Consider the following 375,031-nt stretch of genomic DNA (forward strand, 5'->3'; position numbering starts at 1 on the left):
AAAATAGATTCAAGGAAAAAACTTAAAAAATTTTAAATTAATTTTTTATTTGTTTTTAAATGTTTGAATATATGGATTGTTTTTTGAACGTTCAGAAACAAAAAAGAGCCAGTCGGCTCTTTTAAAAAATGTAAAGTAACGAAAAGCTCGAAAGCAACGAACAGCTCTAAAGTATCGAAAAGTCTAGTGACCCGCGACAGCGCCATCTTCAGTAGCCGAAGTTGTTGATGTCGAAGCTTCCGCTGAATTTAGTGCTTTTAAGGTTGCCAAGGCATTGTCGTAATTTGGATGCTGAGAAATGTTTGCAACGAGTTCTTTGTAAGCGATATTACGTTGCTCATCGATAATAAAAATTGCGCGCGTTAGCAGCCCCATATCTTTAATTAGCAAACCGTACTTACTACCAAAGTCTCGCCATACTGCGTCGGAAAGCACTTTTACTTTGTCGATGTTTTCAGTTTTACAGAAACGCTTTTGTGCAAAAGGTAAGTCGTTGCTAATAGTCATCATCACCACGTTGCCAGGTAGATTAGCAACTTCTTCATTAAAGCGTTTAGTTTGCAATGAACACACGCCAGTATCTAAGCTAGGTACCACTGAAATAAGCACCGGCTTGTTTGCGAAGTCGCTTAACGATACTGGCCCAAATGAATCATTTACCACTTTAAAGTCTGGTGCTTTTTGACCTTCTTTAACTTGGTTGCCTAATAAGGTGACAAACTTGTTGCCTGCTTTCACTAAATTGTCGGTTTGCGGCAGAGAGTCTTGCGTGAAGAAATCAGCGCAAGCAGAGGAAATAACAGCAAAATTTAATGCACTAGTTAATAGTAAAGTTGAAAATTTCATATATAGTGTACGTATAGATATCGTATGTAATACAAGCTTACCTTCGTCCTGATTAAATTGCTAATGAATAAGGCTGGTCTTGGTTATTTTACCGATATAACAATAGAGTGCAGTTGGGGCTTTAGCCTTTGCTTAACTCTCTCACATCCATTGAAGTGTCAGAGGTTGTTTACTGATAATGCCAACCAAATTACTTATATGCGACGACTCAAATATGGCGCGCAAGCAGGTAGCACGTTCACTGCCTGAAGACTGGGAGGTCGATGTAAGTTTTGCCGAAAATGGCGAACAAGCGATTGCCGCGATTAAAGCTGGCAAAGGCGATGTGCTGCTACTGGACCTGAATATGCCAGTCATGGATGGGTATCAAGTCCTTGAAACCATCGTCAAAGAAGATTTACCAACGCTTACCGTAGTGATTTCCGGTGATATTCAGCCAGAAGCGCATCAGCGCGTTACGGGTATGGGCGCGCTGGATTTTATTCAAAAGCCTGTGAACAAAGATAAACTAACCGAGATCTTACTGTCTTACGGTATTTTTACTCGCGAAGAGCTTTCTACGAGTAAAGTAAACCAGGAAACTGCAACGAAAAGCCGACAAGATAAAATAGAGTTACCTGCCATCAACAAGCCTGTGCCTAAAGCGCAGGAAGTAAAAGAGCGCGTATACCAGCCAATCACCTTAGCGACAGATTTACGAGATTGTTATCAAGAAATCGCCAATGTTGCCATGGGCAGAGCAGGGGATTTATTGGCGCGCTTACTCGATGTATTTGTACTCTTGCCAATTCCGAATGTTAATTTGATTGAAGTTAGCGAGCTTCGCATGGCACTAACTTCAGTTGCCACTAATGAGACAACATCGGGCGTATGTCAGGGTTTTATTGGCGCAGGCGTCAGCGGCGAAGCGTTATTAATTCTCAATGATTCGAGTTTCAAAGAAATCGCATCTTTGATGAACTATCACCAAGATATTGATGAAAGTGCTGAACTTGAACTGTTAATGGACATGGCCAATACCTTAATTGGTGCCTGCTTAAGTGGTGTTTCTGAGCAACTTGATATGACGTTTAGCCAAGGTCACCCCGTAGTGCTTGGTCAACACCGCAATATTAAAGACTTAATTGCCACCAACTCAGCAAAATGGCGTCAAACGCTTGCCATCGAGATTAGCTACAACATTGAAAACTATTCAATAAAATGTGACTTGTTGTTGCTATTTACTGAAGAATCAATGCGCACTTTGAACAATAAAATTTCCTATTTACTGGATTAGTTATGTCGTTAGAAGCATCACAATTAAATGAATTACATTGGCTGATGGAAATGTTGCACAACATTGACGTTGGCTTAGTGGTACTTGATCGTGAGTACAATATCCAGATTTGGAATGGTTTTATGGAGAACCACAGTGGTTTACTGCCACGCGAGGTTAAAGATAAAAACTTGTTTAGCTTGTTTGAGGAAATTCCTCAAGACTGGTTTGTTCGTAAAGCGGAATCGGTATTTTTACTGAAAAACAAAGCGTTTACCATTTGGGAGCAGCGCCCATATGTGTTCAAGTTTCAAAACTATCGCCCAATCACGGGTACAGCTGATTACATGTACCAGAATACCACTTTTATCCCGCTTATGGCTGCCAATGGGAAAGTGAGTCACCTGTGCTTGATTGTTTATGATGTAACCGACAGTGCGGTGCATAAGAAAGATCTTGAAGCGGCTAACCAAGAACTGGCGATACTAAGTCAAACTGATGGGTTAACTAAGTTGTTTAACCGCACCCATTGGGAACGTTGTTTAGAAGCTGAATTTAAACGTTGGACTCGCAGCCATAACCCAAGCTGTCTAGTCATGATTGATATTGATCATTTCAAAAATATCAATGACAGCTATGGTCATATGGTAGGCGACCAAGTGATTCGACATTTGGCAGATGTTGTGCGTCAACAAGTGCGAGAAACCGATGTGTCTGGGCGTTATGGCGGTGAAGAATTTTCTATTTTGTTATCCGACACGACCTTAGAAAATGCCCACATATTTGCTGAGCGTATGCGCAAGACAGTTGAGGCTTCGGTGGTGAAATACAATGATATTGATGTGAAGTACACCATCAGCATTGGTATTGCACAAGTTACGCCGGGTATCAGCACCTACGAAGCGTGGATTGAATGCTCAGATGCTGCGCTTTATCAGTCAAAAGAAGGCGGTCGTAACCGTATTACCTTGTTCCCCAAACAATAACATCACGAACTTTCACTTGGTATCAATTGCCTCTTGTGTGCTAGAGGCAATTATTCCAAATTTGCTTTTAATTTGCTGGCAATTTCAGTAAATGCGCTAATTTGTGAGGCAGGAATATCGGTCAGCATTTTTTCAAACACCTCTTGTTCCGCTTGCTTAAATGCAGCCATTATTGCTTGTCCAGATGATGTTAAAACCAATAATTGGCTTCTCTTATCCTGTGCATGGTCTTTTTTAATGACTAAGCCTTGAGTGACTAACTCTTTAATTAGTCGATTAATCTGGGCTTTATCTCGTCCCATAAAGTTTGCCAATTTTTGGCCAGTACACAGATCAATCTTGCTAATAACTTTCAACGATTTAAGGTGCATTGGTGTTAAATCAAAGTCTAGCTGTTTGACCTTGGTTAGTATGTTCATTCGCACTGAATGTATTAATTCAAAAAGCGTGTCGCTAAGTTCCATGTTGATTCCACATTTTTTTGCTAAGCGCAAAATGCATCAAATTGTAAAGTTGGTTGATAATGTCAACCAACTTTTATTATAGTAGACCTTGTCAACTTTATTCAATTCTTTGCCGTTTTTCCATTCAAGTAACCATTTTATTAGAGTAAATATGCAATCGAATGTTAAGCAGGTGTTTAAGCTGTTACCTGCAGTGCTGGTGCTTATTGCCATCATTATCACCATTATGACCTGGGTGAATTTATCGACACTTCGCGGCTTTTTTGAAGCTTGGAGCCGTGCGTTCTTTTTTGCCACCGTTACGGTTTTGCCAATAGGCGGTTTGATGTTTTTAGCGCTTTATCAGTTTATTGGGCGTGTATTTCGCAAATGGCCAGAGATGCTTCGTAATTTGCTCATTGGTATAGTGATGACGCTAATCTTAGAATCGATAATGGCGCTCACCACAACGGCGAGTATTCAAAACTTCCAGTCGATAAATGAGTTTTTTGATTTGTACATGACGAGCTTTTTATACGCCTTACCTGTTGGACTGCTCTATGCCAGTGTCACTGCTGTTATGGTTAATTTTGAAGTAGAACAGGAAGTTATTGCTCGTGCAAAACGTCAGTGAGGTTTCTCTAAAAAGCCAGTAGTTACCAGCTGCTAAGCCCAAGCATGCAAGGTAATTAGTTTTTCTGAGCTGAAATTAGATTTATCACAACTTGATGGTCAACTGACTGAGTTGGTGGCGATCAGGAGTAGGCTTGCTGAAATTTCAGCGAGTTAATATTTGTAACTATCGGAGGAAATATGGCAGCAAATCTATATATGACGCAGGTATCATCGGTACAAGATGTATCACCACACATGCGCCGAGTTGTGTTAACAGGTGAATCTCTGGCTGATTTTCCGGTAGATAAAGAAAGTGCGCATGTAAAAGCTATTTTCCCTGATCCGAGCTCACAAGACAAAATTCCTACGCTAAGTACCGCGCCTGATCAGAGAAAATGGATGCGCTCTTATACTATTCGACAATTTAACCCGTTACGGCGAGAACTGACCATCGATTTTGCGGTTAATGACCATCAAGGGTTAGCGGCAGACTGGGCACTCAACGCACAACCAAATGATTTCTTAGGGGTCGCAGGCCCAGGCGACATCAAGCACACTGACTTTGGTGCCCATCAGCATTTGTTTTTTGGCGATATCACGGCGCTGCCTGCCATTGCTGCCACGTTGGAGCAACTGCCTCAGTCATCCCAAGGACAAGCTTGGTTACAGGTGCCTGATAGTGAAGATATTCAAGAAATAATAGCTCCTAGAGGAATAAAGGTTCACTGGCTAGTAACGCCAAATAAATTAACTGATAGGTTTTTATCGGGGTTGCAATCGGTTGGATGTGAGCTAACTGACACTGCAATTTTTATTGCAGCAGAAGTGAGTATCGTAAGGCAACTTAAGGCGTATTTATCAGATCATTGCCAATACACTCCTGAAAAGCTGTATGCCAGTGCATATTGGAATAGTAAGCGATAGCGACAACGACTAATGATATTTCACAACCAACTACCGCGACTTTAACTTTGGCTTACGGCAAAATTTAAACTTACCCGAAGAAAGGGGAAGGAGCTTCCCCTTTCTTCAGCTCTAGCTTTATGATTTTAGCCATTTAACTTTCCCCTATTTATTTCAGTTATTTAGTGTTCGACCATTTTAGCATTAGCCGTTAAAACTTTAGCCATTAAACCAGCGAACGTCTGCCGCTATTTTATCGTGCTGCTTAAGCTTTTCGCGGGGCACCGGTTTTTCTGCATGCTGCTCTGCATCACTTTTTTCCGTGATTTTTGTGACACTAGTAGTTGAATTAATTCGCTGCTTACTACCCCTTAGTTGGTCTTTTTCCGAACCCCTGTGCACACTAGTTCGCGTATTTATGCTCCGTTCTGTATTTTTTCCAGAGCTCGTTTGAACAGTCTCTTGGTCAACAGGAAGATTGTCGATAGAGTGATTGCTAACAGCTCTATTGTGGCTTGGCTTACTTTTGTTGGCATCGGCATCGGCGGGTGGGTTAGCGCGATGCTGCATAGCTTCTTGATTAGCTGACTTATACGGGTGGTTGATTGCAATACAAGTTGCACCATTTGATTCAGGCAGTGTTTTAACCAGTTCGATAACAAGAAGGCCGTGGCTTAGTTTAGCCCGTGTTACTTCAACATATTCTGCAAGTGTGAATTTTCGCTCAAAACTTTGCGTGATAATGCCATGATGTAGATACTGGCGATTCGCGTTTTTCAGCTTTTCGCCACTCACCGTTAGCTCACCATGCTCTACTTGAATATTGAGTTCATCGTCAGCAAAGCCTGCCGCTGCGATGGTAATCGCATAGCAATTTTCTGCAACGACCTCAATATTGTAAGCGGGATAGCTGCTTACCTCATTTGTTGCAGCTAGTGCGTTATCTAACAAGCCGGATAACCCGTCAAAGCCAATACTACTGCGATAGAGTGGGCTTAAATCAACTGAGTTCATCATACATCCTCCTCCAAAAGTAATAATGCAAGCTATTGTTGGTAATAGCTAAACTGCTTTTCAAACTGTTAATTCGCTACTGTTATTTCCCTACCGTTACTTCGCTATATTCCTAAGGTTATTGCACTAGGTAGCTTCCCAGCGCAATAAAAAACGGCACGCCAATGAGCACATTAAACGGAAAGGTAATGCCCAATGAAGCAGTAATCGACATGCCAGCGTTTGCTTCTGGCAGGCTTTCTTTCATTGCCGCAGGTACGGCAATGTATGATGCACTTGCACCCAACACAGCCATCAGCGCGACGCCGCCTGCACTTAGCCCCATCACTAGTCCCAAACCAGTGCCAGCCAAGCCGCCAATCATCGGCATTAATATCGCGAAACTAATTAAAAATATGCTGTTCTTTTTCAATGTTGAAAGTTGTTCGGCGGCAACTATGCCCATTTTCAGTAGGAAAAGTGCCAATACTCCTGAAAATAAGTCAATAAACATTGGCGAAAGCTTTTGCACGCTGGCGCCACCCATATAGCCAATAGCCAAGCCGCCTAGCATTAGTAGGATGCTTTGGTTAGCGATAAGTTCTTTTTTAATAAATTCGCCATTTACTATTTTTAAGTTGCCTTTGGCGAGCACTAGACCGACCAAAATAGCGGGCATTTCCAGCAACACGACAAACAGCGGAAAATAAGCTTCATAACTAATATTGCTTGCTTCGAGCAAGGCAACTGCTACCGCATAAGTTGCGACGCTCACCGAACCATAGTGAGCGGCTACCGCACCAGAGTTGATTTTATCTAACTGGCCGAAATAGCGTAGTAACGGATAGGCAAGCAAAGGTAAGGTTAGGCCAAACGCGATAACGACTAACGACATGGTGAGCAAGCTAGGGTCAACATGTGCTTGCAGCGCTAAGCCACCTTTTAAGCCAATGGCAATCATCAAAAACATACTTAGCGTTTTATAAAGGCCATCAGGAAAAGAAAGCTTGGCGCCAGTTAATTGGCAAACAATGCCTAAAATAAAAAATGCAACAACTGCGTCTAACATCATGGCTTATTTATCGCTGAGTATGTTGGTAGGTGTTTGGGGAGTTAACTTGGCAGTGAACTTGGTAGATAGTTTGTTAGGAAACCCCAAAGCATTTGCACGCACAAGGTTGAAAGACGCTAACGACTTTACTGTATTAACCAATGCAATTGTCATTAGCGCCGCGGCCAACAATGCAAACGCGATGAGCTCATGACCAATCACTGTGCTGGTATAGTAAAACCCAAATAGCAATAAACTGGTGATAATAACTAGTAAGGTTGTTCTTTTACTCACGATTTTCTCCGACACATTTATCATTATTTCTCGAAATTGTTCGAGCAGATTAGCGAGTTGTTGCTAAGACTTTTGAATAAAAACCAAGCAACTTCGAATGAGCGTTAGTTTACAAATCAATCAAGTTAGATAAAAATAGATAATTACTAATCATTAAATAGATAAAAATCTATAGGAGGTGATTGTGGCATCAAGACTTCATGCCCATATTGGCACCTTTAGGCAGTTGGAAATCTTGCTCGCTTTGTATCAAGGAGGCAGCGTTAAAGCAGCTTCCGAGTCATTATTTTTAACTCAGCCAACAGTTTCCATGCAGCTCAAAAAGTTAAGCGAAGCAATTGGGTTGCCGCTTTATCACCAGGTTGGGCGCAAGCTGAAATTTACTGATGCAGGCTTGGCAACAGTCAAAACAGCGCAACAAATACTGCAAAGCTGCGAAGCATTAGATATGCAGTTGTCTGACTTGCGAGGGCTAAAGTCTGGTACTCTAAGGCTTGCCAGCGCCACTACTGCTAAATACTTTATTCCTCATTTGCTGGGACCATTTTGCGAGCGGTATCCCGGTATTGATATTCAGTTTACCGTTGCTAATCGCCAGAAAGTGATCGAACGACTAGAGCAGGGGCTGGATGACTTTTATGTATTTAGTTATGTTCCTGAAGGGCTAGAGCTTGAAACCATCGAGTTTATGTCAAATGATTTAGTGGCTATCGCCGAGCAGAACCATCCACTTACAAAGCAAAAAAGGGTTTCGCTAGAGCAGTTTTGCCAGCAAGATTTTTTGATCAGAGAATCTGGTTCTGGTACCCGCTATGCGACAGAGTCATTCTTTAGCAAACAAAGTGTTAGCCCTAAAGTTAAAATGACGATTGCTAGTAATGAAGCCATCATTCACTCAGTTCTCTCTCGACTTGGGGTTTCTATTCTTTCTGCGCATACGTTGGCATTTGGCGAAATGTACGGGGTGAAAGTATTGAATGTTGAGGGCTTGCCAATAAAATCTAAATGGTCATTTTCGTGGACGAAAGCACATCATTTATCGCCAATTGCGAATGTTTTTCTAAATTATGTAGAAACAGAAGGGCGCGAAATGATGAAACAAGCGATAAAGCTTTAACAAATACAATTAGTAGCATGGGGATAAAAAATGAGCAACAAGTTAACCACTTGTCGCCCAAACTTTTTGGCTGCTATTCAATCGTATGGCTTTTCGACTGGCTAAGCTTATTTTCACTTGGTCTTAGCTTCTAAGACTTTCCCACTGGGCAAAGCCCGATTGAGAAAGTTATGCAGGTTCGGCGGTAAGTTCTTCAAAGTTTTCTCGCACTGTTGAACGCGCTTTTCGAAATTGTCGCAGCGGTCTTTTAATGCGGTCGGTAAAGGTGCGTTTTGAACGACTTAAGGCAAGACTAAATGCCGCTTGGGCGGTAGTTTGAGCATCAATTATTTGTACGTTATTAATGCCTTCTCCAACAACTTTTAGCTTGCACTGTTTGTCTTTGCCGCCGCGTAAACCATTGATATCTTGGAAACTAATAACAACGAATTTTATTTTGTCGTCAACGCGGGCAAAAGCATTTTGAACGCGATTGGCGATTTGTGCTCTAAAACCTTTGGTCAACTCAATATTGTTCGCATGGATAAAACACTTCATAGTCACCTCCGTTAAAGAATTAACCTAATCCTGCCTAAATTTTTTGATAGATAAAAATAGATAAAATTTAATGATTGTATTTATTTTTATCTAATAGTTAGTGGTCGCTACGCTACGGAGCTTTGTGGAGTGACTTTGCTACTCAAGCATTTGAATAGTGGTGAAGTGTGACTTTGCAATTTGATTAGCCAATAAAAGGCAAAAACCAACTGGTATACGTACTGGTGTAAATATCCCTTGGCAGAGGTTGTGTAAAATACTTGTTAATTTTCTCTGCTTTCAATGGTTTTTGTGTAGACTAGTGGCGACGGATTGCAGAGGAGTGCAAAAATGAACAAACAATTCACGAGCTTAGTCTCCGTGAGCGTGTTAGCAGCAGGCTTAATTGCAGGCTGTTCGGGTTTAGATAACAGTGAAAAAGTGATGAAGCAAACAGTTCAGGCTGATAGTAATTTCGATAACAAAGCCTACCCAATTACCCGCAAAGGTGAGGTAGTTGATACCTACTTTGGCAAAGACGTTGCCGACCCATACCGCTGGCTAGAAGACGATCGCAGTGAAGAAACAGGTGCTTGGGTAAAAACGCAAAACCAAGTCACCTTTAGTTATTTAGACCGAATTCCGTACCGCGAACAGCTAAAAGAGCGTTTGGCTGATTTATGGAACTATGAAAAAGTGGGTGCGCCTTTCAAAGAAGGAAAATACACCTACTTCTATAAAAATGATGGCCTGCAAAACCAATACGTGGTTTACCGTATGGTTGAAGGTGGCGAGCCGGAAGTGTTTTTAGACCCTAACAGCTTTAGCGAAGATGGCACCACGTCATTAGCGCAATTAAGCTTTTCTAAAGATGGCTCAATTGCCGCTTACTCCATTTCCGAGGGCGGTAGTGACTGGCGAAAAATCATCATTATTGATGCTGAAACGAAAAAAGTGCTAGAAGCGCCACTCGTCGATGTGAAGTTCTCTGGCATTTCATGGTTTGGCAACAAAGGCTTTTATTATTCTAGTTACGACAAGCCAGAAGGCAGCGAGCTTTCAGCCAAAACTGACCAGCACAAACTTTACTACCACGAGCTAGGTACTCCACAAGCCAATGACCCTGTTATTTTCGGTGCAACGGAAGACGAAAAGCGCCGTTATGTGGCTGGCTATGTCACCGAAGACGACAACTACTTATTGATTAGCGGCGCAACCTCTACGTCAGGTAACGATCTTTACCTAAAAGACTTAACCCGCCCTAATAGCCCGCTAGTTACTATCTTAGATAACTTTGATTCAGACACGTATGTGATTGAAAACCAAGGTAGCAAGCTTTACTTAGTCACCAACCTAAATGCGCCTAACAAAAAGGTAGTAACGGTTGATGCAAGTAAGCCATCACCAGACCAATGGCAAGACCTAATTGCTGAAACTGATGACGTGTTAACGGTTTCAACAGGGGCTGGCTACTTCTTTGCTGAGTATATGCTTGACGCCATTTCAAAAGTGTATCAATACGACTATCAAGGCAATAAAGTACGTGAAATTGCCTTGCCAGGGCCAGGTAGTGCTAGTGAAATTGATGGTAAAAAAGATGACAAAGTGCTTTATTTCTCCTTCACCAACTACAAAACACCTGGCACGATTTATAAGCTAACGCCAGACACTGGCAAGGTTGATGTTTACCGTGAATCAGGCGCTAAGTTTGACAGCAATGATTACGTGTCTAAGCAAGTGTTTTACACCTCAAAAGACGGCACGAAAGTGCCAATGATGATCACCCATAAAAAAGGGCTTGAGCTAAACGGTAAGAACCCAACCATCCTTTATGGTTACGGTGGTTTTAACGTGAGCTTAACACCTTACTTTAGCGTGACGCGTGCAGTTTGGATGGAGCAAGGTGGCATTTATGCCGTTGCGAATTTACGAGGTGGCGGTGAATACGGCAAAGCGTGGCATAAAGCCGGTACACAATTGGAAAAGCAAAATGTATTTGACGACTTTATTGCCGCTGGTGAATACCTTATTGACCAAAACTACACATCAAGCGACTACTTAGCTGTTAACGGTGGCTCAAACGGTGGCTTACTCGTCGGTGCGGTGATGACCCAGCGCCCTGACTTAATGAAAGTCGCACTACCAGCGGTTGGCGTACTTGATATGTTGCGCTACCACACCTTTACTGCTGGCGCAGGTTGGGCATACGACTACGGCACAGCCGAGCAAAGCGAAGCAATGTTTGAGTACTTAAAAGGCTACTCGCCAGTGCATAATGTGAAAGCGGGCGTAAACTACCCTGCGACACTAGTAACCACAGGCGATCATGACGACCGCGTTGTACCTGCTCACTCATTTAAGTTTGCTGCTGAACTGCAAGCTAAGCAGGCCGGCAGTGCTCCAACCATGATCCGCATTGAAACTAATGCTGGTCACGGCGCAGGCACACCCGTTTCAAAAACCATTGAACAATACGCTGATATTTACGCGTTTACTTTGTTTAATATGGGCTTTAGCGAACTGCCAAAATAGTTTTGCTGAGCAATGAAGCTAATTGCTAAATGATAAAACCCGCAAAATTGTGGGTTTTTCACTTAAAAATAAAAGAATGTTGTCCACTTCCCCATTAATAACACAGTTCTAAGTTACCTATAGGGTCATTATTCTCTTAGAGGGGGTAACAAGGCTAGGTTTTGCAAAAAACTCTATGCTAGATGAAGTGAGTCTCAGGTTAAATTGAAGAACAATAAAAACACATTTATGACTATCAAAGAGGCTAAAGTTCCTTTCTTGAATGCGTCTTTTTCTAACTGTTTATCAACCCATTTCAAAAATTTTGTGTGAGTTAAATTACTCTCTATAATCTTGTTTTCTAATTGCTCTGTTAAATTTGAAGCGGCATTAACTATATTAAAAAATACAGCGCTATTGTTGGAAGGATTAGACTTACTATCTAAGGTTAGAGCCTGCTTTAGTTTGCCTACAACAGAGTCATCCAAGACAACTTTGTAATGTTTTAGTGCTTTCTTTTTTAAAGTTAATTTTTGATATTGATACATTACCTGCATTTCATAAGAAATTCTTTCATTCTTGTCATTATCACTGAGTTGGGTAAGCCAGTAACTTGAAGCAAGCTTTAGAGTCTCATCAACTATAGAATTTACGTCTTTTGCTAATCCGTTTAATTCTGTTCTCTTGGCAAAAGAGTGTGAATTCTTCTGAATAAACCTCCATCCAACAACAACCATTATTGGAACAAAAATTGATAGAATTAACTTTATTATTTCATCATGAGAAAGAAGAAAATTAATCAACTAGATTAACCTTCTAATTTAGCTTCGTTTATATATGCAAATATCTCTTTTTTGTAAAAGTCTTGATCACTTTTTATATCTAGCACGCCTAACTCACCAGTGAGTTCCTCTTTGGTAAAATACCCTTTTCTTACTAAACCACCAAATGCTTCCTCTAGGAAAGACGAGCCTATGCCAATTTTGATGCTATCAAAATCTACGATTAACTTTGTTTTATCTTGTCGTGCTTGCTTGAGCTTATCGATCAATATTTCTCTAAAAGCCGTTCCATTATGCTTACTGTCGTCAGAGTATCGACCAAATGGGGTATCTGAAAAGTTACTTAAATCATAAACAGTCATCAATCTTCTCCACAGAATAGTCCAAAACCCATTGAATAAGTGTTCCTTCTAGTGTAAATGGAAGCTCCTTGGTTGTCACGCCTTCGGAATCGCTCTTGAAGTAGCCATTTCCACTCATAACAATTAAGTGAGAGTTAGGGAAAGTACAAGTTGCTTTAATAATATCATTGGAGCCTTTTCCTCTCTCAGGGTTCATCGTTCTAGTTATCCCCACTTTCATTGCTTCTTCGATTATTTGAGAAGAAGATAGTTCCGGGTATTGAGCTTGAAGCGTGTGTGGGATTCCTACACCGTCATCATAAATTATAAAAACTAGTTGATTGTTACCGGAGTCTAGCCAACAACATTGCCACCAGCGGCTATCCCCTAATTGGTCAAACTGATTTGCTAAGCTTTTCTTGTCATATGCATGGTAATCAATGTTTAGGATTGCTTCTTGTATTCCCCTTGTCAGTATACGTATAGAAGGAACGCTAAAATTAACGCCGTTTTGCACTAAGTTAATTAGTGTTGCGCTGATTACTTTTCCATAGTGTTCTGAGTCATGATTACTTCCACTAATATAGCCGTTGTTAGTGTGAATTAACTTTCTTACTTTACTAGCTCCACCGGGCTTTATCCCATTCCAAAAACCACTTTCAACAAGCGTTTTTTTTACTTCTTTGCTTTCAGGCAGGGTAATCTCTAAATCACTAGGTTGGTTAAGACAGAGCTGACATTTGGTAACTCTAGCAAAGATTAATAACGATGCGGCAGCAGTAATCTTTTTTAAATTCCTAAAACTTATATGAATACGGGTACCATATTCAAAAATAACAGTTTCTATGTACTTTACAAATCTGTATGTTTGATAGCTTTCATTAGGGTTGTAAATACAGAGAGTCTCTGGAGACTCAATGGTTATGCACTCATTGTCTTGGTCATATGCTGCTTTAAATACTCTTGGCAGCTTCACATAAACCTGCTTAGTTTTAGGAGGTGTAAATGTCTTTTTCATTCGCAAATATTTTTAAATACACTACAAAATCGATAGAGACAAGGAAGGTTACTTAGAATTTAAAAGTATCCATTTGCTCTCGCTAAGTGGATACAAGAATTTAATATTAGCTGTAAACGGTTTTGCTACTAATATTAAATTCAAAGAGCTATGTCTTTTTATAGAATTGGTGGAGCAGGGGGGAGTTGAACCCCCGTCCAAAAAACCTACATCCTCGGTCCTACATGCTTAGTCGTTCTATTATTTAACCAGTCAGTCGCCGAACGACAGGCTACTTTCTGGTGAGTCTGATACTGTTTCGCGGTTCACCCTCAGACAAGGTTCCCTCGCTAACCTAGTATAGTATGACCATCGCTCCGCTAGTCTACAGGTAAAACTTGACGGGGATGGCTAGCATTAAGCTGCTAGTGCGAACGTTTCGTCGTTTGCAACTATAGTTTTGCGGCTTTTTACCAGGCCAACCGCCCCTGGGCATGCACCTTGGGTTTCGCGAATCTTGTCGAATCCTGAATCTGCCCCAAAGTTTGTGGTAAGTGAATCACTTACAATAAGCGCATTGTACAGCGCTTCGTGTTGTGAAACAACGTGGTATTTTTTAACCAGTTATTGTTGTTTTTATCACTACCAATATCTTAACAAGGCTATGTGCTTGAGTTAGCCATTAAGGTTTTTGTTTTTCATTAAACGGCCTTTGTCGATCTGCCATTCGCGATCTTTGATATCAGCGCGTTTATCGTGGCTTTTCTTACCTTTACCTAAGTAAAACTCAAGTTTTACCCAGCACTGTTTCCAGTACATAGCGGTAGCAACAAGTGAGTAGCCATCACGCTCAACGGCACCAATTAAGCGGTCAAGCTCACGGCGGTTTAACAATAACTTACGGCTACGAACTGGGTCGCATACCACGTGGCTAGAGGCCGCATTAAGCGGCAAAATTTCGCTACCGACTAGGTAGGCTTCGCCGTCTTTGAGCATGACATAACAATCAGAAATATTGACCTTGCCACTGCGAATGCTCTTAATTTCCCAGCCTTGCAGGCTCATACCGGCTTCGAACTTGTCGGTTAGTGCATAGTTGTGACGTGCTTTTTTATTGAGGGCAATAGTATTGCTATTTGATTGTTTTGATTTTTTCTTGGCCATAATCGTTCCACAGTTAACCGCGCACATTATACGGACTAATCCGCAGTTTTGAATCGCCAGAGGAAAAATTATTGAATTTAGTGTGCTAGTAGTGAGCTTTTAATTTCGATTTGCTATGATCTGCGCCCTTAACGGGGGAAATTAATGCCATCAATTCATCGTAGTGCCTTGGTTATGCACAGTGTTAGTGATATGTATAACCTGATCAATGACGTACTTGCTTACCCACAATTTTTACCAGATTGCAGCGACAGTAAAATCATCTCACAAGATGATTGCTCAATGACGGCTGCGCTTAAAATTTCAAAGGGTGGGGTAACTAAGTGGTTTACCACAGAAAATACCTTAGTGGAAAACGAGCAAGTGGTATTGAACTTGGTAGATGGACCATTTAAACAGTTAACGGGTAGCTGGGATTTAACCGTATTGTCGGAAGAGGCTTGTAAGGTCACACTGAGCCTAGAATATGAGTTTTCGAGCAAAGTATTAGAGTTGGCATTCGGTAAAATCTTCAACAACATTGCCAATAACATGGTTCAGGCATTTACTCAGCAAGCGAAAAAGGTATACGGCTAATGGCAGAGCAGATTCATATTGAAGTGGTCTATGGCTTGGCGACTCGTCAAGAGCTTATTGCTTTACCTGTTGCCAAAGGTACAACCATAGAGCAAGCGATTATTGAGTCGGGCATTATGGATATGTTTGACGATATCGACCTGACCAAAAACAAAGTCGGCATTTGGAGCCGCGCCGCTAAATTAAGTGACGAGCTGGAAGATTTGGATCGTATTGAAATTTATCGCCCGCTGATTGCCGACCCGAAAGAAGTGCGTAAACGCCGCGCGGAAAAAGCCAAAGAAGAAGGCCGAGCAGATAAAGTTACTGGTGGCCGAGTTAACAATCTTAGAGCTAAACCATAGTTTTTTGTGGTTTAGCGTTTCACTCCGACTCCTGCCAATTTAATAAGCATCAATTTAGCACCTATCAAGTTAACACCTACTGATCAAACACTTACCGATTAAACGCTTAATTATCTAAGCCAAGTGGTGCACTTGGATGTGAATTCAGGAACACTCTTAATCTTGGTTAGTTGCTACCTTATCCATAAAAGGCTGCATCAAGACTTAACGTTATAACGTGCCATCGCATTAGTTGCTACTGAGGCTTCAACCAGAGCGACGACAATTTTGACACAATATTTTCTTAGTTTGGCTTCCAATTTCGTCAGCTAGTTAAGATCTTGTGAAAATTTATTCCTATAATTGAGGTCTGGTTTTGGGAATAACAACACAACCCATTTGGGCGTTTAAATAATAAGGAATTCAATATGCCTTCAATTCTTGGTGTGCCACCTTCACCTTATGTTCGTAAAGTGATTTTGGCGCATGAACACAAAAATATGCCATATGAAGTAAAAATGATGATGCCAGGCTCTGACGATGAGGCGTTTAGAGCCGCTAGCCCGCTTGGCAAAGTGCCAGTCTACGTGACTGATGATGGTTTTAGCTTTGCTGACTCGTCTGTGATGATTGCTTACCTTGAAAAGACGAATAGCACTAACTCATTGTACCCAGATGATGCTAATGACTATGCACAAGCATTGTGGTTCGAGGAGTATGCAGATACCAAGTTAACCGAAGTTACTGCTGCCCTTTATTTTCAGCGTGTTGTTGGCCCGGCATTTTTCAATCACACAACTGATGTAGAGCGTTGTCAGGAAGTGATCAATGAGTTGATTCCGCCGCAGCTTGCTTATTTAGAATCGCAGCTTACAGGTGACTTTTTTGTCGGTGATAAACTAAGTATTGCAGATGTTTGTATTGGTGGTGCGTTAGTGAATTTGCTTCATGCTGATTATGAGCTTGACGCTGCTAGCTACCCGAAACTTATTGCATTCCAGCAGCGTTTCTTCAGTATACCTATGGTGAAGCAGTGCATTGAAAGCGAACAACAAATGTTTGCAGGCGCAAAATCATAGAAGCTTCACTTTGCAAATAAGTTAGCTAGCTAGAAAGTTTTACTAAATACGACAACATTAAAAAAGCAGCCATTAGGCTGCTTTTTAGTTTTTCGCTTATCGCTAATTGAGCAAAGTTGCTAGTTACTCATGATTAGCAAGGCGTGAGTTGCTTTTTTAGCTATCTTTTTCTAGCTATCATACGGTGTGTTGAAGTTTTCTGAAAGTTCAAAATCACCTTCAGCAGACACTAGCTTGTTATCAACAAACTTAACGATAAAGTCTTTACGCGCATCAAAGTCTGAGTTTCTGCCAGACTTGAATTGATAAACATAGTGCCAAGTGTCTTGCTCGAATGAGTCAATCACCACTGGGCTACCTAAAATAAACTTTACTTGTTCTTTGGTCATGCCCACTTGTAAACGGTCAATATCTTTTTGTTCAAGGTAGTTACCTTGAGGGATATCAATACGATATACCCAACTTGAGCATGCGCTGGTGGTCAGCGCAAGCGCTAAAATTATGCTTCTTGCTAACATGAAAAACTAAAATCCTACTACATGTGACAGAGGATAATACCCAAGCGAACTGAGAGTTACAAAACAATTCACAATAAATTTACTTCGTTGTTATCCTGCCAATAATTCTTGAGCATTCGCTAAGCTGCTCTCGGTAATGGTGTTGCCTGCTAATAAGCGGGCAATTTCTTTGACGCGCGCGCCCTCACTAAGTTCCGTAACGCTGGTTTCGGTATGCTCACCATCGGTTAATTTCGCCACAAATAACTGTTGGTGGCCCTTACACGCCACTTGTGGCAAGTGAGTGACACAAATTACTTGCGTATTTTTCGCCAGTTGTTGCAGTTTAGCACCGACCATTGCCGCTGTTGGGCCACTAATACCAACATCCACTTCATCGAAAATAAGGGTTGGTGAAACCACTTTATCGGCAAGGATAACCTGCATGGCAAGGCTAATACGAGAAAGCTCACCACCTGAGGCGACCTTGTGCATGGCCTCTAAGCTTTGCCCAGGATTAATACTGACAACGAACAATACTTCGTCTTGCCCTTGAGCGCTTGGCTTATCTGATGAAAGCGGCGTAATCGCGACATCAAACTGACCGTGCGGCATATTTAACGTTTGAATACTGGTAGTCACGTCGCTGCTAAGTATTTTTGCTGCTGCCATGCGTGAATCGGTGAGTACTTGCGCGGCCTCAAAATAACGCTGCTTGGTTTGCTCTATTTCATCAGCTAGCCCTGCTAAGCGAGTTTCGTCACCCGTTAAGCCGTTTAGCTCTAACGCTAGTTGTTGGTGGTAATCAGGCAATTGCTCTGGTGCGACTTGATGTTTTTTCGCCAATTGAATTGCTTGTGAGTAACGCTCTTCAATCATGCTAAAGGCTTGAGGGTCTAGCTCTAGGCGATCGTGGTAGTGACGCAAATCGTTATTGGCTTCGTCAAGTTGCACTACCGCATCATTGATGATGGCGGCGATATTGGCGAGTTCGCTATCGTAATGGGCGAGTGTCGATAGGGTGTCGTGACATTTTTGCAGTGCATCTAGCGCATTAAACTGTTCGTTTTGCGAAAGAATATGCAGTGACTCCATGGTATCAGACAAAATCTGCTGACTATGGCTAAAGCGTTTGAAGTCAGCTTCAAGTGTTTGAAACTCATCAGCTTGCAATGAAAACTCATCCAACTCGTGTACTTGGTACTGCAATAACTGTTTTTTGGCTTCGCGCTGTTGCTGGCTAAGCTCTAGTGCTTCTAATTCTGCTACTTGCTTTCGGTAGCTCTGATAATAGTGCTTAACGTTGTCGATAAGGTCATCATGCCCAGCGAATGCATCTAGCATTTTGCGCTGCTCAATGGGTTTAATGATAAGCTGATGATCGTGCTGACCGTGAATATTGATCAGTAACTGGCCAAGCTCTTTTAATTGTGCCAGAGGTACTTGGCTGCCATTGATGAATGCACGAGAACGACCTTCGGCAGAAATCACACGGCGAAGAATACATTCTTGTGCTTCAACAGTGCCCCCTGTTGAATCACTATCGGATTGACTTTGCTGTAGCTCCTGACTTATTAACCATTGCTGCGCGAGCGTGTTATTGGTGACATCAAACGTGGCTGCTAAATCCGCTTTTTTTGCCCCAGGCCTTACCGTGTTTGTGGTTGCGCGCTCACCTAAACAAAGGCCAAGTGCATCTATTGCGATAGATTTACCTGCACCGGTTTCACCAGTAATAGTGGTCATGCCTTGTTGCCAGTCGATATCCAGAGCTTTGACAATGGCAAAATTTTGAATGGTCAGTTGTAACAGCATAGTCATGTATAAATAAACAGTGTTTAGCTGTCAATTTATACAGTAATTATCAGTAGTGCAAGTAGAAAGTGAATCTTGCTTTAAAGGTTTTGAGCTAACCGTTTGTAACTAGTAGAGTTTATTACCCCAGCTTAGTTTGTTTCTAAGCACGTTGAAGTAACTGTGATCCAGTGGGTGAATAAGGCGTAGGGTATGGGGGCTCTTCTTGATGACCACTTGATCACCCGGCATGACCGCTAAAATAACATGACCATCACAGCTAACTTGTAAATTCTCGTGGTTATCGTTAGCAAGAATCAATTTAATTTCGCTGTCACCATCCACCACAATTGGGCGGCTGGTTAAAGTATGTGGGAACATAGGCACCAGCGACAGGGCATTCAGATTAGGCGTTAAAATTGGCCCGCCTGCCGACATTGAATAAGCAGTTGAGCCTGTTGGTGTAGAAACAATTAAACCATCTGAGCGCTGGCTAAACATAAAGCTGTCGTCAATGTAGACTTCAAACTCAATCATATTGGCGACTTTACCCGCATGCAGCACGGCTTCGTTGACGGCACTATTGGAGCTTTTCAGTTTACCGTGGCGATACACTTCTGCTTCAATAATAAAGCGTTGCTCCGATCGCGACTCACCGCGTAATATTGCCTCTAACGGCGGAATAACGTCTTGCGGTGATAAGTCGGTCAAGAATCCTAAATTGCCACGGTTAACGCCAATAACACCTATGCTGTAGCCAGACAACACTCGTGCTGCGCCGAGCATATAACCGTCACCACCAACGACAATCGCCAGATCAGCTTGTTCGCCAATGTCTGTTAATGATTGAATATCCGGTTCGCAGTCAGCGTCAATAGCGCATGCTACCGAGCGCTCAACTAATACTTGGTAGTTATTTTCAATTAAATACTGGTGCAGTGTTGAGATGGTCGCGCTAGCGCCTTCATGATTTGGTTTACCAATAAGGCCAACGGTTTTATACAACTGGCTCATGACGTTATATGCCTGAATTCTTCTTGTTATCGGCAGTGTCGCTCTTAAATTTTCACTTGTAAAGTCAGGGATTTAATAAATCTTGAAAAATGGAGCTTGAAACCAAAATTCTAAACCCCATAATTAGCAACAATTATGTTTTACCGGAGAGATTTTCATGACCACTGAGTCGAACGAAAACCCTATCAATGAAAATAAGACAGCCGAAGATATTGCTGCTGAAGAGATAATTGCCCAAGCTGAAGAGCAAGTAGAAGAGCAGCACGAACACGCGCATGAAATTTTAAGCGAAGAGCAAGAAAAAATTAACGAGCTAGAACTAGCATTAGCTGCTGCTCAAGCAACGGTTGCTGATCAAAAAGACTCAGTAATTCGCGCCAAAGCAGAGGTTGATAACGTTCGTCGCCGCAGCGCACAAGACGTTGAAAAAGCTCGTAAGTTCGCGTTAGAAAAATTTGCCGGTGATTTACTACCTGTGGTTGATAACCTAGAGCGTGCTATCGAATCATTCGACAAAGAAGACGAAAGCCAAAAAGCGATGCTTGAAGGTGTTGAACTAACACTACAAAGCTTCTTATCTACGTTAGAAAAATTTGACGTAAAAGCGGTTAACCCACAAGACCAACCATTTAACCCTGAACTTCACCAAGCCATGTTAATGCAAGAAGTACCGGGTGTTGCGCCAAATACCGTTATTGCTGTAATGCAAAAAGGTTACGAGCTAAATGGTCGTTTAATTCGCCCTGCAATGGTAATGGTATCTAAAGCCGCGCCAGTTGATACCCAAGCCTAATTACTAGGTACAAACCATATCTTGTTAAAACCAGCCAAATGGCTGGTTTTTTTATACCTTGTTATTTACATCTATCTTTCTTACTTATTTGCTGAACTTTACTACTTGGTTTTTCAGCGCACATCTAAGCCAGTTAATGTGAAATCGCTGCTTAGTAAGAATTCCTTACAAAAAGTGATCTTTTTTTATTTTTTTACTTGAAATGCTTTTTCGCGACCCCACTAAGTAAATCATCTAAGCAAAAATGAATTTTTAAAGAATTTCGGAGATCCTCACGATGGGCAAAATTATCGGTATTGACCTAGGGACAACTAACTCATGTGTAGCTGTTCTTGATGGTGACAGCGTACGAGTTATTGAGAACGCAGAAGGCGATCGTACAACCCCTTCAATCATTGCATACACTGCAGAAGGTGAAACACTAGTTGGTCAACCAGCTAAGCGTCAAGCAGTTACTAACCCAGAAAACACCTTATTCGCAATCAAGCGTTTAATCGGTCGTCGTTTTGAAGATAAAGAAGTACAACGTGACATCGACATCATGCCATTTGGTATCAAGAAAGCTGACAATGGCGATGCGTGGGTAGAAGCGAAAGGCGAAAAAGTTGCGCCACCACAAGTTTCTGCTGAAGTACTTAAGAAAATGAAGAAAACTGCAGAAGACTACTTAGGTGAAACAGTCACTGAAGCTGTTATCACGGTACCTGCATACTTCAACGATTCACAGCGCCAAGCAACTAAAGATGCTGGTCGTATCGCGGGCCTTGATGTTAAGCGTATTATCAACGAGCCAACAGCTGCTGCTCTTGCTTACGGTATGGACAAGCAACAAGGCGATAAAGTTGTTGCAGTATATGACCTTGGTGGTGGTACATTCGATATTTCAATCATTGAAATTGACGAAGTAGAAGGCGAGCACACGTTTGAAGTATTAGCGACAAACGGTGACACGCACTTAGGTGGTGAAGATTTCGATAACCGCTTAATCAACTACTTAGTAGACGAATTCAAGAAAGACCAAGGCCTCGACCTGAAAAACGATGCACTTGCGATGCAACGTGTTAAAGAAGCCGCAGAAAAAGCAAAATGTGAGCTTTCTTCAGCACAGCAGACTGACGTAAACCTTCCTTACGTTACTGCTGATGCGACTGGTCCTAAGCACATGAACATCAAAGTAACTCGCGCTAAGCTTGAGTCACTTGTTGAAGACATGGTTAAAGCGACATTAGAGCCGTTAAAAACAGCTTTAGCTGATGCTGACCTTTCAACTTCTGACGTAACAGATGTTATTCTTGTTGGTGGTCAAACACGTATGCCACTTGTTCAGCAAGTAGTAACGGACTTCTTCGGAAAAGAGCCACGCAAAGACGTTAACCCTGATGAAGCAGTAGCTTCAGGTGCAGCGGTTCAAGCGGGTGTTCTTGCTGGTGACGTAACAGACGTTCTTCTACTAGACGTTACTCCACTTTCTCTAGGTATTGAGACTATGGGTGGCGTGATGACTAAGGTTATCGAGAAAAACACGACGATTCCTACTAAGCAATCGCAAACGTTCTCAACAGCGGAAGACAACCAAGCGGCAGTAACTGTTCACGTACTTCAAGGTGAGCGCAAGCAAGCTTCTGTGAACAAATCACTTGGTCAATTCAACCTAGAAGGTATTGACCCAGCGCCACGTGGTATGCCACAAATCGAAGTAACCTTCGATATTGATGCTGACGGTATCTTGCACGTGTCTGCGAAAGACAAGAATACAGGTAAAGAGCAGAAGATTACGATCAAAGCGTCTTCTGGTTTATCGGATGATGAAGTAGAGCAAATGGTACGTGACGCAGAAGCGAATGCTGATGCCGATGCTAAGTTCGAAGAGCTAGTAACTGCACGTAACCAAGCTGACGGTATGATCCACGCAACCAAAACTCAAGTAACTGAAGCGGGTGATGACTTACCAGCAGAAGACAAAGAGAAAATCGAAGCAGCAATCAAAGAACTTGAAGAAGTCATCAAAGGCGACGACAAAGAAGCGATTGAAGCTAAGCAACAAGCATTAATGGAAGCGTCAGCTAAGTTAATGGAAATTGCGCAAGCTAAAGCACAAGCTCAAGGCGGTGCAGCTCCTGAAGGCGCAGCGCCAGAAGCTGAAGCAGCAGCTCCTCAAGACGACGTTGTAGACGCTGAGTTTGAAGAGGTTAAAGACGACAAATAGTCGGGCTTGAATCTTGTCGCCAGAAAGCCTTATTTCTTCGTTGGTCATGCTCACATACATTCGTATGCTCCGCGTGACCGCCTTGAACTAAAACTTTCTGGCATAAAGCTTCTTAGCCCTTAATTCTCAAGTGAGTTTTAAGGGTAAATAAAGCGAACTGAAATAATAAAGCGTCGGTATTCGACGCTTTGTTTTGTTTAAACCACTAACGATTATCAAAAAAACATAAAGTTAATTTGTTTGATGGTTAGGTCTGTTGATTAAACTTGGTGTTTAACTAACAAAGCCAGTAAACCAATTAATTTTCGAAAATTTGAAGTAACAGTAAAGAATTAAAGCTATGTCAAAACGTGATTATTATGAGTTATTAGGCGTATCAAAAGACGCGTCAGAACGTGACATTAAAAAGGCTTACAAACGCCTTGCGATGAAGTACCACCCAGACCGTACGCAAGGTGACAAAGAAAAAGAAGAAACCTTTAAGCAAATTAAAGAAGCTTACGAAGTATTAAACGACGACCAAAAACGCGCAGCCTACGACCAATACGGTCACGCAGCCTTTGAACAAGGTGGCATGGGCGGCGGTGGCGGCTTCGGCGGCGGTGCTGACTTTGGTGATATCTTCGGTGATGTTTTTGGCGATATCTTCGGTGGCGGCGGTCGTCGCGGCGGTGGCGGTTCACGTGCTCGTCGTGGTAGCGACTTACGTTACAACCTAGAAATGACGCTAGAAGAAGCGGTTAAAGGTAAATCTGTCGAAATTAAAGTACCAACTTACGCAAGTTGTGAGCCTTGTGGCGGCAGCGGTGCGAAAAAAGGTACATCAGCTAAAACTTGTGGTACTTGTGGCGGTCATGGCCAAGTACAAATGCGCCAAGGTTTATTCGCGGTTCAGCAAACGTGTCCAACCTGTGGCGGTAAAGGTAGCGTAATTAGCGACCCGTGTAATGCTTGTCATGGTCAAGGCCGTGTTCAGAAAACCAAAACCCTTAACGCGAAAATCCCTGCAGGCGTTGATACGGGCGATCGCATTCGCTTATCTGGTGAAGGTGAAGCAGGTGAGCACGGTGCACCAGCCGGTGACTTATATGTTCAGGTAAACGTTAAAGATCACCCAATCTTTGTACGTGACGAAAACCACTTGTACTGTGAAGTGCCAATTAGCTTTGCGACAGCAGCACTTGGCGGTGAAATTGAAGTACCGACCCTTGAAGGTAAAGTCAAACTTAAGGTACCGAAAGAAACCCAAACAGGCAAAATGTTCCGCTTACGTAGCAAAGGCGTTAAGTCAGTACGCAGTTCAGGTCCAGGCGATTTAATGTGTAAAGTTGTAGTTGAAACGCCGGTGAACTTAACGGGTGACCAAGTAGATTTACTGCGCCAGTTAGATAGCAAAATGGAAGCGAGCAGCAAGAAGCACAGCCCGAAAGAAACCGGTTTCTTTGACGGCGTGCGTAAGTTCTTCGATGATCTTAAGTCGTAATTGCTAGCCTCAATAATTACTTTCTAAAAATCCCGCTTCGGCGGGATTTTTGATCTTGAAATAAAAAGCAGGCAATATGATTTGAGGGGATTAGGTAAGTATCATAATCAATAGAAGGGACGCTGCTGATGAACATCAAATTTATTCTTGCTGGCCTACTTGGTATTGCGACGGGGTATGGGCTATCAACATTGCCAATAACAGATGAGCTTATTGATAATGGCAAAGCCAAGACAATACCCTCAATCAACGCTTATGCTGAACAGTCTGACAATGATGTGATTGTTGAACATATACCATCTGACACAACACAATTATCTTCTGCAGACATCAACGCACAATTAAGAGATGTGCTCGCTGATAAAGACAAGCAAATAGCTCGACTACAACAAGAGTTAGCCGCTTTAACCGATAAAGTACATTCCCAAGCATCACACGATTCAGCTATTTATCATCAGTCTGAAGGCCTGGTTGAGGGTAATGGTGAGCAGCTACATGTGCAAGATATCTCGTTTGAACAATTATTGGAGTCAGCTGAGGCGCCTTATGTCAGTATGCTTAGCAATTTAGAGCCAGAAGCAAAAAACTTGTATTCAACCCTTCACAGCGGCGTGGCAGATAACAGCCAAGTAGAGCGCGATTTTGAACTAGAAATGAAAATTCAAGATTTTGTGACATTGCACGCGCTTGCTAACGAAGTAGAGCTTGCCAGTGTGATCTGTAAAAACGGTGTTTGTGAAGCCAAAGGAAAGGAGTTAGCAAGCTACAGCTGGCAAAGGGTAATGAATAGTATGCTACAAACGCCCTGGAGTCGGTTTTTAAGTTCATATTCGACCGCTGATCAAATCGCAGACCAAGGTGAATTTTTCTACACTTTAATGAAGTATTAAGAAATGAAGTATTAAGAAATGAAGTATTAAGAATAGTTCCAGATTGAGGCGCGATGCTTGAGTAATCTAAGTCAGGCTGCACCATTCCTAAAATCGGGTATAGCGAGCAAACTCAGTAAAGCTAGCTATGCTTGGCTGATTACAATGTTTACGTGCTCAGCACTAAAAATAGTGTGATTAAAGTAAGCTAAGCTAAATTTGGCGAGTTATTTAGTGAAAACCTTAGGCTAGATCATCGGGTTACAATTCGTCACTATACAAGCTTTGCAGCTATACATTAGAATTGGCGAAATTTTAGTAACACTGCTTGCTAAGTGGTCTTAAAACACTGGCTTATTTTCCGGAAAGTAACATGCGCAAACTTCTATTTTCGTTATTCGCCTTATTACAAAGTTCAATGCTTCTTGCTGAAGAGCAACCATTACCACCACCAGACCCTGCTTTTGAAGGTGTTCACGGTATTGTACTAATGAATAAAAATGCCAATATTTTTGCTTCACATATGCCAACGTATGAAAAGCCTGGCAATTATCAAATTCTTTATAAGCTGCAAGTAAAAGACGTAAATCTAGTACAGTTGGTTAAGCACAATGAATTAGTAACCGTAAAGCCTGAGTCATTCAATTTACAGCGTTTGATACGCGGCGAAAAAATTAGTGTTAAAGGTGATGTTTATATCGGGCATTACGAGCGCGATGGCATGCTAGTTTACGAAGGTATGACATTAGATTTTGACCAGCATCTGTTTGTACGTGAGCTAACCGAGTTACAAGCATCAAGCAATATTCAAGAATACAGCGCTGTTGAATACAGAAGCAAAACAGGGCGTTTATACGTTCATCACATTCAACAAGCACCAAGCTACGACCATATTGTTTATGTTGACCTTGAGTCAAGCTGCCCAACCAAATTTGCAACGTCTGGTGCCGTTGCCAAAGAAAAAGAAGTATTATTTAAACTACTTAACTGCGGTACGATGAAGCCGCTTTACTACGAAACAGAGGACTTTGCGGGTAAATAAGCTGGTTTTGGGTGTTTTAAGTATTATTAAGTGGTCAAAGTGCGACGCAATTAAAGTGATAACTTAAGGTTAGAACTTTGCGTCGCACGAAGAATGTTGCCTAAATTTAACACAATATATTTATCTATTTTTCCCGCCTACTTTTAGTCTAATCAATTGTTAGTTTTGCTAACTTCTTTATTCTTTCCAACAATCTTCGACTTTAATTTTCTTCCGAAAAGTTTGGCAACACGCCGCTGCGGCTATGTTCAAAAATTAACGACGTTTCGACGGTTTGCACTTCATCTCGCGACGTAATCGCGTCAAACACAAATTTACGTAAGTGCTCACTGTCTTTAACCGACATATGAATATAGTAATCGTACATACCACCCATGTGGTAAAGGCTGACAATTTCAGGCAGCAGCAAAAGGTCATCGCGCAGCTGGTTCACTATTTCTTCAGAATAAGGTTGTAACTTAATGGCGGCGATTGCCTCAATGTTGCCACCAATAGTTTTAAAGTTGATATCCACATAAGCTTTTTTGATTACACCTGATTGTCTTAACCGTTTAACACGCTCTAAACACGTTGAAGGGGCAATATTGATTTTCGCCGCGAGCTCTTTGTTCGTGATATCCGCGTCGTTAAACAAAATTGTTAATATTTTTAAGTCGATAGCATCTAATTTTTTCAAAATATTGTCTAAGCTCTGTGTTGTGTTCTTGTCTTTCGAGAGTTTTTGCTCAATTATATACGTCAGACGTTGCAATCTCGTCTTATAAGAACAAATATCTAAATAATGGAATAATTCCGAATATAGCTCACTAATTTCGAAGTTGATACAAATAAATTAAAATATTATTTGGCTTATTGACTTTTTGGTGACATATTATGTCTTGAAATGTATTAGGGAAGTAAACTATGACAGTAAAAGCGATACAAGACTTTTTAAAACTTGAGGCGGCCAGCGGTATTATTTTAATGATTGCCGCTGTTATTGCCATTATTCTCGCCAACTCACCACTAAATGAATATTACGATATGTTCTTGAGCATCCCCGTAGTGGTTGCGATCGGCAGCTTTGAAATTGCTAAGCCTTTACTACTTTGGATCAATGACGGCTTAATGGCAATGTTCTTTTTCTTGATTGGTCTTGAGCTAAAGCGTGAATTTCTTGAAGGTGAACTATCAAAGCCAGGCCAAATAGCCTTACCTGCTGTAGGTGCAATTGGTGGTATGGCGGTGCCTGCACTCATCTACGCAGGATTAAACTATCAAGACCCGCAAGCGTTAAATGGTTGGGCAATTCCAACCGCAACCGATATTGCTTTTGCGTTGGGTATTTTGGCCATGGTAGGTAGTAAAGTACCACTACAACTAAAAATATTCTTAACCTCGCTAGCGATATTTGATGACCTAGGCGCGATTATTGTGATTGCACTGTTTTACACAGATCAGTTATCGATTACGTCATTAGTGGTATCTGCTATCGTTTTAGTTGTGCTGTTTATTTTGAACAAACGTGGTGTAAGAGACACCGCACCTTATATTTTCTTCGGTATTGTGTTGTGGGTTGCTGTATTAAAATCTGGCGTTCATGCGACATTGGCTGGTGTAACCTTGGCATTATTTATTCCAATGAAAGGACGTGAGGGCGAGCCTTCACCACTGAAATCGCTTGAGCATAACTTACACGCCATGGTGGCCTTTATTATCCTGCCTATCTTTGCCTTTGCTAACGCAGGTGTGAATTTAGATGGCGTTGGAATGAGCGACGTATTGTCACCAGTTCCGCTTGGTATCATTCTTGGTTTGTTTGTTGGTAAGCAGCTTGGTGTTTTCGGATTCTGTTTTGTCGCGATTAAAGCTGGCTTAGTTAAGTTGCCAGAAAACACTAACTGGACCTTGCTATACGGAGCGTCACTGCTTTGTGGTGTTGGTTTCACTATGAGTTTATTTATTGGCTCACTTGCCTTTGAACAAACTGGTGCAAATATGATTTACCAAGATCGTTTAGGAATTATCATTGGTTCAATTATCTCAGGTACATTGGGTTACTTAATCATTAAACGTGGGGTTGGTCGATTAACTAAGTCCGTTAACTAGTTGACTTAACGAAGTCATAAACCTCAAATAAAAAACGGCGATATCACTATCGCCGTTTTTTATACTAAAAACAAACGATCTCGTTTAGCAAATCAACTTACTAGAAAATACACATCACATATACATTTATAGCCAATTCTTATCACTTGTAACTTTTTGTTGATATTTGTTTCAGGATTAACATATATTTAACACGTCAGTTGATTTGTTACTGATTGGTTTGGTAGCAATCCATCCAAATATTTATTCAAAATTCTAAAAATAATATTCACTCTATGTGACCAGGGAGAAGTACATGTATTCTAATAAACTAACTAAAGCCATTCGCTTGGCGCTAGTTGTTGGTGCAACCGCAGGAGTCTCTATACCAGTATTTGCTGAAGAAGCTAATATTGAAGAGGAGTCTGTAGAACGAATTGAAGTAACAGGTTCGCGAATTCTGCGTGAAGGTGCTGTTGCTCCAACACCTGTTACTGTTATTTCAGGTGCAGACCTAGTTAATACCGGTGCACTAAACATTGGTGACGCACTTAATGATTTACCTGCGCTAGCAAGCACTTTCTCACTTTCAAACTCTAACCGTTTTATCGGTACTTCAGGTTTGAACTTATTAGATTTACGTAACTTAGGTACAAACCGAACACTTGTATTAGTTAATGGTAAACGTCATGTGTCGAGTGTTGCTAGTGAAGCAGCTGTAGATACTAACACTATTCCAAGTGCTTGGATTGAGCGTGTAGAAATCATTACTGGCGGTGCATCAGCTGTATACGGTGCTGATGCTGTTACAGGTGTGGTTAATTTTGTATTAAAAGATAACGTTGAAGGCTTAGACGTTTCATTTAATCGCGGCGAATCACAACACTCTGACTATTCAACAGATAAGTTTACCCTATCGTATGGTACTAATTTTGATGATGACCGCGGTAACGTAGCATTTTCATTTGAGTATGCTTCACAAGACTCACTAAATGCATTAGATCACCCATGGACGAGAACGTCGACTCGTGAGCTTGCTAACCCTGACCAACCAGCAGGTGATGTAGATAACCCAGCGTTTCCTGATGAAATCTTCTATGAAAATGCTGGTTTCTGGGCAATTAGTGACCGTGGTGTAATCGGTGCGTTTGGTCTAATTGATAACCCATACACATTTGACGACAACGGTAACTTAGTTTTAGTTAATACAGGTACGATCACTGATGGTTTAACTTGTGCTGGTGATAATTGTGATTTCTTTAACTTAGGCAAGTACAGTGAAGTTCAACCGCAGTTTGAACGCAGTAACTTCAACTTAAAATCTAACTATGACATCACTGATGACTTACGTGTATATGCAGAAGCTAAGTACGTTCGCGTTGAAGGTGAAAGCTTAGGTCAACCAGCGTTTAGCTTTGGTGGGGGTGGTTCAATCCCAACGTTCTTAGACTCTTCTTATGCTTTCTTTAATGATGAAACTAAAGAAAAAATCGATGCTGGTGCAGGTTTTGTTGTACTTAACCGCTTGCATGACGATATTGGTCGTCGCGTAGAAGACAATACCCGTGAAACAACTCGATTAGTTGTAGGTACAGACGGTATTTTTGGTGATGATTGGTCATTTGATGTTTCACTTAACTACGGTAAAACGGAAATCGAACGTGTTAATGGTGCTAACTTAATTATTGCCAACTACAACAATGCTATTGCGGCTATAGATGATGGAAACGGTAATATTGTTTGTGCTGACGAAGAAGCTCGTGCAAATGGTTGTTTACCATTCGACGTAACACGTTACAACACAGCATCTGACGAGTTAAAAAACTACTTAACAACAACATCAGTAGGTACCTCTGAAATCGAGCAAACGGTATTTACTGCAAACATTAGTAATGGTTCAATTTATGAATTACCTGCAGGTGATGTTGGTTTTGCAGCAGGTGTTGAATACCGAAAAGAAGAAAGTGAATCGGTAGAAGATGATAATGCAGAAGGTACATTCTTTAACGCGCTTGGTGAAGATAAAGGTGATTTTGACGTAACTGAAGCGTACTTCGAATTGTCAGTACCTGTGCTTACAGATACCTTCCTTGCTGAAGATGTAATCTTCGAAACAGCTGTTCGTTTTGCCGATTACAGTACAATTGGTGATACAACTAGTTGGAAGTTAGGTTTGGATTGGACAATTGTAGATGGTTTACGTGTTCGTGCGACAAAATCGGAAGCATTACGTGCGCCTAACATTGGTGAAATCTTTGGTGCTGAAAGCCAAACTTTCTACAACGTGGATGATCCTTGTAAAGCGTCAGAACTTGCGCAATCAGACAACAACGCAACTCGCCGTGCTAACTGTGCTGCTTTGGGTGTTGCTACTGATTTTGACAGTGATTACGACTCTGCTACATTGCCGGGTGCTGTATCAGGTAATGAGGACGTTAAAGAAGAAACGTCAACTTCAACAACCGTTGGTATCGTATATCAACCAGAGTTTGTTGAAGGCCTTTCATTTACTGTTGATTACTGGAATATTGAGCTAGAAGATGCAATTTCGACTATTGATGCACAAGAGATTCTTGATCGCTGTGTAGATAGTGAATCTGGTATCGACAACCAATTCTGTAACTTAATCACGCGTAATCCTGCGAACAGTGAAATCACGCGTATTCAAAACTCAGTATTAAACGTTGCGGGTCGTGACGTTGAAGGTATTGATTTTGAAATTGGTTACGATTTCGACTTGTTTGGCGGTGAAATGTCAACAACCTTACTTGGTACCCGCTTACTTAAATTCCGTGAGTTCCCTTTCCAAGACAACACTGAGCAATTCATCGATAACGAAGGGACTGCTGGTTTCGCAGATTTAGAAGGTTCGTTACGCCTGCGTTATACGCATGGCGATTGGACTGTAACCTCTAGTACTCGTTATATGGATGAAGTGTTCCTGTACACACCACAAGACTTCGAGCGTAACCCTAATCCAAGTGATTTGTTAACATTTACAACATACGTGAAAACAGACATGACTGTAGGTTACGAGTTTGAAAACGGCATAGGTGTTTCGTTTGGTATTGAAAACCTATTTGATAGAGAGTTACCGCGTGGTACACGTGGTACAGGTCGCTCATCTGCGACTTACGACAATATCGGTCGTTTCTACCACATGACGTTCTCGTACAAAATGTAATATCTGTCACTAAAAATATTACTTCCTGAAGTAAAGCCAAGGGTTAACCCCCTTGGCTTTTTTCGTTAAAATAGCCGGAAATTTCACTCTCCAGCATATTGCTGGCGCTGTATTTTTTTAGACCTGAAGTTTAATGCACCAGATTGACGACATCATTTCGATTTTCAACAACACTTTTTTTGATTCATTTAATACCAAGTTGGTTAAAGGTAAAGACGAGCCAATTTATTTGCCGGCTGATGACACTGTAGATCATCATCGAATTATTTTTGCCCATGGCTTTTATGCCAGTGCGTTGCATGAAATTGCGCATTGGTGCATTGCTGGCCCAGACCGCCGATTGTTGGAAGATTTTGGCTATTGGTATGAACCCGATGGCCGAACTGAAATGCAACAAAAAGAATTTGAAAAAGTTGAGGTTAAGCCGCAAGCGGTGGAGTGGGCGTTATGTGCTGCTGCGGGTAAAAACTTTAGAGTGTCAGCGGATAACCTCAACGGCGCTGAGCCTGACTATCAAGGGTTTAAAAACTCAGTGTTTGAGCAAGTTAAGACTTACCTCGTTGATGGCTTTCCTGTTCGTGCCCAGCAATTGATGGCAGCCTTATGTGAGTTCTACCAAACCAATATACCTAGCAGTGAACATGATTTTGTTAGGGTATCACCATAAGCAGGAAGTTATGAAACAAGCATTCAAGCTAGGTTTTATTGTTAATCCTATCGCGGGGATAGGCGGCAGCGTTGCATTAAAGGGTAGTGATGGCGAAGGTATTGCACAGCAAGCACTGCAACTTGGTGCGACAGCTAAAGCCAATCAAAGGGCGGCAACTGCACTTTCGGTACTAAAACCATACCAAGAGCAAATTCAAATCTTTACCGCTAGTGGTGATATGGGCGAGAACTGCGCTCGGGAGTTGGGTTTTAGTATTACCAATGTTTACCAAGCGCCACTGCAATCATCAGCTAGCGATACCGAAAATACGGTTGCAGCACTAGTTGCTGAAGGTGTTGATCTTATCTTATTTGCCGGCGGCGATGGTACAGCGCGCAATATTTGCCACCAAATTGAAACGTTGCAAGCTAATCGCAATATACCTGTGTTGGGTATTCCTGCCGGTTGTAAAATTCATTCCGGTGTTTATACGGTAACGCCCAAAGCTGCTGGCCGTGTTGTAGAGATGATGGTAACGAATCAGCTGGTTACGTTAACGGATGCCGACGTGATGGATATTGATGAAAGCTTGTTTCGCGACGGTGTTGTCAAAGCCAAACGTTATGGTGAAATGCAAATTCCGATGGAGCTGCGATACGTACAGGCCGTTAAAGCGGGTGGCAAAGAAGCAGACGAGCTTGTTTTACAAGATATTGCGGCACATGTGATTGATGAACTCGAAGACAGCCCCGCTGTTATTGGTTCAGGCTCAACAACCGCAGCCATTATGGATGAAATGGGAATCGACAATACATTGCTGGGTGTCGATCTAGTTCAAAGTGAAACGGTGGTAGCTAGTGATGTAACTGAGCCAGGATTGTGGGCGTTTGTTCAGCAACATCAATCAACGAGTGACGAGCCAATTAAGTTGGTGATTACTGTGATAGGTGGTCAAGGGCATATTTTTGGCCGAGGAAATCAGCAGCTTAGCCCTCGCATAATTAAGGCCGTGGGGAAAGACAATATTATTATTGTGGCGACCAAAAGGAAACTCGCTAGCTTAAATGCAAGGCCGCTAATTGCTGACACCGGTGATGATGAGCTCGATCAGGCCTTAGCGGGTTATTTGCCGATTGTTACTGGCTATCGTGATCAAGTGTTATACCCTATTGCTAGCCCGCTTTGATCGGCAGAGTGCCTATTTCTATGAGCCTTATTCTCAATCTTTATCATTAGTAATTTTAGTTTTATTCGGAGCAAATTGTGACGTTCGCTAACCTTTCAGAGTTATATCTTCATTTTGACCAACTGGCAGAGCATGATGCCGATGCCGATACACTTTTTGCCTCTAGCTATATTCGAGGCTTTGTTTCTTTGGTGGCGAGCGAAACAGGTGATGAGTCACAACCCCTTAGCAGTCAGTTAGCAGCCAGTGTGACAGCGCAGCTAAGCAAAGCGAAAGCTGAGCTTTCGCCGCAAGACCAAGTGATCGTTAGCAACTATTGGCAGTCTCTATTGACGAGTTTTTCGCTTTAAAACCATCATTTTAAACGCTTAGCTCGCAGCGTACTTACCTTTGATAATATCTTTAATAACAAAGCGATTAGCGGCTAAATTAAAACGCATTTTACTAGGCAAAGGGTAGGGCTGGTTGCATAAATCAGCCACTATCATATCGCTCACTAACGGTGCTGAACACAACCCGCGAGCACCAAGTCCTGATATTACATAAAGGTTTGCGTAATAAGGAGCTGGCGAATTGATTTTCCAGTGCTTATCTTGTGCCAATTTTCCATACAAAGCAGGGTACTCGTCTGTTTTCGGCATTGGACCAGCAATCGGTAAATGATCTGGCGTCATCGCTCTTAAACGAGCCTTTTGGCCAACGATACTGCTTTGAGTAATCGTTTCAAGCTCTGGCATGCTTTGGCTTACCATCTTGATATTGTAGGTATTATCGGCGCTGCGAACCTCAATATCTCTGTCGTTTTTGTCAAATGTGGCACCAATGCAGAATTTTTCGTTATTAGCCGGTGTCATATAGCCTTTATGGCAGATCACTGTGTTTAATTGATGATCGGGGCTCGCAATAGCGACTTCAGAAACTTGGCCACGCACAGGGTATTGCGGCAGTTCGCTGATCGGTGCGAGTTGATCGCTATCAGCGCCACCACAAATCACTAACGTCGATGCGACAAGCTCTCCCTTATTGGTTTGTAGTTGCCAGCGCTGGTCGTCAAGTTGGGTTAACTGCTCGACCTTGGTATTGGTACGAATTTTCACTTGGCCAATCTTACTTGCAGCGTCAAACAATGCGCTAACGAGCTCTGCTGGCGCAATCCAGCCAGCCTGAGGAATAAACATGCCGCCGTTGGTGAGGGTTACACCGGCAATTTGTGAGGCTTGCTGTGCGTCTAAACTGTGAATAATATCGTGCGGCCATACAGGCGCACTCGCAAATTTTTCTTGGCGCTTTTGTAAAGCCTCTTTGTATGAAAGCTCAAGTAAGCCGCACCAAGCGTGAGCAAAGTCGTACCCTTGGGCAACTAGCTCATCATAAAAGGCACGAGCCCTAGCTAATGCGTGTACATAGAATTCACTGATTTCGTCGCGCTGTAGATGAATGAGTGGATACAAGGCGCCTATTGCATTGCTTGAAGCACCTTGTGCAATCGCTTCGTCTTTGCAAATCACACTAACTTTTACCCCTTTCTGGGCAAGCTGATAAGTTAAACAAGCTGCGGCAATGCCACCACCGATAATCGTCACGTGTTGCGCTTTGGGCTGGTTGGGTCTGAGTAAGTACCCTTTGCCAGAATTTGGAGATTGTTGAAACTTCGCCACTAAGGTTTGGTTTTTTTTACCTGCGGTCTTTTTCTTGGCTACGCGAAAACCAACGTGGGTAAGACGGCGACGAACAAACCCCGCAACGGTAAAGGTTGCTAACGTTGCATCTTCTGCCGACAGGCGAGCGATTTGCTCGAATAATGCTTCACTCCACATCGCTGAGTTTTGTGAAGGCGAAAAGCCATCGAGGTACCAAGCGTTTATTTTGGCGTGTTTGGCTAGCTTCAACTTGGCAAAACCTTGCGTTGCATCGTCAAATAAAATCGTTAATTTGAGTTTGTTGTTAAATAGCGAAATATCACATCGTTGTTGTGGGCGAGCAGGGTATTGCGCTAGCACTTTTGCTATTAGTGGTTGTAAATCAGTCCACATGGCTAAGCTTTGCTTGATACTTTCACCAGATAAGGGGTATTTCTCAACACTAGTAAAGTGCACATCTGTAACTTTATCGTCACCAAGCTTAGCGATTAACTGCTGCATTTTTGCGGCGGTTAGGAAGAAGTTCAAGCCAGTGCCAAAGCCTGTCTCGCCAATAATTAGTGGGGTGTTTGTCTCTAGTAGTCGCTCACTAATTTGGTTGCCACGCAGGAAAACTTGCTCGCTTTGTTGGCAGCCAGATTCAGTATCAAAATAAATATCGTCAAACTGTAATGAATATGGGGCACCATTGTCTTGGTAGGCTATATTATGAAAGTCTTCAGGTGAGTCTTTAGACGCGTTGTGATTATTGCTAGTTTGGGTCACAGGAACTAATGAGAATGAATCGATCTTATTAATATTTTAACGCGTAACAACAGTCAAAGTCATTGTCAAAAATAGCGACAATGCGCCAGTGATGAATTATGCTGGAATGCGCTGGGTGAATCGGCGAGCAGGTGCGTTATTCATGGTTGAAAATAATTCAGCGTACATTTGTACACTGGATAGACCAGCCTGAGTAAAAAAACTCGCTATGATATGCCCGTTTTTACAAATTATTATGGTTTAGATAAATGAAACGTGTCGTGATCACAGGATTGGGTGTTGTATCAAGTATAGGTAATGACGCCAAGGAAGTTTTAACATCATTAAAAACAGGGCGCTCTGGTATTACTCGCTCAGAAAGCTTCGCCGAAGTTGGCTTGCGCAGCCAAGTTTGGGGCAAACCAGAAATTACCTTAAAAGACCACATCGATCGCAAAGCGATGCGTTTTATGGGCGATGCCTCTGCTTACGCATACATTGCAATGAATCAAGCCATTGAAGACGCAAAATTAACACCAGAACAAGTTTCGAATATTCGCACTGGTATTGTTGCTGGCTCTGGTGGCGCATCATCGGCAAACGTGGTTTCGTCAGCAGATACTTTACGTGAAAAAGGCGTAAAACGTGTTGGTCCTTATGCCGTGCCTAAAACCATGTCGAGCACGATTTCTGCGTGTTTAGCAACACCGTTCAAAATTCTTGGTGTGAACTATTCAATTAGTTCCGCTTGCGCAACATCAGCGCACTGTATTGGTCATGCAATGGAGCTTATTCAGTTAGGTAAGCAAGACATCGTATTTGCAGGCGGTGGTGAAGAAGTGGACTGGTCACTCGCCATGATGTTTGACGGTATGGGCGCTTTATCTACCAAGTACAACGAAACACCAGAGCAAGCTTCTCGTACCTATGATGCAGATCGCGATGGCTTTGTTATTTCAGGTGGCGGCGGTATGGTCGTAGTTGAAGAACTTGAACACGCGCTTGCACGTGGTGCCCATATTTATGCTGAAATAGTAGGCTATGGCGCAACTTCAGATGGTTACGACATGGTGGCCCCAAGTGGTGAAGGTGCTGTGCGCTGTATGGAAATGGCTATGCAAGATGTTGAAGGTGACATTGATTACTTAAACACCCATGGCACTTCAACGCCAGTTGGTGATGTGAAAGAGCTAGGTGCGATTCAACAAGTATTTGGTGAAAAGTCGCCGATGATCAGTGCGACCAAAGCCATGACTGGCCACGCACTTGGCGCTGCTGGTGTACACGAAGCTATTTACTCAATCTTGATGATGGAAAACAACTTTGTTGCGCCATCAATCAATGTCAACAACTTAGATGAAGAAGCACAGGGCTTGAACATCGTTACTGAAGCGCAAGATGCAGAGCTGAACTTAGTGATGTCAAACAGCTTTGGTTTTGGTGGTACAAACTCAACACTTGTGATGAAAAAATATCAATCATAAGTGGATTAGCTTTTCACCTGTAAAGGTAGCATCGGTTTAGTCGGTTAATTTTATAGTTTATAAGATTGATACTAAACCGTAACGTAAGCCCCGTTAGCCCAATTTTTATGGGTTACGGGGCTTCTTAACAATAACGCCCACTCAAAATGAAGCGCAGTTCATTGCTCTGTTTATATATTGCAAACTACACAGTCCCTTGTTTGTATTGTCACTGTTTCTAGAGAAATACCGAAAATCACTCGATTGTCGATATCCGAATCAAAATTGATTTAGTATCATGAGGTTAGTCTTTTTTTGATGATGGATGGACAGTGCAGGAACAACAAACTCATTGGCAGAAATGCAAACTATATTTCACTCGGCTGGCCATTAAGCTCGCGATGCGTTTTAAGTGGCTTAAAGCGGCTCGTTATAGCCAAGATGAGTTAAATGAGTTGCTCGCTGCCAACTTTCCACAAACCATCCCATTACCTATCGCCAATAGTCAGGGAGAGCTGACAATACTTAATGCTGAGCTGACGATGCCCCTAGCGCAAGATAAACTGCATATTCAACTGCTTTGTGCCATGAATATTAGTGTCGCGCAGCGCGACATTTATCGTGCCCATTTGGTTGCCACAGGCAGTGTGCTGCCTTATTTCGACACCGAAGAGCGGGTAATACGAATTCGAGACATGCAGCTGGCTGAAATTCGCTTAGTGAACGATGATTATGCTTTTATTGGCTCAACAACAGACTTAGTGACCTTGTTTATGCCAAAGCCGTTCAAGTACTTGTTGCTAAGTACTGTGAAATTAACCTTTTCGCTGCTTAAAGGCGTTGTGCCTAACGACCTATTGAATTACTTAACTCTTTACTCGTCGGGCAGTAAGCAACGAGTGCTCGACTATCATAAACCAGAAATAGAAAACACCTTGGTCGATAAAGTAGAGCAAGAAGACTGGTTTTACGAGCTTGATGAAAGTGACTTTGAAGAGCAGATATTTGCTGAATACGGTCAACATATTGCAGTTGAAGATGGGCACTTAGTGTTTAAGTTTTATCTAGACTAATACCAATTTCATTATTACTTAATCTTTGTGACAGGTTAAAACGCTCATTAGCTAGGTTGTTATTTTTGAAATTAGAGCAACTAACTAGTTACCAAAAAATAGTGCTTGCCTAAATAGATACTGTTACCTAGGTTTCGTATGTAGTTACTTAGGTGTAGCTACTTGGTTTTGCAGGGAGCATAAAGCCTGTGTTTATAAACCTTTTTCCCACCCCATAATTGATCAATTCATTAATTCTATTGGCACAAAAAAGGGTTAACTTAAGTTAACCCTTTCAAATAGAGGAAGTGGTAAATTGAATGCCTGTTTGGATTCAACGCCAGTGATGCAAAATAACGCACATAAGGGGCATTATGTGCGAGTAGCATATCCGTTAGGCAACATTCACTTTGTTGTCCTGAAATTCGTCTTCAATCACGCATTGCGAGCCAAATCTAGCTAACTCGCCAAGATCATCAGTGGTTAACTCAGGGTTGTTAACACTGTCTGATAAGAGTTCAAATGCCTCCTGAAAATAGCTAGCAAGTGGCTCGAGAGATTTAATTTTTCTGTCAGAGCATACTAAACCTATTTCTGCTTTATCGCGGTAAGTAAGTAGCGTGATGTTAACGCCACCACCCGGCGTTAACACCGAGATTGGGTAAAAGTTATTAACGCGACTGCCACCAAAGTAAAGATCTTGTCTTGGGCCTGGTACATTGGAAATCAGAATATTACCAATAGGGCGATGCAAATCTGACAACTTTAACGCTTCAAAAACTAACGCAAACCCTTGAATCACGATAGTGTAAGCGGTGAGCGCTGCCGGGTTGATACGGCGTGCTACTTTTTTCACTATGCTGTGATTTTCAATAATTTGACGTAAGCGGCGATATGGGTCTTTTTGGCCATAAGCTAGCTGTACTGGCAAAATGGCAATTTTATTACCACCAGCGGCTTCTCCTGGGCGGCGCAAGTTGATTGGCATTTGCGTGATCAATGGCCGACCAAATTGTTGACCATGATCTTTTAAGAATTTATGGACCCCAATATCAAAGCAACAGAGGAAAACTTCATTCACAGATGCCCTCAGTTGAATAGCCAACTTCTTAACCTCAGTAAAGTCCAAGTGGGTAGTGGCTACCACTCTACCAGCAGTAACTTGGCCTGTTAGCATGGTTTTAGTGCCCGCAAACGGGATTGGCATGTAAACAGGGTTTATTCGCAAGATCTTCAGCAGCAAGAAGAAGGTAATAATGCCTAAGTTTACAACTGTCACTAAACTGAGCCAAAGTGCTTTGATCGCTACCGCAAATGGGTTTTGTGCCACTCTTGGCTTAGATTCTCGTGGTTTTGCCCAAAACGGAATAAACTCTTCGTCGGCACTTTTGGGATATGCCGCTTGTAACCAAGTGATCAACGATGCGCCGTCGCCATACATATGATGAATTTTGAAGTAAATGGCAAACTCTTGACTATCAGGTGCTTCAATAATATGCAGTTGCCACAACGGTTTATCGCGATCAAGCATAGGCTCGTGTAGCTTGGCCGTGAAATTATGCAGCGCGACTTTGTCTTTGATATCCTCAACTTGATGAAACTTAACGTGGTATTCCATGTTAAGGCTGCTTACCGCTTTAAACCTAAGCGCGATATGACCAAATGCAATAACCCGTTGATTATAAGGCGCAACCCCTTGATCGTGCTGCCTTAACTTATTGGCAAGCTGCTGACAATAGTCGTCAGCCGCGCCTTCTGGCTTAGTTAATATTTGTAAACACGCGACGTGTTTAGGGTTATCAGTTGTCTCGGTGAGCCAAAACGAGCGATCTAGTAAGGATAATCTTTTTGCCATAATAACTTCCTCTTAGTTATGGGTTTACTACATGCTTTTTGTTTGCCAATTACTATTTATTTGTCGATTAGTTCTTTACTAATCATAGTTGCCATCTTCATTATTGGTGCACCTGGCGCCAAAAGAATGAAAATAGCAGGTCAAGAAGTGGCGAGCTTCTCTAACAAATTTTCGCCTTGCTGGTCATCACTGGAGTTTGCTGCCTGCCGACTAACCGCGGCAATGGCATCTGCGCGCTCTTGTTCATTAAGTGTTAAGTAAGGCGCAATCGCTTGATAAATCCAACCAAGACTTTGCAAACTGGCGTCTTCCATCGCCACGTCTTTACTGGTTAAGTGAAAATAATTTTGCGATTGGGTGAAAATAAGTGTGATTAATTGCGTTAACGATCGTCGCTGCTCAGGTGTGGCTTGGAGAATTTGCTGCTCTTGAAAATGATCGAGAATGACGGCCACAGCCTGTTCTTTGCTTTTAAGTAGTTTATTAAAATTACGCGAAATAGCTGGGTATTTCAGAATTAAATCGGTTGGATTGCGGTAAATAAATCGATAAATGTTACCGCTTTCTAATAACTGGTATAGGTAATAAAAGAAGCTTTCAATGGTGAGTTTGTCGCTACTGGGAGAAACCAATATTTTACTGGTTTTAGCTAGATAAATATCAAACAGGGCGCTGACAATTACTTCCTTACCACGGAAGTGGTAGTACAAATTGCCAGGGCTAATATCCAACTCAAGAGCGATGTCGACACAGGTGACATTCGCCTCTCCTTGCTGGTTAAATAACTCTAGGCTAGTCAGCAGAATTTTTTCTGCTGTTTTCATTGTTCTTTATCCATTATCAGAACCCCTATTTCATGTTTACCTTGGTCAACGTCCTTTATTGAGCATAGGCTTACATTGCTATGTTGGCATAAAAATATACATCAGCTGTATTACGCCAGCTAAGCCACCTAGCACAGAGCCAGTGACTATTAATTTCCACTCGTCTTGCTTGTATGCTGGTCGCAGCACATTTTCAAACTCTGCTGGAGACAACGACTGCATTTTTTCGCGTAAATCATCGCCAATATTGAGTGCCGAATCGGCGTAGTCGTGCATATAAAGCAAGAATTTTTCTGAGCTATCAAAAATGCGTTTTACCGCGAGCGCTTTCATTTTGAAATAATTGTCGGCACCTAAGCCAAGACCAATATAAGGTTGACCAATAGCAACATAGCGTTCTATGGCGTCATTGACATGCAGTTCAACAAGTTCCCAAAGTTGCTCGGCGCCAGAGCCATAAAGCACGGTACTAATGATGTTTTCCGAATTCATCAGTTTGCGCTCGATCAGATGTGAGTACACTTTGGCAACTTCATCTTGGCGCTTTAAAAACATACCTTGCAGATTCCAAGGACCAATTTTTATGGGATCTTTCGGTTCAAAAATGATTTGTAGGGCGATCCAGTTAGTTAGGTAGCCGACCAGTAGTCCACCAAGCGGTAAAATCCACCAATCCTGGAAGAAGTACCAACACACCATGGTCGGAATGCCTAGCAGAAAGCCAAAATACAAGCCTGAGCGGATAATAAAAGGGAATTCTTTGTTGCCAGCGGTCAAAAATATTTCGTTGATAAGGGCAGGGTGGGCGATTAGGTAATCAACGACTAATTCTTTGATATCGAGGATTTCGGTTGCATTGTGTTGAAAATCTCTGACTAGCTTTTCAACCACGTTGGGTATGTCTGCTTCAACGCGTGCGTAGACTAAATTTTTGCCTTGCGCGGGTAGTGATGCCCAGACCTTAGGCGCGGACTCTTGCATCACATCATTGATGATTTTTCTCAGCACTTGCTTGAGGCGTCGCTCTATTGCTTGGCTGATTTTATCTGGCTCTAGACGAGAAACTAGGTCTTCAACACTCAATAACTTACCAAGTAGTAAGTCTACCGATATTTCCGCCATTTCTTTGCGTTTTTGGGGGATGAGGCCTTGCCAGCCAAGATAAGGTGCTTTGATGCCGACAAATTGAATGGGGTAAAACATCATTTTGACGGCGAGATAATTTGTAAGCCAACCAACAATCGCACTGACAATAGGGATTAATAAAAGTAATTGGTGCTCAATGATCCATTCCATGCTTAAGTGCTGTACATCCTGACTCTGCGACTGCAAACATATTTAAAATACAAAGTAATACATAACCACTTCAACCGTGAAGTGTCAACGAAAAATATATTATATCCACTATTAGTATTGCAATTAAGGTAGGTTAATTTTATTCAACCATGATTTAAATCAATAAAAAACAACAGATTAAAAATAACTTTTCATAAAACAGTCGTTACATGCGAGTTTGATTAAGAGATTAAGTTAATTTAATGTTAATGGCTGATTTTTAAGCTTATTTATGTCTTATTAATGGTATAAATAAGATTTATTTGTTTCAGTTACACACACGAAAGCCCTGATTACGCAGTAAAAATAACCAATATTAGGTGGTTATTTCTAGAAAATTCGCGTTTACTTCGGGGTAACTAACAAGCGGATGAGCGATATCGAATGAGTATTATGGCTAATAGAAAGTTAAACGAAGTTGAAGTTGCCATTGGAAACGCTAAAACCTACCAAGAATATAAAGAGGCCAGCCTAGAGCATGATAGGCTATCTGGGGCTGATGAGTGGCGCGCAGAAGAAACGTGTAAGCTTTACGATTACAGCTTGATTCGCAAACGTGTTAATCGTATTCGTGATGCGAAAGCAAAAAAAGACTCAGCGGGATTAATGTTTATTTTGCATGAAGGTATTCATGGAAATTTAGGCAACATTGCCAACCCTGAGCTTAATCGCTTTGCGCGCATTGGCACTAAAGTCTTGATTGAAGAGTTTTTGGATGAAGTGTGCTCTGCGATGGAGTTTATTTTTAATGCCAAAGATGAAGAAGTCGACTTCTACGATAAACTGGCATTTTTTGAAGAAACCGCCCATGCCTACGGCCAAAGCTGCTTAATGTTAAGTGGTGGCGCTAGCTTAGGCTTCTTTCATGTCGGCGTTATTCGCACGCTAACTGAACACAATTTAATGCCCAATGTAATATCGGGTGCTAGTGCGGGTTCCATTATGGCGTCACTTATCGCCACACGTACCGATGAAGAACTACTCGATATTTTGACCTCAGAATCCATTTACGAGCGCTTTCATCAATGGGGGGTATGGCAGGGCTTTTTAAAAGATTCGCTGTTTGACAGTACGAATTTAGAAAATGCGTTAATTGAATTATTCGATTTAACCACGTTCGAAGAAGCTTATTTGAAAACCGGGCGTCATGTAAGCGTGACGGTTTCGCCTGCTGACTTGCATCAATATTCACGCTTGTTAAATGCTCGCACGTCTCCCAATGCGATTATCACGCAGGCGGTGCGTGCTTCTTGTGCCGTACCGTTTTTATTCTCACCAGTGCAATTAAAAGCAAAAAATCGCGCGGGTGAAATAGTGCCTTATATCCCTAATCGCAAGTTTGCCGATGGCTCCGTAATGGCAGATATGCCCTTTAATCGCTTAGCTCGTTTGTACGGTGTGAACCACAGTATTGTAAGCCAAATTAACCCACTAGCAGTGCCATTCTTACCGCGCACTAAGCAACATAGTACGGGTATTTTTGCGGTGACTAAGCGCCATGTTGCGAATATGGTTAAAACCAATAGTATTTATGCCTGTGACGTGGTTGAAAACATGGTTTCAGGTCGTACCGCTAAAATGGCAATCCACAAGGTGAGATCGGTTGTAGAGCAGCAGTACGTTGGTGATATTAATATCTTACCAGGTCGTAAAATTGCCAACTTAAAACACTTGTTGATGAACCCAACCGTGGAAAGCATAGATGCACTTACTCATATGGCAGAACGCGCGACATGGCGGCAATTGTCATTAATTGAGCGCAGCACACGGATCAGCAAAACATTTAGAGGCTACCTAAACCAATTAAGAGAGCAGGAAAAGCTGCGCTTGCATTGGAGTCATCAAGGCGGTGAAAGGCCAAGCATGCCGCCACAGGCTTAATGTAGCTGCGTCTTAACTTGAACTGTCAGATTTGATTAATCGGGCTCAATTAAATCTGACAGTCACATTTTCTGTCTGCAGCTGATGGTGGGAACGAGGCGTTACGTTGTAAGTATGAGTTGGCTAAAATTGCCGAGAAAAAGTGAGTTCCAGCCAACTGTCACACGTTTAACTTTAACTCATATGCGTTGCTTGCTGAATGTTACTCCGCTTTATGGAAATGTTGTTCTGCATAATCCGTTGTAATTTTGATGCCTTTTTCCATTTTTACAATGATCGCTTTATTAGCAAGTACAGTAAAGTCTTCTAACTTAACCTCAACACTCCCTTCAGCAACAGAAGCCAATTCATTTTCCCATATTGACTCAGTTGAAACGGTTAAAGGAACGCTTTTAGGAACAAAGATCTCAACATTATTGCGATATATTTGAATACTTTCATTTAGCGGAGCTTCCATTTCTTTTGCAGAGATAGAAATATCTGAGGCAATTGACGCAGATGTTAAGAACAAGCCACTTCCTAACGTTACAATAAGTGATAAGAGCGCTGTACCTTTCGCTTTGAAGTAGCTTTTGGTTTTTTCTGATTCTGAGTGAAATAGTTCACTTAGCTTTATCTCTAAACATGACGCCAACGCTTTTATTGTTTCAGGAGATCCAGTCCCATTATTTTCAACTCTTTGAATCGTTCTTAAACTCAAGGCACTTGCATCAGCCAAATGTTGCTGGCTTCAAGCTCTAGCTTTTCTCTCTTTTACAACTTTTTCAGAGTTAATCTTCATTTCCATTTTTTATTTCTCTCAAGAAAAGATTTGAGCTTTATCTTGTTAAGAAATTCCTATTTTGTATACGACACTGTTACGTCACCTTTACGTCAGGCGACTGCAATTGGGCATTAATGCCAAACCTTCTATAAAGATAGAGCAGTATATTATGTAGACGTTTCAGTAATGTCCATCTGCTGATAACTATGGGATAAAACCTCAGAACTACCTTTATCGGGAAATTATTGAGGCTAAATAGTGGTATTTAGCAATATGGTTGAAACTTTAGGTTAAAGTCTATTTTACTGACTAGCAGTCACCTTTGGAAAAGGCTAAAACTTAAGTGGGATCTGGACTTCTACAAATAAAAAAGAGGGGGATATTGGGCAATATTGCACTTGCTGATTAGCACAATATTTCAGTAAATTAATGCTGATTTACCCAAAACTGCACCCCATTGGCATTGAATGGTGACACTGTGAATGACCATAAATTTGCCATAATCGCTTGATTTTTGATCTAGTTACACAACTTACGGTAATACATAGCTGCAGAACAAGTTTCGTTAGCATTTACTAAGCTTTCAAATAGTAATGTGTTTACTATTCGGTAACCGGTTTAGCTTTTGCAGTTGAAGCTCGCGTTGTTCTTTTGATTGTTGTCGCTTTTTTCGCAGTAGCTGGCTTTCTCGCGGTTGTTTTACGCGGAGTTGCTTTTGCAGCAGGTTCTGCATCAGATTTTGTCGCAGCTTCTTTTTTTGCTGTCGCAGGCGTTGCTTTTGCAGTTGCTGCTTTAGCTGTTGTTTTCGATGTAGCGGTGACTTCTGCTAAACGAGCGTCGACCAGTTTAGTGATCGCTTCAGTCAAGGCATCAACTTTTGCTTCTAACTTAGCAAGTTTTGCATCAGCATCAGAATCAATACCTAGCTTGCTTTTTAAGCTCGCAAATTTCTCGTCAAGCTGGCTGTTGCTCTTAACTTTCTCTTTTAGATCCGATTCGATTTTTTCGCCGCTTTCAATCAAGTCGTTTACAAACTTGTTGGTGTCGTCCAAGGTTACTGCCACTTTGTTGGAAATATACTCCCAGCCTTTGGCGTAACCGCCAACGGTAGCGTAAAGCGCTTGACGACTCGCTTTTTCTAAATCCTTTATTTTGCTCATACTAGACTCCTAAAATGACAAGAACCGACAGCTTAGGCTGTCAGTTCTTAAACAAATTTACTTTTCAAGCTTACCTAACGCTTCTGTTAAGGTGTCAATTTTAGCTGAAAGCTCTTCGATTTTTTTGTTGGTGTCGTCGTTGTCTAAGCCTAACTTAGCACGTACTTCGCTAACGCGAGTTTCAACGTTTGTTTTAATGTTTTCTTTCTCGCTTTTGTACTTTTCTTTAGCGTCCTCTTCTAGCTTCTCACCTTTTTCAACAAGTTCGTTAAACATCTTAGTTGCTTCAGTGTTTAGCTTTTCGTATTGGCCTTGCGCTTCGTCAAAACCTTTTCCGTATGCACCAATGCCAGCTAACCAGATCTTGCGAGCTAACTCTTCAGCTTGGTTTACTTTATCTTTAATTGTGTCGACTGTTGACATGATTTCTATCTCCTTGGTTGAGTACGATTGAGATAATAAAAAAGTAAATTAGAAAGCGCTGTCTAAAGCGCAAAAAAATGTTGAATAATTTTGGGGTTTTGTTTTTAAGCTAGTAAAAACAATGGTTTATTGATTTTCCTCAATTACTGCTGAACTCAATAGTGCTTAGTTAATAGATTAGTTAAAAGAATTAACGAGTTAAATCAAACTGCAATCACTTGATTTGGGGTAGAATGCCGCGATTATCGTATTTAATGTACTTGTGACAAATTATGAAAATATTCTTCGATGAAAATATGCCGTTCGCACGTGAGTTCTTTTCTGAGCTTGGCGGCGAGCAACATCAGCTGGTTCCATTTAAAGGCCGCGAGCTAACTGCTCAGCAGTTGATTGATGCGGATGTGTTGCTTGTTCGCTCGATCACAAAAGTGAATGAGGCATTGCTTGCTGACGCCCAGCAATTAAAGTTTGTGGGTACAGCTACAATTGGCGTTGACCATATTGATCAGAAGTACTTAGCTGAGCGCAACATTAAGTTTTCATCGGCACCTGGCTGCAACGCTATTTCTGTAGCGGAATTTGTGATCAGTAGCTTGGTGGTGCTCGCCGAGCGATACCAATTATCATTATCTGATAAATCAGTTGGCATTGTCGGGGCTGGTAATACCGGTTCTAGGCTTGCTGAAAAGCTTAATGCTATAGGGATTCACTATAAGTTGTGCGATCCGCTATTGGCGGATGCTGGCGATAATCGCGAGTTTGTCTCATTAGACGAGGCGTTAGCCTGCGATATTGTGTCACTGCACGTGCCGCTGACTCGCAGTGGCGAACACCCAACCTTTCATTTGCTTGATGAAGCAAAATTGCATGCTTTTAACGAGCAGCAAATTCTGATTAACGCTTGTCGTGGTGAGGTGATTGATAACCAAGCGTTATTAGCACTCAAACAGCAAGGCCATGGGCTCACCTTAGTGATGGATGTTTGGGAAGGCGAGCCAAATGTGTTAACAGAACTTATCCCTTTTGCTGATTTGGCAAGCGCCCATATTGCTGGTTATAGCTTAGAAGGAAAAGCTCGTGGTACACAAATGTTGTATCAGGCAGTATGTCAAATGCTAGAAATTGAAGGTAATAAGCAGTTAGCTGACTTTTTACCTAAGCCAAATATTGGCAGTGTAAAATTAAATCCAGATAGAAAAAGAAATCAGGAATTTGATGAAATATTGCTAAACCAGTTAGTAAAAATGGTATACGATGTCAGACGTGACGATGGCATCTTTCGTCAACAACTCTCTCGCTTTGGCTTTGACCATATCCGAAAGAATTACCCAGTTCGTCGGGAATTTTCTTCGTTGGCAATTTCAGGCGAAAACAGCTCATTGAATACGCTGGTTCAACTGGGCTTTAATAGGCTGGCTGATAACGCCTAAAGATTAGTAAAAATAAGATAAACGTAAGATAGAGGAAGAAAAATAGCATGGCGCAAAAATATGATGTATGTGTACTTGGTGCAACGGGACTCGTGGGTAAAACCATTATTGAAATTCTTGAACAACGTGACTTTCCCGTAAACAAACTCTATCCACTTGCGAGTGCGCGCTCTGCTGGTCAGTTTATTGAATTTAACGGTGAAAGCATTGAAGTGCTTGATGCTGACAATTTTGATTGGAGCCAAGCGCAAATTGGTTTCTTCTCAGCAGGTGGTGCTACGTCAGCAAAATATGCCCCAATGGCAGGCGATGCAGGTTGTATCGTGATTGATAACACGTCAGAATTTCGTTACGAACCAGACATTCCGTTAGTTGTACCAGAAGTAAACCCTGGTGCACTAGCTGATTACCGCAATCGCAATATTATTGCTAACCCTAACTGTTCAACCATTCAGATGATGGTGGCGTTAAAACCAATTCAAGACGCTGCCGGTATTGATCGCATCAACGTTTGTACTTATCAATCAGTTTCTGGTGCGGGTAAGGAAGCAATGGATGAGTTAGCTAAGCAATGTGCTGACTTATTAAGTGGCAAGCCGGTTGAAAGCAAAAGCTTTTCACGTCAAATTGCCTTTAACGTAATCCCACAAATCGATGTATTCCAAGATAACGGTTACACCAAAGAAGAAATGAAAATGGTGTGGGAGACTAAAAAGATTTTTGGCGACGAAAATATTTTGGTTAACCCAACGGCTGTACGTGTACCTGTATTCTATGGCCACGCTGAAGCTATTCACATTGAAACTCGCACACAAACTTCAGCTGAAGAAGTAAAAGCCCTGCTCAGCCAAGCTCCGGGTGTGGTGTTATGTGAAGACGATCAAGACTTCCCAACGCAAATTGGTGATGCGAGCGGCAAAGACGAGACTTTTGTTGGTCGTATTCGCGAAGATATTAGCCACCCGAATGGTATTAACTTATGGGTTGTGGCAGACAATGTGCGCAAAGGGGCGGCAACAAACAGTATTCAAATTGCTGAGCTATTAATTAAAGAATACTTGTAATACACATTACAAAAATTCGTAAAGAAATAGAAGGGTTAGCCGTTAACATTAGCGGTTAACCCTTTTTTTGTTGCCGTTTATTTACGCTGTTCTTGGCAGAAAGTGATTGAATTCTTGATCAAGGACAGGGTTTTACCGCTTGCTACGCATATCTATTTATCGCTAGCATAGACGATAGCCGAGACTTGGAATAAACTTTGCTTTGCTCTAGCTGGGTGTAACCGCCAGTTTTTTGGCAATTTATTAGAATAATTAGGAAAGACTTAATGCTGCGCTTACTTAGCCTGTGCTTGTTGCAGGTGTTAATCGTTGGACTTTTATTGGCGAGTACGCCTTCGGTTTCAGCACAAGATACCGGAATTCGAATTCGCGGGCCCAAAAGCACAGATGTTTTTCCTCATGACCGCTATGGTCCTATAACCAGCAGCGATACACTATGGAAAATCGCGTTAGCGATCCGACCAGACCCTTCAGTGACGGTTTATCAAGTTATGCAGGCTTTGTATGAGATGAACCCAAATGCCTTTGCCGATAACAACCGTAACCACTTAATTAATGGCCAGTATTTACTGGTTCCACCGATTGAAAAAATTCGTCTGATTGACCCTTATATCGCCAAAAATAGTGCGGTAAGCGACGACAAAAAGTGGCAAGGAAAAATTGCCAAAAAAGCTGAGCCAGTGGTACCAATCAAACCGGAAGAATTGGTTGTTAAAAAGAAAGACCTAGACGCAGCTAAAGGCGAAATTAATCAACAACTACAAACCTATGACACCGAGCAGCGTCAAAAACTCGATACTATTCAACGTGATGTTTTAGACTCGATTGATGGCCTTCAAGCGATTTTGCAAGAAAATGAGGCGCTGCGTCAGCGACTTGCTAACTTCAATGACCAATTAACTTTAATGCAAGGTGAAGTGGCAAAAGGGCAAGAAGTTAAGGCACAAATGGACAGTATGCTGCAGCTGCAAAAAGAGTTGTTAGTAAAAGCTGAAGAGCGCGAACGCCAATTGTTGCTAGAAAAGCAGCAAGCCGAGCTTGAGCAGCAAAATTGGATGTCGAGCTTGTGGTTCAAAGTGCTAATGGGTACTTTGCCAGCACTATTAATCGCTGGCGTAATTGCCTTCTTTATTGGCCGTAAAAAGCAAGCAAAAGAAGAGCCAGTGGAAGAAATGACGCTGGAAAAACCAGCCGCGCCATCAGATATGCCACCAGAAGCTCCAGCGCAAGAAGTGGCAAGTGAAGCAATAGAGGAAGACTTATCACTTGATGGCGAGCTGTCGCTTGATGATGAGCTTTCCATTGATCTAACTGAGTCGGACGATGAAACAGATGATTTATTCTCTGATGATATCGACGATCTTGGTGATGACTTGCTTAATGATGATTTAAGCGATGAAGTTATTCATTTAGACGATGAGCTAGATGAACTAGATGACCTAGAAGATATTTCGCTTGATGATGACTTGGAAAAAGTTGAAGAAGAAAGTGAGCCGCTAGAAAGTGGTGAGCTCGATCAAAGCATGCTCGATGATCTGCTTTCGGGTGATGATGGTAGCGAGGATGGTGACGCAGATAATAAGGTAGAAGAGGAAGGCGAGGCACTTGATGGTGGTCAACTAGATCAAAGTGATCTTGACGATCTGCTTTCGGGGCTTGGCGCTGATGATGAAAGCTCAGCTGAAGATGAAGCTGACGATCTAGTTGCTCTAGAAGAAGATAGTGAGCCGTTAGCTGATGGTGAACTGGGACAAGATGACCTTGACGCATTACTTTCTGGTGCGACTGATGATGTTGCTGATGTCGATGCACCTGCTACGACCGAGGCAAGTACTGCTGATGAGATTCCAGACGGCGCCGATGTTACCGACCCAGACGATATTGATGCGCTTTTAGATAGTATCAATGACGATGCACCAGCTGCGCCAGAAGCAAGTGCCGCTGATGAGATTCCAGATGGCGCTGATGTTACCGACCCAGACGATATTGATGCGCTTTTAGATAGTATTGGTGACGATGCACCAGCTACGCCGGAGGCAAGTGCTGCTGATGAGATTCCAGATGGCGCTGAAGTTACCGACCCAGACGATATTGATGCGCTTTTAGATAGTATCAATGACGATGCACCAGCTGCCCCAGAAGCAACCGAAGCAAGTGCCGCTGATGAGATTCCAGATGGCGCCGATGTTACCGACCCAGATGATATTGATGCGCTTTTAGATAGTATTAATGACGATGCACCAGCTGCGCCCGAGGCGAGTGCTGCTGATGAGATTCCAGACGGCGCCGATGTTACCGACCCAGATGATATTGATGCGCTTTTAGATAGTATTAGTGGCGATGCACCAGCTGCGCCAGAAGCAACCGAAGCAAGTGCTGCTGATGATATTCCCGATGGCGCTGATGTTACCGACCCAGACGATATTGATGCGCTTTTAGAAAGCATTAATGGCGATACACAAGACAAGCCAGAAGCGCCCGGAGCAAATGCTGCTGATGAGATTCCAGATGGTGCTGATGTTACCGACCCAGATGATATTGATGCGCTTTTAGAAAGCATTAATGGCGATACACCAGCCAAGCCAGAAGCGACAGAGGCAAATGCTGCTGATGAGATTCCAGATGGCGCTGATGTTACCGACCCTGACGATATTGATGCACTTTTAGACAGCATTAATGGCGACAGTGAGACTCCGCAAGTATCACAAGTTGACGACAGTGATATGGAGATCACCGATCCGGACGATATTGACGCATTGCTTAACAGTATCAACGGTGAAATGGGTGATAGTGGTGCAGATTCTGATGCTAGCGACGCTGAATTGGCAGCCGATCAACTGGCAGAAAATATTGATGTAAATGATGCTGCTGATATCGACCAATTGTTAGATTCTGATGAAGAAGAATTGTCTGAACATCACGCACAAATAGAGGCATTTACCGAAGAATATGTGGCTCCATTTTTAAATGCCGACTTTAGCGACATGCATGGCGATGATACTGATGCTATGTCGGAGCCTACTGCTACTAATGACACAGTTGATGAAGCTCAACCAGAGGTGACAGAGCCAGAGCCTGAAGTGCAAGCTGAAGCTGACATGGCTGCAGATGAAATGTCAGATGACATTGATATCGACAACCTCATTGCCGATGTTCAGGCGGATCTTGATGAAGAGCAAGCTGAAGATGAACTCGATATTGGCGATGACTTGTTATCAGGTATTGAAACCAGTGATTTAGCGGCAGAAACTGAGCGTTCTGATTTAGATACGGAACTTGAAGCAGCTACTGATGACTTGCAGGGCATTGAAAATACCGAAGTATTGCAAGATAGCCAAGATGATATAACTGCGGATTTAGCAACTGATTTTGATGAATCAACCCTGTCAGAATTGCTTAATGACGAAAAAGACGTTGATGCGACGGTAGAACTATCGCCGGACTTTACTGACAGCAATGTACTTGCCGATTTGTTAGCTGAAGGCGAAGCTGAACGAGAAGAAGTCACAGAAGCGAATGAAATAAAAGATATTCAAGAGCTTGATAGCTTAGACTTTGATGAACTGCTGGCCAATATTGAAGAAGAGTCAACATCATCTGATGACGACAGCGGCTTTGATTTATCTGACGAGTTAGATATTGGTGATGAACTTGTGATTGAAGACAGTCAAGCGCATGATAACCCGTTAGCAGATGAGCTGGAGAATGAGTTAGAAATTGATCTGCTTGATGATACAAGTCAAACGTCACAATCAAATGAAAATAAGGACGATGACTTTGTTTCCGTTGATTCTCTGTTATCTGATAGCTTACAGCCAAGTACCAGCGAGCCATATCAAAAAACTAATATCGACGTTGGCTTAAATGAATTCCCAGAATTTACCAACGACGTAAATGATATTGACGTTGATGATGACGATAACGGAATTACCGCTAAATTAGATCTCGCTAAGGTCTATTTAGAAATTGGCGACAATGAAAATGCAGAAGTCATCCTAATGGATGTCGTTGATAACGGTGATGCTCAACAGCAATACGAGGCGCAGCAATTGTTGGAAAACCTTAAATAACTCGCTAACCCTTGATTAACCTTATCTAGAATGAGGCAGCCAACGAAAAGAAGTCGCTTGATAAAAAAGCGACTTTTTTATGTCTTTGGCAAAGGGCTATCCGCTATGGCAATCGGCTTTTAAATCTAGGATAATGCGCGCCAAATTATTTGGAGGCAAGTATGCGGTACGCGCTCGGTATAGAATACGACGGCACAAAATATTGTGGTTGGCAAAAACAGAATCACTCACCTAGTGTGCAAGAAACACTAGAAAAATCGTTGTCACGTATCGCCGATGAACCAATAGAAGTCGTTTGTGCAGGTCGCACCGATACCGGTGTTAATGCCACCAATCAGGTGATTCATTTTGACACAAGCAAAACTCGAAAAGATGTTGCTTGGACGCTTGGGGTGAACACTAACTTACCAAAAGATATCGCTGTGCGTTGGGTTAAATCAGTCGATGAAGATTTTCACGCCAGATTTAGCGCAAGCGCAAGGCGCTATCGCTACGTCATCAATAATTCGCCATTTAGACCTGCAATTCTTTCAACCGGTGTTACCTTTTGTCACCATCCGTTGGATGAAAAAGCGATGCATCAAGCGGCGCAACTATTGGTTGGCGAGAATGACTTTACTTCGTTCCGCACTGTACATTGTCAAGCCAATTCACCCGTGCGTACCCTGTACCATTGCAATGTTACGCGGGTCGGTGATTTTCTGGTGTTAGACGTAAAAGGCAATGCCTTTCTGCATCATATGATCCGCAATATTGCCGGTAGTTTAATGCGTGTCGGTCGCGGCTTAGAAACCATCGACTGGATAGCAGAAGTACTGGCGGCTAAAAATCGTTGTGTCGCTGGCATGACGGCAAATGCTGGTGGCTTATACTTTGTGGACGTGGATTATCCAGAGCAGTTTGCTATTCCAAAGCGCCCACTTGGACCACTCTTTTTGCCAGATTAACCATATTCCACTTTTACTTGCATGACTGCTTGCTGGCGAGTACTTCATGCGAGCTTTAATGGCACAGTAAAGCATATTCAAGCGTTGGCTAGAATAAAAAACGCTATTTGTCTAACAAACCAGACCAGTTTTTTATAACTATCTGCATGATTCTATGGTTTAATCCTGCGATTCACTAGTTATTTATAGGCGCTTGGTGCAAAATTGGTTAACTATCGGTTAACTCAGCATAGGCAAACTGCCGTGCGGCCAACCGTCCTGATTTCATTGCAATAGGCACAGTTAATTTATGAGCTGGATAGAAAAGATTCTCCCAAAAGCAAAGGGAACACAAAAAAGAAACATTCCAGAAGGCGTGTGGACAAAATGTAGTGCTTGTAACGCCGTACTGTATAAAGCTGAAGTAGAACGTCAGCAGTTTGTTTGTCCAAAGTGTGATCACCATATGCGCATCTCGGCGCGTAAACGCATTGAAAGCTTCCTCGACCAAGGCGAGCGCGTTGAAATTGGTGCAGATCTAGAGCCACAAGATATTCTTAAGTTTAAAGACTCTAAACGTTATAAAGATCGTATTTCATCGGCGCAAAAATCAACCGGTGAGAAAGATGCTTTAGTGGTCATGCGTGGTGAGCTTAATGGCATGCCTGTCGTTGCTACCGCATTTGAATTCTCTTTCCTTGGCGGTTCAATGGCATCTGTTGTTGGTGCTCGTTTTGTACAAGCTGCAGAGTACTGTTTAGAGCACAATCTGCCGTTGATTTGTTTTTCTGCCAGTGGCGGCGCACGTATGCAAGAGGCATTGTTCTCGTTAATGCAGATGGCAAAAACCAGTGCCGCATTGGCCAAAATGAGCGAGAAAGGCTTGCCTTATGTGTCTGTACTGACTGACCCAACCATGGGCGGTGTATCGGCAAGTTTAGCAATGCTAGGCGATATTAATGTTGCTGAGCCGAAAGCACTAATTGGTTTTGCAGGCCCACGTGTTATCGAACAAACGGTACGCGAAAAACTACCTGAAGGATTCCAACGCAGTGAATTCTTATTGGAGAAGGGCGCGATTGACATGATTGTTGACCGCCGTGAAATGCGTGCAACTTTGGGCCGTATGCTGGCGAAATTTACGGGTCAGCCAAGCCTTGAGCAAGCTGATAGTAGCTCTGTAGAGCAGCCAAAAATTGAAGAGCCGGAAGCTGAGTAACTCGTAGTTTTACAAAAAGTGTTTTGCTGACGCTTTTTACTAATGCTATTAAACTAAATAGCTGATTTGCTCTGTAGCTTGATTCAACTTGCCTGCAGGGCATGCTAAGGTAGCGGTATTGAAATACCTCAGATTTTGATAGCGTTACATAATGAGTATAAAATCATCTGAAAGCCATTGTGATAACTGGTCGTTGTCGCAATGGCTTTGTTATTTAGAAACCATTCACAACCAAGAGATAGATCTTGGACTTGCCCGTATTAGCCAAGTGGCTGAGCGCCTCAACATAGACTTAAGTTTTGCCAAAGTGATCACGGTTGCTGGCACCAATGGCAAAGGAACCACTTGCGCCTTTATCGAGAACTATTTACTGAGTCTGCAACAGCAAGTCGCCGTATACTCTTCACCCCATATAGAGCGCTTTAATGAGCGTTTGCGCATCAATAAAATCGATGTTGACGATCAACCTTGGATCGCAGCATTAACGGCGGTGGAACAAGCACGAGCGGAAATTTCCCTCACTTACTATGAATTTACCACTTTAGCGGGCTTGCTTATTTTGCAGCAACAACAGCCAAGTTACATTATTTTGGAAGTTGGTTTAGGTGGTCGCCTTGATGCGACTAACATGATAGATGCCGATATTGCTGTGGTGACTTCTGTAGATTTGGATCATCAAGCATTTTTGGGGAACACACGCGAAGCCATTGGCTTTGAAAAAGCGGGCATTTTCCGCAGCAATAAACCTGCGATTGTTGGTGAGCCTGATATGCCTGCATCAGTGGCTAAGCATGGCGAGGATATTGGCGCTGAGCTACTTGCCCGAGGTGTAGCTTTTAACATCAGCAAACAGGAAAACTGCTGGCGATGGCAGCAAATTAGCGCTTACAGCGTTTATGACGACCTGCAATTACCACATATTCCGCTAGATAATGTTGCGACAGGGCTAATGGTGCTGACAGAGCTAAATGTCGAGCTTAATGTTGGGCGGATCAATCAAGTTATCGCACAAACCAAAGTGGCAGGGCGTACAGAGGTGTTTAAGGGCAAGGAGGAGGATGATTTCAAAGGCGATATTATGCTTGATGTCGCGCATAACCCTCACGCGGCAAAACATCTAGCGCAAACGATTAACCGCCTTGGTTATAGCAAAGTACATGCTGTCGTTGGTATGCTAAAAGATAAAGATATTAGTGTAACACTAGCAGAGCTGACCACAAGTGTTGATGCTTGGTACTTTGCGTCATTGTCTGGCCCAAGAGCAGCAAGCGCTCAAGAAATCAACAGCTTAGTTGATGAACTTGCACTAACAGGTAATTGTTTTGACAATGTTGAACATGCCTTTACAATGGCAAAAAACAAGGCTAATGCCGATGAGTTGGTATTAGTGTTTGGTTCCTTTTTTACCGTTGCTGAAATAAGGCCATTATTGGTTGGTTAAATCGCAGCAGTGGTGATTGATTTAAAGCAGACAATCGATAAGAGTTGTTGAATTAGCCAGAGGAGTTGCGCTTGTCTACCCCGTTTCAAAATAGATTGGTTGGCACGATAATCGTTGCAGCAGCACTGATCATTTTCTTGCCGGATATTCTTGATGGTGAGAAAGAAAGCTATCAGGCTGATTTTGAGGCGATCCCGCAAGCGCCAAAATTTGAGGGTGCGATAGCACATAAAGCCTTCCCTGAAGAAAAACTAGCTGCAATCCCTAAGTCGGATATTAGCGATGAAGAGCCGATAGATGATCAGCTAGCAACTATGGCAACCGCAGGTACAGCTAATTCCGAGCAGGCGATTAACGGCAATGAGAGTGATTTAAGTACGTCGCAGGTTAGTAAGAACAACACAACGGTAGCAACGCCTGCCAAGAAAGAAGCTAAGATTGCGATGAACGCTTCTACAGTGTCAAAAGCAACGCCTAAATTGCCACCTGTGAAGAAAGACCAGTACGCATGGGTAATTCACTTAGGTAGCTTTAAACACAAAAAGAATGTCGACGATTTAATGGCAAAATTAAAAGGCGCTGGTTACACCGCCTTTACCCAGCCAATTAAAACGCAAAAAGGTACATTAACGAAAGTGATTATTGGCCCTAACTTGCACAAAGCAGAGCTTGAAAAAGCCATCCCTAAGTTGAAAAGCTTAACCAGCGTGCAAGGCAGAATAGCCAAGTTTAAAGTGACTAAATAACCTCAGAATTGGATAACTAATGGGCTTCTAGCGGCTATTTTTACTGCTTTCAGCGTTAAATTTACTTGCAATAGACTAGCTATTGACGCGCAAATTTGCCTTGATATCAGCAAAAATTTCTCGCTACAAGGAAATGATAAATTTAAGTGTGTGCATTTATTGATGACTCACTATTTTTTATCCAAACCTAAGGTTAAATAAATAAAAATATATTAACAATGGCGTTCATCTGTTAGAATGCGCGCCACTAATTTCTTGAGATTACTCAGTATATGGTTTGGATAGACTATGCCATTCTAGCTATTATTGGCATATCAACCTTGATTAGTTTGGTTCGTGGATTTGTTAAAGAAGCGATCTCACTTGTGGTATGGATTGGCGCCTTTTTTATCGCCAGCTCTTTTTATCCTAACCTCGCTGCCTTACTCACTAATATCTCTGAACACCTCCTGCGCAACGCCGCAGCTATCGCCATTCTCTTTATTTCCACCTTAATTCTTGGTGCCTTAGTCAACTATGTTGTTAGTCAGCTGGTGCAAAAAACTGGTCTGTCTGGTACTGATCGCGTGCTTGGTTTGGCATTTGGTGGCTTGCGAGGGGTGTTAATTGTCAGTGCCTTATTGTTCTTTATGGACGCATTTACGGCTTCGTCGGCGACGCCATGGTGGCAAAGTTCGACCCTGATCCCAGAGTTTACTTTAGTAATAGAGTGGTTTTTTGAGTACCTCAAGCAATCTTCAAGTTTTTTAACTTAATTCACTTAGTAAAACACACTCGTCGGAGAACAGGTTTATGTGTGGTATTGTTGGTATAGTTGGTAATTCAGCTGTCAATCAGTCGTTATATGATGGGTTAACGGTGTTGCAGCATCGGGGACAGGATGCTGCTGGTATTGTCACCATTAATGACAATATGTTTCGCTTACGAAAAGCAAATGGGTTGGTCAAGGATGTGTTTCACACACGGCATATGCATCGACTCCAAGGCAACATCGGCATCGGGCATATTCGCTACCCCACCGCAGGCACTTCAAGTTCCTCAGAAGCCCAACCCTTTTATGCTAACTCTCCCTTCGGCATTGCTCTCGCCCACAACGGTAACCTTACCAACTTTGACGAACTAAAAACTTGGCTATTTGACACCGCTCGCCGCCACGTTAACACCACTTCAGATTCAGAATTATTACTTAACATTCTAGGTCATGAATTAGCGCAAACTCAGGCATTGAAATTAACGCCTGAAGATATTTTCCAAGCGGTCAATAATGTTCATAAACGAATTCGCGGTGCATACGCGACAGTGGCATTGATCATTGGCCATGGTATGGTGGCATTTCGTGACCCTAACGGAATTCGTCCATTGGTATTTGGTAAGCGTGAAACTGAGCATGGCGTTGAATACATGGTCGCGTCAGAATCGGTAGCACTAGATGCTTGTGATTTTGAGTTTGTTCGCGACGTTGCGCCAGGAGAAGCGATTTACTTTACTGAAGACGGTAAAATGTATAGCCAACAGTGCGCAGAAGCACCAACTTATAGCCCATGTATTTTTGAGTTTGTGTATTTTGCCCGCCCAGATTCAACCATTGATAAAATGTCGGTTTACGCAACCCGCGTTGAAATGGGGAAAAAGCTCGGTGAAAAAATTGCCCGTGAATGGGACGACCTTGATATTGATGTGGTTATTCCTATTCCTGAAACCTCGTGCGATATTGCCCTGCAAATTGCACAGCAACTAGATATCCCATATCGCCAAGGCTTTGTGAAAAACCGCTATATCGGTCGTACCTTTATTATGCCTGGCCAAGAAATGCGTAAAAAATCTGTGCGCCAAAAGCTCAACGCTATTAGTGCTGAATTTAAAGGTAAGAATGTCTTGTTGGTTGATGACTCTGTAGTACGTGGTACAACATCAGAGCAAATAATTGAAATGGCGCGTGCTGCTGGTGCTAAGAAGGTTTACTTTGCTTCTGCCGCACCTGAAATTCGTTTCCCGAATGTTTACGGTATTGATATGCCAAGTGCCAATGAGCTGATTGCTCATGGTCGTGAAGTGGACGATATTTGTCAGCTTATCGGCGCTGACGAGCTGATCTTCCAAGATATTGAAGACTTAGTGGCGGCTGCTCGTACCTTTAATCCAGAAGTGAAGCGTTTTGAGACCTCAGTATTCAATGGAAAGTATATTACCAACGATATTGATCAAGGTTATTTGGAAAAGTTAGATGCAGCGCGCAATAACGAAAGCAAAGAGCAAACGGATAAAAATGCCGATTCAATTATCGACCTACATAACGAAGGTGCTTAGCACTTGCTAGCGTTAAGCTTTAATTAGAAGCGGCCCATTTTGGGCCGTTTTAGTATAAACCTGAATGACGTTTGTGTTGTGTGGGGTAATCACCTATTCCACATATATGATACTATTTAAATATGGCGAGAATTTTGCTTGACCAAATGGTTAAGAAAGCAAGAACAATAACGCTACATTTTAAAAAGAAAAGAGAAAACAAAACTAATAATGACAATTCGAGAAAAGCAAAATAAAAAGGAAGTTACTCGATTAAAGAACCAGCAGCTAATTCTCGCTGCTGCTGAAAAACTGTTTTCGCAATCAGGTTACGACGGTGCCAGCATGAGCATGATTGCCAGCGAAGCAGGGGTAGCTAAAGCCAATGTGCTTTATTACTTTAAAAATAAAGACAATCTCTATGAAGAAGTGCTCAATGGCATTATTGAAACCTGGAATATCGGCTTAGATAACGCCAGCGTCGATGATGATCCGGCGCAAGTGCTGTATCACTATATTCGCAGTAAAATTGCGTTATCGATTCACCAACCTATGCAGTCTCGTTTGTTCGCTTCAGAGATTCTTCGTGGCGCTCCTTGTTTGCAAGATTACATGCGAGATAAAAACCGCCCTTGGTTCCGTGCTAAATGTCAGCTTTTTCAAGCCTGGATAGATGCTGGTAAAATGCAGGCAGTCAACCCTGTACATTTATTGTTTACCATCTGGGCAAGCACACAATATTATGCCGACTTTCAAGCAGAGGTTTTACTGCTGCAAAACAAGCTTGAGTACGAAGAAAGTGATATTGATGAGATAACCGCTTCTGTTGCCAAAATCATTATTAACGGCGTTGGTTTAGCAATGCCTGACTCGGTATAAAAATTCAAAAATTCAAAAGCGCCAATAATAGGCGCTTTTTCAACTTTGATTATCTCTCGCTGTCCTTTCATTCTATTCTTTTACTCTAATCTCCAACATAGTAAATCAAATCCTTTTGTGACCTATATGCTAGACATTTTCCCAAACTAAAAGCGTTTAAATATCTAACCATTAAGGTGCAAAAGCACCAAGTTGGTGAGTAAAAATACGTAAATTGGTTGTTTTTTCTTAGTGGGTTTTAGGGTAAATTTTCATTACGCCCTTAATCTTGACCGATCGGATAAGAATGTCGTTTTATGGCATTAGATTTGCAGTACTTAGTTAGCATAAACGCTAGGCTAGCCAATAAGGCTAGCTAATTGATAATTTATTCTAGTGCAGTTTTACCAAACTTAAACGAGCTAAGCATGTAGCAGGTTTAAGGTATAAGCACGGCAGTAAAAGTTCATTAAAAGAAAAATAAAAGGAATAGCATTACAGTGAAGCAGGACTCGGCAATTTTCTGCAATCATGGCCCCAAAGGTTGGCAAACGCGTGATAAAGGTGAGTTGGCTGGATTGCGCCTTGCGGTTAAAGACTTATTTACGGTTCAGGGTCATAAAAATAGCGCTGGTAATCCAGAGTGGCTTCGCCAAGCGCCTGCGGCAACAGAAACTTCTGATAGTATGAATAAGTTGATGATGCAAGCGTGTCAGTTTGTTGGCTTTACGCATACCGACGAGCTAGCGTATAGCCTTGAGGGAAATAACCATCATTACGGCGCTGCGGAAAACCCGAAGCTAGCAGGTCACAGCTGTGGCGGCTCTAGCATGGGCTCTGCGGCAGCAGTTGCGGCTGATTTGGCAGATATTGGTTTAGGTACTGATACTGGAGGCTCTATTCGCGTGCCCGCAAGCTATTGTGGCTTGTATGGCATTCGCCCAAGTCATGGCGCTATTAGCGCTCAGGGCTTATTACCACTGGCGCCAGCATTTGATACGACGGGCTGGCTAACAAACAGCGCTGAGTTACTGGCTAAGGTTGGCGATGTTTTGTTGCCTAAGCAGTCTATTTATAAAGTGGAAGAGTTATTGGTTTGTCAGTCACTTTTCGATTTGATTGAACCAGAGCTAGCGAACGCGCTGAGCAATAAGTTAGATGAAATTGCCCCTTATTTTGCTAAGGTTCGGGAGTTTGATATTACCGATACAGGCATATTGAACGAGCTTGCCGATGCTTTTCGCATTTTACAAGGGCGCGAAATCGCTCGCACACATGAACAATGGCTAACGAGTTTATCGCCTGATTTTAGTGCCCATTTCGCACCAGCAATAAGTGCGCGCTTTGAAATGGCGCTAGCGCTAACAGCAACTGAAGAAGCGCAAGCTAAACAGGTGCAGCAACGCTGGCAAAAGATGATGCAACAGCTAACGTCAACCAGTGCGCTATTTTTACCGACAACACCGACTGTGGCCCCCAAGCTTGGTGCTGACACCAGTGCGTTGCGCGCCAAAATACTTACGCTAACAGCCATGGCTGGATTGTCTGGCGCTACGCAGGTGCACATACCTGATATATCTTTAACAGTCGATAGTAATTTATCTGAGCAAAACGATAGTGAACAGTTAGCGCCTTATGGCTATTCGCTACTTATGGCAGCCAATAACGATCGAACATTACTCAACCTTGCTTGCGATATTAGTAAGTAAGGCAGCCAAGCTCGCTAGTTCAAGGTACTAGCTTAAGGTTTTGAGCTTAAGGCTTCGTAGACCTTAATTACTTGGCTGGCAAAGCATTAAAATATGAGAAATAACAATGAAAGAGAATATAGCGTTTACCGCCCCGCATAAAACAGCAACAGAAGCGGGTATGTCGATTCTGCGTCAAGGTGGCACAGCTACCGAGGCTATGGTTGCTGCAGCGGCGACCATTAGCGTCGTTTATCCCCATATGAACTCTATCGGTGGCGATGGTTTTTGGCTGATTGACAACCCAGGTAGCGATGCTCCAATTGCCATTGATGCCTGCGGCGCGGCTTGCCAAAACCTAGCGGTTTACCAAGAGTTTGACGCTATTCCTGAGCGTGGTGGATTAAGTGCGATCACTCAAGCTGGCACCATTAGTGGTTGGCAAACAGCCCTTAATGCCGATGCCAATGCTAAGTTACCACTGAGTGAAATTCTGGCACCGGCAATTGCTGCAGCGCGTTCAGGGTTTGAGGTCACCACTAGCTTACAAACGGCCAGTGATAAATTATATGCGGTTGATAAACGCAACGATGCTTTTAAAGCACTATATGAGCCTAATGGCTTAGCACTGAAACAAGGGGAACATTTTACCAACCCTGCGTTAGCTAATACGTTTGAGTACCTTGCAAAAAATGGTTTACAAGCATTTTATCAAGGAGAATTGGCACAGAGCTTTGCTGCTGATTTGGCGGCTGCTGGCAGTCAAATCAAGTTGGCTGATATTAATGCGACACAAGCGCAATTGGTCACGCCGCTGAAAGCCAGTTTACAGGGCGTTGATTGTTATAACCTGCCTGCGCCAACACAAGGTATTCACTCTTTAATTATTTTGTCGATTGTTGATCAATTACGTAGTAAAGCGAGTGAAGATATTGATTGGTTGCACTTAATTGTTGAGGCTACTAAGCAAAGCTTCCATTTACGTCCGCAATTGTGGGCAGACCCAAATGCGGTGACAGCGCTTTATCAACAAGTATTGCAAACCCCGGCAATTAGCGAACTGGCGAATAATATTTCCATGTCAAAAGCAGAAGCTTGGCCGTTTAACGCTTCACCTGGCGATACCGTGTGGCTAGCGGCGCGAGATCAGCGCGGTCAAATGGTCAGCTTTATCCAAAGTATTTACTGGGAATTTGGCTCAGGTGTGGTAATGAAAGACGGTGGCTTTACGTGGAATAACCGTGGCATTAGTTTTTCTTTAGACAACACTACCACTAACTGTTTGGCGGCAAATAAGAAGCCAGCGCATACCCTAAACCCAGCTTTTGCCCGTTATCACGATGGTCGACGACTGGCGTATGGCACTATGGGCGGTGAAGGTCAGCCGCAAACCCAAGCGAAAGTGTTTACCGATTATACATGGCGAAATCGTACCATTAATGAAGCCGTTGCTGCGCCGCGTTGGTTGTTAGGCCGCACATGGGGTGATACCAGCACTAACTTAAAAGTAGAGCAGGCACTGGCCTCTGAGCTGGGTACTGAATTGGATCGCTTAAAACACAAATGGCAATCTGTCGAGGATAACAATGAAATGATGGGTCATGCAGGGGCAATTTTAGACAGTGAAACTGAGCTGGCAGCTGCTTCAGATCCTCGCTCAGATGGCGCCGCGCTTGTCGGCTGCGCCGATTCGCCGAGCCAGTAAGTAACGTACTAAAAAACTAGATAAGAATTAGGTAAAAATTAGGAAAATAAATGACAGAGTTGTTAAATGAATTGGCTAATCAATGGCCAATTATGATCGCGCTGGTCGCGACTGGAATTTTCGCAGGCTTATTAGCGGGCTTATTTGGTGTTGGCGGTGGCATTGTTATTGTGCCAGTGCTTTATTTTTTACTACAAGGTTTTGGGGTGAGTGCGGAATCAGCCATGATGATTGCAACGGCAACCTCACTTGCGACCATAGTACCAACCTCAGTTTCCTCTATTCGTTCACATTACGCTAAAGGTAATGTTGACCTTGATATCGTTAAATACTGGACAGGTTTTATTCTTGCCATGGCGATTGTCGGCAGCTTGTTCGCACATTATGTGCAAGGTCAGGCGTTAACCGTAATGTTCGCGGCTATCGCGATTATGGTGAGCTTAAATATGCTGTTTCGCGCGGGTGCACCGGCATTAAAAAATGAGCTACCGGGTCGCTTTGGGCAGGGAATTATGGCCTCAACCGTGGGTGGTTTATCTGTGATGATAGGTATCGGTGGTGGCACCATTGGCGTGCCTTTACTATCGGCATTTAATGTACGGGCTCATGTTGCCGTTGGCACTGCCGCAGTGTTTGGTTTAATCATTGCGCTACCGGGCGTATTAACCTTACTTGCGGTTGCTCAAACGCCAATGGATGCGCCGCTTGGCACCTTTGGCCTAGTCAATATTCCCGCTTTTCTACTGATTATTCCGCTTACCATTTTATGTGCACCTATTGGGGTAAAGCTGGGCAGCAAGCTGGAACCTAAGCAGTTAAAACGCGCATTCGCTGTGGTGTTAATGCTGACCGGTATTCGTATGTTAATGCAAGCGCTAGGTCACTAGCTTTAGTTAGGATTAGCTAGGAGAAGGATAATGACAGATAAACAAACACTCAATCCGCCGCAGCGCTTGCTGATGGGCCCAGGGCCGATTAACGCAGACCCAAGGGTACTGAGAGCCATGTCAGCACAGCTGATTGGTCAATACGACCCCGCGATGACAGGGTTTATGAACGAAACCATGGCGCGTTATCGCCAAATATTTAAAACCAACAACGAGTGGACGTTTTTAATTGACGGCACTTCACGGGCAGGTATCGAGTCGGCGTTACTCTCTATGCTAAGGCCGGGTGATAAAGTGTTAGTGCCGATCATGGGGCGTTTTGGCCACTTGCTAGCAGAAATAGCGACACGCGCACAAGCTGACGTACACACCATTGAAGTGGCATGGGGCGAAGTATTTCAACCCGAGCAAATTGAAGCGGCGATTAAGCGGGTGCAACCACGTGTGCTCGCCATGGTGCAAGGTGATACATCGACAACGATGAACCAACCACTGGGAGATATCGGCGCTATTTGTCAGCAGCACGACGTATTGTTTTATTGTGACGCTACCGCATCGATTGTCGGTAATGACTTACCAGCTGACAAGTGGCAAGTGGATGCGCTAACTGTCGGTTTACAAAAGTGTTTGGGCGGGCCTTCTGGCTCTGCACCCATTACGCTCAGTGACAAGTGTGTTGACTGGATACGTCAGCGCAAAAAAGTTGAAGCTGGTATTCGCACGGCAGATCATCAAGATGGTATTGAGCCATTTATTCGCTCCAATTATTTTGACCTTGGTATGATCATGGATTACTGGGGCGAAGAGCGCTTAAATCATCATACTGAAGCGACCAGCATGCTTTATTGTGCCTCTGAGTGCGCTCGTATTGTTTTAGAAGAGGGAGTCGATGAATGTGTTGCCAGACATAAGTTACATGGCGACGCTATGCTCGCTGGCGTGCAGGCTTTAGGTTTAAAAGTTTTCGGCGATATTAATCACAAAATGAATAATGTAGTCGGCGTTTATATTCCTAGCGAAGTAAACGGCGATCAGGTGCGCAATCAAATGCTTAATGATTTTGGTATTGAAATTGGCACTTCCTTTGGCCCACTGCATGGCAAAATTTGGCGAATTGGCACCATGGGCTATAACGCTCGCAAAGATACGGTACTGCAAACACTCGCTTGTTTAGATGCCTGCTTGCAGGCCAATGGCTATAAAGGCCCGAGCGGTGAAGCGACTTTGGCTGCATTAGCCTATTACCATGGACAGTGAAGGCATGGACAGAGAAGGCATGGACAGAGAAGGCATGAACAGCAAAGCTAGGGAGAGGTTGTAAATGGATGATTTGTCTACGCAGCTCGTCAGCCAATATGGCTTAAGAGCGATTGAGCGTTGTTATCAGCTAAGCCAAATAAGTGAGCTTGACGATGGCATTTTGCGCCAGTATTTAACCCCTGAACACCAAGCGTGCAACCAACAAGTGGCCAAGTGGATGAGTGAAGCGGGGATGGAAACATGGCAAGATGCGGTTGGTAACCAATGGGGCAGACTTACCAGTACTAGCCCTAATGCTAAACGCCTGATCATTGGCTCACATTTAGATACTGTGCCCTATGCTGGGGCCTACGACGGTATTTTAGGGGTGATGTTAGGGATTGAGGTTGCAGCCTTAGCTCAGCAAAATAAGCTTAGTTTGCCGTTTCATCTCGATATTGTCGGCTTTTGTGACGAAGAGGGTACGCGCTTTGCTACGACCTTAATTGGCTCGAAAGCACTGGCTGGCCAATTTGATCCCGAATGGCTGGCGCTCGAAGACCGAAAGGGCATTAGTATGCGCCAAGCCATGGTGGATTTTGGCTTAGATCCTAAGCTAGCAGCTGAACAAGGGGCAGCACTGTCATCAGAAGAACTATTAGGCTATTGGGAAGCCCATATCGAGCAAGGCCCAGTGCTGGAAGCACAGCAGCAACCGCTAGGTGTTGTTTCCGCAATTGCTGGTGCCAAACGTGCGGTTATTGAATTTATTGGCCAAGCTGGGCACGCTGGAACAACGCCAATGAACCTGCGTCAAGACAGCCTTACTGCAGCGGCTGAGTTTACCCTTGCTGTTGAAAAATTAGCCATATCAGCAGCGCAAAGTAGTCAACAAGGACAAGTGGCGACTATAGGTAGTATTGCTGCTAAACCGGGTGCGACCAACGTTATTGCCGGGGTGACAGAATTAAGCATTGATATACGAGCGCAGGAAGATGGTGCACTTGCAAGGCTGGTAACCGATATTGAACAAGCTGCATCAGCCATTACTGAAAAACGCCAGTTAACACTAAACTGGCAATGGACGCATGCAGCCCCTGCGGTGCAATGCGATAGCCAGATAATTCAGTTATTTGCCAAGGCATGCAAGCAAGTTACTGACTATGCTACTGTGCTGCCTTCTGGTGCCGGTCATGATGCCATGGCCATTGCCAATATTTGTCCTGTGGGTATGCTGTTTATCCGCAGCCCAGGTGGTATTAGCCATCACCCTGATGAAGCGGTGATTGACGGTGATGTTATTAACGCCTTAGCGGTGTTATACCAATCCTTAAACACCAAGGCGTTAAACGTTTTTAGCTAATAGTTGCGTAGACTTTCTCCTAAAAGCGCCCAGAAACCGTATAAAAAAGATAGAAAACACTATAAAAAATGCCTGCAATTGCAGGCATTTTTTATCTCGCTAGTTTTAGAGCGTTTTCAGCTTAGTAAAAACTATATCTTACTCTCGCCATCACTTGGCGCGGCGCAATCAGCTCTTCACCTGTGGCGTTAACACCAAAAACATCAGACATTCGTGAGTTAACACCGTCTTTGTCAAAAACATTGGTCGCCATCAAGTCAAAGCCCCATGTATCGTCATCTAAATCAAGTGAGAATCGTAAGTTAACCACCTCGTAATCATCTACTTGATCAATCGCTGGGTTGTTGAAAATTCGTTGCTCAAATTCACCGCGGTAAGTGTATTGCAGTACCGAGCGGAATTCGTGGCTAGCAATATTAGTGGTGTACTCTAGGCTAGCGTCCATGGTAAAGCCAGGTGCTTTAGCAAGCTCGTTGCCTTTAACATTTTCAGCTAATTCAGAGCGCAGCACATCGTCACCAGGGACAAAACCTAAGCCATCGGCTACCACGTTATCAAGGGCGAAGTAATCTTGGGTAATTTCTGAGTCTAATGCCGACATTTTCACGTCTAAAATTAAATCGTCGGTAAGTAGCGCAATCAACTCTAACTCTAAGCCGGTAATTTCCGCTTCCGGAATATTGGCTACACCGCCTTGGAAGGCATTGGGATCGGTTGCTTGGAATTGCAGGTTTTGATAATCGTAGAAGAAGGTTGCTAAGTTAGTGCGCAGTCGGTTATCCAATAGTTCGGCTTTAATCCCTAGCTCGTAAGCGTTAATCGTTTCATTTTCAAACGTTGGGAATACCAAAGGTTCAGAGTTATCAATAGCGCCGCTAATAAAGTCGAATTCGCCAGGTTCAAAACCAAAGGTTAAGTTACTGCCGCCCGGTTTAAAGCCTCGTGTATAAGAGCCGTAAACCATAATATCATCGCTAATATCGTATTCGACGGCAATTCGGCCTGTTACTTCTTCAACCGACGCCTCAATTAACGTAGGTTCAGGCGCAAAGAAGTTAGAAACTGCACTTTCAACATCGTCTTTGGTATAGCGCAGACCGGTAATTAAGCGTGTCGTGTCGTTGAAGTTATAAGTTGTTTGACCGTATATTGAAAACGATTCTCGACTTGGCGTGGCATCCGAAATAAAGCCGACATCACCGGCAAATACGTCAGGGAAAGATGGCACATAGCCATCTAATACGCCGTTGCCATTAGCATCTAACTCTTCACGTATGGTCACTTCAATATCTGTATCTAAATAAAAGGCGCCAACAATCCAATCGAGCTTGCCAAAAGCTGGCTCATTGGAAATTAAGTTAATTTCATGGGTGAAAGTTTCAACATTATTAATTTCAGGTAAGAAGGCGCTAATCGTGTATTCAGGGTTCGTGCCGTAGGCGTGGCGGTCGTTATCACGTTGCACCAAAATTTCATCTTCTTGCCAGCTACCTAAATATTTTGCGGTCGCAAAGCCCAAATCACTTTCCACGATCAGACCAACAAGTTTTGAGTCTAACTCGAATTTTGATTCAGTATCTTGGGCTAGGTTGCGCGCACCGGGTGTTGGATCGTCGATACCTTTAATTGCCGCCCCATTGCTGTCCGCCTCGAAGAATTGACCAATCAAGCGAAGGTTTGTGTTATCCGTGGCTTGCCAGAAGAAATCGGTTTTAATGGTAAGGTTATCGGCATCATCCAAGTCTTGGCCATTAAGTACGTTTTTTGAAAAACCATCGCGATCGTATTTAGATACTGACGTGCGCAGCGCGGCGCTATCGCCAATTGGTAAATTTACAGAGCCGCGCAATTGACTCAGGCTATGCTCGCCAAAAGTATAGTCAAACTTACCATTGGTTTCGCCTAACTCAGGGCGCTTACTGATCACATTGATGGCACCACCTGTCGAGTTTTGACCAAATAAAGTGCCTTGTGGACCGCGCAGTACCTCAATCAACTCAACATCAATAAAGTCAGTTTGTAGGGCGAAGGGTGAAGCGATATAAATACCGTCCATATGATAGGAAACTGACGGGTTCGCGACGATATTTTGGTTGGCTTCGTTACCAACACCGCGAATTGAAATAATCGTTTTAAAACCTTCGTTTTTCGCTACGGTGACACCGGGAGCAATAGCGCTAAGATCAACAAATGAAAGAATATTTTTATCCAGTAAATCTTCACCTGTCACAGCGGTTACCGCTTGTGATACATCTTGCAGGCTTTCATTTCGCTTTTCCGCAACGATGATAATTTCTTCGATCCCCGCGTCATCATCTAAGTTGTCTGCATAGGCGCTAGGTATCGAGCTTGCTGCTAAACTCGCCATTATCGCCGTGGCAATAGGTAAACGTTTAAATCTAGGTAACTCAGTGCTCATGGTAGTTCCTTTTTATTTTTAATATCAAAAGTTTGTTTTCATTACTTTTGATGAGCTGAGCAACACCTGAGCCAACATGAACCGATCGGTTAGGAATAATTTTAAAATCTTTTATAAACAACGTGTTAACTTGCTTGACCATGTGTTGACTCATACCTTTGCATAATCATCAACTCACAATTTGTAGAATAATTGCACTAGTGCTGTGCGTAAATTCGTCAGTTGCATCAATTTGGTCAGCTACAGATTTTGAAAAGTTATTGCTAATGAGTGGGTTAGCTATGTTTATAGTGGAAAGACACTTTCCATGTGTGATTAACGTCTACTCTATTTATGGTGTAAGGCTAACTATCGAGTAAGTGAAAAGTTATCGAGTTAGATTTATGTCGTTAAAGATGTTCTCGATAACTAGATAAGTAGATACCTTGTCTTTTATTCAAGGGAATTAACAGTGTTTAGACCAGAGGGACAAATAAACAACTGCATATATCATAGAGAATGGCATGTTTAGCGCAATTCAGCTTGTCGCATCGGCATAGTGTCAATCAGTGCTTTAATGCGCTCATAGCTTAAGCTTGCCAGTGGGTATTTCGCTTTTACATCGCCGTCTAAGCCAATCAAAATAGCACTATTACTATTCATTATTTGATGCTCTGTTAGTTTTTGCATCAATACTTGATCCAGTGTTGGTGTTCTTCTCATTACGGTATTGGGTAGTAATTGAAAGCTTTGTTGATTGATAAGTGCGTAAATGGCCAGTTTTCGCTCGGTTAAGCTCTCGTAGTCAAGTTCCCACATAAACGGCGTGAGAGGTGGTTGAGTATCAGAATGGATCAGTACTAGGCGTTTTTGCCATAAAAAGTCGCTGAACTGTTTTGTATCGGTACTTTTTTTCGTTACATGCTGTGGATTGTCTACTTCAAAGCCCACTACATTTATGGCAGTTAAAGATAGCGCTATGGCAAGCAAAAGTACTGCGGTAGTTAGTGACCTTTTGAGCATAATGTTCACCTAAATTTTGATATTTCGCTGTTTTCGTTGTTGGCTATGCCCTGAACCCGTCATCCTCTGATTATCAATGCGCGACGTGAATAGACGAGGAAATACTCAGCTAGGTATCGAACTAAATACGGTATGCCTAACGAGTCAGCTCATTTTGATCTTCAAATACGTTAAAGGTGTAGGCTATGATGGTGTAAATTTAACCAATACTCTTTATTGCTTCGCGCTTGTTAATTTATGAATCGTTTAACTTTTAATTTGGCTTTTGCTGTCGCTTTTACTGCAATAAGTATTACCGCTTTTACGCTAGCCAGTTTGCCAGCAAGCGCCGCTGAGCAACGATTTAATATCGCTAAGTTACAGGAATCGAGCAAAGCCCAAGGACCTCATATCCAAGTTGCGCTGCTAAGTGAATATAAAAGTATTTGGGCAGCAAGCGACACTAAGACTCAATGGCTAGGAATTTTGCTTTCGCCTGAGGATGAGTGGCATACCTACTGGCGCAATGCAGGGGATTCTGGCGAACCGCCAAGCGTGCAATGGCAAAGCAGCACTGAGATTGAGTTTGGCGAAATTCAGTGGCCAATTCCTGAGCAAATACCAATCGCCCATTTAGTCAATTACGGTTATAGCGGTGACACTTTGCTGATGGTGCCATTTACCATTAAAAGTTCAGCCGACTTTCCTGAAACCGTTAAAATTACCGCTGATTTATCTTGGTTAGTGTGCAAGGAAGACTGCATTCCCGGTTGGGCAACACTGAATATTGAGTTGCCTGTTAGCGATAAAACTGCAAATGACCCATCATTGTTGTCACCCCACGCGCCGCTATTTTCAAAAACACGAGCAACACTGCCAGATAACCGCTGGTTATCGGCGCAATATGAAATTACCGAAGATTATTTAACCTTGGCGGCTAGCTTACCTTATGAATCGAACTGGCAACTGTTGCCGTTTCGCAGTGATCTCATTCAGCACAATAGTCAGCAGCAGTGGTTGCTGGCTGAAAATGGTGCTGATGCCAATGTGTTGTTAGAAAAATCAGATTATTTTAGTCACTCTGAAGCAACGGTTAATTTTCTGCTATCCGACGGCAACAAAGGCTTTTATTTAACGGCAACGTTAAATGATTTAGCTGGCGCTGGTTCTGTGACTGGAGGCGAGAGTACCAGTTTAATAGGAATTGAGCGGGATGCCTCCATTGGGTTGATGCTTGTCTTTGCCTTTATTGGTGGGTTGATACTCAACATTATGCCATGCGTGCTGCCCGTGCTATCGCTTAAAGCGTTAGCGCTCGCTGCTGACAAACTAGGCCACTCAACAACAGGCAATCATTGGGGCTATTTGCTTGGTATTTTAGTGAGTTTTTGGTTATTTGCCGCGTTAATTCTCGTATTGAAATTAAGTGGTGAGGCCATTGGCTGGGGTTTTCATCTGCAACAACCTTTGGTGATTGCTGCGCTGTGTTTCTTATTCGTTTTTATCGCGTTAATGCTGTTAGATGTCGTGCCAAATGGCGCCGGCATCTCGGGCTTCTCAGGCATAGGTCAAAAACTTACACAAGGTAATAGCTTTGCTAGTCAGTTTTTTACGGGCGTATTGGCGGTTATTGTCGCTTCCCCTTGTACCGCGCCGTTTATGGCAACCGCTTTAGGTGTGGCGATGGTTAGCCCACCAGTGCATACCGTATTGATTTTCACTGCATTGGCATTGGGTTTTGCGCTACCCATGACGCTGCTCAGTCTTACGCCTCGCTTTGCCGCATTATTGCCGAAACCCGGTGCGTGGATGGAAACATTTAAACAGTTTTTAGCGTTTCCTATGCTCGCCACTGTGGTTTGGCTGCTTTGGGTGTTTTTGGGGCAAACTAATAGCTTAGGGCAATTATGGCTGCTGTCAGGTTTGTTGCTGTTCGCACTGTGTTTGTGGCTGGCGAGTAAAGTGGCGGGCAAGGCCTCTTATACGTCCGTTATGATTGCGCTCTTTATCGCCAGTTATGCGAGTTATCAAGGCAGCGAACAAGTTGGCTCTCAGTCGGCGAAATCCGCTAATAATGAATTTGAAAAAATAGCCCAGCCATTTAGCGAACAAAAATTAGCGACATTGCGTAATAACAATCAAGTTGTGGTGGTCAATATGACAGCAGATTGGTGTATTACCTGTAAAGTGAATGAGCAAGTCGCCTTTACTGATAGAGACTTGCAGCAAACGCTCGCACAAGAGAATGTGCATTACCTAGTCGGTGATTGGACTAACAAAAACAGGGAAATTTTAGCCTATTTAACGCGGTATCAGCGCTCTGGTGTGCCTTTGTATGTTGTTTATGCAGGCGGTGGGAAGGAGCAAGTGCTACCACAAATTTTAACCCCCAATATTGTAATTACGGCAATACAACAAGCACAACAGGAGCTTAATTATGTATCTCTTTAAACACTGGCAAAATGTTAATAAACGACTCGTAGCAATCTTGACATGTTCAGCATTGGTGTTGTTTTTATCGCCAGCTCATGCTGCTGCAAAAGTTGCTATTAAGGTTGACAGCGCAGCGCCAGATTTTCAATTAGTCAACACCCAAGGTGAAACGGTTAAGTTAGCCGATTTTGCTGGTAAATATGTGGTACTGGAATGGACTAATCACTTGTGTCCGTATGTGAAAAAACATTATGAAAGCGACAATATGCAAGGCTTGCAACGTAAGTATACCGAGCAAGATGTGGTCTGGTTATCGATTATCTCATCAGCTCCCGGCAAACAAGGCCACGTTAGCGCGACCAAAGCCGATGCACTGACGCAAGATCGCAATGCGTCACCAAGCCATGTATTGTTCGATGAAAGCGGCGATGTCGGCAAGCTGTACGGCGCAAAAACGACGCCACACATGTATATTATTGACCCTAAGGGGACGCTGCGCTACGCCGGTGCCATTGACAGTATTAAATCTGCAAACCCTGCAGATATTGCCAAAGCAACTAACTATGTTGAGGTCAGCATGAGAAGTTTGATGACCGGCGAGCCAGTCGACAAAAAAGTAACTGCGCCATATGGCTGCTCAGTAAAATATAAAAGTTAAAGAGAAAAGCAGCAAGGCTAACCTAATCGTATAAAGCTGCATGGCAATGGTTTCAGCCTGATCCCATTTGATGTTCATTTATATACGCATGTATGTTCATTTGGGGAAAGTGCAATACTTTCCCTTATATCATATTGCTTTTACTCAACGTAAACCTTGCTTAACTTAGATTTTAGTAAACTGCATATCGGCAAAGGTAAGCTGGCTCACCTTTTTACCGTTAACCGAAAATTGCATCACTTTTCCCATTTCAGGCACCAGCTCTAAACGCAAAGTATTGTCTTTGTTATAAGCTTCAGCATTAGCGTGAAGAATACCCCAAGAGACGTTTAATCGATTTTCCTTAACCTTTATCGTAATATCGCCAGCGAGTTGATGACGATATGTACCAGCATAGCTGGCTAACGGCAAAGTTAATTGTAAGGGCTGAGATTGCCGAGCTTGTCTTGCTGTGCTGATCTTATCGACAAAACCATTAAATGCGCTTGCCAGTTTTTGAATATTAGTTTGCAAATCGTTGTGGATCGCAAGGCGCTCTTCTGAATTATCGCTGAGCAAGTAGCGATAAATGGCATCAGCAATATGCTTGTTTAACGCATCTCCCAGTCGCCCTTCGTTATTGAGAATAATTACGCCAAGCTTTTGTTCGGGGAGAAAAGAAAGGTGTGCTGAAGCACCGGGGTAGCCTCCATTGTGGTGCAGCACTTGTAATGTCTGCTCGCCTGCTTGGTACTTGCCTATATACCAACCCCAGCCATAAGCCTCTCGGCTGAAAACTCGTTGTTTGTTTTTAGGATTTGGGACTTGCACTAACGGTTGGTGAGATTTACTGACAACTTCAGGTGGAAATACTTGCTGACCATCAATTTGCCCTTGGTTTAGCTGGGCAATCACAAACCTTGCTAAATCTTGCGTACTCGAAATTACGCCGCCAGCCGCATGCATTGTTTGTGCTGTTTTCATTAAGTAAATTGACTGCTCAGGAATCGCCGCACTGCTGGAGTATGGTAGTGCATAGGGCTTGTTGTTTGGAGGATTGTCTGCAAGCGTAGCGCTCGATGCTGTCATTTTAAGTGGCGTGAATATTTGGCGGTTAAGTGATTCTTGCCATGGCGTTTTAAGTGTTTGCTCATACCATTGGCTTAGCATGGTATAGCCAAGGTTAGTGTAATCAAATTCTCCTAGCTGACTTTCGGTGCTGGCGCTAACTTGCGCCACCAGTAGTTTTCTCAACTCACTGTTATGGAGTCCTGTATAGGCTAACGGCCACACCATCGAGTTACCGTCAAGGCCAGAAGTATGTGATAACAAATGTTGCGTATTAACTTTAGTCGCGTTTATTTGGGAGAACTTCAATGTGGGAAATAAGGCTGCCAATGTGGCTTTCGTGTTTAACTCTTCTTGGTGTTCACTAAGCAGTGCATTTAACGCAAATATGGGTTTAGTGACAGAGGCGATATAGAACTTTGTATTTGGATCGACGACACGTTTAGCAGCAATATCTTGATAACCAAAACTACCTTGATAGATAACTTGGTCGCTTTTGATGACGGCAATAGAGGTGCCAAATGGCAGGGAAAATGGTGCCCTTGCTTGCTGCACTAGCTGATCAAACACCTGCTTGGTTTGTTTGGATTGCGCAAAAGATTGGTAGGGCAATGTGGCAAGTGTCGATTTTTGTTCTGTGCTCGGCTCAGCGCTAAAGGCATCCGTTCGCCAAGTGGCTAAAAATAGTGTGGTTAGTACTAACAGTGTCCGTTTCATTAGCTTGAGCCTTGTTGTTTTTCCTGTTGGATAGACTAGAGGCTAATCACGGTTATCGGAAGAGGGATTCTCAACAATATTGTAACTGAATGATTTCTCTATGAGTTAGGAGCTATCTTAGCTACAAAGTCTAGTTAGCATGTAGTCTTAACTAGCTGTAATTAAGTGGTGCTATTAAAAAGCGGACAAGCCAATTTACCTATCCGCTTTATTGAGTCTGATTCGCTGCACTAGAATTCAACGAGTATGAATATAGCTATGAACCTAGTTAGGATCGCAGCGTTACTTTAACTTACCCTCAACACCAGCAACATAGTAATCCATCTTACGCAGGGCGTTATCATCCATAATTTGTCCATCAGCCAATATTTCTTGCCCTTGTTGGTTAACAATAGGGCCAGTAAACGGATGGAGTTTTCCTTCGGCGATTTGTGCTGATAAGGATTGAACTTTGGCTTTCACATCAGCTGGAATCGCAGAGCTTAGTGGTGCTAATTGAGTCATATCCGCATCCATTCCACGCCATACATCTGTTGACTGCCACGTGCCGTCTAACACTTGTTGCACACGCTTAGCGTAGAATTCCTTCCAATTGTGCACCGCCGCAGTTAAGTGGGCAGTTTTGCCGTATTCACTCATGTCTGAGTGGTAGCCAATGGCGTAAATCCCAGCGGCTTCTGCGGCTTGTAATGGCGCTGGTGAATCGGTGTGTTGGGTAATCACATCGGCACCTTGGTCAATTAAGCTATCGGCAGCTTCGCGCTCTTTACCTGGGTCAAACCAGCTATTGACCCAAACCACTTTAACTTTGGCGTCTGGTTTAACTGATTGTAAACCAAGGGTGAAGGCATTAATACCGCGTACGACTTCAGGGATAGGAAAGGCACCGATATAACCTATAGTATCAGTTTTGCTCATATGACCAGCGATAACACCGGTTAAATAGCGGGCTTCGTAAATACGATCGAAATAGGTGCCGACGTTTTTAGCGCGTTTATAACCCGTCGCGTGTTCAAATTTTACTTTAGGGAAGCGCTTCGCCACTTTAATCGTTGGGTTCATATAGCCAAACGAGGTGGTAAAGATTAAGTCGTGCCCACTTTTCGCCATTTGAGTGATCACCCGCTGTGCATCGGCGCCTTCGGCAACATTTTCGACAAAGCTAGTTTCGATTTTGTCGCCAAATTTTTCCTCTAAATATAGGCGAGCTTCGTCGTGTGTGTATGTCCAGCCTGCTTCACCGGTCGGGCTAACATAAACAAAGCCCACTTTAACGTTGTTGTCTGCAGCCATAGCGCTACTCGACATTAAGCTGGCGTTTAACCCAATACCAATGCTCAGGGCTACGGCTAACTTCTTCATCACTTTTTTCATTTTTACTGCTCCATTGTAGTGAAATTTTTATTCTTAAATTTGTTTTGTTTTGTTTTGTTTTGTTTTGTTTTGTTTTGTTTTGTTTTGTTTTGTTTTGTTTTGTTTAGTTTTGTTTTGTGCTGTTTTTTGAGTTGAGGCTAAGCAGAGCGAAGCACTAGTGACCTTTATGCCAAGGTTTAGCCAGCGACATCGGCTCAAATAACCGCTGTTTTTGTGGATCTCTGCTGAGAATGAACAGCACAGCTAACGTGGCAAGGTAAGGCATCATGGCAAGTAAATTACCGTCAACTGAAAGTCCTAAGCCTTGTGCGACCAAGTGCATAATGCTGGCAAAGCCAAACAAATAAGCGCCAAGCATTACGCGCTCAACTCGCCAACTGGCGAATACCACTAAGGCCAGCGCAATCCAGCCGCGACCTGCGGTCATGTTTTCCGTCCAAAGTGGGGTATAAGCCAGTGATAAGTAGGCGCCTGCGATACCGGCTAGCGCGCCGCCGAACATTACAGCTAAATAACGAATACTCATTACTGGTAAGCCTAAGTTACTGGCAACACTTGGGTTTTCACCCACAGCACGGACAGCAAGCCCAGCTCTGTGGTGCTTAAAAAACAGGTAGGCGAGAATCACTAACACCCAACTGAGATAGACAATGGCGTCTTGTGCAAACAGGGCTTTACCAATAACTGGAATAGCAGCTAAGCCGTCAATGGTTAATGCAGGTAAGGCGGTCACGGTTTTACCTTCGTAATCGGCGCCAATAAATGCGGACAAGCCGGTTGCTAAAATAGTTAGGGCAAGGCCTGCGGCTACTTGGCTAGCGTTTAAATGCAGCGCAATAAAGGCAAAGGCAAGCGATATTAGCACCCCCGTCAGCGCCGCAGCGCCAAAGCCAATTAAAAAGCTGTCGCTGTGATACATGGCAATAAAGCCAGCAACGGCGCCAAGTAGCATCATGCCCTCTTGGCCCAAGTTCAGTACGCCGCTCTTTTCACAGATAATTTCACCTAAGGCAACCAAGAGTAGTGGTGTACCGGTGCGAATAGTGGCATATAAAATATTGGTAATTAGTTCGATATCCATAACGGTTATTCCTGAGCTTGTGGAGCAAGAGAAGACGAGGTGTTGTCTGCGCTGTTGCTTTTGTCAAAACGTTTAAAGCGGACGCGATAGCGGATTAATACATCGCAAGACAGTAAGAAAAACAGCATAAGTCCCTGAAAAATTCCGGTGATAGCATTAGGTAGACCAAGCTCAATTTGTGCCATTTCACCGCCCATATAGATAAGCCCCATTAGTAGGCCCGCTAAGGTGATGCCAACCGGGTGTAAGCGCCCTAAAAACGCGACAATAATGGCCGCGTAGCCATAGCCAGGTGAAATTTGCGGGACTAGCTGACCAATTGGCCCCGCCACTTCGCCAGCTCCGGCTAAACCTGCCAACGCACCGCACACTAACAATACTAGGGTGACGAGTTTAGTTTGATTAAAACCAGCCATTTTTGCTGCCGACGGGTCTTGCCCCAACACTTGGGTTTGAAAACCCAGAAAACTCTTACTGATAAACAGCCAGCTAAGCGCCATCGCGATAGCGCAAAATACTAAGCCTAAGTGCAATCGGGTGTCAGCAAATAACACAGGCAATAAAGTACTGTCGCCAAACAGCGCACTTTCAGGGAAGTTAAAGCCATCCGGATCTTTAAGTGGCCCATGCACTGCCCACAATAAAATATTCAAAGCAATGTAATTCATCATAATAGTGACGAGAATTTCATTGGTGTTTAAACGCAACTTCATAAAGGCGGCAAGCGCTGCCCAGCCTATACCGCCTGCAATGCCAGCGAGTAGCGTTAACGGCATGGCCCAAATACTGTCAGAATGCACGAATAAGGTTGCTACGGCAGATGCGGCGACACCGCCCATCAGTAATTGGCCTTCGGCACCGATATTCCACACCGAGGCGCGAAAACACAGCGCTAGGCCATAAGCACACAGTAAAATAGGAATGGTTTTCACCAGTAACTCGCTGATGCCATACCAGTCAGCAATTGGCGCGATAAAAAATGTGTATAAGGCTTCACTTGGTGATTGGCCTAGTGCGGCAAATAAAATATAGCCAGTGAGCAGGGTCAGCAGCACGGCAAGCAATGGTGAACTATAGCCCCAAACAGTAGAATGCTGAACACGGGCTTCTAGGCGGATCATAAACTAGCTCCTGATGAAGTTTGTGGCTTAGTTGGCAAAGGAACAACCTTGCCATCAGATACGTGTGCTGCCGATGGTGCTGCTCTTGGCAAGCCAAAATCTCCGGCCATCCAACGGCCTAACAAGGGTAAAGGGACTTCGTCTGTTGGCAGAAAAGGGGAGAGCTTGCCATCACAAATGGCGCCAAGGCGATCGCAAATTTTGTATAGCTCATCCAAGTCTTCAGAAATCACTAGTACCGCACAGCCTTGATCGCGCAACTTAATAATCGCTTGATGAATGGCGACTTGAGCGCCAATATCCACACCCCACGTAGGATGCGACATCAACAAAAACTTAGGGGCTTGCTCAATTTCACGGCCAATAATAAATTTTTGTAAATTACCGCCAGATAAGCTCACTGCTTGGCTATGGTTACCTGCGGCTTTCACTTTGTATTTGTCGATGATTTTGTTGGCGAGCGCTTTGATCTTGTTTTGTTTCAGTATGCCTTTGTCGAATAACCCTTTACCTACTAAACCATGGTCAAAACTGGTCAGTAAGGCATTTTGGCATAAATCCATTTCTGGCACGGCGCCTCGCCCCAAGCGATCTTCAGGTACAAAGGCAAGGCCCAAACGTCGGCGCTTAAGGGGAGACATGGCATCAACAACTTGATTGCCAAAGCGAATGGCAGAAGATTTAGCGTTAGTTTGCTCACCAGATAACGCCTTTAATAGCTCTTCTTGGCCATTGCCCGCCACGCCTGCAATACCCACAATTTCACCAGGTTTGACACTGAGGTTGATGTTTTGCAGAGCAATATCAAATAAGCCCTCAGGCGTTGTTGATAATTCACTGACGCTAACAAAGTCGTCAATACCATCACTTAGTTGAGCGCGTTGCTTATCATTGCTGATCGGCGTGTCATCACCCACCATCATGCGAGCCATGGCTTCAGGTGTTTCTTGTTTGGGGGAGCAATGCCCGCTGACCTTGCCAGCGCGTAAAATCGTGGCGCTGTCACATAGCTCTGCAACTTCATGTAGTTTGTGGCTAATAAAGAGTACAGAACAACCTTGCTGTTTTAGTTGACGTAGCGTTTTGAAAAGCGCTTGAACTTCTTGTGGCGTTAGTACCGATGTAGGTTCATCTAAAATGAGTAGCTGAATGTCGAGTAATAAACAGCGGACAATTTCAACACGCTGGCGCTCGCCTGTTGATAAGGTGGAAATGCGGCGCTCAGGATCGAGTGGCATGCCATATTGCTCTGATGTTGCTTTGATCCGGCTGGCAAGCGTTGCCGGTTGACCCGCTTGCTCACCGAGCGCTAAGGCAATATTTTCAGCGATGGTTAAACTTTCGAATAATGAAAAGTGTTGAAACACCATACCGATACCTAAGGCGCGCGCATCGGCAGGTTCATTGATCGATGCTACTCGACCATTCCATAAAATTTCACCTTGGTCAGGTTTGACCACGCCGTAAAGAATTTTCATCAACGTGCTTTTGCCAGCACCGTTTTCACCGAGCAAGGCATGAATTTCGCCATGCTTTATTTGCAGTTCAATATCGTCATTAGCTTTGCAACCAGGATATTGTTTGCTAATTCCCTGCATTAATAGCCGATTCTCGTTCTTCATGTGTAACACCCAATAGCAGACTGATTTGCAAAATTAGTCAATTGCCTAATACTTAATATTGACCGATCGGTCATGTTTGGTATGGGTTGTGCAATAACTTGACCAATAATTAATTTTTTTCTTGAAGGTTTTGCTCTGAAAAAAATTAAAAATAATCACAAGCCACTGAAAATAAAGGGCTTGATAGAATGAAGGAAGGTAATGTGATTCGGTTTTTAGTTAACGACACACCAATAACACTGGAAGAGTGTGCACCAAGTCTCACCGTTTTGGACTGGCTTCGCACCAAAGTGGGGAAAACGGGCACTAAAGAAGGGTGCGCAACAGGTGATTGCGGTGCGTGTACGGTATTAGTTGGCCAATACGTAAACAACGCATCAGGTGAGCGTGTTTGGCAATATCAGGCAATTAATAGCTGCTTGCTATTGGTGGGTAATGCCCATGGCAAACACATTGTTACCGTCGAGGCGTTAACGGAACAACTATCGCCATTGGTTGAAGCGACACTTGACCAACTGCACCCAGTACAGCGTGCCATAGTTGAATGCCACGGCTCACAGTGCGGTTTCTGCACGCCGGGGGTGGTGATGAGCTTAATGGCGCTATATCTGAATCACGAAAACTACCCGGGCAAGCAAACGGTTATTCATGCCTTGGGCGGTAATTTATGCCGCTGTACGGGCTATCGTCCAATTCTAGACGCTGCCGAGAAAATGTACCAATACCCAAGAGTTGAGCGTCTGTGGCACAGCCAAATGGAACAAACAGAACAGCATTTGAACAACAGCGATTCAACGCCATTTCTTTGTACGTCTTTACCTGATGACTCGCTTGCTGACAAACAACTACCTGAAAACCAGCAAAGGTTTTTCTATCTACCGCAAACGGCCGCTGAGCTGATCGCACTCAAAAACCAGTATCCAGAAGCTCAGTTGGTGGCAGGTGCAACAGATTACGCGATAGAGCTTAGCCAGCAACTTGTACAACCTCAAATTCTGATTTCGGTTAGCCAAGCTACTGAGCTATCGCAATTGAACATCACTGAAGACGCCTTAGAAATTGGTGCGGCACTGCCTTATCGTCAGTTTGTTGATACCTTTTGCCAAGAATATCCAGAAGCGAAAGAGTTATTTGAGCGTTTGGGCTCAGAGCAAGTACGCAGTGCTGGCACATTAGGAGGGAGTTTAGGTAATGCCTCGCCTATTGGTGATCCTGCGCCGCTGCTGATTGCGCTTAATGCGACGATGGAGCTGGAATCAAGCCAAGGCTCAAGAAAAATCGCGGTAGAAGACTTTTTTACCGGTTATCGGGCAACAGTGTTAGCGCCTGATGAAGTGATTACTAAAGTAATTGTCCCTAAGCGACCAGCGGCAATGAAACTCGCCTGTCACAAAGTGTCTAAACGTTTAGAAGATGATATTTCAACCGTGTGTTTAGTACTGGCGGTGACGCTTGATGCTGAACACACACAAATCAACTTAGCACGTTGTGCTATGGGGGGGATGGCTGCAGTTCCCGCACGGGCAAGTCACATTGAACAAGCGTTAATTGGTCAACCTTATGTTGCTGATAGCTTTACACAAGCGGGTGCTGTCGTTGCGCAAGATTTCTCGCCAATGTCGGATGTAAGAGCCAGCAGCGATTATCGCTTAACCGTTAGCCAGAACTTGTTAACCCGTATCGGTATTGAGTTTTGTCAGGCAATTGCTGTTACTCAAATCGCAGCCAATGAAGCAGTACTAGATTCCGCGCCGCAATCTACATCAGAAACACTGTCAGCACCAGCTAAACTAACGACGAGGATTTCCCATGCGTCACTTTGAAACCACTCAGTCAGATAGTAAACGCGGTGCTATTGGCCAATCGAAACACCATGATAGTGCCATTAAGCAAGTATGTGGCTCTGCCAATTATATTGACGACAACCCTGAGCCCGCCGGCTGCTTGCACGCCTACCCAGTCACGGCGCCTTTTACTTCAGGCATCATTAAAGGGGTTGATACTAGCAAAGCACAAGCCATAGCTGGCGTTAAACGCATTTTCTCGGCTAAAGATGTGCCGGGAAAAATTGATATCGGGCCTATTTTTGCAGGGGATTTACTGCTCGCCAGCGATGAAATTGAGTTTCATCACCAGCCAGTGTTGCTGGTGGTTGCTGACAGCTATGAAACCGCACGCCGAGCCGCTCGCTTAGTGGAATTCGATTTTCAAGAGCAAGAGGCCACAACCGACATTGAAACGGCAATTGCTGATAAAAACTGGGTTAGACCACCGCATGCACTGACCAGAGGCGATGCTCAAGCAGCAATTGCACAGGCTCAGCATGAAATAAACGGTGAAATGCATATTGGCGGCCAAGAGCATTTTTACTTGGAAGGGCAAGTAGCGATGGCACAGCCCAATGGTGATGGTGGCATATTCGTTCAATGTTCAACCCAACACCCAACTGAGGTACAGCATTTAATTGCTAAAGTGTTAGCTCAGCCATTTCATTTTGTCACGGTTGAAATGCGCCGAATGGGTGGGGCATTTGGTGGTAAAGAAACACAAGCGGCGCCTTGGGCATGCTTGGCAGCATTAGCCAGTTATCACTTAAACTGCGCGGTAAAACTGCGCTTGGCTCGGGCAGATGATTTTCGCCTAACCGGCAAGCGTCATCCATTTTTTAACCGCTATAAAGTTGGCTTTGATGAGCAGGGCGTTATTGCCGGCGCAGATATTGAAGTGAATGGTTACTGCGGTTATTCGCCTGATTTATCGGATGCCATTGTTGACCGTGCCATGTTCCATGCCGATAACGCTTATTATTATCCTGCGGCTAAAATTAGCGGTCATCGCTGTAAAGTGAATACCGTAAGCCATACCGCTTTTCGCGGCTTTGGCGGCCCACAAGGGATGATGGTTGCAGAGCAAATTGTTGATGATATTGCCGCAGCACTGGGCAAAGATCCACTCACTGTACGCAAAGCCAATTTGTATCAACAAGGTCGGTCAACCACCCCTTATCATCAAGAAGTTGAGCAGCATGTATTGATTGATATGATTGAGCAGGTTGAACAGCAGGCCGATTATTGGCAGCGTAAAGCTGACATTAAAGCGTTTAACCAAACCTCGCCAATCATCAAAAAAGGTTTGGCATTAACCCCAGTAAAGTTTGGTATCTCATTTACCGTACAGCATTTAAATCAAGCCGGTGCCTTAGTAAATGTTTACTCTGATGGTTCGATTCACCTAAATCACGGCGGCACCGAAATGGGGCAGGGGCTTAACACTAAAGTGGCGCAGGTGGTGGCACATGCATTTGGCGTTGAGTTAGACAAGGTGGGTATTACTGCTACACGTACCGACAAAGTGCCGAATACTTCGCCAACGGCGGCCTCAAGCGGTACAGATTTAAATGGTATGGCAGCGCTTAATGCCGCAAATACCATTAAAGCGAGATTAACCGAATTTATCGCTAAGCACTTTTCGGTGGAGCAAGCCAGCATCCGCTTTTGCGATAACACTGTGTATCACGACAAAGGTGAGTTGAGCTTTGATGAATTGGCGGGCTTAGCGTATTTAAATCGTATTTCGTTGTCATCAACCGGTTATTACGCGACACCGAAAATTCACTACGATCGCGAACAAGCCAAAGGTCGCCCGTTTTTTTACTACGCCCATGGTGTTGCGCTTGCCGAAGTGGAGGTGGACACCTTAACTGGAGAAAACACCGTCACTCGTGCCGATATTTTGCACGATGTTGGCCATTCACTAAATCCAGCTTTGGATATTGGCCAGATTGAAGGGGCATTTGTGCAAGGTATGGGCTGGTTAACGACCGAAGATTTAGTTTGGAATAAGCAAGGTCAGCTAGCCAGTTTTAACCCTGCAACCTATAAAATCCCAGCTATTGGCGACACGCCTGCGGAATTTAACGTTAGCCTTTATCAGTCAGCGAACCCTGAGGCGTCGGTCTTTCGCTCAAAAGCGGTAGGTGAGCCACCATTTATGCTCGCCATTAGCGTTTGGAGTGCTATTCGTGATGCGGTGAGCAGTGTCGCCAACTACCAATGTAAGCCAAGGCTAGACACTCCTGCAACACCTGAGCGAGTGCTGGCGGCAGTGCAAGCGGCACAAGCATTTAGTCAAGCTGATACCAGTCATTCGCAAGCTGAGCCGTCGCAACTAAATCAATCGCAGCATAGTCAGTCGCTAAAGGCTAAGAAAAAAGATGAGGAGGTGACATATGAATAGTTCCAACTCAAGCAACAATGTGCATGATGAACAAGCAGTAAGTCAGTCGTTAAACCAGTCTTTTCAAGGCTTTCATCACCAAAGCTGGTCTGAGGCAATAGCTGAACAAAATCGCTTGGGCAATGATTATGTTATCGCGACTGTGCTTGGTACTTCTGGCTCAACGCCAAGGGCGTCAGGCAGTAAAATGGTGATCACTGGCGAACAGATTTACGACACCTTAGGTGGTGGTCATTTGGAGTTTAAAGTTATTGAAAAAGCTCGCCAACTGCTCGCGCAGGGTGAAGCGGTGCAAGTGGCTGAGCAGTTTCATTTAGGTGCTAATTTAGGCCAGTGCTGCGGCGGTGCTACTGTCATCATGTTTGAAGTAATGATGTCACAGCATATGAATTTAGATATTTACGGTGCTGGCCATGTTGCCCAAGCGCTGGTTAATGTTTTAGCGCACTTGCCTATTCGCATACGCTGGATAGACAGTCGGGCTGAGGTGTTTCCACAGCAGTTGCCCGCCAATGTAACAAAAATTGTTGACGAAGAGCCGGTTGAACAAGCCAAGCGGGCGCGCGCAAATACCGCCTATTTGATCTTAACCCACAATCACCAACTCGATTTTGCCTTAACTGAAGCCATTTTAAAGCGTGATGATGTACGTTGGTTAGGGGTGATAGGTTCAGACACCAAAGCCAAGCGTTTTCAGTATCGGTTAGGGCACAGAGGCTTCTCTGAACAACAAATAGCGAGTATGCAATGCCCTGTTGGCATCGATAATGTATCGGGCAAGTTGCCGATGGAAGTTGCGGTATCTATTGCTGGTCAGTTGATCGGGCTCTATCAGCAGAAAAGCCAAGAGCAAAGTCAGCAAAAAGGCCAGCAGCAAGATCAGCAGAAAAGCGAGTCAAAAGACCAGCAAACGCCAATCAATAATAAATCGAAAAAGCGCAATGGCCTGCAGTGGCAAGAACTAACTGCGAGTTTTGCAACTTCGCAAAGCAGTGCAAAGAAAAGTAATGCGGAAAAAAGCGCTAAACAAAATCATGTGTTAACAGAAGATGTACAGGAGGTCGTTAACCAATGACAGTAGAACAATTTAATTCACTTGATGATGCTAAGGCGCATGCTGCACTGCAAAGTTGCTGTGTTGCGCCGCGCTGGATCGATCAAATGTTGTTAGCTAGGCCCTTTGTCTCACGTGAGCAATTATTATTTCAAGCGCAGCAAACATGGCAATTATTAGGAGAGAGTGATTACTTGGCGGCGTTTGAAGGACACCCACAAATTGGTGATGTGTCAACGCTAAGTAAAAAATTTGCGAACACCGCCAAACTCGCAGGCCATGAGCAATCAGGTATGAGTCAAGCTGACGAACAAGTGTTAGAAGAAATGTTGGCACTTAACCAAGCTTACTTAGCTAAATTTGGCTTTATTTTTATTGTCTGTGCAACCGGAAAGTCGGCACTTGAGATGCTGGAACTTATTCGCGAACGTATTGATAACGAACCTGCAGCCGAACTTGCCATTGCTGCTGCCGAGCAAGCCAAAATAACAAAAATAAGACTGGAGAAATTAGTGTGAGCAGAAGTCCTATTACCACTCATATTCTCGATACAAGTACCGGCCAACCAGCCAGTGGTGTGCCGGTAACCTTGTTTCAGCTTAACGACACCACTAACGAATGGCACGAACTATGTGCCGCTGACACAGATGCAGATGGCCGCTTGATTGATTGGTTGCCAGCAGCGTTAGCAATTGCCCACGGTACATACAAATTGGTATTTGATATTGATGCATACCAATCACAGGCTAGTGACGCGCCAGCCTTTTATCCTTATGCGGAAATTTGTTTTCGCGTATTAGACGACAATCATCACCATATTCCACTGCTATTGTCGCCATTTGGTTATTCAACGTATCGAGGAAGTTAATGATGACTACAGCTAATAAAATTCGCGTTATTTGCGGCGATATTCTTGATTTTGTTGATGACCCAGCCGTTGCTGGCGACAAGGCTTATCGCTACTTTGAGCAAGGCGCGTTAGTGATTCAAGATGGCAAAGTGGCCGACCTTGGCTTCGAGCGAGACATTTTACCAAGCCTAGCGTTAGCTTATCCAGATCAGCTAATCGACACTAAACGTTATACTGGGCGTTTGATTATCCCCGGCATGATCGATACGCATATTCACCTGCCACAAACTGAAATGATAGGGGCTTACGGCGAACAGTTATTAACTTGGTTAACTGAATATGCCTTTCCAACGGAAAAAAAGTTTGCTGATGAAGACTATGCACGGCAGGTGTCTCAGCGCTTTATTGATGAATTGCTGCGCAATGGTACAACTAGTGCGCTGGTGTTTGGTACTGTCCACCCACAATCAGTGAATGCTTTCTTTAGTGAAGCACAGCAACGAAAACTGCGCATGATTGCCGGTAAAGTGATGATGGACAGAAACTGCCCTGAAGATTTATCAGACTGCCCAGAATCTAGCTATCAAGACTCAAAAGCCTTGATTGAAAAATGGCATAACGTTGATCGCCTTAGCTACGCTGTAACACCACGCTTTGCGCCAACCTCTAGCCCAGAGCAATTAGCAAAATGTACGCAGTTGCTTGAAGAGTATCCCGACGTTTACTTACATACCCATTTATCGGAAAACAAAGACGAATGTGCTTGGGTTAAAGAGCTCTTCCCAGAAAGTGAAGATTACCTTGGTGTATATGAAGATGCAGGGTTAGTGCGCAGACGCTCAGTGTTTGCGCACTCTATTCACCTTGCCGAGCGCGAGCTTGATTGCTTGGCGAAAACACAGGCATCGGTATCTCACTGTTCGACATCAAACCTGTTTCTTGGCTCTGGTTTATTTAATCTCAAAGCCTGTGAAAAACGCGGCATTCACGTTGGTATGGGCACCGATGTTGGCGCAGGTACCAGCTTTTCTATGCTGCAAACTGGTAATGAAGCTTACAAAATTCAACAGTTGCAAGGGGAGAAATTCTCTGCGTTTAAAGGGCTTTATTTAGCAACCCTAGGCGGGGCTAGAGCGCTCGATTTAGAGGGAACTATTGGTAATTTCAATACTGGCTGTGAAGCGGATTTTGTCGTTTTAGACTATCAAGCAACGCCATTTTTAAGCTTCAGATTGAAAGAGGCGAAAACCTTACACGAACGTTTATTTGCCATTATGATGCTAGGGGATGACCGCTGTATTGAAGCCACCTATATCCTCGGTGAAAAAGCCTACAAGCGCGATGGTCAGCCACAATTTAAACCAACGCTAGCAGATATTAGCGAGCCCTCTGTTCTTAAGGAGGTGAGTTAATGGTGTTGGAAGCATTGGGATTAGCTGGGTTAGAAAACTACTTTTTTGAGCTAGCACACCTCGTTTTACGTTATTTTCACGTTATTGCGGGTATCGCTTGGATAGGTGCATCGTTTTACTTTGTTTGGCTCGACAACAATTTACAAACACCGCCCAAATGGAAGCAAGACAAAGGGATCCGTGGTGATTTATGGGCCATTCATGGTGGTGGCTTCTACGAGGTCGCTAAATATCAAAACGGCCCAGAGCAAATGCCCAGCACTTTGCATTGGTTTAAATGGGAAGCTTATACCACCTGGATTTCCGGTATTTTACTGTTTTCATTGTTGTACTATGTGGGCGCTGACGCTTATTTACTGGACAGCAATAAAACCAGTTTAGATAAAGCTAGCGCAATTGCTGTGTCATTAGCCATTATTGGCTCTGGCTATGTCATTTACCGTCTACTGTGCAAGTCACCGTTGGTTGATAATGGTAAATTGTTTGCGCTCGTCGCAATTGGCTTACTGGCTTTGTACAGTTGGGGGCTCGACCAATTATTTACCGATCGCGCCGTCTATATTCATATTGGCGCGATTATCGGTACTTGTATGGCGGGTAATGTTTACCATGTCATCATGCCAAGTCAGCGTTATATGGTTGCGGAAGTCGAAGCAGGTCGCATTCCAGACTCTGCACCTGGCTTGAAAGCTAAGTTGTGCTCGGTTCACAACAACTATGCAACGCTACCCGTTATTTTCATTATGCTCTCGAATCACTTTGCGTATACCTATAGCCACCCTTATGGCTGGTTAATTCTGGTGGCTTTGTTTGTGATTGGTATGTGGATTCGCCACTTTTTTAATTTAAAACATCAAGGTGTATACAAACCGCAAGTGTTCGTTGGTGGTGTTGCCGCCTTTTTGGCTTTGATGTTAGTGATTGCCCCTTGGCATGTGGTGAAAACGCAAAATCACTTAGCGAGTGAAGCCATTAGCGATCAGCAAGCATGGCAGATCATTGATAAACACTGCACTGAATGTCATAGCCAAACGCCGCGCTCTCAGCTGTTCCAGACGGCACCCAATGGATTTATTTTGGATTCCGTCGCACAGGCAAAGAAGCTAAGTGCCTTTATTCATAGCCGCGCCATTGTTAATCGCGATATGCCTTTGGGGAATATGACCAAAATGACGGAGGATGAACGTCAACAATTAGCAATTTGGTTGGTAGGGCTTGCGGGGAGCAAGGACGAATTGGCGAACAATACAGAAGCCGGGGGCTAGACCAGTGACTGATAATAATAGCTCAAGTTATGACAACTACCCGCGCGACTTGATTGGTTATGGCAGCAAACCGATTCATGCTAACTGGCCAAACAAGGCGAGAATTGCTGTACAAGTAGTGATGAATTACGAAGAAGGGGGGGAAAACTCTGTGCTGCATGGCGACCCAGCAGCCGAAACTTTCTTGTCAGAAATTATTAATGCACCGCATGTAGAAGATCGTCATATGAGTATGGAGTCAATCTACGAATACGGCAGTCGTGCGGGTGTTTGGCGCTTACTTAGGCTGTTTGACAAGTACCAAATACCCGTTACCGTATTTGGCGTTGCGATGGCACTTAAACGCCATCCTGAGATAGCGCAGGCTTGCATGGCGGCGGGTCATGAAATTTGTAGTCATGGCCTGCGCTGGATTAATTACCAAAATATCGATATCGATACTGAACGCCAGCATATGCAAGCGGCCATCGAGATCATTGAGCAGATCACCGGGGAAAAGCCCAAGGGTTGGTATACTGGACGCACAAGCCCTAATACTGGTCAGCTAGTGGCAGAAAATGGTGAGTTCCTTTATGACGCCGATGATTACAGCGACGATCTGCCATTTTGGCGGGAAGTAGCCATTGGCGAACAGGGTGAAACCAAACCACAGTTAATCGTACCTTACACTTTGGATGTAAATGATATGCGCTTTGCGGCAGTTCAGGGGTTTAATGCGGGCGATCAATTCTTTAATTACCTAAAAGACGCCTTTGATGCCTTGTATGAAGAAGGCGATCCCAATGGTGAAAATCGCCCGAAAATGATGTCGATAGGTTTGCACTGTCGTTTGATTGGTCGTCCGGGACGTATCAAAGCGCTAGAACGGTTTTTCCAATATGCGCAGTCATTAGACCATGTGTGGTTTGCCCGCCGTATTGATATTGCAGAGCATTGGCATAAAACCCATCCCTTTAAAAGTAGTTCAGCATAAGGGTGCTTCAGCTTGCTTGGCTTGTATAGCTTAGTTAGTTGGGCATAAAAAAACGACGTCACTGTAGCTTAAAAAAGCGGGGAGATAATGACGTCGTTTTATATTTCAAAGCTTCAACTAGTTTTAAATATTGGTTTTAAATGAATATGTGCGCTAAGCAACGTACTCTGGACCAAAGCCCATACTCCATAAAATGGCAGTTGCTGCCATAATGGTTACCAGCAATACTAAACCGCAAGTAACCACTGAACTAGAGTAAATAAAGCCTTTTTCTTCAGGAATGTTCATCATAATCGGCACACCTGAATAAAGCAGGTAAACCGAGTAACAAATTGCCAACATGCCCGCTGTAACCACAAACCAAAGCACAGGGAATAGGGCCGTAACACCGACCATCAGCAAAGGTGTTGCTGTGTAGGCGGCAAGTTCTAGTGATTGTGTGTAGCTAGGATCTGAATCAAAGGTTTTGGCCATCCAATGAATTAGATAGGCAAGTGCAAAAACTCCCGCAATCAACGCTCCATACATGCCTACCGACATGACTAGTGCACTTTGTTCTGTCAATTTAATCACGTCAGCAGCACCGATTGACCAACCAATATGAGCGGCAGCGTAATAGCCACAAATTGATGGAATTAAGGCGATGGTTAGTATGTGTGCCAGGCTATAGAACAAGCTTTCGTGACGTTTTTCAATGGTGTGCCATTCTTCTTTTGGGTGAGCATAAAGCCCCCAGATATGATTTAAGATCATAGTTGTACCTCTCGCAGTCCCCGATTTTCGTTAATTGCGTTTTGTTTTTGTTATTCGCAACACTATTGGTATGTACAAGGTGTTTATGTACAAAGTCGATGTATGTATTTTTTTAATGTCGACTATTTATTTATGTAATATGGCGAGGAATTCGTCAAGAGGTGATTAAAAAATAAACGCCGCGTACGATTTAAATCAATAAAATAAATCCTGCATGATACTTTTTATCTAAGGTTTCGCTAGTAAATAGGCCAACTAGTGTCGATTCCGCCTAAGCAATTTTGATTCTGACGATATTCATTATTTCCATTTCAAAGCCTGCGACGGTCTCTGTGCTTGGGTAATAGGTGATATTAACTCGTTGTCCTTGCAAGCTTCGGTAATGTTTTTTGCGCTTATATTTGAAGGGAACGTCAATATTGTCCAACATCAAAGTATTTACAATCCAGTCATCATCTTCACGCTGCACATGGGAAACCACTTTAATTGATTCTGAGTGGGTTAGGTTTTGGTGGGATGAAAGCAATTGTTTAACCTGTTCGCCCATATTATTGCTCCTTGTTATTGCCTCTTGTTGAGAACGGCTAGATTAAGAAATGCCAGCCTGTAGAGAAAAAGCGTCGATTGACGCTTTTTCTCTTGTTCTATTAGCTGATATATCAGCTATTGTCTTTTCGGTAGTGACTTCAGTTTAGTAATGGCAAATAAGAGCTCGCTAGTTTGCACCGAACTCTTCACAGGCGATCAATGTATTTTCTATTAAGCTTGCAACAGTCATAGGGCCAACACCACCAGGTACAGGTGTAATGTAATCAGCTTTATCTTTAGCAACACCAAATTCAACATCACCAACTAATTTACCCGACTCAAGGCGGTTGATACCAACATCAATCACAATGGCACCTTTTTTTATCCAATCGCCTAGAATAAATTCAGGCTTACCTACGGCGACGACTAGCAAGTCAGCTTGGCGAACTTTACTTTCTAAGTCTTTCGTAAAACGATGAGTGGTTGTTACCGTACAGCCAGCTAGCAGTAGCTCAAGTGTCATCGGTCGGCCTACTATATTAGAAGCACCAACAACAACGGCTTCTAAGCCATGAGGTTTAATACCGGTTGATTCGATTAATGTGACAATACCTTTTGGCGTGCAAGGGCGAAGGCCAGGTTGACGCAGCGCTAGTTTACCTACATTAGAAGGGTGGAAACCGTCTACATCCTTTTGCGGGTTGATATGTTCGATCACTAAATTGGGATCTAAACCGTCGGGTAAAGGCAGTTGCACTAAAATACCATCAACAGCATCGTCGTTATTTAATTCTTCAATTAGCGCCAGTAATTCTTTTTCAGACGTGCTTGAAGGCAAGTCGTATGAGCGAGAAACAAAACCAACTTCCTCACAAGCTCTGCGTTTGCTGCCAACGTATACTTCTGATGCAGGGTCATTACCAACCAAAATAACCGCCAATCCCGGTGCTCGTTTTCCTTGATTTATTCGCGCTGCTACTTTCTCTTTCACCGAAGTACGAATACTCTGTGCGATAGCTTTTCCGTCAATAAGTTGTGCTGTCATAGTTCTTTAATAGGTAGAGGATTAATTCACGCTAATATTTTTGCATAAAAGCCGAGCTTGTTGTAACAACAAAACGCATAATTACGAAAAAAGCTGAGCTATGTCAGTTGTTATCGCAAAATAAGTTAAGTGATCTAAATATTCATTAGAAACATAGTGTTTATAGCTAAAAAATTAGCATTTATTTGCTTTTTTAGACGTTGTGGCGAAAAGGTGAGCGGTTGAAATAAATTTTTAAAAAAGTGTTTGACGAGTAAAGGGTGGGTCGGTAATATGCGCACCCGTTGAAGGCAACAAGGCTTTTAACAACACTGTCGGTGATTAGCGCAGCTTGGTAGCGCACTTGGTTTGGGTCCAAGGGGTCGTAGGTTCAAATCCTACATCACCGACCACTTTCTTTTTTCTTTCACAAGGTTAAAAGAAAGCTATGCACTTGTAGGTGATGTGCGCCCTTAGCTCAGCTGGATAGAGCAACGGCCTTCTAAGCCGTGGGTCGCAGGTTCAAATCCTGCAGGGCGTGCCATACAATGGTGGCTATAGCTCAGTTGGTAGAGCCCCGGATTGTGATTCCGGTTGTCGTGGGTTCAAGTCCCATTAGCCACCCCATCTTTCGTCGGTGATTAGCGCAGCTTGGTAGCGCACTTGGTTTGGGTCCAAGGGGTCGTAGGTTCAAATCCTACATCACCGACCACTCTTTCAGATTTTAGCTTTTATAGTGTTATCATCAGCGTAATTTAAGATGCTAAAATTTAAAGTGGTTCGAATTAGAATACTTCGATTACCATTACCTTTGTCGGTGATTAGCGCAGCTTGGTAGCGCACTTGGTTTGGGTCCAAGGGGTCGTAGGTTCAAATCCTACATCACCGACCACTTTCTCTCTCTCTTTCTTTAATCGTAATTTGATCAAGTAATCTCCCAAAGAACCATAGTTTCACACTCGATATTACCGATTACTTTGCCATTATTACTTTGCTGGTAAGTGGTTTGGGAATTCCTATAATACTCAGTTGGATCATGCTCTACCTCGCCCAGCAATTTACTTAACGATTTTGGTCGTATTTCTTTTTTATCGGGTAAATTCTCATTAGATCAGTGAATTAGCGTAAACACCTTAGAAATGCGCTAATTTTGCTACTATCTTGTTGAAAAATTTAAGAATATAAAATAATCAGGCGATAAACTCGACTCTTGCAAAAAGCATGGCTATAATTGCGCGTCATTAATTTTAATATGAGCATCATTTATTCAGGTGTTTCCTAGCTCAACTGGCATAGACCACAAGGGCTGACAGCATTTTCATGGTGAGAATTTGCTTGGATAGATAGATGGAAAATAGGAAGCGTGTTCAAACGCTAAATTGAGGTATATAAATGCAAGTTTCTGTTGAGACTACACAAGGTTTGGAACGCCGTTTAACGATTTCTGTTCCTGCTGAAAAAGTAGATGTTGAAGTTAAAAACCGTCTTCGCCAATTAGCTAAGACCCAACGCATCAATGGTTTCCGTCCTGGTAAAGTTCCACCATCAGTTATTCAAAAGCGTTACGGCAAGGCAGTTCGTGAAGAGATCACTGGTGAGTTAATGCAACGTAACTTCGTTGAAGCAATCATCGAAGAAAAGATCAACCCAGCGGGTCGCCCTAACTTCGAAGCGAAAAGCAACGAAGATGGCAAACCATTCGAATTCGAAGCAACGTTCGAAGTATACCCAGAAGTCGAAATCAAAGATTTAGAAAAAATCGCTGTTGAGCGCCCAGTTACTGAAGTAACTGATGCTGACATCGATGAAATGTTCGTTACACTTCAAAACCAACACAAAACGTGGAAAGAAAACAAGCGTAAGTCTAAGAAAGGCGACAAGCTAACTATCGACTTCTTAGGTCGTGTTGACGGTGAAGAGTTTGAAGGTGGTAAAGCTGAAGGTTTCGAACTTGAGCTTGGTTCTGGCCGCATGATCCCAGGTTTCGAAAAAGAAATCACTGGCATGAAAGTAGGTGAAGAGCAAACGATTAAAGTAACTTTCCCTGAAGACTACCACGCTGAAAACCTAAAAGGTAAAGAAGCTGAATTCGATATTAAAGTACTTAAAACTGAAGGCCCTGAGCTTCCAGAAGTTAACGATGAATTCGCTAAGCTTTTCGGTGTTGAAGAAGGTGGCGTAGAAGCGCTTCGTGAAGAAGTTTCTAAAAACATGGCGCGTGAACTTGGTCAAGCAGTAAAAGCTAAGATCAAAGAGCAAGCAATCGAAGGTTTATTAGAAAACCACGAAGTTGAACTTCCTGCTGCGTTAATCGCACAAGAAGTAGACGTATTACGTCAGCAAGCACTACAGCGCTTCGGTGGTCAAATGGACCCTAAAAACTTACCTCAACTACCAGCTGAAATGTTCGAAGAGCAAGCGAAACGTCGCGTAAAAGTTGGTTTATTACTTGGTGAAATCATCAAAGTAAACGAGTTAAAAGTTGACGAAGCAAAAGTTGACGAGTTAATCGAAACTGCTGCATCTGCATACGAAGATCCAGCTGAAGTTATCGAGTACTACAAAAACAACAAAGAAATGCACCAGCAAATGCAAAACGTTGCATTAGAAGAGCAAGCGGTAGATTTCGTTGTTGAAAAAGCAAATGTTTCTGACAAAGAAGCAAGCTTCAAGGACATCATGAACCCTGAAGCAAAATAAGCTTTTCGTTGACAATACGCTAAGCAATAGCTTAAATGGCTTGTATGGATTCATATGAGCCATTTTTTTTACAAGTAAGGAAATTCCGTTGTTTACATCTCATCTAACTCATTCCCTTAACGAAAATAACAATATCGAAAATGCCCTAGTCCCAATGGTGGTCGAACAAACGGCAAAAGGGGAGCGCTCTTACGATATTTACTCGCGCCTGTTAAAAGAGCGTGTAATCTTCTTGTGCGGCCAGGTTGAAGACCATATGGCGAACCTAATCGTTGCACAGATGTTGTTTTTAGAGTCGGAAAGTCCAGAAAAAGACATCTTCTTATACATTAATTCACCAGGTGGCTCAGTAACGGCTGGTTTAGCTATCTACGACACCATGCAGTTTATCAAGCCTAATGTCAGCACTGTTTGTATTGGTCAAGCGGCTAGCATGGGCGCATTCTTGTTGTCTGGTGGTGAAAAAGGTAAACGTTACTGTCTGCCAAATTCACGCGTTATGATCCATCAGCCATTAGGTGGCTTCCAAGGTCAGGCGTCAGATTTTGAAATTCACGCAAAAGAAATTTTATACATTAAAGAGAAATTAAATCGCTTAATGGCGGATCATACTGGTAAGCCGCTTGAGCAAGTTGCGCAAGACACTGACCGCGATAATTTCTTAAGTGCACAAGATGCAGTTGAATATGGCTTAGTTGATGCCATATTAGAGCAAAGAGCTGACAAATAAGATTGTCATCTAAGCATTTTGTGAAATACTTAGTAAAACAGCGTGAATCATTTAGAAAGTTATAAATTTAGAGGTACCGTATGACCGATATTAAGAAAGGTGACGGTGATAGTGGAAAATTATTATATTGCTCTTTTTGTGGTAAGAGCCAACACGAAGTACGTAAATTAATTGCTGGTCCGTCAGTCTTTATTTGCGACGAGTGTGTTGAATTATGTAATGACATTATCCGCGAAGAAATCAAAGAAATTGCACCTAAGCAAGATAAAGAGTCACTGCCTTCACCAATGGACATTCGTGCAAGCCTTGATGACTATGTTATTGGTCAAGAGCACGCCAAGAAGGTATTAGCCGTAGCGGTATATAACCACTATAAGCGTTTGCGCAATGGCGATCAGCACAATGGTGTTGAGTTAAGCAAAAGTAATATCTTGCTGATTGGTCCTACCGGTAGTGGTAAAACACTATTGGCAGAAACGTTAGCACGCCTATTAGATGTGCCGTTTACGATGGCCGATGCGACCACATTAACTGAAGCGGGTTATGTAGGTGAAGATGTAGAAAACATCATTCAGAAGCTGCTACAAAAATGTGACTACGACGTTGAAAAAGCGCAACGTGGTATCGTGTACATTGATGAGATCGACAAGATTTCACGCAAGTCAGATAACCCTTCAATTACCCGTGATGTATCTGGTGAAGGTGTGCAGCAAGCACTGCTAAAACTGATTGAAGGCACCATAGCGTCAGTACCGCCGCAAGGTGGTCGTAAGCATCCTCAACAAGAGTTTTTGCAAGTAGATACGTCTAAAATCTTGTTTATCTGTGGCGGTGCATTTGCAGGCCTTGATAAAGTGATTGAGCAACGCTGTGAAACCGGCACGGGAATTGGTTTCGGTGCAGAAGTGCGCAGTAAAGAAGAAAACAAGTCGCTTACAGAGCGTTTCCAAGAAGTTGAGCCTGAAGATTTAGTGAAATACGGTTTAATTCCTGAATTCATCGGTCGTCTACCTGTGGTTGCTACGTTAAGTGAGCTTGATGAAGACGCGTTAATTCAAATCTTACAAGAGCCGAAAAATGCCTTAACTAAGCAGTTTACTGCCTTGTTTGATATGGAAGACGTTGAACTAGAGTTCAGAGAAGACGCGTTAAAAGCTATCGCGAACAAAGCCATGGTGCGTAAAACGGGTGCTCGTGGTTTGCGTTCAATAGTTGAAGGTGTGCTACTCGATACCATGTATGAGTTGCCGTCGATGGAGAATGCGTCGAAGGTCGTTGTTGACGAAACAGTGATTACTGGTGAGTCTAAGCCAATCATTATCTACGAAACGCCACAAGAACAAGCTGCATCAGATAGCTAAGTCTATTAAAGAGATAATGGTAAGTTCTCGTAATCGCACAAAAAAGAGCCTATAAGGCTCTTTTTTTTATTGCTTTGTTGAAAGTTATTTTAACATCCCCATATACTTTTTTATCGTATTGAATACTCGTTGAGTACTGCACTTGTTTTTTTCATGGGAAGAAAAGCAAGCTGCTGATTTCAGATTCTATTTCCAAGAGAGTTATCTATGACCAATGAATTATCCGGTGTAGTAGAAATCCCCGTATTGGCGTTAAGAGACGTCGTTGTCTATCCACAAATGGTGATTCCATTGTTTGTTGGTCGCGAAAAATCTATCCGCAGTTTAGATATTGCGATGGAAAGTGATAAGCAGGTGTTCCTAGTTGCACAAAAAGATGCTGCAATTGATGACCCAACGGCGAACGATGTATATGAAACGGGTACCGTTGCATCAATTCTTCAAATGCTTAAACTGCCTGACGGTACGGTAAAAGTACTTGTTGAAGGCGTTAAGCGCGCTCAAATCAAACAGTTTATCAATACTGAAGATTACTTTACCGCAGAAGTTGAATACATTGACTCGCAAAGCGACAGCGATGACAGCAGCGATGTTTTGGTGCGCTCTGCTATCTCTCAGTTTGAAGGCTATGTAAAGCTTAACAAGAAGATCCCTCCGGAAGTATTAACATCATTGTCAGGCATCGAAGACCCTGAGCAGCTGGCCGACACCATGGCAGCTCACATGCCACTAAAAATTAATGACAAGCAAAAGGTATTAGAAACTTCTAATGTCGCTGACCGCTTGGAATATTTAATGGCCTTGATGGAAGGTGAAATTGATTTATTGCAAGTTGAGAAGAAAATTCGTACTCGCGTGAAAAAGCAAATGGAAAAAAGCCAACGCGAGTATTACCTCAACGAGCAAATGAAGGCGATTCAAAAAGAGCTAGGCGAAATGGACGATGTGCCAGATGAAGCAGAGCAAATGCTTACACGCATTGAAGAAGCGCAAATGCCTGCGGAAGCCAAAGATAAAACGATGGCGGAGTACCAAAAGCTGAAAATGATGTCGACTATGTCGGCAGAAGCGACGGTAGTGCGCAGCTACATTGACTGGATGTGCAATGTTCCATGGAAAAAGCGCAGTAAGCTGAAAAAGAATTTAGCGTTAGCGGAAGAAGTCTTAGAGAAAGATCACTATGGCTTAGATAAGGTTAAAGAGCGCATTCTTGAGTACTTAGCGGTTCAACAGCGCGTAAGCAAATTAAAAGGACCTATTCTTTGTTTAGTTGGGCCTCCAGGTGTTGGTAAAACATCATTGGGTCAATCTATTGCCAAAGCTACTGGCCGTAAATATGTTCGCATGGCACTGGGTGGCGTGCGTGATGAAGCCGAGATTCGTGGCCACCGTCGTACCTACATTGGTAGCTTGCCTGGTAAGCTTATTCAAAAAATTGCTAAGGTTGGCGTGAAAAACCCGCTATTCCTATTAGATGAAATCGACAAGATGGCATCGGATATGCGCGGTGACCCAGCATCAGCATTATTAGAAGTACTAGATCCTGAGCAAAACACTAGCTTCAACGATCATTACTTAGAAGTGGATTACGATTTATCGGATGTTATGTTTGTTGCTACGTCAAATAGCATGAATATTCCTGGCCCGTTATTAGACCGTATGGAAGTGATTCGTTTATCTGGTTATACCGAAGACGAAAAGCTTAATATTGCCAAGCGTCATTTAGTACCTAAGCAAATCGAACGTAACGGTTTAAAAGCGAAAGAAGTCACCATTGACGATAGCGCGATTGTTGGCATCATCCGTTACTACACCCGAGAAGCGGGTGTGCGAAGCTTAGAGCGAGAGATTTCGAAGCTATGTCGTAAAGTGGTTAAAGCCATCTTGCTTGACAAACAAATCAAGCATATTGAAATCACGGATGAAAACTTAAGTGAATACTTGGGTGTGCAACGTTTTGACTACGGTAAAGCAGACGACCAAAACCGCATTGGCCAAGTGACGGGCTTAGCGTGGACATCGGTAGGCGGAGATTTATTGACTATCGAAACTGCTTCGAATGTTGGTAAAGGTAAACTCACTTACACAGGTTCACTCGGCGATGTGATGCAGGAATCTATTCAGGCAGCAATGACAGTGGTTCGCAGCCGCACTGAAAAACTTCGCATTAATGAAGATTTCTACGAAAAACGCGATATTCATGTGCACGTGCCAGAAGGGGCAACGCCAAAAGATGGTCCAAGCGCCGGTATTGGCATGTGTACCGCATTAGTTTCAAGCTTAACGGGCAACCCAGTTAAAGCAGATGTTGCTATGACGGGTGAAATTACCTTGCGAGGTGAAGTTTTAGCCATTGGCGGATTAAAAGAGAAGCTACTAGCGGCACATCGCGGTGGTATAAAAACGGTTGTTATTCCGAAAGATAACGAGCGTGATTTAAAAGAAATACCGGAAAACGTTAAGCAAGACCTCGCTATTCACCCTGTGAAATGGATTGACGAAGTGCTTGATATCGCCCTTGAACACCCTGTTGACACGTTCAAGGTTGATGAAAAATAAAGCAGTTACGTGTTTTTAGCGCAAGAAAAGCGGTGATTTTGTAAAAAAGTGGGAAAAAATTACAAATATCGCTTTTCAAACGCTGAAAACGTGGTAACTTAGAAACGCTGATAGCGCTAGCGCCCGTATACAAAGGGTTCTAGTCAAAGATAATAAAAATTTTATCTACTATTTTTTCTTTAACTCAGTGCTTGATGTTCAAAAAGAAGCTTGTTATAAACGTTTCTGCAGGACGCTAAAACAAACGATAGTGCTGAATAATAACAATTGAAGGGGAAGACACTGTGAATAAGTCTCAACTAATCGAGAAAATTGCTGCTGGCGCGGATATTTCAAAAGCTGCTGCTGGTCGTGCTTTAGACTCATTTATCGAAGCGGTTACTGAAGAATTAAAAAGCGGTGAGCAAGTTGCTCTAGTTGGCTTCGGTACATTCTCAGTACGTGACCGTGCTGCACGCACTGGCCGCAACCCACAAACGGGTGCAACGATTGAAATTTCTGCTGCAAAAATCCCATCTTTCAAAGCGGGTAAAGCGTTAAAAGACGCGTGTAACTAATCTATACAATTGATTTAGTTTCAAATGCAAGCATTCCAAAGACCACCATTAGGTGGTCTTTTCTTTTGTGCTGCACGCACTTAGTCAAAAAGCCTCAAGTTATCACCTGATGTTACTTCAAGCTGCTGGTTGCATCTGATAAAATCGCGCACACGAAACACACAAGAGTGTTAAAGAGAAGAAGATGTTAGAGAATATAAGAGAAAACTCTCAAGGAGTTATTGCTAAGGTTATCCTTGGCTTTATTATTTTAACTTTTGCGGTCGCTGGTATTGGCGGGTATAGCAGTAGTGTTGATACTTCTGTTGCAGAAGTTAATGGTGAGAAAATTTCCCAACAAGCTTTTGATCAAGCATACCAAGCACAGCGTAATCGTATGGCGCAGCAATTTGGCGATATGTTTGATACATTGTCAGCTGATCCTAGCTACATGGCGAATTTCCGCAACGGTGTATTAGATAACCTAATCAATGAAAAGCTTATTGATCAAAGTGTTCACGAGCTAGCTATTCGTGTTTCAGATGAAGACCTAAAGAAAACCATCCGTGAGATGCCTGAATTTCAGGTCAACGGTGTGTTCGACAATAACCGCTACTTAGCAATTATAAATCAATCGGGCTTCTTCCAGTCTTCTGATTTTCGCGATTACTTGCGTGTTGAGCTAACAAGACGTCAGCTTAGCCAAGCATTAGTGACAACTGAGTTCAGCCTACCGTACCAAACCGAGCAGTTAACCACGCTACAAAACCAGCTACGCGATGTTAAGTTTGCTACCATTTCTGCAGAGCAGTTTAAAGCGAAAGTCGAAGTTGCTGAGCAAGAGATTAGTGACTACTACCAAAGCAACCAAGTGATGTTTGAAAACCAAGAAAAAGTAAAGGTTGAATACGTTGCGCTTGATGTGGCAGATATCGCTAAAAATGTTGATGTGACATCAGAAGAAGTGAACACCTTTTATCGTGAAAACATTAACGAATTTACTAAGCAAGAGCAGCGCCGCGTTTCACATATTTTAGTCGAAGCTGGTGAAGATGAAGCTGCGGCAAAGCAGCAGGCTGAAGCTATTCTTGCTAGAATTCAGGCAGGTGAAGACTTCGCTGAATTAGCTAAAACTGAATCAGCCGATACATTCAGCGGTGAAAACGGTGGTGATCTAGAGTGGATCGAACGTGGTGTGATGGACGAAGCATTCGATGATGCTGCTTTTGCATTAGCAACTGCTGGTGATGTGAGCGGTGTTGTTCAAACAAGCTTTGGTTTTCATATTATCAAGTTAACCGAGTTAGTTGCCGAACAAATTCAATCTTTTGAAGAGGTTGAGCAAGAGTTAACGACTCGTGTTAAAAATGACGAAGCGCAGAATCAGTTCTTTGAATTGCAGCAAGAACTAGCGCGTGTAGCGTTTGAATTCCCTGACAGTTTAGATGATGCTGCTGGCGCGGTGAACGCAGAAGTGAAAACATCAGGCTGGCTTGCGCGTAACGTAAACCTTGCACCTTTTGATGCACCTAGTGTTATCGACGCTGCGTTTTCTGATTTAGTACTTAGCGAGAACTTAAACTCTGACGTGATTGAAGTAAACGATGGTCTTGTTATGGTTGTTCGCTTAGCTGAGCACCAACCTGCTGATGTTAAGCCGTTAAGTGAAGTGACAGCGCAAATTACTGCGTTGTTGACGAATGAGAAGGCAACAGCCGCGGCACAAACTTTAGTTGATGACTTAGTTGCCAAGTACAACAGTGGTGAGAGCATTGACGCTGAGTTAAGTGAAGCTGGCAGTAAGTTTGAAGAACAAGTCGCAATGGCGCGATTTGGCGCTGCGGTAGATAGCGCAATCGTTCGCAAGGCATTTACTTTGCCAAAACCAGCTGAAAATAGTATTGCTGCTGGCACAGCTACACTAGCAAATGGTGACTTAGCAATTGTGCAAGTGACTGCAGTTAAAGCAGGTAATAACGCGGCCAACCCTCAACTTGCTGAGCAAAAAGCTAATCAGTTGGCTCAGGAAACATACAAGGGTTACGTAGACTCATTAAAAGCTGATGCGAAAATTAGCCAACGCGAAAGTATTCAGGAAACGTCAGCTTTCTAATTAAGTTCTTGAAAAAAGTTCTGAAAGTAAAAAGCGCCTAATGGCGCTTTTTTAATATCTGTAATTTACAGTGAAAATGTAATGGTAGTTGCTGTATGTATAGCTATCACAAACTTTTCAAAATGATTAGCGTATCGATTGAGCTGTGTTATCGTCTGCCAGTCATTTGAGCGCTTTGGTTCATAATCAGCTTTTTGGTGTATTTATGGTTTGGCTGTTTGAGTACTTGCGCGGTAGTGCCGTACTCAACAACTTTGCCGTCACATAACACCATCACCTCATCACTTAGGTGGCGAACAATACCCAAATTGTGCGAAATAAGTACGAATGCTAACCCCATTTGTTGTTGTAGATCGAGCAACAAGTTGATCATTTGTGAGCGGAGTGAAGGGTCAAGGGCAGCTAAGGCTTCATCAAGGATAACGATTTGCGGCGATAGAATTATAGCCCTAGCAAGCGAAATACGCTGTTTTTGACCGCCAGAGAACATATGAGGATAGAAATTCATATGCTCGGCCAACATCCCGACTTTCAGTAATGTGGTTCTGATCAGTTGTGCTCGTTCTAGCTCATTTAAATTGGTATTCAATTTAAGTGGCTCATCCAGTAATTGACCAATGGTAAGGGCTGGGTTTAGCGTTGTCGAAGAGTCTTGAAAAATCATGCGCACGTACTGGCAGCGCTGTTTAAAATTCCCCGGCTCTAGCAGTTGGCCATTGAGTTTTATTTTACCTGTTGTAGGTACTTCTGCGCCAACAAGCAACTTTGCTAATGTCGACTTGCCAGAGCCCATTTCACCAACAATGGCTAATGTTTTATAGCTTTGCAATGAGAATGACAGTGGTGAAAGGGCAGTAATTTCTTTGCGTTTAAACCATTGGCCACGAACTTTGTACACTTTGCTTAACTCGCTAACATCTAGCAGCGCTGTCGGCGTCGTCATTAGTAAAGCTCCTTAAGCGAATAGTGACAGCTTACTTGGTGACCATGATAGTTTTTTACTTTTGGCGCGTTTACACAGGCTTTTTGCGCTCTGGGGCATCGTGGCCCCAGTCGGCAACCGATAGGTAAGTGTTGCAAAATCGGAATGCTGCCTGGCAGTGCCATCAGTCGAGACTTTGCCGGTAAATTACTATTGGCATTTAAGCTGCTATCAAGCAGCGCTTGTGTATAAGGGTGCAGTGGCTGATTGAAAATTTGCTCGGTTGTGCCCGCTTCAACAAATTGGCCGCTGTACATTACGGTAATAGTATTCGTCCAATGGGTAATGTTTTCTAAATCGTGGCTAATCAGCAAAATCGACATGTTTTTTAGCTGATTTAAGCTGGCCAGTAGGCGAAAAATTTGGCTTTGATTGGTGGCTTCCATCGCCGCTGTAGGCTCGTCAGCAATCAATAGTTTCGGACGTCTAGCCAATGCCATAGCAATCATTACTCGTTGACAAAATGCTTCTGTCAGCTGATGAGGGTAGCTTTTGCTGCAGTAGGTGTGCTGTTTGATCCCCACTTTATGCAGTAGCCTTATGGCTGCCTCTTTACGTTGCTTTCTACGTTGCCAAAAGTTGCCGCTAAGCATTGAACTTGCGATTGCTTCCTCAAGTTGCTCACCAACCGTTGTTGTCGGATCCAGACAAGCCATGGGCTCTTGAAAGATCATAGCAACATCTTTACTGATAATGGCTTTGCGTTCATCTAGTGGCAAATGTAAAAGCTCTTTACCTCGCCAGTGAAAGCGATCTGCAGTGACATGCCATTTGTCGCTGAGCACACCAACAATGGCTTGTGCAAGCAAAGACTTACCTGAACCTGATTCACCTACAAGGCCACGAACTTCGCCTTCTTTCATCGCTAGGCTTACGCGCTCAACGGCGAGTGTACGTTCTTGTTTGTTGACTAGCTCAATTGATAAATTACGAATATCTAACAAGTTCACTAGCTTTGTACCCTTTGTTTAATGGCATGGCGTAAACCTTCGCCGACGAGGTTTGTGGCAACTACCGCAAATAAAATGGCTAACCCAGGCAAATACACTGTCCAAGGAGCGATATAGAAAAGGTCAAAACCACTGGCGAGCATAGCCCCCCATTCAGGCAAAGGAATTGGTGCGCCGAGGCCAAGAAAACCTAGTGCTGCAATATCTAAGATTGCAGCCGATTGGGCAAAGGTCGCTTGGCTGATAATTTTTTCAATAATGTTAGGCAGCACAGAGTAATGTAAAATACGTATCGAACTTGCACCGTCAAGTTTTGACGCCATCACGTAGTCTTTCGCAAACTCTTCTTTTACCGCATTTCGGGTGATATGGACAAATTGTGGTATTAACACCATAACGACAGCCCATAAAGTGTTACTCAAACCCGGTCCTAAAATCGCAACGATTATGATGGCTAATAACAATGACGGGATGGATAAAATGACATCGAGAAAATGGCTAAGAAAGCTGGATTTTATGCCTTGAGTTAGCGCGGATAATGCGCCGATAAAGACGCCAATAACCAAAGCAACAATAACGACAATAAAGCTCAAACCAAAGGTCAACGATGCGCCATGCATCAACCGTGACAGCATATCGCGACCAAGATCGTCTGTGCCGAGCAGGTAGGAAACATTGCCACTATCGTCCCATGCAGGCGGTAGCATTGCCATGGCAACATTACTTTCAACCGATGAATGTGGAGCAAGTAGCGGGGAGAAAATCGCAAGAATAATCAAAAAAGCGAAAGCGCCAAGCCCTACTAAGATTAACGGCGTTTGACGAAATACCAGCCAAAGCTGTGTTAACGGCGATGGAAACTCTTCTTCTTGATAAATTTTATCGCGAGCCATATTTCGCTCCACGTGCCAGCGGATTTAACGCTGCGTAAGTGTAATCGGTAATAATGTGAACTAAGAAAATAAAGCTAGATAGCACCAGTAAACCACTTTGAATAGCGGTGTAGTCACGTTGATAGATACTTTCGATAAGCCAACGGCCGATGCCTGGCCAGTTAAAAATAACTTCTGTAATCATCGCCAATGTAACTAAGTTCGCGAATTGCAAGCCGATATGCTGAACCACTTTAATCAGCGCGTTGCGAATAGCGTGGCGCAAAATAATTTGGCTAAAGCTTAAGCCTTTTGCTCTTGCGGCTTTGATATAACTCGTTTGCAGTACTTCAAGCATCGCCGTGCGTGCAAGACGGATAAACACTGTGGCGGGCGCTGCTGCGATAACTAGCGCTGGTAATATCATGTGGGCAAAATTATTTTGCAGGGCCTGCCACTTATATGGGCTGTCGCTCAATAAAATATCAACCAACATAAACCCTGTGGTGCGCTCAATTTCATAAAGCAAACTTATTTGCCCGCCAGAAGGAAGCCAACCGAGCTGAATAGAAAACGTTAATATCGCTAACAAACCTAACCAAAACACAGGTATTGAATAACCGATCATGGCAAAGGCTAGGATTACGTGGTCAGCAGGTTTATGGTGTCGAATTGCGGCAATAAAACCGAGAGGAATTCCAATGATGGTGGCAATTACAAACGCAAATAAGCTTAATTCAATGGTCGCAGGTAAAAGCCGTAAAATTTCATCAGTAATATTGGTTTGATTGGTCATAGAAAGACCAAGTTCACCATTAAGAATATGACCCAAGTAAGCTGCATATTGCCAAGCGATATTGCTTTCATGGCTGTACTCTTTTGCTAGTGCGGTTTGTTCACTTGGCGTGATATTTAACTGGCCGGTTAAATTCGTTAACTGATCGCCAGGGAATAAAAACGATAAGCTAAAACTCAAAACCGTTAGCAGCAACATGGTAAACAAGAACAGATTAAGTTTACGCAGAGTGAAAATTAACATTACAGCTTGCTAACCTCGGCAAAGTTGATGCCGCCAAAAGAGTTTAAAATCTTACCTTTTACTTGCTCGTGCCTTGCTTGAAAGCGCTTAGAGTGCGCTAGTGGCAATAAAGGTAAATCCCGTTGAAATATTGCTTGTGCTTGTAAGTATAAGTTTTTACGTTGGTTTATATTATCTGTTTTTAGCGCGAGCTTTAATAAGCTATCAAATTCTTGATCACACCAAAACGCACGATTACTGCCGGTTTCTGCACTGTTACAACTAAGTAACGGCGTTAGGAAGTTGTCAGGATCTGGGTGATCTGCACTCCAGCCTAACAACACTGACTGGTGTTCTCCTTGACCTAGTCTTCGCAAGAAAGTCGACCATTCGTAGGATACAATATCTACCTTCACACCAATTTGATTCAAATCAGCTTGAATGAGCTTCGCCATCGTCAATGCATTCGGGTTGTATGAGCGCTGAACAGGCATCGCCCATATATCAAAGGTTAAGCCATCTTCATAGCCAGCTTCTTGCAGCAATGCTATGGCTTGCTCAGGATTGTACTCGATAGGAATCACTGAGCTGTCATGTGCCCATGAGCTTTTAGGCAGGATGGAATGCGCGATTTCGCCTTGTTCACCATAAATCGCCGTGATAATTGCGTCTTTATTAATTGCGTGAGCGACGGCTCGCCTAACCAGCGGGTCGTCAAAAGGTGCTTTTTGGGTATTAAAACCTAAGTAACCAATATTAAATGCGGTGACTTCCTCAACAATGAGGTTAGGGTTTTCCTTAATTTTATGAGGTGCAATAGGGTAAGCAATGACATCACATTCGTTGGTGAGTAACTTAGTTAGTCGGCCAGTATCACTGGCAGTGATATCAAAAACTAATTGATTAAGCTTTACTTCATTATGCCAGTAACTTTCATGACGGTAATAACGCAGTAGCGAACCAGATTGATAGCTTTGCAGCTTAAATGGCCCCGTACCTATAGGTTTGCTGTCGATTTCTTCCTGCCTACCTTGTGATAGCAGTTGCTGACCGTATTCTTGCGATAAAATAACCGCATAATCTGTGGCTAAATTGGCCAGGAATGAACTATTGGCTTCACGCAGCTTAAAGCGAACCGTGTGGTCGTTTATTTTCTCAATGCCCTCAACAATATTACTAAATTGTACATTTTGAAAAAATGGGTACTTACCACCGGACACCTGATGAAATGGATGCTTGGTGTTTAATATGCGCTCAAAGCTAAAAACGACATCATCAGCACTAAAATTGCGCGTGGGAGTGAAATATTGGGTCTGATGGAATATCACATCTTTGCGTAAATAAAAGGTGACCATTTTACCGTCACGAGTTAAGTGCCATGACTTTGCTAATGCAGGAGCAATACTATTGTCGTCATTAAAGCGAATAAGACGATCATAAAGTTGATTGGCAATGGCGTCTATTGTAGTACCTGACGTGTCAGTTTGCGGATTGAAAGAAGCGGGTGAACCTTCTGCGCAATAGACTAAGCTGTTTTGAGCGATCGTTTGATTATCAATTTCACAGCCACTTAGCAGCACTAAACAGGCCATAAAAATTGCGCTAAGCCAGCGGTTAAGCTTCATCTAGATTATTTCCATCCAGTAAGTTGTATTTTTTCAAGTAACCACGCAACTGGTGATAGGTAAGCTCAAGTGCGTCTGCGGTTTTTTTTTGATTATACTGACAATTTGCCAATGCTGACTTGATCAATTTGATCTCGTAATCTTGTGATAAGTTTTTTAATGACAATGGGAAATTAGGCGTAATTTCAGCTGGTGTTTGTTGCACCTGCTGAGCTGGCGCTATTGTATCTGACTCACGTGCGGTATTTAAGTCTTTACTTTCATTTGTCTCTGGACGTTCAATCACACGATCTTGTGTTTTAACACGGGTTGTAGGGCGATAAGGTGATTCAAAAGGATCTATCACCAGCTCGTGCACTGGTAAATGCGGATTGTTACAGCGGTAGACACTGCGTTCAACAACATTTTTTAGCTCTCGAATATTGCCTGGCCAGTGGTATTCAAGTAGTGCGCGTTTCGCTTTTTCGGTAAAGCCACTAAAGAGTTCGAATTCTAATTCGCGCGCCATGTTAATGGCAAAGTGCTCTGCTAGTACCAAGATGTCCTCCATCCGCTCGCGCAGTGGCGGCAGGGTGATAACATCGAACGCTAAACGGTCGAGTAAATCGGCTCGAAATTCTCCGCGCTCAGCCAAGCTAGGCAAATCTTCATTAGTTGCTGCTATTAAGCGGGCATCGGTTTTTATAGTGCGAGAGCCACCAACGCGTTCAAACTCGCCATACTCGACAACGCGCAGTAGTTTTTCTTGAATAAGCCCTGAAGTATTGGCAATTTCATCTAAAAATAGGGTGCCCTTATCGGCGCGCTCAAAGCGACCTTCATGGCGTTTATTAGCACCCGTAAATGCGCCACTTTCATATCCAAACAATTCACTTTCAAGTAAATTTTCGTTTAGTGCCGCACAGTTAAGCTTTAAATAGTTTTGCTCCCAACGCTTTGAAAGGTAATGCAGACGCGCCGCAACGAGCTCTTTACCCGTGCCGCGTTCACCAATAATAAGCACTGGTTTACTTAATGGCGCTATTTGCGAAATTTGCTCCAATACTTCGAGAAAACTGTTTGATTGTCCTATCAAATTGTCTTGTTGACTAAAGCGCGCCATATTGATCCTAATTATTAGTTTATTTCGCTAACAAATAGTGTATTTTATTAACCAAATTGTTTGAAGTGTTTTTGATAAAAATAAATAAAACTAACTAATACATGTAGTTAGCTTTGATTTGTCAATCTGGCTTAGATAATGAATAGCAAGTTACCAGATTGATATTAAGCAAACTAAGTTGAGGAAATGATTATGGGTGTTTTTTCACGATTTACCGACATCATTAATTCTAATATTAATGCGTTATTAGACAAGGCTGAAGATCCAGAAAAAATGGTGCGCCTGATTATTCAGGAAATGGAAGACACTTTGGTTGAGGTTCGCTCTAGCTCAGCAAAAACCTTGGCAGACAAAAAGGAATTAGCACGCCAAATCAGTCGTTATGAAAAAGATGCCGAGCAATGGCAAGAAAAAGCGGAATTAGCGTTAAGCAAAGGCCGTGAAGATTTAGCTCGAGCAGCTTTAATTGAGAAGAAAAAGAGCAGTGACAATGCCGAAGCCTTGGCTGAGGAATTAGCACATGTAGAAGAGCACATCAGTAAGTTGCAAAACGAAATTTCGCAATTGCAAGATAAGCTAGCAGATGCAAAAGCGCGCCAGAAAGCAATTATTATGCGTGAGAAAACCGCTAGTTCACGCTTAAAAGTGAAGCGCAATATTGACAGCGAAAAGGTTGATGATGCACTGAGTCGTTTTGATCGCTATGAGCGTAAAATTGATGATCTAGAAGCTCAAGTTGAAGCACACGATTTAGGCAGTAAGTCACTTGCCGATGAAATTGCAGAACTTGAAGACGATGAAAACATCGATGATGAATTAGCACAATTAAAAGCTAAGCTTAACAGCAAAGACAAGAAGTAATTAGGCCACCACCACTGCATTAGTAAGGAGAAGTAGAATGGGAGATATTATAGTTGCCCCGATCATTATATTTATGCTGGTTGTTGCGCCTATTTGGTTAATTTTGCATTACCGTAGTAAGCGTCAAATCAGTCAGGGGTTAAGCGAAGAAGAATATATTCAGCTATCTGAGCTTTCTGAACTAGCAGACAAAATGGCGGATCGCATTAAAACTCTTGAAGCCATTCTGGATGCCGAGTCACCAGAGTGGAGAAACAAAGTATGAGTGTAAAACGTCGTGGTGAGCTATATCGCATTCCAAGCCAAGGAAAAATAGCGGGTGTTTGTGCAGGATTAGCAGACTACTTTGGCTGGGAAACATGGCTAGTTCGAATACTGATTGTTTCTGGTGTGTTATTTGGTATGCCTTGGCTAGTGTTTTTATACATCGCAGCATGGTTCATTCTTGATAAAAAGCCTGCGACAGCAACAAGCCCAATCGCCGATCAACATACGCCAGCACCTGCATCGGCAACACAAGTAGAGGGGTATGAGCCTGTCGCTGATATTCAAAGTGAGCCAATAAAGGTTAAAGCGCGCATTTGGCAGGCCGGCGAGCCACCAAAGCAGGCGTTTCACGATATTCGACGTAAGTATATGGCAATGGAGCGCCAACTAAGATTAATGGAGCGTTATGTTACATCGCCAGAGTTTACCGTTTCACGCGAGATAAATAAGCTTTAACTAACGCAAACTAGACACTAGGTTCGATAGAATTAAGTCGACAATAAAAGCAGCCCATACCCACTATGGTGCTGCTTTATTTTTATCCGAATTTCAGCATTAATGACTTGTTATCAATGACATAAAACCGATAACATCAACGAAGTAAAACAATTTACAGCAGGCACGGAAGTATATGCCACTATTGAGTCAAGATAAGTTTGATCAGCTAAAACAAAAAGCGGGAAATTTGTTAAATCGCACGTTAGATCAGCATGTTAACCTAGCGGTTACCGGTTTAAGTCGAAGTGGCAAAACCGCTTTTATCACCTCACTCGTTAATCAATTACTAAATGAAGGAGGTGAAAAGCAGTTAGCGTTTTTTAACCCTGTGCATCAGGAACGATTTATCGCGGCTAAGCGCATTACTCAAAAGCATATGCATGTTGCGCGTTTTGACTATGAAAATGCGATAAATGCGCTAAATCAATCACCGTCTCAATGGCCACAAGCAACGACAGGTATTAGTGAGTTAAGGCTAGCGATAAAGTACAAACCCAAAGACTCTTTGCTCAAATACACGACTGAGCTTGCCACGCTAACGCTTGATATCACAGACTACCCAGGTGAGTGGCTGCTCGATTTACCGATGTTGAACATGACCTATGAACAGTGGTCTGAACAAATGTTTTCATTGTTAAGCGAGCAACCAAGAGTGGAATTTGCTGCAACATGGATGAAAAAGGTAAGCGAGCTTGATCCGCTCAAGCCTGCCGATGAGCTAGAAATTGCCGATATCGCCAAAACTTATACCGAATTGTTACATACCTTTCGTCACCAATTAGGACTTTCCGTTATCCAGCCCGGCCGTTTTATTTTGCCAGGCGAACTCGCTGGCGCGCCAATACTTGAATTCTTTCCATTTACCGACATTGACAAGCTTGACGGCAATGCTTATCAAAATGCCAGCGACAGCAGTGTTATTGGAACATTAAAGGCGCGTTTTCTAGAGTACCGCGAACGTGTGGTTAAACAATTCTACAAGAAGCACTTTTTAAAGTTTGATCGACAGATTGTGCTTGCCGATTGCTTAACACCGTTAAATAACGGCAAGGCGAGCTTTGAAGATTTAAAATTGGCAATGAATATGATTATGCAAAGCTATCATTATGGCCAGTCTAGCTTATTCAGTCGCTTGTTCAGCCCCAAAATAGACAAACTTATGTTTGCGGCAACTAAGGCAGATCACGTAACTCCTGAGCAACATACCCATTTGGTGTCCTTAATGAACCAGCTTGTCCATGGCACAAAACAACAAATCAGTTTCAACGCCATCGATATCAAATCGCTCGCCATTGCCTCAATCAAGTCAACGGACTATGGGCAAAGCTCGCACCAAGGTCAGGCGATTCCAGTTGTTAGGGGGCTTGCACAAGGGACTGGAAAGTTGACCACGCTGTTTCCTGGCGCTGTGCCTGCTAAGCTGCCAGATGAGGATTACTGGGCTAATCATCACTTTAACTTTGTCAGTTTTGCGCCTAAGCAGGGAATGGCTGAGCATGAAGCCTTGCCTCACCTGAGAATCGATCAAGTATTACAGTTCTTGTTAGGGGATAAAATGTCATGACCGAACCGACTAAATTTCAGCAACAAATCCTTTTTGAAGAGCAAGAATTTAAAGAGGGTGAGCTTAGTGCAAAAGCATCTACTGAGCATGAGGTAGGTAAAACGTTACCTTCAGTATCAGAACAAATTATTGTCGATAATGATGACTGGCAAGCTCAGCAAGCTGAACTTGATGAATCGCTAGCCATCGAACAAGAGGTGGTGACGAGTAAACCCTCATGGCTTTGGCGATTATTTGCGGTGGCGCTAGTAGGCGTTATCAGCATCGAATTGGTCGAATTTTTTGCAACAGGTATCACTGAATCACCTGTAACTACTGCGCTTTACGGTGTGCTTTTGGGAATTGCTGCGATATTGGGCGGCAGTGCTGCCTATAAAGAATTGATTGGCCTAAGCCAATTAAAAAGTCGTGACAAACTGCGCGAACAATTGCGCCAGCTACAAAACACTAGTAGCCAAGGGCAAGCGCCAAGCGTGCTAGATAAGGTTAGCCAGCAATTAGCACTTGATTTAAGTGAAGAGCAGCGCCAATGTTGGCAAACAAGTAGCGAGCAGTCTTATAACGATCAAGAATTGTTAGCGCTATACAGCCGACAAGTGTTAAGTGAAACTGATCAAAAGGCGTTATCAGAAGTGGCTCGTTATTCGTCAGAATCTGTGGTTTTAGTAGCGCTTAGCCCTATTGCGTTGTTAGATATGGCAATTATGCTGTGGCGCAACTTAACCATGGTTGAAAAAATTGCCGGTTTGTACGGCTTAAAGCTTGGCTATTGGAGTCGTATCAAATTAGTCAAACAAGTAGTTGGTAATATGATTTACGCTGGTGCGAGTGAAGTGGTGGCTGACATTTCGGCTGATATGCTAGGTGCAGAGCTGCTAGGTCGCCTGTCTGGTCGACTAGCACAAGGCTTAGGTGCAGGTATGTTAACAGCGCGTTTGGGATTAAAGACCATATACTTGTGCCGTCCGCTGCCTTTTGATGATCAGGCACCAAGGCTTTCGCAAGTTAGAAGCGAAGTGATTAGCCAAGTGAAGCAACTCGTTAAGGGGAGTAAGCCCAACTAACGTGTTTTTTCTCCTTGTATACAATATTGTACGGTTTTTCATCACCTCAGTTTCCCATCAAACTTCCCAAATTTAGTTGAGTTCACATAATATGAGCTCAGCTAATGTGGTTTACTGCAATATAAAATTTAAAAGGTTAGTAGTATGGGGAAGGCGACGAAATACGTTTCCAAAAAAGCCGACGACAATGGGTTTATTCACTGGAGTGAAGAAGAAAACCAAACGTGGCAAGCACTGATTGAGCGTCAACTTGCTTGCGTTCAAGGCAAGGCATGTGATGAGTATATGCAGGGGCTTGAGAAATTAAATTTACCGAGCAACCGCATTCCACAACTCAGTGAAGTTAACCAAGTGCTTATGGCTGAAACTGGCTGGCAATGTGCACAAGTGCCAGCGCTCATTGGTTTTGGTGAGTTCTTCCGCTTACTGTCAGAAAAGAAGTTTCCTGTGGCGACGTTTATTCGTTCGAAGGAAGAATTCGACTACTTGCAAGAGCCTGATATCTTTCACGAAATATTTGGTCATTGTGCCATGCTCACTAACCCTGCTTTTGCCAACTTTACGCAGGCCTACGGCCAACTTGGCTTGAACGCAAGTAAAGAAGAGAGAGTGTACCTTGCCCGCCTTTACTGGTTTACGGTTGAATTCGGTTTAATGCAAACACCTCAGGGGTTACGCATTTATGGTGGTGGTGTTTTGTCTTCGCCAGGTGAAACGGATTATGCAATGTGTGAGGGTAACGCGGAGCGTCGTTATTTAACAAACGAGGCGCAAGTACTTGATGTGCTTAGAACTCCTTATCGTATCGATATCATGCAGCCAATTTACTTTATGATTGAGAAAATGTCTGATTTAGACGCTATTCGGGCGCTTGATTTAATGTCGCTTGTTGAACAGGCCAAAGCGCTTGGTTTACATGCGCCAAAATTCCCGAAAAAGACTCCATCAACACAAGAAAAAATAGCCAGTTAAGGAATAATCATGACGACAACACTTTCGAAACAGCAGTGTGAAGCCTGCCATGTTGACGCCCCTAAAGTGAGTGAAGAAGAACTCGCAGTACTGATCAAAGAGATCCCAGACTGGGTTCCACAGGTGCGTGACAGTATCATGATGTTAGAGCGTGAATATAAATTTAAGAATTATAAACTTGCTTGGGCTTTCGCAAACAAGGTATCTGAGCTGGCTGAGCAAGAATTTCATCACCCAGCCATTTTGCTTGAGTGGGGAAAAGTAACCGTAACTTGGTGGAGTCATTCTATTAAGGGCCTGCATAAAAATGATTTTATTTGCGCTGCTAAAACCGATTTACTGCTGAGCAATTAACGTTTACGTTAACTTTGTACTTTATTATTGTACAAATTAGTTTACAATAGCCTCATCTTTATGATTGAGGCTTTTTTATGCGTTTAGAGATCGTATGTGAAGATCGCGTAGGTGTTGCACAGCAGGTATTGGGTGTATTTGTTGAGCACAAAATCAATATTAAGGGTATTGATGCCGTTACAGAAACCGGCCACATTTTTGTTCATATTCCAGACTTAGACTTTTCTGAGCTGCAAACCTTTATGCCGCAATTGCGATTACTTGAAGGTGTGAAGGATGTTAAAACTACGCCATTTATGCCTTCAGAGCGCGAACGCAATGAACTTGCGACCTTAATTCGTACTTTCCCTGATCCTTTTATTTCGATAGATACACGTGGCAATGTTCGTGGTGTTAACGAAGTGGCGCTATCGATTATCGGTGAAGACCTCAAATCAATCATTGGCGAACCTGCTAGTCAATGGATAAAAGGGTTCAACATCACACGCTGGTTAGAATCTGGTGATGTACTTGCCCAAACTCAACGCATTAAGTTTAAAGAAGATGATTTTGTGGCAGACATCTTGCCGATTAGTGTGTTTGATGAGCAAGGTCAACCCGTGATGGCTGGCGCGGTATTTATTTTGAAATCAGAAGCCCGCTTAGGTCAGCAAATTAGCGTTTTCAAACAGCAAAATGATGGCAACTTTGTTGGTATTCAAGCATCGAGTAGCGCCATGCGTAAGGTGGTACGGGAAGCCAAACGAATGTCTTTGCTGGATTCATCCATGTTGATTGTGGGTGAAACCGGTGTTGGTAAAGAGTTGATTGCCAAAGCCTGTCATATCGCAAGTGATAGAGCAGAAAGCCCGTTTATGGCATTAAATTGTGCTTCGTTGCCGGACGATGTTGCAGAAACAGAACTTTTTGGCTGTGGTGCCCAAGCTGGCAACGCACACAAAAAAGGATTATTTGAAACTGCCGACGGCGGTACTATTTTCCTCGATGAAGTGGGGGAAATGTCACCTAAACTACAAATTAAGTTACTTCGCGTTATCGAAGATGGCAGTTTTAGACGAGTTGATGATGAGCAAGAAATCAAGGTTAATGTTCGCTTTATTAGCTCGACGAACAAAGATTTACTTAGCTTAGTTGCACAGGGTGAGTTTCGCGAAGATCTCTATTATCGACTCAACGTGCTAGGTTTAAACGTACCATCACTACGCGATCGCCGAGCAGACATTTTGCCACTTGCTGAGCACTTTATTAATAAAACCGCGCAAATGACGGGTAAGTACAACCTAAAAATGAGTGCAGATTGTCGCGATTTTATTGAACATTACCCATGGCCAGGCAATGTTAGGCAATTAGAAAATGTTTTGATTCGGGCTGTTTCACTATTGGAAGGCAATGTATTAGAAACGGAACATTTACAACTGCCTTCTTATACGCGTGAACACGGTTATCTAGAACAGGAGTTTGAAGGTACCTTAGATCAAGCGGTAAAACAGTATGAAGCAGATATTTTGCGCAAATTGTACCCAGCTTATCCAAGCTCTCGTCAACTGGCGAAGAAACTTGGTTTGAGCCACACCGCGATAGCTAATAAGCTGCGTGAATACGATATCAACAAAAAAACCGTTAAAATATAAGCTTTGTTTAATTTTGAGTGACGAATGTAAATAGCCAATATAACGTTACATCTGGTTACTAAAAGTGAACGCTAAGCTACTCTTTTTTTTCGTGTATTTGTTAAACTTTTGCGCATTTACTGGTCTAAAAAGACGAGTATGTAAAGCTAGCTTAGTGATGTCTAGCTAGCACTTTGACTAAACTTAGTTTTAAGTTAATTCACCAAAGTAGAATGAATTTTATTTATGACAGAATCTCAGCCGTTATCATCAGAAACCTCAGAAAAACCAGAAAGTAAATCCAATAGTTTGGCCATTTTATTGGCAGTTATCGTCGCTCTTGGTGCGGCTAGTTACCTTTATTTTTCAGGCGAGAAAACAGTGCCTGCGCCGACTGAACCGGTTGTTGTACCGCAGCCAGAAGTAGTTGTAGAGCCAGAAGTCCAAGAGGTGATTGAAGAAGTCGTTGAAGTGGCTCCCGAGCCAATAGTCGAACTACCTCAAATTATTGAAGAGCCTGTTGTTGAAGAAGTACCTAAAGTAGAATTGCCGCTGCTCGATAATAGCGACAGCTGGGTAAAGCAAAAGCTTTCTGAATTAACTTGGCGTAAAGAGCTACTGAGATTAGTTATTGATGACGACATGGTACGTCGTCTTGTGGTGTTTACTGACAACTTTGCACAAGGCCTAGTTTCATACGAATACAGCCCACTTACCCAGCCGAAAACTAAGTTTTCTGCGACAGAATTAAACGCTGACACACAGCCAGCTGATACAACCCTAAATTCTGTTGATAATCTAGATAACAGTAGCGTAAATGCCATGGCGAAGCAGCAATGGCTTTGGAATGATGCTCAGTCGGCACGATTCAAGTTATATGTTGATTTATTGCGCTCATTTGAACCAGAGCAACTGGCAACGTGGTACTTTGAGTTGAAGCCATTAATAGATCAAGCTTATGGTGAATTAGGCTATGAAGATCAAGATTTTACCGAAGTACTCCAAGATGCCTTGGTAAGAGTGTTGGATATGGAGTTTCCTAACGATGATGTCGTTTTAGTTAGACCGAGCGTAATGTACAAATATGCTGAGCAAGACTTAGAGCAATTACCTGAAGCGGATAAGCTTTTATTGCGAGTAGGCAAAGATAATTTGTTAGTGATTAAATCATTCCTACTTGAATTTAGCGACGCCTTAGCTCGCGCCCAAGCCGAGCAGTAAGCCACTAGCTGAGCAATAAAGCAATATTAGGGCGCTTGGTGATTGGTTTGGTTAAAAAACCCGCAGACGGTGCGATATTGCTAACTAATACTTGCAACTGAATTTTGCATTAGCGATAATTCGCGCCGTTGTTAGATAAGCGTTTGTCCTTAAATTGCTTTGAAAACAGTTTTATGGTGACCCTTTCGGTCCCTTCGCAATGATACTCTGTTAACCCGGCCAGGCCCGGAAGGGAGCAACCGTAGCAGACGACTCATGTGCCGGAGTGTGGCTGATTGGGTGACCACCCAATTCTTTCTTTTCTTCGCATTCTTTATTTTACTTTTCGAGCGTTTATTCAAACAGATAAAGTTAGCTTTGTTCATATTGCACGCTAAATCCACTGTTTTACTCACGACCAAGTACGACCAAGTGCTTGTTATTTAGACGATAAATTTTTATAGTCGGATTAGAGTTCTTTTAATCATGGAAGATATGGAAAATTTAGCACTTTCAACTCAGCAGTATTTTGAGCTATTACCTGGCAAGCAGTTAGACTTACAATTTACGCACCCTGTAGGACTTCGCCTGAAAACTTCTCTCGTTGGTTATTCGGTTGGGCAATACATCATTATAAAGCACCCAGAGCCTTCGAAACTGAGCAGTTATCAAGATGTCCTAGTAGCAGGGAATATGGTGATTGTGCGTTATATTGTTGAGGGTAGCCAAGGGCAATGTTGTGCGTTTAAGTCAACGATTAGGTCGGTAAGTAAGCACCCTTACATTATGATCTTTATCGACTTTCCAGCAAGTATAGAAAACCGAGAGCTGCGTAATCATCAACGCTACGTAACCCATTTACCCGCGGCGATTTATGCCAGCAAAGAAAAGGGTGAAGGACAAGCGCGAATTAACGGTGTCATTAACGATGTCTCTGCAAAAGGTTGTGGTTTTTCGTTTAAATCAAATAACAGTAAGCTGAGTGTTAATAAAACCGATATCGTAGTGGTGATTGCTTTATCTGAAGAAGCGAGTCTACATATTCCCGCTAAGGTGTGTAACAGCCGTTATCAGCAAGGTAAGGTTAATGTTGGGATTGCGTTTGTTGACGCTGATCAGCAAGTGCAACAGTTATTAGAACATTTGCTGATCGAAAGCGATCGCTAGGTTCAGGTGAATTAGTGATGCACCTTCATAAACTCTAAACCTTTTTGCACAGCAACTTTTACTTTGCTTTCCATTTCAAAACGCTCTGATGCAGGCAAGTAAAACGCCATATCAACTTCGTGGCGAATGTAACGTGTTGGTAATTGATTTAACACAATACAAGTTAAGTCGGCCATAAAATCACTGTCATATTTATCATCAAGCTTTAGTTCTTTGAACTGCTCTACGACTAGGTTTTCATAGTAATTATGAATATCGTCAGAAATTTTCATGCTATTCCTCTGGTTTTTCTAGTACCAATTGAATTAAGAAATTGATCAATTATGGCGCTGGAAAAAGGTTCATAAGCAAGGCGTTATTTTTTGGTAACTAGTTTTTCTAATTTCAAAAATAACAACGCTGTTAATGAGCGTTTTAACCAGCCAGAATTATCAAGTACTTATTGAAATTGGTATAATTATTCTGTTTAACCGTAAGCCTAACTTGAGTTGCGTTAAAATGCTAACCAATTTGGCTCTGCTCCTGCACAAAATTACGTTTTATCAGCTTACTTGATGTGCCAGCAAGCGGTGCACTTGATAAACCAGCAAGGTTGGGGCTATGGCAAATATTGACGAATACAATTCAACGATTTAACAGTTAATTAATCATTTGGTCAGTTTTTAACTAAAATCGATCAAAAAGTTACATACTTTTTTTCGGGCTGATTTTTACGTAATCGCCCTCATTTATTTTGTTTTACACGCTTTTTCCGATAAAAAACCGAATTGCTCCCACAAAACGCATACTCACGGTATGTGAATAAAAACTCACTTAATTAAGCCCTCTTGAAGCCCGGGTGATTTTGTGAATAATTGCCCGCCCCAATGAGCCCAAGCTGCTATATCAGCAGATATTCGTTGGTAACTTCAAAAAGATAAAACACTAATTTAATGGTGCATAAATATGCGCTGTACATGGGATAAAATATGTTTAACAACACTAAAATAGCTAAAGCTGTTCGCTTAGCTGTGGTTTTTGGTGTGTCATCAGTAACCACAATAGCTGCCAACGCACAAAACGTGCAGGCGAATGAAGACGAAGAAGTGATCCAAGTGACAGGATCTCGTATCGCGCGTTCAGAACTGTCTCAGCCGACACCAGTCGTAACCCTAGAAGCGAGAGATATTCAAAAATTTGGTACGCCAGATTTAGGTAGTATTTTAAGTGAATTGCCAGCTATTGGCGCGGGTGATTCACTTATTGGTAATAATGATGACAATGCTGTTGCAGGCACTAGTTCTGCCGATTTACGTAGTTTAGGTGCCTCACGCACCTTAGTGCTTGTCAACGGTAAGCGTCATGTTGCTGGTAACCCAGGTGAAGCGACGGTTGATTTATCAACAATCCCAGCAGGGTTGATTGAGCGAGTTGAAGTGATAACCGGTGGTGCTTCTGCTATTTATGGCTCTGATGCCGTTTCTGGTGTTATTAACGTTATCTTGAAAAAAGACTACGATGGTTTTGATTTTAATGTTACAGGTGCCAAGTCTACCGAAGGTGTTAATTCTCGAAATCACACGATTAGTATTCTAGCAGGTACTGATTTAGAGGATGGTAACGTAACGTTTTTTGCTAGTTATGATCGCATTGGTGAAGTGTTGGCAACTGATATTCGCCAGTACGACAATTGGGGAACCGTAATCAACCCACTTAACACGGGCGAAGATGATGGTATTGCTGACCGTTTACGTGTCACCAATGTCATGTCTGAGTTAATCCATGCTAATGGCGTGATTAACCCATTTGGCGGTGCGGCAGGGCTATGGGTGTTTGACGATGCAGGTAACCCATTAAGACAAGTTGAACGTGAAAATACCAGCAGCTTTGCGTTCGGTAATTTCCCTGATGGCTGTGACTATTGTTTTTCACCAGAGAACTACGAGAATTACTCGCCAGAAGTAGAGAAGGTTAACCTTAGCTCAACATTAACTTACGACATCACAGATAACATTACTTTCAATGGTGATGTTAAGTTTGTGCGCTCAGACATTAAGCAGCAATTCCAGCCATCATTCCGTTTTGGTAATATCAGCATTAATGTAGAAGACAATGCCTTTTTAGACCCAACACTTCGTCAAACACTGCTGGATGCTGGCCAAAATACAGTTTCTATGGCGAAATTCTTTGATGAGTTGGGTAACCGTTCAGCAGACAACCGTCGTGAGTTGTTCCGTTACACCGCTGGTTTCAATGGCGCATTTACATTAAGCGAAACCGATTTTGATTGGGAGCTTTACTACGTTTACGGTAAAACTACCAATACCCGTAACACACTTAACGATCTAATCCCGAGCAACTTTGCGTCGGCTGTTGACTCAGTCATTGATCCTGCAACGGGTGAAGCGGTATGTCGCAGTCAGTTAGCGAGTGCACAAGGCGAAGGTTATGAAGACCCTGCAAAAATCAATCCTGCAGAATGTGTTGCGTTCAATCCGTTTGGTCAAAGCAGCTCGCAAGCAGCAAGAGATTTTGTTTCTGCTGATGTAACGCGCAAGGATGAAATAACGCAGGAATTTATCGGCGGTACATTAGTATTTGATACGAGCGAGTTTTTTGAGCTTCAAGGTGGTCCAGTTGGCATTGCGACTGGTTTTGAATATCGTGAGGAAACATCAGGTTCAACAACTGATGAACTAACTAAAGGCGGATTCTTAACGAGCGCCGCAACGCCTGACTCATACGGTGAGTATGATGTTAGCGAGTTTTTCATTGAAGTTAGCCTACCACTATTATCGGGTGTTGCATTTGCCCACGAGTTAACACTTGACGGTGCATTTCGCAGCGCAGATTACTCGCATGCAGGTACTGCAGAAGCTTGGAAAGTCGGGTTAATGTATGCACCATTCGAAGACCTGCGTATTCGTGGTACGTTAGGTGAAGCGGTTCGTGCACCGAATATCACAGAAGCGTTCGATCCGTTATCACCGGGTTTTGCTAACGTAAATGACCCTTGTGACGTTGACAATATTACTGATGACGCAGATCGTGTTGCGAACTGTGCGGCACTTGGTATTCCATCAGGTTTTGAAGCAAATGATAATGTATCTGTAGATTTGCTGTCAGGCGGTAATGCTAACCTTGAATCTGAAGAATCTGAATCTCTGACTATTGGTGCCGTCTGGACACCATCATATATCGAAGATTTCTCTTTAACCCTAGATTACTACGACATTGAAATTACAGATGCGATAACTTTCGTTTCAGCACAAAATGTTGTTGATAACTGTGTTGATGCTACTGGTGGTTTAGATCAAGGCTTTTGTAGTCAGGTAGACCGTGACCCTGTGACCAATGATATTTCATTAGTACGCTCTGGCTATTTGAATGCTGCAGCATTGAACACTAAAGGTATTGAAGCACAAGCTCGATACGTGACGGGACTTGGCGCCGTCAATCTGCCGGGTGAAGTAACAATGAACTTATTGGTAAACAAGTTATTAGAGCTAGAAGAGTTTGAATTCCAAGATCGTCCAGATGAAATCAACGTGGAAGATGGTGAAGTGGGTGATCCAGAGTGGCAAGTGCGTTTTGGCGCTGATTACCAGCTAGATGATTTAACCGTTAGTTGGTCATCTCGCATGATTGATCGAAGCTTTACATTGGATATTTCACCAACGGGTGATACACCAGAAGATACATCACCTGCATTTGTTGGCACTATTATTACTCACGACTTAGGTTTCAGCTACCAAGTGTCTGATACCATTGCAGTCAATGCGGGTATTCGTAACCTAACGGATAAGTTAGCACCGGGTTATATAACGAATGCACTTTATGATCTTGTAGGCCGCAGAGCCTATGCGGGTATCAATATCTCGCTATAATCGCTTAGACAAGTAAATGAAACAAAAATGCCAGCAAACAAAGCTGGCATTTTTTATGGTGCAAATTTAATTCATCAATTGTGATTAACTTTAGTGCTTAACTTTGAATTAGGCGTTTCAACATCGCTGGCACTTCAATATCTAAATTGTGTTAGCCATTAAACCAAGCTTGCCATGCGAGGTTGAGGGAAATGATACACACTACAAAAATAAACACCGGTCGAATAAATCGACTGCCAAATCGAATAGCAGAATGTGCGCCTACCCATGCACCAAGCATTAGAAATAAGCCCATGGATATACCAAGCAAGACATTGACATGCCCCAAGTAGACAAATGTTGCTAATGAGCAAATATTGCTAACAAAATTACACGATCTTGAAAGGCCAGAGCTGAATAATAAGTTCATCTTGTATAAAGCAGAGCTTGATGCCATCCAAAACGCACCGGTGCCCGGACCCGCAACACCATCATAAAAACCGAGCAATGTACCTTGGCACATTTGTTTTCGTTGAACTTCCTTTGAAGGTTTAGGCAGTCCCATTTGATCGTTACAAACATTTTTCGCAATGAGTGTGTAGATGGCTGTAGCCATAATCAATATGGGTAGACCTCGCTCTAACCATTCTGTTGAAATATGGCTGACAACAAGTGTTCCCAAAACTGCTCCAATCGCGGTAAAAGCTAGCGCGTATCGCCAAAAGCTGGGATTAAATAACTTTTTACGATAGAAGGTAAAAGAGGCAGTTAAAGTACCAAAGCTTGAAGCTAATTTGTTAGTGCCGAGAGCAACGTGTGGTGGCAAGCCAGAAGCGAGTAGGGTAGGAACGGTTAACATTCCGCCGCCACCAGCAATCGCATCAATAAACCCAGCAATAAACCCGACTGCACATATTATTACCCACATGCTGATGTCTAATACTGGATCCATTAACTAACCTCGAAAATAGCGAAAGCGCGAGTATATCACGGTTTTTTTCATCGCTTTCGACCGAATTTGCATAATTCATGTCTAATAAATTGAATAAACACTTCAATATGCCTTCTGCCAGTCTAATGTTTATTTTTGATATATTGAAATGGCACTTGGAGAGTATTCTATAAGGTTTAGGCTGTTGAGTTTGATGGCTTCTAGAGTTGTCTAAGCTCGATACTCAGTAAAAAAACAGCTAAACGAATACAAAATGTGCAGTCGAACGCAAGGCGTTCTAAGAAGGAAATAAGATTTCTGGCATAGCTACCTAGCGTTTACAAATTTAGTAACATGTAAAAATAGTCAAATTGTTAACTTAGGTTTACATATTGTTTTTTTCTTCTAACGCCTTATTTTTCCTACTCTACATATAAGCAAGTAATAAATGCTTAATTCCTTTTTTGACTAAAAATCAAAGTAAAACATGGGTTTATGTGGTTGCTGTAAATCTAAGATATATCATTTAGCGATAAGTATACCCTTTGTTTATATCTCATTTAATAGTTTGTCGAGAACTTTGGGTGGTTATAAAACCATCAGCCATCAAATGTAATAAATTGTTTTTGCATGTTTCTAGTTGTTAGATTTGTTGCCCATTCGTAGTAAATGGTGTTGACGCTTTAAATGGAATCCGTTTAATATCCTAAGCGACAGATCAGGTCCTAGACCGACAGAAAACTGACAAGGCAACATAGCCTTGCACTCAAAAAACTAAAATCACGAAAGTGATCCAGGGAGTAAAAAATGTATCAAAATAATAAGCTTACACGCGCTGTAAGACTTGCTATTGCGGCCGGTGCGGCAACAACAGCAATGGCAATGCCAGCATCTGTAGCATTCGCTGAAGAAGCAGCTGAAGAAGGCGTAGAACGCATTCAGGTAACTGGTTCTCGTATCAAGCGTCAAGAATTAACAGCTGTTACGCCAATCATCGAAGTAGACGCGCAAGAATTCGCTATTTCAGGTAACTTAAACGTTGAGCAAAAGCTAGCTGAATTACCATCAACTCTTCCTTCATTCGGTCCTAGTTCAAACAACCCTGGTGACGGTACGGCAACAGTTGATTTACGTGGTTTAGGTACTTCACGTACGCTAGTAATGGTTAACGGTCGTCGTTGGATCCCTGCACGTCAAGATGGTGTTGTGGATTTAAACACTATCCCAGCTTCTTTAATTGAAAATGTTGAAATCATCACTGGTGGTGCTTCTGCGGTATACGGTTCAGATGCATTAGGTGGTGTTGTTAACTTCAACATGAAAGATGATTTCGAAGGCGTTGAATTCTCAACTCTTTACGATATTACTGACGAAGGTGACGCAGAAAAGTTCAACCTAGATATGACAATGGGTGGTAACTTCGCTGATGACCGCGGTAACGCAGTAGTTTATTTAGGTTACTCAAAGCGTGAAGCATTGTTCCAAGGTGACCGTGACTTCTCAAGCGTTGCATTAACTGAAAGTGGTGATGAATTAGTTCCAGGTGGTTCTTCAGGTGTTCCAGGTACTCGTATTTTCGGCGGCCCAACACTTGCTGACGGTACTGTATTAGGTACATTTGGTCCAAACGGTGAAGGTTTGCCTTGGGTTGAGCCTAGCTCACGCTTCAACTACGCACCAGATAACTTCTTACAACTTCCTCAAGAACGTTACTCTGCAAGTGCTTTCGCTCACTTCTATGTGACTGACGAGCACCGTATTTACACTGAAGTTTCATACATTCGTAATGAAGTTCCTCAAGAACTAGCGCCAACTCCGGCATTTACTACGATTGAAATTAACCCTAACAGTGCATTCTTCTCTCCTGAAGTTCAACAAGCATTCTTGAACAGCGGTGAGCTAAATGACGACGGTAACTTCGAAGCATTTATTGGTCGTCGTATGGTTGAGAATGGCTCACGTCAATCAATCGATACACGTGACGCGTTCCGTATTCTATTAGGTGTTGACGGTTACATTAATGACGACTGGTCATACGATGTATTCTACAGCCGTTCAATGCTTGACCAAACTAACTTATTAAACAATGACGTTTCTGCTTCTCGCTTTATCCAAGCGGCGTTAACTAACGATGCAGGTACTGAGTGTCAAGACCCTTCAGGTGGCTGTGTACCAATTAATATCTTCGGTGCAGGTAACATCTCACAAGAAGCTGTTGATTTCGTAAACGTTGGCGCATCAAACGTTACAAACGTAACACAAGAAGTATTTATGGCTAACGTAGCTGGTACTACTCCTTGGACACTTCCAGGTGCTCAAGAGCCAATCGGTTTAGTATTTGGTTACGAGAAGCGTCAAGACGAATCTTCATTCCGTCCAGATGAATTCTTAGCATCAGGTGACGTACTTGGTTTCAACGCTGGTGAAGCAACAGTAGGTAGCTACTCATCTGACGAATTCTTCACAGAGATTTCAATTCCTGTACTTTCAGGTAAAGCATTTGCTGAAGACTTAAGCCTATGGGGTGCTGCACGTTTTGCTGATTACTCAAACATCGGTAACGTTGAGTCTTTCGCAGCAGCAGTTAACTGGGCACCAACAGAGTGGATCTCTACTCGTATCGGTTACCAACAAGCGGTTCGTGCGCCAAACGTATCTGAATTATTCTTAGGTGCATCTAATGGCTTCCCTGGTGCGGTTGATCCTTGTTCTGCAGACGGTTTCCAAGCTGGTGTTACTGACGTTGCACTTTGTGAAGCAACTGGTGTTCCAGCTGGTCTAGTAGGTAACTTCGAGCAAGCTAACTCTCAAATTGAAGGTTCATTCGGTGGTAACACTGAACTACAAGAAGAATCTTCAGATACCTTCACTGTGGGTGTTGTTGTTCAACCGATGGACGGCCTAGATTTCACTATCGATTACTTCTCAATCGAAATTGAAGACGCGATTGCATCTTTTGGTGTTAACAACACGCTTAACGTTTGTTACAACGTTGCACAAGACATCAATGACGTAACTTGTCAAAACATTACACGTCGTACAGACGGTAACGTTTCACTTGTTAAGTCTCTTAACGAAAACATTGGTTTAATTGAAACTTCAGGTATCGATTTCAACATCACATACAACACTGAATTTGACTTCGGTTTATTCGGCAACGGTTCAAGCTTAAACGTTCAGTTCCGCTCTACGTTCTTAGACAAGTTCGAACAAACTCCAATTGCTGCGTTACCAGATCAAATCAACAAGTGTGACGGTTACTTCGGTAACACTTGTGGCGCACCACGCCCAGAGTTCCAATCTAATACTCGTATTAACTGGACAACTGGTGACCTAACGCTATCTGCATTAGTTCGCTACATCGGTGAAACTGAAGATGACCAAATCTCAGAAGGTACTGCTACAGCTGATGAGCTAGTAGTTTCAGAGTTAGACTCTAAGATCTACCTAGACCTTTCAGCTGCATATGTTGTAAGCGATGCACTAAAAGTTAACTTCGGTGTTAAGAACATTCTTGATGAAGAGCCGCAGTTACTTGGTGACTCACAGCAACAAGCTAACACTTTCCCAGAAGTATACGACGTATTCGGTCCACGCTTCTTCCTAAGCGGTACTTACACATTTAACTAATCAATAGTTAATTGTAAGACAAACGCTTAAACAAAAATGGTCAACTTAGGTTGGCCATTTTTTATTACTTATTTAATTGAATTCAAAGCAAAATAACGTTTAAAAACTTGCCTTATATCAATAGCTAACACTGTTAACTTAGCGTGATTTCATTACAATAAAGTGAGCACATAGTTTCCGTTAGAGTTCTATATCATCAATGAATACCCATCGTTTAGTGCAAACACTGCAAAGCTTGCAGCGAGCCATGCAAGCGCGTCAATTTGAGTTTGTGGTTACAGAAGCGAAGAAGTTAGAGCATGATTTTCCAAACCAACCAGATGTTTTTCACATACAGGCTCTTGCGCTAAAACAGATGGGTAAATTTGAAGAGTCCAAGCAAAGTTTTGACGCGTGTTTGGCACTCAACAAAAAGCAGCCGCAAGTGCTCAACAACTATGCAAACCTCTTGGCTGCTAATCACTATGAATATGAAGCTGAGCAATATTACAAAGACGCTATCAAAATAGATACCGATTACCTTGATGCGCATAAAAACCTTGCAATAGCGCTACTTAATCAACGTAAACTTGCTGAAGCATTAACAGCCGTTGAGCGAGCAAAGAAGCTCGCTCCCCAAAACACATCAGTACTGACGGTCACGGCTGATATCTATAGAGCACAAGAAAGCTTCGAACAGGCAATAGCTCAATATCAACACGTGCTGAGCATTAACCCTAACTATGTAAATGCTTTACATAACCTTGGGCTCACTTACAAATTAATAGAACAACATGATCATGCCTTTGCTTATTTTAATAAGGCCAGAGAGCTGGCGCCGCAACTAAGCCAAATAGACTTTAATCTGGCAAACACATTGTTTGAACAAGGAAAATATGAACAAGCAGAGCAGTTCTATTGGAGCGCTTTGAACAAAAAGCCTAATGATATTGAAGTTCACCAAACGCTTAATGAATTCTATTGGCAACGTAACCTGAAAGATAAATTTGGTCATAGCTTTAAGCTTGCGATTGAACATTTTCCAAAAAGCATAGAGATACGTCATGCCTACGCTGAGGCAATGTTTGAAGCCAAACAGTACGATAATGCCGAGCAAATTATCAACAGTGCCAAGCAGGTTCAAATCACGAGCCAGCTACTTCATACCGAAGGAAAAATTTATGCTGTAAGGGAAGATAACGCAAAAGCGGTAGCGTTGCTCGAGCAAGCGATTGGTAAACACTTTTACATGGATCTCGCGCTGGATCTCATCAATGTCTGTATCGTCAATGCCGATTATCAAAAAGCGCTCCACTACATCGCACAGGCGGAGTTGAGGGAGCCAAATCATCAATTGCTTATTGCCTATAAAAGTACCTGTTGGCGCTTAGTTGGTGATGAGCGTTATCACTGGTTGATTGATTACGATAAATTTGTCAAACCATATCGTATTGTGGCACCAAACGGCTATCAATCGACAGATGCATTTCTTGAAGAGTTGAAAACAGTACTCTTGTCGATGCACCAACTCGATCAGGCTCCGCTAAAGCAAACCTTAAAAAATGGCACTCAAACGCCGGGGCGCTTGCTACATAAAAAACATCCGGTTATTGCTAGTCTTAAGCAAGCACTAAGCAATATTGTTTCTGAGCACATAGGTTCATTGCCTGATGATAATACTCATCCATTGCTATCACGTAAATCGCCTAAATTTGCCTTTGCAGGTTCTTGGTCGGTGAGGCTTAAGCCAAATGGCTTTCACGTTAACCATGTTCACCCTGCAGGTTGGTTAAGCTCAGCGTTTTATGTGTCCCTGCCTGAATTGTCATCGGTTGAGCAACCTCAACATGCAGGTGCGATTAAGTTTGGTGAAACGTCGATGCAGCTTGGTGAACGAGAGCATGTTGCTAAAATAATTCAACCCGAGGCGGGAACCTTAGCACTTTTCCCATCTTATGCGTGGCATGGCACTGTGCCATTTCAAGGTGATGAGCACGAATTTAGACTGACATCACCTTTTGATGTTGTGCCGCTTTAATAGGTGACCCCAAAAAAGCCGTTCCCATCACGGCTAGGTGATTTAAACGATATTTTTTATGATGAAAAAACAACAAGCTTGGCATCAATACTGGCAACAAGGCCAACAGCAAAGCTGCATTGCTAGCGACAGTGAGCAACGTCTAGTAAAAAAACTTTGGCTTGATTGGCAAGCAACACTTCCCAAACAAAGTACTATTTTAGATTTAGCGACGGGCAATGGCGCGGTTATCGCCAATTTACTAGACGGTGACAAAGTAAGTGAACATCGATATATAGGCGTTGATTACGCCCAAATAAATCCTCAAGGTATTATTGGACATTTCGAAGAGCAAGTAACTTTTCTTGGTGAGGTAGATTTAGCAAACTTACCATTTGCTGATCATTCAGTTGATGCGGTTACTAGCCAATTTGGTTTTGAGTACGCTGCGCAAAATAGCGCAGTATCAGAGATTGCTAGAGTGTTGCGCAATGGCGGATGTTTTCAGTTAATCATTCATCATGCAAATGGTGAGATTGTTAAAGCTAATAAGCTACGGCATAACGAAATTAGTTTGTTGATGGCAAGTGATGCGCTTATTGAAAATGCTCAAGCGTTAGCAGCCAGTAAACTCTCACTTGAGCAGATAGAAACTAAAGCTCAGCGCTTTATTCAACAGCATCAAGGCAGCTTATCAAAGAGTATTACAGGTCAGGTACTAGAAAGCATTAATCAAGCGGTACTTGCGATACAACAGGGGAATTATAGCAGTGCTAAAAGTATGATGAGTTTACTTGCTAATAAGCTGTCAGCAGAGCAGGTGAGGCTAGAACAATTACTTAGTGTTGCGAAATCTGAGAATGACATTAAAACACTTGTGAGTGAGTTACAGTCTTATGGCATGAGGTGCCACAATTCAAGTGTTTTAACCGAAGATAAGCTTACTTTTGCTTGGCTAATTCACGGAGTTAAAAATGGCTGAACTAAATCAAGTCAACGAATTGTTTGGTCAAGGCCGAAATGAGCAAGCATATGAATTACTCAACCAATATATTCAGCAAAACCCAGATGATGTAGAGCAACTCTATCGCTTTGCGGTGCTTTCCGAGCAATTAGGTACAGTTGACGATACAAAACACGCTTACATCAGTTGCTTGCGCAAGGCGACGAACAATGTCCTATGTTATCTGTATGCTGGTACTTATTATTTAAATATTGGCGAGAAAGAGGCCGGGCTTGCCATTCTCAGTCAAGGGCAAGATTTAGATGCTCGTTTAACCATGTTTTATCGCTATGAACAAGTCGCAGAACAAACGAAAAAGCGCTCTTATCAGGCAGATATAGCACTGCGTAATTTTTACACCGAACAACACCAAAAAGCGATTAGCACAAAACCTGATGCCGAAGCCGTCAGAAATGCTATTTGGCCACAAACCCACAACAATGCCTTTACTTACCTAGCAGAGCAACAACGGCCTCATTTATTTTATTTGCCAACATTGACTGCCCAACCTTTTTGGCGAGCCAATGAGGCCTTTAATGGGCAAGTAATCGAGCAAGGTTTTGACATTATTAAATCAGAATTTAATGCCTTAGTTGACAAAATAGATGGCTTAGGCGAGCCGTATTTAGATGAGAAATATAAACAACAAGGTTTTGATAAACTTGCCGGCAGTGCGAATTGGACGGCATTGCATTTATTCAAGGATGGTATTCTTAACCCTGAATTAGCCCGCCACGTGCCACAAACTCTAGCGTTACTAAAACAGTTACCACTATACGGGCTAATTGAACAACCTTACGAAGTATTTTATTCCGTGCTTAAAGCTGGGCAACATATTACAACGCATTACGGGCTATCGAACCACAGCTTAACGGTTCACTTACCGATTATCGTCCCCGGTGATGGATACATCAAAGTTGCAGATCAGCAACGTGCTTGGCAAGAAGGTAAGTTGGTTACCTTTGACGATTCATTTATACACGAAGCAATCAACTTGAGTAATGCTGATCGCGTAGTGTTGATTTTCTCGGTCTGGCATCCTGAACTTAGCGATGCGGAGCAAAAAGCCATACAGCAAAGCTTTGAGCATCGACAGCGAATACAAGCAGAGCATCGAGCTTATTTTAACAATTTGTTGTAAGTTGCTCTAAATTCACTTAGCTGATCGTGATAGTGTTTGGCAAAGCCGATTTTACTTTGGTTAATCGGTTTTCTAACTTGTACTTCACTGAACGTAAAGCTTGGCACGGCTTGCTGGTAGAACTCAAGATAGCTAGGTTGCCAACGCAGTGAGAGGAAATCAAATATTGCTTTCGCTTCACTTTCTGGATTGTTCACCAAATCTTCATAACTAAGATCATAAACTTGCTCTGGGTAGCGCTTAGCCCAAACATCCATTAGCTTATTCGCTTCAAATATTGTCTGAGCGATAGCTCTCTGATCGCAAGCATAGTTGTGGTAATCGTTAAATTGCTGGCTAAAAATTGATAGTGCTAAGTCTTCCGGATTACGGCGCATTTGAATAATTTTAGCACTTGGAAAGCTGGCTAAAATGGCGCCAACGTAACGAAAGTTATGTGGCATTTTATCAACGATAATTTCAGTATGAGCCGGCAGGGCAGGGAGTGCGTCATGGTATTTTTCTGCCAGCGCTTTAGCGTTTTTTGCTAAATAGGCGGGGATATCTGCTGTGGCCATCTGCGCTAATAAATGCTCATAAACACTTGCGATACCGTTGCTTTCATTAACACTAGCTACGTTTGTTGTCTGACACAGTAAACGATTGACTAATGTTGTCCCCGAGCGAGGCATCCCCACGACAAAAATATTGGTGGGGTGATCTGTGGCGGAATTTATAGCAGGCGTTTTAGACTGTTCGGTTTCAGCAAGGTGTGCATAATCAATCTCGGTTAACCTGTTAATTTCGGCTTTTAATGTTTGATAAGAAAATGCGCTATTTTGATTGGCGAGCTGAAGGTATTGACTCTGATTCGCCCTCGTAAAATATTCAAATGCTCTTTGGTACTGATCGGACTTTTCATAAACTTTGGCAAGGGTATAAAGATTTTGCCGATAGTCAAAACTGTGCTGTTCACTAGTTTCGACAACGGTTGGCAACTGCTTTAGCACTTGTTTGTGCGCACTGTCATTACCAAGCTCAAAAAGCACTTGCCACGCTAGTGAGGATGATGGCTCGCGGGCAAGTAGCTGCTCAGCTAATCCAATTGCTTGCGCTTTGTCGTGGTTAAGTCGTGCTAGCTTTGTTTTGATCGAAAGTAATTGCAAGCTAGCTTGTGCGGAAAATTCGGTATTAGCATGGTTCTCTAGCTGTGCAACCAGCAGCTCAGCTTTGGCTTTATCCTGCCCGAGAATGCATAAGTCAGCATAGCGTAACGTGTTTTCCAAAGAAGGTGCTAGTGCGGTGAGTTGTTCAAATATTGGCATTGCCAAATTAAAGTTCAAAGTATGCCCATAACACTGTGCCAGTAAATTTAAAAGTTCAGTATTAGTTGGGTGTCTCTCGCTAAGCTTCACAAGGTATTGGATCGCATCAGGCCATTGGTTAAGCGCCATGTGGGCCCTTGCAGCAATAAAATTGACATTGTCTTGGTTTTGCTGACTTACAGAGGTGATATTAATAACTTTCTGATAATCACCTAATTCAAATGCCAAGTTAGCAAAGGCGCTCACCATTTGGCTGTTATTGCCGACATGGCGCGAAATTTCGCGAAGTCGTTCTTTTGCTTGGTCGACTTGATTACTTTGTTTGAGGCACAAGAGATAATTAAAATTGATATCTAGTGCTTGTGGCTCAATAGACAGTGCTTGTTCAAATAGCTGTGTAGCGATAGCGTATTCTTTTAGTTGCATCTTTAGCGTTGCCAAACCATAGATTGCATCGATATGTTGCTCGTTGCTTAATGCTTGTCGGTATAAGGACTCTGCCTCTGCAAGTTGGCCTTGTTGGTGAGCTTGCTCAGCTTTTCTAATGGTATTGACGGTGATCATGAAAATGCAATGTATGCTAGGTTTATCTTCAACTTTGAGAGAACAGGATGATACTATAAGGCGTTATGTTAGTTAACGAATTTATCTGAACTACAAATGAACTGTAAAACTCAGCCTTCATTAGCATTAGCTGCTGAGCACCCACAAAAAGACGATATTTCTTACTTTCGTGAACACGGTTTCGTGAAAGTTAAAAATGCCTTAGCCGTTGAAAGCGCTGAATTATTGCACCAGCATATTAAACAACAAAAAGATTGGAATTTAGTTTTTAATCACAATGGCCAGCATCAAGACTTGAACGCTAGAGCAGTAGACGGTTGGACTGCCAAACAAAAAGAAGATTTAAGTCGCATTGTCCATACGCAGGCGAGTAATGGCTTTCAATATTTGTATGAAAATATTCCCGTCTATGACATTTATCACAGCAACTTATTGCCTGGTCATTTTTTCAACCAAATTATTGAGTTTCTCAATAGTGCGCAAACATTAAACTACTTTCGCACCTTGTTATCTGAGCCGTATATCAGTTTTGCTGACGCGCAAATTACTCGTTTTGGTGCGGGTCATTTTTTGAATACACACGATGATAATGTTGCCGGTAAAAACCGTGTTGCAGCCTTTGTTATTAACTTGACCAAAGAGTGGCGCCCTGATTGGGGAGGAGCCTTACATTTGCTTGATAATCATGGTCAAATCACTAATAGTTTTGTCCCGACTTTTAATGAAGTGAATATTTTTAAAATCCCCGTAGATCATTACGTTGGCTGTGTTAGCCCATTTGCCACACAAAAGCGTGTGTCGATTACCGGCTGGCTAAGAACTGGCGACAATCCCAGAAAATAAGAACTAAATTATAAAATAGGAAAGAAATTGACTCAGCTTACCATTAACCCAACATTAGATTCGGATAAACAGGCAGCGTTAAAAGCAGAATTCGCTGACTGCGGCATTGTACGTATTTTTGATTTCTTAAACACCGAGGGAGCAGAAGAGCTTTCACGTTGTTTGCATCATGGCACTTCATTTAACAATGCCTTCTTTTTAAATCACCAAAACCGTGAAGCTAGCGATGAACAAATTGCGCAGCTGCCGAATGCGCAGAGACGAGAAATGTATCAGGCAATTTACCAGTTAGCCGCGCAGGGGCAGGGGTTTCTTTACGGCCGTCACAAAGCGAGCGATTCGTCACCTGCAATCATTGATGAAGCGTTGAAGATGATTAATGACGAAGCTTGTTTGTCTGTTATTAAACATATTACTGGTGATGATGAGCTAAGCCATGCTGACGGACAAGCAACGCGTTATCGGGTTGGCGACTTCTTAACACGCCACATCGATAACCTACCTGGCGAAACACGAAAATATGCGTATGTGCTAGGTTTAAGTCCCAATTGGCATCCAGATTGGGGTGGTTTACTGCAAATGTTTGAACCAGATGGTACGCCGACTCAATCATATATGCCGATATATAACTCGTTAACGTTATTCGATGTTAATAAAGTACATTCGGTTACTTCAATTGCGCCTTTTTCACCAGCTAGTCGTTACTCGTTAACGGGCTGGTTTAGAAGTTAAACACTAGTTTGTAAAAAGAATTAAAATGCTCAATTAATAAGCTATTATTTATTTAGATTTGACTTACTACGAATGAATTAGTAAAACATGGGTCTGCAATTTGTTAAATTGAGAAGGAGAATACACTAGTCGCAATCAAATTTACTTAATTGTTATGGCAATGTTAGTGAGTTTAATAAATTGTTTCAGGCTTAGCAGCGGCGCTGCACGACAAGCGAAACAGTTTAGGAAATTTACAAAAAAGTAGTTCTGATTAAGATGTTCTAGGTTGACAGTTTCGCTGTCGTCTGGGAATATTGGCTGGTTGTATTCTAGATTAATTAAAAATCCTTTTTAATGGCAGAATTAGATTCATCATTACTGATGGGTTTTAAATTTTTGTTATCTAAGTTAAATAGCAATTGGTTGGGAACTATGTCCAAAATAAGTAAAAAAAGCCTTATCGCATCGACGATAGCAGGTGTTTTTGCATTGGCTGGTAGCAATATCGCTGCTGCTGATGCGTTAACTGATTTACAAAAAGCTGAAATGCAAATTTTCAAAGCATCAGCTAAATCACAAAGCAAGATCGATAGCATCTATGAGCAAACTCAAGACTTACTAGCTGACTACCGTACAACAGTAGACGAAGCTGAAGTTTTAAAAGGCTATAACGACCACGTACAGCGCATGGTTGATGACCAAAACGCAAATATCGCGTCACTACAACGTCAAATCGATGGTATCGATAAAATCAAGCAAGGCGTTGTTCCACTAATGTACAAAATGATCGACACGTTAGAAAAGTTTGTTGATCTTGACGTACCAATGAACCTTGAGAATCGTAAAGAGCGTATCGCGGGTCTTCGCGACGTAATGGCTGATTCTAACGTAACAACTTCTGAGCAGTTCCGCTTAGTTCTTGAAGCATACGAAATCGAAGCTAACTACGGTACAGTATTTGATGCTTACCAAGGTGAATTAGACTTAGGTGATCGCACGATCACTGCTGATTTCGTTCACATGGGTCGTGTTGCGCTAATCGCACAATCTCTAGACTACAAGCAAGCTTGGGTTTGGAACAACTCAACTCGTTCATGGGACGAGTTAGGTGAAGAATATGCGAAGACTATCACTGACACTATCCGTATGGCACGCAAGCAATTGCCAATGGATCTAACTAAACTTCCAGTATTTGCAGCAGGAGCACAATAATGAAAAAGGTTATTAATTTCGTTTTACTTGCTGCTTCTCTGTCAGCGGGTTTCGCTACAACAGCTAACGCTAATGAATTAGACCAGTTGTTACAACAAGTTAAAGCTGACCGTATCTCAGAAGCTAAACTAGACAAGCAACGTGAATCTGAATTCTTAGCAGCACGTGCTGACAAGCAAGCTTTATTGAACAAAGCAAAAGCTGAGTTAAAAGCACAGCAAGACCGCAATACGCGTTTAACTAAAGAGTACGCAGCAAACGAAATCAAGCTTGCACAAAAAGAGCAAGAGCTTGATAACGCTAAAGGTACTTTAGGTGAAATGTTCGGTGTAAGCCGTTCAGCTGCTGCTGACGCTTACGGTATGATCTCTACATCAATTGTTAGTGCTCAATACCCTGGCCGTGGCGAAACATTAAACCGTATCGCTAATTCAAAAGAAATCCCAAGCCTTCCTGACTTAGAAGAGTTATGGTTCGCACTTCAAACTGAAATGACTGAATCTGGTAAGATTGCTCAGTTCCAAACTGATGTTACTAACCTTGACGGTACTAAGTCTTCAGAAACAGTAACTCGTGTTGGTACTTTCAACCTAATCTCTTCAAATGGTTACTTAACTTACAACGATGAGTTAGCACAAGTTCAACCACTTGCTAAGCAACCAGCTGGTTACATCACTGGTGAAGCAACAAGTTACTTCACAACTTCTTCAGGCTACGCGCCTTTATACCTTGACCCTTCACGTGGTGCTATCTTAGCGTTAGAAACTCGTAAGCGTACATTGATGGAATTCTACCACCAAGGTGCTGAAGTAGGTTACGGTATTACTGTACTACTAGTTATTGGTTTATTGATTGCGCTTGAGCGTATCATTGTTCTGGGTGCTGTTGGTGCAAAAATCAAAGCGCAAACTAAGAACATGGACAAGCCAAACAGCAACAACCCTCTTGGCCGCCTATTAAAGGTTTACCACGAGAACAAAGATGCTGACGCTGAAACACTTGAGCTTAAGTTAGACGAGCAAATCTTACGTGAAACACCAACGGTTGACCGTGGTATTAACCTAATCAAAATGTTCGCAGCTATCGCACCTCTAATGGGTCTATTAGGTACAGTTATCGGTATGATCATGACGTTCCAAACGATCACATTATTCGGTACTGGTGACCCTAAAATCATGGCTGGTAACATCTCACTAGCGCTAGTAACAACAGCACTAGGTCTAATCGCAGCACTTCCGCTTATCCTTGTACACAGCGTTGTAGCAGGTAAAGCAAAATCTGTACTTCACAAGTTAGACGAGCAAGCTGCTGGTCTAATCGCTGAGATTGCAGAGAAGGAGTCTAAGTAATGTTATTCCTGATAGAGCTTGTAGAATCTGTCAGGAGTTTTATTGCGACTGGCGGTAACGTACTATACTTTGTCGCCGTTGCTCTCTTATTGATGTGGATCCTAATGATCGAAAGGTATTGGTTCCTAGCGTCAAACTACCCAAAAATGCGTGATGACATCATCAAGCGTTGGGACGCTAGAGCTGATACTACTTCATGGTATGCACATCGAATCAGAGATACATGGATCTCCGAAGCGACAGAACTACTAGAGCGTAATATGCTCACCATTAAAACCTTAGTGGCAATGTGTCCACTGATTGGATTATTAGGTACTGTAACGGGTATGATTTCGGTATTCGAAACTATGGCTCAGCAAGGTACAGGTAATCCGCGTCTAATGGCTTCTGGTATTTCGATGGCAACAATTCCGACAATGGCGGGTATGGTTGCAGCATTATCAGGCGTATTTTTTAGTACGCGTTTAGACGCTAAAGTTAAACTAGCAAAGGCTAAACTGGTTGACAGTTTACCTCATCACTAGAGAGAAATTCGAATGGCACGTAAACGTATTCGTGAAGAAGAAGAAGCAGCAATTGATATGACGCCGATGCTTGACATCGTATTCATCATGCTGATCTTCTTTATCGTAACGACTTCTTTCGTAAAAGAAGCAGGTATTGAAGTAAATAAACCTAAAGCAGCTAACCAAACTAAACAGAAGTCAGCTAACATTTTTGTTGCAGTAAAAGACACTGGTGAAATTTGGTTAGACAAGCGCCGCGTTGATGTAGAACGTGTTGCTGCTAACATCGAAAAGCTTTTAGCAGAGCAACCAACTGATGTGGTAATTATCCAAGCTGACAAAGATGCTAAGCACGGTATCGTTGTTAAAGTGATGGATGCTATCAAAGAAGCAGGAATCGATCGTATCTCTATTGCAGCTGCTAAGGGGTAATTTATGGTTCGCTTTTTAGTATCAATACTACTAGGCGCTGCAGTTACCTTTGGACTATTTTCGTTCATGGCATTCCTGATCGCGAGCGGTGATCGCGCTCAGGAAGAACAGTTAGAAAATATCGTGGTGGAAGTGAATACTACACCACCAAAGTCTGCAGCAGAGACGCGTCGTCGTGTACCGCCACCGCCGCCACCGCCGCCTAAGACTCCACCTAAGCCTCAAGCTCCAGAGCCTGAAGCAAACAATAACCAAGGTGGTATCGAGTTCAATATGCCAGGTGTACAGTTAGCTGGTGCTAACACTGGTCTATCTGCTCCGGGTGCTGGTTTTGGTCGTGATGGTGAAGCAACACCAATTGTTCGAATTGAGCCTAAATACCCAATTCAAGCAGCTCGAGATGGTAAAGAAGGTTGGGTACGACTATCTTTTACTATTAATGAGATTGGTGGTGTTGAAGACGTTAAGGTTATCGAAGCAGAGCCAAAACGTATCTTCGACAAAGAAGCGAAGCGTGCACTACGTAAGTGGAAATACAAGCCAAAAGTTGTTGACGGTAAACCGCAAAAGCAACCTGGTTTAACTGTTCAGCTTGACTTTAAAATGGACGGAGGTAGGTAATGTTTAAAAAACTTGCAACGGCATTAGTAATTGCATCTGCAGTAACGACTGTCCAATTACCGTTCTCTTTTGACGTTCAAGCCGCAGAAGCAAAACAAGAGAAGAAAAAGCGTCCAACACAACTAGTTGGTCCATCAGTAGGTAAGAAAGTACAAAAAGCATTTGAACTTTACACTGCCGACGACATTGATGGTGCACTTGTTCTTTTGTTAGACATTGAAGCGAGCAAACCATACGACAAAGCTTATGTAGCACGTATGATCGCGGTAATGTATGCAACCAAAGGCAACCAAGAAGAGAAAGCGATTAGCTATCTTAAGCAAGCGGTAGAGCCTGATATCCTAAACGAAGGCGATCACGGTGAATCAATCAAGTTACTTGCTGATTTGCAAATGCAAACCAAGAAGTACGAAGAAGCGCTTAAGAACTATGAAGCTTGGATGGAGTTCACAGGTAAAGAAGACTCGCAAACTTACGTTAAGATTGCGCAGGCTTACTACGAACTTCGTCGCTTAGACAAAATGATTGAGCCTGCTGATAAGGCGATTGCGTTATTTGGTGACAAGCCAAATCAAAACCCTTACATCTTAAAGCTAACGTCTTACTACGAACGTAAGATGTACCGCGACGGTGTTAAGGTGCTTGAAACTGTATTGCAAATATTTCCTGAGAATAAGCAATGGTGGACGCAATTGGGTATGTTCTACTTATTAGTAGAAGATTACACAAAAGCATTGTCGACACTAGATATGGCATACAAGCAAGGTTTCTTAGAAAAAGAATCTGAGCTAAAAACTTTAGCAAGTTTGTACCAATCTAATGGTGTTCCGTTCAAAGCAGCTAAATTACTAGAGAAACATATTGGCTCTGGTGATATTAAGCGCGATGATCAAACATTATCGACACTAGCTAATGCATACCATGCAGCCCAAAATATTGCTACTGCTGCTAAATACTACGGTGAAGTTGCTAAGTTAACTAACGAAGCACAGCACTGGCGTAAGCAAGGCATGTTGTTAAAGCAAAGCGAGCAGTTCAAAAAGTCTATCGTTGCGCTTAACAAAGCACTCGATGCTGGTGTGAATAATAAAGGCCGTATTTATATGAGCCTAGCTGAAGCACACTTCTATTTGGGTCAGTACAAGCAAGCGCATGCAGAGATCTCTCGTGCAATGAAAGATCCTAAATCGCGTAAAGCAGCTCGCGGTTGGAAGTCATTTATTGAAGAAACAGCACAACGCAAAGGTGTTGCTATTTAATTTGGCTTTAGAACCAAACAAAAAACCAGCCTGATGGCTGGTTTTTTTATACTTCAAGAAAATTACATAACTGATACCAATTGAATTAATTAGTTGATCAATTATGGCGTAGGAAAAAGGTTCATAAACAAGGCGTTATTTCTTGTTAATTAGTTGTTCTAATTTCAAAAATAACAACGCAGTTAGTGAGCATTTTAATCAGCTAGAATGATCAAGTATTTATTGAAATTGGTATGATACCAACTTGAATAATTTTTTGATCACTCAGCGAGAATTTAAAGGCTTATAGACAAGGCTTGGCGTGCAGAGAATGGTTACTCCCTTGTTAAATGGCATAACGCAGTATATGAGCCTTTAAAACTCGCCTATGGGAATACATAAGCAGCATGATAACTACACAAAATTCACTCGATGTAGAGCAACTATATCGTCATAAATTTCGTTTGTTCTAATACTGCTTATGTCATTCTGAGAGGCTAAATAATTAATCAAATTGGTATAGGCTAGCTACAATACTTCAGTACTTTCTATTTTTATGATTCGCTCGATTTCACTGACGATCTCAGCTTTGTGCTGCAGGGTCTTAATGGCCTCAAAAAGCGCTGCTGCTTGCGGGTAGAAATATTTCAAATATCGATACCACTGCTTTAAGCGACTTGAAAAGTAGAAAGGCTTAAATTCACCGTCATCCAGCTTAGTCCAATCTAGAATCAATTGACATGTCTCTTGCCATGTCATGGGGGTTTCGTTGTATTTCAGCACGTTTGCAAGGTTAGGTGTTGCAAGTGCTCCACGACCAATCATTAAATCACTACAGTGAGATTTTTCAATACATCGCTGAGCATCTGAACGTTGCCATATTTCGCCATTAGCAATAACTGGTATGGTTAGCTTTCTTTTAATATCGGCAATATACTCCCAATAAGCAGGAGGTTTATAACCTTGTCTTTTAGTTCGGGCATGAACCGTTAGCATGTCTGGCTGAGCCTGGGCGATAGCATCAACAATTTCATCAAGCAAGCTGGTATCATCGAATCCTAATCGTATTTTTGCAGACAGTGGCTGCTCAGTACCAGATAGAGCAGACTTTACACTTGAAATGACTTGGTACATCAACTCAGGATCTTTAAGTAAGCTAGCGCCGCCTTGGCTTTTATTTACGGTTTTTGCAGGACAGCCAAAGTTAATATCAACACCACTTGTCCCTAATTCGTGGGCTATTAGGGCATTTTCTGCCATCCAGTTTGGATCTTGGCCCAGCAGCTGAATTCTTACAGGGGTTCCCGATGTTGTTTTACCGCCTAGTTTAAGCTCTGGACAAAGCTTGTAGAAAGTGTGTTTAGGGACTTTGCGATTAACTACCCGAACAAATTCCGTTATGCATAAATCATAGTCATTAATCTGTGTGAGTAGATCGCGCATCAAGTGGTCAACGACCCCTTCCATTGGTGCTAAAAAAATTTGCTTTACGTTCAAAATTATTCTTTCATAGAAGTGTAGGCTTGTATTTTAGCCTATTGATAAGGTCAAACAAATTCTCACGCGAGAGAATAAATTTGAAATAAATATGCTATCTTAGAGGTCTAGATAAAAACACTTATAACAGTATAAGTTAGCTATATTTTTTATAACAAAGGAAAACATGATGAATTTAATCAAGAAATCAACTCTAGCTGCTGTAATGGGCTTATTTTCTTTAGGCCTTTTAGTTTCTGCGCCTGCGAAGGCTGATGTTAACCCGTTTGCTGTTGAAGACGTAGTTTCTGTGTCTGTTGCTGCTGGTGGCGACAAGTGTGGTGAAGGCAAGTGTGGTGAAGGTAAAGCCAAAGGTAAGTGCGGCGAAGGCAAATGTGGCGAAGGTAAAGCCAAAGGTAAATGCGGCGAAGGCAAGTGTGGTGAAGGTAAAGCCAAAGGCAAATGCGGCGAAGGCAAGTGTGGCGAAGGTAAAGCCAAAGGCAAATGCGGCGAAGGTAAATGCGGCGAAGGCAAGAAAAAAGCAAAAGGTAAGTGTGGCGAAGGTAAATGTGGTGGCTAATTAACAGCCATACTCGTCAGATGAAATAACAGCTCGCTTATTTTATTTGCTAACTTAAGCCTTATTAGCTTAAGCACATTGATTGAACGGCTACCAATAGGTGGCCGTTTTTTATTGCGATATAAAAATACATAAGACATTTTTGTTCTTCTCATTTGAGTTTAAGCATAGGTGTAATGCATTTGTACAAAAGTAAACCAAGTTATGTGAATGTGTTAACAAGGTGTAATGTCATTTATGGAAATGTAAATGTAAGACATGTCGTACATGGATGTAGGATATTGAGTAAGTTGTTCGCGAAAAAAGGAAAGTGCATGAATAAAAAACCTTTAAATACAGTTTGTTACAGTTTTTGTGTAAAAATTGCACTTCAGCCCATGAAAAATTTTTATCACACTTGCTAGTTTATAATCGCGGATAACGTAATATTACAACTGTCAGGACGACACAGGAAATGAATTCCTGTCAAGGGAGGCCTTAGGATTAGGTCATGCAATAGGATATTGCATAGGATGATAGAACAAGGATGTGAATTAGCAAAGGAAAGCTAAGTTAAGGAAGATAAGCAGGTAAGCTTTAAACACAAGGTGTGTGTTACATTAGGAAATGTAGTCGCTTTAGGATTAGGCGGTAGGACAGCGAAGGGATCGTTAGGATATACTAAGGACAGTTTCTTTAAGGATGAAGCGGGAAACACTAATTGTGCGCAGGATGCGCAACAAAGCTAGATAAAGAAATGCGACTCTATGAGTCGCATTTTTTTATGTCAAAAATTTAGTGACAGCGAACACCATGTAGCCAAATTAAGTGAATTAGTTCAGACAAGATCTGACACATCTTCTTGAAAAGTAGAGAGTTACCCGTTTTGATAAAGGTGCTGAATCTTTAATCAAAACAAACAAAGAGGTAACTCTCATGCTTCATACTAACAATCCAATCATTAAACACAAAGCAGGTTTGCTCAACCTAGCTGAAGAACTTGGTAATGTATCCAGAGCTTGCAAAGTGATGGGCGTATCACGAGATACATTTTATCGTTATCAAGAGCTGGCTGAAGATGGCGGCATTGATGCGCTTATTGATAAGTCCCGCCGAAAACCAAATATAAAAAATCGTGTTGATGAAAAAACCGAAAAAGCAGTAATGGATTATGCCATTGAATACCCCGCGCACGGCCAAGTCAGAACCAGCAATGAACTTCGTAAGCAAGGCGTATTTGTATCTGCCAGTGGCGTGCGTTCAATCTGGTTGCGCCATGACTTAGAAAACTTCAAAAAACGGCTGAAAGCGCTTGAAGAGAAAGTCGCTAACGACGGCATCATTCTCACCGATGCTCAAGTTGCTGCACTTGAGAAGAAAAAGAACGATGATGAAGCTTGTGGCGAGATAGAAACGGCTCATCCGGGCTACCTAGGCTCACAGGACACGTTTTATGTGGGTAATCTAAAAGGTGTTGGCCGTATCTACCAGCAGACGTTCGTTGATACTTACAGCAAGGTTGCATTTGCCAAGCTCTACACAACGAAAACGCCAATCACTGCTGCTGACATACTCAACGACAAGGTTTTGCCTTACTTCGAGCAGCACGAGCTACCAATGTTACGCATTCTCACAGACCGAGGCACTGAGTATTGTGGCAAGGTTGAACATCATGATTACCAGCTTTATCTAGCAATAAATGATATCGATCATACAAAAACGAAAGCGATGTCACCGCAGACAAATGGTATCTGTGAACGTTTCCACAAAACAATATTGCAGGAGTTTTATCAGGTTACGTTCCGTAAGAGGCTCTATGGCTCGTTAGAGGAATTACAAAAGGATCTGGACGAATGGATGGTTTATTACAATAATGATCGAACTCATCAGGGCAAAATGTGCTGTGGCAGAACGCCACTTGAAACATTACTTGATGGAAAATCGATTTGGGCTGAGAAGAATTTAGCTCAAATCTAAACTGACAGTCACCGATTGAAAAACGGGTAACTGTCAGATCAAGTCTGAACTAGTACAAATTAAGCATAAAAATAAATCAGGCGCTCGGGTATCTGAATTTTATTTGCTCGCTTAGCGGCTAGGCCCAGATTAGCTTAGTGCTAATCTTGATATCCCCATGGGGCTTTAGGTGGGGTGATTGGCTTCGTTAAGTCGAAATCAACGCGAAACTCTCTACCCTGTCTAACCATCCTATAGCTAAAACGATTTGGGTAAATAAACATTTGCCACGTATTATCAGCTGATTGTGGTATGCCTTGCTTTACAAAAAGCTCTTTTGAGTATTGATCTGCTGGAAATGACTGCACTTCTGGCCACCCAGCGTCAAGCGTGTGACCGCCATACATGGTTTGTACATCATGGCTGCCATCGCGATGACGATGATCGTGTTTAAGTGACAATCCAGAGCCTGTTTTGGTGATAATCCAAGTACGTGATGCATTTTTGCCAATGTGAAAAGGGATCTGTAGCTCTCGCTCATCGCATTTTCTAACATGCATTATCAGCTGCTTATCGTTGAAGCTATCGTTACCACCCGTATCAAGCGACACCTCGCCTGTAAATGCTTGGCCACAAAACGCTTTTATTCGATCAAAAAAAGCATCGTGTGAAGCAATAGATACTATCGGTGCAGGCATCACAACTGGAGGGTGTGCTTGCGCTAGTTTGCCATCTTTCGGATTGCCAGCTGAAGCCGCTAGACTACTAAACGCCGATGCTATTAGCGCAGAGTATGCGATGTTTCGTGCTGATTTTTTAGTATTTAATAGAGTAGGAAATAACTTTCCAGTGATCGGCATGTGTTGTCCTTGTTGAAGTTAATAGTGTTTAACTGTTTTTAGCTGAGTTTTGCAAATAATAAAGTGAATATTAATACGTATTCAACGAGCAATATACGTTAAATATCACTAGAATATCAGCCTGTTGCTTACTATATATTTTCCTTTCTATAAATGTGAATCGACCAGATTTTCCTAGACACAAATAAGTTGTAAACTTTGTGTCCTAGGAGGATGAATGAGCGCTAAAAGATTTCCCGAAGAATTTAAGGTTCAGGCCGTTAAGCAAGTGACTGAAAAAGGTCACTCCGTTGCAAGCGTTGCAGAACGGTTAGATATCTCGACAAATAGTCTTTATATCTGGTTAAAACGCTATGGCAGTAACAGCGAACACTACCAAGAATTATCCGAGCAAGAAAAGCGTATTAAAGCGCTTGAGAAAGAACTAAAGCGTACTCAACAAGAACGTGATCTATTAAAGGAAGCCGCCGTGTACTTTGCGGGCGAGTCAAAGAAAAGTACACGTTCATAAAGTCTCGGCTCAACCAATACCCCATAAAGCTGATGTGCCAAGCGTTGCAAGTTCACCGCAGTGGCTTTCATGCTTGGTTGCAAAAGCCAGAATCCAAGCGAGCTAAGGATGACAAGCGCTTAACGGGTTTAATCAAACAGTCTTGGCTTGAAAGCGGCTGCGTTTACGGTTATCGCAAAATTCAAAGTGATATGTTGGATTTAGGTGAAGTTTGCTCAAAGAATAGAGTTCATCGATTAATGCAGTTATCAGGCATTCAAGCTCAAGTCGGCTATAAGAAGCGCAAAGGCAACTATGGCACTAAGCCTTCTGTGGTCGCAGATAACCAGTTAAAACGACAGTTTGATGTAGTACAGCCAAATCAAGCTTGGGTAACTGATATCACTTATATTGATACGCACGAAGGCTTTCTCTATTTAGCCGTAGTTATCGACTTGTTTTCTCGGCAAGTCGTTGGCTGGTCGATGCAATCGATGATGCATACTGATTTAGTCTTAAGTGCATTACTCGCTGCTGTATGGCGAAGAAAACCTAAGCAAACGGTTATTATACATTCCGATCAAGGCAGCCAATTTACAGGTTATGACTGGCAACGATTTGCTGCTGAGCATAATTTATCACTCAGTATGAGTCGTAGAGGTAACTGCCATGATAATGCTGTTGCTGAGAGCTTCTTTCAGTTGCTAAAACGTGAACGGATCAAGCGAAGAAAATACAAAAATAGAGAAAAAGCTAAGGAAGATATTTTCGATTACATCGAAATGTTTTATAACAGCAAACGTAAACATGGTTATCTAAATAATCAGTCTCCAACTGACTATGATAAAACCTATTTTATGAATCAAGAAAACGTCTAGGGTAGTCTGGTCGATTCAATGACCTCTTCTTCGCAACTACGGCAAACGATCAAACTTGCTTGGCCGATTTCTCTGCAAAACATGTTAGTCACGCTACTCGGTATGATTGATGTTGTGATGGTTGGCCACCTTGGCAATGCTGCAGTGGCTTCTGTCGGTTTAGGTAATCGTATTCAGTTTGTAGTTTTAGTTATTGCGACAGGCCTTTCATGGGGTGTGGGTGTTTTAGCTGCGCAATATTTCGGGGCAGGTAAAAGCGACAGAATTCGCCGTAGCATTCAGATAGCGTCTGTTTTTGCACTGTTGGCATTTACCCCGATAGCCATTATTAACTTTTATACTGCTGATGTCGTCATCGGCTGGGCTTCATCTGACTCTCAGGTTATTGCGCTTGGTGAGGTTTATCTTTGGATTACCATGCCGAGTTTGATCTTTGTTGGCTTAATATTGATCGTAGAAAACGCACTGCGCAGCATTGGCCAAGTCAAATTGCCTTTAGCATTTAGCTGTGTCGCTATAGTGATCAATATCGTTCTTAATTATTGGCTGATCAATGGCGGCTTGGGAGTACCTGCACTTGGGGTTGAAGGCGCTGCCTGGGCAACGTTAATATCGCGAGCCTTGCACTTAGCGATTATTTGGCATTTTTTAATTAAAAATCGCCATTTATTAGCGCCTAAAAGTGGTGACCTTAGTTTATTGGCGAATCGTCGTGCTTGGTGGCATCTATTTCAGTTAGTTTGGCCAATGATGATGAGTTTTGGCATTTGGTCTATCGGTACATTCATGTATCAACTTATCTACGGGCAATTAGGTACAGAAGCCCTTGCGGTGATGAGTTTGCTTTCACCAATTGAAGGAATATTTTTATCTGTATTTTTTGGTTTAGCTTCTGCTTGCTCGATTATGGTGGGTCAAAAGCTTGGGGCTGATGCTTTTGAGCAAGCCTGGCAGGTCGCTAAATCCTTCTTTGTACTTTGTCCAATTGTCGCAATTGGTTTAGGTGGCTTGGCGTTATTGCTTGAAGGAATTATCTTCAGTCCATATGAAAATATGTCATCACAAACACTTGCCACAGCTCACCAAGTATTTACGCTAATTGCACTGGGTGCATGGCTAAAAGTATGTAACATGACGTTGGCACTCGGCGTTATTCGTGCAGGCGGAGATAATAAGTTTTGCATGATAACTGATATATTTGGCATGTGGGCGGTAAGTATTCCACTGACCTATATTGCGGCGACGGTTTGGAACCTACCGCTTATTTGGGTTGCCTTGGTCGCCTATAGCGAAGAAGTGGCAAAGCTTATTTTGTTTGGCTGGCGCACATGGTCAAAGAAGTGGATGCGCAACCTTTCTGTAGACGCTCATTAACTTATAAGAGTGGCTTCACCTTCACAGCTCCCAATTCTCAAGTCTTATATCAGCATCGTGATGTTAATGGTTAGCTTGAAGAGTGCAGGTCACTTAATTTGTATTCTCTTATGCGAAAAATCTTTCATAAGCAATATAACCCCAGCATAAAATCAACATACCAAAAGCAACCGTGACGCCAGCAGATCCTAAGTCTTTTGCTCTACCAATAAGCTCGTCATGATCTGTGGTGATTTTATCGGCTAAAGCTTCTATTGCCGAGTTAATAAGTTCAGCAAACAGCACAAATGCTAAAGTTATCAATAGTATTAATAATTGTGAGCTCGAAGCCGCTAAGAAAAATGCGATTGGGCTGAGGATCAGACATATTGCTAACTCTTGGCGAAAAGCCGCTTCATGCAATAGTGCTGCTTTAAAACCTTTGTAAGAGCAGTAAGTTGCTTTGACAATACGTGTTATACCTGTGCCATTGGGCTTTTTTGAATAATCTATTGGTTGCGTCATTTTCTTCATTTAGTCGCTAAAACTTTCTTTAACCTTTCAGTAAGCCAAGTGCATAGCATATATCTACTGCTATAAATCAAAGGATTACGTTATCACATACGTACGTGCTTGCTAATGACTATTATTGATCCTCTTTCTAATTTTACTTTTTAAAATAACTAAAACTTAGGAAATATAGCCAATATATTGGAAATATAAGTTTTTGACTCTGATAGGCTTAAGTTAAGGTTTTGTTTTAAAAGGTAAAAATATATGGCATTGGAATTGAAACGAAAGTTGCTGATAACGACTTATTGAACAGCATTTGCTTATAGGTCAATAGCAATGCAACGAACTTAAGGTTAAGGATAGAATAATGAAAAAATTAACGGCGGCCAGTGTTACCCTAATTTCAGCAACCCTGATTTCAGCAACCCTAATTTCAGCACCAGTATCGGCTCACGACATTAATAGCGATGCATGTGATGTCAACCTAGAAACCGGCATGTATATCAACCATGAGGTCATAGGGTTCACAAAAAATGACAAAGTGTTATATAAAATTGTTGGAGAAAATACCCTTGTAGTGAACGGTGAAGAAGTTTCTTTAGCAGCTCATCAAGAAGCTTTGGTCGCAGATTACGCTGACAGTATTCGCGCAGTGGTACCGGAAGTTAAAGGTATCGCAATTGAGGGAATTGCATTGGCTACAGAAGGCGTTAATTTAGCGTTTAATGAATTGCTAGGTGAGGGCAATAACCTCGCCAATAACCTTACACAAGAATTAAACAAGCTGGGCAGTGAATTGGATACTCGCCTTTCGTTGGAGTCTGGCATTCGTTTTGATGAAAATGGTGCTATTGGCGAAGATTTCTTAGGAGAAGATTTTGAAGAGCGTGTTGAAGACACGATTGAAAGTGCCATTCAAGATTCGATTGGTTCTTTACTTATCGCCGTAGGGCAGGAAATGTTGTTTGCTGGCGGTGATATGGAAGCTTTAGAAACCCGAATGGAAAATTTTGGCGCCGATATCGAACAACAAATGGAAGCGCGTGCTGAGTTACTGGAAGCTAAAGCAGATGCTTTGTGTCAATCAATTGTTGTTATTGATGAGTTAGAAGCGCAGATGCGTGATGAGATTAGTGAGCTTGCTGATTTTGATTTGTTAGAAGTATCGGCTCATCATAACAACAAAATTTAGTTGCATGCTTAGCCTGTCTTCTCGAACTTTTGTCTATCTTGTCCTTTGCCAACGAATTTAAGCCCAGCTGTTGTGTAAGGGCAGGTTAGATAGAAAGCCAATTAAAATTAAGGTTCAATACTGGTATTGGCGGGGTAAACTTTAACGTTACTGTCTACCTTGCCAATAAAACCACCGAAATCCAATGTCACTAGCCAATGACCTGAGTGTGGCACAATAAGTCGAACGGGTGTGTGCATCATCAGACCGCCAATCCCAAAGCGTTTACGCGCTCTTTTATATTCTTGGAAGTGCTTTGACTCCATCAAGTAAACGTTGGCGGCGTTGCCTGACAATGAAACTTCAACAACCTGATTTTTTATTAGAATTCCTAAGTCGTAGTGCGTAAACTTCACGTTTTACCTTGTTCACAGTAGAATAGCGCTGAATTACTTAGCTTGGCGGTAACATTTGGCAATTTTAATGCGCTTTATCACTAATGCAAAGTAAGACTCAATTCAACACATGTTCGCAAGCCAAATAGTAATCATCAACTATGAATCACTCAGTGCAAAAATTATATTGCTACCGCAAAGGTATTAGCACTAAACCATTTAATGCGCGTGGCAAAAAAGTGGTGCGCTGCGAGTATTGTCAGTTAGCTAGCGACAATTGTATTTGCCATTTGCGCCAGCCCTCTCTCGCTAGTGCGCATTTCGCAATTATCATGCATGATGCAGAAGTGCTTAAACCGAGTAATACTGCGCGTTTAATTGCTGATGTGGTGCCTAATACTTCGGCGTTTATTTGGTCTCGCACTGAGCCTAATACCCAGTTGCTAGCTTTACTGGCAAACCCTTGCTATCAACCTTATGTTATTTTTCCTGAGCAATATGCGGTTGCGTCTAGGCAGGTTTATCTTAATCAAGTTCCCAAAGTCGCTGGCGAAGGCGTTAACGAACAAAAAGTAGGAAAGCAGAAAATACCACTATTTGTGTTATTGGATGGTAGCTGGCGTGAAGCGAAAAAAATGTTTCGTAAAAGCCCCTATTTAGATAACTTCCCCGTTGTCAGTGTATGTGCGGGCGCTGACTTGCTGAAAAATGAAAGCAAACAAGCAGAAAATCTAGCGGCTAACTATATTCGCGAAGCCGAAGTAGACAATCAGTTTGCTACCGCGCAAGTGGCCGCTCAGCTACTGGCGTTAAATGGTGACCATAGGGCAAGTCAGCACTTGTCACTGTGGTTTGATTTGTTTAACTTTCAATACCAAAAAAGTGTTTGCCAGCCAAACCAAGGGCGCCGAGATGCGCTAGAACGCTATCAAGCGTTTATCAATAAGACAGCACAGAAGTAACTGAGACATAATCGGCTAAGACAAAGCAATTAAGGTATAAGGAATTATCTAGATATGATCACAACCCAAAGATTAACACTCAGGCCACTAACGTTAGATGACTGGCAGTTTGTGATTGATATTTTTAGCCAGCCTGACTTTATCCGCAATGTCGCCGATAAAGGTATTCGCACTCAAGCAGATGCCATTGCCTATCTAGAACAGGGGCCTATGCTTTGCCAACAAACTCATGGCTTTAGTATGTTGGCAATGGAGTTGACATTAGACCTTAGCTCTTCATCACAAACTGACGTGCAACCAAAGGTTATTGGCCTTTGTGGCTTGTTGCAACGAGATAATATGCCGTACCCAGATATAGGCTATGCCTTGTTGCCGCAGTATTACCGAAAAGGTTACACGTTTGAAGCGGCCGAAGGAGTGCTTGGGCACTTTTCTGATATTCGCCCTGTACTGGCTGTAACTAGTGTCGATAATGACGCTTCGCAGCAACTGTTGCGAAAATTGGGTTTTAATAAAGCAGATGCCGATTTGGTTGCTAATGCTTTTGACGAGTCGGTAAGCGTCTTTCAGTTAGTTTGATGTACATTCTTTGATGCCTTAATAAAGCTCTGAAAGGTTTATTTAGTCTGAGGAAGTAATAAATGCTGTTTTTCTTTCGCAAGCATTTTTAAGAACTCCCAAACAATGGCAACGCGTTCTAGGCGTTTAAGCTCAGGATGAGTAACTAACCACAGGCTGCGCGTAATATTAACCTTATTGGCAACCAGCTTGATCAGCTCAGCATCTTGCTCAGCTAAAAAGCATGGCAAAATACCAATCCCTAAGCCTGACTTTATTGCGCTGTATTGGCTGATAATACTGGTGCTGCGAAATACTGGCTTTATATTTTCAGCGACTTCATCTAAGTAGCTAAGCTGCTCGGTAAATAATAAGTTATCAACATAACTCACCCATGGCTGGCTAGGTAATTGTGATAAGGCTAAGTGTTGGTAATGATGTTGATGTTTACGACTACCATAAATTTGTAGCTGATAATCGGTAAGTTTAGTGACAATCATCGATGTACTTTTGGGGCGCTCAACCATAATAGCGATATCTGCTTCATTGCGACTGATTTTGACATCGCGGGTGAACTGCAACAGCTCTACTTCTATTTTCGGGTGAGTGTTTTGTAAGCCAGTTAAATTTGGGGCGATAAAGTGGTTGCCAAATGCTTCGGTTGCGCCGATGCGCACAGTGCCTTGTTCACTGGTATTTTGCAGGGCAATTTGTTCAAAGGCTAATGTTGCATCTTGCTCCATTTTGCTCGCTCTAGCCACTAATAGCCTACCGTCTGGCGTTAATATATGACCATTGCTTGTTCGCTCAAATAGCTGTGCTGATAAGCAGGTTTCTAGCTGGTGTAAACGCCGAGAAACGGTCGATGCGTCGATACTTAACCGGCGCGCCGCGACAGATAGCTTTTCAGCGCGTGAAACTTCTAAAAATATCCGTAAATCTTCCCAGTTCATCTGCTCTGCCATTGATAGCGCTCTTAGGCATAATAATTGAGGCATTATAAAAGCTAAATTAGCTTGCTTGCAATTATGCAAGATAGCTTGCGTTTATGCTTATTGTTGGCGGCAACACTAAACGCTACGGTAGCGCTATGACCTCATATTAAGTTAAGCCTAGAGAAATGTTATGACGATCCGAAAAATTCCGCTGATTATTGGCGGCGAAAAAGTGCAATCTGCAACGGATACTTGGTTAGATGTACTAAATCCGGCCACTCAAGAGGTGGTAGCACAAGTGCCAATGGCGACACCACAAGAGGTTGCCGCAGCGGTTGCTAGTGCTAAACAAGCATTTAAGACATGGTCGCAAGTGTCATTAACTAATCGCATGCGCATTATGGTGCGCTTTCAAGAATTAGTGCGCGAGCACACCAGCGAAATTGCCGAGCTGATCACCTTAGAGCATGGTAAAACCTTACCAGATGCCGAAGGTGAAGTCGGCAGGGCGTTGGAAGCAGTTGAAAATGCTTGTGCTATCACCCGATTACAGCTTGGTGAAATGGCCAATAACTCAGCCAATGGTGTAGATACGTACACACTGAATAAACCACTAGGTGTTGGTGTTGGTATTACTGCGTTTAACTTCCCAGTGATGCTACCTGCGTTTATGTTTCCGCCAGCGATTGCATGTGGCAATACCTTTGTGCTTAAACCATCTGAGCAAGACCCTTCATCAACGATTCGCTTCGTTGAATTGGCATTGGAAGCGGGTATTCCTGCTGGCGTGATTAATGTTGTCCATGGCGGCCCTGAAGTGGTGGATGCATTGTGTGAACATCAAGACGTTAAAGCGGTATCTTTTATCGGTTCAACCCATGTTGGTACTCATGTTTATAACCATGCAAGCGCGCATGGCAAACGTGCTCAGGCGATGATGGGCGCCAAAAATCATATGGTGATTATGCCTGATGCCAACAAAGACCGAGCGATTAACGATTTGTTAGGCTCAGCTTTTGGCGCTGCAGGGCAGCGCTGTATGGCCAATCCGGTAACTATTTTAGTGGGAGAAGCTAGAAATTGGCTACCCGAAATAGCGGAGCGTGCCAAAGCCTTAAAAGTAGGGCCAGGCTCACAGCGCGACGCGGATTTAGGCCCAGTGGTATCGCCACAAGCGAAAGCACGTATTTTACGGTTGCTCGACTCAGGTGTTGAACAAGGGGCTGAATTATTGGTTGATGGCCGTAACTGTGTGGTTGAAGGGTATGAACAAGGCAACTTTGTTGGCCCGACTATGTTTTCGAAAGTGACCACAGATATGGACATTTACACACAGGAAATTTTCGGCCCAGCACTTTGTGTGTTGGAAGCGGAAACCCTTGATGATGCCATCGATATTATCAATACTAACCCGAACGGCAATGGCACCTCTATTTTTACCTCAAGCGGTTGGTATGCTCACAAGTTTGAAAATGAGATAGATGTCGGCCAAGTGGGTATTAATGTGCCCATTCCAGTGCCAGTTGCTTATTTTAGCTTTACCGGCTCACGTGGTTCAAAGTTGGGTGATTTAGGTCCGAACGGCAAGCAAGTGATCAGTTTCTGGACGCAAACCAAATCAGTCACTGCACGTTGGTTTGAACCAGACCACCAAGATGGCTCTGAGGTACATACCACCATCAGCTTAAAATAGGGTTTATTGTCTAAAGCAAAATACAAAGGGCAAAAAGCAAAAAGCGAAAGTTGGCCTGTGCTGACTTTCGCTTTTTTAGTGCTGTTAAAGAAAGGAATTCTGAGAGCGAATTAGAAAGTTATATCCGATAAGCTGGCATATCAACGGCATTCAGTTTTAAGCCGTATAGCTCCATCGTACCAGTGGCACTGGATTCACCATCATCACTAAATTCAAAATCAAATAAGCTACGAATATAAAAGCCTTGGCGTTTATTAAAGCGAGGCAGTGCGCTTTTACGGAACACAGAAATTAGCTGTAATCCCTGTTGTTCGCAGTGGCGCTTAGCGTGAAGTTTGGCGATTTCGGCGACTTTTCGTAAGTACCAAAAATACCAGCCGATTAAGAAAATCCCCAACAGTAAATAAATATCGCCCATATGTTTCTCAGTTCTTTCTTGGTATTGTTGCTCGCTAGCCAAACAGCTGGCCAATGGCTTTTGCCAGTGCGTCACTGCGAGTTTCGCTGCGCATTACAGCAAAGACATGAGGCCGCAAGGCAGGAATTGCAACTAGGTCTTTAAAAATCGCGGTAAATAACGCGAGATCTGACTTGTCTGCTAATTGTGATAACAGCTGCTCAAGCGTTGTTGCGTTTAAGCCTAACCAGCAACGACCAGCAATCGTGATATAAATATCATCCGCTTGCGGCTTAGCCAATAACTCACCAATTAAAGCGATAGCATGTGGATGCTCAGCACTGCTGGCTAGCGCTCTAATCATTTGCGCCGTTACTTCACTTTCTGTACTAGCGCTTTCTGTGCTTGCGAGAGTTTTTGCATTAATTTGCTTGATTAATGCTACCAAGGCTTCAAGCACATTTAGTGGCAACTGCTGATTTTCCAGTGCATGACAAAATGGAATTAATACATTAGCGTCAAAGTTGTGGAGATTTTTTGCCACCGCCTCGCTAATACTTGCTTGATTAATTTCCGCTGCTAAATCACTGATCCCTTGGATACCAATCGTTTGCCATTCATCCCAAGCAAGCTGACCACTAACGTATTCTTGAAAGTGCTCAAAGTGAATACTCGCCGGCTGTTTAAGCTCTTTTCTAACTAACGTATTTATTGTCGCCAATTTATATTCAGCTGGGGTGATATGGTATGGGTTGCTGTTAAGCAACTCTTCTTGTTTTTCGGTGGGGTCAACCGTTAAGTCTTGACCTAATGCTTCGATTATTATCGCAATAAAGTGATTGCGCGCGCCTTGGTTTAATAAGCCTCGCTCATCTAAAGGTAACTTGATAAACCACAGGTAGGGTGTTTTCGACTTTGCTTGCCAAAACGCAATCGCAATATGGGCATGCCCTTGGCTTGGATAAGGGTAGGGCATCATATTTTGTTCGACGCGGTTAAAATCATCTTTACTGATTTTAGTAATTTTACGGCCAATATCGTAAATGCGGAATTGCGAGCCAGAAAATTGCAATAGCTCTGAAATAGTATCGATGCGATCCATAAGTGAAAAAGTAGTCGAATTTGAAGCGAATTATACCCAAGCCGCTTTAATATGCGAGTTTCAGTTGGAATTAAAAGCGATTTAGGCAAGGCGTTGGTTTTTAATAATGGCTATCCCTTATCAAAATCAACAACGTAGCATAAATTGTTTTTAAACCAACATTAATCACTATTTGTTAGAGTGCAGCTAAATCTTAACTTTACTGAGTACTGCCACTAACGCACTGATACTTGCAGCTTGAAGTGGTTTGGGTATGCGGCGATAATGCCGCGCTAACACCATGACCAATGTTTGCAAATCATTAAATGACTTCTCAACAACACAGTATCGACGAGTTACTTTATCAATTAGAGCAAGAAATGCGTCACTTAAAGCTTTGGAGCATAGTCAAACCTAGAGTTGAAAAGTTAATGAGCGCAGCACCGTTTTGTGTCGACACCTTGCGTTTTGAACAGTGGTTGCAATATATCTTCTTACCGCAAATGTACCAGTTAATTAAAAATAAGCAGCCTTTGCCAACTCAGATAGCGTTATGTCCGATGGCTGAAGTGGCGTTTGTCGGGTTATCAGACAAAGCGGCGGATTTAATTAATATCATTGGCGATATTGATGAATTGCTAAGTGGTCAGCGTCAACAACAGAAGTTTTTACGCAATGAGTAAGTCAGTAATCGATAGTGTAAATCAGTCGGAAGTTGCAGAGGCAGAAGCGTGTGAAGAGCAAAAGCCAGTATTAACTATTCTTTATCAAGATGAATACTTGGTTGCGATAGATAAACCGGCAGGTTTATTCGTCCATCGCAGCTTTTTAGACAGGCATGAGCGCTACTTTGCTTTGCAGTTACTGCGTGACCAAATAGGCCAATATGTTTACCCCATTCATCGACTAGACAAGCCAACCAGCGGCGTGCTTTTGTTTGCACTTGATCAAGAAGTGGCAAGGGCATTAAACGATAAATTTATTACGCGTGATATTGAGAAGACCTATTATGCCTTAGTGCGCGGTTTTCTGGCGGATGAGATACGTGTTGATTATCCTCTGAAAGAAAAACTGGATAAAATTGGCGATAAATACGCGAGTGAAGATAAGCCAGCGCAAGCTGCCATTACGCAATTTACGACCATAGCCCAAGGTGTTATCAATAAGCCATTAGGGCGCTATGATACCGTGCGTTATTCTTTGGTGAAAGCCAGCCCTGAAACGGGCCGTCGTCACCAAATTCGCCGGCATTTAGCGCATCTACGTTTCCCTATCATTGGTGATGTTAACTATGGTGATAACAAACAAAACCCGTTTTTCGCTGAGGAATTTGGTTATCGCCGTTTGATGTTGTTTGCTAAAAAGCTAGCGTTTGAACACCCAGTGACAAAAAAGCCGCTGGTGATAGAAGCGGCGTTTGATCAGCAGTGGTTATCAGTATTTGAAAGGCTAGGCTGGCAAGATATCAAAGTGTAGGCTTTGGGTGCCTGACGTTGGTATGTGCACAGTCATGTTAGCTATACGTATCAAGCGCGCTATAGTTTAGTGCTTTTGGCAGTATTAGCGTCACCGGTTAAGCTCACAAACTGAGTGTTGTTTTGGCGACTATAGTGGTCGTATAACCAATCAAGGCGGTGTTTAGCGCGGCTAGTTGCTGGCGCTTTGTTATCACGATCACCCGTAATCATCACATAACCGACATTTTGTAGGCCAAGCGCCTCGTTTCGCGTTTGCTCAAACTGTGCCATCATAATTTGATCCGCCGTGGTAGGACGCTTTAATAAACTAATGAGCAGTTCAGTATCATTAGTTAATGGCTTTTTGTAATCTTGGTATGCAACATTCTCGGTACTTGAGCAGGCGCTCAATACTAAAACAAAGGCTAAGGTAACTAACTGGCTAATAACTTTCATGGCAACTACTGATAATGACTGTTGTGTTTCTAATATCAGTCTCAGCAAGCGCTATACCAATGCATTTTTGACACTTAGTTAATCAGGCTAAGCGATTGAAATTAATGCAGTTTAAATTTATTTGTTAGTACGAAATTTCCTTAAAACGAGCGTTTTTAGTGATAAAAAAAGCGCTAGATTTTTACTGTCAAAAATCTAGCGCTTGGTATTTTAGTCAGGTTAAGCTCATGTTTTTAGCTTAACCTACTCGACTATTAAAATTTTTATTCGTCAGAAACAGAACGAAGTAGGGCGTTAATACCTACTTTAGCACGTGTTTTAGCATCCACTTTTTTCACGATAATTGCAGCGTAAAGGCTGTAGGTACCACATTTCGATGGCAAGTTGCCTGGCACTACCACAGAGCCGGCAGGCACGCGGCCATAATGTGTTTCACCTGTTTCGCGATCATAAATGCGCGTACTTTGGCCGATGTAAACGCCCATTGAAATCACCGCACCTTCTTCAACAACAACGCCTTCAACAATTTCAGAGCGTGCGCCAATAAAGCAGTTATCTTCAATAATCGTTGGGCCTGCTTGTAGTGGCTCTAATACGCCGCCAATGCCAACACCACCAGAAAGGTGAACATTTTTACCAATTTGTGCACATGAGCCAACGGTGGCCCAAGTGTCAACCATAGTACCTTCATCAACATAGGCACCAATGTTGACGTAGCTTGGCATTACCACCACGTTTTTACCCACGTAGCTACCGGTACGCACAGTTGCTGGTGGTACAATGCGCACGCCATCAGCTTCAAACATCGCTTGTGTGTAGTCGCTGTATTTTAATGGCACTTTATCGAAGAATTTGCTCTCTGCGCCGTCAATAATTTCGTTGTCCCAAATGCGGAAGCTAAGCAGTACGGCTTTTTTTAGCCACTGATGAACAACCCATTCACCTGCTACTTTTTCAGCTACACGAGCTGAGCCATTGTTTAGCGCAGCAAGTGCTGCCAGTACCGCATCTTTAACTTCGTCGGTTACCGTCGCAGGCGTAATAGACATACGATTTTCAAACGCTTGCTCAATCGTTGCTTGCAAGTCTGTAGTCTCTTGGTTTTGCATGTTAAATCCTTCGTTAGTTAAACGATATCGTCACACAGACGTTCGTTTAATAGTTGTTGTTCTGTTGTCGTTAATGCTTGGTAGTCTGCATTTGAGATGGTAAATACGTCTTCAGCACGCTCGCCAAATGTGGTGATTTTGGCGCTGTGAATGTTTAGCTTTAAGTCGGCAAACACCTGCGCGAAGCTGGCTAGTAAGCCAGGTCGATCAGTAGTGATAATTTCCAACAAGGTGGTGCTGTCATCTTCTGTTTGGATAAAGCCCACTTGTGTTTTTAAGTTAAACGTTTGCAAACGTTTAGATACCGGCTGAACTTCGATCGTTGCTAGTGTTTCTTGGCTTAAGCGCGAGGCAAGCAAACGTGCTATTTCAAGCTGGCGAGGTTCGTCAGTAATGGCCTTTGATTGATGATCCAATACGACGAACGTATTAACCGTGTAACCTGTATTGCTGGTAATAATTTTCGCGTCATGAATCGACAGCTTTTTGCTACCGAGCAGGGCGACGGTATTGGCGAAAATATTTGAGCGCTCTTTGGTGAAGACAAAGACTTCCGTACCACCGCGATAAGGTTTTGGACTCACTATCACCAGTGGCTCACTGCGATCATGACCTAGAATATGTTGCGTGTGCCAAGCTATTTGCGTAGGTGAATAGCGCAGAAAGTAATCAGAGTTAAACTCCTGCCATAGCACGCTAATCGCACCCTCAGCGATTCCTTCTGCAAGCAGTAATTCTTGTGCTTGTTGTTCGTTTTCTCTAATTTGGTCTGCCAAATCAACAGGTTTCTCAAGGCCTCGTCTGAAAGCGCGCTTAGTGGCAAGATAAAGCTCTTCTAATAAGTTAGCTTTCCAGCTGTTCCACAAACTTTCGTTAGTGGCGCGCATATCGGCAACGGTTAAACAATACAAATAATCTAAGTGTGCTTCATCGCGAACAATTTCACCAAATTGCTTAATCACATCTGGGTCTGAAATATCACGGCGCTGGGCGGTTACTGACATTAATAAATGCTGCTGAACTAGCCACGCGATCATTCGGCCATCGTGATCGTTAAGTTTGTGCTCTTTGGCAAAGTTAAGGGCATCTACTGCGCCAAGCTCAGCATGGTCGCCACCACGGCCTTTGGCGATGTCGTGGAAAATACCGGCTAAATATAAAACTTCCGGTTTGCGAATACGTTGCACAATTTTGCTACAGCGTGGGAATTCGTGGTTATGCTCTGGTTGGCTAAAGCGATACAGGTTTTTAATCAAGCGATAGCTGTGCTCGTCTACCGAGTAAGCATGGAATAAATCAAACTGCATTTGGCCAACAATCGAGCGCCACTCTGGCAGATAAGCGCCCAAAATACTGTGTCTGTGCATTAGACTAAAGGCCAAACCCAAGCCACGAGGGTGCTTGATAATTTCAATGAAAATTCGGCGGTTTTCTTCATAATCATTTAAACGCGATACAAGGCGACGGCGCGCATTGCGCAAGGTTCGCAACGTTTCTGAATGCAAGCCTTTAATCACGGGGTTTTGCGCGATAGTTAAAAACATTTCCATAATTTTAACTGGGCGCATAAACAAGCGATTGTTGGTAACTTTAATTAGGCCACCGACAACAATAAAGTCTTTGTTGAGCTCTACAACTGCCGGCTTAGTTTTGTTCACTAAAATTTCTTCTTCAAAATGCTGCAGTAGCATTTTATTAAGTTCAGCAACGCGGCCAATAATGCGGAAAAAGCGCTTCATCATACGTTCAACCGACTTCTTGCCAGCACTACCAAAGCCCATCATTTTCGCGACATCGGCTTGGTAATCAAATAACAAGCGGTTTTCACTGCGCCCAGCAACATGATGTAGGGCGAAGCGCATACGCCACAAGTAATCTTGACACTCAATAAGCTCGGTATACTCGTTCAAGGTTAAGTACTTGTGTTCAACCAGCTCAACTAGCGAGTTCGCCATAAAATGACGTTTAGCGACCCATGCAATGGTTTGGATATCACGCAAACCGCCAGGGTTGGCCTTTAAGTTAGGCTCAAGTGTGTAGGAGGCGCCGTGGTATTGATTGTGACGTTTAAATTGCTCTTCGCGCTTGGCGATAAAGAATTTTTCTGACGTCCAGAACACATCTTCTTGTAGCAGCGGTTGCAATTGCTCAGCCAGTGCCTGATTACCACAAATCAAGCGCATTTCCATCAAGTTGGTGGCAATGGTAACGTCGTTAACCGCTTGTTTTAAACATTCTTGTACGTCACGTACACTGTGGCCAATATCAAATTTCACATCCCAGAGTTGGGTAATAAAGGCGCCAATTTTCTCTTCGAGATCCTTTTCAATGCTTTGCTGAGTGAGTAGCAAAATATCAACGTCGGAATGCGGGTGCAGCTCACCACGGCCATAACCGCCTACAGCGATAAGGCTCAGTTGATATTCGTCAAGCTGATGTTGCACCCACAATTTTGTGAGCACCAAATCAACAAACTGGGCACGAGCAAGTACCAAGTTTTCCATGTCTTCTTCGATAAAAATGGAGAGCAGCCACTGATTGAAGTCTTTGCTTAATGCGCAGACTTCGGCACTGGTCATTGTCGGTGCGGTAACACACAGCGGCTCTTGAAAATGACTGGGTATGAAGTTGTTATTTTCCACAGTAATGCTTTTTAGTTTGTCTTGTTGAACGTCTAGTTAATCGTCTGCTGAATTAGTTGTTTAACTGGCGCGGAATGGTATCGTCACTGCGCAAAGTTAAAATTTCACAACCCGTTTTGGTGACTAGGATTGTGTGTTCCCACTGCGCTGACTTTTTACCGTCAACCGTGTAAACCGTCCAATTATCTTCTTTATCTAAGATAGTGCCCGCTTTGCCCATGTTGATCATTGGCTCAACGGTAAAACACATACCTTCTTGGATTTTAGTTTTGTCGTTGTTCTTGTAGTGCACAATTTGTGGTTCTTCGTGGAACTGCGCGCCAATACCGTGACCACAATACTCTTTGACAATACCGAATCGGCCAGACTTTTTAATAAATTTCTGTATTGCTGCACCAATCTCACCAAACGCAACGCCTGGCTTCACTTTTTTCAAACCTGTATATAGCGCTTCTTGCGTGATGCGACATAAACGGCGATCTTCTGGCGAAACGTCACCAATTAAAAACATCTTACTGGTATCGCCGTGATAACCGTCTTTGATCACCGTGATATCAATATTGATAATATCACCGTCTTTTAAAGCTGTGCCGTCAGGAATACCGTGGCATACAACGTGGTTGACTGATGTACAAATTGACTTTGGAAAACCGTGGTAGTTAAGCGGTGCAGAGATAGCTTCTTGCACTTTCTCGGTGTATTCCGCGCAAATGGTATTGAGCTCGTCTGTGGTGATGCCAGCTTTGACATGCGGCTCAATCATTTCCAATACGTCTGCGGCAAGCTTGCCTGCCACGCGCATTTTTTCAATTTCTTCCTGACTTTTAATCGCAATAGTCATCTAAATCTCTATATTTTCTCAAATAAAATTGCCCACATTCTACATCTTTTTAAGGGCATTCCCAATGATTGGTTTTGCTTATCAAATCACTAAACGTATTAAGTTGCCATGGGGTTTACCATTCGTTTTTGCGACTAGACAATAATGCCAATTCAATGCGCGGATAAATTCTTTAGATTCGGTTGTTATAAAGGGGGGATAAAGGACGAAAAGTTGAGAAAGGAGCGCTGGATAGCAGCCAAATAAAAAACGCCAAGTGCGGGTTAAAACACTTGGCGCTTGATAGCTGATTGATAATCTGGCGCTAGCTCTAGCAGCCTGACTAAAAGCTAACGTATTTCTTGATTAATCGCATCAACAATGGCTGATGGCTCTAACAGATAAAGGTTGTGATTAAGCAATACTAAATCATCATTGTGCGCCAGCAAAAGTGCAGGGATTGCACGAGTGCCAATAATATCTTGAATTTCTTCGATATCAGCCAGCATAAACTCTGCGTCTTTTACAAACTTGTCTGATTGCAAGCATTTACTTGAAGGCGATAGTTTTAATCGCTCGACAATATCAGCAACATCATCAGCGTTGGTTAATGGGTTACCCTCTTGGAAATGCGCTTGTTGCATTGCTTTTAAAATCGCTAGTGACTTTTCTGGGCATTTTGCTTGCGACCAAGCCATCAGGTTAGCGCCTAAGGTGCTGTCTTTTGTTTCGCTAAGTTTAGCTAAGTATTGTTCGCCAAATTTAATGTTGCTTAGCTCTGTTACTTGATTTGTGATTTTACGAGTGATTTTATCTTCACCGTCATATAAACCACTGTGCAAGAAGTGAATTTTAATTTTGGGCAATTTCTCGGCAACAGCGCTGACTAAATTAGTGGTGGCATAGCTCCACGGGCAGTGGCTGTCGTAAATAAAAAATAGCTCAGTGGCCATTGGCGTAAATCTCTATTTCTATTGAGGTAATTAATGGCCTAATTTTAGCTGTTGTCGGTGGCGATTACTATCGTTAATCAGTTTCAAACAGGGTTTATCAAGCGCAACAGCGTTTTAGTTACTTTTATCCCTTAGTTAGTTGGTGGAAAAAGAGAGCGACGCTAACGCGCGTTGTTACCACTATTTGCAACCCGAATTGGCGCTCTATTGCTTGTGATAAACAGTTTTTTATCAAAATCGATAAGCCAATAGGGTGGCGATAAATTCTACAATTTGTTAGTGGGTTTTGCTGGTGTTTAATCAAGTGTTGTGGAATAATACGCGCCGCTAAATTTATCGTTTGGTGGGTAACTTATTCAATAACAGTTGCCGGTCAGTAGTAGCGGTAAGTCATAGCATTATTAACTTAAGTCGTGTTATCTCTTGATGAGAAACACATTTTTATAAACTCACATACATCTTGCAGAGGTATACCCGGGGTGCTCCAAGCGTAATTTAACGCTGCTATGAGTCGTGTATATCGGATGTATGGACGCTTAACCCCAAGAGGAAAAATTATGCCAAACGTTTCTATGCGCGACATGCTTAAAGCAGGTGTTCACTTCGGTCACAAAACTCGTTACTGGAACCCTAAAATGAAGCCATTCATTTTCGGTGCGCGCGACAAAGTTCATATCATCAACCTAGAACAAACTGTTCCAATGTTCAACGACGCTTTAGCTTTCTTATCTGGCATCTCTGCTAAGAAAGGTAAAATCTTATTCGTTGGTACTAAGCGTGCAGCTAGCGAAGCAGTTCGAGAAGCAGCAATCAAAGCTGACCAATTCTACGTTGATCACCGTTGGTTAGGTGGTATGTTGACTAACTGGAAAACAGTTCGTCAATCAATCAAACGTTTAAAAGACCTAGAAGCTCAAAGCACTGACGGTACATTCGACGCTTTAACTAAGAAAGAAGCGTTAATGCGTACTCGTGAAATGGAAAAGCTTGAGAAGAGCCTTGGTGGTATTAAAAACATGGGTGGTTTACCTGATGCTTTATTCATCATCGACGCTGATCACGAGCATATTGCTGTTAAAGAAGCAAACAACCTAGGTATTCCAGTAGTAGCTGTAGTTGATACTAACTCAAACCCAGACGGTGTTGATTACATCGTGCCTGGTAACGACGATGCGATCCGTGCGATCTCTCTATACACAGATGCAGTAGCTAACGCTGTTGTTGAAGGTCGTGAGCAAAACATCGCTGTTGCTGCTGAAAAAGACGGTTTCGTTGAAGCGGAATAATCGCTTTTACTAACACTCTTTAATTTATCTGCAATGTCAGGCTCCCATACTTGGCATTGCAGACTCTAGATTTTTATATATTGAGGAATTAACTCATGGCAATTACTGCTGCATTAGTTAAAGAATTACGCGACCGTACTGGCGCAGGCATGATGGATTGTAAAAAAGCCCTTCAGGAAACTGACGGTGATATGGAACTTGCGATCGAAAACATGCGTAAGTCTGGTCAAGCAAAAGCTGCTAAAAAAGCGGGTAACATCGCTGCTGAAGGCCAAATCATCATTAAAGACGGCGCATTAGTAGAAGTTAACTGTCAAACTGACTTCGTTGCAAAAGACGAAAACTTCTTAAACTTTGCTAACAAAGTTGCTGACGCTGCTGCCGCTGAAAAATTATCTATCGAAGACTTACAAGCTAAGTTCGAAGAAGAGCGTGTTGCTTTAGTTGCTAAAATCGGTGAAAACATCAACGTACGTCGCGTAGCATACGTTGAAGGTGCTAACCTAGCTTCTTACAAGCACGGTGCAAAAATTGGTGTTGTTGTTGCTGGTGAAGGTGACGCTGAAACACTTAAGCACATGGCAATGCACGTTGCTGCGTCTAAGCCTGAGTTCATCAACCCTGAAGATGTACCAGCTGACGTAGTAGAAAAAGAAAAAGCTATCCAAATCGACATCGCGATGAACGAAGGCAAGCCTGCTGAAATCGCTGAGAAAATGGTTACTGGCCGCATGAAGAAATTCACTGGTGAAATTTCTTTAACGGGTCAAGCTTTCATCATGGAACCAAAGAGCACTGTTGGTCAGGTTCTTAAAGAAAAAGCAACTTCAGTTTCTGCATTCGTTCGCCTAGAAGTAGGTGAAGGTATCGAGAAGAAAGAAGAAGATTTCGCAGCAGAAGTTGAAGCACAAATCGCTGCAGCTAAAGGCGAATAATTTAAATTAGCTATTAGCTAGTTTAAATAAAGCTTTCTAAAAACCGCTCAATTGAGCGGTTTTTTATTTCCGATAATAAGTGTTAGTCTATGCCTTAAACAAAGGCTTATTGTCCAACCCATTAATCTATCCTGTCTCATCCGCGATTTTCTAATTCCAGCTCAGCTCATAGTTTTAACCTAATTTTACTTAGTTTTGTTGAAAGCTTTCTGATTAATAAAATACTTACTAAGCTAATAAATGTTATGTAGGAATTTACCTATTTATCTTAATCCCCTTAATGTAAAGCTAGCTTTCGTAAAGGGTTACAGCAGTCTCCTCGAATATAAAATTTCTGCTGCCCTCTAATGATCGTGTTGTCAAATAAAAAACTAATAAACCTTAAAAAGGTAATGCTGATTTGGCGTAGATAAGTCGTACAAGTTGACAGGAAGCTATTTGGACTATTTCTATGCCATAAAAGTAACTTGCTAATTATCCAAAAATTATGAAGTAAATTAATGCTTAATCACTAGAGGCATAAAATGAAAAATACTATTACAACCAATAGGTTATTTTTTTTGTTTGTTGTTTAGCATTAGCTGCTTCTGTTCCTCAGCAGAGCAGACACAAAAAGAGCTTTTGACCATATGTATTGGGCAAGCATCGAGTTCTGCAAAAAATATCAAACTTGATACTTTTATGGCGGAATTGTTTGAAACAACCAACCTTAACCCTAAATTGTTTTTTAGCCCAGCTAAAAGAGCTGAATACTTATTTAAAGTCGGTAAGTGCGGTGGCTTTTTTGTATCGTCCAGTGACTTTCCTACACAAATTGATCGATATGATATCGTCTACGTACCTGAGCCTATTATGAATGTGGATGTCGACGCATTTGTGCTCAAGGAAGGTGTTTGTAGTGCAGAGCATAGCTGTTTGAGCAGTCTTGTTAAGTCACAAGTGCTCGGTGTTTTTCGCTCTCATGCACTTTTCAAGTACCTTCAAACCAAAACGAGAGCGTCAATAGTAGAAATAACGTTATTGGATCAGGGCGTCAAAATGCTTGAACAAAGCAGATTAGATGTGCTCGTAATACCAAATGTCATTATCGAAACAAGAGGACTGTCGAAGGTCGAAAGCGTTGCGTCAGTTGAACTATATCTATGGCTAGACAAAAAACATGCGCCCTATGTGAACGAAATTTCATCACAAATTCGACGTTTAAAAACAGAGCCTCTATGGAAATCTATATTTCATACGAATAATTCTAGTTAGGTTTTGACTACATAAGTAATGTAGTCTTTACGTATTTAGCTTCACCGGAATTTGAATGGCAAAACTATTATGTTACACAACTGCGGTTTTCTTTTTGCTTTACGGCTTAGGGTTTATCTTTTTCCCAATTGAAATGGCGCTCTTGATAACCGATGCAAGTCCAACGAGTACTTCCGCTATTATTGATTTTCGAGCCACGTATGGCGGCGCACAATTGGCCATTGGTTTGCTGCTACTACTCATTGTAAAAGTTCGAAATGATATTGACTTAGCATTAACACTGGTTGCGCTTTTGTTGCTATCAATGGCATTGGGTCGCCTTACAGGTATAGTGATTGATGGTGACCCAAATCTCATCATGTGCATTTATCTAGCCGCAGAATTGGCATTTGGCGTTATGGCATTGTGGTTAAAGCTGCGCTTAAAAGTGGAGTAAAATATCTAATTCGCATATTAAATAACCGCTTTTTTCTATTAAAACGCCGCTAAATTCCCTTTCTTTATTTAAAGCTTTAGATGTTTTGTAAAAACCATTAAAATAGCCGCGGTCAATTTCGGCTGCGACAGTTTTATCTACAGGAATCTTGAGCTTATGAGCACCAACCCTAAACCTACGTATCGTCGTATTCTTCTAAAACTCAGTGGTGAAGCCCTTATGGGTGATGAAGGTTTCGGTATTGATCCGAAAATTCTTGACCGCATGGCGCAAGAAATTAAAGAACTCGTTGAGTTAGGTATTCAAGTAGGCTTAGTGATCGGTGGTGGTAACTTATTCCGTGGTGCAGGTCTTGCTGAAGCGGGCATGAACCGTGTTGTTGGCGACCAAATGGGTATGCTAGCAACCGTAATGAATGGTCTTGCGATGCGTGACGCACTTCACCGTGCTTTTGTAAATGCGCGTTTAATGTCGGCAATCGACTTAGCTGGCGTGTGTGACACATACAACTGGGCTGATGCGATTGGCATGTTAAAGTCAGGTCGCGTGGTGATTTTCAGTGCCGGTACAGGTAACCCATTCTTTACCACAGATTCAGCTGCGTGTTTACGCGGTATCGAAATTGAAGCTGACGCTGTATTAAAAGCGACAAAAGTTGATGGCATTTACTCGGAAGATCCGGTAAAAAATCCAGAAGCAACTTTATACAGCCACTTAACTTACCAAGAAGTGCTAGAAAAAGAATTAAAAGTAATGGACTTAGCGGCCTTTACCCTAGCGCGTGATCACAGCATGCCAATTCGTGTATTCAACATGAACAAGCCAGGCGCATTAAAAAGTGTGGTAATGGGCCAAGCTGAAGGCACAACCATAGATCACGCCGAAAACTTAGATTAATTGTTCAGTATTAAGGAATATCCAAGTGATTGAAGATATTAAAAAAGATGCAGAAACTCGCATGAGTAAGAGCATCGAATCATTAAAAACAAATTTAAATAAAATCCGTACGGGTCGTGCGCATCCTTCACTATTGGACAACATTTCAGTAGATTACTACGGTGCTGACACACCACTTAACCAAGTGGGTAACGTTTCAGTTCCAGATGCACGCACATTAGCGATTACTGTGTTTGATAAATCAATGATCGGCGCTGTTGAAAAAGCGATTTTATCATCTGATTTAGGTTTAAACCCGTCTTCACAAGGCACGCTTATTCGCATTCCATTGCCGCCGCTGACTGAAGAACGTCGTAAAGATTTAGTAAAAGTGGTTAAAGGTGAAGGTGAGAACGGTAAAATTGCCATTCGCAACATTCGCCGTGATGCAAACTCTGATGTGAAAACACTGAACAAAGAAAAAGAAATCAGTGATGACGAGATGCACCAAGCGGAAGATGAAATCCAAAAAATCACCGACAAATATGTGAAGCAAGTAGACCAACTACTGGTTGAAAAAGAAGCGGAATTAATGGAAATATAATTTTCCAGCGAAAGGAATACACGCCGTAGTGAAGTTTTACTACGGCGTTTTTATATAGTGAGATTTAAGTGTCAAATATCTCTGAATTAGAAACTTCAGCTATCAGCGCACCGCAGCATGTTGCCATCATTATGGATGGCAATGGGCGTTGGGCTCAGCAGCAGGGCAAAAAACGCGTTTTTGGTCACAAGTCTGGTGTTGAGTCTGTTCGTGCTTCGGTTACCGCCGCTCGCAAAATGGGCGTAAAAGCGTTAACCCTATTCGCTTTTAGTAGCGAGAACTGGTTGCGACCTGAAGAAGAAGTTTCGGTATTAATGGAACTGTTTATGTTAGTGCTAAATCGCGAAGTAAAGCGCTTGCATAAAAACGATATAAAATTTCGAGTGATTGGTGATGTGTCGCGTTTCTCTGACAAACTACAAGAAAAAATCAGAGCCGCAGAGCAACTCACCGAGCACAATCAAGGCATGGTGTTATCTGTTGCAGCAAACTATGGTGGTCGTTGGGATATTGCCCATGCCGCCAGAAAGTTAGCTGCACAAGTTCAAGCTAATGAAATTTCAACTGCTGACATCAACGAGGAGTTGTTACACCAGCATACTAGCTTGGCAGATATGCCAGAATTAGACTTACTTATTCGCACAGGTGGTGACCACCGTATTAGTAACTTTTTACTGTGGCAGGCGGCTTATGCGGAGTTTTACTTCACTGATACCCTATGGCCTGACTTTAACGAAAACGAGTTTAATAAAGCGGTGGACACTTTTTGCCAACGCGAACGACGTTTTGGTCAAACTGGTGAGCAAGTAAAACAACAATAAAAGGAATATCGCTTGTTAAAGCAAAGAATTCTTACGGCCGTTGTCTTAGCGCCGTTAGCTATTGCGGCAATCTTCTATTTGCCGTTGCCTCTGTTCGGCGCATTAATGGTTGCTATTATGGCCATTGGTGCATGGGAGTGGGGCCCATTAATGGGCTTTGCTCGTAAAACCCGTCGTTTATTTTTCGTATTTGCCAGTGTCGTTATTTTAGGGGCGATTTGGTCCTTTATGCCGCCAGAGTCCTTATGGCTTGAAAAAGGCGTACTGCAACAAAATGCTATCTACATATTGTGGCTTGCAGTTGCATGGTGGGCATTGTCGGCATTATTAACATTCTTGTACCCGAGATTTAGCTCATTTTGGTCAAGCCATCGCTCGATTCGAGGTGTCTTTGGCTGGCTAACGTTAGTACCTGCTTGGCTTGCGTTTATGGTGATCCGTTCAAGCGAATACCAAACCGACCCATATCATGGTGCACAGCTAATTATGTTCTTGTTCTTGATGGTGTGGAGCGCTGATATTGGTGCGTACTTTGTGGGTAAATCAATTGGTAAACACAAACTAATGCCAAATGTAAGCCCAGGTAAAACGTTAGAGGGTTTCTTCGGTGGTATCGCTTCTGCCTGTTTGCTGGTGGTTACCGCTGGCAAAATCATTGATTGGAACGCAGAGCAGTTCGCCATTGTACTTCCTGTAACGATTGTCATTACGACTATTTCTGTATTAGGTGATTTAAACGAGAGCATGTTTAAGCGCCAAGCAGGGGTGAAAGACAGTGGTTCGATTTTACCGGGTCATGGCGGTGTACTTGATCGCATTGATAGTTTAACCGCGACTGCGCCAATTTACGCACTGTGCTACGTGCTAATTGGCTGGTAAGCAGCTCAGTGTTTATTTGTGATTAGTATGCAGCAACATCAACTTTGTATTTTAGGTTCGACGGGTTCTATTGGTGAAAGCACCTTAGATATTGTTAGGCGCCACCCTGAACGTTTTACTGTCATTTCAATGTCAGCAAACTCTCGCGTTGAGAATATGTTAGCGCAGTGTATTGAGTTTAAACCACAATATGTGGTGATGGGCTGCCAAGAAACGGCGACAAAACTGTCAACGTTATTAGTTGAAAATGGTATAGCCAATATTGACGTCAGCTATGGTGAACAAGCCTTGTGTGATATCGCGAGCAGTGACCAGGTTGATACGGTCATGGCAGCAATTGTTGGTTCATCTGGCTTAATGCCAACGCTATCTGCCGTTAAAACAGGTAAGCGAGTATTGCTGGCAAATAAAGAATCGTTAGTCACTTCCGGCCAAATCTTTATCGACGCGGTGAAAGCGTCAGGCGCAAAGCTACTACCTATAGATAGCGAGCACAATGCGATATTCCAGTGTTTACCAGAGTTTGAACAGCACAGGCCGGGCGAATGCCAACTAGCCGATAATGGTATTAGCAAAATTTTACTTACGGGCTCTGGTGGACCGTTTCGCACTAAGCCCGTTAGTGAGTTAGCGGATGTAACACCAGAGCAAGCGGTAGCTCACCCGAATTGGGACATGGGTAAGAAAATCTCGGTAGACTCTGCCACTATGATGAATAAAGGCTTGGAGTTTATTGAAGCGAAGTGGTTATTCAATGTTGAACCGTCGCAAATTCAGGTGGTACTGCACCCGCAAAGTACCATTCATTCAATGGTGCAATACAAAGATGGCTCAGTGATCGCGCAAATGGGTAATCCAGATATGCGTACGCCAATTGCTCATGCCATGGCATACCCAGAGCGTATTGATGCAGGCGTTGAACCGCTTGATTTTTTCAATACCAAACCATTTGAGTTTGAAGCGGTTGATTTTGAGCGCTACCCAAATTTAAAGCTAGCGATAGATGCCTGCTCCCAAGGCCAAGCGGCTTGTACCGCGCTTAATGCTGCTAATGAAATTGCAGTTGAAGCCTTCTTAAATTACCAAATCAAATTTACCGACATTTTCCGTATTAATGAATTATCGGTGCAGCAATTTGTCTCACAACAAGTGACTACGATTGATGACGTTATTTCGTTAGACGCAAATGTGCGCGTATATGCTAAAGATCAACTAGCAAAATTAATGGAAAGCGAGTGAGGTTGAGCAAATGTTTGATGTGATTTGGAATCTAGCCTCTTTTGTTGTTGCTCTTGGCATCTTAGTGACTGTGCACGAGTACGGTCATTTTTGGGTAGCACGAAAATGTGGGGTGCAAGTAGATCGCTTTTCGGTTGGTTTTGGCAAACCAATTTGGCGACGAACGGACAAACACGGTACTGAGTTTGTCGTAGCGCTTATTCCACTCGGTGGTTACGTTAAAATGCTCGACGAGCGAGTTAACGATGTACCACCAGAAAAAGCTCATCTTGCCTTTAACAATAAATCTGTCTATCAGCGCATCGCAATCATTGCTGCCGGCCCGCTAGCCAACTTCGCTTTTGCCATTGTTGCTTTCTATTTAATGTTTTTAATTGGTGTGCCCAGTGTAAAACCTTACATTGGCGAGTTAACGCCTAATTCGATTGCGGCACAAGCCAAGCTGCCCGTTAACGGCGAAATCGTTGAGGTCGCAGGCAAGTCTGTGAAAGATTGGCAAGATATTAATATGGCGTTGGTGGGCGAGATTGGCCAATCGTCCATTGCCATTAAAGCGAGACAACCAGACAGCGTTTATGCCAAAGAGTTCACGCTAGACACCTCTGACTGGCAATTTGCACCAGAGAAAACCTCGTCATTAGCAAGCTTAGGCATTGTGCCATTTTCTCCTAAAGTCCATACCGAGATAGCGGCGATTGGAGAGGGAAGTGCCGCTGCGAGAGTTGGTTTACAAATAGGTGATACACTGTTGTCAATTAATGGTGAGACCATCAATAATGACTGGCGATTTTTTGCGACTGAGATAAAAGCCTTAGCCAAACAAGAGGTTGCCTTGACTCTGTTACGTAACGGTCAGCAAGTAGCACTAACGGTTGTTCCAGATGCTCGTGAAGTCAATGGTAAATTAGTCGGTTATCTTGGAATTTCACCTAAGTTAGATCCTTGGCCAGAGGGGCATAGAATCACCATTGCTCACGGCGTTTTGGGAAGTTTTCCTGAAAGTATGGAACGTACATGGAATTTAGTGGTCTTAAGTTTCGAAATGATTGGCAAGTTAATCACTGGTGATGTGTCAGTGAAGAACTTAAGTGGGCCAATTTCCATCGCACAAGGCGCAGGAAATAGTGCTGGCTATGGATTCGTTTATTTTTTGGGCTTTTTAGCGTTAATTAGCATTAATTTAGGAATAATTAACCTTTTACCGTTACCAGTACTTGATGGCGGCCATTTACTTTATTACCTTATAGAGCTTTTAACAGGAAAGCCTGTACCAGAAAAAATTCAAGAGTTGGGATTTCGATTCGGGGCACTTGCGTTACTCACCTTAATGAGCATCGCCATCTTTAACGATATATCGCGGCTTTAATAAAAAGAAGTAAACAAAGTTACACTTATGATGATTAAAAAAATTGCCTTAGCGGTTCTATTAGGCACCTTAGGCACGTCTGTACAAGCTTCAGATGACTTCCAAGTTGAAGATATCCAAATCAGAGGGCTACAGCGTGTCGCGTTAGGCGCAGCATTAACGCATATTCCATTTAATGTTGGCGACACCCTAAACGAATTCCGCGTATCACAATCGATAAAAGCTTTGTATAAATCCGGCCACTTTAACAACATTCAGGTGTTTAAAGACGGCAATCGCGTTATTTATAGCGTTCAAGAGCGTGAAACTATTAGTGAGATCACCTTTGAAGGCAATAGTGACCTTAAAGACGAGCAACTTACGCAAAGTCTAGACGACAGTAATATTCGCGTAGGTGAAACGCTTGACCGTACAGTTATTTCAGGCATCGAGATGGGTTTGGAAGACTTCTACCACAGTGTTGGTAAGTACAACGCTAATGTTAAGGCTGAAGTTACTCACCTACCGCGCAATCGAGTTAACTTAAAGTTTGTTTTTGAAGAAGGCGACGCCGCTGCGATTGAACAGATTAACTTAGTGGGTAATGAAGTCTTTACAGACGAGGAAGTGCTTAAGAACATTGAGCTAACTTATGACTCGCCATGGTGGGACTTCTTGGCGCAAGACCGCTATCAAAAGCAAACCCTGCAAGGGGACATGGAAACCATTGAAAGTTTCTATTTAGATCGCGGTTACTTGCGCTTTAAAGTCGATTCGACTCAAGTGTCGATGACGCCAAATAAAGAGCAAGTTTATATTGCCCTGAACGTCACCGAAGGTGAAAAGTACACGGTTAGCGAAGTTGACTTTATCGGTGACATGGCGGGGTTTGAGCAAACGATTCGCGCGATTAACCCGTTAAAAGCTGGCAAGTTATATAACGGCGCAGAAGTTACTTACACTGAAGAAACTATTAGCCGTTTCTTAGGCCGATTCGGTTACGCTTACCCTAAAGTCACCACCATTCCAGAAATCAATGATGACGATAAAACCGTTAAGCTGTCGATTTCAGTTGACCCTGGTAAGCGTATTTACGTAAACCGCATCAACTTTAAAGGTAACCATGTGACTGCCGATCGCGTATTGCGTCGCGAGCTTCGTCAAATGGAAGGTGCATGGTTATCAAACAGTTTGGTAGAAGGCTCAAAAGCGCGTTTATCACGCTTGCCTTACATGGAAACTGTTGAATTTGAAACCACCCAGCTACCGGGTGAAGAAGATATGGTAAACGTTGACTTTGATGTAAAAGAGCAACCTTCAGGCTCATTTACCGCGGGTATTGGCTATGGCTCGCAAACTAACTTAAGTTTAAATGCGGGTGTTCAGCAAAATAACTTCTTAGGAACGGGTAACCGATTAGCATTTAATATTAATACGGTAAGTTACTCACGTGCGGTGAGCGTGTCATACACAGATCCATACTTCACTGTTGACGGTATTTCACTTGGTGGCTCTTTGTACTACAACGAGTTCGATGCAGGTAGTGCAAACTTAGTTGAATACGAAAACAAAACCTATGGTGTTGGCGTAAACCTTGGTTTCCCAATCAACGAATATGTACGCGTTAACTTTGGCTTAGGTTACAAGAGTAACGGTATTACGCGTTTACAAACCTATGAGCAAATTCAACGCTTCTACGAATTATACTCAGATCCGGATGATCCGGACGCGAGATTAACGTTTGAAACCTTTGATTTATCAGCCGGTATTTCACGTTCAACCCTTAACCGTGGTACTTTCCCAACGGCGGGTTCACAACAAAGCTTTTCTGCGAAAATAACAACGCCGAATTCAGACGTTAACTTCTTTAAGTTAAATTTAAAAACGAAGTGGTACTTCCCGTTAACTCGTGATCAAAAATGGACGGTCTTAACACGCTTTGAAGCGGGTTACGCGAACGGTTACGATACCATCAATGGTAATGACCAAATTTTACCATTCTGGGAAAACTTCAGAGCAGGTGGTTCAGACACGCTACGTGGCTTTGAAAACAACGTTGTTGGCCCACGTGCGATCTTTAGGCGTCCAACCGCAATTGGCGGTACACCGGACCCTGTTGGTAATGGTGGCGCCTGTTGTTTAGGCCCAGACCATGACATTATTGATATTTCACGAAATTCAGTAGGTGGTAACGCTCTTGCCATTGGTGGTGTGGAGCTAGTATTCCCATTACCGTTTGTTGACGAAGGCTTCTCGAACAGTGTACGAAGCAGCTTATTCGTTGATGTTGGTAATGTCTGGGATACCGAGTTTGATGTTGATGACTACCGCGACCTCGACCCGAACGAATTTATCAAGATTGATGATTATTCAGATATTGGCCGTTACCGTAGTTCGGCTGGTTTATCTGTACAATGGTTATCGCCAATGGGACCAATGATTTTTAGCTTTGCCAAAGCATTGAAAAAAGAAGATGGGGATGATACAAGTTTCTTCAGCTTTAACATTGGTCAAACATTCTAACCAGCAGCTGAGTTTGCTGAGATTATAATAAGTATTCATATTTAGGAGAAAACGTTGAAAAAGTTAATGAAAACATTGGCACTAACCACAGCAGCATCAAGCATGTTGTTAGCTGGCTCTGCTATGGCACAAAAAATTGCCGTTGTTAACTTCCAAGAAGTAATGACAAAGATTCCTCAAACTGCTGCTGTAATGCAAAAGTTAGAAACTGAATTTAAAGACGAAAAAGCTGTACTTGCGCAATTGGAAAAAGACATTAAGTACTTTCAAGAAAAGAAAAAGCGTGATTCTTCGTTAATGACTGACAAAGAAAAGACGGATCTTGATAAAGAAATTGCGACTAAATTCCAAGAATACCAAACGAAAGGCAAAGACTTTCAGCAAAAAACGCAAGTTCGTCAAAACGAAGAAACTTCAAAAATTATCGCTTTAGTTCGTCAAGCAATCGACAACATTGCAGCGAAAGAAAAGTACGATATGGTTATTGAGCAAAAAGCGGTAGTTTTCTCAAAGCCTGAAACTAGCATTACTGAACAAGTAGTTGAGCAAGTAAGTAAGCTAAACTAAATACCAATCCGCTTAATAATATGCTCAACTCAGAGCTATTTCAGCGGTTCAAGTACAAGAAAAACTTTTGCTGATATAGTCATTCTACATCAAGAAAGTTTTGCGCAGTAATTGTGGCGCTGAAAAGCTCCCGAAGGGCTCGGCTAAAACACTTTACTGCGTTGTTGCATGTTTTTGAAATAGAATAACTATGTCGAGCAAACATGCGCCTTGCATTAAAGCGTTTTATCCCAAGCTGAGTGAGCATTTATTTATGTGGATTGGTATCAGACAATTCGGAAAAAGAACATTGCAATGAGTTATACCCTAACTGATATTGCAAAGCATATTGGCGCGACTGTTAAGGGAGATGGCAACATTTCCGTTAGCAGTCTTGCTACATTAGCGACTGCAAAAAATGATCAAATTGCCTTCCTGGCAAACAGTAAATACCAAAACCAACTGAAAGACACACAAGCCTGCGCGGTAATTGTAACGCCTGATATGGCTGAGCAATGTCAAACCAATGCCTTGGTGATGGATAACCCTTACATGGGCTATGCATTAACAGCTAAGCTGCTAGACCACACTCCAGCATCAGCGACCAATATTCATTCAACTGCGGTTATTGATGATAGCGCTGTTATTGGTGAAGGTGTGGCGATTGGTGCTAATGCCGTCATTGAAGCAGGCGCCTCAATCGCTGATGGGGCAATGATTGGCGCGGGATGTTTCATTGGTAAACATGCCCAAATTGGCGCGAATACTAAGCTGTGGTCGAACATTAGTGTTTACCATGAAGTTCAGATTGGTAGTGATTGTTTAATACAAGCCAATACAGTGATTGGTGCCGATGGTTTTGGCTATGCACCACACCAAGGCCAATGGCATAAAATACCACAACTGGGTCGTGTTATTATTGGCGATCGCGTAGAAATTGGTGCAAGCACCACAGTCGATCGCGGCGCACTAGAAGACACTATAATTGGTGACGGTTGTATCATTGATAACCAAGTGCAAATTGCCCATAACGTGGTGATTGGTAAAAATACTGCAATTGCTGGCTGCACAGTGGTGGCTGGAAGTGTTAAAATTGGCAACAACTGTACTATTGGTGGTATGGCGGCAATCAATGGTCATATCGAAATTGCTGACAATGTTGTATTTACCGGTATGTCAATGGTCACCAAAGGGGTTAAAGAATCCGGTGTCTATTCGTCAGGTATACCTGCCCAGCCAAATAAAGACTGGAACAAAATGAATGCTCGATTGCGCAAGCTAGATGTGATGGCCAAGAAAATTACCTCATTAGAAAAAACGCTTAACGAGCAGCAAAAGGAAAGTTAAGTTGGAAAGAGAACCAAACACAATTGATGTGGAAGAGATCCAAAAACTCATCCCACATCGCTACCCAATGTTATTAATTGACCGCGTTGTTGATTTCGAGCCAGGCAAATGGCTGCATGGTATTAAAAACGTTACTGTCAACGAGCCAGTTTTTACTGGTCACTTCCCAGGATATTCGATCTTTCCGGGTGTGATGATTTTAGAGAGCTTAGCACAAGCAACAGGTGTGCTAGGCTTTAAGTCAACTGAAGGCCGCAATGACGGCGAGATGTACTTATTTGCATCGATTGACAACGCTAAATTTAAAAAGCCAGTTGTGCCGGGCGATACCATGCACCTGCACGTTGAATTTCTAAAAGAACGCCGCGGCATGTGGAAGTTCTACGGTGAAGCACGCGTTGACGGCAAAGTCGTTTGTAGTGCTGACCTAATGTGTGCAAGACGAGAGTTATAATCTGTGATCCACGAACAAGCGATTATCGAGCCGGGTGCTCAAATAGGTGAAAACGTATCCATTGGACCTTGGACGTATGTTGGCAAGGATGTCGTCATTGGCGATAACTGTGATATTCGCTCGAATGTTGTCATCAAAGGGCCAACGACCATTGGTAAAGGCAACACAATTTATCAGTTCGCGACCATTGGTGAAGATTGCCAAGATTTAAAATACGCAGGTGAGCCAACTCAACTGATTATTGGCGATAACAACACTTTCCGTGAGTGTTGTACCATCCATCGCGGCACAATTCAGGACAATAGCCTGACACAAATCGGCAGTAACAACCTGTTTATGGCCTACACCCATGTGGCTCACGACTGCATGGTTGGAAGCAACTGTATTATGGCGAACAACGCCTCTATTGCTGGCCATGTACATGTTGGCGATTGGGCAATTTTAGGTGGCATGGTCGGTGTTCATCAGTTCTGCCACATAGGTGCGCACAGCTTCATTGCTGCGAACTCCTTAGTACTAAAAGATGTGCCGCCTTTCGTGATGGCATCAGGCCATGGCGCTTCGCCGTTTGGCTTAAACTCGGAAGGCCTAAAGCGCCGTGGTTTTGCAAAAGAAACGATTTTAGCTATTCGCCGCGCCTACAAAGAAGTGTACCGTAAAGGGCTAAATGTGGATGACGCGCTAGTGGGTGTTAACGAATTAGCCAAAGACCATGAAGCCGTGAATGATTTTGCCGAGTTTATTAAAAGCTCGCAGCGCGGCATTATTCGTTAATTCTTCACTTACAAATGTCGACCTTACCTTCTCAAGTGACCAGTGAACCAGCTGGTCACAATACAAATAAAAAGCCTCAAAATAACTCCCAAAGCCAATCCCAAAATAAATCTCAAAGCGACGCTCCGGTGATTGCCATCGTCGTTGGCGAGCACTCAGGTGACACCTTGGGTGAAGGTTTGATGAAGGCCATTCTTGAAAAGCAGCCGAATGCTAAATTTATCGGTATTGGTGGCCCGAAAATGAATGCGCTGGGTTTTGAAAGTCTTTATGCCATGGATGAATTGGCGGTAATGGGCATTGTTGAAGTGCTTGGTCGTATTCGTCGTCTACTGCATATTCGCAAGTCGCTAACCGAATATTTTACCCAAAACAAGCCAGATGTATTTATTGGTATAGACGCGCCAGATTTTAACCTAACGCTTGAGCAGCGTTTAAAAACATCGGGTATTAAAACCGTCCATTATGTAAGCCCGTCAGTATGGGCATGGCGTGAAAAGCGCGTATTTAAAGTGCAGGCAGCAACTAACTTGGTACTTGCTTTATTGCCGTTTGAAAAAGCCTTCTACGATAAATACCAAGTGCCATGTCAGTTTGTCGGTCATTCTTTAGCAGATGATATACCGCTGGTATCAGACAAGGCAGCGGCACGAGAAGAGCTTGGGCTTGAGCAAACAGGCAAAGTGTTAGCCTTAATGCCGGGCAGCCGTGGCGGCGAGCTATCGCGTTTAGTTGAACCGTTTTTACTATCGGCCAAACAATTATTGGCAGAAGATCCCGCATTAACCTTTGTTGTGCCGATGATTTCAGAAAAGCGTGCTGAGCAATTTAATGCGCTTCACCAAGAAATAGCGCCAGAGTTGCCAATCAAACTGTTTATTGGCAAGACGCAAGCGGTAATGTCTGCTAGTGATTGTTTGTTGACTGCATCAGGGACAGTCACACTAGAAGCGGCATTAATTAAACGACCAATGGTGATCACTTATCGCTTTAATTGGCTGACTTATCAAATGGGCAAGATCATGGTGAAGTTAAAACACTTCTCGCTGCCTAACTTGCTTGCCGACAAGGCCTTAGTGCCAGAGCTTTTACAAGATGATGTAACGCCTGAGAATATTGTGCCACTGCTAAAAGAGCGACTGTATCAAGACCAATCGTCTCTCAACCAAGCCTTTACCGATATTCACTTAACGCTCAAGCAAGACGCCAGTCAGCAAGCAGCAAAGGCTGTGCTTGAATTGATGCAGGCATAAACCTTTTAGGTTTGAGTGCATTAAAGATATTACCAAGGGCGCAGTAGCGCCCTTATTTGTTAACCCAACACTTTCAATAGAAGTCTAACTATGACAACTCGTAAAAAAGCCGAATTACCACCGTTTGAATACCCCGTTGCTTACTGTATCGCTGGTGTTGATGAAGTCGGGCGAGGCCCATTAGTCGGTGATGTGGTTACTGCCGCGGTAATTTTAGATATGGATAACCCGATTGAAGGGTTAATGGACTCGAAAAAACTGTCAGAGAAAAAGCGTGCACTGCTTGCTGAAGAGATCAAAGAAAAAGCCGTTGCTTGGGCAATTGGCCGTGCAACACCAGAAGAAATCGACACTATCAATATTTTGCATGCCACTATGCTGGCGATGCAGCGTGCAGTTGCTGATTTAAATGTGACGCCAGATTATGTGCTAATTGATGGTAATCGCTGTCCAGAGTTAGGTATTCCATCGCAGGCTGTGGTCAAAGGTGATGCCCGTGTAGCTGAAATTAGTGCCGCGTCAATTCTCGCTAAGGTTGAGCGCGACAACGATATGATTGAATTGGATAAGCAACATCCTGAGTTTGGCTTTGCCAAACACAAAGGTTATCCAACCAAAGCGCACTTTGAAAAAATAGCTGAACTTGGCGTGTTAGACTGTTATCGTAAAAGTTTTAAGCCAGTTGCTGCAATTGTTAACGGTAGCAAGTAGTTTTCTTTAGTAAATCATTGAAATAAAACATTAATAATAAAAAGAATGTAGCTGATTTCAGCGTTCGTATAAGCAATACAGAAGATAAGCCCAACTAGATGTCAGAGCCAGTAACACAAACCGATCCTAAATTTATTCACTTACGAGTCCACAGTGACTTTTCGATGAGTGACGGCTTAGCGAAAATGAAGCCGATTATTGGCAAGGCCGAATCGCTAAATATGCCCGCGATTGGCATTAGCGATCAGACTAACTTGTGTGGTTTGGTAAAGTTTTATCACGGCTGTCACGGTGCCGGTATTAAGCCAATTATTGGTACTGACTTTTGGGTAAAAAGCAACGAGTTGGAAGATGAACTGTTTCGCCTTGTGGTGATTGCATCTGACAATACTGGCTATAAAAACCTGACAGAGCTTATTTCAAAAGCCTATTTACGTGGTCATGTGCAAGGTAAAGCGGTACTGGATAAGGAATGGTTAGTTGAGCATGCCGAAGGCATTATTTTGCTCTCTGGTGGTCGTGAAGGGGATGTTGGTAAGGCACTGTTAAAAGGTAACCAAGCACTGGTTGCTGAAATGGTCAGCTTTTATCAAAACCATTTTGCCGACAGATACTATCTTGAGCTGATTCGCACTGGCCGACAAGACGAAGAAACCTACCTGCATTTAGCCGTTGAGCTGGCAAGTGCGCAAGGCTTACCTGTGGTCGCTACTAACGAAGTGGTATTTCTTAACCCTGAAGATTTCGATGCTCACGAAATCCGCGTGGCGATTCACGACGGTTTTACTCTTGATGATAAGCGTCGTCCAAAACGCTATTCGCCGCAGCAATACCTACGCTCTGAAGAAGAAATGTGTGAGCTGTTTTCAGACATTCCTGAAGCACTTGCTAACTCGGTAGAAATTGCCAAACGCTGTAATGCCACTGTGCGTCTTGGCGAATACTTCCTGCCTGATTTCCCAACCGAGGGGATGAAGATTGATGACTTCCTTGTCAAAGTGTCGGAAGAAGGCTTACAAGAGCGTTTAGAGTTCTTATTTGATAAAGACGCACCGGACTTTGCAGAAAAGCGTCAACCCTATGATGAGCGTCTAAAAATCGAGTTAGACGTTATCAATAATATGGGCTTCCCCGGTTACTTCTTGATCGTTATGGAGTTTATCCAGTGGAGTAAGGATAACGATATTCCAGTAGGTCCAGGGCGTGGCTCTGGTGCTGGTTCACTTGTGGCTTATGCGCTAAAAATTACCGACCTAGACCCACTAGAATTTGACCTGCTATTCGAGCGCTTCCTTAACCCAGAACGTATCTCAATGCCGGATTTCGATGTCGATTTCTGTATGGATCGCCGCGATGAGGTAATCGATCATACCGCCGAGCTTTATGGCCGTGATGCGGTATCGCAAATTATTACCTTTGGTACCATGGCGGCAAAAGCGGTAATACGCGATGTTGGTCGTGTATTAGGTCACCCATACGGTTTTGTTGACCGCATTTCTAAGTTAATTCCCGGTGATCCTGGGATGACACTGGCAAAAGCCTTTGACGTTGAACCTAAGCTGCCAGAAATTTATGAGCAAGACTCGGAAGTTAAAGATTTAATTGATATGTGTCGTATCTTGGAAGGAACGACACGTAATGCGGGTAAACACGCTGGTGGTGTTGTTATCTCGCCCACGACGATCACAGATTTTGCGCCGCTTTACTGTGACGATGAAGGTAAAAACCCGGTTACTCAATTCGATAAAAACGATGTTGAAGATGCAGGCCTGGTTAAGTTTGACTTCCTTGGTCTTCGAACGCTGACTATCTTGCAGTGGGCGATTAATATGGCGAATGAAAAAATCGCCAAAACCGATGGTCAGCCCATTGATATCGCCGCCATACCGCTCGACGACAAAGACGCCTTTAAAGTCCTTTTAGCAGCGCAAACCACCGCCGTATTCCAGCTGGAATCGTCGGGTATGAAAGCGCTAATTGAAAAGCTAAAGCCTGACTGTTTTGAAGATATTATCGCACTGGTAGCCTTGTTTAGACCGGGGCCGCTCGATTCGGGCATGGTAGATAACTTTATCGAGCGTAAACACGGCCGTGAAGAAGTTTCTTACCCTGATGCAACTTGGCAGCACGAGTGGCTAAAACCTGTGCTTGAGCCAACCTACGGCATTATTCTCTACCAAGAGCAGGTAATGCAAATTGCACAGGTGCTTGCTGGCTATACGCTCGGTGGTGCGGATATGCTGCGCCGAGCCATGGGTAAGAAAAAGCCGGAAGAAATGGCAAAACAGCGTGCCGTGTTCGAAGAAGGAGCGAAAGGCCAAGGCGTCGATGGTGAATTGGCGATGAAAATCTTCGACTTGGTAGAAAAATTCGCTGGTTACGGTTTTAACAAGTCGCACTCGGCCGCATACGCGCTAGTTTCATACCAAACATTATGGATGAAAGCCCATTACCCTGAGCCGTTTATGGCCGCGGTAATGTCGGCAGATATGGATAACACCGATAAAATCGTGACCTTAGTGGATGAGTGCAACAATATGGATTTAACCTTGTTGCCACCAGATGTAAATTCAGGTCAGTATAAGTTTACCGTCAACGACGATAACGAAATTGTTTACGGCATTGGCGCGGTTAAAGGGGTTGGTGAAGGGCCAATTGAGGCGATTATTGAAGCCCGTGAAGCCGGTGGGCCATTCGCCGATTTATTCGATTTTTGTGCCCGTGTTGATATCAAGAAAACCAATAAACGCGTATTAGAGCGCTTAATTAAATCTGGTGCGATGGATAAGCTAGGGCCACATCGTGCAGCCATGTTTGAAACCTTGCCAGAGGCGATTAAGGCGGCAGAACAACACGCCAAAGCACAAGCATTAGGCCAAGATGATTTATTTGGCTTAATTAACGAGCAGCCAGAAGATACTCGCCAAACCTTTAAAGAAGTGCCCCATTGGCCAGAGCAAGAATGGCTGGAAGGGGAAAAAGAAACGCTTGGCTTATACCTAACAGGCCACCCCATTAATCGCTACCTTGCTGAGATTAAACATTATGCGTCTAGCCGATTAGTCGGCGTTCAACCGACAGGGCGCGATAAGTCTGCTACCTTGGTGGGCTTGGTCATTGGCGTTCGGGTGCTAGTTAACAAACGTGGGCGTCGCTGGGCGTTAGTCACGCTTGATGATCGCAGTGCGCGCCTTGATGTGCGACTCTTTCCAGACGATTATGATAGGTTTCAAGACCTTCTGGTTAACGATGCAATTTTGGTGTGTAGCGGACAGGTCAGCTTTGATGATTATTCTGGTGGATATACAATGTCCGGCCGAGATATAATCACGATCGCAGACGCCAGAGAAAATCACGTTAAATCTCTTGACCTTAACGTTGATAGCAGTCAAATCGGTGCGGATTTTATTGAACAATTTACGCAGGTATTGTCACCTTATAAAGACGGTACTTGCCCAGTGCGAGTTTTCTATAAACGCCAAGAGGCGCAAGGGATGCTTGAACTGGGCGTGCAGTGGCGGGTAACTCCCGCCGACATGTTATTGCACGAAATGAAACAACTGCTAGGTGAGGAAAACCTTGCTTTGCAATTCAAATAACAAAATACTGGTAACTAGGCTTAAATAAGCAAATATCAGTTAACGACAGGTTAGGTAGACCAACGCATATGTCATTAAATTTTTTAGACTTTGAACAACCGATTGCCGAACTAGAAGAAAAAATCGAAGAGCTGCAATTGGTTAACAACGGCCAAGAGCTGAATCTTGATTTAGAAGAGCAAATCAGCCAACTGCGTGATAAGAACAACGAACTAACGAAAAAAATCTACGCAAATTTAGACCCATGGCAAACGGCTCGTGTTGCTCGTCACCCGCAGCGTCCATACACACAAGACTACCTGAGCCGTATTTTTGATGAATTCGATGAATTAGCTGGCGACCGTGCCTATGCTGACGATAAAGCCATTGTTGGTGGTACTGCGCGCATAGACGGCAAGCCTGTGATGGTTATTGGTCATCAAAAAGGTCGTTCAACGGCTGAAAAAGTAAAACGTAACTTTGGTATGCCACGCCCTGAAGGTTACCGCAAAGCCTTGCGCCTAATGGAAATGGCAGAGCGTTTTAATATGCCAATTATTACTTTTATTGACACACCAGGCGCTTACCCAGGTGTGGGCGCGGAAGAGCGCGGTCAAAGTGAAGCGATTGCTCGTAACTTAAAAGTAATGGCGCGCTTAACTGTGCCAATTGTTTGTACGGTCATTGGTGAAGGCGGTTCAGGTGGGGCTCTTGCGATTGGTGTGGGTGACCGAGTGAACATGCTGCAATATTCTACCTATTCAGTAATTTCACCGGAAGGTTGTGCGTCAATCTTGTGGAAAACCGCAGAAAAAGCATCAACGGCGGCAGAGGCTATGGGTATTACTGCGAAACGCATTAAAGAACTTGAGCTGATTGACAATATTGTTGAAGAGCCATTAGGTGGGGCTCATCGCGATATGGATCACATGTCAGCGATGTTAAAGCAAGCGATTAAAGCTGACTTGACGTCACTTGAAGGTCTGTCGAAAGACGAGCTTATCGAAAAGCGTTACGAGCGCTTAATGTCGTTTGGCTACTGCTAGGCCAAATAAATAGGGCTAGGTCAAATAAATTGAGCTAAACCTGTTAATTTTAGGCAAAGCGAACCAAATCACGAAAAAGCGGCTATTAAGCCGCTTTTTTAATTGTTAATCTGTCACTTATTGCGACTTTTCCAATCTTTCCTTTATGAATACCGCGCTCGACAAACTTCGACAGCTTTTTAGCAAGTACTCTGGCTACCCTGTGATTGTTGCTTACAGTGGCGGCGCTGACTCACAAGTATTGCTGGATTTGGTTTGCCAAATATTAAAAGAAGAAAGCCGAATTACTCAAGGTACTGAAGAAGAAAAGCAACAAGCGCGTGTACGCGATTTGCTCGTCTGTCATATCCATCATGGCATAAGTGCTAATGCCGATAGCTGGCAGCAATTTGCTGAACAGGAATGCGAGCGCCGAGGTGTTGCCCTTAAAGTGGCCAAAGTCAGCTTAGCACTGGATAGTGGCGAAAGCATTGAAGCCTTGGCGCGTGAGGCGAGATATCAAGCGCTAACTGCTGCCAGTGAAAAGCCTGTGCTAATACTCACAGGGCACCATATTGATGATCAGCTAGAAACTATCTTGTTAGCGCTGAAACGTGGCTCGGGGGTTAAAGGCTTAGGGGCAATGGCAAGTGAGAGCGATTTAGCGCAGCACAAGCTATGTCGACCATTGTTATCGGTGTCACGTAGTGATATTGAAAGCTACGCAACGAAACAACGCCTTGATTGGGTAACCGATGAGTCAAATGCCGATAGTCGTTACGACCGCAACTTCTTGCGCAATGAAGTTATTCCTAGCTTAACTACACGTTGGCCAGTGTTTAGCCAAGCCGCAGCGCGCAGTGCTGAGCTTTGCCAGCAAAACCAGCAATTAGTAGATGAACTTGCCGCGCAAGATTTAGCAAGTTTTGATTACGAAGCAGGTTTAGCCATAGAAAAACTCGCTAAGCTTAGCGAAGCACGCTTCAATAACCTTATTCGCTACTTCCTCTCAGCTAAATTAACGCTGCCTGGGGGTGAAGCTATTCAAATGCCATCGCAAGCACAGCTGCAACAGCTTTATCAGCAACTTAATGTGGCAGAAGATAAAGTGCCAGAAGTTAAGCTAGGTAATGTTTGGGCACGGCGCTATAAAGGCCAGTTGTTTTTTACACCAAGCTTTGCAGATGTGAGTGAATTTACTGCCGAAATTAGGGTGACGGATCTAGCTAGCAATGCACAAACGGTTGAACTACCGGATGGCTTAGGTAAGTTAGTGGTTACCAAACTACAAGTGCCCGATACTGTAAATAATGCAACAAAAGAAAATGGGAAGCCAACTAGCTTAGTTGTTGCGATACCAGATTCAGTGAATAAGCTTGTTATTCAGTTTAATCATCATAACCCTAAAATTCTGCCGGATTATCGCGCCCATTCACGTTCGATGAAAAAGGTATTACAAGAGCTTAACATTGCGCCATGGCAGCGCAAGCGAATGCCGTTTGTTTATGCGAACTCAGAAGCAGGGGAGCTTGAGCTAATAACGATTCCAGACTACTTTATTTGTCAGCCTTTCTTGCCAAAAGCTCAAGGTAAAAAAGCGGTTTACCTTGCACTTGAGTGGCAAGCGCGTGCATAGCCGTTAAAAAACACGTTAGAATGCCTTGCATAAGATTTTTATAAATTTCATAACAACAAAAATATTGTTCCAGAGAGAAGATCATTCATGAACCTAATCATTAAACTCATCGCCGGTATCGTTGGCGGTATGCTAATTGGCCTTTACGCGCCAGATTTTATTGTTCAACTACTGTTTACTGCACAAACCCTGATTGGCCAGCTGATCAAATTTACCATCCCACTGATTATTCTGTTCTATATTGCCAGCGGTATCGCATCTTTGCCGCAAGGCTCAGGCTCGCTGCTTGGTAAAACCGTCGGTTTAGCCTACGGCTCAACCATAGTGGCCGGTACGTTAGCGTTTCTAATTGCTAGCTCAATTTTACCAAGCTTAGTGTCGGGTAATGCCTTGGAAGCTGCCGCGGAAGGCGAAAAGCTCAAAGGCTTTATCGATATTAGTATCCCGCCGCTTTTTGAAGTGATGACGGCGCTAGCGTTAGCCTTTATTTTAGGTATCGGTATTAGTGCAATCAATGCGACTAGCTTGCGTAAGGGCATTAATGAAGCGCGTGATATTGTAGAAGTACTATTAAGTAAGGTAATTATTCCAGCTTTACCGCTATACATTGCCGGTGTATTTGCGGAAATGACGGTGGATGGCACGGTATTCTCAACATTGAAAACTTTTGGTGTAGTGCTAGTGCTGGCGATAGTGATGCATTGGTTATGGATTTCAGTGCTATATATCGGTAGCGCCGCAGCCATGGGTAAATCACCGCTTAGCCTCTTAAAAAACATGCTTCCGGCTTATTTTACCGCGCTAGGTACAATGTCGAGCGCAGCAACGATTCCGGTGTCACTTCGTGCGACCAAGGAAAACAAAGTACGCGATGGTATTGCTAACTTTACCGTGCCACTTTGTGCATCAATTCACTTAAGTGGCTCAACCATTACCATCGTAACTTGTGCGACTGCGGTCATGTTATTAACCCCTGAAATTGCCTTACCGGGTATTGGCGGCATGGTGCCGTTTATTTTAATGCTAGGGGTAACCATGATTGCTGCGCCAGGCGCACCAGGTGGTGCGGTGATGTCAGCACTTGGTTTACTGGGCACTATGCTAGGTTTCACCGATGCAGCATTAGCCCTGATGATTGCTCTGTACTTAGCGCAAGATAGCTTCGGTACGGCTTGTAATGTTACCGGCGATGGTGCTATTGCTTTATGGGTTGATAAGTTCGCTGGTGAGCAGGGCCTAGCTGATGCACAAGGCGAAACCAAAGCTCAAGCATAAGCTGGAAACAGCAGGCATAAAAGAATACAAAAAGCCGCTTATTGCGGCCTTTCTGTTTTTTTATGATTCGCCATTTTGTGATTGCAGTGGAATTGCACCAATAATGAAAGAATTAATATCATCGGCACTTGAATAATTATGCACAGAGCTTGCTTGAGCCCTTTTAAAATAAGGGGTTTAGGGCTTTCTGTTAGCCAATTTAACTTTGGTAAGCTAGTAAAAAAAGGCATAATAACCTTCAAATTTTAGTGCGGATTGTTTCCTTATCCGTTTAAAAAGTGCAGCTAAACAAATCTTCCCTGTGTATTAGGTTGAGTGTCAAAAGCGTAAATGAAACGCAAAAGTTAGGCGTTGTGCTATATCTTGAACATTATTTAGTCATGTTTGTTAGTGATGTTTAGTGCAATGCGCGCAATTTTTGCAAATTATTTTGCCGCTAAGCAATTGAATAAACATTCGATGACAAGCTAGCAAATAACACGCAACTCACAGTGAATAAAAGCCGTCAAAATTAGGAGTAATAATGAATACAAAGCTAGTAAACAGCAAAGAAGTTAACTTTGATGGCTTGGTAGGTCCAACCCATAACTACGCAGGGCTGTCGGAAGGTAATGTTGCGTCGTTAAGCAATGCTAATGACACCTCTAGCCCGAAACAAGCGGCTAAGCAAGGTTTGAAAAAAATGAAAGCCTTGCATGACATGGGGGTGACGCAAGGTATTTTAGCGCCGCAAGAACGTCCTGATATGTATGCACTACGTCGCCTTGGCTTTACCGGTACTGATGCGCAAGTATTGGAAGCTGCCTACAAGCAAGCACCAGCGCTTTTGTCAGCTTGTTGTTCAGCATCAAGCATGTGGACAGCCAACGCTGCTACCGTATCACCTGCAGCAGACACTGCTGATGGTAAGGTACATTTTACTCCTGCAAACTTAACTAATAAGTTTCACCGTTCATTAGAGCCAGATACGACAGGTAATATTTTAAAAGCGACATTTAACGACGAAAACCACTTCATACATCACCAACATTTACCAGACAATGATCACTTTGGTGATGAAGGTGCGGCAAACCATACGCGTCTATGTGGTGACTATCATGAAGTAGGTGTGGAGATCTTCACTTTTGGGCGTTACGCATTTAACCGCAACAAGCCAATGCCGAGTAAATTCCCAGCTCGTCAAACCATCGAAGCAAGTAAAGCCGTGGCCCGTTTACATGGCTTGTCTGACGCCCAAACTGTTTATGTCCAGCAAAACCCAGGCGTAATTGACCAAGGTGTTTTCCACAACGATGTGATTGCGGTTGGTAACCAAAATGTGCTTTTCTATCACCAAGAAGCCTTCCTTGATACCGAGCTGTTCCTAAACGAACTACGCACTAAGTTCGGCGGTGAGTTACACGCGGTTGAGGTTAAAACTGAGCAAGTATCCGTTGCTGATTGTGTTAGCACTTACTTATTTAACACGCAGATCATTACCTTGCCGTCTGGTGAAATGGCCATCATTGCGCCAATGCACTGTCATGATAACCCAAGCGTAAAAGCTTACTTAGATGAATTAGTGACACTTAATACACCAATCAAGCAAGTTCACTACTTTGATGTTAACGAAAGTATGAAAAACGGTGGTGGCCCAGCGTGCTTGCGTTTACGTGTAGCGATGAGCGAGCAAGAAGTGAATGCCGTTAACCAGCAATGTTTATTAACGGATGCTAAGTTTGCAGAATTAAATACTTGGGTTGATAAGCATTATCGCGACCAGTTAACGTTCGATGATTTACGTGACCCTGTGTTAGTCACAGAATCGCGCACTGCACTTGATGAATTAACGCAAATTTTAGCGCTAGGCAGTGTATATCGTTTCCAGCAGTAGGTTTATAAAATGGCCTTATTTAGGGCCGGGCAAATAAACCTAAAAAGGAGTGAGTTGGCCAACTCACTCCTTTTTTATTAGTTTATTTTTTGTTGAGCTATTTTTTGCTCTTTTATTTGGTGCTCTTTTCTTTTTTACTGTCAGCAGTGCTTGAATCTAAGACTTCAATTTCAGTGACCACTTGCTGAACCAGTTTAATACGCCCAGATTTAATCAGCGCATCCCTAAGCAGATATTCAATTTGGGCGTTAACACTACGCAATTCATCGTCTGCCCAGCGCTGTGTTGCGGCTAGCACGTCTGGGTTAATGCGCAGTGGAAAGCTTTTCTTCGCTGCCATAATATCTCCTAGTGATTGGTAACAAAGGATGCCAACGGCTAATAAAGGCTACCAGCATTGATCACAGGTTGAGTATTATGCTCGCCACACAGCACTACCAATAAATTACTCACCATCGCTGCTTTGCGCTCTTCATCTAGATCAACAATCTCTTTTTCTGACAACTTAGCGAGTGCTGCCTCTACCATACCGACAGCACCCTCCACAATTTTACTACGTGCTGCGACAATCGCTGACGCTTGCTGGCGTTGGAGCATAGCACTGGCAATTTCTGGTGCATAGGCCAAATGACTGATTCGTGCTTCCAAAACATGTACGCCAGCTTTATCTAAGCGTTGCTGAATTTCTGTTTTTAACGACTCAGAAACCTCTTTGGGATGGCTACGTAGCGCGACTGCATCACCTTCGTGTAGGTCGTAGGGATAGGTTGTTGCCATATTACGCAATGCTGCTTCACTTTGAATGCTGACGTAACTCTCGTAATCATCAACTTCAAAAACTGCTTCAGCCGTATCATCGACTGCCCAAACAACGACAGCGGCAATTTCAATCGGGTTACCGTGATTGTCATTAACCTTAAGCTGACCGCTTTCAAAGTTACGAATACGAAGTGAAATATTGCGGCGCACAAATAACGGAATCGTCCAACGCAAACCGCTGTGCTTAACTGTGCCAACGTAACTGCCAAAGAAAGTCATCACCTTGGCCTGATTAGGTTGAATAATAAATAAGCCGGGCCAACAAACACCGACGATCAGGATGAATAAAATGCTGCCAATTGGGGCGCTAGGCTGATCTGCATAGCTGATTAAACTGATCACCGATAGCACTTGTAGCACCAGTAATATCAGAGCCGCTAAATAACCATTGAGTGAAAATCCTACTTTTTCTTTCATAAACACCTCTAAGTGATATCAATATGATATCACTATAGTGTTGATGTGATATTTTGTAAAGAAAAACTGCACAACTAATATTACTAACAGGAAAAGTATAAGAGGGTGTAAGTTATTAAAGTATTGATTTTGTATAGGAACTTTGAACAAGTTGCTCTTGGTCGGGAGATGAGGGACGTGCGGGGGAAAGCAACAAGGAGCGAATAGGGAAGGTCTGCCTAAATCTAATTCACCTAAATCAAAGAAACTCTAACTCGTCGATTACACGTCTGGCTTGCGCAGCTGTGCAGTCAGTTTTTGCAATCAGTTGATTAACTGTAATGCCCGTATTTTGTTTCGCGATAAACACTAAATCATCATGTGTCAGTGTTTCTTGCTGGGCTTTTAAATGCTTTGCCAGCCACAACCAACTTTGCTCATCATTTGCTTCAATAAAATCGATAATATCTTGGAGTTGGTATTTGTCGGCAATAAGGCGCCAATTGCGCGATCGACCAATTCGATTGAGTTCACAGCCACACTCGCGAATAGCAGCCTTAAGGGCATAGGCTTTCATCGTTTTACGCAAAAACGACGGCAGGACGATTGTAGATGATGAATGTTTTGTCACAACGAGTGGTAAAGCAGCTAATGATAATTGGGTAAAGCGCCCAGTATATGAAAACTTTGTTTCCCTTAAAAGCCTGTGCATAAAACGAAACAACCGACACTAGGCCGGTTGTTGGTATTCGAAAGGTAATTTGCTATTACCACTTTTTCTTTGGTTGGAATAGCAAGTCCAAATCGTCCTCTTCGCTCTTGGCTTTCTTTTCTGCGTCGCGAGCGTTGGTGTTTTTCAATTCGTTGGTAATGTCTTGCAGTTTTTCTTGAATCTCTGCTTTTTTACTTTGCGTGTACTCATTTTGGTTTGCCGAACTATCAATTGAAGATAAGGCTTTTTCATAGTACTGACGAGCCGAGCCTAACATTTCTTTCGAGTATGCTGCGTTACCGCGTTTAAGCAGGCTCTCAATATTTATCTTGATCTGCATTGAATCTAAACGTAAGTCTTGCTGCATAAATACCTGAGCATCTAGTGCACCTTTGTTTTGCTCAGATCTTAAGGTTGCGCGCAGCTTTTTAATACACTGTAGAATTTGCACAAGCTGTTGTTCATTGTCAGGCAGGGTAAACTGTTGTTCTTTGCCACTATTGCTAGCTGCCATATCAGCAGACGCTTTTAGGCGATTTTCAAATTCTTGAATACGGCCTTTAACGCCTTTCATTTCAGGCATAATTTGCTCAATTGCTTTTGCTGCATTTAAGCTGCGGCGGCTAAGCACTTCTACAACAGTTGGGTTCTCTGGCAACAATGCCATTGCCATGATTAGCTCTTCAGTTTCATCAATAATAGCTTTGTGTTTGGCAACTTGTGCACGCTTTTCAGCTTCCATTTTTTCTTTGTGTTGCTGGATTGCGCTCACAACTACGACAATAATAATAAGTGCGATAATCAATCCGACAATTATTGCTATCATGTTTTTTCTCAATTAAATAATCTGATACAGCTTGTAGCAGTCTACAAAAATTGTATTGTTTAGCATAGCGCTAAATATCTGAAATTAGGAAAAACATTCTAATTTACACTGCTACTTGCAAATCAAGGTGAGTAAAACAGTCAAAACCCCAAGCAATACGGCGGAAGCTTGCTAAACTTTTGTTATAAGCTGTAAAATTTTAAAAATAATATGGAATATTGCAGTGTTTAAGTATATATTTTTGGAATAAAAATACTCAAAATCAATGTGGTAATGGAATAAAATGAAGCTCCAACAACTAAGATACATTGTTGAGGTACTAAACAATAACCTCAATGTCTCGGCAACAGCCGAGAGCCTTTACACTTCGCAACCCGGCATTAGTAAGCAAGTTCGAATGTTGGAAGATGAATTAGGCATTCAAATTTTTGGTCGTAGCGGTAAACATTTAACCCATGTCACTTCAGCTGGCCATGAAGTGATCAACATTGCGACAGAAATTCTCAATAAAGTTGAAGCGATCAAAGCGGTCGCCCGCGAGCATACTCAGCCAGACGAGGGCAAGCTTCGCATCGCAACCACACACACTCAAGCGCGTTATGCATTGCCTGATGTTATTCAAGGGTTTATGAAAAAATACCCTAAAGTATCACTGCATATGTACCAAGGCACACCGCAGCAAATAAGCGAAGCATCGGCAAAAGGTGACGCAGACTTTGCTATTGCCACTGAATCTCTGCACTTATATAACGATTTGATTATGTTGCCTTGTTATCACTGGAATCGCAGCATCATTGTTCGCAAAGACCACCCATTAGCTAAAGTGACTAATTTAACCATTGCTGATATCGCGCAGTACTCGCTTGTGACTTATGTATTTGGCTTTACGGGGCGTTCAGAGCTAGACAAAGCGTTTAGTGCCGCAGGTTGTGAGCCAAAAGTTGCCTTTACTGCAACTGATGCGGATGTGATTAAAACATATGTACGCCTAGGTGTAGGCATTGGTGTAATTGCTACCATGGCAATGGATCCAGAAACCGACAGCGATTTAGTGGTATTAGATGCCAGTCATTTATTTAAAGCCAGTACCACTAAAATTGGTTTTAGACGCGGTACTTTCTTACGTGGCTATATGTTCGACTTTATTGAACGCTTTGCACCGCACTTAAATCGCGACTTAGTAACGAAAGCCATGTTGTTGAAAAATAATGTCGAAATAGACGAGATGATGTCGGATATTGAGTTGCCGACTAAGTAGTGACGCTAAGTTGATATCAAAAACAAAAAACGAGCCTTAACGCTCGTTTTTTTTTATGTCTGATAATTCTTTGTCGATACAAGAGCTAGCCTATACAAAGGGTTAACACTCGATAATATTTACCGCTAAGCCGCCACGTGACGTTTCTTTGTATTTAGTTTTCATATCGTTACCGGTATCCCACATGGTTTTAATCACTTTATCCAGTGACACTTTATGTGTACCGGTACCGCGTAGTGCTAAGCGTGAGGCATTAATGGCTTTTACGGCGCCCATGGCGTTGCGCTCAATACATGGTACTTGCACTAAACCACCAACGGGATCGCAGGTTAAACCAAGGTTATGTTCCATACCTATTTCTGCAGCGTTTTCCACCTGTGTTGGTGAGCCGCCCATGATCTCGGTTAATGCGCCAGCGGCCATTGAGCAAGCCACACCAACTTCGGCTTGGCAGCCGCCTTCAGCTCCAGAGATGGTCGCGTTAGTTTTATACAAAATACCAATCGCTGCGGCGGTTAATAAATAGCGGATACAATCTTCATCGGTAACCGGTTTGATAAACTTGTCGTAATAGCAAAGCACAGCTGGAATAATGCCCGCTGCGCCATTGGTTGGTGCGGTAACTACGCGACTACCTGCGGCATTTTCTTCATTTACAGCCAAGGCGAATAAATTCACCCAGTCCATGGCACTTAATGGATCGTTGTTATTCTCGACCGATAACGAGCGATGCAGGGCAGGGGCGCGACGATTCACTTTTAAACCGCCGGGTAAAATGCCTTCTGTGCGCATACCGCGCTCAACGCTGTCTTTCATTGCTTGCCATATGGCAACCAAACCAGTGCGAATTGACGCTTCGTCTGATAAACACTTCTCGTTGTTCATCATGATGGTACTGATGCTTAACCCTTTTTCGTTCGCTTCTTTAATTAACTCGTCAGCGGTTGAAAAAATATGCGGGCGTTTGATATTGGTATGCAGCGACAGTGCTTTGTCTTTTTCTTTTTCAAAATCGCAATCTTGCACGATAAAGCCGCCGCCAATGCTGTAATAGGTTTCTTCAAATATCACCTCTTCGCCTTGGTATGCGTAAAGAGTCATCGCATTGGCATGAGCAGGCAAGGTTTTACGGCGGTGATAGATAATGGCGTTTGCTTTTGGAAATGCTATTTTGTGCTCGCCCAACAAGTTAATTTGTTCACTGGCAACGGTATCCGCAAGAATTTGTTCTATCGACTCGACTGGAATGCTCTCTGGTGCTTGACCTGTAAGCCCAAGAATTACCGCTTTGCCTGTGCCATGGCCAATACCGGTTTGACCGAGCGAACCAAAAAGTTCACAACGAATGCGATCGGTTTTCGCCACTAGCGCTTGTTCAGCTAAATGTTCCGCAAATAATTTTGCTGCTCGCATTGGCCCAACGGTGTGAGAGCTAGAAGGGCCGATACCGATGGAAAACATATCAAATACACTTATCATGCAAATACCTGAATAAATAATCGTGTAATTATTTTATTGAGAAATATAATTCGGTAATTTTACCGAAAAGCTATTCAATTAAAAACACGTGTCTTATCTTGTTAGCTAAATTATAGATGACAGTGTCAGGAATAGTTGACTAGTGATGCGTGGGCGCTTGAAGGTTAAGCAGGTTGCGGCATTAGGTGAGCGACTAAATCTGCGATGATGGCCGCAGTAGCTCCCCAAATTTGGTGCTCTTGGTAGGGCATAAAGTGCACATAGTGTTTATGGCCGCGATGGTACATTGGCAGTTTAGTGTGGCTATCACCGTCGATAAAATGTTTAAGCGGCACAGTAAATACCTCAGCTACTTCATTTTCATCAATTGATAAATCGAAATCGCCGCTGATCACACCAACCACAGGGGTAACATTAAAACCGGTAACGGTGTGATAATCGCTTAGCTGACCTAGTACCGTTACCTGCTGGCGATTTAAGCCTATTTCTTCTTCTGCTTCGCGTAGTGCGGTTTCTGCTTTTGAAGCGTCTGAACTTTCGACTTTACCGCCAGGAAAGCTAATTTGCCCAGCATGATGTTTTAAATGACTGGCGCGTTTGGTTAACACTACAGATAAGGAAAGCTCGTCTTGCGCTTTGTCGCTCACAACCTCAGCATTGCTAACTTCACCTTTATTCATCTCGCAAAGTGCAATCAATACCGCCGCTTCTTTAAGTTTACTTGGGAAAACAAATGTTTGGCTTGACGGTTCAAGTGGTTGTAGCTGAAATTTTTGAATAAAATCCTGCTTATTCATAATTTTTTTCCACCTTGCTTTTGTTCTATTGCACTTGTATTGCACCTTTACCCTGCTGCTAGTTGGCTAGCACGGGTAGTATCTTCCTTACCTTATCAAAAGTTTCTTGGTATTCGCTATCAACTTTTGAATCGGCTACCAAGCCGCCGCCAGCCCAGCAATAAATTTGCTGGTTTTGGCAAATTAGGGTGCGAATGGTGATGCTGGTGTCCATGTTGCCGCATGCCGATAAATAGCCAATCGAGCCACAGTATAAATTGCGGCGATGTGGCTCTAGCTCTTCAATAATTTCCATGGCGCGAATTTTGGGTGCGCCGGTAATTGAGCCTCCCGGAAAAGCCGCGCGCAATAGGTCGCTGCCATCGTGCTCGCTTGCTAACTCGCCTTCAACGGTACTCACCAGATGATGCACAGCAGGGAAACTTTCAATATCAAACAACTTAGGCACTTTTACACTGCCAGCTTGGCAAACGCGGCTGAGATCATTGCGAAGTAAATCAACAATCATCAGGTTTTCCGCGCGATCTTTAGTTGAGTTACTGAGCTGCTCGGCATTGGCTTTGTCAGCCTCGGCAGTTTCACCGCGTGTTAACGTGCCTTTGATTGGTTTGGTTTGTACCTTGTTACCGGATAACTGTACAAAGCGCTCAGGTGAAATACTGACAATGCTGTGGCTTGGCAAGCGCATAAAAGCCGAGAAGGGCGCTTGGTTAGCTTCGCGAAGCTTTAGATAAGCGCTAAATTCATCCCCTTGGTAACTAGCCTGAAAACGTTGGGCAAGGTTAATTTGATAACAATCGCCCGAGTGCAAATATGCTTGTACCTGCGCAAACTTTTGCTGATATTTCGCCTTACTCATATTCGCTTGCCAATCAGAGGTTAACGAAAAGCTTTGCTCATCGTTCTTGCTAGTTTTATCGCTGTGGTCGTTCGTAGCAGCGACCAGCGTCATTACTTTATCGGCTTGCTGTTGCCAGCTATCGCTTGGGGCAATTAAACACAGTTGCCCTTGCTGGCGATCAAACACTAGCGCCTGAGTGTAAATACCGACCGCCATTAAAGGCAAATTAATATCATCAGTAGCGATAGTCGGTAAGCGCTCAAAACAGCCGCCTAGGTCATAACTAAAATAGCCAATCGCTCCCGTTTTAAAGGGTAAATGAGTTTTAGGAAGAGTAACCTTTTCAAAAACGCTACGTTCAAGCTGCTTTAATAGCGCTAATGGGTCACCAGAAAACTCGCCAGCTAATGTTTGATATTCAATGCTATGAGCAACGACTTTAGTGCTGACTGTATCGGCTAGGTTATCACTATTATGTTCTTTGCGCTTCGCCGTTGTTTCTATGGTCAGCACTGGATTCGTCACAATAATGTCAAAGCGGCTATCTTGGTGATCGCTTTCGTTGGAGTCTAACCAAAAGCTCCAAGGTTGATTTGCATAGTGGGAAAATAGGCTGACAACCGCTTGTGGCTCAGAAACATTAATCGGGCGAGCAGCAAGCTCAAAACTCTTATTTAGGGCTGACAAATGACACCTGTGTGGCTAGTGTTTACTTAGAAAAACTCAGTACTTTTTATCGAAAATATCTATAGTCGCAATCACAATAATTGACTAGCAGCACTGATATAAGCAGGGTATCATATCGGCAAAAATTTAACTTTCAACTCTTGAGTCGCGGCTAAATAACCTCACTGCATTACACTCAAGGCAAAGCTTGGGCAAGCTTTAGCAATGTTGAAAGCATAAACATCAGCTCAGCAAGAGCGCTAAGAGGGCATAAAAGTAAATGGCTATCATTAAACAACAAGACTTTATTGAATCGATTGCAGATGCGCTGCAATACATTTCTTACTATCATCCATTGGATTTCGTTCAAGCGCTTGAAAAGGCTTATCACAAAGAAGAAAGCCAAGCGGCAAAAGACGCCATTGCACAAATTCTAATTAACTCACGCATGTCGGCAACGGGTAAGCGTCCAATTTGTCAAGACACAGGTATTGTGACCTGTTTCGTGAAAGTAGGTATGGCTGTTCAGTGGGACAGCACTGAGTTGACCGTTCAGCAAATGGTTGATGAAGGTACGCGCCGTGCATACATGAACCCAGACAACCCATTACGTGCGTCGATTGTTGCTGACCCTGCGGGCACACGTAAAAACACTAAAGATAACACGCCATCAGTTGTTCATATCGATTTGGTGGAAGGCAACGAAGTTGAAGTTATGATCGCTGCTAAAGGTGGCGGTAGTGAAAACAAAACCAAAATGGCGATGTTAAACCCGTCTGACTCAATTGCTGATTGGGTAGTTGAAACCTTACCAAAAATGGGCGCTGGTTGGTGTCCACCGGGTATGATTGGTATTGGTGTTGGCGGTACCGCTGAAAAAGCAGGTGTTCTAGCTAAAGAAAGCTTAATGGACCCAGTAGACATTCAAGAGTTGATTGATCGCGGCCCACAAAACGCGGAAGAAGAGTTACGTTTAGAAATTTATGAGCGTGTTAACAAGCTAGGCATTGGCGCACAAGGCCTTGGCGGTTTAACTACTGTAGTTGATGTGAAAATTAACTCAGCACCTACTCACGCTGCGTCTAAGCCGGTGGTGATGATCCCTAACTGTGCAGCAACTCGCCACGTACATTTCTATTTAGATGGCTCAGGCCCAGCGGACTTAACACCGCCTAAATTAGAAGATTGGCCAGAAATCACTTGGGAAGTCGGTGAAAACGTACGCCGCGTTAACGTAAACGACTTGAAAAAAGCCGATGTGAGCGAATGGAAAACAGGTGAAACCTTATTGCTAAGCGGTAAGATTTTTACCGGTCGTGACGCTGCTCATAAGCGCATTCAAGAAATGATGGAAAACGGTGAAGAGCTGCCAGTAGATTTCACTGACAAGTTTATTTACTACGTAGGCCCAGTTGATGCCATTGGCGACGAAGCAGTAGGCCCAGCAGGCCCAACAACGGCAACTCGCATGGATAAGTTCACAGATCTTATGTTATCGCAAACCGGCTTAATTGGTTCAATCGGTAAAGCAGAGCGTGGCCCAGCAACCTGCGAATCGATTAAGAACAACAAGTCTGTGTACCTAATGGCCGTAGGTGGCGCGGCATACTTAGTATCAAAAGCGATTAAACACGCGAAAGTGGTTGCCTTTGAAGACTTAGGTATGGAAGCGATTTACGAGTTTGACGTTGAAGATATGCCAGTAACTGTCGCAGTAGACAGCACTGGTGAATCGGCTCATGTGACTGGCCCAGCAATTTGGCAGGCAAAAATCGAAGAGTTGGATGAAAAACTAGGTGCGTAGATCAAGGCTAGTTTGTTTTAAGCTTTAACAATTATCGAAAAGGCGCTGTTAGCGCCTTTTTTGTGTTTGTATTTCTGGGCATAATGGCCTCCTCATTGAGATAAGGAGGTGTCCACTAAAACGGGGGAACTGCAGCGTCCGTTTGATTGTTTTGTCATGTAATTTTTCTTACTTTACATTGGGCTGGATTAAATTCCAAACTCAGAAAGTATACGTACCCAACCAGCCAGCAACTTACCACCACAACATGCTTAATCTGAATTTTGAGCCGCTATTTGTTCTAGAAAAATGGCGCTAAATGCTAACCGCGAAAAACATATGAACGTGCTAATAAATTCAGAAAAAGGGCGCTTAATTGAAATAACTTTCATCCTTGAAATTGTGGTGGTACACAACAGTTTATTAGATACGAAAAAACATATATTTGTTAAAGGCGCGCAATTTGCGCGCTTTCACCGTGGAAAGAAGGATTTATCTTGAACTGTGTTTATATATATATGAAATTTTATAAATTAATGACTGATAGAGGTTGACAGTTTCTCCTTAACGAATGCCACGTTCACCTATGCTATTTTCGTATTTATTGCGCAAAAAACGCTAAATTCTGGCTAGTTTCGAGCTATTACTATCGCTAGCATTTCCTATTGTGCCAATTTATGTTACTAATAACTGTTAATATTTACAGTGCTTGTGTTAAAAGGGTTTAGCTTAGTCGCTTTGCTCGGCAAAACATAAGCGTTTTCACGGTGAGCCAGTGAACGAATTTTTCCAACAGTTATCCACTAGTGAGTTATTGCTAATTTCAATACTTGCCTTAGTTATCCTTAATTTTATTATCAATTTAATTGCTGTTTTTAAGCAGAAAAACCAGAGCGAACAGCAAGCGTCAGTTGCCCGTATTGAGGGGAATTTAAGCCAGTTGATTCAGCAGTTTCAGCAGGGATATGTGAATAATCAGCACCAAATTAAAGAGTTGATGGCGGAAACTAAGTTGCAATTAATGCAGCAACATAAGCAAAGTGATCAAAATAGTCAGCAGCAGCTCTTTGAGAAGTTTCAATCGTTAAATCAACTGTTTCGTCAGCAACAGCAGCAGTTGCAAGAGCAGCTTACTTTGATGGCGAAAGTTAACCGTGATGAACAGGCGCAAAGTATTGAAAAGCTCACTCAGTCAACAGACAAAAGGCTGCAAGAAATTAGTGGTCAGGTGGACAAACGCCTAAGTGAAGGCTTTGAAAAAACCACTCAAACCTTTAACGATATTCTCAAACGCTTGGCCTTAATTGACGACGCGCAAAAGAAGATTACGGAGCTTTCTAGCAATGTCGTGAGCTTACAAGAAGTGCTAGCGGATAAACGCTCGCGCGGTGCCTTTGGCGAAGTGCAGTTAAACTCGCTCGTGCGAAATGTATTACCTGAGAGCCAATTTGCCCTGCAACATACATTGTCGAACGGTAAAATTGCCGACTGTATTTTGTTTCTGCCAAAACCGACAGGTAATGTCGTGGTTGATTCGAAATTTCCGCTGGAAAGCTACCAAACCATGACCAACCCTGAGCATGAGTTATTGGTGCGTAAAAATGCGGAAAAGCAGTTTAAACAAGACATTAAAAAGCATATTAATGATATCGCCAGCAAGTATTTAATTGAAAATGAAACCGCTGACGGTGCGGTTATGTTTATTCCTGCTGAGGCGGTATTTGCGGAAATTCATGCCCATCATGCTGACTTAGTTGAATTTGCCAATAAACAACGTGTGTGGTTAGCATCGCCAACTACGCTCATGGCTATTTTAACTACGGCACGAGCGGTGATTAAAGACGAAGCGACTAAACAGCAAGTGCATTTAATTCAAGAGCACTTGGGTATGCTGGCACAAGACTTTGGACGCTTCCAAGGGCGCTTTAACAACTTAGCGCGCCATATCGACCAAGCGGCGAATGATGTTAAACAAATTCATACCTCAGCAGATAAAATTACCCGTCGTTTTGAAAAAATCGAGCAAGTAGATATTGGCCATGAACAAGTAGACATGCGCCAAGATGCGGAAGCTAATCCATTGCTTTCTGAAAATTAACGAGTTTCTGAAAATTAGCTATCGCTTGGCGATTGAAAAATTTGCACGCGATTTCGGCCAAGTTCTTTAGCTAAGTAAAGTGCTTTATCTGCGTGCACTAATACTTCTTTTAGCGTGCTGGCATCATTGCTTTTGCTGGCAATACCGAAGCTAACGGTACAGTGCAAATGCTGCTCACCTACTAATGGAATGCGGTGCTGGCTGATGGTAATACGCATTTGCTCAGCAATGTTATTCGCTTCTGACAACGTTGTATCAGGTAGTATTATCGCGAATTCTTCACCGCCAATGCGGGCAAGCATATCTTGCTCGCGCTTTTGGGCAGCCATTAACTTTGTGACTTGTGTTAGGCATAAATCGCCAACAAAGTGACCATGCTGATCATTGATACGTTTAAAGTGGTCAATATCCACCAATATGATGGTCAGCGGGCGATTAAGGTGCTTCGTTGATTCAAGTAAACTGCTGCCGTGTTCAAAGAAAGCGTGTCGGTTTGATAAGCCAGTTAAGGCATCGGTCGTTGCTTGTTTAGTTAGCTTTAATTCATTAGCTTCAATTTCATTGGCAAATAATGTTAGCACTAAAATGACTTCGAGCATGATCACTAAAACAACTGATTGATAAAGAATGTGGTTAAAGCTGTCAGACAGCTCAATCAGTGGGGCTGGGTTTAGTGTGTTTTCACAGTAAAAGTATAAAACGAGCGCGATTAAACTTAGGGTAACTTTCTCTGTTTTTTCTCTTAATTCAAACAGTAAAAATACGCCAGTAGGGACGAGGAAAAAATATAAATGAAAGCCTGTTGCGTTGGTAACATACAAATTTGTACATACCACTAAGTGCAACATTAAGGTGACAAAAAACCAGATTTTACCGCCGCGAAATGCTTGAAAATAGTTGAACACTAGCGTGACGACATAGGCTAGCGTGAATACGCAGTTGATTAACGCGACTGATATGTTGTCGAGCACAAAGGCGTAAGCAAACGTGTAAAGGCCTGAAACTAGGGTGGTGATAACGCCTATCAAATTCATCATCCTGACCTTATTGGTCACTGAAAAGCTTTGATGGGCAATGCCTGTAGTAAGTAGTTTTTGAAACAACATTGTTATAATTATTATGTATTGTTTTTAATTAATCGCTTATGCCTAAATATCGAGCTTTTATATAAAGCGCGAGATTGTCATTTAACAAAACTAGTTGCTAAGCGCTTATTATGATTTTGGCTACTTTATCGTGCATGAAAAAGTGGCGTATTAAAACGCCACATTAACAAATACAACAGTAAGTAAAATAGGGCAAACAAAAGCTAAATAATTGCCCCATAAGCCAAGCCATTTGTGCTCAGCAATTCTTGCTTTGTCTTTTAACTTGTTACCGCGTTTCCATACCCAGCCAACAACAATAAAGTAAAACAAGCAACTAAGCGGTTGCATAATAGTGGTAAGCACTTGGATAATTAAGCCAAATAACACATCAAAAAATGCCACTAAAACCATGCTTGCCATCAGCACAATCGCTGAAATTAACCAGGTTGCTTTACGGCGTGTAAACGATTTTTCTTCTACTAAGTAGGCCACAGGTACTTCGGTAGATGAAATCGTTGATGTGAGTGCCGCAATGGAAAGTAGCGAGAAAAATGCAGCGGCAACCACTAAACCTATGGTGCCCATCGAGCTAAAGAGTGTTGGCAGAATTTGGAAAATTAACTGACCTTCACCGATCAATTGGTCATCGGCAAACACTTGCTGGCCAGCGTGCTGAGCCACAAATAGCGCTGGAATAATTAATAAGCCAGCTAAAAAGGCAATAAAGGTGTCAAGCGCGCCAATAGACAGCACGAGCTTGCCAATGTCTTTGTCTTTCGCCATATATGAGCCGTACACCATCATGCCACCAACACCAATTGATAACGAGAAAAAGGCTTGCCCCATGGCCGAAATTACTAAACTTGGGTTCGTTACTTGGCTAAAATCAGGAATTAAGTACTGCTTTAAACCTGCCATTGCGCCGTCTTGCTGCAAAATATAAACAATTAAACCAACAAGCATTATTAACAACATAGGCATTAATCGCGCTGACCAACGTTCGATTCCGCTATGTACCCCTTGGTGCACAATTAGCGCGCCAAGCACAATAAATATTGGCGTAAATATTACATTGCGAACTGTGCTATCGGTTGCTAACCAAACTGATAAGTCTGTTGTCCCCACAAGTGATGCAACTGCCGATAACGCATGGGCGAGCATCCAACCGGCAACAATCGTATAGAAACTTAACATCATAATGGCGCCGCACAGGCCAAGCTTGCCAGCAAAACGGCCAAACCTTGGTATTCGTTCGGCACACGCTTCACCAAGTGCACTTACTGGGTTTTTCTGTGTTTGGTTACCAATATAAATTTCGGCATACAGTGCCGGCAATGCGAGCAATAAGGTTACTACAAGGTAAACGAACAAAAAGGCGCCGCCGCCATTATTGGCTGCATTGGTGGGAAAACCCCAAATATTGCCTAAACCTATGGCTGAGCCAGCCGCTGCTAAAACAAAACCGATACGGGAATGGAAGGAATCTCTGGTCAAAGTTTACTCAATGTTATTGTTATTTTTTAATGTAGCGAGCTTACCGATTTCGCGTTAGTTAGTGAAGTGAAAAATACTAGCCTATTACTCGATTGTATATTTAATATCGCCCAGCTATTGGCTTGCTGACAATTAGCCCATATGATCGAAACATTATGATAAAAACCAAGATTAGGGCGCGATATGCTTCAATATAAAATAATTCCTGTGACCCCGTTTCAGCAAAATTGTACGGTATTTTGGTGTGATGAAACCAAGCAGGCGGCAGTTGTTGATCCAGGTGGCGATGTTGAACAAGTCATCGCATTTATCGACGGCCAAGGGCTAACAATGGCAAAAGTGCTGTTAACTCATGCACATATTGACCACGCCGGTGCAACTAAAGCACTCGCAACTCACTATGGCGTAAATGTGGAAGGCCCGCACCAAGAAGATAAATTCTGGATTGATTTGATCCCAATGCAAAAAGAGCGCTTTGGCTTTGCCCATGCCGAGGCCTTTGATACCGATCGCTGGTTAAACCAAGGGGATACCGTTTCATTCGGTAATATTGAGCTGGAAGTGTATTTCTGCCCAGGTCATACACCGGGTCATGTGGTGTTTTATCATCGTGAGTCAAAGCTGGCACAAGTTGGCGACGTATTATTTAGAGGCTCGATTGGTCGCACCGACTTCCCGAAAGGTGATCACGCAACCTTGATCAGCTCAATTCGCAATAATCTGTTCCCGCTCGGTGATGATGTACGTTTTATTCCAGGTCATGGCCCTATGAGCACCTTTGGCGAAGAGCGTCGTACGAATCCATTTGTTGGCGATGGAGTTCGCTAACCAATGAAAACGGGTACTATTTTTTCATTACAGCGCCGCTTAAAAGAAATTGATTCAAGTAAGTGGTTTCAAGGAATTGTTATTGCGGTCATTATTCTCTCCGCACTATTGGTCGGCGCGAAAACTCATAATTTACCGCCTGAAGGTATTGTTGTTTTAGCGATACTTGATGTTGCAGTAACGGTATTCTTCGTAATTGAGCTAGTGATTCGATTTCTTGCTTATCCGAAAAAAAGTGAGTTCTTCAAAAGTGGCTGGAATATCTTCGATACGATTATTGTGATCGGCTCGCTGATACCGGCTGGCGGCTCAGGTGTGTTAATTGCACGCTTACTAAGGGTATTTCGTGTATTGCGCTTGGTATCTATGGTGCCAGAGCTACGCTTACTCATTAATGCATTAATCAAAGCCATTCCACGTATGGGATATATTGGCCTATTAATGTTCGTCATTTTTTACATCTACGCAGCAATTGGTAGTATTGTATTTGCAGACATTAATGAGGTGTTATGGGGCGATGTTTCGATTGCCATGTTAACCCTGTTCCGCGTGGCGACCTTCGAGGATTGGACGGATGTGATGTATGAAACCATGGCAGTTTATCCAATCAGCTGGGTATTCTATTTAACCTTTATTTTCTTAACGGCCTTTATCTTCTTAAATATGATGGTAGGTACAATTTTAGAGGTTATGAGCGAAGAGCATGAAAACTTCCGCGCGGAATCACACGGCGAATCAAAGCAAGGGGGCGAGCCTGCCAGCCGTGCGCAAATTGAAGCGTTGCATGCAGAAATCGCCGAATTAAAAGCGTTAATAAAAGAAGGTACATTGACCAACCAGCAAAGTAAATCGAGCTAGTCTAGATGACTTAACTTATATTATTAAGCTTATTTCACAAGAATTTAGCTCTCTAAAATTTAGCTCTCTAACTAAATAAATAAAGAGTCTTACAGTCAGCTTCTTTAGATGTTCAGCCCGTTATCTTGAAAACAAGATAACGGGCTTTTTTCTTTCTATCAGCTTAAAAATCACGCAAAAAACTATCTAAAACGGCATTTTTGTAAAGAATGTAAAGTTATTTAGTTATGTAAATGGCAACCATTATCATTCGCACCAATTTGTTGGAGGAGTAAATTGTATGACTAAGATGTTTCAAGCCAGCAAAGTTGCATTTTGTGTTGGTTTAGCTGTTGCAGCGAGCAGCAGTGCAGTGTTTGCGGAAGACATAGCGGACACCAGTGATATTGAGAAAATTGAAGTTACAGGCCAGCGACTTCTTGGTGTCGACGTGGTTGACTTAAGTGATATTCGCAAAAAACAAGCGAATGATTTAGAAGATATTTTCCGAGGCGAACCAGCCATTACTGTTGGTGGTTCATTTGGTATTGCTCAGAAAATTTACGTGCGCGGTATTGAAGATACTAATTTAAATGTCAGCGTTGATGGCGCTACACAAGCTGGTTACTTGTTCCACCATCAAGGTCGCTTGTCGATTGAGCCTGAAATGTTAAAGCATGTTGAAGTAAAAGCTGGTGCTGGCTCAGCATTAGATGGCCCAGGCGCACTAGGCGGTGCCATTCGATTTGAAACTAAAGATGCTGATGATTTGCTAGACGAAGGCGAGAACTTCGGCGCCTTATTAAAAGCAGGTTATTTCAGCAACACCAGCGGCACTAAATTAAGCGGCAGCTTTTACGGCCGTGTTAACGACAACTGGAGCGGCTTATTGATTGTTGGTAAAAACGACACCGACAATATCGAAGACGGCAACGGTAACGAGCTGCAAAATACTAAAACCAATCAAGACTTAGGTTTAGTGAAAATCAATGGCCGCTTGGCAGAGTATCACGAACTTGAGCTGAGCCACGAAATTCGTAACGACGACGGCATGCGCAATGTTCGCCCGCATTTTCTTAGCGCCGGTTGGAACCCAGCGAACGAGCAGAAAAGTCGCCGTGAAACCTCTACCGCAAATTACTTCTACGCACCTGATAGCAATTTAATCGACTTATCGGTAACGCTTTACAAAACTGACAGCTACTTAACCCAAAATGAGGGTAATGATAGCCGCGACGGCGCTGGCGTCGAAAGCACAGGTTTTGATCTCCGTAATACTAGTGAGTTGGGTACGCACCAATTAACTTATGGTGTTGACCAGCGCAAAGATACTGGTTGCTACATTAACGGCAGTGACGTTGATGAAAAAGCGAAAGTGGTGGGCGTTTACTTACAAGATACAATTGAGCTAAGCGACAGCCTAACCGTAAGCTTAGGTGCTCGCTACGACGACTACGAGCTTGACGATGCTGACGGCCAAAGTTTTGATTCATCAGGCCTTAGCCCAAACATTAGCGCACTATACCAGTTTGATGACCATTGGTCGGTAAGAGCGAGCTACTCAGAGGCCATTCGCGGCCAGAAAGTTAAAGAAGCCTACTTAATTGGTTACCGTTCTAATGCGGCTGACTTGAGAGAAGAAGAAGCAACTAACGCTGATTTGATGCTTGCCTATGAAAATGAAGGCTTAATGTTAAGCGCGCAAGTCTACGACAGCCGAGTAGACGACGTGGTTGGTACTGTTCGACGTGCCGATGGTCGATTCTTTGCTAATGCTGGTGAGTTAAAAACGACCGGTTACACCTTGAGCGCGTCACAAAAATGGGACCAAGTTGAAGTTGCAGTAAACTACTCTAACAATGAGCCAGAGCTTGATGGCGAGCCATTAAACGACAGCGATTTAGGCTTAGGTACGGCATTTGGCGATACCTTGACCATTAACGCTAACTATGTATTTGACGGATTAGACTTAGAGCTTGGTTGGAACGCGCGTTTAGTGAAAAGCTTAACCGATGTGCCTGAAGGTAAACCTAATAAGCCTGGCTATGGCGTTCACGATATCTACTTAGAGTGGTATCCAACAGCGGATGATAGCTTGTCGGTTAACTTGAGTATCAACAACGCCTTTGACAAGCAATATTATGATCATGGCACCTATGGTTACAGCACTAGCTCAGAGCAGTACCTTGGCCTTGCTGAGCCAGGTCGAGATGCTCGTTTGACGGTTAGTTATAAATTGTAACCGGTTATTGAACACCATAACACAAAGCGTATGATCACCCGTCATACGCTTTTTTATGATGAGCAATCACTCGCGCAAAGCATTGTATAGCCAAGCACAACCACAGATAGAGAACACCATGCCAGCCAGTATTTTAATCATTGAAGATGACAAAGTTGTCAATGAGCTGATCACCAATAACTTGCGTGCCAGTAAATATCGAGTGGTGTCGTGTTTAGATGGCAAGCAAGGGATGGATTTCGCCATTGGCCAAAACTTCGATTTGATTTTACTCGATATTATGTTGCCGACTATGGATGGTCTGTCTGTACTAAAGCAAGTGCGCAAGCAAAGTTCGACTCCTGTGCTGATGCTAACCGCCCTTGGCAATGAGCAAGACCGCATCGAAGGTCTGCGTTTAGGGGCGGATGACTATTTAGCCAAACCTTTTAATATGGAAGAGCTAACGCTGCGAATTGAAGCGATTCTGCGCCGTTACCAGCACAGCCAACAACCGCTGCAAGACAACTCGCCAAGTTATCGGGCACTGAATAAGCGCGTGCCAGAGCTAACAGCCATTGAACTTGATATTGCCAAATTGCTTGCTGAACATGCGGCAACTGCACTGAGCAAACCCTATCTTTATCAGGTGATTCTGCATAAGGAATTTGGTCGTTACGATCGTACGCTTGATATGCATATTTCCAATATTCGCAAGAAATTCAAGCGTGCGGGTTTAGATCCGGCAGTGATTAAAACCGTACACGGCAAAGGCTATATGTTCACCCATTTGCCGGACTTTTCCCTCAGCAATACGGATATGCCAAATCAATCAGGTGACGCATGAAATTGAAGCTGTTCTGGAAAATTTACTTTAGCATTGCACTGAGCAGTGTTTCGCTGGTTTGGGGCTTGTCATATTTAAGTGAACAAGTAGAGCGCAAAATGAGTTATATTTCGCCAGCCGATCAAGCTCAGCTCATCGCTTATGGCCAGCAAGCGAAAGCAGTTTTTGAAGATAACCCTGCGCAACTTAGCGAGTGGGCTAATTGGGTTGAGCAGCACGAACAAACGCGGCTAGTTGTGGTGCGTATGGAGCCTAACTGGTTACAAGGCCAAGAGCATGCTGACTATATTGGCGAGGAAGTTAATTTCGGCCGTGGTGTGCACTGGCCCATTCATTTAGAGCACGAGCAAAACCCTATTATTGACGTGCCAATAGGTGTACAAGATTATCATTTACTGATCCAACTGCCACAGCGCATGCGCCCGGGTGCCCATTGGCAGCTGATCCATTTGAGTATTACCATATTGTTGCCACTGCTATTAGTGGCGGTACTAAGCTACTTTATTTATCGCCATATCATTAAACCGCTAGAGGCTTTGCATACAGATACTACGAAATTTAGGGCGGGTAACTTTGATACTAGGGCGTCGGTAAATGCCGCTAATCGACATGATGAAATTGGCCAACTTGCGCTCAGCTTTAATCATATGGCAGACAGCATTGCGGAGCTACTAAGTAGCCAACGCCAGCTGATCGCCGACATCTCACACGAGCTGCGCACGCCGATCACTCGTTTGCGCTTAACACTAGACAGCCAATACCAGCCAGCGCAAATGTATGAGCGTATCGAGCGAGAAATTAACTGCATGGCCGATCTGGTGGAAGATACCTTAACGCTCGCTTGGCTCGACAATGAAAAACCAGAGCTTAATCAAGAAGACGTCGATCTGGTCGCCTTAATTGAAAGCATTGCCGAAGATGCCAAGTTTGAATTTCCAAATCACCCGCTAGCGTTGGATTTACCAAGTGAATGTATGGTTTGTAACAGCAATCACCGCGCATTGGGACAGTCGATTGAAAATATAGTGCGTAATGCTATGAAGTATACGCCAATTGACGCGGGCATTCGCATTATTTGTCGCCAGCACGAGGGCCAAGTGCTTATTGAGATCAAAGACCAAGGGCCGGGTGTACCAGCGGCGCAACTCGAAGATATCTTTAAGCCTTTTGTTCGCCTCGACAAATCGAGGGATCGCGACAGTGGCGGCTATGGTCTAGGCCTCGCATTAGCTAGACGCCAAATAAAAGCGGTCGGCGGCAGCTTAGTGGCCAGTAATAATCTGCCACATGGCTTGGTGATGACAATTAGCCTTAGCCCGTGATGTTATGTCCATAACTGGTGCCCATGACCGTGTAACACTATCTACCTGAATTGCCGTTCTTAATTCAGTAACGACATATCCCCAATTTACACAACGATTACCGCAGAAAGGCTGTTTTGCTTGGCAGTCTTGAGTATTTTATTAACTAAATAAGAGTAATAATTACCTATGAAAGCAAAAATCCGTTTGTTATGGATGAAACTCCATGCCTATTTTTCTTGTTTCTTCTTGCCTTTGACCTTAGTTTACATTGTCTCCGGTGTGCTTTATATGTTCGATATTACCGGCGAGGTGAAACAAGAGTACAGCTACCCCATAGCCGTTAAGGAGTGGCCTAAAAACGAGGAAAGTGCCGCTCAAATTGTGGTTCCTTTACTTGCGAAATACGAGCATTTATCACTACCTGACGACTATTCAAAGCGCGGCGGTGGTCATAACTGGTATGGACAAAAGCAACAAGTATCACTAAAGCTCGACAAAGAAAATCAAATAAGCCAATTGATAGTTAAAGAATATGATGTTTGGCGACAAATGTTAATGATTCACAAAGGCCATGCAGGTTATATTTTCTGGCTATTGGGGATTTTGTTTGGTGTTAGTTTAACTTTTAGTCTAATTAGTGGTGTTGTTATTAGTTTGCAATTACCGCAGTTGAAAAAGCAGTCAGTAGTGATGCTGGCGGCAGGCACAGTGACCTTAGTTGGACTGTTTATTTAGCGCTAGCTGCCACATGCTAATTAGTTATGGCTGATAAAACCCGTTGTTTTAGCAGAGGAAGTACTTCCTGCTCAAACCACGGGTTTTTCTTTAACCAAAGATTATTGCGAGGGCTTGGGTGAGGTAGGGCAATGACCTGATGGTCAAACAGTAGTTCGTAACGTTTAACGATTTCAGTTAAGCTTTTCGCTGAGGCGATACGATCGCCAATACTTGGCGTTAATCTCGCTAAGTGCCAATCGAGCGCGTATTTACCTAAAAGGATCGTTAACTCGATATTTTTCATCTCAGCCAGCAAAGGTTCACGCCAAGTTTGTGCGCACTTAGGGATTGGCGGCAAATCCCCAGATTTTCCTTTACCCGGATAACAAAATCCCATCGGCACAATGGCAAAAATCTCAGGGTTATAAAACTGCTCAGGATTGACGCCCAACCAATCCCGCAGACGTTCACCACTTTTATCATCAAAAGGGCGACCTTTGTCATGGGTGACTTGCCCTGGTGCTTGTCCTGCCACCAAAATACGACTGTGCTGACTGGCTTGCAAAATAGGTTTAGCAGGCAGGGGCAATTGCTCTTGGCATAGTGTGCATTGCTCAATTTGGGTTAATAGCTGAGTTATCGTCATTATTGTTTAACGTTGAAAGTTTAATTTGCTATTTAGCGGTGCCGCTTTCAGTACTAATATCATTCAATAGCCGCTGCAGATTGGTATTGAAAAACATCACTAATACCAACATTAAAAACATCGGCTATTTTAAAGGCGACTTCCAGAGATGGTGAATATTTGTTTTTCTCAATCGCGACTATCGTTTGCCTTGATACCCCGACAGCGTCAGCTAAGGCTTGCTGTGTCATTTCATTGTGATTAAAGCGGAGCCTGCGGATATCGTTAGAAATTGTTTTTTTCATTATCGGTTAACAGCCTCTCTGATATAGCCAAATTTGTCGAATACTTTTGGCGCAATCGCTGATCAGAAAGCCAATAAATAGAAAATGTATAAAATTAACCGAGTCGGTAACCGAGGCAATCGCGAATGGTTTAGTCGACAGTGAGCCACCCCACCACCAAATTAGCAGCAATGCCATAACCAGCGTTAATCCAAAATAACCAGTTTGATCGCCATATAGGCCAATAAGCTTGTCGCGTTCATCATCACCTTGCAATGCATCTTTATGGTTGATGGCGGCAACAATAACCATTAACACGGCAAAAATAACACCACAGGTGATCAAATTTTGAATAACTAGGTTAATGATTTCTGCTTCTTCTACTGGCTGCTTACTCACTAGCTTATTAGTGCCTAACAAGTAAAAGCCGAGGATCAGTAAGTTTGTGACAATTGTTAGCAGTGAAACTTTCATCTTAAATGGCATTACGAATTCCCTATGTAAAAAATATTAGACATAGATAACTTAGTTGTTGGATAAATAAATGTCAAATATATTTAACATTATGTAAGCTATTCTAGATATGATTTCATAAAAAAAGGAGCATATATGCTCCTTTTACTTGTGGGCAACACCCTTCAGTTATTGCGCGCGGCGACGTATTCTCAACATTGCTAATGCAGATAAGAATAGGGCAGCCATTGCTGGCTCAGGAATAGCTTGTCCAAAACTAATATCGCCAGTAAATGCAATGCCATTAACATCTTCACCTGCGACAAAACCTGGACCAAACTCTAGACTAAGGCCGCCTGATTCTAGGAAGGCTTCTAAAATATCAATACCGCCAAGTAACTCAGTTGGATCAGCAAGAAATGCGAGCGGCCCCAAAGGGTCAACGTCATCTAGTGAACTAAAAGTGAAAGCACCAAAGGTGACTTCGAAGAAAAAGTCACTGTCGATTGCCGTTGAAATATCACCAAATCCATTCGGATCTAAGTTTGATGGGTTATAAGTTATTGAGCCGACAACACCAGAAAAACCATCTGCGATACCAAACAAATTGCCAGGTTCAGCAACTACGTTATCAACAATAATATCTTGCATAATTTTGGCTTGGCTTGTTGCGCTGATAAGCATCAACATAACGGCAGCAATTATTAGAGAGATTTTTTTATTCATTTTATTTCCTCATTAATTATAAATAGAGCTTATTCTGTCGGTAGAGCGCAGCATATGCTGCGCTACTGAACCGAAATTACTAACTTATTGGCTAGACAAGTCGATTAATGTAAAGCCTATGTCTGTGCCATCTTGGTCAACAAGGGAAACACCACCTAAGTAGTTTTTACCTGCTGCTAGGTTTCTAAACAGCATGTACATACTTGCTGTTCTGCCATTTCTAGCTGCACGGCGAATTAAGGTGCGCATATTGCCGTTATCAGTATCAACTTGATACACATTCAGTGGGTAATCGGTCACACCTGAGCTACCTGCGTTCCAAGCATGTACGTAAACACGATAACTGACGCCGTCATCAATGCTTTTCGGTTGTACAAGGGTGATAACTTCGTTAGAGGTAGCGGTAGTTGATGAATCAATCTCTTCGCAACTATCTTCACCTGTACACTCAAATAGGAATAAGTCGAGATCTGCATTAACATCAGACAGCTGGGCATTTTGTAGCGTAAAGCGAATAGCTTTAGTTGATGCAGGAAGCTGGAAGTCGTGAATGCCTAATCCTGTATCGCTTTCATCAAAGCTTTGATCCGGATCTTGCGTTGCTTGACCTGGCAATTGCTGAGGCTCTTGCATACCGTGGCTTTGCGCATATATTTCGCCGTCATAGTAGAATTGTACTGGCATAATAATGCGATGGTTAGCGCTACTAAAACTGTCAACCATTTCTGCAGCAATATCGATTGCTGGTGGTTCAACTGGCTCGACAACGATTGGGCTGTACACGCTATTGGTACCGTTTGACCAAGTAATGCTGCCAAAAGCGTATTGGTCCCAAACTGCCTGTTGATTCTGTGCTAATAGCAGTCTGTATGCGACTGTATCATCTGCTGGGATAGTCATTGAGTTGGTGGTTACCCACGCGCCATCAACAAATACTTGAACAGTTACGTCAACGCCTGTCGGAGCGACAACGTTTGCTGTGTATGTTGATTCACTGCCCGTAACATCTGTTGCATATCGGATTGCTGCTTCTGGTAAGCCTAATTCTGAAACAGCAATTGACGGGTGGTTAAAGTTACTACCTGGCAAATAACCGAAATCAGGTAAAATGCCACAAATACCAGCAATGCCTGTCGTGTTGTTCATAAAGTTTTCAATGAAAACAACTTCGTCATCTTTACCACAAACAAAGCCTGCGTAGTCAAACTGGTTAGCGTCATAAATAAAGCCCGGAGAAACTGCTGCATTAGGAACTACATGCCCTGAGCCAAAATCAAGTGAATCGCCTGGCGTGCTGCCGTCTTCTTTTAGCACATTTTGTCTTGCTGTTGTCATAATTGCTGAGCGCATTGCTGCAGGACTCCAACTAGGATGTTGCTCTTTGATAAGCGCTGCGATGCCCGCAATATGAGGGCTAGACATTGATGTACCTTGAAGGTATTGGAAGGTATCACCAGTTACATTTGCTGCTAGTATTTGTAACCCTGGAGCAGTGATGTCTGGTACTAATAAATCAGCATCAGCGAGACTTGGTCCACGAGAGCTAAAGTTAGCCATAATGTTTCCAGTGACACTACTTTGCGTTTGAAGACTTGCAGAGAAGGTTACGTTAACATTTTGACCACCCGTTAAATCTGCAGCTAGTGCTAAGCCATCTGTATTTCCTACCATAAACGCAGGAATTGTTGGAGCAGGGCTAATTGTGCCTCCCATCGCAAATGGGGCGCCACCAGGCTGGTTGTTGTACACGATGACACCAGTTGCACCAGCCGCCTCAGCATTGGCGATTTTAGTGGTAAAGCCACACGAGCCACGGCTAACTAAGGCAATTTTTCCCGCTATATCAGCTGGGTTTGTGAACGCACTACAGCCTTCAACGGGTAATGAGGCGGCGATATCTTGAGTAAGGTCAGGTAAACCTGACATTGCTGGAGTAAAACTCGCTTCAGCTGCGATTAATGTTGTGCCTGAAAGTGAGCCAGAGTTAATTTGAACACCCTGTGCAGGCACTGTACCATCGTAAGATGAGGCGCCAACATTGGTAACCCAAGGTACAGGCATACCTACTGTGCCAGCACCTGGGCCATCGTTGCCCGCCGACGTAGCGACAAAGACACCACCATTAGTTGCTGATAAAAATGCAACTGCTGGAGAGGTCATTAAAAATTCTGTGCTACCGCTGATAGAGTAGTTAATCACGTCAACACCATCGGCAACCGCTGCCTCGATAGCTGCTGAAGTATCACTGCTAAAACAACTACCGCGGGTGTCACCACCAATCACAAAGTCCCAACAAGCTTTATAAGCCGCGACACGAGCACGCGGTGCCATACCACGAGCAGCACCAGCATCTTGCCCGTTTACTATGGAATTGCTAAGCGCGTTACCTGCTGCTGTTCCCGCAACATGTGAGCCATGGCCGTCAATATCACGTGGTGAAAAAACCTCATAATCAGCAAAGTTAAGGCCTGCGTTTGCTAATGCTGCGCTAATACCTGCATTGAAGTATTTCGCCCCAATGAGTTTGTTGTTACAGGCAAATGTGTTGTCCGTATTAATATCACAAGAACCATTCCAACCCTGATCAGCGCCAAATGCTGAGTAGCCGGTACCATCAAAACTTGGGTGATTCGGGTTGATACCTGAGTCAACAATACCAACCACAACATCTTCGCCTAAGGTGCCAGTGTCATGAAGCCCACTAGGTGTGGTCAAATTTAAAAATTGAGGTGTATTAGCCGTGTCTAACGTTAACATTTCGTCAGGCCAAATATGGAGTACATCTGGATGATTTTTAAGCGCTTCTAACTGTTTATCAGTTAATTTAACCGTGACGCCATTAAAAGTGTGACCGTACTGATACACAGGTTCAGGTAAACTTGATGACGAAATAAATGCTCGTTGTTTTGCGTGCAGTTGAGCTACATAGCTACGATTGGTTTCACTCTGGGCATTGTATCTTGCTTGACTAGCTGGCACTCCGCGGCTCGGAATGTCAGCGGTTGCCATTGCATTATCAATCGCTGAAGGGTCTTTAAGTTGGATAATATAAAGCCCTTTGAGCTTAGTTTTTACTTCTTCATCAGTAGCAGGGTTAGGTGTGGCATAAGTGGTACTTGCTATTAAGCCAGCAGCCATAACGAAGCTAGCACAAACGGTATTGCGATATTTCATTATGTTTCCTTTTATCTTTATTGTGGTAACTGAAACTTGAGTACAATTTGCTTTTAGTGAAGCAAACGCCTGTCATCACTCATCACATTTCAGCAAAGAACCAAAAGCAATTTTTAATCCAATTGTAAAAACTATGTAAACAATGTGTATTTATTATGTTTTTTAACGGTTTGGTCGCTTTATGTTCAAAAAAGAAAAAAGGAGGAGGCAACAAAGATGTAAATAAGTTTGACGTATAGACTGGTTAACATTTATGTAAATATTTTTATACGACAATTGAAGAAACATAATATGGTACAATAGTTTAATTATTAGCTTAGAAGTACGAGTGTTTATCTATCACCTGTATTTTTACTATTTAGCTAGTGAATAACTGTAAATATTTATGACAGAGGCCATGCAGAGTTTGTGAGACTAGATAAATATATTTGTAAAAGCACTGAGTTAACCCGTAATGAAGCGAAGAAGCTGCTTAAAAGTGGCGAAGTGCGGGTTGATAGTGAAGTAATTAAAAATGGTGCCTTTAAAGTTGCAGATGGTGCTGAGGTGACAATCGAAGGTGAGCAGTTAACTCTTATTGGTCAACGCTATATTATGATGAATAAGCCGCAAGATACGATTTGTTCAAACGTTGATGAAGTGCACCCTTCCTTGCTGCATTTTTTAGAAATTGATCGTGCTTTTGACCTGCATATTGCTGGCCGGTTAGATGCTGATACTACGGGCTTAGTGTTAATTACCGATGACGGTAAATGGTCGCACAATATTATCTCGCCAAAAAAGCAGTGTGAGAAAACATATCGCGTTTGGCTAGCCGAGCCAGTCACCTATGAGGTTACAGAAAAGTTTGCGGAAGGTGTTCAATTACATTGTGAAAATCAGCTCACTCTGCCAGCCAAGCTTGAAATGATTGATGAGCGAGAAGTGCTGCTGACTATAGTTGAAGGTAAATATCACCAAGTTAAGCGGATGTTTGCTGCAGTTGGTAACCATGTTGTGGCACTGCATCGTGAGCGTATTGGCGGCATTACTTTAGATGACGATTTAATGCTGGGTGAGTGGCGTTACTTAACCGAGCAGGAAATAGCTTTGTTTCTCTAGCACCTAGTTAATTTTCCCAGATTCGCGAAGCATACCAGCCAAATGTTACAAAATATTATGATGCGGAACTTAATGGGAGTGATTGAGTCTTAAACTCAAGTATTTAGCTCAGTATTAATGTCAATAAATAGTGCTGCTAGCTGATTGATTAAAAATACGATTTTTATAATCACAGTAGTTTTTTGCTAGTGTTTTAAATTCTAACAATCACAATCTTTCGTTGTTTAAAAAGGACTCGTAATGACTAGGAAACTTGGCTCTTCTTTTAAGGTATGGTTCAAAGAAAACCGTTCACTTTTTGTCTTTATCGCATTAATGTGTGTGTTTCGAAGCGCAGTGGCAGATTGGAACGATGTGCCTACCGGCTCAATGAAGCCGACTATCGTTGAAGGTGATCGTATTTTTATCAATAAAATGGCCTATGACTTACGGGTGCCATTTACCCATATTTCACTAATGAAAACCGGTGAGCCTGCTTATGGTGATATTGTTATTTTTGACTCAAAAGCCGCGGATAATCGCCTGGTTAAGCGGGTGATTGGCTTACCCGGTGATACCGTGTCGATGATCGACAATCGCGTATTTATTAATGAACAGCCGTCAAACTATAAAATAGTCGATACTTCAAATACAGTTAATGACTATATAGAGCAGCCTAGCCATGCAAGCAGCAAACAGCACTTTGTTCGCACTTCCCACACTAAACGAGCGTTTGATAGTTTTAACCAAGTTACTGTGCCTGAAGGGCATTATTTAGTATTAGGCGATAACCGAGATAACAGCGCTGATTCACGCTTTATTGGCTTTGTACCTCGCGGTGAAATAGTGGGTAAAAGTGAGCATGTTGCTTTTTCAATGAACTATGACAACTATTATTTACCAAGATTAGAGCGCTTCTTTAAACCGCTTGATCCTGAACAAACCTAGGGCTAATTGATAACTAAGAGTAGCTAAGCAACTTAGCTATGACAGTATCGCAATGGAAAAGGAATACTTGAACTGAAACATTCGAAAGGGAGCGATTAGATGAGGGCGTTGGTGATAGTGCTCTGCGGAGTTATGGCTGTTATTTGTTATTGGCTTGGCTTCGACAAGGGCATTTTGTTAGTAGTAGGCGCTGGTATGTTGTTCGAGTTTTTATTTTGGCTAGGGCTAATGGGTTGTGAAGACCAAGACTTCGGTAGTTAGGCCGATTGCCAAATTTATGGTGTCTTACGAAGTTCACTTTATGCTCATTGTTTGATGCACTAAAAAACAGGAGCAAGCTCCTGTTTTTATTCTCGTAATTTAGTGTCCTAATTTAGCGAGTTAACTCTTGGATTTAACTTATTAAGCTATTGTTTTGAATTTAACCCGTTAAGTTATTTCTTTGGGTTTAACTCGCTAAGCTATTTCTTTGGGTTTAACTCGTTAAACTTTGCCAACTGCTCTGGCGTGGCTGGTGTTTGGTGCTTTTCTTTCCACTCGCTGTACGGCATACCGTAAACACTTTCACGTGCAGTATCAATATCTACTTCCACGCCTAACTTCTCTGCTTCAGCAACTGTCCACTTAGAAAAGCAGTTACGGCAAAAGCCAGCTAAGTTCATTAATTCAATATTTTGCACGTCTTTGCGGCTATCTAAATGCGCTAATAAACGGCGAAATACCGCTGCTTGGATCTCAATTTCTTTATCCATTGTCTTACTCATTCTCTGTCTTGGTTTCTGGTACTGGTGGTTTATATCGACGAATTTGCACCACCATACCCATATACGGGTGATCGAAATAGTGTACTTCTTTGCTGATCACACGTTTATTCTGGCTAAACGGGATCAGTTTATAAGTAAATTTATCCGTGTTAATCGCTTGCTGGTTTGCCTGTTTTTCAGCGAATTCATCTGCTGCGTAAGGTACTGCGACGTTAAAGTCTGCGGTGATAAACAAATAGTGATTAAGGTGAAGTCTAAACAGGCCATCAAGCAGCCAATCTTGGTTTGGCGCTGTAGGCTCAACTAATGCTTCTTCTGCCGCCAGTTGCCCCTCTACTAGTAGGCTTTCACCACTATTTTCATCTAAACCTAGCGTGCTAGTGTCTGGATTATCGATATCTGCCAGCACAGATTCCAGCGTAAATGCGTCTTCATCTAGTTGCTGATAAATGCTTGCCAGTAGTGCCGCTTGTTGATTATTGCTAGCAAGTTCCGCGTTGTTGATGTCATCAATCGGGCTCTCATCTGCTGATGATAATTGCTCAGCCAATGCTTTTAACGACAATTGTGATTGATAATCAGCTTTTGCTTGGCGATATTGCTCTTGGTAGTGGTCACCGGTAAATAAACGAATGGCTGGTTCTAGAGCAGGCTTTTTACGATTGGTGAGAGGCTGTCGCCAACCAAGGTGTAGCAAAGGTTTAAAATTCTTGCTGCGTCTAAGCTGTAGCGCGATATCTTTTAATTTTAGTGAGTCGGCATCAATTAAATACGGGGCGTTGCTGTAAACAAATTCATTGCCATCAACTCGGCCTGAAAAATTATCTATCGGAATAACAACTGAGTCTTTGTTATTGGCAATTTGGCTTAATGCATAGTAATCGCTAATTGTACTTTCAGCATTGGTGATAATTGGCTGGCACAGTGCCTGTTCTGAAGTAGTAACTTGCTGGTAATCAAATACAAGTTCAGGTGAATCAAATGTTTGTTCTGCGTCAGCAACTGAGATTAATTCTTGCTCAGTAAGCGGAATAAACGCTTCAACTAACCCTAGGTCATTTGAATTTGTCTCGATCGAGTCTGGAGACTCACTAACACCATTACTAACAATACTTTCTTGTTCATCGATGTCGGCTGCTAGACTATTTTCACCTTCTGAAAGCAGCTGGTTGCTAAGTTCATCATCTACCATTATTTCGGGCAGTGTTTCGGGTATAGTAGCTTGCTCAGCCTGAGCTAAAGCTGCTGAACCCAACTCCGGTTCTTCCGTTGGTAACTGTTCAATTTCATCTAACGATTTTGCTTGATGTAGTGCAGGCAGGCTGACTTTTGCTTGCCAGCCCGGCGCATATACTCGACCTTCACAACTTGGCAGCAGCAGCTCCAAAGTTGAGGTATCAGGTTGCAGATAAGGTGTTAGCAAGTCGATAACTTGGCGATAGCGTGGCAGTGACGCTTGACCAGAAAAGTTCTCATTGAGCTGCGCTTTGTCGCCAAGCTGACTAAACAAGATCACCTCAACTTCAAACCAGCGTTTGTCGATTTTTCTAGCCGCAAAACTGGGGGCGCTTAACAGCATAGCCGCTACAGGCAAGAGTGCACACGTTGGCTTAATTATTGTTTTGAGCTGCGCTAATTTCTTGTTGAGCATACTACTTGGCTAACCACAGGCTTGTTGCAAACAGAGGCAAAGTTATCATCATAAAGCTATCATAACAGAGCTTACTAGTGCTTGGTAAGCTCTGCTAACACATTGTTTACTAGGCCAAAGCGTTGAGCTGCATCTTCGGTAGCTTTAACAATTTTAAGCTTGTTTGCCCCTTCCATTTTAAACACCTTGGGTTGTTGCTGAATTAGCCCGATAATTTTCATTGGGTCGACTTGCGTGTTATCACTAAACTCAAACGAACCAGAGCCAGCGCCCACTTCAATGCGCGAAATCCCCAAACCCTGTGCTTTTTGCTTTAACTTGGCAATATGAACAAGGTTTTTGGTAGCTTGTGGCAATAGGCCAAAGCGGTCGATCAGCTCTACTTGAATTTCGTCTAACTCAGTTTTGTCTTTACAGCTCGCGATACGCTTGTACAAACTCAGACGCAGGCTGACATCGAAAATATAATCTTCTGGTAGTAGCGCAGGAATGCGCAAGTCCACTTCGGTTTGTTTGGCGGTAATATTTTCCAGTGACGGCTCTTTACCAGCTTTAAGCGCGGCAACCGCTTCATCAAGCATTTCCATATAAAGGCTAAAGCCGACTTGGCTCATTTGGCCGCTTTGATCTTCACCTAATAGTTCACCGGCGCCGCGAATCTCTAAATCGTGGGTGGCTAGCGTAAAGCCTGCGCCTAGATCTTCCAGTGAGGCAATCGCTTCAAGGCGTTTTTTCGCATCTTTGGTCATGCGTTTTTCATGTGGCGTGAGCAAGTAAGCGTAGGCTTGATGGTGCGAGCGACCAACACGGCCACGCAGCTGATGCAGCTGGGCAAGGCCAAGATTGTCAGCTCTGTCCATCATAATGGTGTTAGCGCTTGGCACGTCGATACCGGTTTCGATGATGGTAGTACACACCAATACGTTAAAACGTTGGTGGTAGAAATCGCTCATAATGCGCTCTAGATCGCGCTCACGCATTTGACCATGAGCGGTAACCACTTTGGCTTCTGGCACAAGCGCTTCAATATCGCGAGCGGTTTTTTCAATGGTTTCAACATTGTTGTGCAGGAAATACACCTGACCACCACGCAGAATCTCACGTAAAATTGACTCGCGAATTAGCGCATCTTCACGCTGACGAACAAAGGTTTTCACTGCTAAGCGTTTCGCTGGTGGCGTGGCGATAATGGATAAATCACGCATACCGCCCATTGCCATATTTAAGGTACGTGGAATTGGCGTTGCGGTTAAAGTCAGAATATCAATATCGCTGCGCAGGCGCTTAATTTGATCTTTTTGCTTAACGCCAAATCTGTGCTCTTCATCAACAATTAGCAAGCCTAAATCTTTATATTTAATGGTATTTTGCAGTAACTTATGAGTGCCAATCAAAATATCAATTTGGCCGCTTTCTACCTTTTCAATCACCGTGTTTTGCTCTTTCGCGGTTTTAAAGCGCGACAGTACTTCAATGGTAACAGGCCAATTGGCAAAGCGATCACGGAAGTTTTCATAGTGCTGCTGGGCTAGTAACGTAGTTGGTACTAACATCGCCACTTGCTTGCCATCGTTAACGGCTACAAAGGCGGCGCGCATTGCTACTTCAGTTTTACCAAAGCCAACATCACCACACACCAAGCGATCCATCGGTTTGTGATCTAGCATATCACCGACCACGGCATGAATGGCTTGCTCTTGATCGATGGTTTCTTCAAAGCCAAAGCTGGCGGCAAAGGCTAAGTAATCTTCTTTATTGCGCTTAAATTGATAACCTTGCTTGCTGGCACGTTTAGCGTAAATATCCAGCAGCTCAGCTGCTACGTCTTTAACTTTTTCGGCAGCCTTGCGCTTAGCTTTGCTCCACGTATCGTTACCCAGTTTGTGCAGTGGTGCTTGCTCTGGATCGTTACCCGAATAGCGGCTAATTAAGTGTAATGACGCAACAGGCACGTAGAGCTTGGCGTCATTGGCGTAGCTCAATGTTAAGAACTCAGTAGTTAAACCGCCCGTATCAATGGTTTGCAGGCCAAGGTAGCGCCCAATACCGTGGTCGATATGCACCACCGGCTGGCCGGGGCTGAGCTCTGCTAAATTTTTGAAAATTGCATCCGCTTGATTGTCTTGCGCTTTGGCGCGGCGACGCGTTTGCTTGACGCGATCGCCGAGTAATTCCGTTTCGGTAATTACCGCAATAGCCTGCTTATTGCCGTCCTCATCTAACGTGAAGAAAAAGCCATTGGTAAGGGTGTTAACGGTAATAGCGGTTGCAGTGTCGCTCTCGATAAACTCGTCAAGCGATTCAACACTTGCAGGTTTGATATCGTGGCGCTTTAACAGTTCAAGCACACTTTCACGGCGGCCTTGTGATTCAGCCACAAATAAAATACGCGCTTTTTTATGCGCGGCAATAAAGGCATCTAAGGCGGCAAATGGTGTTTTTTGTTGATGATCAATCGCCAACTCTGGCAGCGCTTCACAGTTAAATAAATGCTGTGATGGCTTTTTACGCGGTGGTCTTGGCTCAGAAACTGTGACGCGGCCAAAGGGTTTTAATGCGCTAAATAGTTCTTCTACCGATAAAAACAGCTGTTCGGGTGGCAGCAGTGGTCGCGTTGGGTCGTAACGTCGGTCGTCGTAACGGTATTCAATATCATGCCAGTATTGGCCAAGTGCTTGTTCAATATCACCCATCACAAACGGCAGGGTATTTTGTGGCAGGTAATCAAATAGTGTATTGGTTTGCTCGAAAAACAGTGGCAAATAATACTCGATGCCCGCTGGCATAATGCCATTACTGACTTGGTGGTAAACCGACTCTTTGTCTATCGTGCTTTTGAAGTTTTCGCGATATTGACTTCTAAATAAGTTAATGCCGTCTTGATCGGTTGGAAATTCATGAGCTGGCAGTAAGTTAATCTCTTCAACCTTGTCGCTAGAGCGCTGAGTATCTGGATCAAACAGACGAATTTCTTCTATTTCATCATCAAAAAAGTCCAAGCGAAATGGTTGGTTACTGCCCATCGGGAACAAATCTAAAATAGCGCCACGAGCAGAAAATTCACCGTGCTCCATCACTTGGTCAACATGGCGATAGCCACTTGCTTCAAGATCTCTTTTCAGCTCAGGTAAATCTTTACGATCGCCTTTTTTCACGAGTAGCACATTGGCATCAAGGTAAGCTTTCGGTGCTAGTCGTTGCACTAACGTGGTCACAGGCACGATGACAATGCCGTGCTCCATACGCGATAAATCGTACAATGTTGCCAAACGCTGCGAAATAATGTCCTGATGCGGCGAAAAGCTGTCGTAAGGCAGGGTTTCCCAGTCGGGAAACAAGCAAATACTGAGTTCGTTTTGGCTGTCTAAACTCAATAATTCATGCTCAAGTCGAATCGCACTTGGGGTGTCGTGAGTAATGATTAAAAACGGTTGCTGGCTGCCTTTTTGCGAATTTTTTGAAGCATAGTAAAGCGCCACACTGGCACTGGAACCTGGTAGGTTAACCCATTCTTTTTTATCAATTTTGCTACTTGAATTTTCGGTAAGTGACGGGGTCAGCAGACTAGTAAAATTACTCATGAAACCTGTATAGTGGATTGTCGAATTGATGGAAAAATTTGAAGCGCTAGTGTAACACGCAACTCGCTATTCTCAACTAGCGTAGTGGTTTACGTAACTAAGTAGCGCACGGTTTGCCTAGGAGGTGCATTTGAACATTGGTATTTATATTTATGATAACGCAGAAGTACTGGACTTTACTGGCCCGTTCGAAGTCTTTACCACTGCCGAGCGCATTAGCGATACATCAGTATTTAATACGTTCTTGATTAGTGAACAGGGCGGCTTGGTGACGGCTCGTGCGGGTTATCAAGTAATGAGCCAATACAGCATTGATAATCATCCTAAGCTAGATATCCTGATTGTTGTCGGTGGTGTTCATAACGACGAAATGCAAAAGCAAGATGTGATTGATTGGATTTCACACCAACACAAGCTAGCAAAGTTCACAGCTTCGGTCTGTACTGGTGCATTTTTACTGGCACAAGCTGAGGTGATTACTAACCATCAAGTAACGACCCATTGGCAAGATATTAGCGAGTTGAGCGCCTTATTTCCGAGCCTTACTGTGCGAGAAAATGTTCGCTGGGTCGAGCAAGGTAATATTCTTACCTCAGCAGGTATTTCCGCTGGGATTGATATGAGTTTTCGACTAATTGAACTTGCTCTGCGAAACCAAAGTTATGAATTTGACGGAATTGAGTTGGCAGCACGTACTGCTCGGCAAATGGAGTTTGAACGGGCAAAGACGCCATAGGTTAGTTACTCCTCGTTAATATCGCTAGCTTCTTGATGGTCAAACGCCACGTTTATTGTCTTACCCCCAACTTGACTAGCTTGCTGGTTTTGATAAGCTTTTGCCGCTAGGTCAGTGCTGGCGGTATCAACAAAAGCAACTTCATCTTGTGCTAGCGCTTGGCTAAAGCTTTGTTTATGCCCTTTGTGAATACCTTGCTTAATATAGCTAAGCGATAACGGCGATTTTCTTGCGAGTTTTTCGGCAAGTTGACCACTGGCCTCGGCTAGTTCAGCTTCGTCAACTGCTTGATAGATAAGCCCTAATTGCTCTGCTTCGTCAGCAGTTAAACGGCTACCTAACATACTTAGCTCAATTGCTTTGGCTTCACCAATTAGTCTTGTGAGGCTATGCATGCCTCCTGAGCCCGGCATTAGGCCGATGAGTGATTCAATTTGGCCAAGGTAGTAATCCCCTCTTGCCATCACGCGAAAATCACAGGCCATTGCTAGCTCCATACCAAAGCCTTGGGCGTTGCCACCAATTGCCGCAATCACCAGTTTTTGACTATTTCTCACTTGCTGTAAAAAGCGATTTACCCGCGCATAAGTCAGTGTGGTTTCAATAAAGTTATATTTCGCGGCGCGGTCGATAACATTTCGCACAGAGGGAAAGCGATCAAGGCGCACAATGGCTTTTGACAGTGCCATGACCAGACGGACGGATACTGGGAACAAGGGGCCGGTTAGTGCTTTGATTTTTCTCACTTGCTGCATATGTTGATTGATTTCATCCAGCGAGTAATGAGTAATAAAATAGCCGGGCGATGAGTTCGTCAAAATGATCACGCGCACTTGCGGGTCACGCGCTAGTTTCGAGAAAGCTGCTTGAATGGCTTCTAACAGCTCAAGGGTCATAAAGTGGTGCTCAGGGCTGGTAAAGGCAATCGTCGCAATATGATTGGTGATATGGGTGTGAACTTGAATACTCATGATACTCGTTAGGAAATATAGTTTTGCTTATGTTGCAATTTAATCACGTAGCAATTTAATTACGTAGCTATGCAGTTATTTAGTTAGGCGGCAGCAGCAAGTGAGCTACCGAATGATTTTGCAAGTGCAAGAAGCATATGCATAGAGCTTACCCTCATCATCCACTAGCTTGCCTTCTGACACTCCGAGTGATTTTGACATATTGATGACCTGACTTTCCGCGTAAAGGGTTTTACCCACAGGAATCGGGCGCATCATTTTTACGTTAATGTCGATGGTGCCGTAGCCTTCCCCCGGCTTGAGCATAGTATGAACCGCACAGCCAGTGGCAGAATCAAGTGCAGTGCAGGCAAAGCCGCCATGTACGCCGCCCATCGGATTTAAATGCTGTGCTGAGGCAGTCGCTTCAAATTTTACATAGCCCTCGCGCACTTCAACCAAATAAACGCCCATGGTGTCAGCAATGCTTGGTGGTGGTACTTGCTGATTAATTAAGGTGGTAAGCAGCTCTAAACCACTAAGTTTACGTGGGTCAACGGCTTGTTTGTTTTCAGCTTTGTTTTTAGTGATAGAATTTTCAGCTAAAGAAGTGTCGATTGTGTTGTTTGCCATGCGCTAAGCCAATTGTTTTCGTTGTTATTTTTTAGACAAGAAAACTTAGCTTAAATCAGTTGAATGATTTGGCAAGAGTTTTTGTTTATGGGGGGCTGTAGGAAGAGGCTTGGGAGTGGATAAGTCACTGGCTTGATAGCCATATTGAAAAATTAAAAGTAATTAGCTCAGCTGAATCAATTGAGTTCGTTCAGGTTGAGCTAATTAATAAGGTAGTTAAAGTAAGTTTAGAACGAGTAACTCGCTTCTAGCCAAGCGCTCACACCTTCTCCGGGTAACCGTTGGCCGACCGGAATATCACTCCCTTGCACTCGGTTATAACCGCTTAAATGACTGCGATAATCTTTATCAAATACATTATCAATTCCTGCTTTAAGGGTCAGTGACGTGTTAACGAAATACTGAGCGTCTAGGTTGATTAAGCCATAGCCTGAGCTGGTTTGCTCTAGATTAGTGTTAGACACCTTATTTTGGCTGGCAACCGCGACCAATGTAAGGTTAGTGGTAAAGTCAGTGCCTTGGTAACTGATTGTCACCTGGCCATTGAGTGGCGCTATACGATAAAGCTCGTCATCAATATCACGGCGCTCACCTCGCACATAACTGGCAATGCCTGATATCTGCCAGTGCTCGTTAAACTTGTATTGCCAATTGATATCTGCCCCATACAACTTGGCATCGACATTGGTAAACTGCAGTGGATTTGAATCGCCTGCCATCATCTGTGCCACCATACGCGCGGCCATTTCACTCATCGGTAACGGCGTGCCTTGAATATAGTTATCAATACTCTGATAAAAGATATGAGGGCTAATCGAGAGATTTTGATCAAGGTAGTTAACGCCTAAATCTAGCTGGTAAGCTTGCTCTGAATCGAGATTGATATTGCCAATATAAGTGCGGCCATCTGCTAAGCCTGCTGTTGCTTCCATTGGCAGCCATAAGTAGCGCTCTTGGTATGATGGTGCGCGGGTTTTTACGCCAACGCCTGCTGAAAGTGATAAGTTGTCAGTGAGCCTTGTTTCGCTATTGATCGCTAGGTCGATATCGGTTTCGCTGACACTGCGATCTGCACCGTTAAAGCGATTTAATAGCATGGCTGGCATTGGCATAGCTGCCATCGATGTTGAGACATTACCCGCATCAGCCTCTGCTCGTTTTAAGCGCAAGCCGTAGCTAATTTTGCTATTAGTAAGCGTTGTAACTAATTCGGCGAATAGGCCATAGCGATTATCTTCCACTTGATTAAAGTTATTAACAAAGAACATGGCATTGTTGGGATTAGAAATAAATGAATCATGCTCAGCAAAATAGCCATCAATACCTAAGGTAAGTTCGCCAAAACTAAAGGCTTGCTCGGCGCTTAACTTAACGTCAATCGTTTCAGATTCAGCGTGATTGCGGCGATGACGCATTGGGTTGTTATTTTGCCTCAGCAAGAAATTGGTCATCTTGTGATCGGCATCTAAATAACCTAACTGCCAGTTTATTTGCCAATTCGCCAAGCTAAAGCCGCCGTCTAGGCTAACACGATGGCTAAAAATATATTCAATATCCATCGGTAGGGCGGGCGTGCCTGAATCTTGCGTATCTAAGTAGTGATAGGTGAGGCCAATATTTTTATTACCATTATCAAAACGAAAATCCCCACCAAACTGACGCTTTTGAAACTCAGTCGGGCTAATGTCTTTGCCACTACCTGTTTCCATATCATCAGCTTGTTGCACATTGGCAAAGAGCATAGCGCCCCAATTGCCTTGGCTGAGATTAATAACACCGGCGCCAGTTTCTGCTTTATTGTTACTGCGATATCCCAGTTGCAAATCGCCCGACATCTCTAATTGCTGTTGTTGGCTGATATCCGCTTTACGCATTTTCACTTGCACTGCCCCGCCAAGCGTATCAATTGCCGCAGCAACAGGTGCGACGCCGCGGTAAACGGTTAGTGCGTCAACAATCAAAGGTGTTGAATAGCTCAGCGGCGTATCCATGGCATTTGGGCCTGCGCCTATGATCGGATGACCGTCAATCGTGGTGGCAACGCGATCACCAAATAACCCACGATATTGGGCAATCCCCGTGACTGGACCATTGCGATTGATATTGGCACCGGGCACGGAAGCTAGCCAGTTCGCTAAATCAGGCACGCTGGTACTGCCTTTTGCAATCGCTGAATGCTCCTCTAAGCTATGTAAGTCATAGCGTTGATGGCTGATGGTGATCACTTCGAGTGCGTCAATGTTTTCAATATTATCGTCGGCATAAGCTACGGCTGAAGTGCTGGCTAGTATCGAACAAGCAAGCGTGATTGATTTGGTAATTGGGTTGACAGGTTTGTTGTAAAGATCACAAGAATTTCTATTGCAGCATGACATAACGAGATTAGCTCAATTTAATTAATACCAAATTGAATAATTATTTGATCACTCAGCGAGAATTTAAAGGCTCATAGACAAGGCTTGGCGTGTAGAGAATGGTTACTCCCTTGTCAAACGGCATAACGCAGTATATGAGCCTTTAAAACTCGCCCTTGGGAATGCATAAGCAGCATGATAACTGCACAAAATTCACTTGATGTAGAACAACTATATCGTCATAAATTTCGTTTGTTCTAATACTGCTTATGCCATTCTGAGAGACTAAATAATTAATCAAATTGGTATAAAGTAGATGAAGAATTTAATCTTATTGTCTTTAGCTAAACTGCTGTTAGCAAAGGAAAAGTGGCAAGTGCGACAATATGTCGCAGAATTTACTCACGCAAATGCGGCAAACGAGTGGGCGAGGATTTTTTCTTTGTTTTAGCGCAATAAAAAGGCTAAAAACTCAATGAAAGTGGCGGTTAGAATCACTTGATTAGTAGGGCTTTATTAACACTAACTTTAACTAAATGGTGGCTAAAGCTAGTGTTTTTCCCTTTGTTATCAAAAAGGGTTAATTAAACACGCAATGCTTGGCGTAGTCTTTTGCTTCAGTTGCGGTCCAATCGCCTTTAGGTTTTTCGCTCATTTGTTTGCACCACTTTTCGCTGCCGACTTCAGGTGCACAGGCCGAAACAAATAGTGCTAACAGGCTAACGCTGATTAATTTTTTTATTGAAGTGCTGTATTGATGTGTCATCCTTTTGACCCTTGTTGTTTTTCTAATTGTGTTTTTCTAGTAATTTTTTTGTCGTGTCGCAAAACAATTAAAGCATAGCTTTATTGCAATAGCTCGCTTTCTCAAAATCATTAACATTCATGGCAATGTTAGAAACACTGGGCAACAGTTCAGTGAGGCGCTCTACCACCGTTTTTGACAGCGCCGCTTTCTGCTCTACCGTTCGACCTTGCATGATGTTGGCGAAAACATGAATAAAGCTCCCTGTTTCGGTGCCGCCAACTAAATATGTACTGTAGCTGTTGGTTCTCACCTTAATGTCACCTAGGGTAAATAGCTCACTAGCGGCGGCAACTTGATGAACAGCCAGATTTAACTCAGTTTCCTCAACAAGTTCAGTAATGTTTTTCGAGCATTCAATCACAAAATGCGGCATTCGAGTTTCCTATAGAGAGTTTTTATAAGTGTAATTTAGCAGTGTAATTTACCAGTGACGTAAAGAAGCGTAAAGCTATGTAAAGTAGGGCAAACCTCTGGAACTAAGCTAAATCCTCTTACTCTATTAAGCGCATTTAACAGCGAATATTCGCTTGTGCTAACTGCGTATTAATAACGACAAAAGGATGACATATGCTTTCCAGTTTTTTGCCAACATCTCAACTTGTTAAAGCCCGTTCAGGCTTATCAATTCTCTCCAGTTTATTCTTGCTTAGTGCTTGTGGTTCAAGCTCTGATGATAGCTCAGATATAGGCTACATCCAGCTTTACAATGCATCAGCAAACGCGCCAGCTATATACATGACAGTTGATGAAGATCCCGAAGAAGACAGCGATGATGAAATAGAGCGCACTTACACAGCGGTAGATTTTACCGATGTCAGTAGTCGAAACGAATTGCCAACAAATAGCTTTTTTGTCGATTTAGGTTGGCAAAGTGAAGATAGTAACGACCATGATGATTTGACCATTATTTACGAGCAAGAAATCGCGATTGAAAGCGATATGATTAATTTCTTGGTGTTAGCAGGGGATATAACTGCTCCAAGTATTCTAAGCTACAACATTCCGATCGTTGATGATGAAGACGATAGCACTGACGACTTATTCAATTTACGCGTGCTAAACCTACATGCAAATTTTGACAATCTGGATGTATACGTGTCGAAAAGTAGTGAAACCTTCAATGAAGCTGAGCTGCTTGATAGCAGTGCCTATACAGAGCTGACGATCAATCACAAACTAGTTCAAGACGATTACACTTTCTATATCACCGAAAATGGTGGTGATGAAGTGTTATTCCAGTCGGAAGAGGTGCCATTTCAATACACTTCTCAGTATGTGTTAGCGGTACGTGAAAATTTAGGTGTTGATAGCACGCCTTTTGTTATCGATGTGATCTCTAGTAGCAGTGCTACTGAGTATCAACAACTTGGCTCAACTGCCCGTTTTCGCGCTTACAACGCGATCCAATTAACAGAGCAGTTGGCGAGTTATGAAGGCGAATTTGATTTGTTTATGGATACCGCTGATCAAGAGGCGATAATTGAGAGTTTGGCTATTGGTCAGTTTAGTGATGCGATTGCAACCGCCTATGGTGATTACAGCTTTGCACTGACTTTACCTGATTCAAGCGAGCAATTGCTTAAAAACCATTTGGTGACCTTAACTGAAAATGCTGACAGAACAGTATTCTTCTATGCCTCTGAAGAATTTGTCGATGAAGACGGTGATGGCGATGTAGACGAGAATGGTGATGGCATTGTCGATGAAATTGACGTAACCATTAATTCGCTCGTTGTCAGTAACAGCAGCTACCAAGGCATTTACCAGCACAATGTGAATATTGTTAATTTGATTGATGATGAGGACTTTGGCTCTGTAAATGTCTATTTTGTGCGAAGTGACGAGCTTATAGAAACTGCCGAGTACAAAGACACAATCGCCTATGCGTCTAATGAAAGCATGCTGTTATTGAACAATACCTATCAGGTTTACGTGGTTGCAAAAGTTAATAGTAGTGATGTGATATTAGCGACTCAATCGTTAACGCTTGATGAAGACTCAGCCGAGCAATACTTGATTCTGACTAATGATGAAAGCTCTGCAACAGGCTACACAATGACATTTGCTGCTCAAAAACCACAAACCTAGGGTTGAGTGGTTTACGAAATTTTTCTGTGATTATTTGCTCAAAGCTCGAACAGTTGGCTTACAGCAATGTTCGGGCTATACTGAGCAAAATGGCGAACAACAAGGAGCAAGTTTTGGCTAACCGTTTATTAGTGTTAATGTTTTTGACACTTTCAACAAGCGTAGCAGCATTTCAATCTGCTGAAGTTTATCGCTGGGTGGATAAAGACGGCAACGTGCATTATTCAGATATGCCGAACAATCCGAACGCCAAACTTATCTTTGTTCAGCCAGGTATCACATCAAAAGCCGACACGGCACAATTTCCCGAACAAGTAGCTGATAACAGCGACGCTATTTCTGATCAAGACTTAGCCCAAGGTCAAGACCAATTGGCATTTAGGGAAGCGCCGAATAGCGCAGAATCGTGTCGTGACTTACGCGTAGAAATGAATAAGCGTTCACGTGATTTAAATGCCGGTAACCCGGAAAAAGCAAGACAAGCGAGAATTTTCTTAACGTTGGCGGAAAAGTTACTGGAAAGCGGTAACTGCCAATAGGAGAAAGTGAGTCACTTTTTATGACAGCATTGTCGTAAAAGTTGTCGTAAAATAAACTGAATTAAAAAGAGGGCAATTAAGCCCTCTTTTGCGTTCAGTACAAGTGGATTAAACCTATTTAGTCGCTGCCTTCATTGCAGAGACAAAGCTGGCTAGCTCAGCTAACATTTTGTCTTCATCATTGAGGTTTTGCTCGATGATTTTCACCGTTGCAGAGCCACTAATCGCACCTTTTGCGCCTGATTTAATTGCCGCAGCCACTTGCTCAGGTGCTGAAATACCAAACCCCAGTACCGGTGGTGGCGCGTTAAACTCGGTTAAGCTGTTAATCAAGTTATCTGCTGGCATTGTCGCTTTAGTTTCAGCGCCCGTTACACCTGCGCGGCCAAGCACATAAGTGTAGCCTTGGCTAAATGCTGCCACTTCTTTTAACGTTGCTTGCGTTGCGTTTGGCGGCGCAATAAAGATTGGCGCAATGCCATTGTCGAGGGCGGCTTTTCTAAATGGTGCACTTTCGCGAATTGGCACATCGGCAATCAAAATAGAATCGACGCCCGCATTACTCATTTCTTCGTAAAAACGTGAAATGCCACGCGAGAACACTAAGTTACCGTAGAGCAATAAACCAATTGGCACTTGCGGTGCGTAGGCGCGAATTTCTTTTAAAATATCAATGCAATCGTCCGTGGAGATACCCGCAGCAAGGGCGCGAATACCGGCCATTTGAATGACCACGCCGTCAGCACTTGGGTCTGAAAATGGAATGCCCAGCTCTAGCGCATCCGCACCAGCGTCGATAAGCGCTTTAATCACTTTAATTGATTGGGCTTTACCTGGGTCGCCAAGTGTCACGAACGGCACAAATGCCCCTTCGTTTTGCTCAGCTAAACGATCGAACATCTGCTGGTAGCGATCTTGTCCCGTTTTACTTACTGCTTGAGTCATTACGCTACTCCTCCTTCAGCGGTTTCTGGCGATAAAATCGTGTGAACGTGCGCTAAGTCTTTATCGCCTCGGCCTGAAAGGTTCACTAAGAAAATGGTTTCTTCGGTTACTTGCTCAGCCATTTTTAAGGCTTGACCAAGGGCATGAGAAGACTCAAGCGCTGGAATAATACCTTCATTACGGGCTAAGGCTTGGAAGGCTTCCAATGCTTCATCATCGTTAATAGCAACGTACTCAGCGCGGCCAGTGTCTTTTAAGAAAGCGTGCTGTGGGCCAACACCAGGGTAATCTAGACCGGCAGAAACTGAGTAAGACTCTTCAATTTGGCCATCGGGGTTTTGCATAATGTAAGTGTAGTTACCGTGCAGCATACCTTTGGTTCCGGCAGTTAAGGTAGCACCATGGTGCTGGGTTTCAACGCCTTTACCACCTGCTTCAACACCAATAAGCTTAACGCCTTCTTCTTTAATGAAGTCGTTAAACATACCAATGGCGTTCGAGCCACCACCGACACAAGCAATTACGTAGTCGGGTAGACGACCTTCTTGTGCCAATAATTGCGCTTTTGCTTCTTCACCAATCATTTTCTGGAATTCACGCACAATTGTTGGGAATGGGTGAGGGCCAGCCGCCGTACCTAGTAGGTAGTGAGCGTCTTCATAACTTGCTGACCAGTCGCGCAGCGCTTCGTTACACGCATCTTTTAGCGTGCCGCTGCCTGCGGTTACTGGAATAACTTCCGCGCCCATTAAACGCATACGGAATACGTTAGGTTGTTGGCGTTCACAGTCTTTTGCGCCCATATAAACGCGACATTTTAAACCCAGCAGTGAACAAGCGATTGCTGAAGCCACGCCGTGTTGACCAGCGCCCGTTTCCGCGATGATCTCAGTTTTGCCCATGCGTTTTGCCAGTAGTGCTTGGCCTAACACTTGGTTCGTTTTATGAGCACCGCCGTGCAATAAGTCTTCACGTTTTAGGTAGACTTTTGCTAATGGGTTTTTCACCAAGTTACGACATAGCGTTAATGGCGTTGGACGACCTGCGTACTCTTGTAGCAGTGAGTTAAACTCGTTTAGAAAGTCTTCGTCTTTTTGTGAGTCGATAAATGCCTGCTCAAGTTGTTCAAGGGCAGGGACTAAAAGTTCGCTGACATACATGCCGCCGAAGTCACCAAAGTAAGGTGACAGGCGCTTTGCCGCGGTATCTGTAGAATCTATGTTCGTAGAAACTGTGTCTGTCATGTTAGTAATTCCTAATTTCAGCAAAAACCTGATTAATTTTTGCTGGTGATTTTTTACCTGGGCTGGTTTCAACACCTGAGTTGATATCTAACCCTTTTAATTGCTGTTCGTTCGTTACCTTGATGGCGTCGTCAATGTTGTCAACGCCAATACCACCGGCCAATAAACAAGTTGATAAGGCTTGTTCGGTGTCAGCTAACACTTGCCATGGAAATGGCTGACCTGAGCCGGGCGACTTGCCATCTAATACCCAGCCGTTAACGTCTAAATCAAGCGGTGGCACTTGCTCGGTAACCGCTTTGGCTTTCCATACTTTGCAGCCCGCTGGTAATAGTGGTGATAGCGATTCAATGTAGTCAGCTGACTCATTGCCGTGCAGTTGCACAGCGCTAAGCCCTAATGTGTTGGCAAACTCAGCTACTTGCTGAGCCTCTGCGTCAACAAATACGCCGACATAATCTAAGCCAGATTCGGCTTTTACAATGCGCTCTGCTTGCGCTAGCGTGACATAGCGCGGCGATTTTTCTGCGAAAATCAATCCGCCGTACAAACTACCAGCTTGTTTGACTGCAGTTGCTGTTGCTGCGTCTGTTAAGCCACAGACTTTGTGTTGGCCGAAAATTAACTGACGACAAGCTTTGTCAACATTGTCTTGCGCCATGATTGAACTGCCAACTAAAAAGCCGTCTACCGCTGGTGCTAAATAGCGAACTTCTTCGTTGGTGTAAATGCCGGATTCAGAGATCACTAACTTACCGTCTGGAATTTGTGGAGCGAATTCAAACGTACGTTCGATATCGGTTGAAAGATCCCGTAAGTTACGGTTATTTATGCCAATTAGCTTGGCATCTAGCGACAATGCGCGGTCTAATTCATCTTGGTTTGAAACTTCTGTGAGGATCGCTAAGTTGTACTTTTGTGCGACCTCAGCCAGCTCGCGATACTCATTATCGTCTAACACGCTCAGCATTAATAAAATGGCATCGGCACCATAGTGACGTGCCAAGTAAACTTGGTAAGTGTCGATAAAGAAATCTTTATTCAGTACTGGCGCTTTGACTTTTGCGGTCACTTGTTGCAGGTACTCAAAGGTCCCTTGGAAGTATTTTTCGTCGGTTAATACCGAAATACCCGCCGCGTAGTTATCGTAAATTGTTGCAATTGCTTCAACATCAAAATCAGGACGAATTAAGCCTTTCGACGGTGAGGCTTTTTTACATTCAAGAATAAAGCCCGCTTGTGGCTCGCTTAAGCGATCGTACAAGCTTTTTTCCGTTGGCACTAAATCATTGATAAAGCTTTCCAGTGGCAGCGATTTTTTCAACGCTTCTACCACCAATTTTTTGTCCTCAACGATTTTTGCTAATACATTTTTTGTAGGTTGATTACTATTTGCTGAAGAACCCATTAGTCCTGTGCTCCTTCTCGGTTAGAGACTTCAACCAGCGCGGCTAAGGTCTTCGCTGCTTGGCCCGAAAGTAACATATCTTCCGCAAGTGAAGCGGCGCCTGCTAGGGTTTCTGCTTTGCCGTGCAGATATAAGACAGCGGCAGCATTGATGATCACAGCGGCATTGTGCGCTGGCTTACCTTGACCTGCCAATATGGCTTGAATTGCCTGAGCATTTTCTTTTGGTGTGCCGCCTTTAATATCTTCCAAGGTATATTCTTGCAGGCCGAAATCTTCAGGGGTGATGGTGTTCGCGACTTGCTCGCACTTTTCACCATCATGTGTGATTTCGATAATCTGTGTAGAACCATGCAGAGCGATTTCATCTAAACCGCTGCCGTGCACTACCCAGCCGCGTTTAACACCGGTAAGGGCTAGCGCATCCGCCATCACAGGTAGTAAGTCTGGCGTATAAACGCCTAGTAACATAGTGCTTGGCGCAGCTGGGTTTACCAATGGCCCTAAAATATTGAACAGGGTACGCACACCCATGGCTTTACGCACGGGCGCGGCATGTTTAAAGCCCGGATGATAAGCTGGCGCATATAGGAAACACAAGTTTGCCTCGCGTAAGCAGTGCGCCGCGGTTTCTGGCGACATGGTTAGGTTCACGCCAAGCGCTTCTAATAAATCCGCTGAGCCAGACATTGACGAAACACTGCGGTTACCGTGTTTTGCCATTTTAATACCGCATGCTGCCGCTAGAATAGCTGCTGTGGTCGAAATGTTAATAGTATTCGCGCCATCACCACCGGTACCCACACAGTCAGTCACTTCAAAATCTAACGCTGGAAAAGCGGTAGCATTATTTCTTACTGCCAGTGCCGCTCCGGCAATTTCAGCTGGTGTTTCACCTTTGATTTTTAATGCAGTTAGCACGGAAGCAAGCAGTTCTGGTGCCACTTCACCTTGAATCATTTGCTCAAAAAAATCCTGCGCCTGTGCTTGGCTAAGGGCTTCTTGGTCGATTAACGTATTAAGAACAGTTGACATAATTTGCTTATTCCTTGCTTATTTATCGCTATTAGCTATCGAGGTAGCGTTTTCTGATGACGAAAACAGGGTGAATACGCGCTCAATGGCTTGTGCCAATAAGTTGCTACCATAGGTGGTTAGCACAGACTCAGGGTGAAACTGAAAACCGACGACGGCATCATCGCTGTGTTCAATCGCCATCACTAAACTTTGATTCGGCTCTTCTGTGGTTGCGGTCACCGTTAAGTTATCCGGCATCGAGGTTGCCACCAATGAATGGTAACGGGCGACAGGCAATGGGTTATTAATCCCCGCAAACGCACCTTCGCCATTGTGATGAACTGGCGATGATTTACCGTGCACAATACTTGGGGCGCGGCCAACAGTGCCACCATAGTGTTCAATTAAGGCTTGGTGCCCCAAACAAATCCCAAGAATTGGATATTTGCCTGCTGCTTTGCTGATCAGCTCCATTAAGCAGCCAGCTTGATGCGGCGCTCCAGGTCCTGGTGATAAAACTAACATCACATCACCAGAAAGGGCTTCTAGCTGCGACATAACAAAATCAGCAGTTAAGGTGTTGCGAAATACCTTTGGCTCAAAACCTAATTGGTAGAACTCATCCACTAGGTTGTAAGTGAATGAGTCTAGGTTGTCGAGCATTACGATATGTCGAGCAGGGCTATTTGAATTTGTCATTTTGTCTGTCATTGTACCTATCATTGTACTACTCAAAATCAAGCTCCTACTTCTTCTACTTCAACCAAAATCTCAGCCGCTTTAATGGCGTTGATCACCGCTTGTGCTTTTTGGCGTGTTTCGTTGGCTTCCGCTTGCGGGTCTGAATCGTACACCACACCAGCACCAGCTTGCACATGGGCTAAGCCGTTTTCAACAAAGGCCGAGCGAATTACAATACAAGTATCCATTTCACCTTCACCTGTGATGTAGCCCACTGCACCGCCGTAGCTACCACGGCGCTTGCCTTCAAACTTGCGAATAAGCTCGGTGGCTTTTACTTTTGGCGCGCCAGATAACGTGCCCATATTCATACAGGCTTGATAAGCGTGCAGGGCGTCTAATTCTGGCTTTAATTGGCCGCAAACGCGTGATACTAGGTGCATGACATGCGAGTAGCGATCGACTTTTAACAACTCTGCAACGTAGCGAGAACCGGGCGCTGCCACACGGGCAATGTCGTTGCGAGCTAAGTCTACCAGCATAATATGCTCGGCCATTTCTTTTTGATCTTGGCGCAGCTCCAACTCAATACGGCTGTCTAAATCAAGCGATAAGCTACCGTCAGCATTAAAACCGCGAGGGCGCGTACCGGCAATGGGGTAGAGCTCTACTTGGTTATTGCTGGTTTGATATTTCAGTGCCGACTCTGGTGAAGCGCCAAACATGGCAAAGTCTTTGTCTTGCAAGAAGAACATGTAAGGGCTTGGGTTCGATGCTTTAAGTTTCTTGTAAGCAACAATCGGTTGTTCGCACGGCAAGGTAAAGGTACGTGACGGCACCACTTGGAAAATATCACCGGCGCGCACGTGCTCTTTTAGGGCATCAACCGTGTGGCAAAAGGCCTGGTCTGAAATATCAACGCTTACTTCAGTAACTTCTGCATTGGCTTTTTCTTGCAGCGGCTTAGCAACAATCACGCTCGATAGCTGCGCTTTAATTTCTGATAAGCGGCGGCTAATTTCAAAGTAGCACTTTTGCTGCTCTGGCCCTGAAAACACATTGCCAATCAGCTCAGTTGAGCGCTTTTCATGGTCAATTACGACAATGGTTTCAGCAAGATAGAATACATAGTCTGGGCAGCTATTTGGGCTGTTATCAACCTCAGGCAGCTTTTCTGCCACTGCCATTAAATCAAAAGCGAAACAACCCGCCAGCATCACCGCTAATTCGTGGTGAGTGGTATTATTAATTTGCTTAAACACACGTAGTGCATCAAAAGCATTATGGGCTTTTAAGCGGGTTAACTCGTCAAGGTTGCCATCAACAGGCGAAAACTCAATTAATGTATGTGCTGCTTGTTTGCTGACTTTGGCATAGGCCGCCAGTTCATTACTGACAAATTCAATGGCCGATTCACCATTGAGCGATAATGGCTCAAGGGTAACGGTTAACCCGTGGCAAGTGACTTTAACCGCTGCGTCAGTGACTAACAGGCTTTTTAGCGCGTGCTTTTTATCAATTTCAGCAGATTCTAACAGTACCGTATGGGGCTTGTTGCCAGCGTCAATACCACATAATTGCTGGTAAACCGCCAGTGGATCCGGTTGATATTCTGCGGCGCCTGATAAGGTGTTGACCGCGCCGGGCGTCGCATTGAGGGTAGTTTGCATCGTGTCTCTCAATCTGTAATTCGTATCTTAAGCTGACAAGCTTTTGCCTGCGGCTTGCACAAAGGGCTTAATATCGGCCATTAGCTTGGCAAAATCATCGGCGGTTAATGCTTGATGCCCGTCAGAAAGCGCTGCTTTCGGGTTTAAATGGGCTTCAACAATAATGCCGTCAGCGCCAACTGCTGCCGAAGCGCGTGATAAAGGATTAATCAGGGATTTTACGCCAGTGCCATGTGATGGGTCTACTAGAACTGGTAAATGGGTTTTTTCTTTCAACAAGGCAACGGCATTTAAATCAAGCGTATTACGAGTCGCGGTTTCAAAAGTGCGAATACCGCGTTCGCATAAAATCACATTCGGATTACCCGCGTTAATGATGTACTCAGCGGCTAATAGCAATTCTTCGATGGTCGCGCTCATGCCACGTTTTAATAATACTGGCTTTTGCTGGGCACCAACGGCTTCTAATAAGCGGAAGTTTTGCATATTGCGTGCGCCGATCTGGAAGCAATCAATGTAATCTGCCATTAACTTGGCATCACTTGGGTCGATAATTTCTGAAACGGTTGGCAAGCCATAAGCTTGTTTGGCAGCTTTCAACAGCTTTAAGCCTTCTTCACCTAGCCCTTGGAAGCTGTATGGGCTGGTGCGCGGTTTAAACGCGCCGCCGCGAAGCAGGGGAACGCCGTGGCCTTTGATCATTTCTGCCACGCTAAATAATTGCTGCTCTGATTCCACCGAGCAAGGGCCAGCAATTACAGTAAAATTACCACCGCCTATTTTTACGCCACCGATGGAAACAATTGAGTCATGCGCTTGCAGTTCGCGGCTAACGAGCTTGTATGGGCTAAGGACAGGTTTGACTTCATCCACCATAGGGTAGGCGTCTAAATGAAGTTGGTTAAGAATGCGTTCATCGCCAAGTGCGCCTAGTACAGTACGCTCAATACCTGGCATGTATAGTGGTTTTAGCCCAAGTGAGGCTATTTTATCGAGAATTTCGTTGGCGTCCGCTTCGGTTGCTTGCGGCTTAAGTACAATAATCATGGTTTATTTTATCCTATGTGTGATTTTACTTTGAGTTGTCATCCGGCATAAATGGGCTGAAGCCACCAAATAAACCAACTTTTTACTTTGGTTGTTAACATTGTTGTTTTCCTTTTAACGCTGTTTGCGTCTTAGTTTCTTTGTTTCGAATAATTTAGGTTTAAAATTTTTTCTTGCTTAAAACATAGAAGCTTAAAATGAGAAGCTTAAAACGAGAAAACCCGCCAGTGGGCGGGTTTTCGGAATCTTTTCTTGTTACACAGTTTTCACATCATGCACAAAAGCTCACAACCCACCTACGTTGGATTATGCCACCACCAAATTGCTTGTAATGATTGTTGTGCTTGTGTCATCGCTTGCTGCTTTATTTCTTTTAATCGTTTTAATTTGTGTTTAACTAATTTTTGTTTATCTGAGTGTTTAGTTATGAAAAATCGCTTTATTCTCGTAGAATAAAAGCCCTAATAGAAGACATCAATTCTGTTTTTATGTCAATACCTGATTTTATTTTATGTCACTGATTGCACCAGAAAGCTCTGCACCTAACTCGACTGCTGAAAAAACAAGCAAGCCTATGCGCTTTGATTTACATTCCCACACCAACTTTTCCGATGGCAAGTTATCACCACAGGAACTAGTGGAGCGAGCGGTAAACTTTCAACTAGATGTATTGGCCATTACTGATCACGATACGGTGGCTGGGCTTGAGGTCGCAAAGCAGCATATTAGTGAGCAAGCTCTGCCGTTAAGCTTGGTATATGGCATTGAAATCTCTACGATGTGGCAGAATTTTGAAATTCATATTGTTGGCCTGAACATAGACCCAGAAAGCCAAGCGCTGCAAGCCTTGATCAGCGAGCAGCAAAATGCCCGTGAATCGCGTGCCATACAAATGGGCGAGAAGCTTGCCAAATGCGGCTTTCCCAATATGCTGGAAAAAGCTAAGGCGCTGGTCGGTGAAGGGACGATTACCCGTGCGCACTTTGCCCGTGTGCTGCATGACGAAGGTCAGGTGAGCACCATGCAATCGGCGTTTGATAAATATATCGGCAAAGGAAAACGCGCTTTTGTAAAGCCATTGTGGTGCGATATTGCCAAAGCCGTCGACGTGATTCATCAAGCAGGCGGCGTAGCAGTGTTGGCGCATCCTATGCGCTATGATATGACCTCGAAATGGTTACGTCGCCTGATTTTAGATTTTAAAGCGGCAGGCGGTGATGGTATGGAAATTGTGCTGCCACAAATGAATCCAGACCAAAGGCGACTTATGCTAACCTTTTGTCTAGAATATGATTTATATGCATCGCTTGGCTCAGATTTTCATTACCCGAGCAAATGGAGCGACTTGGGGCGCAATTTAATCATGCCTGAGCAAGTAAAACCCATTTGGCAGTTATTTGGTCATTAAAGGCGGGGCTAGCTTATCGTTGGGCTAACTGAATGCCAACTGCCAATGATTATATAAATTCAAAAGCAACACATTCAAACAACACATTAACTAAATACATTAACTAAATAAAAGCTCACTGGTAACCGCAGCGAGTGACACTAAGGTACCTGTTATGAGTCAGTTTTTTTACGTTCACCCAGAAAACCCGCAAGGGCGTTTAATGAAGCAAGCTGCAGCCATGATCAAAGAGGGCGCCGTCGTGGTTTACCCAACCGATTCAGGCTATGCGCTCGGTTGTCACTTAGGTGATAAGAAAGCATTGGAGCGTATCTGCCAAATTCGCCATATCGATATGGACCATGATTTTGCCTTGGTTTGTCGCGATTTATCAGAGCTTTCCGAATACGCGAAAGTTGATAACACGGCATTTCGCTTAATGAAAAACAATACGCCGGGCGCTTATACCTTTATCTTCAAAGCGACTAAAGAAGTTCCGCGCCGCCTGATGAATCCGAAAAAGAAAACCATCGGTATCCGCATCCCAGACAACGCAATCGCACAAGCCCTTTTGGAAGAATTGGGTGAACCACTAATGTCGACCACCTTAATTATGCCGGGTGAAGCGATGGCGGAATACGATCCCGAACATATCCGCGATATTCTTGAAAAACGCGTCGATTTAATTCTCAACGGTGGTTACTTAGGCGAGCATCCAACAACAGTGATTGATTTTTCCGAGGGTGAAGTGGAAGTCTTACGTGTTGGCGAAGGCGATGCTGAGCCATTTAGTTCATAAGCTACAAAGAATTTAGTACTTTCATGGAACAGCAAGAGTTACCCCTTGCGATGATCAGGGGGGAAGCATTCGTTGATAAACCCTCAGATCTTTACATTCCTGATGCGGCGTTAGAAATTCGCTTAGATGAATTTGAAGGGCCGCTTGATTTATTGCTGTACCTGATCAAAAAACAAAAGTTTGATATCGCCGACTTGCCGATAGCGCCAATCACCGCCCAGTATTTTAGTTATATTGAGCAAATGGAACAGCAACAAATGGACTTGTCGGCCGAATACTTAGTGATGGCGGCAACCCTCGCTCATATTAAATCCAAATTGCTGCTGCCCACCATTGAAGTGGAGGAAGACGAAGACGATCCGCGTGCTGAACTGGTTAAACGGTTGCAGGAATATCAGCAAATTAAAACTGCTGCTTATGAGCTTTCGCATTTGCCGCGAGAAGAGCGTGATTTCTTTATTAAAGGCTATGGCGAGCTGCACGAGCAGCCAACCAAGTTTGATGAAGTATCACTCGCCGACTTAGTTAGTGCTTTTCAGCGAGTGCTAAAAAGCCAAGCCAATTTTGAGCATCATCACGTGCAACGAGAAGCGATTGCTACTCACGTTAAAATGGCGCACATTTTATCGATATTGGCGTCAACGGTAGAGCCGCAAACCTTAGTGCAATTGCTGATCGTTGAAGAAGGGCGACAAGGCGCAGTGGTAACATTTCTGGCGCTACTGGAATTATTAAAACTACAAAAAATTAGCTGCGATATAGTAGCTGAACAGCTTTATGTGCAACTAAATACAGCTTAACGTTTAACAACCAATGACAACTGATATCGACACTCCAGCCAGCAATAATACAACCAACAACAATACAACTAAGCTTAGCGTCATGCTTGAAGCCTTGATTTTTGCGGCAGAAAAACCGCTAACACCAAAGCAATTGCGCAGCCATATTCAAGAGCAAACTGGGCGAGGTTTTACCTTAAAAGCGATTAAAGACGAGCTGGCAGCGCTAGTCACTACTTATCAAAATCGCGGTATTCAACTGGCAATGGTGGCTGGCGGTTATCGTTTTCAAACAAATACTGAAGTAAAACCATTAATTCAGTCGATCCAAAAAGAGAAAACCAGTAAAATCTCGCCGGCGATGATGGAGACCCTAGCAGTAATTGCCTACAAGCAACCCATCACGCGCGCAGAAATTGAAGAAATTCGCGGAGTTGCGGTAAGTAGTTATATAATAAAAACACTTACTGAACGCGCTTGGGTAAAAACTGACGGTTATAAAGAGGTGCCAGGTCGACCAGCACTTTATGTCACAACACCTGAGTTTTTAGCGTATTTTGGCTTGAACTCCCTAACTCAGCTACCTGAGTTAATGCCAATTAGCCAAGCCGATCATGCTAGCCATGCTGTTGAAGCGTCGCTACTGGAGCACGAGAGCTAGCAATAAAACTAGCAATCAAGCTCACAAGCAGTAACTAAAAGCAGCACAAAACAAATATGTTGTTAATGAGTCAGAAGTGCATAACTACTGACGTATCGAGATAAAGACCTATGTCTGAAAAATTACAGAAAGTGCTTGCGCGAGCAGGTAAAGGATCCCGCCGAGAAATGGAAGCGGTGATCAGCGCAGGACGCGTCAGTGTGAACGGTAAAACAGCATTCCTTGGCGATCGTGTCGAAGGAACAGAGCAGATACGAGTTGACGGTCATCAGGTCAACATCAAACCCGAGCAAGAGCAAATTTGTCGCGTGTTAATGTACAACAAGCCGGAAGGTGAAATGTGTACGCGCAAAGACCCAGAAGGTCGCCCAACAGTATTTGATCGCCTACCACCGTTAGAAAATGGTCGTTGGATAGCCGTGGGTCGTTTAGATATTAACACCTCAGGTATGTTGTTATTCACCACAGATGGTGAGCTTGCCAACCGTTTAATGCACCCATCGCACAAAATTGAGCGTGAATATGCGGTGCGCATATTTGGTGAAGTAGACGAGGCGATGTTGCAGCGTTTACGCCACGGCGTAAAACTGGAAGATGGCCCTGCCAAGTTCCAACAAATTATGTATCGTGGTGGTGAAGGCCGTAATCACTGGTTCCATGTGGTGCTTTCCGAAGGTCGTAACCGCGAAGTCCGCCGTTTATGGGAAAGCCAAGACGTTCAAGTGAGCCGCTTAATTCGCGTGCGCTACGGTGATATCGAATTGCAACGTCAACTGCCAGTGGGCGGTTGGACAGAGCTTGGCTTAAAAGATGTCAACTATTACCGCAAAGCGGTGCAGCTTAAGCCAGAGACTGATTCGAAAGTGAAAGTGAACGAGAAGATGATCGACAACGCTAAGAATCGCCGTATTCGTCGCAGCGTTAAGAAGCATCAACAACGCCACAAACAATCGGTGCGCCGCAACCGCAAGTAGCTTTTTCGTGTAAGCGCTTGTGGCTAGCGCTTGTTGTAAAAAATAGCCAAAATACCAAAACAGCCTTTCTGCTTGCAGATGGGCTGTTTTAGTTTCTGGCGTAACTTGCTATTCTTCATTCCCTTAAAAGCGCCTGACAGTTTCTCTTTACTTGGGAAAAATTTGTACTTAGAGAAATTTGCATTCAGTAAATACGTTGTCGAATGCAACCAGTAAAGAGCTTAGTTAATCAAACGATATAAATATTCAGAATTTAAAAAGGTGTGCTTGCGTGCAAAAACGTTTTATCCAAACCCAAGCCGAATTTACTGCCCTATGTGAGTCATTATCAGCCGCTGAGCTGCTAACCGTGGATACCGAATTCGTTCGTACTCGAACCTTAGTGCCTAAGCTTGGTTTATTGCAAGTGTGCGATGGCGAGCAAGTCGCGCTGATTGACCCATTGGCACTAGACGATTTATCACCTTTTTGGCAATTGTTGGAAAATCCAGCCATCACTAAGGTGTTGCATGCGTGCTCTGAAGACTTAGAAGTTTTTCTGACAGCAGGTGCTAAGCCGCCACAAAACCTGATTGATAGCCAAGTGATGATGACTTTCTTAGGCCATGGCTTATCACTAGGGTATGCGGCCATGGTTAAGCATTATTTAGATATCGAGCTGGATAAGTCGGAATCGCGCACCGATTGGACGAAGCGACCATTGACTGATAATCAGCTGAAATACGCTGCCGCCGATGTTGAGCATTTGTATACGCTATTCCCTAAACTCTTGGCTGATATTGAAGCGAAGGGGTGGTTAGCGGCTAGCCAGCAAGAATCAGCCAATATGATTGCGAAAAAGTATCAGGCAATTGACCCAGACACGCTTTATCAAAACGTTAAATTGGCGTGGAAGTTATCACCTAAGCAGCTTAATAACCTTAAATTTTTAGCCAGTTGGCGCTATCAAAAAGCAGTGACGAAAGATCAGCCACTCAGTTTTATTGCTAAAGATCACACCTTGCAGCTAGTGGCGCAGCGTTCGCCGATGAGTGCCCGCGCGATGGCAAATATTGAAGGGGTGGAAGCGCTAGACGTACGGTATCAAGGTAAGGCGATGATTAACGTGCTTAAGCAAGCAGCGCAAACACCAGAAGACGCATACCCTGCAAAACTGCGCCGCTTGGATGAATACCCAGGTTACAAACAAACCTTTAAGCAAGTGAAACACTTTCTACAGCTAGTGGCTGATAAGCACGAGTTAGCAATTGAATGTTTGGCCTCAAAAAAACAGATTAACCAGTTTCTATCGTTTTACTTTAAATTGAACGGCGCCGACCAATCACAAGCGGCAGTTGAATTGATCAACTCATGGCGTAAGCCAATTGCAGGTGATGCGTTGATTGACTTTGCTGATCGCGGTTTTAAGTAGTCGTTGTTTTAAGTAGCTGGGGATTCAAGCAGCTACTGTATCAAGTAACAATCTCACTTAGCACTTGATAGTTGCTATCCCTACATCTAATTAATAGCGCCAAATCATCACTGTTTGGCGCCATTTCAATTACTAACAATTATCAGCCACTAATGATAAACATACACCGCCCGACATGTTATATTGCGGCCTCTATTGTTTTTCCATTAATAGGCTGAAAAAAATGCCAAGTGCGCCGACTGGATTATGTGCGGTTTACCGTAGTCCGAAAAAAGACCAAACTTACCTCTTTGTTAACAAACGCGACGATTTCTCTGACGTGCCAGAAGCCTTAATGAAAACCTTTGGCACACCTGTGTTAGTGACCATGGTGAATTTAACCAAGCAGGAAAAGCTGGCACTGGCAGATATTGATAAAGTGAAAGAAAGCTTGAGTGAACAAGGTTTCTATCTTCAGCTACCACCACCACAAGAAAATTTGCTCGACCAACATAAAGAAATGTTAAAACAACAAGGCAAAACTATTGCTTCGGAAGAATAAGCTGGCATTCAGCTATTCCAGTAACAATAGTGTCTTTGCCTATATAAAAAGAGCTGAGAAGAGCCAGCAAGTAAAAATTACCCAATATTAGCAGCCCCGAATATTAAAAATAATAAGGACGCGTAATGAATCGTTTTTATCATCAAATTATCAACAGTCGTTTTCTTAAAACCGCCTCAGTAATTGCTATGTTAGCGGGCTCGGTAAGTTTACCTCAATTAGCGATGGCAAACGCTGATAATGTCGCTAACCAAGAACAAGCCAAGCCAAGTTATGAAACTTACGTTGAACAGTTAAAAGCTGAAGCGTTAGCAAAAGGCTTTAGCCAAACCTTTGTTGACCAAACCTTTGCCAATATCACCTTTTATAAGCGCGCGGTAAAAGCGGATCGCAATCAGCCTGAGCGCGTTGAAACTCTTGATACTTACTTACCAAAACGCTTACCAAAATGGAAAGTTGACCGCGCCCGTAGGCTTTATAAAGAGCACAAAGAACTATTGACCAAAGTGGGTGAAGAATATGGTGTACAGCCGCGCTTTATTGTCGCCTTATGGGGGCTTGAAACCAACTTTGGCAAAATTATGGGTAACTACAACGTCGTTTCTGCACTATCAACACTAGCGTATGAAGGTCGCCGCGAGGCCTTCTTTAAAAAGCAACTTTGGGCAGCCTTGACCATTTTGGATGAAGGTCATATCAAAGTTGATAACATGAAAGGCTCTTGGGCTGGTGCCATGGGGCAAAACCAATTTATGCCAACCTCGTTTATCAGCTATGCGGTTGATGGCGATGGCGATGGTAAAAAAGATATCTGGGGGAATCAGGCAGATGTATTTGCCTCTATGGCTAACTACCTAAAATCTGAAGGTTGGAATGATGACCTAACATGGGGCCGACAGGTCAAATTACCAGAAGGTTTCGATATTTCACTGGCGATCCCTAAAAATACCGGCAGCCGTAAAAATTGGTTAAAAGCGTGGGCAAATACCGAAAAGACCTTGCAAGAATGGCAAGAGCTAGGCATTCGTCGCACCGATGGCACCGCATTGCCAAAAGTCGATGTTAAAGCGGCATTAGTTTTCCCTGACGACGAGAAAGGGCGTGCTTACCTAGCATACGATAACTACAAAAGCTTAATGCACTGGAACTTGTCGTACTACTTTGTTAGCTCGGTAGGGCACTTATCGGATCATATAAAGTTTCCACCCATTAAGTAGTTAGCACTAACACCTAAATAGTTGTCGTGCTGGAAGGTTGGGTAACAGGAGCAGTAAATGATAAACAATTATCAACATAAGGATATTAACGGTGCAGCGATTGATTTGCCTATTGGCAAGGTCGTTTGCGTTGGGCAGAACTATCTTGACCATATTCAGGAAATGAACAGCATTGCCAACGAAGAGGCGGTGCTGTTTTTAAAACCGAATACGACGCTTTGTGCTTTGGCTGAGCCTTTGGTTATTCGTGACGATCGCGGTGAATGCCATAACGAAGTAGAAGTGACGATTCTGATCAAACAAATCTTGTCCAATGCTTCAATTGAAGAAGTTGATGATGCGATTTGGGGATGCGGCATTGGTTTAGACTTAACCTTGCGTGATGTGCAAAAAGAGTTAAAGCAATTAGGGCGACCATGGGAGCGCTCAAAGTCATTTGATTTATCAGCGCCGATGTCACCGTTTATCAAGCTTGAAGAGGTTAAAGCGCAAGGTCACGACTTAACGAATATTACTTTTGGTTTAAGCGTGAATAATGAGCTTAGGCAGCAAGGCAATACTGAACTGATGATGCGCAGCATGCGCGATTTATTGGTGATTATTAGCCGCGAATTTACCTTATTGCCGGGCGATATTGTGATGACAGGTACTCCCAAAGGCGTTGCGCCACTGGTTAGCGGCGATCAGCTAAACTTAACCTTACTTAACCATCAGTTTTCAACACAAGTAGCCTAACTTAAACAAGCTCAAGCCGATTATCGCAATCGGCTTCGCTTAAGCAGCTTAGTTTAAACTTGGTTAAACTAAGCTCACTTAAACTAGGCTTGGTAAATAGGATGAAACAGGAAAAGATTCATCGCCGAAGAGTGTGTATAATGCGCCGCTCCTAGTTTTCTTTATACGTTAACTTTCTTAATCCGTTATTTTTCTATAACCAAAAGGCAGATACAGCAACTATGGCGAAGCAAGCAAAATCAGCTAAACCAAAGAAACCAGCAGTAAAAAACACACCTGATATTAAACCATTTTGGGAAGTAAAATCGCTGGAAGAGATGACTCGACAAGAATGGGAGTCATTATGTGACGGCTGTGCCAAATGTTGTCTGCATAAATTTATCGAGGACGATGAAACGGAAGAACACGACGAGCTAAAACCAACCGACTATATCAACGAAGGTGAGCAAATGTTGTATTCCAATATTGCTTGCCATCTACTCAATGATAAAACCTGTGGCTGTACCCAATACGCAAAACGCACTCAATTAGTACCGGATTGCGTGCGCCTGACTCAAGACAACCTAGACGATGTGTTCTTTATGCCGCCAAGCTGCACCTATCGTCGCTTGCGTGAAGGTCGCGGTATGCCAAGTTGGCACCCGCTATTGCATAAAGGCAAAAAAGCAGCCATGCACAAAGCAGGGATGTCTGTACGCGGTAAAATCCTTAAAGACAATGAAGTCGATTTATCGTTTTATGAAGACTATATCGTCACTTGGCCGCTGGATGATATTGATTAGCGCAAGCTAACTATTTACCACCAGCGATATCAACAAAAGAGCCTGTTACAAAAGAAGCCTGGTTTGATAAAAGAAACGCTATAGCCGCAGCAACTTCTTCTGGACTGCCCCCACGTTGCAATGGAATTTGTTGTTTAACTCGCTCGACTCTATTTGCTTCGCCACCGTCAGCGTGCATTTCTGTATAAATAAATCCAGGGCGGACACAGTTCACCCGAATGTTTTTACCAGCTACCTCAAACGATAAGCCTTTTGTTAGCGTATCTATAGCTCCTTTTGATGCGGCATAATCCACATACTCATGAGGAGAACCGAGCCTGGCGGCTGCAGACGAAACATTGACGATTGAGCCACCATTTACCATTCTTTTTATTGCTTCTCTGCTACATAAAAAGTAGCTAGTGACATTGGTTGTCAGCATTTTATTAATTCTATCCGCTGTCATCTCGGAAACAGGCATTTGTGGCAGTAAAATTCCTGCGTTGTTTACTAAATGCGTAACTTTTCCCAATGTTTCGTCGATCTTCTGAAAAAGAATATTTACCTCGTTCTCCTGCGATACATCGGCTTGCAGTGCTATAGCAGAACCTCCATTTTGTTGTATTTCAGTGACCACTTTAATGGCTTCTGACTCATTTGAACGGTAATTCACACAGACCGAGTAGCCTTGTTTTCCTAAATAGATAGAAGTTGCGGCACCAATTCCTCGGCTACCTCCTGTCACTAAAACAACTTTGCTCATTAAACTTCCTTTTGAAACATTGTAGTGGTCAACTTAAATTGGCCACGGTTTTGTATTCAAGCCAGTATCTTTTCTCTGACTCATTTGGGGTTAAACCAGCATTGTAGTGATGCGGCCTAACTGAGCTGTAATAACCAACAATATAGTGTGTTATTTCAGCTCTAGCTTCAGTAAAGGAACGGTAACCCGTTGTGGGTATCCATTCTGTTTTTAAACTTCTAAAGAATCGCTCCATCGGGCTATTATCCCAACAATTACCACGGCGACTCATGCTTTGCTTTATCTGACAACGCCATAGCAATTGACGGTAGCTTCGGCTGGTGTAATGCGTCCCTTGGTCGCTATGGAACATCACACCTTTAGGCTTACCACGCATCTCATAAGCCATCATCAGTGCTTTGCTCGTCAATGCTGTATCAGGCGATAGAGACATTGCCCAACCAATCGGTTTTCTCGCAAATAAATCAATAACAACTGCTAAATAAGCCCAGCGATTGCCAACCCAGATATACGTAACATCACCGCACCAAACCTGATTCGGCTTAACCACATCAAACTGCTGATTGAGATGGTTAGGTATCGCCACATGCTCTTGATTTACTTTTCTATAACGGTGCTTCGGTAACTGGCAACTCACCAAGCCTAAACGTTTCATATAGCCTGTCGCCCTGAAACGTGAAATATCATAGCCACGGTCTATCGCTATCGTGGATATTGTACGAGAACCCGCTGCGCCATTACTTTCACGGTGGATTTGCTTAACGACAGCGATTTCTTTTAATTGCTTGCTATTCGGCTTCTTAGAGCGCTTATTCCAATACTTAAAGCTACTGCGATGAACATTAAATGTTTGGCAAATGGTGAATTCCGCATAGCTCTCTTTGAGTCGTTTAATTAGTTTAAATTGTTCATCGAGTCCGACATCAAGAGAGCGGTAGCCTTTTTTAGAATTTCCTTTTCTAATTCAATGCGTTTTATCTTTTTCTCAAGCTCTTTAATCTTACACTGCTCTGGTGTCATTGGGCTGGCTTTGCTGGTGATGCCTTTGCGTTCATTACGAAGCTGACGCACCCACTTATCCATTGTCGACTTACCAACGCTCATCGCTTCTGCTGCTTCTCGAACGGAATAACCTTGATCAACAACTAATTGAGCAGCTTCTAACCGAAATTCTGGTGTGAAATTACGTTTGCCTGTTCTTGTCATTTTGTCACCTAATCAATTTTATGAGGTGATGATACCACCTCTAACTAGGTGGCCAAATTTGTTATACCACTACACATAAAGTGAAAAATACATAGCGACCAATAATAACGGGCAAATATATACGTACAAAGCCCTTAGCTAATGCTTGAATAGGTTTTCAAGGTAACCGCTGCTTTACTGCAAATAATCAATATCATATTCATTATCTATCAGCCATCCTGTTTACCTCTCACTGTCTTTAATGTGCGGATTGTCGACAATAAGTGTAAAGAATGGTTTTTAAAAGCCTTTAATATGTTTTAATTGGTTTTTGTGTCGACAAAAATGACTGGGGGAGGTGTGGGTTTGAACTTTTACAATATTTTTGGAGTTATTAATACACTCTTTATTATCGTTAGTTTGTATGGTGTGCATTCTCAACTTAGAACGATATGGAAACGAAAAGAGTCGAGTAATTCGTATGAGCGACCGACATCACTGTTATCGTTAAATCAATTCACGGTAAGTTATTTAGCTTACTTGTCATTCTTTATATACGGGTATTCAATAGAGCCGTTTAATCACTACATTGTTTGGCCCCGGTTAATTGCATCAGTGCTAGTTGCGTTAATTTTATTTGAAATTTGGCAAGACCGACAATCAAGCCATGCTAAAGGTAGCTTTAACATGGCTTGTATAACACTCTTGTTTGCTATCGCAGGCCTATTTATAGGAGAAACAATAACTGATCAGAGCAGGTATATTTCGACGACCATAATTGTGGTTGTATCAATTCTGATAGCTCAAGGGTACTTCCATCAAATCAAGCTAATTATCCGTTCAGGTAGCACAGGGGCTGTTGATTTAAAGATGAGTCAATTTATCTTAATGATGGATATTTCAACCATCGCATTCGCGTTAAGTATGGGGTTAAAGCAAGGTTGGCCGCTGCTTTTATTGGCGATTACGAGTGGAGTTACCAAAGTAATCATTATGTTTTTATTTAAATGGGTAAAAACAAGTTCTACTGCCGAAAAGCGAAGGCACATTGTTGAAACTTAAAAGCGCATGTGCTGGATATTATGTAGAAGTGACGAAAGCGTCTTATTTGCTCTGAGCAGGCTATTCACCCGATTACTTTTACACCCAAAACGGTCATCTAACATAGGCCTTTAATTAACAATAAGATTCAGCTAGGTAAAAAATTGGCGTCAGCACTACGAACGTTATAGACTTTGCCATCTTCAAATAAAAATAATGTAAAGATTATAGTTTCACCCCATGGAGCAAAAATGAAATTATTAAAAAACGCGGCGCTCAAAGCCTTGATAAGTGGTGCCTTGTTTACTGTCGCGAGTACGCCGCTAATCGCCAGTGAATCTCCTATTACGCCAGCACAAAAAGAAACTGCGCAGCAATTAATGGTGACAGCGCTTAAAAGCGAGTTAGGTTTTAGTATTGTTGAGTCATTAACGACGGAAATTGGCCCACGCCTAGGTGGCTCAGAAGCGGAAAAACGCGCGCGTGACTGGGGTGCTAAATTAGGCAAAGAGTTAGGTTTTGATAAAGTTGCGATTGAAGAATTTACCATGCCGTTTTGGGATCGTGGTCACTTACATATTGCGCTAACATCACCTTACAACCAAGAATTATACGGCTCTGCACTTGGCGGTGCCGCGCCTAGTGATAAAGAGATCAATGCGCCTATTGTTTACTTTAGAGATATTCACGCATTAACCGCCATTAAAGATGGCAGCTTAGAAGGCAAGGTAGCCTTTGTTGATGGCGAGCCAATGGTAAAAAGCCAAACAGGTGCTGGTTACAGCCCGTCAAACCAAAAACGTCGCATTGGATGGCAACATGCTGAGCGCGGCGGTGCTAGCGCACTAGTGATTCGCTCGGTTGGCTCTGATTCTCACCGTTTCCCGCATACTGGCATGATGAGTAAAAATGGCGATAAGTGGGCGAATATCCCCGTAATTGCGATTTCTAACCCTGATGCCGACCACTTACGCCGTTTACACAACCTAAACAAGCCGTTAGCGATTTCACTGCACTCTGGCTCTGATTGGAAAGGCGAAGTCACCAGCGGTAACGTTGTACTAGATATTATCGGCAGTGAAAAGCCAGAGGAAATTATCCTAATAGGTGGTCACTTAGATAGTTGGGATTTAGGTACTGGTGCGGTTGATGATGGTGCGGGTGTGGCGATCACCACTGCCGCCGCTAAGTTAATTGCCAATTTACCAAAACGTCCAAAACGTACTATTCGTGTGGTGATGTTCGGTGCTGAAGAAGTGGGCTTATTAGGCGCATTTGCTTATGCGAAAAAGCACGAAGCAAACCTTCACAATCACGTATTAGCGACAGAGTCTGACTTTGGTGCACGCAATATCTGGCGACTTGTTTCTAACGTTAACCCAGAAGCGACCAAACTAGTTGATGAAATTGCTAAAATCATTGCACCACTAGGTATTGTGCGCGGTGGTTCAGATGTTAAAGGTGGCGGCCCAGATATTATTCCATTGGACAATAAAGGCGTGCCGACGATTCGCTTGAGTCAAGAAGGCACAGATTACTTCGACCTGCACCATACGCCAGATGATACGCTAGATAAAATCAACCCTGACGAGTTAGCGCAAAACGTTGCCGCATACGCTGCGACAATTTACTTATTTGCGGATACGAATGTGGATTTAAAAGCAAAACGTTAATCTGTTTGTTTTAAACAATTTGTTTGAACATTAAAGGAAGGCTAAATGCCTTCCTTTTTTATAAAATTAACTTGATTGTTATTTACTTAATGTCGCCAACTTCTTTATATAGCCATTCACTAAACGCTTTTACTCTGGCGAGTTCGGCATTTTCTGGGCGATAAACAATATAGTAAGCAAGCGGCGAGTCAAATTGCGTTTGAGGAAACAGGCGAACTAAGCGCCCCGCAGCAATATCGTCATGTGCCATAACACTGCGAGCTAGCGCGATACCGCCGCCGTCTATTGCAGTTTGTAGTACTGCTGCGGAGTTATTTATTTGAATATTTTTAGCGCCTGTTTTTTGTTTTACACCCGCCCGATTAAGCCATTCTTGCCATGTTGGAAAGCCAGTAAATTCGTCTAGCGATAAGTCGTGAATCAAGGTCTGTTTAAGCAGTTCGCTGACATCTTCGAAGTTATATTCCTCTGTGAGTAGGGTAGGGGAACACACCGGATAGACCTCTTCTTCCATCAACTTTTCGGCGATTAACCCATGCCAGTCACCGCGCCCATAACGCACGCCAATATCAACTCTTTGCACGGCAAAATCGACCGGTTTCATGGTAGTTTCCAAGCGCACATCGGTATCTGGGCAAATTTCCTGAAAACGATTTAGTTTTGGCAATAGCCATTTGGCCGTAAAAGCCGGGCTAGCGGTTAGAGTTAAGACACCACTGACTGAATTTTCTTGCAGGCACTCAAGCCCGAGCTGCAATTTATCAAAGCCAGCGCGAATGTCGGGCAGGGCTTTCTCGGCGGCTTCTGTTGGTATTAGCCTAACTTTGCCAGTTTTCATGCGAATAAATAACGGCATATCTAACCATTCTTCCAAAGAGCGCACCAACTGACCTACCGCCGCCGAGGTGACATGCAATTCTTCTGCGGCGGCTGAAAAACTTTTATGCCTTGCGCTTGCTTCAAATGCCCGTAGCGCATTGAGGTGTATAGGTAATTTCATTCGTTAAATATTTTCTTTGTCGTGTTATTAGATTATCTCGTTTGTGCAGTGAAGTAAATCGGTGAAAAATACATCTGAATTCAAGGTTGAGCTGTTATTAATCCATAAAGGAATTGAATTTAAGCCAAGCAATACAGCGAATTTCTAGCGGAAGGTAAAAGTGTTCCTTTGTCGCTTTTTAGGTGAATAATAGCTAACCACATTAAATTTTAACTTTGTCGTAAAGAAGGTGTAGGGCGGCATCTAGCAACTATTAAAAAAGGTAGATTGAAAATGAGTAACGAATTTGTAGGTAAAAAACTATTAGTGATTGGTGGCACCAGTGGTATGGGTTTAGAAACTGCACGCAAAGTGTTAGCGGCAGGCGGTCAAGCGGTTGTTGTTGGTCATCGCACTGAAAAAGCCGAAGCAGCACGCCAAGAACTGTCAGCACTGGGTAACGTAGAAGCATTAACCGCCGACTTAACCAGTGAAGCTGGTGTACAAGCTTTGTTAACTAAGATTGACGAGAAACACGCCGATGTTGATTTATTGGTAAACGCAGCAGGTGTTTTCTTCCCTAAGCCATTTTTAGAGCATGGTGGTAGCGATTACGATCAGTATATGAGCATTAATCGCGCTTTTTTCTTTATCACGCAAAAAGTGGCGGCTAATTTAGTGGCGAATAAACGGGCTGGCGCCATTGTTAATGTCGGTTCAATGTGGGCGAAACAGGCGATTGCGGCAACGCCATCATCAGCATATTCAATGGCGAAAGCCGGATTGCACTCGTTAACCCAGCATTTAGCAATGGAGCTTTCTGCTCATAACATTCGTGTAAACGCGGTATCGCCTGCGGTAGTGCAAACGCCTATTTATGAAGGCTTTATTCCAAAAGAAGAAGTAAGCGATGCGATGCAAGGCTTTAATGGTTTCCATCCGATTGGTCGTGTCGGTACACCGGAAGATGTTGCCAATAGCATCGTATTCTTATTGTCTGAGCAAGCGAGCTGGGTAACGGGCGCCGTTTGGGATGTTGATGGCGGCGTTATGGCAGGTCGTAACTAGTCTTGTTTTAGCGTTCTCGTTAAATACTCTCATTCAACGTAAGAGGGCGATAATTCACAAAGAAGCTGTTGCCCTTTTTGAATCGACCAGATTTTCCTAGACACAAATAAGTTGTAAACTTTGTGTCCTAGGAGGATGAATGAGCGCTAAAAGATTTCCCGAAGAATTTAAGGTTCAGGCCGTTAAGCAAGTGACTGAAAAAGGTCACTCCGTTGCAAGCGTTGCAGAACGGTTAGATATCTCGACAAATAGTCTTTATATCTGGTTAAAACGCTATGGCAGTAACAGCGAACACTACCAAGAATTATCCGAGCAAGAAAAGCGTATTAAAGCGCTTGAGAAAGAACTAAAGCGTACTCAACAAGAACGTGATCTATTAAAGGAAGCCGCCGTGTACTTTGCGGGCGAGTCAAAGAAAAGTACACGTTCATAAAGTCTCGGCTCAACCAATACCCCATAAAGCTGATGTGCCAAGCGTTGCAAGTTCACCGCAGTGGCTTTCATGCTTGGTTGCAAAAGCCAGAATCCAAGCGAGCTAAGGATGACAAGCGCTTAACGGGTTTAATCAAACAGTCTTGGCTTGAAAGCGGCTGCGTTTACGGTTATCGCAAAATTCAAAGTGATATGTTGGATTTAGGTGAAGTTTGCTCAAAGAATAGAGTTCATCGATTAATGCAGTTATCAGGCATTCAAGCTCAAGTCGGCTATAAGAAGCGCAAAGGCAACTATGGCACTAAGCCTTCTGTGGTCGCAGATAACCAGTTAAAACGACAGTTTGATGTAGTACAGCCAAATCAAGCTTGGGTAACTGATATCACTTATATTGATACGCACGAAGGCTTTCTCTATTTAGCCGTAGTTATCGACTTGTTTTCTCGGCAAGTCGTTGGCTGGTCGATGCAATCGATGATGCATACTGATTTAGTCTTAAGTGCATTACTCGCTGCTGTATGGCGAAGAAAACCTAAGCAAACGGTTATTATACATTCCGATCAAGGCAGCCAATTTACAGGTTATGACTGGCAACGATTTGCTGCTGAGCATAATTTATCACTCAGTATGAGTCGTAGAGGTAACTGCCATGATAATGCTGTTGCTGAGAGCTTCTTTCAGTTGCTAAAACGTGAACGGATCAAGCGAAGAAAATACAAAAATAGAGAAAAAGCTAAGGAAGATATTTTCGATTACATCGAAATGTTTTATAACAGCAAACGTAAACATGGTTATCTAAATAATCAGTCTCCAACTGACTATGATAAAACCTATTTTATGAATCAAGAAAACGTCTAGGGTAGTCTGGTCGATTCATAATGAGCTTTTAGTGATTGAAGGCTATGAATGGTCTAAACAGGTTTCTGGTTATTTAGCTGGTAGCATTGAAGCCGTGAACCTTGATGTGCGAGATTATCTCGCCGATTTAACAGGAAAAATTAGCATTTAATATGCTGAAGCAATGGGAATAAATATGCCGTTATTGGATTTAAATTTTTACCTTAAAAACAGGTTTTGGTTAGGGCTATTTGCCCTTGTGGTATCGGTACTTGCGTGGAGTGTCGAACTTAGTGGACTGGTTTACATTTGCCCTTATTGCCGTGTGCAACGCACGGTCATCGGCCTGTTGGGCTTAATGCTAATGACTCCGCTGACTAAACATTGGTTAGGCCAGTTCTTCGCTATGGTTATTGGCTTTTTTGGCGCAGTGGTTGCCGCGAATCAGCATTTTATGGGCTGGAAAAAAATATCGGCAGGTACTTTTAGCTTTAAAGAAAACTTGGCGATTGACCCATTTATTCTGTCGGGCTTAGCGATGATATTTATCTTGTTTCAATTGTTAATAATTAGTCGTTCATCAGCAGCGCATTCTAATTAAACATGGTTATATTTGGCTCTCGCATTTGAGAGCCACTTTGCTTGTTATAGCTTTTTAAGTGTCGCTTAACCGTTTACTAGTCTTCAATCGCCACTAACTCATCAGTATAGCGCTGCCCGTTTTGCACATAATGCTCTGCTGATTGCATCAGTAATTCACGCGTTTTTTCATCAAGTGGCTTAATCACTTTAGCGGGTGAACCAAGGGCTAAATGGCCATCGGGCACTTCCATACCTTCAGTCACTAGGCTGTTGGCGCCAATAATACAACCTTTGCCAATTTTAGCGCCGTTCAGCACAACGGCGTTCATGCCAATCAAACTTAAATCACCAATAGTACAGCCGTGCAGCATGACTTTATGGCCAACGGTGACTTGCTTGCCAACTTCGATTGGGAAGCCTTTATCAACGTGTAAAATACTGCCGTCTTGAATATTGCTGTCTTCACCTATGGTGATCTTATCCATGTCTCCGCGCATCACTACATTAAACCAAATACTGGCATTGGGTTTAAGCTCAACATTGCCAATAACACTGGCATTGGGTGCAATGAAACATGACTGGTCGACGAGTGGAACTAATTTACCTAACTGATAACGCATTGTTATATCACCTGTGCATAGCTTATTTTTATTGTATTTCACGCAGTGTACGTAACTTTAATCATCTTGTTAATAGTCATTATTCTGAATTTGTCGTATGAAAAAAAAACTAATAGTGTTAAAACACTAATCACTTATGTCATAAAAACAACAAAAGGTATGTTATGCAGATAGGTATCCCAAAAGAGTCGTTAAAAGGGGAAAATCGCGTTGCAGCTACCCCGACTTCGGTGAAAGCGTTAAAGCAAAGAGGTTTTGAAGTCGCTATTGAAAAACTCGCGGGTAAAAAAGCAAGTTTTCATGACAGTGATTATGTCGAGCAAGGAGCTACTCTTGTTAGCCAAGACGATGTCTGGCAAAGCGACATTATTTTCAAGGTGAACCCACCTACAGATGATGAAATCGGCCTAATGAAGGAAGGTGCTCATCTCGTCAGTTTTATTCAACCAGCGCAAAACAGCGAATTGGTTGAAAAGCTCAAGCAAAAGAATATTACCACCATCGCCATGGACATGGTGCCACGTATGACACGCTCGCAGTCATTAGATGCACTGAGCTCAATGGCAAATATCGCCGGTTATCGTGCCGTTGTTGAAGCGTCACATCAGTTTGGCCGTTTCTTCACAGGTCAAATCACTGCAGCAGGTAACTTACCGCCAGCGAAAGTAATGATTATTGGTGCGGGGGTTGCAGGCCTTGCCGCCATTGGCGCCGCAGGTAGCTTAGGTGCGGTAGTACGTGCCTTTGACACTCGCCCTGAAGTAAAAGAACAAATCGAAAGTATGGGCGCGGAATTCCTTGAGTTAGATTTCGAGGAAGAAGATACCGGTAGTGGCGATGGCTACGCTAAGGTAATGAGTAAAGCCTTTATCGAGGCGGAAATGGCTTTGTTCGCAGAGCAAGCCAAAGAAGTCGATATTATTATCACTACCGCGATGATCCCAGGTAAACCAGCGCCTAAATTGATCACCGAAGAAATGGTTGCATCAATGAAGCCAGGTAGCGTGATTGTTGATTTAGCGGCGGCCGGTGGTGGTAACTGTGAGCTAACCGAGCCAGGCAAGCTAACTAACGTTAAAGGTGTAAAAATCATTGGTTACACCGATTTAGTGTCGCGTTTGCCGAATCAATCATCTCAGTTATACGCCAATAACTTAGTGAATCTAACAAAGCTTATTTGCCCTGAAAAAGACGGTGAATTAGCGATTGATTTTGAAGACCAAGTGATCCGCAATATGTTAGTGGTTCACGACGGTGAAGTGACTTTCCCACCACCGCCAATTCAAGTAAGCGCCGCGCCAGCAGCTAAGCCGGAACCTGCGAAGCCAGTTGCGGCAGTTGAAGAAGTGGAAGAAGAAAAGAGCCCTGCGAAAAAGTACGCCATGATGGCGGTTGCTGGCCTAGTGTTTGGTTGGGTAGCAAGTGTTGCACCGTCAGATTTCCTCGCGCACTTCACGGTATTCGTACTCGCTTGTGTGGTTGGTTATCACGTTGTTTGGAACGTTACCCACGCATTGCATACGCCATTGATGAGTGTAACTAATGCTATTTCAGGCATCATCGTTGTTGGTGCACTATTGCAAGTAGGTTCAGACAATCTCGTTGTACAAGTGTTGTCGGGCATTGCAATACTGATAGCGACAATCAATATCGTTGGTGGCTTCTTTGTTACCAAGCGTATGTTAAAAATGTTCCAGAAGTAGGAGGGCAACATCATGATATCAACTGGAATTATTACTGCTGCTTATATCGTTGCCGCATTACTATTTATCTTTTCACTGGCTGGTTTAAGTAAGCAAGAAACTGCGCAAGAAGGTAATAACTTTGGTATTGCCGGTATGACGCTTGCCTTATTGGCAACTATTGCTGACCCGCGCGTTGATAACGTTACGGTCATTATCGTTGCTATGGTCATTGGTGCCGCAATTGGTTTCCGCCTTGCAAAGCGTGTTGAAATGACCGAAATGCCTGAGCTGGTTGCGATTCTACACAGTTTTGTTGGTTTAGCGGCGGTACTAGTTGGCTTTAACAGCTACTTTGACGCGCATGACAGCTCAGCGTTATTAACCGCATTATCTGATGAAGCGCGTGTTGAGCAAAACATTCACTTAGTTGAAGTATTCTTAGGTGTATTTATCGGTTCTGTAACTTTCACCGGTTCAATTGTTGCCTTTGGTAAACTGCGCGGCCTAATCAACTCTGCTGCATTAATGTTACCTCATCGCCACAAAATGAACTTAGCTGCTGGTGTGGTTAGCTTTGTACTAATGATCATGTTCGTTAACGAAGGCGGTAACGACGGTGCCTTATACCTAATGACGGCTATCGCGTTAGTGTTTGGTTGGCACTTAGTGGCATCAATTGGTGGTGCTGATATGCCAGTGGTTGTTTCAATGCTGAACTCATACTCAGGTTGGGCAGCAGCAGCAGCAGGCTTTATGTTAAGTAACGACTTGTTGATTGTTACGGGTGCATTAGTAGGCTCATCAGGTGCGATTCTTTCTTACATCATGTGTAAGGCGATGAACCGCTCATTCATCAGCGTAATTGCTGGTGGCTTTGGTACTGAAGTGAGCATTGATACTGACAAAGACTACGGCGAGCACGTTGAAGTACAAGCTGAGCAAGTGGCAGAAATGTTATCGAACGCTAAGTCAGTTATCATCACACCGGGTTACGGTATGGCAGTAGCACAAGCGCAATACCCAGTGTACGAAATGACACAAAAGCTAAAAGCAAAAGGTGTTGAAGTACGCTTTGGTATTCACCCTGTAGCGGGTCGCTTACCAGGTCATATGAACGTACTGTTGGCGGAAGCGAAAGTACCATACGACATCGTTGAAGGTATGGAAGAGATCAATGAAGACTTTAACGAGACTGACGTGGTATTAGTTATCGGCGCGAACGATACGGTTAACCCTGCGGCAAGTGAAGACCCAGGTAGCCCAATTGCTGGTATGCCTGTACTTGAAGTGTGGAACGCGAAAAACGTTGTAGTCTTCAAGCGCTCAATGAGCACAGGTTACGCTGGTGTACAAAACCCACTATTCTTTAAAGACAATAGCCAAATGTTATTTGGTGATGCGAAAGAGTCAGTTGATAAAATTGTTCACGCGCTAGCTTAATACGATATTTGCAACAGCAAATAGATAATTTTATCAAATCCAGAGCCTCGCAAATTAGCGGGGCTTTTTTCAGCCCTAAACCTCTTAGTTGATTGGGCGGTTTAGGACTGAAAATAAAAAAAGAGCAACCAGTTGGGTTGCTCTTTCGCTATCTGATGTTAATTAACATTTTGTGGCTGGATAAGTCAGTGCTAATAGAGCCACCATATTTAGCCACATAGTGATTCTAATTATTTAACAATCGTTAACTCATCAACGATATTCTGTGCGTTATCCACGTTTTCCATTGTCCATAGCATAAACGGCGCACTCGTATGAATCGCACGGTTTAGTTTGGCGTCGTAATCCCAGTCACCGATAATCGACTCATAGACGCCGTCAAATGCTAAGCCAACAAATTCACCTTTACCGTTAAGGGTTGGAGAGCCTGAGTTACCACCCGTGATATCTAACGTTGATAGGTAGTTAACTGGCACTGAGCCTAACCTTTCACGGTAGTAAGCGCCGTAATTTTTGTTCTTAATCGCGGTGCGAATGTTGTCGAACAAGTCAAACTCGTGATCGCCAGCAACGTATTTAGCTAGCATACCTTCAAGCGTGGTAAATGGCGTTGCGGTAATACCGTCTTGCGGTGAGTAGCCTTTCACGTTACCGTAGGTAATACGTAATGAGCTGTTGGCATCGGCGTATACCGGCTCACCTTTTGATTGTTTAAAGGCGATCATCGCTGCCATATATTGCGGGCGAATTTGCGCTAATTGGCCAGTAAGCTCTTCACTTTGTGTCTCAAGCTTTTGATCGTGCTCGTATTGTGAAACGGCAAATTGAATGTATGGATCGTCGCTAGCTTTAAACTCTTCAACCGATTTTTTCATCCACGCTAAACGCACAGCTTCTTGATCAAGTTCCGTGTTGCTGTGCATTTTATCGAGTTTAGCGGCTAACTTTTTCGCATCAAATTCCTTGTTTGAATTGTTACTTAAACCGAAAAACTCATCAAATACGGGGTTGCGCTGCTCAGCAGGGAACTGGGCGTATTGTGCGATAAAGTGTGCTAGTACGGCCTTATCAACGGTCGCATCGTAACGGCGGTTTACCCGTTTCATTGCTTGGGTAAAGCGGTTCATGTCACGTTCTTGATAACCTTTTTTACGCTCTGCATCAGGTTTGTTTTTCTCGTGAGCTAGACGATATAAGCGTTTGGCAACACTGTACATATTGGTGCGCGCAATATAGGCCAAAATTAAATCACGCGCTTGGTGTGACTGACCTTGTGCAATAAGTTTATCAAGTTCGGCCAGCGTTTTACCGTATTGGCGCTGGCGTTTTTTCGATGCGTTTATCCAAGCTTTTAGCGCTGCTAATTCCTTTTCTTTGCGCTTAAGCATATCGCCTTTGTTAAAACTCTCGACCATTGAGCCGTAGTTTTTCGCATAGTTGGCAAGGCCTGCTAGCGTGCTTTCGTACTTGATGCGCGCTTCGCTTTGATCAGGCGCAGTGTTTTTGATGACGTCAATGTATTCTTCGCGGTAGCGTTTAGCTGTTGGGTAAACCCAAGTGAATTGATTCTTCACATCTTCCACTGTGCGGTAACGGTTTGTGCGGCCTGGGTAACCAAGTACCATCACATAGTCGTTTTCTTCAACACCGTTTGCATTTACTTTTAAGAAGGCTTTTGGTTTAAACGGTACATTGTCTTTGGAGTAATCGGCAGGCTGGCCGTCTTTGTTTACATAGGCGCGGTAGAAAGACCAGTCACCTGTGTGGCGTGGCCACATCCAGTTGTCGGTGTCGCCACCAAATTTACCTATGCTAGAAGGCGGCGCGTAAACTAAACGTACATCGCGAATCGCCAATTGTTTAATAAGGAAATACTCAAGCCCACCATGAAAACTAAACACTTCACAGCGGTAATCTTGTGATGTTTCACATTCAGCGACTAAGGCTTTTTGGTTTTTCTCTATCGCATCAAAGTAAGCTTTGCCTTGGGTTAATGACGAAATTGATCCGGTAACTTTATCTGTAACCTTAGTTAGCGACTCGGTTACGTATACACGAGAACCCGGTGCGGCCTGCAATTCTTCAGATAAAGACTTTGCCACAAAACCTTGCTCTAGCAGGTTTTTCTCTTCCGTTGAGTTGTATTGAATTGAACCATAAGCACAGTGATGGTTAGTGACTACTAGCCCTTGCTCAGACAAAAACGACGCAGTACAGCCACCTAAGCTGATAATGGCATTCATTGGGAATTGGTCTAAGTTTTCCATTTGTGTTGGATCAAGCTCAAGTCCAGCTTGTTTAAGCTTACCGCTGATTTCTTGAAGTTGATGTGGTTGCCACATACCTTCGTCAGCATGCGCTGACATTGATGCTGAACCAACAGCTAAGACTGATGCCATCGAAAGCGCTTTGTAGAGCGCATTAGGCAATCGATTTTTGATCATGATTTTTCCTATTTTGTTTTTATGCGTTGGCTACTTAGGGGGATCTAGTAGCTGCTTGCGATATGACGCAAACATATTAATTAAATTGAGATAATATAACAATGTTTCCTATTGCAAAGCGCCAAGAGCTTATGAGCCTGCGAACTTATGTCTCTATATCTTTGTGCACTAATCAGTAACAGCTTGTTACTCATCAGGTAATCCACTCGCTTGCCACCAGCTTAGCAAGTATAATACGCCTCTTTGAAAACCTGATATAAGTTGAACACAATGTCTTTACCTCCATGTCCACAATGCCAATCTGAATATGTTTATCAAGATCAAAGCCTATTAATTTGCCCTGAATGTGCTTATGAGTGGGATCCTGCCGAAGTTGCAGAGGAAGAAGCGATCAAAGTAAAAGATGCAAATGGTGCATTGCTTGCCGATGGCGATAAAGTGACTGTGATTAAAGATTTGAAAATTAAAGGCAGCTCACAAGTGATTAAAATTGGTACCAAAGCGACAGTTCGCCGCGTGCTTGATAAAAAAGATCACGAGCTAGACTGCAAAGTTGATGGCGTTGGCGAAATGATGGTAACTGCGCAATTCGTTAAAAAAGCATAATTCTCCTCTTGTTTTAAAAAGGCAATAAAGCTTTACTCAGTAAGAGCTTTAATGCCAAGTACATAGCTTCAATTTACCAAGCCTTTTCTTTTGGGCATTTGTAAGTAAATGAAGCGATTCCATCATATCCCAAATTCATCTTAGCCAAGGCTTGGCATAGTTTGCTAAGCTAGCGGCTAATATATTGTTAGTTTAAGAAATTTTTATGGGTGAACTAATTAGCCAGTGGGTTGGCTTTATCAATGGCTACCTTTGGGGTAGCGTCTTAATTTATTTATTAACAGGTTGTGGTATTTGGTTTAGCTTGCGTTTGAAGCTGATTCAATTGCGCCATTTCAAGCATATGTTTAGCTTGTTAAAACTCAGCCGAAATAGCAGTGAAAATGGTATTTCGTCGTTTCAGGCGCTTTGTACGTCATTAGCCGCGCGTGTTGGTACGGGCAACTTAATGGGGGTGGCGGTCGCCATCAGTTTAGGTGGCCCAGGGGCGATTTTCTGGATGTGGCTGATTGCCTTTTTCGGTATGGCAACCGCTTATGCCGAGAGCGCGCTAGGGCAGTTGTATAAAGAGAAAGACGAAAACAATAACTTTCGCGGTGGCCCCGCCTATTATATGCGCAAAGGCATCAACAGCCCGAAACTCGCCATTACGTTTTCATTGTGCTTATTCTTTGGTTATGGCTTTGTCTTTAGCTCAGTACAAGCCAATTCTATTACCGATGCATTCCAAGGCTCGTTTGGCATTGACCCATTAATGTCAGGCATCGTTATCACCTTGCTAGCGGCCTATATTATTATTGGTGGCCTGCGTAATATCGCACGTTTTGCTGAACTAGCTGTACCATTTATGGGTGTTGCTTATGTACTCGTTGCGCTGTTTGTCATTGCCATCAATATTGAGCAAATTCCGGCTATTTTAATGCAAATTGTTGGATCCGCATTTGGCTGGCAAGAAGCAGGTGGCGGTGTGGTTGGCGCAGCCATTATTCATGGGGTTCAACGTGGTTTGTACTCGAATGAAGCGGGTATGGGTAGCTCGCCTAACGCTGCGGCTGCGGCTGAACCAATGCCTCATCACCCAGCATCACAAGGTTATATTCAATCGTTAGCGGTGTTTTTCGATACCATGGTCATTTGTACTTGTACCGCGATTATTATTTTACTAGCGGGCGATTCTCTTGATGGCGTGATGGGTATTCAGTTGACGCAGCAAGCTTTAGCATTGCAAGTGGGTAGCTGGGGCGCTGAATTTATTACGCTGGCGATTCTATTCTTTGGCTTTACTTCAATCGTCGCGAATTATGCTTACGCGGATAACAACTTAAAGTACCTGAAGTTAGATAATCCAATTGGTCGCTGGTTTTTACGCATTGGCTTTTTGGCAATGTTGGTATTTGGTTCATCAGCGTCATTGCCGCAGGTGATTGCACTTGCTGATATGGCAACCGGTTTAATGACAGTGGTTAATGTGACTGCGTTGTTCTTGTTGTCAAAAGTCGTTATTCGAATTACCAAAGACTATCAACAGCAGCTATCAAAAGGTGAATTGCCTACGTTTGAAGCCAGCGAAGAAACAGAGAAATCGCTAGGTTTAACACAGGGCGTTTGGCGAAAATAGGCGTATACTTAGCTGAATAATCAATATGGTTATTTGTTGAGGATTACTCTCAAAGTAAGATGCTTAATGTCACACTACAACCCAATTACGGGGTAGTGATATTTGAACTAGATGGGCAGCTATCCGTGCAGGATTTTATTCATGCTGCCCATAAAATTGACCCTTATATTGACCACGCTGGTGGCCTCAAAGGTGGACTGGTTTGTGTGCTAGGCTGGCCGGTTTGGGAGTCGTTTGCAGCCTTTAGCCAGCACCTTGCTTTTATTCGCAATCACCACCATCAAATAGCGAAAGTTGCCATTGTCTCCAATTCCACCTCCTTCAAACTATTTGCGCCAATTTATGGCACCAGCCTACAGTGCCAAATTAAGTGTTTTGCGATTGATGCAATCGAGTCAGGTAAAGACTGGATTCTCGCCGATTAGCCTTAAGCGTCTTTCCTAGTTGCTCTTAGGTTCCTTAGATAAGTTTGGCTAAGTTCTCTGTACTATCGACATTGCAGTAGCCAAACTGCAATGCCGCCATAAAGGCTGCATGAACGTGTTTGGCTGGTACGGTCTCACCTTCGAAAGTTAAGTCTAAAGTAACACAGGCGTCGTGTGCGACATGGCTGTCATAGCCTAAATCCACTGCTGCACGGGTAACGGCATCAATACACATGTGGCTCATTGCCCCGACAATAATCAATTGATCAATGTTGCGCTCATCGAGTAACGCTTTTAAATCGGTATCGCGAAAGCTGTTAATTTGCTGTTTCAGTACCACAGGCTCGCCATCAATTGGCGCTAGGCTTTGATGAATTTTCGCACCGTCAGAATTTGGTAAGAAAAACGGCGCTTCTTCGGTTGGAAATTCATGGCGAACATGAATCACAGGAAGTTGTTTTGCGCGAAATTGTGCCAGTAATACTTTTGCTTTTGCCGCTGCTGCTTCGGTACCTGAAAGTGCCCATTTTACCCCTTCATATGTTGGAAAATAATCGTTTTGAAAGTCGATTAATAGTAGTGCTGTATTTGCCATGTTTAGCCTCGTTTTTTGGTTTAAATACGTTTTGTTGTTTAAGTAAATGTTCAGCGGCTGCTGAATCAGTAAGGCTATTTTGAAGAAACTTTGCTAGGCTTACGCATGGCATTAATGGCATTAATCAAGGTAAAAGTGACAAATAAAGGTAGTAACAAGATAAAGCAAGTTAGCCGTCATGTTGAGCGCACTAAAACTATTAGAGTTGTGATCATCAATTACCCAGGTGCTATGCAAAGTGCCGTGTATGGTTTGCTAGAACTATTAAACTTGGCGAATAAAATTATTGCAGATGAGCAATTAGCAATGACTTTTAGCGCCCAAATAACCACACCAGAGAAGTTGAGTGCAGATGAAGAAGGCGCTTTTGATTTAACGCCTGAAGTGATTATTTTACCGCCTAATTTAGATGGCGAATATTATTTAAATGCTGGGCAGCCACTGCTCAATTTCCTGAAACAAAGCCATCAAGCGGGCTCTACATTATGCTCGGCTTGTGCTGGCGCTTTTATACTGGCGCAAACAAGCTTGTTGACCAATAGAACTGCCACCACACACTGGGGCTTAGCTGATCAGTTGCAGCGTGAATACCCGCAAATTCGCCTTAAGTCAGAAAGTATTTTGATTAACGATGGAGATATTGTCAGCGCGGGCGGGTTAATGTCTTGGCTAGATCTGGGCTTAGAGTTGGTCGGCCAATATGCCAAGCCTCACGTGATGCGGAAACTGGGCAAGTACCTGATTGTAGATACCGGAAAGCGCGAGCAGCGCTATTATCAAAGTTTTACGCCAATATTCGATCATGGCAATCAAGCAATGCTCGCGGTGCAGCACTATATTCAGGCAAACTACGACACTAAGCTTAACAATAAAGTGTTGGCTGGTGTGGCGCATACATCAGAGCGCACGTTAATACGCCAATTCACCCAAGCCACAGGCTTGAAGCCTGTTCAGTATATTCAACGTTTACGAGTGCAAAAAGCTTGCGATATGTTGGAATCTAGCGCATTGAGTTTTGAACAAATAGCGTTGTCGTTGGGCTATGAAGATGCCAGCAGTTTACGCAAAGTGTTTGTTAAAATTGTCGGCCTTGCACCGTCCGAGTTTCGGGCAAGATTTATCTAACTCTACTGTTACTGGCATATGTAACTGGCATATGTAACTGAAATATTTAATTGGAATAGTCGGCAAGTAAGCTCGCATCAACAGTGGGATAGGGTATATAATCGCGCGATTATTTTAGGTGTTGGTGGAAAAAGAAAATGAGTGTTGATGCAATTGGCTTATCAGAAGGGTTGTTAAAAGCAGTTAAGCTATGTGGTTATAAGCAATTAACCCCAATCCAGCAACAAGCAATTCCTGTTATTCGTACTGGTAGTGATGTACTGGCTAGCGCGCAGACTGGCACAGGTAAAACGGCAGCCTTTACCTTGCCAATATTGGATAAGTTAGCTCATCAAGCAACTACCGAAACACCAATATTAAAGGCGCTTATTCTAACGCCAACACGTGAGCTTGCGATTCAAGTAGGCGAAAATATTAAAGAGTACAGCCAATTTTTACCCATTAAACACGGTGTGATTTTTGGCGGTGCTGGCATGGCTGGGCAAGAAAAAGTGCTTAAAGCTGGCGTTGATATTTTAGTCGCGACACCTGGCCGTTTGCTAGAGCATTTGCAACTGCGCAACCTTTCTCTTTCTCAAGTTAAATACATGGTGCTTGACGAAGCTGATCGTATGCTCGATATGGGCTTTTTAACGGATATTGAGCGCATTAGCGAGCATATTAAGCACAAACACCAAACCTTAATGTTTAGTGCGACGTTCTCAAATAAAGTTAAAACCTTAGCGAATCAAATTCTACACACGCCAAAAACCATTGAAGTGGCGAAACAAAATACCACGTCAGGCAAAGTGAAGCAGGCCGTTTACGGGGTGTCGGAAGCGCGCAAACGCGAGTTGTTGTCAGAAATTATTGGTGTGAATAACTGGCACCAAGTCATGGTGTTTGCCGGCACACGTGAAAGTGCCAATCAACTGGCCAAAGAATTAAAGCTTGATGGTATTAAAGCGGCACTATGTCATGGTGAAAAATCACAAGGTGCGCGTAACAAGGCGTTAGAGCAATTTGTTGCTGGCGAAGTACGCGTTTTGGTGGCAACTGATGTCGCAGCTCGTGGCCTAGATATTCCTAACCTGCCGTATGTAGTGAACTTCCATTTACCATTTTTAGCAGAAGATTACGTGCACCGCGTGGGTCGTACTGGTCGTGCGGGCAAATCTGGTACTGCCATTTCATTAGTTAGCCCTAAGGATGAAAAATTCTTAGGCAATATTGAACAGCTTATTGGCCGTAAATTTGAAAAAATAGTGTTGCCGGGCTACGAAATGACAGAGTCTGAATATGATGCTAGCAAGCGCCATGTAACTGAAGCGGCTAAGAAGAACCGCTATCAAACCACACGCGATAAAAATCGTCGTGTTGCTGACAAACGCAGTGCTGGCGCTAAAAATGTTAAACACAAGTCAAAAGGTAAAGCCAGCGCAGTAAAAAAAGTGAAAAAGCGCAGATAGTACTCGCTGGGCATTTGGGGCAAGACGGGCAGAGTATAGGTGCTAGGAATAAGTGTAAGGAATAGGTGCAAAGATTAGATGCAGGAGCGCATTGAACTCTTAGTCGATATTCCCTTTGAATATCGCCATACCTGCTGGTTTTGCGGTGAGCCAAGTGATCAATTCGTTACTTTCCCTCATGCTCGCCATATTGTGTTGGCTTGTCCTCACCCTAAGTTGACCTTATCAAGTTGCCGCGAATGCCGGCAACTGGCTTATCAAGCCAAAGTCGAACACGTATGGCATTTACGCGATGAAGTCAAAGTAGGGCTGATTCGAAAGTATCGCAAAGACTTAGCGATTGGTATTAATTGGACGCCTGAAGAGCTAGCCAATGCTGGTTTTGAAGGAGGCAATTTCGAATCCTTCCAACGCAGTGCGTGGTTTATGTATGAGGTTGCTCGCGATCGCGTCAATTATCGCGGTTGGCCGTTGTCGCTTGGCGGCGAAGATATCGAACATGAAACCAATGCACTTAGTTTTGATTTTGATGGTGTTTGTTACCCATCAATTAACGAGGCGATTTCACATTTCAGCCAAAACTTTGGATTTAATCGACAGATGTTGGTTAAAACATTGGCAATAGTTGGCACAGAGCAGTTTGCCAAGGCGGTAAGGTTTTGCCGTTTGTTGGTGGCAGCAACACCGGATGAGGTTAAAGCCGCACTTGTTGAGCTAAAAGCTCAACAAGCAAAATAGCCGCACGCTGAGCGTGCTTGAACACAGTAAAAGTGGCGCAGGTAGTGCCCAAATTTATACTAAGCTCAGGCGTGGTGCCATGTTCATTTTTTTACGATAAAGCGCTTGGTCAGCTCGTTCGAAAAAGCTCTTTTCAGTGTCAGCGCGATTCATAAAAGTCGCGCCCAAGCTACACGATACTTGATACTTCTCTAAATAACCATCGGCAGCGACAGCATCGTGAATGCGGTGATAAATCACTTCTAACGATTCTTTGCCTGCACATTCAATTAGTACTACAAACTCATCACCACCAAAGCGGAATAAGCTGTCAGAATCGCGCACACTGACACGTAGTGCATCAGCGAAATGTACCAACACTTTATCCCCCACAGCATGACCATAGGTGTCGTTGATCGCTTTAAATTTATTAAGGTCGGCGACAATAAGCCCTACCTGATTGTGACTGCGATTGGCTTGATGCATCGCTCGTTTAATTTGCTCGTCAAAATAACGGCGATTACCTAGACCCGTTAAGCTGTCTTGCATCGCAAGCATTAATGCAGTGCGGTACGTTAACGCATTGTTTAACGGATTCAGGAAGTAGCGGTGTAGCTCATTGAGTATTTTTTCGTTACTACCTGACAGCGGCGTATTTAAACCATAAACTAATCGACCAAGGTGTTGACCATTTAGTGACAGATTGAAATGGCGAGAGATTTTACCGCTGCGGCTACCTCGAATACTTGCTTCAACACTTTCTGCTTTGAAGCTTAGGCCACTAAACTCAACATAACGGCTAGCCATCATCGCGAACTTGTTTAGTAGTTCGTTAAGGTCAAGCGTGGTTTGCAACTGTTCAAGCAAGGCCAAGCCAAGTTGATTGTTTTCTAAATGATTAGATTCAAATAACCTGAACGCATTAAAGTCGGAAAACTGTTGTTCTAATAAGTTGAGCGTTTGCATAAAACTACCTGCTAATACTGCGTTTGTGGTATGTCAAAAAATTGTTATACCGCTGTGTTGACTTAGTTAAAGCAAACACCGTGCCTACTCTTGGACGGACGAGTTAAGTATTTTAATTACCTGAATACTAAGGTATAAGTGAAGGGTACAAATGAAGTGTATCGGTTAACGGTATAAATTGGTGTTAGTAGAACACCTGTGAGATAAGCTTGCAGACTTGCCAATTCCCGACGACTCTCGACAAACCACAGCTTGCAAGGAGCAGATGTGATAGCTCATCTTGAAATTCTCGCCATACTCGCCTGCGCGGTATTAATTGTATTTGTCTTTCGCAAGCTTAATTTGCCTGCCATTTTGGCTTACTTAGTCGCTGGCGTGCTGGTGGGTGAGCATGGGCTAGCGTTGTCAAACGAGCATGTTGATTACGAGCATTTTGCTGAACTTGGCATTGTTTTCTTGCTATTTACCCTTGGCCTAGAATTCTCATTGCCGCGCTTATTGGCGATGCGGCATTTAGTGCTGGCTGTGGGCAGTCTGCAAGTACTGATTTCAATGGCCTTTATCATGGTTGTGTCAATGCTATTTGGCTTGTCATTTGCCGCCAGCTTCGTTGTCGGTGGTATTTTGGCGCTATCGTCTACCGCAATTGTCATTAAACAGCTAAGTGAAACTGGGGCGATGAAGCGCAAGTCCGGTCAAATTTCTGTTGCTGTACTGTTATTCCAAGACGTTGCTGTTGTTCCTTTGTTAATTATCATTCCATTACTAGCCCCACAAAACGAAGGCTCGATGTTTATCGCACTAGCATGGGCGCTGATCAAAGGTGTATTTGTTGTTGGCATTCTATTCTTTGTCGGTAAATGGTTGCTGCCACGCTTATTTAACTTAGTGGCTAAAGTGCGTACCGATGAACTCTTTGTATTGACCACCTTGTTAGTGACCTTAATGGCCGCATCGTTAACGCAGTGGTTTGGCCTATCAATGGCATTAGGTGCATTCCTGGCTGGTATGATGCTTGGCGAAAGTGAGTACAAATATCAGCTGGAAGCGGATATTCGCCCTTACCGTGATATTTTGCTCGGCTTATTCTTCGTTACTGTTGGCATGAAATTAGACATTAGTTTATTGCTGGCATCTCCCGGCACTTTATTAATGACTATGCTTGCGTTTATGTTAGCAAAAACCTTGATTGTACAATGGGCGGCGGTTCGTGCCGGCGAAGCGAAAAAAGACGCTTGGGCAACTGGTTTTATGCTGGCACAAATGGGGGAATTTGGCTTTGTCTTGGTCGCACTTGCCACGCAAGTGAATGTGTTAGCTAATGACGTTGCTTCTTTGCTACTGGGGGCAGGGGTTATCAGTATGGCGATTACCCCTTATATTATTAACAATGCCCGAAAGTGGGGACGCTGGCTAGCTAACGAAGACCCCGTAGACACTTCAGATTTAAGGGATTTGCCAGAGACTACGCAATCGCTAAAAGACCACGTGATTATTTGTGGCTTTGGCCGCATTGGTCAAACAGTGAGCCGCTTTTTAAAACAAGAGCATATCGAGTTTGTCGCAATTGATATTGATCCGCTGCGTACGCGCAAAGCCCGCGAGGCTGGTGAAAACGTATTATTCGGTTCGTCACGACAAACTGAGTTGCTGCATGCTGCACATTTGTCAGAAGCAAAGCTAGTCGTTATCGCGTTTGGTGAAGACAAACAATCAGCAGAAGTGATTCAACGCGTGCGTAGTTTGTCGCCGGAAGTGCCTATCTTGGTGAGAACACGCAATGATGATCAGTTAGAAATGCTACAAAAAGCAGGTGCCAATGAAGTGGTACCAGAGAGTTTAGAGGGGGCGCTGATGTTGGTTTCACAAGTGCTATCCTTGTCTGGCGTGCCGTTTTCTCGTGTTGTGCGCCGCGTGCAACGAGAGCGGAAAAATCACTACAACCATTTACACGGCTTCTTCCAAGGTGAACAAACCGATATGAGCCCAGAAGCTGTTGAGCGCATAGAATTTGCTCATGCGATTTTACTCACAGAAGACTCTTTTGCTAATGGGCACAGTATTGGCAGCTTAGATTTAGCTAGCAGACGCGTAAGTGTTATTGCCTTAAAGCGTGATGGCGTGGAAATTGACGAGCCCGATAATAATACCTTGTTACAAGCACAAGATACGTTAGTGCTACGCGGCAAACCTCGAAGAGTTGAACGTACAGAGCGCTACTTGCACGAAGGTGATTAAGTGGAATTTAGCAACCTAGCGCTAAAAAGCCTCTAATATCTTGCTCTTGTGCCATGGCATCATTGAAGCCGAGTTTGATCAATTCTCGGCAATAATGTTTATCAAATAGTAAATAACTTAATAAGCTCGATTCAGGATCATTTTTTACGCCAACACTTCTTAGCATCAAACGAACCCCTACCGGTAGATATTCATAATATTCGCTGGCTAGGGCGTTAAAGTCGTGGCTTGGATTAATTAAAAAGCTACCAATTTGTTGCAAGCCACTTTTTTTCGCACGAACTTTAGGGTCGATTAGTGCTAGCGTGGCATTCATTCGGTTCATTCGTTCTAGGTCACTTTGCAGTGTGTCTGAAAAAACCGAGTCAAGCATATGACCGGCGACCGTAGCTAATGTAGGCGGGTGAGGGTTGTTTTCTATTGGGTGAATTGGTTGTTTAGGTTGTTCGACGCCAATGATGAAAATACGTTTTGCCCCTAAGTGAATAGGAGGGCTAAGTGGTGACAACTGATGGATTGAGCCGTCACCATAGTGTTGGTGGCGTATTTTTACCGAAGGAAAAACTAACGGAATTGCAGCTGATGCCATCAAATGTTCGCTGTCAATTTGGCACCGTTGACTGAGTCGCTTAGCTCTGACCCATGGCTCGATAGCTCTGGCCGACTGATAAAATGTCACCGAATCACCGCTGCAATAGCTCGATGCTGTAATCGATAGCGATGATAAATAGTGATTTTTTATATTAAGGTCGATTCGCTTAAAATCGATAACCTGATTGAGCAGCTGGCGTAGTGGTGCATTGTCGAGCAAACTACGTGGCCTTTTAAGTGCATAGTCTGCCTGAAATCCAGCAGCAAAGCCTGAAAATATATTATTAAAAACGGCCGCTGTATTAGTGCGATAAATGCGGTCGCACGATAAGTTTTTCCATATCCACTCCAGCTTTTTAACACCAAGATGAAAGCAAGATGCATAACAGGCTAGTGCCGTGGTATTAATTGCCCCAGCTGATGTGCCACAAAGGATCGGAAAGGGTATGCCGTGATTGCGCGGAATAAATTTCGCGATAGCCGAGAGTACACCTACTTGGTAGGCTGCGCGTGCGCCTCCACCAGTTAAGAGTAAAGCTGTTTTACTGCCTTTATAAGTTTTCTTTGGCGTCATTAACGTTGAGCTTCCTTGCAAGTACGGCGAATCGCTAACTATTAGCTTAGCGAAAAAAAAGCCAGCGGTTAAGCTGGCTTTTTCGTTTTAGCGACATAAGAATTATCAACTAGCAAAACATTATTACTAGTGTCTACCAGTTAATAATTAACTACTAACGCGAGCGTTAGCAGCATCCACTAAAGGTTGCGATCCTGCCTGTAGAGAATTTAAATTTGCAGAAACAACTTTCTTAGATAATTTTTTAATCATCATCGAACCTGTTTTTACAGAATTTTTCGCTACGGCAAACTCCAACAAGTTCTGACCATTACATTGAATACCAGAAAAAATACTACGTACTTTTAATTTATTCGTCTTTAAAAATGAACGCATGCGTTTTTTGTCATCAGCTGCCACGTATTCACATACACTTTGTGCAATGTCATTTGCGTTGGCTTTTGGTGCAGTAACCACAGACGTCAAAGTTAAAGCTGTGATGGTAGAAACTAGTAATAATTTTTTCATTTTTAATAACCTTAAAGCTAATTGAGTGTTAGAAAAAAGAAAAAACCACTGGAACGTACCCTTTTGATGAGGTAACTCCGCTGTCATAGACGATAAATTGATGAGAATTTGCTTACGATAAAGGTGGAGACTGTTCAGTAACTGAACGTCATACTTACAACTTGAGGTAAGGGCAAGACTCCTATTTTGCCGATATTCTACGTCCTTGATAAGCTTACTTAAGCGAGCTTAACGCAGTTAATGACAATTTGACCTAATATCAACATGCAAACACTTAACAATCTGTGTTTTGTCCTTAGACCGGTGGCTTTGCGTAGCATGCTTTCACATACTTTGCCTTTTCTTTGTCACCCTAATTAGTATCAAATCCGGTAACACTTTGCAACAAAGGCGGTTAAAAAGCGCGCTTTTACTTGGGTTGTAACTGTAAGGCAGTCTAAAGAGTTAGTGATAACCGTCTATAATTATTGAAACTTATCGGGAACCTAGGACGCTCAATAATCATGGATTTTTTTGACAATATTGTGATGTTAGTTGGCTGTCTACTGATTGTTGTAGGCGTAATCATGTTCGCCATTGGTAAGAAAGAGAGTGCTAACCAGAATAACGTGGAAGGGTTTGGTATTAAGGTTAACGTGAGTAACCCTTCAATTATTTTGATAGTGCTTGGTATCGGCTTATTACTCGTCCCTCGCTTATTGCCTAGCGACGCAAAAGTAGGTGGTAGCAGTGCAGACAAACCCGCAGTAGGCCTACCAAAACCTGCCCAGCCAGACTTTAGCGGCAACAGTGAAATTACAAAAGCAGATGATTCATACGAGGACTTAGGCCATGACGAACTTAGTGGCCGTGACGAAGGTGACAGTGGTTACTTGCCAGATCAAGATAAAAGCAACGAACAGGAATTTGAACCTGTATTTGAACCTAAAAGAAAAAATCAGCCACAAATTTACTTTCCAAGTGGGCTATGGCAATTAAGCGGTTACGCTGAAAATGGCATTGATTTAACCGATAACGTAAATGGTTCTATCGATTTTAGTCCGCGCTCAAGCAATAGCGCTCAATGGGTTACTGACTTTGTTATTGTCGACGGTTGGGGCAATATGGCGCGCTATCAATACCAAGGATCGATGAGTTATCGAAATGGTGGTTACTTTATTACCATAGTAAACAGCACAGATCCTAATTTTACCGGTCAACAATCTGCCCCGATGGATTTAAAAATAGATAGCGATGGTAGGCTACATATGGGCTATCGTATTAATAATATGGATATTTTGATCCACTGGTTAGAGAACTAACGGCAGCTAATATTGCAATGCAGTCTAGTTGTGTTAAGAGCCCAAAACTTCAAACTGGAAAGTTTAATAATCAATAGCTAGCGCTCAATAATCATTGGTAAAAGCTCAGTAGTCCTAAGTTTTTGCCATCGATGAATCCGGGGAGCAGGGAGCTGTCGGCTAAGAGCTGTGAGGTAGGAATAGCGAGCCGTTATCAATTTTGCGATGAGATAACGGCTATATTTGCGGAAACGATTTAATTAGCTAATTTAGCCAAAAAACAGCTTCAAAGCGCTAAAACTGCATTTCAGGCACTTGTTCAGGTACCACTAATTCACCAGCGGTCAGCTTAACGATTTCTGCTACTGACACGCCGGGTGCGCGTTCAAGCAAATGGAATTTACCATCTTTTATTTCCAAAAAGGCCAGATCTGTTAGCACCTTTTTAATACAGCCTTTGCCAGTTAAGGGCAGGGTGCATTCAGGTAGTAACTTTGACTCACCGTGCTTTGAGGCATGGGTCATGGTGACAATAATATTATCCGCGCCAGCGACTAAATCCATCGCACCACCCATACCTTTGATCAGCTTACCGGGGATCATATAGGAGGCAATATTACCGTGAATATCTACTTCAAATGCGCCTAAAACCGTTAAATCAACATGACCGCCACGGATCATGGCAAATGATTCCGCCGAGTCAAAAATCGACGCACCAGTGATTGCGGTTACCGTTTGCTTGCCCGCGTTGATCATATCAGCGTCTAACTCATCTTCGGTGGGAAATTGCCCCATGCCGAGCAAGCCATTTTCTGATTGCAGCATCACTTCCATGCCCTCTGGCACATAGTTAGCGACTAGGGTAGGGATGCCGATACCAAGGTTAACGTAATAACCGTCTTTTAGCTCTTGCGCAACGCGCATTGCAATTTGTTCACGTGATAATGCCATGATGTGCTCCTTATGCGCTTATAAGTCAGTTGAGTGAGCTGAGTCGGTTGACTGAACAGGGCGAACAGTGCGCTGCTCAATGCGTTTTTCAAAACTGCCTTGGATCAGGCGGTCAACGTAAATTCCTGGGGTGTGGATCTGGTCAGGGTCGAGTTCGCCTGGTTCCACAATTTCTTCCACTTCCACCACAGTAATTTTGCCAGCGGTTGCTGCCATTGGGTTAAAGTTACGTGCGGTTTTACGAAATACTAAGTTGCCGTATCGATCGGCCTTCCATGCTTTAACAATGGCAAAGTCTCCTTTAATGGCTTCTTCTAAGATATAGTGGCGGCCATTAAATTCACGCTCTTCTTTGCCTTCTGCGACCGGTGTGCCATAACCTGTGGCAGTAAAAAATGCAGGAATGCCGGCGCCACCAGCGCGCATTTTTTCTGCCAAGGTGCCTTGTGGTGTTAGCTCCACTTCAAGTTCGCCTGACATCATTTGGCGTTCAAATTCCGCATTTTCACCCACATAAGAGGCGATAATTTTCTTAATTTGGCGTTCGGGTAGTAAAACCCCCAATCCAAAATCATCAACACCACAGTTATTTGAAACCACGGTTAAACCTTTAGTGCCTTTGCGTTTTATCTCGGCGATTAGGTTTTCTGGAATGCCACATAGGCCAAAACCGCCAGCAATTACGGTCATGTTATCGGTTAGATCAGCTAACGCTTCTTGGTAGCTAGCGACGACTTTATCAAATCCAGCCATAGTCAAACCTCATCATTATTGTGTCCCCATTTTCTAAAGCTTGTTGTATTTTTGTTACGTAGCTCTTGTACGTAATCTTTATCTGTAATTTTTGTATGAGTTTTTATTTTTATTGCTTGTTTATCGTCGGCTTGCTAACGCATTGGCCACTTTTGACATCGGCGGTCGCCCCAGTTTGTCACTGATAAACCAACTGATTTCAATTAATTTATCGAGATCAACGCCTGTGCTAATGCCATGGCCATTAAGCAGGTAAAGCACATCTTCGGTGGCGACGTTACCAGAAGCGCCTTCAGCATAGGGGCATCCACCGAGGCCACCGACAGAGCTGTCTACCACACTAATACCCAGTTGCAATGCGCAGTAAATATTAGCCACAGCTTGGCCATAGGTATCGTGAAAGTGGACGGCAAGTTTATTGATGGGAACCTGTTTTGTGACTTCCGTTAACATGCGCTTAACGCTGGCTGGCGTGCCAACACCAATAGTGTCGCCAAGGGAAACTTCATAGCAGCCCATCTCAACTAAGGTTTTGGCGACATTAGCGACTTTTTCAGGTGCAATCTCGCCCTCATAAGGGCAGCCAAGCACACAAGACACATAGCCTCTAACCTTGATGCCATGTGCCTGTGCGCTGGCTACCACTGGGGAAAAGCGCTCTAAGCTTTCGCTAATAGAACAGTTAATATTTTTTTGACTAAAGGCTTCTGAGGCAGCACCAAAAATCGCGACTTCTTCTACGCCTGCGGCAAGCGCAGCCTCAAAACCTTTAAAATTGGGTGTTAGGGCAGCGTAAGTGACCCCTGCTTTTTTATCTATGCCTTGGCAAACCTCAGTTGAAGTGGCCATTTGCGGTACCCATTTAGGGGAGACAAAACTGCCTGCTTCAATATAACTTAGGCCAGCATCGGTTAAGCGATTAATCAGCGCAATTTTATCGGCGCCACTAATAAGCTTAGCTTCATTTTGCAGACCATCGCGTGGTCCAACTTCGACCAGTTTTACGGCTGAGGGCATCGCCATTAGCTGTTCTCCGCGTTTGCAATTGCGGTGGCTTCAAAGCTCAGTAGCTCTGCGCCACCGTCAACCATATCGCCTGCGGTAAAAAACACATCCGTTACTGTGCCGTCACTGGGCGCTTTAATGGTATGTTCCATTTTCATCGCTTCCATGATCACCAAAGGTTGATCTTTAACAACGGAATCGCCAGCATTGACCAGCACCGCGACCATAGTGCCATTCATCGGCGCCGATAAGCCGCCCGTTTGATGCTCTGCCTCATTGTCACCCAGATCCGGTAATACCTGAGTAAAGTTAAATACGCCGTTAGGACGAAACAGACTGATTTGCTTATTTTGAGAGCGCTTATACTGAGCTTGTTGATGTTCGTTAATCGCAATTTGTGCACTGCCGCGATAACCATCAATAATAAAATCTAACTGGCTACCACAAATTTTCCCTTGGCAGTTGTGGCGCTTGTCGCCAACTTGAATGTGATAAGTGACATCACCATTGCTACTCAGTTTTTGCACGCTGCTAATTTCAAAGATTTGCTCGCCGTGTAAGGTCGAGTGGGCAAGGGTCAGCGATATTTGGCTTGGCTGATTAAGTCGCCAGCCAATCGGCTGATGCCAAGGGGAGTTTGGGTCTGTGCTTGCGGTTGCAACTTGTTGTGCGTCTTGCGCTTGTTTGAGTAACAAATACAAAGCCGCCATCGGTAATTCTTGCGATAGGGTTTGCTGATCTTCATGGAAGATCAATGCTTGATGTTTTTCGATAAAGCCCGTGTCGAGTTCGGCATCAACAAAAGGCTTACTGGTAGTTAAGTTGTAAAGGAAGTCGATGTTAGTAGTGACCCCGTTAACACGGTATTCCGCTAGTGCTTTGCTTAGTCGTTGCAGCGCTTTTTCACGAGACTCATCCCAGACCACCAGTTTGGCAATCATAGGATCATAGTAAACACTGACTTCATCCCCTTGCAGTACGCCCGTATCAATGCGAACGTGCTCGCTTTCTTGCGGTGTTTGTAAAAATGTTAGCTGACCTGTTGCTGGCAAAAAGTCGTTGGCTGGATCTTCCGCGTAAATACGCGCTTCAAAGGCATGGCCGTTGATGGCTAATTCATTTTGCTGCTTCGGCAATGGCTCGCCAGCGGCGACGCGCAGTTGCCATTCCACTAAATCTTGACCACTAATATATTCGGTCACTGGGTGTTCCACCTGCAAGCGGGTATTCATCTCCATAAAATAGAAGGCTTGCTCGCCAGTTTCTGGATGTGTATCGAGTAAGAATTCCACTGTGCCCGCACCGCGATAGCCAATTGCTTGTGCTGACTGAATAGCAGCCTGACCCATTTGTTCGCGCAGTGTTTCACTCATATGGGGAGCTGGCGCTTCTTCAATCACCTTTTGGTGACGACGCTGTACCGAGCAATCGCGTTCAAACAGGTACACCGCATTGTCGTGATTGTCGCAAAACACTTGAATTTCAACATGACGCGGTTGCGTTAAGTATTTTTCCACCAGCATAGTATCGTCGCCAAAACTAGCGGCGGCTTCACGTTTAGCGGCAGCGAGACCATCACTAAACTCTTCGCTCGACCATACTTGGCGCATACCTTTACCGCCACCACCAGCGGTCGCCTTGAGCAGCACTGGATAACCCATTTCGTCAGCCGCTTGTTTAAGTACTGCTTCTGATTGATGATCACCGTGATAACCGGGCACTAGCGGCACTTGTGCCTGCTCCATAATGTTTTTAGCGGCAGATTTTGAGCCCATGGCTTCAATGGCTTCACTTGGTGGGCCAATAAAGGTGATCTGGTTTTCGGCACAAAGACGGCAAAATTCTGCGTTTTCCGACAAAAAGCCATAGCCGGGATGGATGGCTTGCGCCCCTGTTTGCAATGCGGCGGTAATCACCTTATCGGCTTTTAAGTAACTGTCTTTTGATGGCGGGGCACCTAAATAAACCGCTTCATCGGCCATATTAACGTGTAAGGCGTTTTGGTCGGCATCTGAATAAACTGCGACGGTCGCAATCCCCATTTTGCGGGCGGTTTTTATGATGCGGCAGGCAATTTCCCCGCGATTGGCGATAAGTATCTTGGTAAACATGGCTGTTGTTGTCATTGTTTTTGTCATTTTCTGATAGACCCTTTTAGCTTGATTGCCAGTTGGCAGGTCGTTTATCGAAAAAGGCGGTTAATCCCTCTTGTCCTTCTGGAGATACACGAATCGCGGCAATGCGTTGACTGGTTTCTTGAATCAGCTGGTCGTTTATGGGGCGACCAGCGACATCCATTGCCAGTTGTTTAGCTTGCTTAACGGCATCAGGGCCATTGGCGAGCAGGGTAGTGATCACTTGCAGAACTTGCCCGCTAAGCTGTTCGCTCGTTGTTATTTCATCCACTAAGCCTAGTTGTTGGGCTTTTGCTGCGCTAAAGCGCTCTGCGGTTTGAAAATAGCGGCGGCTGGCTTTTAAGCCGATAGCACTGACCACATAAGGGCTAATCGTGGCTGGAATAAGGCCAAGTTTTACTTCGCTTAAACAAAAGCTTGCTTTGTCACTGGCTATTACCATATCGCAGCAGCTCGCCAAACCGACCGCACCACCAAAGGCTGCGCCTTGCACTTGGGCGATGGTAGTTTGCGGCATAAAATTTAAGGTGTAGAGCATGTCGGCAAGGGCACTGGCATCTTTGAGGTTTTCTTCATAATTGTAGGATGCCATGCGTTTCATCCAACTTAGATCTGCGCCTGCTGAAAAGCTTTTCCCGGTTGATGCTAACACCATGACCCGAATCGACTCGTCTGCGGCAATGGTTTTAAAGGTTTGGGTAAGCTGACTGATAATGTCATCGTCAAAGGCGTTATGCTTATCGGGATTATTAAGTGTAACCGTTGCAACACCATGGCCTTTGCTATCGCTGTCGACAGTAAAAAGTACCTTGTTTGTTATTGGATTTTTAGCGCCAGTTGCTGCTGTGTTCACTGCGCCAGCTGTGGCTGAAGAGCTTATTGAGTTCATCATCAACTCCTACATTCTGAACACGCCAAAGCGTGTTTCTTCGATAGGTTTATTTAGCGAAGCCGAAATGGCTAAACCGAGCACTTGGCGCGTATCGGCAGGATCAATCACACCATCATCCCAAAGACGCGCCGAAGCGTAGTAAGGGTGACCTTGGTGTTCGTAATTATCGATGATCGGTTGCTTAAATTCGGCGGCTTGCTCATCACTCCAGCTTTCGCCGCGTTTCGCCAGTTGATCCGATTTTACCTGCGCTAATACGCCAGCGGCTTGCTCGCCTCCCATCACAGAAATTCGTGCGTTAGGCCACATAAACAAAAAGCGCGGGTCGTAAGCACGGCCGCACATGCCGTAATTACCGGCACCGAAGCTACCGCCAATTAGTACGGTAAATTTAGGGACTTGCGCACAAGCCACTGCGGTCACCATTTTGGCGCCATGCTTGGCGATGCCGCCCGCTTCATATTGCTGGCCAACCATAAAGCCAGTAATATTTTGCAGGAACACTAAAGGTATTTTGCGCTGGGCACAAAGCTCAACAAAATGCGCACCTTTTTGTGCCGACTCGCCAAATAAAATACCGTTGTTGGCAACAATCCCGACCGGATAGCCAAAGATATGTGCAAAACCACACACTAAGGTAGTGCCGTACAAGGCTTTAAATTCATCAAACTCACTGCCATCAACGATACGAGCGATAACTTCGCGGACATCGTAAGATTGGCGCGGGTCTTTAGGTACGATGCCGTAAATCTCCTGAGGATCATAAGCTGGCGCGCTGACTTCCTTGATACTCAATTGCATGGACTTAACGCGATTCAGGTTAGTGATGGCACTACGTGCTAATGACAGGGCGTGGTGATCGTTTTGTGCGTAATGATCGGCAACACCAGAAGTGCGGCAATGTACATCCGCACCGCCTAGCTCTTCAGCACTGACCACTTCACCAGTGGCGGCTTTAACCAGTGGCGGGCCCGCGAGGAAAATAGTGCCTTGCTCTTTCACGATAATCGACTCATCTGCCATGGCAGGTACGTAGGCACCACCAGCAGTGCAAGAGCCCATAACGACGGCAATCTGCGGAATATTCTGTGCCGACATATTGGCCTGATTAAAGAAGATACGGCCAAAGTGTTCGCGATCAGGAAACACTTCATCTTGGTTCGGCAGATTGGCACCGCCAGAGTCCACCAAGTAAATACAAGGCAGGTTGTTTTCTTGGGCAATGGTTTGAGCACGCAGGTGTTTTTTTACCGTGAGCGGGTAGTAAGTGCCGCCTTTCACCGTGGCGTCATTGGCAACAATTACACATTCCTGACCATCAACACGGCCGATACCAGTAATGATGCCAGCAGCTGGTACATTGTCATCATAAACTTGATGAGCTGCTAATTGCGAAAGCTCTAAAAAAGGCGAGCCTGCATCCAGTAACTGGTAAACGCGCTCGCGAGGCAGCAGTTTGCCGCGCGCTAAATGACGCTCGCGACTCTTCTCGCCACCACCTAATTGGATATCTGCAATGGTTGTATTGAGATCGCCAACTTGCTGCTGCATATGCGCTGCATTATCAAGAAACTCCTGACTGCGCGGATTTATTTTTGATTGGATCTTTGCCATAAATAGTGCCATAGATTGTGCCTTTACTTATACGTTAACAAACTGCCTTACTTGCTTTCGTTAAACAGTTCGCGACCAATTAGCATGCGGCGAATTTCTGAGGTACCAGCACCAATTTCGTAAAGTTTGGCGTCGCGTAATAGTCGACCGGTTGGGAATTCATTGATGTAACCGTTGCCACCTAATAGCTGAATCGCATCAAGCGCCATCTTAGTGGCTAGCTCTGCAGAATAAAGAATGACGCCAGCGGCATCTTTACGGGTTGTTTCACCGCGATCACAGGCTTGTGCCACCATATAAATATAGGATTTAGCTGCATTCATCTGGGTGTACATATCGGCGACCTTACCTTGTACTAACTGGAATTCACCGATCGATTGACCAAATTGCTGGCGATCGTGAATATAAGGCACAACGAGATCCATGCAGGCGTCCATAATGCCCAGTGGCCCGCCAGAAAGGACTACGCGCTCGTAATCTAGGCCCGACATTAATACGCCAACGCCTTTACCTTCTGCGCCAAGTATATTTTCAGCGGGTACTTCACAGTTTTCAAACACTAGCTCACAGGTGTTTGAGCCACGCATGCCTAGCTTGTCGAGTTTTTGATGGCGACTAAAGCCGGGAAAGTCTCGCTCAACAATAAAGGCGGTTATGCCTTTTGAACCAGCAGTAACATCGGTTTTTGCGTAGATAATGTAAACATGTGCATCTGGGCCATTAGTGATCCACATTTTGTTGCCGTTTAACACGTAGACATCGCCGCGTTTCTCGGCCTTTAACTTCATGCTCACTACGTCAGAACCAGCATTTGGCTCAGACATTGCCAAGGCGCCAATATGCTCACCGCTGCAAAGCTTAGGTAGGTATTTTAGTTTCTGTTCGTGACTACCGTTTTTACGTAATTGATTTAAGCATAGGTTCGACATGGCACCGTAGCTCAGGCCAACCGATGCAGATGCGCGGCTGATTTCCTGCATGGCAACTACATGTGCAAGGTAACCTAAACCTGTGCCGCCATATTCTTCTTCAACTGTCATCCCCAATAAGCCGAGATCGCCAAACTTGCGCCACAAATCCATCGGAAATTCATTGTCGATATCGATTTGTGCAGCTCGTGGCGCAATTTCATCGCGGGCAAAGGCGTTAACCTGATCGCGGATCATGTCAACGGTTTCCCCGAGGTTAAAATTTAAAGAAGAAAAATTGGCAATCATGGATGTTCCTTAATTATTTGATTAACTACTCAACTCGAATGGGCGAGTTAGCGAGATAATCAGGGTGGTAAACGGCTCTTGTTGTAATGTTTATTTTGTTTAATGCACTTAATCAGTGTGCGCATAAGTAGTGGACTGTGCTTAATCATTATTTTTTGAGTTAGTTGTTAAGCACAGTCTCACTTGGTTGCATGGCTAGCGATTAGTCACCTTGGCTAAGGTGTTTAAACAGCTTTGTTCTAAATTTGTTAGCTCCACCAGCACGATTTTGATATCTTCCAGTTGCTGGTGAAGGTCTGCTTTTTTATCAGCAATCAATTCCAAGATGGTTTCCAGCTGCTTCGCGCTGGTTTTGTCCACATCGTAGAGTTCAAATAGTCGCCCCGTTTCTGCCAGCGAGAAGCCAAGGCGCTTACCGCGCAAAATAAGTTTTAAGCGAACGCGATCGCGCAAGCTGTAAATTCTGGTTTGACCGCGACGGGTGGGGGCTAACAAGCCCTGATCTTCATAAAAGCGAATGCTACGTGTGGTGATATCAAACTCTTTTGCCAATTCGCCAATGGCATAAGTTTTAACTGCGGCACTGGCATCAGATTTAGCGTGGCTTTCAGTGTTACTCGACATATAAAAACGGAAAATAGTGAAAATTTACTTGCTCACCAATATAGGGTAAGTTTACGTTAAGGTAAAGCTGAGGGGCAGCTAAGATAATCGTACTTTTTGTAAGCAAAAAGTTACAGCTAGTCGAGTGTTCCGCGCAGTTAACTTTGCGTCAAAGGCAGATCCAAGCTTGAGATTGCTCTAGAGTATTTGCCAATTCGTATCAGCATTTAGCCCGTTTATGGTGTGACTTAACGTTGGCGTAAAGGTGAATTTAAGATAGGCTAGCCGCCATTAATACCAATATGAGCCGCTAATGTTCTCAAGTCATTATCGGCACAGCGATTAACACTAAATGCAATACTATATGCAACAAATAAAAGTGGAGACTAGGTTATGTCAGTGTCAGATCCCGTAGTAATTGTTTCAGCAACGCGCACGCCAATGGGCGGTTTTCAAGGTTCATTATCATCAGTTACCGCGCCACAATTAGGTAGTGTCGCGATTAAAGCGGCGGTTGAGCAAGCTGGTTTAGGCTCAGATCAAGTCGATGAAGTTGTGATGGGCTGTGTGTTACCGGCTGGCTTAAAACAGGCACCTGCGCGTCAAGCAGCCTTAGGTGCTGGCCTTGCGCAATCAACACTCGCCAATACCATTAACAAAGTGTGTGGCTCAGGCATGAAGTCGGTCATGGATGTTCATGATTCATTATTGGTTGGCTCGATTGACGTTGCCGTGGCTGGTGGCATGGAAAGCATGTCAAACGCACCTTACATGTTGCCAAAAGCACGTGGCGGCATGCGCATGGGACATGGTCAAGTGATTGATCATATGATGATGGATGGTCTTGAAAATGCGAACGATAGCGTCGCAATGGGTTGTTTTGCGCAATCAATGGCCGATGATGAAAATTATACTCGTGAAGCCATGGACGAATACGCGATTCGCTCCTTATCTCGCGCTAATGCTGCGATTGAATCTGGTGCATTTACCAATGAAATTTCGCCAGTGACAGTTTCATCTCGTCGCGGTGATACGATTGTCGATACCGACGAGCAACCGGGTAATGCTCTCCCAGAGAAAATTCCTTCATTGCGTCCAGCATTTAAAAAAGACGGCACAGTGACCGCTGCTAACTCTAGCTCAATTTCAGATGGCGCTGCAGCGTTAGTGCTAATGAAGCAATCAGAAGCTGAAAAGCGCGGCCTAACACCGATTTGTAAAATTGTCGCTCATGCTACACACGCGCAAGCGCCAGAAGAATTTACTGCTGCTCCTGTTGGTGCCATGAGTAAATTATTAGATCGCGCTGGTTGGTCAGTTGCTGATGTTGATTTATTTGAAATTAACGAAGCCTTTGCCATGGTGGCCATGCTAGGTATTGATAAATTGGGCCTAGATATTGAAAAAGTGAATATCAATGGCGGTGCTTGCGCACTGGGTCACCCATTAGGTGCAAGTGGTGCGCGCATTATGGTTACGCTAATTCACGCGTTAAAAAATAAAGGCTTATCAAAAGGCGTGGCATCACTATGTATTGGTGGCGGTGAAGCAACCGCAATTGCATTGGAAATGTTCTAGTTTTTTAAAGCACTTTTTATAGCACTTATTATAACGTAAAGGTTAAGCCAGTGGCTGCTAATTAAAGCGTAGCCAATAATAAAAACAATAACGCTGGCTTGGCTAATAACGCTGATCATCAATAGATATAACTGATGATTAGTATAAATAAGCAATAAACGTAAACAACCGAAATACATTACAACAGGCTTTTTTAACACTTGCTTAGGCAATGGCAGCGCTACTGTTAAAGGTATCGCCATCAGCCAAAACCCAAAGAAGAATACGAACAGAACCAAAATAAATTGGTCGAACAAGCAATTGTTAAAGAGCACAAACAGCGGATTAACTGTCGGCAACACAAATAGAGCGCTTGAATTAGTGTGCTTTATTGTTGATGCCTAACTTTTGGCACCCAGTTTCTAGTGCTAGCGATTAGCAACAATTCTGGGGCTGATGACACTGAGCCAATAGTGAAGGTTACTCCGCGAATTACCGAGGAACTTTTTGTGAATTTTAACCTGACCGAAGATCAGCAGGCATTTTCTGATACTGCCAAGCAATTTGCCGATGCTGAATTGGCACCTTATGCAGCCAAGTGGGATGCCGAGCATATTTTTCCTAAAAACGTGATTACTCGCGCTGGTGAACTTGGCTTTTGTGGCTTATACACGCCAGAAGAGGCTGGCGGCTTAGGCTTGAGCCGATTAGATTCTGCGATCATTTTCGAACAACTTGCGATGGGCTGCACCGCAACCACGGCGATGATGACCATTCATAATATGGCGACTTGGATGATTGCCAGCTGGGGTAAAGATGCACTCAAACAAGCGTGGTGTCCAAGCTTAGTAACAGGCGAAAAGCTAGCCTCCTATTGTTTAACTGAACCGGGTGCTGGTTCTGATGCGGCATCGCTTCGCACCTCAGCCAAACGCGACGGCGATGATTACCTTATTAATGGTACTAAGATGTTTATCTCTGGTGCCGGTGAAACGGACATTTTAGTGGTCATGGCTCGCACTGGTGGCGAAGGTGCCGCGGGTATATCGGCAATCGCCATTCCAGCTGATACCGACGGCATTATTTATGGCAAGTCGGAAGAAAAGCTCGGCTGGAATGCCCAGCCAACCAAGCAAATTACCTTTGATAACGTCAGAGTTCCGGTTGAAAACTTGCTCGGTGAAGAAGGTGAAGGCTTTAAATTTGCCATGAAAGGGCTTGATGGTGGCCGCATTAATATTGCCGTTTGCTCTATAGGCACAGCCCAGCAAGCACTTAATACCGCGATGAGTTATATGCAAGAACGTGAACAATTTGGCAAGCCTATCGCAGCTTTTCAAGGTTTACAGTTCAAACTGGCGGACATGGCAACTGAACTAGTCGCTGCTCGTCAAATGGTCAGGCTGGCGGCATTTAAACTAGATAATAACGATCCAGAAAAAACAGCGTATTGCGCAATGGCAAAGCGTTTTGCCACTGATATCGGCTTTAAAGTTTGTGATGCTGCGCTGCAAATTCACGGTGGCTATGGTTATATCAAAGAATACCCGCTGGAACGCCATTTTAGAGATGTGCGTGTTCATCAAATTTTAGAAGGTACTAATGAAATTATGCGTGTCATTATCGCCCGTCGGTTATTGGCCGAAGGCTCAGGTCAATTGCTCTAAGCATTCATTTCGCGATTTTTATTAGGTACCTTTAATTATGAATCCCTTTTTAGGAAGTTTGTATGTCAGATGTAGTGCTATTTGAAACACTCAATTGTGTAAACGGTAAAGCGATAGGCGTTGCGACCCTCAATGCAGAAAAATCGCTTAATGCCTTAAGCGGTGAAATGATTGCGGCTTTATATCCGCAGCTACTTGCTTGGCAGCAAGACAACACTATTGCTGCTGTTTTATTGCAGGGAAATGGTGAAAAGGCGTTTTGTGCGGGCGGTGATATCGTCAAGCTTTACCGTGAAATGTGTAACCACCCAGATGCGTATGCGCCAGAAGTTGAAGCGTATTTTGCCAACGAATATCGGCTTGACCACCTCATTCACACATTCGGTAAGCCTTTTATGGTGTGGGGCAATGGTATTGTCATGGGTGGCGGCCTAGGAATGATGGTCGGCGGTAGTCATCGTATTGTCACTGAAACCAGTCGAATAGCCATGCCGGAAATCAGTATTGGTTTGTTGCCTGATGTTGGCGGTACAAAGTTCTTAAACGAAATGCCAGACAACTGCGGGTTGTTTTTAGGGCTGACTGGCGCATCAATTAATGCTGCCGATGCTAAGTACACGCATCTAGCTGACTTTTTTATGTTAGCAGCGCAAAAAAGTGCGCTATTAGATAAGTTAATGACCACACATTGGAGCGATACGGCTGCTGACAACCACAAATTGTTAAGTTCACTGATAAGTGAATTTGAGCAAGCTGCACAGCCATCACTGCCAGTGTCTCCAGTTCAAGAACACAAAGCGCTTATTAACCAAGTCACCTCTGCAAATACCTTATCCGAAATTGTTAACGATATTGTTAATTATCCAATTGAAGATAAGTGGTTTAACAGAGCGCAAGCTGCGCTTAAACACGGCAGCGCGATTAGCGCACACTTAGTCTATCGCCAATTGCGTGAAGGTAAGGGAATGTCGCTTGCTGATTGCTACCGTTTTGAGTTGGGGCTAACCGTTAAGGGCGGCAAATATGGAGAGTTCCAAGAGGGCGTTCGCGCTTTGCTTGTTGATAAAGACAATCAGCCAAACTGGCAGTTTGACTCTATTGCGTCTGTCGACAATGACGTTATCGATTGGTTTTTTTCTCCACCTTGGTCAGCATCAGAACATCCGCTGCTTGATTTAGGGAAATCAGAACAAAATTTATAGCGCAGGCTTGTTAAACACTTAATAAGAAAAACAAAAAAATTAAAGCCAGCAACATTATTACAAGAAAAGCTGATGTGGCCTAATGCACTTAAGACAAATGGTAACACAGCAAGGCACAATAAAGTGCAAGGAGGTTCATAATGGCAATAAAAATCGCCTTTATAGGCTTAGGTAACATGGGCGGGCCTATGGCTATTAACTTGGTCGAAGCGGGGCGCGAAAATGGTAACAAGGTGTGCGTTTACGACTTATCCGCACAAGCTGTGGTTGATGTGGTGGAGCATGGAGCAGCCACAGCTGTCTCTGCTAGTAAAGCCGTTGATGATGCTGATGTGATTATTTCTATGCTGCCTGCGGGCAAGCATGTTGAGCAACTATACCTAAGCGAAGGTGAAGGGCTTATTCACCGCATCAAGCCAGGCGCTTTGGTAATTGATTCGTCAACCATAGATGCAACCACGGCGAAGAAAGTGGCGAGGACGCTTGCTGAGCAGGGCATTGATTTTATCGATGCACCAGTATCTGGCGGCGTTGGCGGCGCGAAAGCAGGTACCTTAAGTTTTATGGTCGGTGGAACTGTTGAGAGCTTTACCCGAGCTGAGCCTATTCTTTCGCAAATGGGCAAAAACATCTTCCACGCTGGCGAACATGGCGCAGGACAAGTTGCCAAAGTGTGCAATAACATGCTGTTGTCAGTATTGATGGTGGGTACGTCAGAAGCGCTGCAACTTGGCATCGCCAATGGCCTAGATCCAAAAGTGCTATCCAATATTATGAGTAAATCATCAGGCAGTAATTGGACGCTTGATGTCTACAACCCTTGTCCTGATGTCATGGCAAATGTGCCTGCGTCTAATGATTATCAAGGCGGCTTTATGGTCGATTTGATGGCGAAAGATTTAGGGTTAGCAATGGAGACAGCGCTAGCTAGCAAATCATCAACGCCGATGGGCGCACTCGCCAGAAGCTTATATGCGATGCATGCGCAAGCCGGAAATGGTGGAATAGACTTTTCCAGTATCTTTAAAATTTTTGAGCAAAACCAGAACAATTAAAGTAGAAACGATTAACTATGAATGTAGAGAATAAAACCATAGTCATCACCGGTGGTGGCCAAGGGCTCGGGCGTGCTATTGCAGTCAATTTAGCTGAGCAAGGAGCAAAGTTAGCACTCATTGATTTAGATGCTGAGCTATTACAAGAAACAGTTACCTTAGTGGAGCAAGCGGGGTCTTCGGCTAAGCCTTATATTGCTAATGTCACCATTGAATCTGATGTAGAAGCCGTGTTTGAGCAGATAAACCGAGACTTCGAAGGCTTTGATGGGCTCGTTAACAACGCTGGAATTTTGCGCGACGGTATGCTGCTCAAAGAAAAAGACGGCGAAATTGTTAAGAAAATGTCATTAGCGCAATTTCAATCGGTTATTGACGTCAACCTTACCGGGGTATTCCTATGTGGCAGAGAAGCTGCTGCTCATATGGTTAATAATAAACGCAAAGGCGTTATTGTTAATATGTCTTCAATTGCCCGCAACGGTAATATGGGTCAAACCAACTACGCTGCATCAAAAGCCGGTGTTGTGGCCATGACGGTCACTTGGGCACGTGAGCTGGGGCGTTATGGTATTCGGGTGGGAGCTATTGCGCCGGGTGTTATCCGCACGGCAATGACAGATGCAATGAAACCGGAAATGCGTGAGCGTTTAGAAAAAATGAAACCTGTTGGTCGTCTTGGCGAAGCCAGTGAGATTGCTCATACGGTAAAATACATTTTTGAAAATGAATTCTTTACCGGACGTGTCGTGGAAATCGATGGCGGCTTAGCTATGTAGCTTATGTTATGCTGTGCTTAGGTTAGTTAAGGTTAGTTAGCTTATAATTAGTTCACGACTAGGTAAAAAGGCGAGTTTGATGCTCGTCTTTTTCTTTATCTAGACTTAACACAAGCTATATAAATAAGTAGTAAATAGAACAACTAGAGTAGATCATGAAAAAAGCACTATTTTTAGATCGTGACGGCATTATCAATATTGATCACGGCTATGTGCATAAAATAGAAGAGTTCGAGTTTGTCGATGGTATTTTTGATGTATGCCGTTATGCCTTAGATATGGGCTTTGAAATTATTGTTATCACCAATCAAGCAGGTATTGCTCGCGGTTATTATAGTGTGAGTGATTTTGAAGTGCTCACCAATTGGATGAAAGTGGAATTTGCTAAACGCGATATTCCAATTTCTGATGTCTACTTTTGTCCACACCACCCTGAACCCAAAAATCAAGAACAGGGTCACAATGAATTTGTTAAAACTTGCGATTGTCGTAAGCCTGCGCCCGGAATGATTTTGCAAGCGGCAAAAGATCATAATATCAATATCGCACATAGTGCTTTTATTGGCGATAAGGTCTCAGATATGAAAGCAGCAGAAGCGGCAGGTATTCACAATAAGATTCTGGTATCAAGCCAATATCAGGATGATGGAAATACTCATGCACATCGAATCAACTGTATAAAAGAAGCGGCTGCCTTCCTTTGTTAGGCATAAAACCCGTACTGTCGCGCAAAATATAAACACTTAAACTATAATATAGAGCTAATTGAAAAAAAGGTGTTGACGCCCAGCTAAAAATCTCTAAAATGCGCATCCACTTCCACGGGGCAGCCCAACGAAGTGTTTTGATAAGTTTAGTGAGCAAGTTTGCTAAGTAAACGGGTCAGATAACTTAGAAAAATGAGTTAAAGATTTTTTTAAAAAGTTGTTGACATCAATACTAGGAAGCGTAAAATGCGCATCCGCTCTCGCAGCTTAAGTCACACGGCAAAAGGCGCAGAGCAACCACAAAACACGAGTGAGATGTTTTGTTTGAATCGAAAGATTCAGTTCTTTAACAATTAGTTATCATGCAATTTGTGTGAGCATTCACATGATGTTGATTTTACAAATATAGCTAAGCTTGTCTTAGCAAAAATTAACTCAGTGAACTCATGCAAAAACTACTTAATATATAAGTTTTATTTGTACAGAATTCATTGAGCCGATGCTTAGGCATCACAAACGATTTTAATTGAAGAGTTTGATCATGGCTCAGATTGAACGCTGGCGGCAGGCTTAACACATGCAAGTCGAGCGGAAACGAAGAGGAGCTTGCTCCTTTGGCGTCGAGCGGCGGACGGGTGAGTAATGCTTGGGAATATGCCTTTTGGTGGGGGACAACAGTTGGAAACGACTGCTAATACCGCATAATGTTTACGGACCAAAGCGGGGGACCTTCGGGCCTCGTGCCAAAAGATTAGCCCAAGTGAGATTAGCTAGTTGGTGGGGTAAAGGCCTACCAAGGCGACGATCTCTAGCTGGTTTGAGAGGATGATCAGCCACACTGGGACTGAGACACGGCCCAGACTCCTACGGGAGGCAGCAGTGGGGAATATTGCACAATGGGGGAAACCCTGATGCAGCCATGCCGCGTGTGTGAAGAAGGCCTTCGGGTTGTAAAGCACTTTCAGTCGTGAGGAAAGGTTAGTAGGTAATATCTGCTAGCTGTGACGTTAGCGACAGAAGAAGCACCGGCTAACTCCGTGCCAGCAGCCGCGGTAATACGGAGGGTGCGAGCGTTAATCGGAATTACTGGGCGTAAAGCGTGCGTAGGCGGTTTGATAAGCCAGATGTGAAATCCCGGGGCTTAACCTCGGAACTGCATTTGGAACTGTTTGACTAGAGTACTGTAGAGGGTGGTGGAATTTCCAGTGTAGCGGTGAAATGCGTAGAGATTGGAAGGAACATCAGTGGCGAAGGCGGCCACCTGGACAGATACTGACGCTGAGGCACGAAAGCGTGGGGAGCGAACAGGATTAGATACCCTGGTAGTCCACGCCGTAAACGATGTCAACTAGCTGTTTGTGTTCTTGAAACGTGAGTAGCGTAGCTAACGCGCTAAGTTGACCGCCTGGGGAGTACGGCCGCAAGGTTAAAACTCAAATGAATTGACGGGGGCCCGCACAAGCGGTGGAGCATGTGGTTTAATTCGATGCAACGCGAAGAACCTTACCATCCCTTGACATCCAGAGAATTTTCTAGAGATAGATTAGTGCCTTCGGGAACTCTGAGACAGGTGCTGCATGGCTGTCGTCAGCTCGTGTTGTGAAATGTTGGGTTAAGTCCCGCAACGAGCGCAACCCCTATCCTTATTTGCCAGCGCGTAATGGCGGGAACTCTAAGGAGACTGCCGGTGATAAACCGGAGGAAGGTGGGGACGACGTCAAGTCATCATGGCCCTTACGGGATGGGCTACACACGTGCTACAATGGCGTATACAGAGGGCAGCGAGACCGCGAGGTGGAGCGAATCCCAGAAAGTACGTCGTAGTCCGGATTGGAGTCTGCAACTCGACTCCATGAAGTCGGAATCGCTAGTAATCGCGAATCAGAATGTCGCGGTGAATACGTTCCCGGGCCTTGTACACACCGCCCGTCACACCATGGGAGTGGGTTGCAAAAGAAGTGGCTAGTTTAACCTTCGGGAGGACGGTCACCACTTTGTGATTCATGACTGGGGTGAAGTCGTAACAAGGTAACCCTAGGGGAACCTGGGGTTGGATCACCTCCTTATCTTGAAGTAAAACGCACCATGTTGAGTGTTCACACACATTGCATTGATAACGAACGTATAAGAAGTAACCCTTTACTAATGCAGTAAATGAGGGGCTATAGCTCAGCTGGGAGAGCGCCTGCCTTGCACGCAGGAGGTCAGCAGTTCGATCCTGCTTAGCTCCACCACTTACCATTGGTACTGGCTCGAATAAAGAGCGCACCCCGCCACGTGATAAAAGCGGTGAGGTCGGCCTGTTTTTTTTAAGTCTGCCCAGACCTAGTAATAGGTAAAGGTGAACTCTTGAAATGATAAAGGTCTGTAGCTCAGCTGGTTAGAGCGCACCCCTGATAAGGGTGAGGTCGGCAGTTCAAGTCTGCCCAGACCTACCACTACTTCTTAACAAAGAATGAGAAACCAAACTTAAGGTGTTCATATGTTTCGTAAGAGAAGCGAACAATTTACGTTTGGTTTTTTAAACCACGATTTAAGCGAATGTGCCTTAAATTGAGTTCTTTAACAATTTGGAAAGCTGATATATATCCCGAATATATTTCTTGTTTTACATAAGAAAAATATTCGAATGATTGCTTTAGGTAAGACAAGAGTGTCGCGCTCTTTTCTTTAATGAATAAAGTAATCAAACCTGATAAATGATTTTTCCTTATCATTTATCAATCTAATTCAAGCATACTCCATTACTGTTCTTTTTAAGGATTGTTAATGAGTACGTGAAAATGTCAGTCATACATTAGCATCAAGATTTGTCTCTTGATGACTTAAATACGAAAACTATTTGGGGTTGTATGGTTAAGTGACTAAGCGTATATGGTGGATGCCTTGGCAGTTAGAGGCGATGAAAGACGTGTTAATCTGCGATAAGCCTAGGTAAGGTGATAAAAACCGTTATAACCTAGGATTTCTGAATGGGGAAACCCAGTGGCATAAGCCACTATCATTAAGTGAATACATAGCTTAATGAGGCGAACCGGGAGAACTGAAACATCTAAGTACCCCGAGGAAAAGAAATCAACCGAGATTTCCTTAGTAGCGGCGAGCGAACGGGAATTAGCCCTTAAGCTTATGGGCGTTAGTGGAACAAGCTGGAAAGCTTGGCGATACAGGGTGATAGCCCCGTACACGAAGACAAACATAAGTGAAATCGAGTAGGTCGGCACACGTGAAATGTTGACTGAACATGGGGGGACCATCCTCCAAGGCTAAATACTCCTAACTGACCGATAGTGAACCAGTACCGTGAGGGAAAGGCGAAAAGAACCCCTGTGAGGGGAGTGAAATAGAACCTGAAACCGTATACGTACAAGCAGTGGAAGCCTTCGGGTGACTGCGTACCTTTTGTATAATGGGTCAGCGACTTATATTCTGTAGCAAGGTTAACCGATTAGGGGAGCCGTAGCGAAAGCGAGTGTTAACTGCGCGTTTAGTTGCAGGGTATAGACCCGAAACCCGGCGATCTACCCATGGGCAGGTTGAAGGTTGGGTAACACCAACTGGAGGACCGAACACACGTATGTTGAAAAATGCGGTGATGACCTGTGGGTCGGAGTGAAAGGCTAATCAAGCCGGGAGATAGCTGGTTCTCCCCGAAATCTATTTAGGTAGAGCCTCGGACGAATACCATTGGGGGTAGAGCACTGTTAAGGCTAGGGGGTCATCCCGACTTACCAACCCTTTGCAAACTCCGAATACCAATGAGTACTATCCGGGAGACACACTATGGGTGCTAACGTCCGTAGTGAAGAGGGAAACAACCCAGACCGCCAGCTAAGGTCCCAAAGTCATAGTTAAGTGGGAAACGATGTGGAAAGGCATAGACAGCTAGGAGGTTGGCTTAGAAGCAGCCATCCTTTAAAGAAAGCGTAATAGCTCACTAGTCGAGTCGGTCTGCGCGGAAGATGTAACGGGGCTAAACTATGCACCGAAGCTGCGGATTCAAACTTTGTTTGAGTGGTAGGGGAGCGTTCTGTAAGCCGTTGAAGGTGTGTTGAGAAGCATGCTGGAGGTATCAGAAGTGCGAATGCTGACATGAGTAACGATAAAGGGGGTGAAAAACCCCCTCGCCGAAAGACCAAGGTTTCCTGTCCCATGTTAATCAGGGCAGGGTAAGTCGGCCCCTAAGGCGAGACCGAGAGGTGTAGTCGATGGGAAACAGATTAATATTTCTGTACTTCTTTATATTGCGATGGAGGGACGGAGAAGGCTAAGCAAGCATGGCGTTGGTTGTCCATGTGAAAGTATGTAGGCTGAGAACTTAGGCAAATCCGGGTTCTTAAGGCTGAGATACGAGACGAGGCTCTACGGAGTTGAAGTTGTTGATGCCCTGCTTCCAGGAAAAGCTTCTAAGCATAGATATAAAGGAACCGTACCCCAAACCGACACAGGTGGTTAGGTAGAGAATACTAAGGCGCTTGAGAGAACTCGGGTGAAGGAACTAGGCAAAATAGTACCGTAACTTCGGGAGAAGGTACGCCGGCTCTGGTGATGGGACTTGCTCCCTAAGCTGAGGTCGGTCGAAGTAACCAGGTGGCTGGAACTGTTTATTAAAAACACAGCACTGTGCAAAATCGAAAGATGACGTATACGGTGTGACGCCTGCCCGGTGCCGGAAGGTTAATTGATTGGGTTAGCTCTGCGAAGCTCATGATCGAAGCCCCGGTAAACGGCGGCCGTAACTATAACGGTCCTAAGGTAGCGAAATTCCTTGTCGGGTAAGTTCCGACCTGCACGAATGGCGTAATCATGGCCACACTGTCTCCACCCGAGACTCAGTGAAATTGAAATTGCGGTTAAGATGCCGTATACCCGCGGCTAGACGGAAAGACCCCGTGAACCTTTACTATAGCTTGACAGTGAACATTGCTCCTACATGTGTAGGATAGGTGGGAGGCTTTGAAACTTGCACGCCAGTGTGAGTGGAGCCAACCTTGAAATACCACCCTTGTATGCGTGATGTTCTAACCTAGGCCGATTATCTCGGTTGGGGACACTGTCTGGTGGGTAGTTTGACTGGGGCGGTCTCCTCCCAAAGCGTAACGGAGGAGCACGAAGGTTGGCTAAGTACGGTCGGACATCGTACGGTTAGTGCAATGGCATAAGCCAGCTTAACTGCGAGACAGACACGTCGAGCAGGTGCGAAAGCAGGTCATAGTGATCCGGTGGTTCTGTATGGAAGGGCCATCGCTCAACGGATAAAAGGTACTCCGGGGATAACAGGCTGATACCGCCCAAGAGTTCATATCGACGGCGGTGTTTGGCACCTCGATGTCGGCTCATCACATCCTGGGGCTGAAGTCGGTCCCAAGGGTATGGCTGTTCGCCATTTAAAGTGGTACGCGAGCTGGGTTTAGAACGTCGTGAGACAGTTCGGTCCCTATCTGCCGTGGGCGTTTGAGAATTGAAGAGGGCTGCTCCTAGTACGAGAGGACCGGAGTGGACGAACCTCTGGTGTTCCGGTTGTTTCGCCAGAAGCATTGCCGGGTAGCTACGTTCGGAACTGATAACCGCTGAAAGCATCTAAGCGGGAAGCAGGCTTTGAGATGAGTTCTCACTGGGACTTTAAGTCCCCTGAAGGGTCGTTGGAGACTACGACGTTGATAGGTCAGGTGTGTAAGGGTTGTGAGGCCTTGAGCTAACTGATACTAATTGCCCGTGAGGCTTAACCATACAACACCCAAATGGTTTTGACTGACAAAACATCACGTACTAACGTGTGCTTGAAACGATATATACAGCATTCCGAATTGATTTACTTGCTTAAGCAGCAGGTAAATAACAGTTTCGCCTAGCGACAATAGCGTTGTAGAACCACCTGACCCCATGCCGAACTCAGAAGTGAAATGCAACTGCGCCGATGGTAGTGTGGGAGGTCCCATGTGAGAGTAGGTCATCGCTAGGCACTTAATTAAGAAAAGCCCTCGTCTTAGGACGAGGGCTTTTTGCGTTTATAGGGCTTAATTAAAAGAATCACCTGCCTAGTGACAGCATCTTCGCATTTCATGGAATTTAATAGAATTCCTGAACCATAAATGTGACGAGGGGGGCTACTTAAAGAGTCTAATTTTGACAAACTCTCACACGCCACTAATTATTCTATTCAGTTTTATAGTTCTAACGCACTGCACCGTTTCGCTCGCCACACACTTAACTGATTAAATAACTTAGTCAGAGTGTGGCTGAATTAAATTTGCTAAGCTATTTGGTATTTGACGCCGCTGTTACCAGTTGTATTGATAAAGTAGAGAGATAATGTTCAGCCCGTCGTTATACTTATTGGTATTGGCGTTGGAGTAGTGTGAGAAAGATAAAGCTATTTGATGATTTGGATTTGCTCTAAGTCCAACTTCGAGTTTATCTTCAAACATCCAATTACTACCTAGCCTTCTATTTCCCCAGCGTGTTTGATCAACGTAAGCTGCACCTATCCCAAATTTGATAAACCACCATTGGTCTTGCTGTCTGAGTGGGTAATTGAACATTGGAATAAGTGCACCTGTTTTTAAGTCAGGGCCATACAAGTTTTGCCAAGATGCGGCTGAAACATCAAGTGTAAGATAGAGGTTGTTTCGTTCTAGTAGCCCTATATTTGTGGGGGGGTTGAATATAAGACCAAGCTTTTGGGTGTCAGATCTGTCTTTAGCTGTCGACTCTCCAATTGCATAGTAAAGGCTATGAGCGCTCACTGTGCTTTGTGCAATTAACACTATCAACAATAATAATAATTTCATTGAACAAACATAATAAGACGGCTTACTTAAACCTTAGAATAAAATTAACTTGCTAGCGAACTTGTCAGGTGGGATTTAACGCTATTTTAGTTAAGATTTTTAACTTGTTGGGTGATAAAATCTATTTATGTATTTTCGTTTAACTCCCCTTTAAGAATGGCAATAAACTGGTTCCCGGGTCATATGCACAAGGCCCAAAAAGAGATCAAAGAAATCCTACCGACAATTGATGTTGTAATTGAAGTATGTGATGCACGCTTGCCGTTTAGCAGCGAAAATCCGATGATCACTGAAATTCGCGGTGACAAACCATTGATCAAAATTCTCAATAAGTCTGACTTAGCTGATCCAGTAATGACTAAAGTATGGTTGGACTATTTAGACGCCCAGCAAAATGTGAAGGCTATTGCGTTAACCACAGACTCTCCGTCAATTGCAAAACAAATTCCTCAGTTGATCAGAAAGCTAGTGCCGCATAAAGATGAGACAGGCAAACAAATTAATGCTGTGATCATGGGCATACCCAATGTTGGTAAATCGACATTACTCAATACGCTAGTGGGTAAAGCAAAGGCGAAAGTGGGTAATGAACCTGCGGTAACCAAAGGTCAGCAACGTATTCGACTAGAAGATGGCTTATATCTTTACGACACGCCAGGCATGCTATGGCCCAAGATAGTAAATGAAAATAGTGGTTATCGTTTAGCAGTAACCAGTGCAGTCAAAGATACAGCCTTTGATCATGAAGAAATCGCTTGTTTTGCTGCTGAATATTTATTGGAAACTTATCCTCAGCGATTAAAAGAGCGTTACAAGCTTAATGAAATGCCACATACGGAAGTTGAACTGATTGAGGAAATTGGTCGTAATCGAGGCTGTGTGAAAAGCGGCGGCCATGTCGACTTCCATAAGGCCTCAGCTATCTTAGTGAATGAAATTCGCGATAAAACGCTGGGCGAACTTACTTTTGAAACACCTGAGATAGTGGAAAAAGAAATCATCCACTTTAATGAGTTAGAAGAAAAGAAAATAGCCGAACGTGAAGCTCGCAAAGAAGCTCGCGGTCGTGGCCGTAAAAATAAACCGAAAAAGAAAAAGAGATAAACACATGACAGATGTTCAATTAAATGAATTCCAACTTCATGAGTTATTGGTGCGCGACGGTATTGAATTAATTGACTTACCACTGAGTAAATTACTTTTGATGAATGATTCACAATATCCTTGGTTTGTATTGGTTCCTAGGGTGGAGAATATTAAAGACATTTATCAGTTAGACTGGGAGCAACAGCAACAACTACTGAACGAATCCAGTATGTTAAGCGAAATATTAATGGAGCTTTTTCAGGGTGACAAAATGAATGTTGCAGCCCTTGGTAACGTTTGTCCGCAATTACATATGCATCACATTGTACGCTTTGCAAATGATCCTGCTTGGCCAAAACCGATTTGGGGTGAATTGCCTATGAGACCATACACTGAAATAGAAGTTGAACAATTGAAAGCTAAAGTACTACCCAGTATAGAGGCAGTACTAGCCAACAACTAAAATGCCACAGTATTAAGTGGCTTTTTAAGGGTTAGGCGACCCGCTGATCGCTATTGCTGACTTGATCAAGCGATTGTTTTAGGTCAGCAATTAGATCTTCAACATACTCTAGGCCAACTGAAATACGTATTAGCGTGTCGCTTATCCCAGCATCTAGTCGCTCTTCTTGTGAGTAAGGAGAGTGCGTCATTGACGCGGGGTGTTGAATTAGCGATTCTGCATCTCCTAAGCTTACCGCTATTGAAAAAAGCTTCATACGGTTAATTAAAGCAGTTCCTTCTGCAATATCGCCTTTAATCTCAAAGCCGATAACACCGCCAGCAGCTTTCATTTGCTTACCTATAAATTTATACCCTTGGTGTTCTTTTAGACCCGGGTAGTGAACTTTGTCTACCATAGGGTGTTGGGCTAGAAACTCAGCGACTATCTGTGCGCTTTTACAGTGCTGCTCTACACGAATAGGTAAAGTCTTTAACCCTCTGAGTATTAGCCATGCATCGTGTGGGCTAATCGTTGCTCCGATATCTTTTAACACGGTTAGCTTGATATGGCTGATCATTTCAGCTGAGCCGCAAATAATTCCGGCGACAACATCACCATGACCATTTAGATATTTAGTTGCACTATGAACAATAAGATCGAAGCCAAACTGTGCTGGTTGTTGCAAGATTGGGGTTAAAAATGTGTTGTCGATAATGGAAATAAGCTGATGTTTTTTGGCTAGCTTTCCAATTGATTCAATATCAAGTACCACTAAATTGGGGTTGATGGGCGATTCTAAGAAAATCACTTTGGTACTGGGTTGAATTGACGCCTCTATGTTGTCGATGTTTGTCATATCAACAAATGTAACCTCAATTCCCCATTTAGTTAACTGGTGAGCCATTAACGCGTATGAGCAGCCATAAACGGCTTTAGAAGCAATTAAATGGTCACCAGCAGACAAATTAGCTAACAAGGCGCCAGATACAGCCCCCATGCCAGTAGCGGTTGCAGCGGCGTCTTCCATTCCCTCCATTGCAGCAAGTCGCATTTCTAGTTGACGAGTGGTTGGGTTACCTAAACGGGTATAAATAAAGCCGGCTTCCTCACCTGCAAAGCGATTAGCGCCTTGCATAGCATTATCGAATACAAACGTTGATGTTTGATAAAGCGGCGTCGCTAGTGAGCCAAACTGCTCATCATTAATGCGTCCAGCATGAATAGCTTGCGTGGCAATATGCTTGCTTACTGTCATGGTTAACTCCAAATCTGCTTATTGTTGTTATTTTTCTAAGGATTGCAAAGACCGAGCAAGTTATGAGCCTATAAATAAAAGTATATTTAACAAAGAGATAGCGTTTACTAATTTAAAAACTGTCACAAATATATTACATGGGAAGATAACAACCAGTATCGAGAAATATAAATTTTGATTACTAGACATTGTGTTTACTTGATGTATTGGTTGCTAATCAATCAATGGTTAGCAATACTTGTATGTAATATAAAGGTGACGCGTAACAAAAAAATTACATGCGATTTGAAGTGTTTTCAACCGATCGACTTGGTATTAGCCAGGAAATATTGAATGAACTGGCTAATCTAGGCCTAAATATTAAGGCAATGGAAGTCGCTAGCGGTATTATTTACCTTAATATCGAAAGCCGAGATTTAGACTTTGCAACTATTCAGCAATCTATTTCAAAAGTGGACGGTGTCAGCCTTTGCCAGCAGCTCGACCTGCTGCCTAGTGAGCTAAAGCAGCAACATTTACAAGCTCTACTTAAACGAATTCCTGATCCCATCTTTGATCTTGATGCCGCGGGGCAAGTCATCTCATGTAATCATCACCGTCATATCTATTTGTCGCGCCCAAGCGAGCAAGTATTAGGGATTACGCTTACAGAGCTTAGGCAGAAAGCTGCCTTTAGCCGAGATGTTAGCTTTGAGGAGCAAACTTTCCAAGCTGAAGTCACTCCCTTATGGATTGATGGTGTTTTTAGCGGTGCTGTTGTTATGCTTAAATCGCTAGATAAAGTTGCAAATCAATTATCTAATTTTCAACAATCCATTAGCTTTAACGGTATGGAAGATATCGTCGGTGATTCACTACCGATTCTTCAGGTCAAAGAGCAGCTTTTCAAGTTTGCGGGGCTAGATTTACCCATATTGATAAATGGTGAAACAGGTACAGGTAAAGAGCTGGTTGCTCGGGCAATTCACCTGCAAAGTCATCGAAAAGACAAACCATTCTTAGCGATTAACTGCGCGGCTCTACCTGAACAATTACTAGAGAGTGAGCTATTTGGCTATGTTGCCGGTGCTTTTACAGGGGCAAGTACAAAAGGTAAACCAGGGTTATTTGAGTTAGCAAATGGTGGCACGGTTTTTCTTGACGAAATTGCAGAAATGTCAGTTTACCTGCAAGCTAAGTTATTACGGTTTTTGCAAGATTATAGCTTTCGCAGATTGGGTGGAAATAAGGAAACACAAGCGAATGTGCGAATTATCTCTGCTAGTCATCAACCGTTTGAACAACTCATTGCCCAAGGCAACTTTAGGCAAGATCTATATTATCGACTCAATGTACTCAATCTTATGCTCCCCCCGCTTAAAGCCAGAGTCGAAGATATTAAACAACTGTGTGATCATTTTATTTGCCAAGCTCGCGAGCAAACCAAATTAGCTAAACCAGAATTGCTGCCAGATGCGCTTAGCGTTTTGCATGCTTACAACTGGCCTGGGAATATCAGGCAGCTACAAAATGTGATGTTTAGGCTAACGGCATTAAATAGTGGTAAGCAAATTTCAGCGCCAATGATTAAGCAAGTGCTGAATCAATTTACTTCAACATTTGATGACAAGCCTACGGTTGATTCATTAAACGTTATGCGGGGTGATTCATCAGACTGGTTGAGTGTAGATAACTGGCAAGAGGCGCAATCTCGGTTTGAAAGTAGCTTATTGAAGGCGCTTTATCCGCATTTCCCTAGCACACGTAAACTTGCACAACGACTAGCTGTTTCCCATAACAAAATTGCGATAAAGCTGAGGCAATATGGTATTAAATGCCCAAGTGATTAGGTTTTTAATATTAAAAGTTAACTGCCAGAGTTTTTCATTAATCTCTGACAGTCAATTTAGATGAACTTATTGCTGCAACAATTGAAACAGCAACTGTTTAACAAATTGTGGTTCAAACGGCTTGTCACAAAGCGCATTAACACCGTCTTGCTCGATATTCGCTAAGTGAGTTTCGCTACTTTCACTGGTTACCATTAGCACTGGAAGGTGTGATTGTTGGCTTTGCTCACGAATGTATTTTGTCAATTCTCTACCGTCAACTTCTGGCATGTTGTAGTCAGTAACCACAATATCAAACATATTGTCTTCTAAGATGCCAATGGCTTGTTTACCGTCTTCTGCTTCCGTTACTTTTTGTAGACCAAGGTTATTAAGCACTCGTCTGATGTGGTTACGGGCAAGGGTACTATCATCAACCAGTAATACGCGAATGTCGTTAACATCAAAGTAGTCTAACTCCATTTCATCCGGTGATAGCAAATCAATGGTAGTGTTAATAGCCGCACTTAAGTGTTCAGGCGTAAAAGGCTTGGGCAACAAGGCAACAACGCCTGATTGTTTAAACTCTTCCAAACTTTCTTTTTTGTATTCGCTGGAAACCAACATAAAGGCAATATCAGCGTGCTTGTCACTGGTTTTTATATGTTTGAGCACATCAAGTGCAGTGCCGTCATCAAAATACATCGCACTGGTGATTAAATCGGGGGGATGACGATCGACAATCGCAATACTTTCGGCAACATTGTTCGCGGTGGTAATTTGTGTAATTCCAGCCTTTTCTAATTCGCCAACAATAATTTTACGTTGAGTATCCGAGGGCTCTATTAATAAAATAGAGAGTTCGCTTGGGGTAATATTTGCCATTACTGCTTCCGCTTATTTTTATACTTAATTATTTTGTGCAATAAAAAGGTTAGTCAAAAAAGGTTAGCCGCCAATAAATTTAACTTTAAAACCTTCTTTTTCTAGCACTGTTTTGATCACGTCGCGCTTGTCTCCTTGCACTTCGATGGTTTCACCAACGACGCTACCACCTGTGCCACAGCTTTTTTTTAGCTTGCTGGCTAGGTTCTTTAATTCCTTTGCTGCTAAGCCTAGACCGGAGATCACTACAACGCCTTTCCCTTTTCTGCCTTTTGTTTCTCGGCGCACTTTGGCAAAGCCATCACTTGGGGTAACGGTCTCTTCAGTTTCTTCTTTAATTCGACCTTTATCGGTGGAGTAAACGAGGGTAGATAATTGATCTTGCCAAGACATAGGCGTAACTGCTCTTGATGAAATTTAGGCAATTATAACCACAATCCAAATAACAGGCGAAAAAAAACCAGCGATTCTAGTCGAACTCGCTGGTTTTTTGATTTGCGCCAAACTTTAGAAAAGCTTAGCTGTAGCTATATAAGCTTTAAGCGGTAACTTATAGCTTACCTTCTAATTCAGGTAACGCTTCGAATAAGTCAGCTTCTAGGCCGTAGTCAGCTACTTGGAAAATAGGTGCTTCTGGATCTTTGTTAATCGCAACAATTACTTTCGAGTCTTTCATACCCGCTAAGTGTTGAATTGCACCAGAAATACCTACGGCAATGTAAAGGTCAGGAGCAACAATTTTACCCGTTTGACCTACTTGCATGTCGTTTGGTACGAAGCCAGCATCAACCGCTGCACGAGATGCACCGATTGCTGCGCCAAGCTTGTCAGCAATACCTTCAAGTAGTTTGAAGTTGTCGCCATTTTGCATACCACGACCACCAGAGATAACTACTGGTGCTGCACCAAGGTCAGGGCGCTCTGATTCCGTTAGTTCGTCAGAAACGTGGCTAGAAATACCAGCGTCAGTTGCTTGGCCTAGGGCTACTACTTCTGCATTACCGTCAGTCGCTACTGCGTCGAAAGCAGTTGCACGAACTGTGATTACTTTCTTAGCATCTAAGCTTTGTACGGTTGCAATTGCGTTACCCGCGTAGATTGGGCGAACAAATGTGTCAGCACTTTCAATACCAATGATGTCAGAAATTTGAGCAACGTCTAATAACGCTGCAACGCGTGGCATAAAGTTCTTACCCGTAGTAAGTGCTGTTGCGATGATTGCGTCGTAGTCTGCTGCTAATTCAGTAACTAGTAACGAAACGTTCTCAGCAAGTTGGTTTGCGTAAGCAGCGTTATCAGCTACCAATACTTTTGCAACACCACCTACTTTTGCTGCTTCTTCAGCAACTGCGCCGCAGTTGTGACCTGCAACTAAAAGGTGAATGTCGCCGCCAATTTTTTGAGCTGCCGCAACAGTTTTTAACGTTTCAGCTTTTAAGCTGCTGTTGTCGTGTTCTGCGTAAACTAAAATCATGAGATCACCTTCGCTTCAGTTTTTAACTTCTCAATTAATTGGTCAACAGACTCAACCATAATACCAGCGCTGCGCTCTGCAGGTGGTGTTACTTTGATTACGTTAGCACGTGGGCTTAAGTCGATACCAAAATCAGCCGCGGCTTTAACATCTAAAGGCTTACGCTTAGCTTTCATGATATCTGGTAGTTTTGCGTAACGTGGTTCGTTCAAACGAAGGTCAGTTGTTACAATTGCAGGTAGGTTAAGCGCTACAGTTTGTAGACCACCGTCAACTTCACGAGTAACGTTAACCTTGTCGCCTTCAACTTTAACTTCAGAAGCGAATGTACCTTGTGGCATACCTGTTAGCGCACCTAACATTTGGCCAGTCTGGTTGTTGTCTGAGTCAATTGACTGCTTACCAAGGATTACTAGTTGTGGCGCTTCTTCTTCAACCACTTTTTGTAGCAATTTAGCGATGTTGATTGAATCTAAAGACTCTTCAGTTTCAATGCGGATAGCGCGGTCAGCACCAAGCGCTAGCGCTGTACGAATTTGCTCTTCACACTTCTTGTCGCCGATAGACACAACAACAACTTCTGTTGCTGTACCAGCTTCTTTTAAGCGCACCGCTTCTTCTACTGCGATTTCACAGAATGGGTTAACCGCCATTTTTACGTTAGCTAAGTCAACATCTGAATTGTCAGGTTTAACACGCACTTTGACGTTATAGTCAATTACGCGTTTGATGGGTACTAATACTTTCATCATCGCCTCTGTTTGTTTCTTGTCATGTTAGAGATGCCAATACCTTTGTATTAACATCATTATTTGAGTAAACGCTCGACAGACTACTTTCAGTTTACGGTTACGTCAATGTCACAATTATCTAATCTTTAGACTCGATTGCGTAAAATCAATGGTTAACCAGTAAATTGTTACTTACAGGATAGTATTTGTCGGCAAAATATCTATAATGGGTTGATATTATCAAACGCATGTTTGAAATTCAAACGAGTGTTTGAATGACGCGGAACAAAACATTCAAGGGGGAATTATGGAACGCGAATCGATGGAGTTTGATGTCGTCATCGTGGGTGCCGGTCCATCAGGTCTAGCTACAGCTTGTCGTATCATGCAGCAAGCTCAAGAAAAAGAACAAGAGTTAATGGTATGTGTGGTTGAGAAGGGCTCTGAAGTCGGTGCACATATACTCTCTGGTGCGGTATTTGAGCCAAGCTCGCTTACTGAACTTTTCCCTGATTGGAAAGAAAAAGGTGCGCCGTTAAACACGCCAGTAACCGGTGATGACATTTATTACTTCAATGGTGAGAATAGCGCACACAAATTGCCGGGCTTTATGACGCCAAAGACTATGCACAATGAAGGTAACTTCATTGTGAGCATGGGTAATATTTGTCGTTGGTTGGCTGAACAAGCTGAAGAGCTTGGCGTGGAAATTTTCCCTGGCTTTGCTGCACAAGAAGTTATTTATAATGAAGATGGCAGCGTTGCTGGCATTATTACTGGCGATATGGGCTTAGATCGCGAAGGTAATGAAAAAGATTCATTTATGCCGGGTATGGAGCTTCGTGCTAAGTACACTGTATTCGCTGAAGGTTGTCGTGGGCACTTAGGTAAAGAGCTAATTAACAAGTTCAACTTAAGTGATGGCAAATCGCCACAGCACTACGGTATTGGTTTTAAAGAAATCTGGGATATTGACCCAGAGAAGCACCAAGAAGGCCTAGTAGTTCACTCAGCTGGCTGGCCGTTAAGCAATGACACTGGTGGCGGTGGTTACTTGTACCACGCAGAAAACAACCAAGTGTTTGTTGGTTTAATTGTAGACTTAAGCTACTCAAACCCGCATTTAAGCCCGTTTGAAGAGTTCCAACGTTACAAGCATCATCCAAAAATTAGCCAGTATTTAGAAGGTGGTAAGCGTGTTTCTTACGGTGCACGTGCACTTGCTAAAGGTGGTTTTAACTCTTTGATCAAGCAAACTATGCCTGGCGGTATTATCATCGGCTGTGATGCTGGCACCATGAATGCAGCGAAAATCAAAGGTAACCATGCGGCGATGAAATCTGGCCTATTAGCCGCTGAAACAATTGTTGAGGCGTTAGCGAGCGGCGATGAAGGCGGCAAAGACCTAATCACTTACGATGAGAAGTTTAAAGCGTCTTGGTTATACGAAGAGTTGCACAGCACGCGTAACTTCACACCATCAATGCACAAACTAGGTACATTCTGGGGAGGTGCTTACACGACCATCGACCAAAACTTCTTTGGTGGTAAATTGCCGTTTAACTTCCGAGATGACTCGCTTGATCACGCGCAATTAAAATTGGCAAGTGAAGCACCTGTTATTGAATACGCTAAGCCAGATGGCAAGTTAAGCTTTGACCGTTTATCTTCAGTGTTTTTATCGAACACTAACCACGAAGAAGAGCAGCCGTGTCACTTAAAACTGGCTGATGCAACCATCCCAATGACAGTGAACATGGAAAAATATGCCGAGCCTGCACAGCGTTACTGTCCGGCTGGGGTATACGAAGTACAAGAAACTGAAGACGGTAAGCAGTTTGTGATTAATGCGCAAAACTGTATTCACTGTAAAACGTGTGATATCAAAGACCCGAGCCAGAATATTACGTGGGTAGCACCAGAAGGTACGGGTGGTCCAAACTATCCAAATATGTAGCTTTAGTATTAAGTACTGATTAATAGGTAATAGGAAAAACCACTTCAATTGAAGTGGTTTTTTTATATGCGTCATCTCAACAAGTGTATAAGCAGCGTAAAGCTGGGGGCCAATAACGTCAGGAATATTTACAGTGGAGATTTCACTATGTAATTAACTGCCTGAAAAGTCAGTAAATGAACGAATAGGAACACATTATGCAAAGAACCCGCTTTACGCTCTTTGCATGAAATCTAACAGTTTACGAATTCACAAGCCATTAAGGCTAAAAGCTCGGGTAAATTAAATAGTAGGTAGTGTATCCGGATTATCACCAGGGGTAGGGGTAAGAGGTAGGTGAATGAACACAGCATTTATTTCAGTGTTGTAGTTAGTAGTAACCAAGGGGAGAGTGTTGTGATCGGCTGACAGTCTGATGGTTGACAACTACAATGGAGATAGTCGTGTCGGCCTTTAATTCTTACTCTGCACTTTACCCTCAAACAACTAATCAAGCATTAACGGCGACTAACGTCGTTTTTATCGCTGGTGATCTCGCTCATTCCGATTACTTATTGGGCGAACTGGCAGCCACTAACCAGATCCATTTCTTCAATCATTTTGTTGAGCTGTTTAGTCAGCTTGATCAAGTTATTTCGACTCAATCCTCCGTGCATTTACATATATTCTGTCATGGTCAGTCTGGACACTTGCAACTTGGTGATAACAAGCTAGATGCGCGAGCACTTGCTGACTATGCGGAAGTGATTCTACCGACGCCAATTTTTAATGTTACTGCCGTGCACTTTTATGCCTGTCAGCTTGCCAAGGGGGTGCTAGGGCAAGCCTTTATTCGCCAATTGCAATCGATCTGCCAATGTCCTGTCTACGCTTCGTCTGACAAGCTAGGTAATGCGGCATTAGGTGGCCAGTGGCAGTTCACCTCGTTTTCCGATTGGTTGAACGTGCGGCTAAATGCACACCTTAATGAGCAAGTTGACGATTACTTTGACAGCACACTGGAACAGCAGTTAAGTACGCCGATATTGCCAGCCAGTGCGATGGCGCATTATCCCGGCCTGTTAGATCCGCTAACCGATGAGCGTGTTGTTAATACCGTCACCGAAAGTACCCAACAAAATGCCCATACTAGCGTGTTAGCAGATGGTAGCTATGTCACGGTCTGGCAGTCTATTAGAGAGAGTGGCACTTGGGGAATTTATGCGCAGCGCTTCAGTGCCGAGGGCGGCCCAATAGGCCACGAATTTGCCGTCAATCAAACCTTTGATAACAATCAGACCAATCCGCGTATTGCCGGCCTTAACGACGGCAGTTTTGTCATCGTCTGGGATGGCTCAGGTGTTGGCGATGGTTCCGGCGTTTTTATGCGCCGCTTTGATGCTTCAGGCAACCCTTTGTCTGATGAATTATTGGTCAATGAAGAAGTGTCAGACGAGCAAGATAGCGCAGATATTGTCGCCTTGTCTGATGGCAAATTTGTCGTCGTATGGCGCGATGATACGCCGACACTGGACGCTAGTGCTGATGGCGTGATCGGCCGACTATTTAATGCGGATATGAGTGCCGCCAGTAGTGAATTCTTAATTAATTCCACAACTGCAGGTGTTCAGTTTGAAGCGCGCGTCGATGCAACTGCTGGGGGCTTTGCCGTAACTTGGGTGTCACCCGGCTTAACCGGCGGTAACAGTAATGATATTGCCGCTCAGCGTTTTGATAATAATGCGGCGCTGGTTGGCAGTGAAATATCCGTCAGTTTACAAACGGGTAGCCAACGTCGCCCCGATATAGCTTACTTTAGTGATGGCGGCTTTGTCGTGACTTGGTGGGATGATCAGGGCTTAGATGGCAGTATTCATGGGGTTTATGCACAGGTCTTTGATAATACAGGTACGCCAACGACAGGCCTGTTTCTGGTTAATAACACCACCTCTTCTAACCAAGATTTGCCCAGTATTGCAGTGCTGGGTAATGATAACTTTGTTATCGCTTGGGATGGCAATGGCACGGGCGATAGTAATGGTGTGTTCTACCGCGAATACCAACAAGATGGCACGCCTATCGGTACTGAGCAGCTCGCCAATAGCACCACGGCAGGCACACAATCGCTGCCATCGGTTACTGCGCTATCAGGTAGTAACTTTTTAATTGATTGGACTGACAGCGCCCTCGATGGTGCCGGCAGCACTGCAGTTCAGCGACTATTTGGTGATTTAGCCAGCTTTACTGGCCAAGCAAACCCACAAGTGCTGGATTTTGTCTCCAATATTACGTTTGATGAAAACACCGTCAATGCTGCGCCGCAAATACTCGATATTGCCGTCGCTGTCGTGGATAGCGATTCCAGTGACTTTGATGGCGGTAGCCTGTCATTTGAATATATTGTTGGTGGTAGTGAAGATAATCTAACCATTCGCAACCAAGGTAATGGCGCTAATCAAATCAGCGTCAGTGGCAATACCGTTAGCTATGAAGGTACGGCGATAGGCACCATTGCTGCAGATGGCTTAACGGGTAATAGTTTAGTGATTGATTTAAATGCTAACGCTAATCCTACCTCAGTAGAAGCCTTGCTGGAAAATATCCAGTACCAGAATACATCCCAGTCACCACAGCCACAGCGCACCCTGTCGTTGCGTTTAACCGATGGTGATGGCGGCGGTAGCCAAAATGTGACGACTGTTATCAATGTCACCCAAGTGAATGACTCCACGGTGTCTGCGGGGCCAACCAGTATCGTCAATACCTACTTTAATTCGACACAAGAAAATGCCGATATCGCAGCCTTTGACGATGGCAGCTTTATCATCGCTTGGGATAGTTTTTCACAAAACGATGCCAACACCTATGGTATTCATGCACAGCGCTATAGTGCTGATGGCACACCGATAGGCATTGAGCTGCAAATTAACCAAAGCGACCATGGTTTTACTGACACTTCACAACGCTTGCCTTCTGTGGCTACCTTTGCTGACGGTAGCTTTATGATTGCTTGGGAAGGAGTAGGTGGTTTCGGTGACGACGCAAGCGGAATTTTTGGCCGAATTTTTAATGCCGATGGCACCCCAGCCAGCGATGATTTTCAGCTAAATGAATTTACCTCTAGTACGCAAGATTTAGTCGAACTCACAAGGTTATCTGATGGCAATGTTGCTGCGGTATGGCGCTCTTTTGGCGTTGATGGCTCTAGCTGGGGCGTTACTGGCAGGATATATACGCCAGCGGGCACACCTGTCACCAGTGAATTTGTGATCAATACTACTACTACCAGTAGTCAGCTAGACCCATCTATTGATGCATATAATGGTGGTTATTTGGTTAGCTGGCATGCTGAAGGCCTAACGGGAGGCAATAGCAACGATATTGTTAGCCAACGCATCAATAACAACGGTACCTTAGATGGCACTGAAATTGTTGCTAATTTAGGAGAGGCAGGCTCTCAAATACAAGCGACAGTGGCGGCCTATTCGGATGGTAGCTTTATTGTGGTCTGGAGTGGTGTTGGCACCGACGACAGCAATGGCGTTTTTGGTCAACGTTTTGATGCCAGTAACAACCCGTTGGGCAGTATCTTTAGAGTCAACGAAACAACAGTTAATACACAGAACCAGCCGGAGATTGCTATTCTAGACAATGGTAATTTTGTCGTGACTTGGTATAGCTCAAATACCGGTGATGTCTTTCGTCGGGAGTTTGCCGCAGATGGTACGCCGATAGATAGTGAAGTCCGAGTCAACAATACCTTTACTAGTAATACCCAGCAATTGCCAGTTATTGCTCATACTGGAGGCAACAACTATGCGATTGCCTATCAATCTAATGGCGGTGAAGACGGCAACAGCTCTACCATTTTACTCGACCTATTTGGCAGCTTTAATCAGCAAAGCAACCCTTTAGTGGTTGGCTTTGAGACGGAGTACACCTTTTCTGAAAGTGGCGTCAATGCGGCGCCTGTTATTCTCGAAATTGGCATTTCAGTGACCGATATTGATTCCGCCAATTTTGATGGCGGTAACCTTACCGCTGGCTATAACATAGGTGGCGGCAGTGAGGACCAATTAGGCGTTCGTGATGAAGGTAATAACCCCGCGCAAATTGGAGTGAGCGGTACCACTGTCAGCTTTGGCGGCACAGCAATTGGTACTATAGTGCTTGATGGCAGTAATGGTACGCCGCTCAGTATCAACCTTAATGCTAATGCAACGCCGGCAGCGGTTGAGGCGCTACTGGAAAACCTCACTTATCAAAACACCTCACAAAGCCCAACAGAAAGCCGTGGTGTATCGGTTCGTTTAACCGACGGTGACGGCGGTGCATCAGCAAATCAATTTTCCATCATTAATGTCAATGCCGACCCTGACTCAACGCCAAGTACCAGTGGGCCATCGGTGGTTAATAGTTACTTTAACAGCACCCAGCAGCGCCCCGGTGTTGATGGTTTTGACGACGGCAGTTATATCATTGTTTGGGAAAGCTATGGTCAAGCTGATGTCAGCACTGGCTTTGCTAGCATTCACGGTCAGCGCTATAACGCCCAAGGTAACCCAATTGGCGTCGAGCTACTGATTAATCAAAATGAAATTCCTTTTATTAACACTTCGGAGATCACTCCAGATGTGGTGACCTTTGCTGATGGCAGTTTTGTCGTCGCTTGGCGTGGTGCCGGCAATGGCGATAGTGTTGGTATTTTTGCACAACGCTTTGACGCCAATAGTGTGCCCGTTGGTGATACCTTCTTAATCAACCAATTTACCAGTAGTACTCAAGAAGCGATCCAACTAACGCGCTTGAGTGATGGCAACTTTGCCGCCGTATGGCACTCAAATGGCGGTGATGGCAGCGGTTGGGGCATAAGTGGTCGCATTTATCAGCCAGACGGTACGCCAGTTACTAATGAGTTTGTGGTTAATAATTTCACCTCTTCTAGTCAATTTTTCCCCACTGTAAGTGCATATAATGGCGGTTTTGTCGTTGGCTGGGAGTCATTCGGTCAAACCGGTGGCAGTGATTACGACATTATCGCGCGCCAAATTAATAACGACGGCAGTTTCGCCAGTGGTGATATTGATGTTTCACTTGGTCAGTCAGGCGATCAGCGCAATACCCATGTCAGTGCCCAAAGTGATGGTAGCTTTGTCATGGTGTGGGAGGATAGATCTGGGGCTTCTGATGGAAATGGCTATGCGATAGTCGGGCAACGCTTTGACAGTGCCGGTAGCCCAGTCGGCAGTCAATTTTTAGTTAATCAAACCTTCTCTGGCAATCAACAGGTGCCAGAGGTGAGCTATCTTGCCAACGGTAATTTTGTCGTAACTTGGTATGACCGCGCGAGCTCTGATGTCCAGCGTCGCGAATTCGATAGCAATGGCAATGCCATTGACGGCCAGCAAACCGTCAATATACCGGGCTTTTCGTCAACGCAAAACAATCCGGCGATCAGTCACTTGGGCAATAGTAACTATGTTATCGCGTTTGATTCCAATGGCGGCGAAGATGGCAATGGTACAGGTGTATTTCAAAACTTATTTGGCCCTAGTGGCTTGCAATCTAATCCTGAAATCTCCGGCTTTTCTGGAACAACTTTTCTCGAAAATGATGTCAACAATGCACCGCAAATTATCGACCCCGGTGTTTCACTTGTTGATATTGACTCTGCTAACTTTGACGGTGGTCAGCTAACCCTTGGCTATTTGCAAAATGCTCGAACCGATGATCAACTTGGCGTTTTCAATGAAGGTAATGGTTTAGGCCAAATTGGTGTGTCCGGCAATAACATTTCATATTCAGGGACACAAATCGGCACTATTCAAGCCAGTAATGACGGTAGCAATGGTGGCCGGCTAGTGATCGATTTAACGGCCAATGCGAGCCTTGCCGCGGTTGAAGCACTGTTAGAGAATCTCACTTATGCCAATACCTCGCAATCACCACTGACCAGTCGCAGCCTATCGCTGAACTTAGCTGATGGCGATGGCGGCAGCACTGGCCATATTCCCTTTACCATTGCTATTACACCGTCATCAGAAAGCAGTGAGTCTGTGTTTGGGGTAGAGCGCATCAATAGCTATATCAACAGTGCCCAATACGATCCGCGTGCTGATAGTGGCTCTGACGGTAGTTATGTGGTCACTTGGTATTCAAACGGACAAGATGGCAGTGGTCAGGGGATTTATGCCCAACGCTTTGACGCTAATGGTATTGCCCTTGGCCGAGAATTTCAGGTAAGTACCAGTACCGGTAGCACTCAGGGTGATCCTGATGTTGCAGTGTTAACTGATGGCAGCTTTGTGATTGCTTGGGATGGTGCGGGCATTAACGATCCGGGCCAAGGGGTTCATGCTCAGCGCTTTGCTGCCGACGGTACGCCGCTTGGCGCCGAATTTAACCTGCGCGCCTTAACCGATACCTCTGAGTCCAGTGTTGCCTTAACTGCATTGAGTGACGGTAAATTTGCCGCCTCATGGACAGACAACAGCGATATTGCCATTCGTTTATTTAATGCTGATGGTACGCCAGTAGCGGATGAATTTATTGCCAATACGACCACGACAAGTAGTCAGTTTTCTTCACACATTGCCAGCTTTAATGGCGGCTTTATTGCCACATGGATTTCTAATGGTCAAACCGGTGGCAGTAGTAATGATGTTGTCGCGCAGCGCTTTGATAACAATGGTAACCCAGTTGGCGCTGAAATTGACGTGTTCTTAGGTAGCGGTAATCAGTCTGTTGCACAAGTGGCGGCATTTACTGACGGCAGTTTTGTCGTTGCTTTCCAAACGGATAATGACGGCAGTAGCAGTGGCGTCTTTGTTCAGCGTTTTAACTCGGACGGCACCACCAATGGCAGTGCTATTCAAGCGAATCAAACGACAGTTAATCAGCAAGGTAACCCGAGTGTGATTACGCTGGCTAACGGAAATTTTGTTGTTGGGTGGGACGGTAATGGTGCTGGTGATAGTGATGGGGCATTTGTCAGAGAATTTGACACTAATGGTGATCCCATCAACGGTGAAGTATTAGTCAGCAGTACCTCGGTATCCTCAGCCGACACACTAAATCTGGTAGCGCTTGGCAATACCAGTAATTATCTGGGGGTTTGGGCGGATTTTAATATTACCAGTGCAGGCGGCAGTGGTTGGGATATTTACCAAAATATTTTTGGCAATTCCGCCGATTTTAACCGCCAAGCTAATCCTATACTGGATGATTTAATTAACGTTCGCCAAATTGTGCAGTCCAACTCTGCCGTGCCTGTGCATATTGACGCGGATGTGTTACTCACCGATAGCGACTCGGCAAATTTTGATGGCGGTTATTTAGACTTATTCCATTTAACCGCTAGTGATGCCGACGATTTGTTGGCGATTGCCTCAACGGGTACAGGCACTGGCCAAATTCAACTAACTGGCAACGATGTGCAATATCAAGGTACTAGCATAGGTACGCTAGACAGCACTGAAAATGGCACCAGCGGGGCTGGTTTACGGGTTGACTTTAATAGCAACGCAACGGCGATGGCGGTGCAAACGCTGGTAGAGAGCCTGACTTATGCCTCGCAAAATAATGTCATTGGCGATCAATACCTTGGCCTGCGTATTAGCGACGGTGATGGCGGCGTCACCGGGCCAATGCAAATCTTTATAGATCACACCACCGCCATTAACCCGCCAAACTTATTGGTTGAGGATGTCGAACCGAGCGCGACCTTTGATGAAGCCGATGTTCAAAACCAATTAGCGATTATCGATCCGGCGATTAACTTCGAATATAACGGCAGTAATAGCTTAGTTAATGGCCGCGTAGAGCTGTCATTTACCTCAGTATCTAGTTTTGAAGATACTCTAGGTGTGGTTAATCAAGGCACAGGAACAGGGCAAATTGGCGTATCTGGCACAGATATCAGTTTTGAAGGAACTAACTTTGCCACGATTGACGGTGTGCTAGACGGTCAAAATGGCCAAGACTTAACCATTAATCTTGGCGCTAACACCACTGAGCAATCAGTTGAAGCCTTATTAGAAGCGTTAGGATATGGCACCACCAGTGATGCACCACCAAGCCGCACCTTAAGTGTATTTGTCGCCGACAGTGGCAATCAAATCTCTAATTTATCCAGCATTGCACTTGCCTTTAATCAAGACGATACCGGTAGCGAGCTGCTATTTGATCGCGACATCATCAATCAATTCCAAACCGGCAATCAAGTCACGCCTGCGGCGGCGACTTTGGTCGGTGGTGGTTATGTCGTGGTTTGGGAGTCTGAGAATGCACAAGACGGCAATAACGGCGGCATTTTCGCGCAACGTTTTAATGATGTTGGTGAGGCCTTAGGCAATGAAATTCAAATCAATGAGCGCACCTTTGGCGATCAGCAGCAGCCACGAGTCGCAGGTTTAAGCGATGGCAGTTTTGTCGTCGTCTGGTCAGGACCATTGAGCGACGAAAGCAGCAATACTAATGTTTTTGCTCAGCGTGTCGCTGCTGACGGTAGTTTGCTAGGCAGTGAATTTCAGGTGAATACCTTAGCGGCCAATACCCAAAATGAGCCTTTTGTTACTGCCATTCCCAGTGGCGGCTTTGTCGTTTCATTTACCAGCAATGATGGCTCGCTTGCCGATATTAGCGGTGATGCAGTTGCGCTGCGTTATTTTGATAATGCAGGGGTGCCAACAGGCCCAGAAACCTTGGCTAATACCTCATTTGCTGGCAGTCAGAATTATGCAGCCATGGCGGCCACCAACAGTGCGTTGTTGGTGGCGTGGAATACGTCAACGGGTGATGATATTGATGCCCGCATTTTTAACCCTGCCAACGGTAATGAGCTAGTGGCAGAATTTCAGGTTAATAGCACTGAATCTGGTGATATTTGGATTGAACCTAGTGTTACGGCGCTCAACGATGGCTCCTTCTTAGTGATTTGGGGTCATTTTATCAATGAATTTGACACTAACTTCTGGGGCTTTAGAGGGCAACGCATAGGCGCGGATGGCAGCTTTATTGGTGATGAATTTATTGTCAATACCGCCCAAACCGTTTGGACGAGTCAAGATTCCGCTGAAGTGACCACCTTGGCCAATGGCAATGTGATGGTGGTATGGGGCAGTAGTGTTGGCGGCGGTGCTGACAATGTTTATGCGCAAGAATTTGATGTCTCTGGCACCACACCAACGAAAATTGATGGTCCACTCTTTGTTGGTAATGGGCCAAGCACAGATCATCAAAATACCGTGGTTGCGGTCGGCGCTAATAGTGCGGCAGTTATTTGGTCTGGCTTTAATTTAACCACACCGACCAACAGTACTTATGAAATTGGCCAACAGTTAGTTGGCCCAGCAGGCGATATTGTTCGTCAGCTAAATCCGGATATTAGTAACTTACCTGACACGGTTTCACTGGCCGAAGATAGCGGCCCACAAACCTTCTTAGCTGGCGTTGATTTATTGGATTTTGATTCGGCAGATTTAGACGGTGGCTCGTTATGGCTAAGCGTGATCAGTGGCTATGGCAGTTTAGATGAAGTGCAAGATGCAGCGAGTCAAGACAACTGGTCAGTGCGCAATCAAGGCACAGGTACAGGAGAAATTGGGGTAAGTGGCTCGGCGATCAGCTATCAAGGCACTAATATCGGTACCCTTGTCAGTGACGGGCAGGCGGGCAACCCGCTGCAAATCGACTTTAATGCTAATGCTACTCCTGATGCGGTCACGGCATTACTGCAAAATATCACCTATGCCAATAACTCTGCAGGGCCGGTGTTAAATCGCGAAGTTGCAATTCGCATTAGCGATGGAAATGGCGGCTCAAATAGCAATCAAACCTTTACACTGGAAGTTACTCCAGTTGCTGATGGCAGCACCGCGCAAGGCGGCGATGTGCTGGTTAACAGTTATTTACCGGGTAATCAGACGCTACCTAATATTACTGCCTTTAGCCAAACCACAGGCGATTTTAATGGTTATTATGTGGTCACTTGGCAATCGGATGGTGCACAAGACGGCAGTGGCAACGGTATCTTTGCGCAAATTTTTTCGCCAGATGGTACCCATTACGGCAATGAAGTTGTCGTTAATACTTCAACGTTTGGTGAGCAAACATTGCCAATCGTGGTTGAAACCGCTAATGGATTTGTCATCGCTTGGCAGGATAATAATGGCGTTGATTCTAGTGGCCTAGGTATTAATGCCCGCCAGTTTGACTTTAGCGGTAATCCTATTGGTGATGAGTTTATTGTTAACGAGACGACGCTCAGTACGCAAGGTGCTCCCGGACTCATTGCACTGAATAACGGCGGCTTTGCCGCAACGTGGCAAGGCAATGGCGATCAAACCGGTAATATTGATAACAGCGGCGCCTTCCTTCGCCTATTTGATAGCAATATGCTGCCAACCACAGGCGAGATCTTGGTTAATGAATTAGCAACTGGCACCCAGTCGCAAGTGGAAGTGACACAGCTTGCCAATAATACCTTAGCAGTGACATGGCAAGATAGCAGCGGCACCATCAATGGTCGTTTATACAACCTTGATGGTTCGCCAGCGGGTAGTGAATTTACTGTGCCGGGCAATCCGGGCACTGAATTTGATCCAGATATCGTGGCACTGAGCGGTGGTGGCTTTGTTGTTGTTTATACCAATGACTCTGATGGCAATAGCTGGGGCACCTATGCGCAAATTTATGATAACAGTGCCAATACGGTCGGCGATGAATTCAGGGTTAATGATAATGTCAGCGGTCTTCAGTACCAAGCGCGCATAGCGGCAACCGACAATGGCGGTTTTGTCGTTGCTTTCTATGACACAGCAAACCCAGATCGCATCGTTGCCAAACAATTTGATGCAACGGGCGAGCGCATTGATAACCAAACCACAGTCAATGTTGGCAATGTCAGTACTGACCAGCAACCGGATGTTGTTGGTTTGCCGGGCGGTGGCTTTGCAGTGACTTGGTCTGGTTTTAATTTAGAGACAAATCCCACTAACAGCACCTATGGCATTTTTGTCCGTAACTTTGGCAGCGATGGCCAATTTTCAGCGGATATTGGCTCACTTAATTTGGCGGGCTTACCAGCTAATATCAGCTTGGACGAAAGTGATGTCCCACAACTATTGATCCCCTCTGTTGATCTTGATGGTGGCATTGGTAATAACTTTGATGGTGGTATGCTGTGGATCAACGTGATTGAGGGTTACGGTGAAGCGGCTCAGTTCCCCGATTCAAATCAACAAGATAACTTCTCGGTGCGCGATCAAGGTGACGGCGCAGGGCAAATTGGCGTATCTGGCTCGACCATTTCAATCGGTGGTGTGGCTTTTGCCACCATAGTTGATGATGGTCAAAATGGCAGCCGCCTAGCGATTGAGTTTAATGCCAACGCGACACAAGAAGCGCTTACCGCGCTAATTCAAAATATCACTTACCTTAATGGCTCGGATGGTCCTGCCAATAACCGGACTATTTCGGTGCGGGTAAACGACGGTAATGGCGCATCAACCTTGAACAATATGGTTAACTTAACGGTTAACCCAATTCCTGATGGCGCAACGCCACAAGGCGATGATATTCAGGTGAACACCTTCGAGGCCAATGATCAGCAAAATTCAGCGGTGACCGAATTAAGTGATGGCAGCATTGTCGTGGTATGGCGCTCGAACTTACAAGACGGCTGGCAAGAAGGCATAGTTGCCCAGCGTTTTGACAGTAATGGCGCGCCGATAGGTAATGAATTTATTGTCAATGAGTACACGCCTCAAGGTCAAAATCTACCGAGCGTTGCTGCTGTTAACGGTGGTTTTGTTGTCGCTTGGCAAGGGCGAGGCGAGTCAGATACCGCAGGTGTGCATGCGCGACTCTTTGATCTTAATGGCGTGCCACAAGGTGGCGACTTTACCCTTAACGACACATTAACCAGTACTCAAGATATGGTCAACCTGACCGCACTTGCCAATGGCGGTTTTGCCGCAGTTTGGGATGGTAATGGCGCCGGTGATGCGAATGGTATATTCCTGCGCCTATTTGATGCCAATGGCAATCCGACCACTTCCGAAATCTTAGCGAATGAAGTGGCCACAAGTACGCAAACTGTGCCGAGAATCAGTCAACTTAGCGATGGCAAACTGGCGGTTGTTTGGTTAGAAAGTGGCGCTGTTGAAGGGCGCTTGTTTAATAGCGATGGTACACCATTTGCTGGCGATTTCAGTATTCCCGGTAATCCAGGGAATGAGTCAGAACCCGCTATTGCCGCGCTCAATGGTGGTGGCTTCGTGGTGATTTATACCAATGACACTGATGGCTCCAGTAATGGCGTTTACGGCCAACTACTGGATAACAGTGGTAATTTAGTGGGTAGTGAGTTCAGAGTTAACGAAGCAACAGCTAATGGCCAATCGCAGCCAGAGGTGACAGCCACCGCTAATGGCGGTTTTGCGGTCAGTTATTACACCACCAATAACCCAGACCGTATTTTGGTGCAGCAATTTGATCAAGACGCTAACCTTATTGATGGCCCGATTGTTGCCAATCAGGGCAATGTCAGTACCGACTGGGAGCCTAACATTGCCGGCTTAAGCGGTGGCGGCTTTGTCACCACTTGGTCTGGCTTTAATCAGGAAGACAGCAATACCAATACTTATGGTATTTTTATGCGCTTATTTGGCAGTGATGGTCAATTTGTGCGCAGTCAGGCACCTGAAGTTCAATTGGCCGCGAGTGCCATCAACTTTACTGAAAATGAAGTGAATTTTGCGCCGCAAACCTTAATTATTGGCGCGGGTGTTGCTGATATTGATTCTACCGACTTCGATGGTGGCCAACTGGTGATCAGCCGAATTTCTTCCTATGGCCAAGGGGATCAACTAGGGCGTCAACCTTTCTTCCCACAAGATAACCTTAGCATTTTCGATCAAGGCAGTAATCCTGGGCAAATTGGCTTAACTGGCAATGCCGTATTTTATAGCGGCGTGCAAATCGGCACGCTAGCATCCAGTGGCCTTAATGATAGCCCCTTGGTGGTTAACTTTAATGCCAATGCTACCGCACAGGGAATAGAGGCGCTATTGGAGGCGGTTAATTATCGCAATATCTCAGATGCGCCGGAGCCAACGCGCACTTATAGTGTTCGCGTAACTGATGGCGACGGTGGTAGCAGTTTTGCTAGCTCTATAGATGTCAATATTAGCCAGAACCTTGATGGCAATGAGCCAACACTGGTTCCTGAGCGCATTGCTAACACCACGCTGGCAGGGAGTCAGGCGTTATCTGCTGCCACAGCGCTGTTCGATGAGACTACTGGGGAACTCGCTGGTTATGTCGTTACTTGGCAAAGCGGTGGTGAAGTGTTTATGCGCATCTATGATGCGGATAACAATCCGATTGGCAGTGAAATTCAAGTTAACCAAACCACACTAAATACGCAAGACAATGCCCAAGTGCAAGGGCTTGCCAATGGCACCTTTGCGGTTAGCTGGAACTCAAACGGTAACGATGCGCAAGATGCCAGCGGCGACGCTATTATTGCTCGCATTTTCAATAATGACGGTACCGTTGATGCAGGTGCTAGCCACGGCGGTAATGAATTTATTGTTAATACCACCACCAACAGTACGCAAACCAATTCACAATTGGCAGCCATGCCCAATGGTAATTTTATTGTCGTTTGGCAAGACAATGGTGGCGCGCTAGGGGATGGCAGCGGTGCCTCTATTATTGCGCAGCGCTATGATGTTGATGGTAATGCCTTAGGCGGCGAATTCCGCATTAATACCACGACAACCGGCGCCCAAGATTTACCGGATGTTGCACCTTTATCACCCAGTGGTGCCTTGCCACAAGGCGGCTACATCGTCACTTGGCAAAGCCCAGATGGCAGCAGCGACGGTGTATTTGCGCAAGTGCTAGACAACAATGGCAATTTAGTTGGCCCCGAACTGGCCGTTAATTCAATCACCAGTGGCAATCAAACCAATATCTCGGTTGGTGGCCTTGCTAATGGCGACTTTGTTATTGTTTGGCAAGAGCCTAGTGTGGATTTAAGTGGCACTGGTATTTATGGACAACGCTTTACCTTTTCTGGTAGCGATCCGGTTTCGGTTGGCCAGCAATTCCGGGTGAATGATATTCAGGCTAATTCACAGACTGATCCGCATATCGTTGGCTTAGATACCGGAGGGTTTGTCGTTTCATACTCGCAATTTGATGGCAGTGGCGACGGTATCTTTATTCAAGAGTTTGATACTAACGGCCAGTTAATCGATCGCGCACAACAAGTTAATCAAAATACTACTAGTACGCAGTCTCAGTCAGCGCTGGCGGCACTGCCTAATGGTGGTTTCCTTGCTTCTTGGAGCAGTTTTAATAGCCCTAACAGCAATGATATTCAAGTACAGCGCTTTGAAAATCAGGCACCACAAGTCACTGATTTTGGTGTGCAAGGCAATGAGGATGAAGTTGTCACGATTGACGCGTCATTATTTATCAATGCCTTCGACGATCCTGAAGGTGAGCCGCTACAACAAGTGCAAATTATTACTCCGCCCATCAATGGGGTCTTAAGCTTTAATGGCAGCCCAGTTACTCCGGGTCAACTTATTGATGTTGTTGATTTGCAAAATGGCACCTTGAGTTTCTTAGGAAACCCTAATTTCAATGGCATTGACCAGTTCATTTGGTCGGGCAGTGATGGTGTTAATTTTGCCGACCCTGCAGCCACGAATATTACCTTATTACCGATCAACGACGCGCCGGGTTTAGATGTAGGTAGTGATGATACTGGGGTTGAGGGGATCGCGACAAACCTGTTTACGCATACGATCAACTTTGCAGATCCCGATGGCGATACTTTCTCTATCAGTATTGATTGGGGTGATAGCACGCCGATTCAGCAAATCTCAACCGACAATACGACAGTCAATACCTCACACTTTTACCGAGATGATGGCAATTACACGGTTACTGTCACGGTTGATGATCAGGCAGGTCAACCAAATAGCGTCGAGCAAGACAGCTATAACGTAGTTATCGACAACGTTGCGCCAACTCTTAACCTGACAGGCGATAATACGGTTGAGCAAAACGCCACCTATAGCTTGACGCTGGGCGGAGTCAGCGATCCCGGTGATGACACTGTTACCCAGTATTCTGTTGACTGGGGAGATGGCACTGTCGATATTTTTGACAATGTTATCGCACCATTGCCAGAAATCGTGACCCATACCTACACAGAAATTAACAGCTTTACCATTAGTGTTGATTTGGTGGATGAAGATGGCACCTTTGAGGACGTCGCGACTAAGGACATTGATGTTAGTGCTCCGGCTGAAACCATTACCGTTGATGCAGGCATAGACGAAACGATTAACGAAGGCAGTGCAATTAGTCGCCTTGTTACCTTTACCGACCCAACCGATCAAGACCCAGTTGGCTGGAACTATGAAATTGATTGGGGTGATGGCACAGTGCAAACTGGCTTACGCTCGAACGATCGCGATTTTAATATTTTCCATCAATACGCGGATGATGGCGTATATAACGTAGTCGTAACGGTTACCGACGATGCGGCTAATCAGATAGGCACAGATACCTTTGATGTCACCGTTGATGATGTTATTCCAACCGTCTCGTTATTTGGTGCAACAAGCGTTAACGAAGGTTCACCATTGACCCTGACGGGCGCTATTGTTGATCCCGGCGATGACCCAGTATCTGAATATGTTATTGACTGGGGCGATGGCACAGTAGAAACCATCACTTCTGATACCTTTACGTCAATTGATCATACCTACGCCGATGGGCCATTTGGGTATACTATTAGCGTTGATGTCACCAATGATGACGGTACTTTCCTAGATGCAGGCAGTCGCTTTATCAGTGTCTTGAATGTGGTTCCTACATCAACAATCTCTGGTCCGACTGAGCTTGATGAAGGCGAAGAGGGCACCTTTACCTTTGGTGATATTACCGATCCCGGTGTGGAAACTGTTACTTCAACCGTGATTAATTGGGGCGACGGTACTACTACACCTTATACTGGCGCTGGTGATTACACCCACACCTTTGTTGATGGCAATAGCCTTGGTAATACGATACCGAATGTCCGTTTAGAAGTTACTGATGAAGACGGTACACATATCGCGGCCAGTCAATTTGTCACCATCAATGATGTACCGCCGACCCTCACCATCAGTGGTGCTGCCAGTGCCGACGAAGGTAGCACTTACACCTTAAGCCTATCCAATTTAATTGACCCCGGTGATGATCCGGTCAGCGAATACTTGATTGATTGGGGTGATGGTTCGGCAGTGCAATCAGTGCCAATTAGCGGCAGTACAAATGTAGATGTTGACCATATCTTTGCTGACGGTCCTGACAGCCATACGATTTCAGTCAGTATTGTTAATGATGATGATACTTTCCCAGCGGGTACCTTGGATGTCACCATTAATAACGTGGCACCGGACACCACGGCAACAGGTGCCGACGCTGTTAATGTCAATGATCTTTACACCTTAACCTTAGGTACAATCGTCGATCCCGGTGATGATACTATTGTTACCAATGGTATTACTGTCGACTGGGGGGATGGCACGGTTGAGACCTTATCATCGGTGGGCGATGTTACTCATACCTATGCCGGTGACGGCTTGTTTACTATTTCAGTTGATTTGCAAGATGAAGATGGCATCTTTACTAACGTTGCCAGCAAAGATGTCACGGTTACTGTTCCGGGGCCATTGCCATTTATCAACGTCGCAGATTTAGTTGTTTCAGAAGATGGTGGTACCGCTGACTTTACTTTAAGACTCAGTGACACAAGCACACAAACGGTAACGGTAGAAGTAGATGCTGCATCGGGTACTGCCAGTGTTGCCTCACCTAGCTTTAGCCGTGATGCTACCTTTAGCTCAACTATATTGGTTACCTTTAACCCCGGTGATACTGAACAATTGGTGCAAATACCAATTGTTAATGATACGTCAAATGAACAGAACCGTGAGTCTTTCTTTATCAACCTTGCTAACGCAACCAACGCAATAATTGGCCGTTCTGAAGTAACGGGTACGATAATTGATAACGAAGTGATACCGGGCACCGCGCCAGTTATTCGTGTCAATGATGTGATCGTTGATGAGAGCCGTGCAGAAGCTATTTTTGTGCTCGAGCTAGATCGTCCTACTAGCAGCACAGTCACAGTTGACTACACTACACAAAATGCCAGTGCACTAAGTGGTAGCGATTATACCGCAGTGTCAGGCACGGCCAGCTTTGATCCGGGCGAAATGGTGCAGAATATCTCAGTGCCATTGATCAATGACTCGCTCGCAGAAACTTTGGAAACCTTTAACTTACTACTATCCAATGTTAGCAATGGCGTGCTAACCGATGCCATCGGCACCGCGACTATAGATGCAAGCGACCAAGCTGTGTCAGCATTGCCTGTGATCAGTGTTGCAGATAGCATAATTAGTGAAGACGGCGGCTTTGTTGAGCTAGCTATTCGATTAAGCGCGCCAAGCGCTGATGTTGTGAGTGTTAGCTATACCAATAGCAACGGCACAGCAACCAGTGGCTCTCCTAACTTTGTTGTTGATGCGGTTTTACCTAATGCCGAGTTACTCAATTTTGCTCCCGGTGAAACGTTAAAAACCATTCGCATACCAATCACCAATGATACGTCAAACGAGCAGCAGGGTGAGGTTGTCTTCTTCAACTTGTTTGACGAAGTTAATGCAACCTTAGAGCGCACCGAAAATGCTATAACGATTATAGACAATGAAACGAGTCTAACTGGGCTGCCAGTCATTCAAATTGCTGATATGGTGGTGGATGAAAACAGTGCAGAGGTTATCTTTACCTTAGAACTCGATAGAGCCAGTACAGATACCGTAACGGTTGATTACACCACCCAAAATGGTAGTGCTGAAAGTGGCCTTGATTATGTTGCGGTATCAGGTACGGCGAGCTTTAGCCCATTTGAAATGGTACAAAATGTCCGTGTGCCGCTGATCAACGACTCGTTAGCAGAAACCTTAGAAACCTTTAATTTAGTGCTATCTAATGCCAGTAATGGCTTGCTAACCGATGCTATTGGTACGGCGACCATTGACGAGAATGACCAAGCATTAGCTGCTTTACCTGTTATCAGCGTCGATGACACCACAGTCAGTGAAGACAATGGTTACGTTGAGTTAGTGGTAAGGTTAAGTGCGCCAAGTAGCCAAACGGTCAGTGTGACTTATGCTAATAGTAATGCGACAGGTACCAGTGGCTCGCCCAACTTTGTGGTTGATGCCGTATTACCAAATGCAGAAACACTGAACTTTGCACCGGGTGAGACGGTTAAAACCATTCGCCTGCCAGTGGTAAATGATACAAGCAATGAACAGCAGCGCGAAGTCGTGTTCTTAAACTTATCTGGTGAAGTTAATGCAACCTTAGAGCGCACCGAAAACACTATTACGATTATAGATAATGAAACTAGTCTAACCGGGCTGCCGGTGATTCAAATCGCCGATATGGTGGTGGATGAAAATACGGCTGAAGCGGTGTTTAGTCTAGAGCTTGATAGGGCTAGTGCCGAAACGGTTACCGTTGATTACACCACGCAAAATGGTAGTGCTGAAAGTGGTCTTGATTATGTTGCGGTATCAGGTACGGCGAGCTTTAGCCCATTGGAAATGGTGCAAAATGTGCGTGTGCCGTTGATCAACGACTCGCTGGCAGAAACCTTGGAAACCTTTAATTTAGTGCTATCCAATGCCACTAATGGCCTGCTAACCGATGCTATTGGTACGGCGACCATTGACGAGAATGACCAAGCATTAGCTGCTTTACCTGTTATCAGCGTCGATGACACCACGGTAAGTGAAGACAATGGTTACGTTGAGTTAGTGGTGCGGTTAAGTGCGCCAAGTAGCCAAACGGTCAGTGTGACTTATGCAAATAGTAATGCGACCGGCACCAGTGGCTCACCTAACTTTGTGGTTGATGCCGTATTACCAAATGCAGAAACACTGAACTTTGCACCGGGTGAGACGGTTAAAACCATTCGCCTGCCAGTGGTGAACGACACAAGCAATGAACAGCAGCGTGAAGTTGTGTTCTTAAACTTATCTGGTGAAGTCAATGCAACCTTAGAACGCACCGAAAATGCCATCACGATTATAGATAATGAAACTGGCCTAACCGGGCTGCCCGTGATTCAAATTGCCGATATGGTAGTGGATGAAGGTACGGCTGAAGCTGTGTTTAGTCTAGAGCTTGATAGGGCTAGTGCCGATACGGTTACCGTTGATTACACCACGCAAAATGGTAGTGCTGAAAGTGGTCTTGATTATGTTGCGGTGTCAGGTACGGCGAGCTTTAGCCCATTTGAAATGGTGCAAAATGTCCGTGTACCACTCATCAACGATTCGTTAGCAGAAACCTTAGAAACCTTTAATTTAGTGCTATCCAATGCCACTAATGGCGTGTTAACAGACAGTGTTGGTACAGCGTCCATTGATAAGAATGATCAAGCAACGGTTTCAACTCCCATTATTAGTGTTGCAGATACAACGGTTAGTGAAGACCACGGCTATGTTGAACTTGTGGTGCGCTTAAGTGCACCAAGTACGCAAACAGTTAGTGTCAGTTACAGTAATAGTGATGGTACTGGTACCAGTGGTTCACCTAATTTTGTGGTTGATGCAATTTTACCCAATACTGAAACACTGAACTTTGCACCGGGTGAAACGGTAAAAACCATTCGCCTGCCCATAGTGAATGATACGAGTAATGAACAACAGCGTGAAGTTGTATTCTTAAACTTGTTTAATGAGGTTAACGCTACGCTAGAGCGCAGTGAAAATACCATCACCATTGTTGATAACGATAATGCCACTGGCTTACCCGCTATCTTGCTATCTGATCCCATTGTCGATGAAGCAAGCAGTGAGGTGGTATTTGTACTTGAATTGACGCGGCCAAGTGCGGATACGGTCACTTTTGATTATGCAACGGCCGCTGATACGGCTGATACTAACGATTTTATCCCAGTATCTGGTACCGCGAGTTTCCGCCCATTTGAGGTGGTGCAAACTGTGCGTGTACCACTGATTAATGATTCCTTAGCTGAAACACAAGAGCAATTCCATTTGCAGATTAGCAATGTCAATGGTGCAATTTTCGCCGATGAAATGGCCACTGCGACTATCGCTGCCAGCGATCAAGCAATCGCTTCGACGCCAACCTTGTTTGCTGATGACGCTTTTGCTTATGAAAGTGACGGTTATATCGAGTTTGTTGTCCAATTAACGGTGCCAAGCGCGAGTGAAGTCACGGTTAGTTATAATGCGGTGGCTGGCACTGCTACTGTTAATACCCCTAATTTTGTGACTGACGTTGTCTTCCCTGGTGCAGAAGAATTGCGGTTTGCACCGGGTGAAACCGTTAAAACAATTCGCTTACCTATTGTTGATGACACTTCTTTAGAGCCTGATGAAACCTTTAGTTTGGTGCTCTTTAATGCAGCTAATGCAGATATTAGTACAACACCTATTGTTGGCACTATCTTGGAAGATGGAGGTGCTACTGCGCCACTTGCAATGTCACCAGCGGGTGATCAAACCATTAACGAAGGAGATACGTTAAGCCTTGATATCGACTTTACTGATGGTCGTGATGCCGCCTTTGACGGTTGGCGTTACTCGGTTGATTGGGACAACGACGGTATTGAAGATGAATCGGGCGAGGTTGCTCCGGGCAGTACCAGCTTTAATCTAACGCGTTTCTTCGCGGATGACCAAGCAGCTAGTGACATTACCGTTAACCTATTTGACTCAGGCAGTGAAGAAATTGCCACTCAAACCTTTAGTTTAACGGTTGAAAACGTCATACCGACACTGCCGCTAAGTGGCAACGATGATGTCGTTGCTGGAACACCTTATACCTTAGCACTTGGCGCGATAGTCGACCCCGGTGATGATACCATAATAGCTGATGGAATTACTGTAGATTGGGGCGATGGTACGGTTGAAACCTTCTCTAGCGTTGGTGACGTCACCCATACCTACGCCGCCGCAGGTGACTTTACCATCAGTATTAGTCTGGAAGATGAAGATGGGCAATTTAGCGATGTTGCCACCAAAGCTGTTACCGTAAATGCACCTGCAGCCACTGTCGATGTGGTGCCCCAAGCTGATGTTAATATTAACGAAGGTGATAATTTCACCCGCACCATTAACTTTACCGACGGTGAGGATAATGGCGCGGCGGGTTGGACAGTGGATATTGATTGGGATGGTGATGGCAATGCCGATCAAAGTTTTGCCACCACGACCACGAATTTTGATATCAGTAATACCTTCGATGATGGCGATGCATCGCCTACCGTGACTGTCACCGTTACCGACGAAGCGGGCGAGAGTGATAGTGAGAGCTTTACCGTGAATGTGGCGAACGTTGCGCCAACAGCGGCCATTGCTGGTAATGCCAATGTAGATGAAGGTAGTACATATACCTTAACACTCGGTGATATTGTTGATCCGGGCGATGATGCCGTGACTAATGCGGTAATCAACTGGGGCGACGGCACTAGCACGCCATACACTGGCGCTGGAGATTACGACCATATCTTTGCTGATGGCGATACCACACCAACTATCGAGCTGGAAGTTACTGATGAAGATGACACTTTTATCGCGGCCAGTTTAAGTATCAGTGTTGATGATGTTGCGCCAACACTAACTATCGCTGGCGATTTAGCGGTTGATGAAGGTAGCACTTACACCTTAAACCTATCGAACCTAATTGATCCGGGCACTAATGATACGGTGACCGAATACCTAATTGACTGGGGCGATGGTTCGCCTGTCGAATCGGTAGCGAGTTTAGGTGATCATCCACATATTTTCAGTGATGGACCGAACGCTCGCACTATCTCAGTAAGTATTGTCAATAATGATGGCACCTTCCCAGCTGGCACACTTGATATTACCGTTAACAATGTTGCGCCAACCGCTGCCATTTCCGGTGATGCTAACGTTGATGAAGGTAGCACCTATACCTTAACACTCGGTGATATTGTTGACCCGGGTGATGATACTGTGACTAATGCGGTAATCAACTGGGGCGACGGCACTAGCACGCCATACACTGGCGCTGGAGATTACGACCATATCTTTGCTGATGGCGATACCACACCAACTATCGAGCTGGAAGTTACTGATGAAGATGACACATTTATCGCGGCCAGTTTAAGTATCAGTGTTGATGATGTGGCGCCAACATTAACTATCGCAGGCGATTTAACGGTTGATGAAGGTAGCACTTACACCTTAAACCTATCAAACCTTATTGATCCGGGCACTAATGATACGGTGACCGAATACCTAATTGACTGGGACGATGGTTCAGCTGTCGAATCGGTAGCCAGTTTAGGTGATCATCCTCATATCTACAGTGATGGACCGAACGCTCGCACCATCTCAGTGAGTATTGTTAACACTGAGGGAACCTTCCCTGCGGGTACACTTGATATTACCGTTAACAATGTTGCGCCAGATACCACAGCCACCGGTGCTGATACAACAATCCAAAATACACTTTACACCTTAACATTGGGGGCAATCGTTGATCCGGGTGAAGACACTATTATCACCAATGGTATTACGGTTGATTGGGGTGATGGCACTGTTGAGTCGTTTAACAGTGTTGGCGACGTTACTCACACTTATGTCATCACTGGTGATTTTACTATCAGCGTCAGTCTGGAAGATGAAGACGGGTTATTTAGCGATGTCGCCACCAAAGCAGTAACGGTTAATGCACCAGCATCTACAGTTGATGTGGCTGCGCAAGCGGATGCCAATATTAACGAGGGCGATACCTTTACTCGCACCATTAACTTTACTGACGGTGAAGATAATGGCACTGCCGGTTGGACAGTGGATATTGATTGGGATGGTGATGGCAATGCCGATCAAAGTTTTGCCACCACAAACAACAGCTTTGATATCAGCAACACTTTCGCCGATGGTAATGCAGCGCCTACGGTTACCGTCACAGTGACCGACGAAGCGGGCGAGAGTGATAGTGAGAGCTTTACCGTTAACGTGGCAAATGTTGCACCAACTGCTGCTATTTCCGGTGATGCTAGTATCGATGAAGGCAGCACGTATACGTTAACACTCGGTGATATTGTCGACCCCGGCGATGATACAGTGACTAACGCGGTAATCAACTGGGGTGATGGTAGCACCACGCCATATACTGGTGCGGGTGATTACAACCATGTATTTGCTGATGGCGTTAGTGGCGCAACAGTAGTACTGCTAGTCACTGATGAAGATGATACCTTTATCGCCGCCAGTTTAAACATCACCATTAATGATGTGTCGCCAAGTGTTCAGCTTTCTGGTGATGCCAGTGTTGATGAAGGTAGTACTTACACCCTAAGCCTGTCTAACCTTGCCGATCCTGGAGATGATCCAGTCAGTGAATATCTAATTGACTGGGGTGATGGCTCGCCAGTTGAATCAGTAGCCAGCCTTGGTGGCTATAACCATGTCTATGCGGATGGTGATGAAAACCACACGATTTCGGTGACTATTGTTAATGACGATGGTGTTTTCCCAGCTGCTGGCACCTTAGACGTTACTGTTAATAACGTGGCACCCGATACCACAGCTACGGGTGCCAACACCGCCATTCAAAATGCACTATACACCTTAACGCTAGGTGCAATAATCGACCCGGGTGATGACACTATCATCACCAATGGTATTACGGTTGATTGGGGCGATGGCAGTGTTGAGTCGTTTAACAGTATTGGCGACGTTACTCACACTTATGTATCAACGGGTGATTTTACCATTAGTGTTAGCTTAGAAGATGAAGACGGGCTATTTAGTGATGTTGCCACCAAAGCGGTTACTGTTAATGCTCCTGCAACTTCGGTTGATGTGGTTGCGCAGGGCGATGCCAATATTAATGAGGGTGATACTTTTACTCGCACCATTAACTTTACCGACGGTGAAGACAATGGCACGGCGGGTTGGACAGTTGATATTGATTGGGATGGCGACGGCAATGCCGATCAAAGTTTTGCCACCACAAACAACAGCTTTGATATCAGCAATAGCTTCGACGATGGTGATGCATCACCAACCGTGACCGTCACGGTCACAGATGAGGCAGGCGAGAGCGATAGTGAGAGCTTTACCGTCAATGTCGCAAATGTTGCGCCAACAGCAGCCATTTCAGGTGACGCCAGTGTCAATGAAGGTGGCACCTATACCTTAACGCTCGGTGATATTGTCGACCCCGGCGATGATACCGTGACAAATGCGGTGATCAACTGGGGCGATGGCACTAATACACCATATACTGGCGCAGGTGATTACAACCATATCTTTGCTGATGGTGATACCACACCCACTATCGAGCTGGAAGTAACCGATGAAGACGGTACCTTTATCGCGGCCAGTTTAGCTATTAGTGTTAATGATGTTGCTCCAGCACTAACGATTTCCGGCGATTTAGTGGTTGATGAAGGCAGCACTTACACCTTAAACCTATCTAATCTAATTGACCCGGGTAGCAATGATACGGTCACGGAATACTTGATTGACTGGGGCGATGGTTCACCAGTCGAATCGGTAGCGAGTTTAGGTGATCACCCGCATGTCTTTAGCGATGGTCCAAACGCTAGTACGATTTCCGTCAGTATTGTTAATACCGAGGGAACCTTCCCTGCAGGCACGATTGATATTACCGTTAATAACGTTGCACCAGATACCACAGCAACTGGTGCTAATACGGTTGATGTTAATGCCCTTTACACATTAACGCTAAGCGACATTGTTGATCCCGGTGATGATACTTTGGTTGCCAATGGTATTAGCGTTGATTGGGGCGATGGCACGACTGAGTCATTTAATAATGTCGGTGATTTCACTCATACCTATATAGCAGCGGGTGATTTTACTATCAGTGTTAGCCTTGAAGATGAAGATGGCGTCTTTACTGATGTGGCGACCAAAAATGTCACTGTTGAAGATACCTTCACGCCACCAACAGGGAGCGGTAATATGCCAGAATTTAGCTTACGCAATGATACGGTAATGCTGGATTTAGCCGTCAACAGCAGTGAACCTATCAATGAGGTACTGGTCGACTGGGGTGATGGTTCGCCAGTAGAATCTTTCCCTGATACCTCGGCATTGACACATCAATATGCAGATTTAGGCTTGTTCGATGTTAGCGTGCAAGTGGTGACCGACTCAGGTACGTTTGATTTAGGCGTTATCGACAATATTGATGTCGGTTTAAAAGTGGGCGAAGCGGCGCAGTTCTTAAGTTTCTTCGATCCGTTGGGATGGCAAAATAGCTGGACTACGGAAGGTTTGGCGATTGAACATAAAGCGCAAACTGATAATGCGGCTGAAGCTTGGACGCTAGCGTCATTTGTTGGCTTTGATTCTTGGCAGCTACCCGGACAGGATATTGCACTGGGTGATTTGGGGGTTAGCGGTAACACCTCGCTCACTAGTCCTGTATTCCAAGAGCTTGACGGCACAGAGGGTTTGCGAATCTCGCTAACCGATGCGGCGTTTAATGGCTCGCTCACCTTTACCAACCTATTTGCCAATGAAAGTGCTGGTCTGCATGAAGCGGCGAGAATCCAATTATTGGCAGATGATGGCAGTTTAATTGAAGAAATGATGGTTTTAGGTGAAGCAGACGGTAATGTCGACGTTAGCTTTGCCACTAATCAGGCGTTTAGCTATGTCGTCTTTAATGCTGGCGCATACGATGGCAGTAACTTTATCTATGGCAGTTATGCAGACGATAGCAGCGCTGCGGCAGCAGGCGAACCGAATACTGGCAGCGATTTCTATATTGATTATCTCCAATTTGGCTATCGACCTGCATCTGACCAAGCAAGCGAATTTGCCAATAGCACAGCGCTTAGCCAACCAACCTCAATTAGCTTATCTAAGGACTTTGAAGCAATTCCAGATAAAGGTGGATTGAAGGAAAGTAATGTTGATTTGCAGAGCGTTAGTGATTCAGAAAAGTCTAATGCAGCAAGCCTACATAGCTTTGATGTTAAGTTTGATTACGACTCGTTGTTAGCAGGCGAGGTTGTTCGCCAAAGTGATGCTCATTTACCTGAGAAAGTTGATGACTCAGGTAAAGCCTTTGCGGCAAACCTACACAGCTTTGATGTTAAGTTTGATTATGACTCGCTGGCAGCGGGTGAGGTTGTTCGCCAAAGTGATGCTGATTTACCTGAGAAAGTTGATGACTCAGGAAAAGCCTTTGCTCCAAACCTACATAGTTTTGATGTTACGTTTGATTATGACTCGCTGGCAGCAGGCGAGGTTGTTCGCCAAAGTGATGCAAATGTGCCACAGCAACAGATTGATGGAGACAAGGAGAGCGCTGAAAGTGATCACACATTCGACGTTACATTCGATTTTAACCGAGTAATGAGTACAGAAAGCAAAGCCACTGATAATGTTGAAATGGTTGCTAAGTTAGCGGCAACTAAAGGCTCGCCATTACTGGAACTACCAGAACTTGTTGAATATGCAAATGCTGAAACCATCCCTTGGGAAGACCAATTGATTGATCGTTATGATGATTTCCAAATGTGGTTAAGATAGTGAATTCAGTGTGTCGATGTTTTTAACATCGACACACTGTTTTGTAATCAGTATCACTTACCTCTTTGTTATTAAAGAAAATATTATCCAGGCGTAATTGTTGCATAGAAGTTTGTCAGGCATTAAATAGCTGCCATAACATACAGAAGAAAACAAAAATAAGGAGTCAAGGAATGGTTAAGTTATTATCCGTACGTTTGAGTCATCTATTGTTGTTGTTTTGTTTATTGTTTACCGCGAGTAGCAATGCGGCATTGTTGTTTAGCCAAGATCCGCTAACCGCGCCATCCCCTGTTGCATCTGGGCCCATTTCTACGGCAGGGTTTAAATTAATAGATAACTTTTCTCTGTCTAGCGATGTTGAATTAACCCAGATAGATTTTTGGACGTTTGAAAGCATAGACCCGTTATTTCAAACAAGGTCTAATGTTTTTGATATTGCCATTTATCAGGATAACGGCAATCTACTTGTTGGAGCGCCCATATGGAGTGCAGTAGTCTCCGTTTTTAATAATGAAATTACTAAAGTACTGGATCCGATTACCCAATTATTTTCACATTCATTGTCACTTGCAACACCACAATCATTGGCGTCTGGCAATTATTATTTTCAAGTAGCTGCTGCATCTAACAATACTATTGATGGCAGCCCAGGGCCTATTGGCGCACTCCCTGTTGGTTGGCAATCAGCGAATGGTGTACCTGGAGCGCCTCCTGCACTGCTGCTTTCTGGTAATCAAATTATACCTCAAGTACCTGCTGCCAATATGGCGTTTAGCTTAACGGGGAATGTGGTTCAAACTATCCCTGTACCAAGTACATTATGGTTAATGGTGATGGTACTTCTGAGTGGTTTGTTTTATCGTGGAAGCACAAAGCAATTGTATCACTAACCCTACTTAACTTAATGACTTTTGCGCAAGCCTGACATTAAGTTTGTTCTGTGATGACAGACAGTAATACTGACGAACTCCCTTTTTATAGAGCGCTTAGCCAACTTAAGCGCTCGCTTGTTCCGGTTATTCTATTTAGCTGTGTGATCAATATTTTAATGTTGGTTTCACCGCTGTATATGCTGCAAGTCTACGATCGTGTCTTGATCTCGGCGAGTCAGCCGACCTTACTGTTTCTGACCTTGTTTGCTATTGCTGCACTGATGGTGCTTATTGCTCTAGATAGTGTGCGAAGTCTTGTGCTCTCAAGAGTAGGTTGTCGCTTTGAAAATGATGTCGCCAGCTATACTTTTAAAAATATATTAGAGCAAGGAGGCCACAGCCAACCGCTGCGAGATATTGAAACGGTGCGCTCATTTATCTCTAGCCCTGCATTGGCGGCGATTATGGATGCCCCCTGGACGCCACTTTACTTAGGGCTTATCTATGTCTTACACCCTTGGTTAGGACATTTAGCCTTAGCTGGTGCCATTGTTTTATTCACTCTAGCACTTATAGGCGAAAGCTTAACCCGCAAGGTGCAATCAGAAAGCACCAGCGCCAGTGGTGAAGCGTATCGTTTTACCGATATTTGTGCCCGCCAACAAAGCGCTGTTTATGCGATGGGTATGGCCAATAACTTAAAAGCTAAATGGCGTGAGCCGCGCATGCAAAGCTTAGCGACAAGTGCTGTCGCAACCCAGCGCAGTGGCTATATTTCATCACTATCAAAAGGTATTCGCTTTAGCTTGCAGGTCGGTATTTTAGGTATGGGGGCATTCTTAGTTATTCAACAAGAATCCTCGCCGGGCGTTATGATTGCGGCATCCATAATCATGGGGCGCGGGTTAGCTCCAATTGAAGCGTGCATTAGTGGCTGGAGGCTAGTTATTCAAGCACGAGATGCCAAAGCAAGATTGATCGCGTTTCAACAACACTTTGCTGAGCCGGCAGAGCCTTTACCTTTGCCTGCGCCAGTCGGTAATTTGGCGGTAAAAAATATTATTTATCAATTTGATGGCAGTGAGTCGCCGTTGTTAAAAGATATCAGCTTTCACTTATCAGCAGGTACGGTGCTTGGCATTACAGGTCCCAATGCCGCTGGCAAAACAACGTTAGGAAAATTATTACTAGGCTTGGTTAATCCAATACATGGTGAGATAAGGCTAGATAATGCGACTTATGATCAATGGGACAGGGAGCAACTCGGCCCTTATATTGGTTATTTGCCGCAAGAAGTTGAATTATTCCCTGGCTCGATAGCAGAGAATATCGCGCGATTTAACGACGCATCACCCGAGCAAATAATGGAAGCTGGTCAGCTCGCTGGTGTGCACGACATGATTTTACACCTTGAACAAGGGTATAACTGTGCCGCTGGTGATTTTGGTGAAGTTCTATCGGGTGGTCAGCGCCAGCGTGTTGCCCTAGCAAGAGCCGTATTTGGGCAACCTAAATTGGTTCTATTAGATGAACCAACTTCATCACTTGATGCAGAAGCCGAGCGTAGTGTGATGAAAGCAATTGTGGCGCTCAAGCAACAAGGGGCAACAGTGATCGTTATTGGTCATAGGCCAGCGCTAATGAATGTTACAGATCAGTTGTTAGTGCTGCGCGATGGACGAATAGCCGCTTTTGGTGAAACACAGGAAATTATGAGCCAGTTGATCAGACCGGTAGTGGAAACAAAGTCGAGTTAACTGAATTTGGATTAGTTAATATCTAGTTAGCTAGCACTTAATTTGGATTAATTAATTTATAGTGAATCAATTAATGTCGAGCGAAATATGGCAAACGCTTTTCAAGCAGCTAAAGTTACCAGCGTAAATACGTCGATAAAACAGCCGATGTTACTGGGGCTATTGATCATTATTGTCTTTGTGGTGGGCAGTGGCTTATGGGCAATGACGGCGCCTCTTGCCAGTGCCATTATTGCTTCCGGTCAAATTAAAGTAGACACTAATCGCAAGCAAATACAGCACTTAGATGGTGGTGTCGTACGTGAAGTGTTAGTGAAAGACGGTCAGCAAGTCGTTAATGGTGACGTGATGGTGTTGCTAGATCCTGTTCAGGCTGAGTCCTCTTTAGCGGTTGTTCGCAGTGCCTTATTTGCCGCTCGTGTTCAACGAGCAAGGTTGCAAGCAGAGCGAGATGGCGCAAATGCTCCAGATTTTTCGTTAGTTAGCACAACACAACCATCTGAAAGTAAAAGTGCCCAAGATAAGCAGGGCTTGATAGCTGCGCAAACATCTTTATTCGCTATTCGCCGTGAAGTTCAAACATCTCAACAAGAAATATTGGCCCAGCAAATCGACAATTTGTTAACGCAAATTGATGGCTATCGAGCTCAAAAAAAGGCCACAGAGCGGCAAGTGACCATTAGTAGTGACGAGTTAGTTAACCTTAGACAGCTGCGCTCGCAAGGACTTGTCGATAACGGCCGACTTTTGGAACTTGAACGCAATCTAGCACAGCTTGAAGGGGAGCGTGGCGAGTTTATCTCTTTAATCGCAGGAGCTCGTTCAAGTATTGATGAGAAAAAACTAGAATTGATTCGAATCAAGCGAAGCTTCAATGAAGAAGTGTTAGCTGAGCTGCAAGAAGTCGAGCAACAAATTATTGATTTGCAAGAGCGTGAAATTGCTGCCGCTCATACCTTGCAACAAATGGTGGTAAAAGCGCCAGTGACTGGCACTGTGGTGGGTCTTAACGTTCATACCATTGGCGGGGTTGTTGTGCCGGGTCAATTATTGCTGGAAATTGTGCCTGCAGATGACAAGCTAATCATTGAGGGGCAAGTTACTCCCACTGATATAGATGATGTTATTGTAGGCCAGCAAGCACGAGTTAAGCTCTCTGGTTTTCAGCAGCGTACCACGCCGGAACTGCAGGGTCGGGTAAAATATGTGTCGGCAGACAGTATGTTAGATGAGCGCAGTGGCGTAACCTTTTTCCTAGTAAGGGTGAGTGTATCCACTGACGAATTAAAAAAGCTCAATGAATTGGAACTCATTCCTGGCATGCCTGCCGAAGTTTTTATTCAAACTGGAGAACGCACGGCGCTAGAATATTTATTACAACCTTTAGTGGACACCATTGATCGGGCTTGGCGGGAAAGTTAAAACTGAATAGAGCCTCAACGGAGGCCCTATTAATAGCAGTTGAAATTAGCAGCTGAAATTAGTAGTAGCAATTAACAGCAAAAAATGAATGAAACTGTGGAAGTACTAGCCGAGTAGCTTACTCAAGCTATCTTGAATAATTTGCTTAGCTTGAGCGCCTTCTGGTGTATCTAAATACTCTTGAATTTTAGTGGTGTACTGACCAATCATCTCTGGCGACAAGCCGATAACTTCAAATTGTTTTTTCACATCATTGGCAGCTTTTAAGGTGTCGCTGTACTCACTTGCTTTATCAAGCAAACCAGAAAGGCCAGAGCCTGATTTGAGCTGGCTAATATCAGGTACCGCATCCAATAATTCTTTGCTGCCAGGTAAAGCTTCAGCAAGTTGGTTGAATTCTTCACTCGAAATATTGTTAGAGACAAAATTCATAATCGCGGCTAAACCGCCTTGAATTTGTGCTTCGGTAACTCCTAAGCTTTTTAAGCTGGCCATCAAGCCTTCAATACTGGCTTGAGGTTGTTCAGCTTCTTGGCTTTCGCTGGTACCAATACCGAGCATACTTTTTAAACTTTCAAGCCAACCTTCGGCGTGAGATGGTGCTGAAAACAATAGTGCGGAACTTAGTAATAGGGCGATAGGCTTAGTAGACATAACTTTCCTTGATTAATTATTGTGCTTGTTATCATATCCCAATTATTATCATGAGATACAAGTTTTTAACACTATTGGGAGAACCACATGGATGAAATGCCGGCACAGTTGCAGGAATTTAAAAAGCTCTACGAGTTAATTGCAGAATATTTAGTGACTTACAGCTTCCAAATTCTTGGCGCTGTTATCATTCTGATTATTGGTTGGTGGCTGGCGTCAAAAGTTAGCAAACTCGTTTGCAAGGTATGTGAAAAACGAAACCTTGATGCAACCTTAAGCGGCTTTTTTAGTAGCCTAGCCAAAACAACGGTCATTCTACTGTTTGTTGTGGTTGCGGTTAGCCAACTGGGTTTTACCATCGCTCCGCTAATCGCTGCCATAGGCGCGCTAACATTTGGTATTAGTTTGGCGATTCAGGGGCCGATATCTAACTATGGCGCAGGGCTGGCGATAATTTTAACAAGGCCCTACAAGCTAGGAGACACCATTATTTTAAAAGAGCGATGCGGTATTGTAGATGATATTAAACTCGCGATGACAGTGCTTAGAAATGAAGATGGCGAGCGCATTTTCATTCCCAATAAAGAGGTAGTTGGGGAAATATTCCACAATAGCCAAGAAAACAAGTTAATGGAGGCCGAAATTGCTATTGGCTATGACGCCGACCCTGAAGTGGCAATTGGCTTAATTCAGGATATGCTAGCCAGCAAGCTAAGTGATGCCGCTAAAATTCAAGTTGGTATTGATCGATTTTCGCCACTCGGGTTTCATTTGGTATATCGCTGTTGGGTGCCTACCGCTGAATACTTCGCACAGCGTTTTCAATTGAACTTAAGTGTTTATCAGGCGCTTAAACAAGCAGGGTTTAGTATGCCCACACCCACACAAAATGTTCAGGTGGTGGGAAGTGATCCGCTAGCAGGGCAATAGAGGTTTTAGCGAAGTAATAACGCTGATTTTAGACCTAAAAAAAGCCCGTTGATAACCATGTTAGACACGGTTAAGCACGGGCTGATAATAGTTAGCGAAGGTATGTGTAGCTTGATGAGAAGCAGCTACACCTAGTCCTGTTTAGCCATTTTTCGCGATATATTCGTTTACCATATCGGTTAGTACGTTTAACGGTACAGGGCCTTGGCTTAACACAACGTTGTGGAATTGGCGAATATCGAACTTGTCACCTAGCTTTTCTTTGGCCATTTCACGCAGCTCAACAATTTTTAACATACCAATTTTGTATGCTGTTGCTTGTGATGGCATCACCACGTGGCGTTCAACCATTTTAACTGCGTCAGACTTTGCATTCGGCGTATTGGTTACGTAGTATTCAATACCTTGCTCACGCGTCCATTTTTTCGCGTGAATACCCGTATCAACCACTAAACGACAGGCGCGCCATAATTCCATTGCTAAACGACCAAAGTCAGAATATGGGTCTTGATAGAAACCGATTTCTTTCGGGATCATTTCAGAGTATAAACCCCAACCTTCAGTGTAAGCGGTGTAGCGGCCGAATTTACGGAATTTTGGAATACCTTCAAGCTCTTGCTTCATAGCAATTTCCATATGGTGACCCGGAATACCTTCGTGGTAAGCCAAGGCTTCCATTTGGTAAGTTGGCATGGCTTCCATATCGTAAAGGTTTGCGTAGTAAATACCTGGGCGAGAGCCATCAGGCGTTGGCTGCTGGTAGAAAGCTTTACCCGCAGATTTTTCGCGGAAAGGTTCAACCGCTTTAACAATTAAGCCAGCTTTTGGCTTGGTTAAGAACAATTCATCTAAACGACCTTTCATCGTGTCGATGTATGCTGTTGCTTCTTTTAAGTAGCGAGCGCGACCTTCTTCGTCACTGTTGTAGTAGAACTGTTTGTCATTGCGCATAAACTCGAAAAATGCGGCTAAGTCGCCTTCAAAGTTTACTTTTTTCATGATGGCGCGCATTTCATCATGAATACGTGCAACTTCGCTTAAGCCAATTTCATGAATTTGCTCAGATGTTAAATCCGTCGTTGTTGTGCGGTTTAGGGCGTTGTTAAAGAACGCTTCACCTTCAGGGAATTTCCACGCGCCGTCACGTGTATCGGCTTTGGTTTCCAGTTCCATTAAGTAAGCAACTAAGCTGTCGTATGCAGGTTTTAATTGCTCAACTAATGCCTTTTCAACGTCAGCAATTAGAGCTGCTTTTTTAGCATCGTCTAATTCCAGATTGTTCACCTTTTTGCGGAAATCAGCCAAAATTGTGCCGTCTTCTCCTGCTTCAAAAGGAGCGCCTGCAATAATGTTTTTCGAATCGCGAATAACATGTGGGAAGACAAATTTAGGGGCGATGATGCCTTTGGCTTCACGAATTTTTAGCTGGTCGATTAGTTGGTTGATCAGTTCATTCGTACCATTGACACGTGCAATGTAATCGTTCGCTTCTTTTTCATCTGCAATCGTTTGCTGATTAATCAGCATCGCAGGTACTTGCGAATGTAAACCAAACATTTGGTTAACAGGGTAGTTGTGATGACGCCACTGAAAATCATCAATTTCTTGTTGTAATTTTTGTTCTAACAAGGCGTAGCTAACCGCTGTTTGTTGGTCAAGCTTGCTGACATCAAGTGCTTGAATACGCTTTAAATCTTGTTTGGTAATTTCCAGTTCTTTAAGCGCGTTTTCTTCTGAAATGTCATTCCATTTATCGTAGTCTTTTTTGATGCCTAAGAAAGTCTGCATCATTGGGCTGCGATCAATACCTTCGTCAAAAATCTGATCAAATAGCGCATTTGCTTTTTCTGATTCAGTTTGCGCTGTGGCAACGGCTTGTTGCTCTATGGCTTTTTCTGCAACGGGTGCTGTGTTTGTTGATTGCTCTGAACCACAACCTGCTAGAACGGCAGTGCTAAGGGCTAAAGCTAATAATGACTTGTTAAATTGCATCGTGCTTCCTTCATTTATATAACTGGTTGAGTTTGCCTTGGAATATTTAGTAAATGCAAGAAGTGCACGATAAAAAGCGCAATTGATAAGACTAATGGTTGAATATTGCGGCTAAATTCGCGATATTGGCGCGAAAATCATCCCTTGCCTGACAGTTAAGACAACGTGTGACACAAGAACAACCTTCGACACCGAGCAAAGAAGCTAAGCATAACCCTAATCGCCAGCAAACGAGTGTCACGATATCGTTTGTTAAAGCTGGTTACCAAGACATCGGCTTTTTAACCTACCTGCGTAAGTTAACCATGGAATCCCACTTGAAAAAGGCGGGCATTGAAATGAGTGATGAGCAGCACGTGGCTCGAATTCACGAGCATTTTAATGACTCCTTCTTAATAAAGTTAGGCCACTCGACCGTTGGCTTGATCAAGCTAGGAGTAGAAAATGGCAGCTTACACATACGCCAATTTCAAATTTTGCCAGAATATCAAAACAAAGGAATAGGCGATAAGGTGTTGCTGGTTTGTAAGCGCAAGGCCAGCGAACAAGGGCGTTCACTGACCCTTAATGTCTTGCTTGATAACCCCGCCAAGCAGCTTTACTTACGCCACGGTTTCGTCATAGAGCAATCCGATAGCCTTCAAAACTTTATGCGTTTCACATCACCTTAATACTTGGCAGTAACCGATTATTAAAGGTAAGTTAAATCTGTTTAAAATTAATGTTGATTATTTAGCGTGCAGAAAAAAGTTACCCTCTGCCGCAATTATTAATCGCTCGCAAACGTTATCCTAATGAACAAGTTATCTGTTGCCCTTTCTTTCACACTAGCCCTCTCGCTAACAAGCCAGTTCGCTTTTGCCAAACCAATGTCGGCTGAATTAGCACACAATCCACCTGAAAATGTATCTGAAGCTCTATCGGTCAAGGCTGTGTCGAGTGATGTTCAACTGCAAGGTGTCGATATTATCCAAACTGACGATGTTGATTGGGGTTACTTAAACCCGCTTCGAGGTGACAAAAGCCCTGGTGCCGCAAATTTGTGGGGGGATCGTACAAAAGATACAGCCACAGGCATGTTAGTTAGGTTTAAGAAAGGATTTTCTTCACCACCGCATATTCACAATATTACCTATCGCGGCATTGTCATCAATGGCTTATTGCATAACGACGACCCTACAGCAGCAAGAATGTGGATGCCAACGGGATCTTACTGGACTCAACCTGCGGGCGAAAACCACATTACTGCCGCCGACGGAGAGAGCAATTTAATTTATCTAGAAATTGATCGTGGCCCATATTTAGTCAAGCCATCAAACCAAGCATTCAACAATGGTGAAGCGCCAATTAACCTTCATGCAAATAACTTAGTATGGCAGCCATATGGTGCGGGCAAGCGCGCTTTCTTGTGGGGAAATACCAGCAAAGGTGAAATTAATGGCTCGCTGATTAAACTACCCGCAGGATTTGCCGGACAATTAATTAGTAGCGCTCAAGAGTTTAGAGCGGTTGTTATTACTGGTCAGCTAGGTTTAGTTGATAGCCATTTGGTTGATAGCCATTTGGTTGATAGCCATTTGGTTGATGGCAATAATGCCAAGGTAGGTCATGCCAACAAAATGAGAAGTCTAGCGCCAGGTAGCTATTTTGGCGCTGATCAGTCGAATAACTACAAGCTTCGTAGCGCGCAGGAAACCATTCTTTATATTCGCACCGATGGTCATCTAATGTTAAATTCCAGTAACTAGCTTGTTCGCATAAGCGATAAAAACAAAAGGAAGCATATAGTGTGCTTCCTTTTTTCGTTAAGCGTCACTTGTTATCTGTTCAGTGAGAATAACTAAACTTAGTCAGTGAGCGTTAGTAGATTTTACCTTCGCTGGCAACTTTAGCGGAATCAACTCGGCTCGGTGTTGCTACACCTGAAACAACCGGCTTGATGCCTTTGGCAATTGTGGTTAACACTTGCTGAAGTGACGTTAGGTTTAATGTCGCGATTTCATCGCTAACTGCATGATAATGTTTATCTTGATCGAGCTGAACCGTACTAAAGCTGTGGGCTGGTACGCCCAGCCTTGCAAACGTGGCATTATCAGAGCGATAAAATAGTTGCTGCTCAGGGTAAGGGTCTGCTTGAATGTCGTTAGCTTGATGAGCGATTGCTTGATTCATAATTGTCGCTAAATTAGAACGTTCAAAGCCTGTCATCCATAATTTTCCTGCGCCAAACTTAGACGTTTTACCAATCATTTCCATGTTTACCATAGCCACGACATTATCTGCTGGTAAATGTTTAGCAAAGTGCTTTGAGCCGTACCCGCCAATCTCTTCAGCAGTGAAAGCGACGAATATTAGTGTCCGATCATTATTATTCGCTGTGGCAAAATATCTAGCGAGATTAAGCACACCCGCTACACCTGATGCATTATCGTCAGCACCGTTATAAATAAGGTCTTTTTTCCCACTGGTATTGCTGTGCTCATCACTACTTTTGCTAGCGCTAAGCACAGTACCAATGTGATCATAATGAGCAGTAAACAACACAACCTCTTCAGGTTTGGTTTTGCCTGGCAACACACCAATAACATTGGTTAGTGCCTTTGTGGTCAATGTATTGCTGCCCAATGCGCTGTATTCGTCAATCTGTTGGCTATCGTCCAGCACCATCAAAATAGTACCTGTTGGGGTGTCGCTTAGCTTGGTTAACCCTTTTGTAAAATAGGCTTGATAGCGTTGAAATAAGTCTTGGTGGCTAGAGTGAACAACAAGGAAATGATCGCCCCCTTGCTGATTAATCTTGCTCAGTGTCTGGCGCAGGTTTTGTTCTTTGCTAACAATATGGGTTACAACCTTACTATCCGCTGTCCAATTAAAGCCTTTCGCGGTACTCGCCAATGCCAGCTGTGCTTCCGACACTTTCTTTCCATTGAGCGTCACCGCTAAAGCAGCTGGTTTAATATTGTAAATATCGAATTGCTGGCGGTAACTTGCTTTAAAGGGTTCAAGTTTGGCTTGTTTAAAGCTAGCGGCGATGTAATTTGCCGCTCGGTCTAGTTCCGGCGTAAATACTTGGCGGCCTTTTAGTGCATCACTTGCTAAAAACTCGACATCTTTTTTGATGTTGGCGAGTGAAATAATGTGGTCTTGAGGTGCAGAGATTTCGGCATTATGGGTGATATCAGCGTGTGCTGACGGGCTAATAAAAGCTACTATGGCTGTCAACACACAGCAAGAACTGGCTAAATGTTTGAATTTCATCATGGTTATTATTGTTTACTTTAGGCTGATCTAATCTTACTATTTTTCAAACTGTCGACAAGCGCAATAACCGCTTAGTTTGCAATAGATAAAAAATAAAATTTGTGAATACGTTACATAGTTTGGATTAATTTAATTGATGGCGTATTCACATGTTACATTGCCCAAAAGACAATATCGGACATTATTGCTATGAATTATTCTTCGTTTATTCCACCGCAGCGCACCCTGATGGGCCCAGGCCCTTCTGATGTAAGTGCACGTGTATTATCTGCTTTAGCGAGACCAACTATTGGTCATCTCGACCCTAAATTTGTCACTATGATGGACGAGGTTAAAGCACTTTTACAATATGCTTTCCAAACTAAAAACCCATACACAATTGCACTTTCTGCTCCAGGCTCTGCCGGTATGGAAGCCTGTTTTGTCAACTTAGTTACACCTCAAGATACGGTTGTTGTTTGTCGCAACGGTGTATTTGGTGCTCGTATGATTGAAAATGTTGAGCGTATTGGTGCCAAGTTAGTGGTTGTTGATTCACCATGGGGCAGAGCCGTTGAACCACAACAATTAGAAGATGCCTTAAAAGCAAACCCTGATGCTAGCGTAGTGGCATTTGTACACGCTGAAACGTCTACTGGTGCGCGCTCTGATGCGAAAACACTTTGTGAAATTGCGGCTAAGCATGACTGTTTAACGATTGTTGACGCGGTAACATCATTAGGCGGTAGCGAATTAAAAGTAGATGAGTGGGGAATTGATGCCATCTATTCAGGTAGCCAAAAATGTTTATCTTGCGTACCAGGTATTTCGCCAATTAGCTTTAGTGAAAAAGCGGTTGAAAAATTAAAAGGCCGTACGGACAAAATCCAAAGTTGGTTCTTAGATCAATCATTGGTGATGGGTTACTGGTCTGGCGATGGTAAGCGCGCATACCACCATACTGCGCCTGTTAATTCACTTTATGCCTTGCATGAATCGCTTGTGATGCTGCACGAAGAAGGTATTGAGAACAGCTGGCAACGTCATCATAACATGCATAACAAACTGGCTGAAGGCCTAGCGGCGTTAGACATTGAGTTTATCGTGCCTGAAAATGAGCGCTTAGCTCAGCTTAATACAATTAAGATCCCTGCGGGCTTAGACGATGCTAAAGTACGATCATTTTTATTAAATGAATTTAATTTAGAAATTGGTGCTGGCCTTGGGCAATTTGCAGGCGAAGCATGGCGCATTGGCTTGATGGGCTTTGCCGCTCGACAAGAAAATGTCACCTTATGTTTAGCAGCGTTAGAGCAAGCTATCGCTAAATGTAAATAAAGCGCAGGCAAGAAAACTAACATTCAAAAAAGGCACGCATAAACGTGCCTTTTTTGTCTTCATAGCTTAAACGCTTTGGTTTATTGGGGCTTAGTTTATTGAAGTTTAGTTTCGCAAGTAAGCGACATTCGCTTGGTTAATACAACCAAGCTCTGGCTTTTGGCCGTTAGTGCCTTGCCTGAGTGTTATCACTTCTCCACGCGTTGCTTCTTTGGCAACTTTCTTCGCTTTGCTCGCTTGTACCGAAACATCATGCACTGAGCTAATTACATCAATGTCAGGGCTGATAATGCCACAGGAAAGTGACAGTAAGGGAATTAAGGTGTAGTTTCCGGCGCGATCAACGGCAAAGTAGCCAGACTGTTTTACATGCTCTAGTTCAAAATATTGAATGATACGTTTTTCAAACACCAAGAGAATTTCCTGACAGCAGGCAAGGGCGTCGCCAGACTGAAAAACAACAACGAAATCATCACCACCAACATGGCCAATAAAGTTCTCCTGATTGTGCTTATTACCATGTTTATTACTGTACTCAACGATAACGTCGGCAACTAATTTGATCACTTGATCACCAGCGGCATAACCATATACATCGTTGAAAGGTTTGAAATTATCAAGATCAAAGTAAGCGAGTTGAAAATCGTGTTTGTGGCTTATTAACTGATTAACTTTGCGTTCAATGACAATATTGCCCGGTAGCATGGTTAATGGGTTAGCCTGCTGAGCGTGCATGATTTTCTCTTCGGTCATCATCTTCAATATAGACCTAACACTGGCTAAGCCGGCGTATTTACCTTTGGTGGTGACAATAAATTCAGGGTGCAAATCAAACTCGCTATGGTCAGTAATAAACTTACTCACATCATCTAGGTTTGAATGCTCATCAACCATTAAGCTCACAGGCCGCATTACTTTAGCTATGGGCTGTTTATCATATAAGGCATGCCCGTAGTCAGATGAAAGCAGATCCGTTAATTCATCGCGATACACCATGCCCATCGGTAATTGCATGTCATCTACAACGGCAATAGTTTTTAAATTTGGCTCTGCTTTGAACTGGCTGTAAACCGCTTTGCATGAAATATCTGCAAAAATCGGCTCGATTCGCTGAATAAGTTTACTTAATTCGAATTGAGCATTTGGCTTAGCGGTATCTTTTTGTAAAGGCTTTTCTACTAGAAGTTTGGGAAGCTGGGTTTCCGGTTCACTTTGTGGCTTGCCAAGCAAATAACCTTGCGCATATTTCATGCCCAGCTTACGCAGCAGCAGATACTCATCTTCATTTTCAATCCCTTCTGCGATCACGCTAACACCTGTGGTTTTACCAAGCTCAAAAATGGTTCTAATTAGTTCTCGTTTAACAATATTGTGCTGGCAGCCGCTAATAAAATACCGGTCGATTTTAACGATGTCTGGGCGAACTTCTGACCACTGTTTTAATCCTGAATGGCCTGTACCTAAATCGTCGATAGCAATTTTAAAACCCAGATCTCGATAACGTTGTAATCCCGTTTTTAGCAAATTTTCATCAGTTGCCTCGTAACGTTCAGTGATTTCGATGACAATTCTTGCTGGATCAAAGTCATAGTCGCGCAACATGGCTGGCATAGAGCTCGCTTTATGCTTGGTTTGCTCGATAGCCAGTGGGCTGGCGTTGAGGAACAAGAATCCTTCTAAGCCTAACTTTACAAATTGCTTGATGGCGATGCGGCGACAGCATTGCTCTAGTTCTGCGATTAAACCAAATTCGAAAGCTTTATCAAACAATTCTGCTGGGTTATACGTCGGCGGCTCAAATGGGCTGCGAACTAGTGCTTCGTAGCCAATGGCAGTGAATTGATGAACATCAAAGATTGGCTGGAAGAAGCAACGAAAATTCTTTGAATGAATTAATGACTCAAGTCCTGATTTTGTTATCGCTGAACTTTTCATAAAGGGGCCTACTAATACAACATGCTAGCGCTAGAGCAATAAAGCCTTTGCTGGTAAGACCTTGATGTTATGAAAGTTATGTGACTAAAAAGTGACAGAGCAGCGAACTTAGTTGCTAATTAATTAGCAACTAAACAACAAAAAAGTCAGCAACTTGCTGACTTTTTTATGAAACAAACCAAGATAAATAATATATAAATTTGCGAAAATTTGTGGGATTAGGTTGGACGATGTTGGATAAAGTGGGACAAAAATAGAAAAAGCCTTTCTATTATAGAAAAGGCTTTGTTCGCAGTTTATTTGAATTAGTTCAGACAAGATCTGACACATCTTCTTGAAAAGTAGAGAGTTACCCGTTTTGATAAAGGTGCTGAATCTTTAATCAAAACAAACAAAGAGGTAACTCTCATGCTTCATACTAACAATCCAATCATTAAACACAAAGCAGGTTTGCTCAACCTAGCTGAAGAACTTGGTAATGTATCCAGAGCTTGCAAAGTGATGGGCGTATCACGAGATACATTTTATCGTTATCAAGAGCTGGCTGAAGATGGCGGCATTGATGCGCTTATTGATAAGTCCCGCCGAAAACCAAATATAAAAAATCGTGTTGATGAAAAAACCGAAAAAGCAGTAATGGATTATGCCATTGAATACCCCGCGCACGGCCAAGTCAGAACCAGCAATGAACTTCGTAAGCAAGGCGTATTTGTATCTGCCAGTGGCGTGCGTTCAATCTGGTTGCGCCATGACTTAGAAAACTTCAAAAAACGGCTGAAAGCGCTTGAAGAGAAAGTCGCTAACGACGGCATCATTCTCACCGATGCTCAAGTTGCTGCACTTGAGAAGAAAAAGAACGATGATGAAGCTTGTGGCGAGATAGAAACGGCTCATCCGGGCTACCTAGGCTCACAGGACACGTTTTATGTGGGTAATCTAAAAGGTGTTGGCCGTATCTACCAGCAGACGTTCGTTGATACTTACAGCAAGGTTGCATTTGCCAAGCTCTACACAACGAAAACGCCAATCACTGCTGCTGACATACTCAACGACAAGGTTTTGCCTTACTTCGAGCAGCACGAGCTACCAATGTTACGCATTCTCACAGACCGAGGCACTGAGTATTGTGGCAAGGTTGAACATCATGATTACCAGCTTTATCTAGCAATAAATGATATCGATCATACAAAAACGAAAGCGATGTCACCGCAGACAAATGGTATCTGTGAACGTTTCCACAAAACAATATTGCAGGAGTTTTATCAGGTTACGTTCCGTAAGAGGCTCTATGGCTCGTTAGAGGAATTACAAAAGGATCTGGACGAATGGATGGTTTATTACAATAATGATCGAACTCATCAGGGCAAAATGTGCTGTGGCAGAACGCCACTTGAAACATTACTTGATGGAAAATCGATTTGGGCTGAGAAGAATTTAGCTCAAATCTAAACTGACAGTCACCGATTGAAAAACGGGTAACTGTCAGATCAAGTCTGAACTAGTACAATGGCCGAGCTTTATATCACTAGCGACAAAAACAATTACCAAGTGCGGCTGGTAACCGATATCAAGCAGCTAACACGCAAGCAAAAACGTTACTTGCCACAGCCGTTATGGCTAATTAAGCAAATATCGGCAGAGCTGGGCCAAATGTCATTTGGCACAGACGATGGCTTTAGCGAGATCGCCATTAACTTTCCAACCAAACTATTAAAACAACACTCTTAATACCAACATTAACAACACAAGGAAAAACGTTTATGACAACGACAACGGACACCCAAGTTAACGCTGATGAATCACTAAACGAGTTAAATCAAGCAGAAGACAACGTATCGTTTAGCGCCATGTTTAGTAAGTTAATTGCCTACTTGGTAATTTTGGTGAGTTTATTTACTATGGTTAAGCCTTTTGGTGCGCTGCTGCGCGGTGTAACTAAAAGCAATAGCGCAATCGAAACCAGCGTTTTATATTCATCGTTAAGCTTTAGTGTATTGGGCCTACTGCTCGCTTGTATTTTACTTCAGCTTACCCATATTGCTGAGCGCCTAAATAAGCCAAATGCCTAGCCGACAACACCCTGTAAAACTTACCTAAAACTTTACTAATTTAGTTTATTACCAAGCCCTTAGACATGCTGCCAAACTGGCAGCATGTTTTGTTTTTAGCGCCCGATTATCCAGTTAAATGGGCCAATAAGGTGCAGGTAATATGGCTAAATCTATTCCTTTTTTCCGCATTGAAGAACTGGTTGACCCAGAAACTTTTAACCAATATGGCCAGCGCTGCTGGTGGTTTTTATCAGAAAAAGCACTCGCTAGCTTAGTTGCGCTGCGCGAACAGTTTGGACTGTTAACGGTTAACGATTGGGTATTCGGTGGCGGCTATAAGTATTCCGGCTTTCGCCATCCTGATTGCCCAATCGGTGCCAAGCTCAGCCAGCATAAATTTGGTCGTGCCTTTGATGTCAAATCAAAAAACTATAGCGCCGTTGAAATGCAGGAATATATCTTGATGCACCCGCATCAATTTCCGCATATCACCACCATGGAAAATGCTGAGCAAACACTAGGCTGGCTGCACTTTGATACCCGGCCAGTGACAACCGAAGGCAACCAAGACGGCCAGCGCGAAATCACCATTTTTAATTTGAAGTAAGCCATGGCGCTGCGCTCTGAAGAACGTATTCGCGAAGGTCGCCGCGCTAGGCTGCGCGCCGAGGTTTACCACGCACTGGATAACAAACCAATTGAAGTGCAGTGCATTTACCTTAGGCCAGAGCAACGTAACCAGTTTATGCGCGGTTGGCAGAGTGTCAGTTTAGTGGATATTCACCATGCGATTAAACGCGCTAAGCAGCAGCGAGAGAAATCATGTTTGTAGAGTTGGAAGTTTTAAGTTTACTGGTTTGGCTATCAATTGCAGGTGCTGTTGGAGTCTTTGCAGCTGGCTTTTGTTTTGGTCGCTGGGCAATAACAAAAGTTATACAGCGCTATTTCTGTAAACATGAATTTGTCCATATCGAATACAAAGGTAAAGAAGTTTCCGCTTATTGCCACATATGCCAATTTACTAAAGCAGCAAATAAAAGAGTTAAAAAGGGAAACAACGTATGAGTATCACTGCAATTGCACTAGGTATTGCCAAGTTACTTGATGTAGACGACTGGGTGATTGACAAACTTACTAGCTCAGATAACCAAGCGGTGAATTTGGCGGGTAAAGTGGTTGAAGCGGCGCTTGATATTACCGGCGCATCTAGCCCCAAAGTGGCCTTAATTTCACTAGAGCAAAACACGGAATATCGCTATCAACTCGATAAGCGCTTACAAGAACAAAAGCATGAGTTGTTGATGGCAGCTTTTGCTGATCGCAGTGATGCACGTGATATGTACAAAGCTCACCACAGCCAAGCAGACCAGATTGCCAAAGGCATTATGCGCTGGAATTTACCCGTAGTATTGCTGCTGGTAATCGCTAATTGCTTGGTGGTTTTTTACTTTAAAGACAACGCAGCACTACTGGCAATTGTCTGCAATGCCATTGGCATGGCCATGCAAAAGCTCTTTGACGAACGCCAAGCAGTGACTGCCTTTTTCTTTGGCTCAAGCCTAGGCAGTAAGCAAAAAGATGCAGCTGCCAATTCGCAGCTAAATATTTCCCCAAAACACCAGTAACGCCATTTAAGGAGTAGTAAATGGGTGACGCATTTGACCGCGCTCAGCAGCTGGAAGAGCAACATCGTAAAGCAGCGTTAAAACGAGCGAGAGCAAATAGTACTGCGGCTAGCCAAGCCAGTTATTCACAAACTATGGCACAAGATGGCCGCCGCTATTGTCTTGATTGCGATATTGAGATCAACACCAATCGCTTGTTGGCTGCACCACACACACTGCGTTGTATCGACTGCCAAGAAGACTTTGATAAGCGCCAAGCGCGGAGATAGCAATGGAATGGCTTAACGAACACTTCAAAATCATTCAGTTTGTGCTGTCTGCTGCTTTTGCTGCCATTGTCTTTGTCATGATGCTGGTGTTTGTTAAGCGAAAAGAGCATAGCGATTTGAAAGCACGTGTCAGTACATTAGAACAAACCTACTGCGAGAAAGACGAGCACACCAAGCTGGCCAATCGGGTAACCACTATTGAAACCCAATTAAAAGACTTACCGAGCAGCAAAGATTTTCACCAGTTAGAAAAGGACATTGGCGAGCTGAAAGGCTCGCTTGAAGGTGTGCAAACCTTGCTGGCCAACATCAATAACCAAGTCAACATGCTTGTTGAAAATGAAATTAAAGGATAGCGCCATGGCTCTACAAGATATTAAAAATCAGCACCATCGACTGTCAATTTTACGTGCTTTAGAAGCGCTGGGATATCGTAGTAATGACAGCATGATCCAAGACACCTGCGAAGCATTTCACAACATTATGAGCCGCGATCAGGTACGCACTAATTTGCGTTGGCTGGAAGAGCAAGGCTTGGTAACAGTCGATACTGTTCACGACATTATGAATGCAACACTAACTAGTCGTGGTCAAGACGTAGCACACGGCAAATCTTTTGTGGATGGCGTTAAACGTCCGAGTGCCTAGCTATGATGCAAGACAACCAACCAAAGAAGCGCGGTAAAGCATCAAAAATAGACTTGTTGCCCGAAGCCTTAAAAAAAGAGCTAGACGCCTTACTGCGTGATAAAAGCTACTCACAAGCAGATATCTTGGCGGCAATCAACGAGCGAATTAGCGAACAAGGTTTAGGTGACGAGAAGAAAATTAGCCGCTCTGGGTTAAGCCGTTACTCAATGGAAATGGAAGCTGTGGGTGCAGAAGTGCGTGCTATGCGTGAAGCGACAGAAGCTTGGGTGGCACAGTTCGGCGAAAAGCCAACAGGTGAAACCGCGCAGCTGTTGCTGGAAATGCTACGAACCCAACACTTTAAATTGCTCATGCAAGCCAATGCCGATCCAGATATGGTGCTTGATGCCAAAACCATTAACGCGTTGGCTCTTGCGCTGCAACGATTAGAAAGTGCAGCCATGCTTACTATGAAGCGTGAAAAAGAAATTAAGAAGGCATTTGCTGAAGAGGCAGCTGAAGAGATTGAAAAAACTGCACTGATGCAAGGGGCAACCGCAGAAGGTGCTAAGTTATTCCGCGAAACCTTATTGGGTATGGTGCAATGATCGCCTGCGAACAAGAGCAGTCTGCGCTGGTTGCGGAAAACACCAGAGCTTTTAACGCCTATGTTAAAGCGCTTGATTTGTGCGACACAATTGAAGAGCGCTTTGGTGGTCTGCCGCTATTTATTCTTTATGACCCAACCGATTTATTGCACGGCTACCAAAAACGCTGGATAGCTGACGACTCAGATCTAAAAATTGGTGAGAAGTCCCGTCGGATTGGTTTGACCTACGGCGAAGCGGCAGATGCTGTTTCATACGCTAGTCGCGCCAAAAATGCAGGTGGTACTAACCATTTCTATCTGGGTACTACTAAGGAAATGGCGCGTGAATTTATTGAATGCTGCGCCTTATGGGCAAAAGCATACTCAGCCGCTGCCAGTGAAGTTCGCGAAGAAATATTTATTGATGGTGGCAAAGAAAATAAAGAGGTTCAGGTATTTGCTATCTACTTTGCCTCTGGTTTCAAAATTCAAGCGCTAAGTTCTAATCCCGGCGTACTGCGTGGCCGACAAGGTAACGTAACAATCGACGAAGCAGCATTTCATGACAACCTAGCAGAAGTTCTCAAAGCTGCATTAGCACTAAAAATGTTGGGCGGTAAGATTCGATTGATCAGCACCCATAATGGTGAACACAGTCAATTCAATGAGCTAATCAAACAATCAAGAGCGGGAAAGAAGGATTACTCTATACACCGCATCACAATCGAAGATGCTTGTAACGAGGGCTTGTACTTTCGCGAATGTAACCGGCAAGGTAAATCTTGGACGCCAGAAAAACAAAAGGATTGGATTGCAGGTTTACTCAAAGACACATTTAGCAAAGAGGATGCCCTAGAAGAATATTACTGTGTACCTAAGCACGGTAACGGTGTTTATATTCCGCGCGTGCTTATTGAGCACGCTATGAAAGCGGATATTCCAATTATCCGTATTAGCGCGCCAAGTGACTTCTTAGATTGGTCAGCCGAACATAAACGCATTCAAATCCAAGAATGGAAAGACCTATTAAAGCCTCACTTGGCCAAGTTGGATAAATCACTATCTCACTGCTTTGGTGAAGACTTTGCCCGCAAAGGCGATTTGTCAGTATTTGTTCCGCTAACTATTAACAAAGCTCTTTCTAAACGGGTGCCATTTCTGGTTGAGCTTAGCCAATTAACTTACGAAGCGCAGCGCGAGTTAATGTTTTATATCTGTGACAACTTACCGCGCCTTAAAGGGCTAGCGTTTGATGCTACAGGTAACGGTGGCTTCTTAGCTGAAGCAGCGGCAGAACGTTACGGCTCAACGAGAGTTGATCAGGTGATGTTAAACGACTCTTGGTATCGAGAGTGGATGCCCAAGCTAAAAGCTGACCTTGAAGATTTAATGCTAGAGATACCGCAGCACGAAGACATTTTAAATGACATGAGCTGCATCAAAGTAATCAACGGCACGCCGAAAATTGAAAAAGGTTCAAGCAAAGGCAGCGATGGCAGACAGCGCCATGGTGATTTTGCCGTGGGTTTAGCGATGGCCATTAAAGCGTCTTGGACGGAAGGCGAACCCGCTGCCGGTGCAACAGTCGATGATAGTAGCGTTAGCCACAAAGACTTGTTTACCCCTGCACGGTTAATGAAGCGACGCATTCGGGTATTAAACAACAGGTATTAGCCTGCAATTAGAAAAATGGCTTAAACGCCCTGAGCGGCGATTTAAGCGTTTTTAACGAAAAAGCCACGCAATGTTACTTTTGCCTAAAGTAATCGCCGCTGTGGAGTTTATAAATAATTTATGAACAAGGTATTGGTGCCGTTATGAGTTGGAATAAGCCTAGCACTTGGTTTGGTGGCAAAAATGCAGAGCAAAGCACTACCGAAACAGATGAACAAACTGAACAAGAAGTCACGGTAAGAGAGTCATACGGCGTTACCGTCGATAATGAAATTGAACAAGGTTTCCGGCGCATTAGTGAAGACAGCGAGCGCAACTTGTCGCCGATGGCGCAAGAGCGCATGCGTAAAGTCTCATACAAGCTATGGGAATCTAACCAGCTGGCTAACCGCATCATTGAACTGCCGCTGGCTTATATTCTGGCTGAAGGGGTAAAAATCACCCACCCAGAAGAATACTACCAAAGCATTATTGACCAGTTTATCAATAACCCAATTAACAACTTTAAGGTCAAACTCGAAAAGCGTTTTCGCGAGCTGGCAATTTTTGGTGAGCAATTCTGGCCGTTATACATCAATGAATTTAACGGTGCGGTGCAAATGAACACCTTAGCCAATAGCAAAGTTGAAACCGTTATTTTTGACCCAGACAACGAAGAACAACCGATTGGCGTTATCACCAAGCGTGATACCAAAGGCAATTACAAGCGTTACCGTGTCATCATTAATGGCCCTGAAACTTTGTTTACTCAGCGTACCCAGCAAATTAGAGAAAGCTTTGCCGATGGTGATATCTACTACTGCAACATTAACAGCTTGCTGGTCTGTGGCCGTGGTAAGTCTGACCTACAAGCGTCGGCCGATTTCCTCGACCTTTACGACGAATTTTTATTTGGCGAAGCAGAGCGCGCCGACTTTATGCGCCTGTTTTTGTGGGATGTCACTTTAACTGGTGCCGATGAAGACGAAGTAAAAAAACGCGCCAAGGAAATTCAAACGCCAGGGCCAAACGCAGTGCGCGTGCACAATGAAAACGAAGTGTGGAAAGCAGAAAGCCCGAACTTAAACAGTGAAGACACCGACAAGCTAGGGCGTTTACTACGCAACCATGTACTGGGCGGTAAAACCATTCCCGAACACTGGTTTGGCGGCGGCGGTGATGTGAATCGCGCTACTGGCGAAAGCATGAGCGAGCCAACCTTAAAAATGCTGACGATGCGCCAAAACGTTTATCAAGCGATTTTGTTTGATCTGGTTATCTATGCGCTTCGCCAACACGAACTGGCAATCAATGGCCGTGAACCAGACTTTGATCATGAAATATATCAAGCGTCTATCGAGTTCCCAGAAATGACCGCCAAAGATACCAGCAAGTATGCAACTGCATTGCAGCAAGTGGTGGTGGCCTGCCAATTGATGGTGCAGCAAGGCTTTGTTACTGAGCAAACCGCATTAAAGCCGTCATTTATATTTTGACGGTAACGACCTTTACATCACCGGAAAAACTTACGCCCAGAATATTCAAGGCGATATTACTGACGGCCAGTTTGTTACAACTGCGGCCAATAAAAACCTATCAATTACTGCCACCACGATTTTATCAGTGGATATTCCCGCGCAGCCTTTTAGACGACTACTTAGAATCGACACGTTCAATATTTATTCGAACAATACGCAAGTCACTGGATATATCTCTGGCGATTTTTCATCAACTGCTTTTGTGACAAATACGAGTGGATTGATGACGCAACCGTTGTGGGCAGAAATCCCCGCTAATCAAGGCGGCAAGGCATATTTAAAAATGCGAAAGATTAATAGTGTGGGTGAGGCGTATGTACCCAAAGACGTAACCATTGGTGTCATGATTTTGTCTGCCGCAGAATCCATTTCAGTCAATCTTTATTAATAATAACCGGAGCGAATTATTCAATGTCAGTCATTAGTTTAAATTCCGTATCAGTCAATGCAGGTGATACGGTGATAAACGTATCGAATGCCCCTGCGGGTCTATCTAAAATCTTAAAAAGTTCGGTTATCACTGTTGATAACTACGCTGCTGATATTCCTGTCATTGGCGGTGACGATAGTGGCACTATTACGCTTGAGTCACCGTGGGGTTATGGCAATGTGTCAAACGCCAAAGCGCGAGTGCAAATCGGCTTTGATGCGCTCGCCAAAACAGGCCAAGACTTTAAAGCGGCAAGTGAGTTTACGAGTAATGTCGGTAAACTGTTGTCTGAGCAGCTTACCGAAGATAATGCAGCTAAAGAAACGCCATTGCTTAGCGGTGGCAAGCATGTTGGGCCAACGATTGAGCATTTAAAAAAGACAACCAATGCACTTAATGCACAAGCGGCGTCGCTGGTGGGTAGCGTGCAAGCGATGACTAAAGCGGAGTTTTTTGCGCTGTCTGAAACGCGTAAAAATCAATATGCGGGAAGTGGGTTTATTGAAGCGGGTCTAAATAACCCGTCTGCGTCAAGACAAGTAAACGACGGTCTGAACACTATACCGACAAACAGCAATGTTGTTTACTTAGGGCGCGGTTCAGATGGTGTTGGCACTAGCCGCTCTAACTACCCAATTTTCAACATCAACGGAATGAGCGTCTATGTTTCCGAAAATCTTTTTCATAACGAAGTGCGATTACCAAATGCACCCGATGGTCTAGATAAAAACGATGGCACACGCTACGCCGACTTAGCCGCTGCAATAGTTGATGGTGGCACATCACTGTCTAATTCTGTGCTAACCCGACAAGACTTAATTTTATTAGAAGTGTGGCACGAAAAAATAAGCGATAAAGACGTAGTGTACCCGCTTGGCAACGTGCAGTACGGCGTAAGTTCATGGCAATCGGTCGCGCTAAGCAATTCGTTAGTTGTTCAAGGGTACTCAGCGTTTGAACACTAGCGCGGAATTAGCATTTGGTTTGGGGTCAGGCAGTTGGTATGTACAACCCCAAGGTAGTGGTGACAGTGCGGCTGATTTAGGAACCGGACGCAATTTTTTGGGGTTTATCACCAATAATGCCAGTGGTACAGAGAGTTTAGATTTAGGGCACTTTGCTTACAGAGCCAATCAATCAAGCAAAGCACACAATGCTCTAGGGTTTGCAATGCCTATTCCCTTGGTGCAGCGCAGAAATAAAGGTGCATACCATGGTGCATATAACCCCAGTGGTGCTAACAGGTCAGTATCTAATGATGGTGCCAGTTCAGCATTTTGGTGGCAACAAAATTGGACAAGCGATGTTTCAGAATGCTTTACCGACAATGGCAATAGCGCTTGGGGTACCTGGGGAAGAATCGCCTCTAACTTATCAGGAAGAGATGACGGTAAGTTCTATGATGCCATTTATTCAGAAGATGTTATCGATTTGCGAGTATCAGCGTACAAGCCGAACTTATACGACTTACTAACACGATATGAACAAAAAGCGCTATCTGCTGAGATTCGCGGGTATCAGAGTGTCCCTTTTTTAATTAAATTTGATGTCAATACTGGCACCGCTAACGGCGCGGCAACATCAGTGTATGTTGCCAATAACAACTCATACAAGGTTGATGATTGGTTATGGATTGAAACCGCATCAGGGGAATACGTAAAAGCTACTATTACAGGTGTTGCGCCTAACGGAATTGAGCTATATACAAATATCTCTTATGCCAGGTCACAAAACACAAGAGTCGCGCATCATCGCAATTTCACGGTAAAATCAAACCAACCAACACACACAGATATTGTTGGTGACCCCACCAAAATCAAAGCAATGTTAGATGCTAAAGGTTGGGATGGCATTGCTGGGCAATGGTTGCCATTTATCCCGAACAATAGCACCAAGGCTAAACTGAGTGAAAAGGTCTTGACCGCGTACACTCGACAGTACACCAGCGACAACGGCGCGACCTGGATTAGCGGCGGTTTTGGCGTTGATACAGTGTCAAATGAAGCACAAGATAAGTTCGCTAGCCATCAAATCGCTTTTTACCATTATCAAACACAAGCCAAGTTCCTTGACGTTGCAAATAACGATGAAGTCTTGGCCGTAGGTGATGCCAATTTACTTGTTTCGTCAGTCAACAATGTTGGCGGTCTACTACTGAAATCTTGCATCGACAAAGTAGGCAAGTATTCAGGTGCATGGGCAATTAACGAGTCTAAATCCATTACTTCGCATCAAATTGATACTTATAGTGGCGCGTGGCAAACAGCAGGCACAGGAAAGCCCAAACATGACGGTTTTGATATGGCGGGAAGAATGGTTGATATACCCGCCGCTAAAGTGCTGACGTATCTCACACACGACAACGGGCAGTTGTATCTTCAATTTATCTATAAAGAACTCAAGTACAACAGCGATTGGGGCGATACCAACGATTTTACAATTGTAAACGGCGAAAGCGTGGTAACCGATGATAACGGACAGTCTGTAAGCGCTGGTCAGAAGCGCGTAGCACTTCCATATTTTTATAGCGAGCGATAGCAAATGATAAATACGTATAAGTACAACGCGGAAGACAACGTGCTTGAAGTGACACAAGCTGAGAGTAAATCACTGGAAGACATTAAACGTGTTATGTCAGCCAACAAACCGATTGCAGTTGTAGATAAGTTTATCGAGCTTTACTTACTGACACTCGACTCTGAGCAAGAGGCGGCTGACAAGTGGTATGAGCAATACCTTCTTGTTGAAAATTCAGACCCTACTGAGCAACGCGAGATAGTCACCGAGACTGATAGTGATGGCGGCGAACAATCCCGCACACTACCGAATGCTTACGAAGTCGCACTTGCTGCTCGTCATGAACTTGAAGCTTCACACGCATGGCTGAAAAGTTTGCGTGGCATAGAAGCACAAGAGCGCCCCGTTTTTGTTGCTGATGTTGAACAGTGGAAATTGGACAACAAATCGTTGATGTCTAGCTACCTCAAACGCCAAGGTGTAAAAATCAATGACGTTTTTGTCAGCCTCACCGAGTCGCAGCAAAACGGTATCGCAGCCATCAAGCAAGGCTTAGACCTTGCGGAAAAGCATGGCAGAACGATATTACCGATTAATTTTAACGCCGAGACACCAACGGGAAATCAATGGATTAAGTTTGACACCATTGATGAATTTGAAATGTTCGCACTTCAATTTATGGCAGCTCGACAAGTGTTCTACTAAAAAGAGATAACGTGACGATAAAATAAAAACCCAGCGATTTAGCTGGGTTTTTATTTTATTTCTATTATCGAAACGAAATTACTATAATAGAAAAACCTAATTTTCGCATTTATCGCAATTGCATTAGCAATTTTTCGCGCGCGGCATCATTTTTATGCTTTACTACTTTGCTTTACCATACTACTCAATAGATGAGTTAGTTAAGCTAATGTGACCTTGGTGGGTACTATAGCTTACCAAATACCGGTATTCTTCATGCTTGCCCAAGGCTCTTGTGGCGCTAGGTGGCCTTCTTGCAATAGTTCAATAGATATACCGTCAGGTGAGCGCACAAATGCCATGTGGCCATCGCGTGGTGGTCGATTAATTGTTACGCCTGCATCCATCAATCGCTGACAAGTGTCGTAGATATTTTCAACGCGTAGGGCTAGGTGACCAAAGTTACGACCATCGCTGTATGGCTCTGTTTCACCCCAGTTATAGGTTAGCTCAATTTCATGGCCACCTTCTTCTGCAGCAAGAAATACAAGCGTAAATTTACCTTCTGGCACTTCGTGGCGGCGCAATTCTTTTAAACCCAATAGATCACAGTAAAAATGGAGTGATGCATCGATGTCTAACACGCGCACCATGGTATGTAATAGTTTCATAGCAGTCTCTTATTATTCCAAACAAATCCCAAGCAAACGGCTGTACACCAGCCAACAAAACATCGCAATTATAGCGCTAAGTAACAGGAAACCAAGGAGAAAGGCGAGTTGAAAGGTTCTATAAGAGCCTACAAGCTAAGATTTGTACCTAACGGTATGCATATGTGTATAATCAGAATATAAATCAATGTAGTAACTTATGAATAACTAGGTGGTTGACGTGGAAATTTCTTCTATTACTTTGGCGATTATCGGCTTTGTTTTACTGAATTTAGCGATGGTGCATTACTTTGCCAAAGTTAAGCAAAGCAAAACACCACGCGCACCGTTGTTGTTAATTGTTGGTATGGTGGTGAGTTCACTGCTTTCTTTGGTGGCATTGGCAAACCACACTTTTACTGCTGATCTTGCGAGCATTACTATTGCGCTGTTGGCATTTAATAACCTTTCTACATCGGCGTTATTTAGCTACTTTTTAGCCACACGAAAAACTCCGCTTGGTGATATTAGAGTGAAAGTTGGTGATCAATTACTGCCATTTGCGAATGAGCAGTTTGATACGGGTGAACTTGCGGGTAAACGCACATTGATAAAGTTTTACCGTGGCTCTTGGTGCCCATATTGCTCGTCAGAGCTGAGCATGTTTGAAGCGCTAACACCTAAGTTGGCGGCGCATAATATTGATATTGTTGCTATTTCCAATGACTCAAAGGTTGAAACCACTGCCCACGCCAAGCGTGATAACTTAAGTTTTAAGTTAATTGCCGATCCAGCGTTGGCCATTATTCGTCAATACGGTGTTGAACACCACAAAGGCTTAGGGGCAACTGCTGACGATACACTTAACGTATTTGGTATTGCGATGCCATTGCCGTGGAAAATGCGCTTTAAAGCCATGGCGATCCCAACAAGCTTACTGGTTGACGAAAACGGCAAAATCGTGTGGATAGACCAATCGGATGATTACCGTATTCGCGCGAGTGAAGAGCGTGTAATGGCCGCAGTTACCAATAGTTTTAGTGACTAATAGCTTTAAATACTAGTAGCTTTGGTTAATAGAGGTCTGAGCGAGATAGGCGTTGCCTGAATTACCAAATAGGACATCATAGGGACATCACAGGCAAGCCTAAGTTAAATCAGCTATTTGTTCGCAGTTTTGCGATCGATACAACCTAAATCTCGCTCTGGTGCAATTACATCGCGAACGGCTTGCTTGAGCTCGGTTATCTCGGGAAAACGTCCCATCGTTTTACGTGACCAAATGAGTTGGCCGTTAGCAACAATTTCGTAAATACCGCCAGTGCTGGGCTTTAAGCCAACTTCGTCAACTTCTTCTTCAAAAGTAGAGAGAATTTCCTGCGCCATCCAGCTAGCGCGAAGTAACCAGCGACATTTAGCGCAGTAGGTAATTTCAATTTTGTTCATCTTCGGGCAATTAAAAAAGTTATAAATGAAAGTGGCTAGTATACAAGTACAAAGCCTCTATCGCGCAATACTGTTTTGGTAAACCGCCTTATTTAACTCCATTAGATAGAAGAGGGTTGGCTCACCATTAATCTCCATTGCAACCGTTTTTTGGTTTTCAAATCCAAGCTTTTGGTAGAGTGCGATACCGACTTGGTGATTTAGCCGAACTTTGAGGAAGAGCTTCTCAAAGCCAAGTTCGAAGCTTTTGTTAATGGTCGCTATCATGAATTGTTTGCCGTAACCCTTGTTCAAACAACTTGGTTTAATCGCGATATAGAATTCTGCTTGTCCACCTTCAAAAACATCCAGCAAGCTCAGCCCGACCAGATCTGGCGTGTAATAACCAAATGCATGGCAAGTGGCTTTGTTGGCTATGGTGTCTAGCCAACCGCCCGGTTGAATGGCGTAGTCTAAGTCACGAAAAATTTCTGGGTAATGGCCCCATGTGTGAATTTCATCGCGCGCTTGAATGGGTAATGGTTTAAGCATATTCATGGCGTTTAGATTGGTGTTGCTTGGCTGAACATATGATTGTAAAAGGCTTTGTACCTGACTAATTCTTCTGATTTTAGCTTAATTTCGCCACCAACAAACGAGCGCTCCTTGAGTTTCCAAATAAACACTGAGCTATCGTCAAAAATACCAAAATCAATGGATTCGATTTCATTTGATTCTGCTTTTAAGGTGATCGAATTTTCAATATCGTTTTTAAGAATATAACGAGTGTTAATACCCGCGTCTTTTTGGGCTTCAATTGTTGGCATTAGCCGCGCTAATTCGTCTTCTGAGTCAACTATAAAGACCTTTTTAATATCGACGTTTTCACCAAAGGTTTTGGCTTTTTGAATGGCTAATGCAGCATCCGCCCAAGGATTGTTGTAAATATCATCGCTTCGAATATAGTTAGTCGCGTAGTAACAACTTTTGACGTTCCAGAGTAGCTCTCGCCAAACACTTGGCATGTCTCTATCTTCAAAGGAGACGATGCCGTATTTTAGAATGTACGACATTTTTTGTTCGACTTGGTGCTTGGATTCACTAATAATTTTGATCAGTTGCTCGTAGGTGGATTTTACATCTTTAATATCCGCATGCTGGCGATAGGTTTCTACAAAAAGTACCATGATTAAGGTACTGAGTAGGCCGACAACTACGCTAAGCAAGGCGGATAAAGAAGAGCCGTCGTCGGCTAATTTATAAGTTAAATAGCCCGATGCTAAACCAACAAGGATCTCTATTCCCTTGATAATGTATTCGCTCTCTAAACGCATTATTATTTTTCCATACAAACAAAACTCGTGAAATGGAAAGCTATCAAATCTTTAGTGTGATAGAAACAACTTATTTCACTGAATTTTATAAATATTTGTGAGTTGCTAAAAGTTAGTCCGAGTCCCTGTTTATTTCTAGTGAGTGAAAACGCAATTGACTGGCGGTATTCGTTTAATCGAGCGCCAGTTTGCATGAATTTTATTGCCTTCGACAAAGCTCATTGAATAACCTTGATTTTATCGTCGTCACTGATGCAATGAATAGCTGTCCTTTGGTTTTGCCGTAATACTCAGGTGTTTAACCTAGGTACTTTACTTTAATGCTTTACTTTTATTTCGATGATAACAAAAAGTAAACTCAAGAGTGTAGTTAGGTTGTTCTGAGTTGAATCATAGAATAAGCTAAATTACACTGTGAGGTGTAAAATAATATGAGGTCGAGAAGTTGTCTGCAATTAAACGCCGCGATACCAGTAAAAAAAGAAATACGATCCTAGATGCCGCTATTGAGTGCTTTATTGAGCTTGGCTATGAGCGCACCAGCATGGACTATATCGCAGAGCGCGCGTGTGCGTCTAAACGCACCGTATACAATCACTTCGCTAGCAAAGAATTGTTGTTTAATGCGGTTATCGCTCGGTTTATTGTTGCCAATGAAGAGCAAAAGCAAATTGATTATCAGCCAGCGACTTCTTTAGCAGTGCAACTGCGCCAGTTTGCCCAATTGAAAATTGCGGTCTCGCAAGATGCTAAGCAATTAAGCTTTATGCGTATGGCATTCGGGGTTTTGCTAACGCACCCAGAAATTGCAGAGCGCGTGATGCAAAATACCGATAAAAGTGAAGATGGGTTACATAACTGGTTACAAGCTGCTGTGGATGATGGCAAACTGTTGATCAACGATATTGCACTGGCAGCAGAGGTGTTTTGGTCAATGTTTTCTTCGACATTTTTTTGGATGGCATTATTACAAGGGCCACAAGAAAAAGCGCGCTGCGAGCTGTTAACGCAAGAATTCCTAGAAACATTTTTAGCTAAATACCAAGTTGTATAAGTAGTTCAGCTCTGCCAGCGCATGTTGGCTTTTAGATCTTGAATCTTGTGCAACCTATATTTTCTCTACTTGCGGCAGTTTGATTGACCAAAAATTTTATACTTCAATTGTCGCTTCACTTCACCTTAACTAGCTCACTCAGCTTGAAAAAAACTGCACCAAGCAATTCAGTTCCCAGCCAACTGCAACACACGTGTTTAGTTCTTATGAAATTATTATCAGCGTGAAAAGTTAATCGCTTTACTTTTATTGATGTAACAATTGTTATGTTATAACATAACTTTAATTTGATTTTATTGAGGAGGTGATATGCAAGTTAATCAAGCTGTATCAAAGCTACCTTCTACTCAGCAGCTGCTCGAAGCACCAGAATCCAATTACATGAATGATGAGCAATTAGCTTTTTTCAAGAAGCATTTGATTGATTTACATGATTCAACGCGAGAGCGAATTCGCGAGGCAAAAGAACAAATGCTAAGCCCGCCAGATTTAAGCGATATCAGTGATAGAGCTTCGTGGGAAGAGCAGTGCGCTATTTTGATGCGCATAGTCGATAGGGAGCAAAAGCTGCTACCGAAGATTCAGCAATCGCTAGAGCGAATAAGGTTAGGGGAGTATGGCTACTGCTTGGAAACAGGCGAACCAATAGGGATACCTCGCTTGTTAGCGCGTCCAACCGCTGAATATTGCGCCGATGTAAAAATTTATCAAGAACTAAAAGAGCACATTTATCACAAGCAGCGCGAAACATAGTGCTGAATCGACCAGACTACCCTAGACGTTTTCTTGATTCATAAAATAGGTTTTATCATAGTCAGTTGGAGACTGATTATTTAGATAACCATGTTTACGTTTGCTGTTATAAAACATTTCGATGTAATCGAAAATATCTTCCTTAGCTTTTTCTCTATTTTTGTATTTTCTTCGCTTGATCCGTTCACGTTTTAGCAACTGAAAGAAGCTCTCAGCAACAGCATTATCATGGCAGTTACCTCTACGACTCATACTGAGTGATAAATTATGCTCAGCAGCAAATCGTTGCCAGTCATAACCTGTAAATTGGCTGCCTTGATCGGAATGTATAATAACCGTTTGCTTAGGTTTTCTTCGCCATACAGCAGCGAGTAATGCACTTAAGACTAAATCAGTATGCATCATCGATTGCATCGACCAGCCAACGACTTGCCGAGAAAACAAGTCGATAACTACGGCTAAATAGAGAAAGCCTTCGTGCGTATCAATATAAGTGATATCAGTTACCCAAGCTTGATTTGGCTGTACTACATCAAACTGTCGTTTTAACTGGTTATCTGCGACCACAGAAGGCTTAGTGCCATAGTTGCCTTTGCGCTTCTTATAGCCGACTTGAGCTTGAATGCCTGATAACTGCATTAATCGATGAACTCTATTCTTTGAGCAAACTTCACCTAAATCCAACATATCACTTTGAATTTTGCGATAACCGTAAACGCAGCCGCTTTCAAGCCAAGACTGTTTGATTAAACCCGTTAAGCGCTTGTCATCCTTAGCTCGCTTGGATTCTGGCTTTTGCAACCAAGCATGAAAGCCACTGCGGTGAACTTGCAACGCTTGGCACATCAGCTTTATGGGGTATTGGTTGAGCCGAGACTTTATGAACGTGTACTTTTCTTTGACTCGCCCGCAAAGTACACGGCGGCTTCCTTTAATAGATCACGTTCTTGTTGAGTACGCTTTAGTTCTTTCTCAAGCGCTTTAATACGCTTTTCTTGCTCGGATAATTCTTGGTAGTGTTCGCTGTTACTGCCATAGCGTTTTAACCAGATATAAAGACTATTTGTCGAGATATCTAACCGTTCTGCAACGCTTGCAACGGAGTGACCTTTTTCAGTCACTTGCTTAACGGCCTGAACCTTAAATTCTTCGGGAAATCTTTTAGCGCTCATTCATCCTCCTAGGACACAAAGTTTACAACTTATTTGTGTCTAGGAAAATCTGGTCGATTCATGCAACTTGTTGTGCATAAATTGAACTGAAGTTTAGAAGGGCTAGGGCTAACCATGTTAAATACGTCTAATCAACTACCCGTTACTGTGCTTTCCGGCTTTCTAGGGGCGGGGAAAACAACAGTACTCAACCATATTTTAAATAATCGCGAAGGGCTCCGAGTGGCTGTGATTGTTAATGATATGAGTGAAATTAACATTGATGCGGCAACGGTGCAAAACGAGGTGAGCCTAAATCGCTCGGAAGAAAAATTAGTGGAAATGAGCAATGGCTGTATTTGCTGTACGTAGCGTGAAGACTTGCTCGAAGAAGTGAATCGTTTAGCTAAAGCTGGCAAGTATGATTATCTAGTGATTGAGTCAACGGGCATTTCTGAGCCACTACCTGTTGCTGAAACATTTACGTTTGCAGATGAAGATGGCGTTAGCCTGTCAAATATTGCTACCTTAGACACTATGGTAACTGTGGTTGATGCCGTTAACTTCTTAAACGACTATGATGAAGCCAAATCTTTGCAAGAGGTAGGGGAAAGTTTGGGCGAAGAAGATGAGCGTAGTGTTGCTGATTTACTTGTTGAGCAAGTTGAGTTTGCAGATGTGCTCTTGATAAGTAAAACGGATCTTATTGCCGAGAACGACCTCAAACGCTTAAAAAGCATATTAAGCACCCCTTAATACTGAGGCTGAGCAGATCGCAATTGAACACGGAAATGCACCACTTCAACAAGTATTAAATACTAAGAAATTCAGCTTTGAAAAAGCACAACAAGCGCCAGGTTGGTTAAAAGAAATGCGTGGCGAGCATGTTCCTGAAACCGAAGAGTACGGAATTAGTAGTTTTACGTTTTGTGAACGACGACCATTTCATCCGCAAAAGTTTTACGACTTTCTACACAGTAAAGAAATAGCCGGTAAACTAATTCGCTCTAAGGGATTCTTTTGGTTAGCAACACGGCCTCACTTCGCGGGCAGTTGGAGTCAAGCTGGAGGTATTGCCCGATACGGCGCTGCAGGATTATTTTGGTTTGCAGTACCTCGTGATCAGTGGCCTGATGATCCTGAATATTTAAGGGCGATTGAAGAACAATGGGTAGAGCCCTTTGGCGATATGCGACAAGAATTAGTTTTTATCGGTCAAGGCTTAGACAAGCAAGATATTATTGCGCGCCTAAATGCTTGTTTACTTACCGATGAAGAGTTGATTCAAGGGCAAGAGGTATGGAAAACGTTGCCCGATCCATTTCCATCATGGGGACATTAGGAATAACTCCACTTTGGCTAATACGCCCTAATGCAAACTGAACAAAAATGCCGCTGTTACGCGGCATTTTTATTCTATTCTAATTTTTGTTAATCCCTAAAGCCAAATTGCACTTTATTAGCAGTTGTCTGTCAGTAGGCGAACTAACGGTTCTGTTGAAGCTGTCGGGCCAATGTAGTTAACAGAACAATTGGTTTCACTGGCGCTAACACCTTGTGGAATAATTCTAACAATTTCGACTAAACCACCGTCACTCACTGCACACCAACTATCAGGGCAAGCCTCATTGGCGTTTAGGGGTTGAGTGTCTAGGTTCCGAATATTAGTTGTATTAACAAAATGCATGAGCGAGGTATTCCAACGGCCAAGTGGGTAGCCATTTAATAATGGAACATTGACTGTTTGCGAACTGCCTGCAGTGCTCGGAAGCGCGATAGTGTCTGAGCCAGAAGTCGCATTTTCGATTGTCGCTTTTGCATTGGCAAGCTCTATAGCGCCTCGAAGCGCACCTTCCATTCCTTCTAACGCGGAAATGCGAGCATCTCTGCTTAGGTTTATAAATCTAGGAACAGCAACCGCCGCTAAAATACCTAGAATCACGATAACTACAACTAACTCTATAAGGGTAAAACCCTTTTGCGATTTAACTTTTGGGGAACGGCTATTAAATAACAAAATAATACCTATATTTTTGTTTATTTATGACTAATCAATTCGATTGTGGACAAGCATCTTACTCGAAGCCACAAATAAAGATATTGATCACTAACAACACTTGGGTAACTGCGCGAAAAACCTAGCAAAAACTTATAGCTAACAAGTAAACTTTACATATAAATTAATCGCTGGCGCGGATTTTAGACAATCCTGACTGAAAATAATATTGCTATTTTGTACAAACTAAGCAGATCGGATGTCTGAATAGCCATTTCAATTGCATGAACAGATATAATAGCCTGCTCTTAGCATTACATCATACGGGCTAGCACATTGTGTTTTAGCCAGCAGTGATGATAAACCACTGCCAACAAATGCACTGATAGCGAACCAATTAATAGCCAGCTTAGGTAAAAGTGGCTAGTAGTCATAATGCTGGCAAGCTTTGGGTATACATCAAGAAATGGTGGAATCTCAACAACTGAAAAGTAGTGCAGGGTATGTCTCTCCAAGCTTGAACCAAGCCAGCCTGTCAGCGGTGTTAAAACAGCACAAACGTATAACAATAGGTGTATTGTACTGGCGATTTTTAAGTGGTCTAAAAATTAATTCAGCGATTAATACCGCATAAAGAATTGAAATAGAGGCCAGCCCTATTTCATAAACATAGCCAGGCGCATTTTCACCATTGAATGAATAGTATGATGCTTCAACTATGTCGGTAATTGTCCAAAAAACACCTGACGTATAGGAGTAAATAATTAATCGTCTTAACACGGGTAAATGTTGATTGGCCTGTTTTATCTGTTTGGGTTCTTTAACAAACCAACTGATGGTTGCGATAGATTGAAGTGTTGGCGTAAAGCCACAGGTCATAAACGATAGCGACAATAGGGTGAGTATATTAAACGCTAACGCCCATACGTTAATAAATACGTTAGGTCGTTCCATTCCCACGCAATAATTGTTGAGATTAAGGCGATAATAATGGTGATACCAATAACGCCACCAATATTTAGTGAACCGTCACCGATGCTACTTTTAAATTCATCATCAAGCTCTGCTGGGGAAACACCGAATGCGGAAGCGATTGCCATACATGACTCATTGGAGCATCGGCCATCTTTTTCAGCGCGTTGAATGGTTCTTAAACTAATACCGCTAACTTCTGCTAACCGCTCTTGTGACCATCTATTTTCAGCGCGATACATTTTTAATTTGGTTGTTGAAATATTCATAGTACTTCCTTGACAAAGTCCACAGAATTTATAGTCGCAAAATCCATGACAGTGCTACGACAGTTTGCCGCCAACAGCTGTTATAGCCAAGTTTTTAGCGCCAAGCATTTAATACAAGTCGCTTTTCTGAGAAGTTTATCTTCATGAACACAAGTTTTTTCGATAATGCACTAACGTCTCTTTCGCTAGTGGGTGAAGCACTCACGCTACTTATTCAGTGAAATTTGAAAGCTAGTTGAACTATGTCATGTCGCGTTATTTGAGTGTAGTGGTATAACAAATTTGGCCACCTAGTTAGAGGTGGTATCATCACCTCATAAAATTGATTAGGTGACAAAATGACAAGAACAGGCAAACGTAATTTCACACCAGAATTTCGGTTAGAAGCTGCTCAATTAGTTGTTGATCAAGGTTATTCCGTTCGAGAAGCAGCAGAAGCGATGAGCGTTGGTAAGTCGACAATGGATAAGTGGGTGCGTCAGCTTCGTAATGAACGCAAAGGCATCACCAGCAAAGCCAGCCCAATGACACCAGAGCAGTGTAAGATTAAAGAGCTTGAGAAAAAGATAAAACGCATTGAATTAGAAAAGGAAATTCTAAAAAAGGCTACCGCTCTCTTGATGTCGGACTCGATGAACAATTTAAACTAATTAAACGACTCAAAGAGAGCTATGCGGAATTCACCATTTGCCAAACATTTAATGTTCATCGCAGTAGCTTTAAGTATTGGAATAAGCGCTCTAAGAAGCCGAATAGCAAGCAATTAAAAGAAATCGCTGTCGTTAAGCAAATCCACCGTGAAAGTAATGGCGCAGCGGGTTCTCGTACAATATCCACGATAGCGATAGACCGTGGCTATGATATTTCACGTTTCAGGGCGACAGGCTATATGAAACGTTTAGGCTTGGTGAGTTGCCAGTTACCGAAGCACCGTTATAGAAAAGTAAATCAAGAGCATGTGGCGATACCTAACCATCTCAATCAGCAGTTTGATGTGGTTAAGCCGAATCAGGTTTGGTGCGGTGATGTTACGTATATCTGGGTTGGCAATCGCTGGGCTTATTTAGCAGTTGTTATTGATTTATTTGCGAGAAAACCGATTGGTTGGGCAATGTCTCTATCGCCTGATACAGCATTGACGAGCAAAGCACTGATGATGGCTTATGAGATGCGTGGTAAGCCTAAAGGTGTGATGTTCCATAGCGACCAAGGGACGCATTACACCAGCCGAAGCTACCGTCAATTGCTATGGCGTTGTCAGATAAAGCAAAGCATGAGTCGCCGTGGTAATTGTTGGGATAATAGCCCGATGGAGCGATTCTTTAGAAGTTTAAAAACAGAATGGATACCCACAACGGGTTACCGTTCCTTTACTGAAGCTAGAGCTGAAATAACACACTATATTGTTGGTTATTACAGCTCAGTTAGGCCGCATCACTACAATGCTGGTTTAACCCCAAATGAGTCAGAGAAAAGATACTGGCTTGAATACAAAACCGTGGCCAATTTAAGTTGACCACTACAAAGTAACCCGTGCAGCATAAGATATCCATAGCGAGGATATTCTGCTGCCAAAGTCCTTAGATGTACTAGTTCAGACTTGATCTGACAGTTACCCGTTTTTCAATCGGTGACTGTCAGTTTAGATTTGAGCTAAATTCTTCTCAGCCCAAATCGATTTTCCATCAAGTAATGTTTCAAGTGGCGTTCTGCCACAGCACATTTTGCCCTGATGAGTTCGATCATTATTGTAATAAACCATCCATTCGTCCAGATCCTTTTGTAATTCCTCTAACGAGCCATAGAGCCTCTTACGGAACGTAACCTGATAAAACTCCTGCAATATTGTTTTGTGGAAACGTTCACAGATACCATTTGTCTGCGGTGACATCGCTTTCGTTTTTGTATGATCGATATCATTTATTGCTAGATAAAGCTGGTAATCATGATGTTCAACCTTGCCACAATACTCAGTGCCTCGGTCTGTGAGAATGCGTAACATTGGTAGCTCGTGCTGCTCGAAGTAAGGCAAAACCTTGTCGTTGAGTATGTCAGCAGCAGTGATTGGCGTTTTCGTTGTGTAGAGCTTGGCAAATGCAACCTTGCTGTAAGTATCAACGAACGTCTGCTGGTAGATACGGCCAACACCTTTTAGATTACCCACATAAAACGTGTCCTGTGAGCCTAGGTAGCCCGGATGAGCCGTTTCTATCTCGCCACAAGCTTCATCATCGTTCTTTTTCTTCTCAAGTGCAGCAACTTGAGCATCGGTGAGAATGATGCCGTCGTTAGCGACTTTCTCTTCAAGCGCTTTCAGCCGTTTTTTGAAGTTTTCTAAGTCATGGCGCAACCAGATTGAACGCACGCCACTGGCAGATACAAATACGCCTTGCTTACGAAGTTCATTGCTGGTTCTGACTTGGCCGTGCGCGGGGTATTCAATGGCATAATCCATTACTGCTTTTTCGGTTTTTTCATCAACACGATTTTTTATATTTGGTTTTCGGCGGGACTTATCAATAAGCGCATCAATGCCGCCATCTTCAGCCAGCTCTTGATAACGATAAAATGTATCTCGTGATACGCCCATCACTTTGCAAGCTCTGGATACATTACCAAGTTCTTCAGCTAGGTTGAGCAAACCTGCTTTGTGTTTAATGATTGGATTGTTAGTATGAAGCATGAGAGTTACCTCTTTGTTTGTTTTGATTAAAGATTCAGCACCTTTATCAAAACGGGTAACTCTCTACTTTTCAAGAAGATGTGTCAGATCTTGTCTGAACTAATTCACCTTAGACGCTCTCTTATGACTGTGTCAGCCTTCTTTCTTGGACGATATCGAAATGCAGTGCGACTGACACTTGATAGTTGGCAAGCCACTCGTTCACTGAGGTTAAACAGTTCGATTAAATGACTCGCTATCCGCTTTCTATCCGAAGGCTTTACCACTTTTTTGAAAGTACATC

General features: G+C 43.5%; 306 protein-coding genes, 7 tRNA genes, 3 rRNA genes, 2 other RNA genes, 1 pseudogene and 1 riboswitch. Of the genes and pseudogenes, 200 read left to right on the top strand and 119 right to left on the bottom strand.

Going from position 1 to position 375,031, the window contains the following annotated elements; all coding sequences use genetic code 11:
• Positions 1-183: 183 nt before the first annotated feature.
• The gene (gene tpx, locus DXX94_RS16930) at positions 184-846 is read right to left on the bottom strand and encodes a thiol peroxidase (protein WP_116017701.1); all 663 of its coding nucleotides are present in this window, start codon (positions 844-846) and stop codon (positions 184-186) included.
• Positions 847-1,024: 178 nt separating this feature from the next.
• Here tpx and DXX94_RS16935 point away from each other — a divergent pair, with 178 nt between their 5' ends.
• Together DXX94_RS16935 and DXX94_RS16940 are read left to right on the top strand one after the other, a co-directional pair.
• Positions 1,025-2,122, top strand: a complete 1,098-nt coding sequence (locus DXX94_RS16935; protein WP_116017703.1) for a response regulator — start codon at positions 1,025-1,027, stop codon at positions 2,120-2,122.
• Positions 2,123-2,124: 2 nt separating this feature from the next.
• A complete protein-coding gene (locus DXX94_RS16940) occupies positions 2,125-3,087 on the top strand; it encodes a sensor domain-containing diguanylate cyclase (RefSeq protein WP_116017705.1) in 963 nt (320 codons plus the stop codon).
• Between the two features lie 50 nt (positions 3,088-3,137).
• On the opposite strand, the gene DXX94_RS16945 is transcribed toward DXX94_RS16940, so the two are convergent.
• Positions 3,138-3,551 carry a MarR family winged helix-turn-helix transcriptional regulator gene (locus DXX94_RS16945; protein ID WP_116017707.1) on the bottom strand — a complete coding sequence of 138 codons (414 nt, stop codon included), beginning with the start codon at positions 3,549-3,551 and terminating at the stop codon, positions 3,138-3,140.
• Between the two features lie 151 nt (positions 3,552-3,702).
• On the opposite strand from DXX94_RS16945, the gene DXX94_RS16950 reads away from it, so the two are divergent.
• Both DXX94_RS16950 and DXX94_RS16955 read left to right on the top strand, forming a co-directional pair.
• Positions 3,703-4,164, top strand: coding sequence for a hypothetical protein (locus DXX94_RS16950; protein WP_116017709.1), 462 nt, complete (start codon positions 3,703-3,705; stop codon positions 4,162-4,164).
• Between the two features lie 179 nt (positions 4,165-4,343).
• Positions 4,344-5,069, top strand: coding sequence for a siderophore-interacting protein (locus DXX94_RS16955; protein ID WP_116017711.1), 726 nt, complete (start codon positions 4,344-4,346; stop codon positions 5,067-5,069).
• A gap of 198 nt (positions 5,070-5,267) precedes the next feature.
• Here the strand turns inward: DXX94_RS16955 and DXX94_RS19690 are convergent, their stop codons facing one another.
• The 3 genes from DXX94_RS19690 to DXX94_RS19215 form a co-directional block, all read right to left on the bottom strand.
• Positions 5,268-6,065: an Hsp20 family protein gene (locus DXX94_RS19690; RefSeq protein ID WP_309545224.1), complete on the bottom strand. Its 798-nt coding sequence runs from the start codon at positions 6,063-6,065 to the stop codon at positions 5,268-5,270.
• Between the two features lie 115 nt (positions 6,066-6,180).
• Positions 6,181-7,113, bottom strand: coding sequence for a sodium-dependent bicarbonate transport family permease (locus DXX94_RS16965; protein ID WP_116017713.1), 933 nt, complete (start codon positions 7,111-7,113; stop codon positions 6,181-6,183).
• Positions 7,114-7,116: 3 nt separating this feature from the next.
• Positions 7,117-7,386 carry a hypothetical protein gene (locus DXX94_RS19215; protein ID WP_147302308.1) on the bottom strand — a complete coding sequence of 90 codons (270 nt, stop codon included), beginning with the start codon at positions 7,384-7,386 and terminating at the stop codon, positions 7,117-7,119.
• Positions 7,387-7,570: 184 nt separating this feature from the next.
• Here DXX94_RS19215 and DXX94_RS16975 point away from each other — a divergent pair, with 184 nt between their 5' ends.
• Positions 7,571-8,503, top strand: a complete 933-nt coding sequence (locus tag DXX94_RS16975) for a LysR family transcriptional regulator (RefSeq protein ID WP_116017717.1) — start codon at positions 7,571-7,573, stop codon at positions 8,501-8,503.
• A gap of 168 nt (positions 8,504-8,671) precedes the next feature.
• Here the strand turns inward: DXX94_RS16975 and DXX94_RS16980 are convergent, their stop codons facing one another.
• The gene (locus DXX94_RS16980) at positions 8,672-9,040 is read right to left on the bottom strand and encodes a hypothetical protein (RefSeq protein WP_116017719.1); all 369 of its coding nucleotides are present in this window, start codon (positions 9,038-9,040) and stop codon (positions 8,672-8,674) included.
• Between the two features lie 330 nt (positions 9,041-9,370).
• Here DXX94_RS16980 and DXX94_RS16985 point away from each other — a divergent pair, with 330 nt between their 5' ends.
• Positions 9,371-11,551 (top strand): prolyl oligopeptidase family serine peptidase, encoded by a 2,181-nt coding sequence (locus DXX94_RS16985; protein ID WP_116017721.1) that lies wholly within the window; start codon positions 9,371-9,373, stop codon positions 11,549-11,551.
• 194 nt (positions 11,552-11,745) lie between these two features.
• On the opposite strand, the gene DXX94_RS16990 is transcribed toward DXX94_RS16985, so the two are convergent.
• The 5 genes from DXX94_RS16990 to smpB form a co-directional block, all read right to left on the bottom strand.
• A complete protein-coding gene (locus tag DXX94_RS16990; protein ID WP_116008735.1) occupies positions 11,746-12,333 on the bottom strand; it encodes a hypothetical protein in 588 nt (195 codons plus the stop codon).
• Between the two features lie 5 nt (positions 12,334-12,338).
• Positions 12,339-12,674, bottom strand: coding sequence for an STAS-like domain-containing protein (locus DXX94_RS16995; protein WP_116008734.1), 336 nt, complete (start codon positions 12,672-12,674; stop codon positions 12,339-12,341).
• Positions 12,661-13,671 carry a hypothetical protein gene (locus DXX94_RS17000; RefSeq protein ID WP_147302309.1) on the bottom strand — a complete coding sequence of 337 codons (1,011 nt, stop codon included), beginning with the start codon at positions 13,669-13,671 and terminating at the stop codon, positions 12,661-12,663. The genes DXX94_RS16995 and DXX94_RS17000 overlap by 14 nt, the downstream gene beginning before the upstream one ends.
• Before the next feature lie 167 nt (positions 13,672-13,838).
• Positions 13,839-14,190, bottom strand: a transfer-messenger RNA (tmRNA) gene (gene ssrA / locus DXX94_RS17005).
• 135 nt (positions 14,191-14,325) lie between these two features.
• On the bottom strand, positions 14,326-14,814 hold the full coding sequence (gene smpB / locus DXX94_RS17010) for an SsrA-binding protein SmpB (RefSeq protein ID WP_116008732.1): 489 nt from the start codon (positions 14,812-14,814) through the stop codon (positions 14,326-14,328).
• A 144-nt stretch (positions 14,815-14,958) separates the two neighbouring features.
• On the opposite strand from smpB, the gene DXX94_RS17015 reads away from it, so the two are divergent.
• The 3 genes from DXX94_RS17015 to DXX94_RS17025 all read left to right on the top strand — a co-directional run bounded on the left by DXX94_RS17015 (position 14,959) and on the right by DXX94_RS17025 (position 16,792).
• Positions 14,959-15,390, top strand: coding sequence for a type II toxin-antitoxin system RatA family toxin (locus DXX94_RS17015; protein WP_116017725.1), 432 nt, complete (start codon positions 14,959-14,961; stop codon positions 15,388-15,390).
• Positions 15,390-15,734: an RnfH family protein gene (locus DXX94_RS17020; RefSeq protein ID WP_116017727.1), complete on the top strand. Its 345-nt coding sequence runs from the start codon at positions 15,390-15,392 to the stop codon at positions 15,732-15,734. Before DXX94_RS17015 ends, DXX94_RS17020 begins: the two co-directional genes overlap by 1 nt.
• Positions 15,735-16,141: 407 nt before the next feature.
• Positions 16,142-16,792 carry a glutathione S-transferase family protein gene (locus DXX94_RS17025; RefSeq protein ID WP_116017729.1) on the top strand — a complete coding sequence of 217 codons (651 nt, stop codon included), beginning with the start codon at positions 16,142-16,144 and terminating at the stop codon, positions 16,790-16,792.
• Between the two features lie 170 nt (positions 16,793-16,962).
• Here the strand turns inward: DXX94_RS17025 and DXX94_RS17030 are convergent, their stop codons facing one another.
• The 3 genes from DXX94_RS17030 to nadK all read right to left on the bottom strand — a co-directional run bounded on the left by DXX94_RS17030 (position 16,963) and on the right by nadK (position 20,097).
• Positions 16,963-17,310, bottom strand: a complete 348-nt coding sequence (locus tag DXX94_RS17030; RefSeq protein WP_116000911.1) for an outer membrane protein assembly factor BamE — start codon at positions 17,308-17,310, stop codon at positions 16,963-16,965.
• A 90-nt stretch (positions 17,311-17,400) separates the two neighbouring features.
• On the bottom strand, positions 17,401-19,104 hold the full coding sequence (gene recN / locus DXX94_RS17035) for a DNA repair protein RecN (protein ID WP_116018617.1): 1,704 nt from the start codon (positions 19,102-19,104) through the stop codon (positions 17,401-17,403).
• A 108-nt stretch (positions 19,105-19,212) separates the two neighbouring features.
• On the bottom strand, positions 19,213-20,097 hold the full coding sequence (gene nadK, locus DXX94_RS17040; protein ID WP_116017731.1) for an NAD(+) kinase: 885 nt from the start codon (positions 20,095-20,097) through the stop codon (positions 19,213-19,215).
• A 157-nt stretch (positions 20,098-20,254) separates the two neighbouring features.
• On the opposite strand from nadK, the gene grpE reads away from it, so the two are divergent.
• The 5 genes from grpE (at position 20,255) to DXX94_RS17065 (ending at position 26,490) form a co-directional block, all read left to right on the top strand.
• Positions 20,255-20,890: a nucleotide exchange factor GrpE gene (gene grpE / locus DXX94_RS17045; protein ID WP_116017733.1), complete on the top strand. Its 636-nt coding sequence runs from the start codon at positions 20,255-20,257 to the stop codon at positions 20,888-20,890.
• A gap of 277 nt (positions 20,891-21,167) precedes the next feature.
• Entirely contained in the window at positions 21,168-23,096 is a 1,929-nt protein-coding gene (gene dnaK / locus DXX94_RS17050) for a molecular chaperone DnaK (RefSeq protein WP_116017735.1), read from the top strand.
• Positions 23,097-23,436: 340 nt separating this feature from the next.
• Entirely contained in the window at positions 23,437-24,579 is a 1,143-nt protein-coding gene (gene dnaJ, locus DXX94_RS17055) for a molecular chaperone DnaJ (RefSeq protein WP_116017737.1), read from the top strand.
• Positions 24,580-24,707: 128 nt separating this feature from the next.
• Positions 24,708-25,469 carry a hypothetical protein gene (locus tag DXX94_RS17060; RefSeq protein WP_116017739.1) on the top strand — a complete coding sequence of 254 codons (762 nt, stop codon included), beginning with the start codon at positions 24,708-24,710 and terminating at the stop codon, positions 25,467-25,469.
• 352 nt (positions 25,470-25,821) lie between these two features.
• Positions 25,822-26,490: a hypothetical protein gene (locus tag DXX94_RS17065; RefSeq protein WP_116017741.1), complete on the top strand. Its 669-nt coding sequence runs from the start codon at positions 25,822-25,824 to the stop codon at positions 26,488-26,490.
• Positions 26,491-26,692: 202 nt separating this feature from the next.
• On the opposite strand, the gene DXX94_RS17070 is transcribed toward DXX94_RS17065, so the two are convergent.
• Complete coding sequence (locus tag DXX94_RS17070) at positions 26,693-27,166, bottom strand: Lrp/AsnC family transcriptional regulator (RefSeq protein ID WP_116017743.1); 474 nt, start codon at positions 27,164-27,166, stop codon at positions 26,693-26,695.
• 227 nt (positions 27,167-27,393) lie between these two features.
• Here DXX94_RS17070 and nhaA point away from each other — a divergent pair, with 227 nt between their 5' ends.
• From nhaA to DXX94_RS17095, 5 genes are all read left to right on the top strand, one after another.
• Positions 27,394-28,578, top strand: a complete 1,185-nt coding sequence (nhaA, locus tag DXX94_RS17075) for a Na+/H+ antiporter NhaA (protein WP_116017745.1) — start codon at positions 27,394-27,396, stop codon at positions 28,576-28,578.
• Between the two features lie 295 nt (positions 28,579-28,873).
• Complete coding sequence (locus DXX94_RS17080) at positions 28,874-31,741, top strand: TonB-dependent receptor domain-containing protein (RefSeq protein ID WP_116017747.1); 2,868 nt, start codon at positions 28,874-28,876, stop codon at positions 31,739-31,741.
• A 133-nt stretch (positions 31,742-31,874) separates the two neighbouring features.
• Positions 31,875-32,408, top strand: coding sequence for an elongation factor P hydroxylase (locus DXX94_RS17085; RefSeq protein WP_116017749.1), 534 nt, complete (start codon positions 31,875-31,877; stop codon positions 32,406-32,408).
• 10 nt (positions 32,409-32,418) lie between these two features.
• Positions 32,419-33,576, top strand: a complete 1,158-nt coding sequence (locus tag DXX94_RS17090; protein ID WP_116018619.1) for an ATP-NAD kinase family protein — start codon at positions 32,419-32,421, stop codon at positions 33,574-33,576.
• Positions 33,577-33,653: 77 nt separating this feature from the next.
• The gene (locus tag DXX94_RS17095; RefSeq protein WP_258872198.1) at positions 33,654-33,926 is read left to right on the top strand and encodes a YfcL family protein; all 273 of its coding nucleotides are present in this window, start codon (positions 33,654-33,656) and stop codon (positions 33,924-33,926) included.
• A gap of 18 nt (positions 33,927-33,944) precedes the next feature.
• Here the strand turns inward: DXX94_RS17095 and mnmC are convergent, their stop codons facing one another.
• On the bottom strand, positions 33,945-35,981 hold the full coding sequence (gene mnmC, locus DXX94_RS17100) for a bifunctional tRNA (5-methylaminomethyl-2-thiouridine)(34)-methyltransferase MnmD/FAD-dependent 5-carboxymethylaminomethyl-2-thiouridine(34) oxidoreductase MnmC (RefSeq protein ID WP_116017753.1): 2,037 nt from the start codon (positions 35,979-35,981) through the stop codon (positions 33,945-33,947).
• A 248-nt stretch (positions 35,982-36,229) separates the two neighbouring features.
• Between mnmC and fabB the strand changes: the two genes are divergently transcribed.
• On the top strand, positions 36,230-37,444 hold the full coding sequence (gene fabB / locus DXX94_RS17105; protein ID WP_116000899.1) for a beta-ketoacyl-ACP synthase I: 1,215 nt from the start codon (positions 36,230-36,232) through the stop codon (positions 37,442-37,444).
• Between the two features lie 311 nt (positions 37,445-37,755).
• Complete coding sequence (locus DXX94_RS17110; RefSeq protein ID WP_147302310.1) at positions 37,756-38,496, top strand: hypothetical protein; 741 nt, start codon at positions 37,756-37,758, stop codon at positions 38,494-38,496.
• A 373-nt stretch (positions 38,497-38,869) separates the two neighbouring features.
• Here DXX94_RS17110 and DXX94_RS17115 read toward each other — a convergent pair whose 3' ends face one another.
• The 3 genes from DXX94_RS17115 to DXX94_RS17125 all read right to left on the bottom strand — a co-directional run bounded on the left by DXX94_RS17115 (position 38,870) and on the right by DXX94_RS17125 (position 42,450).
• Positions 38,870-40,330, bottom strand: coding sequence for a wax ester/triacylglycerol synthase domain-containing protein (locus tag DXX94_RS17115; protein ID WP_116017757.1), 1,461 nt, complete (start codon positions 40,328-40,330; stop codon positions 38,870-38,872).
• 140 nt (positions 40,331-40,470) lie between these two features.
• Positions 40,471-41,154 (bottom strand): TetR/AcrR family transcriptional regulator, encoded by a 684-nt coding sequence (locus DXX94_RS17120; RefSeq protein WP_116017759.1) that lies wholly within the window; start codon positions 41,152-41,154, stop codon positions 40,471-40,473.
• A gap of 78 nt (positions 41,155-41,232) precedes the next feature.
• Positions 41,233-42,450 (bottom strand): DUF445 domain-containing protein, encoded by a 1,218-nt coding sequence (locus DXX94_RS17125; RefSeq protein WP_116017761.1) that lies wholly within the window; start codon positions 42,448-42,450, stop codon positions 41,233-41,235.
• 432 nt (positions 42,451-42,882) lie between these two features.
• On the opposite strand from DXX94_RS17125, the gene DXX94_RS17130 reads away from it, so the two are divergent.
• Positions 42,883-44,370: a DUF3336 domain-containing protein gene (locus DXX94_RS17130; RefSeq protein ID WP_116018621.1), complete on the top strand. Its 1,488-nt coding sequence runs from the start codon at positions 42,883-42,885 to the stop codon at positions 44,368-44,370.
• A gap of 202 nt (positions 44,371-44,572) precedes the next feature.
• Here the strand turns inward: DXX94_RS17130 and DXX94_RS17135 are convergent, their stop codons facing one another.
• The 3 genes from DXX94_RS17135 to DXX94_RS17145 form a co-directional block, all read right to left on the bottom strand.
• Positions 44,573-45,088: an XRE family transcriptional regulator gene (locus DXX94_RS17135; RefSeq protein ID WP_258872199.1), complete on the bottom strand. Its 516-nt coding sequence runs from the start codon at positions 45,086-45,088 to the stop codon at positions 44,573-44,575.
• A 647-nt stretch (positions 45,089-45,735) separates the two neighbouring features.
• The gene (locus DXX94_RS17140; RefSeq protein ID WP_116017763.1) at positions 45,736-46,293 is read right to left on the bottom strand and encodes a hypothetical protein; all 558 of its coding nucleotides are present in this window, start codon (positions 46,291-46,293) and stop codon (positions 45,736-45,738) included.
• Between the two features lie 57 nt (positions 46,294-46,350).
• On the bottom strand, positions 46,351-46,716 hold the full coding sequence (locus DXX94_RS17145; protein WP_116017765.1) for a phasin family protein: 366 nt from the start codon (positions 46,714-46,716) through the stop codon (positions 46,351-46,353).
• Between the two features lie 272 nt (positions 46,717-46,988).
• Here DXX94_RS17145 and DXX94_RS17150 point away from each other — a divergent pair, with 272 nt between their 5' ends.
• From DXX94_RS17150 to DXX94_RS17220, 15 genes are all read left to right on the top strand, one after another.
• Positions 46,989-48,146: a 4-phosphoerythronate dehydrogenase gene (locus tag DXX94_RS17150; protein ID WP_116017767.1), complete on the top strand. Its 1,158-nt coding sequence runs from the start codon at positions 46,989-46,991 to the stop codon at positions 48,144-48,146.
• A gap of 47 nt (positions 48,147-48,193) precedes the next feature.
• Complete coding sequence (locus tag DXX94_RS17155; protein ID WP_116017769.1) at positions 48,194-49,210, top strand: aspartate-semialdehyde dehydrogenase; 1,017 nt, start codon at positions 48,194-48,196, stop codon at positions 49,208-49,210.
• A gap of 266 nt (positions 49,211-49,476) precedes the next feature.
• Positions 49,477-53,280, top strand: a complete 3,804-nt coding sequence (locus tag DXX94_RS17160; protein WP_116017771.1) for a FimV/HubP family polar landmark protein — start codon at positions 49,477-49,479, stop codon at positions 53,278-53,280.
• A gap of 161 nt (positions 53,281-53,441) precedes the next feature.
• Complete coding sequence (gene truA, locus DXX94_RS17165; RefSeq protein ID WP_116017773.1) at positions 53,442-54,227, top strand: tRNA pseudouridine(38-40) synthase TruA; 786 nt, start codon at positions 53,442-53,444, stop codon at positions 54,225-54,227.
• 289 nt (positions 54,228-54,516) lie between these two features.
• Positions 54,517-55,425: an acetyl-CoA carboxylase, carboxyltransferase subunit beta gene (accD, locus tag DXX94_RS17170; RefSeq protein ID WP_116017775.1), complete on the top strand. Its 909-nt coding sequence runs from the start codon at positions 54,517-54,519 to the stop codon at positions 55,423-55,425.
• Between the two features lie 151 nt (positions 55,426-55,576).
• Entirely contained in the window at positions 55,577-56,866 is a 1,290-nt protein-coding gene (folC, locus tag DXX94_RS17175) for a bifunctional tetrahydrofolate synthase/dihydrofolate synthase (protein ID WP_116017777.1), read from the top strand.
• Positions 56,867-56,937: 71 nt separating this feature from the next.
• Positions 56,938-57,612, top strand: coding sequence for an SPOR domain-containing protein (locus DXX94_RS17180; RefSeq protein WP_116018623.1), 675 nt, complete (start codon positions 56,938-56,940; stop codon positions 57,610-57,612).
• A gap of 272 nt (positions 57,613-57,884) precedes the next feature.
• A complete protein-coding gene (locus tag DXX94_RS17185) occupies positions 57,885-58,367 on the top strand; it encodes a CvpA family protein (protein ID WP_116017779.1) in 483 nt (160 codons plus the stop codon).
• A gap of 37 nt (positions 58,368-58,404) precedes the next feature.
• A complete protein-coding gene (gene purF / locus DXX94_RS17190; protein WP_116017781.1) occupies positions 58,405-59,919 on the top strand; it encodes an amidophosphoribosyltransferase in 1,515 nt (504 codons plus the stop codon).
• Between the two features lie 210 nt (positions 59,920-60,129).
• A complete protein-coding gene (locus DXX94_RS17195; RefSeq protein WP_116017783.1) occupies positions 60,130-60,777 on the top strand; it encodes a TetR/AcrR family transcriptional regulator in 648 nt (215 codons plus the stop codon).
• 479 nt (positions 60,778-61,256) lie between these two features.
• The gene (locus tag DXX94_RS17200) at positions 61,257-62,465 is read left to right on the top strand and encodes an amidase family protein (protein WP_258872200.1); all 1,209 of its coding nucleotides are present in this window, start codon (positions 61,257-61,259) and stop codon (positions 62,463-62,465) included.
• Positions 62,466-62,571: 106 nt separating this feature from the next.
• Positions 62,572-64,149, top strand: coding sequence for a gamma-glutamyltransferase family protein (locus DXX94_RS17205; RefSeq protein ID WP_116017787.1), 1,578 nt, complete (start codon positions 62,572-62,574; stop codon positions 64,147-64,149).
• A 50-nt stretch (positions 64,150-64,199) separates the two neighbouring features.
• On the top strand, positions 64,200-65,036 hold the full coding sequence (locus DXX94_RS17210) for a sulfite exporter TauE/SafE family protein (protein ID WP_116017789.1): 837 nt from the start codon (positions 64,200-64,202) through the stop codon (positions 65,034-65,036).
• A gap of 30 nt (positions 65,037-65,066) precedes the next feature.
• Complete coding sequence (locus DXX94_RS17215) at positions 65,067-66,293, top strand: pyridoxal-phosphate-dependent aminotransferase family protein (protein ID WP_116017791.1); 1,227 nt, start codon at positions 65,067-65,069, stop codon at positions 66,291-66,293.
• Positions 66,294-66,357: 64 nt separating this feature from the next.
• Positions 66,358-67,638 (top strand): allantoate amidohydrolase, encoded by a 1,281-nt coding sequence (locus tag DXX94_RS17220; protein WP_116017793.1) that lies wholly within the window; start codon positions 66,358-66,360, stop codon positions 67,636-67,638.
• 121 nt (positions 67,639-67,759) lie between these two features.
• Here DXX94_RS17220 and DXX94_RS17225 read toward each other — a convergent pair whose 3' ends face one another.
• Both DXX94_RS17225 and DXX94_RS17230 read right to left on the bottom strand, forming a co-directional pair.
• Positions 67,760-70,057: a TonB-dependent receptor gene (locus tag DXX94_RS17225; protein ID WP_116017795.1), complete on the bottom strand. Its 2,298-nt coding sequence runs from the start codon at positions 70,055-70,057 to the stop codon at positions 67,760-67,762.
• 507 nt (positions 70,058-70,564) lie between these two features.
• A complete protein-coding gene (locus DXX94_RS17230; protein WP_116017797.1) occupies positions 70,565-71,059 on the bottom strand; it encodes a DUF4174 domain-containing protein in 495 nt (164 codons plus the stop codon).
• 237 nt (positions 71,060-71,296) lie between these two features.
• On the opposite strand from DXX94_RS17230, the gene DXX94_RS17235 reads away from it, so the two are divergent.
• Complete coding sequence (locus tag DXX94_RS17235; protein ID WP_116017799.1) at positions 71,297-73,489, top strand: protein-disulfide reductase DsbD family protein; 2,193 nt, start codon at positions 71,297-71,299, stop codon at positions 73,487-73,489.
• Complete coding sequence (locus tag DXX94_RS17240) at positions 73,476-74,129, top strand: thioredoxin family protein (RefSeq protein WP_116017801.1); 654 nt, start codon at positions 73,476-73,478, stop codon at positions 74,127-74,129. The genes DXX94_RS17235 and DXX94_RS17240 overlap by 14 nt, the downstream gene beginning before the upstream one ends.
• Before the next feature lie 165 nt (positions 74,130-74,294).
• On the opposite strand, the gene DXX94_RS17245 is transcribed toward DXX94_RS17240, so the two are convergent.
• From DXX94_RS17245 to DXX94_RS17265, 5 genes are all read right to left on the bottom strand, one after another.
• Positions 74,295-75,893, bottom strand: coding sequence for a serine hydrolase (locus DXX94_RS17245; protein WP_116017803.1), 1,599 nt, complete (start codon positions 75,891-75,893; stop codon positions 74,295-74,297).
• Between the two features lie 282 nt (positions 75,894-76,175).
• Positions 76,176-77,267, bottom strand: coding sequence for a BMP family ABC transporter substrate-binding protein (locus tag DXX94_RS17250; RefSeq protein WP_116017805.1), 1,092 nt, complete (start codon positions 77,265-77,267; stop codon positions 76,176-76,178).
• Positions 77,268-77,421: 154 nt separating this feature from the next.
• A complete protein-coding gene (locus DXX94_RS17255; RefSeq protein ID WP_116017807.1) occupies positions 77,422-78,348 on the bottom strand; it encodes an ABC transporter permease in 927 nt (308 codons plus the stop codon).
• Between the two features lie 5 nt (positions 78,349-78,353).
• Complete coding sequence (locus tag DXX94_RS17260; protein ID WP_116017809.1) at positions 78,354-79,469, bottom strand: ABC transporter permease; 1,116 nt, start codon at positions 79,467-79,469, stop codon at positions 78,354-78,356.
• A complete protein-coding gene (locus DXX94_RS17265) occupies positions 79,466-81,091 on the bottom strand; it encodes an ABC transporter ATP-binding protein (protein ID WP_116017811.1) in 1,626 nt (541 codons plus the stop codon). Before DXX94_RS17265 ends, DXX94_RS17260 begins: the two co-directional genes overlap by 4 nt.
• A gap of 203 nt (positions 81,092-81,294) precedes the next feature.
• Between DXX94_RS17265 and xdhA the strand changes: the two genes are divergently transcribed.
• The 8 genes from xdhA to puuE are packed head-to-tail and all read left to right on the top strand — an operon-like array spanning position 81,295 to position 90,881.
• A complete protein-coding gene (xdhA, locus tag DXX94_RS17270) occupies positions 81,295-82,914 on the top strand; it encodes a xanthine dehydrogenase small subunit (protein WP_116018625.1) in 1,620 nt (539 codons plus the stop codon).
• Entirely contained in the window at positions 82,901-85,327 is a 2,427-nt protein-coding gene (xdhB, locus tag DXX94_RS17275) for a xanthine dehydrogenase molybdopterin binding subunit (protein ID WP_116017813.1), read from the top strand. The genes xdhA and xdhB overlap by 14 nt, the downstream gene beginning before the upstream one ends.
• Positions 85,320-86,402 (top strand): xanthine dehydrogenase accessory protein XdhC, encoded by a 1,083-nt coding sequence (xdhC, locus tag DXX94_RS17280; RefSeq protein WP_116017815.1) that lies wholly within the window; start codon positions 85,320-85,322, stop codon positions 86,400-86,402. Before xdhB ends, xdhC begins: the two co-directional genes overlap by 8 nt.
• On the top strand, positions 86,399-86,899 hold the full coding sequence (uraD, locus tag DXX94_RS17285) for a 2-oxo-4-hydroxy-4-carboxy-5-ureidoimidazoline decarboxylase (RefSeq protein WP_116017817.1): 501 nt from the start codon (positions 86,399-86,401) through the stop codon (positions 86,897-86,899). The genes xdhC and uraD overlap by 4 nt, the downstream gene beginning before the upstream one ends.
• Positions 86,896-87,249, top strand: coding sequence for a hydroxyisourate hydrolase (gene uraH, locus DXX94_RS17290; RefSeq protein ID WP_116017819.1), 354 nt, complete (start codon positions 86,896-86,898; stop codon positions 87,247-87,249). The genes uraD and uraH overlap by 4 nt, the downstream gene beginning before the upstream one ends.
• Before the next feature lie 2 nt (positions 87,250-87,251).
• Positions 87,252-88,643, top strand: a complete 1,392-nt coding sequence (gene guaD / locus DXX94_RS17295; RefSeq protein ID WP_116017821.1) for a guanine deaminase — start codon at positions 87,252-87,254, stop codon at positions 88,641-88,643.
• Positions 88,643-89,908, top strand: coding sequence for a urate hydroxylase PuuD (locus DXX94_RS17300; protein WP_116017823.1), 1,266 nt, complete (start codon positions 88,643-88,645; stop codon positions 89,906-89,908). Before guaD ends, DXX94_RS17300 begins: the two co-directional genes overlap by 1 nt.
• A gap of 4 nt (positions 89,909-89,912) precedes the next feature.
• Complete coding sequence (puuE, locus tag DXX94_RS17305) at positions 89,913-90,881, top strand: allantoinase PuuE (RefSeq protein ID WP_116017825.1); 969 nt, start codon at positions 89,913-89,915, stop codon at positions 90,879-90,881.
• A 153-nt stretch (positions 90,882-91,034) separates the two neighbouring features.
• Here the strand turns inward: puuE and DXX94_RS17310 are convergent, their stop codons facing one another.
• The 3 genes from DXX94_RS17310 to folD all read right to left on the bottom strand — a co-directional run bounded on the left by DXX94_RS17310 (position 91,035) and on the right by folD (position 93,207).
• On the bottom strand, positions 91,035-91,634 hold the full coding sequence (locus DXX94_RS17310; RefSeq protein WP_116000861.1) for a Yip1 family protein: 600 nt from the start codon (positions 91,632-91,634) through the stop codon (positions 91,035-91,037).
• Positions 91,635-91,905: 271 nt separating this feature from the next.
• Positions 91,906-92,181: a hypothetical protein gene (locus tag DXX94_RS17315; RefSeq protein ID WP_116017827.1), complete on the bottom strand. Its 276-nt coding sequence runs from the start codon at positions 92,179-92,181 to the stop codon at positions 91,906-91,908.
• 168 nt (positions 92,182-92,349) lie between these two features.
• Positions 92,350-93,207: a bifunctional methylenetetrahydrofolate dehydrogenase/methenyltetrahydrofolate cyclohydrolase FolD gene (folD, locus tag DXX94_RS17320; protein WP_116017829.1), complete on the bottom strand. Its 858-nt coding sequence runs from the start codon at positions 93,205-93,207 to the stop codon at positions 92,350-92,352.
• A 315-nt stretch (positions 93,208-93,522) separates the two neighbouring features.
• Here folD and DXX94_RS17325 point away from each other — a divergent pair.
• The 11 genes from DXX94_RS17325 (at position 93,523) to DXX94_RS17375 (ending at position 103,185) form a co-directional block, all read left to right on the top strand.
• Positions 93,523-93,599: transfer RNA gene (locus DXX94_RS17325), tRNA-Pro, on the top strand.
• Positions 93,600-93,653: 54 nt separating this feature from the next.
• Positions 93,654-93,730 (top strand) — tRNA-Arg (locus DXX94_RS17330).
• A gap of 7 nt (positions 93,731-93,737) precedes the next feature.
• A tRNA-His gene (locus tag DXX94_RS17335) sits at positions 93,738-93,813 on the top strand.
• Positions 93,814-93,821: 8 nt separating this feature from the next.
• Positions 93,822-93,898 (top strand) — tRNA-Pro (locus tag DXX94_RS17340).
• 103 nt (positions 93,899-94,001) lie between these two features.
• A tRNA-Pro gene (locus DXX94_RS17345) sits at positions 94,002-94,078 on the top strand.
• A 500-nt stretch (positions 94,079-94,578) separates the two neighbouring features.
• Positions 94,579-95,886: a trigger factor gene (tig, locus tag DXX94_RS17350; RefSeq protein ID WP_116017831.1), complete on the top strand. Its 1,308-nt coding sequence runs from the start codon at positions 94,579-94,581 to the stop codon at positions 95,884-95,886.
• An 88-nt stretch (positions 95,887-95,974) separates the two neighbouring features.
• Complete coding sequence (clpP, locus tag DXX94_RS17355; RefSeq protein ID WP_281269084.1) at positions 95,975-96,616, top strand: ATP-dependent Clp endopeptidase proteolytic subunit ClpP; 642 nt, start codon at positions 95,975-95,977, stop codon at positions 96,614-96,616.
• A gap of 80 nt (positions 96,617-96,696) precedes the next feature.
• Positions 96,697-97,977: an ATP-dependent protease ATP-binding subunit ClpX gene (clpX, locus tag DXX94_RS17360; protein ID WP_116017833.1), complete on the top strand. Its 1,281-nt coding sequence runs from the start codon at positions 96,697-96,699 to the stop codon at positions 97,975-97,977.
• A gap of 207 nt (positions 97,978-98,184) precedes the next feature.
• Positions 98,185-100,536 carry an endopeptidase La gene (lon, locus tag DXX94_RS17365; protein WP_116017835.1) on the top strand — a complete coding sequence of 784 codons (2,352 nt, stop codon included), beginning with the start codon at positions 98,185-98,187 and terminating at the stop codon, positions 100,534-100,536.
• A gap of 284 nt (positions 100,537-100,820) precedes the next feature.
• Positions 100,821-101,093, top strand: a complete 273-nt coding sequence (hupB, locus tag DXX94_RS17370) for a nucleoid-associated protein HU-beta (RefSeq protein ID WP_116000852.1) — start codon at positions 100,821-100,823, stop codon at positions 101,091-101,093.
• A 184-nt stretch (positions 101,094-101,277) separates the two neighbouring features.
• The gene (locus DXX94_RS17375; RefSeq protein WP_116017837.1) at positions 101,278-103,185 is read left to right on the top strand and encodes a SurA N-terminal domain-containing protein; all 1,908 of its coding nucleotides are present in this window, start codon (positions 101,278-101,280) and stop codon (positions 103,183-103,185) included.
• Between the two features lie 148 nt (positions 103,186-103,333).
• Here DXX94_RS17375 and DXX94_RS17380 read toward each other — a convergent pair whose 3' ends face one another.
• The 6 genes from DXX94_RS17380 to pspF are packed head-to-tail and all read right to left on the bottom strand — an operon-like array spanning position 103,334 to position 109,734.
• On the bottom strand, positions 103,334-104,128 hold the full coding sequence (locus tag DXX94_RS17380) for a peptide ABC transporter ATP-binding protein (protein WP_116017839.1): 795 nt from the start codon (positions 104,126-104,128) through the stop codon (positions 103,334-103,336).
• Positions 104,128-105,117, bottom strand: a complete 990-nt coding sequence (locus DXX94_RS17385; RefSeq protein WP_116017841.1) for a peptide ABC transporter ATP-binding protein — start codon at positions 105,115-105,117, stop codon at positions 104,128-104,130. Before DXX94_RS17385 ends, DXX94_RS17380 begins: the two co-directional genes overlap by 1 nt.
• On the bottom strand, positions 105,117-106,010 hold the full coding sequence (locus DXX94_RS17390; protein ID WP_116017843.1) for an ABC transporter permease subunit: 894 nt from the start codon (positions 106,008-106,010) through the stop codon (positions 105,117-105,119). Before DXX94_RS17390 ends, DXX94_RS17385 begins: the two co-directional genes overlap by 1 nt.
• The gene (locus DXX94_RS17395; RefSeq protein WP_116017845.1) at positions 105,997-107,028 is read right to left on the bottom strand and encodes an ABC transporter permease; all 1,032 of its coding nucleotides are present in this window, start codon (positions 107,026-107,028) and stop codon (positions 105,997-105,999) included. The genes DXX94_RS17390 and DXX94_RS17395 overlap by 14 nt, the downstream gene beginning before the upstream one ends.
• Positions 107,028-108,632: an ABC transporter substrate-binding protein gene (locus tag DXX94_RS17400; protein ID WP_116017847.1), complete on the bottom strand. Its 1,605-nt coding sequence runs from the start codon at positions 108,630-108,632 to the stop codon at positions 107,028-107,030. The genes DXX94_RS17395 and DXX94_RS17400 overlap by 1 nt, the downstream gene beginning before the upstream one ends.
• Positions 108,622-109,734 (bottom strand): phage shock protein operon transcriptional activator, encoded by a 1,113-nt coding sequence (gene pspF, locus DXX94_RS17405; RefSeq protein ID WP_116017849.1) that lies wholly within the window; start codon positions 109,732-109,734, stop codon positions 108,622-108,624. Before pspF ends, DXX94_RS17400 begins: the two co-directional genes overlap by 11 nt.
• A 192-nt stretch (positions 109,735-109,926) precedes the next feature.
• On the opposite strand from pspF, the gene pspA reads away from it, so the two are divergent.
• From pspA to DXX94_RS17460, 11 genes are all read left to right on the top strand, one after another.
• The gene (gene pspA, locus DXX94_RS17410; protein WP_116000844.1) at positions 109,927-110,595 is read left to right on the top strand and encodes a phage shock protein PspA; all 669 of its coding nucleotides are present in this window, start codon (positions 109,927-109,929) and stop codon (positions 110,593-110,595) included.
• A 37-nt stretch (positions 110,596-110,632) separates the two neighbouring features.
• Positions 110,633-110,860 (top strand): envelope stress response membrane protein PspB, encoded by a 228-nt coding sequence (pspB, locus tag DXX94_RS17415; RefSeq protein WP_116000843.1) that lies wholly within the window; start codon positions 110,633-110,635, stop codon positions 110,858-110,860.
• On the top strand, positions 110,857-111,318 hold the full coding sequence (gene pspC, locus DXX94_RS17420; protein ID WP_116017851.1) for an envelope stress response membrane protein PspC: 462 nt from the start codon (positions 110,857-110,859) through the stop codon (positions 111,316-111,318). The genes pspB and pspC overlap by 4 nt, the downstream gene beginning before the upstream one ends.
• A gap of 175 nt (positions 111,319-111,493) precedes the next feature.
• Positions 111,494-112,924, top strand: coding sequence for a YcjX family protein (locus DXX94_RS17425; RefSeq protein ID WP_116017853.1), 1,431 nt, complete (start codon positions 111,494-111,496; stop codon positions 112,922-112,924).
• Complete coding sequence (locus tag DXX94_RS17430; protein WP_116017855.1) at positions 112,921-113,988, top strand: YcjF family protein; 1,068 nt, start codon at positions 112,921-112,923, stop codon at positions 113,986-113,988. Before DXX94_RS17425 ends, DXX94_RS17430 begins: the two co-directional genes overlap by 4 nt.
• Positions 113,989-114,132: 144 nt before the next feature.
• The gene (gene phhA, locus DXX94_RS17435) at positions 114,133-114,960 is read left to right on the top strand and encodes a phenylalanine 4-monooxygenase (RefSeq protein ID WP_116017857.1); all 828 of its coding nucleotides are present in this window, start codon (positions 114,133-114,135) and stop codon (positions 114,958-114,960) included.
• Between the two features lie 9 nt (positions 114,961-114,969).
• Entirely contained in the window at positions 114,970-115,314 is a 345-nt protein-coding gene (locus DXX94_RS17440; protein WP_116017859.1) for a 4a-hydroxytetrahydrobiopterin dehydratase, read from the top strand.
• A 77-nt stretch (positions 115,315-115,391) separates the two neighbouring features.
• The gene (gene tyrR, locus DXX94_RS17445; protein WP_116017861.1) at positions 115,392-116,945 is read left to right on the top strand and encodes a transcriptional regulator TyrR; all 1,554 of its coding nucleotides are present in this window, start codon (positions 115,392-115,394) and stop codon (positions 116,943-116,945) included.
• A gap of 225 nt (positions 116,946-117,170) precedes the next feature.
• Positions 117,171-118,145, top strand: a complete 975-nt coding sequence (locus tag DXX94_RS17450; protein WP_116017863.1) for a DUF3014 domain-containing protein — start codon at positions 117,171-117,173, stop codon at positions 118,143-118,145.
• A 183-nt stretch (positions 118,146-118,328) separates the two neighbouring features.
• Positions 118,329-118,425, top strand: an RNA gene (ffs, locus tag DXX94_RS17455) — signal recognition particle sRNA small type.
• A gap of 194 nt (positions 118,426-118,619) precedes the next feature.
• Positions 118,620-119,291 carry a flagellar brake protein gene (locus DXX94_RS17460; RefSeq protein ID WP_116017865.1) on the top strand — a complete coding sequence of 224 codons (672 nt, stop codon included), beginning with the start codon at positions 118,620-118,622 and terminating at the stop codon, positions 119,289-119,291.
• A gap of 11 nt (positions 119,292-119,302) precedes the next feature.
• Here the strand turns inward: DXX94_RS17460 and DXX94_RS17465 are convergent, their stop codons facing one another.
• On the bottom strand, positions 119,303-119,563 hold the full coding sequence (locus DXX94_RS17465; protein ID WP_116000835.1) for a late competence development ComFB family protein: 261 nt from the start codon (positions 119,561-119,563) through the stop codon (positions 119,303-119,305).
• 696 nt (positions 119,564-120,259) lie between these two features.
• Here DXX94_RS17465 and DXX94_RS17470 point away from each other — a divergent pair.
• Positions 120,260-123,157, top strand: coding sequence for a TonB-dependent receptor domain-containing protein (locus DXX94_RS17470; protein ID WP_116017867.1), 2,898 nt, complete (start codon positions 120,260-120,262; stop codon positions 123,155-123,157).
• A gap of 151 nt (positions 123,158-123,308) precedes the next feature.
• On the opposite strand, the gene DXX94_RS17475 is transcribed toward DXX94_RS17470, so the two are convergent.
• On the bottom strand, positions 123,309-124,088 hold the full coding sequence (locus DXX94_RS17475) for a sulfite exporter TauE/SafE family protein (RefSeq protein WP_116017869.1): 780 nt from the start codon (positions 124,086-124,088) through the stop codon (positions 123,309-123,311).
• A 786-nt stretch (positions 124,089-124,874) separates the two neighbouring features.
• On the opposite strand from DXX94_RS17475, the gene DXX94_RS17480 reads away from it, so the two are divergent.
• The 4 genes from DXX94_RS17480 (at position 124,875) to DXX94_RS17495 (ending at position 131,837) form a co-directional block, all read left to right on the top strand.
• The gene (locus tag DXX94_RS17480; protein WP_116017871.1) at positions 124,875-127,697 is read left to right on the top strand and encodes a TonB-dependent receptor domain-containing protein; all 2,823 of its coding nucleotides are present in this window, start codon (positions 124,875-124,877) and stop codon (positions 127,695-127,697) included.
• Positions 127,698-127,896: 199 nt separating this feature from the next.
• A complete protein-coding gene (locus DXX94_RS17485; RefSeq protein ID WP_116017873.1) occupies positions 127,897-129,714 on the top strand; it encodes a tetratricopeptide repeat protein in 1,818 nt (605 codons plus the stop codon).
• Between the two features lie 58 nt (positions 129,715-129,772).
• Positions 129,773-130,675 carry a class I SAM-dependent methyltransferase gene (locus DXX94_RS17490; protein ID WP_116017875.1) on the top strand — a complete coding sequence of 301 codons (903 nt, stop codon included), beginning with the start codon at positions 129,773-129,775 and terminating at the stop codon, positions 130,673-130,675.
• Positions 130,668-131,837 (top strand): aspartyl/asparaginyl beta-hydroxylase domain-containing protein, encoded by a 1,170-nt coding sequence (locus DXX94_RS17495; RefSeq protein WP_116017877.1) that lies wholly within the window; start codon positions 130,668-130,670, stop codon positions 131,835-131,837. Before DXX94_RS17490 ends, DXX94_RS17495 begins: the two co-directional genes overlap by 8 nt.
• Here the strand turns inward: DXX94_RS17495 and DXX94_RS17500 are convergent.
• Positions 131,816-133,705, bottom strand: coding sequence for a tetratricopeptide repeat-containing sulfotransferase family protein (locus DXX94_RS17500; RefSeq protein ID WP_116017879.1), 1,890 nt, complete (start codon positions 133,703-133,705; stop codon positions 131,816-131,818). The genes DXX94_RS17495 and DXX94_RS17500 overlap by 22 nt on opposite strands.
• A 96-nt stretch (positions 133,706-133,801) precedes the next feature.
• Between DXX94_RS17500 and DXX94_RS17505 the strand changes: the two genes are divergently transcribed.
• From DXX94_RS17505 to DXX94_RS17540, 8 genes are all read left to right on the top strand, one after another.
• The gene (locus DXX94_RS17505; RefSeq protein ID WP_116017881.1) at positions 133,802-134,548 is read left to right on the top strand and encodes a 2OG-Fe(II) oxygenase; all 747 of its coding nucleotides are present in this window, start codon (positions 133,802-133,804) and stop codon (positions 134,546-134,548) included.
• 27 nt (positions 134,549-134,575) lie between these two features.
• Positions 134,576-135,280, top strand: a complete 705-nt coding sequence (locus DXX94_RS17510; RefSeq protein ID WP_181901580.1) for a 2OG-Fe(II) oxygenase — start codon at positions 134,576-134,578, stop codon at positions 135,278-135,280.
• A gap of 414 nt (positions 135,281-135,694) precedes the next feature.
• Positions 135,695-136,474: a DUF3450 domain-containing protein gene (locus tag DXX94_RS17515; RefSeq protein ID WP_116002426.1), complete on the top strand. Its 780-nt coding sequence runs from the start codon at positions 135,695-135,697 to the stop codon at positions 136,472-136,474.
• Complete coding sequence (locus tag DXX94_RS17520) at positions 136,474-137,823, top strand: MotA/TolQ/ExbB proton channel family protein (RefSeq protein WP_116000824.1); 1,350 nt, start codon at positions 136,474-136,476, stop codon at positions 137,821-137,823. The genes DXX94_RS17515 and DXX94_RS17520 overlap by 1 nt, the downstream gene beginning before the upstream one ends.
• Entirely contained in the window at positions 137,823-138,347 is a 525-nt protein-coding gene (locus DXX94_RS17525; protein WP_116000823.1) for a MotA/TolQ/ExbB proton channel family protein, read from the top strand. Before DXX94_RS17520 ends, DXX94_RS17525 begins: the two co-directional genes overlap by 1 nt.
• 12 nt (positions 138,348-138,359) lie before the next feature.
• Positions 138,360-138,761: an ExbD/TolR family protein gene (locus DXX94_RS17530; RefSeq protein ID WP_116000822.1), complete on the top strand. Its 402-nt coding sequence runs from the start codon at positions 138,360-138,362 to the stop codon at positions 138,759-138,761.
• 3 nt (positions 138,762-138,764) lie between these two features.
• The gene (locus DXX94_RS17535; RefSeq protein ID WP_116000821.1) at positions 138,765-139,382 is read left to right on the top strand and encodes an energy transducer TonB; all 618 of its coding nucleotides are present in this window, start codon (positions 138,765-138,767) and stop codon (positions 139,380-139,382) included.
• Positions 139,382-140,641, top strand: a complete 1,260-nt coding sequence (locus DXX94_RS17540) for a tetratricopeptide repeat protein (protein ID WP_116017885.1) — start codon at positions 139,382-139,384, stop codon at positions 140,639-140,641. Before DXX94_RS17535 ends, DXX94_RS17540 begins: the two co-directional genes overlap by 1 nt.
• A 507-nt stretch (positions 140,642-141,148) precedes the next feature.
• Here the strand turns inward: DXX94_RS17540 and DXX94_RS17545 are convergent.
• On the bottom strand, positions 141,149-142,087 hold the full coding sequence (locus DXX94_RS17545; RefSeq protein WP_116017887.1) for a tRNA-dihydrouridine synthase: 939 nt from the start codon (positions 142,085-142,087) through the stop codon (positions 141,149-141,151).
• Between the two features lie 196 nt (positions 142,088-142,283).
• On the opposite strand from DXX94_RS17545, the gene DXX94_RS17550 reads away from it, so the two are divergent.
• Together DXX94_RS17550 and DXX94_RS17555 are read left to right on the top strand one after the other, a co-directional pair.
• Positions 142,284-142,676 carry an HvfA family oxazolone/thioamide-modified RiPP metallophore gene (locus tag DXX94_RS17550; RefSeq protein ID WP_220347657.1) on the top strand — a complete coding sequence of 131 codons (393 nt, stop codon included), beginning with the start codon at positions 142,284-142,286 and terminating at the stop codon, positions 142,674-142,676.
• A 915-nt stretch (positions 142,677-143,591) separates the two neighbouring features.
• Complete coding sequence (locus DXX94_RS17555) at positions 143,592-144,632, top strand: IS481 family transposase (RefSeq protein ID WP_116013192.1); 1,041 nt, start codon at positions 143,592-143,594, stop codon at positions 144,630-144,632.
• A 140-nt stretch (positions 144,633-144,772) separates the two neighbouring features.
• Here DXX94_RS17555 and DXX94_RS17560 read toward each other — a convergent pair whose 3' ends face one another.
• Positions 144,773-145,309, bottom strand: a complete 537-nt coding sequence (locus DXX94_RS17560; RefSeq protein WP_116018627.1) for a hypothetical protein — start codon at positions 145,307-145,309, stop codon at positions 144,773-144,775.
• 379 nt (positions 145,310-145,688) lie between these two features.
• Between DXX94_RS17560 and DXX94_RS17565 the strand changes: the two genes are divergently transcribed.
• Both DXX94_RS17565 and DXX94_RS17570 read left to right on the top strand, forming a co-directional pair.
• A protein-coding gene (locus DXX94_RS17565; protein WP_116013626.1) for an IS3 family transposase occupies positions 145,689-146,839 on the top strand; the annotation gives its coding sequence in 2 pieces (ribosomal slippage) (positions 145,689-145,935 and positions 145,935-146,839; 1,152 coding nt in all).
• A gap of 18 nt (positions 146,840-146,857) precedes the next feature.
• Complete coding sequence (locus tag DXX94_RS17570) at positions 146,858-148,213, top strand: MATE family efflux transporter (RefSeq protein WP_116017889.1); 1,356 nt, start codon at positions 146,858-146,860, stop codon at positions 148,211-148,213.
• 108 nt (positions 148,214-148,321) lie between these two features.
• Here DXX94_RS17570 and DXX94_RS17575 read toward each other — a convergent pair whose 3' ends face one another.
• On the bottom strand, positions 148,322-148,726 hold the full coding sequence (locus DXX94_RS17575; RefSeq protein ID WP_258872202.1) for a diacylglycerol kinase: 405 nt from the start codon (positions 148,724-148,726) through the stop codon (positions 148,322-148,324).
• Between the two features lie 346 nt (positions 148,727-149,072).
• Here DXX94_RS17575 and DXX94_RS17580 point away from each other — a divergent pair, with 346 nt between their 5' ends.
• Entirely contained in the window at positions 149,073-149,897 is an 825-nt protein-coding gene (locus DXX94_RS17580) for a DUF2884 family protein (protein ID WP_116017893.1), read from the top strand.
• A gap of 107 nt (positions 149,898-150,004) precedes the next feature.
• Here the strand turns inward: DXX94_RS17580 and DXX94_RS17585 are convergent, their stop codons facing one another.
• Positions 150,005-150,292 (bottom strand): DUF1883 domain-containing protein, encoded by a 288-nt coding sequence (locus DXX94_RS17585; protein ID WP_116017895.1) that lies wholly within the window; start codon positions 150,290-150,292, stop codon positions 150,005-150,007.
• Between the two features lie 152 nt (positions 150,293-150,444).
• On the opposite strand from DXX94_RS17585, the gene DXX94_RS17590 reads away from it, so the two are divergent.
• Complete coding sequence (locus DXX94_RS17590; RefSeq protein WP_258872203.1) at positions 150,445-151,233, top strand: tRNA-uridine aminocarboxypropyltransferase; 789 nt, start codon at positions 150,445-150,447, stop codon at positions 151,231-151,233.
• A gap of 54 nt (positions 151,234-151,287) precedes the next feature.
• Positions 151,288-151,812, top strand: a complete 525-nt coding sequence (locus DXX94_RS17595; protein WP_116017899.1) for a GNAT family N-acetyltransferase — start codon at positions 151,288-151,290, stop codon at positions 151,810-151,812.
• A 38-nt stretch (positions 151,813-151,850) separates the two neighbouring features.
• Here the strand turns inward: DXX94_RS17595 and DXX94_RS17600 are convergent, their stop codons facing one another.
• The gene (locus DXX94_RS17600) at positions 151,851-152,756 is read right to left on the bottom strand and encodes a LysR family transcriptional regulator (protein ID WP_181901581.1); all 906 of its coding nucleotides are present in this window, start codon (positions 152,754-152,756) and stop codon (positions 151,851-151,853) included.
• Positions 152,757-152,916: 160 nt separating this feature from the next.
• Between DXX94_RS17600 and DXX94_RS17605 the strand changes: the two genes are divergently transcribed.
• Positions 152,917-154,419, top strand: a complete 1,503-nt coding sequence (locus tag DXX94_RS17605; RefSeq protein WP_116017903.1) for a CoA-acylating methylmalonate-semialdehyde dehydrogenase — start codon at positions 152,917-152,919, stop codon at positions 154,417-154,419.
• A 118-nt stretch (positions 154,420-154,537) separates the two neighbouring features.
• Here the strand turns inward: DXX94_RS17605 and DXX94_RS17610 are convergent, their stop codons facing one another.
• Together DXX94_RS17610 and DXX94_RS17615 are read right to left on the bottom strand one after the other, a co-directional pair.
• A complete protein-coding gene (locus DXX94_RS17610; RefSeq protein WP_258872204.1) occupies positions 154,538-154,879 on the bottom strand; it encodes a DUF3301 domain-containing protein in 342 nt (113 codons plus the stop codon).
• Complete coding sequence (locus DXX94_RS17615; RefSeq protein WP_116017905.1) at positions 154,872-155,918, bottom strand: DUF3549 family protein; 1,047 nt, start codon at positions 155,916-155,918, stop codon at positions 154,872-154,874. Before DXX94_RS17615 ends, DXX94_RS17610 begins: the two co-directional genes overlap by 8 nt.
• A 305-nt stretch (positions 155,919-156,223) precedes the next feature.
• Here DXX94_RS17615 and DXX94_RS17620 point away from each other — a divergent pair, with 305 nt between their 5' ends.
• Both DXX94_RS17620 and truC read left to right on the top strand, forming a co-directional pair.
• Entirely contained in the window at positions 156,224-156,580 is a 357-nt protein-coding gene (locus DXX94_RS17620; protein ID WP_116017907.1) for a YqcC family protein, read from the top strand.
• Complete coding sequence (gene truC, locus DXX94_RS17625) at positions 156,573-157,373, top strand: tRNA pseudouridine(65) synthase TruC (protein WP_116017909.1); 801 nt, start codon at positions 156,573-156,575, stop codon at positions 157,371-157,373. Before DXX94_RS17620 ends, truC begins: the two co-directional genes overlap by 8 nt.
• A gap of 59 nt (positions 157,374-157,432) precedes the next feature.
• Here the strand turns inward: truC and DXX94_RS17630 are convergent, their stop codons facing one another.
• From DXX94_RS17630 to DXX94_RS17650, 5 genes are all read right to left on the bottom strand, one after another.
• On the bottom strand, positions 157,433-157,810 hold the full coding sequence (locus DXX94_RS17630) for a hypothetical protein (RefSeq protein ID WP_116017911.1): 378 nt from the start codon (positions 157,808-157,810) through the stop codon (positions 157,433-157,435).
• Positions 157,811-158,073: 263 nt separating this feature from the next.
• Positions 158,074-158,919, bottom strand: coding sequence for a 2,3,4,5-tetrahydropyridine-2,6-dicarboxylate N-succinyltransferase (gene dapD, locus DXX94_RS17635; protein ID WP_116017913.1), 846 nt, complete (start codon positions 158,917-158,919; stop codon positions 158,074-158,076).
• Between the two features lie 17 nt (positions 158,920-158,936).
• Positions 158,937-161,561, bottom strand: coding sequence for a [protein-PII] uridylyltransferase (glnD, locus tag DXX94_RS17640; protein WP_258872205.1), 2,625 nt, complete (start codon positions 161,559-161,561; stop codon positions 158,937-158,939).
• 52 nt (positions 161,562-161,613) lie between these two features.
• Positions 161,614-162,402 carry a type I methionyl aminopeptidase gene (gene map / locus DXX94_RS17645; protein ID WP_116017917.1) on the bottom strand — a complete coding sequence of 263 codons (789 nt, stop codon included), beginning with the start codon at positions 162,400-162,402 and terminating at the stop codon, positions 161,614-161,616.
• Positions 162,403-162,731: 329 nt separating this feature from the next.
• Positions 162,732-163,334, bottom strand: a complete 603-nt coding sequence (locus tag DXX94_RS17650) for a DsbA family protein (protein WP_116017919.1) — start codon at positions 163,332-163,334, stop codon at positions 162,732-162,734.
• A 557-nt stretch (positions 163,335-163,891) separates the two neighbouring features.
• Here DXX94_RS17650 and rpsB point away from each other — a divergent pair.
• The 22 genes from rpsB to astB all read left to right on the top strand — a co-directional run bounded on the left by rpsB (position 163,892) and on the right by astB (position 190,004).
• Entirely contained in the window at positions 163,892-164,620 is a 729-nt protein-coding gene (gene rpsB, locus DXX94_RS17655; protein WP_116000803.1) for a 30S ribosomal protein S2, read from the top strand.
• A gap of 95 nt (positions 164,621-164,715) precedes the next feature.
• A complete protein-coding gene (gene tsf, locus DXX94_RS17660; protein WP_116000801.1) occupies positions 164,716-165,555 on the top strand; it encodes a translation elongation factor Ts in 840 nt (279 codons plus the stop codon).
• 564 nt (positions 165,556-166,119) lie between these two features.
• Positions 166,120-166,809, top strand: a complete 690-nt coding sequence (locus DXX94_RS17665; protein WP_147302311.1) for a hypothetical protein — start codon at positions 166,120-166,122, stop codon at positions 166,807-166,809.
• A 55-nt stretch (positions 166,810-166,864) separates the two neighbouring features.
• Positions 166,865-167,245 (top strand): DUF4345 family protein, encoded by a 381-nt coding sequence (locus DXX94_RS17670; RefSeq protein ID WP_116017923.1) that lies wholly within the window; start codon positions 166,865-166,867, stop codon positions 167,243-167,245.
• 156 nt (positions 167,246-167,401) lie between these two features.
• Positions 167,402-168,142, top strand: a complete 741-nt coding sequence (gene pyrH / locus DXX94_RS17675) for a UMP kinase (RefSeq protein ID WP_116000796.1) — start codon at positions 167,402-167,404, stop codon at positions 168,140-168,142.
• A gap of 61 nt (positions 168,143-168,203) precedes the next feature.
• Positions 168,204-168,725, top strand: coding sequence for a ribosome recycling factor (gene frr, locus DXX94_RS17680; protein ID WP_374188852.1), 522 nt, complete (start codon positions 168,204-168,206; stop codon positions 168,723-168,725).
• Positions 168,726-168,793: 68 nt separating this feature from the next.
• The gene (uppS, locus tag DXX94_RS17685) at positions 168,794-169,546 is read left to right on the top strand and encodes a polyprenyl diphosphate synthase (protein ID WP_116017925.1); all 753 of its coding nucleotides are present in this window, start codon (positions 168,794-168,796) and stop codon (positions 169,544-169,546) included.
• Between the two features lie 12 nt (positions 169,547-169,558).
• Positions 169,559-170,425, top strand: coding sequence for a phosphatidate cytidylyltransferase (locus tag DXX94_RS17690; RefSeq protein ID WP_116017927.1), 867 nt, complete (start codon positions 169,559-169,561; stop codon positions 170,423-170,425).
• A 27-nt stretch (positions 170,426-170,452) separates the two neighbouring features.
• Positions 170,453-171,664 (top strand): 1-deoxy-D-xylulose-5-phosphate reductoisomerase, encoded by a 1,212-nt coding sequence (gene ispC / locus DXX94_RS17695; protein WP_116017929.1) that lies wholly within the window; start codon positions 170,453-170,455, stop codon positions 171,662-171,664.
• A 10-nt stretch (positions 171,665-171,674) separates the two neighbouring features.
• The gene (gene rseP / locus DXX94_RS17700; RefSeq protein WP_116017931.1) at positions 171,675-173,030 is read left to right on the top strand and encodes a sigma E protease regulator RseP; all 1,356 of its coding nucleotides are present in this window, start codon (positions 171,675-171,677) and stop codon (positions 173,028-173,030) included.
• A 27-nt stretch (positions 173,031-173,057) separates the two neighbouring features.
• On the top strand, positions 173,058-175,532 hold the full coding sequence (gene bamA / locus DXX94_RS17705; protein WP_116017933.1) for an outer membrane protein assembly factor BamA: 2,475 nt from the start codon (positions 173,058-173,060) through the stop codon (positions 175,530-175,532).
• A gap of 54 nt (positions 175,533-175,586) precedes the next feature.
• The gene (locus DXX94_RS17710; protein WP_116000789.1) at positions 175,587-176,099 is read left to right on the top strand and encodes an OmpH family outer membrane protein; all 513 of its coding nucleotides are present in this window, start codon (positions 175,587-175,589) and stop codon (positions 176,097-176,099) included.
• Between the two features lie 288 nt (positions 176,100-176,387).
• Positions 176,388-177,425 (top strand): UDP-3-O-(3-hydroxymyristoyl)glucosamine N-acyltransferase, encoded by a 1,038-nt coding sequence (lpxD, locus tag DXX94_RS17715; RefSeq protein ID WP_116018631.1) that lies wholly within the window; start codon positions 176,388-176,390, stop codon positions 177,423-177,425.
• Between the two features lies 1 nt (position 177,426).
• A complete protein-coding gene (fabZ, locus tag DXX94_RS17720; protein ID WP_116000787.1) occupies positions 177,427-177,879 on the top strand; it encodes a 3-hydroxyacyl-ACP dehydratase FabZ in 453 nt (150 codons plus the stop codon).
• Positions 177,880-177,882: 3 nt separating this feature from the next.
• The gene (lpxA, locus tag DXX94_RS17725; RefSeq protein ID WP_116017935.1) at positions 177,883-178,653 is read left to right on the top strand and encodes an acyl-ACP--UDP-N-acetylglucosamine O-acyltransferase; all 771 of its coding nucleotides are present in this window, start codon (positions 177,883-177,885) and stop codon (positions 178,651-178,653) included.
• A 14-nt stretch (positions 178,654-178,667) separates the two neighbouring features.
• Positions 178,668-179,906, top strand: coding sequence for a lipid-A-disaccharide synthase (gene lpxB, locus DXX94_RS17730; RefSeq protein WP_116017937.1), 1,239 nt, complete (start codon positions 178,668-178,670; stop codon positions 179,904-179,906).
• A 90-nt stretch (positions 179,907-179,996) separates the two neighbouring features.
• The gene (rnhB, locus tag DXX94_RS17735) at positions 179,997-180,617 is read left to right on the top strand and encodes a ribonuclease HII (RefSeq protein ID WP_116017939.1); all 621 of its coding nucleotides are present in this window, start codon (positions 179,997-179,999) and stop codon (positions 180,615-180,617) included.
• Between the two features lie 98 nt (positions 180,618-180,715).
• Complete coding sequence (dnaE, locus tag DXX94_RS17740) at positions 180,716-184,216, top strand: DNA polymerase III subunit alpha (RefSeq protein WP_116017941.1); 3,501 nt, start codon at positions 180,716-180,718, stop codon at positions 184,214-184,216.
• A 68-nt stretch (positions 184,217-184,284) separates the two neighbouring features.
• A complete protein-coding gene (accA, locus tag DXX94_RS17745; protein ID WP_116017943.1) occupies positions 184,285-185,241 on the top strand; it encodes an acetyl-CoA carboxylase carboxyl transferase subunit alpha in 957 nt (318 codons plus the stop codon).
• Between the two features lie 145 nt (positions 185,242-185,386).
• Positions 185,387-186,856 carry a tRNA lysidine(34) synthetase TilS gene (gene tilS / locus DXX94_RS17750; protein WP_116017945.1) on the top strand — a complete coding sequence of 490 codons (1,470 nt, stop codon included), beginning with the start codon at positions 185,387-185,389 and terminating at the stop codon, positions 186,854-186,856.
• A gap of 87 nt (positions 186,857-186,943) precedes the next feature.
• Positions 186,944-188,131 (top strand): dicarboxylate/amino acid:cation symporter, encoded by a 1,188-nt coding sequence (locus tag DXX94_RS17755; RefSeq protein ID WP_116017947.1) that lies wholly within the window; start codon positions 186,944-186,946, stop codon positions 188,129-188,131.
• Between the two features lie 523 nt (positions 188,132-188,654).
• Positions 188,655-190,004 carry an N-succinylarginine dihydrolase gene (gene astB / locus DXX94_RS17760; RefSeq protein ID WP_116017949.1) on the top strand — a complete coding sequence of 450 codons (1,350 nt, stop codon included), beginning with the start codon at positions 188,655-188,657 and terminating at the stop codon, positions 190,002-190,004.
• A 112-nt stretch (positions 190,005-190,116) separates the two neighbouring features.
• Here the strand turns inward: astB and DXX94_RS17765 are convergent, their stop codons facing one another.
• From DXX94_RS17765 to DXX94_RS17780, 4 genes are all read right to left on the bottom strand, one after another.
• Positions 190,117-190,344, bottom strand: coding sequence for a hypothetical protein (locus tag DXX94_RS17765; RefSeq protein WP_116017950.1), 228 nt, complete (start codon positions 190,342-190,344; stop codon positions 190,117-190,119).
• Positions 190,345-190,382: 38 nt separating this feature from the next.
• A complete protein-coding gene (locus DXX94_RS17770; RefSeq protein ID WP_116017952.1) occupies positions 190,383-191,240 on the bottom strand; it encodes an SPFH domain-containing protein in 858 nt (285 codons plus the stop codon).
• 238 nt (positions 191,241-191,478) lie between these two features.
• Positions 191,479-191,850, bottom strand: coding sequence for a ribosome recycling factor family protein (locus DXX94_RS17775; protein ID WP_258872206.1), 372 nt, complete (start codon positions 191,848-191,850; stop codon positions 191,479-191,481).
• Positions 191,851-191,986: 136 nt separating this feature from the next.
• On the bottom strand, positions 191,987-192,757 hold the full coding sequence (locus DXX94_RS17780) for a hypothetical protein (protein WP_116017956.1): 771 nt from the start codon (positions 192,755-192,757) through the stop codon (positions 191,987-191,989).
• Between the two features lie 283 nt (positions 192,758-193,040).
• On the opposite strand from DXX94_RS17780, the gene cysB reads away from it, so the two are divergent.
• A complete protein-coding gene (gene cysB, locus DXX94_RS17785; protein WP_116017958.1) occupies positions 193,041-194,015 on the top strand; it encodes an HTH-type transcriptional regulator CysB in 975 nt (324 codons plus the stop codon).
• A 102-nt stretch (positions 194,016-194,117) separates the two neighbouring features.
• On the opposite strand, the gene DXX94_RS17790 is transcribed toward cysB, so the two are convergent.
• The 3 genes from DXX94_RS17790 to pabB form a co-directional block, all read right to left on the bottom strand.
• Positions 194,118-195,494 carry an L-serine ammonia-lyase gene (locus DXX94_RS17790; protein WP_116017960.1) on the bottom strand — a complete coding sequence of 459 codons (1,377 nt, stop codon included), beginning with the start codon at positions 195,492-195,494 and terminating at the stop codon, positions 194,118-194,120.
• A 164-nt stretch (positions 195,495-195,658) separates the two neighbouring features.
• On the bottom strand, positions 195,659-196,291 hold the full coding sequence (locus DXX94_RS17795) for a CoA pyrophosphatase (protein WP_116017962.1): 633 nt from the start codon (positions 196,289-196,291) through the stop codon (positions 195,659-195,661).
• A gap of 58 nt (positions 196,292-196,349) precedes the next feature.
• A complete protein-coding gene (gene pabB, locus DXX94_RS17800; protein ID WP_116017964.1) occupies positions 196,350-197,819 on the bottom strand; it encodes an aminodeoxychorismate synthase component I in 1,470 nt (489 codons plus the stop codon).
• Positions 197,820-198,078: 259 nt separating this feature from the next.
• On the opposite strand from pabB, the gene DXX94_RS17805 reads away from it, so the two are divergent.
• Both DXX94_RS17805 and DXX94_RS17815 read left to right on the top strand, forming a co-directional pair.
• Positions 198,079-199,602, top strand: coding sequence for a fumarate hydratase (locus tag DXX94_RS17805; RefSeq protein ID WP_116017966.1), 1,524 nt, complete (start codon positions 198,079-198,081; stop codon positions 199,600-199,602).
• Positions 199,603-200,356: 754 nt separating this feature from the next.
• Complete coding sequence (locus DXX94_RS17815) at positions 200,357-201,679, top strand: DNA recombination protein RmuC (RefSeq protein WP_258872207.1); 1,323 nt, start codon at positions 200,357-200,359, stop codon at positions 201,677-201,679.
• Positions 201,680-201,693: 14 nt separating this feature from the next.
• Here the strand turns inward: DXX94_RS17815 and DXX94_RS17820 are convergent, their stop codons facing one another.
• Together DXX94_RS17820 and DXX94_RS17825 are read right to left on the bottom strand one after the other, a co-directional pair.
• Entirely contained in the window at positions 201,694-202,785 is a 1,092-nt protein-coding gene (locus tag DXX94_RS17820) for a GGDEF domain-containing protein (protein ID WP_116017970.1), read from the bottom strand.
• A gap of 150 nt (positions 202,786-202,935) precedes the next feature.
• Complete coding sequence (locus DXX94_RS17825; protein ID WP_116017972.1) at positions 202,936-204,261, bottom strand: sodium-dependent transporter; 1,326 nt, start codon at positions 204,259-204,261, stop codon at positions 202,936-202,938.
• A gap of 183 nt (positions 204,262-204,444) precedes the next feature.
• Between DXX94_RS17825 and DXX94_RS17830 the strand changes: the two genes are divergently transcribed.
• From DXX94_RS17830 to DXX94_RS17855, 6 genes are all read left to right on the top strand, one after another.
• Entirely contained in the window at positions 204,445-205,089 is a 645-nt protein-coding gene (locus DXX94_RS17830) for an MBL fold metallo-hydrolase (protein ID WP_116017974.1), read from the top strand.
• Positions 205,090-205,092: 3 nt separating this feature from the next.
• Complete coding sequence (locus DXX94_RS17835) at positions 205,093-205,947, top strand: ion transporter (protein ID WP_116017976.1); 855 nt, start codon at positions 205,093-205,095, stop codon at positions 205,945-205,947.
• Positions 205,948-206,227: 280 nt separating this feature from the next.
• Positions 206,228-208,168, top strand: a complete 1,941-nt coding sequence (locus DXX94_RS17840; protein ID WP_116017978.1) for a TonB-dependent receptor domain-containing protein — start codon at positions 206,228-206,230, stop codon at positions 208,166-208,168.
• 55 nt (positions 208,169-208,223) lie between these two features.
• On the top strand, positions 208,224-208,994 hold the full coding sequence (locus DXX94_RS17845; protein ID WP_116017980.1) for a response regulator transcription factor: 771 nt from the start codon (positions 208,224-208,226) through the stop codon (positions 208,992-208,994).
• Positions 208,991-210,316, top strand: a complete 1,326-nt coding sequence (locus tag DXX94_RS17850; RefSeq protein WP_116017982.1) for a histidine kinase sensor domain-containing protein — start codon at positions 208,991-208,993, stop codon at positions 210,314-210,316. The genes DXX94_RS17845 and DXX94_RS17850 overlap by 4 nt, the downstream gene beginning before the upstream one ends.
• 168 nt (positions 210,317-210,484) lie before the next feature.
• The gene (locus tag DXX94_RS17855; RefSeq protein WP_116017984.1) at positions 210,485-211,033 is read left to right on the top strand and encodes a PepSY domain-containing protein; all 549 of its coding nucleotides are present in this window, start codon (positions 210,485-210,487) and stop codon (positions 211,031-211,033) included.
• A gap of 16 nt (positions 211,034-211,049) precedes the next feature.
• Here the strand turns inward: DXX94_RS17855 and DXX94_RS17860 are convergent, their stop codons facing one another.
• The 5 genes from DXX94_RS17860 to DXX94_RS19695 all read right to left on the bottom strand — a co-directional run bounded on the left by DXX94_RS17860 (position 211,050) and on the right by DXX94_RS19695 (position 216,277).
• Positions 211,050-211,661 carry a uracil-DNA glycosylase family protein gene (locus tag DXX94_RS17860; RefSeq protein ID WP_116017986.1) on the bottom strand — a complete coding sequence of 204 codons (612 nt, stop codon included), beginning with the start codon at positions 211,659-211,661 and terminating at the stop codon, positions 211,050-211,052.
• 59 nt (positions 211,662-211,720) lie between these two features.
• On the bottom strand, positions 211,721-211,945 hold the full coding sequence (locus DXX94_RS17865) for a helix-turn-helix transcriptional regulator (RefSeq protein ID WP_220348133.1): 225 nt from the start codon (positions 211,943-211,945) through the stop codon (positions 211,721-211,723).
• Between the two features lie 6 nt (positions 211,946-211,951).
• Positions 211,952-212,410: a hypothetical protein gene (locus DXX94_RS17870; protein ID WP_116017990.1), complete on the bottom strand. Its 459-nt coding sequence runs from the start codon at positions 212,408-212,410 to the stop codon at positions 211,952-211,954.
• 156 nt (positions 212,411-212,566) lie between these two features.
• A complete protein-coding gene (locus DXX94_RS17875; RefSeq protein ID WP_116017992.1) occupies positions 212,567-213,103 on the bottom strand; it encodes a PEP-CTERM sorting domain-containing protein in 537 nt (178 codons plus the stop codon).
• 84 nt (positions 213,104-213,187) lie between these two features.
• Positions 213,188-216,277, bottom strand: coding sequence for a S8 family serine peptidase (locus tag DXX94_RS19695; protein ID WP_116017994.1), 3,090 nt, complete (start codon positions 216,275-216,277; stop codon positions 213,188-213,190).
• 408 nt (positions 216,278-216,685) lie between these two features.
• Between DXX94_RS19695 and rsuA the strand changes: the two genes are divergently transcribed.
• The 3 genes from rsuA (at position 216,686) to DXX94_RS19600 (ending at position 218,566) form a co-directional block, all read left to right on the top strand.
• Positions 216,686-217,378, top strand: coding sequence for a 16S rRNA pseudouridine(516) synthase RsuA (gene rsuA / locus DXX94_RS17885; protein WP_116017996.1), 693 nt, complete (start codon positions 216,686-216,688; stop codon positions 217,376-217,378).
• A gap of 240 nt (positions 217,379-217,618) precedes the next feature.
• Positions 217,619-218,305, top strand: a complete 687-nt coding sequence (lepB, locus tag DXX94_RS17890) for a signal peptidase I (protein ID WP_116017998.1) — start codon at positions 217,619-217,621, stop codon at positions 218,303-218,305.
• Positions 218,306-218,437: 132 nt separating this feature from the next.
• Positions 218,438-218,566, top strand: coding sequence for a hypothetical protein (locus DXX94_RS19600; protein ID WP_258872208.1), 129 nt, complete (start codon positions 218,438-218,440; stop codon positions 218,564-218,566).
• A gap of 200 nt (positions 218,567-218,766) precedes the next feature.
• On the opposite strand, the gene DXX94_RS17895 is transcribed toward DXX94_RS19600, so the two are convergent.
• The 3 genes from DXX94_RS17895 to mfd all read right to left on the bottom strand — a co-directional run bounded on the left by DXX94_RS17895 (position 218,767) and on the right by mfd (position 224,301).
• Positions 218,767-219,057, bottom strand: coding sequence for a DUF1244 domain-containing protein (locus DXX94_RS17895; protein WP_116009965.1), 291 nt, complete (start codon positions 219,055-219,057; stop codon positions 218,767-218,769).
• A gap of 4 nt (positions 219,058-219,061) precedes the next feature.
• Positions 219,062-220,720: a CsiV family protein gene (locus DXX94_RS17900; protein WP_116018000.1), complete on the bottom strand. Its 1,659-nt coding sequence runs from the start codon at positions 220,718-220,720 to the stop codon at positions 219,062-219,064.
• A 74-nt stretch (positions 220,721-220,794) separates the two neighbouring features.
• Positions 220,795-224,301, bottom strand: coding sequence for a transcription-repair coupling factor (gene mfd / locus DXX94_RS17905; RefSeq protein ID WP_116018002.1), 3,507 nt, complete (start codon positions 224,299-224,301; stop codon positions 220,795-220,797).
• Positions 224,302-224,431: 130 nt separating this feature from the next.
• Here mfd and DXX94_RS17910 point away from each other — a divergent pair, with 130 nt between their 5' ends.
• Positions 224,432-225,037 (top strand): DJ-1/PfpI family protein, encoded by a 606-nt coding sequence (locus tag DXX94_RS17910; protein ID WP_116018004.1) that lies wholly within the window; start codon positions 224,432-224,434, stop codon positions 225,035-225,037.
• Between the two features lie 5 nt (positions 225,038-225,042).
• Here DXX94_RS17910 and DXX94_RS17915 read toward each other — a convergent pair whose 3' ends face one another.
• The 3 genes from DXX94_RS17915 to DXX94_RS17925 form a co-directional block, all read right to left on the bottom strand.
• On the bottom strand, positions 225,043-226,008 hold the full coding sequence (locus DXX94_RS17915; protein ID WP_116018006.1) for an enoyl-CoA hydratase/isomerase family protein: 966 nt from the start codon (positions 226,006-226,008) through the stop codon (positions 225,043-225,045).
• Positions 226,009-226,113: 105 nt separating this feature from the next.
• Entirely contained in the window at positions 226,114-226,620 is a 507-nt protein-coding gene (locus DXX94_RS17920) for a PaaI family thioesterase (protein ID WP_116018008.1), read from the bottom strand.
• 227 nt (positions 226,621-226,847) lie between these two features.
• The gene (locus DXX94_RS17925; RefSeq protein WP_116018010.1) at positions 226,848-228,995 is read right to left on the bottom strand and encodes a TonB-dependent receptor; all 2,148 of its coding nucleotides are present in this window, start codon (positions 228,993-228,995) and stop codon (positions 226,848-226,850) included.
• A 295-nt stretch (positions 228,996-229,290) separates the two neighbouring features.
• Between DXX94_RS17925 and DXX94_RS19605 the strand changes: the two genes are divergently transcribed.
• Complete coding sequence (locus DXX94_RS19605) at positions 229,291-229,425, top strand: hypothetical protein (protein ID WP_258872209.1); 135 nt, start codon at positions 229,291-229,293, stop codon at positions 229,423-229,425.
• 129 nt (positions 229,426-229,554) lie between these two features.
• On the opposite strand, the gene DXX94_RS17930 is transcribed toward DXX94_RS19605, so the two are convergent.
• Positions 229,555-229,740 (bottom strand): DUF3012 domain-containing protein, encoded by a 186-nt coding sequence (locus DXX94_RS17930; RefSeq protein WP_116018012.1) that lies wholly within the window; start codon positions 229,738-229,740, stop codon positions 229,555-229,557.
• Between the two features lie 67 nt (positions 229,741-229,807).
• The gene (locus tag DXX94_RS17935) at positions 229,808-230,155 is read right to left on the bottom strand and encodes a 5-carboxymethyl-2-hydroxymuconate Delta-isomerase (RefSeq protein ID WP_116018014.1); all 348 of its coding nucleotides are present in this window, start codon (positions 230,153-230,155) and stop codon (positions 229,808-229,810) included.
• Between the two features lie 194 nt (positions 230,156-230,349).
• Here DXX94_RS17935 and DXX94_RS17940 point away from each other — a divergent pair, with 194 nt between their 5' ends.
• On the top strand, positions 230,350-231,870 hold the full coding sequence (locus DXX94_RS17940) for a hypothetical protein (protein WP_116018016.1): 1,521 nt from the start codon (positions 230,350-230,352) through the stop codon (positions 231,868-231,870).
• An 89-nt stretch (positions 231,871-231,959) separates the two neighbouring features.
• Entirely contained in the window at positions 231,960-232,409 is a 450-nt protein-coding gene (locus DXX94_RS17945) for a DUF4124 domain-containing protein (protein ID WP_116018018.1), read from the top strand.
• A gap of 114 nt (positions 232,410-232,523) precedes the next feature.
• Here DXX94_RS17945 and trpA read toward each other — a convergent pair whose 3' ends face one another.
• From trpA to aroF, 7 genes are read right to left on the bottom strand one after another with little or no spacing between them, the layout of a single operon-like run.
• Positions 232,524-233,354, bottom strand: coding sequence for a tryptophan synthase subunit alpha (gene trpA / locus DXX94_RS17950; protein WP_116018020.1), 831 nt, complete (start codon positions 233,352-233,354; stop codon positions 232,524-232,526).
• A complete protein-coding gene (trpB, locus tag DXX94_RS17955) occupies positions 233,354-234,598 on the bottom strand; it encodes a tryptophan synthase subunit beta (RefSeq protein ID WP_116018022.1) in 1,245 nt (414 codons plus the stop codon). The genes trpA and trpB overlap by 1 nt, the downstream gene beginning before the upstream one ends.
• A gap of 1 nt (position 234,599) precedes the next feature.
• Complete coding sequence (trpCF, locus tag DXX94_RS17960; protein ID WP_116018024.1) at positions 234,600-236,006, bottom strand: bifunctional indole-3-glycerol-phosphate synthase TrpC/phosphoribosylanthranilate isomerase TrpF; 1,407 nt, start codon at positions 236,004-236,006, stop codon at positions 234,600-234,602.
• A complete protein-coding gene (gene trpD / locus DXX94_RS17965) occupies positions 236,006-237,040 on the bottom strand; it encodes an anthranilate phosphoribosyltransferase (RefSeq protein ID WP_116018026.1) in 1,035 nt (344 codons plus the stop codon). Before trpD ends, trpCF begins: the two co-directional genes overlap by 1 nt.
• Positions 237,041-237,058: 18 nt before the next feature.
• Positions 237,059-237,721, bottom strand: coding sequence for an aminodeoxychorismate/anthranilate synthase component II (locus DXX94_RS17970; RefSeq protein ID WP_441351114.1), 663 nt, complete (start codon positions 237,719-237,721; stop codon positions 237,059-237,061).
• 38 nt (positions 237,722-237,759) lie between these two features.
• The gene (locus DXX94_RS17975; RefSeq protein ID WP_116018030.1) at positions 237,760-239,373 is read right to left on the bottom strand and encodes an anthranilate synthase component 1; all 1,614 of its coding nucleotides are present in this window, start codon (positions 239,371-239,373) and stop codon (positions 237,760-237,762) included.
• 27 nt (positions 239,374-239,400) lie between these two features.
• Complete coding sequence (gene aroF, locus DXX94_RS17980; protein ID WP_116018031.1) at positions 239,401-240,420, bottom strand: 3-deoxy-7-phosphoheptulonate synthase; 1,020 nt, start codon at positions 240,418-240,420, stop codon at positions 239,401-239,403.
• A gap of 574 nt (positions 240,421-240,994) precedes the next feature.
• Between aroF and rnm the strand changes: the two genes are divergently transcribed.
• The 10 genes from rnm (at position 240,995) to DXX94_RS18030 (ending at position 249,706) form a co-directional block, all read left to right on the top strand.
• Complete coding sequence (gene rnm, locus DXX94_RS17985) at positions 240,995-241,828, top strand: RNase RNM (protein ID WP_116018635.1); 834 nt, start codon at positions 240,995-240,997, stop codon at positions 241,826-241,828.
• A gap of 154 nt (positions 241,829-241,982) precedes the next feature.
• Positions 241,983-242,606 carry an L-threonylcarbamoyladenylate synthase gene (locus DXX94_RS17990; protein ID WP_116008543.1) on the top strand — a complete coding sequence of 208 codons (624 nt, stop codon included), beginning with the start codon at positions 241,983-241,985 and terminating at the stop codon, positions 242,604-242,606.
• Between the two features lie 23 nt (positions 242,607-242,629).
• Positions 242,630-243,406: a segregation and condensation protein A gene (locus tag DXX94_RS17995; protein ID WP_116018033.1), complete on the top strand. Its 777-nt coding sequence runs from the start codon at positions 242,630-242,632 to the stop codon at positions 243,404-243,406.
• Positions 243,407-243,419: 13 nt separating this feature from the next.
• Complete coding sequence (scpB, locus tag DXX94_RS18000) at positions 243,420-244,046, top strand: SMC-Scp complex subunit ScpB (RefSeq protein WP_116018035.1); 627 nt, start codon at positions 243,420-243,422, stop codon at positions 244,044-244,046.
• A 110-nt stretch (positions 244,047-244,156) separates the two neighbouring features.
• Positions 244,157-245,020: a 23S rRNA pseudouridine(2605) synthase RluB gene (gene rluB / locus DXX94_RS18005; protein ID WP_116018037.1), complete on the top strand. Its 864-nt coding sequence runs from the start codon at positions 244,157-244,159 to the stop codon at positions 245,018-245,020.
• A gap of 271 nt (positions 245,021-245,291) precedes the next feature.
• Entirely contained in the window at positions 245,292-246,431 is a 1,140-nt protein-coding gene (rnd, locus tag DXX94_RS18010) for a ribonuclease D (RefSeq protein ID WP_116018039.1), read from the top strand.
• Between the two features lie 223 nt (positions 246,432-246,654).
• On the top strand, positions 246,655-246,972 hold the full coding sequence (locus DXX94_RS18015) for a YcgL domain-containing protein (RefSeq protein WP_116018041.1): 318 nt from the start codon (positions 246,655-246,657) through the stop codon (positions 246,970-246,972).
• Between the two features lie 224 nt (positions 246,973-247,196).
• Positions 247,197-248,189 carry a lytic murein transglycosylase gene (locus DXX94_RS18020; protein ID WP_116018637.1) on the top strand — a complete coding sequence of 331 codons (993 nt, stop codon included), beginning with the start codon at positions 247,197-247,199 and terminating at the stop codon, positions 248,187-248,189.
• A 57-nt stretch (positions 248,190-248,246) separates the two neighbouring features.
• Positions 248,247-248,924, top strand: coding sequence for a fumarylacetoacetate hydrolase family protein (locus DXX94_RS18025; protein ID WP_116018043.1), 678 nt, complete (start codon positions 248,247-248,249; stop codon positions 248,922-248,924).
• A gap of 221 nt (positions 248,925-249,145) precedes the next feature.
• Positions 249,146-249,706, top strand: a complete 561-nt coding sequence (locus tag DXX94_RS18030) for a YcgN family cysteine cluster protein (protein WP_116018045.1) — start codon at positions 249,146-249,148, stop codon at positions 249,704-249,706.
• A 10-nt stretch (positions 249,707-249,716) separates the two neighbouring features.
• Here DXX94_RS18030 and DXX94_RS18035 read toward each other — a convergent pair whose 3' ends face one another.
• Together DXX94_RS18035 and DXX94_RS18040 are read right to left on the bottom strand one after the other, a co-directional pair.
• The gene (locus DXX94_RS18035) at positions 249,717-250,448 is read right to left on the bottom strand and encodes an SDR family oxidoreductase (protein WP_116018047.1); all 732 of its coding nucleotides are present in this window, start codon (positions 250,446-250,448) and stop codon (positions 249,717-249,719) included.
• A gap of 28 nt (positions 250,449-250,476) precedes the next feature.
• Positions 250,477-251,654, bottom strand: a protein-coding gene (locus DXX94_RS18040) for an IS3 family transposase (protein WP_116016061.1) whose coding sequence is annotated in 2 segments (ribosomal slippage) — positions 250,477-251,387 and positions 251,387-251,654 — 1,179 coding nt in all. Because the reading frame shifts where the segments join, the coding sequence is not laid out codon by codon here.
• A gap of 339 nt (positions 251,655-251,993) precedes the next feature.
• Here DXX94_RS18040 and DXX94_RS18045 point away from each other — a divergent pair.
• Entirely contained in the window at positions 251,994-252,695 is a 702-nt protein-coding gene (locus DXX94_RS18045; RefSeq protein ID WP_258872210.1) for a hypothetical protein, read from the top strand.
• Positions 252,696-252,925: 230 nt separating this feature from the next.
• On the top strand, positions 252,926-254,347 hold the full coding sequence (locus tag DXX94_RS18050; RefSeq protein WP_116018051.1) for a M20/M25/M40 family metallo-hydrolase: 1,422 nt from the start codon (positions 252,926-252,928) through the stop codon (positions 254,345-254,347).
• An 82-nt stretch (positions 254,348-254,429) separates the two neighbouring features.
• Here the strand turns inward: DXX94_RS18050 and gcvA are convergent, their stop codons facing one another.
• Entirely contained in the window at positions 254,430-255,347 is a 918-nt protein-coding gene (gcvA, locus tag DXX94_RS18055) for a transcriptional regulator GcvA (protein ID WP_116018053.1), read from the bottom strand.
• A gap of 273 nt (positions 255,348-255,620) precedes the next feature.
• Here gcvA and DXX94_RS18060 point away from each other — a divergent pair, with 273 nt between their 5' ends.
• The 3 genes from DXX94_RS18060 (at position 255,621) to DXX94_RS18070 (ending at position 258,264) form a co-directional block, all read left to right on the top strand.
• On the top strand, positions 255,621-256,394 hold the full coding sequence (locus DXX94_RS18060) for an SDR family NAD(P)-dependent oxidoreductase (RefSeq protein ID WP_116018055.1): 774 nt from the start codon (positions 255,621-255,623) through the stop codon (positions 256,392-256,394).
• A gap of 139 nt (positions 256,395-256,533) precedes the next feature.
• Positions 256,534-257,684, top strand: a protein-coding gene (locus tag DXX94_RS18065; protein ID WP_116013626.1) for an IS3 family transposase whose coding sequence is annotated in 2 segments (ribosomal slippage) — positions 256,534-256,780 and positions 256,780-257,684 — 1,152 coding nt in all. Because the reading frame shifts where the segments join, the coding sequence is not laid out codon by codon here.
• A 175-nt stretch (positions 257,685-257,859) separates the two neighbouring features.
• Positions 257,860-258,264, top strand: a complete 405-nt coding sequence (locus DXX94_RS18070) for a hypothetical protein (RefSeq protein ID WP_116018057.1) — start codon at positions 257,860-257,862, stop codon at positions 258,262-258,264.
• Positions 258,265-258,340: 76 nt separating this feature from the next.
• Here the strand turns inward: DXX94_RS18070 and DXX94_RS18075 are convergent, their stop codons facing one another.
• Complete coding sequence (locus tag DXX94_RS18075) at positions 258,341-258,865, bottom strand: gamma carbonic anhydrase family protein (protein ID WP_116008531.1); 525 nt, start codon at positions 258,863-258,865, stop codon at positions 258,341-258,343.
• A 164-nt stretch (positions 258,866-259,029) separates the two neighbouring features.
• On the opposite strand from DXX94_RS18075, the gene DXX94_RS18080 reads away from it, so the two are divergent.
• Positions 259,030-260,568, top strand: a complete 1,539-nt coding sequence (locus DXX94_RS18080) for a Re/Si-specific NAD(P)(+) transhydrogenase subunit alpha (RefSeq protein ID WP_116018059.1) — start codon at positions 259,030-259,032, stop codon at positions 260,566-260,568.
• 15 nt (positions 260,569-260,583) lie between these two features.
• Entirely contained in the window at positions 260,584-261,990 is a 1,407-nt protein-coding gene (gene pntB / locus DXX94_RS18085) for a Re/Si-specific NAD(P)(+) transhydrogenase subunit beta (RefSeq protein ID WP_116018639.1), read from the top strand.
• A 230-nt stretch (positions 261,991-262,220) separates the two neighbouring features.
• Here pntB and DXX94_RS18090 read toward each other — a convergent pair whose 3' ends face one another.
• A complete protein-coding gene (locus DXX94_RS18090) occupies positions 262,221-264,389 on the bottom strand; it encodes a S46 family peptidase (RefSeq protein WP_116018641.1) in 2,169 nt (722 codons plus the stop codon).
• A 315-nt stretch (positions 264,390-264,704) separates the two neighbouring features.
• Between DXX94_RS18090 and DXX94_RS18095 the strand changes: the two genes are divergently transcribed.
• The 3 genes from DXX94_RS18095 (at position 264,705) to DXX94_RS18105 (ending at position 267,083) form a co-directional block, all read left to right on the top strand.
• Positions 264,705-265,040, top strand: coding sequence for a zinc ribbon domain-containing protein YjdM (locus DXX94_RS18095; protein WP_116002415.1), 336 nt, complete (start codon positions 264,705-264,707; stop codon positions 265,038-265,040).
• Positions 265,041-265,245: 205 nt separating this feature from the next.
• On the top strand, positions 265,246-266,658 hold the full coding sequence (locus DXX94_RS18100) for an alanine/glycine:cation symporter family protein (protein ID WP_116018061.1): 1,413 nt from the start codon (positions 265,246-265,248) through the stop codon (positions 266,656-266,658).
• Between the two features lie 59 nt (positions 266,659-266,717).
• The gene (locus DXX94_RS18105; protein WP_116018063.1) at positions 266,718-267,083 is read left to right on the top strand and encodes an STAS/SEC14 domain-containing protein; all 366 of its coding nucleotides are present in this window, start codon (positions 266,718-266,720) and stop codon (positions 267,081-267,083) included.
• 34 nt (positions 267,084-267,117) lie between these two features.
• Here the strand turns inward: DXX94_RS18105 and DXX94_RS18110 are convergent, their stop codons facing one another.
• A complete protein-coding gene (locus DXX94_RS18110; protein ID WP_116018065.1) occupies positions 267,118-267,678 on the bottom strand; it encodes a cysteine hydrolase family protein in 561 nt (186 codons plus the stop codon).
• A 105-nt stretch (positions 267,679-267,783) separates the two neighbouring features.
• On the opposite strand from DXX94_RS18110, the gene DXX94_RS18115 reads away from it, so the two are divergent.
• The 3 genes from DXX94_RS18115 (at position 267,784) to DXX94_RS18125 (ending at position 270,989) form a co-directional block, all read left to right on the top strand.
• On the top strand, positions 267,784-268,803 hold the full coding sequence (locus DXX94_RS18115) for a GlxA family transcriptional regulator (RefSeq protein WP_258872211.1): 1,020 nt from the start codon (positions 267,784-267,786) through the stop codon (positions 268,801-268,803).
• 137 nt (positions 268,804-268,940) lie between these two features.
• Positions 268,941-270,251 carry a DEAD/DEAH box helicase gene (locus DXX94_RS18120; RefSeq protein WP_116018067.1) on the top strand — a complete coding sequence of 437 codons (1,311 nt, stop codon included), beginning with the start codon at positions 268,941-268,943 and terminating at the stop codon, positions 270,249-270,251.
• Positions 270,252-270,329: 78 nt separating this feature from the next.
• Positions 270,330-270,989 carry a hypothetical protein gene (locus DXX94_RS18125; protein WP_116018069.1) on the top strand — a complete coding sequence of 220 codons (660 nt, stop codon included), beginning with the start codon at positions 270,330-270,332 and terminating at the stop codon, positions 270,987-270,989.
• A gap of 54 nt (positions 270,990-271,043) precedes the next feature.
• On the opposite strand, the gene DXX94_RS18130 is transcribed toward DXX94_RS18125, so the two are convergent.
• Positions 271,044-271,934 carry a GGDEF domain-containing protein gene (locus tag DXX94_RS18130; protein ID WP_116000713.1) on the bottom strand — a complete coding sequence of 297 codons (891 nt, stop codon included), beginning with the start codon at positions 271,932-271,934 and terminating at the stop codon, positions 271,044-271,046.
• Positions 271,935-272,201: 267 nt separating this feature from the next.
• On the opposite strand from DXX94_RS18130, the gene DXX94_RS18135 reads away from it, so the two are divergent.
• Positions 272,202-274,172, top strand: a complete 1,971-nt coding sequence (locus DXX94_RS18135) for a monovalent cation:proton antiporter family protein (protein WP_116018071.1) — start codon at positions 272,202-272,204, stop codon at positions 274,170-274,172.
• A 7-nt stretch (positions 274,173-274,179) separates the two neighbouring features.
• Here the strand turns inward: DXX94_RS18135 and DXX94_RS18140 are convergent, their stop codons facing one another.
• Entirely contained in the window at positions 274,180-275,337 is a 1,158-nt protein-coding gene (locus DXX94_RS18140) for a patatin-like phospholipase family protein (protein ID WP_116018073.1), read from the bottom strand.
• Between the two features lie 147 nt (positions 275,338-275,484).
• Positions 275,485-275,844, bottom strand: coding sequence for a DUF3718 domain-containing protein (locus DXX94_RS18145; protein ID WP_116000697.1), 360 nt, complete (start codon positions 275,842-275,844; stop codon positions 275,485-275,487).
• A gap of 255 nt (positions 275,845-276,099) precedes the next feature.
• A riboswitch (cyclic di-GMP riboswitch) is annotated at positions 276,100-276,192 on the bottom strand.
• A 155-nt stretch (positions 276,193-276,347) separates the two neighbouring features.
• Here DXX94_RS18145 and DXX94_RS18150 point away from each other — a divergent pair.
• On the top strand, positions 276,348-277,145 hold the full coding sequence (locus DXX94_RS18150; RefSeq protein ID WP_116018075.1) for a hypothetical protein: 798 nt from the start codon (positions 276,348-276,350) through the stop codon (positions 277,143-277,145).
• Positions 277,146-277,418: 273 nt separating this feature from the next.
• Here DXX94_RS18150 and DXX94_RS18155 read toward each other — a convergent pair whose 3' ends face one another.
• From DXX94_RS18155 to DXX94_RS18190, 8 genes are all read right to left on the bottom strand, one after another.
• On the bottom strand, positions 277,419-278,075 hold the full coding sequence (locus tag DXX94_RS18155; RefSeq protein WP_116018077.1) for a 3-oxoacid CoA-transferase subunit B: 657 nt from the start codon (positions 278,073-278,075) through the stop codon (positions 277,419-277,421).
• An 18-nt stretch (positions 278,076-278,093) separates the two neighbouring features.
• The gene (locus DXX94_RS18160; RefSeq protein ID WP_116018079.1) at positions 278,094-278,828 is read right to left on the bottom strand and encodes a CoA transferase subunit A; all 735 of its coding nucleotides are present in this window, start codon (positions 278,826-278,828) and stop codon (positions 278,094-278,096) included.
• A 120-nt stretch (positions 278,829-278,948) separates the two neighbouring features.
• Positions 278,949-279,851, bottom strand: coding sequence for a hydroxymethylglutaryl-CoA lyase (locus DXX94_RS18165; protein WP_116018081.1), 903 nt, complete (start codon positions 279,849-279,851; stop codon positions 278,949-278,951).
• Positions 279,851-281,944, bottom strand: coding sequence for an acetyl/propionyl/methylcrotonyl-CoA carboxylase subunit alpha (locus tag DXX94_RS18170; RefSeq protein WP_116018645.1), 2,094 nt, complete (start codon positions 281,942-281,944; stop codon positions 279,851-279,853). Before DXX94_RS18170 ends, DXX94_RS18165 begins: the two co-directional genes overlap by 1 nt.
• A 43-nt stretch (positions 281,945-281,987) precedes the next feature.
• On the bottom strand, positions 281,988-282,857 hold the full coding sequence (locus DXX94_RS18175) for an enoyl-CoA hydratase/isomerase family protein (protein WP_116018083.1): 870 nt from the start codon (positions 282,855-282,857) through the stop codon (positions 281,988-281,990).
• 9 nt (positions 282,858-282,866) lie between these two features.
• The gene (locus tag DXX94_RS18180) at positions 282,867-284,474 is read right to left on the bottom strand and encodes a carboxyl transferase domain-containing protein (RefSeq protein ID WP_116018647.1); all 1,608 of its coding nucleotides are present in this window, start codon (positions 284,472-284,474) and stop codon (positions 282,867-282,869) included.
• Positions 284,475-284,521: 47 nt separating this feature from the next.
• Positions 284,522-285,691: an isovaleryl-CoA dehydrogenase gene (locus DXX94_RS18185; protein ID WP_116018085.1), complete on the bottom strand. Its 1,170-nt coding sequence runs from the start codon at positions 285,689-285,691 to the stop codon at positions 284,522-284,524.
• A 195-nt stretch (positions 285,692-285,886) separates the two neighbouring features.
• Complete coding sequence (locus DXX94_RS18190; protein WP_116018087.1) at positions 285,887-286,315, bottom strand: MerR family transcriptional regulator; 429 nt, start codon at positions 286,313-286,315, stop codon at positions 285,887-285,889.
• 372 nt (positions 286,316-286,687) lie between these two features.
• Between DXX94_RS18190 and DXX94_RS18195 the strand changes: the two genes are divergently transcribed.
• The 11 genes from DXX94_RS18195 (at position 286,688) to rrf (ending at position 299,223) form a co-directional block, all read left to right on the top strand.
• Complete coding sequence (locus DXX94_RS18195; RefSeq protein WP_116018089.1) at positions 286,688-287,872, top strand: acetyl-CoA C-acyltransferase; 1,185 nt, start codon at positions 286,688-286,690, stop codon at positions 287,870-287,872.
• 488 nt (positions 287,873-288,360) lie between these two features.
• Positions 288,361-289,518, top strand: coding sequence for an acyl-CoA dehydrogenase family protein (locus DXX94_RS18205; RefSeq protein WP_116018093.1), 1,158 nt, complete (start codon positions 288,361-288,363; stop codon positions 289,516-289,518).
• A gap of 62 nt (positions 289,519-289,580) precedes the next feature.
• Positions 289,581-290,720 carry an enoyl-CoA hydratase/isomerase family protein gene (locus DXX94_RS18210; RefSeq protein WP_116018095.1) on the top strand — a complete coding sequence of 380 codons (1,140 nt, stop codon included), beginning with the start codon at positions 289,581-289,583 and terminating at the stop codon, positions 290,718-290,720.
• A gap of 140 nt (positions 290,721-290,860) precedes the next feature.
• The gene (gene mmsB / locus DXX94_RS18215; RefSeq protein WP_116018097.1) at positions 290,861-291,775 is read left to right on the top strand and encodes a 3-hydroxyisobutyrate dehydrogenase; all 915 of its coding nucleotides are present in this window, start codon (positions 290,861-290,863) and stop codon (positions 291,773-291,775) included.
• A 17-nt stretch (positions 291,776-291,792) separates the two neighbouring features.
• Positions 291,793-292,554 carry an SDR family oxidoreductase gene (locus DXX94_RS18220; RefSeq protein WP_116018099.1) on the top strand — a complete coding sequence of 254 codons (762 nt, stop codon included), beginning with the start codon at positions 291,793-291,795 and terminating at the stop codon, positions 292,552-292,554.
• Positions 292,555-292,709: 155 nt separating this feature from the next.
• Complete coding sequence (gene gmhB / locus DXX94_RS18225; protein WP_220348136.1) at positions 292,710-293,261, top strand: D-glycero-beta-D-manno-heptose 1,7-bisphosphate 7-phosphatase; 552 nt, start codon at positions 292,710-292,712, stop codon at positions 293,259-293,261.
• A gap of 523 nt (positions 293,262-293,784) precedes the next feature.
• Positions 293,785-295,327 (top strand): 16S ribosomal RNA (locus tag DXX94_RS18230).
• A 92-nt stretch (positions 295,328-295,419) separates the two neighbouring features.
• A tRNA-Ala gene (locus tag DXX94_RS18235) sits at positions 295,420-295,495 on the top strand.
• A gap of 127 nt (positions 295,496-295,622) precedes the next feature.
• A tRNA-Ile gene (locus DXX94_RS18240) sits at positions 295,623-295,699 on the top strand.
• A gap of 416 nt (positions 295,700-296,115) precedes the next feature.
• A 23S ribosomal RNA gene (locus tag DXX94_RS18245) occupies positions 296,116-298,991 on the top strand.
• Between the two features lie 117 nt (positions 298,992-299,108).
• Positions 299,109-299,223 (top strand): 5S ribosomal RNA (gene rrf / locus DXX94_RS18250).
• The 16S, 23S and 5S rRNA genes sit together here with 2 tRNA genes alongside, the layout of an rRNA operon.
• A 319-nt stretch (positions 299,224-299,542) precedes the next feature.
• On the opposite strand, the gene DXX94_RS18255 is transcribed toward rrf, so the two are convergent.
• Positions 299,543-300,052 carry an acyloxyacyl hydrolase gene (locus DXX94_RS18255; protein ID WP_116018103.1) on the bottom strand — a complete coding sequence of 170 codons (510 nt, stop codon included), beginning with the start codon at positions 300,050-300,052 and terminating at the stop codon, positions 299,543-299,545.
• A 156-nt stretch (positions 300,053-300,208) separates the two neighbouring features.
• On the opposite strand from DXX94_RS18255, the gene ylqF reads away from it, so the two are divergent.
• Both ylqF and DXX94_RS18265 read left to right on the top strand, forming a co-directional pair.
• Positions 300,209-301,156 (top strand): ribosome biogenesis GTPase YlqF, encoded by a 948-nt coding sequence (ylqF, locus tag DXX94_RS18260; protein ID WP_116018105.1) that lies wholly within the window; start codon positions 300,209-300,211, stop codon positions 301,154-301,156.
• A 4-nt stretch (positions 301,157-301,160) separates the two neighbouring features.
• On the top strand, positions 301,161-301,601 hold the full coding sequence (locus DXX94_RS18265; protein ID WP_116018107.1) for an HIT domain-containing protein: 441 nt from the start codon (positions 301,161-301,163) through the stop codon (positions 301,599-301,601).
• Positions 301,602-301,632: 31 nt separating this feature from the next.
• Here the strand turns inward: DXX94_RS18265 and megL are convergent, their stop codons facing one another.
• Positions 301,633-302,838: a methionine gamma-lyase gene (megL, locus tag DXX94_RS18270; protein WP_116018109.1), complete on the bottom strand. Its 1,206-nt coding sequence runs from the start codon at positions 302,836-302,838 to the stop codon at positions 301,633-301,635.
• A 278-nt stretch (positions 302,839-303,116) separates the two neighbouring features.
• On the opposite strand from megL, the gene DXX94_RS18275 reads away from it, so the two are divergent.
• On the top strand, positions 303,117-304,667 hold the full coding sequence (locus DXX94_RS18275) for a sigma 54-interacting transcriptional regulator (protein ID WP_116018111.1): 1,551 nt from the start codon (positions 303,117-303,119) through the stop codon (positions 304,665-304,667).
• Between the two features lie 66 nt (positions 304,668-304,733).
• Here DXX94_RS18275 and DXX94_RS18280 read toward each other — a convergent pair whose 3' ends face one another.
• From DXX94_RS18280 to DXX94_RS18295, 4 genes are all read right to left on the bottom strand, one after another.
• Positions 304,734-305,531 (bottom strand): response regulator, encoded by a 798-nt coding sequence (locus DXX94_RS18280; RefSeq protein WP_116018113.1) that lies wholly within the window; start codon positions 305,529-305,531, stop codon positions 304,734-304,736.
• A 63-nt stretch (positions 305,532-305,594) separates the two neighbouring features.
• Positions 305,595-305,924: a stress response translation initiation inhibitor YciH gene (locus tag DXX94_RS18285; RefSeq protein WP_116000675.1), complete on the bottom strand. Its 330-nt coding sequence runs from the start codon at positions 305,922-305,924 to the stop codon at positions 305,595-305,597.
• Between the two features lie 157 nt (positions 305,925-306,081).
• Positions 306,082-307,005, bottom strand: a complete 924-nt coding sequence (locus tag DXX94_RS18290) for an electron transfer flavoprotein subunit alpha/FixB family protein (RefSeq protein ID WP_116018115.1) — start codon at positions 307,003-307,005, stop codon at positions 306,082-306,084.
• Positions 307,002-307,754, bottom strand: coding sequence for an electron transfer flavoprotein subunit beta/FixA family protein (locus DXX94_RS18295; protein WP_116002413.1), 753 nt, complete (start codon positions 307,752-307,754; stop codon positions 307,002-307,004). The genes DXX94_RS18290 and DXX94_RS18295 overlap by 4 nt, the downstream gene beginning before the upstream one ends.
• A 289-nt stretch (positions 307,755-308,043) precedes the next feature.
• Between DXX94_RS18295 and DXX94_RS18300 the strand changes: the two genes are divergently transcribed.
• From DXX94_RS18300 to DXX94_RS18320, 5 genes are all read left to right on the top strand, one after another.
• The gene (locus DXX94_RS18300) at positions 308,044-309,693 is read left to right on the top strand and encodes an electron transfer flavoprotein-ubiquinone oxidoreductase (RefSeq protein ID WP_116018117.1); all 1,650 of its coding nucleotides are present in this window, start codon (positions 308,044-308,046) and stop codon (positions 309,691-309,693) included.
• A gap of 443 nt (positions 309,694-310,136) precedes the next feature.
• A complete protein-coding gene (locus DXX94_RS18305; RefSeq protein WP_181901584.1) occupies positions 310,137-336,332 on the top strand; it encodes a Calx-beta domain-containing protein in 26,196 nt (8,731 codons plus the stop codon).
• A 173-nt stretch (positions 336,333-336,505) separates the two neighbouring features.
• Positions 336,506-337,225 carry a hypothetical protein gene (locus DXX94_RS18310; protein ID WP_116018121.1) on the top strand — a complete coding sequence of 240 codons (720 nt, stop codon included), beginning with the start codon at positions 336,506-336,508 and terminating at the stop codon, positions 337,223-337,225.
• 53 nt (positions 337,226-337,278) lie between these two features.
• Positions 337,279-338,964 carry a type I secretion system permease/ATPase gene (locus tag DXX94_RS18315; protein WP_116018123.1) on the top strand — a complete coding sequence of 562 codons (1,686 nt, stop codon included), beginning with the start codon at positions 337,279-337,281 and terminating at the stop codon, positions 338,962-338,964.
• A gap of 87 nt (positions 338,965-339,051) precedes the next feature.
• Positions 339,052-340,386, top strand: coding sequence for an HlyD family type I secretion periplasmic adaptor subunit (locus DXX94_RS18320; RefSeq protein ID WP_116018125.1), 1,335 nt, complete (start codon positions 339,052-339,054; stop codon positions 340,384-340,386).
• A gap of 105 nt (positions 340,387-340,491) precedes the next feature.
• Here DXX94_RS18320 and DXX94_RS18325 read toward each other — a convergent pair whose 3' ends face one another.
• On the bottom strand, positions 340,492-341,040 hold the full coding sequence (locus DXX94_RS18325) for a DUF2780 domain-containing protein (protein WP_116018127.1): 549 nt from the start codon (positions 341,038-341,040) through the stop codon (positions 340,492-340,494).
• Positions 341,041-341,127: 87 nt separating this feature from the next.
• Between DXX94_RS18325 and DXX94_RS18330 the strand changes: the two genes are divergently transcribed.
• Positions 341,128-341,970, top strand: a complete 843-nt coding sequence (locus tag DXX94_RS18330) for a mechanosensitive ion channel family protein (RefSeq protein ID WP_116018129.1) — start codon at positions 341,128-341,130, stop codon at positions 341,968-341,970.
• A gap of 141 nt (positions 341,971-342,111) precedes the next feature.
• Here the strand turns inward: DXX94_RS18330 and DXX94_RS18335 are convergent, their stop codons facing one another.
• Positions 342,112-343,962, bottom strand: coding sequence for a DUF885 domain-containing protein (locus DXX94_RS18335; RefSeq protein ID WP_116018131.1), 1,851 nt, complete (start codon positions 343,960-343,962; stop codon positions 342,112-342,114).
• Positions 343,963-344,129: 167 nt separating this feature from the next.
• Here DXX94_RS18335 and DXX94_RS18340 point away from each other — a divergent pair, with 167 nt between their 5' ends.
• Positions 344,130-344,633 carry a GNAT family N-acetyltransferase gene (locus DXX94_RS18340; RefSeq protein ID WP_258872213.1) on the top strand — a complete coding sequence of 168 codons (504 nt, stop codon included), beginning with the start codon at positions 344,130-344,132 and terminating at the stop codon, positions 344,631-344,633.
• 123 nt (positions 344,634-344,756) lie between these two features.
• Positions 344,757-345,710, top strand: coding sequence for a DUF4437 domain-containing protein (locus DXX94_RS18345; RefSeq protein ID WP_258872214.1), 954 nt, complete (start codon positions 344,757-344,759; stop codon positions 345,708-345,710).
• Between the two features lie 112 nt (positions 345,711-345,822).
• On the opposite strand, the gene DXX94_RS18350 is transcribed toward DXX94_RS18345, so the two are convergent.
• On the bottom strand, positions 345,823-347,223 hold the full coding sequence (locus tag DXX94_RS18350; protein WP_116018133.1) for a M28 family metallopeptidase: 1,401 nt from the start codon (positions 347,221-347,223) through the stop codon (positions 345,823-345,825).
• A 189-nt stretch (positions 347,224-347,412) separates the two neighbouring features.
• On the opposite strand from DXX94_RS18350, the gene DXX94_RS18355 reads away from it, so the two are divergent.
• Entirely contained in the window at positions 347,413-348,540 is a 1,128-nt protein-coding gene (locus DXX94_RS18355) for a pyridoxal-phosphate-dependent aminotransferase family protein (RefSeq protein ID WP_116018135.1), read from the top strand.
• A gap of 105 nt (positions 348,541-348,645) precedes the next feature.
• Here the strand turns inward: DXX94_RS18355 and DXX94_RS18360 are convergent, their stop codons facing one another.
• Positions 348,646-350,475 carry a bifunctional diguanylate cyclase/phosphodiesterase gene (locus DXX94_RS18360; RefSeq protein ID WP_116018137.1) on the bottom strand — a complete coding sequence of 610 codons (1,830 nt, stop codon included), beginning with the start codon at positions 350,473-350,475 and terminating at the stop codon, positions 348,646-348,648.
• A 408-nt stretch (positions 350,476-350,883) separates the two neighbouring features.
• On the opposite strand from DXX94_RS18360, the gene DXX94_RS18365 reads away from it, so the two are divergent.
• From DXX94_RS18365 to DXX94_RS18445, 17 genes are all read left to right on the top strand, one after another.
• On the top strand, positions 350,884-351,924 hold the full coding sequence (locus tag DXX94_RS18365) for an IS481 family transposase (RefSeq protein ID WP_116013192.1): 1,041 nt from the start codon (positions 350,884-350,886) through the stop codon (positions 351,922-351,924).
• A 57-nt stretch (positions 351,925-351,981) separates the two neighbouring features.
• Entirely contained in the window at positions 351,982-352,203 is a 222-nt protein-coding gene (locus DXX94_RS18370) for a hypothetical protein (RefSeq protein WP_116018139.1), read from the top strand.
• A gap of 32 nt (positions 352,204-352,235) precedes the next feature.
• Positions 352,236-352,544, top strand: coding sequence for a hypothetical protein (locus tag DXX94_RS18375; RefSeq protein WP_116018141.1), 309 nt, complete (start codon positions 352,236-352,238; stop codon positions 352,542-352,544).
• A gap of 142 nt (positions 352,545-352,686) precedes the next feature.
• Positions 352,687-353,133, top strand: a complete 447-nt coding sequence (locus DXX94_RS18380; protein ID WP_116018143.1) for a hypothetical protein — start codon at positions 352,687-352,689, stop codon at positions 353,131-353,133.
• Between the two features lie 3 nt (positions 353,134-353,136).
• Positions 353,137-353,358, top strand: a complete 222-nt coding sequence (locus tag DXX94_RS18385; protein ID WP_116018145.1) for a hypothetical protein — start codon at positions 353,137-353,139, stop codon at positions 353,356-353,358.
• Positions 353,349-353,591: a hypothetical protein gene (locus tag DXX94_RS18390; RefSeq protein WP_116018147.1), complete on the top strand. Its 243-nt coding sequence runs from the start codon at positions 353,349-353,351 to the stop codon at positions 353,589-353,591. The genes DXX94_RS18385 and DXX94_RS18390 overlap by 10 nt, the downstream gene beginning before the upstream one ends.
• On the top strand, positions 353,588-354,151 hold the full coding sequence (locus DXX94_RS18395; RefSeq protein WP_116018149.1) for a hypothetical protein: 564 nt from the start codon (positions 353,588-353,590) through the stop codon (positions 354,149-354,151). The genes DXX94_RS18390 and DXX94_RS18395 overlap by 4 nt, the downstream gene beginning before the upstream one ends.
• Before the next feature lie 20 nt (positions 354,152-354,171).
• Positions 354,172-354,420, top strand: a complete 249-nt coding sequence (locus DXX94_RS19610) for a TraR/DksA C4-type zinc finger protein (protein ID WP_116018151.1) — start codon at positions 354,172-354,174, stop codon at positions 354,418-354,420.
• 2 nt (positions 354,421-354,422) lie between these two features.
• Positions 354,423-354,776 (top strand): DUF2730 family protein, encoded by a 354-nt coding sequence (locus DXX94_RS18405; RefSeq protein ID WP_116018153.1) that lies wholly within the window; start codon positions 354,423-354,425, stop codon positions 354,774-354,776.
• A 4-nt stretch (positions 354,777-354,780) separates the two neighbouring features.
• Positions 354,781-355,068, top strand: coding sequence for a VpaChn25_0724 family phage protein (locus DXX94_RS18410; protein ID WP_116018155.1), 288 nt, complete (start codon positions 354,781-354,783; stop codon positions 355,066-355,068).
• A gap of 2 nt (positions 355,069-355,070) precedes the next feature.
• Positions 355,071-355,658: a DUF3486 family protein gene (locus DXX94_RS18415; RefSeq protein WP_258872215.1), complete on the top strand. Its 588-nt coding sequence runs from the start codon at positions 355,071-355,073 to the stop codon at positions 355,656-355,658.
• A complete protein-coding gene (locus tag DXX94_RS18420; protein ID WP_116018157.1) occupies positions 355,655-357,313 on the top strand; it encodes a terminase large subunit domain-containing protein in 1,659 nt (552 codons plus the stop codon). Before DXX94_RS18415 ends, DXX94_RS18420 begins: the two co-directional genes overlap by 4 nt.
• 143 nt (positions 357,314-357,456) lie before the next feature.
• Positions 357,457-358,788, top strand: coding sequence for a hypothetical protein (locus tag DXX94_RS18425; RefSeq protein WP_116018159.1), 1,332 nt, complete (start codon positions 357,457-357,459; stop codon positions 358,786-358,788).
• A 265-nt stretch (positions 358,789-359,053) separates the two neighbouring features.
• Positions 359,054-359,218, top strand: coding sequence for a hypothetical protein (locus tag DXX94_RS19355; protein ID WP_181901585.1), 165 nt, complete (start codon positions 359,054-359,056; stop codon positions 359,216-359,218).
• Between the two features lie 23 nt (positions 359,219-359,241).
• Positions 359,242-360,225 carry a hypothetical protein gene (locus DXX94_RS18435; RefSeq protein ID WP_116018163.1) on the top strand — a complete coding sequence of 328 codons (984 nt, stop codon included), beginning with the start codon at positions 359,242-359,244 and terminating at the stop codon, positions 360,223-360,225.
• Positions 360,215-361,798 (top strand): hypothetical protein, encoded by a 1,584-nt coding sequence (locus DXX94_RS18440; protein ID WP_116018165.1) that lies wholly within the window; start codon positions 360,215-360,217, stop codon positions 361,796-361,798. The genes DXX94_RS18435 and DXX94_RS18440 overlap by 11 nt, the downstream gene beginning before the upstream one ends.
• A gap of 3 nt (positions 361,799-361,801) precedes the next feature.
• Complete coding sequence (locus DXX94_RS18445; RefSeq protein WP_116018167.1) at positions 361,802-362,482, top strand: hypothetical protein; 681 nt, start codon at positions 361,802-361,804, stop codon at positions 362,480-362,482.
• 233 nt (positions 362,483-362,715) lie between these two features.
• Here the strand turns inward: DXX94_RS18445 and DXX94_RS18450 are convergent, their stop codons facing one another.
• Positions 362,716-363,132 carry a VOC family protein gene (locus DXX94_RS18450; protein ID WP_116018169.1) on the bottom strand — a complete coding sequence of 139 codons (417 nt, stop codon included), beginning with the start codon at positions 363,130-363,132 and terminating at the stop codon, positions 362,716-362,718.
• 220 nt (positions 363,133-363,352) lie between these two features.
• On the opposite strand from DXX94_RS18450, the gene DXX94_RS18455 reads away from it, so the two are divergent.
• Complete coding sequence (locus DXX94_RS18455; protein WP_116018171.1) at positions 363,353-364,159, top strand: peroxiredoxin family protein; 807 nt, start codon at positions 363,353-363,355, stop codon at positions 364,157-364,159.
• A 113-nt stretch (positions 364,160-364,272) separates the two neighbouring features.
• Here DXX94_RS18455 and DXX94_RS18460 read toward each other — a convergent pair whose 3' ends face one another.
• The 3 genes from DXX94_RS18460 to DXX94_RS18470 are packed head-to-tail and all read right to left on the bottom strand — an operon-like array spanning position 364,273 to position 365,870.
• A complete protein-coding gene (locus DXX94_RS18460) occupies positions 364,273-364,557 on the bottom strand; it encodes a SelT/SelW/SelH family protein (RefSeq protein ID WP_116018173.1) in 285 nt (94 codons plus the stop codon).
• Positions 364,558-364,614: 57 nt separating this feature from the next.
• Positions 364,615-365,094, bottom strand: a complete 480-nt coding sequence (locus DXX94_RS18465; protein ID WP_116008469.1) for a GNAT family N-acetyltransferase — start codon at positions 365,092-365,094, stop codon at positions 364,615-364,617.
• 5 nt (positions 365,095-365,099) lie between these two features.
• Positions 365,100-365,870 (bottom strand): hypothetical protein, encoded by a 771-nt coding sequence (locus DXX94_RS18470; RefSeq protein WP_116008468.1) that lies wholly within the window; start codon positions 365,868-365,870, stop codon positions 365,100-365,102.
• 445 nt (positions 365,871-366,315) lie between these two features.
• On the opposite strand from DXX94_RS18470, the gene DXX94_RS18475 reads away from it, so the two are divergent.
• Both DXX94_RS18475 and DXX94_RS18480 read left to right on the top strand, forming a co-directional pair.
• Positions 366,316-366,924: a TetR/AcrR family transcriptional regulator gene (locus DXX94_RS18475; protein WP_116018175.1), complete on the top strand. Its 609-nt coding sequence runs from the start codon at positions 366,316-366,318 to the stop codon at positions 366,922-366,924.
• Positions 366,925-367,233: 309 nt separating this feature from the next.
• Positions 367,234-367,677: a TraR/DksA family transcriptional regulator gene (locus DXX94_RS18480; RefSeq protein WP_181901586.1), complete on the top strand. Its 444-nt coding sequence runs from the start codon at positions 367,234-367,236 to the stop codon at positions 367,675-367,677.
• A gap of 21 nt (positions 367,678-367,698) precedes the next feature.
• Here DXX94_RS18480 and DXX94_RS18485 read toward each other — a convergent pair.
• Positions 367,699-368,849, bottom strand: a protein-coding gene (locus DXX94_RS18485; RefSeq protein WP_116013626.1) for an IS3 family transposase whose coding sequence is annotated in 2 segments (ribosomal slippage) — positions 367,699-368,603 and positions 368,603-368,849 — 1,152 coding nt in all. Because the reading frame shifts where the segments join, the coding sequence is not laid out codon by codon here.
• Between the two features lie 114 nt (positions 368,850-368,963).
• Here DXX94_RS18485 and zigA point away from each other — a divergent pair.
• Positions 368,964-370,170: pseudogene (gene zigA, locus DXX94_RS18490) on the top strand (zinc metallochaperone GTPase ZigA).
• A gap of 117 nt (positions 370,171-370,287) precedes the next feature.
• On the opposite strand, the gene DXX94_RS19700 reads toward zigA, so the two are convergent.
• The 4 genes from DXX94_RS19700 to DXX94_RS18505 form a co-directional block, all read right to left on the bottom strand.
• Entirely contained in the window at positions 370,288-370,845 is a 558-nt protein-coding gene (locus DXX94_RS19700) for a type II secretion system protein (protein ID WP_116018177.1), read from the bottom strand.
• 293 nt (positions 370,846-371,138) lie between these two features.
• Positions 371,139-371,393: a cytochrome b gene (locus tag DXX94_RS19755; protein ID WP_181901587.1), complete on the bottom strand. Its 255-nt coding sequence runs from the start codon at positions 371,391-371,393 to the stop codon at positions 371,139-371,141.
• The gene (locus tag DXX94_RS19220; protein WP_147302313.1) at positions 371,302-371,778 is read right to left on the bottom strand and encodes a hypothetical protein; all 477 of its coding nucleotides are present in this window, start codon (positions 371,776-371,778) and stop codon (positions 371,302-371,304) included. The genes DXX94_RS19755 and DXX94_RS19220 overlap by 92 nt, the downstream gene beginning before the upstream one ends.
• A complete protein-coding gene (locus tag DXX94_RS18505; protein WP_116018181.1) occupies positions 371,739-372,065 on the bottom strand; it encodes a helix-turn-helix transcriptional regulator in 327 nt (108 codons plus the stop codon). Before DXX94_RS18505 ends, DXX94_RS19220 begins: the two co-directional genes overlap by 40 nt.
• Before the next feature lie 338 nt (positions 372,066-372,403).
• Here DXX94_RS18505 and DXX94_RS18510 point away from each other — a divergent pair.
• Positions 372,404-373,581, top strand: a protein-coding gene (locus DXX94_RS18510) for an IS3 family transposase (RefSeq protein WP_116016061.1) whose coding sequence is annotated in 2 segments (ribosomal slippage) — positions 372,404-372,671 and positions 372,671-373,581 — 1,179 coding nt in all. Because the reading frame shifts where the segments join, the coding sequence is not laid out codon by codon here.
• Between the two features lie 126 nt (positions 373,582-373,707).
• Here DXX94_RS18510 and DXX94_RS18515 read toward each other — a convergent pair.
• Positions 373,708-374,748, bottom strand: a complete 1,041-nt coding sequence (locus DXX94_RS18515) for an IS481 family transposase (protein WP_116013192.1) — start codon at positions 374,746-374,748, stop codon at positions 373,708-373,710.
• Between the last annotated feature and the right edge of the window lie 283 nt (positions 374,749-375,031).

This window comes from Thalassotalea euphylliae, assembly GCF_003390375.1.
GTDB lineage: Bacteria > Pseudomonadota > Gammaproteobacteria > Enterobacterales > Alteromonadaceae > Thalassotalea_F > Thalassotalea_F euphylliae_A.

Excerpts from the sequence above, each read along its gene's own strand:
- tpx (WP_116017701.1), bottom strand. The coding sequence starts at position 846 with ATGAAATTTTCAACTTTACTATTAACTAGTGCATTAAATTTTGCTGTT.
- DXX94_RS16935 (WP_116017703.1), top strand. The coding sequence starts at position 1,025 with ATGCCAACCAAATTACTTATATGCGACGACTCAAATATGGCGCGCAAG.
- DXX94_RS16940 (WP_116017705.1), top strand. The coding sequence starts at position 2,125 with ATGTCGTTAGAAGCATCACAATTAAATGAATTACATTGGCTGATGGAA.
- DXX94_RS16945 (WP_116017707.1), bottom strand. The coding sequence starts at position 3,551 with ATGGAACTTAGCGACACGCTTTTTGAATTAATACATTCAGTGCGAATG.
- DXX94_RS16950 (WP_116017709.1), top strand. The coding sequence starts at position 3,703 with ATGCAATCGAATGTTAAGCAGGTGTTTAAGCTGTTACCTGCAGTGCTG.
- DXX94_RS16955 (WP_116017711.1), top strand. The coding sequence starts at position 4,344 with ATGGCAGCAAATCTATATATGACGCAGGTATCATCGGTACAAGATGTA.
- DXX94_RS19690 (WP_309545224.1), bottom strand. The coding sequence starts at position 6,065 with ATGATGAACTCAGTTGATTTAAGCCCACTCTATCGCAGTAGTATTGGC.
- DXX94_RS16965 (WP_116017713.1), bottom strand. The coding sequence starts at position 7,113 with ATGATGTTAGACGCAGTTGTTGCATTTTTTATTTTAGGCATTGTTTGC.
- DXX94_RS16980 (WP_116017719.1), bottom strand. The coding sequence starts at position 9,040 with ATGAAGTGTTTTATCCATGCGAACAATATTGAGTTGACCAAAGGTTTT.
- DXX94_RS16985 (WP_116017721.1), top strand. The coding sequence starts at position 9,371 with ATGAACAAACAATTCACGAGCTTAGTCTCCGTGAGCGTGTTAGCAGCA.
- DXX94_RS16995 (WP_116008734.1), bottom strand. The coding sequence starts at position 12,674 with ATGACTGTTTATGATTTAAGTAACTTTTCAGATACCCCATTTGGTCGA.
- DXX94_RS17000 (WP_147302309.1), bottom strand. The coding sequence starts at position 13,671 with ATGAAAAAGACATTTACACCTCCTAAAACTAAGCAGGTTTATGTGAAG.
- smpB (WP_116008732.1), bottom strand. The coding sequence starts at position 14,814 with ATGGCCAAGAAAAAATCAAAACAATCAAATAGCAATACTATTGCCCTC.
- DXX94_RS17015 (WP_116017725.1), top strand. The coding sequence starts at position 14,959 with ATGCCATCAATTCATCGTAGTGCCTTGGTTATGCACAGTGTTAGTGAT.
- DXX94_RS17020 (WP_116017727.1), top strand. The coding sequence starts at position 15,390 with ATGGCAGAGCAGATTCATATTGAAGTGGTCTATGGCTTGGCGACTCGT.
- DXX94_RS17025 (WP_116017729.1), top strand. The coding sequence starts at position 16,142 with ATGCCTTCAATTCTTGGTGTGCCACCTTCACCTTATGTTCGTAAAGTG.
- DXX94_RS17030 (WP_116000911.1), bottom strand. The coding sequence starts at position 17,310 with ATGTTAGCAAGAAGCATAATTTTAGCGCTTGCGCTGACCACCAGCGCA.
- recN (WP_116018617.1), bottom strand. The coding sequence starts at position 19,104 with ATGCTGTTACAACTGACCATTCAAAATTTTGCCATTGTCAAAGCTCTG.
- nadK (WP_116017731.1), bottom strand. The coding sequence starts at position 20,097 with ATGAGCCAGTTGTATAAAACCGTTGGCCTTATTGGTAAACCAAATCAT.
- grpE (WP_116017733.1), top strand. The coding sequence starts at position 20,255 with ATGACCACTGAGTCGAACGAAAACCCTATCAATGAAAATAAGACAGCC.
- dnaK (WP_116017735.1), top strand. The coding sequence starts at position 21,168 with ATGGGCAAAATTATCGGTATTGACCTAGGGACAACTAACTCATGTGTA.
- dnaJ (WP_116017737.1), top strand. The coding sequence starts at position 23,437 with ATGTCAAAACGTGATTATTATGAGTTATTAGGCGTATCAAAAGACGCG.
- DXX94_RS17060 (WP_116017739.1), top strand. The coding sequence starts at position 24,708 with ATGAACATCAAATTTATTCTTGCTGGCCTACTTGGTATTGCGACGGGG.
- DXX94_RS17065 (WP_116017741.1), top strand. The coding sequence starts at position 25,822 with ATGCGCAAACTTCTATTTTCGTTATTCGCCTTATTACAAAGTTCAATG.
- nhaA (WP_116017745.1), top strand. The coding sequence starts at position 27,394 with ATGACAGTAAAAGCGATACAAGACTTTTTAAAACTTGAGGCGGCCAGC.
- DXX94_RS17080 (WP_116017747.1), top strand. The coding sequence starts at position 28,874 with ATGTATTCTAATAAACTAACTAAAGCCATTCGCTTGGCGCTAGTTGTT.
- DXX94_RS17085 (WP_116017749.1), top strand. The coding sequence starts at position 31,875 with ATGCACCAGATTGACGACATCATTTCGATTTTCAACAACACTTTTTTT.
- DXX94_RS17090 (WP_116018619.1), top strand. The coding sequence starts at position 32,419 with ATGAAACAAGCATTCAAGCTAGGTTTTATTGTTAATCCTATCGCGGGG.
- fabB (WP_116000899.1), top strand. The coding sequence starts at position 36,230 with ATGAAACGTGTCGTGATCACAGGATTGGGTGTTGTATCAAGTATAGGT.
- DXX94_RS17115 (WP_116017757.1), bottom strand. The coding sequence starts at position 40,330 with ATGGCAAAAAGATTATCCTTACTAGATCGCTCGTTTTGGCTCACCGAG.
- DXX94_RS17120 (WP_116017759.1), bottom strand. The coding sequence starts at position 41,154 with ATGAAAACAGCAGAAAAAATTCTGCTGACTAGCCTAGAGTTATTTAAC.
- DXX94_RS17125 (WP_116017761.1), bottom strand. The coding sequence starts at position 42,450 with ATGGAATGGATCATTGAGCACCAATTACTTTTATTAATCCCTATTGTC.
- DXX94_RS17130 (WP_116018621.1), top strand. The coding sequence starts at position 42,883 with ATGGCTAATAGAAAGTTAAACGAAGTTGAAGTTGCCATTGGAAACGCT.
- DXX94_RS17140 (WP_116017763.1), bottom strand. The coding sequence starts at position 46,293 with ATGAGCAAAATAAAGGATTTAGAAAAAGCGAGTCGTCAAGCGCTTTAC.
- DXX94_RS17145 (WP_116017765.1), bottom strand. The coding sequence starts at position 46,716 with ATGTCAACAGTCGACACAATTAAAGATAAAGTAAACCAAGCTGAAGAG.
- DXX94_RS17150 (WP_116017767.1), top strand. The coding sequence starts at position 46,989 with ATGAAAATATTCTTCGATGAAAATATGCCGTTCGCACGTGAGTTCTTT.
- DXX94_RS17155 (WP_116017769.1), top strand. The coding sequence starts at position 48,194 with ATGGCGCAAAAATATGATGTATGTGTACTTGGTGCAACGGGACTCGTG.
- DXX94_RS17160 (WP_116017771.1), top strand. The coding sequence starts at position 49,477 with ATGCTGCGCTTACTTAGCCTGTGCTTGTTGCAGGTGTTAATCGTTGGA.
- truA (WP_116017773.1), top strand. The coding sequence starts at position 53,442 with ATGCGGTACGCGCTCGGTATAGAATACGACGGCACAAAATATTGTGGT.
- accD (WP_116017775.1), top strand. The coding sequence starts at position 54,517 with ATGAGCTGGATAGAAAAGATTCTCCCAAAAGCAAAGGGAACACAAAAA.
- folC (WP_116017777.1), top strand. The coding sequence starts at position 55,577 with ATGAGTATAAAATCATCTGAAAGCCATTGTGATAACTGGTCGTTGTCG.
- DXX94_RS17185 (WP_116017779.1), top strand. The coding sequence starts at position 57,885 with ATGGTTTGGATAGACTATGCCATTCTAGCTATTATTGGCATATCAACC.
- purF (WP_116017781.1), top strand. The coding sequence starts at position 58,405 with ATGTGTGGTATTGTTGGTATAGTTGGTAATTCAGCTGTCAATCAGTCG.
- DXX94_RS17195 (WP_116017783.1), top strand. The coding sequence starts at position 60,130 with ATGACAATTCGAGAAAAGCAAAATAAAAAGGAAGTTACTCGATTAAAG.
- DXX94_RS17205 (WP_116017787.1), top strand. The coding sequence starts at position 62,572 with ATGAAAGAGAATATAGCGTTTACCGCCCCGCATAAAACAGCAACAGAA.
- DXX94_RS17210 (WP_116017789.1), top strand. The coding sequence starts at position 64,200 with ATGACAGAGTTGTTAAATGAATTGGCTAATCAATGGCCAATTATGATC.
- DXX94_RS17215 (WP_116017791.1), top strand. The coding sequence starts at position 65,067 with ATGACAGATAAACAAACACTCAATCCGCCGCAGCGCTTGCTGATGGGC.
- DXX94_RS17220 (WP_116017793.1), top strand. The coding sequence starts at position 66,358 with ATGGATGATTTGTCTACGCAGCTCGTCAGCCAATATGGCTTAAGAGCG.
- DXX94_RS17225 (WP_116017795.1), bottom strand. The coding sequence starts at position 70,057 with ATGAGCACTGAGTTACCTAGATTTAAACGTTTACCTATTGCCACGGCG.
- DXX94_RS17230 (WP_116017797.1), bottom strand. The coding sequence starts at position 71,059 with ATGCTCAAAAGGTCACTAACTACCGCAGTACTTTTGCTTGCCATAGCG.
- DXX94_RS17235 (WP_116017799.1), top strand. The coding sequence starts at position 71,297 with ATGAATCGTTTAACTTTTAATTTGGCTTTTGCTGTCGCTTTTACTGCA.
- DXX94_RS17240 (WP_116017801.1), top strand. The coding sequence starts at position 73,476 with ATGTATCTCTTTAAACACTGGCAAAATGTTAATAAACGACTCGTAGCA.
- DXX94_RS17245 (WP_116017803.1), bottom strand. The coding sequence starts at position 75,893 with ATGAAACGGACACTGTTAGTACTAACCACACTATTTTTAGCCACTTGG.
- DXX94_RS17250 (WP_116017805.1), bottom strand. The coding sequence starts at position 77,267 with ATGAAAAAAGTGATGAAGAAGTTAGCCGTAGCCCTGAGCATTGGTATT.
- DXX94_RS17255 (WP_116017807.1), bottom strand. The coding sequence starts at position 78,348 with ATGGATATCGAACTAATTACCAATATTTTATATGCCACTATTCGCACC.
- DXX94_RS17260 (WP_116017809.1), bottom strand. The coding sequence starts at position 79,469 with ATGATCCGCCTAGAAGCCCGTGTTCAGCATTCTACTGTTTGGGGCTAT.
- DXX94_RS17265 (WP_116017811.1), bottom strand. The coding sequence starts at position 81,091 with ATGAAGAACGAGAATCGGCTATTAATGCAGGGAATTAGCAAACAATAT.
- xdhB (WP_116017813.1), top strand. The coding sequence starts at position 82,901 with ATGCGTCACTTTGAAACCACTCAGTCAGATAGTAAACGCGGTGCTATT.
- xdhC (WP_116017815.1), top strand. The coding sequence starts at position 85,320 with ATGAATAGTTCCAACTCAAGCAACAATGTGCATGATGAACAAGCAGTA.
- uraD (WP_116017817.1), top strand. The coding sequence starts at position 86,399 with ATGACAGTAGAACAATTTAATTCACTTGATGATGCTAAGGCGCATGCT.
- guaD (WP_116017821.1), top strand. The coding sequence starts at position 87,252 with ATGACTACAGCTAATAAAATTCGCGTTATTTGCGGCGATATTCTTGAT.
- DXX94_RS17300 (WP_116017823.1), top strand. The coding sequence starts at position 88,643 with ATGGTGTTGGAAGCATTGGGATTAGCTGGGTTAGAAAACTACTTTTTT.
- DXX94_RS17310 (WP_116000861.1), bottom strand. The coding sequence starts at position 91,634 with ATGATCTTAAATCATATCTGGGGGCTTTATGCTCACCCAAAAGAAGAA.
- DXX94_RS17315 (WP_116017827.1), bottom strand. The coding sequence starts at position 92,181 with ATGGGCGAACAGGTTAAACAATTGCTTTCATCCCACCAAAACCTAACC.
- folD (WP_116017829.1), bottom strand. The coding sequence starts at position 93,207 with ATGACAGCACAACTTATTGACGGAAAAGCTATCGCACAGAGTATTCGT.
- tig (WP_116017831.1), top strand. The coding sequence starts at position 94,579 with ATGCAAGTTTCTGTTGAGACTACACAAGGTTTGGAACGCCGTTTAACG.
- clpX (WP_116017833.1), top strand. The coding sequence starts at position 96,697 with ATGACCGATATTAAGAAAGGTGACGGTGATAGTGGAAAATTATTATAT.
- lon (WP_116017835.1), top strand. The coding sequence starts at position 98,185 with ATGACCAATGAATTATCCGGTGTAGTAGAAATCCCCGTATTGGCGTTA.
- DXX94_RS17375 (WP_116017837.1), top strand. The coding sequence starts at position 101,278 with ATGTTAGAGAATATAAGAGAAAACTCTCAAGGAGTTATTGCTAAGGTT.
- DXX94_RS17380 (WP_116017839.1), bottom strand. The coding sequence starts at position 104,128 with ATGACGACGCCGACAGCGCTGCTAGATGTTAGCGAGTTAAGCAAAGTG.
- DXX94_RS17390 (WP_116017843.1), bottom strand. The coding sequence starts at position 106,010 with ATGGCTCGCGATAAAATTTATCAAGAAGAAGAGTTTCCATCGCCGTTA.
- DXX94_RS17395 (WP_116017845.1), bottom strand. The coding sequence starts at position 107,028 with ATGTTAATTTTCACTCTGCGTAAACTTAATCTGTTCTTGTTTACCATG.
- DXX94_RS17400 (WP_116017847.1), bottom strand. The coding sequence starts at position 108,632 with ATGAAGCTTAACCGCTGGCTTAGCGCAATTTTTATGGCCTGTTTAGTG.
- pspF (WP_116017849.1), bottom strand. The coding sequence starts at position 109,734 with ATGGCGCGCTTTAGTCAACAAGACAATTTGATAGGACAATCAAACAGT.
- pspA (WP_116000844.1), top strand. The coding sequence starts at position 109,927 with ATGGGTGTTTTTTCACGATTTACCGACATCATTAATTCTAATATTAAT.
- pspB (WP_116000843.1), top strand. The coding sequence starts at position 110,633 with ATGGGAGATATTATAGTTGCCCCGATCATTATATTTATGCTGGTTGTT.
- pspC (WP_116017851.1), top strand. The coding sequence starts at position 110,857 with ATGAGTGTAAAACGTCGTGGTGAGCTATATCGCATTCCAAGCCAAGGA.
- DXX94_RS17425 (WP_116017853.1), top strand. The coding sequence starts at position 111,494 with ATGCCACTATTGAGTCAAGATAAGTTTGATCAGCTAAAACAAAAAGCG.
- DXX94_RS17430 (WP_116017855.1), top strand. The coding sequence starts at position 112,921 with ATGACCGAACCGACTAAATTTCAGCAACAAATCCTTTTTGAAGAGCAA.
- phhA (WP_116017857.1), top strand. The coding sequence starts at position 114,133 with ATGGGGAAGGCGACGAAATACGTTTCCAAAAAAGCCGACGACAATGGG.
- DXX94_RS17440 (WP_116017859.1), top strand. The coding sequence starts at position 114,970 with ATGACGACAACACTTTCGAAACAGCAGTGTGAAGCCTGCCATGTTGAC.
- tyrR (WP_116017861.1), top strand. The coding sequence starts at position 115,392 with ATGCGTTTAGAGATCGTATGTGAAGATCGCGTAGGTGTTGCACAGCAG.
- DXX94_RS17450 (WP_116017863.1), top strand. The coding sequence starts at position 117,171 with ATGACAGAATCTCAGCCGTTATCATCAGAAACCTCAGAAAAACCAGAA.
- DXX94_RS17460 (WP_116017865.1), top strand. The coding sequence starts at position 118,620 with ATGGAAAATTTAGCACTTTCAACTCAGCAGTATTTTGAGCTATTACCT.
- DXX94_RS17465 (WP_116000835.1), bottom strand. The coding sequence starts at position 119,563 with ATGAAAATTTCTGACGATATTCATAATTACTATGAAAACCTAGTCGTA.
- DXX94_RS17470 (WP_116017867.1), top strand. The coding sequence starts at position 120,260 with ATGTTTAACAACACTAAAATAGCTAAAGCTGTTCGCTTAGCTGTGGTT.
- DXX94_RS17475 (WP_116017869.1), bottom strand. The coding sequence starts at position 124,088 with ATGGATCCAGTATTAGACATCAGCATGTGGGTAATAATATGTGCAGTC.
- DXX94_RS17480 (WP_116017871.1), top strand. The coding sequence starts at position 124,875 with ATGTATCAAAATAATAAGCTTACACGCGCTGTAAGACTTGCTATTGCG.
- DXX94_RS17485 (WP_116017873.1), top strand. The coding sequence starts at position 127,897 with ATGAATACCCATCGTTTAGTGCAAACACTGCAAAGCTTGCAGCGAGCC.
- DXX94_RS17490 (WP_116017875.1), top strand. The coding sequence starts at position 129,773 with ATGATGAAAAAACAACAAGCTTGGCATCAATACTGGCAACAAGGCCAA.
- DXX94_RS17495 (WP_116017877.1), top strand. The coding sequence starts at position 130,668 with ATGGCTGAACTAAATCAAGTCAACGAATTGTTTGGTCAAGGCCGAAAT.
- DXX94_RS17500 (WP_116017879.1), bottom strand. The coding sequence starts at position 133,705 with ATGATCACCGTCAATACCATTAGAAAAGCTGAGCAAGCTCACCAACAA.
- DXX94_RS17505 (WP_116017881.1), top strand. The coding sequence starts at position 133,802 with ATGAACTGTAAAACTCAGCCTTCATTAGCATTAGCTGCTGAGCACCCA.
- DXX94_RS17515 (WP_116002426.1), top strand. The coding sequence starts at position 135,695 with ATGTCCAAAATAAGTAAAAAAAGCCTTATCGCATCGACGATAGCAGGT.
- DXX94_RS17520 (WP_116000824.1), top strand. The coding sequence starts at position 136,474 with ATGAAAAAGGTTATTAATTTCGTTTTACTTGCTGCTTCTCTGTCAGCG.
- DXX94_RS17525 (WP_116000823.1), top strand. The coding sequence starts at position 137,823 with ATGTTATTCCTGATAGAGCTTGTAGAATCTGTCAGGAGTTTTATTGCG.
- DXX94_RS17530 (WP_116000822.1), top strand. The coding sequence starts at position 138,360 with ATGGCACGTAAACGTATTCGTGAAGAAGAAGAAGCAGCAATTGATATG.
- DXX94_RS17535 (WP_116000821.1), top strand. The coding sequence starts at position 138,765 with ATGGTTCGCTTTTTAGTATCAATACTACTAGGCGCTGCAGTTACCTTT.
- DXX94_RS17540 (WP_116017885.1), top strand. The coding sequence starts at position 139,382 with ATGTTTAAAAAACTTGCAACGGCATTAGTAATTGCATCTGCAGTAACG.
- DXX94_RS17545 (WP_116017887.1), bottom strand. The coding sequence starts at position 142,087 with ATGGAAGGGGTCGTTGACCACTTGATGCGCGATCTACTCACACAGATT.
- DXX94_RS17550 (WP_220347657.1), top strand. The coding sequence starts at position 142,284 with ATGATGAATTTAATCAAGAAATCAACTCTAGCTGCTGTAATGGGCTTA.
- DXX94_RS17555 (WP_116013192.1), top strand. The coding sequence starts at position 143,592 with ATGCTTCATACTAACAATCCAATCATTAAACACAAAGCAGGTTTGCTC.
- DXX94_RS17560 (WP_116018627.1), bottom strand. The coding sequence starts at position 145,309 with ATGCCTGCACCGATAGTATCTATTGCTTCACACGATGCTTTTTTTGAT.
- DXX94_RS17570 (WP_116017889.1), top strand. The coding sequence starts at position 146,858 with ATGACCTCTTCTTCGCAACTACGGCAAACGATCAAACTTGCTTGGCCG.
- DXX94_RS17575 (WP_258872202.1), bottom strand. The coding sequence starts at position 148,726 with ATGAAGAAAATGACGCAACCAATAGATTATTCAAAAAAGCCCAATGGC.
- DXX94_RS17580 (WP_116017893.1), top strand. The coding sequence starts at position 149,073 with ATGAAAAAATTAACGGCGGCCAGTGTTACCCTAATTTCAGCAACCCTG.
- DXX94_RS17595 (WP_116017899.1), top strand. The coding sequence starts at position 151,288 with ATGATCACAACCCAAAGATTAACACTCAGGCCACTAACGTTAGATGAC.
- DXX94_RS17600 (WP_181901581.1), bottom strand. The coding sequence starts at position 152,756 with ATGGCAGAGCAGATGAACTGGGAAGATTTACGGATATTTTTAGAAGTT.
- DXX94_RS17605 (WP_116017903.1), top strand. The coding sequence starts at position 152,917 with ATGACGATCCGAAAAATTCCGCTGATTATTGGCGGCGAAAAAGTGCAA.
- DXX94_RS17615 (WP_116017905.1), bottom strand. The coding sequence starts at position 155,918 with ATGGATCGCATCGATACTATTTCAGAGCTATTGCAATTTTCTGGCTCG.
- DXX94_RS17620 (WP_116017907.1), top strand. The coding sequence starts at position 156,224 with ATGACTTCTCAACAACACAGTATCGACGAGTTACTTTATCAATTAGAG.
- truC (WP_116017909.1), top strand. The coding sequence starts at position 156,573 with ATGAGTAAGTCAGTAATCGATAGTGTAAATCAGTCGGAAGTTGCAGAG.
- DXX94_RS17630 (WP_116017911.1), bottom strand. The coding sequence starts at position 157,810 with ATGAAAGTTATTAGCCAGTTAGTTACCTTAGCCTTTGTTTTAGTATTG.
- dapD (WP_116017913.1), bottom strand. The coding sequence starts at position 158,919 with ATGCAAAACCAAGAGACTACAGACTTGCAAGCAACGATTGAGCAAGCG.
- map (WP_116017917.1), bottom strand. The coding sequence starts at position 162,402 with ATGACTATTGCGATTAAAAGTCAGGAAGAAATTGAAAAAATGCGCGTG.
- DXX94_RS17650 (WP_116017919.1), bottom strand. The coding sequence starts at position 163,334 with ATGGCCACTGAGCTATTTTTTATTTACGACAGCCACTGCCCGTGGAGC.
- rpsB (WP_116000803.1), top strand. The coding sequence starts at position 163,892 with ATGCCAAACGTTTCTATGCGCGACATGCTTAAAGCAGGTGTTCACTTC.
- tsf (WP_116000801.1), top strand. The coding sequence starts at position 164,716 with ATGGCAATTACTGCTGCATTAGTTAAAGAATTACGCGACCGTACTGGC.
- DXX94_RS17670 (WP_116017923.1), top strand. The coding sequence starts at position 166,865 with ATGGCAAAACTATTATGTTACACAACTGCGGTTTTCTTTTTGCTTTAC.
- pyrH (WP_116000796.1), top strand. The coding sequence starts at position 167,402 with ATGAGCACCAACCCTAAACCTACGTATCGTCGTATTCTTCTAAAACTC.
- frr (WP_374188852.1), top strand. The coding sequence starts at position 168,204 with ATGAGTAAGAGCATCGAATCATTAAAAACAAATTTAAATAAAATCCGT.
- ispC (WP_116017929.1), top strand. The coding sequence starts at position 170,453 with ATGCAGCAACATCAACTTTGTATTTTAGGTTCGACGGGTTCTATTGGT.
- rseP (WP_116017931.1), top strand. The coding sequence starts at position 171,675 with ATGTTTGATGTGATTTGGAATCTAGCCTCTTTTGTTGTTGCTCTTGGC.
- bamA (WP_116017933.1), top strand. The coding sequence starts at position 173,058 with ATGATGATTAAAAAAATTGCCTTAGCGGTTCTATTAGGCACCTTAGGC.
- lpxB (WP_116017937.1), top strand. The coding sequence starts at position 178,668 with ATGTCGACCTTACCTTCTCAAGTGACCAGTGAACCAGCTGGTCACAAT.
- rnhB (WP_116017939.1), top strand. The coding sequence starts at position 179,997 with ATGACAACTCGTAAAAAAGCCGAATTACCACCGTTTGAATACCCCGTT.
- dnaE (WP_116017941.1), top strand. The coding sequence starts at position 180,716 with ATGTCAGAGCCAGTAACACAAACCGATCCTAAATTTATTCACTTACGA.
- accA (WP_116017943.1), top strand. The coding sequence starts at position 184,285 with ATGTCATTAAATTTTTTAGACTTTGAACAACCGATTGCCGAACTAGAA.
- tilS (WP_116017945.1), top strand. The coding sequence starts at position 185,387 with ATGAATACCGCGCTCGACAAACTTCGACAGCTTTTTAGCAAGTACTCT.
- DXX94_RS17755 (WP_116017947.1), top strand. The coding sequence starts at position 186,944 with ATGAACCTAATCATTAAACTCATCGCCGGTATCGTTGGCGGTATGCTA.
- astB (WP_116017949.1), top strand. The coding sequence starts at position 188,655 with ATGAATACAAAGCTAGTAAACAGCAAAGAAGTTAACTTTGATGGCTTG.
- DXX94_RS17765 (WP_116017950.1), bottom strand. The coding sequence starts at position 190,344 with ATGGCAGCGAAGAAAAGCTTTCCACTGCGCATTAACCCAGACGTGCTA.
- DXX94_RS17770 (WP_116017952.1), bottom strand. The coding sequence starts at position 191,240 with ATGAAAGAAAAAGTAGGATTTTCACTCAATGGTTATTTAGCGGCTCTG.
- DXX94_RS17780 (WP_116017956.1), bottom strand. The coding sequence starts at position 192,757 with ATGATAGCAATAATTGTCGGATTGATTATCGCACTTATTATTATTGTC.
- cysB (WP_116017958.1), top strand. The coding sequence starts at position 193,041 with ATGAAGCTCCAACAACTAAGATACATTGTTGAGGTACTAAACAATAAC.
- DXX94_RS17790 (WP_116017960.1), bottom strand. The coding sequence starts at position 195,494 with ATGATAAGTGTATTTGATATGTTTTCCATCGGTATCGGCCCTTCTAGC.
- DXX94_RS17795 (WP_116017962.1), bottom strand. The coding sequence starts at position 196,291 with ATGAATAAGCAGGATTTTATTCAAAAATTTCAGCTACAACCACTTGAA.
- DXX94_RS17805 (WP_116017966.1), top strand. The coding sequence starts at position 198,079 with ATGGCTATCATTAAACAACAAGACTTTATTGAATCGATTGCAGATGCG.
- DXX94_RS17820 (WP_116017970.1), bottom strand. The coding sequence starts at position 202,785 with ATGTTGTTTCAAAAACTACTTACTACAGGCATTGCCCATCAAAGCTTT.
- DXX94_RS17830 (WP_116017974.1), top strand. The coding sequence starts at position 204,445 with ATGCTTCAATATAAAATAATTCCTGTGACCCCGTTTCAGCAAAATTGT.
- DXX94_RS17835 (WP_116017976.1), top strand. The coding sequence starts at position 205,093 with ATGAAAACGGGTACTATTTTTTCATTACAGCGCCGCTTAAAAGAAATT.
- DXX94_RS17840 (WP_116017978.1), top strand. The coding sequence starts at position 206,228 with ATGACTAAGATGTTTCAAGCCAGCAAAGTTGCATTTTGTGTTGGTTTA.
- DXX94_RS17845 (WP_116017980.1), top strand. The coding sequence starts at position 208,224 with ATGATGAGCAATCACTCGCGCAAAGCATTGTATAGCCAAGCACAACCA.
- DXX94_RS17850 (WP_116017982.1), top strand. The coding sequence starts at position 208,991 with ATGAAATTGAAGCTGTTCTGGAAAATTTACTTTAGCATTGCACTGAGC.
- DXX94_RS17855 (WP_116017984.1), top strand. The coding sequence starts at position 210,485 with ATGAAAGCAAAAATCCGTTTGTTATGGATGAAACTCCATGCCTATTTT.
- DXX94_RS17860 (WP_116017986.1), bottom strand. The coding sequence starts at position 211,661 with ATGACGATAACTCAGCTATTAACCCAAATTGAGCAATGCACACTATGC.
- DXX94_RS17865 (WP_220348133.1), bottom strand. The coding sequence starts at position 211,945 with ATGAAAAAAACAATTTCTAACGATATCCGCAGGCTCCGCTTTAATCAC.
- DXX94_RS17870 (WP_116017990.1), bottom strand. The coding sequence starts at position 212,410 with ATGCCATTTAAGATGAAAGTTTCACTGCTAACAATTGTCACAAACTTA.
- DXX94_RS17875 (WP_116017992.1), bottom strand. The coding sequence starts at position 213,103 with ATGAATAAAAAAATCTCTCTAATAATTGCTGCCGTTATGTTGATGCTT.
- DXX94_RS19695 (WP_116017994.1), bottom strand. The coding sequence starts at position 216,277 with ATGAAATATCGCAATACCGTTTGTGCTAGCTTCGTTATGGCTGCTGGC.
- lepB (WP_116017998.1), top strand. The coding sequence starts at position 217,619 with ATGACTAGGAAACTTGGCTCTTCTTTTAAGGTATGGTTCAAAGAAAAC.
- DXX94_RS19600 (WP_258872208.1), top strand. The coding sequence starts at position 218,438 with ATGGCTGTTATTTGTTATTGGCTTGGCTTCGACAAGGGCATTTTGTTA.
- DXX94_RS17895 (WP_116009965.1), bottom strand. The coding sequence starts at position 219,057 with ATGGATAAAGAAATTGAGATCCAAGCAGCGGTATTTCGCCGTTTATTA.
- DXX94_RS17900 (WP_116018000.1), bottom strand. The coding sequence starts at position 220,720 with ATGCTCAACAAGAAATTAGCGCAGCTCAAAACAATAATTAAGCCAACG.
- mfd (WP_116018002.1), bottom strand. The coding sequence starts at position 224,301 with ATGAGTAATTTTACTAGTCTGCTGACCCCGTCACTTACCGAAAATTCA.
- DXX94_RS17915 (WP_116018006.1), bottom strand. The coding sequence starts at position 226,008 with ATGAGTATTCAAGTTCACACCCATATCACCAATCATATTGCGACGATT.
- DXX94_RS17920 (WP_116018008.1), bottom strand. The coding sequence starts at position 226,620 with ATGGCAAACAACACAATCGACACTTCTTTAGCTGAAAATTCTATCACT.
- DXX94_RS17925 (WP_116018010.1), bottom strand. The coding sequence starts at position 228,995 with ATGTCATGCTGCAATAGAAATTCTTGTGATCTTTACAACAAACCTGTC.
- DXX94_RS19605 (WP_258872209.1), top strand. The coding sequence starts at position 229,291 with ATGAAGAATTTAATCTTATTGTCTTTAGCTAAACTGCTGTTAGCAAAG.
- DXX94_RS17930 (WP_116018012.1), bottom strand. The coding sequence starts at position 229,740 with ATGACACATCAATACAGCACTTCAATAAAAAAATTAATCAGCGTTAGC.
- DXX94_RS17935 (WP_116018014.1), bottom strand. The coding sequence starts at position 230,155 with ATGCCGCATTTTGTGATTGAATGCTCGAAAAACATTACTGAACTTGTT.
- DXX94_RS17940 (WP_116018016.1), top strand. The coding sequence starts at position 230,350 with ATGCTTTCCAGTTTTTTGCCAACATCTCAACTTGTTAAAGCCCGTTCA.
- DXX94_RS17945 (WP_116018018.1), top strand. The coding sequence starts at position 231,960 with ATGGCGAACAACAAGGAGCAAGTTTTGGCTAACCGTTTATTAGTGTTA.
- trpA (WP_116018020.1), bottom strand. The coding sequence starts at position 233,354 with ATGACTCAAGCAGTAAGTAAAACGGGACAAGATCGCTACCAGCAGATG.
- trpB (WP_116018022.1), bottom strand. The coding sequence starts at position 234,598 with ATGACAGACACAGTTTCTACGAACATAGATTCTACAGATACCGCGGCA.
- trpCF (WP_116018024.1), bottom strand. The coding sequence starts at position 236,006 with ATGGGTTCTTCAGCAAATAGTAATCAACCTACAAAAAATGTATTAGCA.
- trpD (WP_116018026.1), bottom strand. The coding sequence starts at position 237,040 with ATGTCAACTGTTCTTAATACGTTAATCGACCAAGAAGCCCTTAGCCAA.
- DXX94_RS17970 (WP_441351114.1), bottom strand. The coding sequence starts at position 237,721 with ATGACAAATTCAAATAGCCCTGCTCGACATATCGTAATGCTCGACAAC.
- DXX94_RS17975 (WP_116018030.1), bottom strand. The coding sequence starts at position 239,373 with ATGCAAACTACCCTCAATGCGACGCCCGGCGCGGTCAACACCTTATCA.
- aroF (WP_116018031.1), bottom strand. The coding sequence starts at position 240,420 with ATGATTATTGTACTTAAGCCGCAAGCAACCGAAGCGGACGCCAACGAA.
- rnm (WP_116018635.1), top strand. The coding sequence starts at position 240,995 with ATGCGCTTTGATTTACATTCCCACACCAACTTTTCCGATGGCAAGTTA.
- DXX94_RS17990 (WP_116008543.1), top strand. The coding sequence starts at position 241,983 with ATGAGTCAGTTTTTTTACGTTCACCCAGAAAACCCGCAAGGGCGTTTA.
- DXX94_RS17995 (WP_116018033.1), top strand. The coding sequence starts at position 242,630 with ATGGAACAGCAAGAGTTACCCCTTGCGATGATCAGGGGGGAAGCATTC.
- scpB (WP_116018035.1), top strand. The coding sequence starts at position 243,420 with ATGACAACTGATATCGACACTCCAGCCAGCAATAATACAACCAACAAC.
- rluB (WP_116018037.1), top strand. The coding sequence starts at position 244,157 with ATGTCTGAAAAATTACAGAAAGTGCTTGCGCGAGCAGGTAAAGGATCC.
- DXX94_RS18015 (WP_116018041.1), top strand. The coding sequence starts at position 246,655 with ATGCCAAGTGCGCCGACTGGATTATGTGCGGTTTACCGTAGTCCGAAA.
- DXX94_RS18020 (WP_116018637.1), top strand. The coding sequence starts at position 247,197 with ATGGCAAACGCTGATAATGTCGCTAACCAAGAACAAGCCAAGCCAAGT.
- DXX94_RS18025 (WP_116018043.1), top strand. The coding sequence starts at position 248,247 with ATGATAAACAATTATCAACATAAGGATATTAACGGTGCAGCGATTGAT.
- DXX94_RS18030 (WP_116018045.1), top strand. The coding sequence starts at position 249,146 with ATGGCGAAGCAAGCAAAATCAGCTAAACCAAAGAAACCAGCAGTAAAA.
- DXX94_RS18035 (WP_116018047.1), bottom strand. The coding sequence starts at position 250,448 with ATGAGCAAAGTTGTTTTAGTGACAGGAGGTAGCCGAGGAATTGGTGCC.
- DXX94_RS18050 (WP_116018051.1), top strand. The coding sequence starts at position 252,926 with ATGAAATTATTAAAAAACGCGGCGCTCAAAGCCTTGATAAGTGGTGCC.
- gcvA (WP_116018053.1), bottom strand. The coding sequence starts at position 255,347 with ATGAAATTACCTATACACCTCAATGCGCTACGGGCATTTGAAGCAAGC.
- DXX94_RS18060 (WP_116018055.1), top strand. The coding sequence starts at position 255,621 with ATGAGTAACGAATTTGTAGGTAAAAAACTATTAGTGATTGGTGGCACC.
- DXX94_RS18070 (WP_116018057.1), top strand. The coding sequence starts at position 257,860 with ATGCCGTTATTGGATTTAAATTTTTACCTTAAAAACAGGTTTTGGTTA.
- DXX94_RS18075 (WP_116008531.1), bottom strand. The coding sequence starts at position 258,865 with ATGCGTTATCAGTTAGGTAAATTAGTTCCACTCGTCGACCAGTCATGT.
- DXX94_RS18080 (WP_116018059.1), top strand. The coding sequence starts at position 259,030 with ATGCAGATAGGTATCCCAAAAGAGTCGTTAAAAGGGGAAAATCGCGTT.
- DXX94_RS18090 (WP_116018641.1), bottom strand. The coding sequence starts at position 264,389 with ATGGCATCAGTCTTAGCTGTTGGTTCAGCATCAATGTCAGCGCATGCT.
- DXX94_RS18095 (WP_116002415.1), top strand. The coding sequence starts at position 264,705 with ATGTCTTTACCTCCATGTCCACAATGCCAATCTGAATATGTTTATCAA.
- DXX94_RS18100 (WP_116018061.1), top strand. The coding sequence starts at position 265,246 with ATGGGTGAACTAATTAGCCAGTGGGTTGGCTTTATCAATGGCTACCTT.
- DXX94_RS18105 (WP_116018063.1), top strand. The coding sequence starts at position 266,718 with ATGCTTAATGTCACACTACAACCCAATTACGGGGTAGTGATATTTGAA.
- DXX94_RS18110 (WP_116018065.1), bottom strand. The coding sequence starts at position 267,678 with ATGGCAAATACAGCACTACTATTAATCGACTTTCAAAACGATTATTTT.
- DXX94_RS18115 (WP_258872211.1), top strand. The coding sequence starts at position 267,784 with ATGGCATTAATGGCATTAATCAAGGTAAAAGTGACAAATAAAGGTAGT.
- DXX94_RS18120 (WP_116018067.1), top strand. The coding sequence starts at position 268,941 with ATGAGTGTTGATGCAATTGGCTTATCAGAAGGGTTGTTAAAAGCAGTT.
- DXX94_RS18125 (WP_116018069.1), top strand. The coding sequence starts at position 270,330 with ATGCAGGAGCGCATTGAACTCTTAGTCGATATTCCCTTTGAATATCGC.
- DXX94_RS18130 (WP_116000713.1), bottom strand. The coding sequence starts at position 271,934 with ATGCAAACGCTCAACTTATTAGAACAACAGTTTTCCGACTTTAATGCG.
- DXX94_RS18140 (WP_116018073.1), bottom strand. The coding sequence starts at position 275,337 with ATGACGCCAAAGAAAACTTATAAAGGCAGTAAAACAGCTTTACTCTTA.
- DXX94_RS18145 (WP_116000697.1), bottom strand. The coding sequence starts at position 275,844 with ATGAAAAAATTATTACTAGTTTCTACCATCACAGCTTTAACTTTGACG.
- DXX94_RS18150 (WP_116018075.1), top strand. The coding sequence starts at position 276,348 with ATGGATTTTTTTGACAATATTGTGATGTTAGTTGGCTGTCTACTGATT.
- DXX94_RS18155 (WP_116018077.1), bottom strand. The coding sequence starts at position 278,075 with ATGGCATTATCACGTGAACAAATTGCAATGCGCGTTGCGCAAGAGCTA.
- DXX94_RS18160 (WP_116018079.1), bottom strand. The coding sequence starts at position 278,828 with ATGGCTGGATTTGATAAAGTCGTCGCTAGCTACCAAGAAGCGTTAGCT.
- DXX94_RS18165 (WP_116018081.1), bottom strand. The coding sequence starts at position 279,851 with ATGGCGATGCCCTCAGCCGTAAAACTGGTCGAAGTTGGACCACGCGAT.
- DXX94_RS18170 (WP_116018645.1), bottom strand. The coding sequence starts at position 281,944 with ATGTTTACCAAGATACTTATCGCCAATCGCGGGGAAATTGCCTGCCGC.
- DXX94_RS18175 (WP_116018083.1), bottom strand. The coding sequence starts at position 282,857 with ATGAACTCAATAAGCTCTTCAGCCACAGCTGGCGCAGTGAACACAGCA.
- DXX94_RS18180 (WP_116018647.1), bottom strand. The coding sequence starts at position 284,474 with ATGGCAAAGATCCAATCAAAAATAAATCCGCGCAGTCAGGAGTTTCTT.
- DXX94_RS18185 (WP_116018085.1), bottom strand. The coding sequence starts at position 285,691 with ATGATTGCCAATTTTTCTTCTTTAAATTTTAACCTCGGGGAAACCGTT.
- DXX94_RS18190 (WP_116018087.1), bottom strand. The coding sequence starts at position 286,315 with ATGTCGAGTAACACTGAAAGCCACGCTAAATCTGATGCCAGTGCCGCA.
- DXX94_RS18195 (WP_116018089.1), top strand. The coding sequence starts at position 286,688 with ATGTCAGTGTCAGATCCCGTAGTAATTGTTTCAGCAACGCGCACGCCA.
- DXX94_RS18210 (WP_116018095.1), top strand. The coding sequence starts at position 289,581 with ATGTCAGATGTAGTGCTATTTGAAACACTCAATTGTGTAAACGGTAAA.
- mmsB (WP_116018097.1), top strand. The coding sequence starts at position 290,861 with ATGGCAATAAAAATCGCCTTTATAGGCTTAGGTAACATGGGCGGGCCT.
- DXX94_RS18220 (WP_116018099.1), top strand. The coding sequence starts at position 291,793 with ATGAATGTAGAGAATAAAACCATAGTCATCACCGGTGGTGGCCAAGGG.
- gmhB (WP_220348136.1), top strand. The coding sequence starts at position 292,710 with ATGAAAAAAGCACTATTTTTAGATCGTGACGGCATTATCAATATTGAT.
- DXX94_RS18255 (WP_116018103.1), bottom strand. The coding sequence starts at position 300,052 with ATGAAATTATTATTATTGTTGATAGTGTTAATTGCACAAAGCACAGTG.
- ylqF (WP_116018105.1), top strand. The coding sequence starts at position 300,209 with ATGGCAATAAACTGGTTCCCGGGTCATATGCACAAGGCCCAAAAAGAG.
- DXX94_RS18265 (WP_116018107.1), top strand. The coding sequence starts at position 301,161 with ATGACAGATGTTCAATTAAATGAATTCCAACTTCATGAGTTATTGGTG.
- megL (WP_116018109.1), bottom strand. The coding sequence starts at position 302,838 with ATGACAGTAAGCAAGCATATTGCCACGCAAGCTATTCATGCTGGACGC.
- DXX94_RS18275 (WP_116018111.1), top strand. The coding sequence starts at position 303,117 with ATGCGATTTGAAGTGTTTTCAACCGATCGACTTGGTATTAGCCAGGAA.
- DXX94_RS18280 (WP_116018113.1), bottom strand. The coding sequence starts at position 305,531 with ATGGCAAATATTACCCCAAGCGAACTCTCTATTTTATTAATAGAGCCC.
- DXX94_RS18285 (WP_116000675.1), bottom strand. The coding sequence starts at position 305,924 with ATGTCTTGGCAAGATCAATTATCTACCCTCGTTTACTCCACCGATAAA.
- DXX94_RS18290 (WP_116018115.1), bottom strand. The coding sequence starts at position 307,005 with ATGATTTTAGTTTACGCAGAACACGACAACAGCAGCTTAAAAGCTGAA.
- DXX94_RS18295 (WP_116002413.1), bottom strand. The coding sequence starts at position 307,754 with ATGAAAGTATTAGTACCCATCAAACGCGTAATTGACTATAACGTCAAA.
- DXX94_RS18300 (WP_116018117.1), top strand. The coding sequence starts at position 308,044 with ATGGAACGCGAATCGATGGAGTTTGATGTCGTCATCGTGGGTGCCGGT.
- DXX94_RS18310 (WP_116018121.1), top strand. The coding sequence starts at position 336,506 with ATGGTTAAGTTATTATCCGTACGTTTGAGTCATCTATTGTTGTTGTTT.
- DXX94_RS18315 (WP_116018123.1), top strand. The coding sequence starts at position 337,279 with ATGACAGACAGTAATACTGACGAACTCCCTTTTTATAGAGCGCTTAGC.
- DXX94_RS18320 (WP_116018125.1), top strand. The coding sequence starts at position 339,052 with ATGGCAAACGCTTTTCAAGCAGCTAAAGTTACCAGCGTAAATACGTCG.
- DXX94_RS18325 (WP_116018127.1), bottom strand. The coding sequence starts at position 341,040 with ATGTCTACTAAGCCTATCGCCCTATTACTAAGTTCCGCACTATTGTTT.
- DXX94_RS18330 (WP_116018129.1), top strand. The coding sequence starts at position 341,128 with ATGGATGAAATGCCGGCACAGTTGCAGGAATTTAAAAAGCTCTACGAG.
- DXX94_RS18335 (WP_116018131.1), bottom strand. The coding sequence starts at position 343,962 with ATGCAATTTAACAAGTCATTATTAGCTTTAGCCCTTAGCACTGCCGTT.
- DXX94_RS18345 (WP_258872214.1), top strand. The coding sequence starts at position 344,757 with ATGAACAAGTTATCTGTTGCCCTTTCTTTCACACTAGCCCTCTCGCTA.
- DXX94_RS18350 (WP_116018133.1), bottom strand. The coding sequence starts at position 347,223 with ATGATGAAATTCAAACATTTAGCCAGTTCTTGCTGTGTGTTGACAGCC.
- DXX94_RS18355 (WP_116018135.1), top strand. The coding sequence starts at position 347,413 with ATGAATTATTCTTCGTTTATTCCACCGCAGCGCACCCTGATGGGCCCA.
- DXX94_RS18360 (WP_116018137.1), bottom strand. The coding sequence starts at position 350,475 with ATGAAAAGTTCAGCGATAACAAAATCAGGACTTGAGTCATTAATTCAT.
- DXX94_RS18365 (WP_116013192.1), top strand. The coding sequence starts at position 350,884 with ATGCTTCATACTAACAATCCAATCATTAAACACAAAGCAGGTTTGCTC.
- DXX94_RS18370 (WP_116018139.1), top strand. The coding sequence starts at position 351,982 with ATGGCCGAGCTTTATATCACTAGCGACAAAAACAATTACCAAGTGCGG.
- DXX94_RS18375 (WP_116018141.1), top strand. The coding sequence starts at position 352,236 with ATGACAACGACAACGGACACCCAAGTTAACGCTGATGAATCACTAAAC.
- DXX94_RS18380 (WP_116018143.1), top strand. The coding sequence starts at position 352,687 with ATGGCTAAATCTATTCCTTTTTTCCGCATTGAAGAACTGGTTGACCCA.
- DXX94_RS18385 (WP_116018145.1), top strand. The coding sequence starts at position 353,137 with ATGGCGCTGCGCTCTGAAGAACGTATTCGCGAAGGTCGCCGCGCTAGG.
- DXX94_RS18390 (WP_116018147.1), top strand. The coding sequence starts at position 353,349 with ATGTTTGTAGAGTTGGAAGTTTTAAGTTTACTGGTTTGGCTATCAATT.
- DXX94_RS18395 (WP_116018149.1), top strand. The coding sequence starts at position 353,588 with ATGAGTATCACTGCAATTGCACTAGGTATTGCCAAGTTACTTGATGTA.
- DXX94_RS19610 (WP_116018151.1), top strand. The coding sequence starts at position 354,172 with ATGGGTGACGCATTTGACCGCGCTCAGCAGCTGGAAGAGCAACATCGT.
- DXX94_RS18405 (WP_116018153.1), top strand. The coding sequence starts at position 354,423 with ATGGAATGGCTTAACGAACACTTCAAAATCATTCAGTTTGTGCTGTCT.
- DXX94_RS18410 (WP_116018155.1), top strand. The coding sequence starts at position 354,781 with ATGGCTCTACAAGATATTAAAAATCAGCACCATCGACTGTCAATTTTA.
- DXX94_RS18415 (WP_258872215.1), top strand. The coding sequence starts at position 355,071 with ATGATGCAAGACAACCAACCAAAGAAGCGCGGTAAAGCATCAAAAATA.
- DXX94_RS18420 (WP_116018157.1), top strand. The coding sequence starts at position 355,655 with ATGATCGCCTGCGAACAAGAGCAGTCTGCGCTGGTTGCGGAAAACACC.
- DXX94_RS18425 (WP_116018159.1), top strand. The coding sequence starts at position 357,457 with ATGAGTTGGAATAAGCCTAGCACTTGGTTTGGTGGCAAAAATGCAGAG.
- DXX94_RS19355 (WP_181901585.1), top strand. The coding sequence starts at position 359,054 with ATGACGCAACCGTTGTGGGCAGAAATCCCCGCTAATCAAGGCGGCAAG.
- DXX94_RS18435 (WP_116018163.1), top strand. The coding sequence starts at position 359,242 with ATGTCAGTCATTAGTTTAAATTCCGTATCAGTCAATGCAGGTGATACG.
- DXX94_RS18445 (WP_116018167.1), top strand. The coding sequence starts at position 361,802 with ATGATAAATACGTATAAGTACAACGCGGAAGACAACGTGCTTGAAGTG.
- DXX94_RS18450 (WP_116018169.1), bottom strand. The coding sequence starts at position 363,132 with ATGAAACTATTACATACCATGGTGCGCGTGTTAGACATCGATGCATCA.
- DXX94_RS18460 (WP_116018173.1), bottom strand. The coding sequence starts at position 364,557 with ATGAACAAAATTGAAATTACCTACTGCGCTAAATGTCGCTGGTTACTT.
- DXX94_RS18465 (WP_116008469.1), bottom strand. The coding sequence starts at position 365,094 with ATGAATATGCTTAAACCATTACCCATTCAAGCGCGCGATGAAATTCAC.
- DXX94_RS18470 (WP_116008468.1), bottom strand. The coding sequence starts at position 365,870 with ATGCGTTTAGAGAGCGAATACATTATCAAGGGAATAGAGATCCTTGTT.
- DXX94_RS18480 (WP_181901586.1), top strand. The coding sequence starts at position 367,234 with ATGCAAGTTAATCAAGCTGTATCAAAGCTACCTTCTACTCAGCAGCTG.
- DXX94_RS19220 (WP_147302313.1), bottom strand. The coding sequence starts at position 371,778 with ATGGAACGACCTAACGTATTTATTAACGTATGGGCGTTAGCGTTTAAT.
- DXX94_RS18505 (WP_116018181.1), bottom strand. The coding sequence starts at position 372,065 with ATGAATATTTCAACAACCAAATTAAAAATGTATCGCGCTGAAAATAGA.
- DXX94_RS18515 (WP_116013192.1), bottom strand. The coding sequence starts at position 374,748 with ATGCTTCATACTAACAATCCAATCATTAAACACAAAGCAGGTTTGCTC.